We start from the raw sequence: 444,225 nt of genomic DNA on the forward strand, positions 1-444,225 counted from the left end.
ACTTCACATCGAAGCGCCCGTCGGCCAGCCGGGTGACGCTGCCCACCACCAGCGAGTCGGCGGTGCGCTGGCGCCACAGCGACAGGTCGGGGCGGGAAGCCTCGTCCAGCGCCTGGCCGGAAGCATCGACGCCGCGGAACTGGCCGCTTCGCTCGAGGTCGGCCTGGACGATCTCGGAGATCTTCTGCGGCGAGGAATCCTGTCCCTTGAAAGGAACGAGCGCGATCGGCAATTGCGTCAGCCCCACGCCCGACACCTCGACCCGGAACTGGGCAAGGGCAGGAAGCACGGGGGTGGCAGCAAGGGCCGCAATGAGCGTGCGGCGTGCAAATAGCGATGATGAAGAAGGAGTTGGAATAGGAGCTGTCAACGGCTTGTTCATGCGGTTCGGAGAGGTTTTCGGACAGAAAGTTTCAGTCCGACGCAACGGGCCACATGTTACACACTGGCTTGGCGCCCCCGTCACAAAACGTTTATCCGGCGATGCGGTCCTACATCGGCCCTCCCCAAGGCCTCTTCAGGGCGGCCCGTAGAATCCGCCGCCATGCAAGCATCCCCTGGCAGCGAGACCGCGCGCCCTCCCCTGATGCGCCGTCTGGCGCGTCTCATGACCTGGTTCGGCAGCTCTCGCAAATGGTGGGCCGTGGGGCTTTGCGGCGCGATGCTGGCGGCGATCACCGAGCCGCTGATGGCCGCTCTCTTGAAGCCGCTGCTCGACCGGGGCTTCACCCGCGGCGAGATGCCCCTGTGGTTCGTGCCCGCCGCCGTGCTGCTGCTGTTCGCGGTGCGCGGCATCGCGCAATTCATTTCGCAATACGCCCTCTCGCGCATCGCCAACGAGGGCATGCAGAAGCTGCGCCGGGTGCTGTTCGAACGCCTGCTGGGCGCCGAACTCGCGCTCTTCACGCGCCAGTCGGCCAGCGCCCTGTCGAACACGGTGGTGTACGAGGTGCAGACCGGCGCGATGCTGCTGGTGCAGGCACTGCTCGGGCTCTCGCGCGACGGCTTCACGCTCATCGCGCTGTTGGGCTACCTGGTCTATCTGAACTGGAAGCTGACGCTGATCGTCGCCTTCCTGGTGCCGAGCATCTCCTGGATCATGAAGGTGTTCTCCAAGCGGCTCTACAAGCTCACCCAGCAGGGCCAGCAGGCGACCGACGAGCTGGCCTACGTGGTCGAAGAAAACGTGCTGGCTCACCGCGTGGTGCGCCTGCACGGCGCCGAGCAGGCCCAGGAGCAGCGCTTCGAGCAACTGAGCCAGCGCCTGAACCGCCTGGCCGTCAAATCCACCATCGCGCAAGCAGCCACCACCCCGCTCACGCAGATGATGGCCTCGCTCGCGCTGTCGGTGGTGGTCATGATCGCCCTCTGGCAAAGCGGCAAGCAAGGCTTCACCGTGGGCGGATTCGTCGCCTACATCACGGCCATGCTGATGCTGATCGCGCCCATCCGGCGTCTGGCCGAAGTGGCCGGGCCCATCACGCGCGGGCTCGCCGCGCTGGAACGCGGGCTGATCCTGGTCGACGAGGTCGCGCCCGAGTCGCAGGGCAGCTTCAAAATCGCGCATGCCGAAGGCCACATCGAACTGCGCAACGTGCAGGTGAGCTACCGCGGCGACGACGAGCAGCGCGCCCTGGACGGCGTGAGCCTGACCATCGAGCCGGGCCAGGTGGTGGCCTTCGTCGGGCCTTCGGGGTCAGGCAAGACCACGCTGGTCAACCTGTTGCCGCGCTTCGTGCAACCCAGCGGCGGGCAGGTGCTGCTGGACGGGCACGACACCAGCGAGTGGCAATTGAAGAGCCTGCGCGCCCAATTCGCGATGGTGAGCCAGGACGTGGTCATGCTCAACGACACGCTGGCCGCCAACGTGGCGCTGGGCTCCGAAATCGACCGCGAGCGCGTCAACGAATGCCTGGTCGCCGCCAACCTGAGCGTCCACGTCGAAAGCCTGCCGCAGGGCATGGACACCGTGCTGGGCCACAACGCCACGCAGCTCTCTGGCGGCCAGCGCCAGCGGCTCGCGATTGCGCGTGCGCTCTACAAGAACGCGCCCGTGCTGCTGCTCGATGAAGCCACCTCGGCGCTGGACACCGAATCGGAGCGGCTGGTGCAGGACGCCCTGCAGCGCCTGATGCAGAACCGCACCACGCTGATCGTGGCGCACCGGCTCTCGACCATCCAGCATGCGGACCGCATCATCGTGATGGAACAAGGCCGCATCGCCGAGCAAGGCAGCCACGCGCAGTTGATGGCGCTGGACGGGCTCTATGCCCGCCTGCAGACGCTGGCGGTGCGCAGCGCCACGCCGGGACAAGACCCGACGCTCTGAGGCTGCGAGCCGTTCTCGGTCAGAGCAGCACGATGTCGTACTGCCCCTGTCCGATGGCGGGCTCGGACTGCAGCGAAATCGGCTTGCCGATGAAATCGCTCAAGCCCGCCAGGTGCTGGCTCTCTTCGTCGAGGAACAACTCGATCACCTGCGGCGACGACACGATGCGGAACTCGCGCGGCGTGAACTGCCGCGCCTCGCGAAGGATCTCGCGCATCACGTCGTAGGCCACGCTGCGCGCAGTCTTCACGATGCCCTGCCCGCCGCAGGCCGTACAGGGTTCGCACAGCATGTGGGCCAGCGATTCGCGCGTGCGCTTGCGCGTCATTTCCACGAGGCCCAGTTGCGAAAAGCCGCCGGCCGTGGTCTTGACGCGGTCCCGCGCCAGTTGCTTGCGAAATTCGGCCAGCACCTGCTCGCGATGGTCGTCGCGGGCCATGTCGATGAAGTCGACGATGATGATGCCGCCCAGGTTGCGCAGCCGCAGTTGCCTTGCAATCGCCTGCCCCGCCTCGAGGTTCGTCTTGAAGATGGTGTCGTCGAAATTGCGCGCGCCGACGAAGCCGCCAGTGTTCACGTCCACCGTGGTGAGCGCCTCGGTCTGGTCGACCACGAGGTAGCCGCCCGACTTGAGTTCGACGCGCCGGCCCAGCGCCTTGGCGATTTCCTCGTCGACCGAGTACAGGTCGAAGATCGGACGCTCGCCCTTGTAGTGCTGCAGCTTGCCCGCCGCCTGCGGCATGAATTCGAGGCCGAACTTGAGCAGCACCTCGAACTGCTCGCGCGAGTCGATGCGGATGGTCTGCGTGTCCTCGCTGGTCATGTCGCGCAGCACGCGCTGCAAGAGGCTCAGGTCCTGGTGCAGCAGCGACATCGCAGGCAGCTTGCTCGACGCATCACGGATGCGCGACCAGGTCTTGCGCAGGTAGCCGATGTCTTCGGCCAGTTCGGCGTCGGACGAGTCTTCGCCGTTGGTGCGCAGGATGAAGCCGCCGGTGTTGACCGGCACCACGCCGCCGCTCTCTGCAGCAGCCGCCGCCTCGATCAGCGTGAGCATGCGAGTGCGCAGCGACTCGCGCTGCTCCGACGGAATCTTCTGCGACACGCCGATGTGGTTGTCCTGCGGCAGGAACACCAGCAGCCGGCCCGCGATGCTGATCTGCGTCGAGAGCCGCGCGCCCTTGGTGCCGATGGGGTCCTTGATGACCTGCACCAGCAGCGACTGCCCCTCGAACACCTGCTTCTCGATGGGCACCATCGGCCCGCCGTTGCGGTGGTCCCGCTCGGGCGCCGGGGCGCTGGGCCGCGAGCCCGGGGTGAACGGCGCCACGATGTCGGCCACGTGCAGGAAGGCGGTGCGCTCCAGGCCGATGTCGATGAAGGCCGACTGCATGCCCGGCAGCACGCGCGAAACCTTGCCCAGGTAGATGTTGCCGACCAGCCCGCGCTCCAGCGTGCGTTCGACGTGCAGCTCTTGCACCGCGCCGTGCTCGACCAGCGCCACACGGGTCTCCTGCGGGGACCAGTTGATCAGGATGTCTTGCATGGAATTCTCAAGTATTGAAACCGGCCAGACCTGAATCGCAAAGCAGTTGCGCGGTCTCGAACATCGGCAGGCCCATGATGCCCGAATAGGACCCGCTGATGTGCTCGATGAACGCAGCCGCCGCACCCTGAATGGCATAGGCCCCGGCCTTGCCGATCGGCTCGCCGCCCGCGGCATAGACGGCGATCTGCTTCTTCGTGATCGCGGCGAACCGCACGCGCGACACGCTGAGCGCCGCATGGCGGCGGCGGCCGTGCTGCAGCGCCACGGCGGTCAGCACGCGATGGGTGCGGCCGGACAGCAGCGCGAGCATGCGCTCTGCATCGCGCGCATCCTCGGGCTTGCCGAGGATGGTGCGGCCCAACGAGACGGTGGTGTCGGCGCAGAGCACGGGTGCGTCAGCCAGGCCGAGGCGTTTGCGTCGGGCGACAGCCGCATCGAGCTTGAGCGCGGTGACGCGCTGCACATAGGCCGTCGGCGACTCGTTGGGCAGCACCACCTCCAGCGCCTCCGCGTCTTCGTCGGGACCGGCCAGCAGCAGTTCATGGCGAACGCCAAGCTGGCCGAGCAATTGCGCGCGGCGCGGGCTTTGCGATGCGAGATAGATGAAGTCGGGCAAGTTCAGGTCTCCGTGATGTTCAGGCCCATGCATGCGGCGAGCGCGCGGGCCGGAACAGGGAATCAAGGATGCGCGGGCATCGTTGCCGCGCAAGGCCCGCCTCACCGGGCCAGGCGACCGGCCGGGTCATTCCCGGTGGTACGGATGGCCTGCGTTGACCGACCACGCCCGGTACAGCTGCTCGACCAGCAGCACCCGCGCCATCGCGTGCGGCAGTGTCAGGTCGGAGAGGCGGATGCGTTCGTGCGCCGCGGCCTTGAACGCAGGGTCCAGGCCGTCGGGACCGCCGATGACAAGGGCCACGTCATCGCCCTCGCCCTGCCAGGCCTGCAGGCGCGCTGCGAGCGCCTTGGTGGTGAGTGCGGTGCCGCGCTCATCGAGCGCCACGATGCGCATGCCGCGCGCAATGGCACCCTCGATGCGTTCGCGTTCGGCGGCGTAGAGCGTCTCCAGCGACTTGGAGCCGCGCGGCTCGGTCTTGACGGCGCGCAACTCGAGCTTGAGCTCGGGCGGGAAGCGCTTGGCGTAGTCGTCCCAGGCAGTCTGCGCCCAATCGGGCATGCGCTGCCCGACGGCGACCACCAGGAGCTTCATGCGCGGCGGGCTGGCGCCTTCTTGGCAGGCGCCTTCTTTGCCGCGGGCTTGGCTGCGGTCTTCTTGGCAGCGGGCTTGCCGATGACCTTGACGGGCGTGCGTGCGGTCGTCGTGGTCTTGCGGGCCGGGGCCTTCTTGGCCGCGGTCTTGGCGGTGGTCTTTCGGGCAGGGCTTCTGCGAGCCTTCTCTTCCCTGGCTTCCTGCTCGGCGGCCTTGATCGCGGTCTTGGCGGCGCTTGAGCGGCGCAGCGAAGGCTCCTTGGCTGCAGGCTTCTTCTTTTTGTCTTCCGGCTCGTCCTTGCTCGACGAGGTGCTGGCGGCAGGCTTGGCGCCGCCGAGCTTGGCGCGCACCGGCTTGTCGCCCCAGATCTCTTCGAGGTGGTAGTACTGGCGGATGGCGGGCTGCATGATGTGCGCCACGGCCGCGCCGCAATCCACGATGATCCACTCGCCGTTGTCCTCGCCCTCGATACGCGGCTTGCCGAAGCCGGCCTCGCGCACCGCGTCGCGGACGCTGGCTGCAAGCGCCTTGGTCTGGCGGTTGGAGGTGCCCGAGGCGACGATCACGCGCTCGAAAAGCGGCGACAGATGCTCGGTGTCGAATACCTGGATGTCCTGCGCCTTGACGTCTTCGAGACCATCGATGATGGCTCGCTGGAGTTTCTGGGTGTCTTTCTTGGCGGCGGCTTCAGTGGTCATCAGGCAGAGCGGTAGAGGTGGTGTTGGTCAATATAGCGTGCAACCGTGGGCGGAACCAGCGAGGAAATGTCCAGGCCCAGTGCAGCGCGCCGCCGAATTTCGGTGGCGCTGGTGTCCATGGCAGCCAGTTCTAGCGCCTCGAAACGCGCGCCAGCCGGAAGGTTGGGCAGCATTTTCGGATCAAAACGGGCAGTGCCGCCCGTCGATAGTGCGCGATACGCTACAGAAACGATAGCGGCGCCGAGTATAGCCTGCCAGCCGTGCCAGCTCGGCAATGCGCTGGCCTGGTCGGCGCCCATGATCAGAATGAGTTGCGCGCCGGGCTGTTCTTTCTGCAACTCGCGCAGGGTGTCCAGCGTATAGGTCGGGCCGTCGCGCAACACTTCGCGGCTGTCGATCACCACCGTGCCCTCGAGATCGCCGAAGGCCAGCCGCGTCATCGCGAGGCGGTCTTCCTTGGGCGTGAGCGTGCGGCTCTTGTGCCAGGCCTGACCCGTCGGAATGATGTGGAGCTCTTTCAGGTCCAGCTGTGCCAGCGCGGCTTTGGCCAGTGCAACATGGGCGTTGTGCGGCGGATCGAAGGCGCCGCCGAAGATGCCGATGCGCGGAGCCCCGCCGGAAGAACTCACAGCCAGTCGCGCCGAACGATGAAGTCGCTGTACAGCGCGGCTTCAGGGGTGCCTGGCTCGGGCTGCTGGCGGTAGGCCCAGCTGGCCAGCGGCGGCATCGAGAGCAGGATCGATTCGGTGCGCCCGCCCGACTGCAAGCCGAAGTGCGTGCCGCGGTCCCAGACCAGGTTGAACTCCACATAGCGGCCGCGCCGGTACAGCTGAAAGTCGCGCTCGCGTTCGCCGCAAGGCGTGTGGCGACGGCGCTCGACCAGCGGCAGGTACGCCGGCAGAAAAGCATCGCCAACCGAGCGCATCAGCGAAAAGCCGTTCTCAAAACCGCCCTCGGCGAAGTCATCGAAAAAGATGCCGCCGATGCCGCGCTGCTCGTTGCGGTGCTTCAAGAAAAAGTACTCGTCGCACCAGGTCTTGAAACGCGGGTATTTGTCGTCGCCGAAGGGGGCGAGTGCATCGCGGCACACGGTGTGAAAGTGCACCGCGTCTTCCTCGAAGCCGTAGCACGGCGTCAAGTCCATGCCACCGCCGAACCAGCAGACGGGCGCGCCGTCCGCGGGCAGTGCAGCCAGCATGCGCACGTTCATGTGAACGATGGGCACATAAGGATTGCGCGGATGAAAAACCAGCGACACGCCCATCGCCTCGAACGGCGCGCCGGCGAGCTCGGGCCGGTTCTGCGTGGCCGAGGGCGGCAGCTTCGGGCCGCGCACCTGCGAAAAGCCGCAGCCCGCGCGCTCGAACAATTCGCCGCCTTCAAGAATGCAGGTCAGGCCGTTGCCCTGCAGCACCTCGCCCGGCTCCTTCTGCCAGGCATCGCGCACGCAGGTGCCGCCATCGGCTGCCTCGACCGCCGCAATGATCGACTGCTGCAGTCCGCGCAGGTAATCGCCGACGGCGGCGGGGTTGGTTTGCTGCATCAAGCTTGAGGGGTGTTGCGCGCATGCACCGCGCGGAATCCGATGTCCTTGCGGTACTGCGCGCCGTCGAAGTTGACACGCGCCGCCACCTCGTAGGCCCGCTGCTGCGCGAGCTTCACGCTGTCGGCCAGCACGGTCACGCAGAGCACGCGGCCGCCGCTGGTTTTGAGTTCGCCGTCCTGCATGGTCGTGCCCGCGTGGAACACCACGGCGTCGGGCGCCTCGGCCGGAATGCCGGTGATGCGGTCGCCCTTGCGGGGCGAGAGCGGATAGCCATGCGCCGCCATCACCACGCCCATCGCCACGCGGCGGTCCCATTGCAGCTCGACCTGGTCGAGCGTGCCGTCGGTGGCGTGCCAGAACACCTCGAACAGGTCGGACTTGAGCCGCATCATGATCGGCTGCGTCTCGGGGTCGCCCATGCGGCAGTTGAATTCGAGCGTCTTCGGATGGCCGGCCGCGTCGATCATCAGGCCGGCGTAGAGGAAACCGGTGTACGGGATGCCGTCTTTTTCCATGCCGCGGATGGTCGGCAGGATGATCTCGCGCATCGCACGCGCATGCACCTCGGCCGTGACCACCGGCGCGGGCGAATAGGCGCCCATGCCACCGGTGTTGGGGCCTTCGTCGCCGTCGAGCAGGCGCTTGTGGTCCTGGCTGGTGGCGAGTGCGGTGACGTTCTTGCCGTCGCACAGCACGATGAAGCTGGCTTCTTCGCCCTGCAGGAATTCTTCGATCACGACGCGCGCGCCGCCGTCGTTGTGCGCCACGCCGAATTTGTTGTCGACCAGCATGAAGTCGACCGCCTCGTGCGCCTCCTGCGCGGTCATGGCCACGACCACGCCCTTGCCTGCGGCCAGGCCGTCGGCCTTGACGACGATCGGCGCGCCCTTGGCGTCGATGTAGGCGTGCGCGGCAGCGGCGTCGGTGAAGGCTTCGTATTCGGCCGTCGGGATCTTGTGGCGCTTCATGAAGGCCTTGGAAAAGGCCTTCGAGCTTTCGAGCTGCGCGGCCGCCTGCGTGGGGCCGAAGATGCGCAGGCCGTGCGCACGAAATTCATCGACCACGCCGGCCGCGAGCGGCGCCTCGGGGCCCACCACGGTGAGCGCGATCTTTTCCTTGATGGCCCACTCGCGCAGCGCGGCGGGCTCGGTGATGTCGATGCAGTCGTAGCGCGCGTCGCTCACGGTGCCGCCGTTGCCCGGCGCCACATAGACGCGGCTCACGCGCGTGGCCTGCAACAGCCGCCAGGCCAATGCGTGTTCGCGGCCCCCACCACCAATAACCAATACCTTCATTCGAGGGCCCTGTTCGTTCGCTGAATTACAAAGAACGCGCTCACTCGGAGAGCGACGCGTTGTGATAAACGTCCTGCACGTCGTCCAGGTCTTCGAGCACGTCGAGCAGTTTCTGCATCCTGGCGGCGTCTTCGCCGGTGACTTCGACGGGGTTCTCGGCGCGCATGGTGACTTCGGCCGCATCGGGCTTCAGGCCGGCGGCTTCCAGCGCTTTCTGGACGGCTTCGAAATCGGCGACCGCGGTGATCACCTCGATGGCGCCGTCGTCGTCGGTGACGACGTCTTCGGCACCCGCTTCGAGCGCCACTTCCATCACCTTGTCTTCGTCGGTGCCCGGTGCGAAGATGAACTGGCCGCAGTGCTTGAACTGGAAGGCCACCGAGCCTTCGGTGCCCATGTTGCCGCCGTGCTTGGAGAAGGCGTGGCGCACTTCGGCCACGGTGCGCACGCGGTTGTCGGTCATGGTGTCGACGATGATCGCCGCGCCGCCGATACCGTACCCCTCGTAACGAATTTCCTCGTAGTTGACGCCTTCGAGGTTGCCGGTGGCCTTGTCGATGTTGCGCTTGACGGTGTCGATCGGCAGGTTGACGGCCTTGGCTTTTTCGACCGCCAGCCGCAGCCGGGGGTTGGCGCTGAGGTCGCCGCCGCCGGCGCGGGCTGCCACGGTGATTTCACGGATGGCGCGGGTCCAGAGCTTGCCGCGCTTCTCGTCCTGGCGGCCCTTGCGGTGCTGAATGTTCGCCCATTTGCTGTGTCCGGCCATGGCTTTCTATCTCGCTGTCTTGTGTTTTCAAAGCAAGCCGCGAGTTTACTGTCCGGCGCACACAACGCTCGCCGCCGCCCCTGAATTCGGGCCTATGCTTTTGGCGATAATCTTTCGATGACGCCATCGCCTACTGTCGAAGCCGGCAATCCCGACATCCTCCCGCCCCACGCACCGCTGCCCCTGTACTACAAGAACGAGGCGGAGCACCAGGCATTCCTTCGCCGCATCTTCGACAGCACCGCCGCGGACTACGACCGCATCGAGAGCGTGCTGGCCTTCGGCACCGGCCCGTCGTACCGCCGCGCGGCGCTGGCGCAGGCCGGCCTCGCAACGGGTGCCCAGGTGCTCGACGTGGGCATCGGCACCGGGCTGGTGGCGCGCGAGGCGCTGAAGATCATCGGCCCCACGGGCCGCCTCGTCGGGGTGGACCCCAGCGTGGGCATGATGGAGCAGGTCAAGCTGCCGGGCGTCGAGTTGCTCCAGGGCGTGGCCGAAGCCCTGCCCCGCCCCGACGCCAGCTGCGATTTCGTGAGCATGGGCTACGCCATGCGCCACATCAGCGATGTGGCCGCGGCCTTCAGCGAGTTCCATCGCGTGCTGCGGCCGGGCGGACGCGTGATCGTGCTCGAGATCACCAAGCCCGAAGGCCGCATCGCGACGGCGCTGCTCAAGGGCTACATGCGCGCCGTGGTGCCCCTGATCGCCCGCGTGGTCGGCCGCCAACGCAACACCTCCGAGCTGTGGCGCTATTACTGGGACACCATCGAGGCCTGCATTCCGCCCGAGCGGGTGATGCAGGCGCTGGGCGCGGCGGGCTTCACCGAGGTGTGCCGCCATCAGAGCCTGGGCGTCTTTTCTTCCTACACCGCCCGCAAGCCCGAACCATCCGCCGAGGCCGCTTGACAGTGCGAGTTCAGGACGCTTCCCCCTCTTCTTCCTCTCATCTGCGCGTCGAGCGCCTGTCGCTGGCCGACAGCCTGGCGCTGGCCACGGGCGGCAAGGCGCCGTTTGCCGCCCTGGGCTACGGCACGCCGAACGGTGTGGCCTGGATGCCGACGGTCAATGCACGGGTGCTGTCGTCGCACGGCGCCATGGCCGACGTCTGGCATGCCATGGGCGCCGATCACATCGAATCGGGCACCACCGGCATCGCGCGCTGGCGCACCGACGGCCACTGGCTGCTGGGCGCCATCGACCTCGATGAAGCCGCCGAGAAGCAGGGCCTGGCCGAGCTCGCTCACCGGGCCTATCGCGACCTGTTCAAGACGCTGGACCAGGCCGGCGCGCCGCACCTGCAACGCATCTGGAACTACCTGCCGCAGATCAACGCCGACGGCGGCGGCCTGGAGCGCTACCGCCAGTTCAACCTCGGCCGGCAAGAGGCCTTTTTCGAGGCCGGCCGCGCAGCCTTCGAGGGCGCGCCCGCGGCCTGCGCACTGGGCATTCACCAAGGCGCGCTGTCGATCCGCTTCCTGGCGGGCCAGACGGCGCCCGTGCCTCTGGAAAATCCGCGGCAGGTTTCAGCCTACCGCTACCCCGAAACCTATGGCCCGCGCTCGCCGACCTTCTCGCGCGCCGCGTTGTCGGACATCGGCGACGGGCGCATCGCGCTGCTCATCTCCGGCACCGCGAGCATCGTCGGGCACGAGACCGTGCACCACGGCGATGTGCGCGAGCAGACGCGCGAGACGCTGCGCAATCTCGAGGCCGTGATCGCCGCCGCCAACGCGCGCGGCACGGCGGTCTTCTCGCTCGCGCAGCTCGATTGCGTGGTCTATGTGCGCCACCCGGCGGACACCGAGGCCGTGCGCGAAGTGATCGAAGACGCGCTCGGCGCCAACGCCCCGATGGCACGCCACGCGGTGTACCTGGAGGCCGACATCTGCCGCAGCGACCTTTTGGTCGAGATCGAAGCCCACACGGTCGCCCCTGGCCGGTTGCATCCGACGACGGCTGCGACCGCTGAGTCGCGTGCCTGAGCGGGCCATCGTTCACTCGACCGACCGATCCTCGGTGACGACGCCCATTCGCCCTTCCATGATGAGCCGCGTGCTGCGCATTCTTACGGCGATCCCGCTCGCGCTGATGCTTTACGCGTTGCTGCTGTTCCTGGGGCTGATCTCCCTGGTGTGGAATTTCGTCGCGATGCTGCTCTACCCGGTGATGCCGGAGGCGCCCGCGCGCACGCTGGGACGGATGACGATCGCCTTCGCCTATCGGATGTTCTGGTGGCTCGCATCCGTCACCGGGATGATGCGCATCGACGCCGCGTGCCTGGACCCGATGCGCAACGAGCCGGGTGTGATCTTCGTGGCCAACCATCCGACGATGCTCGATGCGCTGCTGCTGGTGGCGCGGCTGCCGCGCAGCGCCTGCATCATGAAGGCGGACCTGATGGGCAACATCTTCCTGGGCGCCGGTGCGCGGCTGGCGCGCTACATCAGCAACCGGTCGGCACGCATGATGGTGCGGCTGGCGGTGAACGACCTGCGCAGCGGCGGGCAGTTGGTGATCTTCCCCGAGGGCACGCGCACGGTGACGCCGCCGCTCAATCCGTTTCGCCCGGGCGTGACGCTGATCGCCAAACTGGCGCAGGCGCCGATCCAGACGGTGTTCATCGACACCGATTCGCCGTACCTGGGCAAGGGCTGGCCGCTGTGGCGCGTGCCGCCGCTGCCGATCGTCTTCACCCTGCGGCTGGGCCAGCGCTTCTCGCCGACGCAGGACAGCGACATCCTGCAGGCCGACCTCGAACAATACTTTCGCCAAAACATGGAGCAGCGCGCAACCGACGCGTCCAAAGAATGCCAGACGCCTCGCGCACCCACCTTGTCCTGATTCCCAGCTACAACGCAGGCGAACGCCTGTTCTCGACTGTCCAGGGCGCGCGTGCGCAGTGGAACCCGGTGTGGGTGGTGGTCGATGGCAGCGACGACGGCACGGGCGAGCGGCTGCAGCAGATGGCAGCCAGCGATCCGGGGCTGCGCGTGTGGGTGTTGCCGGAAAACCAGGGCAAGGGGGCGGCGGTGTTGCACGGGCTGCGCGCGGCAAAGGATGCAGGGTTCACGCATGCGCTGACGATGGATTCCGACGGGCAGCATCCGGCCGACCTGATTCCCTCGTTCATGCAGGCCTCGTTGGCCCGGCCTGAAACGATGGTGCTGGGGCGGCCGGTCTTCGACGCCAGCGCCCCGTTGTTGCGGGTGCGGGGCCGGCGCATTTCGAATGGATGGACGCAGCTCGAGACCTTGTTCGCGGGCATCGGAGATTCGCTCTACGGCTTTCGCGTGTATCCGGTGGCCGACCTGATTGCGGTGATGGCGCGGCAGCCCTGGATGCGGCGCTTCGACTTCGATACCGAAGCCGTGGTTCGGCTGGCCTGGCGGGGCATCAAGCCTGTGAACATCGACGCGCCTGTGAAGTACCTGACGGCGGAAGAAGGCGGGGTTTCGCACTTCCGGTATGGGCGGGACAACGTGCTGCTGACATGGATGCATGCGCGATTGATGATCGAGTTCGTTTTGCGATTGCCTGGGTTGTTGGTGCGCAAGATTCGCTCTGCGCCGCCTTTTCAGCCTTAGCGCTGCTTTTTCGGCGGTCGTGCTTCTTTTGGGGAGCACCCGGCCTGCGGTACAGCCCCAACAACCCCACTGTGCCGGCCGCTTTGCGGCTCCCCTGCGGTGCTCGCATTTCGCGGGGTCTCGCAGAACTCGCCTGCGGCTCAAACAGCTGCGAGCCCTGATCCGCGAAACGCTGTGCTCCTCGGCGGCACAGAGGGGTTGTTGGGGCTGTACCGCAGGCCGGGCGCTGCTGTGAGGTTGAGGCCGCCTGCCTCACCCCTGCCCTCTCCCAGAGGGAGAGGGAGTAAGACCAAAAGCGGGCTCCAAAGAGGGGCGATCGACGACCGCGCTCACAGCACCCATCGCCGCAAACCCCCACCGCTACCCACCTACTCAGAAGCAGTAGCAGCAGCCCCACCCAGCGCCTTGTAAAGCGTCATCGTCGCATTCAGCTGATTCAACCGATTCAATGCCAGCGACACCTCCGCGGACCGCCGCCGTTCCTTGGCATCGAGCACCGGTTGCAACGCAGTCGCACCGGCGCGGTAACGCACTTCGGACAAGTTTTCCGCACGTTGCGCCTCCTGCAACGCGACCACCAGTTTTTCACTCTCGTCGCGCAACTGGATGCGTGACGACAAGGCGTTCTCGACCTCCGAAAGCGCCGTATACAGCGACTGCCGAAAACCGAGCACAGCCTCTTCGTACTGCGTCTGCGAGACCGCCACCGTCAGCCGCGCAGTGTTCCATTGCAGAAACGGCAGCACCAGCCCTGCACCCAGCGTGCCGACGGGGTTCCTCAATACCTCGCCCAGGACCGTGCTCGATGTGCCGAGCGAACCAGTCAGGCTTAGCGTGGGATAGAAGCTGGTTCGCGTCGCATCGACATTCGCCACCGAAGCACGCAGACGCTGCTCGGCAGCGCGCAAATCGGGCCGGCGTGCCAACAGGTTCGCAGGCAAACCGGCTTCGATCACGGGCAGATCGATGCTCGGCAACTGCGACGGCTCTTGCGCCGCCGCCTCGGGCGGCCGGTCGAACAGGATCGCCAATGCGTTGCGTGCCTCCACCCGCTGCTGCAGCAACTGCGTGTGCGCCGCCTCCTGGCTCGCAAGGTTCTGCCCCGCCTGCGCCACATCGAGTCCCGACACCGCACCGGCCGCGTATTTCGCCCGCACCAGAGCCAGAATGCGCCGCGCGTCGTCGATGCCCGCTTCGCTCAACGCGATCCGCTGGTTCAAATACCCCAACTGCCAGTACAAGCCCGCCGTGGTGCCCACCAGCGACAACGCGGTCGCCTGCCGGTCGGATTCGGTGGCCTTCAGTTCCCAATCGGCGGCACTGCGCTGCGCCGCCAGCCGGCCCCACAGGTCGAGCTCGTAGCTCAGCGTCACCAGCGACGACGAACTCGATCCGGCGGTGCCCCCGCGCTTCAAGTCGTAGCTTCGACCGGTGCTGGCCTGCGCCGCCACGCCCGGCGTGAGGTTGGTATTTGCGAGCCCGGCCTGCAACTGGGCACGCTGCACACGGATGCCGGCCGCGGCGAGGTCGTTGTTGGTACGCAATGCGCTGTCGATGAGCGCATCGAGTTGAGGATCGTTGAACGCGCGCCACCAGCGCGCCGGGAGCATCGATGCCGCGCTCGGCGTGCCGGGCTGGGGCTGCTGCCACACCTGCGGCACTTCCAGCGGCCGCTGCTCGCGCGGCTCCGGCTGAAACAGCGTGCAGCCGCCGAGCGCCAACGCCAAGGCTACGGCCAGCGAACCCTGAGCAAGACCGGGCTTACTCACGAGCCAGTGCCTCGATAGGGTCCAGCCGCGCGGCATTGCGCGCCGGCAAATAGCCGAACAGCACGCCGATCAGCGACGCACACAAAAAGGCCGACACCACGGCCCCCATCGAAAAGATCATTTGCCATTGCGTCACGAACAACGAAAACAGAAAGCTGATGCCGTACGACAGCACCACGCCGATGAAACCACCCACCAGGCACACCAGCACCGCCTCGGTCAAAAACTGCTGCAGCACGTCGCTCTGCCGCGCGCCCACCGCCATGCGGATGCCGATCTCGCGGGTGCGCTCGGTCACCGACACCAGCATGATGTTCATCACCCCGATGCCGCCCACCACCAGCGAGATCACCGCGATCAGCGAGAGCAGCAGCGTGAGCGACTGGCTGGTGCGCTCGGCCGTCTTCACGATGCTGTCCATGTTGAAGGTGAAAAAGTCCTTGGTGCCGTGACGCATCGTGAGCAGCCGCACGATGCTGTCTTCGGCCGCCTTGGTCGGCTGGTCGTCGCGGATGCGCACGGTGATGCCGTCGAAGTGCTGCTGCCCGAAGATGCGGCTCGCGCCGGTGCTGTAGGGCAGCCAGATGTTGAGCGCCTTGTTCTCGCCGAACACGGCCTTCTTCTCCTGCGCCACGCCGATCACGGTGCACGGCAGGTTGCCGACCAGGATGACCTTGCCGACCGGTTCGGTGCCGTCGGCAAAGAGCTTGCGCCGCGTGTTCTGGTCGATCACCACCACCTGCGACTGGTGGCGCACGTCCTCGGCGGTAAAGACCGCGCCGCTCGCCATCTGCATGTCGCGCACGCGAAAGAAGGCGTCGCTCACGCCGTTCACGTTGCCGTTGATGTCGGCGCTGCGGTAGCGCAGGCGCAGGCTGCGCATGGTGGCGGGCGTCACGCCGTGCACATAGGGCTGCGCCGCAATCGCCTGCAAATCGGGCGGCGTCAGCGTGCGGATGCTCGCGGCCTTGTCGTCGCCGAAATCGCGGCCGGGATAAATGTCCAGCGTGTTGGTGCCGATGGCGCGGATGTCCGCCAGCACGAAGCGCTTGGCGCCCTCCCCGATGGCCACGATGGACACCACGGACGTGATGCCGATGACGATGCCCAGCATGGTGAGCGCGGTGCGCATGCGGTGCGCCATCATCGAGCGCCAGGCCATGCGAAAGGCCTCGGCGAAGCGGGCCCAGCCTGTGCTCAAGCGGGCGATGCCGAGTTTGGGCCGCGTCATCGCCGGTGGCGCTGTCGCTTCCGCGCCTGCCGCTTGCGTGGGCGCCGCGACGGTCGGCACGTTGGGACGGTCGTTCACGATCAGGCCGTCGGCCAGTTCGATGATGCGTTCGGTACAACTGGCCACCTGCATGTCGTGGGTCACGATGATGATCGTGTGGCCCTGCGCATGCAGCTCCCGCAGGATGCCGATGACCTCCTGGCCGCTCTTGCGGTCCAGCGCGCCGGTGGGCTCGTCGGCCAGGATGACCTCGCCGCCGTTCATCAGCGCACGCGCAATGCTCACGCGCTGCTGCTGGCCGCCCGACAGCTGGCTGGGCCGGTGCTCGGTGCGGTCTTCGAGGCCCAGGCGCGCCAGCAGTTGACGCGCCCGCGCGTCGCGCGCCGCACGCTCGGTGCCGGCATACACGGCGGGCACCTCGACGTTGCCGGTGGCCGTCAGGTGCTGCATGAGGTGGTAGCGCTGGAAGATGAAGCCGAAGTGCTCGCGGCGCAGTTCCGCGAGCGCATCGCTGTCGAGGGTGCCCACATCCTGGCCCGAGACGGTGTAGGTGCCGGTGCTCGGCCGGTCCAGGCAGCCGAGGATGTTCATCAGCGTCGACTTGCCCGAGCCCGAGGCGCCGACGATGGCCAGCATTTCGCCGTGGCCGATGTCCAGGTCGACGTCCTTGAGCACCTGCACCTCGGACTCGCCCGACGGAAAGCTGCGGCCGATGCCGCGCAGCTTCAGCAGCGGCTCGGTCACTGGCGCTTTCCTCTGCCGCCACCGCCCTCATTGCCGACGGCCGTCTCGAGCGCCGATGCATCGCCGGTGATGACGTTGTCGCCCTCGTTCAGGCCTTCGAGCACTTGTGCCTGGAAGTTGTTGGCGATGCCCACGCGCACCTTGCGCGTTTCCACGGTGTGGTCGGGCTTGAGCACGCGCACCTCTTGGCGGCCGTCCTTGTCGCGCGCACCGAGCGCGGTGAGCGGCACAGTGAGCGCCTGCTTGGCTTCGCCCAGCAGGATGGCCACTTGCGCGGTCATGTCCACGCGCAGCGTGCGATCAGGGTTGGGCACGTCGAACAGCGCATTGAAGAACACCGCGTTGTTGATCTTTTCGGGCGACGGCTGCACCGCGCGCAGCGTGCCGTGGTAGCGCTTGTCGGGGTCGCCGAGGATGGTGAAGTACACCGGCAGCCCGGCCTTCACGCGCACCACGTCGGCCTCCGACACCTGCGCCTTCACCGTCATGGTCGACAGGTCGGCCAGCTTCATGAGCGTGGGCACCTGGAAGGCGGCCACCACGGTCTGGCCTTCGAGCGTGCTGATGGAGACCACGTCGCCGTCGATGGGCGCGACGATGCGGGTGTACGAAAGATTGGTCTGCGCCGAGGCCAGGGCCAGCCTCTGCTGGCGGATCTGCGCGTCCAGCGAGACGCCGTCGGCGCGCAGCGCACGCAGTTCGGCGTCGGCGCTTTCCATGTCCTGGCGAGGGGCGGCATCCTGCGCCAGCATTTCGCGCTGGCGGGCCCAGGTGAGCTCGGCCTGCTTCACGCGGACTTCCTTGGCGAGCTTTTGCGCCTGCAGGTTTTCGAGCTTGGCCTGCTCCTGTGCCAGCGTGTTCTGCGAGATGACCGGGTCGATTTCCGCGAGCCAGTCGCCCTTCTTCACGGTCTGGCCGAGCACGACCTTCAGCGACTTCAGTTGCCCGCTGACCTGCGCGCCCACCTCCACCTGCTTGAGCGCCTGCAGCACGCCGGTGGCGAGCACCGCGTTCTCCAGGTCGGTGCGCTGAACGGTGGCGGTGAGGTATTCGGGCTTCTTGGCCGGGCTGGCCCAGAGATAGGCGACAACGGCCAGGACGAAAAGCGCGGCGATACCGGGCAAGACTTTGCGCGATCGCCGCGGAGGGGTATTTGGCATGCAATGAGGTGGAGTGGAAGGTGCGGCTGCGCCCAGAACGAGTTGATCCTAGCCCCGCTTTCTGAAGGCCTGCCGAAGCGGGAGTTCCCCGAACGGCCTTTACGCGCGCTTGTTCACTGATTCGCCCAAGGAAGAACGGCATGGCGCGCCGCCCCTTTCAGGACAACGCGCCACGCCGTGGCGGATGCAGCGGAGAAAAAAAGGACTCAGCGCGCGGTGCGCCGGCGCAGAAGCAGTGTGATCAGCATCAGCGAGAGCACCGTGAACGCCACGAACGACCAGTTCGCCAGCGTCAGGCCGAACAGCGTCCAGTCGATCTGGGAGCAGTCGCCGCCGCCGCGAAAGATCATCGGCAGCGCCCGCTTGAGCGGGAAGGTCTCGATCATTCCGTAGAGGTCGCGCCCGCAGGACACGACTTCAGGCGGATACCACTGGATCCAGCTGTGCGAGGCCGCCGTGTAGGCGCCGCCCACCGCGGCCAGCAGCGCCAGCACCCCGCCCGCGACCTGCAGGCCACGGCTGCGGAAGACGGACGCCAGCCCGGTGAAGAGCGCCACCAGCACCAGCGCGTAGCGCTGCACGATGCACATGGGGCAAGGCTCGAGCCCGACCACGTGCTGCAGGTAGAGCCCGAAGGCCAGCATGAGAACGCAGGCCAGGCAAATCAGCGCCAGCGCGCGGCGCGGTGCGCCGAAGTACCAATCGATCAAGGAGACACCCAATCTTCTTCTACGAACACCCTGGCCTTGCGTGGATTGGCAACGACGGTGTCGCCTTCTTTCAAGCCCAGGTCACGGAACTGTTGCGCAGGGAGTTGCGCTTCGATGATGGTTCCGGAGCCCGGATTATCTGGATTCGATTCGGTGGGCTCAAGTTCCAGCCGCGCGGTCGGACCGACCACGATGGCGCGCGACAGGGTCGCGACGATGCCGGTGGCGCCCGCCACATAGCGGCTGATTTCCAGGTCATGCGGCCGCACGTAGGCCATGGCCTTGGCGTCGCGCGCGCCGCTGTGCTCGGGTGAATCCAGGCGCATGCCGTCCAGCTGCACCTGGCCGTTGTCGGCGCGGCCGTGGAACAGGTTCACGTCGCCCAGGAACCCGTAGACGAAGGGGCTCGCGGGCTTGTCCCACACATCCTGCGGCGAGCCGACCTGTTCGATCTGTCCCTTGTTGATGACCACCACGCGGTCGGCCACTTCGAGTGCTTCTTCCTGGTCGTGGGTGACGAAGATCGAGGTGACGTGCAGCTCGTCGTGCAGGCGGCGCAGCCAGCGCCGCAGTTCCTTGCGCACCTTGGCGTCGAGCGCGCCGAAGGGTTCGTCCAGCAGCAGCACCTTGGGCTCCACCGCCAGCGCGCGGGCCAGCGCAATGCGCTGGCGCTGGCCGCCGGAGAGCTGCGAGGGATAGCGGTCGGCCAGCCAGTCGAGCTGCACCAGCTTGAGCAGGTCGGTCACCTTGGCCTTGATCTGCGCGTCGCTCGGGCGCTCCTTGCGGGGCTTCACGCGCAGGCCGAAGGCGACGTTCTCGAACACGGTCATGTGGCGGAACAGCGCGTAGTGCTGGAACACGAAGCCGACCTGGCGCTCGCGCACATGCACGTCGGTGGTGTCTTCGCCCGAGAACAGGATGCTGCCCGCGTCGGCCGTCTCCAGCCCCGCGATGATGCGCAGCAGCGTGGTCTTGCCGCAGCCCGAGGGCCCGAGCAGCGCGACCAGCTCGCCCGACTCCACGTCGAGGTTCACGTCGCGCAGCGCGCGGAAGTCGCCGAACTGCTTGCTGATGTTGCGGATTTCGATGCTCATAATTTTTTACTCTCTCAAGTCGCCGTCGCTTCAGGCGGCCGCTCGGGCGGCAACTCGGCAATCGCCTTCATCTCGCGCTCATGGCGCCATTCGATGATCGTCTTGATCACCAGGGTGACCAGCGCCAGGATCGCCAGCAGCGAAGCCACGGCGAAAGCGGCCACCGACTGGTACTCGTTGTAGAGCACTTCCACATGCAGCGGCATGGTGTTGGTCTGGCCGCGGATGTGGCCCGACACCACCGACACCGCGCCGAACTCGCCCATGGCGCGCGCGTTGCAGAGAATCACGCCGTACAGCAGGCCCCACTTGATGTTGGGCAGCGTCACGCGCCAGAAGGTCTGCCAGCCGGTTGCGCCCAGCACGATGGCGGCCTGCTCCTCGTCGGTGCCCTGCGCCTGCATCAGCGGGATGAGTTCGCGGGCGATGAACGGGAAGGTCACGAACACGGTCGCCAGCACGATGCCGGGCACGGCAAAGATGATCTTGATGTCGTGCTCGGCCAGCCATGGGCCGAGCCAGCCCTGCGCGCCGAACACCAGCACGTAGATCAGGCCGGCCACCACCGGCGACACCGCGAACGGCAGGTCGATGAGCGTGGTGAGAAAGGCCTTGCCGCGAAACTCGAACTTGGCGACAGCCCAGGCCGCGGCCACGCCGAACACCAGGTTCATCGGCACCGTGATGGCGGCCGTGATCAGCGTCAGGCGGATCGCGCTCCAGGCGTCGGGCTCCTTCAGGGCCTCGAGGTACGCATCCACGCCCTTGCGCAGCGCCTCCACGGCCACGGCCGCCAGCGGCAGCACGAGGAACAGGAACATGAACGCGAGCGCAATGCCGATCAGCGTCCAGCGCACCCAGGGCGCCTCGGTGGTGCCGGCCTGCGTGCGGCGAATGATCTTGGAAGGTGCGCTCATGTCAGCCTCCCGAGCGGCGACGCTGCCAAGCCTGCAGGCCGTTGATGAACAACAGCAGCACGAAGGAAATGACCAGCATCACCAGCGCGACCGCCGTGGCGCCCGCGTAGTCGTACTGCTCCAGCTTGCCGATGATGATGAGCGGCGTGATCTCCGAAATCATCGGCATGTTGCCGGCTATGAAGATCACCGAGCCGTACTCGCCGATGGCACGCGCGAAGGCCATGGCAAAGCCGGTGAACAGCGCCGGCCCGATCGACGGAAAGATCACCTTGGTGAAGGTCTGGAGGCGCGTCGCGCCCAGGGAGGTGGCGGCTTCCTCGAGTTCCTTCTCGGCGTCTTCCAGCACCGGCTGCACCGTGCGCACCACGAACGGCAGCCCGATGAAGATCAGCGCAATCACGATGCCCGCCGGCGTGAAGGCCAGCTTGATGCCGTGCGGCTCCAGCAATTGCCCGATCCAGCCGTTGCCCGCGAGCAGCGCCGTGAGCGAGATGCCGGCCACGGCCGTCGGCAATGCGAACGGCAGGTCGACCAGCGCATCGACGATGCGCTTGCCCGGAAACTTGTAGCGCACCAGCACCCAGGCCACCAGCAGGCCGAACACCGCATTCACCATCGCCGCCAGCAGCGAGGCGCCGAAGGTCAGGCGGTACGAGGCCATCACGCGCGGCGCGGTCACGGCCACCCAGAACTGGTCCCAGGTCAGCGTGAAGGTCCTGAAGACCAGCGCCGACAGCGGGATCAGCACGATCAGGCTGAGGTAAAGAATGGAGAAGCCGAGCGTGATGTGGAAACCCGGCAGCACGCGCTTGGCGCCCCCTGCCCGGTTGGCACGCGAAAAAGGCGCTCCCGCAGTTGGGAGCGCCGAAGAAGTCACACCACTCATGATGAGAAGGGTCCGTTGTTGGTCCGCCGGTCCCTTCGCGAAACACCGCGGAACCGGCTTTGCCGGGCCGCAGGTGTTGCCCCCTGCAAGGGGGTTGGCGAAGCGACACGAAGTGCGCGAAGACTGGGGGTGTACTTCACTTCGCGCCGGGCGTGTAGAGCTTGTCGAACTGGCCGCCGTCGTTGAAGTGCACCTTCTGTGCATCGCCGAGGCTGCCGAAGAGTTCCTGCACCGTGAACAGCTGCAGCGGCTTGAAGGTGGCGGCATGCTTCTTGAGCACGGCTTGCGAGCGCGGGCGCAGCGCATGCTTGGCGGCGATTTCCTGCGCTTCTTCAGAGTAGAGCCAATCGAGGTAGGCCTTGGCGAGCTCGCCGGTGCCCTTCTTGGCGACGGTGCGTTCGACCACGGCGACCGGGTTCTCGGCCACGATGCTGATCGACGGGTACACCGAGTCGACCTTGCCGGTGCCGAATTCGCGGTCGATGGACACCACTTCCGATTCGAAAGTGATCAGCGCATCGCCGATGTTGCGTTGCAGGAAGGCGGTGGTGGCGTCGCGGCCGCCGCGCGCCAGCACCGGCACGTTCTTGAACAGCTTGCCGACGAACTCGGCAGCCTGCGCATCGGTGCCGCCCTTCTTCTTGACGTAGCCCCAGGCCGCCAGGTAGGCGTAGCGCCCGTTGCCGCCGGTCTTGGGGTTGACGACGACCACCTGCACGCCGGGCTTGATCAGGTCGTCCCAGTCCTTGATGCCCTTGGGGTTGCCGTTGCGCACGAGGAACAGCATGGTCGAGGTGGTCGGCGATGCGTTCTCGGGGAATTTTTTGGTCCAGTCCTTGGCGACCACGCCGGCGTTGGCCAGGAAGTCGATGTCGGTCGAGGTGTTCATGGTCACCACGTCGGCATCCAGGCCGTCGGCCACCGCGCGCGCCTGGGCGCTGGAGCCGCCGTGCGACTGGTCGATCTTGACGTCCTTGCCGGTGGTCTTCTTGTAGTGCGCCACGAAGGCCGCGTTGTAGTCCTTGTAGAACTCGCGGGCCACGTCGTACGAGGCGTTCAGCAGCCCCGTGCCCTGGGCAAAGGCGGTGCTGCCTGCGAGTGCGGAGGACGCCAGCGCGAGCACGGCGACGAAGGTCTTGATTCTGGAAGTCATGTGATTGCCAAGGTTTCTGAAATTTCTCGATCCGCCGCCCAGGCGGCGGGCTCGTCGGTCAGGGATTGGAGCAGAGCCAGGCCGAGCGGCCAATCGCCATGCCCCGAATCGACGTTGATGTGGCCCGCATTCTGCATCCGCACGAACTCGCTGCCCCAGGCGCGCGCATACGCACCCGCAAGCCGAATGGGGCAATAGGGATCGTTGCTGCTGGCCACCACGATGCTGCGGTACGGCAGCGCCGCATAAGGCACGGGCGCAAAGTCGGACAGCGCGGCGCGGCGCTCGGGGTCGGCAGGTGCGACCAGCAGCGCGCCCTGGATGCGTGCTGCCGCCTCGGCCGGCAGATGCGCGGTGGCGATGCAGCCCAGGCTGTGCGCCGCGATCACCACCGGGCCGGGCGTATCGAGCACCAGCTTCGCGAGCGTCAAGACCCAGGCTTCGCGCCTGGGCGAAGCCCAGTCGTCCTGCACCACACGGGCGGCGCCGGGGATGCGCTCCTCCCACAGGCTCTGCCAGTGGCCGGGACCGGAATCCCTCCAACCGGGCACGATGACGACGCGCGTCTGCATGTGCGAATGCCGCCTGTGCCGCTTACTTGTTGGGCTGCGGCGTGATCCGCAGATAAGGCTTGACCGCCTTGAAGCCCTTGGGAAAGCGCTCGGCCAGTTCGGCCGGGTCCTGGATGCTCGGCACGATGACCACGTCGTCGCCGTCCTTCCAGTTCACGGGCGTGGCCACCTTGTGGCTGTCGGTGAGCTGCAGCGAGTCGATCACGCGGAGGATCTCGTCGAAGTTGCGGCCGGTCGATGCCGGGTAGGTGATGGTGGTGCGGATCACCTTCTTCGGATCGATGATGAACACGCTGCGAACGGTGGCCGTGGCCGAGGCGTTCGGGTGGATCAGGTCGTACAGGTCGGCCACCTTGCGGTCGGCGTCCGCAATGATCGGGAAGTTGACGGTGGTGTTCTGCGTCTCGTTGATGTCGGAGATCCACTCCTTGTGCTTGGTGGCCGGATCGACGCTGAGCGCAATGGGCTTGACGCCGCGCTTGGCGAATTCGCCTGACAGCGCCGCCGTCTTGCCCAGTTCGGTGGTGCACACGGGCGTGAAGTCGGCCGGATGCGAGAAGAACACCACCCACGAATCGCCGGCCCACTGGTAGAAGTCGAGGGGGCCTTCGCTGGAGTCCTGGGTGAAATTGGGGGCGGTGTCGCCGAGACGCAGAGTAGCCATGGTCGCTCCTGGGGGATGGGAGCTTCGGATTGTGCGAACCCGGGCAAGGATGACAAACGAATATCTACTTGTTTGGTTATGTCGTTTTTCGCATAACGGGGTGGGAATTGCAGGGTTCTCCATCCGGCCTGAGCAAAGGCGCACCCTCGATGCCCTGCAGGTGCTCGAACAGGAAATCGATCAGCCGCCGCACCGCCGGCACCAGCGCGCGCCGCGGCGGAAACACCATGTGCGCGATGGCCTCCTCCGGCCCCCAGTCGCACAGCACTTTTTCCAGCCGGCCCGCCTCGATGTCGGCCGCGCACATGTAGCCCGGCAGCAGCGTGGCACCGATGCCGGCGATCGCGGCGATCTGCAGCGTTGCGATGTCGTCCGCCACGTAGCGCGGGGTGTGCGTGTGGACGTAGGCCTTGCCTTTCGGGCCGGCGAGCCGCCATTCGGCGCGGCCGTCGCCGTTGACCGACATCGCCATGGTGTCCAGCCGCGCGAGATCGGCCGGCGTCTCCACCGGCCCCTGCCGCTGCATCAGCGCCGGGCTGGCCACCAGCACCCCACGGCCGGTGCCCAGGACCTTCGCCACCAGCGTGGCGCTTTCCTCGACGACGGGCCGCACGCGCAGCGCGATGTCGAAGCCCTCCTCGATCAGGTCCACCGGGCGGTTGATGACCCGCACGTCGACCCGCACCGCCGGATAGCGTTCCATGAAGATCGGCAGCAACTGGGCCACCCCGCTGTACGCCATCGTGATCGGAACACTCAGCCGCACCAGCCCGCTCGGCTCGTTCTGCACCTGCGCCACCGACTCGGCCGCGGCCTGCGCCGCGTCGCGCATCGCGGCGGCGTGCCGCAGGTAGATCTCGCCCGCCGGTGTGAGCGACAGGCGCCGGGTGCTGCGCTGCATCAGCTGCACGCCCAGGCGCTCCTCCAGTTCCGCCACGCGGCGGGAGAGCCGCGACTTGGGAATGCCGAGCGCCCGGCTGGCGGCAGCGAAACCGCCGCGCTCGGCCACTTCAGCGAAGAAAACCATGTCGTTGAGGTCTTGCATGGCGTCGATTGTCCTGCAATCAGGACGATCTATGCAAATTTTGGCTACTTATCAATTACTCGACCCAAAAATAGAATTCTCGCAACGCCGGCCACTTTTGAGCGCCGACACCATCCACACGAAAGTGATTGATATGAAGCTGCTCCACATCGACTCCAGCATCCTCGGTGCCTATTCGACCTCCCGCCTGCTGACGGCGGAAATCGTGGCCGCCTGGAAGGCCGCCCACCCCGACACCACGGTCGAGTACCTCGATCTGGCCGTCGACGCCCCCGCGCACTTCAGCGCCGACGCCCTCGCCATCAAGACCGGTCCGCAGGCCGAGCCGACCGAAGCCCAGCAACGCGAGAACGCGCTGTCTGAAAAGCTGGTGAGCCAGTTCCTCGCGGCCGATGTGGTTGTGGTGGGCGCGCCGCTCTACAACTTCACGATCCCGACCCAGCTCAAGGCCTGGATCGACCGCCTCGGCCAGGTCGGCCGCACCTTCAAGTACACCGACAAGGGTCCCGTGGGCCTGGCCGGCGGCAAGACGGTGATCGTGGCCTCGAGCCGCGGCGGCGTCTACTCGACCAGCGACTGGGGCCAGGGCGCCGAGCACCAGGAGAGCTACCTCAAGGTGATCTTCGGCTTCTTCGGCATCACCGACGTGCGCATCGTGCGCGCCGAGGGCGTGGCGATGGGCGACGAGCCCAAGGCCGCCGCACTGGCCGCCGCGCGCACCGACATCCGGGCAGCGACGGCCGAAGCCGCGAACCAGCAGGACGTGGCCCAAGCCGCCTGAGCCCGGGGGTTCCGCCAAAAAAAAGCCGCCCTGGAATCAGGGCGGCTTTTTCATGCGCGTCGATCGCGCGGGCCGTCAGGCGGCCGAGTGGCTCTTGACCCAGGCGACGTACTTGTCCATCCAGCCCTGCAGGAATTTCTTCGTGGCTTCGTTGCCGATGTGGCCCTTGTCGTCGAACAGGTCGTCCTTGGCCTGCAGGAATACTTCGGGCGAACCGAGCGTGGGCACGTCCAGGTAGGCCAGCACATTGCGCAGGTGCTGCTGCGCCAGCGCGGTGCCGATGGCGCCCACCGACACGCCCAGCACGCCGGCGGGCTTGCCGCCCCACACGCTCTGGCCGTAGGGACGCGAGGCGTGGTCGATCGCGTTCTTGAGCACGCCCGAAAACGAGCGGTTGTATTCGGGCGTGACGAACAGAAGGCCCTGCGCCGCCGAGATCTCGCTTTTCAGGCGCTTGACAGCCGGCGCCTGGTTGCCGTCGTCGTCCTGGTTGTAGAGCGGCAGGTCGTCGATGCGCACATGCTCGAAGGTGCAGTCCGAGGGCGCGAGGTGGGCCAGCGCGAGCGCAAGCTTGCGGTTGAACGAATCCTTGCGGAGGCTGCCGACGACAACGGCGATCCGGGTCTGTGCCATGAGTGATTCCTTGAACGAGGGTTGGAGGGAAAGGCGAACGCGATTATGCGAATCGCCCAAGACCTTTTCTGCAAAAGCTCATGCGGCATCGCGCCCACGCGGGCATCATGGACGCCGAACTTCTGCTTTGGGGAGCAATGCGCGATGAGATTTCTGATGGTGGGTGCAGGCGCACTCGGTGGTTACTTTGGCGGCCGTCTGCTGGAGGCGGGACGCGACGTCACCTTTCTGCTGCGTCCGCGCCGCGCGGCGCAGCTCGCCCGGACCGGCCTGGTGGTGCACAGCCCTTTCGGCAACCTCGAGCTGCCCGCGCCCCGGCATGTGCTGGCCGACGGCATCGACGGCCCCTACGACGTGGCGGTGGTCGGCAGCAAGGCCTACGACCTCGATTCGACGATGGATTCGTTCGCGCCCGCGGTCGGCCCCGGCACCGTGATCCTGCCGCTCCTGAACGGCATGAAGCACATCGACCGGCTGGTCGAGCGCTTCGGCCAGGAGCGCGTGCTCGGCGGCCTCTGCATGATCTCGGCCACGCTGGACGACGAAGGCCGGGTGCTGCACCTCAACGACATGCACGGCCTGAGCTACGGCGAACGCGCCGGCGGGCGCTCGGCGCGCGTGGACGCCATCGCCGCTCAGTTCGAGGGCGCGAAGTTCGACGCCGCCGCCAGCGAAACCATCGCGCAGGACATGTGGGAAAAGTGGGTCTTCATCGCCTCGGCGGCAGGCCTGACCAGCCTGATGCGCGCCTCCATCGGCGACATCGTCGCGGCCGGCGGCCAGGACGTGGCGCTGGCCATCTTCGACGAATGCTGCGCCATCGCCGCGCACAACGGCTTTGCGCCCCGCCCCGCGGCCCTGCAGCGCGGCCGCGCGGTGCTGACCGCGGCCGGCTCGCCGATGACCGCCTCGATGTACAAGGACATGGTGCGCGGCGCCCCGGTCGAGGCGGACCACATCGTGGGCGACCTCCTCCGCCGCGCGCCCGGCAGCAACTCGCAACAGCTGCCCTCCACACCCTCGGTATTGCGCACCGCCTACGTGCACCTCAAGGCCTACGAGGCGCAACGCGCCCGCGAGGCCGGCTGACGCCGCCGAACCGTATGGCCGATGCGCTCGCATTCCTCCACACGGCACAGGCGCATGTGCAGACCTTCGACCGCCTGGCCCGCCAGCTTGCGCCCGACCTGAAGGTGGGCCACCTGGTCATGGAAGAGCTGCTGGCCGATGCGCGCGTGGCCGGCACCGACAATGCCGCGTTGGTTTCGCGCGTTCATGCGGCCATGCGCGAGGCCGCGTCCGACGGCGCAACGGTGGTGGTGTGCACCTGCTCGACCATCGGCGGCATCGCCGAAAAGACCGCGACCGGCGGTGCTTTCTCTGCCCAGCGCATCGACCGCGCCATGGCCGACCGCGCGGTGCGCACCGGCCCGCGCGTGCTGATCGTCGCGGCCGTCGAAAGCACGCTGGAGCCTACAACCGCGCTGATCGTCTCGGCCGCCACCCAGGCCGGCGTGGGCACCCGCCCAAGCGCGCTGCTGGTCGCGCACGCCTGGCCGCACTTCGAGGCCGGCGACCACGGCCGCTATGTGGAAACGCTGGCCGAGGCGATCCGCGGCGCGGTCGGCAAGGCGGATGTCGTGGTGCTGGCACAGGCCTCGATGGCGGCGGTGACGCCGCTGCTCGCGGACCTGGGCGTCGACGTGCTCAGCAGCCCCCATCTGGGCGTGGCGCATGCGGTGGCGACACTGCGGGCTTCGCGCACGGCGTGGGGCTGATGCTCAGTTGATGCGCGCGTTGGTCAGCCGCATGTCTTCGAACCGGCTGCCCGTGAAATCGACCTGCTCGCCCTGCAAATCCACACCGGTGATCCGCGTGCCCCTGCACGCCAGCACCTTCACGCGCGACCAGCGGCCGGCGTCCAGGCAGAGGCTGGTCCAGGTGCAGCCGGTGAAGCTGCAGGCGCTGAACTGGCTGGCCTGCAGCTGCGATTGGGAAAAGCTGCAGTTCACGAAGGCGCAGGCGGTCATGCGGATGCGCTGCATGTCGCAATGGCTGAATGAACAGTTGTTGAACTGGCACGCGCCCCAGGCGGCGTCCTTGAAGGTGGTCGAGACAAAGCTGCTGCCTGCGAACACGCACGAATCGAAGGTGATGAGGTTGAGGTCCAGGCCGGCGTAGGCATTGCCGTCTGACTGGTTGGCCAGGCCGGCCGGCGCGCCGCCGAGGCCCCTGCGCCACTTGTCGTGGTCCTGGATGATCTGAATTGCGCTCATTGACTGTTTACTCCCTGAATCCGCTCCCGTGGATCGGGAGTCGCGCGGCGGATTGTGGGAGGCGAGCGGCGTCTAGTCGCCTGTGGGAAAAGATCTGTCAATCATCCCGCTGCGGGCGGCGTGACGGACCGCACGCTCTCCCCGCTGGATGATGCAGGCCGAACTCAGTCGGCCTTGAGCACCGTCTCGCCCTTGAGCAGGCCCATGTCGCGGGTGTTGAAGCGGTGGCGCTTCCAGCCCCGCCAGCTGCGGCGAATGTGCGTGACCGAGATCACGTAGTAGAGAAACTTGAACATCCCCAGCGCGCGCCACATCGGCTTGCCGCTGTAGATGTCGCCGGCCAGCAGCGACATCAGGCCTTCCTTCACGCGGAACGGATTGCCCGGGTGCATGAACATGTCGCGGATGGTCGGGTTGGTGGCGCGGTAGATGAACCACGAATACTCGCGCGGCCCCTTGCGCGACATGGCCTCGAAACCCTTGCGCGCCAAGGCCAGCTCGGCCGGCCGGTCGAGCGCCGTTTCAATCAGCTTGGCGCCGTCGAAGGCGTTGGTCATGGCCAGGTACACGCCCGACGAGAACATCGGGTCGATGAAGGTGAAGGCGTCACCCAGCATCAGGTAGCGGTCGCCCGTGGCGTGCGTGCTCGAGTACGAGAAGTTGCCGGTGGCATGCACCGCGTCGTCGACCAGCGTGGCGTTTTTCAGGCGCTCCACCAGCACCGGGCACAGCGCGATGGTGTCGTAGAAAAACTCCTTCAGCGGCTTGTCGCGCGTCTTCAGGTAATACGGCCAGCAGACCGCGCCGATGCTGGTCGTGCCGTCGGCCAGCGGAATGAACCAGAACCAGCCGTGCGGAAACCAGCAGATGCTGATGTTTCCTTCTTTCTTGCCTTCGAGCCGCTCGGCATTCGTGAAATGGCCGAACAGCGCGGTGCTGTTGTGGTCGGGGTTCTTTTCCTTGCAGCGGAATTTGTTGGCCAGGAAGGTGTCGCGGCCGGTGGCGTCGACCACGAAGCGGGCGCGCCAGCTGCGCCTGGCGCCGTCGTCCATTTCGGCCTGCACCGTCGCGCCGTCGTCGTCGAAGGCCACGTCGCGCACCTTGCAGCCCTCGATGGTCTGGGCGCCGCGCGTGGCCGCATTGCGGAACAAAATTTCGTCCAGGTCGGAGCGGCGCACCTGCCAGGCGGAATCGAGCGTCTTGTCCAGGCCCTCGGCAAACTCCACATAGCTGCGGTGCTCATGCTCGGGCGAGACAAACTCGATGCCGAATTTCGGCATGCCGATCTTCTCGACCTGGTCGCGCACGCCGAGCTTCTCGAACAGCTCGACATTGCCCGGCAGCAGCGATTCGCCGATATGAAAACGCGGGTGGTGCGCCTTTTCGAGCAGCACCACGCTGCGGCCCTGTTGCGCCAGCAGCGCCGCCACCGTCGAACCGGCGGGGCCGCCGCCGATGACGATCACGTCGCAAGATGCATCGGTGCCCAGGCCGGCTTTGAGGGTTTCAGTCGATGACATGGAAGCAGGTGACTTTGTTGACAATGGCGTGCAGCATAACGCCCTGCTTCCGACGCGCACACCCCATGCAACTGCTTCGCTTTGCCGCCCTGGTGGCCCTGTTCTGCCTGTCGGGCATGCCGGCCCATGCCGCGGGCTTCACCTTTCTTCAAGTGCCGGCCGATGCCGACGGGCCCGCGCTGCGCGGCGCGGTCTGGTATCCGTGCGATGCCGCGGCCGCCGCTGCCGCATCCCCCGCGCCCCTGGCACTCGGCCCGCTGATCACGCTGCAGGTGGCCAAGGACTGCCCGATCCAAAGCGGCAAGTGGCCGCTGATCGTCATCTCGCACGGTGCGGGTGGCAGTTTCCTCGGGCACCGCGACACGGCCGCCGCGCTCGCCGACGCCGGCTTCGTGGTGGCCGCCATCAGCCACTCGGGCGACAACTTCGAGGACATGAGCCGGCACCGGGACCTCTCGGTCTTCATCAGCCGTCCGATGGACATGAAGCGGCTGGTCGACTACCTGCTGCGCGTGTGGCCCGAACGCATTGCCCCCGCACAGATCGGCTTCTTCGGTTTTTCGCGGGGCGGCTACACCGGCCTCGTGTTGGCGGGCGCCGTACCGGACTTCCGCTCCGGCCTCACATGGTGCGAGAAAAATTCGACGGTGCCCATGTGCGTGCAGGCCCGCCGCAACGAGCTGCCGGTCGCACCGCCGGTGCGCGACGAACGCATCAAGGCCGCGGTGATCGCCGATCCGCTGAGCTTCTTCAATGATGCGCAAGTACTCAAGGACGTGAAGATCCCGATCCAGCTCTGGGCTTCGGAGCGGGGTGGAGACGGCGTGATGCCGGCACGGGTGGAGGCGGTGCGGCGCGGCCTGCCGTCGCCGCCCGACTTCCGGGTGCCGGCCGACTCCGCGCACTTCGCCTTCCTGGCGCCCTGCTCCGAGGCGATGGCCAAGGTCTTGCCGGAGATCTGCAACGACGCCGGGGGCTTCGACCGCGTGGCCTTTCACGAGAAGCTGAACGCAGAGGCGATCGCCTTTTTCAGGCAGCAGCTTCGGTGAAGGCTTTCATGGCGCGCTGGCTTTCGGTGCGTTCTGCAGGCTGGCCTGCGTCACGCTGGCGCCCGGCTTCACGTCGTCGGTGATCCACACGTTGCCGCCGATGACCGCGCCCTTGCCCAGGGTGACGCGGCCCAGGATGGTTGCGCCCGCGTAGATGACCACGTCGTCCTCCACCACCGGATGCCGCGGCAGGCCCTTCTGCAGGTTGCCCTCGGTGTCGGTGGGAAAGCGCTTGGCGCCCAGCGTCACGGCCTGGTAGAGCCGCACACGCTTGCCGATAACGGCCGTCTCGCCGATCACGACGCCCGTGCCATGGTCGATGAAGAAGCCCGCATCGATCTGCGCGCCGGGGTGGATGTCGATGCCGGTCTGCCCGTGCGCCAGCTCGGCGACGATGCGCGCGAGCAGCGGCAGTCCGAGCTTGTAGAGCTGGTGCGCGAGGCGGTGATGGATCATCGCGAGCACGCCCGGGTAGCACAGCAGCACTTCGTCGACGCTGCGCGCGGCCGGGTCGCCCTGGTAGGCGGCGAGCACGTCGCTGTCGAGCAGGCGGCGCAGGCCCGGCAGTGCATTCGCGAACTGACGCACGGCTTCGGTGGCCGCGTCGTCGATCTCGCTGGCGGGGCGCGGTTGCAGGCGGGCATTGAAATTGAGTTCCAGCCGTGCCTGCACCAGCAGCGCCTGCAAGGCGGCATCGAGCGTGTGGCCGACGTAGAAGTCCTCGCTCTCGTGGCGCAGGTCCGGCGGGCCGAGCCGCATCGGAAAGAGCGCGCCCTTGAGCGACTCCACGATCTGCGCGAGCGCATCGCGCGACGGAAACTCGCGCGCACCGGGCTCTCGCGAGCGCTGCTGCGAATCGCGCCACTCGTTGCGCACGCCGTGCAGCGCGCGCACGATCTCGCTGACTTCGAAATGGGCCATTGTTCTTTCTCCAGTGAAGGTCTTGATGACCAGCACTGTAGGAGCTTCGTCCTGAAGCGCAAACAACTGAAAGGTCGGCCCGGGTGCGGCTGGCCGCGTGCGAACAACATCTTGCGCCTGGGTAGCATGGCCTTGGAAAGGCTTTCGCAGTTCCTCATGCCCTTCGACTCAGCCATGTTGGGTATATCGAGCTGCGCAAAACATCGGCACAGTAGCGCCATGGATCACAAAGTCATCACCCTCATCAAATGGCTGTTCCTGGCCATCGGCCTTCTGCTGCTGGTCGGCGCGATCTTCGTGGACCCCGAGGCCAAGCTGGCTCTCACGATCCTGGGCGTGATCTTCGCGGGCGTGGGCGGCGGCATCATCGCCTTCGGCCGCTGGAGCGCGCAGAAGGAAGCGGACCTGCGGCAGAACGGCCAGCTCATCGAGGCCGAGTTCCAGTCGGTCGAGGTCAACGGCAGCATCGAGGTGAACGGCGAGCACCCCTACCGCATCGTCGCCAAGTGGCACGACACCTCGACCCACACCCTGCACCTGTTCCGCAGCGCCAACCTCTGGTTCGACCCGACCGACTATGTGCAGGAGTGGATCCCGGTCTATGTCGATCGGAACAACCCCAAGCGCTATCACATGGAGACTTCGTTCCTGCCCAAGCTGCGGTGAATCAAATTAAGAAAGCTCGCATGCGGAGAACCGGCATTCGAAGACAACGCCGATCCTCTAAGGGCAAAGGGCCTTCTAGGCTGACGAACCTCGCCGCATTTGAATCGACATGACAGTGAAGTGCGAGTCGCCGAATGAACCTTTATCGTTTCCAACCAATTGACTGAGAGATTGAATAAATTACGCACCTTGCTTGCCAAGCATTTCAATCAATCTTTTCAAGCGCTCAAGCAGATCGTCATAAGTAATGATCTTCACAGCTCTGTTCAAGTTGATATTAAAAAGTGTATCTACCTGCTCGCTTGTCAGATCTTTTCTTCTACCTACAACTACCGCTCCTTCGGGGACAAAGCTTCCGTCAAGCCATCCCGGCATTGGTTTTGCGCCCTTTCGGATTGCCTGTATCCAGTCTTCAACTTGTTGAACGGCGTGATTGATTTTGTGCCGAAGGCGATTGGATTTCTTAAAAATCTTCTCATCGTGGCGCTCCAGCTCCACCAACCACACGCGCTTGTCCAACTGTTCATATCGAACAACGAGATCGGCCCGATATGACCCTATCTGAACTTCACTGTATATGGAGGCAAGGTAGCTATCAACTATTGCTGGATTTTTCGCAATAAAATTATGAAGATCTTTCTCGGCAGTCTGGCTGTCAGCCAACAAGCGAGTGAACGCAATGTAAAGCGCCTCAAGTCGATCGGTCGAGGTTGGCGTCGGAGGTGCAAATATCGCTAGCTTTTGTTGTAAGCGAAGTTGATCATCTTCATCTACAACCCGCAGTTCTTTAACACCTCCTCTTTGGACGCCGACGGGCGGCATGAGTTCACTGAAACCCTCTCGAACGATCTTGATTCCTTTTCTGTTGAATGCACCAATCACAACAGCAGGAACCTCCTTTACCAGCAACGCCCGATAGGCGAGGTAAATTAAGTAGTCGTCGCCACTTACCAGCCTTCCATCTCGTTCATAGAGTAGTAGCTCCAATGAATTTCCAGTATCGGCAACATGAGACATCGAATCCTTGATGATCTCAGAAGGAATCTGAAGTGCGAACTTTGTATCTTCGAGCTCAATTAAATCTAGCCCGATTAAAATCTTGGTGCACGGAATTTTGTTCTTATACGCGTCGATGAGCAGTCGGTCAAGGACGCCTTTAGTAGGAGGTACGAGATTGGCGGATCCGATTTCTATCTGGTCAATCGGAATTTTTTGATATCTGAATTGATGCTGTGCGGCAAGGCATCGAATAACGAACGACGCACGTGCGTCTTGAGATGCTTCTGCTCTTGTGAAATGAATCCACCCCTCAGCAGTCAAAAAAACGATGAATGGCTCAGGCTCACCAGCAAAAGCTCGCAGTTCCGCACGCGAGACAGCATTGAACTTTGTATCCAATGTGAAGATGGTAATTGCGTAGACCCATCCACCAACTTTTAGCCTTTGCCTCTGCATCAAGACGCCACGCACATCGCCCTCTTTGAGAGTGACAGACAGAAAGCAGTCCCTTGGCAAGGGCCGTTCCTCAAGCATCGGCAACAAATCAAGCGCGACGCTTAGTTCAGGCAACTCCATCTCAGCGAAAACCAAGTCTTTCTTAACAAGAAGGAGCGACTCGTACATATCCGCGACATCGGGATTGATTCGATATTGCTCGAGCCTCCAATTTCGAATCTCTTCGGAATTTGGCACTCGCTCCTCACCGCCCGAAATTTCCAACAAGAGGTGCCGTCGCAATACCCCCAAAATCGGAGTTGAAGGTAGTCTCCGCGAATGCTCTTTCTGCACTTTCTTCAAGGCAGTTCCCCTCGGGCAAAAGACGTACTGTAATAAGGAATGTGCACAAGAAAAAAACCCGGCGTCGTTGAAGACGCCGGGTTGTTCGCAAGTGCCCGAGGGTCCGTCAGAGCTTCGCGATCGAAACTTCCGTCGATTTCACCAGCGCGACCACATCGGAGCCGACTTTCAACTGCAGATCGTCGATGGAGCGCGTGGTGATCACCGAGGTGACGATGCCCCAGGCAGTTTCCACATCGACTTCAGAGACGACGTCGCCGCGGATGATCTCGCGGACCTTGCCCTTGAACTGGTTGCGCACGTTGATGGCTTGGATGGACATGATGGGTTTTCTTTCTTCAGGGTTGGTTGGATCAGGGGTTGTTGGGGAATGACGCGTTCATTCAGGATGCGGCGGCTGCGAGCGCCACGTCCAGGTCGGCGATGAGGTCGTCGATGTGCTCGATGCCCACCGACAGGCGCACGGTGTCTTCCGTCACGCCGGCCTTGGCAAGCTCTTCGGGCGAGAGCTGACGGTGCGTGGTCGAGGCGGGATGCGTGGCCAGCGAGCGCACGTCGCCGATGTTCACCAGCCGCGTGAAGAGCTTGAGCGCATCGAGAAACTTCGCGCCGCCTTCACGGCCGCTGCCGATGCCGAAGGTCAGCACGCCGCTCGATTTGCCGCCGAAGTACTTCTGCGCCAGTGCATGGTCGGGATGGTCTTCGAGCGCGGCGTAGTTGACCCAGTTCACGGCCTTGTGCGTCTTCAGGTGCTGCGCCACTTTCAGCGCGTTGCTGCTGATGCGGTCCATGCGCAGCGCCAGCGTCTCGATGCCCTGCAGGATCAGGAAGGCGTTGAACGGCGAGATCGCCGCGCCGGTATTGCGCAGCGGCACCACGCGCGCGCGGCCGATGTAGGCGGCCGGGCCCAGCGCCTCGGTGTAGACCACGCCGTGGTAGCTCACGTCGGGCTCGTTCAGTCGCTTGAAGCGCTGCTTGTGCTCTGCCCACGGGAACTTGCCCGAATCGACGATCGCCCCGCCGATGCTGGTGCCGTGGCCGCCCAGGTACTTGGTGAGCGAGTGCACCACGATGTCGGCGCCGTGCTCGATGGGCCGGCTCAGGTACGGCGAGGGCACGGTGTTGTCCACGATCAGCGGCACGCCGTGGCGGTGCGCGATCTCGGCGATGGCCGCGATGTCGGTCACGTTGCCGGCCGGGTTGCCCAGCGATTCGACGAACACCGCCTTGGTCTTGTCGTCGAAGAGCTTCTCGAAACTGCTCGGATCACGATGGTCCGCAAAGCGCGTGGTGATGCCGAACTGCGGCAGCGTGTGCGCGAACAGGTTGTAGGTGCCGCCGTAGAGCGCGGTGCTGCTGATGATGTTGTCGCCGGCCTCCGCGATGGTCTGGATCGCGTAGGTCACAGCCGCCTGGCCGGAAGCCAGCGCGAGCGCCGCGATGCCGCCCTCGAGCGCGGCCACACGCTGCTCCAGCACGTCCTGCGTGGGGTTGTTGATGCGGGTGTAGATGTTGCCCGGCACCTTCAGGTCGAACAGGTCGGCGCCATGCTGCGCGCTATCGAAGGCGTAGGCCACCGTCTGGTAGATCGGCGGCGCGACAGCGCGCGTGGTGGGTTCGGGCGAGTAGCCGGCGTGGACCGACAGGGTTTCGAATTTCCAGTTTTGCTGAGACATGCGGGGGCCTTTCGGGAAAAGAGGAAGGAAAACTCAGATCGCCCAGCGCAGTGCATGCGCCGGGGTACCGAGCCAGCTGGCGTCGGTGCTGCTGTCCGCCTCTTCGGGCTTTTGCAGCACCCTGTCGAGGATGCGTTTCTCGATGGCCGCGAAGGCCGGGTCGCCCTGCGAGCGCGGACGTGCGAGTGCGATGTTTTCGTCCAGCGCGATGCGGCCGTCTTCGATCAGGATCACGCGGTCGGCGAGCGCCACGGCTTCCTGCACGTCGTGCGTCACCAGCAAGGCGGTGAAGCGATGGCGCTGCCAGAGGTTCTCGATCAGCCGGTGCATCTCGATGCGAGTGAGCGCGTCGAGGGCGCCCAACGGCTCGTCGAGCAGCAGGAGTCGCGGGTGATGCACCAGGGCGCGTGCCAACGCCACGCGCTGGCGCTGCCCGCCCGACAGGCGCGCCGGCCATTCGTTCTCGCGGTCGGCCAGGCCGACTTGCGCGAGCACTTCCTTGCCGCGCGGCTTGGCGTCGTTCGCCAGGCCCAGCGTCACGTTGTCGAGCACGCGGCGCCAGGGCAAGAGGCGCGCCTCCTGGAACATGATGCGGGTATCGTCGTGCAGGCCGTGCACCGCCTTGCCGTCGGTGTAGAGGCCACCGGAAGTGGCTTCTTCCAGCCCGGCGATCAGCCGCAGCAGCGTGCTCTTGCCGCAACCGCTGCGCCCCACGATGGCGATGAACTGGCCCGGCTCGATGGTGAGCTGGGTGTTGCGCAGCACGTCCCGCGTGCCGTAGCGCTTGTGCAGGCCCCGCGCTTCGAGGCGCACACCGCCTGCGATGGCGGGACGATCCAGGACGGCGCTCATTTCAGGCCTCCCTGGAATCCTCCAGGAACACCGCGGGACCGGCTTTGCCGGACCGCTGGTGTTGCCCCCTGCAAGGGGGTTGGCGAAGCGACACGAAGTGCGCGCAGACTGGGGGTGAACTTCATCCTAGGCTCCGGGTTTGAACAGCGCTACGTCGAGCGCATTGAGTTTTCGGGGCAGCAGCTTTTCGCCGAAGAACGCATCGGCGATGCGCTGCTGCTCGACGAGGCCTTCGGCCACGACCGGGCGCACTGCATAGCTGCGGCGGCTGTTGGCCTGTTCGATGGTGGCGGCGTCCAGGCCCCACACGGGCGACAGCGCCGCAGCCGCTTCCTTGGGGTTCTGCTTGACCCACTTGCCGGTCTTCTCCAGTTCGGCATAGATGACGCGCAGCACATCGGGCCGCGCCCTCGCGAATTTGGTGCTCGCCAAGTAGTAGCGCTGGTACGACGCGATGCCCGCGCCATCGGCCAGCACGCGCACCTTCGACTGGCGCTGCGCGGCGGCAAGGAACGGGTCCCACACCACCCACGCGTCGATCGCGCCCTTCTCGAAAGCCGCGCGGCCATCGGCTGGCGTGAGGTAGGCGGGCTCTATGTCCTTGAACGAGAGGCCGGCCTTCTCCAGCGCGGCGATCAGCAGGTAGTGCGCGCCGGCCGCTTTCGCGAAGCCGACCTTCTTGCCCTTGAGATCGGCCACGGTCTTGAGCGGCGAGTCCTCTTTGACGACGATGGCCTGCGCCGCGGGCGAAGGCGCCTCCTGCGCGATGAAGGTCAGCTCGGCACCGGCCGCCTGCGCGAACACGGGCACCGTGTCGGCCACGTCGGCGCTGATGTCGAGGTTGTCCAGGTTCAGCGCTTCGAGCAGCGGCAGGCCGCTGGTGAACTCGTGCCAGCTCAGCGTGGCGTTGAGCGGCGCGAGCTGTTTTTCGAGCGTGCCCTGCGCCTTGAGCAAGGCAGTGAGCGTCGACGACTTCTGGTAGCCGAAGCGCACGGTGACGGGCCGCGGTGCAACACCCTGTGCCAGCACGGCACCGGCACCCAGGGCACCCAGGGCACCCAGCGTGGCGATGGCTGCGCGGCGGGAAATGGAATGCTTCATCTGCCCTGCCCTCACTTCGGCTTCTTCTGGTAGCCCGGGTGCCAGCGCAGCCACCACTGCTCCAGTCCGCGTGCGAACAGGTCGGCCAGCTTGCCGAGCAGCGCATACAGCAGGATGCCCACGAGCACGATGTCGGTCTGCAGGAACTCGCGAGCGTTCATCGTCAGATAGCCGATGCCGGCCTGCGCCGAGATGGTTTCGGCCACGATCAGGATCACCCACATCAGGCCCAGGGAAAAGCGCAGCCCCACGAGGATCGACGACAGCGCGCCGGGCAGGATCACCTCGCGGTACAGCTGCCAGCGCGTGAGGCCGTAGGTGCGGCCCATCTCGATGAGCTGCGGATCGACGTTGCGGATGCCGTGGAATGTGTTGAGGTAGATCGGGAAGAACACCGACACCGAGATCAAAAACAGCTTGGCCGATTCGTCGATGCCGAACCACAGGATGACCAGCGGAATCAGCGCCAGCGCCGGAATGTTGCGCACCATCTGGATGGTCGAGTCGAGCAGCGTCTCGGCGAACTTCACCGAGCCCGTGAGCAGGCCCAGTGCCAGCCCCGCCCCGCCGCCGATGGCCAGGCCCGCAAGCGCACGGCCCGCGCTGACCTTCACGTGCGTCCACAGTTCGCCGGACACCGTGAGCGACCACGCGGCCTTGACCACGTCGACCGGCGCCGGCAGCACCCGCGACGACAACCAGCCGAGCGACGACGCGATCTGCCAGAACACGATGAGCCCCACGGGCACGAGCCAGGGAACGAGACGGCCTGCGACGTTGAGGCCGAAGGCCTTGAACGCCTTGCCGGCGCCTGCGCCTTCGTCGGTTGGAGCCACCGGAAGCTCCTGCACTTGTTCAGTCATGGATTTCCTTGTTCAGCTTTGCGAGACGAGACGCGAAGGCGCGTCGAGGTTGGCGACGACCTCGCCGAACGGCCCGCTCAGCGAACCACCGGCCAGCCGCGACTGCGCCTTGCGCGAGAGCAGCGGGAACACCAGCTCGGCGAAGCGGTAGGCCTCTTCCAGATGCGGGTAGCCCGAGAGAATGAATTTGTCGAGGCCGAGCGCCGCGTACTCCTCGATGCGCGCGGCCACGGTCTTCGCGTCACCCACGAGCGCCGTGCCCGCTCCGCCACGCACCAGGCCGACGCCGGCCCACAGGTTCGGCGAAATCTCCAGATCGGCGCGCGAGCGCTTCGCACCGCCGGCATGCAGCGCGGCCATGCGGCGCTGGCCTTCGGAATCCATGCGCGCGAAGGCGGCCTGGGCGCGGATGACGGTCTCGTCGTCCACGCGGCTGATGAGTTCTTCGGCGGCCTTCCAGGCGGCGTCTTCGGTCTCCCGAACGATCACATGCAGGCGGATGCCGAACTCGACGCGACGGCCCTGCTTCTCGGCGCGGGCGCGCACGTCGGCGATCTTCCTGGCGACCTCGGCGGGCGGCTCGCCCCACGTCAGGTACGCATCGACCTGCTCGGCGGCGAGGTCGTGCGCGGCGGCCGACGAACCGCCGAACCACACGGGCGGGTACGGCGTCTGCACCGGCGGGTACAGCAGCTTGGCGCCCTTCACGCTCAGGTGCTTGCCTTCGAAGTCGTAGCTCTGGCCTTCGTGGCTGCGCGCGAGGATCTCGCGCCAGATGCGGATGAACTCGGCCGATTGCTCGTAGCGCGATGCGTGATCCAGGTACACGCCGTCGCCTTCGATCTCGGCCTGGTCGCCACCGGTCACGAGGTTCACCAGCAGGCGCCCGCCCGAGAGCCGGTCGAAGGTCGCGGCCATGCGTGCCGCAAGGCTCGGCTGGTGCAGGCCCGGACGCACCGCGACCAGAAACTTGAGCTTCTTCGTCGCGCCGATCAGGCTCGAGGCGATCACCCACGGGTCTTCGCACGAGCGGCCGGTGGGAATCAAGACGCCTTCGTAGCCCAGGTTGTCAGCCGCGCCGGCAACCTGCTGCAGGTAGGCCAGGTCGACGGGCCGTGCGCCCTCGGTGGTGCCTAGGTAGCGGCTGTCGCCGTGCGTGGGGAGGAACCAGAAGATCTGCATCACGCCACTCCCGCGCCGGCGGCTTCAAGCACATTGATCTTTTTGGGGATCAGCTTCAGCGAGAAGAAGGTGTCGGCGATCTTTTGCTGCTCGGCCAGGATGGCCTTGGTGATGGCGGTGGTGCCGTAGTCCAGGCGTTGCACGGTCGCATCGGCCACCGGCTTGGGCAGGCCCCAGAGCGTGGCCAGTTCGCCCGCCACATCGCTCCTGTTGGCGGCGCTCCAGACGTCGAGCTTGCTGATCTCCTCGACCGCGATGGCCAGCACATCGGGGTTCTTTGCCACGTAGTCGAGCGACGAGAAGTAGTAGCCCCGGTTGCCCACCACGCCCGTGGCATCGGCCAGCAACTGCGCATCCAGCGCCTGCTGCGCGGCGGCAAGGAACGGGTCCCAGATCACCCAGGCATCGACCGATCCTTTTTCGAAGGCGGCGCGCGCATCGGCCGGCGGCAGGTAGACCAGGTTCAGGTCGCTGTACGACAGGCCGTGCTTTTCAGCCAGCTTGACGATGAAGTAGTGAACATTCGAGCCCTTGTTGAGCACGATCTTCTTGCCCTTCAGGTCGGCCACGGTCTTGATGGCCGAGCCCTTGGGCACCAGCACCGCCTCGGAACGCGGGCGCGGCAGGGTCGCCGCCACATAGGCCAGCGGGGCGCCGGCGGCCTGCGCAAAGATGGGCGGCGCTTCGCCGACGTCACCGAAGTCGATGGAGCCGACGTTCAGCGCTTCGAGCTGAACAGGGCCGGCATTGAACTCGGTCCACTTGACCGCGACGCCCAGCGGCGCGAGCCGCTTCTCGAGCGTGCCGCGGCTTTTGAGGATGTTGAGCGGCCCCTTCTGGTTGCCGATGCGCAACTGGCGCGTCGGCGCCTGTGCCAAAGCGGCGAAGGAAGAAGGCAAGGCGATGGCGGCTGCGGCGCCCTGGATCAGGCGTCGCCGGGGAATGGAGATTCGGGTCATGGCTGTGTGCGGGTGTTGAGGCGCCGTGCGTTCACGCGGCGGAAATGAAGCTCACGATCAACGCGATGGCGCTGACCACGATGGTGCTGACCACAAGGTCGCCCAGCGCGCGCCAGAGGGGGCGCGGCGGCGAGTCGGTCACTGCGTCTTCGGTGGCTACGGGGTTCATGCGAGGTTCCTTGGTGCAAAAACTTTGGGCAAAGCTGTCCCCTGGCCGCACGCAGGCGGCTTCGGAAAACGGGGATGGGGATGGGTCTGGCGAGGCCGGGCTCTATGAAGAACCCGGCGTTCAGACGCTACATCGCACGCGGGAGAAAGGCACCGGTTCGAAGCCGTGTGTCGCGGGCAATTTGAGGCCCTCGGTGGCAAGCACCTCGGCGGCCTCGTTCAGGCGCTCGGCCAGGTCGGCGTGCACCTGGTAGGCATTCTCGGGCGTCAGCGCGATCTGCGAATCGCTGGCGTAGACACCCGGCAGGATGTGGCGCGCCGCCAGCGACTGCAGCACGGGCCGCAGCGCATAGTCGAGCGCGAGCATGTGATGGGGGCTGCCACCGGTGGCCAGCGGCAGCACCGTCTTGCCCTTGAGCGCGTTCTGCGCGAGCAGGTCCAGAAAGACCTTCAGCACCCCGCTGTAGGCCGCCTTGTAGACCGGTGTGGCCACCACGATCACGCGGGCCGCCGCCACCTGGGCAATGGCACGCTCGATGGCCGGATGGGTCCACTCGGCCAGCAGCAGCGCCTGCGCCGGCAATTCGCGGATCCAGAGCCGCTCGATGCGGGCATTGCGTTTGGCCAGCCGCTCGCCCACGGCCTCGAGCAAGGCGGTGGAGCGGGACGGGGCCGAGGGGCTACCGGCAATCAAGAGAACGGACACAGGAGGCTTTCGGTTTTCTTCGTAGATTCGGGGCGTGCCGGGTCACGGCGCCCGCGGAACGGGCGCCTTGAGGACCAACTCGGTACCGCGGATTACTTTTGTTTTGTGGTGTAGATCTGGTCGAAGGAGGCACCGTCCGCAAAGTGCTCCTTGTCGGCCTTCGCCCAGCCGCCGAAGGCCTGGTCGATGGTCACCAGCGTGAGCTTGGGGAACTGCTTGTCGTACTTGGCCCTGGCCTTCTCGGCGGTCGGGCGGTAGAAGTTGCGGCCGGCGATGTCCTGGCCTTCGTCGGAGTACAGGTACTTCAGGTATTCCTCGGCGACGGCACGCGTGCCCTTCTTGTCCACGACCTTGTCGACCACGGCCACGCTGGGCTCGGCCAGAATGGAGATCGACGGCACGACGATCTCGAACTTGTCGGTGCCGAATTCCTTCAGCGCCAGGAAGGCTTCGTTTTCCCAGGCCAGCAGCACGTCGCCCACGCCGCGCTGCACGAAGGTGATGGTGGAGCCGCGCGCGCCGGTGTCCAGCACCGGCACGTTCTTGAACAGGTTGCCGATATATTCCTTGGCCTTCGCATCGCCGCCGTACTTGCGCTTGGCGAACTCCCATGCCGCCAGGTAGTTCCAGCGGGCGCCGCCCGAGGTCTTGGGATTGGGGGTGATCACCTGCACGCCGGGCTTGACCAGGTCGTCCCAGTCCTTCAGGCCCTTGGGGTTGCCCTTTTTCACCAGGAACACGATGGTCGAGGTGTAAGGAGCCGAATTGAGCGGCAGGCGTTTTTGCCAGTCGGCGGCGACCAGGCCGCCGTGCTTGGCCAGCGCATCGATGTCGCCGCCGAGCGCCAGCGTGGCCACGTCGGCGTCGATGCCGTCGAGGATCGAGCGGGCCTGCTTGCCCGAGCCGCCGTGCGATTGCTTGACCGTCACGTCCTGGCCCGTCTTGGCCTTCCAGTACTTGGCGAAGGCCTGGTTGTAGTCCACATACAGCTCGCGCGTCGGGTCATAGGACACGTTCAGCAACGTGACCGGGCCCTTGGCGGCGGCGGCGCCTTGGGCAAACGCCGGCAACGCCGACAGGGCCATGGCTCCGGCCACGCCGGCACCCAGGGAAAGCTTGATAAAGTCGCGGCGAAGGCTCATGGTGTCTTGCTCTAAAAAGGCATATCGATGAAGCTGCGTATTCTCAATAAGGCATATAGAAACTGGAACGACCAAGTTCTCAGTTCTAAATAGCCAAATCAACTAAGCAACTCGCTTACCCCACCAAGAGGCATCAAAAAATGGCACGCATGGTTCAGTGCATCAAGCTCGGCAAAGAGGCCGAAGGGCTCGACTTTCCGCCCTACCCCGGCGACCTGGGCAAGCGCCTGTGGGAAAACGTCAGCAAGGAAGCCTGGGCCGCCTGGCTCAAGCAACAGACGATGCTGGTCAATGAAAACCGGCTGAACCTGGCCGACCTGCGCGCCCGCCAGTACCTGGCGCGGCAGATGGAAAAGCACTTCTTCGGCGAAGGCGCCGACGTGGTCCAGGGCTACGTGCCCCCGTCCGCGCCCTGAAGCGCCTTGCCGCCGTGACCGCTGAGCCGGTGGCCTGGCGTGAAGACGGCGTACCGCGCAGCGAACGCTTCGACGACACCTGTCACACCGAAACCGGGGCGCTGGGGCGGTCGCGCCACGTTTTTCTTGGCGGCTGCGGCCTGCCGCAAGCCTGGGCCAACCGGCCCCGATGGCTGATTCTGGAAACCGGCTTCGGGCTGGGCCTCAATTTCCTCTCGACCTGGCAAGCGTGGCGTTCCGATGCGAACCGGCCACGGATGCTGCACTTCGTCTCGGTCGAGGCGCATCCGGTCGGGCCCGACGATCTGCTGCGTGCGGCGGCTTCGTATCCCGAACTGGCGCCGCTCGCCGGCGAATTGGCCGCGCAGTGGCACGGGCTGCTGCCGGGCTTTCACCGGCTGGCTTTCGACGAAGGCCGCGTGCTGCTCACCCTGTGCATCGGCGACGTGCAGGCCATGCTGCGCGCCCAGCGCTTCGAGGCCGACAGCCTCTTTCTGGACGGCTTCAGCCCGCAGCAGAACCCTGCGATGTGGTCGCCCGACACGCTGAAGGCCGTGTCGCGCTTTGCCCGCCAGGGCACGGGCCTGGCGACCTGGACCGACGCGCACGCGGTGCGCGACGCGCTGGCGCAGAACGGCTTCCAGCTCGACAAACGGCCGGGGCTGCCACCTGGGCCCGATGGCCTCAGCGGCGTTTTCGCGCCGGCCTGGACCGTGCGGCGGCGCGGCCCCGCAGCCGAACACATCGAGACACCGGGGCGCTGCGCCGTCATCGGCGCCGGCCTGGCGGGCGCTGCGGTCGCGTCCAGCCTTGCGCGGCGCGGATGGCAGGTGACAGTGCTCGATGCGGCCGCGCAGCCGGCAGCCGGCGCCTCGGGTCTGCCCGTCGGCATGCTGGCGCCGCATGTCTCGCCCGACGATGCACTGCTGTCGCGGCTTACGCGCGCAGGCATCCGTGCCACATGGCTGGAGCTGCAACGCCTGCTGCAGGAAGGCCGCGACTGGCGCGCCACCGGCGTGCTGGAGCGTCGGCCCGAGGGCGACACGCGCGTGCCCGCCGGCTGGACCGCCCACGGCCACAACGAATCGTGGCCCGCCAGCACCGGGCAGTTGGCCGAGAACGGGTTGCCGGGCGAGGCACCGGCGCTCTGGCATGCGCGCGCGGCCTGGGTGCGGCCTTCGCGGTTGATCGAGGCCTGGCTGCGCGAGCCGGGCGTTGCGTTCCGCGGCCATGCGCCGGTGGCTCGGCTCAAGCCCAGTGCCCACGGCTGGCAGCTCTTCGATGCGGCCGATGCCTTGCTGGCCGAAGCCGACCGCGTGGTCATCGCGGCGGGTTTCGAGTCGGGCCGCTTCGCCACCGGACTGCCGCTGCAACCTGTGCGCGGCCAGGTCGCGTGGGGCCGCATGGCGAACAGTTCCGGGTTGCCGATCACGCCCCTCAACGGCGACGGTCATTTGATCGCCCACGTCCCCGATGCCGAAGGCGCCCCGCTCTGGCTGGCCGGCGCCACCTTCGACCGCGACAGCACCGACCTCGCCCCCACGCCCGCCGAGAGCGCGGCGAACCGCGAACGCCTCGCCCGCCTGCACCCGGCCGCCGCCGCTGCGCTGGGCCCGGCCTTCGAGCGCGGCGAGGTCAACACCTGGGTCGGCGTGCGCTGCGCTTCGGGCGACCGCCGCCCCCTGGTCGGCCCGCTCGATGCGGACACCACGGGCCTCTGGGCTTGTACTGCCCTCGGCTCGCGTGGCCTCAGCTTCGCGGCCCTGTGCGCCGAACTGCTGGCCGCGCAATGGCACGGCGAGCCGCTGCCCTTGCCTGCCACGCTGGCCAAGGCGCTGGGCACGCAGCGGCTCTGACGCCTCCTCAGTCTGGCGCCGAGCCGGACGGCAAAGGCGCCAGCAGGTGGTCGATGCGGCTGTCTCCATAGGTGCGAAGCACTTCGGAAATCACCACCTTGTAGCCGTCCAGCCACTTCGCCTGCGCCGCCTTGGCCTGCTGGTGCGCGGGGTGCCGGATCAGCGCCTGGAGGCTGTCGAGCGAATCCCAGTAGTACACGTTCGAGACCAGCCCGTTGCCGGTGTTCTCCCAGGTCTCCTCGCCCAGGTAGCCGGGCAGCGACTTCGCGACCGCGGCGATGGCCTGGTCCAGGCGGTGGAATTCGTCGTCGAACTGCTTCGTGGCGAAGATGAAGGTGGCGGAGTACATGGCGGCCGGAATTTCCTTGAAAGCCCGCTCCAAGCGCGAGCGGGCGCCGATTCTGCGGCATTCGCCCACAAGAACAGACCACTGCGCGCCCCGCGAACGCGTGAGAATGCCCCATGGCCATTCAGTACGACATCACGCACACCACCATCTACCGCTACAACAAGCCGGTCACCTTCGGCTTGCACCGTGTCATGTTCCGGCCCCGCGACAGCCATGACCTGCGCGTGCTCGCCACCGACCTGCAGGTGAGTCCGCAGGCCTTCACACGGCTCATTCAGGACCCGCACTCCAACTCCGTCGCGCTGGTGCAGCCCATGGGCGAGGCGACCGAGCTGCGCATCGTGTGCTCCTTCACCATCGAGCATGTGCCCGCGCAGCAGGACCAGCTGGCGCTGGACCCGGCCGCCGAGTTCCTGCCCTTTGCCTATTCGGTGCAGGAGCGCCTGGACCTGGAGCACTACCTGCGCCCGCACCACGAGGACGACACCCAAGGCACGCTGATCCGCTGGGCCCACCAGTTCCTGCACACCGACAAGCCCAACAGCACGCGCGACGTGCTCGCGCGCATGAACGCGCACATCGGCCAGAGCCTCGAATACAAGGCGCGCGACGAAGAAGGCACGCAGACGCCGCTGGCCACGCTGGCGCTGGGCAGCGGCAGTTGCCGCGACTACGCATTGCTGATGATGGAAGCCGCGCGCCGCCTGGGCATTGCCACCCGCTTCGTCTCGGGCTACATCTACGACGCCGCGCTCGACCGCGCCGCGCAGGCCCCCGGCGAGTCGATGACCGGCGCCGGCACCACGCACGCGTGGCTGCAGGCCTACCTGCCCGGCATCGGCTGGCTGGCCTTCGACCCGACCAACAACCTGATGGGCAGCGGCCAGCTCATTCGCGTCGGCGTCACGCGCGACCCGGCACAGGCCGCGCCGATCGCAGGCAGCTGGTACGGCGATGCCGAGGCCTACGAGGGCCTGGAGGCCACGGTGGTGGTCACCCGCCGCAAAGGCTGAGCGATCTCTCTTCGGGTGTCGCGCAGGAGATAGCAGCTACGGGAAAGCCCGGGCCGACGCGCCCGGCATCGCCCCTACGCTGCCCCGCCGGTCCAGCGAAATAGCACGGTCGTTCTCCACGCTCTGCACGGGGGCGGCCGTTCGAGCCGCGCTGCGCCGGTCTGCTTCCCCGCACACACCACAAGAACGGAGAGAGACATTCCATGCATTCCGCGCGCCTGACACTTCTTGCCCTTGCCACCAGCCTTGCCGTCGCATCCTGCGGCGGCGGAGGTGGCGGCAACGGCTTTGCCTTCACACCCCTGCCGCCGGCTCCCGCGCCCGCGCCGCCGGCACCGCCGCCGCCCGCACCGCCGCCTGCGCCCGAAGAAACGCGTGTGCAGGACACCCGCAATTCCTTCGCGCCCGCCGACCCCGCGGCCACCACCTTCGCGGCCCTTGCCAGCGACGCCAGCGACACGGTCGACAACACCACCACCAGCCGCTGGAGCGGCATGCTCGGCGGCGCGCAGTACCGCGTCGAAGTGCCGGCCAACTGGAACGGCAAGCTCGTGATGTACGCGCACGGCTACGCGGGCGAAACCAATGTGCTGTCGGTGACCAACCCGTCGATCCGCCGCTACCTGATTCAGAACGGCTACGCCTGGGCCGCCTCGAGCTACAGCAAGAACTTCTACGACGTGCGCGTGGGGGTCGAAGACACCAATGCGCTGGCGCTGGCGTTCAACAACATCGCCAAGGCCAACGGCCGCGAACTCGCAGCACCGACAAGGACCTACATCACCGGCCATTCGATGGGCGGCCACATCACCGCGGCGGCGATCGAGGACGAGGCCTTCGCGACCGCCAATTACAAGGTGAAGTACACCGGCGCGGTGCCCATGTGCGGCGTGGTCGGCGACACGGAACTGTTCGACTACTTCGCCGGCGCGCAGGTCGCGGCCCAGGCGCTGGCGGGCCTGCCGAAGTACCCGACGCTGAACTGGTCGGACATCTCCGCGCAGGTCACCGGCACGCTGTTCACCACCTTCCCCTCGGTGCCCACGGCAACGGGCGTGAAGTTCGCGTCGGTGGTGAAGAACCTGACCGGTGGCGAGCGCCCGATGTTCGACCTCGGCCTGGCTGCCGGCGGCTCGTTCGCGGCGGTGTGGGGCGTGTTCGGCAGCGACGGCACGGTCAACGGCATCCTGAACAGGAACACGCTGGACACCAACCGCTTCACCTACACGATCGACGGCGACGTGCCGGGCTCCACGGCGCTGAACGGCTCCGTCATCAAGCTCACCGCGGCCGAGGACGCCAACCGCCTGCGCAGGGACGGCCTGCGCTGGATTCCCAAGGCCAACGGCGAATTCAAGATCCCGGTGGTGTCGCTGCACACGCTCGGCGACCTGTACGTGCCTTTCAGCATGGAGCAGATCTACAACAAGCGCGTGGCCGCCAAGGGCAACAGCGACTGGCTGGTGCAGCGCGCGGTTCGCGGCATCTCGCATTGCGACTTCACCGTGGCCGAGCAGGTCGAGGCCTTCGATGCAATGGTCAAGTGGGAGCGCGACGGCGTGAAGCCGGCGGGCGACGACGTGGTCACGGCCGCGACCGTGGCGGACCCCGCCTACGGGTGCACGTTCACACGCCCGTTGAGCGCGCTGGACGAAAGCGGCACGAGCAAACAGACGCGTCCGGGCGCGGCTGCGGCACGTCCCTGCCCACCCTGAGCGACGAGTGATCAGCGCGCGGGCGGCACCGCCGCCCGCGCCGCTGCGAGCTTGGCCTCCAGCTCGGCGACGAGCGCCCTCGCCTCGTCGCCTTCCGGAATGTCCCGACCGCTGTCGCGCCATGCGACAGCGCTCTTGAACCCCTCGGCCTCCGCCTGCCTGCGAAACCACATCCCCTCCGGGTTGTGCCGCGTGATGCCGTCGAACACAGTCGCGAACATCTGGGTCTGCTCCAGCCCCATCGAATGCCACACCTGGTTGACGACCAGCTTGTGCATCATCAGATGCGAACGCGGCACGCCCGCGATGCGCTGCGCGAGCTTCAGCGTGGCGTCGTCGAGCCGGTCGGCCGGCACCGAGAAATTGGCCAGGCCCCATTCGGCCGCCTGCGTGCCGGGAATGGTGTCGCCGGTGAACATGAGCTGCTTGGCGCGCATGGCGCCGAGCCGGTAGGTCCACATCGCCGTCGTCGGGCAGCCCCACACGCGGGTGGGCATGTAGCCGATGCGCGCGTCGTCGGCCATCGTCAGCAGGTCGCAGCACAGCGCGATGTCGCTGCCGCCGGCCACCGCGTAGCCGTGCACCTTGGCGATGGTGGGTTTGCGGCAGCGCCACAGGGCCATGAAGTCGTCGGTGTTGCGCTTCATGGCGGCGTAGTCGAGCATCGGGTCCCAGGGCGTTTTCTCCTGCCGGCAGGGGTGGTCGCCCTGGCCTTCGCGGCCGTGGCCTTCGGCGTAGTCGCCCAGGTCGTAGCCGGCGCAGAAGGCGCGGCCCGCACCTTCGACCACGATGACGTGCACCTCGTCGTCGGCCTCGGCCCACTCGACTGCCTGGCGGATTTCAGAGGGCGTGGTCTCGCCGATGGCGTTGAGCTTCTCGGGCCGGTTGAGCACGAGGCGCGCAATGCGCGGATGCTGCGGGTCCTTGTCGATCAGGACGGTCTTGAAGGCGGGCATGGTCTTGTGTCTCCTGGGGTTGGGTCTCCATGCTCTTGTAGCATCGCCTCCAGGCCAACCGGCACAGGCAAACCACGGGGGAGCAGCACACGATGACCGCGACATTCAAGATTTCCGAAGACGACTACGTCGACGCGATGCGGCTCTACGGGCGCATGCCGCGTCTCGCGCGATGGGTGGTGATCGCGATCGCCGCCGGCCTGCTGCTGACGGCGATCTTCGGTTCGCGACAGATCCAGTCGGGCGCGCTCGGCGGTCTCGTCGGTGGCACGCTGGTGCTGCTGGCCTTGCGCTACCTGGTCCTGCCAATGAGCGCACGCCGCCATTACCGCAAGTACAAGGGGATCCAGGACGAGTTCTCGGTCGAGCTGCAGGACGACTGCCTGCGCCTCTGGGCCGCGCACGGCGAGAGCCGGATCATCTGGACGAACCTGCTCAAGTGGCGCCAGGACGACCGCTTCGTGCTGCTCTACCTGATGCCGCGCCTCTTTCACGTGCTGCCCAAGTCGGTGGCCTCGCAGGGCTTCGATGTGGACGCGCTCGTCGAGCGGCTGAACCGCCACCTCGGCCCGGAGACCTGACGCGCTTCAGGCGCCCTGCGCGCCGCCGAGCTGAAAGCGGAACACCGCGCCCTTGCCCGCCTGCGGCACCAGCCGGATGTCGCTGCCATGCAACTGCAGGATGCGCTGCACGATCACCAGCCCCAGTCCGCCGCTGCTGGAGCCGTCGCTGCGCGCGCCGCTCATGAACACGGGCCGCACGAAAAGCCCCTTCTGCAGCTCGCCCGGAATGCCCGGACCCGTGTCGCTCACCTGCACTGCCACACCGGCCACACCGGTGTTTGCGGGCCGCAGCTGCACTTCGATTTCTCCGCCGGCCGGCGTGTGGCGGATGGCGTTGTCCAAGAGGTTGGTCAGCACGCGCTCGATCATCCCGAGGTCGGCCGACACCACCGGCAGGCCCGGCGCGATGTCGGGCTTGAGCTGCTGGTGGCGGGCCTCGGCCGCGAGCTCGAACTTCTGGAACACGTCCTGCACCAGGTCGGCGAGCGCGAAGTTTTCCTTCTCGGGCTTGACCACGCCGTACTCGAGCCGCGCCAACTCGAACAGCTCCTGCGCGAGCCGGCCCACCTTGCGGCTCTGGCCCAGCGCGATCTCCAGGTAGCGCCTGCGCTCTTCGTCGCTGAGTGTGCCGGCCTTGAGCAGCAGGGTTTCGAGATAACCGTGCAACGATGTGAGCGGCGTGCGCAGGTCATGCGAGATGTTGGCAAAGAGCTCGCGGCGCTGCTGGTCCTGCAGCGTGAGTTCGCGCCATTGCTCGGCGATGCGGCGCGTCATCTGGGTGAAGGCCTGGCCCAGCAGCGCGATCTCGTCGCTGCCATGCGAAAGCCGCTCCAGCGTGGGCGTTTCATTTTCGAGCGAGGCGATGCCCTCGGTCTCGAAGCGCTTGACCGCCTTCGTCAACTCGCGCAGCGGCCGCGTGATGAGCCGGAACGCCGCCAGCCCTGCGATCAGCCCGAGCAGCGCGACCAGCCCCATCGACCACAGCGTGGTGCGCAGCACGTTGTCGGTCGCGACGTTGGCCGCGAGCGCGTCGTAGTCCTCGCCCTGCAGCACCACGTACACATAGCCGGCGTCGCGCCCGCCCATCTTCAGCGGCGCGGCGCTGAACACCTTGGCCGCATTCGTGCTGCGCGGATCGTCGCCCACGATGGGCAGCGGCGCGCCCGACAGCAGCTTGCGGATCGGTTCCAGGGCGACACGGTCACGCTTCATGTGGCCGGGCGGCGCGGCCTGGGCCTCGATGCGGCCATCCAGGCCCAGCAGGTAGACCTCCACGCTGGGGTTGACGGCCATCAGCTTGTCGAACAGGTCCTTCACCGCCGCCTGGTTGAGGCCGCCGGGCTGCATCAGCTCGGAGTTTCCGGCGATGTGCGCGGCGAGCCCGCCCGACAGACGCTGCACCACCTCCTGTTCGTGCAGCCCGCTCGCCCGCATCTGCAGCCAGGCCGAGGCGCCGCAGCAGGCCAGCAGCAGCACCGCGAACACCGCGGACAGGCGGCGCGACAAGGTGGCGCGCATTGCCCAGGCTTTCATGACACCCCCTCTTCGGCGCCGGTGGGCGAGAGCTTGTAGCCCCGCCCCCACACCGTGAGGATGCGCCGCGGCGCAGCCGGGTCGGCCTCGACCTTGGTGCGCAGCCGGTTGATGTGCGTGTTGACCGTGTGCTCGTAACCGTCGTGCTGGTAGCCCCACACCTGGTTGAGCAGATCGAGCCGCGAGAACACCTTGCCGGGGTTGCGCGCAAAGAAATACAGCAGGTCGAACTCGCGCGGCGTGAGCTCGATGAGCTTGCCGTCCACGCGCACCTCGCGCGACAGCGGCTCGATGTCGAGGTTGCCGAGCGTGAGGCTGCCCGACTCCATGCGCGCATTGCGCGCCAGCGCGTCTGTGCGCCGCATCAGCGCCTTCACGCGCGCCACCAGCTCCAGCACCGAGAACGGCTTGGCCAGGTAGTCGTCGGCGCCCAGTTCCAGGCCCAGGATGCGGTGCACTTCGCTCGACCGCGCGCTGATGATGATGATGATCGGCGTGTAGCGCGCCATGGCCCGCGCGCGGCGGCAAATCTCGAGACCGTCCACGCCGGGCAGCATCAGGTCGAGCACCAGTGCGTCCCAGTTGCCGCGCTCCAGCTCGCGCAGGCCGGCGTGACCATCGGCCGCGTGATGGACTTCATAGCTCTCGTCGCGCAGGTGCATGCGCAGAAGTTCGGCGATGTGGGCGTCGTCCTCGACGATCAGCACGCGTTTGGCGGTGTCCATCCCGCGATTGTCCTGCGATACCGGCCCGGGAGTTATCACGATTAATTGAACTTTGCGTGATGAATCGGCCATGGGGTGCGTCCAAGAATTCACCCCATGAACAGCACCGCCCTCGCAAGCATTGCACCCGATGCCCGCCCCATCCACCCGCTGTGGATGCGCATCACCCACTGGCTCAACGCGCTGGCGGTGCTGGCGCTGGTGACCAGCGGCTGGCGCATCTACAACGCGGCGCCGTTCTTTCCATTCAGCTTTCCGAACGCGATCACGCTCGGCGGCTGGCTCGGCGGTGCCTTGCAGTGGCACTTTGCAGCAATGTGGCTGCTGGTGTTCAACGGCTTCGTGTACCTCGCCATCAACGTCGCAAGCGGGCGGCTCGCGAGCAAGTTCTTCCCGGTCACGTCGGCCGGCATCTGGCATGACGCGCTGGCCGCCCTCAAGGGCAAGCTCTCGCATGCCGACCCGCGCCGCTACAACAGCGTGCAGCGGCTGGCCTATCTGTTCGTGATGCTCGACATCGTGGTGATCGTGCTGTCGGGCCTGGTGCTGTGGAAGTCGGTGCAGTTCGCAGTGTTGCGTGACCTGCTGGGCGGCTACGAGTTTGCGCGCCGCATCCACTTCTTCGGCATGGCCGCGCTCGTTGCCTTCGTGGCCCTGCACCTGGTGATGGTGGCGCTCGTGCCCCGCACCCTTCTGACCATGATCCGCGGCCGCGCACCGAAAGCCTGACATGAGAATCTTCAAAGCCCCCAAGATGACCGGCATCGACGGCGATGCCGTGGTGCGCGAGGCCCGCACGCTGATCGCGAAGAACCTCGACCAGCCCGCGCGCCGCGCCTTCCTGCAGCGCTCGCTCACGCTGGGCGGCCTCTCGCTGCTCACGGGATGCAGCATCAGCGACGACAAGAACGTCGAAGCCGCGCTCTCGAAGATCTCGCGCTTCAACGACAAGGTGCAGGGCCTCATCTTCAGCCCTACGCAACTGGCCGAGACCTACCCCGAATCGATGATCACGCGGCCCTTTCCGTTCAACGCCTACTACGGCGGGGACGAGATCCGCGAAGTCGACGAAGCCACCTACAAGCTCGAAGTGACCGGCATGGTCGCCGACAAGCGCAGCTGGACGCTGCCCGAGCTGCGCGCCATGCCGCAGCACGACCAGGTCACGCGGCACATCTGCGTGGAAGGCTGGAGCGCCATCGGCAAATGGGGCGGCGTGCGCTTTGCCGACTTTCTGCGCCTCATCGGCGCGGACACCACCGCCAAGTACGTCGGCTTCAAGTGCGCCGACGACTACTACACCAGCATCGACATGCCCACCGCACTGCATCCGCAGACGCTGCTCGCGCTGACCTACGACGGCGAGACGCTGCCGCCCAAGTACGGCTTTCCGATGAAGCTGCGCATGCCCACCAAGCTTGGCTACAAGAACCCCAAGCACATCAAGGCGATGTTCGTCACCAACACCTACACAGGTGGCTACTGGGAAGACCAGGGCTACAACTGGTTCGGAGGGAGCTGAGGCGTCCGCAGGACGACTCGACTGCCGACGAAAGCGCGAGGCCGTGTTCCACCGGGACCGTGCCATTTTTGAAGAACGAAACCCCGAAACTCAACTCAAGGACTACCCAATGAACAAGCTCACTGCAACCCTCCTCGCCACCTGCATGGCCTTTGCCGGCGCCTCGGCCTTTGCCGCGGACACCATGGCCAAGGACGGCATGGCCAAGGATTCGATGGCCAAGGACGGCATGAAGAAAGACTCGATGGCGAAGGACTCCATGTCCAAGGACGCCATGAAAAAGGATTCGATGTCCAAAGACAGCATGGGCAAGGACGAAATGAAGAAGTAAGCCGCCCGGCATTGACGGTCGATGGATTCGGCGGCAATGTCGCATCCATCGGCGTCAGCGACCCCACCGCCTTCAAAGGACAACCACACATGAAATCCCTTGCACTCACCGCAGGCGCCATGGCCGCCGCAGCCCTCGTCTGGTACGCCGTGCCCTCGTTCGCCGAACCGGCCCGGCGCGTGCCGGCCCCCACGGCCGATCTGGTGGCGCCCGCCGCCGCCAAGACAGAAACCGCGGTGTTCGCTGGCGGCTGCTTCTGGGGCGTGCAGGGCGTGTTCCAGCGCGTCGTGGGCGTAAGCAACGCGGTGTCGGGCTACTCCGGCGGCGACGCCAAGACGGCACGCTACGACGAAGTGGGCTCGGGCCGCACCGGCCATGCCGAATCGGTGCGCATCACCTACGACCCCAAGCAGATCAGCTACGGCAAGCTGCTGCAGATCTACTTTTCGGTGGCGCACGACCCGACTGAACTCAACCGCCAGGGCCCCGACACCGGCACGCAGTACCGCTCCACCGTCTTCGCCGAGAACGCCGAGCAGGCCCGCATCGCCAAGGAATACATCGCGCAGCTGAACCAGGCCAAGACCTTCGGCAAGCCGCTGGCGACCACCATCGAGATGGCCAAGCCCTTCTACGCGGCCGAGGACTATCACCAGGACTACCTCACGCTCCATCCGAGCCAGCCCTACATCGTGATCAACGACATGCCGAAGATCGACGACCTGAAGAAGCTGTTTCCGGAGAGCTACAAGGCCACGCCATCGCTGGTGCGCACGGCAAAGGCCGGTTGATCAGAGCAGCTTCGCGCGCTTCGCCTGTCCGGTGAGGTCCTCCCGGAACTTCGGATGCGCGATCGCAATGAGCTCCTGCGCCCGCTGCTTGGCCGACTTGCCGCGCAGCTGCGCCACACCGTACTCGGTGACCACGTAGTTGATGTCGTTCTTGCTGGTGCTCACATGGGTGCCGGGCGAAAGCGAAAGCACGATGCGGGAAATGCTGTCGTCCTTTGCCGTCGAAGGCAGCACGATGAACGCCTTGCCCCCGCGCGACCGGTTGGCCGCGCGCACGAAGTCCGATTGCCCCCCGGTGCCCGAGTACGGTGCATGCCCCAGGCTCTCGGAGCCGCACTGCCCCAACAGGTCGATCTGCAGGGTTGCGTTGATCGCAATGAGGTTGTCGTTGAGCCCGGCGAGCGCCGGATCGTTGGTGAAGTTGACCGGATGCATCTCCAGCGACGGGTTGCGGTCCATGTAGCGGTAGAGCTTGGCCGAACCCAGCGCGAAGGTGGCAACGGTCTTGCCGGGCAGGTAGTTCTTGCGCCGGTTGGTGACCGCCCCGCATTCGATCAGTTTCAGGATGCCGTCGCCGATCATCTCGGTGTGGATGCCCAGGTCGTGCTTGTGCGTGAGCTGCATCACCACCGCATCGGGAATGCCGCCGTAGCCGATCTGCAGCGTGGAGCCGTCGTCGATCAGGTCGGCCACATGCTTGCCGATGGCTTCCTGCACCGGGCCGATTTTCGGGAGGCCCACTTCCATGACCGGCGCATCGCTTTCGACCAGCGCCGCCACCTGCGAGATGTGCACATGGCAGTTGCCATGCGCGAAGGGCACGTTCGGGTTCACCTCCAGCACCACCGCGCGCGCCTTGGCGATGGCGGCCATCGTGTAGTCGGCGCCCAGGCTCACGGCGAAGTAGCCGTGCGCGTCCATCGGCGAGGCCATGCTGAAGACCACCTCGGCGGGAATCTGGCCGCGCTCGATCTGCGCGGGGATCTCCGAGAAGTAGTTGGGAATGAAGTCGATCCAGCCCGCTTGCCCGCCCGCGCGCGTGGCGCCGCCGAAGAACAGCGCGACGTGGCGCACATGCTCCACTGTCTCGGGGTCGATGTAGGCGTACTTGCGCATCGCGAGGATCTGCGCAACCTTCACGTCGCGGAAATCGCGGCGCTGCTCCGACAAAGCCGTGAGCAACGCGGGTGGTTCGCCGACGCCGGTCGGCACGACGATCATGTCGCCGTTGCGCACCAGGCGCACGGCATCGGCGGCGGAAACGCGCTTCTGCGCGTACAGGTCCTGGGCAGTCATTGCTTCTTTCGGTTCATCGCGGTGCGTCGGCCTGCGCGTCGTAGGTACCGCGTCGCGCGGCCTGGTTGCAGCGCGTGCGGAACACCAGCGCCTCCTGTGCCTGCGCGACATTTGCGGGCTGGCCTTTCCAGAGGTCCAGTGCCGGCTGCTGCACGGCGCGCGAGAACGAAAAGCTCAGCGCCCAGGGCATGCGCGACCTGAACTTCGCATTCATCGCACCGAGCCGTGCGGATGCCAGCTGTGCCGATTGGCCGCCGGACAGGAAGGCGATGCCCGGCACCGCGGCAGGCACCGTGCGCAAGAGGCAAGTCACCGTCGCCTCGGCCACCGCGTCCACGCTGTCCTGGGTCTGGCTGCCCTGCCCCGGCAGCACCATGTTGGGCTTGAGCAGCATGCCTTCGAGCAGCACGCCCTGCGCATTCAGCTGGACGAACACCTCGCGCAGAACCGCTTCGGTCACCTCCGCGCAGCGCGCGAGCGAATGGCCGCCGTCCATCAGCACTTCGGGCTCGACGATGGGCACCACGCCGGCTTCCTGGCACAGCGCCGCATAGCGGGCCAGCGCATGGGCGTTGACGTCGATGCAGGCCCGGCTCGGCAGGCCGTCGCCGATGGCGATCACGCCGCGCCATTTCGCAAAGCGCGCGCCCATGGCGACGTACTCGGCCAGCCGCTCGCGCAGGCCGTCGAGGCCCTCGGTCACGGTTTCGCCGGGATGGCCGGGCAGCGCCTTCGCGCCCATGTCGACCTTGATGCCGGGCACGATGCCCGCGTCGGCCAGCGCCTGGGCGAAAGGCTTGCCCGCGTTCGTGGTCTGCCGGATGGTTTCGTCGAACAGGATCGCGCCGCCGATGCTGTCGCCAAGACCCGGCGCGGTGACGATCAGCTCGCGCCAGTCGCGCCTGGCCTCCGCCGTTTGCGGAATGCCCAGCGCCGCGAAGCGCTTGTTGCAGGTGGCGTTGCTCTCGTCCATCGCGAGCAAGCCCTTGTCGCCGGCGAGCAGCGCCTGTGCGGTCGCTGTCAATGTCTGTGCAGTCATGGAGGTACCTCTCTGGCGGGCATGGTACGCCCCTGCCTGCGGCGCACCTAGATGACGTTCTTCTCGAGCAACGGCCGGTTCTCCAGGATGCGGGCAAACGAGACCGGCGAAAGATCGAGGCTGCGGTACTCGCCGAAGCGGATCAACTCGGCGATGCCGCGCCCCGCCGCCGGGCATTGCTGCAGGCCGTGCCCCGAAAAGCCGTTGGCAAAGAACAGGTTGTCGCAGTCCGGGTGCAAACCGAGGATCGCGTTGTGGTCGAACAGGTTCATCTCGTAGTAACCGGCCCAGGCGCCGGTCATTCGGATGGCCTCGAAGGCGGGCACGCGTTCGGCCAGCGCGGGCCAGATGAATTCGTCGAAAGCGCTGTACTCGACTTCGAGCGGCGCGTCGTCGGGGTCCTGGTCTTCGGGCGGCGCGAAGCCGCAGATGAACTGGCGGCCCTCGGGGCGCAACCAGATGCCCGAGGTGTCGATGATCAGCGGGCAGCCGGCCAACGTGTCGGGGCACGAGAAGCTGAACACGCTGCGGCGCCGGCCGCGCACAGGCAGGTCGATGCCTGCCCACTCGGCCACCTTCGCGGCCCAGGCGCCTGCTGCATTGACGACGACGTCGGCTGCCAGCGTCTCGCCGCTGTCGAGCTGCACGCCGGTGACTGTGCGCCCGTTGCGCCGCAGCCCCGTCGCATGCGCCTGCACATGGCGGGCGCCCTGCGATGCGGCCTTCTTGCGAAAGGCCTGCAGCAGGCTGTAGCCGTCGTACCAGCCTTCGCCCGACAGGCCCAGCGATGCGAGTTCGACACCCTCCGTCGAGATCCACGGAAAGCGCGCCTTCAGTTCGCCGGCCGTCATCAGCGCCACATCGACCGCGTGCGTCTTCTGCATCGCGTGGTTCTCGCGCAGCACGTCGGCGCCCGCAGGCGAGGCCAGGTAGAGGTAGCCGGGTTCGACCAGGCCGATGTCGGGCACGTCGTCGCCGACGCGCAAGGTCTCGCCCAGATGGCGAAAGAAGTCGATGCCGTAGAGCGACATCTGGATGTTGATGGCGGTGGAGAACTGCTGCCGGATCGAGCTCGCCGACAGGGCCGACGACGCCTGCCTGTATGAGAAGTCGCGCTCGACCACCGTGACATCGAAGGCTTCGCCCTCGGATGCCCGAGTCAGAAAATAGGCAATGGCCGAGCCGATGGCCCCGCCGCCGACGATCACCACACGACGCATGAGATGCCTTTCCTTGCTGCCCGCGCGCAGGGAGGGGCGCGCGCGCCACGCAGAATAGCGCCATGAGAAAAGACATTCCCAACCTCGGCGCGCTCCAGGCCTTCGAGGCGTCGGCGCGGCTGGGGAGCTTCACGCGCGCGGCGGCCGAACTGGCACTGACGCAAAGCGCGGTCGGGCGGCAGGTGGCCATGCTGGAGCAGCGCCTGGGCGTGCCGCTGTTCTCGCGCGTGCGCCGCAGGCTCACGCTGACCGACGTGGGGCGGGAGTACGCCGCGCGCATTCGCCGCCACCTCGACCAGATCCGCCGCGACACGCTGGAGATCAGCGCGGGCCATGACATGGGCTTTGTGCTGGAACTGGCCGTGGTGCCCACCTTTGCCACGCAGTGGCTGATTCCGCGGCTGCCCGATTTCAGCCGGCTGCATCCGAACATCACGGTGAATCTGTCGGCGCGTTCGCAGCCCTTTTCCTTTCAGGAGAACGCCTACGACGCGGCCATCTATTTCGGCGACCAGTTCTGGCCCAACACGCGCGGCGGGCTGATCTTTTCCGAGGGCGAGATGGTGCCCGTATGCAGCCCCGCCTTTCGCGATGCCCACGGGCCGTGGGACGAAGCGGGTTTCGAGCGCTGCCGCCACCTGCACCTGAGCACGCGCGCGCATGCCTGGCGCGACTGGTATGCGCAGCAGGGGTGGGACTACACGGTGCATGCCTCGCGCGGCCCCCGCTACGAGCTCTTCACGATGGTCGTGGCAGCCACGGCGGCCGGCATGGGCATCGGCCTGGCGCCGCGCATCCTGATCGCGCACGAGCTGCGCACCGGCGAACTGGTGATCCCGGTGGACCGGCATCTCGATGTGACCCAGGGCTACTACTTCGCGTACCCCGAAGGCCGTCCGGCCTCCGGCGCGCTGGAGCATTTCAAGCAGTGGGTGCTGGGACTGACACCGGCTTGAACCCGTTCACACCGGGTTCGGATTGCGCTCCAGAAATCCCTGCTGGTGCCAGTACGGATAGGCCCGCGTCGTCGCGCTGGCCGCATCGAGCTCGGCGACCTGCGCGGGCGTGAGGTTCCAGCCCACCGCGCCCAGGTTCTGGCGCAGTTGGGCCTCGTCGCGCGCACCGACGACCACGCTGGACACCGTCGGTCGCTGCAGCAGCCAGTTGAGCGCGACCTGCGGCACGGTCTTGCCAATCTCGCCCGCCACTTTCTCCAGCGCATCGACCACGCGGTACAGCAGCTCGTCGGGCACCGGCGGGCCCTGGTCGGCCGTCACATGCAGGCGGCTGTTGGCCGGCAGCGGCTGGCCGCGGCGGATCTTGCCGGTGAGGCGGCCCCAGCCGAGCGGGCTCCACACCACGGCGCCCACGCCCTGGTCTTGCGCGAGCGGCATCAGCTCCCATTCGTACTCGCGGCCGACCAGCGAGTAGTAGGCCTGGTGCGCCACATAGCGCGAATAGCCGTAGCGCTCCGACACCGCCAATGACTTCATCAGGTGCCAGCCCGAGAAGTTCGAGGCGCCCACATAGCGCAGCTTGCCCGCGCGCACCAGGTCGTCGAGCGTGGACACGGTTTCCTCGACCGGGGTGCTCGCATCGAAGCCGTGCAGCTGGAACAGGTCGATGTAGTCGGTGCCCAGGCGCTTGAGCGCGGCGTCGACCGCCTGCACCAGGTGATGGCGCGACGACCCCACCTGGTTCGGCCCGTCGCCACTGCGGAAGGTGGCCTTGGTCGAGATGATGAGCTTGTCGCGCGGGCGGCCCTTGATGGCCTCGCCGAGCACCGATTCGGCCGCGCCGTCGGAGTAGATGTCGGCGCTGTCGAACATGTTGACGCCCGCGTCGATGCAGATGTCGATGAGCTTGCGCGCCTCGGCCACGTCGGTACTGCCCCAGGCGCTGAAAAATTCGCCCTTGCCGCCGAAGGTGCCGGTGCCGAAGCTCAACACGGGGACCTTGAGGCCCGATTTGCCCAGATGACGGTATTCCAAAGTGGTTCTCCTTCAAGCAATGGATGGATGGATGACGCGGCAGGCCTGCCTGCCTGTCTGTCTGTCTGTGTTCCTGCGATGGGAGTCATTGTTGGCCTTGGCGCTGAACCGCGTTGCGAGTCGGGCTTTGTCGGCATCGGCCATTGGTTAGCATTTCGCCCGATGCAGATCTCACTCGAAAACCCCGACCAGCCCGATGTCATCCAGCTCATCGACGACCTCGATGCATACCAGAAGCCGCTCTATCCGCCGGAGAGCCACTACGGCATCGACATCGCCGCGCTGAGCGCGCCGAACGTGCTGTTCGCGGTGGCGCGCGACGCGCAGGGCACGGCCCTCGGCTGCGGCGCCATCGTCGTCGCGCCTGAATACGGTGAACTCAAGCGCATGTTCGTGCGGCCGCAGAACCGTGGGCAGGGCATCGCCGCGAAGGTGCTGGCCTTTCTAGAAAGCGAAGCCGCGGCGAGGGGCTGCACCGCATTCATGCTGGAGACGGGCATCAGCCAGCCCGAAGCGCTGGCCTTCTATGCGCGCGCAGGGTATGCGCGGCGCGGCCGGTTCGGCGACTACCCGGACGATCCGTTCAGCGTGTTCATGCAAAAAGCGCCGTAGTCGATACGGCATACTCCCCTCCCCCCTAACTCGCCACAAGAAACCCGCCGAATGGACAAGGAAGTCGACCCCAAGGTACTCGCCGTCATCGATGAGATGCGCCTCTCGGGCCCGCGGCTCACGCCGGTCGAGATCGTCGCCAAGATGGGGGTGTTCGACGCGCGGGAAAAGCCTTTCGATTCCGCTTGGCTCGCCACGGGCGACAACGTCATCGCCACCATCTGGGCCGAACTGGTGAACGTCGGCGCCGGCGGACGCTGGTTCTGCCTCGAATCGCTGGACACCCAGCACCGCGAAGGCGGCGGCCCGCGCAGCGCCCACCAGGTGCAGCGCGCCAAGGACCGCGTGACGTTGCTCAAGAAGACCTTCGACGCGGACAAGGGCTTCCGGGCCGTGCTGCAGACCAACCGGGTCGCCATCGTCGAACTGGAAAGCAACAAGAACGCCAAGGTGTCCACGCGCGTGCGCGACGATTCCGAATGGCATGTGGCCAGCTGGAATTCCGACCAGTTGCTCGCGGTGCTGGTGCGCGGTCCGCGCGGCTGGGTTCCCAGCGAAGAAGAAATTCAGGCGGCCGCCAAGGCACGGCGCAAGGTTGCGGATGCGACCGAGCCGGAAGACGAAGAACCCGAGCAGGTCTCCTCGCCCGAAGAAGTGCAGGCCGCCGCGACGGACTACGTCATGCGCCATTTCAAGGGCTACGGCTACAAGGCCGAGGACGTGACCGCGCAGAACCTGGGCTACGACATCGAGGTGTCCAACGCCAAGGGCGCAACGCTGCTGCGGGTCGTGGTGAAGGGCACCTCTTCGTCGGTGCCGAAATTCGGCCTCACTGCCGAGCAGAACGCCAGTTCCAAGAGCGAGCCGCTCTGGCGCTTGCTGGTGGTGGCCGACGCGGTCGGGCCTGCGGCGCAGCACAAGATCTACAAGCCTTCCGAAGTGCAACAGGCCCCCGGCTTCGAAGCGCAGGGGTAGCGGCGAGCGCAACAGCGCTTACTTGAAGATTCGCGCCATGGCGTCATCGAACGCCAGAACATCCGTTCCCACGTGGGTGGAATTGAACTCGGTATCGATCAGTTCCAGCCCCGCGTAATGCCGGTCCGACATGCGGCGGTACATCGCCTTCACAAAGAGTTCGTTGCACCCGCTCACGCAGTGCGCGAGGATCAGGGTGACCGGCAGCGGCCTGCCCGCCAGGGCATCGAACATCTTCTTTTCCAATTCGTTGTTCTGGCCCTCTTGCTGCCAGAACGCGGCCTCGACGGAAATGAAATACGAAAAGACCAGGTTGTCCGGCGCCTCCAGGAACAATGCCGTGGCTGCCAGGTTGCCACTGGTCGACAGGCCCGTGAGCATCCGCTTCTTCGGGTCGGCCCGGTACTTCGATTCGATGTAGGGAACCAGCTCCTTCACGAGGAAGGTGTGGTACGCATTGGCGCCCGGAAAGTTGTAGTCCTCCTGCCGCCGCGCGCTGTTGCCGATGCCCACGAGGATGGCCTTCGTTCCACGCTTGAGCAAGACGTTCTTCAGGTTAGTGAATCGCGTATCGGGCAGGCCGTTCGTGGCGTCGCCGTCCAGGGCATAGATGATGGGAACCGCATCGCTGCTGCTGTCGTAGGCGGCTGGGATGAAGACCTCGATCGGATAGCGCACGCCGTTCGTGCTTGACGAGAAGGTTTCGGTCAGCACGCGACCGTTGGCCGATGGTGCCGGCTGAACGGCTCCGCCGCCCGTCGGCGGCAGTATCGGCAGGCCACCACCACCCCCGCCGCCGCCCCCGCCACCACAGGCGGAGACGCCAGCCAGAACCACGCAGCTGCCCAACACCGCGAGCGCGCGGCGAAGCCATTCAAGACGCATATCGATCCCTTTTTTGCTCCGGCGCAAAGACGCACCGGTCGGGATACTCACCGCACACCGTACGTAGCGTCAACGTCGCTATGCATTTGGCGAAGTCGATTAATTCCTTTGTTTTCGTTGCGACGATTCAAAGGCGCCCCTCAAGCCAGATGACGAACTCTGCGAACTCGGTCGCGGTCCAGAGGGCATCGGCATCCACCCCCCAGCAAGCGCCCGGCCTGCGGTACAGCCCCAACAGCCCCTCTGTGCCGCCGAGGAGCGCAGCGTTTCGCGGATCAGGGCTCGCAGCTGTCTGAGCCGCAGGCGAGTTCTGCGAGACCCCGCGAAATGCGAGCACCGCAGGGGAGCCGCGAAGCGGCCGGCACAGCGGGGCTGTTGGGGCTGTACCGCAGGCCGGGCGCCCCCGCCAAAGCCCACAAAGTCCCCTGTCAAAAAGCCGCCTCGCCATGGCCCGCATTTTGCGTACTCAACCAAAAATGACAGTAAATTTTCATTTCTGACTTATATTTGTAAACTGCCTTACATCAAACCGCACCCCAAAAAGGTGCACCGCCCCCGCATGAGCACCAACGTCGACACCCCAGGCACCACCGTGGCCCAGCGCATTGCGCAGGCGCTGCCGCGGCTGACGCGTTCGCACCGGCAGGTCGCCGACTTCGTGCTGGAGCACCCGCTGCAGGTCGCCACGCTGCCCATCGACGAGCTCGCGGCTGCGGTCGGCGTCTCCGTGGCCACCGCCAACCGTTTCGCCCGTGCGCTCGACTTCGACGGCTACGCCACCTTCCGCGCCGAGCTCGTGCGCGGCTTCGAATCGCTGGTGGCGCCCGTCGAGCGGTTGCGCGGCAACCTGGAGCACCCCACCACCGTGGCCGAGGTGTTCGCCACCGCGCTCGACGAGAGCCGCCGCAACATCGAAGCCACGCGCCAGACGCTGGACTACACCGCATGCGAAGCCGCGGTGGAGCGCATCGGCCAGGCGCGATCCATCTACATCGCGGGCTTCGGCGCCAGCGGCTGGCTCGCAGGCCTGCTGCAGCACGGCCTCGACAGCAGCTGCCGCGACGTTCGCCTGCTCCCGGGCGTGAGCGGCGTCACGCATGCGGCCCGCGCACTGATGCACGCCGGCCCCGAAGACGTGTTCATCGGCCTCACCTTTCCGCGCTACCTGACGGACACCGTGATGCTCGCGCAGATTGCACGGCAACAAGGCTGCGGCGTGGTCGCGCTCACCGACCGCCCGACCTCTCCGATCGCGCCGCTGGCCGACGTGGCGCTCTACTGCCAGACCGAAACCAACTACCGCCCGAACTGCGAGACCAGCGTGCTCGCGCTGGTCGAGGCCTTGACCAGCGCGGTCGCGCTGCGCGCACCCGACCCGGTGCAATCGGCCCGCCGCACGCTGCAAGTGCTGCGGCCCTGGTTGCACGGCGCGAACGGGCTGCCCCGCATCGACGGCGCGGCCGCGCGCTCCCCCGATGCCATGGCGCCGAACGACACCGCCAAGAAAAAGAAGAAAGCTTCCCGATGAAGAACACCACCCCCGTCATCGCCATCCATGGCGGTGCCGGAACCATCAGCGCCGCAACCACGAGCACCGCGCAGGCGCAGGCGTACCACGACGCGTTGAACAACATCGTGCGTGCCGCGCAGGCCGCGCTGCTCAAGGGCGCGTCCGCGCTCGACGCCACCTGCCTCGCCGTCGAGATGCTCGAGGACTGCCCGCTCTTCAACGCGGGCCACGGCGCGGTCTTCACGCACGAAGAAACCCACGAGCTCGATGCCGCCGTGATGGACGGCGCCACGCTCGCCGCAGGGGCGATCGCCGGCGTGAGCCATGTGCGCCACCCGGTGCGCGCCGCGCGCGCAGTGCTCGAAGACGGCGCGCATGTGCTGCTGGCCGGCGCGGGCGCCGAAGCCTTCGCACGCGACCACGGCCTCGAGATGGTCGAGCCCTTCTTCTTCTCCACCGAGGCGCGCCGCCAGCAGCTCTACCGCGTGCGCGACACCGGCCGCGTGGTCACCGATCACGAAGGCGCCGCCATGACGCCGCCGCTGGACGAAGACAAGAAATTCGGCACTGTCGGCGCCGTCGCGCTCGACATGCACGGCCACCTCGCCGCCGCCACGTCGACGGGCGGCATGACCAACAAGCGCGTCGGCCGCATCGGCGATACGCCGTTGATCGGTTCCGGCACCTACGCCGACGACCGCACGGCGGCCGTCTCTTGCACCGGCAGCGGCGAAATGTTCATCCGCGTTGCCGCCGCCTACGACATCTGCGCGCGCATGGCCTACGGCGGCGCAACGCTAGAAGCGGCCACGCACGCGGTGGTGCAGCAGTCGCTGCCCGCCATTGGCGGCACCGGCGGGTTGATTGCCGTCGACCGCCACGGCAACCTGAGCCTCGCCTTCAACACCGAAGGCATGTACCGCGGCCACGCGCGCGGCGACGAAGCGCCCATCACGGCCATCTTCGCCTGACCCACACGCCCTCTTTCTTTCACACCGCCATGTCCTCCCCTGCCCTCAACCTGCCGGACGGCCGCGTTCTCGCCGTCGACGACCTCACCGTGCGTTTCTCGACCTCGGAGCGCACCGTCGATGCCGTCAAGAAGCTCTCCTTCCACGTCGACCACGGCGAAACGCTCGCGGTGGTGGGCGAATCGGGCTCGGGCAAGTCGGTCACCTCGCTGGCGCTGATGCGGCTGGTGGAGCACGGCGGCGGGCGCATCCTCGGCGGGCGCATGGCGTTTCGCCGCCGCAACGGCGAAGTGCTCGACCTGGCCCAGACGCGCGACGGCACGATGCGCGGCATCCGCGGCGCGGACATCGCGATGATCTTCCAGGAGCCCATGACCTCGCTGAACCCGGTGTTCACCGCCGGCGAGCAGATCGCCGAGGCCATCCGCATCCACCAGCACAAGGACAACACGGCCGCGCGTGCCGAGGCACTGCGCATGCTCGAACTGGTGCGCATTCCCGAAGCGCGCAACGTGCTCGACCGCTTTCCGCACCAGCTCTCGGGCGGCATGCGCCAGCGCGTGATGATCGCGATGGCGCTGTCGTGCAAGCCGCAGTTGCTGATCGCCGACGAGCCCACCACCGCGCTGGACGTGACGATCCAGGCGCAGATCCTGCAGCTCATCCGCGAGCTGCAGAAGGAGATGCGCATGGGCGTGCTCTTCATCACGCACGACATGGGCGTGGTGGCCGAGATTGCCGACCGCGTGCTCGTGATGTACCGCGGCGACAAGGTCGAGGCAGGCAGCTCCGACACCGTGTTCGCGGCGCCGCAGCACCCCTACACGAAAGCACTGCTGTCGGCCGTGCCCAAGCTCGGCGCGATGCAGGGCACGGACCTGCCGGCCAAATTCGAACTGCTGCGCACCGAGGGCAGCCCCGACACCGTGCCCTGCACCAACACCACGCCGCAGACCACCGTGCGCGAAGAGGCCGGCCCGATCCTGCGCGTGCGCGACCTCGTCACCCGCTTCGATGTGCGCAGCGGACTCTTCGGCCGCGTGAAGCGCCGCGTGCATGCGGTGGAAAAGATCAGCTTCGACCTCTACCCCGGCGAAACGCTGGCGCTGGTCGGTGAATCGGGCTGCGGCAAGTCGACCACCGGCCGCTCGCTGCTGCGCCTGGTCGAAAGCCAGAGCGGTGCCATCGAGTTCGGCGGCCAGAACATCCGCGAGCTGCCCACGCGCGAGCTGCAGGCGCTGCGCCGGAACATCCAGTTCATCTTCCAGGATCCGTTCGCCTCGCTGGATCCGCGCGTGACGGTGGGCTTCTCGATCATGGAGCCGCTGCTGATTCATAACATCGCCAAGGGTGCCGAGGCGCAGAAGCGCGTCGATTGGCTGCTGCAGAAGGTGGGCCTGCCGCCGGAAGTGGCGCAGCGCTATCCGCACGAGTTCTCGGGCGGACAGCGGCAGCGCATCGCAATCGCGCGCGCGCTCGCGCTCAATCCCAAGGTGGTGGTGGCGGACGAATCGGTGTCGGCGCTGGACGTGTCCATCCAGGCGCAGATCGTCAACCTCATGCTCGACCTGCAGCGCGAGCTGGGCGTGGCATTCCTTTTCATCTCGCACGACATGGCCGTGGTCGAGCGCATCAGCCACCGCGTGGCCGTGATGTACCTGGGGCAGATCGTGGAGATCGGCCCGCGCCGCGCCGTGTTCGAAGCGCCGCAGCACGCCTACACCCGCAAGCTGATGGCGGCGGTGCCGGTGGCCGATCCGTCGCGCCGCCACAAGCCGCGCGCACTGCTCGAAGGCGAAATTCCCAGCCCGATTCGCGCCGTGGGCGATGAGCCCGATGTGCCGCCGCTGGTGCAGGTGGCACCCGGCCACTTCGTTGCGCGGCACGCCATTGGCGGCGCCTTCTGACGCTCTGAACCCGAACTGTTTTTCAACCCGCAGGCCCTCCTGCTTTTTTCTCGAACCGACTGGAGTTCTCCCATGAAGCCATCTTCTTCCTCCCTGCGATGGGCATCCGCACTGCTGGGCCTGGCCGTGCTCGCCGCATCGGGCACGGCGCTGGCCGCCAAAGACGTGGTGCTGGCCATCGGCTACCAGCCCGAAACGCTGGACCCGTACAACACCAACACCACCATCACCACCGCGGTGACCAAGACTTTCTATGAAGGCCTGTTCCAGTTCGACAAGGACCTGAAGGTGCAGAACGTGCTCGCCGAGAGCTACGACGTTTCCAAGGACGGCCTGGTCTACACCATCAAGCTGCGCAGCGGCGTCAAGTTCCATGACGGCACCGACTTCAACGCCGAAGCCGTGAAGTTCACGCTCGACCGCGTGCTCAACCAGGACAACAAGCTCCTGCGCTACAACCAGTTCAACCGCGTTGGCAAGGTCGAGGCGCTGAATCCGACCACCGTGCGCATCACGCTCAAGGAGCCCTTCGGCCCCTTCATCAACTCGCTGGCCCACGCATCGGCCGCGATGATTTCGCCCACCGCGCTCAAGAAGTGGGGCAACAAGGACATCGCCTTCCACCCCGTGGGCACCGGCCCCTTCGAATTCGTGGAGTGGAAGCAGACCGACGCGATCAAGGCCAAGAAGTTCGACGGCTACTGGAAGAAGGGCTTCCCGAAGATCGACAACTTGCAATGGAAGCCGGTGCTCGAGAACAACACGCGCGCCGCGATGCTGCAGACCGGCGAAGCCGACTTTGCGTTTCCCATTCCCTACGAGCAGGCCGAGCTGCTGAAGAAGAGCGACAAGCTCGATGTGGTGGCTTCGCCCTCGATCATCACGCGCTTCCTGGCCTTCAACATGCTGGTGAAGCCCTACGACAACCCCAAGGTGCGCGAAGCCATCGGCTACGCGATCAACAAGGAAGCGCTGTCGAAGGTTGCGTTCGGCGGCTATGCCTTCCCGGCACAAGGCGTGATGCCCCAGGGCGTGAAGTTCGCCGAGAAGATGGCGCCGATTCCGTATGACGTGAAGAAGGCCAAGGCCCTGCTGGCCGAAGCCGGCTACCCGAACGGTTTCGAGTCGGTGCTCTGGAGCGCCTACAACAACACGACCAGCCAGAAGACGATTCAGTTCGTGCAGCAGCAGCTCGCGCAAGTGGGCATCAAGCTGCAGGTGCAGGCGCTCGAAGTGGGGCAGCGCACCGAGCAGGTGGATGCATGGCCCGATCCGAAGACGGCCAAGGTGCGCATGTACTACACGGGCTGGTCGTCGTCCACGGGTGAAGCCGACTGGGGCCTGCGCCCGCTGTTCGCCTCCGAGTCGTGGGCACCGAAGCTGAACAACATGTCGTTCTACAAGAGCGACGTGGTGGACGCCGCGCTCGCCAAGGCGCTGGTCACGGTGGACGACAAGGAAAAGGCCGCGCTGTACAAGACCGCGCAGGACGAGATCCGCAAGGACCTGCCGCGCGTGCCGCTGGTGACCGAGCAGAACCTGTCGGCACACGCCAAGCGTCTGTCGGGTGTGTTCGTGATGCCTGACGCGAACATCAACATCGACGCCATCGCTGTCTCCAATTGAGGAACTGACCAGGAGCCGTTCGGGCTGAGCCTGTCGAAGCCTTGCGCCAACACTTCGACAAGCTCAGTGCGAACGGATGGTTGTTGACGACGGATCCATGTAGACAACAACCGTTCGGGCTGAGCTTGTCGAAGCCTCGCACCACTGCCCTTTGCACCCCATGCTGAATTACTTTCTCAAACGCCTGTTGGGCCTGATCCCCACGCTGCTCATCGTGGCCGTGCTGGTGTTCCTGTTCGTCCACATGCTGCCCGGCGACCCCGCGCGCCTGGCAGCCGGCCAGGAGGCCGACGAGCAGACCGTGGCCATGGTCCGCGCCGAGCTCGGGCTGGACAAGCCGCTGCCGCAGCAGTTCGTGAGCTTCTTCACCCACATGCTGCAAGGCGACTTCGGCACCTCGATCCGCACGCGGCGGCCGGTGTCGGTGGAAATCGGCGAGCGCTTCTTCCCGACGGTGATGCTGACCATCACCAGCATGGTGTGGGCGGTGATCTTCGGCATGGGCATCGGCATCGTCTCTGCCGTGTACCGCAACAAATGGCCCGACCGCATCGGCATGACGCTGGCGGTGTCGGGCATCTCCTTTCCCGCATTTGCATTGGGCATGCTGCTGATGCAGATCTTTTCGGTGCAGCTGGGCTGGCTGCCCACCGTGGGCGCCGCCACCTGGAAGCACTACATCCTGCCCTCGATCACGCTGGGCGCGGCCGTGGCGGCCGTGGTGGCCCGCTTCACGCGCGCCTCGTTCGTCGAGGTGATCCAGGAAGATTTCGTGCGCACCGCGCGCGCCAAGGGCGTGCACGAATCCAGCGTGGTGTTCAAGCACACGCTGCGCAACGCGCTCATTCCGGTGGTGACGATGATGGGCCTGCAGTTCGGCTTTCTGCTGGGCGGCTCCATTCTTGTGGAGGCGGTCTTCAACTGGCCGGGCCTCGGGCGCCTGTTGGTCGACGCGGTGCAGATGCGCGACTACCCCGTCATCCAGACGCTGGTGTTGCTGTTCTCGCTCGAGTTCATCCTGATCAACCTCGTGGTCGATGTGCTGTACGGCTACATCAACCCCACCATCCGATACAAGTGAGCACGCCGACATGACGCAAGCTTCCGGCGCGCCAGCCGACATCGTTCTTCCGACCTCCCCGGTCGCCACCCTTCAAAGCGCCGGCAAGGTGCGTACGCCCTGGGGCGAGTGCTGGCGCCGCTTCAAGAAGCAACCCGTGGGCATCGTGGCCGCGGCCTTCGTGCTGCTGCTGGTGTTCATCGCGGTGTTCGCACCGTGGATCGTGCCCTTCGACCCGGAGAACTTCTTCGACTACGACATGCTGAACAGCGGGCCTTCGGCCACGCACTGGTTCGGCGTCGATCCGCTGGGTCGCGACATCTTCAGCCGCATCCTGGCGGGCGCGCGCATCTCGCTGACGGCGGGTTTTCTGTCGGTGCTGGTGGGCGGCTTCATCGGCACAGCCTTCGGGCTGCTGGCGGGCTACTACGAAGGCTGGTGGGACCGCATCGTCATGCGCATCTCCGACGTGCTCTTCGCCTTTCCCGGCATCTTGCTCGCGCTGGGCGTGGTGGCCATCCTGGGCAGCAGCATGACCAATGTGGTGGTGGCGGTGTCTGTGTTCAGCGTGCCGGCCTTCGCACGCCTGGTGCGCGGCAACACGCTGGTGTTGAAGCAACAGACATACATCGAGGCCGAGCGCAGCATCGGCGCGTCGGACTGGACCATCATCGTGCGGCACATCCTGCCGGGCACGATCTCGTCGATCGTCGTGTACTTCTCGATGCGCGTGGGCACCTCGATCATCACGGCTGCGAGCCTGTCGTTCCTGGGCATGGGCGCGCAGCCGCCGACGCCCGAGTGGGGCGCGATGCTCAGCGAAGCCCGCGCCGACATGGTGACCTCGCCGCACGTGGCGCTGTTTCCGAGCCTGGCCATCTTCTTCACAGTGCTGGCCTTCAACCTGCTGGGCGATGCGTTGCGCGATGCGCTCGATCCGAAGATCGACCGCGAGTAGCTTCGTTATTTCTTTCATGGCTTCGACTCCCCTGCCCTACATCGGCCACCTGCTCCAGGGTGCGCGCAACGCCATCACCGACGTCGAGGGCGTGACGGTCGGGCACCGGACGCTGGACGACGGCCCCGTGCAAACGGGCGTGACCGTCATCCGTCCGCATGCGGGCGATCCATTCCGCGACAAGGTGCCGGCCGCGGCCGTGGTGCTCAACGGCTTCGGCAAGAGCGTGGGGCTGGTGCAGCTGGCCGAGCTGGGCGTGCTGGAGACGCCGATTGCGCTGACCAACACCTTTTCGGTCGGCACGGTGGCCACCGCGCAGATCCGCCATTGCGTTGCGTCCAACCCCGAGAGCGGCCGTTCGCTGTCGACGGTGAACCCGCTGGTGTTCGAGTGCAACGACGGCTTTCTCAACGACATCCAGCGCTTGGCCGTGACCGAGGCCGACTACCTGCAGGCGCTTGCCGGCGCAGGCACCGACTTCCCGCAGGGCTCGGTGGGCGCGGGGCGCGGCATGTCGAGCTTCCAGCTGAAGGGCGGCGTCGGCAGCGCCTCGCGGCGCGTGTCCGCGCTGCACGGCCATGTGCATACCGTGGGCACGCTGGTGCTGGCGAACTACGGGCGGCAGCCGCAACTGGTGCTGGCCGGCCACGCGGTGGGCGACCGCCTGGCCGCGCAAAGCACGGCCGAATGCAGGGAACCCGAGAAGGGCTCGATCATCATCGTGGTCGCCACCGACGCGCCGCTCGATGCGCGGCAACTGCGCCGCCTGGCGCTGCGCGCGGGCGCGGGGCTGGCGCGCACCGGCTCGGTCTTCGGCCATGGCAGCGGCGACATCGTGCTGGCCTTCTCGACCGCCTACACCGTGCCCGATCGCGTCGATCGGCCGATGCCGGCGATTGCGATGGTGCACGACGGCCTGCTCGACGGCCTCTTCCAGGCCGCGGCCGACAGCACCGAACAGGCGATCCTTCATGCGCTGTGGCGCGCCACCCCGGTGACGGGCCGCGACGGCAACCACCGGGCGGCGCTGTTCGACGTGCTGCCTCCTTCCTGTCTTTCTTCCTCCTCCCCAGTAGCAGCATTGCACGCCCACTCATGAAAGTCCTGATCTCCACCGACATCGAAGGCGTTGCGGGCGTCTATCACCACGAGCAGACGCGGCCGGGGAACCCCGAGTTCGAACGTGCCCGCCTGTGGATGGCCCAGGAGGCCAACGCCGCGATTGCCGGCGCGTTCGAAGCAGGCGCCACCGAGGTGCTGGTCAACGATTCGCACGGCGGTTTTCGCAACATGCCGGCCGATGTGCTCGATCCGCGCGCCCGCGTGGTGCAGGGCAAGCCGCGCTACCTCAGCATGGTGGCGGGCGTGGAGGAAGAAGGCGTGGAAGCGGTCTGCATGGTGGGCTACCACTCGCGCGCGCAGGGGCGCGGCATCCTCGCGCACACGATCAACAGCTTTGCCTTTGCGGGCGTCTGGCTGGGCGAGCAGGAACTGGGCGAGGCCGGGCTCTATGGCGCGCTGGCCGGCGAGTACGGCGTGCCGGTGGTGATGGGGAGCGGCGACGACGTGTTCATTGCCGAGAACCGGCCGCTGTTTCCGCATGCGACTTTTGTGGAGGCGAAGAAGGCGACGGGCTGCAACAGCGGGGTTTCGCTGTCGCCTGAGCAGGCGCGGCTGGCCATCCGGGCTGGTGTGGTGAAGGCGCTGGGTGAACGCGGCAAAGCGAGTCCGCTGGTCTTTGCAGGTCCGCAGGTGGTGACGCTGCGCACGCAGTCGCCGGCGCTGGCTGATCTGTTCTGCCAGTGGCCGGCGTTCGAGCGGCTGGATGGGGTCAGGTTGCGCTTCAACGCTGAGACGGTGGAAGCGGCTGTGCGGATGTTGAATTGCTGTTCGGCTATGTCTTCGATGTTGCGTTGAGGGTGCGTGCTCTCTGCTGAGGGCTGCTGGCCGGGTCTCGGCCCGGCGGCCGACCTACTTTTCTTTGCTTCGCCAAAGAAAAGTAGGAAAAAGAAAGGCGACCCTGCTGTGTGTGTCCCTCCGCTGCGCTACGGGCAACCTGCGGTGCTCGCGGTTCGCGGGGTCTCGCAGAACTCGCTTCGCTCAAACAGCTGCGAGCCCTGATCCGCGAACCGCTGCGCTCCTCGGCACACCCAGAAGGGCTTGGGACGGGCCATCGCTGCGCTCGGCGCTCGACGCGATGCGGGCCGTCGCTGCGCTCGGCCTCAGGTTTTACTCCCTCTCCCGTTGGGGAGAGGGAGCGAGCCCCGTCCGCCGAGCGAAGCGAAGGCCCGACTGAAACCAGGGGCCGAGCGAAGCGACGGCCCGAACGGTGCCCCCTCCCCTCTGGCTGCGCCGAGGAGCGGAGCGTTTCGCGGATCAGGGCCGCAGCTGTTTGAGCCGCAGGCGAGTTCTGCGGACCCCGCGAAACGCGAGCACCGCAGGTTGCCCCGTAGCGCAGCGGAGGGGTCGCAGACAGCGGGGTCGCCTTTCTTTTGCCTACGTTTCTTTGGCGAAGCAAAGAAAAGTAGGTCGGCCGCCGGGCCGAGACCCGGCCTCGGAAAGCAAACCCAGCGCACCGCAAAAAAACTCAACCCAATAAAATCCAGCGCCGAAACCCCCGAGCTCCTTTATCCAGAATAAGCATCCAACCGCCCGCAAACCCGCATGGCCATTGGCGAATTAGCTTATCCGCATAAAGCGCGAACCAAAAAATCGTTTGCTTCCATAAGGCCCGCTCCCAGAATCTCGGCTTCTTGCTGGGGCGCCCCGTTTCAGGTTCGGCACCGCACTTCTTCAAGACATACCGCACGATGTACCAATACACAGAATTCGATCGCCAATTCGTTCACCAACGGGCCGCCCAGTTCAGAGACCAGCTGGAACGCTGGCAAAAGGGCAAGTTGCCCGAGGACGAGTTCCGCCCCTTGCGGCTGCAGAACGGCTGGTATGTGCAGCGCTACGCGCCCATGCTGCGCGTGGCCGTGCCCTATGGCGAGCTGTCGAGCCGCCAGATTCGTGTGCTGGCCCGCATCGCTCGCGAATACGACGAGCCGGAAGCCGAGGTCTACCGGAAGGCGCTCGAAATCCAGGGCGGCATGGGCAGCCACAAGCTCCCGACCCACTACGCCCACTTCTCGACGCGCCAGAACGTCCAGTACAACTGGATTCCGCTGGCCAAGTCGGCCGACGTGATGGACCTGCTGGCTTCGGTCGACATGCACGGCATCCAGACCAGCGGCAACTGCATCCGCAATATCACCAGCGACGAGCGCGCCGGCATCGCCGTCGACGAAATCGCCGATCCGCGTCCGTTCGCGGAAATCATGCGCCAGTGGAGCACGCTGCACCCTGAATTCGCGTTCCTGCCGCGCAAGTTCAAGATAGCCATCACCGGCGCCACCGAAGACCGCGCCGCCACCGGCTGGCACGACGTGGGCCTGCATGTGGTGAAGAACGAAGCCGGCGACATCGGTTTCCGCGTGCAGGTGGGCGGCGGCATGGGCCGCACGCCGATCATCGGCACGGTGCTGCGCGAGTTCCTGCCCTGGCAGCAGATCATGAATTACCTGGAAGCGGTGATCCGTGTCTACAACCGCTATGGCCGCCGCGACAACATCTACAAGGCGCGCATCAAGATCCTGGTGAAGGCCGAAGGCCAGCGCTACATCGACGACGTCGAGGCCGAGTACAAGCAGATCCTCGAACACGACGGCGCACCGCACACCATCACGCAGGAAGAGTACGACCGCGTGGCCGCCTCCTTCGTGCCGCCGACGCTGGCCACCCGCGTGCTGCAAAGCGCCGAGAAAACCGAAGCCGAGCTGCGCGCCTACGCCGCCGACGACGTGCAGTTCGCCCGCTGGCTCGCCCGCAACGTGGCGCCGCACAAGAACCCCGCGCTGCGCGCCGTCACGCTGTCGTTCAAGCGCCTGAAGCAGGCGCCCGGCGATGCGGACGCCGACCAGCTGGACACGCTCGCCGAACTGGCCGACCGCTTCTCCGCCGGCGAAGCCCGCGTGACGCACGACCAGAACGTGGTGCTGCCCTGGGTGCATGCCGAAGACCTGCACGCGCTGTGGCTCGCCGCCCGCGCGGCCGGATTCGCGAGCGCCAACGTGCACCTGCTGACCGACATGATCGCCTGCCCCGGCGGCGACTTCTGCTCGCTGGCGAACGCACGTTCCATCCCGATCGCCGAAGCGATCACCGAGCGCTACCAGGACCTCGACGAGCTCGACGACCTGGGCGAAATCGACCTGCACATCAGCGGCTGCATCAACTCCTGCGGCCACCACCACAGCGGCCACATCGGCATCCTGGGCGTCGACAAGGACGGCAAGGAGTGGTACCAGGTGTCGCTGGGCGGCTCCGATGGCTCCACGCTCAGCGGCGCGCCGATGGCCGGCAAGGCCGTGGGGCCCTCGTTCTCGGCGGCCGAAGTGCCGGGCGTGATCGAGGCCGTGCTCACCACCTACCGCGACACGCGTGTGTCGGGAGAAACCTTCATCGACACGCTGCGCCGCGTGGGGCCCGACCCGTTCAAGGCGGCGGCCAACGGTGCGCGATTCAAGGTGGAGGAAGCAGCATGAACCGGACTTTGAACATCCTCTCGGCCGAAGAACACATCGACGACGGCGATCCGAAGGTCTTGCAACTGGCCAACGATGCCGACCCGTTCGCCATCGAGGTGTGCCTGGCCGACATCGAGCGCATCGACCTGAACTTTCCGAAGTTCACCGACGGCCGCGCCTACAGCCAGGCCTTCCTGCTGCGCCGCCGCCTGGGCTTCACGGGCGACATCCGCGCCACGGGCGACGTGCTGATCGACCAGCTGGTGCAGATGGAACGCACCGGTTTCTCCAGCGCGGTGCTGAAGGAAGGCGTGGACGCTTCCGACGCACAGCGCCAGTTCGACCGCTTTTCTGCCTTCTACCAGGGCGACGCGGTGCAGATCGCACCGCATTTCGCCGCCGGCAACTGAGCCCCGCATCGGAACCATCGACATGAGCCTCGACCTCGTACGCATCAACGCCGACCTCGGCCGCAACGCCGAAGGCCTGGTGGACTGGGCCATCGGCCTGGGCCAGCCCGCGATCATCACCACCAACTTCCGCCCGTTCGAGGCCGTGATCCTGCACATGGTCACGCGCGCAAAGCGAGACGTGCCCGTGATCTGGATGGACAACGGCTACAACACCGAGGCCACCTACCGCTTCGCCGACGAGGTGACGAAGCAGCTGGGCCTGGACCTGCACATCTACCTGCCGCGCCGCTCGCGCGCGCACCGCGAGGCAGTGGAAGGCCCGACGCCGGCGCTGGACGATCCGCGCCATGCCGCCTTCACCGAAGAAGTGAAGCTGGAGCCCTTTGCCCGCGCGCTGCGCGAGACGGCACCGAAGGTGTGGTTCACCGCGCTGCGCGCCACCGACACGGCCGTGCGCGCGCAGATGGACCCGGTCAGCGTCAACCCGGACGGCCTGATCAAGGTCGCGCCGCTGCTGCACTGGTCGTCCAAGGATCTGTACGAATACTGCACGGCGCACGGCCTGCCCAACAACTTCGACTACGTGGACCCGACCAAGGGCGAAGACAACCGCGAATGCGGACTGCATCTCTCGCATTGAGCGCACGCAACAACGGCTCACCGATTCTTCGCACCCAGAACACCCATCCGATGAACGCCCGTACCGAAACCGAACTGCTGCAGCCGTCCATGCACTCACCCGCGCACCTGTCCAACACGCACCTCGATGCGCTGGAGGAAGAAACCATCTTCATCCTGCGCGAAGTGGCGGCCGCCTTCGAGCGCCCCACCCTGCTGTTCTCGGGTGGCAAGGACTCGCTGGTGCTCCTGAAGTGCGCAGAGAAAGCATTCGGCGCCGGCCGCATTCCCTACCCGCTCCTGATGATCGACACGGGCCACAACTTCCCCGAAGTGACGGCCTACCGCGACCAGCGTGCCAAGGAGCTGGGCGCCGAACTCATCGTGCGCAGCGTCGAGGATTCGATGAAGCGCGGCACCGTGCGCCTGGCCCACCCCGGTGAATCGCGCAACGCGCACCAGTCGGTCACGCTGCTCGAAGCGATCGAGGAATTCCGCTTCGACGCGCTGATCGGCGGCGCCCGCCGCGACGAGGAAAAGGCGCGCGCCAAGGAGCGCATCTTTTCGCACCGCGATTCCTTCGGCCAATGGCAGCCCAAAGACCAGCGCCCCGAGCTGTGGACGCTGTTCAACACGCGCCTGGCGCCCGGCGAACACTTCCGCGTGTTCCCGATCTCGAACTGGACCGAGCTGGACGTGTGGCAGTACATCGAGCGCGAACACGTCGGCTTGCCGTCGATCTACTACACGCACAAGCGCGAAGTGGTCGAGCGCCGCGGCCTGCTGGTGCCGGTGACCGAACTCACCCCGCCGCGCGACGGCGAAACGGTGCAGGTGCGCGACGTGCGCTTTCGCACCGTGGGCGACATCACGACCACCTGCCCGGTCGAGAGCCTCGCGGCCGATGCGGGCGATGTGGTGCTGGAGACGCTGTCGGTCGACGTCAGCGAACGCGGCGCGACGCGGATGGACGACATGACTTCGGAAGCTTCGATGGAAAAACGAAAGAAAGACGGGTACTTCTGATGAGCGCGACGACAGCCACCCCCAACGAACTCGCCGTGCATGGCGACACCGGCACCGCCCTGCGCTTCATCACCTGCGGCTCGGTCGACGACGGCAAGAGCACGCTGATCGGCCGCCTGCTGGTGGACAGCAAGACCGTGCTGCAAGACCAGCTGGCCGGTGTGCAGCGCGGCGGTGAAACCGACCTCGCCCTGCTGACCGACGGCCTCTCGGCCGAGCGCGAGCAGGGCATCACCATCGACGTGGCCTACCGCTACTTCTCGACCGCCAAGCGCAAGTTCATCATCGGCGACGCACCGGGCCATGAGCAGTACACCCGCAACATGGTCACCGCCGCCTCGGCCGCCGATGCCGCCGTGGTGCTGGTCGATGCCACCAAGCTGGGTTGGGCCGCCGAAGTGGAAGACGGCACCGTGGTCAAGCGCGAACTGCTGCCGCAGACGCGCCGCCACACGCTGCTGGCGAACCTGCTGCGCGTGCAGTCCATCGTGTTCGCGGTCAACAAGCTGGACGCCATCGACGATGCGGGCCTGGCCTTCGAGCGCATCTCGACCGCGCTGAACGCCTTTGCCGAAGCGGCCGGCGTGCAGGTGGCGGGCATCGTGCCGATTTCCGCGCTCAAGGGCTGGAACGTGGCCACGCGCCATGCCGACTGGGTGGGCTACGAAGGCCCGAGCCTGCTCGAACTGCTCGAAGAGCTGCCGGTCACGGTGCAGGACGAGGCCGTGCCCTTCGCTTTTCCGGTGCAGTGGGTCGAGAAGTTCTCTTCGTCCGCCGACACCTCGCAGGGCCGCCGCGTGTTCTGGGGCCGCGTGGCTTCTGGCCATGTGGAGCCGGGCCAGCGCGTGACCGTGCTGCCGAGCAACCAGACCGCCACCGTCGCGCAGGTGCTGAGCCACACGCGCCAGCCGAAGTCGGTGCATGCGGGCCACAGCGCCGGCATCGTGCTGGACCGCGAGGTGGACGTGTCGCGCGGCGACTGGCTTCTGGCGCCAGGCGCCTTCGAGCCGGTGCGCGAGATCACCGCCACCGTGGCCTGGCTGGACGACGAGCCGCTGGTTGCGGGCCGTGTGTACTGGGCGCTGCAGGGCCACCGCTGGGTCAAGGCCAAGGTGGCGCGCATCGTCGATCGCGTGAACATCACGACGCTCGAATCGGAGCCGACGACGCAGCTGGAAGCCAATTCCATCGGCGACGTGGTGCTCGCATTGCAGCAGCCGCTGGCCGTGTTGCCCTTCACGCAATCGCGTGCATTGGGCTCGCTGGTGCTGGTCGATACCGCCTCTCACAAGACCGCTGCGGCGGTGCTCGTGCAACCCTCCGCCGCAAAGGCCTAAAATCTCGGGTTTTCCCCGATCCAACTGACGTCAAAAACAAATGACCCACGTCGTCTCCGAAGCCTGCATCCGTTGCAAATACACCGACTGCGTGGACGTTTGCCCCGTGGACTGTTTCCGCGAAGGTCCCAACATGCTGGTGATCGACCCGGACGAGTGCATCGACTGCGCGGTCTGCATCCCCGAGTGCCCGGTCAATGCGATCTACGCCGAAGAAGACCTTCCGGCAGACCAGCTCGCTTTCATCAAGATCAACGCCGAGCTGGCCGTGGCCGACGGCTGGAAGAGCATCACCAAGCGCAAGCCCGCCTTGCCTGACGCTGAAGAGTGGAAAGACAAGACGGGCAAGGTCGGGGAGCTGGTGCGCTGAACCAGCCCGCCGCCCCTGCCGTTGCCATCGAAACCGACGCCCTGATCGTCGGTGCCGGCCCCGTGGGGCTGTTCCAGGCCTTCCAGCTGGGCCTGCTTGAAATCTCCTGCCACATCGTCGATGCACTGCCCGCCGCCGGCGGCCAGTGCGTGGCGCTCTATGGCGACAAGCCGATCTACGACATTCCCGGCACGCCGGTGACCAGCGGGCGCGAACTCGCGCAATCGCTGCTCGCGCAGGTGGCGCCGTTCAAGCCGCAGTTTCATTTCGGCGAACAGGTGGCCACGCTGGCGCGGCAAGCCGACGAGCGCCTCTTGCTGACGACCTCCGCGGGCAAGGCCTTTCTGGCGAAGACGGTGTTCATTGCGGCGGGTGTGGGGGCCTTCGTGCCCAAGCGCATCGCCATCGAAGGCATTGCGCAGTTCGAGGGCACTTCACTTTTCTATCACCCCGAATCGCTGGACCGCTTTGCAGGCCAGACGGTGGTGGTGAACGGCGGCGACGACATCGCGCTAGCAACCGCCATCGCTCTTACCGCCATCGCCAGGCAAGTCACGCTGGTCCACCGGCGCGACGGCTTCCAGGCCGACGAAGCGAACGTTGCCGCCATGCGCGCCCTGGTGGCCGCGGGCAAGCTGGCCTTCCAGGTCGGCCAACCGACCGCCTTCGACGGCAAGCAACTGCAGATCACCACGCCCGACGCCACGACCGTCGACCTGCCGCTGGACGCGCTGGTCGCCTGCCTCGGCATTTCGCCGCGCCTGGGCCCCATCGCCGACTGGGGCCTGGAACTCGAGCGCAAGCAGGTGCCGGTCGATACCGAGAAGTACGAAACCCGCGAGCGCGGCGTGTTCGCGGTCGGCGACATCAACACCTACCCGGGCAAGAAGAAGCTCATCGTCTGCGGCTTCCACGAAGCCACGCTGGCGGCCTGGGGCGCCACCGCCATCGTGTTCCCGGGCAAGGCGGTGCCGCTGCAGTACACGACCACCAGCACGCGGCTGCACGAGTTGCTGGGCGTGGCTACTTCGCGCCAGGCATAAGCGTCCGGTACTCGCCGATGAAGCTGCCGATGGCGGCGACGTAGCCGTCGATGTCCGCGTCCATCACCGGCAGCGAGAGCACGACGAAGCCGCGCGGCGACGTGTAGATGCCCTGGCTCAGCAGGTGAAAAAACAGCAGCTGGCGCAGGCGCCCGTCGACCACCGCCAGATCGTCCACACGCCGCACCTCACCGGCCAGGAAATGCGCATTCATCAGCGAACCCACGCCGGTGAACTGCATGGCCACGCCCTCTTCATCACACAGCGCGTTGAGCCGCGCACGCATCGCTTCACCGCGTTCAGCCAGCGCACCGGCCGCCTCGGGCGTGAACAGCTTCGTGAGCCCCTCGTACCCGGCCGCCATCGTCATCACGTTGTTGTTGAAAGTGCCCGAGTGCGTGAGCGCGCCGGTGCGCGGGTCGAACTGCGCCATCACGTCCGCGCGCCCGCCGAAGGCACCGAAAGACATGCCGCCGCCGATGTACTTGCCCAGCGTGGTGAGGTCGGCCTTGAGGCCCAGCTTGTTCGCCAGGCCGTGCGGCGCGAGGCGCGAGGTCATCACCTCATCGAAGACGAGCAGCGCGCCGACCTGCGTTGCCGCTTCGCGCAAGGCCTGCAGGAAGTCGAGCCGCCCCGGAATGCAGCCGCCCGCGCCCTGCATGGGCTCGACCAGGATGGCGGCAATCTCCGGCCCGTGCCTGCCGATCTGCGCGCGCGCGGTTTGCGCATCGTTGTAGGGCAGCACGATGAAGTCGAAGGGCACCGTCGTCGGCAGCGGCTTGTCGCCGAAGCCGAGCACGCCGCCGTGATAGCCCCCTGAAAACACCACGATCTTTCGCCGCCCCGTGAAGTGCAGCGCGGCGGTGAGCGCCATCAGGTTCGCCTCGGTGCCCGAGTTGGTGAAGCGCAATTGCTCGATCTGCGGAAAGCGCTCGCAGATGGTCCTGGCCAGACGGCCTTCGAGCAGGTTGTGCCCGGTGAGGTTGATGCCGCTCTGCATCGCCTCGATGACCGCATCGCGGATCTCGGGCGCCGAGTGGCCATAGACGCCGGCCGTGTACTCGGCGATGAAGTCGGCATAGCGGTGCCCGTCGGCGTCCCAGAGCGCCGCGCCTTCACCCCTGGCGATGGTGAGCGGAAACGGCGCGTAGAAAAGCACCGAACGGGTGTTGGCGCCGGGCATGTAGCGCGTTTGCTCGTCGAACTGGCGCCGGCTCGCGGGGTTGCGTTCGGTGAAGCGTCGATGCGCTTCGGCGAGGGCCTGGTCGATGGCGGCGTCGGTCATGGTTCGGTCCTTGGAGGATGGGCGGGTGAAGATTGATCCCATTTAATTGATCAATGCTCAATTAATAATGTTTATACAATCAATTCCACCGCCCGACAATCCCCGCATCCATGAAAAAGAAAGCGCCCGAGCCCAAACCCCGAACAGCCGGCCGCCCCGCCGGCGGCGGCGCGCTGTCGAAACAGCGCATCGCCGAAGCCGCGCTGGCGCATATCGACCAATTCGGCCTGGGCGCTTTCAGCATGCGCGAAATTGCGGCGCAGCTGGGCGTGTACCCGGCCACGGTGCATTGGCACGTCAGCACGCGCGAAGCCCTGCTCGCCGAGGTGGCCGCACTGGTCATGGCGCAGGTCACCCCGCCGACGGAATTGCGCTGGCAGGAATGGATCGCCGAGCTGTTTCGCCGCTGCCGCGCGGCGGTGCGCCGCCACCCGAACGTGGCGCAGTTGCTGGGCGCGCAACTGGTCTCCAACGGCAGCCTGGCGACCGAGCTGGTGGAAGGCGTGCTGGAGGCGCTGACGGAGGCCGGCTTCGAAGGCCAATCGCTGCTGGAGGCCTACAACTGCGTGATCGCGGCCATGCTGGGCTTCGTGACCATGGAGTTCTCGCCACTGCCTGCGGATAACACCCAGGCGTGGTCCGAAGAGCTGCGCGAGCGCGTCCACACCATCCGCCCGCTCGACCACCCGGTGCTCACGCGCAACCTGCCGCTGCTGGCGAACAACGCCTTCATCCTGCGCTGGGACAACGGCACCACCGTGCCGCTGGACAGCAGCTTCGAGCGGCACATCCAGATCACCATCGACGGGCTGGAGGCGTTCGCGCGAAGGGTCAAGGGCGCATGACGCCGCCCGGCAGGGGATAAAATCCGCCCCGCGCCACAGTTCGCTGCGGTGCATCGCTAGGGGTGTCGAGCCGGAATCCGTTCCGGGGCTGACTGAGAGAGTCCCTTTGAACCTGACTGAGGTAATCCTCGCGCAGGGAAGCTGGTCCGGCGGCCTGTCACGTTGTCTCGCGTGGCGGCAGCGCTGCTGGAGCCTCGCCCACCTGCCAAACCTTTTGCACTGGAGCAAACGGATGGCACACGACAACAACGAAGAATCTTCCTCTGGCAACGAGGCGCTGACGCCCTTGCCCGCATCGCGGCGCGTGTTCGGCTGGCACGACCACGCCTCGCTCTGGTTCAGCCTGGGCGTCGGGCTGCTGGTGATGCAGATCGGCGCCTACCTGATGCCGGCCGTGGGCACGCGCGATGCGGCGATGGCCATTGCGCTGGGCTCGGTCATCGGCGCGGGCCTCCTCGCCTGGACCGCGCGCCTGGGCTGCGAAACCGGCCTTGCCAGCGCCGGCCTGATGCACGCCACCTACGGCAGCGCCTTCGCGCGGCTGCCTGTGCTGCTGAACATCGTGCAGTTGGTGGGCTGGACCACCTTCGAGCTGGTGATCATGCGGGAAGGCACGCAGGCCATCGGCCAGGTGGCTTTTGGCGCTTCGCTCGGCGGCTTCTGGGGCGGCGTGCTGACCACGCTGCTGTGGGGCGCGGTGCTGCTGGCACTGCTCGCGGGCTCCATGGTCAAGCTGGTGCGGCGCTTCGTGAGCCGCTTCGGCCTGCCGCTGGTGGTGATCTCGCTGCTCTGGCTGACCTGGCAATTCGCCACGCGCCTGCAGGCCAAGGGGCTGGAGGCTTTCTGGGAGCGCCCCGGCAACGGCAGCATGGGCATGTTCAGCGCGCTCGACCTGGTGATCGCGATGCCGGTGTCGTGGCTGCCGCTGGTGGCCGACTACGCGCGCCACGGCAAGCGCAGCGCCGGTCGCCTGGGCAGCGCGTTCACCGGCACCTGGATCGGCTATGCGCTCGCCAACATCTGGTGCTACGCGCTCGGCGTGATGGTGGTGAGCGTGGCCGAGCCGGGCACGGGCCTGGTCACCGCGCTGCTGCTGGCGCAAGGCGGGCTGGTGGCGCTGGGCCTCATCCTCATCGACGAACTCGACAACGCGTACGGCGATGTCTATTCGGGCTCGGTTTCCACCCACAGCCTCTTGCCGCGCTGGAGCGTGAAGCGCTGGGGCCTGCTGCTGACGGCCCTTTGCATCGCGCTTGCGCTGGTGCTGCCGATGCACACGCTGGAGCCCTTCCTCTTGCTGTTGAGCTCGGTGTTCGTGCCGCTGTACGGCGTGATCCTCGGGCGCCTGGGCACCGGGCACGCGGTGACCACCACCGGCACGCGCCAGATCGACTGGGCCGCGGCGCTGATCTGGATCGCCGGCATCGCGGCGTACCACGCGCTTGCCAAATGGGCGCCGCAGTTCGGCTCCGCCTTGCCGACGCTGGCCGCGACCTTCGTGCTGGCCTGGATCAGCCGGGCAAAGCCGATGCCGGCAACGGCAGGCGATGCATCGGCACTGGCGCAAAGCCGTGGTTGAGCGGCCCATGGCCTGCACCCACGCGCACATCCGCACCGGCCGCCATCGCGCCGAGGATGTAGGTGCGCGCGCGCTCGACGGCCTCCGGCAAGCCGAGCCCCAGCGCCAGGTGCGCCGCGATGGCGGACGACAGCGTGCAGCCGGTGCCGTGCAGGTTGCGGCTCGCGATGCGCTGCGAGGCCAGGCGCTTGCGGGTGCCGCCCGATTGCAGCAGCACGTCGACCACCTCATCGCCCGGCAGATGGCCGCCCTTGAGCAGCACGGCCTTGGCACCCAGCGCCAGCAGTTCGTCGGCCGCGCCGTCGAGCGCGGCGATGCCGTCGATGGCATGGCCGATCAGCAAGGCGGCCTCGTCGAGGTTGGGCGTGACCACCACAGCGCGCGGGAACAGTTCGCGCACCAGCACCTGCACGGTCTCCGAAGCGATCAGGCGGTCGCCGCTGGTGGCGACCATCACCGGGTCGAGCACCACGTTCGGCAGCTTGTAGTGGTCGATGGCCCAGGCCACCACTTCCACCACCTCGGGCGCATGCAGCATGCCGAGCTTGACGGCGTCGACGCCGATGTCTTCCACCACCGCCTGGATCTGCGCCTTCAGAAAAGCCGGCGGCACTCCGTGGATGCCCGAGACGCCGCGCGTGTTCTGCGCGGTGAGCGCGGTGATGGCCGTCATGCCGTAGCAGCCGAGGGCCGCGAAGGTCTTCAGGTCGGCCTGGATGCCGGCGCCGCCGCCGCTGTCGGAACCGGCGATGGAGAGCACGCGTGCGTAGCGCAGGGGCGCTTGCGGCGCGGAGGGTGGTGCTTGGGTCATGCGGAAAATTATCGGCGACGGGCTTTGCATTGTTCCCTCCCCCGCTGGGGGAGGGTTGGGGTGGGGGCACGACGGCCCTCGCTGAAGCGCGGCTCTTGTTCGAGGGCCTGCCCCCATCCCGGCCTTCCCCCATCGGGGAAAGGAGCAAGACCATGAGCCTCCCGTTTCAATCCGTCGCCATCCTGGGCGCGGGCCTCATGGGCCGCCTGCTCGCAGTCTCGCTCGCACAGGCAGGCTGCAAGGTTTCGCTCCACGAAGCCGGCAGCCCCGACGCCGAAGGCGCGGCTGCCCGCGTGGCCGCTGCGATGCTCGCGCCCCTGGCCGAATCGGCCGTGGCGCCAGTGTCGGTGGTGCGCATGGGCCAGTACGGCCTGTCGCGCTGGCCCGAGTTGCTCGCACCGTTGGCGCAGCCCGTGTTCTTCCAGCGCGAAGGCACGTTGGTGCTGTGGCACCGGCAGGACGCGGCAGAGGCCGCGCGGCTTGCACGCGTGCTGGCCCACACCGGCGCGCAAGTGCCCGAACTCGCACCCATGCAAACGTTGGCCGGCGAAGCCATCGCCGCACTGGAGCCCTCGCTGGGCCAGCGCTTTGCACAAGGGTTCTACCTTCCGGGCGAAGGCCAGCTCGACAACCGCGCGCTGCTCACCTCGCTGCTTGCCACGCTGCATGCCAGCCCGAACGTCACGCTGCACTGGCAATCGCCGCGTGAACCATCCGACTTCTCGCCAGGCAGCAACGGCCAGCCCGACTGGGTGATCGACTGCCGCGGCCTCGGCGCAAGACCGCAATGGACCGCACTGCGCGGCGTGCGCGGCGAAGTGATCCGCGTGCACGCGCCCGAGGTCGCGCTGCAGCGCCCCACGCGGCTGGTGCATCCGCGCTACCCGCTCTACATCGCGCCCAAGCCCGGCCAAATCTTCGTGATCGGCGCGACCGAGATCGAGACGGACGACATGTCGCCCGCCAGCGTGCGCTCCACGCTCGAGCTGCTGAGCGCGGCCTACGCAGTGCACAGCGGCTTTGCCGAGGCGCGCATCGTCGAGATCGCCACGCAGTGCCGCCCCACCCTGCCCGACAACCTGCCCGCCATTCGCCAGCCTTGGCCGCGCGTGCTTCAGATCAACGGCCTCTATCGCCACGGTTTCATGATCGCGCCGGCCATGCTCGACGCGGCGATGGAGCTGCTCACCCAGGGCCACTCCGCGCTCGCGACGCGCTTCGGCCTGGCAACCGAGACATCCGGGGACGCATGACGATGAACATCCTGATCAACGACAAACCCTTCACGCTGCCCGCGGGCGCCACGCTCCCCGACGCACTGGCCGCGCTGCAGGCCGTGCCGCCTTTCGCGGTGGCGGTGAACCGCGAGTTCGTGCCGCGCTCGGCCTATGCCGCCCGCACGCTGCAACCCGACGACTGCATCGAAGTGATCCGCCCCGTGACGGGCGGCTGAAAAAAATGGAGACGACAACCATGACCACCCCGAACGACCCGATGGTTCTCTACGGAGAAAGCTTCCAGAGCCGCCTGCTGCTGGGCACCGCGCGCTACCCCTCGCCCGACCTGCTCGAAGCGGCTGTCAAGCGCGCGAAGCCCGCGATGCTGACCGCGTCGCTGCGCCGGCAGACGGCCAACCAGGGCTCGGGCGGCAACGACACGAGCAACGGCTTCTGGGAGCTGCTGCGAAAGCTCGGCGTGCCCGTGCTGCCCAACACCGCCGGCTGCCACAGCGTGCAGGAAGTGATCGCCACCGCGCACATGGCGCGCGAACTGTTCGACACGCCCTGGATCAAGCTGGAACTCATCGGCGACGACTACACGCTGCAGCCCGACACGCTGAACCTCGCCGATGCCGCCTCGCAGCTGATTCGCGACGGCTTCAAGGTGCTGCCCTATTGCACCGAAGACCTGGTCGTGTGCCAGCGGCTGGTCGACGTGGGCTGCCAGGCCGTGATGCCGTGGGCCGCGCCCATCGGCAGCGGGCGCGGGCCGGTCAATCCGTATGCGCTGCAGGTGCTGCGCGACCGGCTCAAGGTGCCGATGCTGGTCGATGCGGGGCTGGGCCTGCCTTCGCATGCCTGCCAGGTTATGGAGTGGGGCTACGACGGCGTGCTGCTCAACACCGCCGTTGCGCTCGCGCAGGCGCCTGTCGCGATGGCCGGTGCCTTTGCCGATGCGGTGCAGGCCGGGCGCGCTGCCTACAGGGCCGGCGCGATGGCCGCACAAGACTCCGCCCAGCCGAGCACGCCGGTGCTGGGCACGCCCTTCTGGCATCACACGGCATGAGCGCACGCACCATGAACGACGCACACACCTCCGCACAGGCCATCGCGCATGCCATCGTCGCGGCCCACGGCTTGCGCTTCGGCGCCATCACCGCATCGCCGGTGGGCGCCACCGCCTACTCGTCGGACGATGCGGTCTATCGCGGCGCCAAGCAGGCATGCGGCGCGCTCGGCTTCATCGAGATCGACGCCGAATGCCTCGCGCTCGCCTGGCACGCGCAGACCGAACGCCTGGGCCAGTTCGACGCCACCCAGTGGCCCGAGGCGCCCGCCGATTTCGGCATGCGGCCGTTTCCGCCCGCATCTCGCGAGGACGCATTTCCGACCTGCCCGGAGCGGCTGGGCTTGTACGCGGTGTTGCCCGATGCGGCCTGGGTCGGCCGCATGGCGCGCGCCGGCGTGCCGACCGTGCAGTTGCGCTTCAAGTCGGACGAGGCAGAAGCCATAGCGCGCGAAGTGCAGGCGGCCGTGGAGGCCGTGCAAGGCACAGGCGCCCTGCTCTTCATCAACGACCACTGGCAGGTCGCCATCGCGGCCGGCGCCTATGGCATTCACCTCGGCCAGGAAGACCTGGACGCGCTGTCGCCTGACGAACTGCAGCAGCTGCGCGCCTCGGGCCTGCGGCTGGGCGTCAGCACCCACGGCTACGCCGAGATGGTGCGCGCCGATGCGGTGAGCCCGAGCTACATCGCGATGGGCGCGGTCTACCCGACCACGCTCAAGAAGATGGCGACCGCACCGCAGGGCGTGGCCCGGCTTGCGGCCTATGCGCGCTTGCTGCGCGGCTACCCGCAGGTGGGTATCGGCGGCGTCGACGCCGTGCGGCTGCCCGAGGTGCTGGCCACCGGCGTGGGCTCCGTCGCGGTGGTGCGCGCACTGGTGACCGCGGACGACCCCGAGGCCACGGCCGCGCAATGGATGACGGCCATGAACGCCGCAATGAACGCCGCCCCGGGCAACTGAACCCCATGAACAGCAACCACTTCTCTCGCTTCTCTACGCCCTTCGCCTGGCCGCTCTCGCCCGTTTCTTGCGCGATCGCCGCTGTGCTCCTTGCCGGCGCCGCCGGCGCGCACGCACAACAGAGCACGCTGCGCGAAGTCACCGTCAATGAAGGCGCCGCCGCGCCGCAGGCCGACGTGAGCGGCTTCGGCGACGTGCCGCTGCGCGAGCTGCCGCTCTCGGCCACGGTGGTCGACAGCAAGCAGATCAACGCCAGCGGCGCGCGCCGGCTCGCGGACCTCACGCAGTTCGACTCGTCGGTGACCGACGCGTACAACTCCGCCGGCTACTGGGACTACCTGACGGTGCGCGGCTTCGTGCTGGACAACCGTTTCAACTACCGACGCGAAGGCCTGCCCATCAGCGCGGAAACATCGATCCCGCTCGACAACAAGGAACGCGTGGAAATCCTGCGCGGCACCAGCGGCATCCAGGCCGGCACCAGCGCGCCGGGCGGGTTGGTCAACTACGTCGTCAAGCGCCCCACCGAGCAGGACCTGCGCACGGTGCGCATCGAAACCACCAGCCGCGGCAGCGTGCTGGGCGCGCTCGACCTGGGCGGCCGCTTCGGCGAGAACCGCCAGTTCGGCTACCGGCTCAACATCGCCAGCGAAAACCTGAAGCCGCTCACGCACAACCTGGACGGCAACCGCAACATGTTCTCGCTGGCGGCCGACTGGCGCATCACGCGCGACTCGGTGCTGGAATTCGAGGTCGAGCAAAGCCGCAAGACGCAGCCGAGCCAGAACGGCTACAGCCTCCTGGGCAGCGTGCTGCCCGCGCCGGTCGATCCGCGCATCAACCTGAACAACCAGCCGTGGTCGCAGCCCTCGGTGTTCAAGGCGCTGACCGGCACGGTGCGCTTCAGCCAGGCGCTGAACGCCGACTGGCGCTGGAGCGCGCAGATCGGCCAGCAGCGCCTGAAGACCGACGACCGCCTGGCCTACGCCTTCGGCTGCGGTGCCGAGGGCAACTACGACCGCTACTGTTCCGACGGCACCTTCGACGTGTACGACTTCCGCAGCGAGAACGAGCGCCGCACGCAGACCGCGGGCAGCCTGAACCTGAAGGGCAACGTGATGACCGGCAGCGTGCGGCACGAGCTGGGCTTTGGCCTGCTTCAAAGCCGCGTGCGCAACCGCTTCCAGGACCAGGCCTACAACTATGTGGGCACGGGCAACATCTGGGCGACCGCCGTGGTGCCGGCCGACCCAACGCTCACCGACGTCAACACGAACCGCGACGAGCGCTCGACCGAACTGTCGGTGCAGGACGCGATCCGCTGGAACGATCGCTTCACGACATGGGTCGGCGCGCGCCACACGCGGCTGGACCGCAGCAGCGTTCGCACCGACGGCTCGCGCCCCACCGGCTACAAGGACGGCATCACCACGCCATGGATCGCGGCCAGCTACGCGATCCAGCCCGGACTGCTTGCTTATGCGAGCTGGGGCAAGGGCGTCGAATCGCAGGTCGTGCCGAACAAGAGCTCGCAGTACAGCAACGCCGGCGAGGCGCTTCCCGCGCTGAGCTCGCGCCAGTGGGAACTGGGCATCAAGGGCGGCAACGACGCGTTCAACTGGCAGCTTGCGTGGTTCGACATCTCGCGGCCCATGACCAACCTCGATGCGTGCAACCGCCTGGGCACCACCCCGTGCGCAGCGACCTACGACGGCCGCGCGGTGCACCGCGGCCTGGAAGCCGGCGCGCAATGGATCGACGGCCCATGGCGCCTGGGCGGCAGCGTGACCCTGATGGACGCCAAGCGGCGCGGCAGCATCGTCGAGCCCGCGAGCAACGGGCAATCGCCGACCAACGTGCCCAAGCAGGTGCTGCGCGCGCAGGCGGGCTATCGGGTGGCGTCGGTGCCGGGCCTGGAAGTGGCGGGGCAGCTTTCTTACGAGGGGCGGCGCAACGTCCTGGCCGACGGTTCGATCACGCTGCCTTCGTGGACGCGCGTCGATGCGGTGATCCGCTACGACACCAAACTGCGCGGGATGAACACCACCTGGACCCTGGCCGTCGACAACCTGTTCGACCGCCGCTATTGGAAGGAATCGCCCTACCAGTTCGGCCATGTCTATCTGTTCCCCGGCGCGCCGCGCACCTTGCGCTTGGGCCTGAGCGTTGCGCTCTGAGCGCGCGAGCGAAAGTTTTTTATGCGAAAGTTTTGGGAGCTTGAGAAGGCCCAAAAAACCGCGCTATAATCTGAGGCTTGTTCCTCGATAGCTCAGTTGGTAGAGCGCCGGACTGTTAATCCGTAGGTCCCTGGTTCGAGCCCAGGTCGAGGAGCCACTACAAGCCGCAAGGCAACTGGAAAGCCCACTGCATTTTTTGCAGTGGGCTTTTTTCATTGTTGGGCGCTTGTTCGGCAACTGCCGAATATCCAGTAGTCGGCCCACAAGATGAGTCGCAACGTAGGAGAGCGGCTGTCAGGCAAAGGCGGCAAATGGGCACGGCTGCGCGCCGTCGGACCTGTCATGTTGAATCTGCGCAGGGTGTTTCCGCGCGCTGGACTGGAGACAGGCATGACAGACGAGACGACGAAAACAGGGCTGGACCCACGCTCCTCAGACGACGATCCCAGTCCATTCGGAGGGCAAACGACATGACTCCAAAGCGGGAACCCCGACCGGCTGTTCTAGGCAAACGACTGATGTTCACGCTGCTGGCGATCATCGCCGTGATCGTGGTGGGTGTGCTGTTTGCGTACGGAATCGGCGACCCTGCGAAAGGTCCCGGCAACCTGCCACCTGGCGGCGCCTCCGCAACGCAACCCGACAGCGGCTCGCCCGCTTCCAAGTAGAAGCACAGCATGCCCGCCGTCGAAGCGCTGCGCAGTAAGGACCGCGCGCATCGAAGCGGCGCGAAGATTCCAATACAGTGCAGGCCATGCATCTTCAGCAGTCACCGGCCTCCCCATCCATCCATCGCCCTTGCGGCGCTTCCCATCGAATCACGCAGGCCATCGCCGCCGCCGCATTGAGCATCGTGCTCGCCGGGTGCGCAACCAAGCCAGCCCCTGCGCCCGCCAAGAAGCCGACACCGACGGCCCGCAACGAGCCGTCCAAGCCCGCGCCGAGTCGTCGTCCGCGCAACAGCGAGCCGGCAGCCACGCCATCGGCACCGGTCGCAAAGGCCGAACGCAATTTCGTGCGGCCTTCGCAGGGCAAGGTCATCCAGCGCTTCGACGGCCGCAACAACAAGGGCATCGACTTCGACGGATCGGAAGGCGATCCCGTGGTTGCCGCACGCGATGGCAAGGTCGTCTATTCGGCCGTGGGTCCGCGCGGGTACGGGCAGCTCGTCATGATCAAGCACGACGCCGTCTTCGTCACCGCCTACGCGCACAACAGCCAGTTGCTGGTCAAGGAAGGCCAGTCCGTCAAACGCGGCCAGCCGATCGCCCGCATGGGGCGCACGGAGTCGGACCGGGTCAAGCTGCACTTCGAACTGCGAAGAAACGGCAATGCAGTGGACCCCGCCCCCTACTTCATGGGCGATTAGGGTCTCTGCGGTCCCTGGTCATTTGTTTGCCCAGGCCTTGGCCCATCGTCAAAAACCTCCTACAGCCCTGCTCCCGGTCAGCCCCTAACTTCCTCTCACTCGGATTTGATTCAAGTCCGGCCACTTCTGCGCAGTTCTCCCTGAACAACTCAGACGCAGAGCACAAGAAAAAGAGGACGCAAGGATGAGTTTTGAAGACATTCGCAGGCGGTTCGATGTGCCTGCTCGCAAAGGCGCGCGGGTCGAATTTCAGGGGCAAGCCGGTACCGTTACCACTGCACGGGGGCTGATGGTGCGTGTGCGGCTGGACGGCATGTCGTGGTCCCGCCCTTATTCGCCCAGCGAATTGCATTGGCTGGATGCGACGCCGCACACCAGGACCACAGACCAAAACGCGCACAACGAGCTGAGTTCGTACAGCTGAAGGACCGAGGCCCCGGCAAGGGTTTGCCACCGGCACGCGCCCTCTTCAGGCCCTATGCTGAGACAGCCGTCCGAAGGATGGCGAAAGGCGCAAATTGAACACAGACCTCGCAGCGGAATGCAATCCCATGCTTCCAACGGGCTGGGCTTTCGAGCTTCGCCTCACCAAGAACACCAAGGGTGACTTCGGCGGCATCGGTCTCTTGCAGCTGGACGGCGTGGACATGTGCCACCTCACGCTCGCGAGCCTGGACAACGACCGCGCGGATGCGCTGCTGCGCGTGAAGCAGCGCGTGGAGACCTGGATCGCCGAGTGGCAGTCGCGGGCCCTGCATTGAGGTCAGCCGCCTCCTGCCGCAACGGCGCGAATTCCAAACGCTGGTAAGGCCCCGCGACACACCCACTTACCGGCAAGGCCCGTGAGGCCTTTGCCCGTCGGCCCGCACCTTGGCGCCTACACTGGACCGCATGGCTCCCCCGACCCCGTCCTGCAAGCACACCGCATTCACGCGCCTGAATGCGGCCGTGGCGACGATGGTCTTCATGCGACGCACGTCCGCACTTTCCTGAGCCCGGTGGTCCGCTACTTTCCTTGATGCGCAAACCATAGACCGCCGGGCACCGCACCCGCGCGTTTCATTGGAGTGCTTCATTCATGCTTGCAACGATTCACGGAGAGCGCACGCTCACCGAACTGGACTTCGTCCGTCTCACCAAACTCACGGCGGACAACGCCCATTCCCCGGCACTGGCCGACCTGCTGGATGCGGCCGAAGTGCTTGCGTCCCGCGAGGTGCCCGCGGACATCGTCACGATGAACGCGCGGGTGGAAATCGAAGACCTTCCCACCCAGCAGCGCCAGACGCTGGTGGTCTGCTACCCCGGCGATGCGGAGCCGACCACGGGGCTCATCTCGGTGCTGTCGCCCGTGGGCATCGGCCTGCTCGGCCTGAAGGCCGGCGACACGGCTCGATGGCGCACACCGGGCGGCGAGGCCGCGGCGCGCGTGCTCGCGGTGGTCTTCCAGCCCGAGGCCAGCGGCGACTACACGACCTGACCGGCCCGGGCCAGTCCGGGCCGGTCAGGGCCCTCAGTGCTGGACGATGCCGGTGCGGCTCTTCGCGTTGTCGATGGTCGCGCTGACGGAGCTGGTGTTGACGGCCAGGGCCACGAGGATGGAGCCGACAAAGGCCGGATCGGAAGCGCCGCTGAAGTTCGATGCGCCCGCAATCGCCAGGGCCTGCGAGACCTGCAGGCGGGTGAGTTCCGCGGCGGCTTCCGCAACGACATTCTTCTTGGTGGTTGCCATCTGAATTCTCCTCGTAGAAAAAGCGCGACTTTAACTGCCGCTCGCGCCGAGAAAGGCCATCGCCCTCTTCGGCGCACCGTGACCGCGCCATGACTTTCGGCACTGGCATGCCCGCCGCCCCGGCCGTATCGTCGCGCGGTCGCCGGCGGCGCTGCGAATCGGGAGGCCGTACAGGCCGTGCGGTCCATCTTCGGTATTCGATGAATGGCGCATCACGACGCGGGCGCCGCATTGTTTTCACCTGATGGATCCGGACATGCCTTTCTCCAGACTTTCTTTCGCAAGCGCGGCCAGCGCGCTCACCGGGCTGCTGCTTCTCTCCGGCTGCCAGACCATGGACATGCAAATGGGCAGCCAGTCAGCCAAGACCATGGCCACCGGCAGCGCCGCGGGCTCGGCCACTTCCGGCGAGAGCAGCGCGCTGGAGCGCTGCGACTCCCCGCTGGGCACCGTCTCCCTCATCGAGAACGTCAACGCCGGCTGGTACACCGTGCTCACCGGCGAATACAAGCTGCCGCCCACCGCCAACCTGCTGCGCCTTCTGGTGCAACAGTCGAACTGCTTCGTGGTGGTCGAGCGCGGCGCGGCCGGCATGAACGCCATGACGCGCGAACGCGCGCTGCGGCAGTCGGGCGAAATGCGCAGCGGCAGCAACTTCGGCCGCGGCCAGATGGTGGCTTCCGACTACGGCCTGTCGCCTGAAATCGTCTTCAGCAACAACGACGCGGGCGGCATCGGCGGCGCGCTCGGCGGCCTGGTCGGCGGCGGCCGCGGCCGTGCCATCGCCAGCATCGGCGCCAGCCTGCAGACCAAGGAAGCCAGCGCCCTCCTGACGCTCATCGACAACCGCTCGGGCGTGCAGGTCGCGGCCGCGGAAGGCAGTGCGTCCAAGACCGACTTCGCGGGCTTTGGGGGCCTGGGCGGCCTCTCTGCCGCGGGCGGCGTTGGAGGCTACACGCGCACGCCGCAGGGCAAGGTGATCGCCGCGGCCTTCATGGACGCCTTCAACCAGATGGTTCGCTCGCTGCGCAACTACAAGGCGCAAACGGTGCGCGGCCAGGGCCTGGGCGGCGGTGGCCGGCTGGGCGTGGACGGCGGCGCCGCGCCGTCGCAAACCTCGGCGCCAGGCGCCCGCAACCGCCGCAAATAAACACGCGCGCCCTCGTCCGCTCAGGCCGTCTCCTTGATCGCCTCGGTCAGGAACCGCACGAACGCCTTGCCCGCATCGGGCAGCGAGCGGCCGGCCAGCGTCTGCACCTCCAGGTAGCGCTCGTTCATCTCCCTGTCCTTCAGGGGAACCGCGACCAGCGCATTGCTCTGGAGCTGCGTGCGGATCGACAGCTCGCCATAAAAAGCGATGCTGCCGCCGCCCGCGGCCGCAAAGCTCACCAGCGCATTCGCATGGTTGCTGGACATGGCCGGCACATAGCGCAGCCCCTGCCGGCCGCAACTGATGTCCAGCAGTTGCCGGATCGAGCTTTCTTCCGACGGCAGGCCCAGCGGGTAGCCCACCACCTGGCGCAATGACAACTGCCGCTGCGCGGCCAGCGGATGGCCCTGGGCCATCACCGCCAGGATGGGGCTGGGCTGCCGCAGCTCGACCTTGATGCCGGGCTCGGCCAGCGCGCTCAACGTCATGCCCACATCCGCTTCGCCGTCGCGAATCCGCCGTGGAATCTCGTTCGGCGTGCCCACCTCCAGGTGAAAGCGGATGCCCTCGTAGCTGGCCCGAAAACGCGAGATCAGCGTCGGCAGGAAATCGAAGGCAAAGCCCTCGGTGCTCACCACGCGCACATGCCCGCTGCGCAGGCCGCGCAGGCCCGCGATGTCGCCGGCCACCCGCTCGATGTCCTGCTGCGTCCGCTTGGCGTGCGCGGCCAGCAGCTCGCCGGCCGCGTTGGGCACCATGCCGCGCGCATGGCGCTCGAAAAGCAGCGTGTCCAGCTCCCGCTCCAGCCGCGCGACCTGCCGGCTCACGGCCGAGGGCGCGACGTTGAGCTTGAGCGCCGCGTCCTTCACCGAGCCGGTTTTCACGACCTCCAGAAAGTACCGGACCGCCGTCTCCTGCAGTGCATGAAGTCGCATGAATTTCTCCTGGATTCCTGAGGGCCGGCGTGCCTTGTCGATTGCCGATTCGGCAATCAACAATTCTAAACATTGCGCTTGTGGCAGCCCATCCCCGCTCCTAGGATGAGACTTTCCAGGAGCCCTCTCATGAAAAACCTTCCCGCATTGGCCCGCATCGCACTGATGTCCTGCTTCGGTCTCTCCGCATTGATGCCGCTCGCCGCGGTTGCCGCGGAGCCTGGTTTTCCATCGCGGCCGGTCACGCTGGTGATCCCCTTTCCCCCGGGCGGCGCGACGGACGTGAACGGCCGGATCCTCGGCCAGCGGCTGAGCAAGGAGCTGGGCCAACCCGTGGTCATCGAGAACCGCGCCGGTGCCGGAACCATCATCGGCGCGAGCTACGTCTCCAAGGCGGCGCCCGACGGCTACACGCTGCTCGTGAGCTCGGGCACCACCTTCACCGTGAACCCCGCCATCCGCCCCAACCTGCCGTACGACCCGGTCAAGGGCTTCGAGCCGATCGGCATTGCCGGGCGGCTCGCGCTCATCCTCCTGGCCAACAGCGAGGTGCCGGTGCAGACCGTCAAGCAGTTCGTGGATTACGTGAAGGCATCGCCGGGCAAGTATTCCTACGCCTCCTACGGCACCGGCACCACCTCGCATTTCGCCGGTGAATCCATCCTGCATGCGGCCGGCCTGAAGATGACGCACGTGCCCTACAAGGGCAGCGCACCGGCCATGACGGACCTCATGGGCGGGCAGGTCGCGTTCAGCGTGGACACGGTGAGCGCCGCCATCCCGCAACTCAAGAGCGGCAAGATCAAGGCCATTGCGGTGACGACGGCCAAGCGCTCCAGCCTGCTGCCGGATGTGCCCAGCCTGGCCGAGAGCGGCTATCCCGACATCGACATGGACTCCTGGCTGATCCTCGCCGCACCGCGCGGCCTGCCCGCCGATGCAAAAGCCCGGCTCGAGAAGGCGCTCGCCGCGACCATGGCCGACCCGGACACGCGGGCCAAGCTCAGCGCCCAGGGGCTGGAGCCGGTCTACAGCAACCCCGAGGCCGCGAGCGCGCTGATCAACCGGGAACTGCCGGTGATGCGTGCCGTTGCCGCGCGCGCAAACATCACCGCCGACTGACCCTCCCAGACCGAACACCGCCTGCCCCGTCAACCCTTGCACATGCCCACCACCGAACTCGTCGAACACTCCGCCGTCGAACTGCGCCGCCTCATCGGCAGCAAGGCGATCTCCCCGGTCGAACTGCTGGAGGCGTGCATCGCGCGCATCGCGCAGGTGAACCCCTTCGTCAACGCGGTGACCGCGACCTGCTTCGACCGCGCAAGAACCGAGGCCGCCGCCGCGGAGGCCGCCGTCGTGCAAGGCGCCCCACTGGGGCTGCTGCACGGCCTGCCCCTGGGCGTGAAGGACCTGGAGCCGACCGAAGGCCTGCTCACCACCTGGGGCTCGGCCATCTACCGCGACCATGTGCCGCAGGAAGACATCGAGCTGGTGGCCCGCCTTCGCAAGGCCGGTGCCATCGTGGCCGGCAAGACCAACGTGCCCGAAATGGGCGCGGGCGCCAACTCGCGCAACGAGGTGTGGGGCGCGACCGGCAACCCCTTCAACCCGAACCTCAATGCCGGCGGCTCCTCGGGCGGCTCGGCCGCGGCACTGGCGTGCGACATGCTGCCTGTGTGCACCGGCTCCGACACCGGCGGCTCGCTGCGCATTCCCGCCGCCAAGTGCGGCGTGGTGGGCTTTCGGCCCTCGCCGGGCGTGGTGCCGAGCGTGCGCAAGCCGCTGGGCTGGACGCCGATCTCGGTCGTCGGCCCCATGGGCCGCACGGTGGAAGACGCCTGCCTGCAACTGGCTGCATCGGCCGGCATGAACGCCGGCGATCCGTTGAGCTATCCGCTGGACCCGCTCTCCTTTCTCAAGCCGCAAGACGTCGACCTCAGCCGCCTTCGCATCGCGTGGACCGAAGACTTCGGCACCTGTGCGGTGAACGACAGCATCCGCGCCACCATGCGCCGCAAGATGGGCGCGATGCGGCACCTGTTCCAGCGCTGCGACGAAGTGAGCTTCGACCTGGGCGAGGCGCATCGCTGCTTCGACGTGCTGCGCGCCGAGGCCTTCGTGGCCGGCATGCACGCCGCCTACCAGCGCGACCCCGCGAGCCTGGGCCCGAACTCCCGCGCGAACTACGAAATGGGCGCGCAGATGAGCCTGCTCGACAGCGCCTGGGCGCAGGCCGAGCAGACGCGCCTGATCAAGCGCTTCCAGTCCACCTTCGCGGACTACGACCTGGTGCTCTCGCCGACCACACCGGTGTCGCCCTTCCCCTGGACGCAGCTGTATGCCGACACCATCAACGGCGAGAAGCAGGCCAACTACTACCGCTGGCTCGCGCTGACCTATGTGGTCACGCTGACCACGCATCCGGCGATCTCGCTGCCCTGCGGCGTCGATCACGCGGGCATGCCGTTCGGCCTGCAGGTGGTCGGCGGCTTCCGCACCGACCATCAGGTGCTGGGCGCGGCGCATGCCATGGAGAAGGCATTCGCGGGCGACCCACAACTGCGCCGCCCACGGCCCGACCTGTCGCTGCTGCGCGCGGCCGAACCCGCGCTCACGTCGATCGTGAGGACACCGCCCCATTTGCCGGGCGGCGTCACGGAGGCTGCGGTCGTCGCGGCGGTCTGAAGCCTCACTCGCTCGACATGCGGCGCTGGGTCGTGTCGCAAAGCCGGCCGGAAGAATGGAAACCCCGATGTCGGCTTCAGCCGCCAACTTCTAGGATGGCCGTCCCATCCATCGAGACCATGCCATGCAGAGCACCGAAACGCACTTCGACCTGAGCGCCGGCGACGGCCACCCGATGCAGGCCCACCGCTGGCAGGGCGCCGCGCCGCGCGCCATCGTCCAACTGGCGCACGGCATGGGCGAGCATTCGCTGCGCTACCGGCCGCTGGCAGAGGCACTCACGCAGGCCGGCTATGTCGTCTACGCAAACGAGCACCGCGGACATGGCCAGGGCGCGGCGGCGCGCGGCGAGCTCGGCGAATTCGGCCCGCGCGGATTCGCCGGCCTCGTGGACGACATGGCGCTGCTGAGCCGCCATGCGCGCGCCGAGCATCCGGGCCTGCCGCTGATCCTCGTGGGCCACAGCATGGGCTCGTTCGCCACGCAGTACTACCTGACCCGGCACAGCGAACTGCTGGCCGGTGCGGTGCTCTCTGGCACCACGGCGCTCGATCTCCTGGGTACCGCGCTGCAGAGCGGCTTCAAGCTGGAAGACATGAACGCAGCCCTGCCCGAGGTGCGCACCCCGTTCGACTGGCTCAGCCGCGACCCGGCCCAGGTCGACGCCTACATCGCCGATCCGCTGTGCGGGTTCACCGTTTCGGCGCAAGGCCTGGGCTCCATGTTCGCGAACCTTGCCGACCTCACGCCCGAGGCGATGCAATCGCGCATCCGGCCCAAGCTGCCGCTGTACCTGTTCATCGGCGACCAAGACCCGGTCAGCAACAAGGCCGAGTGGTTCTATCCGCTGGTGCAGCGCTACCGCGAGGCGGGGTTGCGCGATGTGTCGTGCCACGTCTTCGGCGGCGCGCGCCACGAGACGCTGAACGAAACCAATCGCGATGAAGTGGTGGGCGTGCTGCTGGCCTGGATTGCGCGGGTGGTGGGCAAGGGCTGAAAGATCGCCCGGCTCACCTGGAGCGCCCGTCGAACTGCGTGACCGGCACGGCCTCCAGGTCGATGCCCTCGATGCAGCGGATGTTGATGGCCGCCATCGGCTCGCCCTTCGGGTTGGTGGCTTCGCTGTAAGGCTGGATGCCGCACGCCGGGCAGAAGCGGTGCTTGATCGCATGCTTGTTGAACAGGTAGGTGCTCGCGTTGTCTTCGGGCGTGAGCAGGCGCATGGCATCGCGCGGCACGAACCACAGCAGCGAGCCGCGGCGCTGGCACATGGAGCAGTTGCAGGCCAAGGCCGAGGTGATGTCGCCCTCGGCTTCGAACTTCACGCGGCCGCAGTGGCAACTTCCTTCGTACTTCATGTGTGTCTCCGGCGTATCGTGGGGCGCCAAGGATGGCAGACGGCCTTGCGCATAGCAAGCGCGGCCCGCGCGGCCAGCGCGGCTCAGCGCACTGGCGTGTGGAAGTCCGGCGACCGCGCGACCACCGAGGCGATCTCCTCCATCAACGCCCTCGCCCCCGGTGACGGAAACGCGCCCTGCCGCTGCGTCAACCCGATCTCGCGGCGCGTCGGGTCCAGCGGAAAGTCCAGCACGACCAGGCTGCCGTCGCGGATCTCGTAGCGCAGCTGATGGGGCGAGATCGCGGTCAGCATGTCGCTCTCGAGCAGCAGGCCGCGCAGCACCGCGAGGTCGCCGGTCTCGACCGCAGGAATTGGCGCCGCCTCGCGCGCCGACGAGAAAAAGCGTTCGAGCAGTTCGCGCGACGGCGTGTTGTGCCGCGAGAGCGCCCAGGTCGCCTGCCGCAGTGCATCGAAGTCGATGCGCCTTGCGCGCTCGAGCGGATGGCCGGCGCGCGCGATCACCGAGATGCGGTCTTCGAACAGCGCTTGCTGCTGCAGGTCCCTGGCCTCGGCGGGGCTGCGCAGCGCGCCGAGGATGAAGTCGATGTCGCCGCTGCGCAGCGAAGCGGCCAGCGCGTCGTAGGGGCTCTCGACGGTTGCGACGTGCAGCCCCGGATGCCGCGCGAGCAGCGAGGCAATCGCGAGCGGCAGGATCTGCGTGCGGCCCAGCGGCAGCGCGCCCACGGTCACGCTTCCCTGCAGGGTGCCTTCGCTCGCGGCGATGTCGAGGCCGATGTGGCGCAGCTCCGCCAGCACGCGCTTGAAATGAAAGGCCACGATCTCGCCGGCCAGCGTCGGCGAGAGCCCGCGCGTCTTGCGCTCCAGCAGCACGACGCCGAGCCCGCGTTCGAGGTCTTTCAATGCGCTGCTGATCGCAGGCTGCGTGATGCCGAACTCGCGCGCGACGGCCGGCATGTTGCGCTTTTCGACCAGGCTCGCGACGACCGCGAGGCGCCGGCCGTTGAGGATCGATGCGAAGAGCGAGGGCACGTCGGCCGCAGTGCCGATGCCGCCACGCGCGACGAGTTGCGCTCGCGCATCTTCGAACTCGCGCTCGATGCGGCGCGCGCGCACCAGCACCAGGTCGCCATACGAGTTGAGCGCCATGCCGCGCGCGCGGCGGTCGAACAGCGGCCGGCCCAGCACGCCTTCGAGCTCCGAGATGGAACGCGTGACGCCCGAGGCGACGCGGTACAGCTGCTCGTTCGCGGCCCTGGCAATGCTGCCGGCGGCGGCCACGGCCGAGAACGCGCGCAGATGGCGCAGGTTGATGGCGAGCGCGCTGCCGATCACTTTGTCTGGCTGATGCGCACCAGTCATTTCAACCCCTCGGGTAAACCCTATCAATAAGAAAGTCTGATGTTAGGGCAACCCGAACTCACCCCACGCGAAGGCGCCCGCAACCACACTCGATACCTCCGAGCCAACAACCGATGGGGTTGCCAAAAAAATGATCATCGACTGCCACGGCCACTACACCACCGCGCCCAAGGCGCTGGAGAACTGGCGCAACCAGCAGATCGCGGGCCTCCAGGAACCCGCGCTCACACCCCGCGTTGCCGACCTGCAGATCAGCGACGACGAGCTGCGCGAATCCATCGAGGGCAACCAGCTGCGCCTCATGAAGGAACGCGGCAGCGACCTCACGATCTTCAGCCCGCGCGCGAGCTTCATGGCGCACCACATCGGCGACTTCGAGACCTCGTCGACCTGGGCGGCAATCTGCAACGAGCTGTGCTTTCGGGTGAGCGAGCTGTTCCCCGACCATTTCATCGGCGCGGCGATGCTGCCGCAATCGCCGGGCGTGGACCCGGCCAGCTGCATCCCCGAGCTGGAGCGTTGCGTGCGCGAGTACGGCTTCGTGGCGATCAACCTCAACCCCGATCCCTCGGGCGGGCACTGGACCTCGCCGCCGCTGTCGGACCGCCACTGGTACCCGCTCTACGAGAAGATGGTCGAGCACGACATTCCGGCGATGGTGCACGTGAGCACGAGCTGCAACGCGTGCTTTCACACCACCGGCGCGCACTACCTGAACGCGGACACCACCGCCTTCATGCAGTGCCTCACCTCCGACCTGTTCACCGATTTCCCGACCCTGCGCTTCGTGATCCCGCACGGCGGCGGCGCGGTGCCCTACCACTGGGGGCGCTTTCGCGGGCTGGCGCAAGAGATGAAGAAGCCGCTGCTCAAAGACCACCTGCTCAACAACATCTTCTTCGACACCTGCGTGTATCACCAGCCGGGCATCGACCTGCTCACGCGCGTGATCCCGGTGGACAACATCCTCTTCGCGAGCGAGATGATCGGCGCGGTGCGCGGCATCGATCCGGAGACCGGGTTCTTCTACGACGACACGCGCCGCTATATCGACGCGACGCCGATGCTCGATGCCGAAACGCGCCACAAGGTGTTCGAAGGCAACGCGCGCCGCGTCTATCCGCGCCTGGATCGCGCACTCATTGCCAAAGGCCTCTGACCCATGTCCAACACCCTTCAACAACAGCTCGGTGTCGTCCATCGCAGCATTGCCCGCGCCGATGCGGCCGCTGTCGACAAGCTCTCGCGCTTCGGCGTTTCGACGGTGCATGAGGCGCTAGGCCGGCTCGGGCTGATGCAGCCGCACATCCGCCCCATCCACCCCGACGCGCGCTTTTGCGGCACCGCAGTCACCGTGCTGCTGCAGCCCGGGGACAACTGGATGCTGCATGTCGCGGCCGAGCAGATCCAGCCCGGCGACGTGGTGGTCGCCACCTGCACCAGCGACAGCACCGACGGCTTCTTCGGCGACCTGCTGGCCACCTCTTTCAAGGCGCGCGGTTGCAAGGGCCTGGTGATCGACGGCGGCGTGCGCGACGTGCGCGACCTCAACGCGATGGGCTTCCCCGTCTTCAGCCGCGCCATCCACGCCAAGGGCACGATCAAGGCCACGCTGGGTTCGGTCAACGTGCCGGTGGTGTGCGCGGGTGCCTCGGTGCAGCCGGGCGATGTGATCGTGGCCGACATCGACGGCGTGGTGGTGGTGCCCGCCTCGCGCGCGCAGCAGGTGGCCGATGCGGCCGAAGCGCGCGAGGCCAACGAGACCGCCAAGCGCGAGCGCTTCGCCGCAGGCGAACTGGGCCTGGACATGTACGCCATGCGCGAGCCACTGGCCAAGGCCGGCCTGCGCTACATCGACTGAAGAAAACAGCCATGGCTCGCATCACCGGCGCCGCCGCTTTCGAACCCGCGCATCGCTGGCTCGCGGAGCGCCGGCCCGATGTGCGCTTCTTCATCTGCAACGACCACCTCCGCTCGTTGCTCTTCGACCACAGCTCGACCCTCTCGCTCGGCATGGCCGAGCCTCATGCAGTGCCCGGCAAGAACGCCGCGCCGCAGACCTGGGATGCACAGTCCCCTTCTTTTTCCAAGCAATGAACACACGCTCCATCCGCCGCCGGCTGCTCACCCTGGCCCTGGCCGCCCCCTTCGTGCTCGGCGCCCCGGTGCCCGCGACCGCCGCAGAGGCCTACCCCTCCAAGCCCGTGAAGATCCTCGTCGGCTACAGCGCCGGCGGCGCGGTCGATGCCATCGCGCGCTCCGTCGGCCAGCGCATGGCAGCCATCCTCGGCCAGCCCGTGGTGGTCGAGAACAAGCCCGGCGCCGGCACCAACATCGCGATCAAGTCGCTGACCTCGAGCCCGCCCGATGGCTACACCCTGCTGCTGGCGGCCAATGCGCTTGCGGTGAACCCGTCGATGTACCAGCCTGCGCCCTACGACCTGGACCGCGACTTCACGCCGATCGCATCGGTCGGCCGCGTGCCGGTGGTGTTCGCGGTGCGCGAAGGCTCGCCGATCAAGTCGCTGCCCGAGTTCGTGGCCGCGGCCAAGGCCAGGCCGGGCGGCGTGACCGTCGCAACGCCGGGCAACGGCGCCACGCCGCACCTGGCGATGGAGCTGTTCCAGCACACCGCCGGCCTCAAGCTGAGCCACGTGCCCTACAAGGGCGGCGCGCAGGCGATCACCGACGCGCTCGGCGGGCATGTGGACGTGGTGGCGGTCAATGCGCTCGAAGTGCTTCCGCTCGTCAAGGGCGGCAAGCTGAGGGTGCTGGCGGTGATGAGCACCGAGCGCTCCGCCGTGCTGCCGGGTGTGCCGACGGTGGCCGAGTCGGGTTATCCGGGGTTCGAGGCCAGCGTCTGGTATGGCTTCGTCGCGCCGGCAGGACTTCCCGCGCCGGTGCTTGGCAAGCTGCACGAGGCGGTGCAGAAGGCGCTCGAATCGCAGGAGGTGCGCGACCAGCTCGCCGCGGCGGGCGGCGTTCCGCTGCCGGGGCCGACCGCGCAATTCGAGAAGCTGCTCAAGACCGATGCGGCGCGCTACGGCCAGTTGATCCGCGAAGCGAACATCAAGCCGGACTGAAGCCATGGCAACGCCGATCCAGGGCATCTGCTCGATGGCAACCCGCGGGTTGCTGGAAGAGCTCGCGGCCGCGTATGCGCAGCGCACCGGCGTGCCGGTTTCGTTCCAGGCGGTTGGCGGCGTCGACGCGGCGCGGCGCGTGTCCGCGGGCGAAGCCTTCGACGTGGTGGTGCTGGCCTCGGAAGCGATCGACAAGCTCATCGCGGCAGGCAGGCTCGATGCGGGCGCCAAGGTGGACATCGTTCGCTCGGGCGTCGGCGCGGCGGTGCGCGCGGGTGCGGAACGGCCAGATATCTCCACGGAAGATGCCGTGCGCAACGCCGTGCGGGCGGCACCCGGCATCGCCTATTCGACGGGCCCGAGCGGCGTCGCACTGCTCGCGCTGTTCGAGCGCTGGGGCATTGCCGACGAGATCCGGAGCCGCCTGGTACTGGCACCGCCGGGCGTGCCCGTCGGTTCGCTGGTCGCGCGCGGCGAGGCTGCGCTGGGGTTCCAGCAGATGAGCGAGTTGATCGGCGTGGAAGGCATCCTGTTGCTCGGCCCCCTGCCGCCGGAGATCCAGATCGTCACGACCTTCTCGGCCGCGCCGGCCGCCGGCTCGACGCAGCCGGACGCGGTGCGCGCCCTGCTCGGCTTCCTCGCTTCGCCGGACAGCGCCGAAACCAGGCGCCGGCACGGCATGGACCCCGCCTGAGCGGCCCTTTGCCTCAAAGGTACCGGGTCTCGGCCGGCACCTCGAACCAGTTGTTGTTGCGCCCGTCCATGTAGCGCACCGGCGCGGTAGAGAGTTCTTCCAGCGTCACGTCGTCCAGGCAGGTCACGTTCACGCTGACGTACGCGCCGCCGATCTCCGGCACGTTGCCGCGCCCGAACGACTTGATGCCGCAGTGCTTGCAGAACAGGTGCTCCGCGCTGCGCGAGGCGAACTGGTAGCTCGTGAGGTCTTCTTCGCCCGACAGCAGCGTGAACTCCTCGGGCTTGACGATGACGCCCCAGCCCCTGGCCTTCATGCAGATCGAGCAGTTGCATTTGCCGGTGCCGGCCTCCAGGTCGATGAGGGCCTGGAAGCGAACCTTGCCGCAGTGGCAGCTGCCGTTGTACGTCTTCTTCATGGGTGGGTGTCCTTGGAGCGGGTGAGTGAAGGAAGCGCCAAGGCTAAAACCCATTGCGGACAGATACTGTCCTCGATTGAAGGCATCATGGCGGCCATGCTGTCTGCCTCCGCCCGCCTGATACGGCTTCTCTCGTTGTTCCAGGCCCAGCGCGCCTGGACCGGCGCCGCGCTGGCCGCGCGGCTCGAAATCACCGAGCGCACCTTGCGCCGCGACGTCGATCGGCTGCGCACGCTGGGCTACACCGTCGATTCCACCTCGGGCGTGGCCGGCGGCTACCGGCTGGGCGCGGGCACCGCCCTGCCGCCGCTGCTGCTGGAAGACGAAGAAGCCATTGCGGTGGCGCTGGGCCTGGGCAATCCGGCGGGCGGCGCGGGCGACATCGAGAACGCCTCGATGCGCGCGCTGGCCAAGCTCGAACAGCTGATGCCGCAGCGCCTGCGCCGCCGGCTCGACCGCGTGCGTGCCGCGGTGGTGCCGCTGACGCGCGGCAAGACCGAGGTTCGGCTGAAGGCGGTCACGCTGTTCGCCGAAGCCTGCACCGACCGGCTCCAGCTGCGCTTCGACTACCGCGACCACCACGCCACCGCCACCGCGCGTACGGTGGAGCCGCACCGCGTGGTGCAGTCGGCCGAACGCTGGTACCTGCTGGCCTGGGACACGGCGCGCGAAGACTGGCGCACCTTTCGCCTGGACCGCATCGTCGAGCCCGTGCCGACCGGCGCCCGCTTCACGCCGCGCCGGCTGCCGCTGGGCGATGTGGCGGCCTACATGACGCAAGCGCTGCGGGTTTCGCCCTTCCTGCACCACGCGCGGGTGGTGGTGCATGCGCCGGTCCAGGCGCTGCAGGCGCACCTGGGCTGGGTGGGCGGGGTGCCGGAGGCCATCGACGGGGGCGCCTCCACGCGGATCGCGACCGGCGCCAACTCGCTCGATGCGCTGGCCGTGTGGCTGGGCTGCCTGGGGCACGATTTCGAGATCGAGTCGCCCGCGGAATTGATCGAGCACATCGCCGTGGTCGCAGCACGCCTGGGCAAGGTCGCGCGCAGGCAGCAGAAAAAACCGGGCCGCCTACCTCTTCTATAGGATGGCCGGCCGGCCCGCAGGGGGCTAGCCTTGGCGCTGTTGCAACCAGCCCCGGCCTCCCCACCACCCATGCGCCTCGTTCGCGGAGTTTTGCCATGACGCTCATGCCAGAGACGCAGGTCACGCAGGTCGCGCTCGTCGAAGACGACACCGGCATGCGCGAGCGCATCGCGCGCGTCGTGGGCGCGGACCCCTCGCTGGCGCTGGCCTTCAGCGCCTCGAACGCCGCCGACGTGCTGGCCTGGCTGGGCGAGAACCCGGTCGATGTGCTGCTGGTCGACCTGGGCCTGCCGGACCAGCCCGGGCTGCAGGTCATTCGCCAGTGCCGCGCCATGCAGCCGGCATGCGCGGTGATGGTGCTGTCCATCTTCGGCGACGAGGCCAACATGGTCCAGGCCTTCGAGGCCGGCGCCAGCGGCTACCTGCTCAAGGACGGCACCGAGACCGACCTGGCCACCCACATCCGCAACCTGCGCGCGGGCGGCTCGCCGATGTCGCCGGTCATCGCCCGGCAGCTGCTGCGCCGCTGGCAGACCCGCGCGGAGCCGCCGCGCCCTTCCGCGCAGAGCGCCCCTCCCCGCGCCGCGGTGGTGCCGGAGCGCCTGTCGCCCCGGGAGTTCGAGGTGCTCGACCTGGTGTCCCGTGGGTTCACCTATGTCGAAGTCGGCGTGCAGATGGGCGTCTCGGCGTCGACGGTCCAATCCCATATCCGCAATATCTACGGCAAGCTGGATGTGCACAACAAATCGGAAGGCGTGTTCGAAGCCCGCAACCTGGGCTGGCTCCCCTGACATGCGCCGGCTGCTGGTTGCAACGGCGCTGTCATTGCTCGGGTTGCTGGCGTTCATCGGCCATGCGCCGGCCGCCGGGGCCGACGCTGCCATGCCCGCCGGCATCGAGCTGCGTTTTTCCGAAGCCACCCTGTCGCCCGACGGCCTGCCCACGCAGGTGCGGCCCGTGCAATTGCCGTTCCGCTGGGACCACGCGTTCCCCGGCCGCGGCGGCAAGGCCAGCTACCGCATCGAGCTTCCCGAAGGCGCGGTGCCCGCGGGCTGGCCTTCGGCCCTGCTGCTGTCGGGCGTGGGCAACCAAGTGGCGATCTCGCTGGACGGCGTGCGACTGGCCAGCTTCGGCACCCTGGGCGACTCCGGCTACGACGCGGCCAAGGGCACGCAGCTGGTCCTGGTGCCCGCGTCGGTCGCGGCGCTGCACCGCAGCGGGCAGCCGCAGCAATTGGTGATCGAGACCACGCTGCAGCGCCAGCGCGGCGGCGGCCTTGCCAGCATCCGCTACGGCGCCGAAGCCCCGTTGACCGCGCTCTACCGCTCGCAGCAGAACTGGCGCCACACCTCGGCCATCGTCTATGCGGTGAGCCTGCTCCTGATGGGCGGGCTGGCCGGGGGCCTGTGGCTGCGCCAGCGCGATGCGCTCTACGGCTGCTTCGCGCTGGCGGCGCTCTCGGGCGTGGCGCGCAACCTGGACCGCGTGTGGCCCGAGGTGCCGGTGCCGTGGCCGCTGTGGGGCGCGGTGGTGGCGGTCTGCTATGCGTGCCACATCGCGCTCATCGCGCGCTTCGTGCTGCTGGTGCTGAACCGCAATCCGCCGTGGCTGGTGCGCGCCATTTATGCGGCGCTGGCGGTCTCGGTGGCGCTGGCCTGCGCCTCGTTTGCACTGGCCAGGCCGGTGCTGTGGACCAGCAGCCTGGTCATCCTTCAGCTGACCAGCATCGTCTGCCTGCCCTACGTGATCCACGGCGCGCTGGTGGCGCGGCGGCGCATCGCGGGGGTGCTGATGGCGGCGGGCACGCTCGCCATCCTGGCCGGCGCGCACGACCTGCTGCTGGTGCGCATGGGCCTGTTCGGCGGCGCCAACTACACGCTGACGCCGCACGCGATGTTCTTCTTCGTGATGATCCTGGCGGGCCTGGTCGTGGAGCGCTACAGCCGCACGGTGGCCGACTACAGCGCGCTCAACGCCAACCTTGCGGCCCGCGTCGCGGAGCGCGAAGAGCAACTGCGCGGCGCCTTCGAAACGGTGCGCCAGCAGCAGCAGGAGCAGGCGGTGCTGCTGGAGCGCCAGCGCATCATGCGGGAGATCCACGACGGCGTGGGCTCGCAGCTGGTGGGCCTGCTCAACGTAGTGACGCAGCCCGCGCCCGACCGCCGCGTGGTCGAGGAGCATGTGAAGCTCGCGCTGGACGAGATGCGCATGGCGGTCGATTCGCTGCAGCCCACGCAGGACGACCTGCCGACCGTGCTGGCCACGCTGCGCTACCGCCTGCAGCCGCGCCTGGACGCGGCCGGCATCGCGCTGGTGTGGAACGTGGCGGTCATTCCGCCCGTGGCTCCATTTGCGGCGCAGGCGGCGATGCAGTTGCAGCGCATCCTGCTGGAGGCCTTCACCAACGTGCTCAAGCACGCCGGGGCCACGCGCATCGTGATGCAGGTGAGTTGGCACGGCGACGAAACACCGCCGCTGGTGCGCATCGTGCTGACCGACAACGGCCGCGGCCTGCCCGCGACGCCGGACGACGGCCGGCCCATGGGCCACGGCATCGCGAACATGCGTTCGCGCGCGCAGGCCATCGGCGCGCGGCTGGAGATCGAAGCCGTGGAGGGGCCCGAAGGCGGAACGCGCGTGCGGCTGGATTGGCCTTGCGGCCCTGCCTGATGGCCTGAACGCGCCGAACGAGCCTCAGCGCAGCGCGAACGCCAGCACCACCGCACCCAGCGCCAGCAGCCCGAGGCCGGCGATGAACACCATCTCGCCCCAGGACTCCAGCCTCGCGCCCGAGCGGCGCGAGCGCATCGAGATGAAAGACAGCAACGCGCTGGCCAGGAAGACCAGCGCGTCGACGGCCAGCAGCCGGTCGATCAGCAAGCGCATGTCGTCGCGCGGCCCCAGGTGGCCGATGGACATCACCGTCATGCACACGCCGATCATCGTGGCCGAGGTGGGCAGGATGTGCGCGGAGAGGCCGTTGGCAGGCGGGGTCATGCGCTGGCTGTCGAGCATGCGGAGGGGACGAGCCTACCCAATGCGCACCGGCACGAAGATCTTGTCCTCACCGCGCTGGATGAGCAGCGCCACCGACTTGTTGGCCGCCTTCGCCACCACTTCGCGCACCTGGTCGAGGCTCTGCGCCGGCGTGCCGTTGATGGCCAGCAGCACGTCGCCCGCCTGCACGCCGGCCTGCGCCGAGGGGCCCGCGGCATCTTCGATCAGCAGCCCGGACTCCACGCCGGCCTGGCGCTTTTCCTGCGGCTGCAGCGGACGCAGCGCCAGCCCCAGCTTGCCCTGGCCCACTGTCGCATCGGCCTTGGCCACCTGCGTGGGCTTGTCGCTCGCGTCGCCGAGCCTGGCCTGCAGCTCCTGGCGTTCACCCTGGCGCCACACTTCGAGCGTGACCTTCTTGCCCGGCGCCTGCTGGCCGATCACCGCGGGCAGGTCGCCCGATGACACGATGGCCTGGCCGTCGACCTTGCGGATCACGTCGCCCGCCTTCAGGCCCGCCTTGTCGCCGGGGCCGCCCTTCTCGATGTTGGAGACCAGCGCGCCTTCGGGCTTGTCCAGCTTGAAGGAATCGGCGAAGGCCTGGTTCACCTCCTGCACCGCGACGCCCAGGCGCGCATGCGTGGCCTTGCCGGTGGCGACGATCTGGTCCTTCACCTGCACCGCCACGTCGATCGGAATGGCGAACGACACGCCCTGGTAGCCGCCGCTGCGGCTGTAGATCTGCGAGTTGATGCCCACCACCTCGCCGCGCGTGTTCAGCAGCGGGCCGCCGGAGTTGCCGGGGTTCACCGCCACGTCGGTCTGGATGAAGGGCACGTAGCTGTCGTCGGGCAGCGTGCGGCCCTTGGCGCTCACCACGCCGGCCGTCACGGTGTTCTCGAAGCCGAAGGGCGAGCCGATGGCCAGCACCCATTCGCCGACCTTCAGGTCCTTGGTGTTGCCCAGCGCGAGCACGGGCAGGTTCTTGGCGTCGATCTTGAGCACGGCGATGTCTGTCTTGGCGTCGGCGCCGAGCACCTTGGCGCGGAATTCGCGGCGGTCGGTCAGCTTGACGGTGACTTCCTTGGCGCCCTTCACCACGTGCGCGTTGGTGATGATGATGCCGTTGGCGTCGACGATGAAGCCCGAGCCCTCGGCACGCACCGGCACATCGCGCTGCTGTTGCTGCTGGCCGCGCGGGCCCATCTGGCCCTGGAAGCGGCGGAAGAACTGGAACATCGGGTCGTCCGGATCGATGCCCTGGATCTCGGCGGCGGCTTCGTCGTCCGAGGCCTTCACGCTGCCGGTGACGCTGATGTTGACCACGGCCGCGCCGTCGCGTGCGGTGATGGTGGAGAAATCGGGCAGCGTGACCATGGCGGGGGCGGCCGCGACGGGGGTGGCGTTGGTCGGGGCGCTCACCGCGCTGGTGTAGGCGCCGGCACCGACGGCGCCGATCACGCCGGCGCTCGCCATTGCGATCACCAAGGCGCGGGGAGAAGTCAGGCGGGTGTTCATCTGTCGGTTCCTTTCATTGCGTGGCACGCAAAACACGATGAAAGGAATGTCGCCGCGCTGACTTAAGCGCCGCTTAAACGGAACACCACACGCACCCGCAGCCCGCCCAGGCTGGGCGATGCGTCCAGCGCCACCGTCGCGCCATGCAGATCGGCAATCGACTTGACGATGGCCAGCCCCAGCCCGCTGCCGGGCGCCTGCGGCTCGCCCGAACGGTAGAAGCGGTCGAGCACGCGCGCCCGCTCGGCCTCGGGCAGGCCCGGGCCGTTGTCGTCGACGCTGAGTTCCACCGTGCCGTCGCGCCTGGCAATGGCGATGTCGACACGGCCGTCTTCGGACGTGTACTTGACCGCGTTGTCCAGCAGGTTGCGCAGCAGCATGCGCAGCGCCTCGGGCTGGCCGCTGACCACCGCATCCGCGTCGGCATGCGCAATGCCGATGTCGATGCGGCGGGCCTGCGCGGCGGCCACCGCATCGGAGATGGCAAGGCGCGCGACCTCGGCCAGGTCGACCGCCTCGGGCCTGGCGCCCGCGGCCATGCTGGCCTCGTGCCGGGCCAGCGCGAGCATCTGCTCGACCAGCCGCGTCGCGCGGTCGATGCCCGCGACCAGCCGGCTCACGGCGAGCTCGCGCGCCGCTTCGTCGGGCGCACGCTGCAGGCCCTGCACCTGCAGCTTCAAGGCGGCGAGCGGCGAGCGAAGTTCGTGCGCGGCATCGGCGACGAAGTGCTTCTGCGCATCGAAGGCGTGGCGCACCCGGTCGAACAGCAGGTTGAGTTCCTGCACCAGCGGGCGCACCTCTTCGGGCAGGCCTTCCTCGCTCACTGCGGAAAGATCGTCGGCCTGCCGCGAGGCCACCTGCTTTCTCACGCGCGCCACCGGCGCCAGGGATCGGCTCACCACCCACCACACCACCAGCATCAGCAGCGGCGCCATCAGGGCGACCGGTGCGATGGTGCGCAGCGCGAGCGTGCCGGCCATGCTGCGCCGCGCGGCCATGTCCTGCGCCACCTGGATCACCAGCCCGCGCGTCTGCATCGAGAACACGCGGTAGGTGGTGCCGCGCGCATGCACGTCGGCAAAGCCCAGCACCGCGAGCTGCGGCAGCGCGGCCTGCTCGGCGGATTCGAAGACGCGCACGCCGTCGGCGGTCCACACCTGCACCACGAAATCGAAGTTCTGCTCGCCGCTGCCGATGCCGCCGACGGCCGCGCTCGGCGGCAGGCCGGAACGCAGCGACATCGCCATCTGCTGCATGTGGTAGTCGAAGATGTCGTCGGCCTCGCTGAGCACGGTGCGGTAGGCCACCAGCGCCTGCGCACCTGCGGCCAGCACGATGGCCGCGAGCAGAAACCACAGCAGGCGGGCGCGCAGCGAGCCGGTCACCCAGCGCCAGCCGTTCATCGCACCACCTCCGTGCCCCGATGCCCGCGCGCAGGTCGGCTCCTGCCCCCTCTCCCCTCGGGGAGAGGGCCGGGGTGAGGGCCGACGGCGATGGCGGAGGCAGTGCGCGCGCGAAGGCCCACGCCCTCACCCCAGCCCTCTCCCCGAGGGGAGAGGGAGCAAGATTTCGCGCTCATACCTTCGGCACCATGTAGCCGACGCCTCGCACATTGCGGATGAACTCTGCCCCGAGCTTCTTGCGCAGGCCGTGCACATACACCTCCACCGCGTTGCTGCTGATCTCATCCTTCCAGCTGTAGAGCTTTTCTTCAAGCTGGGCGCGCGAGAGCACCATGCCCGGACGCGCCAGCAGCGGCTCGAGCACCGCCCATTCGCGCGCCGACAGCAGCACGGGCTGGCCGGCCACGGTCACCTCGCGCGTGGCCGGGTTGATGCTCACGCCCATGTGCTCGTACACCGGCTCGGCGCGCCCGGCCGCGCGGCGCAGCAAGGCGCGGATGCGGGCCAGCAGTTCGTCCAGGTCGTAGGGCTTGAGCACGTAGTCGTCGGCGCCGGCGTCCAGCCCTTCGATGCGTTGCTGCACCGAATCGCGCGCGGTGGCGATCAGCACCGGCATGCGCTGTTTGCGGGCGCGCAGGCTGCGCAGCACTTCGAGGCCGTCGCGGCGCGGCACGCCCAGGTCGAGCAGCACCAGGTCGTATTGCTGGGTGCGCAAGGCGGACTCGGCGGCCTCGCCGTCTTTCACCCAGTCCACCGCGTATTGCTCGGCGCGCAGCAGGTCGAGCACCGCCTCGCCGATCATCACGTCGTCTTCCAGAAGCAGGAGTCGCATGGTTGTTTTCCGTTTTTCTTGATCTGCGGGATTCGAGGCCGCGGCACAGGCGAAGTTCAGTTCACAGCAGCGAGCGGACCTCGCGCGCCGCCTCGAACAGCAGCGGCAGCATGTCGCGCTGCAAGGTCTCTTCCTGGTAGCGCGTGCCCGACAACACCACGTTGAGCGCGGCCACCGTGTGGCCCTGCATGTCGCGCAGCGGCACCGCCAGTGCCTGCACGCCGAGCTCGTGCTCCTCGCTGGCAAAACAATAGTCGTCCTTGCGCGTGCGGGCAATCAGTTGGCGCAGGCCGCGCGCCTGTGTGACGGTGTGCGGCGTCAGCCGCGCCAGATGCCGGCCCTTGAGCCACTGCGTGAGCTGGGTCGAAGCCATGGCCGCCAGCAGCACGCGGCCGGTGGAGGTGGCGTGCGCCGGCAGCCGCGCGCCCAGGTGCAGGCCGTAGGCCAGCACACGCGTCGGCGTGCCGTAGCTGCCGCTGCGCGCCACGATGACCACCTCTTCGCCATCGAGCACCACCGCGGAGAACGACTCACCGGTCTGCGCCGCGAGGCGGTTGAGCGTGGGCTGCAGCGCGCGGGGCAGGCGCGACGATGCCAGGTAGCTGCCCGAGAAACGCAGCACCTTGGGCGCCATCCAGAAATAGCTGCCGTCGGTTTCGAGGTAGCCCAGGTGGGCCAGCGTGAGCAGGTGGCGTCGAGCGGCGGCGCGCGTAAGGCCGGCCCGCTCGGCGGCCAGCGTGGCATTGAGGCGCTGGCGCTCGGTGTCGAAGCTTTCGAGCACCGCCATTCCCTTGGCGATGCCTTCGATGAAATCAGCCTTGGCGATGGTCATTCGGAGTCTCGATTCGAAGTGTTGCGCGATCATCGCGCACGCGTTCGCATGATCGCACAGAGCCTCCGGGGCCGGCGACCCAAGCGGCAGCGCACGCCCTACGCTCGCATCAAACCTTCCAGGAGACATTCACATGCGCACCCAGGTCGCGATCATCGGCGCGGGCCCCGCCGGCCTTTTGCTCGGTCAACTGCTTTTCAAGGCAGGCATCGACAACGTCATCGTCGAACGCCAGAGCGGCGACTACGTGCTGGGCCGCATCCGCGCCGGCGTGCTCGAACAGGTGACGATGGACCTGCTGGCACGCGCCGGCGTCGACGCGCGCGCAAAGTCCGAGGGGCTGCCGCACGAAGGCATCGAACTGCTGTTCAAGGGCGCACGGCACCGCATCGACATGCACGGCCTCACCGGCGGCAAGCAAGTCACGGTGTACGGCCAGACCGAAGTGACGCGCGACCTCATGGAAGCCCGCGCCGCCGAGGGCCTTGCGACCATCTACGGCGCAGCGAACGTGAGCCTGCACGATTTCGATTCGGCCAGGCCGCGCGTGCGCTACGAAAAAGACGGCCAGACGCACGAGATCGAATGCGACTTCATCGCCGGCTGCGACGGCTACCACGGCGTGAGCCGCGCGAGCGTGCCGGCCGATGCGATCCAGACCTACGAAAAGGTCTACCCCTTCGGCTGGCTCGGCGTGCTGGCCGATGTGCCGCCCGTCTCGCACGAACTGATCTACGCAAACACCGAGCGCGGCTTTGCGCTGTGCAGCATGCGCAGCGCCACGCGGTCGCGCTACTACGTGCAGGTGCCGACCGAAGAGCGCGTGGAGAACTGGAGCGACGAGGCCTTCTGGAACGAGCTGCGCGCGCGGCTCGACCCCGAAGCCCGCGAGCGGCTGGTGACCGGCCCGTCGCTGGAGAAAAGCATCGCGCCGCTGCGCAGCTTTGTCGCCGAGCCGATGCGCTTCGGCGCGCTGTTCCTCGCGGGCGATGCCGCGCACATCGTGCCGCCGACTGGGGCCAAGGGGCTGAACCTGGCGACGGCCGATGTGGGCTATCTCTCGCGTGCGTTCGAGATCTTCTATGGCGAGAAGAAGTCGGCCTCGGCGCTCGATCGCTATTCGGACCTGTGCCTGCGCCGCGTCTGGAAGGCCGAGCGCTTCTCGTGGTGGTTCACCTCGCTGATGCACCGCTTTCCCGAGACCGGCGCCTTCGGCCAGAAAATCCAGGAAGCCGAGCTCGACTATCTGGTGCATTCGCAGGCGGCTGCTACCGCGCTGGCGGAAAACTACGTCGGGTTGCCGCTGGAAGATTTCTAACGCCAGGCACTGGTCACCGCCGAGGTGACGGTCGTGGTTGCGGAGTCGCGGGGGCAACCCACAAGCACCGAACCGGCCACCAGTTCATAGCCGTTGCCGCGCGTGCGGCAGCCAAAGCGCCTTTGCGCACGTGCTTATGCGCGGGCGCTCAGTCCACCGTGTGCATGGCCTGCCATACGCGCGCGGGACTCAGCGGCATGTGCAGGCGCGGCGCGGTGGACGCGAGACCGTTGCGTGCAAAAGCATCGGCCACGGCATTCACGATGGCCGGCGTGGCGCCGATGGTGCCCAGCTCGCCCACGCCCTTCACGCCCAGCGGGTTGTTGGTGCACGGCGTCGATTCGTCCATTTCCATCTGGAACATGGTGTCGACGATGTCGGCGCGCGGCGCGGCGTAGTCCATGAGGCTGCCGGTCACGGGCTGGCCGGTTTCGTGGTCGTACACCACCTGCTCGTACAGCGCCTGGCCGATGCCCTGCACCGCGCCGCCTTCGAGCTGGCCGCGCACGATCATCGGGTTGATCACGCGGCCCACGTCGTTCACCGAGCTGTAGGCGACCACGCTGATTTCGCCGGTGGGCGGATCGAGTTCGATCTCGCAGATGTGGCACCCGTTGGGCCAGGTCGGACCGGCCACGGTGCTGGTGGAGTCGACGAAGATCTCGCGCTCGGGCTGCTTGCCGGCCAGCGTGAACAGGTCGAGCTCGAGGTCGGTGCCGGCCACGGTGAAGATGCCGCGGCTGTAGGTGATGTCGTCGATGGAAGCTTCGAACTCCTGTGCCGCAAGCTCGCGGGCCTTGTCGATGGTGCGCTCCGCGCCGATGCGCACGGCCGAGCCGCCGGTAAAGAGCGAGCGCGAGCCGGCGCTGCCGAAGCCGTCGCCGCGGTCGGTGTCGCCCAGCACCACGCGCACTTTTTCGATGGGCACGCCGAAGGCATCGACCGCCAGCTGCGCGAGCGAGGTGGCAATGCCCTGCCCCATGGCGTTGACGGCGGAAAACACCTCGATCACGCCGTCGGCCTGCACCGACACGGTGACGCGTTCCTCGAACACGTTGCCGCCGGTCCATTCGAGAAAAGTGGCAATGCCCAGGCCGCGGTGCTTGCCGTTCCTGGCCGATTCGGCGGCGCGGGCTTCAAAGCCCTGCCAGTCGGCCAGCGTGAGCGCCTGGTCCATCACCGACTCGAAATTGCCGGTGTCGTAGACCTGCGCCATCGGGTTCTTGTAGGGCATCTGGTCGGGCTGGATGAAGTTCATCCGGCGCAGGATGATGCGGTCGATGCCGGTCTGGCGCGCGGCCTCGTCCATCAGGCGTTCGATGGTGAAGATGGCTTCGGGCCGGCCGGCGCCTCGGTAGGCGCCGGTGGGCGCGGTGTTGGTGAGCACCGCCTTGAAGTGGAAGTCGATGGTCTGGATGTCGTAGACGCTGGTCTGCACCCAGGGGCCGATGAGCAGCTGGATCGCAACGCCGGTGCCTGTGGCATAGGCGCCCACGTTGGCGAGGGTCTTGATGCGCAGCGCGAGGATCTTTCCTTCGGCATCGAGCGCGAGTTCGGCCCGCGCTTCGATGTCGCGGCCGTGCGCGCTCGACAGGAACTCTTCGCTGCGCTCGGCCACCCACTTGACGGGACGGTTGACCTTGAGCGCGGCGAAGGCGACCGCGATGTCTTCGGGGTAGGCGCCGGTCTTCATGCCGAAACCGCCGCCCACATCGCCCACCACCACGCGCACTTTTTCCTTGGCAAGGCCGATGGCCGCGCACACGGAATCGCGCACGCCCGAAGGCATCTGGGTGCTCATGCGGATGGTGAGGCGGTCGGCCTTGGCGTCGTGGGCGGCAAGCACGGAACGCGGCTCGATGGTGAGGGCCACGACGCGCTGGTTGATGACGTCCAGGGCGACCACATGGCGCGCCTTGGCAAAGGCGGCTGTTGCGGCCTCGCTGCTGCCGTGGCGCATTTCGGCGGCGATGTTGCCGCTGGCCTCCTCGCACAGGAGGGGGGCGCCTTCGGCGGTGGCGGCGGCCAGATCGACCACCATGGGCAGGTCTTCGTAGTCGACCACGATGGCTTCGGCGGCATCGCGTGCCTGCTGCACCGTCTCGGCGACCACTGCCGCGACCGCTTCACCCACGAAGCGCGTGCGCTCGTGCGCCATGGCATGGCGCGGCGGGCTGGCACTGTCGCTGCCGTCGGCACGCTTGAAGCCTGCGGCACCCGGCATCGGCTTGACGCCCGCCTCGACCAGCTCGGCGCCCGTGATGACGCGCAACACGCCAGGCATGGCTGCGGCGGCGCCGGTGTCTATCGAGAGGATGCGTGCGTGCGGATAGGGAGAGCGGAGGAAGACAAGGTGCGCTTGGTCAGGCAGCGCGACGTCGTCGGTGTAGCGTCCTGCGCCTGCGAGGAGACTTTCGTCTTCCAGGCGGCGCACCGCCTGGCCGCTGCCGAAGCGCATGGGGTTGGGTTCAGTTGTCAACGTGGTCCTCTTGTGCTGATCCGCCGCGGGCGACGCTACCCTGCTGGATTGGCTGTGGGAATTGGAAGCAGCACTATATGGGCTTCAGGAGGTTCTTGCGCGTCGGCCAATGTCCCGTGTGGCGCCTTGGCCGCAATCGTTTGCCGACCGTGCCCGTTGTTGCGCGCTTTCTGGCCGTTTTTCCGCGCTTTTGCGAGCTGCGGGTGAAGCCGTGTATACCGTGCAACCATGCAACAACTGCCTTGGCTCGAACCCGGCGACACCCTGCCCGATCCCGCATCCGCCTGGGGCCCGGCCGACCCTGTTCCGGGGCTTCTTGCGGCCGGCGGCGCGCTCGATGTCGATACTCTTTTGCAGGCTTACGGCCGCTGCGTGTTCCCCTGGTTCAGCGACGACCAGCCGATCCTCTGGTGGAGCCCCGATCCGCGCATGGTGCTGCAGGTGGCCGCGTTCAAGCTGCATCGCTCGCTTCGCAAGACCTTGATCCACTTCGCAAGAACACCCGGCTGCGAGGTGCGCATCGACCACGATTTCGAGGCCGTCATCCAGGCCTGTTCGCTCGCGCCGCGCGCCGGCCAGTCGGGCACCTGGATCGTGCCGGACATGGTGGCCGCCTATACGCACTTGCACCGCGCCGGCCATGCGCACAGCGTCGAAACCTGGATCGATGGCGAACTGGCGGGCGGGCTGTATTGCGTGGCGCTGGGCCAGGCGGTGTTCGGCGAGTCGATGTTCACCCGGCGGCCCGACGCCTCGAAGATTGCGCTGGCCGCGCTGGTGGCCCTTTGCCGGCATTCGGGCGTCGAAATGATCGACTGCCAGCAGAACACGGCCCACCTCGCGAGCCTGGGCGCCACCGAAATGCCTCGCCAACGCTTCGTCGCGCACGTGGCGCATGCCCGGGAGCAGCAAGGGCCACAGTGGCAATTCGACCCCGTATACTGGGCCGCACTCCTTTCCGCGCGACCTCCTTCCACCGATGTGACGACGTGACGCACCTCAAGGACCTACCGCTTCACACCCTGCAGTTCTATGCGACGGCGCCCTATCCCTGCAGCTATCTGCCGGATCGACAGGCCCGCTCGCAGGTGGCCACGCCCAGCCACCTGATCCACAACGACGCCTATTCCGACCTGGTGCTCAGCGGCTTCCGGCGCAGCGGCATGTTCACCTACCGGCCCTACTGCGACGGCTGCCGCGCCTGCATTCCGCTGCGGGTGCTGGCCAACAGCTTCCAGCCCACGCGCAGCCAGCGCCGCGCCGCGAAACAGCACGCCGACCTGCAGGCGCGCGTGCTCAAGCTGTGCTTCGTGCCCGAGCACTACCAGCTTTACCTGCGCTACCAGAACGGCCGCCACGCAGGCGGCGGCATGGACCACGACAGCATCGACCAGTACACGCAGTTCCTGCTGCAAAGCCGGGTCAACTCGCGGCTGGTGGAGTTTCGCGAAACGCTGGCCGACGGCAGCGCGGGCGCGCTGAAGATGGTGTCCATCCTCGACGTGCTGAACGACGGCATCTCGGCCGTCTATACGTTTTACGAGCCGGACACCCGTGCAGCGCCGGGCCGCCCCAAGCAAGCGGACGGCCCCCTCGGGGGGCAGCGAGAGCACGCAGTGCCGAGCGTGGGGGCCACATCCACGGGTTATGGGACCTACAGCGTGCTCTGGCAGATCGAGCAGGCGCGCAAGCTGGGCCTGCCGCATGTCTACCTGGGCTACTGGATCGAACGCAGCCCCAAGATGCACTACAAGGCGCGTTTCTCCCCGCACGAAGTATTGGTCGATGGCCACTGGCAGCCATCCGGCGATTTCACAAGGTAAAATGGCGCCCGGTCATCACCGCACAGCGCCATGAGAAAAAACCAATCCGACGTTCCTGCCGTTCCCGTGATCCAGGTGATCGAGCGGATGTTTTCGCTCATCGACGTCCTGGCGTCGCGCGAAGAGGCGATTTCGCTGAAGGAAATCAGCGAGAAGACAGGCCTTCATCCCTCGACCACGCACCGCATCCTCAACGACCTGGCGGTCGGCCGCTTCGTCGACCGGCCCGAAGCCGGCAGCTACCGCTTGGGCATGCGCCTGCTGGAGCTGGGCAATCTGGTGAAAGGCCGACTCAACGTGCGCGATGCGGCGCTGGGTCCGATGCGCGAGCTGCACAAGCTCACGCAGCAACCAGTGAACCTCAGCATGCGCCAGGGCGACGAGATCGTCTACATCGAGCGCTCGTACAGCGAGCGCTCGGGCATGCAGGTGGTGCGCGCCATCGGCGGGCGTGCCGCCCTGCACCTCACCTCGACCGGCAAGCTCTTTCTGGCTGCGGATGACCCGGCGCGGGTCCGCAGCTACGCCACCCGAACGGGCCTGGCGGGACACACGCGCAACAGCATCACGCAGCTGCCCGCGCTCGAGCGCGAGCTGTCGAAGGCGCGCCAGTACGGCATCGCCCGCGACAACGAAGAACTGGAACTGGGTGTGCGCTGCATGGCCGCCGGCATCTACGACGACCAGGGCAAGCTGGTGGCGGGCTTGTCGATCTCGGCCCCGGCCGATCGGCTGGACGAAGGCTGGCTGCCCAAGCTTCAGGCAACGGCCAATGAAATCTCGGGGGCCCTGGGGTTCAAGGACGGCGTGGCGGTGGCGGCACCACCGCCGCCTGCGGGCAACAGCAGCCCTTCCATCGGCGCCTGACCCTGGATCTACAGGGTCCAGAAACAAGAAGGCGGGCTCAAGGCCCGCCGTTCACTCAACCTGCAATCTGGTACGCCACGTTGCGTGACGCAGCCGGCGAACCCGGCATTGCATGCGTCGCCTCGACCCAGCGGCGAACGCGCTCGGCATCGGCGATACGGCTGAACTTGCCGGCCGAATCCAGGAACACCATGATCAGCTTGCGCCCGGCCACCTTCGCCTGCATCACGAGGCACTGACCGGCTTCGTTGATGAAGCCCGTCTTTTGCACGCCGATTTCCCAATCGGGGCTCTTGACCAGGCGGTTGGTGGTGTTGAACTGCAGCACGCGGTTGCCGACCTCGACCTGGTATTCAGGCGACGTGGAAAGCGAACGCACCGTGGCATCGGAGTACGCGGCATTGACCAGCAGTGCCAGGTCTTGCGCGCTGGACTGGTTGCGGCTAGACAGGCCCGTGGGCTCCACGTAGCGCGTGTCCTTCATGCCGAGCATCTTGGCCTTGGCGTTCATGATGCTCACGAAGGTCGTGAGGCCGCCCGGGTAGGTGCGGCCCAAGGCGTGCGCCGCGCGGTTTTCGCTCGACATCAAGGCCAGGTGCAGCAACTCGCCGCGCGGCAGCATCGTGCCGACGGTCAGGCGCGAACGGCTGCCCTTTTCGGTATCGACGTCGTCCTGGGTGATGGTGATCAGCTCATCATTGGGCAGATGCGCCTCGCTGATGAGCAGGCCCGTCATCAGCTTGGTGAGCGACGCGATCGGCAGCACTGCGTGATCGTTCTTGCTGAACAGCACTTCATGCGTGTCCTGGTCGATCACCAGTGCGACGCTGGACTTGAGGTCAAGCGCGTCGTCGGTGCTGTGCAGGCCGGCCATCTGGCCGAAGGACTGGCGCACGGGCGCTTCGACGCGAACCACCGAGCGGCGCTGGACGGCCACCACGGTCTTGCCATTCTTCTTGCGGATGGTGGCCACCAGGTTGCGGCCACCGCGAACGGCCTTTTCGCTCTTTTGAGCGCGCCCCCCGCGCTTGGCGACGACAGCCTTCTTGCTGGAAGCCGCGCTGCGCTTGACCTCGGCCGGCGCCTTCGCCTTCGCCTTCTTGGCGACGGCGGTTTTTGCGGCAGTGGGTTTTTCTTTTTTTGCAGCCTGGGCGCCAGGCAGCAAAAACGCCGTGGCGCAGAGCGCGACGGCGATGAATTTGAGTGCGGGTAGAAACCGCTGGCTTGAAACTCGGCGGAGACGGGCTTCGGGCATTAATAAATCTCCAGCGGCGACAAACAAGGACCGCAGTGTATCGAATTCAAAAAAGACGCGCAATATCAGTTACTTGCATCCTCTTCTTCATTCGAATACCAAGGAACGCCCGAAAACCTAACCTTGCGCTGCAACTTTCTCAGCTTGGCTCTGTAACTTGTTGAGCGCACTCAAATAAGCTTTTGCCGAAGCCACCACGATGTCGGGATCCGCACCCACACCGTTCACCACCCGCCCTGCGTTTTGTAACCGAACTGTAACTTCTCCTTGGCTCTCTGTCGAGCCGCTGATCGCGTTCACAGAGTAAAGAACCATCTCGGCACCGCTTTTGACATGTGATTCGATGGCTTTGAGAGAAGCATCAACCGGGCCATTCCCTTCGGACTCGCCGGTGACTTCCTTGCCCTGAACGGTGAAGACGACCTTCGCCTGGGGGCGCTCGCCGGTTTCGCTGTGCTGGGAGAGAGAGACAAATGCAAACTGTTCGTCAACGTTGGACAACTCTTCCGCGCTGACGAGCGCGAGGATGTCCTCGTCGAAAATTTCGGACTTGCGGTCGGCCAGTTCCTTGAAGCGCATGAAGGCGGCGTTGATGTCGGCCTCGCCGGCCATCGTCACGCCCAGTTCCTGCAGCCGTTGCTTGAATGCATTGCGGCCGCTGAGCTTGCCCAGCACGATCTTGTTGGCGGCCCAGCCCACGTCTTCGGCACGCATGATCTCGTAGGTGTCGCGCGCCTTGAGCACGCCGTCCTGATGGATGCCCGAGGCATGCGCGAAGGCATTGGCGCCCACCACAGCCTTGTTGGGCTGCACCACGAAGCCGGTGGTCTGGCTCACCATGCGGCTTGCGGCCACGATGTGCTGGGTGTCGATGTTCAGGTCGAGCCCGAAATAATCGCGACGGGTCTTGACCGCCATCACCACTTCTTCGAGCGAGCAGTTGCCCGCGCGCTCGCCCAGGCCGTTGATGGTGCATTCCACCTGGCGCGCGCCGCCGATCTTCACGCCGGCCAGCGAGTTGGCCACCGCCATGCCCAGGTCGTTGTGGCAATGGACGGACCAGATTGCCTTGTCACTGTTGGGAACGCGCTCGCGCAGCATCTTGATGAAGTTGCCGTAGAGCTCGGGAATGGCGTAGCCGACGGTGTCGGGCACGTTGATGGTGGTGGCGCCCTCGTTGATCACGGTTTCGAGCACGCGGCACAAAAAGTCGGGGTCGCTGCGGTAGCCGTCTTCGGGGCTGAACTCCACATCGCTCACCAGGTTGCGCGCAAAGCGCACGGCAAGCTTGGCCTGTTCATGCACCTCGTCGGGCGACATGCGCAGCTTCTTTTCCATGTGCAGCGGCGAGGTCGCGATGAAGGTGTGGATGCGGCCGCGCGCCGCACCCTTGAGGGCTTCTGCGGCGCGCGAGATGTCGCGGTCGTTGGCGCGCGAAAGGCCGCACACGGTCGAATCCTTGATGGCGTTGGCAATCGCCTTGACCGCTTCGAAGTCGCCGTTCGAGCTGGCCGGGAAACCGGCCTCGATGACGTCGACCTTCAGCCGTTCGAGCTGCTTGGCGATGCGCATCTTCTCGTCGCGCGTCATCGATGCGCCGGGCGATTGCTCGCCGTCGCGCAAGGTGGTGTCGAAAATAATGAGTTGGTCAGCCATCGTGAATCTCCTTGGGTTTATTCAGCCGGCGATCGGGCCGACGCCGGGCCGCTCCCAAGGCGGCCTGCAGCCCCCTCGGGGGGCAGCGACGACACGCAGTGCGGGAGCGTGGGGGTCATGCCTTCAGGCGACTTCAACCACCGATTGTGCGCTGTGCGCGCCCCGGCTCCGCGCACGCTGCACGCCCGAGACGATGGCCTTGAGCGACGCCGTGATCACGTTGGCGTCGATGCCGACGCCGAACAGCGTCTGGCTCTCGTCCACGCGCAGTTCGAGGTAGGCCACCGACTTCGCATCTGCTCCCGCGCCGATGGCGTGCTGGTGGTAGTCCATCACGCGCACGGTATGGCCGGTGGCCTTGCTCAGTGCTTGCGTGAAAGCGTCGATCGGGCCGTTGCCGCGGCCTTCGATGGCACGGGTTTCGCCGTCCCAGGGCAGGTCGCCCCGCAGAACCACGGAAGCGTTGGCGCCCTCGCCTTCTTCCTCGATCACACGGTGCTGCAGCGACTGCGCGGTCTCGATGCCGTACTCGCTCACGAAGAGCTGCCAGAGGTCGGCGGCGGTGAGTTCCTTGCCCGCAACATCCATCACGCGCTGCACGCTCTGCATGAACTCCATCTGCAGGCGGCGCGGCATCTCGAGGCCGTACTCGCTCTCGAGCAGATAGGCCATGCCGCCCTTGCCGGACTGGCTGTTCACGCGGATCACAGCCTCGTAGCTGCGGCCCACGTCCTTCGGATCGATGGGGAGGTAGGGCATGTCCCAGATGTCGCCTTCCTTGCGCGCGGCGAAGGCTTTCTTGATCGCGTCCTGGTGCGAGCCGGAGAACGAGGTGTAGACGAGGTCGCCGACGTACGGGTGGCGCGGATGGACGGGAATCTGGTTGCAGTGCTCGACCGTTGCGCGGATCTCGTCGATGTTCGAGAAGTCCAGCTCGGGCGAGACGCCCTGCGTGTAGAGGTTGAGCGCAACGTTCACGAGGTCGAGGTTGCCGGTGCGCTCGCCATTGCCGAAGAGGCAGCCTTCGATGCGCTCTGCACCCGCCATCAAGGCCAGCTCGCCGGCGGCCGTGCCGGTGCCGCGGTCGTTGTGCGGGTGCACGCACAACACGATGGAATCGCGGCGCGCGAGGTTGCGGTGCATCCACTCGATCATGTCGGCAAAGATGTTCGGCGTGGAATGCTCGACCGTCGTGGGCAGGTTGACGATGCACTTGCGCTCGGGCGTCGGCGCCCAGACTTCGGTGACCGCATCGACCACGCGCTTGGAGAACACGACGTCGGTGCCCGAGAACATTTCGGGCGAATACTGGAAGGTCCACTGCGTGGCCGGCTGCTTGGCGGCGAAGTCGTTGAACATGCGCGCGTGGCTGCTGGCGAGTTCGACGATCTGGTCTTCGTCCATGCCGAGGACCACGCGGCGCATCACCGGCGCCACGGCGTTGTAAAGGTGAACGATGGCACGCGGCGCGCCTTGCAGCGATTCGAAGGTGCGGGCGATGAGGTGGTCACGCGCCTGCGTCAGCACCTGGATCGTCACGTCGTCGGGAATGCGGTCTTCCTCGATGAGCTTGCGCACGAAGTCGAATTCGACCTGCGACGCCGAAGGAAAGCCGACTTCGATTTCCTTGAAGCCGATCGCCACGAGGGTCTCGAACATGCGCATCTTGCGCGCGATATCCATCGGCTCGACCAGGGCCTGGTTGCCATCGCGCAGGTCGGTCGACAGCCAGATCGGTGCCTTGGTCAGAACGGCATCGGGCCAGGTGCGGTCCTTGAGGCCGATCGGGGCGAATGCGCGGTATTTGGCTTGAGGTTGCTTGAGCATGTCGATTTCTCTGTGGTGGTTGGCAATCAACCAGCAACCCCAAAAACAAACGGCCCGTTGCTGGTGCGAACGGGCCGTAGTGAGGGATTTGCGCGTGCGCTACCGTCTCCGCCCGTGAGGGAGGGCTAGTAGGGCCAGCAGCGAAATCTTGGTCATGAGGGTTGCGAATGTAGCACAGGCCACTGTCAGTTATGCAAGCCCCGCTCGTCGGGCTCCTCGGTCGAGGTGCTGATAACGCTGACCGGCTGGCCCTTGGCCTTGCGCCACGCGTAGACCACATAGCCGCTCAGACCGTAGGCCACGAAGAGGCCGAACAGCACCGTCGGCGGATGGATGTTGATGACCGCGATGCCCAGCGCAATGAGCACGATCACGACGAAGGGCACGCTCTTCTTCATCTGCACGTCCTTGAAGCTGTAGAACGGCGCGTTCGTCACCATCGAGAGGCCCGCATAGAGCGTGAACGCGAAGGTGACCCAGGTGATCTGCGTCCAAGAGAGGTACAGCACCTCGCCGCCGCGCTTGCCCCATTCGTTCACAAGCCAGATGAAGCCCGCGACCAGCGCAGCCGCTGCCGGAGACGGCAGCCCCTGGAACCAGCGCTTGTCGACCACGCCGGTGTTCACGTTGAAACGCGCAAGCCGCAATGCCGCACAGGCGCAGTAAACGAAGGCTGCGATCCAGCCCCAGCGGCCCAGGCCTTTGAGCGACCATTCGTAGGCGATGAGCGCCGGCGCAGCACCGAACGACACCATGTCGGACAGCGAATCCATCTGCTCGCCGAACGCGCTTTGCGTGTTGGTCATGCGCGCGACGCGGCCGTCCAGGCTGTCGAGGATCATGGCGGCGAACACGCCGAGCGCAGCGAGATCGAAGCGCGCGTTCATGGCCATCACGACCGAATAGAAGCCGCCGAACAACGCAGCCAGCGTGAACAGGTTCGGCAGGATGTAGATGCCCTTGCGACGCTTGCGCGGCTGCACATCGTCGGGAAGCGTGTCGTCATGCATTGAAATTGCCTCCATCCCTCATGGGCACTGCGTTGGCAGCTATCCAATCGATAGCGTTTTGATCTGTAGGTCGCATGCTTCGCAGTGTAGTTCAGGGGACTCACCCGCCCCTGTCAAACAAAAGGGCCACCGCAACGGGTGGCCCTATGACCTGCGTGCTTCAAAGACGACCGAGGCGGCCGCCGCCGGGCCGCCCCAAGGCGAGCCGCACCTCCCCCTCGGGGGGTGGCGAATTACACGCAGCGAAGCGAAGTGAAAAGCCGGGGGGCTTCAGTTCCGGGTTTGGTCGACCAGCTTGTTCTTCTTGATCCAGGGCATCATCGCGCGCAGCTTTTCGCCGACGACTTCGATCTGGTGCTCTGCATTCAGGCGACGGCGGCTGATCAGCGCGGGCTGGCCAGCTGCGGCTTCAAGCACGAAGCTCTTGGCGTATTCGCCGGTCTGGATGTCCTTGAGCACCTGCTTCATGACCTTCTTGGTCTCGTCGGTCACGATGCGCGGGCCGGTGACGTACTCGCCGTACTCGGCGTTGTTCGAGATCGAGTAGTTCATGTTGGCGATGCCGCCTTCATAGATCAGGTCGACGATCAGCTTGAGCTCGTGCAGGCATTCGAAGTACGCCATTTCGGGCGCGTAGCCGGCTTCCACCAGCGTTTCGAAGCCGGCCTTGATCAGCTCGACGGTGCCGCCGCACAGAACCGCTTGTTCGCCGAACAGGTCGGTCTCGGTTTCTTCGCGGAAGTTGGTCTCGATGATGCCGGCCTTGCCGCCGCCGTTGGCGGTGGCGTAGCTCAGCGCGAGGTCACGCGCCTTGCCGGTCTTGTCCTGGTGCACGGCCACGAGGTGGGGCACGCCGCCGCCTTGGGTGTAGGTGCTGCGCACGGTGTGGCCCGGGGCCTTGGGAGCGACCATCCACACGTCGAGGTCGGCGCGCGGCTGCACGAAGCCGTAGTGCACGTTGAAGCCGTGCGCGAAGACGAGCGAAGCGCCTTCCTTGATGTGCGGCGCCACGTCGTTCTTGTAGACGTTGGCGATCTGCTCGTCGGGCAGCAGGATCATGACCACGTCGGCAGCCTTCACGGCGTCGGCCACTTCGGCGACCTGCAGGCCGGCCTTGCCGACCTTGTCCCACGAGGCACCGCCCTTGCGCAGGCCGACCACGACCTTCACGCCGCTGTCGTTCAGGTTCTGCGCATGTGCGTGACCTTGCGAGCCGTAACCGATGATGGCGACCGTCTTGCCCTTGATGAGGCTGAGATCCGCGTCCTTGTCGTAATAAACCTTCATGATGTTCTCCAGATAGATGTGCGAGTTGCAGTGTGTTGTGCCGTTCGTCCTGAGCCTGTCGAAGGGCTCAATGCAGTCCCCGCTTGCGCGGGGGCTTCGACAAGCTCAGCCCGAACGGGCGGCGACTGAGCTCCGAAATCATGGTTTCAGACCCGCAGGATGCGTTCGCCGCGTCCGATGCCGCTGGCGCCGGTGCGCACCGTCTCCAGAATGGCGCCGCGGTCGATCGCTTCAAGAAAAGCGTCGTTCTTGCCATGGTCGCCGGTGAGCTCGATGGTGTAGCTCTTGTCGGTGACGTCGATGATGCGGCCGCGAAAAATCTCGGCCATGCGCATCATTTCTTCCCGCTCCTTGCCCACCGCGCGCACCTTCACCATCATGAGCTCGCGCTCGGTGTAGGCGCCTTCGGTGAGGTCGACGACCTTCACGACTTCGATCAGGCGGTTCAGATGCTTGGTGATCTGCTCGATCACGTCGTCCGACCCATTGGTGACGATGGTCATGCGCGAGAGGCTTGGATCCTCGGTGGGCGCGACGGTCAGCGATTCGATGTTGTAGCCACGGGCCGAGAAAAGGCCCACCACGCGGGAAAGAGCACCCGGCTCGTTTTCCAGCAGCACTGCAATGATGTGTTTCATGTTTGCGTGACTCCTCTTTTCGCCTGCGCGGAAGCTTTCGCTTTCGCCGCCCTCCCCCGTGCACGGTAATGCGCGGGCTCGGCGGGCAATAGATTCGTCAGTAAAGAGTTAAGCGAATGCGCCGAAGATCGGTTTAAAGATCTTCAGAGCCCAACAGCATCTCGGTGATGCCCATGCCGGCCTTCACCATCGGGAACACGTTCTCGGTGGGGTCGGTGCGGAAGTCCATGAACACCGTGCGGTCCTTGAGCTTGCGCGCCTCACGCAGCGCGGGCTCCACGTCTTGTGGACGCTCGATCAGCATGCCGACGTGGCCGTAGGCCTCGGCGAGCTTCACGAAGTTGGGCAGTGCGTCCATGTAGCTGTGGCTGTAGCGGCCGGAGTATTCGATCTCCTGCCACTGGCGCACCATGCCCAGGTAGCGGTTGTTGAGCGAGCAGATCTTGATCGGCGTGTTGTATTGCAGGCAGGTGGAAAGCTCCTGGATGCACATCTGCACCGAGCCTTCGCCGGTGATGGTGAACACTTCCGAATCGGGCTTGGCGAGCTTGATGCCCATGGCGTAGGGAATGCCCACGCCCATGGTGCCCAGGCCGCCGGAATTGATCCAGCGGCGCGGCTCGTCGAAGCGGTAGTACTGGGCGGCCCACATCTGGTGCTGGCCCACGTCCGAGGTGATGTACGCGTCGGCGTCCTTGGTCATGTTCCAGAGCGTTTCGACCACGTACTGCGGCTTGATCACGTCCTTGTTGCCGCGGTCGTACTTGAGGCAGTCGCGCGCGCGCCAGGTCTCGATGGTCTTCCACCAGTCGGCCAGCGCGCCGGCGTCGGGCCGGGTGGTGCTCTCGCGGATCATCGAGATCAGTTCGGTGAGCACGTCCTTCACGTCGCCGACGATCGGGATGTCGACCTTCACGCGCTTGGAGATGCTCGACGGATCGATGTCGACGTGGATGATCTTGCGTTCGTTCGTCGCGAAATGCTTGGGATTGCCGATCACGCGGTCGTCGAAGCGCGCGCCCACGGCCAGCAGCACGTCGCAGTTCTGCATCGCGTTGTTGGCTTCGATGGTGCCGTGCATGCCCAGCATGCCCAGGAACTTGCGGTCGCTCGCCGGATAGGCGCCCAGGCCCATGAGCGTGTTGGTGACCGGGTAGCCGAGCATGTCGACCAGGGTGCGCAGTTCGTTGCAGGCATTGCCCAGCAGCACGCCGCCACCGGTGTAGATGTAGGGGCGCTTGGCGGTCAGCAACAGCTGCAGCGCCTTGCGGATCTGGCCGCCGTGCCCCTTGCGCACCGGGTTGTACGAGCGCATCTCGACCTTGTCGGGGTAGCCGGCGTAGGGCGTCTTCTTGAAGGAAACGTCCTTGGGCACGTCCACCACCACCGGCCCCGGACGGCCGCTGCGTGCGATGTGGAAGGCCTTTTTCATCGTCATGGCCAGATCCTTCGGATCCTTGACGAGGAAGTTGTGCTTGACGATGGGGCGGGTGATGCCGACCGTGTCGCATTCCTGGAAGGCATCGAGGCCAATGGCCGCCGTCGGCACCTGGCCCGAGATGATCACCATCGGGATGGAGTCCATGTACGCCGTGGCGATGCCGGTGACCGCATTGGTCAGGCCGGGGCCGGAGGTGACCAGCGCCACACCCACCTCGCCGGTGGCGCGCGCATAGCCGTCGGCCGCGTGAACGGCTGCCTGCTCGTGGCGCACCAGAACGTGCTGGATGGTGTCCTGCTTGTAGAACGCGTCGTAGATGTACAGAACCGCGCCGCCGGGATAGCCCCAGACGTACTGGACGCCTTCGGCCTGCAGTGCCTTGATGAGCACTTCAGCGCCCATGAGTTCTTGCGTGGGATTGCCGGCGCCAGAGGACGCGGCTGCTGCGGAGATGATTTCCGCCTTCGAGATTTCCATGATCAACCTTTGGAGTTTTTTCGGGAACGAAAAACCTTGGGTGCCCCTTGCCAGCCCTTGTGGGGCCGCGCCAGGACTTGAGGCCATAGCCATGAGCGGACTGATGTTCCGCCGGACCTTGACCCGTTTGCCTTTTGACTTGCAGCGCGGATTATGACACCACCCCGCGGTTCAGATTCGCTTCAGGTCGCCCGTAAAGGCTGCGGGGCATAATCGCCGCCGTAAAACCATCAGCGTTCGCTCGACATCCCTTCCCATGCGGCGCCCCCTGCGCGCCCTCTCTCGCTTGGCCACTGAACAAGAACTCTCCGACTTCCTGAAAAGCGTCGAACGACGCGCTTTCAAGCGCTCGGTCTATCACGTGCGGGACGAAGAAGCGGCGCTCGATATCGTGCAGGACAGCATGATGAAGCTCGCGCAGCACTACGGCGACAAGCCGGCCAACGAGTTGCCGATGCTGTTCCAGCGCATCCTGTCGAACTGCACGCTCGACTGGTTCCGCCGCCAGAAAACCCGGCGCGCCCTTTTCTCGAACCTCAGCGATTTCGAATCGGTCGACGACGACGGCGATTTCGATCTGCTGGAGAACTTCGTCTCGCCAACCGACTCCAGAGAAACCGAGAGCGCCGAGGACACCACGCGCCGCGCCCAGGTCTTCCACGAGATCGAAGAGCAGATCGCGGCATTGCCGGGCCGTCAACGCGAGGCTTTCCTGATGCGTTACTGGGAGGAAATGGACGTCGCAGAGACGGCCGCAGCAATGGGCTGCTCCGAGGGCAGCGTCAAGACCCATTGTTCGCGAGCCGTTCACGCTCTGAGCAAGGCGCTCAAGGCCAAGGGAATATCGCTATGAACACTAAGGTTCCAACCTCTTCTTCTCACGCAGCCGAAGACCAGTTCGGCCAGCGGCTGGCTGCCCGGCTGTCTGCCGGCAACCAGGAGCTTTCGCACGACATCGGCGAGCGTCTGCGCGTGGCGCGCGCACAGGCCGTCGCTGCGCGCAAGCAGCCTGCGCAATTGCGAACCGCGCCCGAGGTGATGCAGTCGAATCACACGCTCACCATGGGCGGCGGCTGGTGGACCCGCATCGGATCGGTGGTGCCGCTGCTCGCGCTCGTCGCCGGCCTCATCACCATCAGCGTGATGCAGGACGACGACCGCGCCAGCGAGCTGGCCGAGGTCGATTCGGCTCTCCTCACCGGCGACCTGCCGCCCGCCGCCTACACCGATCCGGGCTTTGCCCAATTCCTGAAGGCCGACGGCGCCTCCGACTGAAGAATTCCTCACCGACCGAATGCGACGCCGCTCCAATTCCAGCGCACACACATCCCGCCCATTGCGCCCGCTCACGGCGGGCGCAGTCGTTTGGACGAGCGTGCTTGCGCTCGCAGCCTTCGGGCTGACCGTCGCCAGCGCCCAGCCGCATCACGCCGATGCGGGCAAGGCAAGCAACGCCTCCGCAACTGCCGGGCCGACTGCCGCAGCCAGCGCCGCCAAGGTCGCGGCGGCAACGAAGCCGCTCTGGAGCGAACTCACCGCCGAGCAGCAAGAGGCCCTGAAGCCGCTCGTTTCGCATTGGACCGCGATGAACGCGGGGCAAAAACGCAAGTGGCTGGCACTGTCACGAAACTTCGCGAACATGGCTGCCGATGATCGAGTCACCTTGCACAGCCGGATGATCGAGTGGGCCGCCCTGAGCAATCAGCAGCGCGCACAGGCGCGCCTGAACTTCGCCGAGGTCAAACGCGTGCCGGCCGATGAACGCAAGGCCAAGTGGGAGCAATACCAGGCGCTGAGCGAGGAAGAAAAGCGCAGGCTCGCCGAGCGCGCCCCGGCCAAGCCGCGCGGTGCGGCCATTCCGATTCGACCGGTCTCCTCCCAGAAACTCGTGCCCGTTCCGGCCGTCACACCGCCCGGGCAGCACACGCCCAGAATCCTGCTGGCCCCCTCCCCTACGGCCACCCCGGCAGCCAGCGTCCTGGCGTCGCCCCCGACCGATCGGACGCCTGCGGCCAGCGCAGCGCCGGCTTTTGCGCCACCCCGCGCCAACGCCGCATCGCCGCCGGTTCCTGCCGAGGCCCAGGTTCCGGCCCCGGTCCCGGCCGCCGAGCAACTCCCTTCCGCCCCCTGACCGCAAGGCCTCGATGGTTTCCAGCAGTTCTTCCGAGGCTCCAAGGCCCGACCAGGCCGCCTCGCCTAACACACCGGCAACCGGCGCCTCTCTTTCGACAGTGCCCGGCGTGCCAGGCCTGTGGCGCCGGATGGCCTGCTGGCTTTACGAAGGCATGCTGCTGTTCGCGGTGGCAATGACGGCCGGCTGGCTGTTCAGCGCCCTCAGCCAGATGCGCAACGCCATGGACGAGACGCGCAGGCCCTTGCTGCTGGGCTACCTTTTCGTGGTTTTCGGCGTGTACTTCGTCTGGTTCTGGTGCAAGGGCCAGACACTGGGCATGAAAACCTGGAATATCCGCATCGTTGACCGGCAAGGTCGCCCGCTCTCCCAATCGCGCGCATTCGTGCGCTACATCCTGAGCTGGGTCTGGCTCCTGCCCCCGTTGGCACTGCACCCCCTGCTGGGCGTGCCGGCCGTCGAAACCATGGTCCTGCTGCTTGGCTGGATCGCCGTCTGGGCGGTGCTTGCACGATTTCATCCCGAGCGCCAGTTCTGGCACGACGCCTGGGCCGGTACGCGGCTCATCACCTCCAAGCCCATGAGCCGCCGATGAGTGCCTTGCCCAATCTCCCCGATCCCGCGGTCAATCCGCAAAAGGCCCGCAAGGGTTTCGAACGCGTCTTCCACGCCACGCTGATCTCGCTCCACGGACTCCGCGCCGGCTGGAGCGAGCCCGCCTTCCGGCAGGAAGCCATCATGTCGATCGTGATGATCCCGGCCGCCTTCTGGCTCGGGCGCAGCTGGGTCGAGGTGGCGCTGCTCGCCGGCAGCGCCATCCTGGTCATGATCGTCGAGCTGCTCAACACCGCCGTGGAAGCCGCCATCGACCGCATCGGCCCCGAATGGCACGACCTCTCCAAGCGCGCCAAGGACATGGGGAGCGCCGCGGTGCTGCTGTCGCTCACGCTCTGCGGGGGCATCTGGGCGGCGGCGTTGTGGTCGCGCTTCGTGTCATGAGCGGGCCCGCGTCCCGAGGCATGATGGCGGGATGAATCCTGAATTTTCGATCTGTGTGTATTGCGGCTCGCGCCCCGGCGAGCGCCCTGAGTTTTCCGAGGCAGCCCGCGCCGTCGGCCAGTGGATCGGCCAACGCGGCGGCCAATTGGTGTACGGCGGTGGCCGCACCGGCCTGATGGGCACGGTCGCCGAAGCCACCCGCCTGGCCGGCGGCCGCGTCGTCGGCATCATCCCCAAGGCCCTGGTCGACAAGGAACTGGCCAATCCGCTGTGCGACGAACTGCACGTGGTCGACACCATGCACGAGCGCAAGGCCATGATGGGTGAGCGTGCCGACGCCTTCATCGCCCTGCCGGGCGGCATCGGCACCTTCGAGGAATTGTTCGAGATCTGGACTTGGCGGCAGCTGGGGTACCACGACAAGCCGACCGGCATTCTCAATACCGCCGGCTACTACGACAAGCTGCTCGACTTCCTGGCGCACAGCGTACGCGAGGGCTTCATGGGCGAGTGGCAGATGGACCTGGTGCGCAACGGCACCGAACCGGGCGAATTGCTCGCGGCGCTGCGGGCTGCGGTGCCGCTCCATTCGCGCAAAGACAGGCTGTCGGAAAACCTCTGAGGCCCTTCAAGGGGGCTGTTGCTTCACAACAAGCCACTCAACAAAAAGCCCCGGTCGACGGGGCTTTTTGTTCTTTAAACAGCGTTTTCGTTCTCTTCGCCGGTTCGGATGCGCACGATGCGCTCGACCTCGGTCACAAAAATCTTGCCGTCACCGATCTTGCCGGTGCGCGCGGAACTGACGATGGCCTCGATGCAGCGCTCCACGTCGCCCTCGTTGACGACCACTTCGACCTTCATCTTGGGCAGGAAGTCGACCACGTACTCGGCGCCACGGTAGAGCTCGGTGTGCCCCTTCTGGCGACCGAAGCCCTTGACCTCGGTCACGGTCAGGCCGGTGACGCCCACTTCGGCCAGGGCTTCGCGCACGTCCTCGAGCTTGAAGGGTTTGACGATGGCGGTGATCTGCTTCATGGTTTGGGTGCTCCGGCGGTTTCGTTGAATTTGCTGGTGATAGGGTAACGCCAATCCTTGCCGAAGCTTCGATGGGTGACCCGGATGCCTACCGGCGCCTGGCGCCGCTTGTATTCGTTGATCCTGATGAGCCTCGCGACCCGCTCGACCACCGCGCGTTCGTAGCCCGCGGCAATGATCTCGTCGATGCCCTCGTCATCTTGCATGTAGCGTGCCAGGATTCCATCGAGGATGTCGTAGGGCGGCAGGCTGTCCTGGTCGGTCTGGTCCGGCCGAAGCTCTGCGCTCGGGGGACGCGTGATGATCCGCTCGGGAATCGGCTCCATGCCGGTGCCGTACGGGTCGTGGGCATTGCGCCATCGTGCCAGGGCGAACACCGTGGTCTTGAGCAAATCCTTGATGACCGCGAAGCCGCCCGCCATGTCGCCGTAGAGCGTGCAGTAGCCGGTGGCCATTTCGCTCTTGTTGCCCGTGGTGAGCACGATGGCGCCGAACTTGTTCGACAGGGCCATGAGCAGCGTGCCGCGGATGCGGGCCTGGATGTTTTCCTCGGCCGTGTCTTCGGGCCGCCCCTCGAACTCCCCTGCCAACGCATCCTTGAAGGACTCGAAGGTGTGCCTGATCGAGATCTCGTCGTAGCGAACGCCCAGGCGGCTCGCCATGTCGCGCGCGTCGATCCAGCTGATGTCGGCCGTGTAGGGCGAAGGCATCATCACCGCGCGCACCTTGTCCTTGCCGAGTGCATCGACGGCAATGGCGAGCACCAATGCGGAGTCGATGCCGCCCGACAGCCCCAGGATGGCGCCGGGAAACCCGTTCTTGCCGACGTAGTCGCGAACGCCCAGCACCAGCGCGTCCCAAAGCTGCGCTTCGGCATCGCGCGCCGGCGCAATGGCCGCCGCCTCGAACACGAAGCCGGTGCCGCCCTGCGGTGCCTGTTCCAGCTGGGCAAAGATCACTTGCTCCAGGAAGCTCTCGGCCTGCATCGCCAGCGTGCCATCGGCCTGCACCGCGAACGAAGCCCCGTCGAACACCACCTCGTCCTGCCCGCCCACCAGGTGCGCATAGACCAGCGGCAGACCCACCGCACGCGCGCGGTCGGCCATGCGTGCGACGCGCTCGCCCTCCTTGCCCACGTGGTAGGGCGAGGCGTTGATCACCGCGATCACTTGCGCGCCGGACGCGCGCGCCAGTTCGGCCGGCTGGTCGAACCATGCGTCCTCGCAGATCAGCAGCCCGACCGAGACCCCGCCCGCCTCGAACACGCAGGTGCCCTGCCCCGGCGTGAAATACCGGCGCTCGTCGAACACCTGGTAGTTCGGCAGTTCGCGCTTTGCATAGGTCTGGAGGATGCGGCCTTCCTTGATCACGCTGGCTGCGTTGTGGCGCATCTGCACCGCCACCGAGCGGCTGCGCAGGCTGCCGCCGGTCGGATGGCCCACCACCACGACCATGTCTTTGAGGTCGGCCAAAGCGGCGGCAATGCCTTTCACGGCATCATCACAGGCTTCGGTGAAGGCGGGACGCAGGAGAAGGTCTTCTGCCGCATAACCGGCAATCGAGAGTTCGGGCGTCAGCAGCAGGCGCGCGCCTTGCGCATGGGCATGGCGTGCGGCATCGACGATCTTTTTCGCGTTGCCGGCAAGGTCGCCCACCACAAAATTGAGTTGCGCGATGGCGAGCTTGAGCGTCATACAGAAGGAAGAAAAAGGCTTGAACGATTATGTTATTCGGGTTCTGGCGTCACCGTCGGAGGTGAGCGCCAAAGCCTGGAATGCACTGCTCGCCGTGCAGGCCGAGCCCTCGCCTTTCATGCGCCACGAATACCTCTTGGCGCTGCACGAAAGCGGCAGCGCGTCGCCCGCGAGCGGATGGACGGCGCAGTTCGTCACGCTGTGGCGCGGCACGCAACTGGAAGCCGCCTGCGCCCTCTACATCAAGGACCACTCTTACGGCGAATACGTCTTCGACTGGGCCTGGGCCAACGCCTACGAGCAGCACGGGCTCGCCTACTACCCCAAGGCCGTGGTCGCCGTGCCATTCACGCCGGTGCCCGGCACGCGCCTCCTGGCGCGCGATGCGCAGAGCCGCACGCTGCTGGTGCAGGCGATGGTGGCGTGGTGCAAGCAGGAAGAACTTTCTTCTCTGCATTTGCTGTTCGGCGCCGATGCGGACATTGCCGCCTGCACCGAAGCCGGGCTCATGCTGCGCAATACAGTGCAGTTTCACTGGACGAATGTCGAGTATCCGGATTTCGACGCCTTCCTCGCCAGCCTCGCCCACGACAAGCGCAAGAAGATCCGCCAGGAGCGCCGCAAGGTCGCAGACGCGGGCGTGAGCTTTCGCTGGTCGCGCGGCGCGGACATTTCCAAAGCCGATTGGGATTTCTTCTACCGCTGCTACGAGCGCACCTACCGCGAGCACGGCAACCCGCCCTACCTCACGCGCGACTTCTTCCAGCGCATGGCCAACACCCTGCCCGATGCCTGGCTGCTGTTCATCGCCGAGCGCGACTGCAAGCCGATGGCCGCCAGCCTGATCGCGCTCTCCACGCAGAAAGACGAACCCCTCGTTGCCTACGGCCGCTACTGGGGCGCGCTGGAGCGCGTCGACTGCCTGCACTTCGAGGCCTGCTACTACCAGCCGCTGGCCTGGTGCATCGCGCACGGCGCACGGCGCTTCGAGGGCGGCGCACAGGGCGAGCACAAGATGGCACGCGCGCTGATGCCGGTCAAGACCACCAGCGCCCACTGGCTCGCGCACCCGGCGTTCTCCGATGCGGTCGAGCGCTTTCTTGAGCGCGAGGGCGCGGGCATCGAGAACTACATGGACCACCTGGGCGAGCGCAGCCCGTTCAAGGCCGGCTGACGGAGCTTTCGAGTTGCCTCCGAGGGCTGCTATAAACGCGCCCAATATCAGACAACAGGAGGGGTTTTCGATGCCATTCGTCGGACTGGGGCTGCACGTCCTCATTGCGCTTTTCTTCGCCGTTCATGCCATGCGCCACGGCAAGCAGATGTACTGGCTCATCATCCTGTTCAGCTTTCCGTTGCTGGGCAGCGTCGTGTACTTCATGGTCGAGTATTTGCCTGCCTCGCGCATGCAGCGCACCGCCGGCAAGGTCGCCAGCGCGGCCATCGGCTTCATCGACCCCGAGCGCGAATACCGCGCGGCGGCCGAGGCCTACGATCTCGCGCCCACGGCCCAGAACAAGCTGCGCCTGGCCAAAGCCGCGCTCGACAGAGGCCAGGCTGCCGATGCGGTCGGTCACTATCGCGACGCATTGAAAGGCCCGCTCGCCTCCGACCCCGAACTGCAGCTCGGCCTGGCCAACGCACTGCTCGCCGCAGGCGGTGCGGCCGCAGGCCGCGAATCGCTGCTGGCGCTGGAGGCCCTGCGCGCCACGCGCAACGACTACCGCAGGGACGAGGTCGCCTTGCTCATCGCACGCGCATTCGCCGCCGACGGACGCCAGGCGGAAGCACGCGAAGCCTTTGAAGCTGCGCTGACCCAATACAACACCGTCGAGGCCCGCGCCCGCTACATCGCCTGGTTGGCGCAGCAAGGCGATGCCGCAGGGGCGCAGCGCCATTGGAACGAACTCGAACAGGCGGCGCGGCACTGGAATGCGCATGCGCGTTCGGTGAATCGCGAGTGGATGCGGCTGGCCGGCGACGCGGTCCGGGGCTGAGGCGTCTCTGTCCAAGGGCATAGCGCCCTTGTCCGTTCGGCACATCGACGGCGTGCGGCGACTCTTCTAGCATCCGGGCCAGCAAAGCCCAGCTCTAGAGCAAAGAACCCCATGCGCTCCATCACCCGCCTTGCCCTCGCCGCGCTCTGCCTGGCCGGCACCGGCCTGGCCACCGCCGCCAGCTTCGACTGCGCCAAGGCCGGCAATGCCACCGAAAAAGCCATTTGCGCGGATCCCGGCCTCTCGCGGCAGGACGAAGCCCTGGCCGCGCTCTACCTGCGTCAGCTGGAAACGCCCGATGCCGGCCAATGGGCGGCCTTCCTGCGGCGAGATCAGCGCGACTGGATCGCCGTGCGCAACCGCGAATGCAAGGGCGACACCCAGTGCCTGAAGCAGGACTACGAACGCCGCATCGCCTTTCTCGGCCAGCCTTTGCTGCCGTGGACCGGCCGCTATGTGCAGGGCCAGTGCCCGCAGGACGGCCGCTTCCTGGACGTCACCCCGGGGGACGGCGGCGCGCTCGATGTGGAGATCTACGTTTGCCCCGACCCACGCGGCAACATGCTGCTGCAGGCCAGGGACGTGCTCGATGCCGGGCGACGCATGAAGGTGCCGGACGGCGGGCGTTGCACCCGCACCTTCCAGTTTTCGGCCGACCGCATCACGGTCGCCGACGCACCCGACTGCACCTCATCGCTGGCCGGCACCTATGTGCGCGACCCGCGACGCTCGCCCTTCAAGCGGGAGTGACTTACTTCTTGTAGGCGGCGATGCCGTCGACGACTTCCTTCTTCGCCGCGTCGATGCCTTCCCAGCCCAGCACCTTGACCCATTTGCCCGCTTCCAGGTCCTTGTAGTGCTCGAAGAAGTGGCTGATGGCCTTCAGGCGCATCGGGTTCACGTCGTCCACCGACTTCCAGTGGCTGTAGATCGGCAGCACCTTGTCGGTGGGCACGGCCAGCACCTTGCCGTCCACGCCGGCTTCGTCTTCCATGAGCAGGATGCCCAGGGGACGGCAGGGCACGACCACGCCCGGCAGCAGGGGGTAAGGCGCGATCACCAGCACGTCGACCGGATCGCCGTCGCCCGACAGGGTCTGCGGCACGTAGCCGTAGTTGGCGGGGTAGTACATGGCCGTCGTCATGAAGCGGTCCACGAAGATCGCACCCGATTCCTTGTCGACTTCGTACTTGATCGGGTCGGCATTCATGGGGATTTCGATCACGACGTTGAAGGCGTCGGGGACGTTCTTGCCGGGGGAGACTTTGTCGAAGGACATGACGTTTTTCGAGTAGTTGAAAAGTATGGGGGAGACCGGGACAAACCCTGAGTTTACTTTCCGTGTCACCGCACGGTCGCACACGCCCGCGTTTTTGCCTGTAAATTGCAACCGTTGGCCAATCGGCTCCGCACCTCGGTGCAGCGAGCTTCGAGGAAGCAACGCGACGGAAAACCTGGATCCCGTACGCGTTGCGCGCAGGATCCATGCTGTCCGTCTCCACAAGTCACAACGAACGAATGGAGAAGCAAAGCATGATCGGCAACACCCCCCTGATACTCGCCCTCGTCTGCGGCCTCGTGGCCGTCGGCTACGGTTTCTGGGCCCGAAGTTGGATTCTCGCCAAGGACCCGGGCAACGCCCGGATGCAGGAAATCGCCGCTGCCATCCAGGCCGGCGCCTCGGCCTACCTGGCCAAGCAGTACACGACCATCGCGGTGGTCGGCGTGGTTCTGGCGGTCCTGATCGCCCTCTTCCTCGACCTCACCACCGCCGTCGGTTTCATCATCGGCGCGGTGCTCTCGGGCGCCTGCGGCTTCATCGGCATGAACGTGTCGGTGCGCGCCAATGTGCGCACGGCGCAGGCAGCCACCAAGGGCATCGGCCCGGCGCTGGACGTGGCATTCCGCGGCGGCGCCATCACCGGCATGCTCGTGGTCGGCCTGGGCCTGCTGGGCGTGACGGGCTTCTACTGGTTCCTGGCCGGCAGCGCGCCCAAGGCGGACCACACGCTCGCGGCCATCCTCAATCCGCTGATCGGCTTTGCCTTCGGCTCCTCGCTGATCTCCATCTTTGCGCGGCTGGGCGGCGGCATCTTCACCAAGGGCGCCGACGTCGGCGCCGACCTGGTGGGCAAGGTCGAGGCCGGCATTCCGGAAGACGACCCGCGCAACCCGGCGGTGATCGCCGACAACGTGGGCGACAACGTGGGCGATTGCGCCGGCATGGCGGCCGACCTGTTCGAGACCTATGCGGTGACGCTGATTGCCACCATGGTGCTCGGTGCGCTGATGGTCACCACGGCGCCAATCAACGCGGTGCTGTACCCGCTCGCATTGGGCGGCGTGTCGATCATCGCGTCGATCATCGGCTGCTTCTTCGTGAAGGCGTCGCCGGGCATGGTCAACGTGATGCCGGCGCTCTACAAGGGCCTGGCGGTGGCGGGCGTGCTGTCGCTGATCGCGTTCTGGTTCGTCACGGCCTGGATCATTCCGGACAACGCCATTGCCGCGAGCGGCAGCCAGCTCAAGCTGTTCGGCGCCTGCTTCGTGGGCCTGGCGCTCACCGCCGCGCTGGTGTGGGTCACCGAGTACTACACCGGCACGCAGTACAAGCCGGTGCAGCACATCGCGCAGGCCTCGACCACGGGCCATGGCACGAACATCATCGCGGGCCTGGGCGTGTCGATGCGCTCGACGGCCTGGCCGGTGATCTTCGTGTGCATCGCGATCCTGGCCTCGTACTCGCTGGCCGGCCTCTTCGGCATTGCGGTCGCGGCGACGTCCATGCTGAGCATGGCGGGCATCGTGGTCGCGCTGGACGCCTACGGCCCCATCACCGACAACGCCGGCGGCATCGCCGAGATGAGCGACCTGCCCGCCAGCGTGCGCGCCGTGACCGACCCGCTCGACGCGGTCGGCAACACGACGAAAGCGGTGACCAAGGGCTACGCCATCGGCTCGGCCGGCCTCGCCTCGCTGGTGCTCTTTGCCGACTACACCCACAAGCTGGAGAGCTTCGGGCTGAACATCAGCTTCAACCTGAGCGACCCGATGGTGATCGTCGGCCTCTTCATCGGCGGGCTGATTCCGTACCTCTTCGGCGCGATGGCGATGGAAGCCGTGGGCCGCGCAGCCGGTGCGGTGGTGGAAGAAGTGCGCCGCCAGTTCCGCGAGATCCCCGGGATCATGGAAGGCACCGGCAAGCCCGAGTACGGCAAGGCCGTGAGCATGCTGACCGGCGCGGCCATCAAGGAAATGATGATTCCGTCGCTGCTGCCGGTGGTGGTGCCCATCGTCGTGGGCTTGGTGCTGGGACCGAAGGCGCTGGGCGGGCTCTTGATGGGCACGATCGTCACGGGCCTGTTCGTCGCCATTTCGATGTGCACCGGCGGCGGCGCCTGGGACAACGCCAAGAAGTACATCGAAGACGGCCACCACGGCGGCAAGGGCTCCGAGGCGCACAAGGCGGCCGTCACCGGCGACACGGTGGGCGACCCCTACAAGGACACCGCCGGCCCGGCCGTGAACCCGCTGATCAAGATCATCAACATCGTGGCGCTGCTCATCGTGCCGCTGGTGGTGAAGTTCCACGCCGGCGATGCGGCTGCGATGGCGCCGGCGAAGGTAGAGACGCCGACCGCCGCGATGGCACCTGCGGCCACGGCCCCGGCCACACCGGCTGCGGCCGTTGCCTCGGGTGCGGTTGCTGCAGCCGAAGCCGCCGCGGTGAAGGTCGAGAACGGCATCGTGAGGTTCTACTTCGCGAGCGCCAGCGCCGAGGTGGCGCCCAACGCCAAGGAGGCGCTGGCCGACGTCATCAAGGCCGTGCAGAGCGGCAGCACGGTGCTGGTGAGCGGCTACCACGATGCCAGCGGCGACCCGGCCAAGAACGCCGAGCTCGCCAAGCAGCGCGCCATGGCCGTGAGCGATGCGCTCAAGGCCGCGGGCGCGCCCGAAGACAAGATCGAGCTGGCCAAGCCCGAACAGTCGCAGGCCGACGGCCCCGCGTCCGAGGCGCGCCGCGTCGAAGTCAAGGTGAAGTCCTGAGGTCTGGCGAATGCCCACGCCCGCACGGCTCGAAGCCTTCATCGCCGCCGTCGAGGGCGGGGCCCACGCGCAGGTCATCGAGGACTACTACACCGAAGACGCCACGATGCGCGAGAACCAGGCCGAGCCTCGGGGCGGGCGCAGCACGCTGGTTGCGCAGGAAAGCGCGGTGCTCGCACGCACCGAGTCGGTGACTTCCACCTGCGTGCGGCCCGTGCTCGTGAACGGCGACCACGTGGCCATCCACTGGATCTTCGACTTCAGCTTCAAGGGCGGCGGCACCATGCGCATGGAAGAAATCGCCTGGCAACGCTGGGAGGGCGATCGCATCGCCGAGGAACAGTTCTTCTACGACCCGGCGCAAAAGAAGCCGGGCTGAAGAATGCGCTGAATCCTTGACCGCGCGGCGCCGGAGTTATGAAACATTTTCTATGTAACATAAACTCTGTCACATGAATGCTTCCGCCGCCCCCGCCGTTGCCGCCCCGGAAATCTCCATCGAGATGCTGGCAACGCGCACGGGCGTCACGGTGCGCAACATCCGCGCCTACACCTCGGCCGGACTGCTGCCGCCGCCCCGTCTCCAGGGACGGCTGGGCCTCTACACCGACGACCATGCCCAGCGCCTCTCGCTGATCCGCGCATTGCGCGACCAGGGCTTCGGCATCGAAGCGATCCGCCGCATCTTCGGCCGCGCGCCGGCCTCGGCCTGGCCCGATCTGGTTGCGGTGGCGCGCTCGGTTTCGGGCAGCCTCTTCGCCGAAGAAACCCCGATGATCGTGTCGGCCGAGGCGCTCGCGGCCAAGTGGAACGGCCAGATGACGCCCGCCCTGCTGGCCCGCGCCACCAAGGCCGGGCTCATGCGCGAGCTGCCCGACGGCCAGGTGCAGATGCTCAGCCCCGCGCTCGGCGAAGTCGCCGAACAGCTCGCGGCGCTCGGCCTGCCGCTCGAAGACGCCATCGGCATGCAGGAAACCATGGCGCGCACGCTGCGCACCGTGGCGCGCCACTGGCTGCGCACGCTGGCCGACGGCCTGCTGTCGGGCGACACCGGCCAGGCCGAACGCGCGGCGCAATTGCTCGAAAAAGCCCGCCCCCTGGCCACCGGCGCGGTCCAGGCCGCGTTTCCCGTGATCCTGCAGCAGGAGCTCGACGCCCTGCTGCGCAAGGCCGCATGAACCGATGAAAAGCAACCGCCGCCCTCTTCTGCTGCACGCTCTTCTGCTGCACGCCCTGCTGCTCCTCCCCGCCGTGGTGGGCGCCAACGCCTTCGCGCAAGCCCGCCCGGACGCCCTGCCCCTGAGCTTCGATGCCGCGCGCGCCCGCATGGTCGAACGCTCCGACAAGCTTGCCGCCGCGCGCTCGGCCGTCGAGTCGAAAGAGCTGCAGAGCGAGGGCCTCAAGGGCCTCGGCGGTCCGGTGGTCAGCTTGTCGGGGCTGGCCTATGCGTACAACGCCAACCTGAATCTCGACCTCGATCCGCTCAACCAGAGGCTCGGCCAGATCGGGCAATCGCTGCCGCCGTCGATCCAGGGGTTCATCTCCCGCGTTCCCATTCCCCAGTTGCCCAACAGCTACACGCTCAACCGTCACGACACCGGCAGCAATGCCTCGGTCTCGGCGGTCTGGCCGATCTACCTGGGCGGCGCGACCGATGCGGTGCGCGGCTTCGTCTCGGCGCAAACGCGCGAGGCGCAGGCCGATGCCGAGCAGGCCGGCCACGAGGTCGACACCCAGCTGGTGCAGCGCTACTTCGGCGCCCAGCTGGCCCAGCGTGCCGCCACGCTGCGCGCCCAGGCCGAACGCACCATCGCCCAGCACGATGCGGCCGCGCAGAAAATGCTGGCTGCGGGCGTGATCTCGCGCGTCGAGCGGCTGCAGGCCAGCGCCGCCTACGAAGAAGCCCGGCGCAACGCGCGCAAGGCCGAAGACGACGCAGCGCTGGCCGCCATCGCCCTGGCCCGCACGGTGCGCGCCGACGGCAGCGTGACGCCGCAGACGCCGCTGTTCGTCATCAGCACGCCGGTCGAGCCGCTGGGCTACTTCATCGACTCGGCGCTCATGCGCCACCCGGGCCTGGGCAAGGTTGCGGCCAAGAAATCGCAGGCCGAGCAGCTGCACGAGGGCGAAGAGGCGCTGCGCCGCCCGCAGGTCATCGCCTTCGGCACGCGGCAGATCAAGAGCGGCAACGCCGATTGGGTGGCCGGCCTGGGCGTGCGCTGGACGCTGTACGACTCGGTCGACCGCAACGCCCTGTCGGCCTCGTCGCTCAAGCAGGTCGAACAGGCCGAGCGCACCGATGCGCAGGCGCGCAGCGACATCTCGCTGCTGGTGGAGCGCAACTGGCGCGCGCTGGAGAACGCGCGCCGCCAGTACCTGGAGATGAAGGCCTCCGTCGAGCTCTCGGACGAGGTGGTCAAGCTGCGCGTGGCCGGTTTGCGCGAAGGCACCAGCACCACGCTCGACCTGATCGACGCCGAGACCAACCGGGCCAAGGTGCTGACCGAACGCGCGCAGGCCGCCAACGACTATGTGCAGGCGCTCGCGCAACTGCTCGAAAGCGCGGGCCTGTCAGAGAGGTTTTCCGACTACATCGCGCGCGCCGACGTGAAGGTGAATTGAAGATGAGTGCCAAGACCCGAAAACTGATTGCCATTGCCGCCGCGCTGCTTGTGCTGGCGCTGCTCGTCTGGGGCTTCTGGCGCGCCTCGCAGCCTGCGCCCGAGGTGTTCCAGGGCCAGATGGAAGCGCGCGAGACCGATGTGGCCGGCAAGGTCACCGCGCGCATCGCCGAAGTGGCGGTGAAGGAAGGCGACCGCATCCAGGCCGGCGCGCTGCTGGTGCGCATGGACAGCCCCGAGGTCCGCGCCAAGCTCGCGCAGGCCACGGCCGCCGAGCAGGCCGCGCAGGCCGTTGCCGACAAGGCGCAGAACGGCGCCCGCCCGCAGGAAGTGGAGATGGCGCGCCTGCAGTGGCAGCGCGCCGAAACCGCGGCGCAGCTGGCGCAGACCTCCTTCCGCCGGGTCGATGGCCTCGCGCGCGAAGGCCTGGTCGCCGACCAGAAGCGCGACGAGGCCGAGGCCAACTGGAAGGCATCGCGCGATGCCGCCACCGCGGCCAAGGCCCAGTACGACATGGCGCGCTCGGGCGCCCGCCCCGAAGACAAGGCCGCCGCCAGCGCGCAGGCGCGCCAGGTTGCGGGCGTGGTCGCGGAAGCCGAAGCCGCCAGGGCCGAGACCGAGCTGCGCAGCCCCGTGGCCGGCGAAGTGGCCAAGGTGCTTGCCAGGGTCGGCGAGCTGTCGCCGCAGGGCGTGGCCGTGGTCACCGTGGTCGACCTGAACGACCAGTGGGTGGTGTTGAACGTGCGCGAAGACCGGCTCGCCCGCTTTGCCGTCGGCAGCGAGTTCGACGCCCGGCTGCCGGCGCTGGTGAATGACAACGAGAAGATCGACGGGCGGCTGCGCGCGCGCTTCAAGGTCTACTACAGCGCCGCGCTGCCCGACTTTGCCACCTGGCGCGCCACGCGCGGCGGGGCCGGCTTCGACGTGCGCACCTTCGAGGTGAGAGCGCGCCCGCTCCAGCCCATCGAAGGCGCGCGGCCGGGCATGAGCGTGCTGGTCTATTGACGAGCGGCGCGAGACGGCGATGAGCCTCCGGGGCTTTTCCGCAGCAAGCGCCCGGCGCGAGTTCGCGTTGCTGCGCACCCGTCCGTGGGACCTGGCCATGGTCTCCTGGGTGCCGCTGCTTGCCGTGTTTCTGATCTGGTGGATTTTTTCGGCCGGCCTGCCCCAGCGCTTGCCGATCGGCGTGCTCGATCAGGATCACTCCGCGCTCTCGCGGCAGCTGGTGCGATTTCTGGACGCCATGCCCGGATTGCGCGTCGAGCAGCACTACGCCGACGAAGGCGAGATGTCGCGCGCGCTGACCAGCGGCGCGGTCGATGCCGCCGTGCAGCTGCCGCGCGACCTCAGCCGCGATGTGAAGCAAGGCCGCGTCGGGCAGATCGTGCTGCTGCACAACGCGCAACTGGGCACGCATTCGAGCCTGATCCAGCGCGACGTGCGCACGGCGGTGGCCACGGTCTCGGGCGGCGTGGAGCTGGCGGTGCGCAACAAGCGCGGCGAGTCGATGACGGCCGCGCGCGTGAGCATGGAGCCGATCAGGGCGAGCATGGTGGCGCTGTTCAACACCTCGACGGACTACGAGCAGTTCCTGGGGGCAGCGCTCATTCCGGCGCTGCTGCACATCCTTGCCATGACCGCCGGCGCTTGGGGCGTGGGCCGCGAACTGCGCGACCGCAGCATCGCCGAATGGCTGGGCACAGCGCCGCGCTGGCACGAGGCATTGGCCGCGCTCGCCGGCAAGCTGGTGTTGTCGCTGGCGAGCCTCTCGGTGGTCGGCATCGCGGCGATGTTGTGGATCACGGCCGGCCGGGGCTGGCACCCGGTCGGATCGCTGGGCTGGACGCTGTTTGCGCTGGTGGTTTTCCTGGCGCTCTCCATCGCGCTCGGTGCGTTCGTCTCGGCGCTCACGCGGTCGCTGCGCACGGCGCTGTCGGCGACCGGCTTCATCACCGCGCCCGCCTTCGCATTCGGCGGCGTGGGCTTTCCGCTGCTGGCGATGCCCTTCTTCGCGCAGGCATGGGCAAACCTGCTGCCCTACACGCACTACATCCGCGTGCAGATGGAGCAGTTGCAGATGGGGGCGCCGCTGGCCTACTCGGTGAATACGCCGCTGTGGATGGTGCTGGGCACGGCCTTGCTGCTGGCGGCATCGGCCGCTGCGCTGGTGCGTGCTGCGGCGGCACCCGCCACCTGGGGAGGCCGCTGATGACCGGCGACCGCACGCGCACCCGCCTGGGCGCCGCCTGGCGCGACACCGTGCGCGCCGTGCTGCGCGACAACGGCGTGCTGCTGATCATGCTGATCGCGCCCATCATCTACGGCTTCTTCTACCCCTGGCCCTACGGCACGCAAGCGGTCACGCGCGTGCCGGTGGCGGTGGTCGACGAAGACCACAGCGGGCTGTCGCGGCAGATTGCGCGCTTTGCGATGGCCAATCCGCGCCTGGACGTGCAGATGGTCACCTCCGATGTGCAGAAGGCGCGCGAGGCGCTCTGGCGCGGCGACATCGAGGGCTATGCGCTGCTGCCGGCCGATCTCCGGCGCAATGTGCTGCGCGGCATTCCGGCGGTGGTCACCATCGAGGGCAACGGCGCGTATGCGCTGTTGAACAAGGCGGTGCTGTACGGCTTTTCGGAGGCGGTGGGCACGGTGTCGGCCGGCGTCGAGATCCGCAAGCTGCAGGTCGGCGGCCAGAGCGCCGTGCAGGCAGCGCGCAGCCGAAGCCCACTCAACACCCAGCTCGTGGCGCTGTTCAACCCGACCGAAGGCTACGGCAGCTATGTGGTGCCCGCGGTGGCGCTTTTGATCCTGCAGCAGACGCTGCTGATGGGCGCCGCGATGCTGGCCGGTACCTGGGCCGAGGCCGGTCGTCTTCGCGCGAGCATGGCTGCGTGGCTCGGGCGCCTGGGCGCGCTCTCGGGCTTCGGGTTGCTGAGCGGCCTCTTCTACTTCGGCTGGGTGTTCTTCCTGCAGGACTACCCGCGGGGCGGCAACCCATTCGGTGCGCTGGTGCTGCTGCTTTTCTACGTGCCTGCGATCTGCACGGTCGGCCTGCTGCTCGGGTGCTGGTTCCGGGACCGCGAGCGGGCCCTGCAGGTGCTGCTGTTCACTGCCCTGCCAATGGCTTTTCTCTCGGGGTTCTCCTGGCCCGTCGAGGCCTTGCCGGAGCCGCTGCAGGCGCTGCGCTGGGTGTTTCCGAGCACGGCGGGCATTCAGGCGTCGCTGCGGCTCAACCAGATGGGCGCGCCGCTGCACGACGTGCTGCCCTACCTGGGGGCCTTGCTGGCGCTGGCCGTTGCGGGGCTGCTGGCTCTGTGGATCGCGGCGACGCCGCGCAAGGCGGACAGGGAACGCGCCTGCTAGCGTTGGCTCTCGGCGGCCACGGCGCGCACGAGCCGCGTGGCGGGCGCCACCAGTGCGCGCAGCTCGCTGGCGCGGTCTTGCTCGATGACCTGCAGCACCAGTTCGTTGATGCCGCCGACCACCGTCATCGCCATTTCGCTCGTCACATGCGCTGCGGTTTCGCCTTCGACGTCGCTGCTGTTGATCGCCACCTGGATGAAGCTGGCGATTTCGCCGTTCACCCGGCGCCGCGCCAGGAGCCCCGGCATGCCCAGACCCAGAATTTCGACGAAAAGGGTGCGCAGCAGGACCGGGTCTTGCGCGAGATAGTCGAAGTACGCGGTCAGCGCCTGCTCGACCTGCGCATGCCAGGGCTGCGCCGGATCGAAGGCCTCGCCCACCGCCTGCAGCGCGAGGTGGCTGGCGGTTTCGTAGAGCGCGATCAGGCATTCGGTCTTGGTGCTGAAATGCTCGTAGAAGGTGCGGCGCGAAACGGCCGCTTCGCGCACGATGTCGGCGATGGTGGTGTCGGCGTAGCCCTTGGCGGCCACGGCCTGCGCCATGCCCTGGAGCAGGCGGGCACGGTGCTCGGCGGGTTCGATGGCCAAGCCATCGGGGGGCTTGGCGGCGGTTGATTTCTCGATGGTGGCGCTCATGAACGGTACATTTTCCTACGCCTCGGTACTTGACAGTACCGAGCCACATCCGCACCATGAGGGCATGCGGTACGCAGATGTACCAACCTTTGTTCCCATGCTTTGCCGAGGATTGTTTTCATGACTGAACTCGTTGTCCGCCGCCTTCTGATCGACCTGCAATCGCCATTCGCCCGCAACTGGTGCGGCGGCGATGCATTCTCGACCGCTTTCTTCAACGCCCTGTCGATGAGCTTCCCGTTCGGCGAGCAGTTCTTCATCGACGCCGTGCGCGATGCGGTGGCCACGCTGCCGCCGGAGACGCAGGAAAAATATCGCGCCGACGTGCGCGGCTTCATAGGGCAGGAAGCCACCCATCGACGCATTCACTCGCTGTTCAACACCCATCTCGAGCGCCAGGGCCTGGTGGACGGCTGGACGGCGCGCGCGAGCAAGCGCCTGAAGCTGATGGAGGAAGCCGACCCGCGCCATGCGCTGGCGGTGACCGCAGCCACCGAGCACTTCACGGCCATGTTCGCCGAGTGGCTGCTGGCCCATCCCGAGGTGCTGGATGGCGCGGAGCCGCGCCTTCGCACCATGTGGCTGTGGCACAGCGCCGAAGAGCTGGAACACAAGACGGTGGCTTTCGATATCTACAAGGCCGCGGGCGGCTCGGACGAATGGCGCACCCGCTGGTTCCGCCGCGTCACGCTCATGTTCCTCGGCGACCTGATGCACCAGACCGTGGACAACCTGCGCCACGAAAAACAGCTCTGGAAATGGGCGACCTGGAAGAGCGCCGGGCGCATCCTGCTGAGCAAGAACGGCCTCTTGCGCGGCAACCTTCGCGGCTGGCGCAGCTACCTGCGCGCCGACTTTCATCCGGCGCAGCAGGACAGCAGCCTGTCCACGCGCTGGCTGGCCGACAACCGTTCGCAATACGCGCCCGTGGGCGCCGTGCCCGAGGCCGCCGCAACAGCTGCTCAGTAAATACTGGCGCGCTGCTGCGACTCGCCCCCACCGCCAGCCTGCCGCTGATGCTCAGGGCGCAGCGACAGGTCGTGCAGGGTGTCGAAGTCCGAAGGCGCATCGGGCACGCGCATGAACACTTCGAGCTCGTGCATCGAAGCGACCCAACGGCCGGCGGGCGAATCGGCCGGCTCGTCGTTGGCAAAGGTGCCGTCGCGGATGTAGAGGGTCTCGCCCTCCGGGCGTTCGGCATGCAGTTCGACCAGGCGCGCGATCGAGAAGTTGTAGGTCACCAACTTTTCGCGCGTCTTGCGGTCCTTGCCACCGCAATTGAACGAGCCCTCCGCCGCAATGACGATGCAGGAGCCTTCGACGCCGCCGTCGATGTCGATCTCGTTGCCCGAGCGCCAGATCGCATTGGGTAACCTCACCCGCACCTTGTCGATCACCAGATCGCGCTGCTTGTTGAGGCTGCCAAGTGGCGGCACCAACGATCGCAGCTGCCGCAGGCGCTCCGCGAAGTTGTCATCCATCAGGAATTCGACGTGGTGCGTGGCGCTGCCCGACGAGCGCTTCACCACCTGCATCACGACGTGGCGCGGCTTGTTCATGGCAGAACCCTTTCGCATGCGCCGACGCTGGGGTCGGCGTCCAATGCCGGGCAGCCATGGCTTTGCTGGATTTGATTTGTCATCGGCTACAGGTTAGAACTTTGGAATGAGTGCAATCACATGCATCATTTGTTTCCAACTGTATATCGATTAGTGCCGATATGGAAGCCAAACTGCGACATGCCCGCACGGACATGTCGCCGAAACTCCGCAAATTCGTGTTAGCCCGAGGAGGCTTCCGACTGCTCCAGGGCTTCGTCGAGCGCCTTGCAGGAAGGCGCGCACACGGTTTGCGACTTGCCCAGCACCTGGCGGGTGCGCAATTGCGAGCGCACGCGGTGCTTGCCGCACATGAAGCAGGACATGGTCGCCCCGCTGAAAGATGCCGACGCGCGAAACGGCGAGCCGGGCGTCTTGGTTTTGTAGCGCAGCCCGTCCGCCACCACTGCTGTCTTTACTTCACCCTTCGCCATTCGTCGTGTCCTTGTTCGGTTCCGCAGTGCGCATGGCACGTGCAATGGCTTCTTTTGCGCTGAGTTCCGCCGCAAGAGAAGCGTCCAACGCCGAGCGGCAGAGCCCGGCGTGCTGATAGTTGAGGTTCTCATAAACCTCGGATGCGGCCGGATAGGCATCGAGCAGGCGGCCCAGATCGGCCCCCGGCGCGACTTCCTCGAACTCGTGCACCAGGTGTTCGACCACCGAGCGGTACTGCTCGGCACCAACGGGCACAGCGCTGTGCTCCAGCCGTTCGAGCAGTTGAGCCAGCACCTGGGCCACTGCCAGATCGGTCTTTGGGGACTGATTGTGGGTCGTGTTCATGGATCGCATCTGGGGGCAGCATACGCCTATGCAAGTGGCTGGTCGTACAGGGCCGTTTCCGGCTCCCCTGCTTTCTGCGCCGCCTGCATGCGCTGCAGCAGGCTGTGGAGCATTTCCGTGGAGAGCCCGTGGATCACCAGCCGGTGCCCCGCCCGCAGGGTCGACAGGGGCACCAGCGGGTGCTTGTTGTTGACCAGAATCAGGTGCTCGGGCGCATTCAGCAGCGTGGCCGTGTAGATGCCGATGGTTTCGTCCAGTTGCAATGAATTGGCCGCGCGCCAGAAATCGTTGTCGGTCAGCATCAGCTGGTAGAGCGGCGTGAACAGCTCGATGGCGCTCTGAAGATCGAGGAAATTGAGCTTTCCGTGCGGCATGTCCTCCAGCCGAAGCCCCGGCTCCTTGATCATCGAGAAATCGACCTTCTCGGCCTTGCACAGCGCCAAACCCTCCTCGCGCAGCGCCGTGTTCAGGCGGATCACGAAGTTGAAGAGGTTCAGGTCGTGCTTCAAGAACATCTCGTCCTTCAGCGCATCGATGTCCGCCGGCTCCAGCGGGTTCGTGGCCACGGGCACCGGCGAATTGCGCCCGATGAACGCCAGCACCTGCGACCCCAGATGAAAGTGCCGCAGGATCAGCCAGTTCGCCTCTGGCGACACAAAACGCTTGAGCCCCCATGCCAAAAACCGGTGCAGCAGCATCGAATGCGACCAGTTGCGCGGCACGAACACCTTCACGATCTGGATCAGGATGATCGTGAGCCGCGCAATCGGCCGCAGGAACGGCAGCAGGTACTGCCGCGAGCCCGAGCTCGAATCGGCCAGCCACGCCGACTTGACGTTGTCCGGCAGCGGCGTGCTCTGGTCCAGGTAGAGCGCGAGCCACGGGCTCGGGTCGCGGTCGTCGTGGGCTTGCGTCAAAAAGTCAGGGGTTCGGCTCATGGGGCATCCGCTCCGTGATGTGCTGAAACTGCATCAGGTAGAGCGCGGCCGTGTGGCGCGCCGTGTCGATGATCTGGCGGGCCGCGCGGGCCTGCCCTTCGATGGCCATCACCATCTCCACCGCGGCGAGCCAGCGGTTCAGGTGGTTCTCGTCGTTGTGGCCGTGGTACTCCAGAAATCGGAAGGCGTCGGGCGGCAGCTTCACGCTCGCCTTGATCAGCGGCAGCAGCGCCGGCACGATGCGCTGGCCCGTGCCTTCGATGATGTAGATCGCACCCAGCAAGCCGATCGGGTCGCGCGTCGCGGCCAGGCCGTGCAGGTAGGCGTTGAGCGCCTCGCCTCCCGGGTTGCGGCGCAGGTCGTCGATCTGCGCGACCGTGCCGCCGGCCTTCTGGTAATCGCTGAAGAGGATGTTGAAGTCGTTCTGCTCCTCGCCCGCATGCACGTCGATCAGCGAAGCCAGCATCTGGTACGGCTTGCTCAGCGAGGCCGAGCCTTCGCGCATCCATTTGCTGCCTTCGCGCACCTGCGGCACCCATTGCTCCATCCAGTTCAGGTAGTCGGGCAAGGCCAGGCGGCGCTCGCGGATCTGGCGGATCAGCGGCGTGCGCCAGACGCGGGAGCGGTAGTCGTGCCAGATGGCGGCCAGTTCGGTCAGCAAGGCGCCCAAGCCTTCGGGCGCGGCGGCCGGGTCGTGCGGGGGCGCGATGACGAAGTCATCGTCTGGTTCAACGGCCGTGGCACGGGGCGCCACCGTCGTCGCTGGCGCCGCATCGGTCGCCTCGACTTCGAGCAGCATGTACGCCGCCATGAAGCGCCCCGACTCCGGCACGTAGCAGAAGATCTGCTCGCCGGGCTTCAGCGTCTTCGTATGAAGGAATTCGGCCAGCATGATCAGGATCGACGCCGCCCCCGTGTTGCCGCGCCACGCGAGGTTGCTCCACCAGCGCTCGCGCGGAATCGAGAGGTCGGCCTTGTTCATCAGGTCTTCGACCACCGGGATGAATTTTTCCGACGAGTAGTGGCACAGGAAGTGATCGATGCGCTTCGGATCGACCCAGCCGTCGCGCACCAGCCCCGCGTATTCGTGGATGCCGATGTCGAACAGGTGCGGCAGCAGGCGGATGTCCTGCCGCAGCGACAGTGCGCCGGCGGCTTCAGCCTCGGCCCATGAGCCGAAGTCGAGGTGGCCGCGCGCGCGGTCTTCGGTCAGGCCGAGCTGCATGCAGACGGGGTAGTCGCCCGAGAAGGCGCGTTGGTGCACCCACTTCAGCTTCAGGCGCAACCCCGGAACACCTGCCAGTGCGGGCGCTCCGTCAGACAGCAGCAGCGCCCCCGCACCATCGGACAGCATCCAGCGCAGGAAGTGCGAGTCGAAGTCGGTTTCATACCCACGCGCCGCAAAGCGAGAGCGCTTGAAGAGCCGCGAGGGCATCTCGCTCGCCACCGCCATCGCGCTGCGATGCGCACCCAGCTCGATGCCTTGCGCCGCCGTCTGGATCGCCGAGACACCGGCCGCGCAGATGCCGTGCACCGAATGCGTCTCCATGGGCTGCGCAGCGAGTTCCCCCTGGATCATGTTGGCGAACCCGGGCATCAGCGTGTCGCCGCCTGAAGAGCCGCTGGCCAGCAGCGACACTCTCGACAGCTCCGCGCCCCCGCGCTGCAGGCAATCGCGGATCGCGCCCGCGGCCAGCTGCGCATTGGTGTGCTGTGTCACGCCTTCCGCATCGATGGCGTAGTGCCGCGTGAGGATGCCGTTCTCCGCGAGGATGCGCCGCTTGATGCGCTCGGACATGCGGTTGAGCGGCGCGATGTACGCGTCCATGCGGTCGTTGGGAACAGGCTCGCCCGGCATGAAATAGCCGGCGCTCTCGAGGTACACGCGTTGGAATGAAACAGGCATGGTTCAGTGAGTGAAGGAATCGGGAGGCATCAGCGAGCGGCTGCGAAAACGCGGCCACACGGTCCCCAGCACGAAGACCCGCAGCATGTAGGGAACCAGCCCGCCTTCGTTGAGCACGGGATCGACCCGCGCGCGGTAGCGCGTGCGGTGCAGTTGCGTGAGTTCGGACCAATGGGCATGCGGGTTCTCGTGATGTGCGGTGTGCAGGCCGATGTTGAACAACAAGGGGTTCACCAGCCCCTCGAAATTGCGCGCGTAGTTCAGCCTGCCACCGGGGGTATCGCGCAACGCCTCTTCGCGAGAGGGCTTGCGGCCGTCGGCGTGCGCATGCTGCAGGTAGTTGGTAGCGAGCAGCCAGTGCAGGCCGTGCAGCTGCGGCACGATCACGAAGAGCAAGGCCTTCCGCCAATCGACGGCCAGCAGCACGGCCCAGCTCCCCAGCCACAACACGTACTGCGCAATGCAATAGCGCCAGGCGCCGCGCCGATGCGCCCGCAGCCGCCCGAGCCAGCCGGCGAACACCGGCAGCAGCACCCACACCGCCTGGAACGGATGCAGCAGGTAGCCCCACAGGTGGTTGGTGTCGCCGCCGAAGCGGTAGGTGCGCGCCACATCCTTCGGGCCGTGCCGGTGGCGATGGTGGTTGGCCACATGCGCAGGCCAGAACACGAAGGTTGGGTGGCCCTGCAGCAGCGTGATCCAGAAATCGGTGAGCCGATTCATGCGCCGTCCGCGCCACATGCGCAGGTGCACATGGTTGTGGTGGATCACGCCGACGCCGAGCGTGAGGAACAGCATCAATGCGTAGAGTAGCGCATTGAAGCCATTCATCCATTGCCACGTCGCCAGCGCAGGCAGCGCGACCAGGTACGCCAGGCTTTGCCAGTCGCGCCAGTGACGCAGCCGCGGCAACGGGCGGCGCAACGCTTCAGGCGGGGGTGCCATGCGTCCCGGGCGATTGCGGCTGCCGCGCCTGCTTGTCGCGAAAAGCCTGGAAGTGCGGCTCGGCAGCGTCCGCCGCGATGCGGGTCCTGAACAGCCGGTCCATGAAAGTGAACTGGAAGCCGTAGTTGCCGTTGTGGCAGGCATGGTGCAGATGGTGCCGGCGGCTCGCCGCGAACCAGTGGCTGTACGACACCCCGGTGAAGAAGTCGTAGTTCGAGTGCCCCACGCAGTTGAAGAACAGACTGAACACCGGCACCGCCGCCAGCGACCAGAAGCTGAAGTCGTGCACAACCATGGGCAACAGGATCACGTTGCCGAGCATCAGCGCCTCGATCGGGTGAAAGCTGTAGGTGGCCCACGGCGTCGTCACGAACGAGCGGTGGTGCGGCCCGTGAAATCGGCGAAGCAGCCGCGTGTGCAAGAGCCGGTGGTTGATCCAGAAATGCACGTCGTTCCACACCGCGAGCACGAGGATCTCGATGGCGATCTGCCGCCAGCCCGCATCCGCATCGAGCCGGGCCCAGCCCAGTTGCAGCAAGCCCCAGGGAAACACCATGCCCAGCCCGAAGATCAGTACCGAGATGCCCGACTGCGAGATCTCCCGCCGCAGTTGCCCCGGCTGCAGCGGCCGCGGATCGAGCACCCGCCCGATGCCCAGCGCGGGCAACACCCGCTTCGTCAACAACCAGGTGACGGCGCCGAACCCAAGGTAGATGCCGCCGAAAAAAAGCACGCCCCACAGCATGACCTGCAGGGCGGGCGATGAGGTAAAGGTCTGCGCCATCCCCCGAGGCTACAACAGCATCTCGGGAACGATGGGCGCAATGAGCATGTTGTAGAAGCGCTGGAAGAAGCCCGACTCGGGCTCCGACGTGAGGATCACCTCTTTCTCGCCGTCGGTGGTGAGCCACTGCAGCGCGCCCGTGTCCTTGGCCAGCCGCAGCCGGTAGGAGTTCTGCAGCTTGCTGATGTTGATGATGCGCAGCATCTCGCGCGCCAGCTGCGGGCTGTCGACCACCAGCCCCATCTCGGTGTTCTGGCTGGCCGAGCGCGGGTCCAGGTTCATCGAGCCAATGAAGATGCGCGTCTTGTCGATGGCGGCGGTCTTGGCGTGCAGCCGGCCGAGCGACTTGCCGAACATGCCGAAGCGCTCGCCCTTGCTGGTGCGCTGCGGGCTCAGCTCGTACAGGTCGGCGCCGCCTTCGAGCAGCCGCCGGCGGTAGCGCGCATAGCCGGTGTGCACCAGCGGCTCGTCGTTGGCCGCCAGCGAGTTGGTCAGCAGCGTGAGCTTGACCTTGCGCCTGGCCAGGTCGGCAAAGGCCTCCATGCCGCGCTCGCCGGGCACCAGGTAGGGCGAGGTCATGTCGACCTCGGTCTTGGCGTCCATCAGCAGGCCCCAGACCTTCATCGTCACGCTGGTGGCGATGGCCTCGTCGGCCGTCATGGTCTCGGGCTTGCTGGGCGGATCGGCAATGGCGCGCGCCTCGCCCCACAGGAGGCCCATGCGTCCGCCGTCCAGCTCTTCGCCGATGGGGCCGTAGCCCAGGATGTCCGAGGGCGGCAGCACGATCTTCGGCGGCTGCGCGGCCATGCCGATCCAGTCGTCGAACTCGGCGCTGCCGGGCATGCGGCCGCCCTCGCCCGTCACGATGTCGGCAATGGGCCAGACCTGCACGCTGTTCCAGTAGGCGTCGAAGATGGATTCGAGCTGCGGCACCACCTTGCCCACCACCAGCGCGTCCATGTCGATGAAGTTCTGCGCTTCGCTCAGCACGAAGTACTCGTCGGCGATGTTGCGCCCGCCCACCACCGCCATCGTGCCGTCGGCAATGAAGAGCTTGTTGTGCATGCGGTGATTGAGCCGCACGATCTCGAACGGCGAGGCCACAAGCCGCGAGAGAAAGCCGTCGCGGCCGCAGCAGAACGGGTTGTAGAGCCGCACCTGCACATTGGGCGTCTGCGACAGCGCCAGCAGCAGTTGCTGGCTCTTGGCGGTGTAGAGATCGTCCACCAGCACCCGCACCTTCACGCCGCGCGCCGCCGCTTCGCGCAGGGTGTGCAGCAGCAGGCGCCCGACGGCATCGTTCTCCAGCTGGTAGTACTGCACCACCAGCGATTGCTGGGCGCGTTGCGCGAGCTGGATGCGCGCGTCCAGCGAATACACGCCCAGCGGCATCAGCCGGAAGCCCGAATGCTCGCCGGGCGGGGTGGAGGCCGCAACGATCTTTGCGAGGCGCGTCGACGGATCGACCGAGGCCGCCTGCTCGGCGGGCCGCTCTTTTGCCGGCGGCAGCGAACCGCAGGCAGCGAGCACTGCCAGCAGAAAGCCCGCGAGCGCCATGCGCAGAAGTCGATCCCAGCCGTTCATGATGACAATTCCCCTCGTTTGTTTTTTCGGTCGCCGTGATAGGTACGCCCGCCGGAACGCGCCGGTTTCATTTGCCCTGCAAAGGGTGTGCCGCCCTAGAATTCGCGCCACACCTGCATGGAGTTACATCATGGCCCGCCCGATCCTCTCACGCATCGCCCTGATGACCGTCTTTGCCGCTCTTGCGCATCCCGCCTGGGCCGCGCTGGACATCGGTGAACCGGTTCCCAAGTTCACCGCCAATGCCGCACTCGGCGGCAAGACCTTCCGCTATTCGCTGGCCGATGCGCTCGCCAAGGGTCCGGTGGTGGTCTATTTCTTTCCCGCGGCCGATTCGGCCGACTGCTCCATCGAAGCCCACGCTTTCGCCGAGGCCATCGACAAGTTCGCGGCGCTGGGCGCCACGGTGATCGGCGTTTCGGCCGACGACATCGACACCCTGTCGAAGTTCTCGGTCAAGTCGTGCCAGAGCCGCTTTCCGGTGGCCTCCGACGAAGCCAAGACCGTCATCAACGGCTTCGACGCGCTGATGCAGACCCGCCCGGACTTCGCCAACCGGCTGTCGTACGTGATCTCGCCGGACGGCAAGGTCGCCTATTACTACCAGAACCTGAATCCGGACAAGCATGTGGAGCGCATGCTGAACGCCGTGAAGGCCCTGCCGAGAGCCACGGCAGCGAAGTAAGGCGAACCCCGCCCCGGGCCACGGGTTGGGCATGCATCGCGCAAAATCCTGCCCCATGCAGCTCAACTACATCGCCAACGCGGACGTCCCCTCCGCCTCCGGCCGCACCCTCCCGGTCATCGACCCCTCCGACGGCCAGCCTTTCGACGAAATCCAGCGCAGCAATGCCGCCGACATCGACTCCGCCGTGCGCGCAGCGCGCGACTGCTTCGAGGGCGTGTGGCACAAGGTCAGCGCCGCCGACCGCAGCCGCCTGCTCTACAAGCTCTCCCTGAAGATCGCCGAGCACGTCGACGAACTCGCGCTGATCGAGCAGCGCGACTGCGGCAAGCCCGTCAAGCAGGCGCGCGCCGATGCGGTGGCGCTGGTGCGCTACTTCGAGTTCTATGCCGGCGCGTGCGACAAGCTGCACGGCGAAACCATCCCCTACCAGGACGGCTACAGCGTCTTCACCTGGCGCGAGCCGCACGGCGTCACCGGCCACATCATTCCGTGGAACTACCCGATGCAGATCTTCGGGCGCAGCGTGGGCGGTGCGCTGGCGGCGGGCAATGTGTGCGTGGTCAAGCCGGCCGAAGACGCCTGCCTTTCACTGATCCGTGTGGCGCAGCTGGCGGCCGAAGTCGGTTTTCCGGCGGGCGCGCTCAACATCGTGACGGGCTACGGCCATGAAGTGGGCGACGCGCTCGCGCGGCACGAAGGCATCGACCACATCAGCTTCACCGGCAGCCCGAAGATCGGCACGCTGATCCAGCAGGTGGCGGCCGAGCGGCATTGCCCGGTCACGCTCGAACTCGGTGGCAAGAGCCCGCAGATCGTCTTTGCCGATGCCGACCTCGATGCGGCCATTCCGGTGGTCATCAACGCCATCGTGCAGAACGCCGGCCAGACCTGCTCGGCGGGCTCGCGCGTGCTGATCCAACGCGACATCTACGAGCCTTTGCTCGAACGCCTGGGCCATGCCTTCGAGGCCCTGCGCGTGGGCCCCGCGGCGATGGACCTGGACGTGGGCCCGCTGATCCGCCAGACGCAGCAGCAGCGCGTGTGGGACTTTCTGAGCGACGCACAGCACGCCGGCATCCCGATGGTGGCGCAGGGCATCGTGGTCGATGAAGCGCCCGAAACCGGCTTCTACCAGGCCCCCACCCTGCTGCGCGACGTGCCGGTGGGCCATCGCCTGGCGCAGGAAGAGGTGTTCGGGCCGGTGCTGGCTGCAATGCAGTTTGCCGACGAAGACGAAGCCGTGGCGCTGGCCAATGCCACGCAGTTCGGCCTGGTTGCCGGCGTGTGGACGGCCGACGGCGCGCGCCAGTTCCGCATGGCGCGGCGGGTGCGCAGCGGCCAGGTGTTCATCAACAACTACGGTGCGGGCGGCGGTGTGGAGTTGCCCTTCGGCGGCGTGAAGTCTTCGGGCTACGGCCGCGAAAAGGGCTTCGAGGCGCTGTACGGCTTCACGACCCTCAAGACCGTCGCCGTCAAGCACGGATGAAAGAGCAGATCCCCGGGGCGGGGGTACCGCGGAACCGGCTTTGCCGGGCCGCAGGTGCCGCCCCCGGTGAGGGGGTAGGAGAAGCGACACGAAGTGCGCGAAGCCTGGGGGAGAGCCTTTAGGCGAGTGCGGTGTCCAGCAGCATCATCAGCACGAAGCCGATCATCAACCCGCTGGTCGCAAAGGCTTCGTGCCCCTTGCGATGCGACTCGGGAATGATCTCGTGGCTGATCACGAACAGCATCGCGCCCGCCGCAAAGCCCAGCCCCCAGGGCAGCAGCATCGCCGAGTGGCCGACCGCGGCCGCGCCCAACACCGCGCCCAGCGGCTCGACCAGGCCCGAGGCCATGCCGATCAGCACCGCAAACAGCCGGCTGTAGCCCGCGGCCAGCAGCGCCACGGCGACCACCAGGCCTTCGGGCACGTCCTGGATCGCGATGCCGGTGGCCAGCGCATCGGCGCGCAAGCCGTTGTCGGCCGCGTAGCCCACCCCGATGGCCAGGCCCTCGGGCACGTTGTGCAGCGCGATCGCGAACACGAAGAGCCAGGTGCGGCGCAATTGCAGGGCCGACTGCCCTTCGCGCCCCTTGATGAAATGCTCGTGCGGCAGCACGCGGTCCATCAGCATGAGCACCGCGCCGCCGAGCAGGATGGCCGCGCCGATCACGCCGCCCGCCGCCCAGTTGCCGCCGCCGAACACCCCGACGCTCTTGGCCGCATCGAGCCCGGGAATGATCAGCGAGAACGCACAGGCCGCCAGCATCACGCCGGCGCCGAAGCCGAACAGCGTGTCCTGCAGCCGCTCGGGCAGCTTTTGCGAAAACAGCACCGGCAACGTGCCCAGGGCCGTGGCCAGCGCGGCGACCGAGCCGCCCAGCAGGGCGTTCCAGACCAAGGGGTCGGCCCTCACGAACTGCCAGAACTGCGACACCAGCACCAGCGCGCCCGCGGCGACGATCGCCAGCCCGAACCATTCGCGCGCCGACGGGCCGGGCCTCAGACCCCGTCGCGCCACCGTGCCCTGTGGCCCGTTCGGTTCATCGTTCATGGAATTTCCTCAGGCGCCGATGGCCACGGCGTGGCGTCGGGCCACTTCGGCCCAGTTCACCACGTTGTAGAACGCCGCGATGTATTCGGGGCGGCGATTCTGGTACTTCAGGTAGTAGGCGTGCTCCCACACGTCCAGCCCGAGGATCGGCGTGTGGCCCGAGCCGATGCCGCGCATCAGCGGGCTGTCCTGGTTGCCGCTGCTTTCCACCGCGAGCTTGCCGCCCTTTGCGACCGACAGCCACGCCCACCCGCTGCCGAAGCGGGTGAGCGCGGCCTTGGTGAAGGCTTCCTTGAAGGCGTCGAAGCCGCCCAGGTCGGTGTCGATGGCCTGGGCCAGGTCGCCCGTGGGGGTGCCGCCCCCGCCCTGGCCGGCCGGCGCCATCACGGTCCAGAACAGGCTGTGGTTGGCGTGGCCGCCGCCGTTGTTGCGCACCGGCGCACGCAGCGCCTCGGGCAGTTGTTCGATGTCTGCAATCAGCTGCTCGACCGGCGCGCCCTCGTGCGGCGTGTCTTTGACGGCCGCATTGAGGTTGTTCACGTAAGTCTGGTGATGCTTGCTGTGATGGATTTCCATCGTTTGCGCGTCGATATGGGGTTCGAGCGCATCGAAGGCATAGGGCAAGGCTGGCAAGGTGTACGGCACGGACTGGAGCTCCTTGATGGGAAGAAGAGCCCTTTGCGTTGTCGACGTGGTGCGTACTCAGGCGACCCAAATGATAGTAATTCTCATTGGCTGCGTCAAGACATCGAAGGCAATGATGCCGTGAACAAGCCAAATTCGCATCTTCGGCGGCCGCGCCGATACACTGCCCCGCGTCTCCTTCCAAAGGCTTCGCACCGATGAAATTGCATCGCATCGTCCTCCTCGTGCCCGCGTTCCTGTGGCTGCTGTCGGGCGCCGGCATGGCCAGCGCGCAGCTCGCCAACCCGCCGGCCGGCGAGTACATCTACGAAGGCGGCGCCGGTTCGCTGAACGTCAAGCCCGACGGGTACTTCGACATCACCACCGTCGGCGCGAACGCGCACCTCTGCGCGCTGGACGGCACCATCGTGCGCGGCAAGTCCAAGATCGACGGCACCGCCTGCGTGGTGAGTTTCACCCTCAAGGGCGGCGCGGTCGAGGTCGTCGGCAACGGCTCGGACGACTGCCGCCAAAGCTGCGGCGCCCGCGCATCCTTCGAGGGAACCTACACCCTGCCGAGCCCCGCCTGCAGCTCCAAGGCTGTGGCCGCGTCGCGCAAGGCCTTCAAGCGCCAGTACGACGCCAAGGACTTCGCCGCCGCCCAAGCCACCCTCGCCCCCGTGCTCGGCGAGTGCGACAAGACGCTCGACTGGATCACCAAGGGCCGCGTCCGCAACGACCTGGCGATCACGCAATACAGGCTCGGCGACCGCGCGGGCTGCCTCAAGACGCTGGAGCCGCTGGCCGAGGACGCCGCGCGCACCGACCAGGGCGTGAAGGAAAACTACCCGCCCGCCGACGCCGAGGACATCCTGCCCGTGGTGCGCGCGGCCCGCACGAACCTGAGGCTCTGCAAGGGATAGCCGCCCACAGCCGCAATCCCACCCGAAAACCCCAGGCGGCGCCAAGACCGCCAGGCCACCTTTCCATCAACGACAGGACGGAGACAACACCATGAAGTTCTTGAAGCGCGCCCTGCGCACAGCCGTGCTCGGCCTGAGCCTCGCCGCTCCACTGCTGGCCGCCGCGCAATCGCTGCCGACCGCCACGCCCGAACGGGTCGGCCTTTCGACCGAGCGGCTGCAGATGCTCACCGACGTGCTCAAGGCCGACGTGGCGAGCGGCAAGATTCCGGGCGCGGTGCTGCTGGTGGCGCGTCAGGGCAAGGTGGCCTGGTTCGAGGCGGTCGGCAAGCTCGACCCCGTGGCCGGCACGCCGATGCAGCGCGACGGCATCTTCCGCATCTATTCGATGAGCAAGCCCATCACCTCGGTGGCCGCGATGACGCTGGTGGAAGACGGCCGCCTGAAGCTGGACGACCCCATCTCCGTCTACCTGCCCGAGTACGCCAACATGACCGTCGGCGTGGAAAAGCCCGGCGCCGACGGCAAGCCGGCGCTGGAGACAGTACCCGCGCGCCGCCCGATCACCGTGCAGGACCTGATGCGCCACACCTCGGGCCTGACCTACGGCTTTTTCGGGCCGGGGCTGGTCAAGCAGGCCTACAACGCAGCCGGCCTGGGCGCCAACGACCCGACCAACGCCGAGTTCTCGCAGCGCCTGGCCAAATTGCCGCTGGCCTACCAGCCCGGCACCACCTGGGACTACAGCCAGTCGACCGACATCCTCGGCCGCGTGATCGAGGTCGTCTCGGGCCAGTCGCTCTACCAGTTCGAGAAGGCGCGCCTGTTCGACCCGCTGGGCATGAAGGACACCACCTACTACGTGCCCGAACCCGCGCGCCAGCCGCGCATTGCCGAGCCGCTGCCCACCGACCGCAGCTTCGGCGTGGGCGCCGACCTGAACGATCCGCGCATCGTGCGCAAGCTCGAATCGGGCGGCGGCGGGCTGGTGTCCACGGCCGGCGACTACGCACGCTTCCTGCAGATGCTGCTGAACGGCGGCTCGCTGGACGGCAAGCGCTATCTCGGCCCGCGCACCATCGCGCTGATGACCGCCGACCATTCCAACGCCGGGGCGGGCATCGTGCCCGGTCCGCTCTACCTGCCGGGCCCGGGCTACGGCTTCGGTCTGGGCTTTGCGGTGCGCCGCAACGACGGCGAGGCGCCCTACCCCTCGGGCGGCGGCGAATACAACTGGGGCGGCGCGGGCGGCACCTACATGTGGGTTGACCCCAAGAACGAGATGTTCGTGGTGCTGATGCTGCAGTCGCCCAAGCACCGGACACATTACAGATCCTTGACCCGGAACATGATTTATTCGGCCGTGATCAAGTAGTCTGCTGCAAAGCCCGCATCCAACGGGCCCTTGAGGCCTGGCGCAAAATCCGCCTTCCCACGAAGCCATGAACAACAACAGCAGCACCGTCATCCCGATCGCCGAAGTCGGCCGCGCGCGCGCGGCCGTGGCCGTGCCGGACATCGCCGTGCCTGCCACCGGCCTGCTGCTGGACCGCCTGGGCCGCCCGCTGACCGACCTGCGCATCAGCGTGACAGACCGCTGCAACTTCCGCTGCAGCTACTGCATGCCCAAGGACGTGTTCGACAAGGACTACAAGTACCTGCCGCACAGCGCGCTCCTGAGCTTCGAGGAAATGACGCGCCTGGCCCGCCTGTTCGCCGCGCACGGCGTGCAGAAGATCCGGCTCACCGGCGGCGAGCCGCTGCTGCGCAAGAACATCGAAGGGCTGATCGAACAACTCGCCGAAATCCGCACGCCCGGGGGCGCGCCCCTCGAACTCACGCTCACCACCAACGGCTCCCTGCTCGCACGCAAGGCCGCGGCGCTCAGGGCCGCCGGCCTGCAGCGCGTGACAGTGAGCCTGGACAGCCTGGACGACGCGGTCTTTCGCCACATGAACGACGTCGACTTTCCGGTGGCCGACGTGCTGGCCGGCATTGACGCGGCGCGCGCCGCGGGCCTCGCGCCCATCAAGGTCAACATGGTGGTCAAGCGCGGCACCAACGAGCAGGAGATCCTGCCGATGGCGCGCTACTTCCGCGAGCACCACGGTGCCGGCGTGGTGCTGCGCTTCATCGAATACATGGACGTGGGCGCCACCAACGGCTGGCGCATGGACGAGGTGCTGCCCTCGGCCGACGTCATCGCGCGCATCCATGCCGAATTTCCCTTGGTGCCGCTCGAAGCCACCACCCCCGGCGAAACCGCCCAGCGCTGGGCCTACGCCGATGGCGGCGGCGAGATCGGCGTGATCAGCAGCGTGACCCAGGCCTTCTGCCACGACTGCAGCCGCGCGCGCCTGTCGACCGAAGGCAAGCTGTACCTCTGCCTGTTCGCAAGCGCCGGCCACGACCTGCGGCCGCTGCTGCGCGGTGCGGCCAGCGACGATGACATTGCCTCGGCCATCGGCCACATCTGGCAGGGCCGGGCCGACCGCTATTCCGAACTGCGCGCGCTGCGCGGACCCGACCACCCCGATCAGGGCGATGCCGACGGCAAGTCACCGCGCCGCGTCGAGATGAGCTACATCGGCGGATAACCCCGGCTGCCTCCATGCCTGCACACCCCGCCATTGCGCCTCAAGACATCACCGGCCTGCTGCTCGCCGGCGGACGCGGCTCCCGCATGGGCGGGGTCGACAAGGGCCTGCAGAACTTCAACGGCATACCGCTCGCATTGCATGCGGTGCTGCGCCTGGGCGCACAGGTCGGGCAGATGATGATCAATGCCAACCGGAACCTGGCGGCCTACGAATCCTTCGGCGTCCCGGTGCTGACCGACAGCCTTGCGGACTACCCGGGGCCGCTCGCGGGTTTTCTCACGGGCATCGAAAACTGCGACACGCCCTTCCTGCTGACCGTGCCGTGCGACACGCCGCGCTTCCCGACCGACCTGGCAGCCCGCCTGGCCGAAGCCCTGGAAGCCGACAACGCCGACATCGCGATGGTCGCCGCACCCGATACCGAAGAAGGCGCAGAGCCCGTGCTGCGCCCGCAACCCGTGTTCTGCCTGCTGCGCACCGAGCTGCACGAAAGCCTGATGCGCTTCACCGAAGGCGGCGGCCGCAAGGTGCAGGCATGGACCTCCCAGCACCGCACCGTGCTCGTGCCTTTCGACCGCCCCGGCGATGCGCCCGACGCCTTCTTCAACGCCAACACACTCGCCGAATTGCACGCGCTCGAGAAGCGATGAGCCGTCTTGCCGACATCGCAGCCGCCCTCCCCGGCCATGAGGCCGACGCGCTGAGCGTCGATGCGGTCCAGGCCTTTTTGGCGCAGTGGGTCGCGCCGCTCGCCGTCACCCAGCGCGAGAACCTGTCGCTGCACGACGCATTGGGCCGCGTGCTGGCCGAAGACATCGTCTCGCCGGTGAGCGTGCCGCCGCACGACAACTCGGCGATGGACGGCTACGCGTTCGACGGCGCGATCCTCTCGGGCGATGCCCCCGCCGACCATTCCGTCCAGTTGCGCGTGGTGGGCACAGCGCTCGCCGGCGCGGCCTGGCGCGGCGCGCTGGCCGCAAGCGATGCGGTGCGCATCATGACCGGCGCGATGATGCCGGCGGGCCTGGACACCGTGATCCCGCAGGAGTTCTGCCAGGTCGAGGGCGAGGTCGTGCGCTTTCCCCACCGCGTGCTGCGCCGCGGCGACAACCGCCGCTTTGCGGGCGAAGACCTCATGAAAGGCCAGCCGGCCCTCCGGCGCGGCGAGCGGCTCTCGCCGGCCGCGCTCGGCATGGTCGCGAGCCTCGGCCTGTCCGGCGTGCCGGTGCTGCGGAAGTTGCGCGTTGCGTACTTCTCCACCGGCGACGAAATTCTGTGTGCCGGCCAACCGCCGCGCGAGGGCGCGGTGTACGACTCCAACCGCCACACCGTGCTCGGCCTGCTCGCGCGGCTGGGCTGCGAGGTGATCGACCTGGGCCTCGTGCGCGACGACCCCGTCGAGCTGGCCGAGACGCTGCAGCGCGCCGCGCGCGAGGCCGATGCCATCGTCACCAGCGGCGGCATGAGCGTCGGCGCGGCCGACCACACGCGCCGCGTGATGCAGCAGGTCGGCGAAATGGCTTTCTGGCACGTCGCGATGCGCCCCGGGCGGCCGCTGGCCGTGGGCCTGATCCCGCGCGGCGGGAGCGACGCCGAAAGCCCCGCCGTGCTGTTCGGCCTGCCCGGCAATCCGGTGGCGGTGATGGTCACCTTCCTGGCTTTCGTGCGGCCTTCGTTGCTGCGCATGATGGGCTGCCACGATGCGGCCTCGGCGCCGCCGCCGCTGCTGCGCGCACGCAGCGCCGGGCCTATTCGCAAGAAGCCCGGGCGCACCGAGTACCAGCGTGGTTTCGTCAGGACCGTGGCGGGCGCATTGCCCGAGGTCAGCGTGGCGGACAACCAAGGATCGGGTGTGCTGAGCTCGATGGTCGAGGCCAACGGGCTCGTGGTGCTGCACCACGATCAGGGCCCCATCGCCGCCGGCGAGGAAGTCGACGTGATGATGTTCGAGGGCGCGATCTAGGGCCCTGCGTCAGATCCGCCCGAGCGCCTTGTCCACACCCTTGTTGGCAAGCATGTCGGCCCGCTCGTTCCCCGGGTCGCCCGAGTGGCCCTTGACCCAGCGCCATTCGATGGTGTGCCCGCCCTCGGCCACCAGCTTGTCGAGCTTTTGCCAGAGCTCGACGTTCTTCACCGGCTGCTTGCTGGCGGTCTTCCAGCCCTTGGCCTTCCAGCCGCGGATCCACTCGGTGATGCCCATGCGCACGTACTGGCTGTCCAGGTAGAGCAGCACCTTGCACGGCCGCTTGAGCGCCGCCAGGCCTTCGATGACGGCGGTCAGCTCCATGCGGTTGTTGGTGGTGTTGAGTTCGCCGCCGAACATTTCCTTTTCGGTGGTGCCCGACTTGAGCCATGCGCCCCAGCCCCCGGGTCCGGGGTTGCCCTTGCATGCACCGTCGGTGTAGATCACGACTTCGTTCAAGCTCTCTGTTCCTTTTTTCTCTGTCTGTTCTGTTCTGTTCGATTCAATCCGCCCGGTCCGGCCGGTGCCTGTGCACCTTGCCCGCGATCGACACCGGCGCCGTGGCGCGTGCCGCGGCACGGCGCCAGTCCGCGCTCAGGAGGCGCATGCCGCGCACGCGCTTGACCGCCACCAGGAAATACGCCGCGCCGAAGATCGGCCACCAGCGCTCGCCGGCCTTGTCCATCCAGCGGCAGCGCTCGAGCCAGGCGTCGCTGCGCACCGCGGGCCGGTAGACGCCAAAGCGCCCCGACTCCACCTCGAAGCTCAGGAGCCGCAGCCAGTCGCGCATGCGCCAGTAGCCGATGAACTCGCCGCCTTCGGGCAGGTAGAGCTCGCCGACGCCCAGCTTGCGGTACAGGTGCGCGCGCCGCTGGCGCATGCCCCAGAGGCTGGCCGGGTTCAGTCCGCAGATCACCACGCGGCCTTCGGGCACCAGCACCCGCTCGACCTCGCGCAGGGTGGCGTGCGGATCGGGGCTGAGTTCCAACGCATGCGGCATCACCACCAGGTCGAGGCTGTTGGCCGCGAACGGGAGCGCGGTGAAGTCGGTCAGCAGCGCCGCCCTGGACGCGCGCATCGGGTCTCCGAGCGCCAGCCAGCGGTGCGGCATGCGGTTGGTGCGCAGGCCCTCCACTTCGGCCGCGCCCAGCTGCAGCGCGTGGTAGCCGAAAACGTCGGCCACCGCCTGGTCGAACTGGGCCTGCTCCCACGCCAGAAGGTAGCGGCCGGGGGGGGTCGCGAACCACTCTTGCAAACCTATAATTTGACCGCTCATGACCCTCGTTCCGCTGCCCGCCTTCGCCGACAACTACATCTGGATGCTGCACGACGGGTCCAGTGCCATCGTGGTGGACCCGGGCGACGCTCAACCGGTGTTCGATGCGCTGGCGCACCACAAGCTGCAGCTGGCCGCGATTCTAGTCACGCACCATCACGCCGATCACACGGGCGGCGTGGCCGCGCTGCATGCCGCCACGGGCGCCCCCGTGCACGGCCCCGCGCGCGAGCGCATTCCCGAGCCCTTCACGCCGCATGTGCAAGGCGACATCGCCGAAGCGCTCGGCCTGCGCTTCGAAGTGATCGACGTGCCGGGCCATACGTCAGGCCACATCGCCTACTTTCTTCCGGCCGCGGAAGACCACGCACAGGGCCGCGCGCCGCTGCTCTTCTGCGGCGACACGCTCTTCTCCGGCGGCTGCGGCCGCCTCTTCGAAGGCACGCCCGCGCAGATGCTGGCCTCGCTCGATGCGCTCGGTGCGCTGCCGGGCGACACCCGCGTCTGCTGCGCCCACGAATACACACTTGCTAACCTGCGTTTTGCCCTTGCGGTGGAACCGGGCAATGCCGATCTGACTCACTACAACGCGCGCTGCGAAAGCCTGCGCGCACAGGGGCAGCCCACGCTGCCCGCGCAACTGGCGACCGAACGCCTGATCAACCCCTTTCTTCGCAGCCGCGAAGCCACTGTCCTTCGAGCGGTGCGCGAGCATGCCGAGCTTTCCGCCGATGCGGCCGAAGCCGATGTGTTCGCCGCGCTGCGCCAATGGAAAAACGACTTCCGATGAAATTTCTCGCTGCCACCTGCCTTGCAGGTTCACTGGTGCTCGCAGGCTGCGCGGCACCGACCGACAACTCTTCCTCCACCTCCTCATCCGGCACCACCGCCGGCGGCACCGGCGCCAGAGTCGCCGAGCGGGCAGCCCCCGTCTATCCGCGCGACGCCCTCTCCCCCCTGTCCAGCGGCGAAGCCCGCTCGCAAAGCGTGGTCACGCTGGCCCCGCCGACCGACATGTGGGACCGCATCCGCCGCGGCTTCAAGATGCCCAACCTCGAGAGCGACCTGGTGCGCGACCGCGAGCAGTGGTATGCCAGCCGCCCCGACTACATCCAGCGCATGACCGAGCGCTCGAACAAGTACATCTTTCACATCGTCGAGGAGCTCGAGCGGCGCAACATGCCCACCGAGCTCGCGCTGCTGCCCTATATCGAGAGCGCGTTCAACCCCCAGGCGGTGTCCAGTGCGCGTGCCGCGGGCATGTGGCAGTTCATGCCGGCCACCGGCACCGACTTCGACCTGAAGCAGAACATCTTTCGCGACGACCGCCGCGACGTGCTGGCCTCGACCCGCGCCGCGCTCGACTACCTTCAAAAGCTCTACGGCATGTTCGGCGACTGGCAACTCGCGCTGGCCGCCTACAACTGGGGTGAAGGCAGCGTGGGCCGCGCCATCGCCAAGAACCAGCGCCTGGGCCTGCCCACCACCTACAGCGACCTCACGATGCCGGCCGAGACGCGCATGTACGTGCCCAAGCTGCAGGCGGTGAAGAACATCGTGGCCAATCCGCAGGCCTTCAACGCCGAGCTGCCGCTGATCGCCAACCACCCCTACTTCCAGACCGTCACGCTCACGCGCGATCTCGACGTGGAACTGGCGGCCAAGCTGGCCGACGTGCGCATCGAAGACTTCCGCGCGCTCAACCCCGCCGCGCACAAGCCGGTGCTGATCGCCTCGGGCACGCCCCAGATCCTGCTGCCCTGGGACAACGCGGCCGTGTTCCAGCGCAACTTCGATGCCTACTCGCAGGGCCAGTACGCCAGCTGGACCGCCTGGGTGGTGCCCAACACCATGACGGTGGCCGACGCCGCCCAGCGCTCGGGCATGAGCGAGGCCGACCTGCGCGCCCTCAACAACGTGCCGCCGCGCATGCTGATCAAGGCGGGCTCCACGCTCATCGTGCCGCGCGGCGCCCGCGTCAAGGAAGACGTGGCCGCCGTGGTGGCCGACGGCGGGCACTTGAGCTTCCAGCCCGAAATCGTCAATCGCCGCACCACCGTGAAGGCCGGGCGCAACGACAGCGTGGCGAGCATCGCGCGCCGCTACAAGCTCGCCCCGTCCAACGTGGCCGAGTGGAACGACGTCAAGCCCAACCACGCCTTCAAGCGCGGCTACAGCGTGGTGGTGTACCTGCCGGTTCGCGCAACCGCAGCGGCGCGTGTCGGCTCCGGCGCGGGACCTGCGGGCGCGCGCGGCCGTGTCGCGGTTGCCGCCTCCAAACGCCCCGTCCAGGCCGCCACGCCGCGCGGCAAGAACGTGGCCAAGGTGCCGGCCGGCAAGCAGGTCGTGCGCGAAAAGCGCGGCGGCACGCCGGCCAAGCAGAAACGCTGATCCCGCCGTCCGGCGCGCGGCGCCGGAGCGACGACAACAACAACGAACGGAGGGCCACGCCATGGCTGTCGAAGGAAGCGCGGGCGATCTGGTCAAGGTCGTCACGCTGTTGGGGGCGGCCGTGGTCGCCGTGCCGCTGTTCAAGCGTCTGGGCCTGGGCTCGGTGCTGGGCTACCTGGCGGCCGGGCTGGTCATCGGGCCGTTCGGCATCGGCCTCTTCACCGATCCGCAGACCATTCTTCACACGGCCGAACTGGGCGTGGTGATGTTCCTCTTCGTGATCGGCCTGGAGATGCGCCCGTCGCAGCTGTGGAGCATGCGGCGCGACATCTTCGGCCTGGGCAGCCTGCAGGTGGTGGTGTGCGGCGTGCTGCTCACCGGCGTGGGCATGGCATTCGGCTTTCCGCTGGCGGTGTCCTTCGTGTGCGCCATGGGCTTCGTGCTCACGTCCACGGCCATCGTGATGCAGTTGCTGGGCGAGCGCGGCGACATCGCCGCGCCGCGCGGCCAAAAGATCGTTGCGGTCCTGCTCTTCGAAGACCTGCTCATCGTGCCCCTGCTGGCCATCATCGCCTTCATCGCGCCGGTGGACGCCGCGCAGCAAGCCGTGGCGCCGTCGCGCTGGATCGGCATCGGCATCGCCGTGGGCGCGTTCGCGGCGCTGGTGGCGGCGGGCGTCTGGCTGCTCAATCCGCTGTTCCGCATCCTGGCCAATTCGAAGGCACGCGAGGTCATGACGGCCGCCGCGCTGCTGGTGGTGCTGGGCGCCGCATTGCTCATGCAGCTGGGCGGCCTGTCGATGGCCATGGGTGCCTTCCTGGCGGGCGTGCTGCTGTCGGAGTCGACCTTTCGCCATCAGCTGGAGGCCGACATCGAACCGTTCCGCGGTCTCCTGCTGGGCCTGTTCTTCATCAGCGTGGGCATGTCGCTCGACCTGGCCGTGGTGGCGCAGAACTGGCAACTCATCGTGGCCGGCGTGGTGTCGATGATGGTGGTGAAGGCGCTGTGCATCTACGGCGTGGCGCGGCTCGCGAAGAGCTCGCCCGCCGACGCGCTCGACCGCGCGGTGCTGATGGCACAGGGCGGCGAATTCGCCTTCGTGCTCTTTTCTGCCGGGCTGGGCGCCAAGGTCATCAGCGCCGAGGTGAACGCGAACATGACGGCGGTGGTGGTGCTGTCGATGGCGCTCACGCCGCTGGCGGTGCTCGCGCATCGCCGGTTCGCGCCGGCGATGCAGGCGTCGATGGACGGTGTGGAGAAGGCCGAGGACCTGGCCGGCAACGTGCTCGTCATCGGCTTCGGACGCTTCGGGCAGATCGCGATCCAGGGTGCGCTGGCACGCGGTGCGTCCATCTCGATCATCGACAGCGACACGGAGACGATCCGTGTTGCCGCCGACTTCGGCTTCAAGGTGTACTACGGCGACGGCTCCCGTGCCGACGTGCTGCATGCGGCGGGTGCACACACCGCCAGGGCGATCATGGTGTGCATCGACGACAAGGCCGCGTGCTCGCGCATCGCCGAACTGGTGAAGACCGAGTTTCCGCACGCCCACCTGATGGTCCGCGCATTCGACCGCGAGCATGCAGTGGAACTGGTCAAGCTCAACGTCGACTACCAGATCCGCGAGACTTTCGAATCGGCGATGGCCTTCGGCCGCGAGGGCGTGCTGGCGCTGGGCGCGTCCGAAGCCGAAGCCGACGAAGTGATCGGCGACCTGCGCCGCCGCGACACCGAACGGCTCTCGCTGGAAATGTCGGGCGGCATCTTTGCGGGACGTGCGCTCGTCCAGGTCAACACCCAGATCGACAAGGCCACCGCCGCAATGCGCAAGGACCAGGCCGCGGACACGGCCTGAACGCGCCGCGCCTGATCCGCGCCCTACCCCGCGCTCTTGGCCGCTCTTGGCAGCGCCCTGCGCGGCTCAGAGCTTTTCGGTTTCCCCGCTGCGGGGCTGCCACTTCATGAGGCGCTTCTCGACCAAGCCGACGATGCCGTCGAGCAGCAAGGCGAAGGCCGTAAGCACCACGATGCCGGCGAAGACGGTGTTCACGTCGAAGGTGCCTTCGGCCTGCAGGATCAGGTAGCCCACGCCGCGCGCCGACCCCAGGTACTCCCCGACCACCGCGCCCACGAAGGCCAGCCCCACCGAGGTGTGCAGGCTGGAGAACACCCAGCTTGTGGCGCTCGGCAAGTACACGGTGCGCAGAAGTTGCCGCTGTTTGGCGCCCAGCATCTTCGCGTTGGCCAGCACCACGGGGCTCACTTCGCGCACGCCCTGGTAGACGTTGAAGAACACGATGAAGAACACCAGCGTGACGGCCAGCGCCACCTTGCTCCAGATGCCCAGTCCGAACCACAGCGCAAAGATCGGCGCAAGGATCACGCGCGGCATCGAGTTGGCGGCCTTGATGAAGGGGTCGAGGATCAGGCTCGCGGTGGGCGCAAGCGCCAGCCAAAGCCCGCATGCCAGACCCAGCACGGTGCCGATGCCAAAGGCCAGCACCGTCTCCAGGAGCGTGGTGCCCAGGTGCCGGTAGATGTCGGCGTTGCCCTTCAGCCCTTCGGGGAACAGCAGGTTCGGCGGCACCTCGAAGGGCAGGAACCAGCTCCAGATGCGGCCCGCCACCTGGATCGGCTCGCCGACGAAGAAAGCGAACTGCTGGTTGCGCGACGCCAGGTGCCAGCCCACCAGAATGACCACCAGCAGCACCAGTTGCCAGAAGCGCGCGTTGCGTTCATTGAGGCGCGGGATCATGCGGCCTTCCTCAGTTGTTGTGCGTAGCCCTTGAGCACCTCGTCGCGCAGCACCTCCCAGATCTGCCGGTGCAGCTCGACAAAGCGCGCCTGCGTGCGCACCTCGGCCACGTCGCGCGGGCGGGCCAGGTCGATGTCGAACTCGCCGATGGGGTGCGTGGCGGGGCCGGCCGACAGCACCACCACGCGGTCGCTCATCGCAATGGCTTCATCGAGGTCGTGCGTGATGAACAGCACTGCTTTCTTCTTTGCGCTCCAGATCTCGAGCACCTCGTTTTCCATCAACTGCCGCGTCTGGATGTCGAGCGCGCTGAAGGGCTCGTCCATGAGGATGATGTCGGGGTCCAGCACCAGCGTCTGCGCCAGCGCCACGCGCTTGCGCATGCCGCCGGAGAGCTGGTGCGGATAGCGGTCGCCGAACCCCGAGAGCCCCACGCGCGACAGCCAGGCCTCGGCCTGCTCGCGCGCATCGGCGTCGGGCACGCCGCGGTACTGCAGCCCCACCATCACATTGGCGACGGCGCTGCGCCACGGCATCAGCGCCTCGGTCTGGAACATGTAGCCCGCGCGCGCATTGACGCCCTCGAGCGTCTGCCCGAACACCTTGACCGTGCCCGACGACGGTTCGAGCAAGCCGGCGCCCACGTTCAGCAGTGTCGACTTGCCGCATCCCGTGGGGCCTACCACCGAGACGAACTCGCCGGCCTTGATGCGCAGCGTGGTGTCCGCAACGGCGGTGTAGCGCTGGCCGGGGTCGTCCTTCGAGTGGAAGGTGCAGCTGATGGAGAGGAGTTCGAGTGCGTGGTCGGACATGTCTGCAGGATTAAAAAACCCGGCCAAGGCCGGGTCGCGGGGACGTTCGGAGTCAGGCTTTGAACCTGTCTTTCGCGCGCCTAGCAAAATCGTTGGTGTAGGTTCTGGCGAGGTCGATCTTGTCGGCCTTCACTGCGGCGTCGAAGCTGGCAATGGCGGCCAGCGCCGTTTTCGGGCCTTCGGCCGGCACGAGGCCGTCGGTGGCGATGGATTCGCGCACCTTGTCGAAGGATGCGAGGTACAGCGCGCGGTCGCCCAGCAGGTAGGTCTCAGGCACCGTCTTGATGATGTCGCCCGGCCCCGCCGTCTGCAGCCACTTCAGGCCGTGCACGATGGCATTGGCCAGCGCCTGACAGGTGTTGGGGTTCTTCTGGATGAAGTCGATGGGCGCATAGAGGCAGGCCGCGGGCATCGGCCCGCCGAACACCTGCTGCGTGCCCTTGAGCGTGCGCGTGTCGCTGATGATCTTCACATCGCCCTTCTGCTCGAGCATGGTCATCACCGGGTCGGTGTTGCTGATGGCGTCGATCTGCCCCGAGCGCAGCGCGGTGAGCGCGCCGGCCGCAACGCCCACGCCGATGTAGCTCACATCGCTCGCCTTGAGGCCGCCGCGCGAGAGCACGAGGTTGGCCACCATGTTGGTCGACGAGCCCGGTGCCGAGACACCGATCTTCTTGCCCTTGAGGTCCTGGATGCCGGTGTAGCCGGCCATGTTCTTGGTCGACACGCCCACCGCGATCTGCGGCGCGCGGCCCTGCAGCACGAAGGCCTGGAAGAACTGGTTCTTGGCCTGCAGGTTGATGGTGTGTTCGTACGCACCCGAACACACATCGGCCGAGCCGCCGACCACTGCCTGCAGCGCGCGTGCGCCGCCGGCGAAATCGGAAATCTCGACCTCCAAGCCTTCGGCCTTGAAGTAGCCCAGCTGCTCGGAGATGGTGAGCGGCAGGTAATAGAAGGCGGCCTTGCCGCCGACCGCGATGGAGATCTTGGTCTTCTCCAGCTTGGGTTGCGCAAAAACCCGCGGCAGCGCGATCGTGGCGGCAGCGACTGCGGAAGCGGTGATGAGGGTTCTGCGATGAAGCATGAAGCGGTCCTGCGGGCTCTTTGATTCTTGGAATTGAATCGAGCTTAGGGGTGCGCCCCTGTTGCCTGCATCGGGGTCATCCCGTGCGGGTTTTCACGTAAGCACGAAGGCCTCCATGAAGCCTCGATGCCGCCTCTGCCGAACGGCCTGCGGCGGCCTATTTCGCGAGGAAAAGAATCGCGACGTTGACCAGAAATGCGATCGCCCAGATCACGCTGCGCACACCGCCCAGACCCTTGATGTAGGCCGCAAGGTAGAGAACGCGCAGCACGACATAGGCCGCGGCCAGCATGTCGAGCCGCGCCTGATTCACGCCCAACTGGTGCGCAATGATCACCGCGCCCACGAAGAATGGCAGCCCTTCGAAACAGTTGGCTTGCGCGCTGTTGGCGCGTGCACGCCAGCCGCTCTGCCTGGCGGCCCAGTCGCGCGGATGCATGTTGTCGCGCAGGCCGAAGCTGCCGGCCTTGGCGGTCCACGCGGCCAGGTACGGCAGGCCGCATGCGATGAACACGCACCAGTAGGCGACGGTGAGGAGGGAGGTGGTCATGGGGATTTGTGGCGCGTTATCGACGGTCGACGAGTGCGTGGGCGATGGTGCCAAGGTCCACGTATTCGAGCTCGCTGCCGGCGGGCACGCCGCGCGCGAGGCGCGTCACGGTCAGGCCACGCTGCTTGAGCGCTTCGCCGATGACGTGCGCCGTGGCTTCGCCCTCGGCGGTGAAATTGGTGGCGAGGATGACTTCGCTCACCGTGCCGTCGCGCGCGCGATCGAACAGCTTTTGCAGGCCGATGTCCTTGGGGCCGATGCCGTCGAGCGGACTGAGCTTGCCCATCAGCACGAAGTAATAGCCCCGGAAGGCGCCGGTGCGTTCGAGCGCGGCCTGGTCCGCAGGCGTTTCGACCACGCAGAGCTTGGTCGCATCGCGGCGCGTGTCCATGCACACGTTGCAGACCGGTGCTTCAGTGAAGGTGTTGCAGCGTTCGCAATGGCGCACATTGCCTGCCGCCTGCTGCAGCGCGCGCGAGAGCAACTGCGCGCCCTCGCGGTCGTGCTGCAGCAAGTGGAACGCCATGCGCGAGGCCGACTTGATGCCCACGCCGGGCAATCGGCGCAGCGCATCGACCAGGGCATCGAGCGAACTGGCGTCGGCCATCAAGCGCTCAGAACGGCAGCTTCATGCCGGGCGGAAGGCCGGGCATGCCGGCCGTGAGCTTGCCCATCTTCTGCTCGCTGGTTTCCTCGGCCTTGCGCACGGCGGCGTTGAAGGCGGCGGCCACCAGGTCTTCGAGCATGTCCTTGTCGTCGGCCAGCAGGCTCGGGTCGATGGTGATGCGCTTGACGTCGTGCTTGCAGGTCATGACGACCTTCACGAGGCCCGCACCCGATTCGCCTTCGACCTCGATGTGCGCCAGTTCTTCCTGGGCCTTCTTGAGGTTGTCCTGCATTGCCTGCGCCTGCTTCATGAGGCCGGCCAGTTGTCCTTTGTTGAACATCGTTGGTCCTGTGTGGGTTGGTGAAGAAAAGGGGTGAAGGATAAGAGACGAGGCCGTGGAGCCCGGCTCAGACCGGCCGCAGCGTTCCGGGGACGATCTTCGCATCGAAGTCGCGCATGAGCATCTGCACCTCGGGGTCGCTGTGAATGGCCTCCTCGGCCATGCGTTGGCGCGCCTCGGCCGCATGCCGGTTGCGGCGCGCGGGGCTGTCGACCACGCCGCCGATCTCGATGGCGAGCTTGATCTCGTGACCCAGCGCATTGAGCGCGGCGGTGAGCTTCTCGCGGCTGGCGGGCTGGTTGAGCGTTTCGCGCTCGATGCGCAGGATCCACTGGTCGGTGTCGCGCCCTACCAGTTGCGACTGCAACGCGAGTTCGCGCGCAAGCGCCGTGATGCTTTCGGCCGCGACCAGTTGGGTGACCGTGTCGTACCAGAAGTCGCCGTCCTCGCTGGGGGGGATCGGCGCCGCGGGGCCGCGCTGCTCGTCGGCGCGCGGCGCATCGCGCAGGCTGGGCGGCGGCTGCACGCGGATCGGCATGCCGACGACCTTGGCGGGGGCGTCCGAGGAGGCAGATCTGGGATCGGACTGGCGCAGGGGTTCGTCGCGCACGGCCAGGCGATGGCCAGGCGGCACGGGCGATGGCGCGTGCGTGGCCGGTGTGATTGCGGGTGGTGATGCCGGAGCCGATGCAGGTGCAGCTGCGGCAGACGTTTCGACCGAAGGCCCGGCGGACACCGGCACCGGCACTGGCGCCGATACAGGCGGCGCGACACGGGCAGGAGCCCTTGCCGGCGCGGCGTGGGCGTCATTCAGAGTTTTTTTTTCCGGGGAAGCCGTGGAGGCAGCCGCGCTGGAAGGCTTGAAGGCCAGGAGCCGCAACAGCACCATGGTCAGCGCCGCGTACTCGTCGGGCGCCAGGCCCAGTTCACCGCGGCCGTGCAGGCAGAGGCTGTAGAGCAATTGCGTTTCGTCGGCGGGCATCAGCGATGCGAGGCGCGCGGTGTCGGCGGCGTCGGGGTCGGTGGCCGAATCGGCGGATTCCGCCCGCGAAGGCACCGCTTGCAGCACTGCCATGGCCTGCAGCACGGCGGTCATTTCTTCGAGCGTGGAAGCGGCGGACATGCCGTCCCGGCGCAAGGCCTCGGAAGTGTCGACCACCGTTTTGCCGTCGCCCTGCGCGAGCGCCTCGATCAGCTTGAACACATGGCCGCGATCCACGCTGCCGAGCATCTGGCGCACGCCGGTTTCGATCAGTTCGCCGTTGCCGAAGGCGATGGCCTGGTCGGTGAGCGAGAGCGCATCGCGCATCGAGCCGCGCGCGGCACGCGCCAGCAGGCGCAACGCCTGCGGCTCGGCCGGCACCTGCTCGGTCTGCAGCACACCTGTCAGGTGTTCGAGGATGGTTTCGGGCGCCATCGGCCGCAGGTTGAACTGCAGGCAGCGCGAGAGCACCGTGACCGGCACCTTCTGCGGATCGGTGGTGGCCAGCACGAACTTGAGGTACTCGGGCGGCTCCTCGAGCGTCTTCAGCATCGCGTTGAACGCGGTGTTGGTGAGCATGTGCACTTCGTCGATCATGAAGACCTTGAAGCGCCCCTGCACCGGCTTGTAGACGGCCTGCTCGAGCAGCGACTGCACCTCGTCCACGCCGCGGTTGGAGGCTGCGTCGAGCTCGGTGTAGTCGACGAAGCGGCCCGAATCGATGTCGCGGCAGGCCTGGCACACGCCGCACGGCGTGGCGGTGATGCCGCCCTGCCCGTCCGGCCCCTGGCAATTGAGCGACTTGGCCAGGATGCGCGACACCGTGGTCTTGCCCACGCCCCGCGTGCCGGTGAAAAGATAGGCGTGATGCAGGCGCTGCGTGGTCAGTGCGTTCTCGAGCGCCTGCACCACATGCCCCTGACCGACCATCTCACCGAAGGTTTTCGGACGGAACTTGCGAGCGAGCACGAGATAAGACATTGCGGACATTCTAAAAGGCGCGGGCAGGCCACTTCACGCTTGTTTCCCGCCGCCGCCGAAATCATTCACGCCCCGGCGAAGGGGGCAAATCGACGGGGTTAGAATCGCCGCTGACGGGCCTCCCTGCATGGTGAAGTGGCCAACCGGGTCAGGTGGGGAACCAAGCAGCCCTAGCTGCGTAGTCAGTGCCAGGGGTAAGGCTCGTCAACCTCTAATCAGATTCCGTTTTCTCCTCTGAGAACGCGACTCTCCAAGGCTGGCGCGGCCTACCGCGTAATCCGATGTGCTCCAGACGTGTGAACTTCACCACTTGGAGCCCCATCAAATGGCATCACCACCGAGACCGATACCCGGCCTGACGCGTAGGCGTCAAACGTTCTTCCTGACCATCGTCAAGCCGGTAGACCTACGCGCCGGCCCCGAGGACCGCTACGCCTTCCGCGCGACCCTCGGCACCCGGGATGAACCCATAGCCCGCATCAAAGCTCTGACGATCCGGGCCGACCTTGAGACTCAATGGGCGGCCGAGCGTGAGCGGCGCCGTCCGCAGCCTGCGATAGCTCCCACCGCTGCACTGGTCGATACGCTGGCGCAGGCTGTCCGTCATGCCGTGCTGATCGGGGACGACCGGCTGCGCGTAGAGCCGGAAGGTCTGGATGCTGCATTGGCCTCCTACGAATGGGAAGGCAACCCGAGCCCTACCGAGCGACGCCTGATCCTTCGGGCCTGGATCGCCGAGCAGTGGGTGCAGATGGTCGCGGCTGGGGACCTGTCTGCCATTACGCTGCGCATGGAGCGCCTGACTCAGCCGATGGGGCTGCGCATCGACTGGAGCGGCATGCCCGGGAAGCTGGCCTTGCTGAAGCTGGCCCGTGTGCTGGCGAAGGCCAGCGCCGAGGCGGTCGCCCGGGATCGCGGTGAACTCATTGACACCCCAGAGGCTCCAGCGGTTTCCGGGGTTCAGGCAGTTCTTGTGGCCTCTCCTGCCGCCCCCTCTGCCGGCCTCTCCTGGGCAACCCTGCTCGCCGACTGGAAGGCGGCTAAGACCCGCAAACCTGCAGCCATCAAGATCACCGAGCGCGGCATTGCCGAGTTCACTAAGGCATGCGGCCCTGTGGCCGCTGGAGACCTGGACCGGGGACACGCCGCGAAGTACCGGGCTGCTCTGGTCGCTCAGGGCCTCAAGGGTCGGTCCATCCGCAACCTGCTATCCCCGCTGGTCGCCCTGCTCAATCTGGCTGTGGACTCCGGGAAGCTCAAGGTCAATCCATGGGTGGGCGTCAAGGTCGATACCTCCGATTCGACCAAGCGGCTCCCGTGGCGCCTGGAGCAATTGAAGGCCCTGGTCGCGGCCAACAACACCCGGAACGACTCGGGCCGTTGGCTGTTGCCCTTGCTGCTGTACACGGGCTGTCGTCTCGGGGAAATTGCGCAGCTTGAATTGGCAGACCTCAAGGAGATCGACGGCCAGTTCTCCATTGAGATTCACGACATAGCCACCGAGGGCCATGAGGCCCGAAGCGTCAAAACGGCCGCAGGGCTGCGCGTGGTCCCGATGGCCCCGCAGGTATTAGCGATGGGGCTGCGAGAGCACGTAGAGGCCATGCGGGCCTGTGGTGAGCGCTTCCTGTTTCCTAAGTTCATCCAGTCAGGTAAGAAGCGCCCCAGCGAACTTGCGGGCCGCTACTTCCTGGACCTCCGCAAGGACGCCGACATCGCCCCAGACCCGAGGTTCTCAGCGCACTCCTGCCGCCACAATGTCCGTTCCGTACTAGCTGGGGCCAGCGTGAACGAGACCATCATTGACAAGCTGATTGGACACGAGAGCGGCGCAGTGCAATCGAGGTACACGCACGCATCCATGGGGGCGCTGGTGGCCGCTGTAGGAGCGCTGGACTGGTCGGGTCTCAACTTCGCGAAGCGAAGTGCCTGATTCCACCATCAAGCTACGAATCCAATCAGTCGGGAGCAGCGCCTCGGCCGCTAGGCAGCAGCAAGCGGCGGTTTGCCGCCGATCTTCTTGTCCCATGTCTCCATAACAAACGTCGCGACAGTGTGCGCGGCGTTGACGGCTAAACGTGCGTGTCGAGGTTCAAGCCTGTAGCCTTTGCGGCCCTCGCTATGGGCGCTGCCTGCATGCGTGCGCAGTGCCCCGATACCGTCAACGATTGAAAACAGGCCCGTGATGATTCGCTGCAAATCCTGGTCCTCGATGCTTCCGGGGTCGAGCCCGAGGTCAGCGCGGACGACCTTGAACACTGGCTGCAAATCTTGCTTGTCCGGCATCGTCAGCTTGTTGTCCTCGATGTAGGTCTTGAAGATCGATTCAAGAATGTTAGAGGCGGCAGAGACGGCTTCTCGGGGTTTGGCCTCGACGGTCTCCATGGCGCGATCAAACTCGCGATGGATTGCAGGCATATCCCGGCCCTTGATCAACTGCCCCAGCGTCTTACTTGGTGCGAGTCCGCCGCCCGTGATGAAGCCCCCGACACGGTATTGCAATCCGTTGTTGGCAAGCACCTTCTCGATCTTGCGGACGTTCTCTCGCTTCGTCAGGGTTGATTCGTGTTCCTGGGTCCACTGAGGGGCTACGTAGTCCGCAGCCATCACTGGGTCCTCCATGTAGCCGCTAATGATCCGTCCTAGAACTGCCAACGGATCTGGGTGTTCCTTGTTCGTGTTCCGTAGCCACTCTTGCGCCTTGACGTGTTTACTGCCCTCTGGCGGATCACCAGGGGCTTCGGCATACATGAACAGACTGTCCATGCTCGCGTGAGTCTCTGCAGTAGAAACGATGTTCGAAACGATGGCAAGGAGAGGGGCTGGAATTAGCTTAGCCATAGGCGGGACCGAAGGGCTGCGGAGGACTCATTGTCTGTTCAAGCCGTCGCCGCCCTTAACGAGTTTCCGATTCCGCTTGTGGCGACAGCCTCGACCCGGGCGTGCAGCGATGGGCGCGTTTCAGGCGCTTTGCTGCAGCGTCCATGGGGGCAAAGTAGCACCACAACGAAAAAAGTGGTTATGGGGGTTGACTTTCTCCAAACGCGAAGATCGTCGGAGAGGATATCGCGCAAGTCCGCGTCCCACTTGAACAAGATGCGAGTCACCGAGAAGCGAGTGCTTCGCCAGCGACTCGCGCTAGTTGCTGTGCAAAGCCCCTCAAGTAGGTAACTCGTGCTGCTGACAAGCTTGTGACCAACGGACAAAGTCGCGGCTTTCCACAAAACAGGACACACTGATGACCTCGCAATTCAGATTTCCCGCCGCCCAACGCTCCAGCGTCGAAAGCCTGCGCGAACAAATGGCAACCGCGCTGCAGCGCCCGGTGACGACCGAGTACGGTTCGACTGACTGCGGCCAACATTGGGCCGCACTCTGCGTCGAGGACTCACGCGCGGTACCGACAACCCTAGTGTCTATCGTGATCGGTGCGGGAGTTCCCGGCGAGGCCTCCGTCTTGTCTCGGGATGGCTTGCCATTGCGCGAGGGCGTTGCCTTCCCTGATGCGCTCGCGGCCGCCCGCACCGTGTGCCTGCGTTCTGCGCGGCGCTCGTCGGCACGCGCTCGCCGCACCCGATAACGTGCCATGCCCTACGCCCCCACCTATGCTGAGGGACCACTCCGGCTGTTTGCGGCTGCGCTTGAGAAAAGTTTGCGGCGACCTGTCAGGGTCCAGTGGACGGCCGGCACTAACGGCGACCCTTGCGCTTGGGTGGAGGTCCAAGATATGCGAGCGGCATCTCTGACGATTGAGCTTCGAGGGCCGACTGCTTCATACGTGGTAGCGCGTGCGGATAAAGCGGCTCCGCCGAAAAAGCTCCCCGCACTCGCCACGGCGCTACGCGAACTAAAGAAGACCATCGTGCAGTCGCCACCTCCAGCGGCAGTCGCGCAAACGCCTATAGCGCCTACCAAAGCGGCGCGGGATGACCCGGCAGACCCGCACACGCCCGTGGGTGCACAGGAAGCAAAGGAACCTCAAAGCTACCGCACGAGGTACACCGCCGATCAAGCCGCAGGACATCCCGTGATTCGCGCCGCCGTCATCGTCGGCCATGAGGTTCGACGGGCCAAAGGCGCAGCGCCTGACCCCGTGGCGCTCTTGACGCTTGCAAATAGGGCATTGGACGTAGTGGACCTCCTGGTCCCGCCAGGGCGCCCAGAAGCCGCCACAGACGCTTGGGTAGAGCGGGCCTTGGTCGGCATGCTGACCGGCGCACTGTTGGCCATCTAGCGGCCCGTCCCGCCTCGCGCATTAGTGCCGACGGCATCCCTACGATTGCCGCGATGCCATCGGACACCGGGACCGCAGCCCGCGTCGAAAATCTACGCCATGAAAAACCATGTCCTCGCGCTCGCCGCTTCTCTCGCAACTGTGGGCATTGGGGCGACCGCCCAAGTCGCCCTGCGCACTCCGACTCTCGGGCCGAACCACAGCCTGAACATGCTGCAACTGTCGAGCTTCATCTGTGGAGACTCCAACAAGTCGGACTATCGGCCGACTGCTGAGGAGCTCGCGTGTACTCACGGGGTGATCGAGATGTACAAAGTCGCCCACTTCAGCAACCACAAAATCAGCAAGCTCGGCGAGCCCCCGAAGGCTCCTCCGAGCCGCTAATTGCCGGCGGCAAAGCAGGAGGCCTTATGACCCGTCGCCGCATCCCCCGAGCGCCCAAAACCGCTACCATGCCGACCATGGACGCTCAAACAGCCCGCCGCGTGGATGTAGAGATTGCGAAGCTCATCGCCGAGTCTTCCAAGCTCAACGCCGAGTCGCACAAGCTCCTGGCCGAGGCCTCGAAGTTCCACCGCGAACGCGCGTGGTATCCGGTGGTCCTCATGATGACCGCAGTCGGCGCAACGGCCGCGCTGTTCAAGCTGTTCTCTTAGGCCACGCCCTTCTCGCCGGCTTGCCCGGCTTTGATGCGGTCCCCGATGGTGCGCTCGTTGCGCTTGTCGATGCGCGAAGGGTCGTCGCGGTCCTTTGCCCACTCCTCGCAATGGCTGCGCAGCCTCTGCACCATTTCAATGTGATCGCCCGATCTCGACAGCATGAAACGCGCCCGCAACACGCGGCCCTCATGGATTTCAGCATTAGCGAAAAACGGCTCACCACGATGGGCCGGCTCTCGCACAAAGTACGAGAAGGTCCAGCGACCAAATTCCTCTACAAGCGTGGGGGCAGGCTGATTCATAAAAGTAGCCTGCACTTGGGAAAACCGACTGTCAACGAATACCCCATGTTGGTGCCTGCCGACACAAAGTGCTGGATAAATTTACAGTATTATTCCAGCCCGCTCCCGACGCGGAGCCGCTGGTAGTACCGGACTTCCTAAGGCCTCTCAGCCGACCCGGGGACCAGTGCAAGCGCACAGAAAGTGGCTTGTCATGCATCTCACTTTCAGCCCGCATTCGCGGCACTGACGGCCCCACGGGCCACACCTCTACAACACGAAATCACGCGGCTTGCCGTGTGTGCCCCGTCACGTCCGAAGTGCTGGATTAAACCCACGCACAAGGATCACCTCGGGAGTTACAGGGGTGTATAGAACATAGAGAACATAGTGTTCTCTTGAGGTCTTAGGACATCTCTGAGACCTCAAGAGGGCGCCGAGCGGCAAGGCCTTGGGTCCAGCGGATTCATCGGCGAGGTCTAGAGACGCAATGCCGAATTTCGGGTTTCGAATAAACCCACGCAAGGTGACGACCCTATCCCCGTCACAAATCCGCTTACGCACAAGCAATAGGCGTATCGCCGGATTGATAAGCCCGTAGTTCCACCCGTTGCTCAGGCATCGCCGGTGGAAGTCAGACCTTCGGGCATTCACCTTTCTCCCCTGAGATTTCAGCTTTCGACCATCTGGACGACGGCGAACGATCTCGTCCGTGCTGCGGCAGCATCTGCTGGCGCGTGCACCTCCAACCAACTGAAACAAGCACATGGCAGGACAACGCGAGCAGTCATTCCCGACGACACCGACTTTCAAAAACGTACAACCTACCGCCGCGCCGTCAACGTACACCGACGTAGGGAAGGCTACCGCCGCGCAGGTTCAAGGCCAAGGACAGGCTTTACAAACCCTCGGTAACGCCTTCTCGGGCTTCTTCAGTTCTGCTGCGAAATCATTGGACGAAGTAGCTGACGCGATGCAGCGGGAAGACATCGTTCAGACACAACGCGAGAACAAGGCGCTTGAGTGGCAAGCACTGACCGACAAAAAGACAGGTCGGGCCATGGACCTGCGCTATGCGGATCGCATGGCCTACGCCGGCACCTACGTCTCCGCGCAAGCCGACGAGGACGCCTTCAAGCTCACAGAGGCTGCGAAGCTCCACATGAGCGACATGCCGCTCGATGGCTCGGTCAACGCCGAGCAGTACATGAAGGAGTGGTACGAGAAAGAGATCGGCTCAGGCACCGGCGATCCGATGTATGACGCCCGGAAGCTCTACACCTTCACGCAGCAGGCGCAGTCGATGGTCTCTCAAGCCAACGAGAACGTCCGCAAGACTGTCGAGACGAACTCCCTGAACTCCGTTCTCAACGCCACCAAGGCCGAGATGAACGCGAGCCCAGACGGCCTAACGACCGGCAAGGCTGCTGACACCTACCAGCGCCTTCTGACCATGGCACGAGGCAACGTGGCTCAGGCCGACAAGTGGCATGAGGGGATCGTGCGCGAGAGCGTTACGAACTACGGTCAAGCCCTCGGCACGCTCAAGGCGCTTTACGACGACGGCAACCCGAACTCGTGGGCCGCCCGGAACCCCGCCGCGTACACCCGGCTTTCCGAAGACCTGTTCAAGCAGACGCATCGCATCAAGACCTTCGAGGCCGGCATGGCGGTGCAGCAATGGAACCAAGACTTCCAAGCGCTCATAGCGCAACCCGGCGTCACGCCCGCGCAAATCGCTGACATGGAGGAGAAGGCCTACCAGATCGACAGCCGACACGGTGTCGGCCCGGAGGTCTTCCGTGGCCTCGACGCGGCGTTCAAGAAGTCGCTGCGTACCAAGGCCGAGGTCTCGGTCTTTGGTATGGCTGTCAACGGCGCGATCAACGGCATCCACGACGGACCTACGGTCGCCACGCACCTCGGCAAGTCCGTGGGCGCCATCGTGAACGAGAACTACGAACTGGGTCTCCGTGACATCGTGGTGCAGCGGCAGGCCGCCATGCCCGCCCTGGCCGAGACTATCAAAACCTACGGCATTCCGAATGCCGTGGCGAGTGAGCAGGCGACGCAGGAGTTCATGGCATTCCTGTCGGACCCCATCGTGCAGGCCGCGAGCCCCAAAGGCACCAGCGAGGTCTACAAGCAGCAGCTCGGCGGCGCCCTGATGGGCCGTGACCCCGCCAAGATCGCCCAGGTCTACCGGGGATACCGGACCCTCGAAGACAAGGTGGGCTCCGAAGTTCTGGAGAAGTACTTCCCGAACGACGAGACTTACGGCCGCTTCCTCGCCATGAAGGCCTACATCGGTGGTGACATCGACGCCCAGACGGCCGGCCAGTACTTCGCGAACGGCGGGGACATCAAACCCCTGACCGATGCCGCGAAGGGCCGCTTCGAGTGGTCCCAGTTCAAGCCTGGCGCCAAGCCTGCCGAGGTGGATTTATCGGTGGACAAAGCGATCACGGCGGCCATGCGCAAGCACACCGGCTCCGATGGTTGGTTCTCGGGCATCGACAGCTCGCTCCCGTCCAAGGATGCACGGCGAGTACGCGAGATGCTCTATCGGCAGGCGACGTACATGCGTCAGATGACCGGCGAAGTGGACTTCGACAAGGCGGCCGACGTGGTGGCGCAGCAGATCGCAAAGGGCTACACGTTCCTTCCCGGTCAAGGCAAGCATTACCAGATGGTCCCGAACCCCTATGGCTCCAAGGGCACCGAGCTGGGCAACCCGTTGAACATGGTGAACGGCAAGCCTGTCTACGCCCTCGGCAACGTCAAGGACGTGGACGGTCAACTGGAGAACACCGCGAAGACCTTCCGCGAGGACATGGCCGAATTCAAGGTCAAGGTCCCCGGTCTCATGACGCCCCACGGGCAGGAGATCGACGGCAAGGACATCGCCCTGGGCCTCCCGGACAACAACGGACTGCACCCGATGCTGATGCCCTCTGGCGCCCCCATCCGCGTCATCGCGGGTCAGAAGCTCGCCATGCCCGACAAGGTGACCGACACCGGCTCCATCCTCCCCGGGATGGACGTAGCGACCTCCATGAAGTCCGGCTACCAAGGTGGCCTGACCTACGAGAAGGTCGCCCCGGTGGACGTGCCCAAGGGCGAGGCCGAAGCCTTCAAGTTCCTGCAGAGCAAGGCGCCGCCTGGCGTTTTCTACGTGAAGGCTGGTGTGGACCCTGCGTCCGGCGCTGCGTTCTTCGAGCCCCGCTACGGCGCCCGGATCAAAAACGACTACGACAAGCGCAAGGAGACCATTCAGAAGCGGGAAGCCAACGTCGAGAAGCGCCGCAACTCGCACGAGGTTTTCAACCCCATCGAAACCATCGGGATGTAAATCGACATCCAGCGTGCATGCGCTGGTGTCCTTCATCCAGTCTCGCCGCGCTTGAGCGGCTGAAGGAAGGAATCTATGACCCCAACCCAGACCCCCCAGCGCCGCGGACCCAAGCCTCGACCAGCGGAGGACATCCTGATCTCCGTCTGCGTCCGGCTGACCCCGGCGCAGAAGCGAAAACTGATGACCCTCGGCGGTGGCCCATGGCTGCGCGAAAAGCTCAGGCGCACCGCCGCGCCTCAGCAAACCTGCAATCCCATCTGAAAGAAGAAATCGCCATGTCGAAAAAGCCCGTAGCCGCCGTCCCTTTCGGCGCGATTGGATACCCCGCACAGCAATCGGCCACCGCTGCTCCTGCCACGATCCGCGAGAAGGTCGCAGAACTCAAGCTCCCCGAATCCTCCAAAGAAGCCCGGGCACGAACCGTGCGCGAGATGAACGCTTATCGGGACGAGACTCTACGTCCGACGCTTCACTTTCATGAACCGGACAACCGACCGCTCGCCAAGCTACCCGTTGAACTTGGCGCCACCGAGGTCTATGCCGATACGCCGGAGTACGCGCTCTGGGTGCAGCTCATCGTCGTGCGCGATTGGATGCGGGCGTTTGGGGCTGACTTACAGGGCTTGCGCATGACCGCACCTCAGGCCGTCGAGCGGCTCGACAAGTTCCTAGCCGACACCGCGATTCCCGGTCACCTCCGCAGTACCGCCGGCGACCGCCTGCGCTACCTCAGGGCAGGTCTCGTCGGGGAGCCCGGCGTTGACCTAGGCACTCACATGACCGCCCTGCGCCTCACGGTCGCAGAGTCGGAGCGCGTTGTCCGCGCTGTGAATCTGCCCGCGCCTCCGGGACCGCTCTCCGTCGCTCCAACCGAAGGCACCGGTAGGCTTTACGGCTGGAGCCGTAGCGAAAGCCACTGAGCACCAACGAACAAAGAAAACAAAATGAATTCTGGAAACACCGTCATCCTGCCGCTCAAAGAGAGGCGCGTTAACCCCATCTCGGGCAAGGAGGAAATCATGGACACCGGCATGGTGGCCGAGTTCCACCAAGGGAAGCAGGTATCCGCCCCCTTCAGGATGCCGAGCCTGGGCGACGTCGCCCAAGATCGCGCCGTTCCATCGAGCATCTCGCGCCCCGAAGAAACTTACCGGGCGACGATCTACTCCGGTGACACGCGCAACCTTGCACAGCACTACCAGCGCTCCGGCGAGACCACGCGACAAGCCGCAGAGCGCCTCGGTGAAGCTGCATCTCGCTTCGAGGTCACGGGCAATCGCGCCACGGCCACTGCTTCAGCCCTGCCGGTCGGAAGTGGTCACCAGCAGCCGGCCACCATAGCCATAGGCGATCCACGCGCCTATGCGAGTACCACGCTGGGGGGCTCACAGTGAATCGCATGACCAAGCCAGTCGTCACGGTGGCCTACGAGAACACCGAGATCACCGAGATCACGTCAGACCCATTGGCCGAGCGAGTGAAGACCTACGAGCGCCAAGCTGAAGCTCTGTGCGACCTCCTGCGCGACACCGAGGCAGCTCGGCTGGACACGTTGAAGGCTGCGCGTGCAATGTTTGCCAGCGGCTTCGCGCTACTAAACGGAGCCGTTGGGAGCCTAGGCCCCACCGACTCCATTCGGCTGTCCGGCCGATAGGGCAACCGCTCCCGAGCTCGAACGCCACTTACCGCAGCACAGATTTACCCTTAACCAAAAAGACATCCACTATGACTCGCATCCGCAGCGCAGCCGTTGACCCATCCACCCGCGCCGATGCCGCGCCCCACCTTTCCGATCCGCAAAGCCTCATTGTGTTTTGCGACAAACGCACCGGGAACGTGGTCGCTATTGCTACCGACGTAGAGAAGCATCGAGGCTGCATTGCCGGTCACTTCTTCGCCGACTACATCACGCACGAGAACCAGTCATTGGAAAGCTTGCCCCAAATCGGTCAACCATTCGCCGCTAACTAGGGCCGCATACCTCACTGCGCAAGCCATGTGTGAACCAACCACCATCACGCTCATAGCGTCCGCTGCCGTCTCGGCGGTGGGCGCGGTCGCAGCAAACAACGCCAACAACGACGCCATCATGGCGCAGGCGGACGCAAACAACCGCAACACCGCCGAGGGCTACCGCGTAGCGCAGGAGAACGACCGCGCCGCCGCTGCCCAGGCATTCGAGAAGCAGACCGACCGGAGCCGCCAAGCGGCCCGGCAACTCTCGATGGCCCGGGTCCTCGCCGCGCAAGGCGGCGGGTCGCTGGAGGCCAACGCCATCAACATCAGCGCTGCAGCCGCCGAGGACTTCTCGCGCATTGACACCGGCCTGACGAACACCATCGCCTCCAACCGGCAGCAGATGGGCGCCCTGCAGACGCAAAACGCCGACGCACTCGCGTCCGCCAGCGTGCAGGTCAAGGCGAGCAACTCAAAGCTCACCGGCGATCTCGCGGGCATCGCAGTCAGCACCGGCACCAAGTATTTTTCCAATGAGAAGGCGCAGTGGATGGCAGAGCATCACGTGCCGGAGATGCTGCGCAAACGGCAAGCCTTCCAGTGGGCTACTGGGACCAAGGGCATGGGCGACTGACGGTCTAGTCTCGCGCCCCTGCTGCGCCGAGAGCGCTGCTCCCCTCGCACGAGGCGGAGCGGCTTTTTCAATTCCTGCTGTGCCTCATGCGATCCGCACACGGCAGTTTCTGCATTCGATCCCGAACACTACCCCGCAACATGAACCATCATTTTTCACTCGCCACTCTTGAAGGTCACGAGGTCTCGCTGAGTTCCGAGGACCACACGAAGCTTACGGGATGGCCGCTGATCGACCTATCTCGTTTGCATGTTGTCGGCGATGAAGTTCATGCGGAAGTCGATGGCAAGCCCCACCCCTTGAGCCTGGAAGGCATGCTTGCGCTCATGGGCAATCCAACGCTGCATCCGCCTCCCGAAACATCCTTGGGTGTTCCTGCTTGCCTCGTGACCCCGCCGGCGCTCTGCCGCACATGTCGAGTTTGCAAACGTGAGAAGTCGGCGACGAGCTTCAAACGCCACAACGGCTCCCCTGATGGCCTGATGAGTTCGTGCAAGACTTGTTCGACCAAGGCCCGTCGCGCCCGCAAGGAGTTCCGAGAAGCTGCGGAGGCGCTGGCGTCAAAGGGCCAATCGATGGCGAAGATGGGTGGGCGGCTTGATCTCTTCAGGCTTACGGGGCAAACATCGTGGCCCTGCCGCGATAAATCGCAGCACTCGAATACGGAGGTCCCTAGCGTCTGAAGCTCGTCCGGACGGCCGCCGCATTTTGTTCGAAGCGAGGTTCGTCGTAGAACTTTTCAAAGCTAGCTGAAGGAATGCTCTTTCCTTCTTCGATGTATTTGTCGATCTGAAGCTGTACGTCTTCTAGATGCTGTAGCCATTGCCTATGGTCGTGGCCGTACTGCTTAACCGGATTGAGAAAGCGACCTTGGAGATGGGCTGCAATGTACCAACGCAATGTCATTGCATTCGAGAATGCAGCTTTCACCAAGTCTTCCCATTGCCTTCTAAGGCCTTGCGCCTGCTCGGACTCTGGCGTCGTCAGCTTTTTCAGCTCTAAAAAGATTTCGTCGAGTTGTCGTGCCTCTTCGTTAAGCGAATCGACGGCTGAGTGAATTAGCTGAAGAGAAAGACGTGCGCCACGCCCAAGCTGTGGAAAAACGTCAACGTAGGCTTTCTGAAAGAAGACGTGTTGAATCGGTAACGCGCCTGTCGCACCAGCGCCCTTCGCGCCAATGATCTGCAAGTTCCGGCGCTGGCTTTCCACCATATCGGTAACTTGATGGTCGATATCTTCGAGTTCATCACGCATCCCCGCAGCGAGCCGCCATACGCGTACATGTTCTTTGACGAAGGCCGTCCCGATGCTCAACGCCCAGCCCAAGAAAGCACCGGCCAATCCCCACACCGCCTTTTCGTCCATACAAATCCTCTCGGATGACCACTAGCGGGCGTAAAAAACGCCAGTAGGCTGCCCTACTGGCGTCCAAGAAGCCCGACGCTTACCGCTTACGAACAGGCGGCGTATAGGGCTTAGTCACTGTCGGTCGTGCGGGACGAGTAATCGTCTCCACAACCGTCGTCGTCGGGCGGCGTTCCGCCTCGCGGACAGGGATGAATTCACCAGTGCGGGCGTCGCGCCCGATTTGCTGCTTTGTCATTGCTCAACCTTTAAGGTTATTAACCAACGCGCTGTCCATCCGAACTGGTCCATGGCAAGATTCGTTTGTGCGACGTCTCTTTGATGTACACGCCCCCGACAGCTAAAAGTTGGGCTTCGACGCCGGGTTGCACCCCGGCGTTGTCGTTTCGGAATGGAATCACTATATCTGGTGTCTGACTGCCATCGAAAACGCTAGATGTAGGGTTTGCACACACAATGCAGTAAAGTTCCTCAGAAGCTTGAGCAAGGTTACAAGTCTGCTGCCTACTTCATTGGAGAACTCACCCGTAGTTCCACCTTTGTAACTTTGGCAATAGTTAGTATTTTTACACTGTACGGGTATTCAGTTCTACAACTGGACACCCAGACAGTTAGAGACAAGGCACGCACCAGGTTTCAACCTGCATTCAGCGGCGCCACGAGCGGCCCCTGTAAAAAATTCTTAAAAATTCGTGAGCAGTCCTGTGGACCCGCCCGCGCGTATGCGCCCCCGTAGGGGTGCGTGATTGGCCCGCTGAGCTGAACCGGATCGGGCTCGCCTGTGCATGAAAAAGCCGACGTTACACGCCGGCCTGAGATTCACGAAGCCCGCTGATATGCGGCCTATCGCATGGCGTCTCTCGTTCGCATCACGGTCTGTCGGCTGGTGCCCATGGCCCGAGCGATGGCAGCAATAGCCTCCCCGGCCATGAGACGCTTCCCGACCTCCTGTACCTGAGCTACAGAGAGCGCGGAGGGACGACCTAGCGCCTTCCCGTCCGCCTTGGCTCGGGCCAACCCCGCTTGGGTCCGCTCGATCAAGAGGTCCCGCTCGAACTCCGCCACCGCCGCAATGACGCCCATGGTCATCTTCCCCGCAGGACTCGTGAGGTCCACGCCCCCGAGTGCGAGGCAATGCACCCGGACCCCCAGCCCCGTGAGCGCCTCCACAGTTGCCCGAACGTCCATGGCATTCCTCCCCAGCCGATCTAGCTTGGTGACCACCAGCACATCCCCGGATTCCAGTCGGTCCAGCAGCTTGCCGAAGCCCGGGCGCTCCGACGCAGGCACGGAGCCACTGACGGTCTCTGCGACGACGCGGGACGGTTGGACGGCGAAGCCAGCCGAGGCTATCTCGCCTATTTGGTTGTCTGTGGTCTGGTCCTGCGTGGATACGCGGCAATAAGCGAAGACTCGGGACACTCTGGGCTCCTGTGTACGAAAAGGGAGTCCGAATTCTCTATGGTGTTCAAAAAGTCGTCAAGCTAGTTTTTGGACATAGCTGCTGGGCATGTCCGAATAGATTCGATTTCGGACAGTTTGTAGAGCCCCGCGAACGGGCTCAGCGTCCATGGGCGGTTACAAGGCCACCCTACCCTTCCCAGCAGTGCCGGGAGGTCCCTGAGCCCGTTTGCGGGGGCGAGCAGGCCACTACAGCATGGAGCCTCTGAGCGCACCTGCGAGCAGGCGCGTCCTAGTGGTTCCCGGGCCGTCCCTAAACCTCCCGCGACACCCGGCTTCCCCTGCCCCTTCATGCCCCCCCCCCCCCCTACATCCTCTAGACCATGAATCATCCCGAATGCCTCCCCCAGTACCGGCCCTGCGCCGGAACCTGCGGCTGCACCCTAGCCCTGTCTGCCGAAAACTTCCCAACGCGCAAAGGAGAACCGAACCGCTATCCATGGCAGCCCTCCTACTACCGCCCGCGTTGTCACCGTTGCCACCGGGAGTACTTGGCCGAACTGCGCGTCCGCACGAAGGTCAACCGGTACGCCAAGGAGACCAAGCGACGGCGTGACACACGGGCAATCGTTAAGGGCTCGCTCGGGATGACATGGGACGCTATCAAGGCAGGCCGCGCCGCACAGAAGGCCCGGCGGGACGAAGCCCTCGCCCGTGCGGGCCGCGTCGCAGAGACCCGCCGAACCCTCCGCGCTGGGCGCCCCTACGATCCAGCAAAAGACCCCATCAAGCAGATGATCCGGGAGCGTCAAGGACGCTACCTAACCAGGCGCCTCTGGGCTGGCCCCGTGCATGCTGAGTCCCCTGAGACCTACGAGCCCGACACTGTTGAGCCGGACTATCTGCGCCGTCTGGAAGAGATACGCGACAGCCACCGTCGGCAATGAAACGCAGTCACCCTCCGCCGAGGGCGTTAAACAGTCAGCCAGTTCCAGCATTCCGGAATTCGGGATCGGGCTGTTTTTTCCCACTTGCACAGGGGCAACTGCCAGCCGATCAGATGGTAGCCGGGGCTTTGAATGGCTGTTTTGCCCAGCGTTGGTAGATTGCCCGAAGAACCCGTCGTACTTCAGAAGCCTCCACCGCCGCATCTGTGTCAGGGTCAGCGAAGGCCCCGCTGTGCAACAGCTCGCTCCTCAAGCGGTAAGCCCTATCTACGGTTTGCCAAGCTTTGGCACTATCCGGAAACCATTCTCCGCACAAGCGCCGCAAAGATTGACGAATCGATTCTGATTGCAATAACCGGACCCGGCCTCGCATCGACTGCTTTAAGTCTGGAGGAATGTCCACGTCTTGCTCAAGATCGGCCAGCATCCGCGCTATGAATCCATCAACAGAATCCCCCAGCCGTGCCGGGGCTGCGAGAGGCTCTAACGCTGATACGACGCCGACGAATTGAGCACGACGATTCGCTTCCAGAAGTGACGAGCAGTACAGTTCAATGGAAATAAGAAGGCCCGAGGGCATCTCGGCGCAACTAAGCGTGTCACTCAACGCTTTCAACACTGCATGCTGTGGCCACATGGCAAGCCCGTATCCGCTGAGCGTAAGACCGTCAGACCGAAAGCGTTCGTAGATGTTTGCTGGCTCGTGAGTCACGTACTCGAGCCGCAAGCCGAAGTCGAGACTCACCGCTAAGAGCAACATCGTTTGGGTCAGATGCCGACCGGCAGCTTCCGCAGCGGTAGCACGCGCAAAACCATCGAGCTTGATCTCGAATCGCCGTCCTCCGAGCCCGGGCGCCTGTTCAACGACGGACACCTTCGCAAACGTCCCGCTCGGCATGAGCAGGCTCATGTCCAGTAGGGGTTCGATGTATTCCTCATGAAGGACCGTGAACACCAGTTTCACACCATACGGACGTTTCGGACTTCCTGAACCAATCAAGGCACGCTCAATTTGCTCGGGTGTGGGGTCGCGACGATTTGGCACAGATATAGGCAGGGTTTTGAGCATTGACTAAGGATTCTCGACGGCGTGATTGGGCATCATGCCGCCGTTTCACTTTAGCCTCTGTGTCAACCCTCGGCGCTCGGCGCCTCTGCTGGGACCTCACACAGTTCGTCTCTTGCTCCTGGATGTTCACCGCCGCCAGTTCAATGCGGGCCGCTCGAAGGGCGTGTGCACTTCGTGTGCTCTTTTGGCGGGCGCATAATCGCGATTCCCCTCTGGGGCGCCTCGCAGAAACGTAAGGCTCGTCAACTAACATTTCTCGCCCCCAGGCTTCGCGCACTTCGTGTCGCTTCTCCAACCCCATACCGGGGGCGACACCAGTGGACCGGCGAAGCCGGATCCACGGTATCTCCCGAAGGGGCCTCGCTACGCGGGCCTCGAATCCAGACTCAGTTGATTGATCACGCCGCGCGCCGCAGCCGCGCCGCTGGCCATCGACGCGGTAAGCAGGTACCCGCCGGTAGGCGCCTCCCAATCCAGCATTTCCCCCGCCACGAACACGCCCGGCAACGCGCTTGCCATGAGCTGCGCATCGAGCGCATCGAAGCGCACGCCGCCCGCGGTACTGATGGCCTCGTCGATAGGCCGGGTCGCGACCAGCCTCAGCGGCACCGCCTTGATCGTCGCGGCCAGCTGCACCGGGTCCTGCATCGCCTCGCGGCTCAAGGCTTCGTGCAGCACACCGGCCTTGATGCCTTCGAGCCCGAGCCGGCTCTTGAGGTGACTGCTAAGCGAGCGGGCGCCGCGTGGGTGCCTTACGGCGGCCAGCACCTGTTCCGCACTGCGATCGGGCAGCAAATCGAGCAGCAGCGTGGCGCTACCGTGCGCAGCAATCTCGTCGCGCAGCAAGGCAGAGGCTGCATAGATCAGGCTGCCCTCGATGCCCGTGGCCGTTGCAACGAACTCGCCCTTGCGCGCGAAGTGGCGGCCCTGGCTGTCGGTGAACGAAATTGCGACCGACTTGAAGGGCTGCCCCGCAAAACGGCTGGAGAAGTGCTCGGTCCAGCCGGCGCCGTCGAAGCCGCTGTTGGCGGGCAGCAGCGGCGCGATGTCGATGCCGCGCGCCTGCAGCCAGGGCGCCCATGCGCCGTCGGAGCCCAGCCGCGCCCAGCTTGCGCCGCCCAGCGCCAGCACCACGGCATCGGCCTTCGCCGTGACTTCGCCGGCCGGTGTCGCGAATTGCAGCGAGCCAAGGTCGAAGGACGCATCGCCAACCCAGCGATGCCGCATATGAAATTGCACGCCCGCCGCGCGCAGCCTGTGCAGCCACGCACGCAGCAGCGGCGCCGCCTTCATGTCGGTCGGAAACACGCGTCCCGAAGTGCCGACGAAGGTTTCGATGCCAAGGCCGGTCGCCCAGTCGCGCATCTGCTGCGGACCGAATTGCGACAGCATCGGCTCGAGGCGCCCGCTTCGCTCGCCGAAGCGGCTCATGAACACATCGAAGGGCTCCGAATGCGTGAGGTTGAGCCCGCCGCGGCCGGCCAGCAAAAACTTGCGGCCCACGGATGGCATGGCGTCGTAGACGTGCACTTGCGCGCCGGACGCGCTCAGGACTTCAGCCGCCATCAGGCCGGCAGGTCCGCCGCCGATCACGGCGACGGTGGGGGAAACGGTCATTCGAGATTTACCAGTTCGCCCTGCCCGGTCAGGAACGCGACGCGCACCGTGGCACCGGGGTAGGCATGTTGCACGGCAGCGCGGTAGCGCTGCATCTGTGCGATCAAGTTCGCGTCCCGCTCGGGACGCGCTGCGGATTTGTAGTCGAGGATCCACCAGGCGCCGCTGTCGCGCTCGCGCACGAGGCGGTCGATGCGCAAGGTCTGGCCTTCGTGGACCAGCGTGACTTCGTTGCCATGCCAATCGACCCTGCGATCGTCCCACACCCAGGCGCCCGCCCCCGCCCGGATGCGTTCGGCGAGCCTTGCTGCATCGCGCGCCTGCTGCGGATCGAGCATGAATTCGCGGGCCGCGGCGCGCACATGGGCCGATGGCAGCGGCTCGCCCGGCACCGCCCATTCGAGCAGCCGGTGCATCGCCTCGCCGAAAGCGGCGGCGCGCGCGTCGACCGTGGCCCGAGTGGCCTCCGCGGCTTTGGTGGCAGCCGGCAGATCGACCGCGACGGGCGCCAAGGGCATCTGCTTCATGAGGAAGCTGGGCACGCCCGTGTCTGTGGGCAGCGCAACCAGCGGCTCGTCGGCTTCGGTCTGCTCGCAGGCCGACTCCAGCCGCGCCCACCAGCTGCCCTCGTTGGCGCGCGCCGGGCGCACCGACGACAACACGAGCCGCTCGCGCGCCCGCGTGGTCGCCACGTAGAGGCCGTTGAGCTCCTCGCGGTGGCGCGCGCGCTGCTCTTCTTCGAGCAAGCCGGCGGCGCACGCCGGCGGCGTTTTCTCACTCGCCAGGAACACGAAGCGCGTCGGCGCGCTGTCGCTGCCCTTCCACTCGACCAGCACACCCATGGTCTGGGCGCGCGGCGGCGCAGCATCGCAGTCGAGCATCAGGACGGTGTCGGCCTCCAGGCCCTTGGCACCGTGCACGGTCAGCAGTTGCACGGCATCGGGCGCGGCAACGGACGGCGCGCGCACGCCGCCTGCACGCAGCGCGCGCACCAGCGCATACGGCGTGGCGAAACGGGCGCCTTCGATTTCGAGCGATGCGGACATCAGCCCGCGCAGGTTGGCCAGCGCGCTCTGCCGCATGGCCGCGGGCACGGCGGCGCCGAACCGGGCGAGCGCATCGCCGTCGTGAAAGATGGCGTCGATGGCATCGTGGGGCGGCAAGGTCATGAGCCAGCGCTGCCATTTCTTCAGGCTGACGCCCGCCTCGACCAGCACCGGCGGCAATCCTTCGCCCTTCTGGATCAGCGCGAGCCAGCTCCATGTCGGCTGCTCGCGCTGCCGCAGCGCCAACTGCACCAGCGCTTCGTCCGGCACACCGAACAGCGGCGACTTGAGCGCACGCGCCAGCGAGAGATCGTGCGCGGGCGAGACCAGCGCGTCGATCAGCGCAACCACGTCCTGCACCTCGGGCGCATCGTGCAGCTCGTTCTTCTCGGGCTGCTGCACGGGAATATGGCGTTGGCGCAGCGCGTCCTGCATCGCGGACAGGCGATTGCGCCGGCGTGCCAGCACCATGATCTGCCGCGGCGGGGTGCCGTCGGCGATGCGCTGCGCCACCCAGCGCGCGGCCTGTTCGCATTCCTTTTGCAGCAGATGCTCTTCGGGCAGCACGCGCGGCGTGACGAGGCTGTCGCGCCAGTGCAGCATGCCGTCGTCGGCGGGCTCTGCCTGGGTTGCGGCGCCTAGCGCATCGCGGTCGATGGCGGGGAGCTTCAGCAGTTCGCCTTCGTCGCCGCGCTCGGTCGTGTGGGCGCGGTAGCCGTCGAACTCGCCGGCTTCCTGCGCGGCGAGCATCGCCTGGTTGACCAGCCCGACCACGGCGCGAGCGTTTCGGTGCGTGTGATCGCAGTTGAGCAGTTCGCCGCCGAGGCCTTCGCGCACGAACTTCTTCGCGGCGATGAACACCTGCGGCTCGGCGCGGCGAAAGCGGTAGATGCTCTGCTTGGGGTCGCCCACGATGAACACGCGCGGCGCGCTGCTGCCCGCACCCGTGTAAGAGCTGAGCCAGCCGTAGAGCGCCTGCCACTGCAGCGGGTTGGTGTCCTGGAACTCGTCGATCAAGAGGTGGGCAATGCGCGCATCGAGCCGCTCCTGCACCCAGCCCGACAACGCGGACTGGCCGAGCAGCAGCTGCGCGGCCTGCTCGACATCGTTCATGTCGACCCAGCCGTGGGCGCGCTTGACGTCCGCGAACGCAGCGATCAACAGGCGCGTGAGGCGCGTCATGCGCTGCTGGTAGAGCCATGCGGCGTGCTGGGCCTGCGCGGCGCACAGCACCTGGAGTTCGGCCTCGGCTTCTTGCGCGGCGGGGAATTTCTGAAGGTTCTTGGTGAGCCGGTCTTCGCTGGCAACGAAGAAGTTCTTTCGCAGGTGCGCAAGCGCCGCGGCGAGCGAGGCCTCGTTCGGTTCGCCGACGCCGAACACGTCGATGATGGCTTCGGCGGTTTTCTGCGGCGTCTTGTTGGCCTCGCGGCCCAGCGCGGCGGCGCGGTCCAGCCAGCGGCGGCGGACCGCCTCGCCGCGCAACGCGTGGGTCGGCTCGTTCAGGCCTTCGAGCGAGGGATAGAGCGCGCTGAAATGCTGGACGGCGTTTTCAACGTCGGCCAGCGAGAACTCGACGCGCTTGGTCAGCGCTTCGCCCAGCGCCTTCGCCGTCTGCGAGCGGCCGTGCGTCGCGACCACGGCATAGTAGTCGGCCAGCGCGTTCTTGTCGGCAGTGACGGCCTCGAAGAAAGGACGCCAGGTGTGGCCTCGGGCCTCGGCATCGTCTTCGAGCAGTTCGTAGTTGGACGGCAGGCCCAGCTCCCGCAGTACGGCGAGCGGCGCGTTGCGCAGCAGCCCCGCGAACCAGGCGTGGAAGGTGCGGAACTGCACGGGGCGGCCGCCTTCGAGCAGCCGCCTGTAGAGGCCCTTCAGTCGCGGCACCGCGGCCAGCGCCGCACCGGGCTCCATGCCGCGCATCACGAGCTCGCGCACCAGCTCTTCGGGACTGCGCTCGGCGAACTGCTCCAGCCACTGGTCCAGGCGCTCGCGCATCTCGCCGGCGGCCTTCTTGGTGAACGTGATCGCGAGGATCTCGTGCGGCTCGCAGGCGGAGTCGCCCTCTTCGAGCAGCGCGCGCACGATGCGCGACACCAGCATCCAGGTCTTGCCCGCGCCCGCGCAGGCCTCCACCGCCACCGAGCGACGCGGGTCGCAGGCGACGACGTAGAAGGCCTCGCGGGTGACGTGCCGGCCGTTGTGTTCGTAGGCTGCGCCGTTGTTCATTGCGTATCGCCTCCGACCGCCGGGCTGCCCCTAGGCACAGGCGCCTCCCCCTCGGGGGGTGGCGAAGCGCCCGCAGCGGCGAGCCGGGGGACTTCATCGCCCCAGAAGTCCTTTCGGCAAAGCCCGCGGGCCGCGCAGTAGTCGCAGACCGCGCCCTCGCCAAGCGGCGGCAGCGCGGCGCCCTCGGCGATGCGGGTGAAGTCGCTGATGATGCCGGCCACCAGCGCGTCCCTCGCCTCGACCACGGCAGGCTGCTCGACGGTCTGCGTGCCGGACGATTTTTCGCCCACGTTGACATAGGCCGCGCGCAGGGTGTCGTCGGCCACCAGCGCGGCGTAGAAGGCGAGCTGCGTGTCTTCGGTCGGGTCCTTGACGCGCTCCTTGCTGACGCTGGCGGACTCGGTCTTGTAGTCGATCACGAAGGCCTGGCCGTCGGCGGTGCGGTCGATGCGGTCGAGGCGGCCGACCAGGCGCAGCTTGCCCAGCGGCTGGTCTTTCCAGGGCTCGGCTTCGACGAACACTGCGCCGCCGGCTTCGTGGCCGGCGAGCCATTCGAGATAGCCGTCGCGCACCGCGGGCCACGCCGCGGCAAAGGGCAGGAACTCGGCGTCGGAAAGGCCGTACTCGCGCGTGGCGCGCTCGGCGGCTTCGGAGATGAGCGCCGCGCGCTCCTGCGCGTCCTGCGTCGGCGTTTCGACCAGCGCCTCGTGGAAATGGCCGAGCACGGCATGCAGCCAGTTGCCGAAGTCGCGCTTGTCGACCTCCGCATCGAGCTCGTCGGCGCTGCGCAGGCCCAACTGCCGCAGGGCGAAGAAGCGATAGGGGCAGCGGCGCAGGTCCTCGTACACGCTGGTCGAGATGTTCTCCAGCGGCAGCAAGGCGCCCGACGGCCTGGGGTAGACGGTCGGCTGCACGGGCACTTCGCGCGGCGTGCGCGGATCGGCCCCGGGCTGCAGGGCATGGTCGAGCTGCAGCGCCTGCACCAGCGGGCTGGGGCGCACCGGCTCGCCGCTGGCGTCGGATTGGCGCCAGACCAGCTCGCACCAGGGGTTGTGCAGGGCCGCGGCCCAGGCCGCGCGCTGCGCGGCCTCGAGGGTTTCGCGCAAAGGCAGGCCCAGTTCGAGGCGTTGCGCGGCGCTCCAGTTGCCGGGCGGCTCGGGCGATGCAGGCAGGCGGCGGTCGTCGCAACCGGGAATGACCACGGCGCCGAATGCGCGGCCCAGCAGCTGGTACAGCGGCAACACGATCACTCGCGGTGCCTGGTCTCCGGCCGGTGGCACGAAGCTCGCGTCTTCGAGCACGTCGCGCACCCAGGCGGTGAACTCGGCGAGCGTGTGCCGGCCGCCGGGGAACTCGTCGGTGTCGCCGTGCGCATCGGGGTCCAGCCACAGCGCGGCGATGACCTTGCCGCCGGCCATGTCGTCGGCAAGGGGCGTCCATTGCCCGCTGGCCTCGAGAAGCGCGCGCAAGGTGCGCAGCCATTCGGCCACGGGCCTGGATCTGGCCATCGGCGCGCGGCGCTCCTCGATCGCTTCGGTGAAAGGCAGCAGCGCGATGTCGTGCGGCTTCTCGCTGCGGGCCACGAGCGCACACCAGGCGGACCAGTCGCGCAGCCCTTCGCGACGCAGGCGTGCCTCGAGCGCCTGCACGGCCAGCGCATCGCCGTCGGCGCCGCTCTTGAGCCATTCGAGCACCTGGTCGCTGCCGGCGTCGTGGGCACAGGCGCGCAGCGCGCTCATCAGCGTGGCGGCGGCACGCGTGGTCGAGAGCTTCCAGCCGGTCTCGTCGTGCGTGACGACGCCCTGCGCCTTGAGCTGTGCGCTGATGCGGCGCGTGAGCGCGCGGTCGGTGGCGATCAGCGCGACGGGCGCGCGGCCTTCGGCCAGATGGCGAAGCACGCAGGCTGCGGCGAGCTCGGCTTCGTCTTCGGGGTCCGCGGCGACATGGGAGGCCGCGGGGGCAATCGGTGCGTTGGCGGGTACCAGCGACAGATGCATCGCGCGGTCGCCCCACAAGGTGCAGAGCGTCTGCGTGAACGGATCGGTCTGGAAACCTTCGAGCACGATCAGCGCATCGACCTGTTGGCGCGTGCTGTCGCGCAGCAGCACATCGGTGGCGTAGCCCGAGGTCGCGGCCCAGGCGACGGCGATGCGGATCAACGCGCTTTCAATGCGGAACCATTCCGACTCGCTGCCCGCTTCGGCCACCTTTGCCGCGCGCCCGGCCCATTCGCCGATGCGGGCCTCCGGCTGCACGGCCGAAGCAAGCGGCGCGAGTTGGTACGCCTGCTCGACGACGCGGCCGGCCAGGGCGAAGCGTTCGGCGTTGAAGCCGGCCTGCGACAGCAGCGCCTGCGCGGTGATGAGGTCGCGCGCCATGTCGAACGCGATGTCGTAGCCCGAGGGCAGAAAGCCGCCCGCGCTGCGCGCCCAGTTGTGCGTGGTTTCGAAGCGCGGCACGAAGCCCGCGCTGCCGCAGCGCGCCCACATGCCGTGCGCCACGCCCATCAGTTGCGCATACGGCACCAGCACCACGGTGCGCGCGGCATGCAGCTGGCGTTCGGCGAGCGCGCGCACGATGCGCGCGACCACACCGTCGGCGGGGTCGCACCACAGGGCCTGGACGGGATGGCCTTCGTTCATGTTCTATCGAGGGATTGGAGGGCGCGTGGACATGACATGCAAGGGCTTTGGCTATCGCGGCCATAGCGCCTCCACACGGCACGGCGCCTCTTGGTTTCTGTCACAATGACCTGCACTTTAGCTGCACCGAAACTCCCTGCGCACAAGGACACATCACATGGCCAGCGAACTCATCAAACACATCTCCGATTCCTCTTTCGAAGCCGACGTGCTCAAGTCCAGCCAGCCGGTTCTGGTCGACTACTGGGCCGAATGGTGCGGCCCTTGCAAGATGATCGCCCCGATCCTTGACGAAGTGTCTGCCACCTACGAAGGCAAGCTCCAGATCGCCAAGCTCAACGTGGACGAGAACCGCGACATCCCCGCCAAGTTCGGCATTCGCGGCATCCCTACGCTCATGCTGTTCAAGGACGGCCAGCTGGCCGCCACCAAGGTCGGCGCCATGAGCAAGGCGCAACTCACGGCCTTCATCGACCAGCAACTCGCTTAAAGGCATTTCACCCGGCCAATGCGCAACGCGTTGGCCGGCGCGTTTTTCCTGTCATAATCTCCCACAGATCACCGGCCCTTTCAGGCAACCGGTTCGAGTTCCCCGGTTAGTGCAGCAGTTCTCGCTACACATTCAACCTCCCCCCGTTTTCCGACCGATTACCCCGCAAGGGGTCATTCCATGCACTTAAACGAACTCAAGGCACTCCACGTGTCTGAAGTCCTCAAGCAGGCCGAAGCCCTTGAGATCGAAAACGTCGGCCGCATGCGCAAGCAGGAGCTGATGTTCGCGATCATCAAGAAGCGCGCAAAGGCCGGCGAACAGGTCTTCGCCGACGGTGTGCTCGAAATCCTGCCCGACGGCTTCGGCTTTCTGCGCAGCCCCGACACCAGCTTCACCGCCAGCACCGACGACATCTACATCTCGCCCAGCCAGGTGCGGCGCTTCAACCTGCACACCGGCGACATGATCGAAGGCGAAGTGCGCACGCCCAAGGACGGCGAGCGCTACTTCGCGCTGACCAAGCTCGACAAGGTCAACGACGGTCCGCCCGAGCAGAACAAGCACAAGGTGATGTTCGAAAACCTGACGCCCCTGTTCCCCAAGGAACAGATGAAGCTGGAACGCGACGGCGTCAAGGGCGAAGAGAACATCACGGGCCGCATCATCGACATCATCGCGCCCATCGGTAAAGGCCAGCGCGCCCTGCTCGTGGCGCCGCCCAAGAGCGGCAAGACGGTGATGATGCAGCACATCGCCCACGCGATCAGCGCCAACTACCCCGACGTGCACATGATGGTGCTGCTCGTGGACGAGCGCCCTGAAGAAGTGACCGAAATGCAGCGCACGGTGAAGGGCGAAGTCATTGCTTCGACCTTCGACGAGCCCGCTGCGCGCCACGTGCACGTCGCCGAAATGGTGATCGAACGCGCCAAGCGCCTGGTCGAACTCAAGAAGGACGTGGTGATCCTGCTGGACTCCATCACCCGCCTGGCCCGCGCCTACAACAACGTTGTGCCCTCGTCGGGCAAGGTGCTGACCGGCGGTGTCGACTCCAACGCGCTGCAGCGTCCCAAGCGCTTCCTGGGCGCCGCGCGCAACGTGGAAGAAGGCGGCTCGCTCACCATCATCGGCACCGCGCTGATCGATACCGGCAGCCGCATGGACGAAGTGATCTTCGAAGAGTTCAAGGGCACCGGCAACTCCGAAATCCACCTGGACCGCCGCCTGTACGAAAAGCGCGTGTTCCCCTCGATCCAGCTCAACCGCAGCGGCACGCGCCGCGAAGAATTGCTGCTGGCCCCCGAGATCCTGCAGAAGACCCGCATCCTGCGTCAGCTCATGTACAACATGGACGAGATCGAGTCGATGGAGCTGATGCTCAAGAACATGAAGGCGACCAAGACCAATGTCGAGTTCTTCGACATGATGCGTCGCGGCGGCTGAGCTTCACGCTCTGTCGCAAAAGCGCGTCGGCTCTCACGGGCCGACGCGCTTTTTTCATGGGCGATCGATGCGGATGGCGCGGCCTTCGGCGGCGCTCTGGCGGCCGATGTCGAGCAACTCCATCAGCGCGACCGCCTGCTCCGGCGGCACGGGGTTCGGGCCACGACCGAGAATCGCGTCGCGCACCGCCGCGTAGTAATCGACGTAGTTGCCGGCCTGCGTCGGCAGCTTGCGGACGCGGGCAATGCCGTCGGCGCCCTGCACCGTGAGTTCGCCGTCGAGCGGATCGGCGCCCCACCCCGCCGCCGGCGGCCGCTGGCCGGCGCGCAGCGCATCTTCTTGCGGATCCACGCCGTGCTTGACGTAGCTGCCGCGCGTGCCATGCACCATGTAGCGCGGCGCCGCATGTGCAGCGAGCGTGGTCGCATGAAGCACCACGCGCAGGGGTGCATGCGGGCCGCTCTCGTAGCGCAGCACGGCATGGAAATAGTCTTCGACCTGCGCGCCGTCGCGCAGCACGGCGGTGTCCAGCTGCAGCGTGTCGGGCCGGCCGAACAGTTGCACCGCCTGGTCGACCAGGTGCGACCCCAAGTCCACCCACAGGCCCGAGCCCGGCACCGGCTGTTCCCGCCAGCGCTCGCGCACCTCGGGCCGGAAACGGTCGAAATGCGATTCCAGGTACACCGGGCGGCCCAGTTCGCCGCTTGCCAGCAGGTTCTTCAGCGTCAGGTAGTCGGCATCGAAACGCCGGTTCTGATAGACCGCCAGGACGCGATCGTGGCGTTCGGCCAACTGCGCGAGCTCCCGGGCTTCTGCCACGTCGAGCGTGAAAGGCTTGTCCACCACCACATGCTTGCCCGCCTCCAGCGCGGCTTTGGCGACCGGATGGTGCTGGGCGTTGGGCGTGGCGACCACGACCAGATCGATGTCCGCACGAGCCACCAGCGCCGCCACATCGGGCACCACGGCCACGCCCGGCCAGTCCGCATGGACCTTGTGCGGCTGCGAGCTCGCCACCGCCGCCAGTTCGAGCCCCGGGACCGCCGAAAGCACGGGTGCATGGAAGGTCTGGCCGGCAAATCCGTAGCCGACCAAGCCGGCGCGCAGGGTTGTAGAGGTCATGGAAGGGCCTGGTTTGCTGGCAAATGGGGCAGTATGCGATAATCATGGGCTCCGCGAAAAGTGCGGCCGGGCAGCGTCGCCCGGCTTTCCAGGTCTCCCCTGGGGGAGCGCGCCGAATAGCCGGCTCGCTCGTGGCTCTCGCATCGACCGCGCATTGATTCCAACAGCGCAAAAGGAAAGACCATGGCAAAAGAAGGCATCCACCCCAATTACCGCGAAATCCTGTTCGTCGACATGTCGAACGGTTTCAAGTTCGTGACCCGTTCGTGCGCGAACACCAAGGAAATGGGCAAGACCGACGACGGTCGCGAGCTCCCCCTGTTCAAGCTGGACACCACCAGCGAATCGCACCCGTTCTACACCGGCACGCAAAAGTCGGTCGACAACATGGGCGGTCGCGTCGAGAAGTTCCGCAACCGTTTCGGCAAGACCACCGGCGCTGCTTCGAAGTAAAAGCACGCGCTTTGGCGTCGAGGGCAGCCCGGTTTACCGCGCTGCCCTTTTTCATTCCGAATCTTCTTTCGCCCTTTTGAACCAGCCCACCCCCGCGATCGTTGCCCAGAATGCCGTGCGCCGGCTGCCGCGCATCGCGCTGCTGCTGCTGTGCGCGGCCTATTTGCTGCCCGGCCTGATCGGCCGCGGCCCCTGGAAGAGCGCCGACATCACGGCCTTCGGCTACATGGCCGAACTCGCCCGCAGCACCGAAGGCATTGCGCGCTGGTTCGATCCGCTGCTGCTGGGCATGCAGCCCGAAACACCCGCGCTGGTCCCCTACTGGATCGGCGCGCTGGCCATCAAGCTCGCCCCCGCGTGGCTCAACCCCGACCTGGCCGTGCGATTCGTCTTCGCGCTGATGCTCTGGGGCACCTTCACCGCCACCTGGTACGCCGTCTATTACCTTGCCCGCACGGCGCGCGCGCAGCCGGTGGCGTTCGCCTTCGGCGGCGAGGCGCGCCCGACCGACTACGCCCGCGCCATCGCCGACGGCGGCCTGCTCGCCCTGATCGCCTGCCTGGGCCTTGCCCAGCTCGGCCACGAAACCACGCCGGCGCTCGCCCAGCTGTACTTCGCCTCGCACCTGTTCTATGGCGTGGCCGCCTTGCCGTACCGCCGCGCAGGCCCGGTGATCGCGCTGGTAGTCGGCACGCTCGGCATGACACTGAGCGGCGCCCCCACCGTCGGCCTGGCGCTCGCCGCGGGCAGCGCGCTTTACATGGCCTACGAACGCCGGCGCAGCGCGCAGGCGGGCGCTGATGCCGGGTCGACGGCCGCCGGCGACGGCCCCGGCTATTCCCGCGGCGCCCTCTTCACGACGATCGGCGTCACGGTGCTGGCGGCTGCGCTGGTGTTCGGCCTGGGTCTTTCGCAGTGGAAGATCACGCTGGACGGCAACTCGGTGATGGGCGAAATCCGCAGCCAGGCCAAGCTGCTGCTGTGGTTCACCTGGCCGGTCTGGCCGCTCGCCCTCTGGACGCTCTGGCGCTGGCGGCGGCAGCTCGCGGCGCGCCATGTCGCGCTGCCGTTCTGGTTCGCCCTCGTGCCGCTGGCCGCCACCTGGACCACCGACTACTCCGACCGCTCGCTGCTGCTGGCCCTGCCGGCCTTCGCCACCCTGGCCGCGTTCGCCCTGCCGACTTTCCGCCGCAGCGCCGCCGCGCTGATCGACTGGTTCAACGTGCTCTTCTTCAGCGGCCTCGCGGTGCTGGGCTGGCTCTACTGGATCGCCATGCAGACCGGCATGCCGCCCAAGCCCGCCGCCAGCGTGGCACGGCTGGTGCCGGGCTTCGTGGCCGAGTTTTCGCCGATCGCCTTCGTGCTCGCGCTGGCCGCGACCGTCGCCTGGTGCTGGCTCGTGCGCTGGCGCACCGGGCGCCACCGCGCCGCGCTCTGGAAGACCCTGGTGCTGCCTGCCGGCGGCACCGCGCTTTGCTGGATGCTGCTGATGACGCTGTGGCTCCCGCCCATCGACTACGCACGCAGCTACCTGCCCCAGGTGCGCGCCGTCGCCGAGCGCGTGGGCCAGCCGAGCTGCATCGCCGAATTGGCGCTCAGCCGGCCGCACATCGCGGCGCTGCGCCATCACGGCAACTTCAACCTCGAACCGCTGTTGCTGGGCACCGACTGCCCCTGGCTGCTGGTGGCGCCTGAAATCATCGAGCGGCTGCACACCATCATTTCCCTGGACCAGTGGCGTTTCAGCGGCACCCTGCGTCGTCCCAGCAGCGCCACGGACGACCTGCTGCTCTATCAAAAGATCGCGCCCTGACCCGTGGCGGGCGAACGGGGACTGATCGCGCGCCACGCCGGCACGGTGCTGGTGGGCCAGCTGGCAGTGATGGCCTTCGGCGTGACCGACACCATCATCGCGGGCCGCTATTCCGAGAACGCGCTGGCCGCGCTCTCGGTGGGCGCCGCCATCTTCATCAGCGTGTACGTGTCGCTGATGGGCGTGCTGCAGGCCTTGCTGCCGGTCTGGGCCGAACTGCACGGCGCCGGCCGCAGCCATGCGGTGGGCCGCTCGGTGCGGCAATCGCTGTACCTGGCGGGCATCGCGATCGCGGTCGGCATGGTGGTGTTGTTGCTCCCCGGGGCCGCCCTGCGCTGGACGCAGGTACCGGCCGAAATGCGCGGCGAGGTTGAGGCCTACCTGGCCGTGCTGGCCTTCGCGCTGGCACCCGCCCTGCTCTTTCGCCTTTTCAGCACGCTGAACCAGAGCCTGGGCAAGCCCAAGCTGGTGACGTGGCTGCAATTGGGCTCGCTCGCGGTCAAGCTGCCGCTGTCCATCTGGTTCACCTTCGGCGGCGCGGGCCTGCCGGCCATGGGCCTGGTGGGCTGCGGCTGGGCCACGCTGTGTGTGAACTGGGCCATGCTCGGTTGCGCCATCTGGCTGCTGCGCAACAGCCCCTTTTACCGAGGCTACGCATTCTGGCAACGCATCGAGGCGCCCGACTGGCGGCAGATTCGCCAGTTCGCCCGGCTGGGCGTGCCCGGCGGCCTGGCGGTGCTGGTGGAGGTCACCTCGTTCACGCTGATGGCGCTGTTCATCGCTCGGCTGGGCATCGCCGCGGCGGCCGCGCACCAGATCGCCTCGAACCTGCTCGCGGTGGCCTACATGACGCCGCTGTCGCTGGCCATCGCGACCAGCGCGCGCGTGAGCTTCTGGCTGGGCGCCGGCGATGCCGCCAAGGCCCGGCACGCCTGCCGCCTGGGCTTCGAGCTGACCGCCCTGTGTGCGCTGGTCTATGCGGCCGCGATGATCGCGCTGCGGCATCGACTCGCCGGCGTGTATTCGGACAACCCCGCCGTGATCGCGCTGGCCGCATCGCTGTTGCTGGTCGTGGCGATCTATCACTTCGCGGACGCCCTGCAGACGCTCTGCGTGTTCGTGCTGCGCTGCTACCGCGTGACGCTGGCGCCGCTGGTCATCTACTGCGCGATGCTCTGGGGGTTGGGGCTGGGCGGCAGTTACCTGCTCGCCTACCGCGGCCTGGGGCCCTGGCCGGCGATGCAATCGCCGCTGGCGTTCTGGATCATGAGCGCCGGCGCGCTGGTGCTCACCGCGCTGCTGTTCGGCGCGCTGCTGCAGTGGACGATGAAGAAGAAGACAAAAACGCGAGCGCGCTGAAGCGGCTCACTTCGCCAGCACGCGCGCCTCGCGCACCCGCGCGGCCGGAAACAGCAACGCAAATCGGCTGCCCTTGCCCACCGTGCTCTCGATGCGCAATTCGGCCCCGTGCCGCTGCGCGATGTGCTTGACGATCGCCAGCCCCAGCCCCGTGCCGCCGGTCTCGCGAGAGCGGCTGCGGTCGATGCGGTAGAAGCGCTCGGTGAGCCGCGGAATATGCTCGGCCGCAATGCCCGGGCCGGTGTCCTTCACGGCGTACTCGCCGCGCCCGTCGGGCAGCACCCGCCAGCTCACGGCCACCTCGCTCCCGCCCGGCGTGTAGCGGATCGCATTGCTCAGCAGGTTCGACATGGCGCTCTGCAGTTCGGTCGGCGCGCCAGATAGCTCCGACTCGGCATCGATGGTGAAAGACAGCCGATGCCCCTGCGGCGCCAGCCGGCCCGACAGCCCCCGGCCCTCGTCCTCGCACTGCGCCAGCAAGGCACGGGTGCGGATCCACTGGGCCGCCGACGGTGCCGCGCTGCCTTCCAGGCGCGACAGCGTGAGCAGGTCGTTCACCAGCGTTTCCATGCGGTGCGACTGCTGCCCCATCAGCGACAGATAGCGCGTGCGCTCGTCTGCATCGAGCGGCAGGTTCTGCAGGGTTTCGACAAAGCCGGCCAACACCGTGAGCGGCGTGCGGATTTCATGCGACACGTTGGCGACGAAATCGCGGCGCATCGCCTCGGCCTGCTCCAGCGCCGTGATGTCGCGCGTGAGCAGCATGCGGCGGTTGCCCGCGTAGGGATGCACCTGCACCGACAACCGCACCGGATGGCTGCGCTGGTGCGCATGGCCCGGCCCGGAGGCGTCGATGACCACGTCGCGGCTGTAGTTCCAGGAGGCCAGGTAGGCCACGAAGGCCGGGTCGCGCACCAGGTTGGCCAGGTGCTGCAGCAGGTCGCGCTCGGCGTCGATGCCGAACTGGCTGGCAGCCGTCTGATTGCACCATTCGATGCGGCCCTGCTCGTCGAGCAGGATCACGCCGTTGGGCGATGCCTGGATGGCCGCCAGAAACTCCTGCAGCCGGTCTTCGGCCTGGCGGGTCTGCTGCTCGCGGTCGCGCAGCAACTTGCGGATGCGCTCGGAAAGTTCGCCCCAGACACCGGGTCCGCGCGTCGGCAGGCCCGTTGCGTCGTTGCGCAGCACCTGCAGCAGCCGTTCGGCGCGCCAGGCGTCCAGCGCCAGCCAGAGCACGGCGCCCAACCAGGCGCCCAGCCATCCGAACTTCCAGCCAAAAACAGCAACAGCGCCCGCTGCCACTGCAAGGGACGCTATTAAAAAAGTAGCAATTCGAAAGGGCATGGCGGGCGATTATCCGCGCCCGCGGCCAAGCGAAACCACGGCGCTCAAACCGTGACTTGGGCGGTCAGGCGGTAGCCTGCTCCCCGGACGGTTTCCACCATCGGCGCGGCGGCACCCAGCGACTCGCGCAGGCGCTTGACGTGCACGTCGACCGTGCGCTCCTCGATGTAGACGTGGTCGCCCCACACCTTGTCGAGCAACTGCGCCCGGCTGTGCACGCGTTCGGCGTGTTGCATCAGGTAGGCCAGCAGCTTGAATTCGGTCGGGCCCACCTTGAGCGCACCGCCCTGCCAAGTCACGCGGTGCGTGGAGGTGTCGAGCGCGAGCTCGCCGATTTCCACGCGCTCGGTCACCACCTCGGGTGCACGACGGCGCAGCACCGCGCGGATGCGGGCCAGCATTTCCTGCGTGGAGAAAGGCTTGGTGATGTAGTCGTCGGCACCGGCATCCAGGCCCGCCACCTTGTCGGGCTCGTCGCCGCGCGCGGTCAGCATCAGGATGGGGATGGCCTTGGTGCGCGGGTCCTTGCGCCACTGGCGCGCGAGCTGCAGGCCGCTCTGGCCCGGCAGCATCCAGTCGAGCAGGATCAGGTCGGGCAGGAAGGCGTCGATTTCGCGCTGGGCAGCGGCACCGTCTTCCGACCAGATCGGCTCGAAGCCGTTGTGGCGCAGGTTGACGGCGATCAGCTCGGCGATCGAGGACTCGTCTTCGACGATCAGGACTCTGGGTTTCTTCATGCTTTTTGAGGGAGTCTTGGCGCCGTCGTCACTGCAGCGCGGACTCGATCTCCTGCATCGAAGTGTGCCGCACATCGGCGCCCTTGACGATGTAGATGATGAACTCGGCGATGTTCTTGGCGTGGTCGCCGATGCGCTCGATGGCCTTGGCCAGGAACAGAAGGTCCAGGCTGGCTGAGATGGTGCGCGGGTCTTCCATCATGTAGGTGACCAGCTTGCGCACGAACCCGTCGAACTCCTTGTCGATCAGGTCGTCGTCCTTCAGGATCGACAGCGCCGCGGCAGTGTCCAGGCGCGCGAAGGCGTCCAGCGCGGTGCGCAGCAGGCCCGAGGCCAGGTCGGCGGCGATGCGCAGCTCGGTGGTGGGCAGCTGGCGGGCCGAACCGCTCTCGATGATCGACTTGACCATGCGCGCGATCTTGTTGGCCTCGTCGCCCACGCGCTCCAGGTTGGCGGTGGTCTTGCTGATGGCAATGAGCAGGCGCAGGTCGCGTGCGGTCGGCTGGCGGCGCGCAATGATCGACGAGAGCTCGCGGTCGATGTCGATTTCCATCGCATTGACGCGGTGCTCGGTTTCCATCACGCGGTCGGCCGCTTCGGCGTCGAACTGCAGGAGCGCGTACACGGCCGTGTGGATCTGCGACTCGACCATGCCGCCGAGCTCCATCACGCGCGAGGAGACGCCGTTGAGTTCGCTGTCGAACTGGCTGGAAAGGTGTTTCTCGGTCATGGTGTCTCCTTAGCCGAAACGGCCAGTGATGTAGTCCTCGGTCTCCTTGCGCTGCGGCTTGAAGAACATCTGCTCGGTCGCACCGAATTCGATCAGGTCGCCCAGGTACATGTAGGCCGTGTAGTCGCTGCAGCGGGCGGCCTGCTGCATGTTGTGCGTCACGATGACCACGGTGTACTCGTTCTTCAGCTCGGCAATGAGCTCTTCGATTTTCGCGGTCGAGATCGGGTCGAGCGCGGAGCACGGTTCATCGAGCAGCAACACTTCGGGCTTGATCGCGATGCCGCGTGCAATGCACAGGCGCTGCTGCTGGCCGCCGGAGAGGCCAGAGCCGCTTTGCTGCAGCTTGTCGCGCACTTCGGTCCACAGGGCCGCCTTCTTGAGGGCCCATTCGACGCGGTCGTCCATGTCGCTGGCCGAGAGGGTCTCGAACAGCTTCACGCCGAAGGCGATGTTGTCGTAGATCGACATCGGGAACGGCGTGGGCTTCTGGAAGACCATGCCGATCTTGGCGCGGATGAGGGCCACGTCCTGCTTGGACGTGAGCAGGTTCTCGCCGTCCATGGCGATGGTGCCCTCGGCACGCTGCTCCGGGTACAGCTCGAACATGCGGTTGAAGGTGCGCAGCAGGGTCGACTTGCCGCAGCCCGACGGGCCGATGAAAGCGGTGACCTTGTTCTCGGGAATCTCGAGGTTGATGCCCTTGAGCGCGTGGAACTTGCCGTAGTAGAAGTTCAGGTCCTTGACCGAGAGCTTCGAGCGCGAAGGTTGTGGTGCGACGGTGGTTGGCATGAGAGCTTCTTCTTCAGTGTTTGTTGCGCGTCAGCACACGCGCCAGGATATTGAGGGCGAGCACGGCGACAGTGATCAGGAACACGCCGGCCCATGCCAGCTTCTGCCAGTTCTCGTACGGGCTCATCGCGAACTTGAAGATCGTGACCGGCAGGCTGGCCATCGGCTGGCTCACGTCGGCGGTCCAGAACTGGTTGTTCAGCGCGGTGAACAGCAGCGGCGCGGTTTCACCCGCAATGCGCGCCACGGCCAGCAGGATGCCCGTGACCACACCGGCGCGCGCGGCGCGCAGCGTGATGCTCAGAATGACTTTCCACTTCGGCGCACCGAGTGCGTAGGCCGCTTCGCGCAGGCCCGGCGGCACCAGTTGCAGCATGTTCTCGGTGGTGCGGATGACCACCGGAATCACGATCAGCGCGAGCGCCAGCGCACCGGCCAGGCCCGAGAAGTTCTTGAAGTAGGCCACCACCACGGCGTAGACGAACAAGCCGATCACGATCGACGGCGCCGACAGAAGAATGTCGTTGACGAAGCGCGTGACCGAGGCGAGCCAGCCCTTGGTGTTGTATTCGGCCAGGTAGATGCCGGCCATGATGCCGATCGGCGTGCCCACGAAGGTGGCGAGCATCACCATCACGAACGAACCGAAGATCGCGTTGGCGATGCCGCCCTCTTCGTTCGGCGGCGGCGTCATTTCGGTGAAGGTGGCGAGCGCAAGGCCGCCGATGCCCAGCCGCAGCGTTTCCCAGAGGATCCACACCAGCCAGAAGACGCCGAACGCCATCGCGGCGAGAGACAGCGTGAGCGCGATCTTGTTGACGCGGTTGCGCGAAGCAAACCGGGCCTGGCGCGATTCGGCGAGCGCCTTGGCGTTCAGCAGGTTTTGACCGGTACTGCTCATGACTTGGTCCCTTCGCTTTTCTTCATCTGCGCCAGCAGCACCTTGGAGAGCGTCAGCACGACGAAGGTGATGAAGAACAGCACGAGGCCGAGGTACATCAGCGCGGCCTGGTGCAGGCCCGCGCCGGCTTCGGCGAATTCATTGGCCAGTGCCGAGGTGATGCTGTTGGCAGCCTCGAACACCGACAGCGAGTTGAGCTGGTTCATGTTGCCGATCACGAAGGTGACCGCCATCGTTTCACCCAGCGCCCGGCCCAGGCCGAGCATGATGCCGCCGATCACGCCGGCCTTGGTGTAAGGCAGCACGACCTTGGAGACGACTTCCCAGGTGGTGGAGCCGAGGCCGTAGGCCGACTCCTTCAGGAGCGGCGGCGTCACCTCGAACACGTCCCGCATCACCGAGGCGATGAACGGAATGATCATGATCGCCAGAATGATGCCGGCCGACAGGATGCCGATGCCCACCGGCGGGCCGGACACCAGCGCGCCGAGATAAGGCACGCCGGCGAGCAGCTTCTGCAGCGGCTGCTGCACCCAGCTCGAGAGGATCGGGCCGAACACCAGAAGGCCCCACATGCCGTACACGATGGACGGCACGGCGGCAAGCAGTTCGATGGCCGTGCCCAGCGGGCGCTTGAGCCAGTTGGGCGACAGCTCGGTCAGAAAGAGGGCAATGCCGAAGCTCACCGGCACGGCGATCACCAGGGCGATGAACGAAGTGGCCAGCGTGCCGTAGATCATCACCAGGCCGCCGTACTCCTCCTTGACCGGGTCCCACGTGCTGTTGGTGAGGAAGCCCAGGCCGTACTTGGCAATGGCGGGCCATGCGCCGACGATCAGCGACAGCAGGATGCCGATCAGCATCGCCAGCGTCAGCATCGCCGCGCCCTTGGCGGCCCAGCCGAACAGCCGGTCGGCCATGGGGCCTGAACGCGGCGCCTTGGCCGGCGGCGGAGAGGCGGCAGTGGTGCGACCGCGGTCGGCCGAACGGTCGAGCGGGGTGGCTGCAGCAGGAAAAGTGGATGACACGGGTCGCTCCGGCAAAGACGAAAGCGACGCGTCCTCGAGCGGTTTACTGCTCATGGGCGCGTCGTCCTGGCCTTGGGGTAAGTGGGATTACTTGAACGCGACGGGCTTGCCCGAAGCATCCTTCACTTCACCCCATGACTTGGCGATGGTGGCCTTCACGGCGTCGGGCATCGGCACGTAGTCGAGGTCGTCGGCCGTCTTGTCGCCGCTCTTGTAAGCCCAGTCGAAGAACTTGAGCACGGTGGTGGCATTGGCCGGCTTGTCCTGCGTCTTGTGCAGCAGGATGAAGGTGGCGCCGGTGATGGGCCACGCGCCCTTGTCGGCCTGGTTGGTCAGCACCTGGTAGAAGCTCTTGTTCCAGTCGGCGGCGACAGCGGCGGCCTTGAACGCGGTGTCATCGGGCGAGACGAAGTTGCCGGCGGCGTTCTGCAGCTGGGCGTAGGTCATCTTGTTCTGCTTGACATAGGCGTACTCGACGTAGCCGATCGAGTTGGGCAGGCGGTTCACGAAAGCGGCGACGCCTTCATTGCCCTTGCCGCCCGCGCCCGTGGGCCAGTTCACCGCCGTGCCTTCGCCGACCTTGGACTTCCACTCGGCGTTGACCTTGCTCAGGTAGTTGGTGAACAGGAAGCTGGTGCCCGAACCGTCGGCACGGCGAACCGGTGCGATGGCGGCGTCCGGCAGGGCCAACGAAGCGTTCAGCGCCTTGATGGCGGGGTCGTTCCACTTGGTGATCTTGCCCAGGTAGATGTCGCCCAGCACCTGGCCGTTGAGCTTGAGTTCGCCGGGCTTGATGCCGGGAATGTTGACCACGGGAATCACGCCGCCGATGACGGTGGGGAACTGCATCAGGCCCTTGGCTTGCAGCTCTTCGTCCTTCAGGGGAGCGTCCGAAGCGCCGAAATCGACGGTCTTGGCTTCGATCTGCTTGAGGCCAGCGCCCGAGCCCACCGACTGGTAGTTGATCTTGACGCCGGTGGCCTTGTTGAAATCGGACGCCCACTTGGCATACAGCGGTGCGGGGAAGCTGGCGCCAGCGCCGGTCACGTCCTGGGCCAGGGCGGGAATCGAGAACACCGCGGCCACGAGGCCGGCGGTTGCAAATTTGAACGTCGTTTTCATGAAGCTTCCTTTAGAAGTAAGAAGTAGTCCCTTTCGGGCTTGGGACGGACTCTAAAAAGCTTGTGTGACATCGGTGTGACACCCCGCTGTCGAGGGAAAATGCCCTCCATTCCCCTGCGTCGCATATGACGCTGTCACACAACCGTCATGCGGCGGGCCTAGCCTTGCGACCCTCGCCACGGAGCGATTCGGGAGGCGGCGCGCCTGGCACGGCGCTACGATCCAGGCAACCGCCCTCTTCAATAGAACTACATGCAAAACGGCACCCGCCTCGCGGCAGTCGACCTCGGCTCGAACAGTTTCAGGCTCGAGATCGGCCAGGTCGACCACGGCCAGATCCACCGCACCGAATACCTCAAGGAGACGGTGCGCCAGGGCAACGGCCTGGACAGCGCTCGCAACCTGACAACCGAGGCCATGCAGCGCGGCTGGGACGCGCTCGCGCGTTTCGGCGAACGCCTGGCCGGCTTCAAGCGCTCCCAGGTGCGCGTGGTGGCCACGCAAACGCTGCGCGAAGCGCGCAACCGCGAAGAATTCTTGCTGCGCGCGCGCACCATCCTGGGCTTCGGCATCGACGTGATCCCGGGCCGCGAAGAAGCTCGCCTGATCTACCAGGGCGTGGCGCACATGCTCCCGCACACCGACGCCTCCGACCTCGAACGCCGGCTGGTGGTGGACATCGGCGGCCGCTCCACCGAAATGATCATTGGCCGCGCGCTCAAGGCCGAACTCATGGAGTCGTACCGCGTGGGCAGCGTCGCCTGGTCGATGAAGCACTTTGCCGAAGGCCAGTTCACGCCCGCCGCCTTCCGCGCCGCCGAAGTGGCCGCCAAGGCCGTGCTCGACGACGCGCTCGGCGGCTACAACCGCGACCAGTGGGATGTGGCCTACGGCGCCTCCGGCACCATCGGCGCGGTGGGCGACGTGCTGGCGGCTTCAGGCGCCGAGCCCGGCCTGGTCACCCGCGAGGGCCTCGATTGGCTGCTCGACCGCCTGCTCAAGGCCGGCAGCGCCGACAAGCTGCGCATCGACGGCATGCGCGAAGACCGCAAGGCCGTGATCGGCGGCGGCGTGAGCGTGCTGCGCGCGGTGTTCGACCTGCTCGGCATCCAGGAGATGAAGGTCGCCCAAGGCGCGCTGCGCCATGGGGTGCTGTATGAATTGCTGGAACGCGATGACAGCGTGGCCGACATGCGCGCCGCCACGGTGGAACGGCTGGCCACGCGCTTCGCGGTCGATGCGGCGCAGGCCAAGCGGGTGGGCGACACCGCCGCGGCGCTGTTCGTGCAGCTGGCCCCCGCGGCGCGCGGCGGAAGTACCGCGAACCGCGCCGGCCGCGCGCTGCGCAAGCTCGGCTGGGCCGCCCAGCTGCACGAGATCGGCGCGCTGGTCTCGCACAGCGACTATCACAAGCACGGCGCCTACATCCTGGACAACACCGACGCCCCCGGCTTCGCGGTGAACGAACTGCACGCCCTGGGCCAACTGGTGCTGGGGCAGCGCGGCAAGCTGCGCAAGCTCGAGGTTTCATTGGACGACGAAACCTTCGTGATGCAGCTCCTGGCGCTGCGGCTGGCGGTCATCCTGTGCCACGCACGCCGCGATCCCGATCCGCAGGCGCTGCACCTGTCGGCGCTGGGCGCCCGGGCGTTCACCATCGCCTGCGCACCCGACTGGGCCGACGCCTATCCGCAGTCGGCACACCTGCTGCGCGAAGAAGTGCTGGCCTGGCAGAAGACCAACAACTGGCGCGTGGAACTGAGCGGCGCCTGAGCCCGACCTAAAGGAGCTCGGGCGACTGCACCGTCACCACGACGGTCTGCACATCGCCGTCGCGCTCGCGCGTGCGGATCCACCACAGCGCGCCCTTGCGCACCGGGCAGCTGTCCTGCTTGAGGCCCAGCAGCAGCGAGATCGCCTGCCCCACCGAGGGCTGGTGGCCGATCATCAGCACCACCGACTTGCCGTTGGGCCAGCCGGCCGCGCCCAGCAGCGTCTCGGCCGTGGTGTCGGGCGCCAGTTCGCTGCGCAGCTTGTACTTGCGGCCGAGCGCCAGCGCGGTCTGCTCGCAGCGGCGCGCCGGGCTGCAGATGATGCGGGTGCCGTCGGGCAGTTGGCGGTCCAGCCAGCTGGCCATGCGCTTGGCCTGCTTTTCGCCGCGTGCGGTGAGCGAGCGCTGCATGTCGTCGCAACCCTCGGTCCAGTCCTCGGCTTCGGCGTGACGCCAGAAGATCAAGTCCATGGTCATCGTCTTTCGAAGATCAGTTGCTGGATGCATCGCGCTGATGCCCTCGCGATGCATAGCGGTTCATGAGCGCCGTCTGCGCCCCGTGGGCCTCGATGGCGCGCGAGGCGCCCCCCTCGCCCGGGTGCGTGTCGCGGTTGACGCGGGTGTAGATGCCGTCGCCGCCCAGGTCCCAGGCGTCGCGCCCGTCGTGCAGATAGGCCACCAGGCACTCGTCGATCAGTCGCTGTCGCAGGTTCGGGTCGGTCACGGGCCAGGCCAGCTCGATGCGCCGCATCATGTTGCGGTTCATCCAGTCGGCGCTCGAGAGGTAGAGCGACTCGTCCTCGCCGTTGCGGAAGTAGAAGACGCGCGAATGCTCCAGGAAGCGCCCGATCACCGAGCGCACGCGGATGTTGTCGGTCAGCCCCGGCACCTGGGCCGGCAGCGTGCACGCGCCGCGCACGATCAGGTCGATCTTCACGCCCTTCTGCCCTGCGCGGATCAGCGCGTCGATCAGTGCTTCGTCGGTCAGCGCATTCATCTTGGCGACGATGCGTGTCGGCTCGCCGTTCGATGCGGCCAGGCCCAGCGCGTCGATCTGCGCGGCCACGTTCTTGTGCAGGTCGAAGGGCGCAAGCCACATGCGGTTGAGCTTGGGCAGCTTGCTCTGGCTCGCCAGGTGCACGAACACCGCCTCCATGTCGGCCGTGAGCAGCGGGTCGGCCGTGAGGTGGCTGATGTCGGTGTAGAGCTTGGCGGTGCGCGGGTTGTAGTTGCCGGTGGACAGGTGGCCGTAGCGGCGCAGCTGCTTGCCTTCGCGGCGCGTGACCAGCAGCATCTTGGCGTGGGTCTTGAGGCCCACCACGCCGTAGACCACCTGGGCACCGATCGACTCGAGCATCTCGGCCCAGTTGATGTTGGCTTCTTCGTCGAAGCGCGCCTTCAGTTCCACCACCACCGTCACTTCCTTGCCGCGGCGCACGGCTTCGCGCAGCAGGTCCATCAGCTCCGAATCGGGGCCGGTGCGGTAGATGGTCTGCTTGATGGCCAGCACCTGCGGGTCTTGCACGGCTTCCCGCAGGAACGAGAGCACGCCCTCGAAGCTCTCGAAAGGCTGGTGGATCAGCACGTCGCTGCGCTGCAGGCGCTCGAAGAAAGACTGGGCCGGCGACAGCGTCAGCGGGTAGGACGCCGGGTACGGCGCGAAGCGCAGTTGCGGCTCGTCGATCAGGTCGATCAGTTGCGTGAGCCGGGCCAGGTTCACCGGCCCGTGCACGCGGTACAGCGCCTGGGGCGGCAGGTTGAACTGCGCCAGCAGAAAGCTCGCGAGCGATTCGGCGCAGCTGGCCGACACCTCCAGCCGCACGGCCTGCCCGTAGTGGCGGTGCTGCAGGCCCTGGCGCAAGGCGGTGCGCAGGTTCTTGACGTCTTCCTCGTCGACCGCGAGATCGGAGTGCCGCGTCACGCGGAACTGCGAGAAGTCGCCCACCTCGCGGCCCGGGAACATGCTCGACAGGTGCGCCCGCACCACGCTCGACAGCGCCACGAACAGCGTCTTGCCGTCCGACACCTTGGCCGGCATGCGGATCAAACGGGGCAGCACGCGCGGCAGCTTGACGATCTGGATCGGGTTCTCGCGCCCGAAGGCGTCCTTGCCGCCCAGCCGCACGATGAAGTTGAGCGACTTGTTGGCCACCTGCGGGAACGGATGCGCCGGATCGAGTCCGACGGGAATCAGCAGCGGGCGCACTTCGCGCTCGAAATAGTCGCTCACCCACTTGCGCTGGGCCGGGTTGCGTTCGCCGTGCGAAATGATGTGGATGCCGTGCGTGGCAAAGGTCGGCATCAGCTCGTCGTTGTACAGCGCATACTGGCGCGCCACCAGCGTGTGCGCGGCCTCGGCCAGCTTCTCGAAGGAATCGACGGAGTAGGTGCCCTTCTGGTCACCGGCGTTGCCGGCGATCAGGTGCGGTGCAGCGCGGACTTCGAAGAACTCGTCCAGGTTCGAGGAGACGATGCACAGGTAGCGCAGCCGCTCGATCAGCGGCACCTCGGGCCGATGCGCCCAGTCGAGCACGCGCTCGTTGAACGAAAGGATGCTGTGGTCGCGGTCGAGCAACGAATAGGCGGGCGCCGCAACGGCAAGCGACCGGTCTGCGGGGGCTGGTGACATGGACACAGATTCTGGAGCAAGGGGCACGGGGGCACACGTAGGCGGAAATATGACAGTGTCGACGTCATTTGTGACAGTCGAATGACATTCCCGTGACGCGACTTTCTCCCGCTCTTCCGCTCGCACGGCAAGCTGCTTGTGCGGCTCCATCATCCCCGGCGCCAGGGCGGGCGGCCCGCCCTCGGGCCGGGCAGCCGCCGGCTTCATGCGCCGAGGAAGTGCTTGCGATAGCGCGCCGGCAAGTCGTCGATGCGCATCAGCATCGGCAGGTCGGCGGCGTTGAAGTCCGGGTCCCAGGCCGGGGCACCCAGCACCTTCGCGCCCAGGCGCAGGTAGCCCTTGATGAGCGCCGGGGGCTCCACATCCAGCGTGCTGTCCAGGCGTTCGACCGGCAGCGGCAGGCGCGGCTGCACCTGGTATTGGATCGGCGCCATGTGGGTGGCCGACACCTGGCGCCAGATGCTGGCCGCCGCATCGCCGTTGGTCACGCCGTTGTGCGACATCGGAATGCTCGCGCAGCCGATCATGGTGTCCAGCTTGTTGCGGTGCATGAAGCCGGCCAGCGCACCCCACAGCGCGAGGATCACCCCACCCTGGCGATGCTCGGGATGCACGCAGCTGCGGCCCAGTTCGACCATGCGCTCGCGCAAGTCGCGCAGGCGGGTCAGGTCGAATTCGGTGTCGCTGTAGGTGCTGCCGACGCGGCGCGCCTGGGCCGGCGTGAGCACCCGGTAGGTGCCGATGACCTGGCTGGTGAGCTCGTCGCGCACCAGCAGGTGTTCGCAGAAGTCGTCGAAGAGGTCAATGTCGTGGCCGGCCACTGGCGAAGAGACCCGGGCACCCATCTCGCCGACGAACACGTCATAGCGCAGGCGCTGCGCGGCGCGTACGTCGTCCAGGTGGCGAGCCCAGCCGACCGTGATGCCCTGTTTGGCTTCGGCGGGCGGCGGCAGGATGACGGCGGGCGCCTGCGGCACCGACACGCGGGCGTCGGTGGCGGCACCGGCCACACCGGATGCGGCTGCGGCAGAAGGCACAGGCCACAAGGCCGCGCGCAGGCCGAGCTGCGAAAGCGGAAACGTCGGGTTGGGCAGTTCTTTCATCGGGAACCCTTTCTGCCGGGGGAGTCTCCGCACCTGCGATGAAGCCGGCGTGTCAGGCACATGGCAGGCGCATGACGGTGTTACAGCCGGTTCGGCGCACTTCGTCGTCTAATTCACCGGATTCGCGACATGGAGCTTGGACACACATGGCAACCGACGCAAACGGCACCCAGGGCATCGACAGCAGCCGCCTTCACCAGACTTTTCCCGTCCTCAGCGACACCGAGATCGCACGCATTGCCCGCTTCGGCAGCGTGCAGCGGTTCGCGCGCGGCGAGCGGCTCTTTACCGCCGGAGAAACCAGCCCCGGCATGTTCGTGCTGCTCAAGGGCGTGGTGTCCGTCACGCAACGCGACGGCCTCGGCCATGTGGTGCCGATCGTGCGGCAGGGCCCGGGCGAGTTCCTGGCCGAAGTCGGCCAGCTGAGCGGTCGCCCTGCCCTGGTCGACGGCCACGCCGATGAAGACGTGGAGGCGCTCATCGTGCCGCCCGCGCAACTGCGCGCGCTGCTGGTGGCCGAGGCTGACCTGGGCGAGCGCATCACCCGCGCGCTGATTCTTCGCCGCGTGGCGCTGATCGAATCCGGCGCCAGCGGGCCGGTGCTGATCGGCCAGCCGCAATCGCGCGACATGGCGCGGCTGGAAAATTTTCTGGGCCGCAACGGCCATCCCTATCACCTGGTCGATGCCGCCAAGGACCCCGACGCGGCCGCGCTGCTGGCGCAGTACGGCACCTGCCAGCTGCTGGCCGTGTGCCCCGACGGCTCGGTGCTGGTGAACCCCACCGAAGAGGCGCTCGCGCGCTGCCTGGGCATGGTCGATACCGCCGAGCACGACGCGCTGTACGACGTGGCCGTGGTCGGCGCAGGGCCGGCCGGCCTTGCCACCGCGGTGTATGCCGCCTCCGAAGGCCTGCGCGTGATCGTGATCGATTGCCGTGCCTTCGGCGGCCAGGCCGGCGCCAGCGCGCGCATCGAAAATTACCTGGGTTTTCCGACCGGCATCTCGGGCCAGGCGCTGGCCGGCCGTGCCTTTGTGCAGGCCCAGAAATTCGGCGTCGAGATGCTGATCCCGGCCAAGGTCGTGTCGCTGGACTGTTCGCGCGACAACGCGCGCGAGAGCTTGGCCGTCCGGCTGGCCGACGGCCGCACCATCCATGCACGCACGGTGGTCGTTGCCAGCGGCGCGCGCTACCGGCGCCCCGAAGTGCCGCGCCTGGCGGAGTTCGAAGGCCGCGGCATCTGGTACTGGGCCTCGGCCATCGAAGCGAAGATCTGCTCGCAGCAGGAAGTGGCGCTGGTCGGCGGCGGCAACTCGGCCGGCCAGGCGGCGGTGTTCCTGTCGCGCCATGCGGCCAAGGTCAACGTGCTGGTGCGCGGACCGTCGCTGGCGGCCAGCATGTCGCGCTACCTCATCGACCGCATCGAGGCCACACCCAACATCGAACTGCAGCCGCACACCGAACTCGTGCGCCTGCACGGCGGGTCCAACGAAGGCCTCACCGGCGCCACCTGGCGCTGCCACACCACGGGCGCCGAGCACGACTGCCCGGCGCGCAACATCTTCCTGTTCGTCGGCGCCGAGCCTGAAACCTCGTGGCTCGAAGGCTGCGGCGTGGCGGTCGACAAGCACGGCTTCGTGGTGACGGGTGCAGCGGCGAGCAGCGGTTTTCCTGCGCGGCCTTCGGCGGCGCTCGAATCCAGCGTGTCGGGCGTGTTCGCCGTGGGCGACGTGCGCTCGGGCTCGGTCAAGCGCGTGGGCGGCGCCATCGGCGAAGGCGCTGCGGCAGTGGCGCTGATCCATCAACATCTGTCGCAGGCCACGGCGGTGGCTTGACCGCTTTCTTTTTCCGCTTTTTTTCCAGCCGTTCATCAAGGAGTTCTTCGGTGCCCATCAAAGCCTGTGACCACGTGCCCTCCACCCTTGCGCAGCCCCACACGCGGCGCGGGTGCGAGGACTGCCTGAAGACCGGCGACACCTGGGTGCATCTGCGCCTGTGCGTGCACTGCGGCCACGTGGGCTGCTGCGACTCGTCGAAGAACCGGCACGCCACGCGGCATGCGCAGACCGAAGGGCACCCCGTCATCCAGTCGATGGAACCCGGCGAAAACTGGATGTGGTGCAACACGCACCAGCTGCAAGTGGGCTGAAAAAGCCTGCCGCAAGGCGAATTCCCGCGCCGGCACGGGTTTGGATTGGCGCCTATAAGCTGCGCCCTCTTGCCCATCACATCCACGCACCGGAGCCCGCGACATGCCCGCATCGCCCATCGAGGTCTATTCCTGGCCCACGCCCAACGGCCACAAGATTCACATCATGCTGGAGGAGTGCGGCCTGCCCTACCGCGCGCACCCCGTGAACATCGGCAAGGGCGACCAGTTCGCGCCCGAGTTCCTGCAGATCAGCCCCAACAACAAGATCCCCGCCATCACCGATCCCGAGGGGCCAGACGGCAAGCCCATCTCGCTGTTCGAGTCGGGCGCGATCCTGGTCTACCTTGCGGGCAAGACCGGCCAGTTTTTGCCCACCGGCGACCGCGAACGCTACGACGTGCTGCAATGGCTCATGTTCCAGATGGGCGGCGTCGGCCCCATGCTCGGACAGGCGCATCACTTTCGACTCTACGCCCCCGAGAAAGTCGCCTATGCGATCGACCGCTACAGCAACGAAGCCAAGCGCATCTACGGCGTGATCGACAGGCAACTGGCCAAGAACAGGTTCATTGCCGGCAAGAGCTATTCGATTGCCGACATCGCCATCTTCCCGTGGCTGCGCAGCTGGGAAAACCAGGGCATCACCCTCACCGACTTCCCGCACCTGAAGGCATGGTTCGAGGGCATCGCCGCGCGCCCGGCCGTGCAGCGCGGCGTGAAAGTACTGGCCGATCTGCGCCAGCCGATCACCGGCGACAAGGAGCGCGAGATCCTTTTCGGCAAGACGCAATACGAGAAACGTTGAGAAAGTCCGGAACCGGTCGATATCCGGGCTAGAATCGAGGGCTTGTCGGGGTGTAGCGCAGCCTGGTAGCGCATCTGGTTTGGGACCAGAGGGTCGAAGGTTCGAATCCTTTCGCCCCGACCAAGTTTTCTTCTCGTATTTCGTCTTTTTGCTTCTGTCCGGCCCGGAATCTCTGCCCGTAGCTCAGTTGGATAGAGCACCTGCCTTCTAAGCAGGTTGTCGGGGGTTCGATCCCCTCCGGGCAGGCCACCATCTGTCGAGTAAAACGCTAAAGGCGAGGCACCATGCGGCCTCCTGCGTGTACCCAGCGTAGTACCACGTTCCAGAATCCAGTCGATGGAGCAGGCGGTCAACCTGACCCCGTCCATGCTGTCGCTACTGCACGAGCGCATCAGGCACGCCGTACTCCGTACGGACGATGAGCGCCGCGCGTCAAGCCGACTCCCACTGGTCGGCTCATTTTTGGTCAACCGGCTAAACAGTGTCTTCAAGCCTAAACGATCAGCCCAAACACTCCCTTGACACGCGCGCGACTTGTTAGCCTGCTCTAAGCGCCACGACCCGGCAGTTGGACGATCGTCTGCCGGCATGCGAGGCAACCTAAGTCGCGCGTAACGCTTGCACTCAAAACCCACCATCGATTCGCGCGCGTGGCGCGTCGACCTTCACTGAATCTGCAACGTAGCTCAAGGCCAAGGCCTGCGGGTCTTTTTCATCAAGCTTGACCTGAGCCAGCGAGGGGTGGCAGACAGAGCCGTGCCGGCCGCGGCGAGCGTGAACATAAAGGTGCGGCGCTCGGGGTGGCTTGCGGCCACTGTTGAATGCGAGGCCGCACGCGACCTTGCGCAAGATCAAACCGAGGGCGCGTTGCGCAGTTCAGGCACAGCATCGACTGGACCCACTTCGTACAGCAACTGCGTGTGGATCGCAGTGAGCGAAATCGCCTGCGTGAGCACTGCAACGAGGCTGCGCGCACACAGCAACGGCAGTTCTTCCGGGCTCGCCCATCGAAATCCATTCATCTCGGGGCGTTGCCGTCCCTGACGGTCCGTGTAGAAGCTGGAGCACACGCAGCGTTTCGCATCGAAGGGCACTACCAGCACGGCGAAAAGCCGGAGCACCTTGTCCTTGCGATAGTTGAATAGTCCGATCTCCCTCAACTGCCCGGGCGACAGCCGCAGCCCGCATTCCTCGAACGTCTCGCGCGCGGCGTTGCACGCGCCCTGCTCTTGCATTTCACGCCCGCCCTTCGGGATGTCCCAGTAGCGGCTTTCGTTCGCATGGCCGAGCAACAGATTGCCAGCGGGGTCAAAGACCAGCACGCCGCAGCTGACCGACTTCATCGCCGCGGCCTCAAGGTGCCAAGGCCGCGTCCTTCGCCGTGCGCGGAGGAATCGGTATATAGCTTCTGTTCGTGCCGCGCATGACCAGCAGCGCCACCGCGTCACTCCTCGGAATGGACTGGATCGCCGCATCGAAATCCGCCAGGCGAGCCACCCGCACGTCGTTGACCGCGATCACCGCGTCGCCATAGCGCAGCCCCGCGCGCTGCGCCGACCCGGACGCCGCCTGCACATAGAGGCCGGGGTCTTGCAGGCTGATGCCCAGCACCCCTTTGCGCTCCAGCAGTTCAAGTCCGAACCGGACCTCGCGAGCGTTGGAGCGCGCAGCGAGCTTCGGCACGATGTCCGGCGCACTCTGGGCCACGCCGACCTGCACCGTCAACAGGGCCCTGTTCCGCCACACGCGCAAGCTCAATCGGCTGCCCTGGCCGGCGCTGGCCACGCGGTCCTGTATCTCGACATAGGACATCGGCGCGGCTTCCCCTACGGCAAGCACCACGTCGCCGCTGCGGAGCCCCGCCATCTCGGCCGGGCTGTCCGCATCGACGCGCACGACCAGTGCGCCCAACGCTGCATCGAGTCCGAATGCCGGCGCCAGGTCGGGCGTCAGCGCCTGGGTACGGGCGCCGATGTGGCCGCGCGTGACTTTTCCCGTTGCACGAAGCTCGTCCGCCACCCGCATCGCGGTATCGATGGGCAGGCTGAACGACACCCCGGAATATCCGCCGCTTGCGGAATAGATCATCGAGTTCATGCCCACCACATTTCCCCGCTCGTCGAGCAGGGGGCCGCCCGAATTGCCCGGATTGAGCGCGACATCGGTCTGTATGAGCGGCACACCGTTGCCACCCGGCATGTAGCGCGGATGGGCGCTCACCACGCCGGCGGTCACGCTGTGTTCGAAGCCGAACGGCGCCCCCATGGCCGCGACCCATTCACCTGGGCACAGTTCGCTGCTGCGGCCCAAGGCAACCACCGGCAGGTTCGACGCGGCGATCCGCAGGAGCGCGACGTCGGTGCGGCGGTCGATGCCCACCAACTCCGCATCGAAGCGGCGTTGGTCCGAAATGGCGACGGAAATCGCCTGCGCGCCGGTCACCGCGTGAGCGCTTGTCAGGATGTAGCCGTCGCGATGGAAGATAAATCCCGATGCGAAGCCGCGGCCCGCGCCCTGCGCCCTGCGCCCCCAAGGTTGCAGGTTATCTGCGCCCGCCCACTCGTTGCCCGCCCCCGAGATGGCGATGCTCACCACCGCAGGCGACTGCCGCGCGGTCGCGGCAACGAAATCTGTGCTTTGCGATCTCGGAGCCGAAGCCGCGCGATCCATGCACGCGCGCGTCTGCGACAAGGCGCTCGCTCCACCACCGAGCGCGAGCAAACCGACCGCAGCCGCGACCGCGCCTCGCACGAGAGTTGCAGCCTTCATTCAGCGCACCAGCAGGACTGGCACCGTGCAGCCCGCCAGCACCTTGGTGGCCACCGACCCCAGCACCAGATTTTTCAGAACGCCATGGCCCCGCGAACCCATGATCACGAGATCGAAGTGCTCTTTCTGGGCGAACGATGCGATCTCTTCGGCGGGATGGCCGATCCTGTGCTCGAAACGTGCCTGGATGCCGTGCTCGGCCAGCAAGGCGCGAACCGGGTCGAGCACCATGCGGGCATCGTCCTCGTAATAGCCGTGCACAAGGTCCGGCCCTGCAAAGGCCGCGGCGCGATGCGGCACCGGCAGCACCGCATGGAACACCGTGAACGCATGCCCCGCGTTCGCCCACTCCTTGTGGGCGGTCAAGTAGGACAACATGCGATTCGTGAAGTCGCTGCCGTCGACGGCAAGCAGGATTTTCATTTTTCTCCTCGTCAGGTATGCGAATGGTCGTTGTGCGGCCGCGGTTCCGTCTTGCGCCACATCAAGAAACCGGGTCGCTCCTGCCCACCTGCACGACTGCATGCGTCCTTGATTCAGCGCAAGGTGGCCGTGCCTGCGACTGCCTACATTGGGTGCCCATGAACGAAGCAGAGGCAACCATGAACAACGTCCTGGTGATCGTCTATTCCTACACGGGTACTTCCCGCAAAGTCGCGGAACTGCTGTGCTGCCAGCAAAGCTGGCCGCTCGCCGAGGTGACCGATGCGCGCCCTCGCCGGGGTACCCTGGGCAACTGGCGTTGCATGCTCGACTCGCTCCTGCGACGCCGGCCCGCGTTTCGCTACGACGGTCCGCCGCCCAGCGACTTCGACGCAGTGGTCCTGGTGTCGCCAATCTGGATGCTGCAGCTCGCCGGCCCCATGCGCAGCTTCGTCGCGAGCCAACGCGACCGGCTGCCGGAAGTCGCTGTCCTCTCGGTCATGGGCGGCCAAGGCGGCCCCAACGCGGCAGCCGAGATCGCGACGGTGTTGGGCCGTGCGCCAATCCTGAGTTCGGCCGTCACCATGCGAGAGGTCCAGGACGGCAGTTGCGCGTTGCGACTGCAGGCCTTCGGCACCGCTGTGGGCATTGCCGAAGGTTCGCAAGTCGTGGAGCGTCCCGTCACGCTTTCGCCGCAATCGATCTGAAGACCCAATTCGAATCGACGTGACAGGCCCTCTTTCTCACTCAGGCGCGGTGTACCTCGCCGCGCGCCTCGGCTGCGCGCTCGTTGTAGGCAATGTGCTGCTCGGCGCATGTTCCGCGACCGCTTTGACGCCGCCAGGCGCGCCGGCCTCCGCCCCGGCCGAGAGCGTCGCGGCTGTCGTACCCCGCTTTTCATCTTTGGTCGCCAGCCGCAGCACATCGGTGGTCGACATCAGCACGTTGCGCATTGGGCGCGATGAAAGCCTGGAGAGCTTCGAACTCGAAATCGCTCCGGAGCACGACTTCGCCGACCGACTGGCATGGCCCCTGCCGGCCAGTGCGCGCATCAGCCAGATCCGGGACCTGGCCTCGGGCGTGATCATCGACAGCAACGGGCTCATCCTCACAAGCGCCCACGTGGTCACCAACATCGACGAAGCCCAGGTCCGGCTGGATGACGGCCGTCGCTTCACGGCGCGCGTGGTCGGCGTCGACAGGCGTACCGACGTCGGGCTCCTGAAGATCGACGCCACGACGCTGCCCGTCGCCGTCATCGGCGACTCCTCGACGCTGGGCCCCGGCGACTGGGTCGCAGCGATCAGTTCTCCCTTCGGTTTTCATGGCAGCGTGACGGCAGGCGTCGTCAGTGCGGTCGGGCGAGTCATGGGTGGCGCGGGTGAGATCCCCTTCATACAGACCGATGTGGCCATCAATCCGGGGAGCTCGGGCAGCCCCCTGTTCAACAGCCGCGGCGAGGTGGTCGGCATCAATTCGATGATCTACAGCGGCAGCGGCGGCTACATGGGCCTGTCCTTCGCGGTGCCGATCAACCTGGCGATGCGCATCGCCGGGCAACTGCGCGACCACGGCGCCGTGCGCCGGGCCTACCTGGGCGCGGAGTTCCAGGAGGTGACCCCCGCCCTTGCCCAGTCCTTCGGATTGCCGTCGACAACCGGCGCGCTGGTCGTGCGCGTCGAGGCAAACAGCCCGGCGCAGGCCTCGGGTCTTGTGCAAGGAGACGCCGTGCTGTCCCTGGACGGCAAGCCTCTTGCGAACTTCGCCGACCTTCCCCAGCAAATCGCTCAGCGCCAGCCTGGCAGCCGCTTGCAGCTGGGCGTGTGGCGAAGCGGCGCGAGCCGCATGCTGCATGCGTCGCTGGCGGTGCAGCCTGCATTGCCGGCAACCGGCTTCGCGGTCGCCGCCATCGAATGGAACGACGGGCTGGGCCTGAGCCTTGGTGAACTCTCGTCCTTGCAGCGGCTGCAACTGCGCATCGATAGCGGCCTGCTCGTGCGGGACGCCTCCGGCCTTGCGCGCAGCGAAGGCATCCGGGCGGGCGACGTCGTGGTGGCCCTGAACACAGTCAAGCTTTATCGCCTGGATGATTTCAAGCACACCCTGGCACAAGTGGCGCCCGGAACAACCATCGCCCTGCTGGTGATGCGCGATCGCCGGCTCGCCTATGTAGCCGTCCGTCTTCCGGCCGCACCGCGCAGCCGCTCCTGACCGCGGATCGGCTCTTCGCGGCACCCATTTCATTGCAAAGGGACTTCACCATGAGACATCTGAACGCCACTGACCGCCTTGTACTTCAACAACAACTCGACACGATGAAGGGCCAGGTGCTCGACGAGCTGCGAGCCTCGGCGCCTTCAGACGGCTTCGCATCGGCCGCAGGGAACCACGAAGTGCGGTCCCACGCCGACGATGCCGAAGCGGAGCGGGCCGCCGATGTGCTCATGGCCGAGATCGAGGTCGATCGCGCCAGGCTCCACGAGATCGAGCATGCGATAGCGCGCATGGCCGACGGGCGCTACGGCATCTGCGAAAACTGTGGCAGCGAAATCCCGCGCGCGCGGCTTTTCGCCCAGCCCACCGCCATCCGCTGCACCGCGTGCCAGGTGACCGCCGAATCGCACCACCGACATTGAGGCGGCGACGCTTCATCTACCCCGACGTGCTGGCGGTCCGCGCCGCGACTTTTCTGCAAGGACTCCCACGTGAGCGAAGAGCACAACGAACTCGATCGATCCCTTCACGCGGCCTGGGGCCGGCTCGGCGGCGGCATGTCGCCGGCTGCGCTGATGCTGGCCTGGTCCGACTGGGCGCTTCATTTCGCGACGCAGCCCGGACGCGGTGCCGAGGTTGCTCTGCGCGAGGCCGTGCTTCCTTCCCCTGCAGCGGCGCACGATCCCCGGCTCGCCACGGACGACTGGACGCCGTGGCCTTTCGGCATGTATCGCGAAACTTTCGAAACCGCCGGGCGGCGGCTGCTCGCCTTGGTCGATGGCGTGCGCGGCGTGGACCGGCACCACGAGCAGCTGGTTGCCTTCATGGTGCGGCAATGGCTGGAGATGGCCTCGCCCGCCAACAGCTTCGCGACCAATCCCCAGGTGCTGCAACGAACCGCCGCCACCGGCGGCGTCAACCTCCTTGTCGGCGCGTCGCATTGGGCGCAAGACTTCGGCCGCAGGGTTTCAGGGCTGCCACCCGAGGGAGCCGAGGCATTCAGGCCGGGGCATGAAGTTGCCGTCACCCCGGGAAAAGTCATTCTGCGCAATGAGCTCGTCGAGCTCATCCAGTACGCACCGACGACGGCCACGGTGCATGCCGAGCCGGTGCTTTTCGTGAGCGCCTGGATCATGAAGTACTACGTGCTCGACCTCTCACCGCACAACTCGCTGATCCGCTACCTGGTCGACAAGGGCCATACGGTCTTCGCAGTCTCCTGGAGGAATCCCGGCGCGGCCGACGCGCAGCTCGGCATGGCCGACTATCTCCAGCTGGGCGTTCGCGCCAGCCTCGACGCCGTGTCCGCCGTGCTGCCCGGTCGCCGCGTGCATGCATTGGGGTATTGCCTGGGCGGCACACTGATGGCCATCGCCGCCGCGGCGATGGCACGTGACCGCGATGACCGCCTCGCCTCTGTCACCTTGCTGGCCGCACAGACCGATTTCACCGAGCCCGGGGCGATCGGCTTGTTCATCGACGAGAGCCAGCTCGCCTTCCTCGAGGACATCATGTCGCGCCAGGGCTACCTGGACGCGGCGCAGATGGCGGGTGCCTTCCAGGCGTTGCGTCCCGGCGAGCTCGTCTGGGCGCCCATGGTGCGCAACTATCTGCTGGGAGAACGCCCCCCGATGACGGACCTGATGGCCTGGAATGCGGACGGCACCCGCATGCCCTATCGCATGCACGCAGACTACCTGCGCCACCTGTTCCTGGACAACGCATTGGCCGAGGGTCGCTACCTCGTGGACGGCCGGCCGGTGGCCCTGAACGACATCGACGTCCCGGTGTTCCTGCTCGGCACCCGCACCGACCATGTGGCCCCCTGGCACTCGGTCTACAAGTTCAACCTCCTGTGCGACGCCGACATTACCTTCGTGCTCACCGAAGGGGGCCACAACGCAGGCATCCTGAGCGAACCCGGGCATGCGCACCGAAGCCATCGGATGATGCGGCGCCGAGCGAACGGCGACTATGTGGCGCCCGACGATTTCCTGGACACCTCGCGCGAAGTCGAGGGATCGTGGTGGCCCAGCTTCCAGCATTGGCTGGTCACGCACTCCGGACCGAGGCGCCGGCCGCCCCCGATGGGCGCGCCGCGGCACGGCCTGCCGCCGTTGTGCGAAGCACCGGGCATCTACGTGCAGGCGCGCTGAGGCCGAACCCGGGCGCTTCAAGCTGCCCAGCGGCGTGCTTGGGAGCGAGCAGTCGGTCTGCGGCCTCAGGTCGCAGCGCGCCAGCGTGTTGCGATCGACGCGATGTCAACCGCGTCTTCCGTGAACACCTCGATGGCCGCCGCCTGCTCGCCGGCGGCCAGTGCCTCGTGGTTTTGCAACTGGCGCTCCAACTCGGTCAACCCGGCCTCCGAGGCGTCCGTCCCCGTCGCATCACGCTCGGTCACGCGGCGCCGCAGCACGGCTTCGCCCGCGCGGCAATCCAGGATCGTGAACGGCAGGCGCAACTCGGCGGCCAGCGCCTGGAAGCGCTGTCGCTCGGCGCCCTGCAGGAAGGTTGCGTCCACGATCACAGGGTAGCCTGCCAGCAGCGCCTCCCGCGCACAGGCCTGCAGCCGGTCGAATGTCCGGCGCGTCGCTTGCGCGCCGTAGATATCCAGGTGCAGGTCGGTGGATCGCGCCAACGGGGCAAGGCCGTGCAGGCGCTTGCGCTCCACGTCCGAGCGCACGCGTACGGCACCGACGGCGCACAGCAACTGCGCGGCCACGCTGGATTTTCCCGAGCCGGAGAAGCCATGCGTAATCATCAGGCGGGCCTCTCCGTGCCGCTGCGTCGCCAACTGCGCGGCGCACGCCAGGTAGTCGGGCCGGGCCTGCGCCGCGGGTGACGTAACCCGCGGTCCCAGGCCGGAAGCCAAGGCGCGCACCAGCGCCCTGTACACCTCGTAGAAGCGCAATACCTGCAGGCCCGGGTAGTCGCCACTGTGCTGCAGCCATGCATCGAGGAAACGGAAGGCCAGATCGCCGCGGCCGTGAGCCTTCAGGTCCATCGTGAGAAAAGCGATGTCGCTCATGACGTCGATCCAGCGCAGCGCCGGATCGAATTCGATGCAGTCGAAGGGCACGAGCACGCCTTCCAGCAGCACCACGTTGGCCATGTGCAGGTCGCCATGGCATTCGCGCACAGCCCCGCCCTGCTGGCGGGCGATCCAGGCCATGCGCAGCGACCGGTCTTGCTGCGCGACCCACTTCGTGAGCGCCGATAGGCGACCGTCGTCGCCCTGCGCCTGCAAGGCCGTCAGCACGTCCGCAGCCGCGTCGGCAACGCGTTCCGGACTGCCGAAACCGGACCCTGGTGCCGCGCGCTCCGCAGCCTCGTGCAGGGCCGCCAGCCGTTGGGCAAAGCCGTCCAGCCATGCGGGCTCGAGCCGGTCGGCCACAAGCATGTCGCGCAGCAGCGAAGAATCCGGAAATCGCTTCATGCGCACGACATGGTCGATCGGCGTGCCCGCGCCGCCGGTCCGCGGGGATTCGCGCGTGCCGCAAACCGGCGCCACGTCGATGTAGAGCGCGGGAGCAAAGCGCTGGTTCAGGCGCAGTTCCTCGTCGCAGAAATGCTTGCGGGCCTCGACGCTGCCAAAGTCCAGGAACGGCAGGCGCACCGGCTTCTTGAGCTTGAAGGCGAGCGTCTGCGTGAGCAGGACCCAGGAGATGTGCGTCTCGACCAGCGCGACCGGCTGCCCGGTCTCGCGTTGTAGTGTTTCGCGCAGTGCGTCGACCAGGGTCGTGTCCATGTGGCGTGTTTCCGGCTCAATGCTGTCGTGAGGCCGCGTAAAGGCGCCACAGCGCCCAGCCTGCGGGCAGCACGACCCACATCGCCCACGGCGACGATGCGGCCGGCAGGCCGAATATGCTTCCGACGCCAGGCACCACCGTCAGCAGGCCCCAGACCACGCACACCCCGATCAGCAGCGCATGGAACACCGTGTTGGTGTGCGCGAGCCGGACGCCGGCCCATCGGAACCACAGGAGCAGCACCAGGTTGCCCAGCACGATCGAGCCGAGGCTCGCCATGCGCAGTTCCTCGTGCGTGGCATTCAGCGCGCGGCAGACCCACTGCACCGCCACCACGCCGCCAAAGACCAGCGCGCCCATCGCGAACGCGCGTGCCGCCGAAGCCAGTGAGAACAGCGCCTCGTTGCGGTGCCGCGGCGGCACCGTCATGCTGTCGCCCGGCGCAGGCTCGGCCTCGAACACCAGCGAGCAGGCCGGGTCGATCAGCAGTTCGAGCAGCACCACGTGCAGCGGCAGCAGCAGGACCGGGCCGCCCATCACCACCGGTATCAGTGCCACGCCGACGATCGGCACATGCACCGCGAAGAGATACCCCAGCGCCTTGCGCAGGTTGGTAAAGATGCGCCGTCCTGCGCGCACCGCCTCCACGAGCGAGGCGAAGTTGTCGTCCAGCAGCACCAGCGAGGCGGCTTCGCGCGCGACGTCGGTGCCGCGCTGGCCCATCGCGACGCCGATGTCGGCCGCCTTGAGCGCGGGTGCGTCGTTCACGCCGTCGCCGGTCATCGCGACGATATCGCCTTGCTGCTGGAGCGCCCGCACGATGCGCAGCTTCTGTGCGGGGTCGACCCGCGCGAACACCTGCACCTCGCGCACGCAGCGGCGAAGCGCGTCGTCGTCCATCGCGGCCAGCGCCTTGCCGGTCAGCACTTTCGCGTCCCCGCCATCGACCAGCCCGGCCTGCTGCGCGATCGACCGGGCCGTGAGGGCTGCGTCGCCGGTGATCATGACCACGCGCACACCTGCTCGCCGGCATTCCTGGATGGCGCCTGGGACCTCCTCGCGCAAGGGGTCCATGAAGCCGAGCAGGCCCAGCGCTTCGAGGCGCAGCCCGCCAGGCAATGCGGCGTCGTCGCCGGCCTGCGCGGCGTGTCCTTCAGCCACCGCAAGAACCCGCAAGCCCGCGGCGCTCCAGTGATCGGCGGTTTCGCGCAGGCGCCGCATGCGTGCCGGTTCGGCATCGCAAAGCGCGAGCACGGCTTCCGCAGCGCCTTTGACCGCGACAGTCTGCCCGGCCTCGCCGGGCGCCTGCCCCCAGTGCACGACATAAGGCGCGCCGTCGCGAATGCCCCGCCGCGGACCGGGCGTCCACGCGGCATCGACCCCGGCCAGTCCTGCAGCTTGCGCAGCGGTGTGCACCGCGTTGTCCATGGGCTCGACGCCGCCCGGGCTGCCGGCGCGCAACGCGCCCGAGAGCAGCCGGTGAAAGCGCCCGGCGAGTTCGCCCGCGCCCAGTTTGCATTTGGCCTCCCCGTCATGCAGCACCGCGAGTGCCATGCGGTTGTGCGTCAGCGTTCCGGTCTTGTCCACGCAGAGGACCGTGGTCGTGCCCAGTGCCTCGATGGCCTGCGGCTGACGGGTCAGCACGTTCGACTTCGCCAGGCGCCAACTGCCGAGCGCCAGCATCACGCTCCAGACGACGGCGAACTCCTCGGGGATCAGCGACATCGCCAGCGTCAGCCCGATGAGCAGGCCCTGCGTCCACGAGCCTTCGCGCAGCGCGAACACGGTTGCCGCCACAACGCAGGTGAAGGCCGCAAGCCACGCGACGCGGCCCACCAGCCGGCGCAGTTCGTCCTGCAGCCGGCTCGCCCGGGGCGCGAGTTGCGCGAGCGAGTTGTGGATGGCGCCCAGCGCGGTGTGCGCGCCCGTGCCAGTCACTTCGGCCACGCCGTCCCCGCGCACCACGAGGCTGCCCGCGAAGAGCCGGCCGCTGTCGCCCTCGCCACGCGCGTGCTTGCCCAGCGGCATCGATTCGCCGGTGCGCAGGGATTCGTCGACCTGCAGCCCCACGGCCTCGACGAGCCGTGCATCGGCGGAAAGCCGATCGCCTTCGTTCACCAGCAGGCGATCGCCGCGCACCAGTTCGCGGCTCGCGATGCGCAGCGTGCGCCCCCCGCGCACGACCGAGCAGCGGGGGCTGGAAAGGTCCTTCAGCGCTTCAAGCACGCGCTCGGTCCGCTGCTCCTGGTAGATGGAGAGCCCCCCGACCAGCAGCACCGAGATCGCAAGCATCCCGGCATCGCCAAGGCTGCCAAGCAATGCGTACAGCGCGGCGGTCGCCAAGAGCAGCACAAACATCGGCTGCGTCAGCGCGTTCCAAGCGATGCGTGCCAGTCCCCTGCGCGAGACGGAGGGCAGGAGGTTCGGCCCGTCTTGACGCAGACGTTGCGCAGCTTCGTCATCCGTGAGGCCCAAAGGCTGGTTGTCGGGCACAGCGACTCCTGGTTGGCTTCTTGCAAGCGTGTCATAGCTCGCCGCCGCAGCCTTGACCTTGATCAAAGCAGGGCCCACGCCCCCCACAACACGCTGCCTGCCAACGCGAGCGACGCGATGCCGGCGGCAAAGCCCAGCAGCACCGCCAATCCGTCACCCCGCAGCCCGCCGAACGACAGCAGGCTCAATGTCATTCCAATGGGAATGTTGACCAGCGGCAAGGGAAGCACCAACAACACCGCAAGTACGCAACCCAGCCCGCCGGCACATCGCATGGCCAAAGGCCCGGTGAAGGCAACCAGCCTTGGCCGGCTGACCCGGCGGCTCCACGCCACCAGCGCATCCAATCGCGCCATGGCAGCCTCCAGATGCACGCGAGATATCGTGAGGCCGGCCAGCCATTGCGGCACCCAAACGGGCCGCCCCGCCAGCAGTTGCGCGGTGAAGAGCAACAGCGGCGCGCCGAGCACGCTCGACACACCGGGCAACGAAGGCAGGGCATTGGGCAGCGCGAAGAACAGAATCGCCGCTGCGAGACCGCCCTCGCCTGCCGCTGACACGATCTCGCCGACGCCGACCCGCGACCTGTGCTCGTCGCGCGCGAGACGGCCCAGGCTGTCCAGCCAGGCGTCGGCGCCGGCGGCCACCTCAGTGCGCCAGCAAGACCGGCACGGTCATCTGCTCAAGGATCTGCCGCGTGACGCCGCCCAGGATCCGCTCTCGCAGACGCGAATGACTGTAGCCCCCCATCACGAGCAACTCGGCGCCCAGGTCCGAGATGCGCGAGAGCAGAGCGTCCGCGATGCCGATCTCGGTCACCTCGGAACTGGCGCGAGCCCGGACGCCGTGCCGCAGCAGGAACTGGAGCATGTCCGGCACCATGAGCAGCTGCGCGTCCTCTTCATCGCGCGGGTGGCGCAGGGACAGCAACGTGACATGCGTGGCGCGTTGCAGCGCCGGCAACGCTGCCTGCAAGGCCACGGCAGATTCGCGCGAACCGTCCCAGGCAACGACGATGTTCTTGGGGATGCCCTCGAACACCCCGGCCGAAGGGACGACCAGTACCGGGCGCCCCACCTCCGTCAGCACCTGCTCTGCGAGCGCATGCACCGTGGTGTCCAGCTTGGTCGAGCCGTCGCTCTGCCCGAGCACCAGGAGGTCGCTCGCACGCCCGTAGCGCACCACGGCGTCCACCGTGACGCCGTCGACCAGCCGCATCTCGTACGAAGTGAGTCCCGAGGCGGCGATATCTTCCCGAAACTCATGCGCGATGGCTTCGGCGCGCCGGCGCAGGTAGTCGGCTGATTCGGCGATGTAGTCGGTCATGCCGGTCGCGATGGCGTCGGCGGGAATCACGCCGTCGTACAGACCGGTGGGCACGAGCCCCACGAGGTGACTCTCGTGCGCCCGCGACCACCGCGCCGCCATCGCCGCGCGCACGGGGTTTCGCGCCGAGTGATCCAGATGAACGAGGATGGTCTTGAAGTTCATGAAGGCCCCGCCAAGGTGAAGCGCCGCGCGCGGCGCAGTGAATGGGAGTGAGGCAGATGTTCGGCGACCAGGCCGGTGCGGATATTGACGCCGATCAACCCAGCGCCACATCGACAGCGGCTCATCGCGTGCGCCGATCTCTCGCAGGTTCAACCGTCGAGCGGCACACCGCCGCCGAATCTGCAGATCCACTGGTCCATGAGCTCGCGCTGCATGATGGCGCCCGAGCGCTGCCAGGCCGCCATCGTTTCCCACTGCTGGCGCTGTGCCTGCAGCAGGCTCCTGCCCAGCGCCATCTGCCAGTCGATCACGGCTTGAACATTCCCAAAGGACGTCGCGGGCGTCGGATTCGTCGAAAAGGCATCGTTGTGCATGTAGGTGTCTCCGAAGTGTAGGAACCGATCCTAGGAATGCATCGCCGCAATCGCTTGATGCATATCAAGGCGTTTGCAATTGCTCGCGAGTTCGATGCAATGCGCATCGTCAGGCGCCGGCGCGCACAGGCTTGCCCCGCTCAACCGCCCTTCATGGGCGCCGCCATGCCCGCGTGCATCGAAAAATAGCGGCGCGCCAAGGCGATCAGTTCGTTGGTGCTCATGGGACCCACCGTTTCCCAACCGACGATGCGCAGCGCCACCTCGGCGCGGTGCTTTTCGACGTAGTGGCGAAAGTCGGCCTGTGCCGTGCGGGAGCCGGCGACGAGCAACTCGGCGATGCCCTTCGTGGCATCGCACACCTCGGCAAAGAACTCGTGCTCGCTGCGCACATGGCTGCCGTGCTGGCGCGTGCAGTGGACGTGCTCCCTGACCTGCTTCGCAACAACCTGCGAAGCGTCGAACTGAAGGATTTGCGCGCTGTGGTGATCGACCCAGACGACGGCGTGGAATAGCGACATGGAAGAGCCCGTTGGAAAAAAATGAAGGAAAGAAAATCCGGTGACCGCCGGGCGCTACGCCTCGATGATCACCTTGAGCGCATGCGTCTCGGCCGCGCGAGCGAAGGTGTCGTAGGCGTCCATCACCCGGTCCAGCGTGAACCGGTGCGTGATCAGCAACGCCGGGTCGACCTTGTGCGACTGCACCGTCTTGAGCAGCATCGGCGTGGACACCGTGTCCACCAGCCGCGTGGTGATCGCGATGTTCTGCGACCACAGCCGCTCCAGGTGAAGCTCGGCCGGGTGACCGTGAACGCCGATGTTCGCGATGGTGCCGCCGGGCGCCACGATGTCCTGGCACAGCACGAAGGTGGCGGGGATGCCCACGGCCTCGATGGCCGCGTCCACGCCGCGGCCGCCGGTCAACGCGAGCACCGCTTCGGCCGCCCGGCCGTCGGTGCTGTTGACCGTGTGCGTCGCGCCGAAGCGGCGCGCCATCTCCAGCCGCCCGTCGTCCAGGTCGATGAGGATGATCTGCGAGGGCGAATAGAACTGGGCCGTGAGCAGCGTGGCCAGGCCGATCGGCCCGGCGCCCACGATGGCCACCGTGCTGCCCGGGACCACCTTGCCGTTGAGCACGCCGCACTCGAAACCGGTGGGCAGGATGTCGCTCAGCATGACCAGCGCCTCTTCGTCGGCGCCTGCGGGAATGGGATAGAGGCTGGTGTCCGCATGCGGGATCCGCACATACTCGGCCTGCGTGCCGTCGATGGTGTTGCCCAGGATCCAGCCGCCCGTGGCGCAGTGCGAATACATGCCGCGGCGGCAGTACTCGCACTTGCCGCACGACGAGATGCAAGAGATCAGCACATGGTCGCCCTGGCGAAATGCGGTCACGGCGGCCCCGACGGCTTCCACCACGCCCACGCCTTCGTGCCCCAGGATGCGGCCCGGGGTGCAACTGGGCACGTCGCCCTTGAGGATGTGCAGGTCGGTGCCGCAGATGGTGGTCTTGAGGATCCGCACGATGGCGTCGCCCGGCGCCTGGATCTCGGGCGTGGGACGGTCTTCGAGCGCTTTGAGGCCGGGGCCCCGGTAGACGAGTGCTTTCATGCCGCCACCTTAGGCGCCCCCTTGCGCCCGGCCTTTGACATGGCGCAAGGAATCGCTCCCCACTGGCCACGCCATCTTGACGCGCCGCCGCCCGGAACGACACTGAAGGCATGAATACATCCAGCACTTCGACGGCGATCGTCGGTCTTGCCGTGGCGCTGGGCATCGGCCTCATGGTCGGCATCGAGCGCGAACGTCGCAAGGGCGACGGCGACCGCCGCGCGGCCGCCGGATTGCGCACGTTCGCCATCGCAGCCCTGACCGGCGCAGTCGCACAGTTGCTGCCCTTTCCGGCGCTCGTTCCCATCGGGGGTGCGCTTGTCGCCGCGCTGGCGGTCGTGTCGCACTGGAAGAGCCGTTCGCGGGACCCGGGCATGACCACCGAGCTCGCCCTCTTCGCGACCTACCTATTAGGCGCGCTGTGCGTCGTCGAGCCGTCGCTCGGGGCGGCCTGCGGGACAGGCCTGGCGCTGCTGCTGGCGGCTCGGAGCCGGCTGCACCGATTCGCTACCGAGTTGCTCAGCGAGCAGGAGCTTCGCGACGGCGTTCTGCTTGCGGCACTCGCCCTGATCGTGCTGCCGTTCATTCCTTCCCGGCCTCTCGAGATGCTGGGCGGCATCTCGCCCAGGCCGTTGGCTGCGATGGTGTTGCTGATCATGGCGGTCCAGGCTGCGGGACAGGCCGCGGTGCGCTGGCTCGGCGTGCGCGGCGGGCTGCTGGGCGCGGGCTTTGCATCCGGGTTCGTCTCGAGCACGGCCACCGTGGCCTCGTTTGGCCACCGCGCGCGCGAGCATCCGCAGCACACAGGCCTGCTTGCCGGCGCCGCGGCCTTGTCCGCGGTGGCCACCTGGGTGCTGGCCTTGACGATGACCGCCGCGCTGTCACCGCAGGCCGGACTCGCGCTGCTGCCGGTGGCACTCGCCGGAGCAGCGGGAGCGGCAGCCGCGGGCCTGCTGCCGCTTCTGGCTCCCGTACCGTCCATCGCACTCGAGGCGCCTGCGAGCGACCGCAGCGCGCTGCGACCGCGCGAGGCGCTCGCCGTCGCGCTCGCACTGGCGCTCGTCGCGCTGCTGGTGGGCACGGCGCAGCAGCATTTCGGCGACGCGGGCCTGCAGGTCGGCATTGCGCTGGCGGCGCTGGTGGACGCGCACGCGCCCGTGGCCTCGCTCGCCTCGCTGCACGCGGCCGACGCGTTGTCGACGGATCGATTCATCCGTGGTGTGCTGGTGGCGGTCGGAACCAACACGCTCACGCGCTGTGCGGTGGCACTGACGGTGGGCGGCAGGAACTACGCGCTGCGCGTGACCGCCGCGCTGATGGCCAGCCTGGCCTGTGCCTGCGCCGTCGCAGTCTGGCTTGCGAGGCCGTGACAGGGCTGCGGCCCAGGACACAACCATCCCCAGCTTCAGTTCGATGTCACCGGCACCGTGATGGCGGCGGGCCGCCGCGCCACCTTGATCCAGCGCAAGGCTGCTGCAGGCGCGAACTTCTAGAGTGCGCCCATCCGCCGTCCAGCGCGTCCTTGGACATGTCCGTCTTATCCCGGAGAAAATCGATGGCCCCAAGCGTTTGGACTCCCAGCATCACCGTTCGCGTCCCCTTCGGATCCACGCAGGTGCGGCGCAACGCCCTGCTCACGGCCGCAGGCGTCCCCTTGGACGACGACGGCGAAGCTACCCGGGGCTTCCTTCATGAGCGCGGACCCTCGCGATTCGGCGGCGACTCGATCTGCCGCTGGTTCAGCACCGACGGCGCGGAATCGGCGCCGGCCACGACAGCAGCCCGACATGTCCCGGCCCCGCAAGGATTGCGCTGACATGGAGACGCCGCCCCTTTGTTCGATCCTCGTCCACCTGGACGGCACCGAGCGCGCCGAGGTCCGGCTTCGCTTGGCGCACCGGCTCGCGGCTCGTTTCGGCTCGGCGGTGACCGGGTTCTTTGCAGTGTCTCCGCGCGTGCTGGCAGTGTTGCCACCGATGGGCGGTCTACCTCCAATGCCTATGGCCGGCGGGATCGACGCAGACCATCGCGCCCACGCCGCCGCCGTGTTCGAGCGCCTGCTGCAAGACCACGCCAATCGCAGCGACTGGCACGAACTGCGCGGCGAGCCGGTCATCGAGAGCTTCATCCGACGCGCCCTCACCTGCGACCTCATGGTGCTGGGGCAGCGCAACCCGCGGGATGTGGCCGGATTCGACGTGCCCGGCGACTTCGTCGAGGCGGTCATGCTCGGCAGCGGCAAGCCGGCGCTGGTCGTGCCTTTCTCGGGACGGGTGTCCCCGACGCCTGAGAAGGTGCTGGTGGCCTGGCGACCCACGCGCGAGTCCGCCAGAGCGCTTTGCACCGCGCTGCCGCTGCTGCAGAGGGCCAGGGAAGTGCACCTTGTGGCCTGCACGGACGACGGCCACGACGCATCGCCCATGTCCCATCTGCGGGACTACCTGCGCCTGCACGGCGTGGAGCGGATGAAGGAACACGAGGCACCGCAGGACAGGAATGTCGGCGAGGCGCTGCTGTCGCTGGCAGAGCGGACCGGCGCCGGGCTGCTTGTCATGGGCGCCTACGGCCATAGCCGCGCGCGCGAACTTGTGCTGGGAGGTGCCACGCGCACAGTCCTGGCATCGGCAACGGTGCCGGTGTGGATGGCGCACTGACCTCGGACCGCCCCAACCCCGGGGGGGCCGCCGCCACTGCACACCGGCGCATCGCAGTTGCAGATAACGAATGGCGTGGTTCTACACCCCGCCGCCCGCACTTCAGCTGGAAATGCGCCAGGTCTCGTCGGCCTGGCGGCATGCGCTGCCGCCGATGCTGTCGGGCCGCCCGCCCACCAGCACTTCGAGCTTGAAGCCGCGGCACCGAATGCCGCGCTGCTCGAAACTGCGCGTAGGCGTGAACACAAAGCTGTTGCCGGTTTCAGGATTGCGCCAAGCCGAAGGCTGGCCGTCGGATGATGTTTGGAGCGCGGTCGCAGCGCGGCGGCGGTCGCCGTCGTCCATTGCCCGTGCCGCCACGCTGCCCGGCGCAGCGCCCGCGAGAGATCCAGTCAGCATGCCGCCGCCGGCCGCTTCACGCGCCGGAAAGCCGCTGCAGGCGGCCAGCGCCAGCCCGGCGCACAGGGCAGACAAGGCCGGCAAGAACTTCATGTCATCTCCTCGGCGCAACGCCGCTCAGGCATAGGAACGCAGGCGGCGGGAAAAATCCGCCAGCGGTGCGATACCGCTCGCCTCGGCGCGCTGGCACCAGTCCTGCAGTTGCCGCGCAAGTTGCTCGCCGGTGGCGCTGGAGCGGCTCCACAAGCCGGTGAGCTCTGCCCGCATGGCGTACATCGTCGCCAGCGCCTGCGAGGCGTTCAACGCCTGCTCCACCAGTTGCTGCCGCCACGGGCCGAGGGTGCCCTGTTCCTTGCCCAACCACGGCTTCACTGCCTTGAGGGTTTGTGCAGCTTCCGGCGACATGCGGCGCAGCCGGCCAAGTTCCGCGGCGCAGGCTTTCTTGAGAGAGCACGTGTAGCGGGACAGCACGTCGTAATGGCATCGGATGATCGCCTGTACCGTGGCAAGGTCGACGCTCGCCTTGGGCGGCACAAGGCGCGGCGTCGGCGCCACATGCTTGACCTTCGCCAGTCCCAGGACCTGCAGCACCCGGATATAGAGCCAACCGATGTCGAACTCGAACCACTTGCTCGACAGCTTGGCCGACGTGGGAAAGGCATGGTGGTTGTTGTGCAGCTCCTCCCCGCCGATCAGGATGCCGATCGGCGAGATGTTCGTGCTGGCGTCGCGCGCGGGCCAGTTGCGATAGCCCCAGTAGTGGCCGATGCCATTGACAACGCCGGCGGCCCAGAACGGGATCCATGCGATCTGCGTGACCAGCACCAGGCCGCCCGGTACCACGCCGAACAACACCATGTCCACGATGCCCATCAGCACGATGCCCAGGATCTTGTACTTCGAATAGAGGTGGTGCTCCACCCAGTCGTCGGGCGTGCCGTGGCCGTAGCGTTCGATGGTTTCCGCATGCGCGGCCTCGCGCACGTAAAGAAGCACGCCGCCCCACAGCACCCGATTGAGCCCGTACACCTGCGGGCTGTGCGGGTCTTCCGGGGTTTCGCACTTGGCGTGATGCTTGCGGTGCACCGCGGCCCACTCCTTGGTCACCATCCCGGTGGTCAGCCACAGCCAGAGACGGAAGAAATGGCTCGCCACCGGATGGAGTTCGAGCGCGCGATGCGCTTGGTGACGGTGCAGAAAGATGGTGACCGACGCGATGGTGACGTGCGTGAGCGCCAGCGCGGCCAGCACCGTGCCCCACCAGGGGAGATCGAGAACGCCGGAATAGAACAGGGATTGCATTCGTACCTCGTGAAAAGTGCGAACGATTCTGCGGACCGCTTCGGCCCTGAACCTTGATGCAGGTCAACACGGCACCCGGGCATCGCCGGTTTGCACGATCACGCGCCGGGTCTTGCCGCTGCGTCCGCAATGCGCGCCTTCGCCTGCACTGCAATGGATACGCACTCCCTGAGCACCCTGCGCTGCAAGAAATGCCGCAAGCACGGTGCGCGCCTTCTGCAGGGTCCGCCCGGCCTGCGCGCCCTGCTTGCCGGATTTGAGCAGCAACTCGCGCGGCCCCTTCTGCACCAGCTGGAAGTCGAAGAGGCCCGCTTCTTCTTCGAGCACCGTGCTCACCGCCAGCGGCACCACGTTGACGGCCGGCATGCCGGCAGCGCCTGCCAGGCGCAGCGTGTCGTCGTCGCGGCCCTGCACCTCGATGAGCGGAAGGTGAGAGCCGCATCGGCAAGGTGCATCGCACAGCGTGACCCGGTCACCCAGGTCATAGCGGATCAGCGGTTGCAGGTGGTTCGCCAGATTGGTCAGCAAGGTCGTCGTGCCTGCGCGGCCCGGTGGCGCGGCGCGGCCGTGCACATCGACAGACTCCAGGATCGCCCAGTCGCTGTTGAGGTGCAGCGCACCCATGTGGCACTCGAAGGCCAGCGACAGGAATTCCGAAGCGCCGTAGCTGTTGGCCACCGGGCAGCCGAATGCGTCGTGCACGAACGCGCGGCTCGCGGCCGAGAGCGTCTCGCCGCCGGTCCAGATCTCGCGCGGCGATGCCTTCAGCCGGCCGGCATGCCGCTCCTGCGCGAGCAGCACAGCCGCGCTCGGATAGGTCGCCACCACCGTTGGAGCGAATGCATCGAGCTCGGCGCATAGCTGCTCCAGCGGTTGCAGGAAGGAGATTCCGCGCAGTCGCTCCGAGAGCCCCGGCTGCAGGTGCCGCAGACGTTCGACCGACACGGTGCTGGCGAAATGCCCCTCGGTCGCGCCTACGAAGGCGATGCGCTCGGCGATGCTCCAGGGGTCGAGCAGCCGGTCCAGCGGCCGCAGCAGCGGCCGGCGCAGCGCCTCCAGCGCGTCGTACACAGCCATCGCCTGCGCATCCTGCACGAAGATGGCGGGTTCGCCGGTGCTGCCCGAACTTTCCCATACGGTGTAACGGCCGAGACAGGCCGTTGCGATGTTCGCGGGATCGGCGACAAAGCGGCGCAGCATCGGCAGCGAGAGCGCCGGGTCGCCCACCCAGCCCGCGAAGTCGCCCATCAGTTCCGCCTTGTGCGATACCGGCAGGTCTTCCAGACGCACGGAGGCGGGATCGCAGCCGGCCAGCAAGCCCCGGTATCGCGGCGATTTTTCGGCTGCAGCTGCCAACAACGCCGCGAGCCGTCGAGCGCGCAGCGCGGCGAGCGACTCGGCCGAAGCCTGCGTGGCCATCGCCACCTCGCTCGAGACAACATACGCCTGCCATGGATCAAATGTCGGTGGCATGGGAGGCGACTTCAGGTGAACGGATGTGCATGACGAGCTCCAGCGAAAGCCGAGCTTGCGCCTTGACCGCAACCACAGGTTGACCTGCATCAAGCCGCGGCCCGGTGCAGCGCCTCACCATGAACAACCACTTCGGAGCCTCCATTGAGCATTCGCCATCTCGACCGGCTGCTGTCGCCGGCTTCCGTCGCCGTGCTCGGCGCTTCCACCCGGCCCGGAAGCGTCGGGGCAACTGTCTGGCGCAACCTGCGCGCCGGCGGCCTCGCAGGCCCCGTGTACGGCGTGAATCCGAAGCACCGCGCGCTGGACGGCGTGCCCATCTTCTCCAACGTGGCGCATCTGCCCGCCGCGCCCGACCTGGCGCTGATCTGCACGCCGCCGGACACAGTGGCGCCGCTGGTCGCCGAACTGGGTGCGCTCGGCACTCGCGCAGTGGTGATCCTCACCGCCGGCTTGAGCGCCGAACAGAAGCAGGCCGCGCTGGAAGCGGCGCGGCCTTTCACGCTGCGACTGCTCGGCCCCAACTGCCTCGGGTTGCTCAGTCCCCATATCGGCCTGAACGCCAGCTTCGCGCATACCGACGCACTGGCAGGCGACGTGGCGTTCGTCTCGCAGTCGGGTGCGCTCGCGACGGCCGTGCTCGACTGGACGCGCAGCCGCGGCATCGGACTGTCTCATCTGATCTCGCTGGGCGATCACTGCGATGTCGACTTCGGCGACCTGCTCGACCACTTGGCCAGCGATGCACGCACGCAGTCGATCCTGCTGTATGTGGAGTCGGTGGAATCGCCGCGCAAATTCATGTCGGCGGCGCGCGCTGCCGCGCGCAACAAGCCGGTGATCATGCTGAAGGCCGGCCGCGCCGGGCGCGGCGTGCAGGCCGCGGCCTCGCACACCGGGGCACTTGCGGGCTCCGACACGGTGTATGACGCAGCCATCCGCCGTGCCGGCATGCTGCGCGTGGACACTTTGCAGGAACTCTTCGTGGCGGCCGAGACGCTGTCGCGTTTTCGCGGCAACCGACACGGCACGCTCACCGTCATGACCAACGGCGGCGGTGCTGGCGTGATGGCCGCCGACGCGGCCGCGCGCGAGGGCGTCGTCCTCGCCGAACCCGGCACGGATTTGCGGACGCGCCTGAACGCATTGCTGCCGGCGCATTGGTCGCACGCCAACCCCATCGACATCATCGGCGACGCCCCCGTCGAGCGCTATGCCGAAACGCTGGACGCGCTGCTGGCCGACGAATCGACTGGCGCGGTGCTCTTCATGCACGCGCCCACCGCCATCGTGCGCAGCGAGGACATCGCGCGCGCCTGCCTGCCTCTGGTGCGCGACCACACCTCGCGCGTGATGAGCACGTGGCTCGGCGACGATGCGGTGGCGCAGGCGCGCAGGCTCTTCGAGGAGGCCGGCGTGGCCGACTACGCCACACCCGAACAGGCGGTGCATGCCTTTGCGATGCTGCAGACCTACCGACGCAACCAGGAAATTCTGATGGAGACGCCCAGCGCGAGCGGCAAGGCCATGCCCGACAGCGCCATGGTCCGCGCCACGCTGGAAGCCGCCTCGGCCGCAGGACGGGAGTGGTTGGGCGAGCAGGAAGCCAAGGCACTGCTGCAGGCCTACGGGATAGAGGCCGTGCCCACGCTGGCGGTCGCGGCGACTGCCCCGGCAGTCATCGAGGCTGCGCGGGAGCTGGGCTATCCGGTGGCATTGAAAATCCTCTCACGCGACCTCGTCCACAAGTCGGACGTGGGCGGCGTGCGGCTCGGTCTGTGCGACGAGGCAGCCCTGGGCAACGCCGTCGGCGAGATGCTCGATGCGGTGCGAATCGCCAGGCCTCTGGCACAGATCGAGGGCTTCACCGTGCAACACATGGCGCTCCGCCCGCATGCGCAGGAACTCATCGTCGGTGCCAGCATCGACCGCGTTTTCGGGCCGGTGATCCTCTGCGGCCAGGGCGGCACCGCGGTCGAGGCCGTCGGCGACACGGCCATCGCGCTGCCGCCGCTGAACCGCGCGCTCGCGCGCGAGTTGGTGTCGCGCACGCGTGTGGCGCAGCTGCTGGCCGGCTTTCGCGACCATCCGCCGGCCCGGCTTGACGCGCTGTACGACGTGCTCGTGGCGGTGTCGCAGATGCTCGCCGACCTGCCGCAGCTGGCCGAACTCGACATCAACCCGCTATGGGTCGACGAGAACGGCGCGCTGGCGCTGGACGCGCGCGTGCGGCTGTCGCGACTGCCTGTGGGCGGTGCCGAGCGATTTGCGATCGTGCCCTACCCGGTGCAATGGGTACGCCCGCACACCTGGAACGGCCGCGCGATCGTGGTCAGGCCAATCCGGCCCGAGGACGAGGCACAGCACGGGCGCTTTCTCGAATCACTGGACGCGGAAGATGCGCGAATGCGCTTCTTCTCTTCACGCAGGGCACTGCCGCGCAGCGAGCTCGCGCGCCTGACGCAGATCGACTACGACCGCGAGATGGCTTTCATCGCCGAGGCCAGGGATGCAGAGGGTTGCGCCCAGACGCTGGGCGTGGCTCGCACGGTGAGCGATCCCGACAACGTGGAGGCCGAGTTCGCGATCATCGTGCGCTCCGACCTCAAGGGCCTCGGACTGGGCACCCTGCTCCTCGAACAGCTGATCGAACATGCGCGTGCACGCGGCATCGAACGGCTCGTCGGCCTGGTGCTGCGCGAGAACACCCGCATGCTGAGGCTGTCGCGCGCCATGGGGTTCAAGGCCGATCCGGCCGAGCCACCCGCGTCGGGCCTGCGGCGGATGGTGATGGAGCTGAAGACTTCAGCAAGCCCGTAGAACCGCGGTAGGCCGGGCCAGCCCCCCAGGAGGCGCACATCGGATGCAGTCGGAGCCAGGCGCAAGGCTTTCTCCTGTTTGATTGCAGACAACGACGACGTCATCGTCCCGCGGTAACGAAATGCGCGCTTGATCCAACGCAACCAGCCCCCGGTGCAAGTGCATAGAGTGGAATTTCCTCAACTCATTCATGGAGCATCGCGCATGAACACCGCACTCTCCCGCCTGGACCGTCTCGAAAACCTCTTTCCCGACATGCTGCGCCGATGGACACGGCCGCTGCAGCTTATCGACGAAGCCGAACTGCCGGCCGACATCCGCGTCGACGTCACCGAGAACGACAAGGAATATCTCGTGACCGCCGAGATCCCCGGCGCCAGGAAGGAAGACGTGCGCGTGTCGGTCGACGGCAGCTACGTCTCGATCTCCGCCGAGATCAACAAAGACCAGGAAAAAAAGCATGGCCGCTCCATCGTTCGAGAGACCTGCCACGGCAGCGTCTCGCGCGGCTTCTCGCTGGCCAGCGAGGTCGACGACAAGAACGCCGTGGCGAAGCTCGAAGACGGCGTGCTGCGCCTGACGCTGCCCAAACGCGCGGGCGTCGCCCACAACGTCCTGAAGATCCAGTAACCGCAACGCGACCGGCGCTGCCGGCAGCGGCTCGCCCGCTCGGATCGGCCGGTCTTCGGAGGAGCCCCGCATGCTCAGCGCCTACATCACCCACCCCGACTGCGCGCGCCACGACATGGGCGCGGGCCACCCGGAATGCCCCGAGCGGCTATCCGCAATTCATGACAGGCTGCTGATGGCAGGTCTGCTGGATTACATGGTCCCACACGAGGCGCCTCTTGCCACGCCTGCCCAGCTGGCACGGGCGCACACGATGTCGCATGTGCGAGAACTCATCGCCCAGGCCCCTACGCAGGGCCACCGATTCGTCGATCCGGACACCCTCATGAACCCGCACACCGTACAGGCCGCGTTGCGCGCCGCGGGGGCCGCAGTGCTGGCCGTCGAACTGGTACTGGCGGGCAAGGCGCCTACGGCCTTTTGCAACGTGCGCCCGCCCGGCCACCATGCCACGCGCGATGCAGCCATGGGCTTCTGCTTCTTCAACAATGTGGCGGTGGGCATCCGGCATGCCCTGGACGTGCAGGGCCTGGATCGTGTGGCGCTGATCGACTTCGACGTGCACCACGGCAACGGCAGCGCCGATATCTTCCGCGACGACGATCGCGTGCTCATGTGCTCCATCTTCGAAAACGGCATCTACCCCTACTCAGGCGCGGAAGACAACGGATCGCACATGGTGAATGTGGGACTGCCGCCACGCTCGGGCAGCGCTGCGTTCCGCGCGGCGGTCGAGAAACGCTGGATGCCGGCGCTGGAGAACTTTGCGCCGCAACTCGTGTTCATCTCGGCGGGCTTCGACGGCCACCGCGAGGACGACATGGGCAATCTGGGTCTGGTGGAGAAGGACTACGCCTGGGTTACGCGCCAGATCATGGATGTGGCACAGCGCCACTGCCAAGGGCGGGTTGTCTCTTGCCTGGAAGGCGGCTACGCACCCAGCGCCCTCGGCCGCAGCGCCGCGGCGCATGTCAAGGTGCTGATCGGTGCGGAATGACCGCGACACGAGGCTGCGGTCCGTCTGCTCGCAGCCGCGGCAGGCCGCACATCGGCGATGTTTCAGTCAGACGCGCTCAGCCTCGCGCATCTGCTGCGTACCGCGTCGAGTGAACGCGGACGGCTGCTCAAAGCCTGGCTGATTGCGCGGAATCAGGGCTCGCCTTTGGCTTCGATGTGCACGATCGGCAGTTGAGATCGAACAAAACTCAAGGCATATTGAAGCTCGCCAAGGCTTTCGGCGTACAACGTGAAGAGCGGATCGCCTCGATTGACACGGTCCTGCACGCACACGTGCACCCGGGCACCCGCAGCCGGATCGCGCGGTGCCCCCGCCAGCTTGGCCATGCGCGCCACGAGCCGTGTGTCGATGGCCGACACCACACCATCCGCGAGCGCGCTCACACAGTGCGTATGGGCTGCCTTGGGCGGTACGCGCAAGCCGCCCTGCGCATCGCATATCGCCACGAATTTGGCCAAAGCGCGTCCGTCGTCCAGCACCGCGCGTGCCAGCGACTTCCCCATGCCAGGCGTGGCCTTGTTCGCCATTTCAAGAATCAGTCCAGCCAGCACGAGTGCCCGTTCGCGCAGGTCCTGTGGCGCGCCGGCCCCGCGTTCGAGCACAGCCATCACGTCCATTGCTTCGAGTGCCGGACCGACGCCCCGGCCCACGGGTTGACTGCCGTCGGTGAACACCGTCTGCACCTGCAAGCCCAGTGCCGCACCCACCGATATCAGTTTGCGCGAGAGCTGTCTCGCGGCGGAAGAGTTGCGCACCTTGGTCAGCGCGCCCACGGGAATGTCGATCAACACGCGCTGCGAACCCATGGCGGCCTTCTTGGACAGGATCGACGCGACCATGAGGCCCTCGCTGTCGATGCTCAACGGCCTCTCCACGCGGATCAACAGGTCATCGGCGGGGCTGACGCGCATGGCGTTGCCCCATACGATGCAGCCTCCTTCGCGCTCGACGACACGGCGCATCGCCGCCAGCCCCAGATCGACCGGTGCAAACGTCTCCATCACGTCGGCAGTTCCGGCCGCCGAGGTGATGGCGCGCGACGAGGTCTTCGGCATCACCACGCCGCAGGCGGCGACGATGGGCACCACGATCAGCGTCGTCCGATTGCCCGGCAATCCACCGATGCAATGCTTGTCCACCACAGGCGATGTTCCCCAGTCGAGGCGCTCCCCCACATCGACCATCGCGCGGGTCAGCGCCACTGTCTCGTCGAAGTCGAGGCCCTTGCCGGCACAGACCGTCACGAACGATGCCAGGTGAATGTCGGGAACGCGTCCGCGGCTCACGTCGCTCATCAATGCGCGCAGCGCCACATAGTCCAGTCGCCCACCGTGAAGCTTGGTACGAAGGTGAGCCAGTGAATCCAGGACCGGCGGATGCCGCACGACCAGTTCGTCGCCTTCTGCTGCGCCCATCAGGCTCCAGGCAGATTCCGAGAATGCGATCTCGTCGCTGCGAAGCCAGCTGCTGCTCACCTGATGCAGGATCGCAAGCAGGTGGCGTCCGTTGCAGATCACCTCGACTTGCGCCTGTGACTGGAATCCCTCGGCCCGACTGACATCGCAGTCGCTGCGCATGTAAACCACGGGCTGCTGATAGGTGTCGATGCCGGCACGGCGAGCCAGCAAACGGTTGGGTGGCATAAGGCCTCCTGAACTGGACAAGGCTCATTGTTGAATGTCCGCAGCCTCTATCGCGGGTGAGGGGCGGCCGGCAAGGCACCCGTCGCGCAGCGTGGTCATGTTCGGATCAGGCCGTCGACCACCTGGATGATGCGGTGGCAGCGCTCGGCCAGCGCCGGGTTGTGCGTGACGAAAAGAACGGCCATGCCGCGCTCGCGGTTGGCCTTTTGCAGCAACTCGAACACCGCATCGGCCGCCTTCGTGTCCAGGTTGCCGGTCGGTTCGTCCGCGAGCAGGAGCGGCGGGTCCATTGCGAGCGAGCGTGCGACCGCCACGCGCTGCTGCTGCCCACCGCTCAGTTGCGTGACCATGCTGTCGCACCATTTCGCCAAGCCCACACTGTCCAGGAGCTCTCTTGCATGTTGCGCCATGCGTTCGTTGAAGAAGACGGCACTGCCCAGCATCGGCATCATCACGTTCTCCAGCGCGGTGAAGCCAGCCAGCAGATTGTGATACTGGAAGATGAACCCGATGTTGTGGCCGCGCAGCCGCGTGAGCGCATGCTCGTCGAGCGCGTTGACTTCCTCCCCGCCGATGTGCAACGAGCCGCTGGTGGGCCGGTCGAGCAGACCCACGATATTCAGCAGTGTGCTCTTGCCCGAACCCGACGGCCCCATGACCGCGCAGAACTCACCGCGCATGAGTGTGAGGTCGATGCCGTGCAGCACCTCGGCCTCGTTCGGCAACCCGAGGTTGAAGGACTTGCGCACATCGCGCAGGCTGACCACGGGTTCAACCACGAATGGCCACCACGGGGTCCAGTCGCGCAGCGCGCAGCGCCGGTGCGAATGCCGCCGCCAGGCCGGTGAGCGTGGCCAGCAGAAGCGATGCGAGGAACAGGCCCGGCTCGATCGCCAGCGCAAAGAGCGGCGTTCCATCGGGATTGAGCGCATAGCGCTGCCAGAGCAGCAATGCCACCAGGCCGATGCCGGCGCCTCCGAAAGAGCCGAACAGCCCGAGCAATCCACCCTGCAGCAGGAAGACGCGCAACACCTGCCCGCGAGAGATTCCCATGGCGCGCAGGATGCCGATTTCGCGCGACTTCTGCACCACCGACACCACCAGCACGCTGGCGATGCCGAAGGCGACCGAAAGGCCGACGAAGAAGCGGATGGCCGTGTTGGAGGTCTTCTGCGCCTGCACGGCGGTGAAGAACTGCGCGTTCACCTCGATCCAGCTGTCGGCCTCCACGCCGGTGGCCGCGGCAATGCGCTGCGCGACGGTCTCCGCGGCGTAGATGTCATTCACAGTGACCTCCAGGCTGGAGACTCCGCCGACGAGACCCAGCAGGCTCTGCGCCGTGCGCAGCGCCACGAAAGTGGTGCGCTGGTTGGCCGGCTTGCTGCCCAGGTCGAACAGGCCCGTCACCATGAGCGTCTGGTCGCCGCCGCGGGCCGAGGACACGCGCAGCTTGTCGCCCACATCCACGCCGAGGTCGCTGGCCAGATCGGTTCCCACGAGGATGTCGGTCGGCGTGAGGCGGGTGCTGCCTCGCACGATCTTCTCGGGCAGCGCCACGATACGGAAATACCGCGCCGGGTCGATGCCGTTCACCGAGACGGCGCGACTCGCCTCGCCGCGTATCGCCAGCGCGGAGCCGCTCGCCATGGGCGCAACCACCGACACCTCGCGCATGGTGCGGACCTGCGCCGCAATGGTTTGCCACTGGTCTATCGACTTGACCCGCTGCAGCGGCGCCTGCACGATCGCGCCTTCCACGGGAGGCGCGCCATCCGCTCGCGCCGCGCCCAGGGGACGTGCCACCTCCTTGGGAGGCAGCAACTGGATGTGCGCCTGCGCCGAAAGCACGCGCCGCACGAAATTGGTCTGCAGACCGTTCAGAAGCGCCGACATGAACACGATCACGGCCACGCCGATCGCAATGCCGGCAACGATGAAAAGGGTCTGCATGCGCCCTTCGCGCAAGAAGCGCAGCGCCACGATCCATTCAAAAGGCAGCCAGCGGCTCGTCATGGCGACGGCGGGTGCGTCTGGGCGGGTGCGACGACCGTTGCGCGCACCCGGGAACCGTGCTCGATGTCGGCAGTCCTTGCCGACAGAACGAGATCGCCGGGAAGCAAGCCTTCGAGCACCTCGCTGAAGCCGCCACCATGCAGCCCCAGGCGTACCGGCTGGCGCCGCGCGTGGCGCCCGTCGACTTTGAGCACCCATGGCTGGGCGCTGTCCGTACCGCGCACAGCATCGGATGCCACCAGAACGGCCTGCGGTCGCCGGGCGACCTGGATATCCACCGACACGGTCATGTCCTGCCGCAGGTAGTCCGGCGGCTCGGGGACGTCCAGCTTGACCTCGACCGAGCCGCGCTGCAAATCCACACCCGGGTTGATGTAGACCAGCTCGGCCGCCAGCCGGCGCTCGGGGTAGGCATCGGCGGAGGCCTGTGCCTTGTGGCCGGGTTCGAGGAGTTGCAGATTCCTTTCGTCGATCTGCACCACCAGCTGCGTCTTGCCGACAGGCGACAGCACCATCAGCGCCTTGCCCGGCTGCACCACATCGCCAGGCTCCACGGCGCGGTCGATCAGCGTTCCATCCACGGGGGCGACGATGGTGGCGTAGACCAGGCGGGAGCGCGCCACGGCCGAGCCCGCCATTGATTGCGCGAGCTCGGTCTGGGCCAAGGCGTCGTCGCTGCCGCCGGCCCGCGCGCTGTCGAACTGGCTCTGTGCAGTCCGCAGCTGCGCCTCGGCCAGATCCACCACCTTCCGCACATCGTCCAGCGCGGCCTGTCCGACAAAGCCTTGCTGGAAGAGGCTTGTGCTGCGGCGCCATTGAGCACGCGCGTTGTCCAGGTTCACCTGCGCCTGCCGTACGGTCTGCGCCGCCACCGGCGCTTGTACCTCGCGCAGTTGTCGCAGCCGCGCTCGCGCCTGCAAGACCGACGCATCGGCCTGCGCGAGCGCGGCGGACCACTCTGCATTTTCAAGCTCGACAAGCAGCTGCCCCGCGCGCACGGTCTGCCCCTCTGCCACGGGCACACGCTTGACCGTGCCTGTGACTTGAGTGCCGATATTCACGCGGTGCGGCGTCTGGACGTGGCCGCTGGCCACGACCGACTGGACGAAGTCCCGCCGCACGACGGTGGTTGCCTCGACACGCGGGCCGAGCAGGAATCGCGGCCCGAGCCAGAGACCTGCCGCGACTGCCACCGCAAGCACGATCCCGGCGGCCGCGCGCGGCTTGGCGATCCTCCACAGGCGCACGGGCCACGAGAGCCGCGGCGACTCAGGCGGCGACTGCAAAACGGGGCTCCGTCGACACAGTGCCGGCCACATCGAGAGGCACGCCACGTACGAGCAGCACCGCAATCGTGTTGATGAACTGCAACGTCGCGCCGTTGCGCGCAGCCGAGCCAATGGCCTCGCTCGGTCTTCGCAGCGAGGCTGCACTGTTGGCCAGTGACAAAAGATCTTGTGCATGCATGGCAGACGTCCAGTCGTGCGGCGGAATGAATCGTGTACGAGACAGTCTCGTCGCGCCGCACCGCGGCGGCTTGACACGCATCAGGCCTGTATCGAGTCACCGCGACATTGATGTGGCGCAAGACCCGCGCGGCCATGCGGCCGAACAATTTGTCGGCCCGTCGCGTCCCGGGGACCGGCGACAGGCGCATCCGTGCGACGCGATCCCCAAGGAGAAACACAAATGTCCGTATACAAGCACATACTGGTTCCGCTGGACGGCAGCCCTACTTCCGACCGCGGCATGCAGGAAGCCATCCGTCTGGCCCGCGAGTTCAAGAGCAAGCTGCGGCTGCTCCATGTGATCGACGACTTCCCGATGTTGATGGAGATGTCGGCAGTCTCAAGCTTCGAGGACAGCCTGCGAAAGCTGCGCCAGTACGGGCAGTCGGTGCTGGATCGGGCGCAGGCACAGGCCAAAGCGGCCGACGTGGAGTCCCAGACCGTTTTGCGCGAAGTCATGCATGGCCGGATCGCAGATATCGTCGTCGACGAGGCCGCCAAGTCGATCTGCGACCTGATCGTGATGGGTACCCACGGCCGTCGGGGTCTCAGCCGCATGGCGCTCGGCAGCGATGCGGACGGTGTCGCGCGAAGCAGCCCTGTGCCGCTGCTGTTGGTGCGCGGCGCCGCAAGCTGAAAACTTGCCCCCATTGCCTTTGGTCGACTGGAAGAAAATGACCCCCAATGCACTCCGGGCTTGCGTCGCTTCAGTCGCCATGGCCGTCGGCGCTTGCGCCTTTGCCGCGGATTACACGGCACCCGGCAGGCTGAGCCCGCCGCAAAACACCACTGACGGGACACGCGATGCCGCTGGCCGCGCCGCGCGCGAGGCGGAACAGGCAGCCCGACGGGCGGCGGATGCGGCCAGGGCCGCAGCGGAAAAGAGCAAGGCCTCGGCAGGCAAGGTTTCGCGGGCACTGGCCGAAGGCATCCGCCGCGCCGCCCGCAAGGCGGCTGAATCTGCCACGCGGTTCGAGGCAAAGGCCACCGTGGCGGCCCGCAAAGCAATCGACGAAAGCAAGGACGCCGCGCGTGCGGCGCAGGAGGAAAGCAGCAAAGCCGTGGCGGCCTCCAGAGAAGCGCTTGCGATGGCCGAGAAATCGCTTGACCGTGCCGCAAAGATGAACAAGGTGGAAGCCGAGAAGGCGGCCCAAGCCACGCGCGAGGCCCTCGCCAAGGCGGAAGAGGCCGCGCGCTTGGCCGCAAAGGCCGCGGCGGACGCTGCCGCGCGCACGTTCGAAGCCATGAAGCGCACGGCTCGTCCGGCCGGCCCGGACGCGACACAAGCTCTTCCCGCTCTTCAGAAGGAGAACTCATGAATCCCGACACCCAGCTCAGACACGAAGTTTTTTCGCAGATCAACTGGGACCCGGCCGTGAACGCATGCGATGTGGACGTGGACGTGAAGGACGGCGTGGTGATCCTGCGCGGCGAAGTGGCCGACGAGGCCCAGCGCGTGGCCGCGGAACGCGCCGCACGCCGCACCGATGGTCTGACCACCCTGTTGAACAGGCTGATCGTCCGGCCGGCGCGGGCGTCGGAAAGCGCCGACCTCACCGTCCGGCGCACGTCGACCTGAGCGCGGCAATTTGCAGCGACTTCCTTCAGCTGCGCCGCACACGGTTTGATACAGATCAAGGTGCGCCCAGACGGTATCGAAAAAAATGGGCTTATCGACAACGATCCGGATCCGACCTTGGATACGACGCCACCACCTCCGATCCCACTGACACGCGGGTCACCCAACTGGCTTGCAAAGATCGAAAGCACCCTGCTAGCGGCCAACGACTGGGCATCGCCGAATCCGTGGCCTGAATTCCTGTCCGGCCAGCCCGACAAGCCGGTGCGGGTGCTGTTGATCGACGAGGACGGTAATTCGCGGCGGGCGATCGCCCAGGAATTGGTCACGGATCCGCGCGTGTGCGTTGCCGGCGAGGCAAGCAATCTGCTTCAAGCCAGGCGCCTGCTGACGCAACAGGAATTCGACGTGCTCATCCTCGATGTCCGTCTTGAAGGCGGCAAGGGATTCGACCTGATCGAGAGTGCAAGGCGGTACCGCAACTCGATCGAAATCATCGTGCACTCGACGCTGGAAGACGAGGTTCATGTCCGTCGTGCGTTCGCAGCAGGCGCATCCGGCTACCTTGTCAAGAACTCCTGGTTCCAGAATTTCACGCAGGCTGTGTTGCAGGTCGTCAACGGCGGCGCGGCGGTTTCGCCAAGCGTCATCCGGCACCTGCTCGTGCGGCTGGGGCCGTTCGATCCGGGGAAATTGGACACCAGGGGCGTGCGCCGCAAGACGCTCTCGGCGCGGGAACGCGAAGTCCTGGGGTTTGTCGCAAGAGGCAACATCAACCGCGAGATCGCGGGCCATCTGTCGATCAGCGAGCAGACGGTGTGCGCACACATGAAAAGCATCTGTCGCAAGCTGCAGGTTCACACGCGAGCCCACGCGGTAACTCTCGCCGTCAACAACGGGCTGCTTTAGCAGCCCGTTCAATGCGCCATCAGGACCGGAAGTGTTGCGCGCGCAAGTACATCGCGTGTAACACCGCCCAGCATGCGCTCGCGCAGACGGGGGTGCCCGTAGCCTCCCATCACCAGCAGATCGGCCTCGGACACCTCGACGCGGTGCAGCAAGGCATCGGCCCATCGCAAAGATGTCGCCAGGCGCTCGACATCGGCCTGGACACCATGCCGCAGCAACCAACCGCTCATCTCCGAAGGATCCGGCGCGTGCGCCGCATTCGCGTCCTCTGGCCGCACAAGGGTGAGCAACGTGACATGCGCCGCCTTGCGCAGCAGCGGCATCGCTCCGCGCAGCGAGATCGACGCCTCCCGGCTCGAATCCCACGCGACAACGACCCTGTCGAAGGCAGGCGCAATGCGCCCCTCGCGCGGGACGATGAGCACTGGCCGACCGACGTCGAGCATGACGTCCTCGGGCAGTCGGCGCACCACGTCACTCACAGTCGCGGCCTCATCCGCCTGCCCGACGACGACCAAGTCGCTGGCACGGCCGAGACGCACGACCGCCTGCACGGGCTCCCCATCGACAAGCCGCGCGCCGCAGGACAGCGGGACCGGGCCCATGAGCCGGCTGCGAAACACGTGCGCGACCGTTTCGGCCCGTCTGCGCAGATACAGTGACGCTTCGACGAGAGCATCCGCCGCTTCTTGCGCACCGGGAGGCGGCCGGGCCGTATCGCAGCCGGTCGGCACGATGCCCATGAGGTGACTGTGATGCCGCCTGGCGAGTCTGGCCGCCAGCAGGGTGCGGATCTCACACCGTTCGGTGTGGTCCAGGTGAACGGCGATCGTCGGGAGCATCACGCTTCTCCTCTCGTCGCATTGATCCTGCGACCGGCATGCAAGCGGCGGGCGGACGGCACCGCGTGGGAACCATCTGCCGAGATGCATGCGTGGGCGCGTCGTAACAGCCGTTCGCCGTACTGCGGCTTGCACGGGGCCAGCGGAAAAGTGAAGTCGGTGTTCATGGTGTGTTCCTCGGGCTCGGGGGGCGTCCACGCCGATGCTGCCTGCACACCGCGTCCGGGGGCTTGCGCAACATCAACCCTGCGCACGCGCTCGTGCCGATAGAGGCCCCCGTTCGAAAACACTTCGACGTGCCCTTGATACAGCGCAAGACATCCGGGCGCTGCACTTCCTACAGTGAATGACGCGGTCGACGCCGGGATTCAAGCGGCGGTCGCCTTCTCCCCTTCCTCCACTCACTGCAAGGAGCTGTCATGAAGACCGATACCCAATTGCGCAACGATGTCCAGGCCGAGCTGAACTGGGCGCCCGAAGTCAAGGCCTCGAACGTGGGCGTGATCGCCAAGGACGGCGTGGTGACGCTGACCGGCCATCTCGCCAGTCACGCCGAGAAGTACGCGGTCGAGCGCGCCGCCCAACGCGTGCATGGCGTCAAGGCGCTGGCCGTCGAGCTCACGGTGAAGCTGCCCTTCGACAACCAGCGCACCGACGCCGATATCGGCCTGGCGGCCGATCGCGCCCTCGAATGGAACGTCCTCGTTCCCGAGGACAAGATCCACCCCATGGTGGAAAAGGGATGGCTCACGCTGACCGGCGAAGTCGAGTGGGAGTACCAGCGCAGCGCCGCCGAAAATGCCGTGCGCAACCTGATGGGCGTGACCGGTGTGTCGAACCTGGTGAAGGTCAAGCCGAAGGTGAGCGCCGCCGATGTCGAGAAAAAAATCCACGAGGCGCTGACACGCCAGGTCGAGCGTGAAGCCAGCCGGCTGTCCATCACGGTCAACGGCTCGCAGGTCACGTTGCGAGGCACCGTCCACTCCTGGACCGAACGCGATGCGGTGCAAGGCGCCGCGTGGTCCACGCCGGGCGTCTCGGTGGTGGTGAACGACCTGCTCGTCAACGCCTGAGCATGCGTGTCGCGCTCGTCACCGGCGGCAGCACCGGCATCGGGGCCGCCACGGCCGAGGCCCTGCTCGCAGCAGGCTACCGCGTGGCGGTGAACTTCGCGAGCCGCACAGAGGCCGCGCAGGTTTTCACCGCTCGCACCGGCATCCCGACCTTCCGCTGGAACGTGGCGGACTTCGACGCGTGCCAAGCCGGTGTCGCGCGCGTCGAGGCCGAGCTCGGCCCCGTCGAGGTGCTGGTCAACAACGCCGGAATCACGCGGGACGCAATGCTCCACAAGATGAGCGCCGAGCAATGGCGCGAGGTGATCGAAGTGAACCTGGGCGGCTGCTTCAACATGTGCCGCGCCACCATCGGCGGCATGCGCGAGCGCCGCTTCGGCCGCATCGTGAACATGGGCTCGGTCAACGGCCTCTCGGGGCAGGCCGGGCAGACGAACTACGCGGCGACGAAGGCGGGCCTCGTCGGCTTCACCAAGTCGCTGGCGCTCGAAGGCGCCTCGCGCAACATCACGGCCAACGTGGTGGCGCCTGGCTACACCGACACCGCCATGGTGGAAGCGGTCGCACCCGAGGTGATGGCGCGCATCCTGGCGGCCATTCCGGGCGGGCGCCTGGCCACGCCGACCGAGATCGCGCGCGGGGTGGTCTTCCTCGTGGCCGACGAATCCGCGTTCATCAACGGCATCACGCTGTCGATCAACGGCGGAAAGTACATGGCCTGAGGCGGCGACGCCCGGGTCCTCCTCTCCCGCAAGCCCTGCCATGCACGCCATCCCCGCGACCCGACCCGCCCCCGACTCCCGCATCTCGAGCGCGCCCACCATGCGCGCCATGGTGCTGAGCGCTGCACTGCTGCCGCTCGAAATGGAACGGCGCAACATCCCCGAGCCCGGCCCCGGCGAACTGCGCCTGCGCGTGCTGGCCTGCGCGGTCTGCCGCACCGACCTGCACATCGTCGATGGCGATCTGCCACTGCCCTTGCTGCCGATCATCCCTGGGCACGAGATCGTGGGCGTGGTGGAGGCGATCGGCGCGGGGGTGACGGGCCATCACATCGACGACCGTGTGGGGGTGCCCTGGCTGGGCCACAGCTGCGGCTGCTGCGACTTCTGCGCGGACGGCCGCGAGAACCTGTGTGATGCGCCGCGCTTCACCGGCTACCACCGCGACGGTGGCTTCGCGAGCCACGTGATTGCCGAAGCCGCGTTCTGCCTGCCGATGGACGACATGCCCGAAGCCGACGCCGTCCACATCGCGCCGCTGCTCTGTGCAGGGCTGATCGGCTGGCGCAGCCTGAAAGCGACGGGGGACGGCGCGCAACGGCTCGGCCTGTACGGCTTTGGCGCGGCGGCGCACCTGGTGGCGCAAGTCGCGATCGCGCAAGGACGTGAGGTCTTCGCGTTCACCCGCACGGGCGACCTTGCGGCGCAGGCCTTCGCACGCAACCTGGGCGTCACCTGGGCAGGCGGCTCCGACGAACGCCCGCCCATCCTGCTCGACGCGGCCATCCTCTTCGCGCCCGTCGGCAAGCTGGTGCCGGCCGCGCTGCGCGCCGTGCGCAAGGGTGGTCGCGTGGTGTGTGGCGGCATCCACATGAGCGACATCCCGGCTTTTCCCTACCGGCTGCTGTGGGAGGAGCGCAGCCTGGTCTCGGTGGCAAACCTGACACGTGCCGATGCGAAGGAGTTCCTGGCCTTCGCGCGTGCACATCCGCTGCGGGTCCATGTCAGGACCTACCCGCTCATCCAGGCCAACGAAGCGTTGGCCGACCTGCGCGCGGGCCGCATCGAAGGCGCCGCGGTGCTGGTGCCCTGAGCGCCACATAGGCGCACGAGTTCAGAGTTCGCGCGACTCGCGGTACTCGGGGACCGCACACGGCCAGCCGTGGCGCTCCTGGATGGCCAGCCGCAACGAATCGGCCGCCACGGGCTCCCCGTGCGTCACGAACACCTGGCGCGGCGCGCGCTGCGCGTCGAGCCAGGCGAGCAACTGGTCGCGGTCCGCGTGAGCCGACAGCGCCTGGAGGTTTGCGACCTCCGCGCGCACCGGCACATACGCTCCGTGAATCTTGATGGCGTCGGCGCCAGCCACCATGGCGGCCCCGCGCGTCCCCGCGGCCTGGAAGCCAGCAAACAGGATCGTGTTCCTGGCATTGGGCGCATAGGCCTTCAGGTGGTGCAGCACCCGCCCACCAGTGGCCATGCCGCTGGCCGAAACAATGATCGATGGAAAGCCCAGCGTGTTCAGCTTCTGCGATTCTTCGATCGTGTTCACGATGATGGTCTGCCCCTGCATCGCTGCGCATTGCTCGGCGCTCAACCGGTGTTCGTCCAGATGCTTGTGGTAGATGCGCGTGGCGTCGGCCGCCATCGGGCTGTTGAGGTACACCGGCATGTCGGGAATGCGCCGCGCCTGCTTGAGCAGCTGGATGCAGTGCAGCAGCGTCTGCGCGCGTCCGACGGCGAAGGCCGGGATCACCACGATGCCACCGCGCGCGGCCGTGCGATTGATCACACCCGCCAGTTCGGACAATATGGCCGACGCTGGATGCTTGCGATCGCCGTAGGTCGATTCCACCACCACGTAGTCCGCCGGCTCGGCGACTTCCGGCGGGCGCATCAAGAGGTCGTCGCTGCGCCCCAGGTCGCCAGAGAAAAGGATGCTCGAGCTTCCCCAGCCGACGCGCAGGCTGCCGGCGCCCAGGATGTGCCCCGCCCTCTGCAGCCGCCAGGACCAGCCGGTCCACGGGGCGCACTCCTGGCCGAACGGAATGACCTCGAAGCGCTTGAGCGCCGCACGCGCGTCCTGTTCGGTGTACAGCGGCAACGCGGGCTTGTGCTTCGAGTGGCCGTGGCGATTGGCGAAGTCGGCGTCCTCTTCCTGCAGGCGGCCCGAGTCGGGCAGCAGCAGTTCGCAGAGTTCCTGGGTGGCTGCAGAGCAATACACCCTGCCCTTGAAGCCCAGCTTCACCAGCCGGGGCACGAAGCCGCTGTGGTCCATGTGCGCGTGCGTCAGGAGCACGGCATTGATGCTGGCGGGGTCGACCGGCAGCGCATCCCAGTTGCGAAGGCGCAATTGCTTGAGTCCCTGAAAGAGCCCGCAATCGACCAGCAGCCGCCGGCCCTCGTGCGTCAGCAGGTATTTCGAGCCGGTGACGGTGCCAGTGCCGCCCAGGAAGTCGATGCGCATGGACGACTCAATGCGACATGAGCACCGGCAGCGTCATCCACTGCAGGATCGACAGCGTGGCCCCGCCCAGCACCCATTCGCGCGCCCGGCTGTGGCCGTAGCAGCCCATGACCAGCAGATCGGAGCCCAAATCGGCGGCGAGAGACAGCAGCTTGTTGCCGACATCCTCGTCCTTGCTGCCACCGGGGTGCAGCGTGGTGTCCTGGATGCCTTGCAACCGCAGGTAGCCTTGCAGGCGCTCGAGCGAAGCCTCCGCGCTTTCGCCATAGGCGACGGCATGCACCCGTGCCGCCTTGCGCAGCCACGGCAGCGCGGCGGTCACGGCGCGGGCGGATTCGCGCGTTTCCTTCCACGCCACCAGCACATTCCGACCGATCGGACCGACGGGTCCTGCGTAAGGCAGCACCAGCGCCGGACGGCCGCTTTGCACCAGCGTGCTGGGCAGGAAATCGCCGGGGAGTTCGCCGTCCATCGGGTCGTTCCGGTCGCGTTGGCCGAGGACCATCAGGTCCGCATAGAGCGCGCGCCGCGCGAATCCCCACGGGCCGTCGCTCTCGGGTTCGGCCCAGTGCATGCGCTGCGAGCCCGCACTGTGCGCCGTGAAGGTGGTTTGCATCTTCTCGTGCGCGGCCTTGTCGATCTCCTGCATGATCGCCACGACCTCCGCCGCAGCCTCGATGGAAAACGGATAACGCATGAGCGCGGACAGGGTGCACGGCAGGCCGGTCACCTCGGCATCGAAGGTCTCGGCGAGTTGGCGAGCCAGCTGAATGCGCTCCGCGGTACGGGCCGAACCGTCGAGGTGAAGCAGGATGGATTTCGGGCTCTGCATGAGGGCTCCTTGGACTGGCGGCATGTGATGCGCCGACCTTAGGCCTGCGCTTCTCGCGGGGCCTTGCGCTGGATCAACCGCTTTCGCGCTCGAACCCGACGCATCAAAGCTTGATCGGGCGCAAGGCACGGCCGCTTGTGCATGCATAGCCTTGGGCTTCGTACAACGCGCCAGGCTCATGCTCCGCCACACACTTCCGATGCCGAGAATCGCCGCCGTCCTGCTCACGCTCGCCCTGGCGGGCTGCGCCGCGACCACCCTGCACGAAAGCTCGGGCGAGTACCTCGACGACACCGTCATCACCGCGCGCGTGAAGGCCAGCCTGCTGGTGTACCGCGAGGTGAGTGCCGCGCAGATCAACGTCGAGACTTTCAAGGGCCGGGTGCAGCTCAGCGGTTTCGTGAAATCGAAGCTGCAGCGCTTCGAAGCCGAGGCTCTGGCTCGCTCGGTTCCGGGCGTGAACGAAGTCATCAACGACATACAGCTTCGATGACCCTTCCTTCGTGCGCCGACACGCCGAACCCGGAGGCCTGGTGGCTCGGTGCGGACACCGCCGAAGGTGTTGGCCTGTCGCAGTTGCAGGCCGATGAAGCACTCGTGCGCTGGGGCCGCAACAGCCTGCAGCCGCCGGCACGACGCTCGCTGGCACTGCAGTTCCTCGCGCGCCTGCGCAACCCGTTGATCCTGGTACTGATCGCGGCCAGCGCGATCTCGGCGGCGACCGGCGACGTCACCAACGCCGTGATCATCGTGCTGATGGTGCTGCTGAGCGTGACGCTCGATTTCGTGCAGGAGCACCGCGCCGGCAACGCCGCCGAAAAGCTGCGCGCGTCGGTCGCGCTGCGTGCCCGCGTGCTGCGCGACGAAGCGACGCTGGAGATTCCGGTGACCGAGGTCATGCCGGGCGACCTGGTGCTGCTGTCCGCCGGCGACCGGGTGCCGGCCGACGGACTGGTGCTGCAGGCGCGCGACTTCTTCGTCAACCAGAGCCTGTTGACCGGCGAGTCCTACCCTGTCGAGAAACACCCCCGGGCGATGGCCGGCACCGCCACTGAACTGCAGGACGCCATCAATGCAGTGTTCATGGGCAGCACGGTGGTCAGCGGCAGCGCCCGCATCCGTGTCATGGCCATCGGTGTGCACACCGCCCTTGGCGAAGTGGCGCATAGCCTGCAGGTCGAGCCGCCGCCCACCGCCTTCGAGCTGGGCATGCATCGTTTCGGCATGATGATCGTGCGGGTCACGTTGCTGCTGGTGCTGTTCGTGCTGCTGGTCAACATGTTGCTGCAGCGCCCGCTGCTCGAATCCTTTCTGTTCGCGGTGGCGCTGGCCGTGGGGCTCACGCCCGAGCTGCTGCCGATGGTGGTGTCGGTGACGCTCTCGCGCGGCGCGCTACGGCTCGCCGCGCACCGCGTGATCGTCAAGCACCTGGCTTCGATCCAGAACCTCGGCGCGATGGATGTGCTGTGCACCGACAAGACCGGCACCCTGACCGAGGCCCGCATCAGCCTCGCGCAATGCGCCGATGCCGACGGCCGCGACAGCCCCCGGGTGCTGATGCTGGCCCATCTCAACAGCAGTTTCGAAAGCGGCCTGAAGAGCCCGTTGGACGAAGCGGTGCTGGCGCACCCCATGGACACCTCCGCCTGGACGAAGATCGACGAAGTGCCATTCGACTTCGAGCGCCGGCGTGTCTCGGTGCTGCTCGACCGGGGCGATGCGCGCTGGTTGGTGGTCAAGGGTGCGCCGGACGATGTGCTCGCGCTGTGCAGCCGTTTCGAGCGCGACGAAGGCCACACGGTCGCGCCGCTCGACGCCGCCGCCCTGGTCCGGTTGCGCGATCGTTGCCACGCGCTGGAGCGCCAGGGCCTGCGCGTGCTGGGCGTTGCCTGGCGTCACGTGCCTGCGGACCATCCGCATGCCGATGTGCGCGACGAGAGCGCGCTGGTCTTCGCCGGCTTCGCCGCCTTCATCGATCCACCGAAGGCCGGTGCGGGCGAGGCAATGGCCATGCTGGCAAAGAGCGGCGTGAGCGTAAAGATCGTGAGCGGCGACAGCGAGCTCGTGACCCAGCACCTGTGCGCGCTGCTGCACATTCCCGTGACCGGCGTGCTGACCGGCCAGGAGATCGCGGCCATGGACGAGACCGCGCTGCGCGCCCGCGTGGGCCGAACCACCCTTTTCTGCCGCGTCAATCCGGCACAGAAGAACCGCATCATCCTTGCGCTGCGGGCGCGCGGCCACGTGGTGGGCTACCTGGGCGACGGCATCAACGACGCGCCGGCGTTGCGCTCGGCCGACGTCGGGCTGACGGTGGACAGCGCGGTCGACGTGGCGCGCGAGGTGGCCGACATCGTCATGCTCGACCACGACCTCGGGGTTCTTCACGAAGGCGTGCTGGAAGGACGACGCACTTTCGGCAACGTCGTGAAGTACATCATGATGGGCACGAGCTCGAACTTCGGGAACATGCTGAGCATGGCGGGTGCTTCTCTGTTCCTGCCCTTTTTGCCGATGCTGCCGGTGCAGATCCTGCTGAACAACGTGCTCTACGACCTGTCGCAAGCGGCGATTCCGCTGGACCGGGTCGACGACAGCGACCTGCGCCGGCCGCGCGCGCTCGACATGAAATTCATCCGCCGCTACATGTGGCTGTTCGGCGCTCTCAGCTCAGCCTTCGACGTGCTGACTTTCTGGCTGCTGATCCATGTATTGCATGCGGACGCAACACTGTTTCGAACGGCCTGGTTCGTCGAGTCGCTGGCCACGCAGGTGCTGGTGATCTTCGTGATCCGCACGCGCGGAAAGCCCTGGGCCAGTCGGCCCGGCGCGGCACTCACCGGGGTGTCTCTGATGGTGGTGGCTGCGGCGATGCTGTTGCCGTTCACGCCGCTGGGAGGCTACTTTCGCTTCGAGCCGCCACCCGCGATCTTCTTCGTGTGGCTGGCCGGGTTGCTGGCCGGCTACCTGACGCTCGCGGAGGTGACCAAGCGGTTCTTCTATGCCCGCCTGACGGACACCGGGCGTCACAACGGGCCGAAGAAGCCGGGAGGCCGTCGCCCTGTTCACCGACGAGCCCGGACCACGGCATCGCCCGAGGTTTGATCCATCTCAACATCCGGCGTCGGTGGCACGCGCAAGATTCTTCTCTACCCATCCCCAGGAGAAAGTCACATGCCCTTCCTCTCGAACAATGTCGGAATCCTCGACCGGGCGCTGCGCATCGGTGGAGGTTTGTTGCTGATTGCGCTGGCAGCCGGGGGAACCATCGGTTACTGGGGCTATATCGGCGTCGTACCGCTGCTGACGGGCGTGGTCGGCAACTGCCCGGCCTACTCCGTCTTCGGCCTGAGCACCTGTTCGCGCCGCGGCCACTGAGGCCCGGATGCACCTGCATCGCAACAACGCGAGGTACCCGATGTCGAACTACCTGCTGTTTTTTGTTGCACTGTGCGCGGCACTGGGCACCACGGTCCTGTGGGTCTTGTTCCAGCTCTTCATCATGTGGATCACCTTCGACTGAGGTCTTGCGAGGGGCGCCCGATGTGCATGAATCTGCTCAGAAAACTCGCCGCGTCGAAGCTTCCCTGCACCGAGGCCGCTTCCGCAGTGATCGACGAGCTGCGCGTGCTCGAGGCCGCTGGCCACATCAAGGTGTTGATTCCGCCGACCCATATGGACTGCGACGACTGCCTGCGCCAGGATGCGGCCACCGTGTTCGAGGTGACACCCCGGGGATGGAAAGCCCTGAGCGCAAGCGCACCGCAGGATGAAGTGCCCCTGCATCCTGCCGCGCAGGCTTCGCGCCCGAAAGCTGCGGGCATGGTGCCGAAACACGCACGAGCTGCATGCTCAGACCACCCGTGAGAAGCGCGCGCGGTTCTCACAGCAATAGCGGTCGAACACCATCGCGACAGCTCGCACCAGAAACCACCCTTGCTCGGTGACCACGAGGTCGTGGTCGCTCAGCCGCACCAGGCCCTGGGCCACCAGCGGACCGAGCGCTGCAAACTCGGTCGCGAAGTAGCGGCGGAAATCGACCGCGTAGGCCTCGCCCATCGCGTTGAAATCGACGCGGCCGCGGCACATCAGCGCCATGATCACCGCGCGCCGCAGCAGGTCGTCGCGCGAGAGTGCAAGGCCGCGCACCACGGGCAGGCGCCCTTGGTCGAGCAGGTCGTAGTAGTCGTCGAGCGTCTTGGCGTTCTGGCTGTAGGTGGCGCCCACGCGGCCGATGCCCGACACGCCCAGCGCAACCAGATCGCCCTCGGGCCGCACGCCGTAGCCCTGGAAGTCGCGGTGCAGGCGCCCTTCTCTTTTCGCCATTGCAAGCGGGTCGTCGGGCAGTGCGAAATGGTCCATGCCGATATACACGTAGCCCGACTCGGTGAGTTGTTCGATCGCGGCGCCGAGCATGCGCACCCGCGCGGTTGCATCGGGCAGCTCGTCGGCTGCGATGCGCCGCTGCGGCTTGAAGCGCTCGGGCAGGTGCGCATAGCCATAGAGCGCGATGCGATCGGGCCGCAGATCGCGGATCTGCGAGAGCGTGCGCCCGAAGGACGCATCGTTCTGGCGCGGCAATCCATAGATGAGGTCCACGTTGATCGACTCGAAACCCAGCGTGCGGGCCTTGTCCATCAGCGCGAAGACCTGCGACGCAGGCTGGATGCGGTGCACTGCCTTCTGCACCCCGGGGTCGAAGTCCTGCACGCCGAAGCTCAGCCGGTTGAAGCCCAGCGCGGCCAGGCTGGCCAGGCGTTGCGCATCGACCGTGCGCGGATCGATCTCGATGGAGCGTTCGCCGCCCGGAGCGAACACGAACGAGCGGTGCAGCAACGCCATGAGCTCGCCCAGTTCCGCGTCGTCCAGGAACGTGGGCGACCCGCCGCCCAGGTGCAACTGGGAGACAGTGATGCTGCGCCCCAGCTGTGCGACCTGCAACTGCACCTCCCGCGCAAGGTAGGCCAGGTATTGCCGGCCGCGTTCGCGGTGGCGCGTGACGATCTTGTTGCACGCGCAGTAATAGCAGAGCGATTCGCAAAACGGAATGTGAACGTAGAGCGACAGGGGCGGCGCCTCGGCGCCCGCCTCGCGCCGCTTGCACAGCGCCTGCGCGTAAGCCTCTGCGTCGAAAGCCTCGACGAAGCGGTCGGCGGTGGGATAGGAGGTGTAGCGCGGCCCGGGCACATCGAACTGACACAGCAACTCGACGGGCAGCGGCGCCTTCGAACAGACGGGCACTGGAGCGGAAAGGGACATGGCCGGGGTGCTCACCAAGAGGCTTCGAGTTGTTCGGCGTCGCGCGGTACGGCAAGCAGCACGGTGCAGGCGGGGTGCAGCGGGCATCCGGCGGTGGCTGAAGGCTCGAACCAGAGTGAAGAGCGGTTGGCTGCCTTTGGCCGGCTGACCAAGCTCCGCCCGCTCACCCGGACGTCGAGCATCTGGCAGCGCTCGTTGACGCCCCACACGAACGGCGGTTGTAGCGAGATCGAGGAAAGCGAGGCGAGCACAGCTTGCATCGCAGCGAGGCTAAGGGCGGCCGTCATCTCTCCATTTGATCTGCATCAACTCGATGCCAAGGTCTGCCTTGGCTCGCGGCAGACCTCCAAGAAACCCTACCTGATCAGACGCATCATCGTCGCCACAAACGGTTCGATCCGTTCCAAGACAGCCGTTGCGAGCGGGGCGCTGTGCCAGAGACTCACAACAGCAAATCAATTAGGGGGACCAGATCGGGGAACAAACGAAATCTGAACCTCAAGTTTTCAGCGTGGGCAAGAAGTAAAGCACAAGGGCACTGCGATCGGCGAGCGCTACGCCGATGGCGGCGGCATGTAGCTTCGGGCCAAGACCCTGGCGCTCGGCGTCTACCCCGCCGTGTCGCTCGCCAAGGCCCGGCAGCGGTGCGACAAGGCGCGCGAACTGCTTGCCGAAGGCGTGGGCCCAGCGCCGCAAAGCGGTAAGCGGCTGGCGATCCCCTCTTGATGGGTAGCTGCTCACCAGCTCCACGGATAAACTTCAAAAATCGGCCGACTGCGGTCATTCGCGGTCGGCGGACTTGAAGCTGCGTTTGGCGCCCGAGAGCCTGATGCGCGCTGCGCGAGCAGTGGGGTTGCGCTGCACGGTCGCGCCGGGACCGCGCAGCATTCTTCGCGCCCTGGCGCAGTCCGACTCAGGCTTCGGATGCGGCCTTACCTCCCTGACTGAACCTTCAACCCCACGAACCAGGATTTCCATGCACGCCAGCGACACCGAAGTCACTCTGCGCTTGATGACCGAGCGCGACCTGCCGATGCTGCACGAATGGCTGAACCGGCCTCATATTGTCGAGTGGTGGGGTGGTGAGGAAGAACGCCCGACGCTCGGCGAGGTGCTTCAGCACTACCTGCCAAGAGTCCTATCTGAAGCGTCCGTCACAGCCTACATAGCGATGCTGGGAGACGAACCCATTGGCTACGCCCAGTCGTACGTGGCCCTCGGAAGTGGTGATGGATGGTGGGACGACGAAACTGATCCCGGAGTTCGCGGGATCGATCAGTCTCTGGCTGACCCGGCGCAATTGAACAAGGGGCTGGGAACAAAGCTTGTCCGTGCCCTTGTAGGCATGCTCTTCTCGGACCCCACAGTGACAAAGATTCAAACCGACCCCGCGCCTCACAACCACAGGGCCATCCGTTGCTACGAGAGGGCGGGGTTTGTTCAGCAAAAGGTAATCACCACGCCTGACGGTCCGGCTGTTTACATGGTTCAAACACGCGAGGCCTTCGAGAGCTCGCGCAGTGCTACCTAGCTAGCCCCCCGTCAAGAAGCGCGCGTCATTCGAGCCCGACGTGGAGTGGCATTCGGCCACGATCTGGCCTTTGAGTTCCGGGAGTAGTAGCGCCGCTTGGGCGTTGGGCAATTGTGTCGTTCGCCATGGTGTGCATGATCTTTATCGTGCACACGATGCCTCGGCGCTGGGTCTATCTCAAGATGGGGTTGCCGGAAAGAGCGGCTGCTCTGGTCTTGCGACGTCGACAACTAGAAGTTGTCGGCAGTGAATTTCGGGATATCGCGCGCCATGGCCAACAGAGCCTGCGCTCGGCTGGTCACGAACTCAGCAAGGCCTCGCACGAAAGCGACTTCCTCTCCCATGTACGCCGAGTCCGCCGCCTGCGCCGGCGCCTCTTGAAGTGCGAACTCACAGAGACGCGTCAGCTCACGTGCGAAGTACCTGCGCTCAATGCCCATGCGCATGCAGAAGTCCGCAAGCGCGAACGAGCGCACCGCTTCCAGCTCGAACTCATCCCCGAATGCCATCGCCAGGCCGTGATGGAACGCCGCGTACTGCACGACGCTCACCAGGTCATACAGCGGCGTCGGCGTGAGCCCTGTGCGGTCGACGAAGAACGAGATGTTCTTGCCGTGCGAATCGCTGTTGCCGAAGAGCAGCGTCGTGACCGCCCAAAGGACCAGGCGCTGCATCCCCAGCGCCGGTTCGACGAACCCCGACCTGAGAGTGCCGAGCTTTTCGAAACTGGCGCCATCGCGAATGTGCCGCACTTCCGGTTGATCCCCCACGTTGCGCTCGTACTTTGCACTCACCGACAGATCCAGCGCCTGGCACCCGTCAATCATGTGCAACCGCTCGACACCGTCTGGCGTCCTGCGGCGGTCGAATCGCTCGATGCTCAGGACCGGCGACGGCACCCGCAGGATGCTCACTTGCGCGGCACCAGGCGCCTTCCAGCGCCGCATGCTGATGCGGTGGGTCAACTGCATGCAGAAATGCTCGTTGGCCACCATGCACCTTGCTTCCTCGCGCACAGGCTCGGGCTTGAGGATGTGCGTGGACGACAGCACCCCGTCGACCAGGAACAGTTGGTCTTCTTCGATGGCCACCAGAAGCTTGTCCTGGTGCCCCGCGATGGACATGCGCACTTTGCCGTCCCACCGGTTGAAGGGTTCGTTCGCGCGGTTGTCGATCCGTGCCTGCAGCTCTTCGAACGGCAGGTGCCGGCGCAATGACTCCTGCTCGGCCGGCACCTGGCCGGCAGCGACGAAGCTCAGCGCGCCAGCAGTCTCATGTCCGAGGTGGCGAAGAAGCCCGAAGACGTTGTTGCGCGCCACACGAGCGTCGTTGGCCGCCACAACCAGTGCCTCGCCTTCAGGGAGCAGGTTCTCCAGGAACCGGCGAATGGCCTGCGGCGCAGCGCCACCTTCCAAGGGCAGGTATGGCGAGAGCGGATACCGGCCTGGCAACGCCCGCCAGGCAGGGTCATAGTCGAAGTGGAAGACATCCTGAGCCTGGTCATAGCCCAGCGTGCCGACGCGCACGGCTCCCGCGTAGACGTCCAGGATGTACCCGTCCATCACCGACCCTCGCTCTCAGACCGGTCAAGCGCTGCTTCGAGGGCAGGAATGTCGGTCTTGGGCACGACGAGCATGCGAAGGCCCAGACTCTCCAGCACCAGCATGAGTTTGTCCGCTGTCACCGGCTTGCCGTTCTCCAAACGCGAAAGCAAGTCGCTGGAAACTCCACTGAGGGAAGCAGCGTCGTCGATGCGCATGCGCGACTGGGCGCGTCGATTTCGCACGAGCTTGCCGAGTTGCTCGAGCGAAGTAGCGGCTGGACTCAGGTTCTGCTGGAATTCAGGAAGCGTGCGGGCCATATTGTTCCGGTTTTCCGGAACTATAGACCAAAAGCCGATAATTCACCAATAGTTTCGACATGACGGAACAATGCTCTGTCTGCGTTGCAAAAGGCATTAATTTCGATATGGCGAAATAATTTGCACGCCAACGGCAAGCATCTCGCGGGCGTGAAGATCTCCACCGAGCGCCTTCCTGCGCCACCTGATCGCCATTTTGTTGATGCCGCCCAGCGGCTGTCGAGTGTTACGAGTGGGGCCGAAAAAGGACCGTGCCCTGCGCGAGCACACTGGTCCGGTCGTCCGCGCTCTTGATCGCACCTTGCAATTCGAGGACGCAGCCGCCTTTCGAATGCGCGGCCATCGACGTCACGCGCCACTCGATGAGCACCGTCTCGCTCGCCCGCACGGGACGCAGCAGGTCGACCGAGAAGCTCATTCCCAGCACCTTCCCTTTCGTGGCGAAGTGGCTGGCGGTCAGCCCCATCAGCAACGAGGTGGTGTGGGTCGCGCTGGCGATCAACCCGCCGAAGCCCTGTGCAAACGCCGCATCGTGGTGCAGGGGGTTCTCGTCTCCCGCGGCCAGCGCGAAGGCACGCACCTGCGCTTCGTCGAAGGTGTGGGGCCGCGAGAAGCGGTAGCCGGGCCCGACCGGCGCAAGGGCCGCGACCGCTTCGCACTCAGCCATGGCTCGCGAGCCGGGTGATGGCGTCCTGGCTTCCGGCCTGCTGGCGCAAGCGGAACTTCTGGATCTTTCCCGTGGCCGTCTTCGGTAGCGGGGTGAAGATCGCCCGTCGCGGACACTTGAAGTGCGCCAGCCGCTCGCGGCAGAACGAAATGATCTCTTGCTCAGTCGGCGCGACGACACCGGTCCTGAGCTCGATGAACACGCACGGCACCTCGCCCCACTTGGGGTCGGGCTGCGCCACCACGGCGGCGTGCAGCACCGCCGGATGTCCATGGACCACGTCTTCGATTTCGACCGACGAGATGTTCTCGCCGCCCGAGATGATCACGTCCTTCGAACGATCGGTAATCTGCGCATACCCGTTGGCATGCAGGACCGCGACGTCTCCGGTGCGGAACCAACCGTCGGCGAGCGCCTTCCGCGTGGCCGCCTCGTTCTTGAAGTAGCCCATCATCACGGTGTTGCCGCGCAGCATGAGTTCCCCTGCCGATTTGCCGTCGGGCACGACGGGTTCGAGGGTGTCGGTATCGCCGACCATGAGGCCCTCGAACATGGCGGCGCGCACGCCCTGACGCACCCGCAGCGCGCCTTGCTCGGCGGGCGCCAGATCGTCCCAGCCGTCCTGCCACACGCAACTCACCGGCGTGCCCGAAACCTCCGTGATGCCGAAGACGTGCTCCACATCGAAGCCCATCGCCAGCACCGAGTTCAGCACGGCCAGCGGCGGCGGCGAGCCGGCGGTCAGCACTCGCACGGGACGCGGCAGACGGGTGTCTTTCGCCGCGTCCGCGAGCATCGCCATCACGACCGGCGCTGCACAGAGATGATCGATCTGATGGTGCTCGATGGCCTCCAGCACTGCTTCGGCGGACACCCGGCGCAGGCAGACATGGGTGCCCGCCGCCGCCGTCACGGCCCAGGTGAAGCACCATCCGTTCGCGTGGAACATGGGCAAGGTCCATAGATACTTCGGCGCCCGGGGCATCGCCCAGTTCGTGATCTGCAGCAGGCTCATGAGGTAGGTGCCGCGGTGGCTGGCGACCACGCCCTTGGGGTCTCCGGTCGTGCCGGAGGTGTAGTTCAGGGCGATGGGTTGCCACTCGTCACTGGGCCAACGGCCGCGGAAGTCCGGGTCTCCGCTCGCCAGCAGCGATTCGTAGTCGGTCTCGCCGATGGGTTCGCCGGGTGGTGCGAGGTGATCGTTGATGTCGATGACCGCGGGCGCACGGTCGAGCAGCTTCAAGGCAGCGGCCACCGTGGCGGCGAACTCGCGATCGACCAGCAGCAACTTGCACTCGCCGTGACGCAGGATGAACGCGATGCCTTCGGCATCCAGGCGATGGTTGATCGCATTGAGCACCGCACCGGCCAGCGGAATGCCGAAGTGGGCCTCCAGCATGGCCGGCGTGTTGGGCGCGAGCACCGAGACGGTGTCGCCCGACGCGATGCCGCGCATCGCCAGCGCCGACGCCAGGCGATGGCAGCGCTCTCGCGTCTGCGCCCAGGTTTGCGTCAGCTCGCCGTGCACCACCGCCGCGCGGTTCGGATGCGCCAAGGCGGCCCGGTCGAGAAAGCCCAGTGGCGTGAGAGGCACATGATTTGCCGCGCAGCGTTCGAGGCCTTGTGCATAGGATGGCGCGCTCATGCAGTGGTCTCCCTGGAGGTGTCGTGGAATGTCGTGAAGGCGGACACGGGCTCGCGCTCGGTGACGAGCGAGTTCTCGACCGACGAGGTGTCGGCGTAGCCCAGGCTCATCCCACAGACCAGCATCTGGCCGGCAGGAATGTCCAGCAGGTCCGCGATCTGGCGATGGAATTTCAGGAACGCGGCCTGCGGGCAGGTGTGGAGGTTGCGCCCGCGCGCGGCCACCATCACGCTCTGCAGGAACATGCCGTAGTCCAGCAGGCTGCCTTCCTGGAGTTCGCGGTCCAACGTGAAAAACAGGCCCACGGGCGCATCGAAGAAGCGGTAGTTGCGCCCGTGCTGCAGATGCATGCGTTGCTTGTCGCCCCTGGCGATGCCGAGCAATCCGTACAGGTCCCAGCCGACCTTGCGGCGCCGCTCCAGGTACGGCGAAAACCATTCGCGCGGGTAGTAGTCGTAGGGCTCGAGCAGCTCGCCCGACCGGCCAGGATCGTTGTCGAGTGCGGCAATCGCCGCCGACAGACTGGCCTTTGCAGGCCCTGTCAGCACATGCACATGCCAGGGCTGCATGTTCATGCCGGAGGCGCTGTAGCGCGCCGTCGAGAGAATCGCCTCGACCTCTTCCCGGGGCACCGGCCGGGGCAAGAACGCCCGGATGCTGCGCCGGGTGGCAATGGCCCAGTCGACCGCTGCGCGCAGCGTGTGTGCATCCAACGGTGGCGCCATCATTCGGTTCATCGAGGTTTCCTTGCTATTTCGGGCACGAGCCCGTGAAAACCGTTGAATCGCGCGTGCCCCGCCAACGCGCGAGCATCGACCTGCTTGCCGGCCTGCTGCATGTTTTGTGTCTCCTATCGCTTGATCTGTCGCGAGATGCGATGTCGACGGGAGCTTAGTTCTGCGGACGGCGCGCTTCCATGCCCGCGCGTCTCGATCTGGATGGGGCGTTCGGACATGCCGGCATCCCCGGCGAGCGCCGGGGTTTCGGCTTATTCCGACGCGGGCGCGGACGAGCGATACGCGCCCGGGCTGACGCCTGTCCATTTCTTGAAGGCGCGGTGGAAAGCGCTGGTTTCCTGGAAGCCGGTCCGGGCAGCGACTTCGGCCACCGTCAGAGATGCGCTCGACAAGAGGTCGATGGCGATGTCCCGCCGCAGATCGTCCTTCACGCGCTGGTAGCTCCCGCCCTCCTGTTGCAAGCGGCGTTGAAGCGTGGTGCCGGAAACACAAAGTTCCTGTGCGAGCTTTCTGAGTTCCGGCCACGCCTCGGGCATCTGGCTTCGCAACCTGTTGCGCACCTGGGCGCTGGTGCTTGCATCGTTGCGGTACTTGACCAGCAGGTTGGCCGGCGCTTCCCTCAGGAAGTTGTCGACCGTGGCGGGTGACTCCGCAATCTTCAGGTCCAACAGATCGCTTGCGAAACTGATGTGCGTGGTCTGGCCGTTGAACTTCACGTTCTCGCAGAAGCGCGTGCGGTAGTGGCTGTCGTCACCGGGAGGCGGGCACCGGAACTGCATCTCGCGCAGGGGAATGCGCCGGTGAACGAGCCAGCACGCCAGACCGTGGACGAGGATGAACCAGGTGCCGTAGCCGAACAGCCGGCGCAGCACGCCGCCGTCATGCAGGACGACGCGCGCCTCGTCGCCGTCGCAGACCAGCTCGCCGCGGAAGTCGTCCAGGGTCGCGTGGAGGAATCTCAGAATCCGACGCAGGGCATGCGCCAGGTTGTCGGCGTTGACCGCCGCGCGCGTCATCAGCGCATAACTGCCCCGGCGAAGCCCGTGGCTGTCCAGTCCGAAGAACTCGTCGTCCATCAAGTCGGCCAGCGCCACCCACATGTGCGAGTACGCAGCCGCAGAGATGCGCGCACGCGGCGCGTTCAACAGCTCGCGATCGATCTTTGCACTTTCGAGGACGCTGCGAATGTCCATGTTCCTCAGCGCCGCGGCGTGGATCGCCTCGTGCACCAGCTCGATGGACACGGTTCCCTTCAAGCCTGCAGACTTCATACGCGCTCGCTCAAGAATCGTTGATTGGGGCGAGCCCTTTATAAGCGTGTTTTACGCCGCGCAAGGCGGCTCGCACATCGGCAGTTGCGCAGCGCAAGTGACCGGGCCTTCCCTGGGCACGAAAGCGGGGAATCGCTCGCCTCTGGAAAGTTCGCAACCGGGCACAAACCTGGATTGCCTATGCCGTGACACTGCGGTTTCGCGCCACGATTTGCGCGTGCGTCAGCGCGCCTCCTGCTGATGCAAACTCCTTCATCAGGGCATCTCGGTTGCGAGACGCGCGGTCCCTTTTCGCTGCTTCAACCGCCAGTTTCAAATCGCCGATCGCCAACTCGGTGCAGTACGCGGGCGTCCCTGGCTGCTGGCGCCAGGAGTCCTTGAGGCTTCCAGCGTCCAGCGCATCAAACCCCGTTTGATCGACCAGCTGTCGGGCTGTCGCCGTTGCCTTCGCGTCGTCTCCAGCCACGGGGATCGCGAGGCGACCGGGCGTACCCGCAGGCTTGCCTCCCGCTTCCAAGGTCTCAGCCAGAACGGCGTTCCATGCTTTCACCACGGGACGTCCGATCTGTTCCTGGGCCCATACGCTTTCGGGCTTTCCGCTGTCCACCTCGGCAATCGCGCCGTCGCGAAATGGATAGTAGTTGGACGTATCGATGACCACGACCTCGGGCGCTGCGTGCCCGAACAAGTTCGTGAGGCCTTGGTGGCTCGCAAAAGGAATCGCAAGGATGATGACCTCGGCGTCGGCAACCGCCTCTTCCTTGGTCACTGGTGTGGCACCGACTTCTTCGGCGAGATCCCGTATGGACTGTGGCCCCTTCGAGTTCGCAAGCTTGACATCATGGCCGCTGGCCGCGAGTTTGCGGGCGAGACGCGCACCGATATTGCCGGCGCCGATGATTCCGATCTTCATGTGCATTTCCTTTTGCGTGATCCGCGCAGCTCGCGCTCAGTCGGCGTATTCGCCGGTGTCCTTGATGACCTTCGACCAGCGCACCTTCTCCGATTCCACGAACTTCCTGTGGCCGGCCGGAGTCAAGCGGTCGTCATTCACCACGGTGAGGCCCAACGCCTCTTCACGCTTGATGAGTTCCGGATCCTTCAGGGCGATGCGAAGGGCCGCGTTCAGCTTTTCAAGTACCGCAGGCGGCGTCCCCTTGGGCGCATACAGGCCGTGCCAGACCTGCACGTCGAAGTCATTGAGCCCGGACTCCGACAGCGTGGCGGTGTCCTTGAGCGATGGCAGCGGCAGGCGCTTCAGGCTCGTGATGCCGTAGACCTTGACCTTCTTGCCCTCGATCTGTGGAACAGCGTTGGTGGCCTGCTCGCACATGAGATCGACCTGCCCGCCAATGAGGTCCGTCATGGCTGGCGCGGTTCCCTTGTACGGCACCGGCGTCATGGTGGTCTTCAAGGCGCTCTGGAACATCAAGCCGCACAGGTGCGACGCGGAGCCCAACCCTGCATGGGCCAGGTTGACCGTTCCGCCGTTCGCGGCAATCCACTTGCGCAAGTCCGCGAAGCTGTTGGCTTCCAGGCTCGGCTTGCCGATCACCACCGAAGGGGCTTCGTTGATCAGGCCCAGCGTTTCGAAGTCATCGGGCACCTTGTAAGGGAGCTTGCGATACAACGCCGGCGCGGTGGCCATGCCGATGTGATGCACCAGCAGCGTGTAGCCATCCGGCGCAGCGCGCGCCACTTTGGCCGAGCCGATGGTGCCGCCCGCACCGGCGGCGTTGTCGACGAGCACGGTCTGGCCGAGCGGCTTGCGCAGCGCCTCGGCCAGATCGCGGGCGATCTTGTCGCTCGGGCCGCCCGCGGCGAATGGCACAACCAGCGTAACGGGCTTGTCAGGGAAGTCTGCGCAGGCCACCGTGGCCGAAGCGAGCAGGCCGATGCCAGCGGCGAAGCGCCAAATTCTTTTCATGATGTTGTCTCCTTGGGGGCCATGCTTCAGGCCGAAAGCGCCTGCATCTCGCGGTACAGATCGGCCTTGCCCTCGAAGCCGATCCCCGGCAGGTCAGGCAGGGTCACGAAGCTGTTCTCGACCTTCACGCCATCCGGGAATCCGCCGAACGGCTGAAACAGGTCGGGGTACGACTCGTTGCCGCCGAGGCCGAGGCCGGCCGCGATGTTCAGCGACATCTGGTGCCCGCCGTGCGGAATGCAGCGGCTGGCCGACCAGCCATGTTCCTTCAACATCTCTAGCGTACGCAGGTATTCGACCAGCCCGTAGCTGAGCGCGCAGTCGAACTGCAGCCAGTCGCGGTCCGGGCGCATGCCGCCGTAGCGGATCAGGTTGCGCGCATCCTGCATGGAGAAAAGGTCTTCACCCGTGGCCATCGGGTTCTTGTAGAAATTGCGCAGCGCGGCCTGCAATTCAAAGTCCAGCGGATCGCCCGGCTCCTCGTACCAGAAGAGGTCGTACTGCGACAGAGCCTTGGCATAGGCAATCGCGGTTTCCAGGTCGAAGCGGCCGTTGGCGTCGACGCAGAGCTTCTGGCCGTCCTGCAGCACGTCCATGATCGAGTCGATGCGGCGCAGGTCTTCGTCCAGAGAGGCTCCGCCGATCTTCTTTTTCACGACCGTATAGCCGCGGTCGATGTAGCTGCGCATCTCGTCCTTCAGCTTCCCATGGTCCTGCCCCGGGTAGTAGTAGCCGCCCGCCGCGTAGACGAAGATCTTGCGGTTGGGCTTGCCGTCGCCATAGCGGTCGGCCAGCAACTGAAACAGCGGCTTGCCTTCGATCTTGGCCACCGCGTCCCATACCGCCATGTCGATGGTGCCGATGGCCACCGAGCGCTCGCCATGGCCGCCCGGCTTCTCGTTGGTGAACATCGTGTTCCAGATCTTGTGCGGATCGAGGTTGTCGCCGCTGTCGTCGACGAGGGACGACGGATTCGCCTCCATGATGCGCGGGATGAACCGCTCGCGCATCAGCTTGCCCTGGCCGTAGCGGCCGTTCGAGTTGAAGCCGTAGCCGACGACCGGCTTGCCGCCCTGGATCACGTCGGTGATCACTGCGACAAGGCTCAGGGTCATCTTGCTAAAGTCGATGTAGGCGTTGCGAATGGGCGAGCTGATGGGGATGGTCTTCTCGCGGATTTCGACGATCTTCACGGTTGTCTCCAGACGGGGTGAGTGGGAGACTGAATGTTCGGCCGTGCCGTCTTTTTGGGCCAATGTTCAATTTCTCAACTTCTATGCGCTGGACGAACCGGACATGAACCTGATCTGGCTTGACGACTTCCTGGCGTTGGCGGCAACGGGGAACTTCTCGCGTGCGGCAGATGAGCGCCATAGCTCACAACCCGCATTCAGCCGTCGCATTCGCGCGCTGGAGGAGTGGATCGGCGCCGACTTGTTCGACCGCAGCACGCAGCCCGCCACGCTCACCGAAGTCGGCGAATGGTTTGCCGGCGTGGCGCAGGAATTGATTGCAAGAGTGGCACGCGTGCCGGGTGACGCCAGGAAAGTAGCGGAGGCCAGTTCGGTCACCCTGCGCATCGCGTGCACCCATGCGCTCTCCATGACTTTCCTGCCGCGATGGATTCGCAGCCTCGAGTCGAGCATCACGCTGGGGCCGGTGCAACTCATGTCCGACGTCCTTCAGCGTTGCGAATCGCTGATGCTGCAAAGCAAGGTTCAATTCGTTCTAAGCCACGCACATCCTGATGCGCATGGCGCGCTCGATGCAGACACCTATGAATCGGCCCAAATCGGTGGGGACATGCTGATCGCGGTGTCCGCCCCCAATGACTCTGGCAGGCCGCGGCATCAGCTCTCACGCAAGGGCGCTTCGGCCATGCCCGTGCTCTTGTACAGCGAGGAATCAGGACTGGGGCGCATCATGCGTGTCCTGATCAGCCGACGGCTGGAGTTGCTGAATGTCCAAGTCGTTTTCACGGCCCATCTCGCCTCGGTCCTCAGGACGATGGCGCTGGATGGCAGGGGCATTGCATGGCTGCCGCAGACCCTCGTGGAAGAAGACATCGGCCAAGGGCGCCTTGTCGCCGCGGCGAGCAGCGACTGGGCCGTTCCGCTGGAAATCAGGCTCTATCGAGACCGAGAGCTCTTGGGGAAGGCAGCGAATGAATTCTGGAGTGCCGCCATCAGGGAGTCCGGAAACATCCGCGCCCGATGCCCACCGTCCCGATAGCGCCGCATCCAGCCCAATGCTTTCGCACAGCGTAAGGTTCCCACGCGCTCCTTAATTGATCCGCAGGGGTCATGCCGCTAAGGTCGCTGTAAACGGCAGTCCAACCACGCCGCCTTGCAGCCCTTCAAGCCCGCGACAGCAGAGAAGAAACGAACGCCCATGACGACCTGGAACAACGCGCAACGCGCACGAGACGCGCGGCTGCAAGCCGGCGCCCGGTATGCCAACGGCAAGCATGTGGCGGCACGCGACGCCACGGCGTTGCTGGAGGCGGTGCTTCAACCGGGCGACCGCGTCTGCCTGGAAGGCGACAACCAGAAGCAGGCCGAGTTGCTCGCGGCGGCGCTGGCGGCGGTCGACAGCGCCAAGGTGCACGACCTGCACATGGTGCAGTCGGGCGTGGTGCTGCCCGAGCACCTGGACGTGTTCGAGCGCGGCATCGCCAGGCGCCTGGACTACGCCTACTCGGGCCCGCAGTCACAACGCATCGCCCGCATGCTGTTCGGCGGCAAGATCGAGCTGGGCGCGGTGCACACCTACCTGGAGCTGTTCGCGCGCTACTTCATCGACCTCACGCCGCAGGTGGCGTTGATCGCCGCGGTGAGCGCGGACCGCCACGGCAACCTCTACACCGGCCCCAACACCGAAGACACGCCCACCGTGGTGGAAGCGACGGCGTTCAAGGACGGCGTGGTCATCGCGCAGGTCAATGAGGTCGTCGACACGCTGCCGCGCATCGACATCCCCGCCGACTGGGTGCACTTCGTGGTGGAAAGCGGCAAGCCCTTTTACGTGGAGCCGCTGTTCACGCGCGAACCCGCAGCCATCACCGAAACGCAGATCCTCACCGCGATGCTGGCGATCAAGGGCATCTACGCGCCCTATGGCGTCAAGCGCCTGAACCACGGCATCGGCTTCAACACGGCCGCCATCGAGCTGCTGCTGCCGACGTACGGCGAGCGCCTGGGCCTGAAGGGCCAGGTGGCCAGCCACTGGGCGCTCAACCCGCACCCGACGATGATCCCGGCCATCGAATCGGGCTGGGTGGCGCAGATCCACAGCTTCGGCTCGGAGGTGGGCATGGACGACTACATCCGCGCGCGCCCCGACATCTACTTCACCGGCCCCGACGGCTCGCTGCGCTCGAACCGCGCGTTCTGCCAGACGGCGGGGCTGTATGCCTGCGACATGTTCATCGGCTCCACGCTGCAGATCGACCTGCAGGGCAACTCCTCGACCGTCACCACCGACCGCGTGGCCGGTTTCGGCGGCGCGCCCAACATGGGCAGCGACGCGCGCGGCCGGCGCCACCCCAGCGCGCCCTGGCTGCAGGCCGGCAAGGAGGCCGACCCCGACAGCCCGCCCGCGCTGCGCCGCGGCCGCAAGCTGGTGGTGCAGATCGGCGAGACCTTCGGCGACAAGAACGCGCCGCTCTTCGTGGAGCACCTGGACGCCCTGCGCCTGGCCGAGAAGCTGTCGCTGGACCTCGCGCCGGTGATGGTCTACGGCGACGACGTGACCCACATCGTGACCGAGGAAGGCATCGCCAACCTGCTGCTGTGCCGCGACCGCGACGAGCGCGAGCAGGCGATTCGCGGCGTGGCGGGCTACACCGAAATCGGCCGCCGGCGCGACGCGAAGATGGTGCAGCGCCTGCGCGCGCGCGGCGTGATCCGCCGCCCCGAAGATCTGGGCATCGACCCCCTGGACGCCGACCGCCGCATGCTCGCGGCGCGGTCCATCAAGGACCTGGTGAAGTGGTCCGGCGGCCTGTATGCGCCGCCCTCGAAGTTCAGAAACTGGTAAGGAAGCACAGCGATGGAACAACTCAATTTCCGGCATGCGGCGCGCCAGCGGGCGGCAGGGTCCAGGCCCCAGGCCATCGTGGGCGTGGTCGCTTCGGGCAACCTCGAAGTGCTGGTGGAACGGCTGCTGCCCGACGGCGAATGCGAAGTCGACATCCGCACCGCGGCCGAAGGCTTCGGCGAGGTCTGGCAGGCGGTGGTCAGCGACTTCGTGGAGCGCCGTTCGCCGGGCGGCCTGAAGCTCTCCGTCAACGACGGCGGCGCACGGCCCGACACGGTCGCGCTGCGGCTGGCGCAAGCGGTGCGCGCCGTGGAAGGAGACGCTTCATGAGTGCCGTCGCGCACGACAACGACCTGCGCCTCGCCGCCAACTGGTACGAGGCTTCGGCACGCCAGCGCGTCGAAGGCCTGCTCGACGCAGGCAGCTTCGAGGAATTCATCGGCCCCGAGCTGCGCGAGACCAGCCCGCACCTGCCGCTGTTCGACCTGCCGCAGCAGTTCGACGACGGCATGGTGGTCGGCCGTGGCCGGCTCAGCGGCGCACCGGTGCTGGTGGCCGCGCAGGAAGGCCGCTTCATGGGCGGCGCCTTCGGCGAAGTGCACGGCGCCAAGCTCACCGGCCTGCTGCGCGCCGCACGCGACATGGGCACGGTGCCGGTGCTGATCCTCTTCGACACCGGCGGCGTGCGCCTGCAGGAGGCCAACGCGGGCGAACTGGCGATCGCGGAAATCATCCGCGCCCTGCTCGATGCGCGCCTGGCCGGCGTGCCCGTGGTGGGCCTCATCGGCGGGCGTGCCGGCTGCTACGGCGGCGGCGGGCTGATCGCGGGGTGCTGCTCGGCGCTGGCCGTGTCTGAGCAGGGCCGCATCAGCGTGTCGGGCCCGGAAGTCATCGAAACCAACCGCGGCGTGGAAGAGTTCGACGCCAAGGACCGCGCACTGGTGTGGCGCACCATGGGCGGCAAGCACAGGCGCCTGATCGGCGGCGCACAGCTGTTCGTGGACGACACGATGGCCGGCTTTCGCGAAGCGGCGGGCGCGCTCGTCCAGGGCGCTCCGGCGCTGGCCCACGCCTCGCTCGCGGCGGCGCAGGAGCGGCTGGAACAGCGCATCGAACGCTTCGGCGAATGCCGAGATGCACTGGACGTCTGGCAGGCGATGGGCGCGCCCCAGGCCAGCGCCATTCCCGGCATGCCCTTCGAAGAATTCGTCGCCCTCGCCGACCGACTGGAGGCGCCCCGCCATGACGCTCGCTGAAATTCTTGCCTCGCTCTTTCCGCAAGGCCACGACGTGGTCGTCGAGGACGGCCTGCTGTCCGGCAAGGGGCCGCGCGGCGGCTCCACGGGCCGTTTCACGGGCGGCACCGACATCGCGGTCATCGGCGTCGACGGCCGCAAGGCCGTCGGCATCGACGAAGCTGCGTGGCTCTCGCGCCAGGTGCTGGCCACCATCGAGGCCGGCGGCGGCACCCCCATCCTGGTGCTGATCGACAGCGACAGCCAGCGCATGAGCAAGCGCGACGAGCTGCTGGGGCTGAACCAATACCTCGCGCACCTGGCCCAGTGCCTCCACCTGGCGGATGCGCGCGGCCATGCGACGGTCGGCCTGCTCTACGGCCACACCGCCGCGGGCGCCTTCATCGCCACGGCGCTGTCCACCCGAACGCTGCTGGCGCTGCCCGGCGCGGAGCCGATGGTGATGGACCTGCCGTCGATGGCGCGCGTGACCAAGCTGCCCATCGAGGTGCTGCAGGAAATGTCCAAGTCCACGCCGGTCTTCGCGCCGGGGCTGGACAACCTGATGCAGACGGGCGCCGTCGCCTCGGTGCTCGACCCGCAACGATCGCTCGCCGAACAGCTGGACGAAGTGCTGACGCGGCTGGCCTCGGAGCCGGCCCATTCGCCGGACCTGCGCGACCAGTGGGGCAAGGAACGCAACGGCCGTCCGAAGGCGGCCGACATCGCAAGGCGCGTGTATGAGCTTGCCCGCCCTTCCCTCTGAGCCCGGCCTGCCGCGGCACCAGCTGGTGCGCATTGCGCCGCGCGCGTGGGACGCCCTGATGGCATCGCGCGTAGACCTGGCCGGCGATCCCTTGCTCGAAGGCTGGGCGCGGCGTGGCTGGCCGCTCGTCGTGCGGCGCCGCATGCCGGGCGAAACCGGCGCGGCGCCTGCGTGCCTGGCGCTGGGGCTGCCCCTGCCGCCCAGCGCCGGCAAGCGGCGCATCGCGTTGCAGGTGCAGCGTGCGGACGTCGCATCCGCCGCGTCCCTGCCCGCGCTGTGCGAGCTCATCGACTCGGCACCGGCGCACTGGCGCGCGAGCCTGCACGCGTTGCAGGCTGCGGGCGAACGCCATGGCGTGCAGACCCGCGTCTTCGGCAGCCTGGCCTGGCAATGGCTCACCGGCCTGCAGTACCTGGGCCCGGGCTCCGACATCGACCTGGCCTGGACGCTGCCCCACCGGGAGCGCCTCGACAGCTTTCTTGCGGAGGTGGCCGCCATCGAATCCGAAGCGCCGATGCGGCTGGACGGCGAACTGCTTCGCCCGGACGGCGCTGGCGTCAACTGGCGCGAACTGCACGCCGGCGCCGACGAACTGCTGCTCAAGACCGCCGCAGAGCCGCAGCTGTGTTCGCGCGACGCCTTTGCACAGGCATGCCCATGAATGCCAAAGCCGCCCTGCGAACCCGCTCGCCCGCAGAAGACATTGCGGCGCTGGCCGCGCACAGCCTGCGCCTGGAGGTGCGGACCTGGCCCAAGCCGGGCCTCGTGAGCCATGTCGATACCGGCAGCCACTCGGACATGGACGCCGGCACCTTCGAGCGCAGCGCCTCGGCCTTGCAGCCCTTCTTTGCCGAGCTGTACGAGGCCGGCGCGCGCAGCGGCGACATGCAGGCGCTGCGAAAGATCGGCCTGCGCGCCGAGTGCGCGATGGTGGGCGCGACGGGCGGCGTCAACACCCATCGCGGCGCCATCTTCGGCATGGGTCTGCTGTGCGCGGCGGCCGGCCTTCGGGACAGCGGCGGTGCCAGTGCGGCGACCTCGTTGGGCGACATCGTCGCGCGCCGCTGGGGCCGCGACATTCTGGGCGGTCCCCGGCCCAGCGACAGCCACGGCGAAGCAGCCAAGCGACGCTACGGCGCGGGCGGCGCCCGGCAGGAAGCGGCCCAGGGCTTTGCCAGCGTCTACGACATCGGCCTGCCCGCCCTGCACGAAGGCGCGCGCCTGGCACCGCACGACGCGCAGGCCGCCAGGGTGCAGTGCTGCTTCGCCCTGATCGCCGCGCTGGCAGACACCAACCTGCTGCATCGCGGCGGCACGGAAGGCCTGCGCTTCGCACAGCAAAGCGCACAGGCCTTTCTGGCGGCCGGCGGCGTCGGGCAAGCGCGCTGGCGCGATGCCGCCGAACAGGTACACCGCGCCTTCGTCGCACGCCGCCTCAGCCCGGGCGGCGCGGCGGACCTGCTGGCCATGAGCGTCTTCGCGATGGCGCAGGAGCGCGGGCTGCGGAGGCAACGCGCATGACGCTCGCGATCCTGTGCGCCGGACAAGGCGGCCAACACGCCGGCATGTTCGCGTTGACGGGCGAGGCCGCTGGAGCGCAAGGCATCTTCACCCATGCCGCCGCCCTGCTCGGCCACGACCCGCGCGCCTGGGTGCGCGAAGCCGGCCACGAGGCGCTGCATGCGAACCGGGCGGCGCAGCTGCTGTGCACGCTGCAGGCGCTGGCCGCAGCGGCCGCACTGGCGGATGCCCTGCCGCCCCGCTGCTGCATTGCCGGCTACAGCGTGGGCGAGATGGCGTCCTGGCACATCGCGGGCCTGGCGAGCGCCAACTACACGCTGGACCTGGCCGCCGCGCGCGCCGAGGCCATGGACGCCGCGCGCCAGGGCGAGCAGGGCCTGCTCTTCGTGCGCGGTCCGGACCGCAACGGCATCGACCGGCTGTGCGCGCACCGCGACGCCGCCGTGGCCATCGTCAACCCCGGCCAGGCCTGGGTGCTGGGCGGCATGCGCGATGCGCTCGCGATCATCGTGTCGGAGGCTCCGTCCCAAGGGGCGACCCGGGTCGTGCCCGTGGAAGTGAACGTGGCCTCGCACACCCACCTGATGGCGAGCGCCTCGGCGTCGTTCAGGCAGGTCCTTGCAGAGGCCCTCGCCGATGGCCGAATCGCACGCGCACCGCGCCCCGGCGCGCGCCTGTTCAGCGGCATCGATGGCGAGGTGGTGCTGAACGCCGCGCAAGGCACGGAGAAGCTCGCCTTGCAGGTCTCCCAAACGGTTCAATGGGCCGCCTCTCTGGAAGCCTGCATCGAAGCCGGCGCCACCGCCTTCTTCGAGCTCGGCCCGGGGCGCGCGCTCAGCGAGATGGTCTCCGGCGCCTACCCCGGCGTGGAGGCGCGCAGCCTGGACGACTTCAAGACCCTGCAAGGCGCACGCGACTGGCTCATGCGCGCCGGTTCAAGCGCGTAGGCGCAAGCAAGCACCCCGGCCTCAGGACATCTCGGCCTTGCTGGTGCGGCACACCGCCAGCAGCGCCAGCAGGTTGGGGTCGCGCTCCCGCGTGCGCAGAAAGCTCAGCCCCAGCGTCTGGCGCATCAGGTACTTGGGCTGCAGCGGAATCAGCTGCACCGTCTGCGAAAACACGTCGCGCACCACGCGCCCCGGCAGCAGCGTGCAGCCGATGCCGCCGCTCACCAGGTTCATCAGCGAGAAGATGTCGCCGGTCTGCATCACCACGTTCGGCGTGAAGCCAGCGATGCGAAAAGCCTCCACGAAGCCGTTGTAGGTGGCGAAGCCTTCCTTGAGGCTCACGAACTTCTCGTCGGCGCAGGCGCTCAGGTCGATGCACGCGTGCTTGGCATGGCGAGACCCCACGGGCGCGGCGAAATGGATCTCGTCTTCGAACAGCGGCTCCGACACCAGGTCGGTCTCGCCCTCGGGCTGCGCCATGAGGGCCGCGTCGATGGAGCCGTTGCGCAGCTTCTGCAGCAGCTCGGCGTTGGAGCCCAGCACCAGCTCGGTCTCCAGCTCGGGCTTGCGCATCTTCATGCCGATGAGCACGGTGGGCACCGTGCGGATCGTCAGCGAATACAGCGAGCCGATGCGTATGCGGTCCGCCGAATAGCCCGCAATCTCGCGGGTGGCGCGCACGCCTTCGGCCATGCTGTGCAGCACCTCGCGCGCCACATCGGCCAGCGCGTGCGCGGCCTCGGTGGGATGCAGGTTGCGGCCTTCGTGGCGAAACAGCGCGCAGCGCACGCCGGACTCCAGCGAATGAAGCGCGCGGTGCACGCTCACGGGGCTCACGTCCAGGCGTTCGGCCGCGCGTGCGAGGTTGCCGGTTTCCATGAACGCGATCAGCGTTTCGAGCTTGCGAAAAGTAATCTCTTCATCGACGCGGTGTTGCATGACGGGCCCATGAGTTCGGGCTGGCATCGTAGCCGCCCGCGCGCGGGTGGCGCGCGGGTGCCGCGTGGGGCACGTGTGGCATGTGCGGCCGATGGCTTGGCGCGGATGGTCCGCCCTACCTGGAGAACGTCGAGAACGTGCGCATGCACCACTTGCGCAGCTCGCTCGTCCACAGCACGGCGCTGCCCATGGCAAAGCAGGTCATCCATTGCGCAAGGCTCAGCGGCGCGGTGCCGAAGGCCGCGTTGAGAAAACCCAGCTCGACCACCGCCACCTGCAGCAGCGCCGCAAGGCCGATCGCACCCCAGAGCCAGCCATTGACGAACAGGTGCCCGAAGGCGCTCAGGCGCTGGGAGCGCGCATTGAAGCAATTGAACAGTTGCGCAAACACCAGCACGGTGAAACCCGCCGTGCGCGCCGTCGTGAGGTCGTGCGTGCCCTCGATGAGGCCGCCGGGAAGGTACATGTCGAGGGTCAGCAAGGCCGCCAGTGCCATCACCAGGCCCACTTCGACCACGCCCGCCCACATGGCCGCGTCGATGGCCCGCTCGTCGGGGCGCCGCGGCTTGCGGGCCATGACATCGTCCGTCGATGGGTCTACGCCCATCGCAAAGGCGGGGCCGGAATCGGTGACGAGGTTGATCCAGAGAATCTGCGTGGCCAGCAACGGCATCACGAACGCGCCGCCCGCGCCCTCCAGCCCGATGACGCGGGCGAACGCCACGCCCAGGAACACGGTCAGCACCTCGCCCATGTTGGACGAGAGCAGGTAGCGCAGGAACTTGCGGATGTTGTCGAAGATGCCGCGCCCCTCGCGCACCGCCTCGACGATGGTCGCGAAGTTGTCGTCGGCAAGGATCATCCGCGCGGCCTCCTTGGTGACCTCGGTGCCGGTGATGCCCATGGCGATGCCGATGTCGGCCGTCTTCAGCGCGGGCGCGTCGTTCACGCCGTCGCCGGTCATCGCGACGACGTTGCCGTCGGCCTGCAGCGCCTGCACGATGCGCAGCTTGTGCGCCGGCGCCACGCGCGCGTACACCGAGGTGCTCCGCACCGCGGCGGCGAAGGCGGCGGCGTCCATCGCATCGAGCTGCGCCCCGGTCAGCGCCGCCGTGCCGGCATCGACGATGCCCAGCTGGGCGGCGATGCGGGCTGCCGTGCGCGGGTGGTCGCCGGTGATCATCATCACGCGCACCGAGGCACGCTGCGCCTCGGCGATGGCCGCGGCCGCTTCGGGCCGGGGCGGGTCGACCATGCCGATGGTTCCGCAGAAGACCAGGTCGTGCTCCATGGCTTCGCCGCCCCCGGGATCTTCGCCCGGTGCGAGCGGGCGGTAGGCCACCGCCAGCGTGCGCAACGCCGCATCGGACATGCGATCGACCTCCGCCAGGGCCGCTGCGCGCCGCGGGGCGTCGAGCACGACGACGTCCATGCCCACGCGCACATGCGTGCACCGCTGGAGCAGGACATCCGGCGCCCCCTTGCAGACCAGCATCACCTGGCCGCCGTGCTCGCCGTCCAGCTGCAGCGTGGACATCATCTTGCGATCCGAGGTGAAAGGAATCTCGCCCAGGCGCTCGAAGCGCTGCGTGCGGCGCTCGTTCACGCCCAGCTTGCGCTCGGCGACCAGAAACGCGGCTTCGCTCGGGTCGCCCTGGATTTCCCAGGCGCCTTGCGCGTCCTGCCGCAGGATCGCATCGCCCGCCAGACTGCCGCCGCTGAGCAGCACGATGTGCTCTGCCAGGAGCGCGCCGGTGAGCGGCCGGCCTTCGTGCTGCACCTGGCCCTGCGGGGTGTAGCCGCCGCCCGTCACCCGGCTGCTGCCGGAGGCGGTTGCCGCCTGCTCCACCGTCATCTCGGAACGGGTGAGCGTGCCGGTCTTGTCCGAACAGATGACCGTGGCGCAGCCCAGTGTCTCCACCGATGCCAGGTGCTTGACGATGGCGTTGCGCCCGGCCATTCGCTGCACGCCCAGCGCCAGCACCACGGACAGCACGGCCGGCAAGCCCTCGGGCACGGCCGCCACGGCCAGCGACACGCCCAGCAGCAACGCGGCGACCACCTCGGACATGGTGTGCGCCTCGGAGATGACGAGCACGGTGGCGACGACGATCGCGGCGATCACCAGCACCGCCAGGCTCAGCACGCGCCCGATGTGCAGCACCTCGCGTTGCAGCGGCGTGGGCGCCTCCGGCGTGGCTTCGAGCATCGTGGCGATGGCGCCCAGCTCGGTGTCCATGCCGGTTGCGGTGACGATCGCCTGGGCGCTCCCCTGCACCACCGCCGTGCCCTTGAAGACCATGTTGATCCGGTCGCCGAGCATCGCAGCGGCGTCCAGCGTGCGTGCCTCCTTGAGCACCGCATGGCTCTCGCCGGTGAGCGACGATTCCTGCACGCGCAGCGTCGAGGCACGGATGAGGCGGGCGTCCGCACCCACCGCGTCGCCTTCGGCCAGCACCAGCACATCGCCGCGCACCAGCTCGGCACCTGGAACCTGAACCGCGCGCCCGTCGCGCATCACCGTCGATGTGGCGGTCGTCATGCGTGCCAGTGCGGCCACGGCATTGCGGGCCTTGGCTTCCTGCAGGTAGCCGAGCACGGCGTTGAGCACGACGACGAGCGCGATCACGATCGCATCCACCGGCCAGCCGTGACGGCCTTCCATCGCCCATGCGAGCAGCGACACGGCCACGGCCGCCGCGAGCAGATAGACCAGCGGGCTGCGCAGCTGCGCGAGCATGCGCACCCACGACGGTGTCGGCGGGGCGGCGCGCAACGCATTGGGGCCGTCGGCCAGCAGACGGCGCGCGGCCTCGGCCGATGTCAGCCCCTGCTCGGGGTCGGTCGCCAAGTCATTCGCGAGCGCCTGGATGCTCGCGGTGGAGGCGTCGTTCGCGAAGTTCGGCATGAAAAAGTTCATTGTGTGGACCGCACCGCGCCACGTCTGTGCGCCGTCGCACAGACCGTCGGGCACCGTGCGCGCACATTCGCCTGAACAGCTTGCTCACACCGCCTGTGACCGCAAGCGCCTGCAGGCCCTCCACGACTCTTGGAACTCCCCCTCATGACACCCTCTCCCGCCCACCCGCCCCCTGAGAACTTCGCCCTGCTGGATGCCTGGTGGCGTGCGGCCAATTACCTCTCGGTGGGCCAGATCTACCTGATGGGCAACCCGCTGCTGCGCGAGCCGCTGGCGCTGGAACACATCAAGCCGCGCCTGCTGGGCCACTGGGGCACCACGCCGGGCCTCAATTTCATCTACGCCCACATGAACCGCGCGATCAACGCGCGCGACCTCGACACGATCTTCATTGCCGGACCGGGCCACGGCGGGCCGGGCGTGGTGGCCAGCACCTACCTGGAGGGCACCTATACCGAGGTCTATCCGCACATCTCGCGCGACGCGGAGGGCCTGAAGCGGCTGTTCACGCAGTTTTCGTTTCCGGGCGGCATTCCCAGCCATGTATCGCCCGAGACGCCGGGCTCCATCCACGAGGGCGGCGAGCTCGGCTACGCGCTGCTGCATGCCTATGGCGCGGTGTTCGACAACCCGCAGCTGCTGGCCTGCTGCGTCATCGGCGACGGCGAAGCAGAAACCGGCGCGCTCGCCGCGAGCTGGCATTCGAACAAGTTCCTGAACCCCGCGCGCGACGGCGCGGTGCTGCCCATTCTTCACCTCAACGGCTACAAGATCGCCGGCCCGACTGTGCTGGCGCGCATCGGCGACGAGCAGCTCACGCAGTTGATGCGCGGCTACGGCTACGAGCCGCACTTCGTCTCCGGCCACGAGCCCGAAGCCATGCATCGCCTGATGGCGACCGCGCTCGACGCATCGCTCGATGCGATCCGGGCCATCCAGGTGCAGGCCCGCTCCGACGGCTTCGGTGCGCGGCATCGCTGGCCGATGATCGTGCTGCGTTCACCCAAGGGCTGGACCGGACCGAAGACGGTGGACGGCGTCGCCATCGAGGGCACGCATCGCGCCCACCAGGTGCCGATCACGGGGTTTGCCGACAAGCCGGCCCACATCGCCCTGCTGCGGGAGTGGATGCAGAGCTATCGCCCCGAAGAGCTCTTCGATGCCGACGGCGCGCTGCGCGCGGACATTGCCGCGCTGGCACCCCGGGGCGAGCGCCGCATGAGCGCGAACCCGCACGCCAACGGCGGCCTGCTGCTCAAGAACCTGAAGCTGCCCGACTTCCGGGACTACGCGGTGCCCGTGCCCAAGGCCGGCGCCGTCGATGCCGAGGCCACGCGCGTCATGGGCGAGTTCCTGCGCGACGTGATGCGGCTGAACGATGGCGACCGCAACTTCCGCCTGATGGGCCCCGACGAGACCACGTCGAACCGCCTGGGTGCCGTTTTCGAGGTGAGCAATCGCACCTCGACCGCCGAGATCCTGCCCGGCGACGACCATGTCGCACCCGACGGCCGCGTGATGGAGGTGCTGAGCGAGCACCTCTGCCAGGGCTGGCTCGAGGGCTACCTGCTCACCGGACGCCACGGTTTCTTCTCGTGCTACGAGGCCTTCATCCACATCGTCGATTCGATGTTCAACCAGCACGCCAAGTGGCTGAAGGTGACGCGGGGCATTCCGTGGCGGCGCCCCATCGCGTCACTGAACTACCTGCTGACCAGCCACGTCTGGCGGCAGGACCACAACGGCTTCAGCCACCAGGACCCGGGCTTCATCGACCATGTGGTGAACAAGAAGGCCGAGGTGGTGCGCGTGTATCTGCCGCCCGACGCCAACACGCTGCTGTCGGTCACCGACCATTGCCTGCGCAGCCGCGACTACGTGAACGTGATCGTGGCCGGCAAGCAGCCCGAGGCGCAGTGGCTGGACATCGCCGCGGCCGAGCGGCACTGCACGGTGGGCCTGGGCATCTGGGACTGGGCCAGCAACGACAACGGCGTGGCGCCCGACGTGGTGATGGCCTGCGCCGGCGATGTGCCCACGCTGGAAACCATGGCGGCGGTGGACCTGCTGCGCACGCTGCTGCCCGACCTGAAGGTGCGCGTGGTGAACGTGGTCGACCTGATGGCCCTGGAGTCTCCGTCAGGGCATCCGCACGGGCTGGACGACGCGGTCTTCGACTCGATCTTCAGCACCGAGGCGCCGGTCATCTTCGCCTTCCACGGCTATCCGGCGCTGATTCACCGGCTGACCTACAAGCGGCGCAACCATGGCAACTTCCATGTACACGGCTATCTCGAGGAAGGCACCACGACCACGCCCTTCGACATGACGGTGCTGAACCGGCTGGACCGCTTTCACCTGGCCGCCGACGCCATCGACCGCGTGCCCCGCATTCGCGACAGCGCCGCCCACGTACAACAGCATCTGCGCGACCGGCTGCTGGCGCACCGCGCCTACATCACCCGGCACGGCGAAGACATGCCCGAGATTGCCGACTGGCGCTGGACGCGCGGCTAGGCGCGAGCGCCGCCCTATTCGACGAGGAACGAGGGCAGCACCCTGGCCACGTTGCGCAGGTGTGCGAACTCGGCATCGCTCAAGGGCTGCTCCTGCACGTCGAAATGGCACAGGGTACCGAACAGCGAGCCGTTGCGGCCCGGAATCGGCACGCCGTGATAGGCCACCATCACGCCCTTGTAGGGGTGGCCGTCCAGGCGGTCGTCGCCGCCGGAGTTGCTCGTCATGAACAGACCATCCCGCAGCACGAACTGGCAGAAGCTCGTGCCCATGGGCACTTCCGCCAGGTACTCCGGACGGGCTTCGCCGGCCTTGTCGACCAGCTCGACGTTGCGCAGCAACTCGCCGTCCAGACGGTACACCGCCGTGAAGCGATGGCTGACGCGGCTGTTGAGCTGCGCCAGCGCGGCGGACAGGCCCTGGGTTTCACACACCGAGACGAAGCCGTGAATGCTCTCGTCGGCGCCCTCTTCCGGCCGGGTCATGAGCAATTGCAGGTACAGGCGATCGACCTCGTGCTCCCATGCCGTGCCCGCCGCCAGAAACGCCCGGTCGGCCGCGGCCTGGTCCGCCGCATCCGTCTCGGCTGGGGCAAGGGGGTAAGGCGGCACCAGCACGCCGGCGGCCTTGAGCGCCTGTTCTTTTTGGAAGCGTGAAAGTGTGGGCATGGGTCGGGCAGACGGAGGAATGAATAAGTGTCAATTATCGTCCTGCTGCGGGCCTGCGTGCCCTTGCGCGAACCTGTGTACAGGCCCTGGAGCGGCAAGCCGGCCCGCCCGATCAAGCACGCATCAGTTCGCGATACCCGATGGACAGTCGTCCCTCGCGTCGTCCATCTCGTCATCCATCGCCACGAACGCCGGATCGTCGCCCTCTTCGCGCGGCCCCACGTCCAGGTCGTCCGACAGCCCCTTGAGCACCACATAGCCCGCGTGCAGCGCATCCGCGTAAGTGGCAAAGCCGGTGGCGGCCTCCATCAACGGCTCGAATTCCATCGAGTGGTCGAAGGATTCCAGCAGCACCCAGAAATAGTCCCCGGCATCGTGTTGGTCGACGGTCAGGGCGATGGAGATAAGTTGGCCAGCCATGCGGGCATGGTGGCGCCGGTGGGTGACAGATCGAAGAAGCGGCCATGACGCTTTCGCGGCGTCCCTGTGCCGCGGCGTCCAGAAACCCTGCGGCCGCGCATTGAAAAATGCCCTGCGGCCAGCACCGCTTCCGCATGCCTTGGACGGCTTGGCAAACCGCCAGCGGGACGTCGCCAAAACACTACATCCCGACGCGCACACGCCCTTCACGGCATGCCCCGCGATCGGCGATGCTCGGGTCATGTCCACCGCGAGTTCACCGGGCTCCAGAAGATTGTCGGCACGCCCCGCATGGCGCCTTGCCGCGTCGATCTACACGGTTGCCGGCGTGGCCTGCATCCTGACCAGTGCCATCGTTCCGGAAAGCGACACGGGCATGCTGCTCTCCATCGTGGGCGGGCTGCCGTGGTCGCTGAGCCTGGCCACGCTGGACCTCTCGCCCGGCGTGGCGAGCACCGCCGTGTTGCTGCTGGCGGGCAGTTGGGCCGCCAATGCGGCGCTGCTGTGGTGGATGGCCCTGCGACCCTGAAATACCGTGGCAGCATCGCAACCTTCACTCTTCGAATAAAGGTTGCCCCATGTCTCTCGCGCAGCAAGTCAATGCGCCGCTGATCGGTGTTCCCGGCGGTCGTCATCTGCTCGACACCCCCGCCCTGCTCGTCGACCTGCCCGCGATGACGCGCAACATCGAACGCATGGCCGCCTTTGCCAAGGCACGCGGCATCCATCTGCGCCCGCACGTCAAGACCCACAAGTCGGTCGAGATCGCCCGCCGGCAGGTGGCGGCCGGCGCCATCGGCGTGAGCTGCGTCACCATGGGCGAGGCGGAGATCATGGTCAATGCGGGCATCCGCGGCGTGCTCGTCACCTCGCCGGCCGTCACCCCGAGCAAGATCGCGCGCCTGGTCAAGCTCGCGCAGCATGCGGTGCCGGGCGGCCTGATGGTGGTGGTGGACAACCCGCGCAACGCCGCCGATCTGGCGCAGGCCGCAGGCGGCCTCACGCATCCGCTGGACGTGCTGGTGGACTACGGCGCCGGCTACAACCGCACCGGCGCCGCCACCGAGGCGCAGGTGCTCGAACTCGCGGCGCTGATTGCCGCCGAGCCTCGCCTGCGCCTGCGCGGGCTGCAAGCCTATGCGGGCAACCTGCAGCACATCGTGGCGCGCGACGAGCGCAGTGCGGCCGCTGCGGCGCTGCGCGAAACGGTGGCGGGCATCGTCGCGGCGGCCAGGCGGCAAGGGATTCATTTCGAGATCGTCACCGGTGCCGGCACCGGCACGCACGACCTCGATTCGCAGGACAACGCCTTCACCGAACTGCAGGCCGGCTCCTATGTGTTCATGGACGCCGAATACGCGCAGGTGCTGGCCTCGGGCACGGAGCCGTCGCCCTTCGAGGTCTCGCTGTTCGTGCAGACGGCGGTGGTGAGCACCAACGCGGCGGAATGGGTCACGGTCGACGGCGGCAGCAAATGCTTTTCGACCGACAGCGGCGTGCCGCTGGTGGCCAAGGGCGTGGACGCCGCGAGCCGCTACGCCTTTTTCGGCGACGAGCACGGCAAGCTGATGGTTGCGGGGCCGCGGCCGGCGCTGGGCACCCGCGTCGAATTCGTGACGCCGCATTGCGACCCCACCGTGAACCTGCACGACTGGTATCACGTGGTCGATGGTGGCAAGCTGATGGCGATCTGGCCGGTGGATGCGCGGGGCAAGCGCTAGCCAGCCAGGCGCGGAAATCGGGGAACGGGAACGCCTCAGATGCGAGGCAGTGCGGCGAGAAAAGTGGAAACGACGATCGCGGCCGCACGATCGAGTTGAAGGATGTCGGCCACTTCGAAGGCGTGCGGCGCGGTGCGCCCGCTTCCGCCGAGCGGCTTGCGGATCTCGACAAGCACTTCGGCCGCGAGTTCGCGGTCGCTGCGCGGTCCGCCGTCGGGGTGCATCACCCACTCGTCGACCTGGTCGAAGGGAATGCTGCGAAAAACCCCGACGATGGGGACGTACTTGTAGCGATCCTCGCCCACCAGGATGGGCACACTGAGGTTACAGAAAAACGTGGTCGACATGCAGGATCGCCGTCGCGGGGCAAAGCCGTCGATTGTTTATGACTGCGGGCTCAGAAGCCATCCATACAGGAGACGACGCTGCGGCAAGGCGTGACCTTCTGCACACAAATTGACTCCATTTCTATTCATTTTCACCATAAAACAACCACTTAATTCTTACATACGGGCGCTTGAAGGGAAAAAGGGGTGCTGCTTTTTGAGGCATCCCAGGAAACGGCGAAACGCGAAAAAGGAAGGTTCCGCGCCTCGGTATCAGGCGCGGATGCAAACGCAGAAGCCGTGAGTTCGCCGGTCAGGCGGGCGGGTCGAAACGGGGCGCGCGGCGCTCGATGTTGGCCTTCACCGCCTCGATCTGGTTGGCACTGCCAATCAGCGCCTTCTGCTCGACCGACTCGGCGATCAGCAGCTGTGCAGCGTCTTGCGAGAGCGACGCATTGAGCAACCGCTTGCCGGCGCGGATCGCATCGGGGCTCTTGCCCGCGATCTCGTGCGCCATTTGCAGCGCCGCGTCCAGCGGGTCGGCCGACAGCCGCGTGGCAAAGCCGATCCGCAGCGCCTCTTCGCCCGAGAAGATGCGCCCGGTGAAGGTGAGTTCGCGCACCACGTCGCTGCGCGCGAGTTCGCGCATCAGCACCATGCCGGCCATGTCGGGCACCAGGCCCCACTTGATCTCCATGACCGACAGCTTCGTGTCGGGCGCGACGATACGAATGTCCGCGCCCAGCGCCACCTGAAGACCGCCGCCGAAGGCCACGCCGTGCACCGCGGCAATGACGGGCACCGGCACGTCGCGCCACACCATCGCGACCTGCTGCGCGGCGTTGGAGATGCCGTGCGTGCGCCGGACCAGGTCGGCGCCCGCTGCGCCCTCGCCCAGCACCTCGGCGCCCGCGCCCTGCTGCATGCGCTCGAACGAGGCCATGTCGAGCCCCGCGCAGAACGCCTTGCCGCGGCCGGAGATCACCACAGCGCGCACGGCCGCATCGCCGCAAAGGGCCTCGCCGGCTTCGATCAGCGCATCGAACATCGCGGGGTCCAGCGCGTTCATCTTGTCGGCGCGTGCCAGCTGCAGTTGCACCACGCCGTCGGCGTGGCGGGTCCATTCGATGCGGTCGCTCATTGCATGTCTCCTTGTGGGTTTCGGCGCCAGTATCACCCGGTGCGCCTGCCGCATCTGCCATGGGAGCTGGGCGATGATGGCGGCTGTCGCCCCACCCCACACCTTCGCCATGCCGCTGGACCGCCGTCACTTTCTCCTGCAATCGGGTTCTGTCGCCGCCGTGGTGGCGCTGTTCGGGCAGTCGCATGCCGCGTCTCCGGCGGCCTCCCGCTTGGCGAAGGCGAGCCCAGGCTTTACCGCAGTGCCCGCGTCCTTGCGCGATGCCGTCGTGATCCCGCCCGAGTACGAGTGGCAGCTGCTTTACCCCTGGGGCGCGCCCACGGGCATCGCCGGGCGGATGCCGCCCTTTGCACCGAACGGCGGCAACAGCGCCGACGAGCAGGCGCTGCAGGCCGGCATGCACCACGACGGCATGCACTTCTTTCCGCTCTCCGGGACCGACCGCGCGCTGCTCGTGATGAACCACGAGTACACCGACGAGCAGCTGCTGCACACGGACGGCATCAAGGAATGGACCGCCGACAAGGTGCGCAAGTCGCTGCACGCGATGGGCGTGTCGGTGATCGAGATCCGGCGCACCGCCGAAGGCTGGCAGCAGGTGCGGCCTTCGCCCTATGCGCGCCGCGTGCACGGCAACACGCCCATGCGCATTGCCGGCCCCGCCGCCGGCACGCCGCTGATGCGCACCGCCGCCGATCCGGCCGGCCACCGGGTGCTGGGCACCTTCGCCAACTGCGCGATGGGCGTGACGCCCTGGGGCACCTACCTCACCTGCGAAGAAAACTTCCACGGCTACTTCGGCGGCCCGAAGGAAGCGGCGACGGCCGCCACGGACGCGCAGCGGCGCTACGACACGGTGGCGGGCGCGCAATGGGTGGAGTACTGGCGCTTCGAAGAGCGCTTCGACCTGAGCCGCCACCCCCACGAGCCCCACCGCTTCGGCTGGGTCGTCGAGATCGACCCCTTCGACCCCGCCGCCACGCCCATCAAGCGCACGGCGCTGGGCCGCAAGCGCCAGGAAAGCGCGACCTGCACGGTCTCCAAGGACGGCCGCGTGGTGGTCTACATGGGCGACGACGCGCGCTTCGAATACATCTACAAGTTCGTCAGCACGGGGCGCGTCCAGGCCGGGCGCGACCGATCTGCGGCAGCGGCCAACAGCCGCCTGCTCGACGAAGGCACGCTCTACGTGGCGCGCTTCGACGCCGACGGCAAGGGCCGCTGGCTGGAGCTCACCCACGGCCGCAACGGCATCGACGCGGCCAGCGGCTTTGCCGACCAGGCCGAGGTGCTGATCCACGCGCGCCTCGCCGGAGACATCGTCGGCGGCACGAAGATGGACCGCCCCGAATGGATCGCGGTGCATCCCCAAAGCGGCGAGGTGTACGTCACCCTCACCAACAACAGCCAGCGCGGCGACGCGGGCAAGCCGGCGCCCGACGCCGCCAACCCGCGCGCGAACAATCTTTTCGGCGGCATCCTGCGCTGGCGCGAGGACGGCGGCGACGCGGCTTCGACGGACTTCGCCTGGGAACACTTCGCCCTGGCCGGCGACCCCGCCCAGGCCGGCAGCGGCGCGCGCTACCTCTCGGCCGAGGCCGACATCTTCGGCAGCCCCGACGGCCTGCACTTCGACAGCGGCGGGCTGCTCTGGATCCAGACCGACAAGAGCGGCCAAGTGATCGGCAAGCCCGCCTACGCCTCGCTGGGCAACAACCAGATGCTGTGCGCCGACCCCGCCACCGGCCGCATCAGGCGCTTCATGACCGCGCCGAACGGCAGCGAAATCACCGGCTGCGTGGTCACGCCCGACCGCCGCACGCTGTTCGTCAACATCCAGCATCCGGGCGAAGTGCGCGACGACGGCGGCACCACCCACAACAGCGCCTGGCCCGACGGCACCGCACCCGGCAGCGCACGGCCGCGCTCGGCAACGCTGGCAATCCGGCGGCGCGACGGCGGCATCGTCGGCACCTGAAGGAGGCACCATCCATGAGCATTCGCATCATTCGCCTCGGCACAGCGCGCGCACCCGGCGAAGGCCTGCGCGTAGGCACCGTTCGACGTCCGCCGCGCGGCGTGCCCAAAGCCGAGTTCGCATCGCAGAACTGGTACGACGTGTGGTACCCCAACCTCGCGCCCTCCGCCGAGACCATGAAGCTGGGCCAGGAAGCCGAAACGCCCGCGCAGTGGAACGCCTTCGTGCGCAAGTACAAGGCCGAGATGGCCGAGGCCGACGCGAGCCGCAGCCTCGACCTGCTGGCTGCGCTGTCGCACGGCACGGCGCTGTCGGTGGGCTGCTACTGCGAGGACGAATCGCGCTGCCACCGCTCGCTGCTGCGCGGCCTGCTGGCCGAGCGCGGCGCGGACATCGAAGGCTGAGCGCGGCCTGAACCGGGGCCGGCGGCGCCCTCAGCGCTGCGCCTTGTCCTTCTGGTTCTGCGCCTCGATGCGTTCGCGCGCGTCCTGCCAGTCGGTGTCGGTCCACTGGCGCAGCTCGTAGAAGTTGCCGCCGTTGGCCAGCGCGTTGCCGCCGTCCATCATGATGCTCTGGCCGGTGAGCCAGTCGCACTGGCCGGGCGCCATCAAAAAGGCTGCGATGTTCTGCAGCTCGCTCATGCGGCCGGTGCGCCCCATCGGGCTCATCTGCACGGTGCGCGCGCCGGGTTCCTCGCCGGGGTTCAGGCGCTTGCTCATGCCTTCGGTCGGAATCTCGCCGGGGCCCACGGCGTTCAGGCGGATGCCGTGCCGCGCCCATTCCACCGCGAGCGACTTGGTCATCACCTCGATACCCGCCTTGCTCATGGCCGAGGGCACGACGTAGGGGCTGCCGTTGTCGACCCAGGTGACGATGATGCTCATCACGCTGCGGAAGGGGTCGCCCTGCTTCCATTGGCCGGCCTTGGCCTCGGCCACCCATCGCTTGCCCACGGCCTGCGTCACGTAGAAACTGCCGTGGAAGACGATGTTGGCGATCGCGTCGAAGGCGCGGGGCGAGAGGCTCTCGGTGGGCGCCACGAAGTTGCCCGCGGCGTTGTTGACAAGGCCTGTGAGGCCACCGCTCTGGAACAGGCTCTCGACCATCTCGTCGACGCTCTGCGCGATGCGGATGTCCACGCCGAAGGTGTCGATGCGCCGCTGCGGAAACTGCTGGCGCCACCGGGCTGCCGTTTCCTCACAGACCGACTGGCGCCGGCCGCAGATGGCGATGTCCGCGCCAAGACTCAAGAAGCGCTCGGCCATCGCGCGGCCGAGGCCGGTGCCGCCACCGGTCACGAGGATGCGCTGGCCGCTCATCAGGGAAGCTTCGAACATGGGGTGTCTCCTGGTTCGTTGAGGCGGCGGCAAGGGCGAGCGCTGCCATCGCGCATGCTACGCGCGCCGTTCGGACGGCGGCTTGCGGAATCTGGCTCCGTGCAGCGGGCGCGGTGAGACACGGTGAGAATGGCTTTGACTTGTTCCTCTCCGACCCCAACGCCCATGTCCAGCCCCGCCACCCCACCCTTCCTGCCGCTAGCCGGCGTGCGCGTCCTGAGCCTTGCGCTCAACCTGCCCGGCCCGGCGGCGCTGCTGCGCTGCCGCCAGATGGGCGCCGCCTGCCTGAAGCTGGAGCCGCCCAGTGGCGACCCGATGGCGCTCTACAACCGGCCCGCCTATGCCGCGCTGCACGAAGGCATCGCCGTCGACACGGCCGACCTCAAGACCGACGCGGGGCAGCAAAAGCTGCACGAAGCGCTGGCGAGCACGGACGTGCTGCTCACCTCCTTCCGCCCTTCCGCACTGCGCAAGCTCGGCCTGGACTGGCCCGTTCTGCAGGCGCGCCATCCGTCGCTGTCGCAGGTGGCCATCGTCGGTGCGCCGGGCGAGCGCGCCGAAGAGCCGGGCCATGACCTCACCTACCTCGCCGAGAGCGGCCTGGTCACCGGCACCGAGCTGCCGCCCACGCTCTACGCCGACATGGGCGGTGCGCTGCTCGCGAGCGAGGCCGTGCTGACGGCCGTGCTTCGCCGTGCGCGAGGCGGCGACAAAACCGCGGGCATCCATCTCGAAGTGGCCTTGAACGCCTCGGCCGACTGGCTGGCGCTGCCGCGCACCTGGGGCCTCACGCAGCCCACGGGCGCGGTCGGCGGCGCGCATGCGGGCTACCGCGTCTACCCGTGCGCCGACGGCCGCGTGGCGGTTGCGGCGCTGGAGCCGCATTTTGCGAATCGCCTCTGCGAAGCGGCGGGCGTGACACCGCCGGACATGATGGCCGCGGCCACGCACGAAGCACTGGCGGCCTGGCTCTCCACCCGCACCCGTGCCGAGCTCGATGCCATGAGCCGCGAACGCGACGTGCCGCTGCTCACGCTGGCAGGCTGACAAGGGGGTTCAGCGGCCGGCGGCGTCGCGCTGGCGGTCTTCGCGCTTGAGCGCGAGGTACGTGTCCAGGTCGACCTCGCGCAGCTGGCGCGGGTACTGCTCGACCGCCGCGAACCAATGGCGCTGCCGCCGCTCGGCGGCGTCCTTGGCATCGGTCGACAGGTAGGCGTCGAGCGTGAGGAAGTAGCGCATGGCATTGCGCTCCACCAGCCCGCGCGGGCCGCGGATGTATTCGGGCTTGCCATCGGGCGTCTTGCCCGTCACCGTGAAGCCGACCTTGTCGCGGCCGAAGGTTGCCAGGTAGGCCTGGGTGGCGAGCCGCACCATCATGTTGTGGTCGTAGCCATAGCTGAAATGCACGAAGCTTTTCTGCGCGTCGAGCGCCACGGCTTCGAGCGTGACCCGGTAGTTGCTGGTGCCGAAAGGCCCGCTCGCGGCCGAGAGCTCGACCGCCAGGTGCTCGGGCGTAGCGTTCGCCACGCGATACACGAAGGGCAGCTCGAAGGCTTGCTCGACCGGCTTGTCGTAGCGCCGCACGACGTAGAGCGTGAGCGTTTCGCGCCCTTGCGCCGTCCCGGTCTTGCAGCGCCGGTTGTTGATGTGCAGCGTGAGCAACTCGCACCAATGGGTCGAGCCTTTGAAGGCGGCGGTGACCGCCGACAGCGGGTGGTCGATGACCGCGTAGATGTCGCCCTCAAGCCCGCCGGGCGTCTCGCTCGAATCGAGCAGCACGGGGCGTCCGAAGCTGCTGCTGTCGAGCTTGTCGCTCATGCGCTGGTGGGCGGCACGCAGTGCCTGGGCCGGGCCGCCCGGGGCGGCGGGATCGGGCGCGGCCGCCAGAACCGGAAGCGAGAAAGCAAGCAGGACGGCACCGGCCAGGGTGCGCATCCACGATACCGGCAGGCGGGGCGAACTGCTCATGGGGCCACACCATACAACGGACGGTCGCGTCCTGCGCGCCCCGGCTTCGTTCGCGCTACGCGCGCCTGTTCGGCCGCATGAGCAGCAGCATGGCCATCGCCAGCAGCACCGCACCCAGCCACTGGCGCGGCGCCATCGGTTGTGCGAGCAGCAACGCCGCGAGCAAGGCGGCGACCAGCGGCTCGATCAAGGTACCGACCACCGCCGCCGTGGGCGACAGGCGCCGCGCGCCCCAGGCAAAGGCCAGGTAGGCCACCGAGGTCGTGACCACGCCCGTGTAGGCGGCGCCCGCCCACTGGGCCGTGCCGGCGGGCCATGTGATGCCGGTAGACCATGCCACCGCGAGCATGCACAGCGCAGCCACGCTCATGCCCCAGGCCGATGCGGTCACGGCCGGCACGCGCAGCGGCATGCGCGCATTGCCGAGCACCACCAGCGCATAGCAGAGGGCCGAGCCGAACGACCACGCCAGCCCTGCGGCATGTCCCGCGGGCAGCGGCCCCCAGCCCTCGGCCGGCACAACGAGCAGCGCCACGCCTGCGAGCGCCAGCACCAATCCGGCGAAAAGGCGCAGGCCGAAGCGTTCGTAGCCGCGTGCGACCGACACCAGCACCACGATCACCGGCGCGCAGCAGATCGAGATCACTGTCGGCAGCGCCGCGCCCAGGTGCGCGATGCCGGCGAACCAGCAGCTCACGTTGAGCGCCATCGCGGCGCCGGTGCCGATCACCTGGACCTGCTCTTGTCGCGTGAGATGGCGCCAGCGCGCATTCGGCGATTGCGAGGCGCGTTGCGCCCTCCAGTGCAGCCACCACAACAGCGGCACGCCGAGCGCAAAGCGCGCCAGCGACAGGCTCTGCGGCGCGATCCCGCCATCGATGAGGAATTGCGCCACCAGCGCGCCGCCGCCCCACAGCGCTCCGGCCAGCAACACGCCGCCCCAGGCCAGGGCGGCAGACATTCTTGCGTTCATTGTTGAAACTCTCCATGACGCCTGCCGCTCTTTCTTGTCGAGGGCGGGCATGACCATCCGGCCGTCATCCGGCCTCGACGAGGGGAGGCGGACGGCGGCGACCACTTGCAGGTCTGAGCGCGGCGCGAGGCGCGCGTCAGCGGCAGTTCGGCGGAGGGGGAGAGTGGTGCAGGTGGGGGTGCATGAGCGGCCGATGATAGGCGCCGGGGCGCGGAGAGGGCAAGGAAAAGCACAAGAGAAAGCACAAGAGAGAATTGCGGCCATGTGCCCTCCCCCAGCCCTTCACGCCACATGAAACGCCAAGGTCGACTCGTCCGCTGGGAGGCCGATCGCGGCTTCGGCTTCATCCGCAGCCCCGAGGTGTCGGCCGACGTGTTCGTGCACCTGCGCGACTTCAGCGACAGGCGGGTGTCGCCGCAGGTGGGCATGGCACTGAGCTTCGAAGAGATCCATGTCGGCGGCAAGGGACCGCGCGCCGTGGCGGTGCAGGCAATGCAAGCGGCGGCATCGCGGCCATCGCCGCCATCGCCGCGGCCAGCGCCCGTCAATGACCGGCGCCGGTCCCTGCCTCGCTCGAATCCCAGAGGTGCAAGCGCGTCCGGGTCCTCGGGCTCATGGGGCATGCTCTTTCTGCTGGCCTACGGGCTGCTGCTCGGCGTTGCCGTGTGGACCGGCCGCCTGCCGCTGCTGGTGCTCGGCGCGGTTCCCGGCCTGAGCCTGCTGGCCTTCATCGCCTACGCCCTCGACAAGAACGCCGCGCAAACAGGCCGCTGGCGCACGAAGGAAAGCACCCTGCACCTGCTTGCGCTGATCGGCGGCTGGCCGGGGGCCTGGGCCGCGCAAAGACTGCTGCGCCACAAGTCGAGCAAGCAGGGTTTTCTGGTGGTGTACCGCGCCACGGTGGCCCTTCACTGCGCGGCCGTGCTGGCCTGGGTCTTCTGGCTGCGGGAGATTCATCCCGCGGCCTGAAGTCCGTCCGTCGCGTGCCGCCGGTCAGCGCACCTTGCGCGAGGGCTTGCCGGTCGGCTTGCTGCCGATGTCCCGCGGCGGCAGGCCGGTGTGCTGCGTGAGCATGCGGCCCTTGGAGGGCTTGACGGGCGCGAGCCTCACAGGCGCCGCGGCCTTGGCCGTGACCGGCGGCGCGGAGGTCGAATTCTTGCGGCGCGCGCTCGTGTAGCCGCCATCGGTCAGGGGCTGCCACGTCGGAATGAGATGGTGCTTGCCGTTGCCGATCAGGTCGGCGCGACCCATGCTCTTCAAGGCTTCGCGCAGCAGCGGCCAGTTGTTGGCGTCGTGGTAGCGCAGAAAGGCCTTGTGCAGGCGGCGGCGCTTGTCGCCGCGCACGATGTCCACCGTTTCGCTCTCGCGCGTGATCTTGCGCAGCGGGTTCTTGTTGGTGTGGTACATCGTCGTCGCGGTGGCCATGGGCGACGGATAGAAGGTCTGCACCTGGTCGGCGCGGAAGCCGTTCTTCTTGAGCCAGATCGCGAGGTTCATCATGTCCTCGTCGCTGGTGCCCGGATGCGCGGCGATGAAGTACGGAATGAGGTACTGCTTCTTGCCCGCCTCGGCCGAGAACTTCTCGAACATCTGCTTGAACTTGTCGTAGCTGCCGATGCCGGGCTTCATCATCTTGGTGAGCGGGCCCTGCTCGGTGTGCTCGGGCGCGATCTTGAGATAGCCGCCGACGTGGTGCTGCACCAGCTCCTTCACGTACTCGGGCGACTGCACGGCCAGGTCGTAACGCAGGCCCGAGCCGATCAGGATCTTCTTGATGCCGCGCAGCGCACGCGCGCGGCGGTAGATCTTGATGAGCGGGTCGTGGTTCGTGCCCAGGTTCGGGCAGATGCCGGGGTACACGCAGCTGGGCTTGCGGCAGGCCGATTCGATCTCGGGGCTCTTGCAGCCGAGGCGATACATGTTGGCCGTGGGGCCGCCCAGGTCGGAAATGGTGCCGGTGAAGCCGCTGACCGAATCGCGGATGGCCTCGACCTCCTTGATGATCGATTCTTCGGAGCGGCTCTGGATGATGCGGCCCTCGTGCTCGGTGATCGAGCAGAAGGTGCAGCCGCCGAAACAGCCGCGCATGATGTTCACGCTGAAGCGGATCATTTCCCACGCGGGGATCTTGGTGGCGCCGTCGTGGCTGCCGTTCTCGTCGGCGTAGCGCGGATGCGGGCTGCGCGCATACGGCAGGTCGAACACCAAGTCCATCTCGGCCGTGGTGAGCGGAATGGGCGGCGGGTTGATCCACACGTCGCGCGCCGTGGCGCCTTCGCCATGCGCCTGCACCAGCGCGCGGGCATTGCCGGGGTTCGTTTCGAGGTGCAGCACGCGGTTGGCGTGCGCGTAGAGCACCGGGTCGCTGCGCACCTGTTCGTACGAAGGCAGGCGGATCACCGAGCGGTCGCGCGGCGGCACCTTGATCTTCGTGCGCGATGCCAATGCCGGATTGGGCATGAAGGTGAGCGGCTTGATCGCGGGGTTGACGGCGGCCGAACCCGCTGCTTCCGCCGCCTTGGCCACGTCCTTCGCCTCGTCTTCCTTCGCACAGGTGGCGCCGTTGGCCTTGGCCTGGTCGGACACCATCAGGTACGGATTGACGTGCGCCTCGACGCGGCCGGGTTCGTCCACGCTGGTGGAGTCGATCTCGAACCAGCCCTCGGGCGTTTCGCGCCGCACATAGGCGGTGCCGCGCACGTCGGTGATCTGTTGCACCGGTTCCTTGGCGGCCAGGCGGTGCGCGATCTCGACGATGGCGCGCTCGGCGTTGCCGTAGAGCAGCAGGTCGCACTTGGAATCGACGACGATGGAGCGGCGCACCTTGTCCGACCAGTAGTCGTAGTGCGCGATGCGGCGCAGCGAACCCTCGATGCCGCCCAGGATGATCGGCACGTCGTTCCAGGCTTCCTTGCAGCGCTGCGAATACACGATGGCCGCGCGGTCGGGGCGTGAGCCGCCGACATCGCCGGGGGTGTAGGCGTCGTCGCTGCGGATCTTGCGGTCCGCGGTGTAGCGGTTGATCATCGAATCCATGTTGCCGGCGGTCACGCCGAAGAACAGGTTCGGTTTGCCCAGTGCCTTGAAGGGCTCGGCGCTCTGCCAGTCGGGCTGCGCGATGATGCCCACGCGAAAGCCCTGCGCCTCGAGCATGCGGCCGATCACCGACATGCCGAAGCTCGGATGGTCGACGTAGGCATCGCCCGTGACCACGATGATGTCGCAGCTGTCCCAGCCGAGCGCGTCCATTTCCTTGCGCGTGGTCGGCAGGAACTTGGCTGTGCCAAAACGGGCTGCCCAGTACTTGCGGTAGCTGTTCAGCGGCTTGGCGGCGCGGGCAAAGAAGGAGACGTCGACGGGAGCGTTCATCGGTGGGTGTGGACAGCGCCGGGGCGGCGCTGTGGTGGGCAACCCTCGATTTTAGGGTTTTCCACCATTCGTGTCGCGACAAACATCCTGTGACCGCGCCCGTCGGAGGCCTCAATTGATTGCCAAAGTCAACCAATTCAATGACAATGGCAATCATGTCCCTTCCTTCAACTGCTGTTGACAGCTCCGCCGTGAAGGCGATCCGGCAATTCAACCGCTTTTACACCCGCCGCATCGGCGCCCTCGACCCCTACCTGGGCGGCGCCATGTCGCTGACCGACGTGCGGGTGCTGTACGAGCTCGCGCACCGCGAAATTGCCGTGGCCAGCGAGATCGGCCGCGACCTGGGGCTGGATGCGGGCTACATGAGCCGCATCCTTCGCCGCTTCGAATCCGAAGGCTGGCTCACCCGCGAGCCTCATGCACGGGACGCCCGGCAAAGCGTGTTGCGCCTGACCGACGCCGGCCATGCCGCGTTTGCGCCGCTGCAACAGAAATCGCGCGACGAGGCGGCCGCGCTGCTCGCCACGCTGGCGCCCGCCCAGCGACAGCAGCTGGTGCAGGCCATGGGCACGGTGCAATCGCTGCTCGATGCGCACGCCCCGCCGGCAAAGCCGCAGGCCGTGGTGCTGCGCGACCCCGCGCCCGGCGACATCGGCTGGGTGGTGCAGCAGCACGGCGAAATCTATGCGCGAGAGTACGGCTGGGACAGCAGCTTCGAGGCGCTGGTGGCCGGCATTGCCAGCGAGTTCCTGCTCAAGTTCCAGCCCGAATGGGAGCGTTGCTGGATCGCCGAACGCAACGGCGAGCGCGTCGGCTCGATCTTCGTGGTGCGCAAGTCGGCCAGCGTGGCGCAGTTGCGCATGCTGATCCTGACGCCCGGTGCGCGCGGCCTGGGGCTCGGCGGCAAGCTGGTGGACGAATGCATCGCCTTCGCGCGCCTGAAGGGCTACCGGAAGATGGTGCTATGGACCAACAGCTGTCTCTCGGCCGCGCGCGGCATCTATGCGACGCGCGGCTTCCAGCTCACGAAATCGGAGCCGCACGAGAGCTATGGGAAACAGCTCGTGGGCGAAACCTGGGAGCTGAAGCTGTAGCGCCCGTCTTGCTCCTTCCCCCCTTTGGGGGAAGGAAAAATCCCTACTGCATGAACCAGCCGTGGCTCACCACCAGCGACTGCCCCGTCAACGCGTTGGTCGGAAACCCCGCAAACAGCAGCGCCACGCGCGCCACGTCCTCGGTCGTGGTGAATTCGCCATCCACCGTTTCCTTGAGCATCACGTTCTTGATGACTTCCTCTTCGCTGATGCCCAGCGTCCTGGCCTGCTCGGGAATCTGCTTTTCGACCAGCGGCGTGCGCACGAAGCCCGGGCAGATCACGTTGGCGCGCACGCCGTGCTTGGCGCCTTCCTTGGCGACCGTCTTGGCCAGGCCGATGAGCCCGTGCTTGGCCGTGACGTAGGGCGCCTTCAGCAGCGAGGCTTCCTTGGAGTGCACCGAGCCCATGTAGATCACGCTGCCGCCGCGGCCCTGCGCGTACATGTGCTTCAGGCACGCCTTGGTGGTGAGGAACGCGCCGTCGAGGTGAATCGCAAGCATCTTCTTCCAGTCGGCGAAGCTGAATTCCTCGACCGGATGCACGATCTGGATGCCGGCATTGCTGATCAGGATGTCGATGCCGCCGAAGGCCTTGGCACCCTCTTCGACCGAGGCGTTGACCTGGTCTTCATTGGTCACGTCCACAGCCACGCCGATGGCCTCGGCGCCCGTGGCCTTGAGCTCGGCGGCCGTTGCGTCGGCTGCTTCCTTGTTGAGGTCGGCAATGATGATCTTTGCGCCTTCCTGCGCGAAGAGGATCGCGATTTCCTTGCCGATGCCGCTGGCCGAGCCGGTGATATAGGCGACCTTGTCCTTGAGTTGCATGGTGAATGTCCTTGAGGTTGGGTAAAAAGAAGACAAGCAGGAATCAGGCGAGATAGTCGTGCTCGACTGTGCCTAAAGCCAGCGTCATGTCCGCGATGTAGTGCACCGCCGATTCGACCTTGCGCACCGGCAGATCGGCCACCGGCGCCAACGCATGCGGATGCAGTTCGAGCGAAGCCGGGGCGGTCCACGCGCCGTGCAGCGTGACATCGACCATGTGATAGCGCACCAGCTCGCAGATGCGGGCCGTGCCGTCGACGTGCGGAATGATCTTGAGCAGGAAGTTCGGCTGCGCAATGCCCGCAAGAATCGGCGCGGGGTCCAGTGCCCGGTGCTTGAAGCCCATGGTCGCCTGGGCCACGCGCACCTTGCCGTAGTCCAGCGTGCCGACGATCACGTCGGTCTCGTAGTCGAGCACCGGCGATGCCAGCTTTTTCGGAAAGCCCCAGAGCTCGCGGCCGCCGGCAATCGGCGGATGGTCGTTGAGGTACATCGCATGCACATACGCGCCCTGCTCCACGCCCTTGGCGGTGCGCAGCTGCACCGGAATGACCTGGCCCGACTCGGTGTAGTCGCCGAAGCCGGTGGAGTCGGGCATGCGGATGAATTCGTACTTCACCAGCGGCTCCACCACTTCGAGCGGCTCGGGCACCACGGCGCGCAGCGCGTCCATGTCGGTGCGATAGGTGACGACGAGAAATTCGCGGCGCATGAACCGGTACGGTCCGGGCGCAAAGGCGGGGCTGGTCAGCGGCATGGCGAAGGCCTGGCGCCGCACGTCTTCAATGTTCATGGACATTTCCTCCTGTTGAAGTGACCGGCCCAGTCTGGCGCTGCTTTCTTAGTCGAACCTGATCCGCCGCCGGCGCCACTTGCTCAGCGCGAAAGCCCCGGCCGCTTGACCCGGCCCGAGCCGTGCTCGCCCAGGTCGAAGGTGGTCACGCCGTTCACCGTGGCGTCGGCGCGCAGGGTTTCGGGATGCGCGAGCGTCTTGCGCATGTCGCGCACGCCCGACTCCCAGTGCTCCTCGACCGCGGCGCGAGAGAACTCGTAGTCCTTCGAGTCGAGTTCGTAGGGCTTGTCGCGGTAGATCAGATGGAAGATGTCGATGGGCTCGTGCGTGAGCTGCGACTGCACCGCGAGCACGCTGGGGTCCTTGCGCAGGCTGGCCGGCAGCTTGGTGATCAGGTCGGCAATGGCCTGCTGCAGGTTCATGTTGGCCGCCAGCGCGTCGGTGTTCATGCGGGTGCGGCTCGAATAGGTGATGTCCTTCTGCCGCTCCATCACGCCCGCCATGTTGTGCGGCATCTCGCCGCGCGCATTGAACAGGTCGACCTGCAGCACCACCAGGGGTTCGTTGCGGGGATGAATGTCCAGCACGTACTGCAGCGGCGTGTTCGAGACGATGCCGCCGTCCCAGTAGTCGTCGCCGTCGATGTGCACCGGCGCAAAGCCCGGCGGCAGCGCGCCGCTGGCCATGATGTGCTCGGGGCCGATGCGCTGGCGGGTGTTGTCGAAGTACACCGAGTTGCCGGTGCGCACGTTGACCGCGCCCACGCTGAAGCGGGCCTCGCAGTGGTTGATGCGGTCGAAGTCGATCAGGCGTTCGAGCGTGGCCTTGAGCGGTGAAGTGTCGTAGTAGCTCAAGAGAGGCGCCGCGCCGCCCATCCACAACGAAGGCGAATAGCGCGGCTCGAAGAAGCCCGGAATGCCGACCACCGACGCCATGGCGGCACTGAACTGGTTCTGCGTGGCGCGGTCGCCGAACCACGCGGGCAGGCGCTGCGACGGGCCGGACGAAACGAGGTGCCAGAACTCGCGCAGCTTGTCGACCCGGTGCTCGGGCGCGTTGCCGGCGATCAGCGCGGCGTTGATGGCGCCGATAGAAACACCGGCGATCCAATGGGGCTGAAGCGCGGTTTCGCTGAGCGCGGCGTACACGCCCGCCTGGTAGGCGCCCAACGCGCCTCCGCCTTGCAGCACGAGGGCCTTGCGCGCATCGCGCATGTCTTCGCGGCGTGCCGCGAAAGTGTTGAGGGTCTGGGCGGCGGCACGAGGCTTCTTCAATGTCATGCCGTCATTTGACACCAGCACTGCGGCGCCAACCTGACGAAGGCCGCGCCGCCCCCTGAGGCCTCAAGCCTTTACAGGATCACATCTTCGGCAGCATCTGCCCGCGGATTTCGCCGGCCGGATTCGCGGCAGTGTGGATGTTGGCGTACCACTTGCCGGCCACCAGGTCGGCTGCCTGTGCCGGCGTGAGCGTGGCCTGGCCTTCGATCGGGCTGGCCGCATTGGCGAAGGGCAGCACCACGCCGGCATTGGCACCGGCCACCGCGGGGCCGTGGAAGTGTGCCGCCGTGGCCGGGCCGCTCAGGCCGGTGTAGGTGATCTTGTACTTCAGCACATTGGTGTCGCGGTTGAGCCAGGCTTCGGCCATGCCGCTGCCGCGCGTCATGTTGGGCGGGACTTCGCTGGCCGCGTTCATGGCGCCGCTGAAGCTGGCGGTGTTCGCCTTGGACATCATCCCGCAGCCGGCCAGCGCGGCACTGGCCACGCCGGTGATGAGTGCTGCACGCAAAAGGGTGCCGTATCTGGTCATGCGTTTGTCTCCTGGTTATTGAAAGCTTCGCCAGCATAGGCAGCGAGGGTGGCTCGCCGTGTCGGCCACCGCCCCGTCTTTGCCGGCCCCGCCACCGCACAAAATGCAAGCCACGGAGAATGCAACGATGACCTCCAAAGACCTCCCGCAACTCCCGTCGGCCCGCGAAGTGGTCGATTTCTGGCGCCAGGCCGGCCCCGCACGCTGGTTCGCAAAGAGCGATGCCTTCGACGCGGATTTCCTCTCGCGCTTCTCGGCCGCGCACCATGCCGCCGCGCGCGGCGAGCTGGACCATTGGACCGGCGACGCCGAAGGCACGCTGGCCCTCCTGGTGCTGCTGGACCAGTTGCCGCGCAACGCCTGGCGCAACAACCCGCACATGCTGGCCACCGACAGCCTCGCGCTGTCCGTGGCAAAGAAGGCGCTGGCCGAGGGCTTCGACCGGCAACTCGAAAAAGAACTGCGTCCCTTCTTCTACCTGCCCTTCATGCACTCGGAAGTGCTGGCCGAACAGGAACGTTCGGTCGAGCTGAATTCCGCACTGGACCCCAACACGCAGCGCTTCGCGGTGCTGCATCGGGACATCGTGGCGCGCTTCGGGCGCTTTCCGCACCGCAACCGGATGCTCGGGCGCACCAATACCGCCGAAGAACAGAAGTTTCTGGACGACGGCGGCTTCGCGGGTTGAATGAAGCTGCTCAGGCGTCGTTGCGCGCCAAAGGCACGTCGCGTGTGGGCGACGGCTTTGCATCGGGCGCATCCGCCTTGTCTTTCATCGAGCCGTAGGTGCGCGCATAGACCCAGGTGAACTCCGCGCCCAGCAGGAAGATCTGCGCCGAGTAGTACACCCACACCAGCACCACCACCAGCGAGCCCGCCGCGCCATAGCCCGAGGCCACGCTGCTCTTGCCGATGTACAGACCGATCAGGTGCTTGCCCACGGTGAACAGCAAGGCCGTGACCGCCGCCCCCACCCACACGTCGCGCCACTGCACCTTCGCGCGCGGCATGATCTTGTAGATCATCGCGAAGATCACCGTCACCATCGCGAAGCTGAAGACGAAGTTCACCGCCTGCGCCAGGCTTTCCCATGCACCGAACATCGGCGACCACCATTTGCCGAGCGCCGCCAGCGCCGCGCTGGCCACCAGCGACACCATCAGCAGGAAGCCGATGCCCATGACCATGCTGAACGACAGCAGCCGCACGCGCAGCATGTTGAAGAGGCCTTTGTTGGTCGCTCGGGCCGGGGCGCGCCAGATGCGGTCGAGCGCGTCCTGCAGCTCGCCGAACACGGTGGTCGCGCCGATCACCAGAAGGCCGATGCCGATCACAGTGGCCACGATGCCCTCGGTCGGCTTGTTGACTGCCTGCAGCATGCCCTGCACCGCGGCCGCGCCCTGCTCGCCCATGAGGCCCGAGAGCTGGGCAAAGATTTCTCCGCGCGCGGCCTCCTGGCCGAAGACCAGCCCCGCCACCGCGATCACGATCAGCAGCAGCGGCGCGATGGAGAACACGGTGTAGTAGGCGAGCGCGGCCCCCATGCTGGGTGCGTAGTCGTTCGACCACGACGCGAAGGCCCGTTTGCACAGATCGAAGAGCGCACTTATTTTTTGCATGAGGATGAGTCTCCCGGTTGGGCGGCCTTGAGGAATGTCAGTGCGGTGCCCGGCATGTTGCAGGCCTGCCTACGATAATCGCACGCACATGCACCCGCCTTCCTTCGACACGGCCGCACCGCACGATCCCCCGCAGCCGCGGTCGCCACGCGACCTTTTTGTTTCGTTCACCTGGCTCGCCTTGCAGGGATTCGGCGGTGTCCTGGCCATCGTGCAGCGCGAGATGGTCGAGAAGAAGAAGTGGCTCACACCCGAGCAGTTTCTCGAAGACTGGGCGGTGGCCCAGGTGATGCCGGGCCCCAACGTGATCAACCTCGCCCTGATGATCGGCGATCGCTACTTCGGCCTGCGCGGCGCCCTGGCCGCGGTGGCGGGCATGCTGACCATTCCCCTGGGGGTGATCCTTGCGCTGGCGGTGCTCTACGCGCACTACGCGGCCAATCCGCAGGTGGCCGGCGCATTGCGCGGCATGGGCGCGGTGTCGGGTGGGCTGATTGCGGCCACCGGCATCAAGCTGATTCCCCAACTGCGCAAGCATCCGCTGGGCTTTGCGGCCTGCCTGGGGATCATGGCGCTGGTGTTCTCGGCCATCGCGCTGTTCAAGATTCCGCTGGGATGGGTGTTGCTGGTGGTGGGAGGCGCGGCCTGCGTCTGGACCTGGCGAAAGATCGCGCCATGAGCGGGCAACGCACCTCGCCAGTCCCGCTTGCACCCCGGCCGAGGGCGGAGGTTTTTCGATGCTGATCTCGATGCAATGGCACGACTGGCTGGCGCTCTTCGGCCAGTACCTGCTGCTCTCGCTGCTCTCGATCAGCGGCGCGATCACCACGGTGCCCGACATGCACCGCTACCTGGTCACCCAGCATGCCTGGCTCACCGATGCGCAGTTCAGCTCGTCGGTCGCCATCGCGCAGGCCGCGCCCGGGCCCAATGTGCTGTTCGTCGCGCTGATGGGCTGGAACGTCGGGCTCAACGCGGGCGGCGGCATCGGCGCGGGGCCCATGGCCTGGCTGCTCGGCCTGTTCGGCCTGCTGGTCACCATGGTCGGCATCATGCTGCCGAGTACCACCCTCACCTACTTCGCCACCCGCTGGGGCCACCGCAACCGCACCCGGCGCGAGGTGCGCGCCTTCAAGCAAGGCATGGCGCCGGTGGTGGTGGGCCTCCTTGTCGCCACCGGCTGGGTGCTGGCCGCGGGTAACCATGCCGGCGATGCGCCCGCATGGCACCTGTGGCTGCTGAGCGGCGTGGCCGCGCTTATCGTCTGGCGCACGCGCATTCACCTGCTCTGGCTGCTGGCGGCCGGTGCGCTGCTCGGCAGCGTAGGCTTCGTCTGACTGTCTTCTCCTTCTTCTTTCAGGAAAATTTCTTCATGTCGCAACTTCGCCCGCTCGGCCGCTCCGGCCTCCTGGTTTCGCCGCTCGCCTTCGGGGGCAATGTCTTCGGCTGGACGGTGGACGAGGCCGCTTCGTTCAAGCTGCTCGATGCCTGGCTGGACGCGGGCTTCAACTTTGTGGACACCGCCGACGTGTACTCGGCATGGGTGCCGGGGCACACGGGCGGCGAATCGGAAACCATCATCGGCAAGTGGCTCAAGCAAAGCGGCAAGCGCAACCGCGTGGTGCTGGCCACCAAGGTCGGCAAGCCGATGGGCGAAGGCAAGGTGGGCCTCTCGCCCAAGTACATCCGCGAGGCGGTCGAGGCCTCGCTCAAGCGCCTGCAGACGGACTACATCGACCTCTACCAGTCGCACGACGACGACGCCGGCACGCCGCTCGAAGAGTCGCTGGGCGCCTTCGACGCGCTCATCAAGGAAGGCAAGGTGCGCGCCATCGGCGCCTCCAACTACACCGCGCCGCGGCTGGCCGAGGCGCTGGACGTGTCGGAGCGCTTGGGGCTGGCGCGCTACGAGAGCCTGCAGCCGCTGTACAACCTGTACGACCGCGCGGTGTTCGAAGACGATCTGGAGCCGCTGTGCATCAAGCGCGAGGTCGGCGTCATCAACTTCTACGCGCTGGCCGCCGGCTTCCTGACCGGCAAGTACCGCACCGAGGCCGATGCCGCCAAGAGCGCGCGCGGCGCCAACACGACCAAGAAGTACCTGAATCCGCGCGGCCTGCGCATCCTGGAGGCGCTGGACAAGGTGGCGCAGCAGTACAACGCCAAGCCGGGGCAGGTAGCGATTGCGTGGCAGATCGCCCGGCCGGGCGTGACCGCGCCGATTGCCAGCGCCACCTCCGTCGCCCAGCTCGAAGAGCTGGTGGTAGCTACGCAGCTGAAGCTGGACGCCGGCACCATCGGCATGCTGGACCGCGCCAGCGACGAAACGGCCGCCTGAGCCGCTGCGCTTCCTGCGCCTATCCGTCGACCGGATTCAGCGGCGTCGCAAGAATGCGCTGGTAGAAGGCCACGTCGAGCCAGCGGCCGAACTTGAAACCGGCCTGCCGCACGGTGCCTGAGTGCTCGAAACCCAGGCGCTCGTGCAGGCCGATGCTGCCCGCATTGGCAGCGTCGATGGCACCCACCATCACATGCACGTCGCGCACCATCGCCTCGGCAATGATGGCCTCCATGAGCGTGCGGCCGAGGCCCGCACCGCGGTGCCCCGAGGCCACGTACACCGAGTGTTCGACGGTGTACTTGTAGGCCGGAAAAGTCCGGAACGCGCCATAGCTCGCAAAGCCCAGCAGCTCGCCGCTCTCGTCTTCCGCGCCGATCAGCGGAAAGCCGTTGGCGCGCTTGGCGGCGAACCAGGCGACCATGTTCTCGGGCGTGCGCGGCTTGTAGTCGTACAGCGCGGTCGATGTGACGATGGCTTCGTTGAGGATGGCGAGGATGGCGCCCGAATGGGCTTCCTCGGTACAGGCGATAAGGCGCATGGTGTGTATTGGCGTTGCCGTCGTTCAATATAAGAGAATAATAATCTCATATGAGAAACACTTCACCTGCTGCCCAAGTGCCCGAGGACAACATCGACGCGCTCATCGCGACCCGGCTGCTGGCGCTCCGGCAAGGCAAGGGGCTGAGTCTGGTCCAGCTGGCCGAACTGTCGGGCGTCAGCAAGGCAATGATCTCGAAGGTGGAGCGGGCGCAGAGCAGCCCTACGGCGGTGTTGCTCGGCAAGCTGGCGGCGGGCCTTGGCGTTTCGTTGGCGCAGTTGCTCACCGAGGAGAAGGCGCAGCCCCAACGGCTGCGCACGCGGGCATCGCAGGAGGTCTGGCGCGACCCGGAGGCAGGCTACTTGCGCCGCCAGATCGCCGAGCGCAGCGCGGGCAGCGGCGTGGAACTGGTCGAGGTCGAACTGCCGCGCTCGGCGCAGGTCGGCTATCCGCGATGGAGCGGCAAGCCCTACCGGCAGTGCCTGTGGATGCTCGAAGGCGCACTGCGGGTGGACTACGGCGACGACCGCTTCGAACTCGCACCCGGCGATTGCCTGGACTTCGGCGTGGACCGTCCCCTGGTCTTCAAGGCGCTGGGGCGAAGCGCCTGCCGCTATCTGCTGGTCGCCTGCCCGCTGTAGCCCGGCAGAAGCCATGGAAAGTCGGGCGCGGTAGGCAAGCTCCCACACGCAGAGGCGATGCCAGCCGGTTCGCAGGGCCTGGCCGGTCGGGATACTGCGAGACATCTCAGATACCGGAGGAACATGATGTCTTTTGCGCTTTACATGGTCGGATTCTTGATCTTCTTGGGCGGCGTGGCCTGGGGCGCCTCGGTGGCCGGGGTTCCGACGATCTATATCGGCATCGGGGCGATGATCCTTCTGGGCATCGGCATCTTCAGCGCGGTCGCTCGCACCCGCGGCAAAGATCCATCGTGATCCTCTGAGCCTCGCGGGTTCACACAGGCTTCACGCCGCCCGCACATGGCGTAGCTAACTTCGCATGCGCACCACAAGCCGTGGTGCGCATTGCCCGGTTCAGCTGCCCATGCACTCCTCTTCCAGCTTCTTCTCCCCGCTTTCCTATTCGCTCGCCGCGCCCTGCCCCGCACCGGCTTCTTCTGTCGGCGGCGGCTTCGGCCATGTCAAGGTCGATCTGCTTGTTGTAGGCGCCAGCTTTGCCGGCCTCGCCTGCGCCCGGGCTGCGGCGCTTGCCGGGCTCAGCGTGATGGTGGTCGAGAAGAAGACCAGCGCCGGCGCCAAGCTCCACACCACCGGAATCATCGTCAAGGACGCCGTCGACAGCGTGCCATGGTTGGCCGAGGTGCCGCCCGCGCTGGTTCGCCGCATCGAAGGCGTGCGGCTCTACGCACCCAACATGCGCCACGTCGACCTGCACGCGCCCGGCTACTGGTTCTGGGCCACCGATGCACCCGCGCTGCTCGACTGGATGGTGGACTCCGCGCGGGCCTGCGGCGTCGACGTGCGGCTGGGCACGCTGTTCGAGCAGGCGCTGTGGGTGGACGGCCGCTGGGAAGTGCCGGTGACGCAAGGCCCCTGCATCACGGCGACCTACCTCGTCGGTGCCGATGGGCCGCATTCGCGCGTGGCCAAGGCACTGGGCCTCTCGCGCAACACGCGTTTTCTCTACGGCATCGAGCATGAATACCAAGGCGCACGCATGGCGCCCGATCTGCTGCATTGCTTCATCGACCGCCGGCTTGCGCCCGGCTACATCGGCTGGGCGCTCGACGGCGTCGGCGTGAGCCAGATCGGTTTGGCGCGCCGCATGGGCCGCAACGACGCGAGCGCGCTGCGGCTCGCACCCTTCCTGCAGAAGATCGCATCGGTGGTCTCGCCCGGCGATGCACCGCCCATCGCCGTGCGCGCCGGAATGATCCCGTGCGGCGGCGTGCTGCCTGTGGTCGCTCGCGAACGTGCGCTGCTGGTGGGCGATGCGGCCGGCATGGTGTCGCCGGTGACGGCAGGCGGCATCCACACCGCGCTGCAGCACGGGGAGCGGGCCGGCGAGGCGGTGGCGCGCTTCGTGCGCGGTGAAGTGGACGACCCAGCCACCTGGTTCGTGCGCAGCTACCCGCGCTTTCTGCTCAAGCGCTCGCTGCGCTGGGCCTTCGACAACTTCCAGAGCGACTGGATGTTCAATCATCTGCTCGGCACGCCGCAGATGCGGCGCGTGGCGGAGCTCATCTACTTCCACCGCAAGGGTGGACCGCCGCCCAAAGGCTGATGCGCGATCAGGCGATGCGCTGGCGCATCGCCTCGTAGAGGCACACGCCGCTGGCCACCGAGACGTTCAGGCTCTCGACCGCTCCGGCCATCGGGATGCTCACGAGCTCGTCGCAGGTCTTGCGGGTGAGCTGGCGCATGCCGTCGCCCTCGGCGCCCAGCACCAGCGCCAGGGGGCGCTTCAGGTCGGTCTGGTAGATGGTGCCCGGCGCATCGTCGCTGGTGCCCACGCACCAGATGCTGCGCTCCTTGAGCTCGTTCATCGTGCGCGCGAGGTTGGTCACCATGAAATACGGCACCGTCTCGGCCGCGCCGCTCGCCACCTTGGCCACGGTGGCGTTGATGCCGGCCGCGTGGTCCTTGGGTGCAATGACCGCATGGGCGCCGGCGCCGTCGGCCACGCGCAGGCACGCGCCGAGGTTGTGGGGGTCGGTCACACCGTCGAGCACCAGCAGCAGCGGCACGGTGCCGGCCGCTTCGAGGCCTTCGAGCAGTTCGTCGAGCGAATGGATTTGCGCAGCAGGCTCGACCCGCGCGACCACGCCCTGGTGGCCGTGGCTGCCGCTGAGCTTGGCCAGGCGCAGGCCGTCGGCCTCGACCAGCCGCACACCGGCGTCTTGTGCGCGGGCAATGAACTGCTTCATGCGCGCATCGCGCCGGCTGGCGTCGAACATCACTTCGAGCACCGATTTGGGCGCGGTCTTGATGCGCACGCCCACGGCATGGAAGCCGAAGATCACTTTGGGGGAAGACATCCCCTGATTATCCCTACCCGACACCAGCGGCCCGGCAAAGCCGGTTCCGCGGTGTTTCCCGAATGAATCCGGCCCGCTTCAGGCGACAGGAAGGCCGCTGAGCGCACGCGTGCGCTCGTCGTGAAGTTCCTGCACCGCCAGCGCGTTCGGATGCACCCGCGCGGTGTTGCCGACGCTCTCCAGATACTGGCAGGCGGCATGGCCTTCGGCGGCCTTTTCGTACTGCGCGATCCAGGCGTCGCGAGCGGGCAGCTTCTCGGGCGAGACGGGCCAGACGCCCGGCTGCGGCCGGATGTGATCAACGATGCCGATGCGCCAGGGCTTGGCGCTCAGGCGGGCGCGAAAGCAGTTCTGGTTGCGGCACATGCGCGCATAGACCTTGTCCACGTCCATCGCCTGGAAGCAGTCGGCCACCGTCATGTCGTGGGGGCTGAAGACATCGTGCATCGCCAGCAGGCGGAATCCGGCGGGCGTGCGGTAGACGCGCAGATGCCAGTCGGGATGCTGGTGCATGAAACGGCCGATGCGCTCGGCCGCGCGCTTCTCGGGCGCAGGAGTGATGCTGGCCTCCCCCCGCTTCTTGGCCAGGCCGATGCGGTAGGCCACGGCGAACACCACGATGGCGGCGATGAGCCCGCCCACCCAGGTCTTGGCTGCCCAGCCGCCGATGATGCCCACGATCAACGCGGGCACCAGCGCATAGCCGAACACGCTGGTACGCAGGGCTTCTTCGAAATCGATGTCGACGAACAGCACATCGGGCGTGTTGAGGCAGCGCGCGCCGTAGCCGTTGCGGGTGACGACGCTGTCGCCCTGGCGCTCGACGATCTCCTCGCGGATCGGCACGCCGTTGGCGCCGTTGTAGGCCAGCTTGCGCTCGCGGCGGTCGAGCGTCTCGCCGCTCGCGATGCGGTCGAAGGCTTCGCGGGTGCGCTGGTCGGCGTGGGCCTGCGCGGCCACCGGGCTGTCGTCGGACCAGCCGTAGCGCCGCACGGTGATCTGCTTGCCTGCAACGCGTTCCTGGATACGGCCTTCGGCCCAGAACTGCGGAACGATCATCGCTTCAGGCACCCTTTGCAAAGTAGATCCATGCCAGCGCCACGAGCAGCAGCACCAGGACGATCGGCACCCACTTGTTGCCGCCGCCCGCCACACGGCCCGGCTCGGCCATGGGGTTGGTGGGCAGGTTGGACGACACATGGCCGAAGTCGCCGGCCACCGGGTTCCGGTGGTTGTCCACCAGGTGCTTGGATTCGGCCAGGCCCAGGCCTGTGGCCTCGCGCGTGAGGCGGACGGCCTCGATCTTGTTGCCGCGCGCCAGCGCCGCGAGCGCAGCGGCAGGCAAGGCGGCGGGGCCGTTGCCCTGCATGCCCGCCGTCGACTCGGGCTCGCCGCGGCCCCAGTCGCCTTCCTGCCAGTCCTGCGAATCGTCCTGAGCCCCGTGGGACCGGTTGGCGTGGCGCTCGACGGCTTCCTTGGCCGACTTGAGGTCCAGGCCGGTCTTGTCGCGCACGATCTTGATGGCCTCGATCAGGCTGCCGCGCTGCAGCGCGGCGATGGCTTCGGGTGGAAGCTTCTCCATGGGGTCTCTCCTCGTCCTGTTTTGTGTTCTCTATCGGCCCACCCGCTGCCAGCCGGGCAGATCAGGCCGCTTGTTCGACCGTCGACACCGGTGTTTTTTCGTTGAGCGACACGCGCCCGGCCTCGATGGTGATGCGGCGCTCGCAACGCGCCGCGATGCCGCGGTCGTGGGTGACCAGCACCAGCGTGGTGCCGAGTTCGCGGTTCAGGTCGAACATCAGCTTCATCACCTGTTCGCCGGTTGCAAAGTCGAGGCTGCCGGTGGGCTCGTCGGCCAGCAGCAGGGCCGGCTGCACCACGAAGGCCCGGGCCAGCGCCACGCGCTGCTGCTCGCCGCCCGACAGCACCTTGGGATAGTGGCCCAGCCGCTGGCCGAGGCCGACGCGGCCGAGCATTTCGGTGGCGGCCTTGCGCGCGTCCTTGCGGTTGGCCAGCTCCAGCGGCAGCATCACGTTTTCGAGCGCGCTCAGGTTGCCCAGCAGCTGGAAGCTCTGGAACACGAAACCCACGCGCTGGGCCCGCAGGGCAGCGCGCTCGTCCTCGTCGATGGCGAAGATGTCGTCGCCCGCGAGCTTGACCGTGCCGCGCGTGGGCGTATCGAGCCCGGCAATGATCGACAGCAAGGTGCTCTTGCCGGAGCCCGAGGCGCCGACGATGGCTGCGGTCTCCCGCGCGCCCAAGGTGAAATGGATGTCCTGCAGAATGTCCAGCGTGCCGGCCGAATCGGTGACGGACTTGAAGACATGCTCGACGGCGACAATGGCATCAGACGGGGGATGGGACATGGAAAGGCTTTGGTTTTGAATCGACGTGACTTTATCTTGACCACCGCCGCGCTAGGCAGCGCGGGGGCATGGATGGCCGCGGCGCAAGCCCAGGCCACCTCGGGCGCCGGCAAGCCAGTCATCCTGGTGCTGGGCGATTCGCTGAGCGCAGAGTACGGCTTGAAGCGCGGCGAAGGCTGGGTACCCTTGCTGGAAAAAAGGCTTGCCCAGCAGAAGATCGCGGCCACCGTGGTCAACGCCAGCATCAGCGGCGACACCAGTTCCGGCGGACGCGCCCGCTTTCCGGCGCTGCTGGCACAGCACAAGCCCAGCCACGTGGTGGTGGAGCTCGGCGCCAACGACGCGCTGCGCGGCCTGCCCCTTGCGAACACCGAAGACAACCTGCTGCAGATCACCAAGGCCGCGCAGGCTGCGGGTGCGAAGGTGCTGATCGTCGGCATCCAGGTGCCGCCGAACTACGGCGGCGACTACACGCGGCGCTTCGAGGCGGTGTTCTCCAAGGTGGCGGGCACCACCAAGGCGGCGCTCGTACCGTTCCTGCTCAAGGGCGTGGCCGATGCGCCCGATGCGATCTCGCTGTTCCAGGCCGACCGCATCCATCCCACCGCCGCAGCGCAGCCGCAGTTGCTCGACAACGTGTGGCCGGAGCTGCGCAAGCTGTTGCCCAAGTAGCACCCGGCAAGCCGAATGAAAAAGCCGCCGCAGGCGCAGGCCTGCGGCGGCTTCTTGAGAGGGATGCCAGGAGCGGATCAACCGTTCTTGGTGGGCAACTCGGGCACCGTGGGGGGATCGCGTTCGAGCGAGGCCACATCGGTTTCCGGATCTCCGGGTGCCAGTCCGTCGTTGCTCGGGGAGAGCTTGCGGTACTGCTTTTCGCGGAGCTTTTCTTCCTTCTTCTTCTTCTTGGCCAGTTCTTTCTGGCGCTTCTCGTAGCCGTAATTTGGTGTTGCCACTGCTTCTCCTTGGGGCGAGGCAGTCACGGTGACTGCGCGTTGGCCTACTGTAAGCGATAACGGTGCAGTCCCAAGACCCCCGACCGGCGCCCATGCACGGCAAAAAATACACCCTGATTACATCTGCACCAATGCTTGCTGAAGGTCGGCGCGCAGGTCGCCCACGTCCTCCAGGCCGATCGAAAAGCGCACCAGCGTGCCCTTGTGCGGCCAGCGCGCCACGCTCGCATCGCGCATCAGGCCGATGTCGTAGGGCACCACCAGGCTGATCGGCCCACCCCATGAATAGCCGAGGCGAAAGAGCTTCAGGCTATCGCAGAAACGGTCGACCTGCTCGCTGCTGTAGCGCTCGTCGAACACGACCGAGAACAAGCCCGCCGCCAGGTCGGTCGCGCCGCACAGTGCGCGCCAGTTGGCATGGCCGGGCGAGTCCTCCAGCGCGGGGTGCAGCACCTGCGCGATCTCTTCGCAGCCGTTGAGCCAGCCGGCCAGCTCGCGCGCCGCGCGGTCGTGCGCGGCGTAACGCAGGCCGATGCTCGGCAGCGAGCGCAGCAGCGTTTCCACGTCGCCCACGCCGATGCCGAAGCCGATGCGCATGTGGGCCAGCTTGAGCGCGCGGTGCAGCCGCTCGTCGTTGGTGACCACGCTGCCCATCAGCACGTCGCCGCCGCCGCTCGGGTATTTGGTGAGCGCGTGCACCGAGATGTCGACGCCCTGCCCCGTGCCGTTGAAATCGAAGGGCGAGAAGGCCAGGCCGGCGCCCCAGGTGTTGTCCAGCGCGGTTGTGACGCCGCGCGCGCGGCAGATGTCCACAAGCGCGGGCAGGTTCGGAAACTCCATCGTCACCGAGCCCGCCGCCTCGACCCAGACCAGCCGCGTGCGGTGCGAGATCTTGGCTTCCAGGTCGGCCGGATTCATCGCGTCGTACATGCGGTGGGTGATGCCGAAGTTGGCGAGTTCGCCGGTGGCCAGCGCCTTGTTGGGACCGTAGGCGTTGTCGGGAATCAGCACCTCATCGCCGGTCTTGAGGAACGCGAACGACACCAGCGAAATCGCCGCCAGGCCGCTGGGCACCAGCAGGCATTCGGTGCCGCCTTCGAGCGTGGCCAGGCGCTCCTCGAGGGTGAAGGTGGTCGGCGTGCCGTGCAGGCCGTAGGTGTAGCCGGCCTTGGTCTTCCAGTCGCGGGCACGCATGGCGGCCACGTCGGCGAAGAAGACGGTCGATGCCTTGAACACGCCCGGCTGCGGCGCGGCGAAGGTGGCGGGCGGGGTGTAGGGGTGGTGGATCAGTTGTGTCGAAGGCTTGCTCATGTGCCGATGCTAGCGCGCCCGTTCCCAAGGGGGAATTTGCGTGCCGGCGCATGGCGCCTGCCCGCCCCTCCCGGCGGCACAATGCGCCGATGGGCAACAGCCTGACCTCATGAGCCGCAAAGCATGCAACTGACGCGGCCCCCTGCGCCTCACCTGCGGCCCTTCGTCAGGCTGCTGTGGGCCTCGGCGCCCGACGGCGCGCCGGCCGAACGGCCGGGCGCGCGCGAGCATGTGCTTCCCACCGGCGGCATGCATCTGGTGTTTCGCCTTTCGGGTCCGCCGTTGAAGCTCTTCGGCAATGCCGACGATGCACAAGGCCACACGCACGGCTATGCGATCGTCGGCGGCGCGCGTTCCGCCTTCTACATGCGCGACGTGTCAGTGGCGACGCGATCGGTCGGCGCGCAACTCGAGCCCGGCGCCGCCCGGGCGCTGCTGGGCGCGCCTGAAGACGCACTGGCCGGCCGGCACACGGCGCTCGACGCACTCTGGGGCGCACAGCAGACCGATGCCGCGCTGGATCGGGTCCATGCGGCAGGCGAGCTCGAACAACAACTCTCAGTTTTCGAAGCCCTGCTCATCCAACGCATCGTTGCCTCGCTGTGCGCCGGCCTGCACGGCCTGCACCCGGCCATCGCCTCAACGCTCGGCACGCTGGCGCGCGAGAACCCTTCCATTGCGGGGCTGGTGATGCAGAGCGGCTACAGCCACCGCCGCTTCATCGCGCTTTTTCGTGGCGCCATCGGACTCAGCCCCAAGGAATACGCGCGCGTGATGCGCTTCGACCGCGCGCTGGCGTTGGCTGCCGATCCGGCTCGCAGTTGGGTCGACATTGCGCTCACCGCCGGCTACAGCGACCAGGCACATCTGAGCCGTGAGTTCGCCGCGCTGGCGGGCATGTCACCGCAGGCATGGCGGCGGACGGGTGCGGAATCGCCGCGGCACGTTCCGGCGGCTGTGGCCGCGGGTCAAATTCGTTCAAGACGGTAGCGGCGCGGCGGCCCAGAATCGGCGCCACGAATCACCGGCTTCCCCTCTCTTCGAAAGCGAAAGGCAAACCCCATGGCGATCCACGAGCTCTTCCCGTATCTCTGCGTCGACGACGCCGGTGCGGCCATCGACTTTTACTGCGAGGTCTTCGAGGTGAAGGAAATCTTTCGCCTCACCGAGCCCAGCGGGCGCATCGGCCATGCGGAGCTGGACTTCCACAACGGCGCGATCCTGATGATTTCGGACGAGTTCGCCGAGTTCAACATCCGCAGCGCCAAGACGCTGGGCGGCAGCGCGGTAACGCTGCATCTGCATGTGGACGATGCCGACGCCGTGGTGGCGCGGGCCGTGGCTGCCGGCGCGACGCTGGACATGGCGCCGCAGGACCAGTTCTATGGCGAGCGCTCCGGGGTGTTCAGGGACCCCTTCGGCCACCGCTGGAACGTGGGCCACAGCATCGAAAAACTGACGCCGGAAGAGATGCAGCGGCGCTACACCGCGATGCTCACTTCCGGCGACGGATCGTGCCAGGCCTGATCAAAGGTTGATCAGACCGACCACTTCTCCAGCAGCTTCTCGGCGCCGAGGGAGTCGTAGCCCTCGAAGGGCTGGTGGATCCAGGGATTGGTCGCCAGGTACTCGACCGAGTAGTCGGGCGTGAAGGTCGACAGCGCCTTGGTCCAGATCACCGCGCTGCGCAGTTCGGTGATGGGCTTGTAGTTGTTGCGCAGCATGTCCATCACGGCGTGCAACGTGTGGCCCGAGTCGGCCAGGTCGTCCACCAGCAGCACCTTGCCGGCGATCTCGCCCTTGGGCGTGGTGATGAAGCGGGCGATGTCCAGGTGGCCCTGCACCGTGCCGGCGTCGGCGCGGTACGAGCTGGTCGACATGATCGCCAGCGGCTTGTCGAAGATGCGCGAGAGCACGTCGCCCGGGCGCATGCCGCCGCGCGCGAGACACAGGATGGTGTCGAACTCCCAGCCCGACTGATGCACCTTGATCGCGAGCTTCTCGATCAGGTTGTGGTACTCGTCGTAGCTGACGTAGAGATGCTTGCCGTCTTCGGTCAACATGGTTCTTTTTCCTCTTCAGTCAGCAAGGTAGGGGTGGCGCATCATGATCGTGTGGTCGCGATCGGGACTGGTCGACACCATGTGGATCGGCACACCGGTGATCTGCTCGATGCGCTGCAGGTAGAGACGCGCATTGACCGGCAGCTTGTCGTATTGCGTGACGCCCACGGTGCTTTCGGTCCAGCCTTCGAGGGTTTCGTAGATCGGCGTGCAGCGTTCGATTTCGTCCGCACCCATCGGCAGGATGTCGGTGGTTTCGCCGTCGAGTTCGTAGCCGGTGCACAGCTCGAGCTTCTCGAGGCCATCCAGCACGTCCAGCTTGGTGATGCACAGGCCCGAGAGGCCGTTGACCTGCGCCGAGCGCTTGAGCAGCGCGGCGTCGAACCAGCCGCAACGGCGGCTGCGGCCGGTGGTCACGCCCTTTTCAGCGCCCACGGTGCTCATGTGATAGCCGGGGGTGCCGGGCGTGGCCCAGTCGAGTTCGGTGGGGAAAGGACCGCCGCCGACGCGCGTGCAGTAGGCCTTCGTGATGCCCAGGATGTAGTGCAGCATGCCCGGGCCCACGCCCGAACCGGCGGCGGCATTGCCGGCCACGCAGTTGCTGGAGGTGACGTACGGGTAGGTGCCGTGGTCCACGTCGAGCAGCGTGCCCTGCGCGCCTTCGAACAGCAAGTTGGCGCCGGCCTTGTGCGCGTCGTTCAGTTCGCGCGACACGTCGGCCATCATCGGCTTGAGCAGCACGGCGTGGCGCATGGCTTCGTCGAAAACGGTGTCGAAATCGACAGCCGGTGCGCCCAGCACCTGCGTGAGCACGTGGTTGTGCAGGTCGAGCAGCACGCGCAGCTTGGCGGCGAAGCGATCGGGGTGCTTCAGGTCCTGCACGCGCAGCGCGCGGCGGGCGATCTTGTCTTCATACGCCGGGCCAATACCGCGGCCGGTAGTGCCGATTTTTTCGACCCCGCCCTTTTCGCGGTAGGTCTCGCGCGCGATGTCCAGCGCGGCGTGGAATGGCAGGATCAGCGGGCAGGCCTCGCTGATGCGCAGGCGCGAACGCACTTCGACGCCGGCTTTCTCCAGGCCCTCGATTTCCTCGAAGAGCTTGGCGGCCGACAGCACCACGCCGTTGCCGATGTAGCACTTGACGCCGGGCCGCATGACGCCGCTCGGGATCAGGTGCAACGCGGTCTTCACGCCGTTGATGACCAGCGTGTGGCCTGCGTTGTGGCCGCCCTGGAAGCGGACCACGCCCTGGGCGCTCTCCGTCAGCCAATCGACCAGCTTGCCCTTGCCTTCATCGCCCCACTGGGTGCCGACGACGACCACGTTTCTTCCGGTGGTTACGCTCATGCTCGTTCCATTGCTTAAAAATTCAGATCGTTCGGACATTCCACTGACCGGCCTGCTCGACGAGCTCGCGGTCGCAATGGAATTCATCGATTTCGCTGCCATGGCCGGGCAGCACGCAGACAACCGTTTCACCGGCCTTGCGCAATTGGGCGATGGCCTGGCGCAGCCCGGCCGCGTCGCTCCAGGGCGCGCGGATGGCGGCGCGCAGCGGGCGCGCCGGCAGCACGCCGACCAGTTCACGCACGTCGAGGCTGAAGCCGACGGCCGGCCGGTTGCGGCCGAACACGGCGCCCACCTCGTCGTAGCGGCCGCCGCGCACCAGCGAATCGGCCGCGCCCGGCACGTAGATGCCGAAGCGCATGCCGCTGTAGTAGGCGTAGCCGCGCAGGTCGGCCAGGTCGAAACTGATCTGGCGCCCGGCCGTGCCGTCGATGCCCGCGGCAAGCTGCTTCAGGTCGGCCAGCGCGGCGGCCATGGCCGGTGTGCCCTTCAAGGCCTTGGCTGCCTCATCGAGCACCGACGCGTCGCCATAGAGCTGCACCAGCGCGCGCAGCCCGTCGCGCGAAGTGGCCGGGAAATCCTTGGTGAGCACATGCAGCTCGCTCGCATCCTTGGCGGCGAGCGCGGCGTGCACACGGGCGAGCGCGGCGCCATCGACCGGCACCCCGGCGAACAACGCGCGAACGATGCGGGCATCGGCCAGGTCGACGATCACGCCCTCGCGCAGGCCCGCGGCGTCGAGGCAGTCGAGCGCCAGCAGCAGGGTTTCGGTGTCGGCTTCCAGGCCGGCGTGGCCGTAGATCTCGGCACCGAACTGCAGCGGCTCGCGGGTGGCATGCGGGCGGTCGGGCCGGGTGTGGAGCACCGGACCGCAGTAGCACAGGCGCGCCACGCCGTCGCGGTTCAGCAAATGGGCATCGATGCGCGCCACCTGGGGGGTGGTGTCGGCTCGAAGGCCCATGCTGCGGCCGGAGATCTGGTCGACAAGCTTGAAGGTTTGAAGGTCGAGCGCCTCGCCGGTGCCTGACAGCAGCGATTCGAGGTGCTCGAGCAGCGGCGGCATCACCAGCTCGTAGCCATAGCCACGGGCGGTATCGAGCAGCTGGCGTCGAAGTTCTTCGATGTGGCGCGCCTCGGAAGGCAGCACATCGGCAATGTGATCCGGGAGGACCCAGGCGGACATGGGGATCGGGGGCGTGGTTAAACCGGGATTCTACCGGGACCGCGCCCGAGTCCCGCGTGGGCATTCAATGGGTGGCGAGCCTCAGGCCAGAATCCAGAGCAATACCAAGCCCAGCAGGATGCTGCAGAGCCCGAAGAAGCGAAGCTGGCCGTCACGCAGCTGCATCAGCTGCCCGAAGCCGCGGCGCCATCCTCCCGGCGAAACGAAGGGCAGGATGCCCTCGATCACCAGGACGAGCGCCAGTGCACTCCAGAAGGTCTCGGCGCTCACGAAGCCCGGAGCGGATCAGCGACGCGGTGCGTTGCCCGCCGCCGAGCCGGAGCTCTGCATGCCGCGGAAGAAGTCGGACGACGGGTCGACCACCAGCACATCGCTCTTCTTGTTGAAGCTCTGCTTGTAGGCCTCGAGGCTGCGATAGAACTGGGCGAACTGCGGGTCGCGGCCGAATGCCTCGCTGTACGAAGCGGCGGCCTGGGCATCGCCCTCGCCCTTGATCTTCTGGGCGTCGCGGTAGGCATTCGCCACGATCACTTCACGCTGGCGGTCGGCGTCGGCGCGGATCTTTTCGCCTTCGGCCGTACCGGTCGAACGCAGTTCGTTGGCCACGCGCTTGCGCTCGGCTTCCATGCGGCGATAGACCGATTCGGTAATTGCTTCCACGTAGTCCACGCGGGTGATCCGCACATCGACCACATCCACGCCCCAGGGCTTGGCGCCCTTCACGACGGTCAGCACCTCGCGCTGCACATCGGCCATGAGGGCCTCGCGGCGCACCGAAATCAGGTCGCGCACAGTGCGCTTGTTGATGTTTTCCTGGAAGGCGTTGCGCACCACGCGGTTGAGCTGCATGGCGCCCGCGTTCTCGTCGAGGCCGACGTTGCGGATGTAGGCCTGCGGGTCGCTGATGCGCCAGCGCACATACCAGTCGATCACCACGCGCTGCTTCTCGGCCGTGAGCATGGGTTCGGTGTCGACACTCGACAGCGTCAAGAGGCGCTTGTCGATGTACGACACGTTCTGGAACGGCGGCGGCAACTTGAAGTTGAGGCCGGGCTCGGTGATGACGCTCTTGATCTGGCCCAGGGCATAGACCACGCCGAACTGGCGCTGGTCGACGACGAAGAGGGTCGAGCTCAGCAGCAAGAGCAAGACGAGGATCGACGAGGCGATGAATCCGATTCTGTTCATGTTCTTCTTGGCCTTTATCAGCGCACGTCGCGGTCACGCGAACGACCGTCGCGAGCACGGGTCTCGCCCGTAAGCGGGGCCACCGGAATGACCGACGACTGGACCGGCGCGGTGCCGGCCACGCTCGGGCTGGCGGCATCGACAGGTGTGGCGGCGGCATTGCTGCCGCTCATCTGCATGATCTTGTCGAGCGGCAGGTACAGCAGATTGGAGCCGGCCTTGGTGTCGACAAGCACCTTGGTGGTGCTGGCATAGATCTGCTGCATGGCATCGGTGTACATGCGGTCGCGGGTCACCTGCGGCGCCTTCTGGTACTCGGCCAGCACCGCGCTGAAGCGGCCGGCATCGCCTTGCGCCTGGGCCACGATGCGCGCCTTGTAGGCTTCGGATTCTTCCTTGAGGCGGGAGGAGGTTCCGGACGCGAGCGGCACAACCTGGTTGGCGTAGGCCTGGGCATCGTTCTTGGCGCGCTCGCGCTCCTGGCCGGCCTTGAGCACGTCGTCGAATGCAGCCTGCACCTGCTCGGGCGGACGCACGCCGCCCTGCTGCAGATTGATGCCCACGACTTCGACGCCGATCTTGTAGCGGTCGAGGATGGTCTGCATCAGTTGACGCACGCGCGGCGCGATCTGGTCGCGCTCTTCAGCGAGTGCCGCGTCCATCTTCATCTTGCCGACCACTTCGCGCACCGAGCTCTCGGCAACCTGCACGATGGTTTCAGCCGGCGATTTGCTTTCGAAGAGCCAGGCTTGCGCGTTGCTCAGGCGGTATTGCACGGCAAACTTGATTTCGACGATATTCTCGTCTTCGGTCAGCATGGCCGATTCGCGCAGGCCCGTGGACCGCACGATGGCGTCGCGGCCCACGTCGGTCGAGCGGATCTGCGAGGTCACCACCACTTCATGGCGCTGGATCGGATACGGCAGGCGCCAGTTGAAGCCGGCGTTCACCGTCGACTTGTAACGGCCGAACTGCGTGACCACGGCTTGCTGGCCTTCGTTGACGATGAAGAAGCCCGTGCCCAGCCAGATCAGCACTGCCACGGCAGCGACGAGGCCGATGCCGAACCCGGCGTTCTTCATGTCCGGCTTGTAGCCGTTGCCGCCACCGTTGCCACCGGAGGGGCGGTTGCCGCCGCCCTTGCCGCCGCCGAAGAAACCACCGAGCTTGCGATTGAGGTCGCGCCAGAGTTCGTCGAGATCGGGCGGGCCCTGGTTGGGACCCTGGCCGCGGGGGCGATTGCCGTTGTTATTGTTGTTGCCCGAAGGCGGGGGCGTCGGTGCGCCCGGAGGATCGGCATCCGGAGGACGGTTGCCGGCCGGGCGATCGCCGTTGGAGGACGCCGGCTCATCGCCGCGACCCCATCGGCCATCGTTCAGATTGAACATGCCCAGAAACCCTCTCCACGCTGGCTTTGCATTCATTCGCTTCGTTCTCTTGTCAGTGGCGGGATTGTGCCCAATCAAAGGGCAGGATCGTGCAATTCAGTGTCGGCTGCTGGGGTCATCGTATCGGCTACCGAGCCCGAGAGCCGGGCCAGTTCGGCGCGCAGCAATGGCACGCCTTCGCCGCTTTTCGCGCTGAGGAAGATACGGGGAACCTGTACGCCGTCGATTTCCATCTCGTCCTGCAGATGCAGCGGATGCTGCGCACTTTCAAGGGCGTCGAGCTTATTGAATACCAGCAGTTGCGCAACGTTGTCGGCGCCGATCTCCCGCAGCACGGTTTGCACCTCGGCCATCTGCTCGGGGTAATGGGGGTTGGAGGCGTCGATCACATGCAGCAACAGGTCGGCATCGACCGCCTCTTGCAGCGTCGCCTTGAACGCATCGACCAGGCCGTGAGGCAGGTCGCGAATGAAGCCCACGGTATCGGAAATCGACACCTGGCGCCGCGCATCGCCGAGGTAGAGGTTGCGCGTGGTGGTGTCGAGCGTGGCAAAGAGCTGGTCGGCCGCATAGGCGCGCGCCTTGACCAGCGCATTGAACAGCGACGACTTGCCGGCGTTGGTGTAGCCCACGAGCGAGATGTTGAAAGTCTCGCGCCGCTCGCGCTGGCGGCGTTGGGTGCCGCGTTGCTTTTGCACCTTGGCCAGGCGCTCGCGGGTGCGCTTGATCGATTCGCCGATCATCCGGCGGTCGAGTTCGATCTGCTTCTCGCCCGGGCCGCCGCGCACACCTGCACCGCCGGTCTGGCGCTCCAGGTGAGACCAGCGGCGGACCAGCCGCGTGCTGAGATACTGCAGGCGAGCCAGCTCGACCTGCAGCTTGCCTTCATGCGAACGCGCACGCTGGGCGAAGATTTCGAGAATGAGGAAGGTGCGGTCGTAGACCGCGATGTCGAGCTGGCGCTCGAGGTTGCGCTGCTGCGCGGGGCTCAGCGACTGATCGAAGATGACCTCGCTCGCCTGGTGCATGGCGGCAAGCTCCTTGATCTCGTCGGCCTTGCCGCTGCCCACGAACAGCGCCGCATCGGGTGCCTTGCGTTTGCAGGTGAGTCGGGCGACAGGCGTCAGGCCCGCGGTCTGCGCGAGCAGGCCGAGTTCCTCGAGTTCGCTGTCGAAATGGGGCAGCCCAAAGTCAACGCCGACGAGAACGGCGGCGCCTTCCTGGCGGGGGATCAGTTCAGACAAGCGGAATCAGAAAATGGAAAAAGCGCGACGGAGGAGACTCCGTCGCGCTCCGCGCGATCAGGCTGCGGCGTCGTCGTTCTCGGCAGCCGAGAAGTTGACGGCACGACCCGGCACGATGGTGGAAATGGCGTGCTTGTAGACCATTTGCGTCACTGTGTTGCGGAGCAACACGACGTATTGGTCAAAAGACTCGATCTGGCCTTGCAGCTTGATGCCGTTCACCAAATAAATGGAAACCGGCACATGCTCGCGACGCAAGGTGTTCAGAAACGGGTCTTGCAGAAGTTGCCCTTTATTGCTCACGATATTCTCCGTGTTCAAGAGTAGTTGTTGGAGAGATGACCTTAACACACGGTTTCTGCGCTGCAGCAATGGCAACTAAAAGCCTTGAGAAAATAACGTCTCTCAAAAGCCGGAACTTCCGCCCCTGCCGCAACTCATCGGCTGCCATCGGCAGCCAAGCACCTTCAGCGGTCCTTGTCCGCAAACGGATTTTGCGAGCTTTTGAACTGGATCCGCAAGGGCGTGCCCACCAGGTCGAATTCCTTGCGGAAACGCCCTTCCAGAAACCGCTTGTACGCCTCGGTCACGTGCTCCAGCGAATTGCCGTGGATGATGATCACCGGCGGATTCATGCCGCCCTGGTGGGCATATCGAAGCTTGGGACGGAACATGCCGCCGCGCTGGGGCGCCTGGAATTGCACGGCCTCCAGCAGCAGCCGGGTCAGCACCGGCGTCGACATCTTGCGCGTGGCCGACTTGTGGGCCTGCGCAATGGCCTGCCACACCGGGCCCAACCCTTGCCGCTTGATGGCAGAGATGAAATGCAGCGAAGCAAACTTGAGAAACGGCAGCCGGGTTTCGATCTGGCGCTGGATCTGCTCACGCTGGTAGCTGTCGACCGCATCCCACTTGTTGATCGCGATCACCACCGCGCGGCCGCTTTCCAGGATATAGCCCGCAATGTGCGCGTCCTGGTCGGTCACGCCCTGCGTGGCATCCAGCAGCAGCAGCACGACGTTGGCCGACTCGATGGCCTGCAGCGTCTTGACCACCGAGAACTTCTCGATCGCCTCGAACACCTTGCCCTTGCGGCGCAGGCCGGCCGTGTCGATCAGTTCGAATCGCTGGCCGTTGCGCTCGAACGGCACCGAGATGGCGTCGCGCGTGGTGCCGGGCATGTCGAAGGCCACTAGGCGCTCTTCGCCCAACCAGGTGTTGATCAGCGTGGACTTGCCCACATTGGGCCGTCCGGCCACCGCCAGCTTGATGGGCTTGTTGACGTCGTCTTCATCGGCCTCGTCTTCGGGGTCGGCCAGGTTCAGCGGCTCGAGCGCCAGTTCGACCAGGTCGCGCATGCCCTGCCCGTGCGCAGCGGACACGCCATGCACGTCGCCGAAGCCCAGTTCGTAGAAGTCGACCAGCTTGGTGCCGTCGTGCATGCCTTCGGCCTTGTTGGCCGCCAGCACGCAAGGCTTGCCCAGCCGGCGCAATTCGTTGGCAATGTCGTGGTCTTGGGCCGAAAGGCCTTCGCGGGCATCGACCACGAAGATCACCACATCGGCCTCGGCCACGGCCTGCCGCGTTTGCTTGGCCATCTCCTTGTAGATGCCGCTGCCGGCATCGGGCTCGAAACCGCCCGTGTCGATCACGATGAACTCGTGCTTGCCCAGCCGGCCATTGCCGTAGTGGCGGTCGCGCGTGAGGCCGGCGTAGTCGGCGACGATGGCGTCGCGCGTCTGGGTCAGGCGGTTGAACAGCGTCGACTTGCCGACGTTGGGACGGCCGACCAGGGCCACGACCGGCTTCATGGCCGGCCTTTCGATGGCGCGGTTTTCATGGTCGGGCCTTGAGCTTGAGAGAGGGAAAAGAAGAAATTATTCAGGGCGATAACCAAACACGCCGCCCTTGGCCGTCACGACCACGACCGTGTTGCCAGCCAAGACCGGCGCAACGGTGATGGCCGAGCCATCGGGCGTGACACGGTTGAGCAGTGCGCCGTCTTCGCGCGAGACGAAATGCAGGGAGCCGGTGTCCTCGCCAATGATCAGCGAGCGGCCCACCGCGAGCGGCGAGGTCAGCACACGGTTCTTGAAACGGGTCGATTGCCAGGCGCGCTCGCCGTCGGCCCGGCGCCAGGCATTGAGGCTGCCGTCGGACTCGGTGCCGTAGACGAAGCTCTCGTCGCCGGTGAGGCCGTCCGCACCCGTGGCAGGCTTGCTCCACAGCAACTGGCCGCGCAGGGTGTCGACGCAACCGACGCTGGCGTAATAGGCGCGTGCGCACACGGTGTCGCCCGAGCGGCTCACGCTGCCGGTCAGATCGACCAGGCGCTCCACGTCGTTGGTGCCGCGCGGCGCGGCGATGGGCGATTCCCAACGCGAGGTGCCGTTGCCGGGATTGATGCCGGCCAGACGGCCGCCGATGCCCGCCACCAGCGTGTCGCCCACGGCGATCAGCACACCCGACTTGCGCAGCACCAGGTTTTCACCCGGACGCTGCTGGATCCACAGGCGGCGGCCGCTCTGGCCGTCCCAGCCGCTGATGCTGCGGTCGGCGGTCTGCACGAACACGCGGCGGCCCGCGACCAGCGGCGCGGTAAAGGCCTGGGCAGACAGCTTCTGCTTCCACAGGACCTTGCCGTTCTCGATGGCGACCAGTTCGTTGTTGGTGGTGACCACCGCGGCCATCGTGCCGTCGCTTCCGACGCCTGCGGCCAGCGTGGCACCGGCGTTCGCGCGCCAGGTTTCACGGCCGGCGCGGGCGTCGATGGCCACCACGGTGCCGTCGCTTCCAGCCACGGTGACGATGTCGCCGCTGACGTCGGCGGTGAGCGGGAAGCTCACTTCCGAGATGCGCACGCTCCAGGCCTGGCGCACACCGAGCGAGGCCGGGTTGGCGGGCAGTTCGGCCGGCTTCGGCTTGCTGGTGCCCGAACAGGCAGCCAGCAATGCGACCAACACAAGGGCGGAACCCGCACGCAAGGCGGCCGATTCAGGCAGGAGACGCTTGAAATTCATGATGCGGTCAGGAAGTTTTGGTGGCTGCAGGTGTGACAGTGATGGTGGGCGCCAGGCTCTTCGGGTCTACACCGACCGCGTTCAGCTTGATCTCGACCAGACGACGGTAGTCGGAGGTCGCACCCAGGCCCGTCCAGGCCTTGCGGTACTCGGCCTGCGCTTCGGCCCGCTTGCCCTGGGCCATGTAGATGTCGCCCTTGCGGTCGGCCAGCAGCGGTTCGAATTCCTTGGGGACCTTGCCGTCCAGTTGCTTCAGGGCTTCGTCGTACGACTTGCTGTCGAGCAACTCGGCGGCAAGCCGCAGCTTTGCAACCGCCTGGTAGCCCGGATCGACACCCTTGTCGGCCACCCAGCCCAGCGCGGCGCGCGACTCTTCGGGCTTGCCCTTTTCGTACAGCGTCTTGGCGACCAGGAGGCCGGCCTGCTGCGCATAGGCAGTGCCCGCGAAGCGTTCTTTCATGTCGGCCAGCACTCGCTGAATGCGCTCGACGTCGCCGGACTGCGTGCTGCGCTCGACCTCATCGTAGAGAGCCGCGGCCTGGGCAGCCTTGGTGCGCTGGAAGTATTGCCAGCCGTTCCAGGCCACGAAGGCGCCGGCAACGAGCAGCACGACCCAGGTGATCAGGGTGCCGTAGGTGTTCCAGAAATGCTTGAGCTGGTCGAGCTGTTCCTGTTCGTCGAGGTCGAGATGGGTTGCCATGCGCTGTCAGATGTTGGGAGCCGGGGATTGTAGGGTGACGGCCCAGGTGGCCACTTCAGCAAGCGGCCGTGCAGTCTGCGGGACGCTTGCATCGCGCAACGCCTTCAGAGTCACTTCGCCGCGCGCAAGTTCATCGGCGCCGAAGATCAGGGCGTAGGTGGCGCCGCTGGCGTCAGCTTTTTTCATTTGCGCCTTGAAGCTGGCGAGCCCGTCGGCGGTGGCCGCGTGCATCTGCACGCGCACGCCGGCCTCGCGCAGCTGTTGCAGCGAGCGCAGCACCACAGGCATCGAGGCGGCGTCGGGCACGATGGCATAGGCATCGGGGACCGGGGTGGGCAGATCGGCGCCCTGCTCCTTGAGCAGATCGAGCACGCGCTCCACGCCCATGGCCCAGCCCACGGCCGGTGCGGGCTTGCCACCGATCTGGGCAATCAGATCGTCGTAACGGCCACCGGCGCACACGGTGCCCTGCGCGCCGAGGCGGTCGGTCACGAACTCGAACACCGTGAGGTTGTAGTAATCGAGGCCGCGCACCAGGCGCGGGTTGATCGTGAAGGCGATGTCGTTGGCCTTGAGGATGGCCTGCAACCCCTCGAAGTGCGCGAGCGATTCGGCACCGAGGAAGTCGATCAGCTTCGGCGCCGATTCGACGACATCCTTCATCGCCGGATTCTTCGTGTCGAGGATGCGCAGCGGGTTGCTGTGCAGGCGACGCTTGCCGTCCTCGTCGAGCTTGTCGGCGTGCTTCTCGAAGTGCGCGATCAATTGGGCGCGGTGCTGCGCGCGCTCGGCAGACTGGCCCAGACTGTTGAGCTCCAGGCGCACGTCGGTCAGGCCGATCCGCTTCCAGAGCGCGCTCGCAAGCAGGATCAGTTCGGCGTCGACATCCGGGCCGGCAAAGCCCAGGGCCTCGGCGCCGATCTGGTGGAACTGGCGATAGCGACCGCGCTGGGGCTTTTCGCGGCGGAACATCGGCCCCGTGTACCAAAGGCGCTTGGGCCCGTCGTAGAGCATGTTGTGCTCGATCACTGCACGCACCAAGCCTGCCGTGTTTTCCGGTCGCATCGCCAGATGCTCGGCCTGTCCATGCTTGTCGGAGCGGTCTTCGAAGGCGTACATCTCCTTCTCGACAATGTCCGTCACCTCGCCGATGCCCCGCACGAAGAGCGCGGTGTGCTCCAGGATCGGCGTGCGGACGTTGCGGTACGCATAGCGCCCCATCAGGTCGCGCACGGTGGCCTCGAGCCACTCCCAGCGCGCCGATTCGGGCGGCAATATGTCGTTCATGCCTTTGACGGCATTCAATTTTTCAGCCATGAGTCTGCGGAGGTGTCAGGCAGCGACGGCGTGCTCGCCGCCGAAGCGCTTTTCGATGTAGGTTTCGACGAGTTGATGGAACTCGTTGGCGATATTGTCGCCGCGCAGCGTGAGGGCCTTTTCGCCGTCAATGAAGACCGGCGCGGCGGGCGCCTCGCCGGTGCCGGGCAGGCTGATGCCGATGTCGGCATGCTTGCTTTCCCCGGGGCCGTTGACGATGCAGCCCATGACGGCCACTTTCAGCGTCTCCACGCCCGGGTATTTGTTGCGCCAGACGGGCATCTGCAGGCGCAGGTAGTCGTCGATCTGCTTGGCCAGTTCCTGGAAGGTGGTGCTCGTGGTGCGGCCGCAGCCCGGGCAGGCGGTGACGCTGGGCACGAACACGCGCAGGCCGAGGGCCTGGAGAATTTCGTTGGCGATCAGTACTTCCTGCGTGCGCGATTCGCCCGGCTGCGGCGTGAGCGACACGCGAATCGTGTCGCCGATGCCTTCCTGCAGCAGGATCGACAGCGCCGTGGCCGACGCCACCGTGCCCTTGGTGCCCATGCCGGCTTCGGTCAGGCCCAGGTGCAACGGGTACTCGCAGCGCCTGGCCAGTTCGCGGTACACCGAGATCAGGTCCTGAACGCCGCTGACCTTGCACGACAGGATCACCTGGTTGCCGGCCATGCCCATCGACTCGGCCAGCCTGGCGGATTCGATGGCCGAGGTGATCAGCGCCTCGTACATCACCTGCTTGGCATCCCACGGCTGAGCGCGCTGGCTGTTGATGTCCATCAGGCCGGCAAGCAATTCCTGGTCGAGGCTGCCCCAGTTCACGCCGATGCGCACCGGCTTGTTCCAGCGCATGGCCGCGTCGATCATCTGGCCGAACTGCTTGTCCTTCTTGTCGCCCTTGCCCACGTTGCCGGGGTTGATGCGGTACTTGCTCAGCGCTTCGGCGCAGGCCGGATAGTCGGTGAGCAGGCGGTGGCCGTTGTAATGGAAATCGCCGATCAGCGGCACGTCGATGCCCATGCGGTCGAGCTGCTCGCGGATGTAGGGCACCTGCGCCGCGGCTTCGGGCGTATTGACCGTGATGCGGACCATTTCGGAACCCGCGATGGCGAGCTCTTTGACCTGGATCGCGGTGCCGATGGCATCGACCGTGTCGGTGTTGGTCATCGACTGCACGCGCACCGGTGCGTCGCCGCCCACGGTGACGGTGCGCGGGCCCCAGACCACGCTGGCCTGACGCGAGCGACGCGCCTTGGGCGCCGCCGATTCGATAGGTTGTGGGGTGCTGTTGCTGTCTGCGAAGACGGTCACGATGTCACCTCGAAACGCGCCACGCCGCCGCCGCGGGTGACAGGCTTCAGATCGTAGGCTTTTCCGCGCACCTGCACATCGACCGCCGAGGCCCGGCCGACCACCACCGACAGCGGCAGCGTGCCCGACAGCCCGACGGTTTCGCCGGCCTGCAGATTGCGGCGCAGCAGTTGCTTGCCGCCGGCTTCGGTCACGGTGATCCAGCACTCTTCGCGCGCGACGAAAACGAGTTGCTGGCTGCTGTTCGCAGCCGCAACGGCAGACGCGGTTGCCGCAACCGCGGCCGGCGGTGCCGCGACGACGCTGTTGTCGGCAGGGGTCGCTGCTGGCGCGACGCTGGCGGGCCCGGTCGGCGCGACGGCCTGAACGGGCACGTTCTCGGTCGCGATGCCGGACCCGTTCGCCGCAGCGCCGGACTCGGCCGCGGCAGGCTCGCCAGCGGCACCCGCACCGGCTTCGCCGCGCGAGGTCATGCGCGACACGGAGGCGCCGATCTGGTCGAAGACCGACTGCGGCATCCAGAACAGCGCACCGGCGCCGATCAGCAGCAGCACGACCACCGTCAGCACGGCGCGCGACGGCAGCCCACTGGAAGAACGTCCGCCGTTCCAGCGGGGCGTGCCGGACACGATGTTGGTCTTGAGGGTGCGATCAGCCACGGCCAGCGGCGCTTGCTTGGTACTCGGCAGTTTGGCGAGCACCGGCGCCGGGTCGATACGCAGCGCCCGGCAGACGCTGCTGGCCAGGGCACGGGCGAAGACGGGGTCTGGCAGCGAAGCGATGTCGTCTGCCTCCAGCGCGATGATTTTCTGCGGCGGCACCTTGAGTGCGGCGGCCACCATGTCGACGTGCAGACCGTGCCCCTCGCGGGCCTCGCGAATCATGTCGCCGGCCGTCTTGTGCGTGATGTCGCCTTCCTCGAGCGGCAGCGCCGCGGAAGTGCCGAACTCCGAAACCCGTTCAGTCATTGAAATTCCCGCGCTCGTACGCTGATGCCTCCCGCGATTGGGGGAAGCGGCGTTGCAGTTGGCCGCCCAACTGCGCGACGGCTTCGCGGTTGTTCAGCTTTCGTTCGATCTTGATGCCGAGCCAGAGCGTTTCGGCGTTGGCCGAGGGGCTGTTGTTGACGCGGCGAACGTAGAACTGCGCGCGGGACCATTCCTCGCGCTGCGCCAGCAGCGATGCCAGGTTGAAACCGACCACCGGGTTGCCGGCATCGATTTCGTAGGCCTGCAGGAGGCTGCGTTCGGCCTGCGGACGCTGGCCAGCCTTGAGCTCGCAGAGGCCCTGCGTCATGAGCGTCTTGGCGCGGTCGCCGTAGTTGGGCATGGCCAGCACTTCGGTGAACTGCTGCGCCGCGTCGCCGTAGCGGTTCTGCTGGCACAACAGCCAGCCGTAGTTGTGGCGCGTGTTGGGATCTTTGGGGTTCAGGGCAATCGCGCGGCGGAAGCTGTCTTCGGCCTGCGCCGCATCTTCGAGCCGCATGTAGACCAGGCCACGAAGGCTGTAGGCGTCCGCGTAGTTGGGGTCGGCCACCAGGGCCTGCTTGATCTCGTCGAGCGCAACCGTGGTCTGGCCGTGCTCGAAATAGCCGGATGCCAGCTCCATCCGCAAGCGCGCTCGGCGCTGGCGGCTGGACTCGTCGGACTCGGTCACAAGTTGATTGCCCTTGCCCGAACTGGTGTCGGCAAGGCTCGTGGTGGTGGTCCGCGTGTTGACGCAGCCCGCGAGCAGAAACGCCACGGCGACACCGGCGAAGCTTGCGGCCAGCAGCCGCTGCGCGCTCGCGGTGGTCATCGGAAAGGCCTTGCTCATCGGTTCAATGCTCCTGGGGAACGGTGGGGGTCTTGCGCATCGGGTGCAAGACGACGGGTCGCTCGGTTGCACGGCGCTGGGCCATGCGTTCGGCGGCGCGGGTGCGGTCCTTGACGTCGCCGGCGAGTTGTCCGCAGGCGGCATCGATATCGTCGCCGCGCGTCTTGCGCACGGTGGTCACCAGCCCCGCTTCGCTCAGCGTCCTGGCAAATGCCAGCACGCGCGGTTGCGGCGAACGCAGCAGGCCCGAGGCCGGAAACGGGTTGAACGGAATCAGGTTGAACTTGCACGAGACATCGTGCTTGCGCACCAGCTCCACCAATTGCCGCGCATGCTCGGGCTGGTCGTTGACGCCGTCCAGCATGCAGTATTCGAAGGTGATGAAGTCGCGCGGCGCATGTTCGAGGTAGCGCTTGCAGGCCTCGAGCAGTTCGGCAATCGGGTACTTGCGATTGAGCGGCACGAGGTCGTCGCGCAGCGCATCGTTGGGCGCATGCAGCGAAACGGCCAGCGCCACCGCGCAGTCGGTGCCCAGCCGGTCGATCATCGGCACGACGCCGGAAGTGGACACGGTGACACGGCGGCGCGACAGCCCGTAGGCGTTGTCGTCGAGCATGGTGCGCAGTGCGGGCACCAGCGCCGAGTAGTTCTGAAGCGGCTCGCCCATGCCCATCATCACCACGTTGGAGATGACGCGGTCGTCGCGCTTCAGATGCTTGCGCAGGAAATGTTCGGCAAACCACAGCTGAGCCATGATTTCGCCGGTGTTGAGGTTGCGGCTGAAGCCCTGGTGCCCGGTCGAGCAGAAGCGGCATCCGACCGCACAGCCGGCTTGCGACGACACGCACAGGGTGCCGCGGTCGTCCTCGGGAATGAATACGGCTTCGACGGCATCACCGCCGCCGACGTCGAACAGCCACTTGATCGTGCCGTCCTTGGATTCGTGCTGCGTGAGGACCGGCAGGGCCTCGACGCGCGCGGTGGTCGCGAGCTTCTCGCGCAGCGACTTGGCCAGATCGGTCATCTGGGTGAAGTCGCTGGCGCCACGCTGGTGGATCCAGCGGAACAGCTGCGTGGCGCGGAAACGTTTCTCGCCGAGTTTTTCGCAGAACGCAGCCAGCCCTTCGAGATCGAAGTCGAGCAGGTTGGCCGTGGTCATGGAATCGGTCGGCAGCAGCTTCAGCGTGCGTAGACGTTGAGGCCGGCGAAGAAGAACGAGACTTCGTTCGCTGCGGTTTCGGGGGCGTCCGAGCCGTGCACGGCGTTGGCGTCGATGCTGTCGGCGAAGTCGGCGCGGATGGTGCCGGCGGCTGCCTTCTTGGGGTCGGTGGCGCCCATCAGGTCACGGTTCTTGGCGATGGCGTTTTCGCCTTCGAGCACTTGCACGAACACGGGGCCGGAGATCATGAACTCGACCAGGTCCTTGAAGAAAGGACGCTCCTTGTGGACCGAGTAGAACTGCTCGGCTTCGTTGCGCGACAGATGCACCAGCTTGGCGGCGACGATCTTGAGGCCGGCAGCTTCGAAGCGGGAAACGATCTTGCCGATGACGTTCTTGGCGACTGCGTCGGGCTTGATGATGGAGAGGGTACGTTCGATAGCCATTATTGAAATGCTTCCTGCAGCTTTGATTTTGAAGTGTTTTGTCACAACTGCAACGAATTTGTTTCGCTGCAAGTCGACAAAGCCTCTGATTTTAACCGGCGCGGCTTTGGGGATTGGTGAAAACCCCGCGAAAGCCGCGCTGCAACGGCTGGCTTTCAGCGTCCGCGGCGGCGCGAGCCGGCCGGGCCACCGTAACCGCCGCCACCCGACGAGCCGCCGCCGCTCCGGCGCCCAGGCGCTCCGCGCTGCTCCTTGCGCTGGCGCGAAAAGCTGTCGGCACCGATGTAGCCCAGCGACGTCTTCATCGGATCGGGCTGGTTGGCACCGCTCGGCTGGCGATCGTCGCCGCCCTGCCGGTTACCGCCACCGCTCTGCCCGCCTTGACCCTGCCGGTTGTAGCCACCGCCTCCGCTGCGGCGCCCTTGCGCCGGAGGGCCACCGTTGCCGCCACCGCGATTGCCGCGTCCGCCACGGTCGCCACGCGGCGGACGGCCGTCGCCCAGCGGATTCGGAATGGGGGCCTCGCGGCCGTCATCGCGCATCTCGCGCGGCTGTTGTTGACCTTGCCCCTGTTGTCCCTGGCCGCCGCCGTTGCGGTTGCCGCGGCGCTTCTTGTTGCGCCCGTTGCGACCGCCGCCGTCGGGACCGCCGGGTCCGCGCGGTTGCGAGTTCGCGGGGCGCGCCGCCGCGCCGCCGGAGGCCTGGAACAGTGCGCGGATGTCCCGCTCGTCCAGTTCCATCCAGGCACCGCGCTTGAGTCCGCGCGGCAGCACCATCGCGCCGTAACGGATGCGGATCAGCCGGCTGACCGCGTGGCCCACCGACTCGAACAGGCGGCGCACCTCGCGGTTGCGGCCCTCGGAAATGGTGACGCGATACCAGCAATTGGAGCCTTCGCCGCCGCCCTCCTCGATGGTGCCGAACTGGGCCATGCCGTCTTCGAGGCGAACGCCGTCCAGCAGCTTCTGCTTCTCTTCGCTGCTGAGCGCGCCCAGCACGCGCACCGCGTACTCGCGCTCCAGGCCGAAGCGCGGATGCATCAGTTGATTGGCCAGGTCGCCGGAGCTGCTGAACAGCAGCAGGCCTTCCGTGTTCAGGTCGAGCCGGCCGACCGATTGCCACTTGCCCTGCTGCAGGCGCGGCAGCTTGCGGAACACGGTGGGACGGTTCTGCGGGTCGTCATGCGTGACCACTTCGCCGACGGGCTTGTGGTAGGCGATCACCCGGGGCGGCGGCGGGTCGATACGGTAGCGGATCGGCTTGCCGTTGATCTTGACCTGGTCGCCGTACTGGATGCGCTGGCCGATGTGGGCCGGCTCGTTGTTGACCGAGATCCGGCCCTGCAGGATCAACGACTCCATTTCAAGCCGCGAACCCAGGCCCGCCTGCGCCAGCACCTTGTGGAGCTTGGGCGAATCGGCCTCGGGCAACAGCACGCGCTTGAGCGGCGGTACTTCGGGGCTTTCCTCGTCGGCATCGAACTGACCGGAAATGACGTCCACGAAGCGAATCGGCTCTGGCGGCGGCGCATTGCGCTGCTCGCGATCGGCGGCGCGGCGGGCGCGGTCGAGATCGTCCTCTTCCTCGTCGGGTTCTTCGTCCTCGTCCTCTTCACCGTCGTCGCCCTGGTCGTCGCGATCAGCCTGTTCGACGGCACGCGCCTGGCGCGCCTCCACGGGCTCGGCCCGCGGCTGTTCTTCTTCAGGCACGGCGACGGTGCCGGGCAATTCGACCGCAGCTTCCACGGGCTCGGCCTGAGCGGTCGACGGCGCTGCTTCGGCTTCGGCCTCCACAACCACCTTTTTCTTGCGCGGACGGCGCACCTTGGGCGCCTCGCCCTCCACAGGCGCCGCAGCCTCCTTCTTCTCGGATGCAGGCGTGACCGGCAGTGTTGCCTCGTCGTCGATGTCAGATGGGCTCATGAGGTTTTTCCGGAGGAACAGCGTGGGGGTCGACCTCGTCCGGGAACGCGGCATCGGGGTCGGAATCGTTGGGAGGCGCAGATTCGGTCTCTGCGGCGGGTTCAGGCTCGGCGCCGGGTGCGACAGGTTCGGCCAGCTCGGCCGTTTGCGTCCCCTCCGCCACTTCGGCGGAAGCGGCGTCTTCTGCGACCTGTGCCGCAGCGGCAGCCAGCGCTTCGGCAGCCTCGGGCAGCACATCCACCGCGTCGATGGGCAGGTCGGTCTGCGCGCCCGACGCCTGCTCGAGCGCATCGACCAGCGCTGCCTGCTGCGCGGGCGTTTCGATCAACGGCAACTGGTCCAGCGAGGCCAGGCCGAGATCGTCGAGAAACTGGCGGGTGGTTGCGTACAGCGCAGGCCGGCCGACGGTTTCGCGGTGGCCGATGACTTCGACCCAGCCGCGGTCTTCGAGCTGCTTGAGGATCAGCGAGTTGATCGTGACGCCACGGATGTCTTCCATGTCGCCGCGCGTGGCCGGCTGGCGGTAGGCAATGATGGCCAGCGTTTCGAGCGCGGCGCGCGTGTAGCGCGGCGGCTTTTCGGGGTGCAGGCGGTCGAGGTGGTCGCGCATTTCCGGCCGGCTCTGAAAGCGCCAGCCGCTGCCGACGCTCACGAGTTCCATGCCGCGTTGCGTCCAGTCGTCTTGCAGTTCAAGCAACAGCACCTTGATGGTGTCCACACCCAGTTCGTCGTCGAACAGCACGCGCAGGTCGCGCACTGGCAACGGCTGGCTCGAACAGATCAAGGCGGTTTCGAGAATGCGCTTGGCATCCGCCGTATTCATGGTTCGCGTTATCCGGGAAAAGGCGTCTGGTCGACGCTGGCTCACAAGGATGAAAGGAGTAGGCGTTGCCGGCACATGGCGAGTGCAACGCAAGGCCGGCATCGGGTGGCCGGCGAGGCCCTCGGGCCGTCAGGCGCGATTGTAATCCAGCCCCCAGGCCCTCAATGCCTCCGCCAGGTCGGGCGGCAGGGGCGAGCGCAATTCCAGCGGCGCTTGCGTGACGGGGTGCACGAACGCCAGCCGGAAGGCGTGCAGGCCCTGGCGCGCGAGGCCGACGGCGGGCGCGCCACCGTAGAGCGCATCGCCCACCAGCGGATGCCCGATCGAGGCCATGTGCACCCGGATCTGGTGGGTACGGCCGGTTTCGAGGGTGCAGCGCACGACGCACCCTTCGGAGTGGCTGTCGAGCCGCTCGATCAGCGTGCGAGCCGTCTTGCCCGCATTGCGCTCCAGATCGACCACGGCCATGCGCAACCGGTTGCGCGGGTCGCGGCCTATGGGCGCGTCGACCTGCCGGGCGGCCGCGCCCGCCCACGGCTTGTGCCCGATCGCCAGGTACTGCCGCTTGACGTCACGCGCGGCGATCAACGCCACCATCGCATCCATTGCAGCCCGGGTGCGCGCGACCACCATCAACCCGCTGGTGTCCCGGTCCAGCCGGTGGACGATGCCCGCCCGCGGCAGCAGAACCGCCTTCGCATCCAGCGCCAGCAGGCCGTTCAGCAATGTCCCGCTCCAGTGACCGGGCGCCGGATGCACGACCAGGCCGGCCGGCTTGTCGATGATGCGCAGGTGCTCGTCCTCGTACACGGTGACGATGTCCATCGCCTCCGGCTTGAAGGCCTGGCTCTGGGGCGTGGGGCGCAGTTCGATGCGCCCCTCCTGCCCGGCGCGGACGGTGGCGGAGGCCTTGGTGAGCGTGCGCCCTTGCAACTCCACGGCGCCGGCTTCGATCAGTTGCTGCAGGTAGCTTCTGGAAAATTCGGGCACCAGAGTCGCCAGCGCCCGGTCGAGCCGCTGCCCGTGCAAGGCCTCGCTCACGGCAAAGGGCCGCAACTCGCTGGATTCGACCGGATCGGCTCCTTCTTCGAGCTCCATGGTTTCCGGGGGATCGGCTGAAGGGTCGGTCGATATAATTGAGGGCAACTGTTTCACGAAAGCCGTATGTGATGTTTCGCGCCAAATTATCGGTCCCCGCCTGGATCGCGCTCAGCGCGGCGGCTCTGCTCGCCACCGGTTGCTCTTCCACCAAGGAAGACAAGACCGCCAACTGGAGCCCCAACCGCATCTACTCCGAGGCCAAGGAAGAAACCAGCTCGGGCGCCTACGACAAGGCGGTGCCGCTTTACGAGAAGCTCGAAGGCCGCGCGGCCGGCACGCCGCTCGCACAGCAAGCCCAGCTGGAAAAGGCCTACGCCCAGTACAAGGCCGGCGAAAAGGCCAACGCCATCGCCACCATCGACCGCTTCATGAAGCTGCACCCGGCCAGCCCGGCGCTCGATTACGCGCTTTACCTGAAGGGCGTGATCAACTTCAACGACGACCTGGGCATGTTCGCCTTCCTCACGCGCCAGGACCTGTCCGAACGCGACCAGAAGGCGGCCAAGGAATCGTTCGAATCGTTCCGCGATCTGGTGACGCGCTTCCCCGATTCGCGCTACGCCCCCGACGCCCGGCAGCGCATGAACTACATCGTGAACTCGCTCGCGCAGTACGAAGTTCACGTGGCGCGCTACTACTACTCGCGCGGCGCCTACCTCGCGGCCATCAACCGGGCACAAATCGCGCTGTCCGACTACCGCGAAGTGCCGGCGCTCGAAGAAGCTCTGTACATCATGGTGAAGTCGTACGACGCTCTCGGGATGAAGGACTTGCGTGACGATGCCCAGCGCGTGCTGACCACCAACTATCCGCAGAGCACCTATCTGGCCAACGGCTTCAAGGGCAGCAACGACCCCTGGTGGAAGCTCTGGTAACTCGCTCGCGTCAGTAAGGATTTTTGAGGGCGCCGATGGCGCTTTCAAAATCCGCCTCGCTGTCCAGCCGACGCATCGGCGGCAGCGCCGCCAGCAGCCGGCGGCCATAACCCATTGCCACCAGCCGGGTGTCGCAGATCGCCAGCACGCCGCTGTCGGTCTCGCGGCGAATCAAGCGCCCTGCCCCCTGCTTGAGCGCAACGGCCGCTTCAGGCAACGAATAATCGCCGAATGAACTGCGTCCCTGCGCCTCCAGGCGCTGCGAGCGGGCCTCGACCAGCGGATCGTTGGGCGGTGGGAACGGCAGCTTGTCGATCACCACGAACTGCAAGGCATCGCCGGGGGCGTCGAAGCCCTCCCAGAACGATGCCGACGCCACCAGCACGCACCCCGCCCGCCCCTCGCTCGCGCCCTCGCGAAACCGCTCCATGAGCACGCGCTTGGGCAGTTCGCCCTGGACCAGCACCTCGGGCCGCACATCGGCTTCGAGCAATTCGAATTGCTGCTTCATCGCATCGCCGATGGTGCGCAACGCGCGCAGCGTGGTCGTCAGCACCAGGGTGCGACCGCCGAGCTCGGTAGCGCCACGCGCGGCCAGTTGCGCGACCTTCAGGCTGTGCGACGGATCGTTCGGCTTGGGAAACGCACGCGGCACATAAAGCGCCGCCTGCGACGCATAGTCGAACGGGCTCTGAACCCGCAGCACCTCGGCATCGCCCAGCCCGCAGGGCTCGGTGAACCAGCGCAGCGTCGGCTCGTCGCCCAGCGTGGCCGATGTGAAGACCCAGGCACGGCGGCTGTGGTCCTGCTGCGGCGGGCTCTCGCCATACGCATCGAGGTTGCTGTCGTCGCCTTCATCGCTGTCGTCGGGCTCGCCGATCTTGAGCACGCGCTTGCGCATGGCCTCGGCGATGTCCAGCGGCGACTCGATCAGCCGCAGCTGCGAGCCCACGTCCACCCAGCGCACCGAATCCACCGCGCAAGGCAGCGCAAATCGCGCCGCCCGCTTGGCCAGTTGCTGAGCCCGCTCGTGCAGCCGCACGAAATCGGGAGAAATCTCACTGACGGTATCAAGCCCTTCGGCCGCCGCTTCGAACGAATGCTGCAGGTCTTCGAGCGCGCCTTGCCAGGCACTGCCGTCGACGCCCTCGGGCGTTTCTCCCAGCCAACGCAGCTTGGCGCCCGGCCATTGCTTGCCGACCACCAGCCTCAGCTCGCGCGCGGCCCGCTCGACCCCGGCGGCCAGTTGCTGCCAGTCGACCAGCCCGCGCGCGTGCTGCAGGCCCGCGCCCAGCAGGTCGCGCGAGAAATCGAGCGCCTGGCCGCTGCCCAGTTGCGCGCCCAGGAACTGCACGCCGGTTTCGTTGAGCTGATGCGCTTCGTCGAACACCACCACGCTCACGCTGGGCAGCAGTTCCGCCATGCCCGTCTCGCGCACGGCGAGATCGGCAAAGAACAGGTGATGGTTGATGACCACGATGTCCGCCGCCAGCGCCTCGCGCCGGGCCAGGTTCACATGGCAAGCCTTGAATTGCGGGCACTGCGCGCCCAGGCAGTTCTCTCGCGTGGAAGTGATCAGCGGAATGAGCGGCGATCGCTCGTCGAGCCCCGGCAATTCGGCCAGGTCGCCCGTGCGCGTGGCCTTGGACCACTGCTCGATCTTGGCAAGGGTGCGCAGGCTGCCGCGCTCCGGCAGCGAGGCGTCGTGGCGCGCCGTATCGAGCCGGTGCAGGCACAGATAGCTGCCGCGCCCCTTCAAGAGCGCCGTGCGCACCGGCAGCGCAAAGGCCTCGACCAGCCGAGGCAAATCGCGTCCGAAGAGTTGATCCTGCAGGGTCTTGGTGGCGGTCGAGAGCAGCACGCGCTCGCCGCTCAGCAACGCCGGCACGAGGTACGAAAAAGTCTTGCCCACGCCGGTTCCGGCCTCGACCACCAGCACGCCGCCCTGGTCGATGGTGCGGGCCACGGCCATCGCCATGTCGGTCTGGCCCGAACGCTCCCGGAACTGATCGGCCGCATGCGAAAGCACTCCGCCTGGCGCGAAGGCTTCGCGCACCTTGTCTTCGAGCGCGCCGGTCACGCGGGCTCTCTCGGATCGAGCATGTTCTCCACGCGCGTGATCTGGTCGCGCAGCGCGAGGCGGCGCTTCTTCAGGCGCCGCAGCAAAAGCTCGTCCTGCGGCGCGGCCTCGGCCAGGCGATCGATGGTGGCGTCCAGATCGGCATGCTCGATGCGCAGTTCGATCAGTTGGCGGGAGAGGGAGTGAAGATTGGAGTCCAACGGTGGGGGCGCGAACGCAGTGCTTGCGCGACGCATGTTCATTCGATAATACGTCCTGATACGAATTTACGAGAAGACAGGAAGTGCGCCTTCGGCGCACATGTGCTCATGACCCAAGGCTTTCGACTTGCCGCCGCCACCGGCCTCCACAAGGGGGACCGCCCCTATCAGCAGGACCAGGTGTTGATGATGAGCCACCCGCGCACGCCGGGCTGCGTGCTCGCCGTGGTGGCCGACGGCATGGGCGGGCGCAGCGGCGGACGCAAGGCCTCCGACCAAGTGTTGATGACGGCGCGCCAGCTCTTCACGCGCTACCACCCCGACCGCGACGACCCCAGCGCCATGCTGCAGCAACTGCTTGAAGACGCGCACACGGTCATCAAGCTCACGGCGATCTCCAGCGAGCAGGAGCCGCACAGCACGCTGGCCGCCTTTCTGCTGAACCCCAAGGGCGACTGCGCATGGATCCACGCCGGCGACTCCCGCATCTATCACTTTCACGACGGGCAACTGATCAAGCGCACGCGCGATCACTCGTACGTGCAGGCGCTGGTCGACCGCGGGCAGATCACCGAGGCCGAGGCCAACGTGCATCCGCAGGGCAACATCCTTCTCGGCTGCCTGGGCATGGCGACGACGCCGCCGCCCCTCGCCCTGCACTACATCCCGAAGATGCGGCAGGGCGACGTGCTGATGGCCTGCAGCGACGGACTCTGGCACTACTTCACTCCCGAGGAACTGGCGAGCGTGCTGTACGCGCAGCCCGCGCGCGATGCGGCGGAGATACTGGTGGGCGAAGCACGCCGCCGGGCGCGCGGCACGGGCGACAACATATCGATCACGGTGCTGAAGTTCGACCCGCTGCCGGAGCAGCCGGCGGCCGGCTGATTCCGCTGGCCCGGTCGGCCGGCTGATTCCACAGGCCCGGTCGGCCGGGCGTGCAGGCCCGTTCAGGGCTTGGGCGACGAGGCCGGGGTTGCAGGCGGCAGCGGCGCGCCGCGCGGCTTGGTGCGGTTGGCGTTCTGCCGCTCGCGGCTCGCCCTGTGCTCTTCGGCTTTCTTCTGCTTTTCCTCGAAGCGCTCGGCCAGGGCAGGCGCCTCGGCACGGCGCTGCGCGGCCTTGGCCCGCGCGTCGGCTTGAGCCTTCTGCTTGCTCTCGAACTCGCGCTGACGCTCGGCGGCCTCGGCCGCGGTCGCCGCACGGCTGGCTGCATGGTCGGCCGCGCGTTGCTCGCGGTCCTTCTGGCCCTGTACCGATTGATCGCGCTTTTCGGCCTCGTCCTGCGGGCGCTGCGTTGCGGCCTTCTGGTCGAGCTTCTGCAGCTCCGCCGCGCCGGCACGCTGGCGCTGGATATCGTTGATCGCGGTTTCCTGGCGCTTGATGCTGTCGGTTTCGTTGCGGCGCCGCGTGCGGCTTTCGCGCAGGCAGTCTTCGACCGCGAACTTCTTGTAGCAGGCCGCGCGCTCCTGGGCAAAACGAGCCTCGATCGCCTCGCGCTCGGCCGACAGCCGGCTGCGCTCGGCCTCGAAATTGACGTTGCCCGCCGCGGCGGTCGATTGCGCCCAGAGCGGAAGGCCGGCGGACGTCATCAACAGGGCAAGGACGAATTTTTTCATGTGAGTCGGGTATCGACGATGCGGCGTTCCAGGGAGAGGAACTCGCTCGACTGCATTTCGGTGAGCCGGGAGACCGTGCGCGGAAACTCGTGCGCCAGCGGACCCTCGGTGTACAACGCCTCCGGCGCCACCTCTGCCGACATGATGAGCTTGACCCGACGGTCGTACAAGACGTCGACCAGCCAGGTGAAACGGCGTGCTTCCGAGGCCATGCGCACCGGCATGTGCGGCACGTCGGACAGCAGCACCGTGTGGAACTGGCTCGCGATTTCCAGATAGTCGTTCTGCGAGCGCGGTCCGCCGCAGAGCGTCTTGAAGTCGAACCAGACCACACCGCCGGCCTTGCGCCGCGCACGGATCTCGCGCGCCTCGATGTGCAGGATCGGGTTTTCATCGGCCGTTTCGGCCAGCTTGTCGAAGGCCTTGCGCATTTCCTTCTCGGCGGCCGCATCGTTGGGCGTGAGGTACATGCGCAGTTGCTCGAGCGTGCGGCGCCGGTAGTCGGTGCCGTTGTCCACGCTGAGCACTTCGAGCTTCTCGTTGAGCAGCGCGATCGCGGGCAGGATCCGGTCGCGGTGCAGCCCGCCGGGGTACAGGTCGTCGGGCTTGAAATTGGAAGTGGTGACGAAACCCACGCCGTTCTCGAACAGCGACACCAGCAGCCGATGAAGAATCATCGCGTCGGTGATGTCCGCTACATGGAACTCGTCGAAGCAGATCAGCTTGTAGCGCTTGGAGATGCGCAGCCCCAACTCGTCGAGCGGGTTGACCGTGCCCTGAAGCTCGCGCAACTCGCGGTGCACCTCGCGCATGAACTCATGAAAGTGCAGGCGCGTCTTGCGCCGCAGCGGCACCGCGTTGAAGAACAGGTCCATCAGGAAGCTCTTGCCCCGCCCGACGCCACCGTACATGTAGACGCCGCGCGGCAGCTCGGGCCGGTTGATGAACTTCTTCAACGCATTGGAGCGCTGGGCCTTGTAGTCGGCCCATTCGTTCGCGCAGCGATCCAGCGCCTCCACGGCGCGCAGTTGCGCGGGATCGCTGTGGAACCCGCGCACGGCGAGTTCCTTTTCGTAAGCCTCTTTGACGCTGGCCAAGGGATCAGCGCATCAGAAGTTGAGCGTGCGCTTGTCCACTGCCAGAGCAGCTTCCTTCGTGGCTTCCGACAGCGACGGGTGCGCATGGCAGATGCGCGCGATGTCTTCGGCGCTGGCCTTGAACTCCATCGCCACCACGGCTTCGGAGATCAGCTCGCTGACCTGCGGACCCACCATGTGCACGCCCAGGATCTCGTCGGTCGCGGCATCGGCCAGGAACTTGACCATGCCGGTCGTGTCGCCCAGCGCGCGTGCGCGGCCGTTCGCGAGGAACGGGAAGGTGCCGGCCTTGTAGGCGCGGCCTTCGGCCTTGAGCTGCTGCTCGGTCTGGCCGACCCACGCGATTTCGGGGTGCGTGTAGATCACCCACGGAATCGTGTTGAAGTTGACATGGCCGTGCTGGCCGGCAATGCGCTCGGCCACGGCAACGCCCTCTTCCTCGGCCTTGTGCGCCAGCATCGGGCCGCGCACCACGTCGCCGATGGCCCAGACGTTGGGCAGGTTGGTCTTGCAGTCGGCGTCCACGTTGATGGCGCCGCGCTCGTCGAGCGCCAGGCCCACGGCATCGGCCGCCAGGCCGATGGTGTTGGGCACGCGGCCGATCGAGACGATCAGCTTGTCGACGTCCAGCACCTGGGCTTCGCCCTTGGCGTTGGTCCAGGCGATGGACACGCCCTTCTTGCCCGACTTGATCTCGCCGACCTTCACGCCCAGTTCGATCTTCAGGCCCTGCTTGTCGAAAGCCTTCTTGGCTTCCTTGGCGATCTGCTCGTCCACTGCGCCCAGGAACGTGGGCAGCGCTTCGAGCACCGTCACTTCGGCGCCCAGGCGGCGCCACACCGAGCCCATTTCGAGGCCGATCACGCCCGAGCCGATCAGCGCGAGCTTCTTGGGCACGGCGCCCATGCGCAGCGCGCCGTCGTTCGAGAGGATGTTCTCTTCGTCGAAGGCAGCACCCGGCAGCGCGCGGGCATTGGAGCCCGTGGCCACGACGATGTGCTTGCCGACGATGGTTTCTTCGGCGGCACCCGCCACCTTGATCTCGTAGCCGCCTTCGGCGGCCTTCACGAACGAGCCACGGCCGTGGAACGAGGTGATCTTGTTCTTCTTGAACAGGTAGGTGATGCCGTCGTTGTTCTGCTTCACGACCTGGTCCTTTCGGGCCAGCATCTTGCCGATGTCCAGCGACAGGCCCGACACGTTGATGCCGTGGTCCGCAAAGCCGTGGCCGGCGTGGTCGAAGTGTTCCGACGATTGCAGCAGCGCCTTCGAAGGAATGCAGCCGACGTTGGTGCAGGTGCCGCCCAGGGCGGGACCGCCCTTGGCGTTCTTCCACTCGTCGATGCAGGCCACGTTGAAGCCCAGTTGCGCCGCACGGATCGCGGCGATATAGCCACCGGGGCCGCCGCCGATCACGATGACATCGAATTGTTTGGTCATTTGAGTTCCGAAAATTTAGTGATGAACGCTCCGCACCATCTCGATGTGCGGTATCCCGTCTTCGTCGTAGGGCTCGCCCACTGTGGCAAAGCCCGCCGATTCATACAACTTCTGCAGGTAAGCCTGCGCGCCGATCCTCAGCGCGGCGTTCGGCCAGAACCCGTTCGCATGCACAAGGCCCCTGTTGAGGAGCGCCTGCCCGAGGCCCTGGCCGCGGTACGTGGCACCCGTGAGGACGCGTCCGATCGAGGCCTCCTCGTACGACACGCCCGGCGGCAGCAGCCGCATGTACGCCGCCACCCGCTGCCGGCCCTGCGCATCGGCCCCACCGTCCATTGCGAAGAGGTGGTGCGCCTGCGTGTCCTTGCCGTCCGGATCGAGGTACACGCAGCGCTGCTCCACGACAAAGACTTCGCTGCGCGCCGACAGAATCGCGTAGAGCTCCGACGCCGTCAAAGCGTCGAAAGGCTTGCAATACCACTCCATCGGCAGCGTGCGTGGATCAGATGTCGAACAAGAGGCGCGACGGATCTTCCAGCGCTTCCTTCATGGCGACCAGGCCCAGCACGGCTTCGCGGCCGTCGATGATGCGGTGGTCGTAGCTCATGGCCAGGTAGTTCATCGGGCGGATGACGATCTGGCCGTTTTCCACCACCGCGCGGTCCTTGGTGGCGTGCACGCCGAGGATCGCCGACTGGGGCGGGTTGATGATCGGCGTCGAGAGCATCGAGCCGAAGGTACCGCCGTTCGAGATGGAGAAGGTGCCGCCGGTCATCTCTTCGATGCCCAGCTTGCCGTCTTGCGCCTTCTTGCCGTACTCGGCGATCTTCTTCTCGATGTCGGCAAAGCTCATCTGGTCGGCGTTGCGCAGGATCGGCACCACCAGGCCGCGCGGCGAACCGACGGCGATGCCGATGTCGAAGTAGCCGTGGTACAGGATGTCGTTGCCGTCGACCGAGGCGTTGATCACCGGGTACTTCTTGAGCGCATGCACCGCGGCCTTCACGAAGAAGCTCATGAAGCCGAGCTTCACGCCGTGTTCCTTGGTGAAGCTGTCCTGGAAGCGCTTGCGCAAATCCATGACGGGCGCCATGTTGACTTCGTTGAAGGTGGTCAGGATCGCGTTGGTCGATTGCGATTGCAGCAGGCGCTCGGCAATGCGGGCGCGCAGGCGGCTCATCGGCACGCGCTGTTCCGGGCGCTCGCCCAGGTCGGCCGAGCCGCCCGGTGCCGCGACTTGCGGCAGCGCGGGCTTGGCAGCCGGTGCGGGAATGGCGGCTGCCGCGGGCTTGGCCCCCGAAGCCACCGCGCCGAGCACGTCGCCCTTGGTGACGCGGCCGTCCTTGCCGGTGCCGGCAACGTCGGCGGTCTTGAGGTTGTTGTCGGCCAGCAGCTTGGCGGCTGCGGGCATGGCAACGTCCGACTTCGAACCGCCCGTGGCGGCGGCGGCTGCGGCTGCCGGAGCGGGTGCTGCGGCCGGCGCGGCGGCCGCGGGAGCTGCCGCGGGTGCAGCGGCGGCGGCCTTGCCGTCGGTGTCGATCTTGGCGATCAGCTGCTCGGCCACCACGGTGGCGCCATCGGGCTGCACGATTTCGACCAGCACGCCGGCCGAAGGCGCGGGCACTTCCAGCACGACCTTGTCGGTCTCGATCTCGATCAGGATTTCATCGACGGCGACGGATTCGCCGGCCTTCTTCTTCCAGGTGAGCATGGTGGCTTCGGCCACGGATTCGGAAAGCTGGGGGACTTTGACTTCTACGATGGACATTGGGAGTTTGCTCCGTGTTTTTCTTCAGGGTGTTCGTGTGAAAAGAGGCTTGGATTACTTGGTCAGCACGAAGCCCTTGAGCTTGCCGAATGCGCCGTCGACCAGTGCCTTCTGCTGCTCCTGGTGCAGGTGCGAGTAACCGACCGCGGGCGATGCCGAAGCGGCACGGCCGGAGTAGCCCAGCTTCTGGCCGTCCTGCATGTTCTCGTGGATGTAGTGCTGCACGAAGAACCAGGCGCCCTGGTTCTGCGGTTCGTCCTGGCACCAGACCACGTCCACGAGGTTCGGGTACTTCTTGACCTCGGCCGCAAAGGCCTTGTGCGGGAACGGATAGAGCTGCTCGACGCGGATGATCGCCACGTCCTCGGTGCCCTGCTCTTCGCGCTTCTTGGCCAGGTCGTAGTAGACCTTGCCCGAACAGGCGATCAGCCGCTTGACCTTCTCGGCCTTCAGGCCCTTGCTGTCGGGAATGACGGTCTGGAAGCTGCCCTTGGTGAACTCTGACAGCGGCGAGGTCGCGTCCTTGTTGCGCAGCAGCGACTTGGGCGTGAGGATGATCAACGGCTTGCGCAGGTTGCGCACCATCTGGCGACGCAGCACGTGGAAAATCTGGCTGGCCGTGGTGGGCTGCACCACCTGCATGTTGGTGTCGGCGCTCAGCTGCATGAAGCGCTCCAGGCGCGCCGAGCTGTGCTCCGGGCCCTGGCCTTCGTAGCCGTGCGGCAGCATCATCGTCAGGCCATTGACGCGGCCCCACTTCACTTCGCCCGAGGCGATGAACTGGTCGATCACCACTTGCGCGCCGTTCACGAAGTCGCCGAACTGGGCTTCCCAGATCACGAGCGTGTTCGGGTCGTTCGAGGCGTAGCCGTATTCGAAGGCGAGCACGGCTTCTTCGGACAGGATCGAGTCGATCACGACGAAGGGGGCCTGGTTTTCAGCCACGTTCTGCAGCGGGGTGTAGGTGCCGACGTCGAACTTCTCGCGGTTCTGGTCGTGCAGCACGGCGTGGCGGTGCGTGAACGTGCCGCGGCCGGAGTCTTCGCCCGACAGGCGAACCGGGTAGCCGCTGGCCACCAGCGAGGCGAAGGCCATGTGCTCGCCCATGCCCCAATCGACGTTGACGTCGCCGCGGCCCATGGCGGCGCGGTCGTCCAGCACCTTCTTCACCAGCGAGTGCACCGTGAAGCCTTCGGGCACGGTGGTGATCTTCTCGGCCAGGCGTTTCCACTCGGACGAGGGAATGGCGGTGTCGCCGGCGTCGGTCCACTTCTTGTTGAGGTACGGACTCCAGTCGACGGCGTACTTGCTCTTGAAGTTCGTGAGCACAGGGTCGACCGTGTTCTTGCCTTCGTCGAAGGCGGCGCGCTGCGCCTTGACCATGTCGTCGCCGAGCGTGTCGCCCAGGCCCTGGGCGGCCAGCTTGTCGGCGTACAGCTTGCGCGTGCCGGGGTGCTGGGCGATCTTCTTGTACATGAGCGGCTGGGTGAGCGAGGGCGTGTCCTGCTCGTTGTGGCCCAGCTTGCGGAAGCAGATGATGTCCACGACCACGTCCTTCTGGAACTCCATGCGGAAGTCCAGCGCGAGCTGCGTGGCGAGCACCACGGCTTCGGGGTCGTCGCCGTTCACGTGCAGCACCGGCGCTTCGATCATCTTGACGATGTCCGAGCAATACAGCGTCGAGCGGCTGTCGCGCGGGTCGCTGGTGGTGAAGCCGATCTGGTTGTTGATGACGATGTGCACCGTGCCGCCGGTGGAGTAGCCACGGGTTTCGGCAAGGGCCAGCGTTTCCATCACGACGCCCTGGCCTGCGAAGGCGGCGTCGCCGTGCACGATGACCGGCAGCACCTGCTTGCCCAGCGGGTCGCCGCGGCGGTCCATGCGGGCGCGCACCGAGCCTTCGACCACGGGGTTGACGATTTCAAGGTGCGAAGGGTTGAACGCAAGGCTCAGGTGCACCGGGCCGCCGGGCGTGGTCACGTCCGAGCTGAAGCCCTGGTGGTACTTGACGTCGCCGCTGGGCAGGTCTTCGGGGGCGGTGTGGTCGAACTCGGCGAACAGGTCGGCCGGCATCTTGCCCAGCGAGTTGACGAGCACGTTGAGGCGGCCGCGGTGGGCCATGCCGATCACGATTTCCTGCACGCCCTTGACGCCGGCCTGGTTGATCAGCTCGTCCATCGCGACGATGAAGCTTTCGCCGCCTTCGAGAGAGAAGCGCTTCTGGCCAACGTACTTGGTGTGCAGGAAGCGCTCGAGGCCCTCGGCCGCGGTCAGGCGGTTGAGCACATGCTTCTTCTGGTCCGCATTGAGCTGCGGATTGGTGCGGGCGCTTTCGAGCCGCAACTGCCACCAGCGCTTGTGGTTCTGGTCGGTGGTGTACATGTACTCGGCGCCCATCGTGCCGCAGTACGTTTCGCGCAAGGCGTTGAGCAGGTCGCGCAGCGACATGGTCTCCTTGCCGAAGAAGGTGTTGCTGGTGTTGAACACCGTCTCGAGGTCGGCGTCGGTGAAGCCGTAGAACGAGGGTTCCAGTTCCGGAATGGCCGGGCGCTCGGCGCGCTTGAGGGGGTCCAGGTCGGCCCAGCGGGCGCCGACGTTGCGGTAGGCGGCAATCAGCTGCTGCACGGCCGTGCGCTTGCGGCCGAGTTCGGAGTCGGCGCCGCTGGCCTGCACGACCTTGGTCGTGCCTTGCTTGGCGCGCTCGGCGAAAGCGTTGATGACCGGCAGGTGCGGCACATCGCGGGTGTTGGTGCCGTCGACGGCGGGAACGTTCTGCAGGGCGTCGAAATACGAGCGCCAGTTGTCGGGCACGCTGCCGGGGTTGGTGAGATAGTTTTCGTACATCTCCTCGACATAGGGCGCATTGCCGCCGAAGAGGTAGGTGTTGCCTTGATAGGCGGTGTACGCCGATGGCGTAGAGGAATCGCTCATGATCCGCTGACCTTCGCTTCCCTGAAGGAAGCACTAGCTGGTTAAGAAACCTTCCGCGACACGGCTGGACCGGTTGGCGGATGCGACTGTGGCTGGGGAAGGGCCTGAGTACCTCGGCATTGTGCCACGTCAACCATATGACGGTTCTGCGTGGCTTCGCAAGGCCGCTTTCGCTCACTCAGGACGAAGAAAGTAACTGTTTGATCTGCTGCAGCGTTGCGGGGTCGTCGATGGTGGTCAGGTCGCCCGGGTCGCGCTGTTCGCATACGGCCTGGATGGCGCGGCGCAGCAATTTGCCGCTGCGGGTCTTGGGCAGCCCCGAAACAAAACGCACGCGGGCGGGCCGCGCCAGGGCACCGAGCTGGTCGGCCACCACTTTCATGATCTCGCCTTCGAGCTTGAGCGCTGCGTCGGGGTCCGTCACGGCCAGGCCGTCCTTCGGGACGACGAAGGCCATCGCCACCTGCCCCTTGAGCGCGTCGGCCACGCCGACCACCGCGACCTCGGCCACGTTGGCATGGCCCGAAATGCTCTCCTCGATCTCGCGCGTGCCCAGGCGATGGCCGGCCACGTTGATCACGTCGTCGGTGCGGCCCAGAATGTAGAAGTAGCCGTCCTCGTCGCGAATGCCCCAGTCGAAAGTCGAATAGACCATCTTGCCGGGCACGCTCTTCCAGTAGGTGTCGACGAAGCGCGCATCGTCCTTCCACACGGTCTGCATGAAGCCCGGCGGGGTCGGGCCTTCGACCACGACGACGCCCTTTTCGTTGGGGGCCGTGAGCTCCTCGCCCGTCGATTCGTGAAGAATCTTGATGCGGTAGCCGTACATCGGAATGCCCGGGCTGCCGAACTTGCTCGGCTTGGGTTCAACGCCATTGGCGATGGTGATCATCGGCCAGCCCGATTCGGTCTGCCAGTAGTTGTCGATGATGGGAACGCCCAGGCCCTCGCTGATCCAGCGCGCCGTGGGCTCGTCGAGCGGCTCGCCCGCCAGGAACAGCGCGCGCAGGCTCGAGAGATCGTATTTCTTCAGCAGCGCCGGGTCTTGTTTCTTGAGCACGCGCACCGCGGTGGGCGCGCTGAACATCACCGTCACCTTGTACTTCTCGACCAGGCGCCACCAGATGCCGCCGTCGGGCTGCTGGTCGATGCCCTGGGTCGGCAGGCCCTCGTACATGATCGTCGCCATGCCGGCGATCAGCGGGCCATAGACGATGTAGCTGTGGCCCACCACCCAGCCGATGTCGCTGGTCGAGAGGTAGGTTTCGCCGGGGCGGCCATCGAAGATGTGCTTCATGCTCGCGGCCAGCGCCACCGCGTAGCCGCCCACGTCGCGCTGCACGCCCTTGGGCTTGCCCGTGGTACCGCTGGTGTAGATGGTGTAGCTGATGTCGGTAGACGCGAGCCAGGTGCAGGGCACTTGGGCGTCGAGGTGCTTCTGGCGCAGTTCGCCGGCCAAGTGGTCGCGGCCGGCGGTCAGCTCCATGGGCGCCAGGCCGCGATCCGTCAGCAGCACGGCCTCTGGCTTGTACTTGGACAGGCGGATCGCCTCGTCGAGCAGCGGCTTGTACGCGATGACTTTGCCGCCGCGCGAACCGGCATCGGCGCTCACGACGACCTTGGGCTCGGCATCTTCGATGCGCGTGGCCAGCGAGCCGCTCGCGAATCCGCCAAACACCACGCAATGGATCGCGCCGATGCGCGCGCAGGCCAGCATCGCAAAGGCAGCCTCGGGAATCATCGGCATGTAGATGAGCACGCGATCGCCCTTCCCCACGCCGAGTTCGATCAGGCTGGCGGCCGTGCGCTGCACTTCGGCATGCAGTTCGCGGAAGCTGTAGCTCTTCTCGACCCCGGTTTCGGTCGACACGAAGATCAGCGCCCGCTGGTCGCCGCGCGTAGCCAGATGCCGGTCGAGCGCGTTGTGGCAGAGGTTGGTGGTGCCGCCGACGAACCAGCGCGCAAATGGCGGCTGGCTGGCGTCGAGGATCTGCGCTGCGGGGGTTTGCCAGTCAATCAGCTTCGCCTGCTCGGCCCAGAAGGCCTCGGGCGCGTCGACGGACTGGCGATAGAACTCTTCATAGCGGCTCATCTGGACTTGTCTCCTGTTATTCATTCGATCTGGCGGCATGGCCAAAACTGAATTCATAATTATGGAGATTGAGCTTGCAACAGGCTGACGGCTGGAACAATCCGGCCAAGCCCTGCCCAGATCGCCGCAATCGGGCTATCGGACCAGCGCGAGCAATTCGGGAAATGCGGGGTGTTCCGCGGTGCGCAGCCACTCGAAGCCCACCATTTCGGTCGTCACCAGTTCGGCACCGGCACCAGCCAGCCGGTCGAAGGCGGCATCGCGGTTGCGCTCGGTGCGCGAGCCGCAGGCGTCGGTGACCACCCAGACTTCGAACTCGTCTTCCAGCAGGTCGAGCGCGGTCTGCAGCAGGCAGACGTGGGCTTCGCAGCCGGCGATCACGATGGTGTTGCGCTCTTCGGCCGCGGCGGCGGGCTTCTGCAGGTGCTTGGGCAGGCTGCGGGCATTGCCCTGCGGCGCCACCTTGGCCGGCGCGCGCAGCCATTCGCCCAGCCCCTCCTCCATGCCGCTGAAATGCATCTTCGACAGCGTGCGCTGGCACAGAGCGCGGATGTCGGGCACGTTCTCGCCCAGCTTGGAGGGGTTGTGCTCGGTACCAAACACCGGCACCTCGAAGAGCCGCGCCATCTTGCCGAGCCGCACCGCGTTCTGCGCGACCGCATCGCTCTCGAAGATCGCCGGCATCAGCCGCGCCTGGTAGTCGACCAGAACGAGTTGGGAGAGCGAGGCGTCGAGCAGCATGAACGGTGTCTTTCAGGTATCGGTTGAACTGGGCTGAACCGTACCACCGAAAAGATCGGGTTGGCCGGCCAGGGCGGGCTCGCCGGTGTCTTCGGTCATCGCCGCGGCGGCGGCGCGTTGGGTCAATTGCGCCAGATAGGTCTTGAACAAGGCATCGGCCGACTGCCTGAACATGCGGATGCGGCCGGTGTGCTGCATCAGCAGCAGGCCGACGCCGTGGGCGAAAAGCGCCGTGTTCTCCTGCAGCGCGAGGGCCGCGTCCAGGCCCATGGCCTGCAGCGCTTCTTCGCAGGGGTGCAAGGCGTCGTAGAGGCGGTCGTTGAGTTCATGGTCCAGTTCGCTGGTGAGCCCGCGCGGCCGCATGCCGTGCACCAGGTAGAAGCCCAGGTCCAGGTCGCGCGGGTTCGCCGCATAGAAGTCGAACCAGGCCTGGGCCTTGGCGGCCAGGGTCTTGTCCGGCCGGGCCCTGAACACCTTGGCATCGGCCACGGCGGCCTGCAGGCGCAGCAGCGATTCGTCGAGCAAGGCGGCGTAGATCGCCTCCTTGCTGTCGAAATACGAGTAAATGGCGCCCGGCGTGTAGCCGGCCTTTTTCGCGATCTCGCGGATGCTCGCGCCCTCGATGCCCGCCTCGGCGAACACGGTGCGGGCGGCGTCGAGCACCAGGGCACGGCGGGCGTCGGTCAGTGTCTGGCGGCGTTGGAGCTTGGGATGCATGGGCGCCAATATATAGCTCGAATTGTGCAGCCGGCCATTTTTTCAAACGTTGATATAAAAATTGAACAGTGTTCAAATATTTGTGCCAACGATCAAAAACACCGGAGACACCCCGATGAACGCCCCGCTTTCCGCCGCCTCGCTCATGTCCGGCGCCGACTACCGCGAATCGCTGCGCCGCTACAAACCCACCGTGTTCGTCGATGGCCGCCGCGTCGACAGCGTTGCCGACGAGCGCGCCTTCCAGCCCGGCATCAATGCCATCGCCCTCACCTACGACTACGCGCTCAAGCCGCAATACGAGCCGCTGATGACCGCCGTGCAGCACACCAGCGGCAAGCGGGTGAACCGGCTCTCGCACATCAACACCAGCTCGGGCGACCTGCTCAACAAGCTCGAAGCCGTGCGGCTGGTCTGCCAGGAAACCGGCTGCGCCCAGCGCTACCTGACGCACGACGCGCTCAACGCCATCGCCCAGGTGTCGGCCCGCATCGACGATGCCCGCGGCAGCACCGAGCACACCGCCCGCTTCCACGAGTATTTGCATCGCGTGCAAGACCAGGACCTGACCCTGGGCGTCGCCATGACCGATGCGAAGGGCGACCGCAGCCGCCGCCCGCACGAGCAGGCCAACATCGACAGCTACCTGCACGTGGTCGAGCGCAATGCGCGCGGCATCGTGATCTCGGGCACCAAGGCCATCGTGACCGGGGCGCCCTATGTGCACGAGCTGCTGGTCATGCCCTGCCGCAACATCAGCCGGGAAGACGCCGACTTCGCCGTGTGCTGCGCCGTGCCGCTCGATGCGCCCGGCCTCACCATCGTCGCGCGACCGGCCGGGCGCCCCGGCGAAAAGCTGGAACACGGCGACGCCCTCTTCAGCCGCAAGTACGGGCAGAGCACCGGCGTGTGCATGTTCGACAAGGTCTTCGTCCCGTGGGACCGCGTGTTCTACGCCGGCGAATGGGAGCACTCGGGCCACCTGACCTACAGCTACGCCACCCATCACCGCCACAGTTGCATCGGCGCACGCGCGGGTTTCGGCGACCTGCTGATCGGCGCCGGCGCGCTGATGTGCGAGGCCAACGGCTTCGACCCCGGCAAGGAGAGCCACCTGCGCGAGCAGATGGTCGAGCTCATCACCATCACCGAGGGCTTCTTCGCCTGCGGCGTGGCGGCCAGCGTCTACGGCAAGGCCGACGAGCATTGCGAGGTCTTCATGCCCGATCCGGTGTTCAGCAACATCGGCAAGCTGCTGCTGGCCACGAAGATCTACGACATGCACCGCATCGCGCACTATGTGAGCGGCGGGCTCATCGTCACCCTGCCAGGCCCCGACGAAGACCACAACCCGGAGACCGCCGCGCGCCTCTCGGACGTGCTACGCGCCAACCCGGCGATTCCCTACGAGCAGCGCATCGAGACGGCCCGCTTCATCGAAGACCTGACGGCCGGCTACCAGGGCGGCTGGTACAGCGTGATCAGCCTGCACGGCGGCGGCTCGCCGGCGGCGATGAAGCAGGAGATCTGGCGCAACTACCCGGTCGGCTCGAAGGTGGAACTGGTCGAACGCATCCTGGAGCGCGGCATCGCGGCGGACGGCTCGCCTGACGCCGCGCCGCACGACCCGGCACGCGCCATCACGAAGAACCGGCAGCCGGGCAAATGCTGCGACACCGGCTGCACCACGCCCGGCCAGCCGGTGATGGTCGACCTGCCGGCGTCGCGTCGCGCCTAGACTGCGGCGGATGCGGATTCTCCCGACACTTTGCGCGGCGCTGCTGGCCACCGGCTGCGGCGGCTTGCGCACGACCCAAGTCCCGATCGACACCGTGCTCGAAAAGAGCGCCTGCACGCCGAACGCCGACACGCTCGTCGTGATGCTGCCCGGCGCGTACTCGCACCCCGACGAGTTCGTGCGAGAAGGCTTCGTCAGCGCCTTGAACGACAACCGGCTTGCGGTCGACGTGATGCGGGTCGATGCCCACCTTGGCTACTACAACAACAGGACCATCCTCGAGCGACTGAGCCAGGACGTGATGACGCCGGCACGCAACCAGGGCTACAAGGCGATCTGGATCGTCGGCATCTCGGTCGGCGGCTTCGGCGGGCTGCTCTACGCACAGACGCATCCCGGCGAACTCTCGGGCCTCGTGACGCTGGCACCGTACCTCGGCGAACGCGCCCTCGGCACCGACATCGCCAATGCCGGAGGCCTCACCCGATGGACCGGCCCCCTGGGCGCGCCACCGGGCAGCGACGTGCGCGCGCCGAACGAAACGCAGCTCTGGCAATGGCTGCGCGGCTATGCGGGCACCACCGTCACTTATGGCGCGCGCCCACCGCTCTACCTGGGCTACGGCATCGACGACCGATTCGCTTTCAGCCACCGGCTGCTGGCCGCCGCGCTGCCCGCCGACCGCGTCTTCACCACCGAAGGCGGCCACGACTGGCCCGAGTGGACGCGGCTCTGGCGCCGCATGCTGCCGACCCTGCCGCTGCCGGGCTGCCCCGGCTGAGGCGCGCCTTCAGTTCGGCCGCAGGCGCATCAGCTTGCCGTCGGCCTCGTCGGTCAGCACGTACAGCAGGCCGTCCGGCCCCTGCTTCACGTCGCGGATGCGGGCCCGACTGTCGGCCAGCAGCTTGTGCTCGGCGACCACCTTGCCGTCCTTGAGCTCGATGCGGTCGAGGTAGCCGAACTTCAGCGAGCCCACGAAGAGGTTGCCCTTCCAGCCCGCGCCGTAGCGGTCGCTGGTCAGAAAGGCCATGCCCGAGACCGCGATCGACGGCACCCAGTAGTGCAGCGGCTGCTCCATGCCGTCCTTCGAGGTGATGCCTGCACCTATCTTGCCGCCGCCGTAGTTCTCGCCGTAGGTGATCACCGGCCAGCCGTAGTTGCGGCCGGCTTGCGCAATGTTGATTTCGTCGCCGCCCTGCGGACCGTGCTCGTTCGTCCAGAGGCGTCCGTCGGGCGCCAGCGCCGCGCCCTGTGCGTTGCGGTGACCGTAGCTCCAGATCTCGGGCAGCGCGCCCGGCTTGCCGACGAAGGGGTTGTCCTTGGGCACCGTGCCGTCCTTGGCGATGCGCACGACCTTGCCGTGGTGGTTGTCCAGGGTTTGCGCATCGTCCTTGCGGCTGAAGCGGTCGCCCAGCGTGAGAAACAACGTGCCGTCGCGCGCCTCGACGATGCGGCAACCGAAATGCGAGCGGCTCGCGAACTTGGGCTTCTGGCTGAAGATGATCTTCAGGTTCTCGAGCCGCGCACCGTCCGCCGACAGTTGCGCGCTGCCCAGCGCCGTGCTGTTGGCCGAACCGACGGCTTCGGGTTCGGAGAAGCAGAAGTACAGCGTGCGATTCTTTTCGAAGCCCGAGTCGGCCAGCACGTCGAGCAAACCGCCCTGGCCTCCCGCGGCGATGGAGGGCAAGCCTGCGATGGGCGCGCTGACCTTGCCGTCCGCACCGATCAGCCGCAAACGCCCCGGGCGCTCGGTGACCACGAATCGGCCGCCGGGCAAAAAGCTCAACCCCCAGGGGTTCTCGAGGCCGGAGGCCACGATTTCCGGCCGAATTTGCGCCATGGCGATGCCCCACACCCCCATGCCAATGACTGCGGCGGCACCGCTCACCAAGCCGAAGCCGGCTCGAAACTGCAATTTCATGTTTTTTCCCGGTAGTTGCAGCAATCTTGGCGAGAAATAGCGCCCGAATCCAGGAGGCTGGCCAGTTCACCCTGGAGGCAAAGGCCCTTTCAAGGTGAACCGCTTATGGGACATAAAGATCGACCGTTACATTTTTTCTTCGGCCGATTTCAAAAAACTCAAACAAATCAACGATTTGCAGACACATCCGCTATTTCAGATTCAATTGACATAACCGCGCGTCATCAATATCCTACGCGCCATGCGTTTTTTCGTCCTACCCGCGTCCCTCCTGATTGCCGTCGCTGCACATGCAGCCCCCCAACAGGACCGATCCGATGACGAATTGGCCCGCTTGCTCGCAGACAAGGGTCTGATCGGGCAACTCCAGCAGGTCCGTCAAACCGTCACCGAACGAACCTCCGATCTGGTGGTCACCGCCATCGGCTTCCTGGGCGTTCCTTACCGCCGAGGCGGCAACACGGCGGAATCCGGTTTCGATTGCAGCGGTTTTGTCCGCGCGATGTACAACCAGACCGTGGGCCACATGCTCCCCCGCCGCGCCGAAGAGCAAGCCGCCGCCACCGAAAAAATCGACCGCAGCCAGCTCAAGCCAGGCGACCTGGTGTTCTTCAACACCATGCGCCGCGCCTTCAGCCATGTCGGCATCTACGTCGGCGAAGGCAAGTTCATCCACTCCCCCCGCTCCGGCGCGCAAGTGCGTGTGGAAGACATGAACGGCAGCTACTGGCAACGCCGCTTCGACGGTGCCCGCCGCGTGCTGGGCGGCGGATCGGCGGAAGAGCTCAAGGCCGCGGCCGTGACCCACACCGGCAACTGATTCCCTCCGGATTCCGGACGAAAAAAATCCCGCTGCGGCGGGATTTTTTGTGGGCGCTCGACCAGCGAGCGCTCCTCTTTCATCCGGTCAGGCGGCCTTCTTTGCGGGCGGCAGGTCGGTACAAGTACCGTGCGCCACTTCCGCCGCCATGCCGATGCTTTCGCCCAGCGTCGGGTGCGGGTGGATGGTCTTGCCGATGTCGATCTCGTCCGCGCCCATTTCAATGGCCAGTGCGATCTCGCCGATCATGTCGCCCGCATGCGTGCCGACGATGCCGCCACCCAGGATGCGGTGCGTTTCTGCGTCGAACAGCAGCTTGGTGAAGCCCTCGTCGCGGCCGTTGGCGATGGCGCGGCCGGAAGCAGTCCACGGGAAGTGGCCCTTCTTGACCTTGATGCCTTCGGCCTTGGCCTGGTCTTCCGTGAGGCCCACCCACGCCACCTCGGGGTCGGTGTAGGCCACGCTGGGGATCACGCGGGCGTTGAAGGCAGCGCTGGAGAGTTCCTTGTCGCCCTTCTGCTCCCCGGCGATCACCTCGGCCGCCACATGGGCCTCGTGCACCGCCTTGTGCGCCAGCATGGGCTGGCCCACGATGTCGCCGATGGCGAAGATGTGGGGCACGTTGGTGCGCATCTGGATGTCGACCGGAATGAAGCCGCGGTCGCTCACCGTGACACCGGCCTTCTCGGCGCCGATCTTCTTGCCGTTGGGGCTGCGGCCCACGGCCTGCAGCACCAGGTCGTACACCTGCGGCTCCTTGGGCGCGTTCTCGCCCTCGAAGGTGACCTTGATGCCCTCCTTCGTGGCTTCGGCGCCCACCGTCTTGGTCTTCAGCATGATGTTGTCGAAGCGCGGCGCGTTCATCTTCTGCCAGACCTTGACCAGGTCGCGGTCGGCGCCCTGCATCAGGCCGTCGAGCATTTCGACCACGTCCAGGCGCGCGCCCAGCGTGGAGTACACCGTGCCCATTTCGAGGCCGATGATGCCGCCGCCCAGGATCAGCATGCGCTTGGGGTCGGTCGCCATCTCCAGCGCGCCGGTGGAATCCACGATGCGCGGATCGCCCTTGGGCATGAAGGGCAGGCTCACCGCCTGCGAGCCCGCCGCGATGATGGCGTTGCGGAACTTGACGGTCTGCTTCTTGCCGTTGGTGTCCCAACTGGTCCCGGTGCTTTCCTCGACTTCCAGGTGGTAGGGGTCGATGAAGTTGCCCACGCCGCGCAGCACCGTCACCTTGCGCATCTTGGCCATGGCCGTGAGGCCGCCGGTGAGCTTGCCCACCACCTTGTTCTTGTGGCCGAGCAGCTTGGCGCGGTCGACCGTGGGCGCGGCAAAGCTCACGCCCAGGTCGGCGAAGTGCTTGACCTCGTCCATGACGGAAGCGACGTGCAGCAGCGCCTTCGAGGGGATGCAGCCGACGTTCAGGCACACGCCGCCGAGGGTGGCGTAGCGTTCGATCAGCACGACCTTCAGGCCCAGGTCGGCGGCGCGGAAGGCGGCCGAGTAGCCGCCGGGGCCGGCACCGATCACGACCACGTCGCACTCGACGTCGACCTTGCCGCCGTAGGTGGAGGCCACGGGCGCCGCGGCCGGTGTGGGTGCCGGGGCAGCAGCCTTGGCGGCGGGCGCCGCTGCGGCCGGGGCAGGCGCCGGTGCTGCGGGGGCTGGCGCAGGCGCGGCCGCGGCGGCACCGTCCACATCCAGCGTCAGCACGACCGAGCCCTGCTTGACCTTGTCGCCCACCTTCACGGCGACGGCCTTCACCACGCCGGCGGCGGACGACGGAATCTCCATCGAGGCCTTGTCCGATTCGACCGTGATCAGCGACTGCTCGGCCTTGACCGTGTCTCCGACATTGACCAGCACCTCGATCACAGCGACTTCGTCGAAGTCGCCGATGTCGGGCACCTTGATTTGTTGTTCGCTCATTTGGACACTTTCAGTTTGAGTGTGAGAACGTCGACCGGTGGGGCCGAATTGCGATCGAATTCGCAGGCGGCGGCGATCCCCGCCTCCGCCACGTCGCGCGCGCTGCGCGACTTGATGTCATAGGCCGCGTGCATGGCGCCGAGCGCAAAGCTGCGCCCTGAGCCGATAGCCCAGAACTGCTTGAACTCGAACACCTCGCGGTAGCTGTAGATGCCGTAGATGCCGCTCTGGTTGGCCATCAGCATCGTGAACTGGCTCGACTCGTAGGGCTCGTGCTCGTCTTCCTTGGTCTGCATGAAGAACGATTCCTTGAGCACCGGATGCAGCATCGTGAAGGTGCGAAAGATCTCGTGCTTGCTGCCGAACAGGAGCTTCTCGCGCTCCTGCGCGGCCAGCGCGTGCTGCAGCACCAGGAAGTGCGCGGCGGCGCCGGCCATCGCAAACAGGCTGGTGCCCGCCGCGTCCTCGACGGTGAAGATCTTCTGGTTCGCCTCGGCGCGGTGCGAGAGCCGCGTGTCGCCGAAGGTGACCAGAGAATCCGCTGCCATCGTGACCTGGCCGCCCTTGCGGACGGCCACTACCGTGGTCATAGCAGGATTCGACGATAGTCCGCGAGCACCTGGCCCAGGTAGGCGTTGAAGCGCGCAGCCAGGGCCCCGTCGATCACGCGGTGGTCGTAGGACAGCGACAGCGGCAGCGTCAGGCGCGGCACGAACTGCTTGCCGTCCCACACCGGCTTCATCTGGCCCTTGGAGAGGCCGAGGATGGCCACTTCGGGCGCGTTGATGATGGGCGTGAAGTGCGTGCCGCCAATGCCGCCGAGCGAGCTGATCGACATGCAGCCGCCCTGCATGTCGGCCGAGCCGAGCTTGCCGTCGCGTGCCTTCTTGGCCAGGTCGCCCATCTCGGCACTGATCTGCAGGATGCCCTTCTTGTCGGCATCTTTCAGCACCGGCACCACGAGCCCGTTGGGCGTGTCCGCCGCGAAGCCGATGTTGAAGTACTGCTTGTAGACGAGCTGGTCGCCATCCAGGCTGGCGTTGAAGTCGGGGAATTTTTTCAGCGCTGCAACCACCGCCTTGATCACGAAGGCCAGCATCGTGACCTTCACGCCCGACTTCTCGTTCTCCTTGTTGGTGGAGACGCGGAAGGCCTCGAGCTCGGTGATGTCGGCTTCGTCGTTGTTGGTGACGTGCGGAATCATCACCCAGTTGCGGTGCAGGTTCGCGCCGCTGAGCTTCTTGATGCGCGAGAGGTCCTTGCGCTCGACCGGGCCGAACTTCGTGAAGTCGACCTTGGGCCAGGGAATGAGTCCCAGCGCCGCGCCGTCCGCGCTGCCGCCACCGGCAGGCGCCTTGGCCGCCGAGGCCTTGGTGCTGGCCTGGCCGCTCATCACGGCCTTGGTGAAGCCCTGCACGTCTTCCTGCGTGATGCGGCCCTTGGGACCGGAGCCCTTGACCTCTTCGAGCGGCACGCCGAGTTCGCGGGCAAACTTGCGCACCGAGGGCGAGGCGTGCGGCAGGTTGGCGCTGGGTGCCGTGGTGGGATCGTGCGGCGCGGCAGCGGCGGCCGGGCTTGCGGCCGGGCTTGCGGCCGGGGCCGGCGAAGCAGCGGCCGGCGCGGGTGCGCTGGCGGTTGCTGCGGCCGGGGCGGCTGCAGCAGCTTGTGCTGGCGCGGGCGCCGCGGCACCTGCCGAACCTTCCAGGATCGCGATCAGGTCACCGATGTTGACCGTGTCGCCGACCTTGACCTTGAGCTCCTTCAACACGCCGGCATGCGACGACGGAATCTCCATCGAGGCCTTGTCCGACTCCACCGTGATCAGCGACTGGTCGGCCGCGATCGTGTCGCCGGGTTTCACCAGCAGTTCGATGACCGCGACGTCCTTGAAGTCGCCGATGTCGGGCACCTTGACCTCGACCGGGCCGGAGGCTGCTGCGGGCGCGGCGGCCGGTGCAGGCGCCGCGGCTGCGGGCGCCGGAGCGGCAGCCGCAGGGGCCGCTGCAGGCGCGGGCGCCGGCGCTGCGGCGGCACCTTCGGCCTCGAGCACGAGCACCACCGAGCCCTCCTTCACCTTGCCGCCGACCTCGACCTTGATTTCCTTGACGACACCGGCGGTCGACGACGGAATCTCCATCGAGGCCTTGTCCGACTCCACCGTGATGAGCGACTGCTCGGCCTCGACCGTGTCGCCCACCTTCACCAGCACCTCGATCACCGCGACTTCATCGAAATCGCCGATGTCCGGCACCTTCACTTCCACTGCTGCCATATCGTTGTCTCCCGCCGTAAGGCGCCGTTCGTTCGTTGGTTGTTGATGTTCAAGCGTAAAGCGGGTTGACCTTGTCGACATTGATGCCGTACTTCTTGATCGCTTCCACCACCTTGGCCACCGGCACGGTGCCGTCTTCGCTCAGCGCCTTGAGCGCAGCCACCACGATGTAGTGGCGGTTGATCTCGAAGTGCTCGCGCAGCTTGTTGCGGAAGTCGCTGCGGCCGAAGCCGTCGGTGCCCAGCACCTTGTAGGTGCGGCCCTTCGGAATGAAGGGACGGATCTGTTCCGCATAGGCCTTCATGTAGTCGGTCGATGCGACCACCGGACCCGTGCTGGCCGCGAGTTGCTCGGCCACGAAGGGCACGCGCGGGGTCTGGTCCGGGTGCAGCAGGTTCCAGCGGTCGGCGTCCTGGCCGTCGCGGGTAAGCTCGTTGAAGCTCGGGCAGCTCCACACCGAAGCCGACACGCCCCAGTCCTTCTCGAGCAGCTCCTGCGCCGCAAAGCTTTCGCGCAGGATGGTGCCGCTGCCCAGCAGTTGCACGGTCGGCGCTTCCTTGCTTCCCTTGGCGGCCTTGACCACCGGGCCCTGCTTGGACAGGTACATGCCCTTGATGATCTGCTCCTCGGTGCCGGGCTGCAGGCCGGGCATCGGGTAGTTCTCGTTGAGCAGCGTCAGGTAGTAGTAGACGTTGTCCTGCTTCTCGACCATGCGCTTGAGGCCATGGTGCAGGATCACGCCCACTTCGTGCGCGAAGGTCGGGTCGTAGCTCACGCAGTTCGGGATGGTGTTGGCCAGGATGTGGCTGTGACCGTCTTCGTGCTGCAGGCCTTCACCGTTGAGCGTGGTGCGCCCCGAAGTGCCGCCCAGCAGGAAGCCGCGGGCCTGCATGTCGCCGGCCGCCCAGGCCAAGTCGCCGATGCGCTGGAAACCGAACATCGAGTAGTACACGTAGAACGGCACCATGATGCGGTTGTTGGTGCTGTACGAAGTGGCCGCCGCGATCCAGCTGGACATGCCGCCGGCCTCGTTGATGCCTTCCTGCAGGATCTGGCCTGCCTTGTCTTCCTTGTAGTACATGACCTGGTCCTTGTCGACCGGGGTGTACTGCTGGCCCGCGGGGTTGTAGATGCCGATCTGGCGGAACAACCCTTCCATGCCGAAGGTGCGGGCTTCGTCCACCAGGATGGGCACCACGCGCGGGCCGAGCGCCTTGTCGCGCAGCAGCTGCGTGAGGAAGCGCACGTAGGCTTGCGTCGTCGAAATTTCGCGGCCTTCGGCCGTGGGCTCCATCACCGACTTGAAGATGTCCAGCGAGGGCACCGTGAACGCCTCGTCGGCCTTGGTGCGGCGGTGCGGCAGGTAGCCGCCCAGGGCCTTGCGGCGCTCGTGCAGGTACTTCATTTCCGGCGTGTCGTCGGCCGGCTTGTAGAACGGCAGCTCGGCGATCTTGCTGTCCGGAATCGGGATGTTGAAGCGATCGCGGAAGGCCATGATGTCCTCGTCGCTGAGCTTCTTGGTCTGGTGCACGTTGTTCTTGCCCTCGCCGATCTTGCCCATGCCGAAGCCCTTGACCGTCTTGACCAGGAGCACCGTGGGCTGGCCCTTGTGCTTGACGGCCGCGTCGAAGGCTGCATAGACCTTTTGCGAATCGTGGCCGCCGCGGCGCAGTTGCCAGATGTCGTCGTCGCTCATCTTGGCGACCATCTCGAGCGTGCGCGGGTCACGGCCAAAGAAGTGCTTGCGAACGTAGGCGCCGTCGTTGGCCTTGAACGACTGGTAATCGCCGTCGTTCGTTTCCATCATGATCTTGCGCAGCGCGCCGTCCTTGTCGCGTGCGATCAGCTGATCCCAGCCGCTGCCCCAGATCAGCTTGATGACGTTCCAGCCCGAGCCGCGGAATTCGCCTTCGAGCTCCTGGATGATCTTGCCGTTGCCGCGCACCGGGCCGTCCAGGCGCTGCAGGTTGCAGTTGATGACGAACACGAGGTTGTCGAGCTTCTCGCGCGCCGCGAGGCCGATGGCGCCCATCGATTCGACTTCGTCCATTTCGCCGTCGCCGCAGAACACCCAGACCTTGCGGTTCTCGGTGTTGGCGATGCCGCGGGCATGCAGGTACTTGAGAAAGCGGGCCTGGTAGATGGCCATCAGCGGGCCGAGGCCCATCGACACCGTGGGGAACTGCCAGAACTCGGGCATCAGCTTCGGATGCGGGTAGCTCGACAGTCCCTTGCCGTCCACTTCCTGGCGGAAGTTGAGCAGCTGCTCTTCGGTCAGGCGCCCTTCGAGGTAGGCGCGGGCATAGATGCCGGGCGACACATGGCCCTGGATGTAGAGGCAGTCGCCGCCGTGGTTTTCGCTCTCGGCGTGCCAGAAGTGATTGAAGCCGGCGCCGAACATGTTCGCCAGCGAGGCGAAGGAGCCGATGTGGCCGCCGAGGTCGCCGCCTTCGGGCGGGTGGTGGCGGTTGGCCTTGACGACCATCGCCATGGCGTTCCAGCGCATGTAGGCACGCAGGCGCTCTTCGATCTCGAGGTTGCCGGGGCAGCGCTCTTCCTGATCGGGCTCGATGGTGTTGACGTAGGCGGTGTTGGCGGAGAAAGGCTTGTCGATGCTGTGCTGGCGGGCGTGTTCCAGCAGTTGCTCGAGGAGGAAGTGCGCCCGATCGGGGCCTTCGCTCTGGATGACGGAAGACAGTGCGTCCATCCATTCACGGGTCTCCTGGGCGTCCGCATCGTTTGCGGCCGAGCCGAACAGGCTCTCGGGATTTGCCGACATGCTTGTCTCTCCTTTTAGGGCTGTGGCTGTAATTTAGTGCGCTATGCAATAAACGCAGCGAGTTTCGCATAGAAACTTCGTGATTTCAAATGGCGCCTTGTGATTTCTTAATGTGATATTTTTTGACAAACATGCTTTGAAGAGTGACCGCGCGGCAGACGCTGCCACCCTCGCTTTCCCACCGCTCATCAAGGGGGCATCACCTAAACTCGCCCCATGCCTTTTTCCTCTCCGCTGGCCGTCGCCCGCAGTGCCGTGAATGCCTCGCCGCTGTCCTGGTGGCGCACCTGGTGGCGCCGGCAGACGCCGGTGCTGCAAGACGCCGTCGCCATGCTGGCACCCATGGCGGCGGTGCTGCTGTTTCTGGCAGCCATCGTTTCCGCCTTCTGGTACCTGCGTACCGAAGAGGTGGAGCGCGAGCAGGAATCGGTGCGCCGCGACGTCGAATACGCCCAGCAACGCATGCGCCTGCGCCTGCTGGAGCGCCAGGAACAGCTGATGCGCATTGCGCGCGACGCGTCCAACCGCGAGATCGATCCCACCGAATTCACCAGCCGGGCCGAATCGCTGGTGAGCCAGTTCCCCGAGCTGCAGACCATCACCTGGATCGACGACCGCCGCCGCTTCAAGGCCGGTTACGCGGCGCCCAGCGTGCATCCGGCGCAGCAGCACCTGATCGGCGATGTGCTGCGGCCGGGCGACATCGAGAGCAACTACGCCCTCGCACGCGAGCTGCGCCAACCGGTGTATTCGCAGCCCGTGGCCGGCGGCGAACCCGCGGCAATGCTGCAGCTTCACATCCCCCTCTTCGACCAAGGCCTGTTCGCGGGTGTCGTGCTGGGCGAGTTCTCGGTCGATGGCCTTTTGCGCTACGGCATGCCTTCCGAAGTGCAGGCGCGGTATGCGGTTTCGCTGCTCGACGCAAAAGGCAACGTCATCGCCGGCAACACGACCAACCTGAAGGAGAGCGGCACGCGCTTGCTGCCGTGGTCGGAGCGCACCAATGAATACGAAGTGCCGGTGTCGCCCGTCGGCAATGCGCTGCTGCTGCGCGCACAGGCTTACCGCACCTCGCAGGGCGTGGTGGGCAACGGGCTCTTCTGGCTGGTCTGCGCCCTCAGCGTGCTCACCAGCTGGATGCTGATCGGCACCTGGCGCCACACGCGCCGGCGCCTGCAGGCGCAGCAACGGCTGGTGGCCGAAACCAATTTCCGGCGCGCGATGGAAAACTCCATGCTGACCGGCATGCGCGTGCTCGACCTGCAGGGCCGCATCACCTATGTCAACGCCGCTTTCTGCGCGATGACGGGCTGGAGCGAAGCCGAGCTGGTCGGCCAGTCGCCGCCCTTCCCCTACTGGCTCGAATCCGACCGCGAAGTGATGAACGAGCGGCTCGAAGAAGAACTGCACGGCCGCGCCCTGCCCGGCGGCTTCCAGGTGCGGGTGAAGCGCAAGAACGGCAGCGTGTTCAACGCGCGGCTCTACGTCTCCCCGCTGATCGACGCGCGCGGCCACCAGACCGGCTGGATGACCTCGATGACCGACATCACCGAGCCCACGCGCATCCGCGAGCAGCTGTCGGCGTCCTACGAACGCTTCACCACAGTGCTCGAAGCGCTGGACGCCGCGGTGTCGGTCGCGCCCATCGGCAGCGAAGAATTGCTGTTCGCCAACAAGCTGTACCGCCTCTGGTTCGGCTCGGACACCGTCGGCCATCTGGGCATGGTGGCGCAGGCCGGCGTGCCGGCATCGAATGCGCACGACGAAGGCCTGGACGACGTGGACCCCTATGCCGGCCTGCCCATCGACACGCTCACCGCAGCGCAAGCCGCGAACAACGAAATCTTCGTGCCCCACCTCGGCAAATGGCTCGAAGTGCGCTCGCGCTACCTGACCTGGGTGGACGGCCGCCTTGCGCAGCTCGTGATCGCCACCGACATCACGCCGCGCCGCGATGCCGAAGAGCAGGCTGCCGCGCAAGCCGACAAGGCGCAGGCCGCGAGCCGCCTCATCACGATGGGCGAAATGGCGTCCAGCGTGGCGCACGAACTCAACCAGCCGCTGACCGCCATCACCAACTACTGCAACGGGATGATGTCGCGCATCAAGGGGCAGACGATCGACACCGAGGCGCTGCTTGCGGCGCTAGAAAAGACCTCGAAGCAGGCCCAGCGCGCGGGCCAGATCATCCAGCGCATCCGCTCCTTCGTGAAGCGCAGCGAGCCCAACCGCACGCCCGCAGACGTGGCCACCATGGTGAGCGAAGCGGTCGAACTCGCGGGCATCGAGCTGCGCCGGCGCAACGTGCGCCTGAACCACTACGTGGCGGCGCGGCTGCCGGTGGTGCGGGTCGATCCGATCCTGATCGAGCAGGTGATGGTCAACCTGTTGAAGAACGCGGCCGAGTCCATCGATCTTGCGGACCGGCCGCTCGCGCGCCGCAGCGTCGAGCTGCGCGTGCTGCCCAAGACCATCGAGGGGCAGAACGCCATCGAGTTTTCGGTGCAGGACACGGGCAAGGGCCTCTCGCCCGAGGTGATGGATCGGCTGTATGAAGCCTTCTTCTCCACCAAGCCCGAAGGCATGGGCATCGGGCTGAATCTGTGCCGCACCATCGTCGAGTCGCACCGCGGCCGGATGCAGGCGGAGAACATCTACAATGGGCCGGATGTGATCGGATGCCGTTTTTCCTTCTGGATTCCGGTGTTGGACGCTATCAGTTCCGTAGCTAGCGACGAGGCAAAGGTACCTGCATGAGTTTGATTCCGAAGAAGGGCACGGTCTACGTCGTCGACGATGACGAAGCCGTACGCGATTCGCTGCAATGGCTGCTCGAAGGCAAGGACTACAGAGTCCGCTGCTTCGATTCCGCCGAATCCTTTCTCTCCCGATACGACCCGCGCGAAGTCGCCTGTTTGATCGTCGACATCCGCATGGCCGGCATGACCGGCCTCGAATTGCAGGATCGGCTGATCGAGCGACGCTCCCCGCTGCCGATCGTGGTCATCACCGGCCACGGCGACGTGCCGATGGCGGTCGACAGCATGAAGAAGGGCGCCATGGATTTCATCCAGAAGCCCTTCAACGACGAAGAGCTCGTCACGCTGGTCGAGCGCATGCTCGAACACGCGCGCGGCGCCTTCACGCAGCACCAGCAGTCGGCCAGCCGCGATGCACTGCTGTCCAAGCTCACCGGCCGCGAGGCGCAGGTGCTCGAGCGCATCGTCGCCGGCCGCCTGAACAAGCAGATCGCCGACGACCTGGGCATCAGCATCAAGACGGTGGAGGCGCACCGCGCCAACATCATGGAAAAGCTCAACGCCAACACCGTGGCCGATCTGCTCAAGATCGCACTCGGACAGGCGGCCCCCGTGGCCAAGGCCTAGAAGCTATCTCCGCGATAGCGATGCATATCCCTCACGCCTGCGCAAGCGGGCGTTTTTACTTGGAAAATCGAAACCGATGACCGCCCAACTGATCGACGGCAACGCCCTCGCCAAAACCATCCGCGCCGAAGTCGCAGGCCGCACCGCCGCACTCAAGGCGCGTGGCGTGAACCCGGCTCTTTCCATCATCCTCGTGGGCGAAGACCCGGCCAGCCAGGTCTACACGAAGCACAAGGTCAACGACAGCACGCAAACGGGCCTCGAAGCCACGCTCGAAACCTACCCCGCCGACCTGAGCGAAGCCGAACTGCTGGCCCGCATCCGCGCCCTCAACGACGACCCGAAGGTGCACGGCATCCTGGTTCAATTGCCGCTGCCGAAGCACATGGACAGCCAGAAGGTCATCGAGACCATCTCGCCCGCCAAGGATGTGGACGGCTTCCACGTCGCCAGCGCCGGCGCGCTGATGACCGGCGCTCCCGGCTTCTGGCCCTGCACGCCGCACGGCTGCATGAAGATGCTCGAAGCCATCGGCTACGACCTGCGCGGCAAGCACGCGGTGGTCATCGGCCGCAGCAACATCGTCGGCAAGCCCATGGCCATGATGCTGCTGGCCAAGAGCGCCACGGTGACCATCTGCCACAGCGCCACCCAAGACCTGGGCGCGATCACGCGACAGGCCGACGTGATCGTCGCGGCCGTGGGCAAGCTCAACCTGCTGACCGCCGACATGGTCAAGCCCGGCGCGGTCGTCATCGACGTCGGCATGAACCGCAAGGCGGACGGCAAGCTCGCAGGCGACGTCGATTTCGACGGCGTGAAGGAAGTGGCCGGCTGGATCACCCCCGTGCCCGGCGGCGTCGGTCCGATGACCCGCGCCATGCTCCTCGTCAACACCCTTGAAGCGGCCGAACGCGCCGCAAGATAGGAACCACCCCGTTGCTTGCTCACTGCGTGTAGCCCCCCCCCCTCAAGGGGCACCACCTGCGGCCCGGCAAAGCCGGTTCCGCGGTGGTTCCCGAAACGGCTTCGCTACGCTCGACCAGGATCTCTCACATGACCAACCCCCTCCTCGACTTCACCGACCTCCCGCTGTTCGACCGCATCAAGCCCGAGCACGTCGCGCCCGCTGTCGATGTGCTGCTCGCTGAAGCCGAAACCGCGCTGCAGACCGTCACCGCGCCGGAATTTCCGGCCGACTGGAACGACATCTCCAAGGTGCTCGAAGTCGCATCGGAGCGCTTCGGCCGTGCATGGAATGCCGTGGGCCACCTGAACGCCGTGGCCGACACGCCCGAGCTGCGCGCTGCCTACAACGAGGCCATGCCGCGCGTCACCGCTTTCTGGACCCGCCTGGGCTCCGACGAACGGCTCTACGCCAAGTACAAGGCCATCGACGTCGCCACGCTCAACAGCGAGCAGCGCCAGGCCCACCGCAATGCCGTGCGCAACTTTGTGCTCGGCGGCGCCGAACTGCAGGGCGATGCCAAGAAGCGCTTCGCCGACATCCAGGAGCGCCAGGCCGAACTGAGCCAGAAGTTCAGCGAGAACGCACTCGACGCCACCGACGCCTTCGCCTACTACGCCAAGCTCGGCGAGCTCGACGGCGTGCCCGAGGACGTGGTGAGCGCCGCGCGCTCCGCCGCCGAGGCCGAAGGCAAGGACGGGTACAAGCTCACGCTCAAGATGCCCTGCTACCTGCCGGTGATGCAGTTCGCCAAGAGCAGCGCACTGCGCGAAACGCTCTACCGCGCCTACGTCACGCGCGCCAGCGAGTTCGGCGACGCGGCCTTCGACAACACCGCGCTGATCACCGAGATCCTCGCGCTGCGCGAAGAAGAGGCCAAGCTCCTGGGCTACAAGAATTTCGGCGAACTTTCGGTGGTGCCGAAGATGGCCGAGTCGCCCGAGCAGGTCGTCAAGTTCCTGCGCGATCTGGCGACCAAGGCCAAGCCCTACGGCGAGCGCGACCTTGCGGACCTGCGCGTCTTCGCTGCCGAGCAATTGAGCATCACCGATCCGCAGCCCTGGGACTGGAGCTACATCGGCGAGAAGCTCAAGGAAGCGCGTTATGCGTTCAGCGAGCAGGAGGTCAAGCAGTACTTCCCGGCGCCGAAGGTGATGGCGGGCCTGTTCAAGATCGTCGAGACGCTGTTCGAGGTGTCGATTCGCCGCGACAGCGCACCGACCTGGCACCCGAGCGTCGAGTTCTATCGCATCGAGCGTGCCGGCCAGAAGGTCGGGCAGTTCTACCTTGACCCCTCCGCCCGCGCCGCCAAGCGCGGCGGCGCCTGGATGGACGACGTGCGCGCCCGCTGGCTGCGCCCCGACAACGGTGTGCTGCAAACGCCCGTGGCGCAGCTGGTCTGCAACTTCGCGAGCGGCGTGGACGGCAAGCCGCCGCTGCTCACGCACGACGACGTGACCACCCTCTTCCACGAATTCGGCCACGGTCTGCACCACATGCTCACGCAGGTGAACGAGCGCGACGTCTCGGGCATCAGCGGCGTGGAGTGGGACGCGGTCGAGCTGCCGAGCCAGTTCATGGAAAACTTCTGCTGGGAGTGGGACGTGCTCAGCCACATGACGGCCCACGTCGACACCGGCGAGCCGCTGCCGCGCGCCCTCTTCGACAAGATGACCGCCGCCAAGAACTTCCAGAGCGGCCTGCAGACGCTGCGCCAGATCGAGTTCTCGCTGTTCGACATGCTGCTGCACACCGAGTACCACGCGGCTGCCGCCAAGACGGGCGACGTGATGGCACTGCTGGGCAAGGTGCGCAGCGAAGTGGCCGTGATGCCCTCGCCGCCATTCAGCCGCACGCCGAACACCTTCAGCCACATCTTCTCGGGCGGCTATGCGGCCGGCTACTACAGCTACAAGTGGGCCGAAGTGCTGAGCGCCGACGCTTATGCGGCCTTCGAGGAAACCGTGGGTGCCGACGGCGAGCCGAACATCGAAACCGGCCGCAAATACCGCCAGGCGATCCTGGAGGCCGGCGGCAGCCGCAGCGCCATGGATTCGTTCAAGGCTTTCCGCGGGCGCGAGCCCCAGCTTGATGCATTGCTGCGACACCAGGGCATGGCAGAGGCTCAGCCTGCTTGATGCGGCGCTGAAGATGGCGATACTCGGGAGATGTATCTGACGCCTTACAAATTCCCGCCGCGTCGCCTGACCGGCCTCGCCCTGCTGCTCGTGGCCGCAGGCGCCATGGCCCAGCCGATCTATCGCAATGTCGACAAGAACGGCAAGGTCACTTTCTCGGACCGCGCGCCCACCGCCAGCACCGAGCCGGCGGCAGCACCGCAAGGCGTCGCAACCCCGGCCAACACGGCGGGGCTCCCCTACGAACTGCGGCAGGTGGCGCAACGCTACCCCGTCACGCTGTACAGCAGCGACGAATGCGCCCCCTGCAGCGCGGCCCGCACGCTGCTCACCACGCGAGGCATTCCCTTCGAGGAACGCACGGTCAAGAGCAATGAAGACATCGAGGCGTTGCAGCGCCTGAGCAGCCAGAGTTCGCTGCCACTGCTCACCATCGGCACCCAGCAGCTGAAGGGCTTTGCGGATGCCGAATGGTCGCAATACCTCGATGCGGCAGGCTACCCCAAGAGCAACAGCCTGCCGGCCGGCTACCGCAACGGTCCCGCGCGGCCGCTGGTTGCGCAGCAGGCAGCGCCTGCGCCCCGTGCCGCCGCGGCACCGGCTGCTGCGCAACCCGCACCGCCGCCGCCCGCCTCCAGCGATCCGAGCCCCAGCAACCCGGCCGGCATCAAGTTCTGACGAGAGCGGCTCGGCCGCTCCTCCCTCGGCCCTTCAGGCGAACTGCATCGTCTTCACGCCCGCCGCGGTGCCCAGCAGGCACACATCGGCTTTCTGATGGGCGAAGACGCCGACGGTCACCACACCGGGCCACTGGCTCACTTCGGATTCAAAGGCCAGCGGATCGCTGATCTTCAGGCCCGTGACATCGACGATGTGCTGGCCGTTGTCGGTGACCAGCGGCAGCCCGCCCTTCTCGCGCACTTGCGCAATACCGCCCATGGCCGCGAACTGGCGCATCACCCGCTGCACCGCCATCGGGATCACCTCCACCGGCAGCGGAAAGGCGCCCAGTGTCTCGACCAGCTTGGATGCGTCGGCGATGCAGACAAAGCGCTTCGATTGCGCCGCGACGATCTTCTCGCGCGTGAGCGCCGCGCCGCCGCCCTTCACCATGAAGCCGCTGTGATCGATCTCGTCGGCGCCGTCGATGTAGACGGCCAGTTCTTCCACCTCGTTGCTGTCGAACACCGGAATGCCCAGCGCGCGAAGGCGTTCGGTCGATGCCACCGAGCTGGAGACGGCGCCCTTGATCTGGTCCTTGATGGTGGCCAGCGCATCGATGAACTTGTTGACCGTCGAGCCGGTGCCCACGCCGACGATCTCGCCCTTGACCACGTAGGCCAGCGCGGCCAGGCCGACTTGGGCCTTGAGTTCGTCCTGGGAAAGCGTAGGCGCTGCTGCGGGCGCGGAAGATGGGGAGGCGGGTGCGGTCATCGCGGAGAATCCTTGGCTCATTGAAGTCGAGAATTATCCGATGCCCCTGCTGCTGCCCTCTTCGCTCTATGGCCTGGCCCGCCCTTTTCTCTTCGGGTTCGATCCCGAGCATGCTCACGAACTCACACTCGACGGGCTGGCACGCACGCAGAACACACCGCTGGCCTGCGCCTATTCGGCACCGCGCGTGGATGACCCGGTCACTCTCGCCGGTCTGAGCTTTCCGAACCGCGTGGGCCTTGCGGCCGGGCTCGACAAAAACGCACGCTGCATCGACGCCTTTGCAGCCATGGGCTTCGGCTTCGTCGAGGTCGGCACGGTGACGCCCAAGGCGCAGCCGGGCAACCCGAAGCCGCGCATGTTCCGCCTGCCGCAGCGCGATGCGCTGATCAACCGGCTCGGCTTCAACAACGAAGGGCTGGCCGCCTTCCTCGCCAATGTGCAGAAGGCGCGTTTTCGCAAGAGCGGCGGCGGCAGGACGCCGATGCTGCTCGGCCTGAACATCGGCAAGAACGCGGCCACGCCGATCGAGCGCGCGGTGGACGACTACCTCGCCTGTCTGGACGGCGTGTACCCGCATGCCGACTATGTGACGATCAACATCTCGAGCCCCAACACGGCCAACCTGCGCAGCCTCCAGAGCGACGAGGCGCTCGATGCGCTGCTGGGCGCGGTGGCCGAGCGGCGCGAGGCGCTGGCCGCGCAGCACAACAAGCGTTCGCCGCTGTTCGTGAAGATCGCGCCCGATCTCGACGAAGCCCAGGTGGCGGTCATTGCCGCCACGCTGCAGCGTCACGGCATGGACGGCGTGATCGCCACCAACACCACGCTGGCGCGCGATGCAGTGGCTGGCTTGCCGCATGCGGAGGAAGCGGGCGGGCTGTCGGGCGCACCGGTGCGCGAGGCGAGCAATCGAGTGATCGCCCAGTTGCGCGCGGCACTGGGCAAGGATTTCCCGATCATCGGCGTGGGCGGCATCCTGAGCGCGGCCGATGCCACGGCCAAGATCGCCGCAGGCGCGGACGTGGTGCAGATCTACACCGGATTGATCTACCGCGGACCGGCGCTGGTTCGCGAAGCGGCTCAGGCGCTGCTGCGGGACCGCAGCAAAGCCTGAGACCTTTTTCTTTCTCTCAGCGCATGCGCCAGAGAATCGGCGCGATGACGGCCGCCCAGCGCAGCAAGCGCTTCGGGCGAATCACCACCACGGCGGCTGCAGCGACGACGCCCGCCGCCACCGGATGCGCCCGCGCAATGCGCAGTGCGGCGGCGGATGCGCTTTCGTTGGGCGGAGGCGCCTCGCGCTCGGTGGTGCCCGCAGGCTGCGTTTCGCGGCCGCCTTGCAGGGTCGCAATCCGCTCGCGCTGATGCGTCATGCGCGCGAGCAATTCCTCGCGCGTGGCCGGCCGCGGTGGACGCGGTGCTTCTTCGTCTTCCGGGTCCTTGCCGAGTCCGAAGCTGTCCTGCACCCAGGCCCAATCGCGTTCGAACTCCTGCCGTGCCGGAATGAAGCTGTTGGAGGCGTTGCGCAGGGTCAGCAGCAGACCGGCAGCGGCAGCGAGCCAAAGCGCGATCCACGCGCCGGCCACCGACCAGGCGGCGGTGACGCGGTACGGCGTTTCCCAGAAATGCACCACCACCGCCACCGACAGCAGCGCCGCCGTGACCGTGGTGAGCCCCACCAGCACCACCACCAGGATGAGCATCAGCTTCAGGCGCTGTTTCTCTTCCTCCCAGGCCATGCGCAGCAACTGCACACGGTCTTCGGCTGCGAGTGCACCTTCGGCGGCCGCGATACGCAGTCGGCGAATTCGGCCGCTCAGGCCGAACAGGGACAGCAGCTTCATGGGCAGGCTCCTGCCCCGCTCAATGGGCGGCAGCGAACGGGCCGGCGGTGCGCGCTTGGGTTTGCGCGATCAGCGGCGGCCAAGCAACAGACCCACCAGCACGCCGACGGCCAGTGCGGCGCCTGCGATCTGCCAAGGTTCGTCGTGGGCGTAGGCATTGGTGGCGGAAGCCGCCTCGCGCGCCTTCTTGGCGGCAAGCTTGCTTTTCTCGGCGGCGAGCTCGCGCGCAATGGCGAGCTTGGTGTCGATGCGCTGACGCAGCGCCTTGATGTGGGGAACCGAATCCAGGTCCTTGCTGGCCAGCACGCCGCGCACGTCGCTTGCGATGTCTTCGGCTGCTGCTTCAAGATTTTGGGATGCACTCATTGGAAACTTTCCTCCGTGATGACACCGGCACCGCGCCGGCGGCTTCACGCCAGCAAATGGCGTGGTGTCATGTTACAGGCTGGAAAGCCCCTCATGCGCGGATGTGCACGCTCGTGGCCTGCGATGGCTCATGTATCGGCCAGCAGCCGCGCGACATGCGAGGCGATCGCCAGGCTGCTGGTGAGTCCCGGCGACTCGATGCCGAAAAGATTGACCAGGCCCGGCACACCGTGCGACGCGGGGCCGTCGATCATGAAGTCGGCTGCGGGCTCGCCCGGGCCGGAGATCTTGGGACGCATGCCGGCGTAGCCCGGAATCAATCCACCATCGGGCAAGGCGGGCCAGTACTTGCGCACCTCGGCATAGAAGCCGTTGCCGCGCGCCGGGTCCACCACCAGGTCATCGGCCGAAGTGACCCATTGCACGTCGGGTCCGAACTTGGCCTGCCCGCCGAGGTCGAGCGTCAGGTGAACGCCAAGGCCGCCGGGCTCGGGCACCGGGTAGATGAGGCGACTGAACGGCGCGCGCCCCGACAAGGTGAAGTAGTTGCCCTTGGCAAAATACTCAGTAGGAATCGATGTGGCGGGCAGCCCCTCGAACCGCCGCGCCAGCGCCGGCGCACCGAGTCCGGCTGCATTCACAACAGTACGGCAGCGCAGCGACGTCCCGTCCTGTGCGGTCAACACGATGGCGCCGTTGCCGCATTCGGCACGCGCAATGGGCGACTTCAACGCCAGCATTCCGCCGGCGTTCTCCAGGTCGCCCAGCAGGCTCAACATGAGCGCATGGCTGTCGACGATGCCGGTGCTGGGCGAATGCAGCGCGGCGGTGCAATTCAGTTGCGGCTCCATCGCCATGGCCTGCTGCCCATTGATCTGCACCAGGTCGTCGACGCCGTTTGCGGCCGCCTTCGCGCGAATGATTTCAAGCTGCCCCACCTGCTCTTCAGACGTGGCAACAATGAGTTTGCCGCAGCGCCGATGTGGCACGCCGCGTTCCGTCGCATATGCGTAGAGCGCGTGTCGCCCTTCGACGCACAGCCGTGCCTTGAGCGATCCCTGCGGGTAGTAGATCCCTGCGTGAATGACTTCGCTGTTGCGCGAACTGGTGCCGGTGCCAATGGCACCTTCAGCTTCAAGCACCAACACTTCACGGCCCGCCAGCGCCAGAGCGCGCGCCACGGCCAGCCCCACCACACCACCGCCGATAACGGCGCAATCGAGTTCGTCCATGGCGCGAGCTTATCGCGGCCCGCGCTGCGAACTCACGAGACCTGGGGTGGCGGCTCGGGGTCGGTGGCTTCGTCGGGCGCCGTGTTCGGGCCTTCGTCGGGCTCCACGGGAAGGTCTGGCGTGACGGGGGTCGGAAGGTCGGGATGTGTGGCCATGGTCGTCTCCTTTAGCCTCTTCGTTCTAGTCGGCCGCCGCATGTAATTCGCAAGCATGCAGCTTCACTCCGCGTCAGCGCGAAACTACAGCGGCCGGTCAAATGACGTTACCTTCTACGGCTTTCGGATCGAGGAGGGCTGTGGTGTACTGCACCGCACTGTTCAACAGGGAGAGACATGTCCACCATCGACACGAACGGGATGCTCATCGATCCCAAAGTGATTCCGCGACGCTCATCCGGCATCGAACACGGCGCCTTGCCCAGCGTGCTGGCCATCGTCGTTCACCAGACCGATTCCTCGACCGCCGAGTCCAGCCTCAACGGCTACAAGGACGGCGGCAACGGCGCCCATTTCCTCATCGACAAGAACGGCCAGATCTACCAGACGGCCAGCCTCTTCGCGCGCTGCTATCACGTCGGCAAGCTGATCAAGTCGAAGTGCCTGACGGTCAACAAGAACACCTGCGACACGGCCGCCATGGCCAAGATGCTGGCGATGTCGTGGACCCAGCAGATCAACGCACTCGATGCACACGAACGCGCCAAGTCGTACCCCGACCGCTTCCCCATCAACAGCGAGGCCATCGGCATCGAGCTGGTCGGGCTGCACATCGACGAGACGACCTACGAGGCGGTCACGGCGGCGCAGAACGCGTCACTGCAATGGCTCATCGACGTGCTGTACGCGCAGTTCAACCTGAAGCCGACCGATGTCTACAAGCATCCGACGGTGTCGTACAAGAACCCGGGCGAAGCGAGTTCGGCGGTATGGAAATGAAGGTGCGGGCCGCAGCCGGGGTGTTCGGCGCAATGCTTGTTGCGGCGTGTGCGGCTGGCAGCACGACGTTCACGGATGTGTACATGGCCGATTTCCGGTCCGACCAGCCCGCCGCCGCCTGCCGGCCGAGCGATGTGCCGCAGAACCACGGCAAGGCGCGCGAATTTTTCTCGCGGGCCAGGCAGGTCGACTACAAGACGCTGCACGACAACTACGAGCAGGCACCCTGCTTCGTCGAAGGCACCCTCAAGAAGGACGGCAAATCGTGCGACTGGCAGATTCGCGCAGGCGCCACAGGTGCCGTTCAGTGCGGCGAGCAGAAGCTGTACTTCGCGTGCGACACCTGCGGCGACCTGTTCGGCGCGAAGTAGAGGCAAGAGGCGGGCAAGAAAAAAGCGACTGGGGGTCACCCGAGTCGCTGAAGATTCTTCTAGAAAAATGGTGGGCGGTGGAGGTTTCGAACCTCCGACCCCAGCAGTGTGAATGCTGTGCTCTACCCCTGAGCTAACCGCCCGTGGCACCGCGAATGCAGTGCCTTGGAATTAATCGCGTTGCGCGAAGCCTTCGATTATGCCACAGCATTTCCGCCGTTTTGGCGAAACAGCGTGCGTCCGTTGCTGGATTTGTCGAGCTGCGACAACACCGCATCGTGCGCCGCGAGCTCCTGCTCGCCCGCCATGATCACCGGCAGCTCGAACTGGCTCAGGTCGATGGCCACCACGGTGGCGCCTGGCGCGGGCTCGTTCGAGGCGACGTCGATCATCAGCGCGTCCTGCCCGCGTGTGAGGTTGATGTAGACATCGGCCAGCAACTGGGCATCGAGCTTGGCGCCGTGGAAGGTGCGGTTCGAACGATCGACGCCGAAGCGGTCGCACAGCGCATCGAGCGAATTGCGCTTGCCGGGGTAGACCAGCTTCGCCATGGCCAGCGTGTCGGTCACCTCGCTCACGAAGGTGCGCAGGAGCGGAAGGCCGGCGCGCTCGAATTCCTTGTTGAGGAAGCCGACGTCGAAGGCCGCGTTGTGAATGATCAGCTCGGCGCCGCGCAGGTACTCGATGATGTCGTTGCCCAGCGTGGCGAACTTCGGCTTGTCGCGCAGGAAATCGGTCGTCAACCCGTGCACCTTGAGCGCGTCTTCGTGGCTCTCGCGCTCGGGGTTGAAATACATGTGCAGGTCGTTGCCGGTGAGCTTGCGCGCAACCAGCTCCACGCAGCCGAGTTCGATGATGCGGTCGCCGTTCTCCGCGGAGAGGCCGGTGGTTTCGGTGTCAAGGACGATCTGGCGCGACATGCGGTGGCTCTTTCAGTGATTCTCTTTGGCGTGGTTGATCGAGTACTTGGGAATCTCGATCGTGACATTCTCCTGCGCCAGGATCGATTGGCAACTCAGGCGCGATTGCGGCTCCAGGCCCCAGGCGCGGTCGAGCAGGTCTTCTTCGCCCTCTTCCGCCTCGTTGAGCGAGCTGAAGCCCTCGCGCACGATCACGTGGCAGGTGGTGCAGGCGCAGCTCATCTCGCAGGCGTGTTCGATGTTGATGTGGTTGTCGAGCAGCGCCTCGCAGATGGAGGTGCCCGCAGGCGCGGTGATTTCGGCGCCTTGCGGGCAGTACTCGGGATGCGGGTAGATCTTGATCGTGGGCATGTTGTTGTTCTAGAGGGATTCGAGCTTGCGGCCGGCAAGGGCGCGCGCAATGCCCGCGTTCATGCGCTGGGCGGCAAAGGCTTCGGTGTCGTTGGCCAGCGTCTTGGTGGCGGCTTCGATGGCCGCGGCTTCGTTGCTGGCCTTGGCGGCTTCGCGCAGCTTTGCCATCGACGCGTCGATGACGGTGCGCTCGTCGTCGCTCAGCAGGTCGCCGTCGGCATCAAGGGCGCTTTGCGTGGCGAGCAACATGCGATCGGCATCGACTCGCGCCTCGGCGAGCGCGCGGGCCTGCATGTCCTGCTGCGCGGTGGAGAAGCTCTCCTGCAGCATGGTGGCGATCTGGTCGTCTGAAAGACCGTACGACGGTTTGACAGCCACGCTGGCCTCGACACCGCTGCCCTGCTCCTTCGCACTCACGCTCAGCAAGCCGTCGGCATCGACGGTGAAGGTCACGCGGATGCGCGCCGCACCGGCCGCCATGGGCGGAATCCCGCGCAGCGTGAAGCGCGCGAGGCTGCGGCAGTCGGACACGAGGTCGCGCTCGCCTTGCACCACGTGCAGTGCGAGCGCGGTCTGGCCGTCTTGATAGGTCGTGAAGTCCTGCGCCATCGCGGTCGGGATGGTCTGGTTGCGCGGCACGATGCGCTCAACCAGGCCGCCCATCGTTTCGATGCCGAGCGACAGCGGGATCACATCGAGGAGCAACAGATCGCCCGCGCCGTTGTTGCCGGCCAGCTGGTTGGCCTGGATCGACGCGCCGAGCGCGACGACTTCGTCGGGATTCAGGTTGACCAGCGGCTCGCGGCCGAAGAACGCGGCCACGGCCTCGCGGATCTGCGGCATGCGGGTGGAGCCGCCGACGAGCACGATGCCCTGCAGATCGTCGGCCTTGAGCTTCGCATCGCGCAATGCCTTGCGGACAGCGGCGATGGTTTTGTCGGTGAGCGCTTTCGTGGCTGCATCGAAATGCGCGCGCCTCAGATCGAATCGCACGGAGCCGCCGGCCACCTCGACCTGGAATTCGACAGCGTCCGAATCGGTCAGCGCCTCTTTGGCCGCGCGGGCTGCGACGAGCACCGCGGCCTTGTCGCCGTCGTTCACCACCTGCAATCCGGTTTGCGCGCGGACGAAATCGGCGAGCGCATGGTCGTAGTCGTCACCGCCCAGCGCCGAGTCGCCGCCGGTCGCGATGACCTCGAACACGCCCTGCGTGAGCCGCAGGATCGAGATGTCGAAGGTGCCGCCACCGAGGTCGTACACCGCGTAGACGCCTTCGCTCGCGTTGTCCAGGCCGTAGGCGATGGCCGCGGCCGTGGGCTCGCTGATCAGGCGCAGCACGTTGAGGCCGGCGAGTTGCGCGGCGTCCTTGGTGGCCTGGCGCTGGCCTTCGTCGAAGTAGGCCGGCACGGTGATGACGGCGCCGTAGAGCTCGTCGTCGAAGGTGTCTTCGGCGCGAAAACGCAGCGTGGCGAGGATCTCGGCGCTGATCTCGACCGGTGACGTCTCGCCCACCGAGGTCTGCACCTTCACCATGCCGCCGTCGTCGCCGCCGATGCGGTACGACATGGATTCGCGGTTCGCGATGTCAACGAGGCCGCGGCCCATGAGCCGCTTGACCGAGGTGATGGTGTTGGCCGGGTCCTGCGCACGCGCGGCGAGCGCCTCGAAGCCGATCTGTCGGCGGTCGCCATCGAGGTAGCGCACGGCCGAAGGCAGTAGCACGCGGCCCTGGTCGTCGGGCAGGCACTCGGCCACGCCGTTGCGCACCGCGGCCACCAGCGAATGCGTGGTGCCGAGGTCGATGCCCACGGCGATGCGGCGCTGATGCGGGTCGGGCGCCTGGCCGGGTTCTGAAATCTGGAGGAGAGCCATCAGGCCTCCCGCCGGGCCGCCCCAAGGGAGGCCTGCGCCCCCTCGGGGGGCAGCGAATACACGAAGTGAAGAGCGTGGGGGTGCATTTCGTTATTGTCCCAACTGATCGAATTTGGCTTCGACATCGTGGCCGAAGCGCTCAATGAACATGAGGGCTCTCACCTGCTGCGCGGCGGCGGGGTAGTCGCCCTTTTCGTCGATCAGCCAGTCGAGCGACGACAGCGCGCGCGCACGGCCGGCATCGACCTCGGCCTGCAGCTTCTCGACCGCGGCGATGTCGCTGGCGTCGTCGAGCGCCTCGCGCCATTCCATCTGCTGCATCAGGAAATCGGATGGCATCGTGGTGTTGTTCTCGGCATCCAGCGGTGCGTCGTGCAGTTCGCAGATGTAGCTCGCGCGACGGATGGGGTCCTTGAGCCGCTGATAAGCCTCGTTGATGCGCACCGACCACTGCATGGCCACGCGTTGCGCGGCAGCGCCCTGCGCGGCAAACCGGTCGGGGTGGGCCTCGCGCTGCAGCTCTTTCCAGCGCGCGTCGATCGCGGCGCGGTCCTGCGCGAAGGTCGCGGGGACGGCGAACAGTTCAAAGTCGGTGTCGTTCAGGTTCATGGCAAAAAAAAACCGCCAGCACATGACATGGTGGCGGCTGTGGTCGCAATCAGCGACGACGCATCAGATGCGAAAACTCTCTCCGCAACCGCAGCGATCACGCTCGTTCGGATTGATGAACTTGAAGCCTTCGTTCAGGCCTTCGCGCACGAAGTCGAGTTGCGTGCCGTCAATGTAGGCCAGGCTCTTCGGGTCGACCAGCACCTTCACGCCGTGGTCTTCGAACACCACGTCTTCAGGCGTGAACTCGTCCACGTACTCGAGCTTGTAGGCCAGGCCCGAGCAGCCGGTGGTCTTCACGCCCAGCCGCACGCCCACGCCCTTGCCTCGCTTGCCGAGGTAACGGGTGACGTGGCGCGCAGCAGCTTCGGTCAGCGTAACGGCCATCTCAGTGAACAGCTTCGGCGGTCGACTCGGCCGTCTTGGCGCCGTGCTTGGCCTTGTAGTCGTTCACGGCCGCCTTGATGGCGTCTTCCGCGAGGATCGAGCAGTGGATCTTGACTGGCGGCAGGGCCAGTTCTTCGGCGATCTGCGCGTTCTTGAGCGCAGCCGCTTCGTCGAGCGTCTTGCCCTTGACCCATTCGGTCACGAGCGACGACGAGGCGATGGCCGAGCCGCAGCCGTAAGTCTTGAAGCGCGCGTCTTCGATCACACCGGTTTCGGGGTTGACCTTGATCTGCAGCTTCATCACGTCGCCGCAGGCCGGTGCGCCGACCATGCCGGTGCCTACCGAGTCGTCGCCCTTTTCGAAGGAGCCGACGTTGCGGGGGTTTTCGTAGTGGTCGATGACCTTGGAAGAATATGCCATGGTGTGCCTCTCAAACTTTGTTCAATCGTGGAGCCTTGGGCGGGCCTGGGTCAGTGGGCCGACCACTGGATCGTGCTGATGTCGACGCCGTCCTGGAACATCTCCCACAGGGGGCTCAACTCGCGCAGCTTGGCGACGTTGTGCTTGATGGTCGAGATGGCGTAGTCGATTTCTTCTTCGGTCGTGAAACGGCCGATGGTCATGCGCAGGCTGCTGTGGGCCAGCTCGTCGCTGCGGCCCAGGGCGCGCAGCACATAGCTGGGCTCCAGGCTGGCCGAGGTGCAGGCCGAACCCGACGACACCGCCAGGCCCTTGATGCCCATGATCAGCGACTCGCCTTCGACGTAGTTGAAGCTCATGTTCAGGTTGTGCGGCACACGGCGTTCGAGATCGCCGTTGATGAAGACCTGTTCGACATCCTTCAGGCCGTCCAGCAGGCGCTGCTGCAGGCGGCGCGCATGGGCGATGTCGTCGTTCATTTCGAGCTTGGCGATGCGATAGGCCTCGCCCATGCCGACGATCTGGTGCGTGGGCAGCGTGCCCGAACGCATGCCGCGCTCATGGCCGCCGCCGTGCATTTGCGCTTCGAGGCGAATGCGCGGCTTGCGACGCACATACAGGGCGCCGATGCCCTTGGGGCCGTAGGTTTTGTGCGAGGCGAGGCTCATCAGGTCGATGGGCAACTTCGTGATGTCGATCTCGACCTTGCCGGTGGCCTGGGCCGAATCGACGTGGAAGATCACGCCCTTTTCGCGGCAGGCATTGCCCAGCGCGACCACGTCCTGGATCACGCCGATTTCGTTGTTCACGAAGAGCACGCTGGTCAGGATGGTGTCGGGGCGAATGGCCGCCTTGAACTTGTCGAGATCGACGAGGCCGTTTTCCTCGACGTCGAGGTAGGTGACTTCGAAGCCCTGGCGCTCGAGTTCGCGCATGGTGTCGAGCACGGCCTTGTGCTCGGTCTTCAGCGTGATCAGGTGCTTGCCCTTGCCCTTGTAGAACTGGGCCGCACCCTTGAGCGCGAGGTTGATGGACTCAGTGGCGCCCGAGGTCCAGACGATCTCGCGGGGGTCTGCATTGATCAAGTCAGCCACCTGGCCGCGCGCCTTCTCTACCGCCTCTTCCGCTTCCCAGCCCCAGGCGTGGCTACGCGACGCCGGGTTGCCGAAATGTTCGCGCAACCAGGGAATCATGGCGTCGACCACGCGCGGGTCGACCGGCGTGGTCGCGCCGTAATCGAGATAAATCGGGAAATGAGGAGTGACGTCCATGGCTCGGGCTGGCGTGGGGTTGTTCTTTGATCTGGGCTGCTGGCGGCGGCGCTCTGTGGCGCCGCTCGCGACTCAGGACTTGGCGAAGACGTTGCCGAGGGCAAACACCGAATTCGGCGCATTCACGCGAATCGGCTTGACCACCGGCTGCGCCGAGATCGCGCGCTTGACCACAGGCTTGTTCTCGATCTGCACGCCCTTGGCAATCTGGTCGTCGACCAGCTTCTGCAATGTGACGGAGTCGAGGAACTCGACCATGCGCTGGTTCAGCGAAGCCCAGAGTTCGTGGGTCATGCAGCGACCCGCTTCGCCCAGGCAGTTTTCCTTGCCTCCGCACTGCGTGGCATCGATGGGCTCATCGACGGAAACAATGATGTCGGCCACGGTAATGTCAGCCGCCTTGCGGCCGAGGCTGTAGCCGCCGCCGGGGCCGCGCGTCGACTCCACCAATTCGTGGCGACGCAGCTTGCCGAACAGCTGTTCGAGGTACGACAACGAAATCTGCTGCCGTTGGCTGATTGCAGCCAAGGTGACCGGACCGGTGTTCTGACGCAGGGCCAGATCGATCATGGCGGTGACCGCAAAACGGCCTTTGGTAGTGAGACGCATCGCAAGCTCCTTCAAGTGCTTACCGTTGAAATGACACCGTGGTCCTGGACCGCGGTGACTTCGTCTCCGCCCTGCCCGACCCCTGACGCTGGTGAACCAGCCGGTAGGAGTCGGTCCTTCATCGCGAAGTTCTTATGTTGTTGAGTGTTTCGGTCAAGTATAGCAGAAGGCCCTCAACTCTGCTGGGGTAAACCCCAGCGCCAACCCCTTGAAGAACGCGGACTTCCGGCTACGACGGCAAGACGACGATGTTGTCGCCGCCGGACGCCCCGAATGCCTGCTCCCGCAGCAGCGCCAACTGGTCTCGCACCCGCGCCGCCTTCTCGAATTCGAGGTTGCGGGCGTGCTCCAGCATGAGCTTCTCCAGCCGCTTGATTTCCCGGGCAATGTCTTTCTCGCTCATGTCCTCGACCTTGGCGCGTTCCAGGTCGAGCTTGGCCATTTCCTTGCCCGTCTTTTCGCTGTAGACGCCGTCGATCAGGTCGCGCACCTGCTTGACGATGCTGCGCGGGGTGATGCCGTTGGCCAGGTTGTGGGCGATCTGCTTGGTGCGCCGGCGCTCGGTTTCGTCGATGGCCTTCTTCATCGACTCGGTCATCCGGTCGGCGTAGAGGATGGCCTTGCCGTTCAGATTCCGCGCCGCGCGCCCGATGGTCTGGATCAGCGAGCGCTCCGCGCGCAGGAAGCCCTCCTTGTCGGCATCCAGGATCGCGACCAGCGAAACCTCGGGAATGTCCAGGCCTTCGCGCAGCAGGTTGATGCCCACGAGCACGTCGAAGGCGCCCAGGCGCAGGTCCCGCAGGATCTCGACCCGCTCGACGGTGTCCACGTCGCTGTGCAGGTAGCGGACCTTGACGCCGTTGTCGCCCAGGTAGTCGGTCAATTGCTCGGCCATGCGCTTGGTCAGCGTGGTGATCAGCACGCGCTCGTTCTTGTCCACGCGGATGCGGATCTCGCCCAGCACATCGTCCACCTGGTGCGTCGCGGGACGCACCTCGACCTCGGGGTCGATCAGCCCCGTCGGGCGCACCAGTTGCTCGACGACATTGCCGGAGTGGTCCTTTTCGTACTGCGCCGGTGTGGCCGAAACAAAGATCGCCTGCCGCATGCGCGTTTCGAACTCGTCGAACTTGAGCGGCCGGTTGTCCATGGCCGAGGGCAGCCGGAAGCCGTACTCGACCAGCGTGGTCTTGCGTGCCCGGTCGCCGCTGTACATGGCGTTGAGCTGGCCGATCATCTGGTGGCTCTCGTCGAGGAACATCAGCGCGTCCTTCGGCAGGTAGTCGGTCAGCGTGGCCGGCGGCTCTCCGGGCGCGGCGCCCGAGAGGTGGCGCGAGTAGTTCTCGATGCCCTTGCAGTGGCCGATCTCGGCGAGCATTTCGAGGTCGAAGCGGGTGCGCTGCTCCAGGCGCTGTGCCTCCACCAGCTTGCCCTGCCCCACGAACTCCTTCAGGCGGTCGGCCAGCTCGATCTTGATGGTCTCGACCGCGCCCAGCACCTTGTCGCGCGGCGTCACGTAGTGGCTCGACGGGTACACCGTGAAGCGCGGAATCTTCTGGCGGATGCGCCCGGTGAGCGGGTCGAAGAGCTGCAGCGACTCGATCTCGTCGTCGAACAGCTCGATGCGGATCGCCAGCTCGCTGTGCTCGGCCGGAAACACGTCGATGGTGTCGCCGCGCACGCGGAAGGTGCCGCGCGAAAAATCCTGCTCGTTGCGGGTGTACTGCATGCGGATCAGCCGGCTGATCACGTCGCGCTGTCCGATCTTGTCGCCCACCCGCATGATGAAACGCATCTGCGTGTAGTCCTCGGGCGTGCCGATGCCGTAGATGGCGCTCACCGTCGCCACGATGACCGTGTCGCGCCGCTCCAGCACGCTCTTGGTGGCCGAGAGGCGCATCTGCTCGATGTGCTCGTTGATCGAGGAATCCTTCTCGATGAACAGGTCGCGCTGCGGCACGTAGGCCTCGGGCTGGTAGTAGTCGTAGTAGCTCACGAAGTACTCGACCGCGTTCTTCGGAAAGAACTCGCGAAACTCGCTGTAGAGCTGCGCCGCCAGCGTCTTGTTGGGCGCGAACACGATGGCCGGGCGGCCCAGCCGCGCGATCACGTTGGCCATGGTGAAGGTCTTGCCCGACCCGGTCACGCCCAGCAGCGTCTGGAACACTTCGCCGTCGATCACGCCCTCGACCAAGCCGTCGATCGCCTTGGGCTGGTCGCCGGCCGGCGGATACGGCTGGAAAAGCTCGAACGGAGAGCCCGGGTACTTGATGAATTCGCCCTGCTTGGCAGGACCGATCGGGTCCAGTTTCTTCAGGTCTGCTATGGCTTCGGTGTTCTCTGGCATGGCTGTTCCCGACAGGTGGCGATGGCGCCGGTAAAATTCAAGGCAACCGGAAAGCGTAGCGCAAACCCGGTTGCCAGCGAAGCTTTCATCCCAAAGGACCTTTCCATGTCTATGTTCACCGCGGTCGAAATGGCACCGCGCGACCCGATCCTCGGCCTCAACGAGCAATTTGCAGCCGACACCAACCCCAACAAGGTCAATCTCGGCGTCGGCGTCTATTACGACGACAACGGCAAGCTGCCCTTGCTGCAATGCGTGCAGGCAGCCGAACAGAACATGATGAAGGCCCCCTCGGCCCGCGGCTACCTGCCGATCGACGGCATCGTGGCGTACGACAACGCCGTCAAGGGCCTGGTGTTCGGCACCGACAGCGAACCCGTGCAATCGGGCCGCGTGGCCACCATCCAGGGCATCGGCGGCACCGGCGGCCTGAAGGTCGGCGCCGATTTCCTGAAGAAGCTCAACCCCGATGCCAAGGTGCTGATCAGCGATCCGAGCTGGGAAAACCACCGTGCCCTGTTCACCAGCGCAGGCTTCGTGGTCGAGAGCTACCCCTACTACGACGCAGCCAAGCGCGGCGTCAATTTCGAGGGCATGCTGGCCGCACTCAACGCAGCGCCCGCGGGCACCGTCGTCGTGCTGCATGCCTGCTGCCACAACCCCACCGGCTACGACATCACCCCCGCGCAGTGGGACCAGGTGGTTGCGGCCGTCAAGGCCAAGGGCCTCGTGCCCTTCCTCGACATGGCCTACCAGGGCTTCGGCTACGGCCTGAAGGAAGACGGCGCCGCCGTCGCCAAGTTCGTCGATGCGGGCCTTACGTTCTTCGTCTCGACCTCGTTCTCCAAGAGCTTCAGCCTGTACGGCGAACGCGTGGGCGCCCTGTCGGTGCTGTGCGAGAACAAGGAAGAAGCCGGCCGCGTGCTCTCGCAGCTCAAGATCGCCATTCGCACCAACTACAGCAACCCGCCGATCCACGGCGGCGCCGTGGTGGCTGCGGTGCTGGGCAACGCCGAACTGCGCGCCCTCTGGGAAAAGGAACTGGGCGAGATGCGCGTGCGCATCAAGGCCATGCGCCAGAAGCTGGTCGACGGCCTCAAGGCCGCGGGCGTGAAGGAAGACATGAGCTTCATCACCACCCAGATCGGCATGTTCAGCTACTCGGGCCTCTCCAAGGACCAGATGGTGCGCCTGCGCAATGAATTCGGCGTGTACGGCACCGACACCGGCCGCATGTGCGTGGCCGCGCTCAACAGCAAGAACATCGACTACGTCTGCGCATCGATCGCCAAAGTCATCTAGGTGACAGCAAGGCGTGAGGGAATCCGCCCTGGCGACGATTCCTTCACGCGCTTGCAGCGAGGGCTCCTCGCGGCGGGGGCGGTGTAGGGGTTAGGCCCCCTGCACCGCGGCGAATGCGCTGATATATTGCACCGCAACATTCCACTCCAACACCAGCGATGCTCTACCAACTCTACGAAGCCCAGCGTTCCTTGATGGAACCGTTCTCGGACTTCGCGCAAGCGGCCTCCAAACTCTACGGCCCGGGTGCCGTGTGGAGCCAGCTGCCCATGGCCCAGCGCATGGCCGCGGGTTACGACCTGCTCTATCGCCTGGGCAAGGACTACGAAAAGCCCGAGTTCAACATCAAGTCCGTGAAGGTCGATGGCGAAGACGTCGTCATCCAGGAGGCCGTCGAGCTCGACAAGCCCTTCTGCGAACTGCGCCGCTTCAAGCGCTTCACCGACGAGCCGCACATCCTCAAGACGCTCAAGAGCCAGCCCGTGGTGCTGATCGTGGCGCCGCTGTCGGGCCACTACGCCACGCTGCTGCGCGACACCGTGCGCACCATGCTGCAGGACCACAAGGTCTACATCACCGACTGGAAGAACGCGCGCCTGGTGCCCATGTCCGAAGGCAAGTTCCACCTGGACGACTACATCAACTACGTGCAGGAGTTCATCCGCCGCCTGCAGGCTGAATACGGCAACTGCCACGTGGTGAGCGTGTGCCAGCCGACCGTGCCCGTGCTCGCCGCGGTGTCGCTCATGGCGAGCCGCAAGGAACCGCTGCCGCTCACGCTGACGATGATGGGCGGCCCCATCGACGCCCGCAAGTCGCCCACCGCGGTCAACAACCTTGCGATGAACAAGAGCTACGAGTGGTTCGAGAACAACGTGATCTACCGCGTGCCCCAGGGCTTTCCGGGTGAAGGCCGCCGCGTGTACCCCGGCTTCCTGCAGCACACCGGCTTCGTGGCCATGAACCCCGACCGCCACGCAACCAGCCATTACGACTATTTCAAGGACCTCATCAAGGGCGACGACGCCAGCGCCGAGGCCCACCGCAAGTTCTATGACGAGTACAACGCCGTGCTCGACATGGACGCCGATTACTACCTCGACACCATCCGCACCGTGTTCCAGCAGTTCGAGCTCGTCAACGGGACCTGGGATGTGAAGAACCCCGAAGGCCAGATCGAGCGCGTGCGTCCGCAGGACATCACCACCGCCGCGCTGCTCACGGTCGAAGGCGAGCTGGACGACATCTCCGGCTCTGGCCAGACCGAAGCCGCGCACAGCCTGTGCACCGGCGTGGACGATTCGAAGCGCGAGCACTACGAGGTCAAGGGCGCGGGCCACTACGGCATCTTCAGCGGCCGCCGCTGGCGTGACCTGGTCTATCCCAAGCTGATGAAATTCATCGCCGCCAACGACCAGCCGCAAAAGCGTGCCGGTACGCGCGAAAGCCTGCCGGCAGAAGACCGCATCAAGCCGGGCCAGAAGATCGCCGCCCCCGCGGCCAAGAAGGCGGCACCCGTGCCGAAGAAGGCCGTTGCCGTAGCGGCGGCGGCCAGGAAGCCGGCAGCTTCGAAGACGCATGTGGCGGCCAAGAAACCCGCGGTCACGGCCAAAAAAGCCAGCAAGCCCCGCACCGGCGCCGCGCGCTGAGTCGCGCGCATCCCACACCGTGAACGGGCTGGCCGCACGCATCAACGACGCACTGCCACAAACGCAGTGCACACGGTGCGGCTACCCCGATTGCGCCGGCTACGCGCAGGCCGTGGCCGATGGCGAGGCAGGCATCAACCAATGCCCGCCGGGCGGCGCCGAAGGCATCGCCCGCCTTGCGCTGCTCACCGGCCGCCCTGCACTGCCGCTCGACCCGCAGTTCGGCACCGAAGGCCCACGCGCCATGGCCGTCATCGACGAGGCCTGGTGCATCGGCTGCACCCTCTGCCTCGATGCCTGCCCGACCGATGCGATCGTCGGCATCAACAAGCGGATGCATACGGTGATCGAGGCGCACTGCACGGGCTGCGAACTCTGCATTCCGGTGTGCCCGGTCGATTGCATCTCGCTGGAAGTCGAAACGCCCGGCCGCAGCGGCTGGCAGGCGTGGTCGCAGGCGCAGGCCGAGGCCGCGTTGCAGCGCTACAAACTCCATGGCCTGCACCGTGAGGCTGCGAAGCGCGAGGCCGAACCGGCACCCGCCGCCGCCGAACCGCAAGCCGCCGACACGCGCAAGCGCTCCATCGTCGAAGCCGCCCTGGCGCGCGCCCGCGCCGCCGCCGAACAACGCGGCAAGACCGCTCCCAAGCCATGACGCTCGACACCCTGCTGATCTACGTCGTCGCCTCGCTCGCGCTGGCCGTCATTCCCGGCCCCACGATGCTGCTGGCGCTGTCCAACGGCATCGACGGCGGCATGCGGCGCGCGAGCTGGGGCATTGCGGGCGCATCGCTCGGCAGCATCACGCTGATCGCGGTGGTGGCATTGGGACTGGGCTCGCTGCTCGCGGCATCGGAAGTGCTCTTCAACGCGATCCGCGTGGCCGGCGTTGCCTACCTCGTCTGGCTCGGTATCAAGCTCTGGCGCAGCGAAGCGACCGATCTCGGCGCGGCGCTGGCCCAATCCGCTGTCGAGGCTCGGCCGCACGGCCGTGTCGCGCTGATGCGCAGCCTGCTCGTGGCGCTCTCCAACCCGAAGACGGTGCTGTTCTTCGCGGCGTTCCTCCCGCAGTTCATCGACATCACCCAGCCGCAAGGCCCGCAGTACCTGCTGCTCGGCGCGATCTTCGTCGTGCTCGACACCTGCGTGATGCTGGCCTACGCGGCCGCTGGCACGCAGGCCGTGCGCTGGCTCTCGCGTCGCGGCCTCAAGGTGCTGAACCGCAGCTGCGCGGCCGGCATGTGGCTTCTGGCGGCCACGCTCGCGTTCTGGCGCCGTCCGGGCACCTGAAGAAAGCGCTTCAGTTCTTTGCTGGGCGCTTGAAGAGCAGCAGCAGCACCCCCGCCAGCACGACCGACACCGCATACCACTCGAAGCGCGTCACGGTCTCGTTGGCGATCCACACACCCAGCAGCATCGCGATCACCGGGTTCACGAAGGTGTAGCTCGCCGCCAGCGCAGCCGGCGCCTTCGCGAGCAGCACCATGTAGGCGTTGAACGCGATCAGCGAGCCGAACACCACCAGGTACAGCCAGGCCCAGACGGCCACCGGCGCCGGCGGCCACACCAGGCTCTCGCGGGAGACGGCCGCCAGCACCAGCAGCACCACCCCGCCGCAGATCATCTCGCTCGCAAACCCCATCGCACCGGGCGCGAGCGGCAGGCTGCGCTGGCTCAGCACGCTGCCCATCGACCAGCAGATGCAGGCGATGGAAATGGCTACCAGCCCCGCAGGCGACGACTGGAAGCCGCTGCCCTGCGTCAGCATCAGCACGCCGATGAGGCCGAGCGCGATGCCCGCCGCCTCCATGCGCGTCGGCTTGATGCCCCAGATGAGGTTCAGCAACGCGATCAGCAGCGGCACCACCGCGATGAAGGCCACCACCAGGCCCGAACCGATGGAGACCTCTGCATGCGCCGTGCCGCCCATGCCGCCGCCGAGCATCAGCGCGCCCACGACCAGCGCATTGCGCCACTGCATCATCGAAGGCCACGCGGCACCGCGCCAGCGCATCCAGGCCGCGAGCACCAGCCCCGCAAACAGAAAGCGCGACCCCATCTGCAGGAACGGCGGAAAGCTGATCAGCGCGTACTTGATCGCAAGATAGGTCGAGCCCCAGACCACCCAGGTGGCGGCAAGGCACAGCCACAGCAAAGGCGGCAACGCGCCGCGTGCGGAACCGGGTGTGGCCTGGGCGGGAGAAGCGAGTGTCGGCATGTCGAGGCGGAGGTTTTGTTGGTATCGAAGCGCCGCCCATGGTATGAAAGCCGCCTGCAAGGAACCATGGACATTTCACGGTTCTACTCACCCCTCACCGTCGATTTAAAGGAGTTCCATGGACTTCACCTTGAACCCCGCGCTGGACGCCCACGACACCCGCATCCTCGCCGAGCTCCAGGCCGATGCACGCCTCACCATGGCCGAACTGGGCCGCCGCGTGCACCTGAGCCAGCCGGCCGTGACCGAGCGTGTGAAGAAGCTGGAGGCTGCGGGCGTCATCAGCGGCTACCGCGCCACCGTCAACCTCGGCAAGCTGGGCTACGGCATCCGCGCGATCATCCGCGTGGGGCGCGCCGACTACGACCTCGTCGTGAAGCTGGTGCAGGACACGCCTGAATGCGTCAATGCCTACAACGTGACCGGCGAGGACAGCTGGGTCCTGGAGATCGCAGTGATCGACGTGAGCCACCTCGACGCGGTGGTCACCAAGTTCTGCATCCTCACCGAGACGGCGACCTCGATCATCCTGAACCCCGCGCGCGAGCACCAGCCGATGCTGCCGCCGCACCGCTCGGACGTGCGGCCGCCGATCAAGAAGGTGCTGAACGCCTGATAGCCCTGAAACCCGTTCGGGCTGAGCCTGTCGAAGTCCCAAGAGCCGTTCGGGCTGAGCTTGTCGAAGCCTCACAAACCCGTTCGGGCTGAGCCTGTCGAAGCCTTGCGCGAGGCTTCGACAGGCTCAGCCCGAACGGTAGCTGGCGAACCAGGATCAGCGTGCCGCGAGTGCGGTAAAGGCCGTCACCACCTCGGGCGGCGCCTGCACCATCTCGATCAGCACGCCCTCGCCCGCGATCGGAAACTCCTCGTTCGCCTTCGGATGCAGAAAGCAGATGTCGAACCCCGCCGCGCCCTGGCGGATGCCGCCGGGCGCAAAGCGCACGCCCTGCGCGGTGAGCCAGTCGACGGCACGGGGCAGGTCATCGATCCACAGTCCCACGTGGTTCAGCGGTGTCGTGTGCACCGCGGGCTTCTTCTCGGGGTCCAGCGGCTGCATCAGGTCGACCTCGACCTTGAACGGGCCGCTGCCCATCGAACAGATGTCCTCGTCGACGTTCTCGCGCTCGCTCTTGAAGGTGCCGGTGACTTCGAGCCCCAGCATGTCGACCCACAGCTTCTGCAGGCGCAGCTTGTCAGGCCCGCCGATGGCGATCTGCTGGATGCCCAGCACCTTGAAGGGACGCGGCGTGGTCGTCATGCGCAAGCCCCGGCTTCTTCGGTCGCCGTAGTGCGGCGCGACTGCAGGCCCAACTTGCGCAGCAGCTGCACGTCCGCATCCACATCGGGATTGCCCGTGACCAGCAGCTTGTCGCCATAGAAGATCGAATTCGCGCCGGCCATGAAACACAGCGCCTGCACCGCGTCGCCCATTTGCTGGCGCCCGGCCGACAGCCGCACGCGGGCCGTGGGCATCGTGATGCGCGCGACCGCGATCATGCGCACGAAGTCGAAGGGATCGACCGGTTCCGAATCGGCCAACGGCGTGCCCGGCACGCGCACCAGGCTGTTGATGGGCACCGACTCCGGGTACGGGTTCAGGTTGGCCAGCTGCGCGATCAGCCCCGCGCGGTGCACCGGTTGCTCGCCCATGCCGACGATGCCGCCGCAGCACACGCTGATGCCGGCGCTGCGCACGTGGGCCAGCGTGTCGAGCCGGTCCTGGTAGCTGCGCGTGTCGACGATGTCGGTGTAGTACTCGGGGGCCGTGTCGAGGTTGTGGTTGTAGTAATCGAGGCCCGCGGCCTTGAGCTGGTGCGCATGGTGCGGCTCCAGCATGCCGAGCGTGGCGCAGGTCTGCATGCCGAGGCCCTTCACCGCTTCGACCAGCACGGCCACCTTCTCCACGTCGCGGTCCTTCGGCGCGCGCCAGGCGGCGCCCATGCAGAAGCGCGTGGCGCCCGCGTCCTTGGCGGCCTGCGCGGCGCGCAGCACCTCGTCGACCTCCATGAGCTTCTGCGCTTTCACGCCGGTGTCGAACTCGGCCGACTGCGGGCAGTAGCCGCAGTTCTCAGGGCAGCCGCCGGTCTTGACCGAGAGCAACGTCGCGAGTTCGATGTCGCCTTCGGGGAAGTGCTGGCGGTGCACCGTCTGCGCTTCGAACAGCAGGTCCATCAGCGGCTTGTCGAGCAGCGCCTGGATCGCCTCGACCGTCCACGGGCCCTGTGGCGTTGCCGGCTTCGGGGGCCGGTGTAGCGTGATCGTTTGTTGCAAGTCGTTGGCACCCATCAGTTGAACTCCAGAATGATTTGATCGACGGCGAGGGACTCGCCCTTGCCCGCGGACACCTTGCCCACCACGCCGTCCTGCGCAGCGAACAGCACGTTTTCCATCTTCATCGCCTCGATGACAGCCAGCTTCTCGCCGGCCCGCACCTGCTGCCCCGGCTGAACCGACACCTCGACCAGGAGGCCCGGCATCGGTGACATCAGGTATTTGCTCAGGTCCGGCGGCGCCTTGTAGGGCATCAGTTCGAGCAGGCGAGCACCCAGCGGCGACAGCACCATCGCTTCGATCTGCGTGCCGTCGTGCGACACGCGCAGCGCCAGCGGGTTCTTGCCCGCACCGCGCTCGACCTGCGCGGTGAAGGGCTTGTCGTTGACCCGGCCCTGCACGCGAATCGCACCCAGTGCAAAGCTGCTGTCGATCTTGTAGCTCTTGTCGCCCACTGCGACGGCACTGGCGCCGGTCTTGCCCTGGAAGTCGGTGACCGACACCGGGTGGTGCACATGCTTGCCCTCAGCCCCGAGTTCCACCACCACGAACTGCTCGCCCACCTTCACGCCGTGGCCTTCGAGCTGCCCGCTGATGCCCGAGGCGCGCGCACGGTAACGACGATGCACATACGCAGCCAGCGCAACGAGGAACGACGGATCGGTGTGCGGCACGTCTTCCGCATGGAAGCCCTTGCCGTAGTGCTCGGCGATGAAGCCGGTGTTGAAATCGCCCGCCACGAACTTCGGATGCGCGAGCAGCGCCGCCTGGAACGGGATGTTGCTGCTGATGCCGCGGATCACGAAGCCGTTGAGCGCCTCGCGCATGCGGGCGATCGCATGCTGGCGGTCCTTGCCATTCACGATGAGCTTGGCGATCATCGAGTCGTAGTACATCGGGATCTCGCCGCCGTCGTACACGCCGGTGTCCACGCGCACGCCTTGCAGGTGCTCGGTGTCGCTCGCGAACATGGTCTCGGCCGGCGGCTGGAACTTCACCAGGCGCCCGGTCGAAGGCAGGAAATTGCGGAACGGGTCTTCTGCGTTGATGCGGCACTCGATGGCCCAGCCGTCGCGCTTGACCTCTTCCTGCGTGAGCGGCAGCTTCTCGCCGGCTGCGACGCGGATCATCAGTTCCACGAGGTCCAGCCCCGTGATGCACTCGGTGACCGGATGCTCCACCTGCAGCCGCGTGTTCATTTCGAGGAAGTAGAAGCTCTGGTCCTTGCCGACCACGAACTCCACCGTGCCCGCGCTCTGGTAGTTCACCGCCTTGGCCAGTTGCACCGCCTGCGCGCCCATCGCCTTGCGCGTCTCGTCGCTGATGAAGGGCGAAGGCGCTTCCTCGATCACCTTCTGGTGACGCCGTTGAATGGAGCATTCGCGCTCGTTCAGGTAGATCACGTTGCCGTGCGAATCGCCCAGCACCTGGATCTCGATGTGGCGCGGCTCCTCGACGAACTTCTCGATGAACACGCGGTCGTCGCCGAAGCTGTTGCGCGCTTCGTTGCGGCACGAGGTGAAGCCCTCGAAAGCTTCCTTGTCGTTGAAGGCCACGCGCAGGCCCTTGCCGCCGCCGCCGGCCGAGGCCTTGATCATCACGGGATAGCCGATGTCGCTCGCGATCTTCACGGCGCGCTCGGCCGTCTCGATGGCGTCGTTCCAGCCCGGAATGGTGTTGACCTTGGCTTCGTTCGCAAGCTTCTTCGAGGCGATCTTGTCGCCCATCGCCGCGATCGAATAGTGCTTCGGTCCGATGAAGGCGATGCCCTCTTCCTCGACCTTGCGCGCGAAGGCTTCGTTCTCCGACAGGAAGCCGTAGCCCGGGTGCACCGCCTCGGCACCGGTCTGCTTGCAGGCCGCGATGATGCGGTCGGCCTGCAGATAGCTCTCGCGGCTGGGCGCGGCGCCGATGTGCACGGCCTCGTCGGCCAGCTCGACGTGACGGGCTTCCTTGTCGGCGTCGGAGTAGACGGCGACGGTGAGGATGCCCATCTTCTTGGCCGTCTGGATGACGCGGCAGGCGATTTCCCCACGATTTGCAATCAGGATCTTTTTGAACATGTTCTTCTTCTCCGGGCCGCTCACAAAGGGATGTTCCCGTGCTTGCGCCACGGGTTCTCGAGCTTCTTCTCGCGCAGCATCACCAGCGAGCGGCAGATGCGCTTGCGCGTTTCGTGCGGCAGGATCACGTCGTCGATGTAGCCGCGTGCGCTCGCCACATAGGGATTCGCAAAACGCGCCTTGTACTCGGCTTCGCGCGCAGCCAGCTTCTCGGGGTCGTTCTTGTCTTCGCGGAAGATGATTTCCACCGCGCCCTTCGCGCCCATCACCGCGATCTCGGCGCGGGGCCAGGCGAGGTTGACGTCGCCGCGCAAATGCTTGGATGCCATCACGTCGTACGCACCGCCGTAGGCCTTGCGCGTGATGACGGTGATCTTCGGCACCGTGCACTCCGCGTACGCGTAGAGCAGCTTGGCGCCGTGCTTGATGATGCCGCCGTACTCCTGCCCCGTGCCGGGCATGAAGCCGGGCACGTCGACGAAGGTGATGACCGGGATGTTGAACGCATCGCAGAAGCGCACGAAGCGCGCGGCCTTGATGCTGCTCTTGATGTCCAGGCAACCCGCCAGCACCAGCGGCTGATTCGCCACGATGCCGACCGTCTGGCCTTCCATGCGCGCGAAGCCGATCACGATGTTCTTCGCATAGTCGGGCTGCAGCTCGAAGAAGTCGCCGTCGTCCACCACCTTGAGGATCAGCTCCTTGATGTCGTAGGGCTTGTTAGGGTTGTCGGGCACCAGCGTGTCCAGCGAGTAGTCGGGCCGGTCGGCCGGATCGCCCTGTCCGTTGTTGCCCAGGCGCACGGGCGGCTTCTCGCGATTGTTGAGCGGGAGGTAGTTGTAGAGGCGGCGCAGCATCATCAGCGCCTCGACGTCGTTCTCGAACGCCATGTCGGCCACGCCACTGCGCGTGGTGTGAGTGATGGCGCCGCCGAGCTCTTCGGCCGTCACGGTTTCATGCGTCACGGTCTTCACCACGTCGGGGCCGGTGACGAACATGTAGCTGGAGTCCTTCACCATGAAGATGAAGTCGGTCATGGCGGGCGAATACACCGCACCGCCTGCGCAGGGGCCCATCACCATGCTGATCTGCGGCACCACGCCGGAGGCCATCACGTTGCGCTGGAACACGTCGGCATAGCCGCCCAGAGACGCCACGCCCTCCTGGATGCGCGCGCCGCCCGAATCGTTCAGGCCGATGACCGGCGCACCGACCTTCATCGCCTGGTCCATCACCTTGCAGATTTTTTCGGCATGCGCCTCGCTGAGCGCACCGCCGAAGACGGTGAAGTCCTGGCTGAACACGAACACCAGGCGGCCGTTGATCATTCCGTAGCCGGTGACCACGCCGTCGCCCGGGATCTTCTGCTCGGCCATGCCGAAGTCGACCGAGCGGTGCTCCACGAACATGTCCCACTCTTCGAAGGTGTTGTCGTCGAGCAGGAGCTCGATGCGCTCGCGCGCGGTGAGCTTGCCCTTGGCGTGCTGCGCGTCGATGCGCTTTTGCCCGCCGCCGAGGCGCGCCTTGGCGCGGCGCTGTTCGAGTTGTTCAATCAGATCTTGCATGGTGTGGTTCCGAAGCTGTGGTCCTGAAATTGATGTGGCGTCATGGCCTGGCCGTGATCGCCGCCGCCGCGAGCAACTGGCGCGCCGCGGTCGATGCAGGCAGCGCACCCTGCGCGACCTGCCGGGTGAGTTGAGGCAGCAGTTCACGCACCTGCGGGTGCTGCCTGAAGGCCTGCTTGAGCCCGGCGTCGATGCGCTCCCACATCCACGCGGAGGCCTGCTTCTCGCGGCGTGTGGCGAGCTTGCCGTTGGCGGTCTGCAGTTGCTTGAACTGCGTGACGGCTTCCCAGAAAGCATCCACGCCTGTGCCCGCGAGTGCGCTCAGCTGCAGCACCTTGGGCAACCAGAAACGCACTTCGGCGCCGCTGTGCGCGTCGTGCACTGCGTGCGCGTGGTCCGGGTTGCCCTGGTGGCCGAAGAGGCGCAGCGCCGAAGTGATCTGGGCCTGCGCACGCGTGGCGGCATCCTTGTCGATATCGGCCTTGTTGATGACCACCAGGTCGGCCAGCTCCATCACGCCCTTCTTGATCGCCTGCAGGTCGTCGCCGGCGTTGGGCAGCTGCATCAGCACGAACATGTCGGTCATGCCAGACACCGCCGTCTCGCTCTGGCCCACGCCCACGGTTTCGACGATGACGACGTCGTAGCCCGCAGCCTCGCACACCAGCATCGCCTCGCGCGTTTTCTCGGCCACGCCGCCCAGCGTGCCGCTCGAAGGACTCGGGCGGATGTAGGCGCGCTCGTGCACCGAGAGCTTTTCCATGCGCGTCTTGTCGCCGAGGATGGAGCCGCCGGAGACGGTGGATGAAGGGTCGATGGTGAGCACCGCGACGCGGTGGCCCTTGTCGATCAGCAGCAGGCCCAGCGTTTCGATGAAAGTCGATTTGCCGACACCGGGCACGCCGGAGATGCCAAGGCGAAAGGAGTTGCCGGTGCGCGGCAGCAGTGCGGTGAGCAGCTCATCGGCCTCGGTGCGATGGTCGGTGCGCGTGGATTCGAGCAGCGTGATGGCCTTGGCGATCGCGCGGCGTTGGATGGGCGCGGCACCGGCAACAACGCCGTCGAGCAAAGCGGGAGGTGCCAAGGATCGCGAGGGGACGGCATTCATGGTCTTCCCCACCACCCGTTCGGACTGAGCTTGTCGAAGCTGGGGCTCTGCGGTGGACAGCCCTTCGACAGGCTCAGGGCGAACGGGGACGTCATGGCGAACGGGGGTGTCGTAGCTCTCCCCCGACCGTTCGGGCTGAGCTTGTCGAAGCTGCCCCCGAGGAGCACTCGACTTCGCCAGTTCCTTGATGCGGTCCCACTCGCCTCGAATCAAGGCCTCCTTCTTCGCGCGAGACCACCCCTTGATCTGCTGCTCGAAGGCGATCGCCCCTTCTCGCGCGTCGAACTCACCCTGCCATACCAGTTCGAGTGGCCTGCGCGTTGCGGTGTATCCGTCCTGCCCATCGACGTGTTGGCGCATCCGGACATCGATGTCGTCGGTATGGCCCGCGTAGTACGAGCCATCCGAACAGCGCAGCAGGTAGACGAAAAAGGGTTTCACGGGGATTGTGGGAGGCTTCGACAAGCTCAGCCCGAACGGGCGGTTGTCGCCGAACGGGTGGCTGTATCCGCTTGGGTGGTTGCATCCTGGTCGCGCCAGCGGTAGTGCAGGTCGACGCCCTCCTCGCTTTCGAGCACGAAGCCGTGCCGCAGATAGAAGCGGTTGGCATCGCTCTGCACCAGCGCAGTGAGCTTGATGTCCAGATTCTTTTCGCGCGCCTCGGCCTTGGCCCAGCGCAGCACCCATTCGCCGATGCCGCTGCCCTGGAAGCCGGTGCGCAGGTACAGGTGGTCCAGGCGCAGCGCATCCGGGCCCTCGGGCTTGAGCGTGACGAAGCCCACGCGCTGCTCGCCGTCGAGCACGATGTGGTGCATGAACGGCACGACGAAACCGGCCGTGAGCCGCTCGCGCGAGCGCGCAACATCGAAGCGCCCGACGCGCTCCAGGCTCGGCCGCATCGCATCGATGCGAACCGCCAGCATGTCTTCGAAATCACCGGAATCCACCGGCTGCAGCGACAGCCGCGACAAGAGATCGCCCACGTCTGGCCCCCGGGTCAGGCCGCAACGGCCGCGCGGATTTGCTCCAGCACGTCCTTGGCACTGGCCGGAATGGGCGTGCCCGGTCCGTAGATGCCCTTGACGCCGGCCTCGTAGAGAAAGTCGTAGTCCTGCCGCGGAATCACGCCGCCGACGAACACGATGATGTCGTCCGCGCCCTGTTTCTTGAGCTCGTTGATAATGGCGGGCACAAGCGTCTTGTGGCCGGCTGCGAGGGTGCTCACGCCGACGGCATGCACGTCGTTTTCGATGGCTTGCCGCGCGCACTCTTCAGGCGTCTGGAACAGCGGCCCCATGTCCACGTCGAAACCCAGGTCGGCGAAGGCCGTGGCCACCACCTTGGCGCCGCGGTCGTGCCCGTCCTGCCCGAGCTTGGAAATCATCACGCGCGGACGGCGCCCCTGTTCTTCGGCGAAAGCATTGATCTCGGTCTTGAGGGCTTCCCAGCCCTCAGCGGAGTCATAAGCAGCTGCATACACACCGGTCACCTTTTGCGTGTCGGCCCGATGGCGGCCGAATGATTTTTCGAGCGCATCCGAAATCTCGCCCACCGTGGCGCGAAGGCGCACCGCATCGATGCTCAGCGCAAGCAGGTTGCCCGTGCCGTTCTCGGCCGCTTCGGTCAGCGCGTCGAGCGCGGCCTGCACCTTGGCGGTGTCGCGCGAAGCGCGGATCTGCTGCAGCCGCGCCACCTGCTGGTCGCGCACCATCACGTTGTCGATGGAGAGGCTGTCGATCGCATCTTCGTTCTTGAGCTTGTACTTGTTGACGCCCACGATCACGTCCTTGCCCGAATCGATGCGCGCCTGCTTCTCGGCGGCGGCGGCTTCGATCTTGAGCTTGGCCCAGCCGCTGTCGACGGCCTTGGTCATGCCGCCCATGGCCTCCACCTCTTCGATGATGGCCCAGGCCGCATCGGCCATGTCCTGCGTGAGCTTTTCCATCATGTAGCTGCCGGCCCAGGGGTCGACCACGCTGGTGATATGCGTCTCTTCCTGGATGATGAGCTGCGTGTTGCGCGCGATGCGCGAGCTGAACTCGGTGGGCAGCGCGATCGCTTCGTCGAGCGCGTTGGTGTGCAGGCTCTGCGTGCCGCCGAACACCGCAGCCATCGCCTCGATGGTGGTGCGTACGATGTTGTTGTACGGGTCTTGCTCGGTGAGACTCCAGCCCGAGGTCTGGCAGTGCGTGCGCAGCATCAGGCTCTTGGGGTTCTTGGGCCCGAACTCCTTCATGATGCGGCACCACAGCAAACGCGCCGCGCGCATCTTGGCCACCTCGAGATAGAAGTTCATGCCGATGGCCCAGAAGAAGCTCAGGCGTCCGGCAAAGCCGTCGACATCGAGCCCCTTGGCCAGCGCGGTCTTCACGTATTCCTTGCCGTCGGCCAGCGTGAAGGCCAGCTCCAGCGCCTGGTTGGCGCCGGCTTCCTGCATGTGATAGCCGCTGATCGAGATCGAGTTGAACTTGGGCATGTGCTGCGCCGTGTACTCGATGATGTCGCCGATGATCCGCATGCTCGGCGCTGGCGGAAAGATGTAGGTGTTGCGAACCATGAACTCCTTGAGGATGTCGTTCTGGATGGTCCCGCTCAATTGGTCCTTTGCCACGCCCTGCTCTTCGGCCGCGACCACGTAACCCGCCAGCACAGGCAGCACGGCGCCGTTCATCGTCATGGACACGCTCACCTTGTCCAGCGGGATCTGGTCGAACAGGATCTTCATGTCCTCCACCGAATCGATCGCCACGCCGGCCTTGCCGACGTCGCCGGTCACGCGCGGATGGTCGCTGTCGTAGCCACGGTGGGTGGCCAGGTCGAAGGCCACGCTCACGCCTTGGCCGCCCGCTGCGAGTGCCTTGCGGTAGAAGGCGTTCGACTCTTCCGCCGTCGAGAAGCCGGCGTACTGGCGGATGGTCCAGGGGCGCACCGCGTACATGGTGGCCTGCGGGCCGCGCAGGTAGGGCTCGAAGCCGGGCAGCGTGTCGGTGTACTTCAGGCCCTCCAGGTCGGCTGCGGTGTACAGCGGCTTGACGGTGATGCCGTCGGGCGTGATCCAGTTCAGCGCGCTCACGTCGCCGCCCGGCGCGGACTTGGCGGCGGACTTGGCCCAGGCACCGAGGTCGGCGGGCTTGAAGGTGGGTGCTGGTTTGCTGCTCATGAAAAGGACGCCGCTTTGCAGTTTGTCTTGCCGGGGAATCGACGGGGATATCGACGGGAGATCGACAGTGGATCGGCAGATCCGCTCGCACGGATCTGCAGGCCGGCCGCGAGTTTAACCGATCCATAATTATTAATTCAAACGCATTTTTGAAGTACAGTCCTGCCCATGTCCGCTGTCACCCTCACCCCGCGCGCCCTCTACGAAGAGGTGGCCGAGCTGCTGCGCCAGCGCATCTTCCGCCGCGAGCTGGAGCCCGGCAGCTGGATCGACGAGCTCAAGCTCGCCGAGGAATACGGCATCAGCCGCACGCCCTTGCGCGAAGCGCTGAAGGTGCTGGCGGCCGAAGGGCTGGTGACGATGAAGGTGCGGCGCGGCGCCTACGTGACCGAGGTGTCGGAGCAGGACCTGGCGGATGTCTATCACCTGCTCTCGCTGCTGGAGAGCGATGCGGCCGGCGTGGTGGCCGAGCGCGCCACCGATGCCGAGCGCGCAGAGCTGAAGAAGCTGCACGCCGAGCTCGAAGCCGCCGCCGCCCCTGGCAAGGAAGACCGGGAGCATTTCTTCGCGGTGAACGAGCGCTTCCACATGCAGTTGCTGGCGATCGCCAACAACAAGTGGCGCGACCAGATGGTGGCCGACCTGCGCAAGGTGATGAAGCTCAACCGCCACAACTCGCTGCTCAAGGCGGGGCGCATCGGCGAATCGCTGGCCGAGCACCGCTCGGTGATGGCGGCCATCGAGGCGCGCGACCCAGCGGCCGCCATGGCGCGCATGCGCGAGCATTTCAAGAACGGCCTGGAAGCGGCGAACTGAGTTCGCCGGCCGGGCGCCGCCGCGTCAGACCGTCAAGCCCGATCAGTCCGGATTGAACGATCCCGCTTCAGCGGAAATTCGCTGCGCCACGTCGAGCAACCGGGGAACCACGCGTTCGAGCATGGCTTCCCTGGTCAGCAGGTAGGCCGGGCCGCCGCAGCCCACGCCGTAGCGCTCGCCGCGCGGGCCTTGCAGCGCAAAGCCCAGGGCGTGGATTTCCGGATGCCATTCGCCGAAGGAACTGCAATAGCCCACGCGGCTGTACTCCTCCACGCTGGCCATCAGGCGCGGCTCGAGCGCGGGCCAGTTCTCGCCGGCTTCCTCGCGGATCTGCGCCAGCAGCTCCGTCTGTTCTGCCTCGGGCAGCGCCGACAGATACGCCCGGCCGGACGCCGAGGTGGTGATCGACATGCGCGACCCCACATCGATGCGCGAACTGATGATCGCCGAGCGCGGACGCAGGGTGTCGATGACGAGCATGTCGAGTTCGTCGCGCACGCCCAGGTGAATGCTTGCCCCCGCGAACTCGGACAGGTCGGTCAGATGGGGCCGGGCCACGGCGCGCAGGTCGAAATGGCGCAGGTAGCGGCTGCTCATGTCCAGCAACGCGGGGCCCAGGCTGAAGCGCTCGCTGTCACGCGACTGGCGCAGGTAACCCGCGCCTACCAGCGTGGCTGTAAGCCGAGAGACGGTGGCCTTGGGAATGCCCGTCGTGTCTGCCAGTTCGCGGTTGCCCATCGGCGCGGCCGCCATTCCGATGGCCTTCAGAAGGGTCAAACCGCGGGCTAGCGCGCTGACCTCTTCCTTGCTGCCAACAGCTTCACTCATAAGAACCTCGTTTTTTGTTTCCCTGACCTCTTTATTCTTCAGCAAAAAGACAGTGAAAATCACATTTGTTATCGCATTGCTTCGGAACAATGTTTTATTAAAGTCAATGAATGGCCCTCCGCGCGAGCCCTGAAACGGCTTTGGGGGACGCAAAAAGGCGCGCGAAAGCGCTCGCCCTGCGGGCGTCTTCGTCTCGGTTGGAAAACGGCCTTCGTGGCCGGGAGTTGAGGCGGGTCAGGCGGCCTGAGCCACAGACTCTTGCGGCGCTTGCGCATGCGCGAGCGCCATCACCTCGTGCGGCGGGCGCGTTTTCAGGCGGTGGTCGCTCCACACCTGCCGCCAGCGGCGCGCACCGGGAAGGCCGTTGCGCAAGCCCAGCATGTGGCGCGCAATGGACGACCACTGCGTGCCGTGCGCTGCGGCTTCGCGAACCATGTAGTCGCACATCAGCGACTCCACCTCTTCGCGCGTCAGCGGCTGCGGCGCGGCGCCGAAGAACTCCGCGTCCCATTCGGCGAGCCACCAGGGGTTGTGGTACGCCTCCCGACCGACCATCACGCCGTCGAGCAGCCGCAGATGCTCGTGCACCTGTTCGTTGACGGAGATGCCGCCGTTGATCGAAAACTTCAGCGCCGGAAAGTCGTGCTTCAGCCGGTGCACCAACGCATAGCGCAGCGGCGGAATCTCGCGGTTCTGCTTGGGGCTCAGGCCCTGCAGCCAGGCATTGCGCGCATGGACGATGAAGGTGCCGCACCCCGCTTCGCTGACCTTGCCGACGAAGTCGCGCACGAACTCGTAGCTCTCGATCTTGTCGATGCCGATGCGGTGCTTGACGGTGACGGGCACGCTCACCACATCGACCATCGCCTTCACGCAGTCGGCCACCAGCTGCGGCTCGTTCATGAGGCAGGCACCGAAGGCGCCGCGCTGCACGCGCTCGCTCGGGCAGCCGCAGTTGAGGTTGATTTCGTCGTAGCCCCATTCCTCGCCGAGCCTGGCGCAATGCGCCAGGTCAGCCGGCTCGCTGCCGCCCAGTTGCAGCGCCACGGGATGCTCTTCAGCGTTGAAGCGAAGGTGCCGGGGCACGTCGCCATGCACCAGCGCGCCGGTGGTGACCATCTCGGTATAGAGCAGCGCGTGGCGCGACAGCAGGCGATGGAGGTACCGGCAGTGCCTGTCGGTCCAATCCATCATGGGTGCAACGGAGATGACCTTGTCTTCCAAAACGCGGTGTCCTGTGGGTATGGGCTGTGTGTGCGTAGGCCCGGACATCGGGCGCGCAAGGCGCGGATTTTCTCACGCGTCCCAGCGAGCCAATGTTGGGCCCATGATGGCCCCGCAAACCTCAAGAAGGCGAGACGGCCGCGAGGGCCAATGCCTGCGTGAGTTGCTCGACCGAATAAGGCTTGCGCAGCCAGGCCGTGCCCGGCATCACGGTGGTGGGCTCTGCCTGCCCGGTCACGAAAATCACGGGCACGCGATGGTCGCGCAGCAGCCTTTCCGCAAAGTCGTGGCCCGAGAGCGCGGGCAGGCCGATGTCCACCATCACCACATCGAAGGCCCCGTCCAGGAAACGTGCGATGGCGGCCTCGGCGCTTTTAACGCCCGTGGCCCAATGTCCCAGGGTCTCCAGCAGTTGGAGGGTGGCGACCAACGTGTCGACGTCATCCTCCACGAGCAGCACGCGAAGCTTGGTTTGCGGATCAGTGGTGGTCATTGCGATTCATTTTTCCAGACAAACAGCCTCAGCGCAGCAACGGCGCCAGAGATGTACGACAGATGGCGGCGTTGTCCGACTCTGCGAGCCGCCTGTGCCACGACAATCGACCGCATTCCAGAGACAAGCCGAAGACCACGCCGCGAGCCCGAGAGCACGCGCACCCGGTCCGCCACAATGACCCGCATCTACCTCATCGAAGACAACCCGCTGATCGCCACCACGCTGACCGACGGGCTGCGACACTTTTCCGGGTGCAAGGTCGTCGGCACCGCGACCACCTCCGACGAGGCCATCGAATGGCTGAAGGCCAATCCCGACGAATGGGACGCGGCAGTCATCGACATCTTCCTCGCCCAGGGCAACGGCCTGACCGTGGCGCACTACCTGAACGACACCAAGTCCCCCGCGCAACGCAGCGTGGTGCTCATGAATTACGCAAGTTCCGAAGTGCGCGAAGGCGCGCTGGCGGCCGGTGTGGATGCGGTCTTCGACAAGTCGTTGCAGCTCGAAGCCTTCTATGAGTTTTGCGCGGGCCTGAACATCACGCCGCGCCGCTGAACCGCTGGCCCATTGACGCCGCGCGGCGGCACAATCGCCGGCGTGCCGCTCATCCCCCATCGCCTGACCGCCGGCTTCGCGCTGCTGCTCGCATTCGCCGCGCCCGTTGCGCGCGCGGCCGATCCTGTGTTGCTCGTCACATCGCCCGCCGCGCTGCAGGTCGCGGAAAAATCCGGCGCGAGCTTTGCCCATTGGGCCGGCCCTGCGCAGCCGATGCCACCCGACGGCATTGCAAGCAACCAGGCGCTGATGAAAACGCGTGCGTGGCCCTCCATCGCCAAGCCGCTGGCCGACAGCCTCGCGCGCATCCAGCGCAGTGACAGGCAGGCCGGTGTCGGCATCTCGCGCTACCCGCACCGGTTGTTCGATGCGCGCTGGCTCACGAGCCCCGATGCCTTCTTCGAGCTGGTAGGCGTGGCCAACCGCATGGACCGCCGGCCCTTTCAAAACGGCGCGTGCGGCGAGACGCGGCTGGTGTACCGGCTGGCCTATCGCACCGCAGCGATGCAGTCGCGCCTGCCGATGACCGTCAACGTCGAACTGCGCGGCGATGCGCCCGATGCCGACGGCAGCTGCGCGAGCACTGCGCGGCGCTGGCAACCGCCGCAGGCTTCGATGCCCGACGATGCGCTCGGCCGCTGGCTGGTGTCGGCCGAGGGGCCGCTGTCGCCGCAACGCCTGGCGCCCGCGCGCATCGCGCAGGTCACCACCAACCTGCAGAGCGTGCGTTGGCCCTCGGCGGTGCGGCCCGACCTGGGCGGCCATGCCGAATACATGCTGCGCGCCTTTCGCTGGAACGCCGCCGCGCAACGCTTCGACGCCGCCCCGCTGGAGAACACGCCCGACGTCGCGCGCCTGAAAGCAAACGCGCCGCTGCGAAAAGAACTGCAGCAGTGGCTGCAGCAACCCGCCAACCTGCGTGCGTTGGAGGAAGCGACGCTCCAGGTGCCCGAGAAATTCCTCGCGACCGAATCCATCTCGGTGGCGCCGCGCGGTCTGGCACGGCTGGCGAACCGGCCGTTCGCGCAGATCTTTTCGCCCGGCGAATGGCATGCCGTGCCCGGCAGCCGCACGCTGCAGTCGCCGCAGGCGGTGCTGCGCCGGCTCGACGACCTCAGCTGCGCGGGCTGCCACCAGAGCCGCGCGGTCGCGGGCTTTCATTTGCTGGGCGTGGACCGTCGCGGCGCATCGCGCACCTTCACGACCGGCAATGCGCTCGCGCTGCCGCACTCGCCGCACCTGCAGGACGAACTCGCGCGGCGTGGCAGCTATGTGCTCAGCGCGCTGTCGACGCCGCGGCCCGACCCGTTCCGGCCGTTGGCCGAACCGCACATCGATAACGCCGACAGCGCCGCGCCTGAAAAGGCCACCGTAGGCGCAAGCTGCGAGCCCACGCGCATCACCCAGTCCGCCAACCCGTGGCTGGACCGCGCAGAGAAACTGCCGCGCGCCGCCTGCGAAGGCACGCGCGCCGTGTGCGAAAAAACTTCGGTCGGTTTCCCCGGCGGCATGTGCTCCGGCCCCTGCGATCCGAACGACAAGAACGGCACCTGCGGCGCCATCGCCATCCTGAGCGATTTCAACCAATGCCTCGCCGCCAACAAGCCCTTCGGCGAATGCCTGAGCAAACACACGCGCCCCGGCAACTTGCGCAGTTGCTCGGCGCAACAGCCCTGCCGCGACGACTACATCTGCGCGCAGGCCGAGGGCCAGCCCGAGGGCCGAGGCGCCTGCATTCCGCCCTACTTTCTTTTCCAGATGCGGGTGGACGGCCACTCCTGAAGACCGCGTGGTGCGGGCGGGCATAAAACATCGCTTGCCATTAGATCGCATGCGATCTAATATCCGGCCCATGCCTTCCAAGCAACGCCCCGCCTCATCCACCCGACGCACCGAAGCGCCCACTAGCGACCCGCTGGCATTGGACGAGCAACTCTGCTTTGCCGTGTACTCGACGATGCTGAGCCTCAACAAGGTGTACCGGGGCCTCTTGCGCGACCTGGACCTCACCTACCTGCAATACCTCGTCATGCTCGTGCTGTGGGAGAAAGACAGCGTCAACGTCTCCGAGATCTGCAAGCGCCTGGCGCTGGAAACCACCACCCTCACCCCGCTGCTCAAACGGCTCGAAGTACGCGGCCTCGTGCAGCGCGTGCGCTCGGCATTGGACGAACGCCAGGTCATCGTGTCGCTCACCGCCGAAGGCCGCGCGATGCATGCCAAGGCCAGCGGCCTGCCCAGTTGCGTGGCCCAGGCCATGGCACTGAACCCCAACGAAATCGGCATCCTGCGAGACCAGTTGCTCGCGCTGCGTTCGAACCTCGACAGGAACGCGTGATGGCCCGCCGCATCCGCCTTCCTGTTTTTTTACCCCATTTATATCGCATGCGATATTAGTCCAAGCGATATGAATTCCGTCTTTTCAACATCACCCAAGGAACGCACCATGTCCTCCGCAAACAGCAGCAACACGCAAGCCGCCACCGCCCAGCCCACCCGCCGCAGCCTGCTGGTCGGAGGCGCATCCGTCGCTGCCGGGGCCCTCGTGGGTACCGGCATTTCCACCGCGGCACGCGCCGCGTCCACCGCCGCGCCCAGGCAGGGCACGGTTCCTCCCGCCTCTTCACTCAAAGGAAAGCAAGTCATGAGCAACACCATCGTCACCAAGGACGGCACCCAGCTTTACTTCAAGGACTGGGGCACCGGCCCCGTCACCGTCGTGTTCAGCCACGGCTGGCCGCTCAACTCCGACAGCTGGGAGTCGCAGATGCTGTTCCTCGCGTCGCAGGGCTACCGAACCGTGGCGCACGACCGCCGCGGCCACGGCCGCTCCAGCCAGCCCTGGAACGGCAACGACATGGACACCTACGCCGACGACCTGGCCACCGTCATCGAAACGCTGGACCTCAAGAACATCGTGCTCGTCGGCTTCTCCACCGGCGGCGGCGAAGTGGCGCGCTACATCGGCCGCCACGGCACCCAGCGCGTCATCAAGGCCGCGCTCATCTCGGCCGTGCCGCCGCAGATGCTGAAGACGGCCGCCAACCCCGGCGGCCTGCCCATCGAAGTGTTCGACGGCCTGCGCGCGGCGCAACTGGCCAACCGCTCGCAGTTCTACAAGGACGTGCCCTCGGGCCCCTTCTTCGGCTTCAACCGCCCCGGTGCCAAGGTGTCGCAGGGCCTCATCGATTCGTGGTGGGCGCAGGGCATGCTCGGCGGCCACAAGAACACCTACGACTCGATCAAGGCCTTCTCTGAAACCGACTTCACCGAAGACCTGAAGAAGTTCGATGTGCCCACCCTCATCGTCCACGGCGACGACGACCAGATCGTGCCCATCGGCGCCGCGGGCCTGGCCTCGGCCAAGCTGGTGAAGAACAACAAGCTCATCGTGTACCCCGGCGCGCCGCACGGGCTGACCGACACGCACAAGGACAAGTTCAACGCTGATTTGCTGGCGTTCATCAAGTCCTGATGGGGAAAGGGCCGAGGTGAGGGCTGACGGCCTCCACCCCACAACAAGCGCCCGGCAGGCGGTACGGCCCGGCCGACCCCTCTGTGCCGCCGAGGAGCGCAGCGTTTCGCGGATCAGGGCTTGCAGCTGTTTGAGCCGAAGGCGAGTTCGGCAAGCCCCCGCGAGACGCGAGCACCGCAGGGAAGCCGCGAAGCGGCCGGCACAGTGGGGCCGGCCGGGCCGTACCGCCTGCCGGGCGCCCCTCAAAACAGAAGAGAAAGGTCAAACCTCCTCGTACCACCGATCCTTCGCAAGCATCACCCGGTGATGCCCGTGCCCCGAAGGCATCATCGGAAAGCAGTTCTCCTGCGCCGCAACCTGCACATCCAGAAAAAACGGACCTTCGCTCGCAAGGCACTCAGCCAGCGCAGCGTCGAGCTCCGCAGGGTCGGACACCCGGCGCGCGCCCCACCCGAACGCCTTGGCCAGCGCCACGAAATCGGGCAAGGCCTCGTTCCAGCTGTGGCTCAGCCGATTGCCATGGTTCAGCTCCTGCCACTGCCGCACCATGCCCATGTAGCCGTTGTTCGACAGCACCAGCTTCACCGGCGTGCGGTGCTGCACGGCCGTCGACAGCTCCTGGATGTTCATCAGCACCGACGCATCGCCGCTCACGCAAACGCACAGCGCATCGGGATGCCCGATCTGCGCGCCGATGGCGGCAGGCAGCCCGTAGCCCATGGTCCCCGCCCCACCCGACGTCAGCCAACGACGCGGGCCATCGAAGCGCAGGTACTGCGCGGCCCACATCTGATGCTGCCCCACATCGGTAGACACGATCGCATCGCGACCGGCCACCGCGCGCTGCAGCGACGACATCAACTGCTGCGGCAGGATCTCGTCCGCACACGGCTCGAAGCGAAGGCACTCCTGCGCACGCCAACGCGCGATGCGCTCCCACCAAGGCGCCAGCCGCTCCGGCGCAAAGCCCTCTTCGGGCAGCAACGCCAGCACCGCATCGAGGATCGCCTGGCAATCCCCCACCATCGGCACATCGACATGCACCACCTTGTTGATGCTGCTCGGGTCGATGTCGATGTGGATCTTTCGCGCATGCGGGCAGAACTCGTCGAGCTTGCCCGTCACGCGGTCGTCGAAGCGCGCGCCTACGCACACCACCAGGTCGGCTTCGTGCATCGCAAGGTTCGCTTCGAGCATGCCGTGCATTCCCAGCATGCCGATGAACTTCGGGTCCGACGCGGGAAACGCGCCCAGCCCCATCAGCGTGAGCGTGCAAGGCGCATGCAGCCGATGCACCAGCTGCGCGAAAGCCTCGCAGGCCGCCGGCCCCGAGTTGATCAATCCGCCGCCGCCATACAGCACCGGCCGCCGCGCCGTCGAAAGCAAATCAGCCGCCCGCTGCAGCATCGCCTTGGGCGGCAACGCCGCCCTGCTCGCCCGCAACGGGCGCAGCGGCGCCGGGGCTGCGCCATGGCCCAGGCGCATCAGCTGAATATCCTTCGGCACATCGAGCAGCACCGGCCCCGGCCGCCCTGACGATGCGATTTCCAGCGCGCGCCGCACCAGGCCCGGCACCTCGTCCGCCGCGCGCACCTGGTGGTTCCACTTGGTCACCGGGCGCGACATGCCCAGTGCATCGCTCTCCTGAAAGGCCTGCGTGCCGATCACCGCCGTGGCCACCTGCCCGCTGATGCACAGCACCGGCACCGAATCGCTCATCGCATCGAGCAGTCCGGTGATGGTGTTGCCCACCCCCGGCCCCGAGGTGACCAGCACCACCCCGACCCGCCCCGTGCTGCGCGCATAGCCCTCGGCCGCATGCACCGCAGCCTGCTCGTGGCGCACCAGCACATGGCGCAGGCGCGGCTCGCCATGCAGCGCGTCGTAAAGCGGCAGCGCCGCGCCGCCTGGGTAGCCGAAGATGGTGTCGACACCGCACTCGACCAGCGTGTCGAGCAGGGCCTCTGCGCCGTTGCGCACGCGGGGCGGCGCTTCAGGGTGGACGGACAAGGAAGTCGTGAGGGGCAGGTCAAGCAATCGCATGCCGTCAATTCTTCCGGCTTTGATGCAGAATTTGCTTCTTTCTTTTGGCTCTTTTGGGTCGCTTTATGAAAACCCTTCGGAAATCAGCATCAAACGAAGAAGGATCTTTCGACAAGACCGACATGGCCATCCTCCGGGTGCTGCTGCTCGACTCGCGCAAGACCCTGCAGGAAATCGGCAACGAGGTCGGCCTGTCGCCCACCAGCTGCTGGACGCGCATCAAGAAGCTGGAGGCCCAGGGCGTCATCAAGCGCTACACCGTCGACGTCGATCCGGCCAAGCTCGGCTATCACGATTCGGTGATCGTGCAGGTCACGCTGGAGAGCCACACCGACGAAACCCTCTATGACTTCGGCCGCGTGCTCGCGACCATTCCGGAGATCCAGGAGGCCTACCTGGTGTCAGGCGACTACGACTACTACATCCGCATCGCCGTGCGCGACACCCGCGACTACGAGCGGCTGCTGCGCGAAAAGCTCTACAAGATCCCCGGCATACGCCACAGCAAATCGCACTTTGTGTTGCGGGTGCTGAAGGAGACGAGCGTGCCGGTCATCTGAAACAGGGCCGTTCACGCTGAGCTTGTCGAAGCGCCGCGCGAGGCTTCGACAGGCTCAGCCCGAACGGTTTTGGCAGATCGAGCGCAGTTCCGCCTGAGGGCAGAAGCAGCCTCAGTTCAGAGCCGCACCAGCTCCACCCGCCGGTTCTTCGCGCGCCCCGCTTCGTTGTCGTTCGGCGCTACCGGCTCGGCCGCGCCGGCGCCGCGCGTGGTGAAGCGGCGCGGGTCCACGCCCGCCTTCACCAACACCCCGATCACCGCGACCGCACGACGCTTGGAGAGATCGTCGTTGTGCTTCGCATCGCCCTGCGCATCGGTATGCCCCACCACCGACAGCTTGAGCGGCGGGTTGCTGCGCATCAGCTTGGTCATTTCGTCGAGCGTGGGCTGCGACTCGGGACGAATCACGTCCTTGTCCAGGTCGAAGAGGATGCCGTAGAGGTTGATGCGCCCCGTCTCGGCCAGGCTCTTCTGCATGGCCGAGGCGTCGACGAACACGATCTTGTCGCCCTCCATCGCCTTGCTCTCCACCACGCGCACGAAGGCGTGGTTGCCGACATCGGCGTTGTGCTCGGCCAGCGCGATGCTGGCGTACACCGTGCCCGTGGGGCCGGTCTTCTTGGCGAGCAGATAACGGCCGCTCACCGAAAAATAGTTGCGCACGTAGTCGCCACGGCTCCCCAGGCGCGGCCACTCGGGGTCGTCGAAGGCCAGCGCAAAGTCGTAGGGCGTGTTGGTGTCCACGCTGTTGGGCCGCTTCTTGTAGCAGGAGGCGTTGGCCGTGCCGCAGGTAAAAAGAACCTCGAAGCCCTTGGCCTTCAGGCTCGCCTCGTAGTTGCGCTGCACCTCCAGCAACGACCGGCCGCCGGGCAGCTTGTAGTGATAGAGCGAGATCTTGCCTTCGAGCTTGAGCAGATCGGGCTTGCCACCGCCCCAGTTCTGGAACGGCTCCTTGATGAGGCCGACCTCGTCGTAGGCCGTGACCTTGGTGCCGTCGAGCACCGCGCCTTCGTAGCGGCCGACGAGGGGATGGTCCTTCTCGGGCGCGGCGGCGAGGGCAGCCAGGCCCAGCGTGGCCGTGGCGGCGAAGAAGGCGAGCTTTTTGATCAAGGGCATCGGGAGGATCGACAAAGAGCGTGCGACAAAGAACGTTGATGCCAGGGATGCTAGGACGGCCCCCGGCCGTTGTGCATTCGACGGATGGCCTATGCCGTGGACAATTGCGCCCGCCCCATACGAAACCAAAGCCTCGACATGCCCCGCCTCGACGACCCCCTCCACGACGCCGAAATCGGCTCCCGCGACAGCACGCTCGACACCACCCGGATCGACGACGTGCGCATCGGTGCCGTCCGCCCGCTCATCACCCCCGCGCTGCTGCAGGAACGCGTGCCCGTGCGCGACAACACGCTGGCGCTGGTCGAAGGCAGCCGCGCGGCGATTGCCGACGTGCTGCACGACCGCGACGATCGCCTGGTGGTCGTGGTCGGCCCCTGCTCCATCCACGACCACGACCAGGCCATCGAGTACGCGCAGCGCCTGAAGAAGGTGGCCGATTCGCTGCAGGACGATCTGCTCATCGTGATGCGCGCCTATTTCGAGAAGCCGCGCACCACCGTCGGATGGAAGGGCTACATCAACGACCCGCACCTGGACGGCAGCTTCGCGATCAACGAAGGGCTGGAGCGCGCGCGGCGCCTGTTGCTTGAACTCACCACGCTGGGCCTGCCGACCGGCACCGAGTTTCTCGACCTGCTGAGCCCGCAGTTCATTGCCGACCTCATCGCCTGGGGCGCCATCGGCGCGCGCACCACCGAGAGCCAGAGCCACCGGCAACTCGCCTCGGGCCTGAGCTGCCCGGTGGGCTTCAAGAACGGCACGGACGGCAGCGTCAAGGTCGCGGCCGACGCCATCCTCGCCGCCCGCGCGCCGCATGCCTTCATGGGCATGACCAAGATGGGCATGGCCGCGATCTTCGAGACCCGCGGCAACGACGACTGCCACGTCATCCTGCGCGGCGGCAAGGCGCCCAACTATTCGGCGGCGGATGTGGAATCCAGCTGCCAGGCGCTGCTGGCGAACGGCCTGCGGCCGCAGGTGATGATCGACGTTTCGCACGGCAACAGCAGCAAACAGCACCAACGGCAGATCGTGGTGGCGCAAGACGTGGCCGAGCGAATCGCGGCCGGCGAGCGGCGCATCACGGGCCTCATGATCGAGAGCCATCTCGAAGAAGGCCGGCAAGACCTCAAGCCCGGCGTTGCGCTGAAACACGGCGTCTCGATCACCGATGCCTGCATCGGCTTCGCACAGACCGTGCCGGTGCTCCAGGGACTGGCTTCCGCGGTCAAGACGCGGCGGCGACTGACAAAGGTGTGAGGCCCGCGGGCGCTTACTCGCTTGCGAGGCACCGGTGCATCGTGCAGGCGGGCCGAACGCAGGAGAGTTCCGCATGCCAGCGACACACAAAGCGATTCTGGAGAAGGCCAACGCGGCCATCGTTGTAGGCGACTACGAAGGGTTCCTCGCGTTCTGCACCGAGGACACCGAATGGACCTTCGTGGGCGACCGCACGCTCAGCGGCAAGGAAGCGGTTCGCCAGTGGATGGCGACCGCGTACACCGAGCCGCCCCGGTTCGAGGTCCATCGCCTGATCGCCGAGGACGACATCGTCACGGCCCTCGGCGAGATCACGCTGAAGAACGACGCGGGCAAGGACACGCGCTACGCGTACTGCGATGTCTGGCGCTTTCGCGAAGGCAAGATGGCCGGTCTGCACGCCTTTGTGATCGAGGGGCCTCTGCAAAGCTAGCGGCTGCGATCCGTGCCCGGCGGCAAAAGCCTTAAGCGCTGCCCGCCTCGGGCGGCATGCGGCGGTAGTTCAGTTCGACGGCCAGAGCCTCCTCGCCCGCGGGGGTGATGTTGTACATGCGCAGGTCGAGAGTGTCATCGTCAGGCTGCTCGATGGCCGTGCGCCCCGTGCGCCAGCCCCAGCGCTAGCCGCTTTGTCCGTCGCTGTAGCTGCCCAGTTTGCCGTGCTCCAACCAGAGTCGGAAAAGCAGCCCTTCATCGCCGTATTGATGCCTTTGGATAAGTCACCCGCCTTTTTCGGTTTTCGCGCTGCTCCGCTTTTCGGTCGAGGATCCTTTCTCTAGGCGACCTACCCGAGATCTTCTTTCGCTCCTGCTCGATCTGATTCCAGATCTCTCGTGCATGATTTTGAACGACCATATTCAACGCCAACAGATCCGCGTTTTCTGTCTCTACGCAAAGTTCGGCAACCAACATCGACAGGGATGCTGTTGCGTAGTTGATCGCGACCTCGCAGCCGTAGGCCAATGGAATCTCATTGCCATCGATCGCAGCGAAATCGAGGCTGATCCGCGTGAGCGCAGCAAGAGGGCCTCCGTGGATCGTGTTGTTGGCTTGCTCATATCCGCGCCGCAGTGTGTCCAAGCCAACGTGATTCTCCAGATCTCGGAATGTGGTTCTGCCGCAGCCGAGTTCGACTGAGGCCCATCCGTAGTCCTTGGCGAATGCTGCTCCAAACCTATTGACCATCGCGGCTTTCTGCCTGCGCAGATGACTGGCGCGCCGGTCACGATGCGCGTCCACTCTGCCAACGCCACTAGTCCTGTTGTGTTCGAGAAGTCGGAGCTCCTCTACCTGGTGATGCGATAGGTACATCTGTGCGCACATATCGGACCGCCCGGAAACAAACATCGCAACGACGCAAACCTCGTGCAGTGATCGCCATCGGGCGAGTGCGCCGTCTGCATAGCCAGCTCGCGCCAGTACAGTAATCTCACCAGTAATTTCGTATGCTCGTGCAACAAGTTTGCCCAGTGCAAATTCTGTGTTTATTTTGGCGTATGCGCCCTGACCGATCCCAGCCGCAGCTTGGTTCCACTCCAGTACGAGTTGCCCGAGGAAGTCCAACCGCTCGATCACGTCGCCCCAGATGCGCTGAACCATTTCAGCGCGCACTGACTGCACCCGTCTCAGATCAATCGCATGATCTGCTGCTTGCTCTGAAAGCCTGTCACCGATGATTTCAGCAACATTCGCAAGCGCGTTGGGAATCGCCCCTACCGCAGCCTCGACTAAATCGTCTCCAAGCTCCTTGAGCGCCCCCTTCAGCTCATCGAAAAGTCCCTCTATCGTTTCTCGAATTTCCTCCGGGGTCTTCCCAAGTCCGCATGAAGGATCTACATCGATCCGCAGCACGTCACCCTCCGCGCTGAGCAGTGCTGCAGTCAAGTTCTGGAGCTCCACCTCTGAGAGATTGAGCTCTCGCTTTTTTGCCACCTTCGCGAGGGCCAAGGGAAGGAGCTTTTCTGGCGACGTGATTACCGACAGGGCATGGTCAATCGCATCCTCTATCACGCGTAGTTTTTTCAATGGCAGCGCCTTTCAAGCTTGGATTTTCCCTGAACACATGGCACGGCGGCTTGCGCCCAATCTGACACATGAGGCCACAGAATTGCGCGATCTGACCGTCATCCCGGAGTCTCTCCTCTAGCATCAGAAGCGCACTCGAGCCCCTGAGAAAAGCAAAAACCGGACATCGGCATCAAACCTCCCCGGAGGCGAAGCCACGGGTCATGCTTTTTTTTGCCCGCCGAAACAAGACGACAAGCCCCGAAATCAGGAAGTAGACGGCACCAACAGCCGCATACCCCGCAAACGTCTGCACCACAGGCGCCGCACTCCCCTGCTGCGCCACAAAGAACCCGCCAGCCAGCGCAGACTGCGCCCCGCTCAGCATCATCACCCACTGCCCCCGCTCGCTCTTGCGCCGGCGAATGGCAGTCGCCAGCTGAAGCAGCCCCGCCACGATCGCCCACGCCCCGAAGATCGCCAAGATGACCTGCAGTTGGAGCCCCAGCGAAACCGCCACGGCCACGGTGACCAGCGCGCTCATCCACGCGTTTAACACCTGCGTGGGGTTGGCCTTCGCGCCCCCCGTCATCCGGGCGTCCCACAGGTTCGCCAGCGCGTCCCACGCGGGGTAGATGACGAGCAGCGCGGTCGCGACGACGGGCGACCCCTTCGCGACGGTGAAGGCGAGCGCGACCCAGGCGAAAGAAAACGCAGCGCGCGTGAAGTAGAGCTTGCGAAGCCACGCGGCTCGCTGAAATTGGGACAGGTTGGTGTCAGACATGGCAATGGCGGTGAAAGCCGCAGATAGATAAAGAAAACAAGAAAGAAGGAAGAAAGGCCGTCGCCCCTGGAGCGAGGCGGGTGCAGACGATTCTGTGGGGCAAGCCCCCGCCGCGGTATCGGTCGAATGACCGACAAGCCCCGAAAAAGACCGACTGTGCGATGCTGGGCTTTTGCCTCGGCCCCCTCCCCTCGCATGTCCGACGACTCGACCATTGCCGTTTTCGACGCTGTCCGCGCGCTCGCCTTCATCGGCGACCTGAGCATGGGCCAGCCGACCGACCATTCGCTGCGCACCGCGTGGCTCGCGGGAATGATCGCGACCCAGGCGCGCTGCGACCCATCGCAGGTCGAAGCCTCCCGGCACGTCGCGCTGCTGCGCTGGTCGGGCTGCACGGCCAACGCCCAGGAGTTCGCGGACTTTCTGGACGACGACGTGCAGGGCCGGCAAGCGCTTCTTGCATCGCAGAAGCCGCGCGCCAAGCAACAACAGCAGCAACCGCGCACCGCGCCCATTCCCAACGCGATGCTCGCCATGGCCAGCATCCATTGCGAAATTGCCGGCGACATCGCGAACACTCTTGGCCTCGGCCCCGACACCGAAGCGGCGCTGCGCGCCATCTTCGAGACCTACGACGGCGGCGGCGTGCCCGGCCTCCTGCAAGGCGACGACGTGCCGCTCGCGACGTACGTCGTGGCACTGGCGAGCGACCTCGAAATCTTCAGCCGCCTCTATGGGCAGGGCGAAGCGCTTGCGCTGGCGCACGGTCGCGCGAACAGCGTCTACCCCGCCGCGCTTGTCGATGCCAGCGCGCCGTGGGTCTCGACGTGGATGGCCACGTTGGATGCGCCCACGCCGCCGTGGACCGACGTTGGCGATCAGCCCGCCTCGATGCTTCAGCGCGTCGGGCTGGAGCTCGTAGGCGACGTGATCGACCTCAAGCTCCCCTGGATGACGGGTTACTCGCGGCGCGTGGCCCAACTGGCGCGCGATTGCAGCGCGCGTGCGGGCCTCGATGCAGCCCTGTGCCACCGTACGTACAAGGCCGGGCTGATTCACGGCATCGGGCGAGCATCGGTGCCCAACGCGATCTGGAACGCGCCCGAGCCGCTGCCGGCCTCCTCGCTCGAGCGCCTGCGGCTCGTTCCGTACTGGACCTCCCGCGCTGCGGGGCAGATCGACGGGCTCGCGCTCGAAGCGGAGATTGCATCCTTCGCCTTCGAGCGGCGCGACGGCTCGGGTTATTTCCGCGGCCGGTCTGGCACGGCCATGCCGCTGGAGGGCCAGATCGTTGCAGCGGCGGAGCGCTGGATTTCTCTTCGCACCCGTCGTCCGTGGCGCGCAGCGTTCACCGAAGCAGAGGCGCTAGGCTGCATGAAAGGTGACGTCGATGCGGGCCGCTTCGACCAGAACGTCGTCGATGCGCTGCTCGCTTGCGCGATGTCGCATGCACCCCCGAAGCCAGTGGCGCCGAAGCCAGGAGAGCAGGCGCTGTCGGAGCGCGAACTGGAGGTGCTGCGCTGCATCAGCAAGGGCGAGAACACCAAGGAAGTCGTTCGCGCGCTGGGCATCAGTCCGCGCACGGTGCGAACACATGTAGAGCGCGTGTTCCTCAAGCTCGAATGCTCGACCCGTGCGGCCGCGACGTTGAAGGCGGCGACCAGAGGGCTCATTTGAATCCACGTGGTCGTGTGCCGAAGCCAAAGCGCGTGCATCTGCTCCGTGATGCCGGCGGTCAACAAGGCCCGTAGATCGGGCCGCAGCGCATTCACGAAGCCGCCGCAATCCACTCCCTCACCCACCGATGCCCCGGGTCCCGATGCCGCCGCTCGTGCCATAGCATCGCCATCTCGAACCCCGGCACCTCCAGCGGCGCCTGCACCATGCGCAGCCCCGGTGCGCCGCGCGCCAGCCGCTCCGGCAGCATCGCGACCATGTCGGTTTCCGCCAGCACGGACATCATGAAAAGAAAGTGCGGCACCGACAGCACCACGCGCCGCGCAAGGCCCATCTCGGCCAGCGCTTCGTCCGTGGGTCCGGCGAATCCGCCGCCGGCCTGCGACACCACCACATGCTCCAGCGCGCAGAACTGCGCGAGCGTCGGCCGCCGTTTCAGTCGGGGATGCCCTGCCCGCCCGGCCAGCACATAGCGCTCGTTGAACAGCACCCGCCGGTGCAGACCGGCCGGCGCGCCCACGCTGGTGTGGAAAAACAGGTCGAGCTCCCCCTGCTCCAGCTGCCGCGCCATGCGGGATGGCACCGCTTCCACCACGGCCAGCCGGGTGTTGGGTGCCGCCGCGCGCAGGCCGGCAAGCGCGGGCAGCAAGATGGCCGATTCGGCGTAGTCGGCCGCGGCCACGCGCCAGGTGGTGGTGGCCGCTGCGGGGTCGAACGGCTTGGTGGGTGCCACCGCGCGGCCCAATGACTCCAGCGCCTCGCGCAGCGGCCCCTGCAGTTCGTCGGCGCGCGCGGTGGGCCGCATCCCGCGCTGCGCGGGCACCAGCAGCGGATCGGCGAAGGCCTCGCGCAGCTTGGCGAGCTGCACGCTCACCGAGGGCTGCGACAGGTTCAATCGCTCGGCAGCGCGGGTGACGTTGCGCTCGGCCAGCAGCACGTCGAGCGTGATCAACAGGTTGAGGTCGAGGCGGCTGAAATTGTTCATGGCAATGGCTGGTATTCGAACTATTCATTTCCAATATATCTCTGGCGCTTCTAACCTGCGTGCATGTTCTTCATTCATCAGGCCAGCGCATCGTGAAAATCCTCCTCGTCCACGCCCACCCCGAAGCCCGCTCGCTCAACGGATCGCTCAAGAACTTCATGGTGGATCGGCTCACCCAATCGGGCCATGAAGTGCGCGTGTCCGATCTCTACGCCATGCGGTGGAAGGCGCCGCTGGACGCCGACGACTTTGCGCATCTGGAGCGCGGTGCGCACTTCGATCCGGTCATGGATTCCATGCACGCCTTCCAGGCCGGCACGCAGCCCGGCGACATCGCCGACGAACAGGCCAGGCTGCTCTGGGCCGACGCGGTGCTCTTCCAGTTTCCGATGTGGTGGTTCTCGATGCCCGCGATCCTCAAGGGCTGGGTCGAACGTGTGTATGCCCACGGGTTTGCATACGGCGTCGGTGAGCACTCCGACACGCACTGGGGCGACCGCTACGGCCAAGGCGTGATGGCCGGCAAGCGCGCCATGCTGGTGGTGACCACCGGCGGCTGGGCCTCGCACTACGCGCCGCGCGGCATCAACGGGCCGATGGACGATCTGCTCTTTCCGATCCATCACGGCATCCTCCACTACCCGGGCTTCGACGTGCTGCCCCCTTTCGTGGTCCACCGGACCGGCAAGGTCGACGAGGCCGGCTATGCGCGAATCACCGAAGACCTGGGCCGGCGGCTCGATGCGCTCTGGACGACCGCCCCCATCGCGTTCCGCGCGCAGAACGCGGGCGACTACGAGATTCCCGCCCTCACGCTGCGGCCAGACATTGCGCCAGGCCGCACCGGGTTTGCGTCGCACATCGCCGATTGAAGCGGCCTCGTGCGCCTGCGCCGCAGGGCATGACTTTCGCGCAAGCCCTTGTCCTACTTGGTTCTGTTCCGCCCGCCACATGCCTTGCACACGCGGGTGTTGCATAAGCCGTTTCATGCGCCTATTCAATACAAAGACATACGCAGCCGCGGCAGTCACCGCGGCATTGACCACCACGGCAGCCTTGGCCGCCCCACCCGCCCAGGTACGCGCCAGCGGCAAGACGCTGGCGACTTCGCAGCTGGCCACCGACGTGCTCAACAAGATCGCCGAGTACACCCGCACCAGCGGCGGCTGTGCAGCGCTGGACGCCGTGGACATGCAAGTGCTGCCGCGCAACTACGTGCCCCGCCAACCGGCGATGCCGGCGACCAGCCGCGGCGGGCACTTCGAACGCTGGAGCATCGAGGCGTGCGGGAGCCGGCAGCAGTTCCAGGTGGGGCTGTGGCCTTCGCCGCAGGGCGGCAGCGATTTCGCGGTGACGCCGCTCACGGGGCGTTTGCCGGTTGCAGCTTCTGCAGGCGCTGCAGTGGGCGCCGGCACCGCAGCTTCGGCGAATGCGGGAAGAGCCCTGCCTTCGGCGCCGCTGGCCGCGTGGAACGGCCGCTACGTGTGGGAAGAATCGCTGGGCCGCATCGGCGGCTCGTCGCCTTCAGAAGGTGCCGCAGCCTTCGTGACGCACACGCTGTCGCTGGGTCCGGGCAACGGCGCCACCGGCTGCACGCTCAACGCGGAGGGCTTTCAGACGAACATGCGGATGCTGTGCACGGCCACGCCTTCGGGCACGTCGGTGGTTGTCAAGTTCTACAAGTTCGGGCCGGACAACGTACGCGGCCAGCGCACCACGGGGGAGCGGCTGCTGACGCTGACGCGCGAGCCCGGCGGCATCGTCACGCAACTGGAGGGGCTGCGCCCGTCGAGCGATGCGGCGCCGCGCAAGGGGCGCTTCTTCGCCAAGGTGGGCTGAGGGCGCGCGCCCTTATTCGGCTTCGATCCCCGCCGCCTTCACGATGCGGCCCCACTTCTGCGATTCGCCGGCCTGGAACTTCGCCATTTCCTCGGGCGAGGTGGTGAACACCTCGGTGCCGGTAGGTTCGTAGAAGGCGGTCTTGGCCGACTCGCTCTTTGCGGCCTTCACCAGCAGTTCGTTGAGCCGCTTGACGACGGCGGGCGGCGTCCTGGCGGGCGCATACGCGGCAAACCAGTAGCCCATTTCGTAGCCCTTCACGCCGGCTTCGGCGATGGTGGGCACATCGGGCGCCAGCGGCGAGCGGCTGGCGCTGGACATGCCCAGCGCGCGCAGCTTGCCACCCTTGACTTGCGGCAGGCCCGTGGCGGTGTCGGTGATCATCATGTCGATCTGCCCGCCGAGCAGGTCGGTCACGGCCAGGGTGTTGCTCTTGTAGGGCACGTGCAGGAGCTTGATGTCGGCCATCTGCTGCAGCAGCTCGCCCGCCATGCGGCTCGAAGAACTGCCGCTGCCAAAGCTGTACTTGCCCGGCTCCTTCTTCGCGAGCGCGATGAACTCGGCCACGCTCCTGGCGGGGAAGGACAGATTGACCACCATGATCTGGCCGCCCTTGCCGAGTGCGGTCAGGGGCGCAAAGTCTTTCACCGGGTCATAGGGCAGCTTCTTGAACAGATGCTCGTTGGCGGCGTGCGTGGTGTTGGTGGTGATGAGCACGGTGTAGCCGTCGGCGGGCGCTTTCGCCACGTTCTGCGAGGCGATGAACCCGCTGGCACCGGCCTTGTTGTCGATGATGACGGACTGCCTGGTCTCGGCGGTGATGCTGTTGCCGAGCGCGCGTGCGATCTGGTCGGTGGCGGTGCCGGCCGCAAAGGGCACGACGAAGGTGATGGGCTTGTCGGGAAAGGCTTGCGCTTGGCTGAGCATCGGCATCAAGGCCAATGCGGCGGTCAACACGGTGAGGGAAAGTCGTTTCATTTTTTTGTCTCCGGATGGATGGGGAAGGGAAAAAGTTGCGGCAGCCGCTACGGCCCGGCCAGCAGCGGCGCGAGCGCGCGCGGTATCTGGATCGGCATGTCGAGCAGCAGGAAGGACAGCGACTTGCCGTGCGCGTCGAGGTTCAGCGCATCGTTGACGCCGCCGTCGAGCACCGCATCGAGCACGAAGTTCATCGCGTGCAACCTGGGCAGAACGAAGCGCTGCACCTGCGCGGGCGCACGGTGGCGAAACTGGGCCGCAACGCGCTCGGGCGTGAGCTGTTCGAGCAGCAGCGGATAGAACTCGGCACGCCAGGCGATCACGCTGATGTTCGAGCGGTCTCCCTTGTCGCCGGTGCGGCCGTGGGCGGCGCGGTAGAGGGGGACTTCGATCATGTCGGGCGCGGCGTGTGAGTTTTTCATGCCAGCGCCTCCGCATGCATCAACTCGAAGCGCACCGGCACCGATTCGCGTGGCAGCAGGCATGAGATCGTGTTGAGGCGCGGCGTGAGGGCGGTGCGCACCCCGCCGCCGCCCGCGGGACCGCAGGTGTAGAGCGCCATCACTTCGCGCCCCAGGCGTTCGGCCTGTGCGCGGTCTTCGTGCGTGGCCGCAACGCGCAGGCGCACGTCGCGCAGGCCGGTGTCGGGTGTGTCGGCGAGCATGCGGCCGGCGTCATCGCCCAGGATGCTCAGCGCGCCGATGAGGTCTACGCGCAGCGCCAGGCCCTCAAGTCTTTTGCGCAGCACGTCGGCCGCGAGCCGGGCGCGTGCTTCTGCGCGTGGGCCTGCATAGGAGATCTCACCTTCGGCCAGCCAGCCGCCTTCGTGGCACACGTTGACCTTGTAGTGGCTGGGCCGCGCATGGCCGCGCACGCCGGAGAGTTCGACGCGGTCTTGTTCAGGCAGCGCGCGCACTTCGGCGTCCGCGATGTCGGCCACCACGTCGGGCGTGAGGTACGCACTCGGGTCATGCACTTCGTACAGCAGTTGTTCCTTCACCGTGGCTTCGCTCACGAGGCCGCCGGTGCCGTCGGCCTTGCCGATGGTGCAGTGGCCGTCTGCATCGACTTCGGCAATGGGAAAGCCGACGGCTTCGAGCCCCGGCACTTCCTTGTAGCCCGGGTCGGCAAAGTAGCCGCCGCAGACCTGCGCGCCGCATTCGAGCAAGTGCCCGGCCATGGTGGCGCGGCCCAGGCGGTGCCAGTCGTCGGCACGCCAGCCGAAGTGCGACATCGCGGGGCCCACTGTGAGCGAGGGGTCGGCCACGCGGCCACACACCACGATCTGCGCGCCGGCATCGAGCGCGGCGGCGATCGGCTCGGCGCCGATGTAGGCGTTGGCACTGACGATGCGCAAGCCTTTCATCTGCGTGCCCAGTGTCTGCTCGAGCAGCGCAAGGTGCTCCGGCCCCGAAAGGTCGTCGCCCTCCACCACCGCGATGCGCGGCGCGGCGGCACCCAGCTCGCGCACCATGCGGGCGATGTGCCGCGCGGCGGCGCGCGGGTTGGCCGCGCCGAAGTTGCTCACGATGCGGATGCCGTGTGCCAGGCAGCGTGCGAGCACGGGCCGCAGCATCGCGTCGAGCAGCGGCTCGTAGCCCGCCTCGGGGTTGTCGCGGCGGCGCAGTTGGGCGAGCGCCAGCGTGCGTTCGGCCAGGGTCTCGAAGATCAGGAAGGCGCGCTGTCCGTCGGGTCCGCCCGCCAGCCGCGCGATCAGCGTATCGACCACCGGGCCGGCCGCATCGGTGCGGTCGCCCGAGAAGCCTGCGGCGCAGCCGATCAACAAAGGGGGCGAGGCAAAGGTGGTCATCGAGGCGCAATGTAGGCAAACGGTGGTCATCCGTAAAATCGAAAATCCAGATCGATTGATCTGGATTTCAAATAACAAGGCCCCAGAGACATGAGAAAGACGCCCGACCTCTCCACGCGGCAGCTGCGCGCCTTTCTCGCACTGGCCGAACATCGCAACTTCACGCGGGCGGCGCAGGGCAGCCACCTGTCGCAGCCCGCCTTCAGCGCGTTGATCCGCACGCTCGAGGACGCGGTGGGCACGCGCCTCTTCGACCGCGACACGCGCAGCGTGCAGCTCACGCCCGAGGGGCAGCTGTTCGAAGGCTCGGCCCGGCGCCTGCTCGACGACATGGGCAGCGCCATGGGCGACCTGGCCGACCATGTGGGGCGCCGCAAGGGCCGGGTGCGCATCGCGGCCCTGCCCTCGCTCGCGGCGGGCTGGCTGCCCGCGGTGTTCGCGGAGTTCATGCAGGCCTGGCCCGGCATCCGCATAGACCTGAACGATGCGCTGTCCGATGCCTGCGTGGCGCTGGTGCGCAACGGCCAGGCCGACTTTGCGCTCGCGGCCTCGGGCGCGGCGGCCGACAGCGACCTGCGCGCGCGCAAGCTCTGCACCGACCGCTTTCACCTGGTGTGCCGCGCCGACCATCCGCTGGCGCAAGAGGCGCGCCTGTCGGTCAAGAAGATCGCGCCCTGGCCCTTCATCCAGATGGCGCGCAACAGCAGCGTGCGGCAGGCGCTCGATGTGGCGCTGCATCCGCAGCGGCTGAACGCGGTGTTCGAGGTGGAGCACCTGGCCACGGTGATGGGGCTGGTGGAGGCGGGCTTGGGCATCAGCGTGGTGCCCGCGCTCACGCTCTTTCACTTTCGGCGCGACACGCTGGTCACGCGGCCGCTGCCGCTGCCCGCGCTCACGCGCACGCTGTACCTGGTGCAGCGGCGCGAGGGAAGCCTGTCGGTGGCGGCGCAGACGCTGCACGACCTGGTGGTGGCGCGGCTGGGGTCGCTGCGGCTGGACTGAAGCTGCGGCGTGGGACCCGGCCATGCCGGCGCGGCATATCTCCCAGTGCGATCACGATATTGCTGCCGGGCGGCGCAGCGGGAATAGTGCGGCATCGCGGCGCCAGACCGCAGGCAACACCGCAGACCACCCCAGGAGACACATGAAACATTCCCGCCGCAGCTTCGTCGGCTTGATGCTGACCGCCGCTGCCAGCAGCAGCACAACCAGCACATGGGCCGCCACGGCCGGCCCCCTTTCTTCCCGCCCCATTCGCCTGGTCGTGCCTTTCGGCGCGGGCGGCGTGGCCGACCTGGTCGCGCGCAGCGTGGCACAGAAGATGTCGGAATCCATGGGCCAGACCATCGTGGTCGACAACAAGCCAGGCGCGGGCGGCGTGGTCGCATCGGACACCGTGGCCAAGGCGACGGCCGACGGCCACACGCTGCTGTTGATGTCGAACGGCAACGCGGTGAGCGTGGGCCTTTTCAAGTCGCTGCCCTACGACACCATCAAGGACTTTGCGCCCATCTCCACGCTCGGCTACTTCGACATGGCAGTGCTCGCGCCGGGCAACGGCAAGTTCAAGACCCTGGCCGAGCTGGTGGCCTATGCCAAGGCCAATCCGGGCAAGGTGAACATCGGCACCATCAATGTCGGCAGCACGCAGCATCTGGCGGGCGAACTGCTCAAGACCTCGCTGGGCATCGACGCGCAGGTGGTGCCCTTCAACGGCACGCCGGCCGTGGTGACCGCGTTGCGCGGCAACCAGGTCGATGTGGCGGTGGAGATCCTGCCGCCCGTGCTCTCGCAGATCGAAGGCAAGGCGCTGCGCGCGCTGGCCGTGATGGGCGAAAAGCGTGCCGCCGGCCTGCCCGATGTGCCCACAGTGGCCGAGAGCGGCACGCCGGGCTTCCAGGTCGCCTCGTGGAACGCGCTGGCCGCGCCCGCCGGCACGCCGGCCGAGATCATCACGCGCCTGAACACCGAAGCGCTGGCCGCCCTGGCTTCGCCCGATGTGAAGAAGCGGCTGCAGAACCTGGGCGTGGAGCCGCGCGGCAGCACGCCGCAGGCGCAGGCCAGGCTTCTTGAAAGCGAGATCAAACGTTGGTCGGCCGTGATCCAGCGCGCCGGCATTCCCAAGCAGTGAACCGGCAAGGAGCCGCCTTGAAAACCATCGCCCCACCCCACCCCGCCCCGAGCCGCCCCACTTACCGCCTGCCGGCGGGCGCCTGCGACGCGCACTGCCACGTCTTCGGCCCCGGCGACGTGTTTCCCTACTCGGAAAACCGCCGCTACACGCCGCCCGACGCACCCGCGGCCAGGCTGCGCGCGCTGCACGAGCTGCTGGGCATCGAGCGCGTGGTGCTGGTGCAGGCCAGCGTGCACGGCCACGACAACCGCGCGATGCTGGACGCCATTGCGCAATCGCCCGACACCTACCGCGGCGTGGCCATGGTGGGCGCGGGCGTGACGGACGCTGAATTGAACGCGCTGCACAAGGCGGGCGTCAGGTCGGTGCGCTTCAACTTCGTGCAGCACCTGGGCGGCGCGCCCGACCTGCCCACGGTGTTGCGCATGGCCGAGCGCATCGCGCCGCTGGGCTGGCACCTGGTGCTGCACCTGGACGCGGAAGACCTGCTGACCTACCGCGCATTTCTGGACACGCTGCCGGTGCCCTTCGTGATCGACCACATGGGCCGCACGATGGTCGCGCACGGCCTCGGCCAGCAAGCCTTTCAGATGATGCTCGAGCTGATGCGCGACGAGCGCGCCTGGGTCAAGGTGAGCGGGGCCGAGCGCATCTCGCAGGCCCTCTCCACCCAAGGCCAGCCCTATGCGGACGCGGTGCCATTCGCGCAACAGCTGATCGCCGCCGCGCCCGACCGCGTGCTGTGGGGCACCGACTGGCCGCACCCCAACGTGCGCGAAATGCCCGACGACGGCAAGCTGGTCGACCTGCTGCCGCTCTTCACCGAAGACACGGCGCTGCTGCACAAACTGCTGGTCGACAACCCGACGCGCCTGTACTGGTACGACTGAGTCGCTGCCACCGGCCGCCGCCTGCGCGGCGCATATCGACGACTGCCCCCCGCCTTTCACGCCACGGCGACACCCTGGCGTGGGGCGGCTGCGCGCCCGCGTCTTTTTCTATCCGTTCCCCAACCAGCCACGAAGACGACAACGAGGAGACAAACATGAGAAGACTGATCCCGACCCTGGCGCTGTGCAGCGTCGCACATGCCGCGTACGCGCAAGCGGATGCGGCTTCATCCAGCGCGCAGATCTACGGCCTGGTGGACGTGTTCGCCGGCTCCATGCAGCGCAGCGACGAGGCCGGCCGCACCAAGGTGCTCAACGGCGGCGGCATGACCACCTCGTTCTGGGGGGTGCGCGGTGCCGAGAGCCTGGGCGGCGGGCTGCAGGCGCAGTTTGCGCTGGAGAGCTTCTTTCAGCCCGACTCGGGCACCTTCGGGCGCAACACCACCGACCCGTACTTTTCGCGCAACGCATGGGTGGGCCTGGCGGGCGGCTTCGGCCAGCTGGCGCTGGGCCGGCAGACCAACCCGCTGTTCGTGGCGAGCGGCGCCTTCAACCCCTTCGGCACGTCGCTGCAGTTCTCCCCCGTCATGCTGCACACATGGCAGCCGACATACAACCGCGCCGTGCTGGGCGACAGCGTGTGGAGCAACGCGGTGCAATACACCTCGCCCACCTTCGCGGGCCTGCGCGCCAACGTGCTCTACGGCCTGGGCGAGGTGACGGACCGCGATTCGGTGCGCAACCTGAACCTCACCGTCAACTATGCGGCCGGCAACTTCGCCGCCGCGGTGTCGGTGCAGCAGGCCAGGACGGGACCGGGCTTCACCACCACCATCAGCCGGCAGGACGCCGCGTTCATCGGCGCTTCCTACGACTTCAAAGTAGTGCAGGTCTACGGCCAGTTGCAGCGCACGCGCACGCCCGACATCCGCACCACCGCCGACACCGCCCAACTGGGCGCCGCCGTGCCCGTGGGGCCGGGCCGCTTCATGGCGTCGGTGGCACGAACGCAGCGCAAGGTGGAACCTGCCACCGAAACCAACCGCACGACATGGGCGGTGGGCTACGACCACTTCCTGTCGAAGCGCACCGACCTGTATGCGGTGTACATGCGCGACCGCATCACCGGCTTCGACAGCAGCGGCAGCGTGGGCGTGGGCGTGCGTCACCGCTTCTGAGGAGCCTGCACTTCAACGCGCCCGCCCAGGTGCTGCTGAACGAGTTCGCGCAGCAACTCGCCCATGGCGCGCTGCGTGCGCGTCACCGGGCGCTGCGAGCTCGCGGCCAGCGCCAGCCGGCTGCGCAGGCTGGGCTCCACGATGGGGCGGATCGTGTAACGCTGCGGCCGCCCCGCGTTGGCGACCGCATTGCGCGACAGCACGGCGTGGCCCGCGCCGTCGGCCACCAGCGCCAGGATGGCGGGCACGCCGTCGATTTCCAGCGCAATTTGGGGCCGCAGCCCCAGGGTGGCGAGCTCGGCCTCGACCAGCATGCGAATCGCGTTCGGCCGCGTCGGAATCACCAGCCGCTGCTGCGCCAGCTGGCGCAGCGGCAACGGGGCGCCGCGCCGCATGGGGCCGGCGCCCTTGGCGGCGCCGACCAGGAACAGGTCTTCCTCCAGCACCGTCTGGCTGTCCACATCGGGTGAAGGCTGCGGGTTGTAGAGCAGCGCAATGTCGAGCCGGCCGGTGACCAGCGATTCCTGGATCGCCGTGGAGAGGCTTTCGGTGATGGAGAGCGAGGCCTCGGGCAGACGCTCGCGCGCGGCCCGCACCAGCGGCACCGTGAGCACACCGGCCACGCTGGGCGGCAGCCCCACGGCCACGCGGCCGCCCAGCGCGCCGCGCGCACGGTTCATGTCTTCGCGGGCACGCTCGACCTGGTGCAGGATGCCGCGGCCGTGCTCCAGCAGGCGCTGACCGGCATCGGTCACCACAACACCGCGGCCGTTGCGCACCAGCAGGTTCTGGCGCAGCTCCACCTCCAGCTTGCGCACCTGGCGGCTGAGGGCCGGCTGCGCGATGTCGATCACGATCGATGCGCGGGTGAAGCTGCCCAGCTCCGCCACGCGGATGAAATATTCGAGTTGCTTCAGGTCCATGCTCGGAGGTTATCGGCATCGTGCCTTGGGAGCCATGCGCAGTTGTTCTATCTGCCATGCCCAGGTGCGACACTTGCCTCCTTGTCCCTCCCCGAAAGCGGCGGCACGCAACCTGTCCGAAGCCCTCTCGGGTTTCCCCCGACCCCGCAATGAGGTACGTACCTCAGAATCGCCCCCATGCCTTCCATCCCGAAGCGGCAAGCCGCACCGGCGGCCCGCGCCACGCTCAGCGACGTGGCGCGCGAGGCCAACGTGAGCCTGGCCACCGTGGACCGGGTGCTCAACAAGCGCCCCGGCGCGCACGCGCGCACCATCGCCCAGGTCAACGAAGCCGTCGAACGGCTGAATTACCGGCCCGACCCGGCCGCCGCGCGCCTGGCGCGCCCGCATCCGCACCGCGTGAGCTTTCTGCTGCCCTCGGGCACCAACATCTTCGTGGACATGCTACGCGAGCAGATCGCGGCCAATGCCGGCTGGATGGAAGACCACCGCGTGAGCGCGCAGACGCACGAAGTCGACGTGTTCGAGCCGCAACGCCTGGCACGCCGCATCCTCGCGCTGCGCAGCCAGTGCGACACCGCCGTGGTGATGGCGCTGGACCATCCGCTGGTGCAGTCGGCCATCGACAAGCTCACGGACCACGGCATCGGCGTGGTCACGCTGGTGTCCGACGTACCCAGGTCGCGGCGGCTGCATTTCGTGGGCATCGACAACATCGCCGCGGGCCGCACTGCGGCCACGCTGATCGGGCGCTTTGCGGGCGGCGCCAAGGGCAAGGTGGGCGTGATCGTGGGCAGCCTGTCGCTGCGCGACCATGCCGAGCGCAGCCTGGGCTTCAGCCAGGTGATCGAGGCCGAATACCCCGGCCTGCAGGTGCTGCCGCCGATGGAGGGCAAGGACGACCCCAAGCTCACGCGACGCCTCTCGGCCAGGCTGCTGGCCGAACACCCGAAGCTGGTGGCGCTGTACAGCGTGGGCGCGGGCAACCGGGGCATTTCGGCCACGCTCAAGGCGAGCGGGCGCGCCGGCAAGATCGTCTTCGTCGGCCACGAGCTCACGCCGAGCGCGCGCACGGACCTGCTCGACGGCACCATGGCCGCGGTCATCAACCAGGACGCGGGCCACGAAATTCGCTCGGCCCTGCGGCTGGCCATCGCCCGCCTCACGCGCGAGCCGGTGGACCCGGACCAGGAGCGCATTCGCATCGACATCTACCTCAAGGACAACCTGCCCTGAGCGCGGGGGGATTGCCCTTGTTTCCGATTTTCTTTCTCTGACATTTTCTTGCAGGAGCGTCGGCACATGGCAACCAACATCAAGGGCCCGGGCATCTATCTCGCGCAGTTCGCCAGCGACACCGCGCCCTTCGACTCGTGGGACGCGATCACGCGCTGGGCCGGCGGGCTGGGCTTCAAGGGCGTGCAGATTCCGTCGTGGGACGCGCGCATCTTCGACCTGAAGAAGGCCGCCGAATCGAAGACCTACTGCGACGAAGTAACCGGCGTGGCGCGCGAGAACGGCGTGGAGATCACCGAGCTCGGCACGCACCTGCAGGGCCAGCTCGTGGCGGTGCATCCGGCCTACGACGAGGCCTTCGACGGCTTTGCGCCCGAGGCCTACAGGCGCAACCCGGCGGCGCGGCAGAAGTGGGCGGTGGAGCAGATGCTGTACGCGGCCAAGGCCTCGCGCCACCTGGGGCTCAAGAGCAATGTGAGTTTTCCGGGTGCGCTGGCGTGGCCGTATCTCTATCCGTGGCCGCCGCGGCCGGCCGGGTTGATCGAAGCCGCCTTCGACGAGCTGGCCAAGCGCTGGCGCCCGATCTTCGATGCCTTCGAGGATGCCGACTGCAACGTCTGCTTCGAGCTGCATCCGGGCGAAGACCTCTTCGACGGCGTGACCTTCGAGATGCTGCTGGAGCGCGTGAACAACCACCCGCGCTGCTGCATCAACTACGACCCCTCGCACTTCCTGCTGCAGCAGCTCGACTACCTCGAGTTCATCGACATCTATCACTCGCGCATCAAGGCGCTGCACATCAAGGACGCGGAGTTCCGGCCCACCGGGCGCCAGGGCGTGTATTCGGGCTTCCAGCCGTGGGTGAACCGCGCGGGGCGCTTTCGCTCGCTGGGCGACGGGCAGATCGACTTCGGCGCCATCTTCTCGAAGATGGCGCAATACAACTACGACAGCTGGGCCGTGCTGGAGTGGGAGTGCTGCCTGAAGCACCCCGAGGACGGCGCGGCCGAGGGCGCCGAGTTCATCCGCCGCCACATCATCCGCACGACAGAAAAAGCCTTCGACGACTTCGCGGGCGCCGACACCGATACCCAGCAGCTTCGCCGGATGCTGGGCCTTGAGACGAGCACGGCGAAATAACCCAACGAGCTTTACAACGAAGGAGACAGAGACCATGACAAGCAGAAGAATCTTTACCGGCATCGCACTGGCCGCATGTGCGCTTGCGAGCATGCCCGCACTGGCCCAGAACAAGGCCACGGTGATGGGCGTTTCGGTGCCCGCCGCCACGCACGGCTGGACCGGCGGCGTCGTGTACTGGGCCAACCGCACCAAGGCCGAGCTCGAAAAGCAGTACCCCGGCATGAAGGTCTTCGTGAAGACCGCGGGCTCGGCCACCGAGCAAGCCAACCAGGTGCAGGACCTGCAGACGGTCAACAAGATCGACACGCTGGTCATCCTGCCCTTTGAATCGGCACCGCTCACCAAGCCGGTGGCGCAGGTCAAGGCCAAGGGCGTGTTCGTCACCGTGGTCGACCGGGGCCTCACCGATGCGAGCGCGCAGAGCGCCTACGTGGCCGGAGACAACCCCGGCTTCGGCAAGGTGGCGGGCGAGTACATGGCCAAGACCATGGGCGGCAAGGGCAACGTCGTCATCCTGCGCGGCATTCCAACCGTCATCGACAACCAGCGCGTGGATGCCTTCAACGAAGTCATGAAGGCCAACCCCGGCATCAAGGTGCTGGACGCCAAGCACGGCAACTGGAACCGCGACGATGCGTTCAAGGTCATGCAGGACTACCTCACGCGCTTCAAGCAGATCGATGCGGTGTGGGCGTCGGACGACGACATGGCGGTGGGCGTGCAAAAGGCCATCGAGCAGGCCAAGCGCGACGACGTGAAGCTGGTGCTGGGCGGCGCGGGCGCCAAGGGCTACATCAAGAAGGTGATGGACGGCGACAAGATCGTCTCGGCCGACGTCACCTATGCGCCCAGCATGATCGCGGACGCGATGAAGCTCACGGCCAAGGCGCGCGTGGAAGGCGCGGCGATGCCGGCGACGACCATCATTCCTTCGGTGCTGGTGACCAAGGAAAACGCGGCGAAGTACTACTTTCCGGATTCGCCGTTCTGATGGTTTGAGTTGGGGTGTTGTGGTTCGGGGCGGCGATCCCGCCGCCCTGGTACAGCGCCACCGGCGTCATTAACCACGTTGCCAATGGGCCGATTGCGGGGGGCTTCAAGCCGTCGCGACATAGGCGCAAGATGCGCATCCGCCGATTTCTTGCAGTCGTCACGACCTGAACGAAGGAGCTTCCCATGCTCTCCACGACAGAACGCCCCATCAAGATTCCTGGCCCCGACCATCCGATCACCATCGCGCCGAACCCGCTGCGGGTGGTGGTGTGGGTCGACGGACGCGTCATCGCCGACACCCGCGAAGCCCTGACGCTGCACGAGGCGCACTTCGGCAGGGTGCACTACATACCGCGCAAGGATGTGCGCATGCCGCTGCTGGAGCGCTCGTCCCACCTCACCTACTGCCCCTACAAGGGCGAGTGCGCGTACTACAGCATTCCGGCCGGCGGCGAACGCTCGGTGGATGCGGTGTGGACCTACGAGTCGCCGTACGCCTCGGTTGCGCAGATCAAGGACCACGTCGCCTTCTATCCGGACCGCGTCGGGCCTATCGAAGAGCGCGTCGTCTGAGTGAAGAGCGTCCTCGGGTAGCCCGCCCTTTTTGCTTCCAGCCCCGGACGTTGAAAAGCCGGGCCCCGCTGTCGCAGGGCCCGGCTTTTCTGTGTGCGCTGTGCTTGTGCGCGTGTGCAGTTCGGCACTCGCCGGCGAGGCGAGTGCGCTGATGCTGACGATTACAGCGGCAGTGCGTCGCCGCGAGCGGCAGCGCGCGCTGCGGCACGGACCGTGGCGCGGTCCACGGTGCTGGCGACCAGCGGAGCCACGCCCGACGAAGCGCCGTCGGCGTACGGGTTGTCGCTGTGTGCGGCGGCAACGGCTTCGGCACGGACGTCCGAGCGGCTGACCGAGGACACGAACACGCGGGCCGGGCCGGAGTTGGCACCGGTGGCGTACGGGTTGGCGCTGTGTGCAGCGACCACGGCCTGGCTGGCGACGTCGGCGCGGCTGGCGGCCGAGGTCAGGGGGTGCACGCCTTCATAGGTTTCAGCGTGGGCGACACCGGCAACAGCCATCAGGGCAACGGCAACGGCGGAGAGGAGCTTCGAGGCGGTCATTTGGATTTCCTTCAATTCAGTTTCAGTTTTTGCTTCGGATGATTTCGATTCACCTGGATCAGCTGTTCGTGTTGTTCGTCCGGTCCATGGGATGAATTGTGCGCCGTCATCCAGGTAAAAACCCTTGGCAAAAGGAACCGCGGCGTTCACGGGTTGGAAACAATCGAAGCGGTGGGAGCGTCGTGGCATGACGATTGCCGCACTCCGAATTTGACTCAGGCGGCCTTCTCCTCCATCCCCGCACTGCGCTCCTTGACTCGCGTGACCTGCGACAGCACTGCATCCTCAGACGTCATATCCCCCCGCTGCCCCTTGTAGACCGGCTGCTCGAACTTGCCGCCCGCATAGCGATAGAGATACCGCACCTCGACCAGCGTGCCCACGCCCGGCAAGGCCTCATTCGGCGGCACCGTGACATTGCCCAGGTCCACCATCGCACCCGCCTCGTCGCGCAGGCCCACGGCCACCGAGCGCTGCGCATTAACGCGGATCACCTCGCAGGTCGCGCTCTGGTTGAACTTGAACTTCAGGCTCGTGCTGCTGCGCCCCGCCGCGAACGGCGCGGCGAGCGCCTTGAGCACATAGCCTTCGCCGTGCGCGGCCAGCAGTTGCGCGGCGCGGCGGCGCTTGCCTTCGGCAGTGGTTTCTAGATCGAGCACCGCCATCCAAGGCAGGCGCCCGGCCATCTTCCGCAGCTGGCCGAAGCGATCGATGAAGGCTGCACTGCGCAGATCCTGGCCGTCGAGCTCCAGCAGATCGAAGGCCTTGAAGGCATCGCCTACATGCTCGCCCGCGATGACGGTACGCCCCGCGGTCGCGCCAGCGCCGCCGACCCAGGCCTGCGGAATGTCCACGAAGAGCCCGCGCCGGTTGGTGCCGCGCACCGTGTCGCCTTCGATCAGCAGGATGCGGTTTTCGCCATCGGCTTTTTCCTGCAGGCCCCAACCGGCGTCGTCGAAGTAGCGCTCGACTTGCTCTTCGAGGATCAGCGTCGGCAGTTGCGGCAGTTCGCCGCTGACGCGGCCGGCCAGGTCGGTGGATGTGTAGAGCGCGCCGGACGCATCGGGCGTGTAGCCCTTGGAGGTCTTCTCCTTCACCACCTTCTCGTAGATCTTCAGCGCGGCCTCGAAGGCGAGCGGGCTGCTGGTTTTGGTGCCGGTGGCAAGCGTGCCGCCGCGCCTGCCGTTGCCGTAGTCGACCACCCAGCCGTCGTCCTTCGGGCGCAGGTGGACCTGGTAGACCTTGTCGGAGCCCTGGCCTGTGAAGTAGAGAAAGCTCGATTGCGATGCCTGTACGCCAGCCGCTTGTTTAAGGGGCGCAACCGAAGGCGTTGGCTTGCCCGGTGGCTCCGCTGACCGGCTCGCCTCGCGAAGATCGACCTCGGGTCGCATCGAAGCCGCGCCGTTCCACTGCACGTCGAAGCCCGCCTTGCGGAAGTGTTCGACGACGAGTTCGCCGACGCGCAGCATGTCGGCGTCAGCACCCTGCGGCGCGCCCCAGTAGGCGAGCGACAGACGGCTGGTGCTCTTTGCGCGATTGAGGTCCTGGCGCGTGTAGTAGCAGAAGCCATGCACGCCGGCCGCCTCGCCGCCGCGCTCGTGGAATGCTTGGGCGCAGTCCGAGAAACCGTCGGACTGCGTATACCCCGCGTCGTGCAGCGCGACGAGCCCGGCCTTCATCAACGTCTCGAAGACGCCGTCGATCCTGGCCTTGGCGGCGCGCCATTGCGCGGCGGTCATCTTCACCGGCTCGGGCTCGGGCGGCGGCGGTTCGGGAATGGGTTGGCCCGTGACGCGCGCGAGGAGCTCGACCACCTCTTCCATCATCGCGTTCACCGTGATGTGGTTGCCATGCCCGTCGCTGATGTCGGCCTTGGCACCCGCATCGAGCAGCAGTTGCACCGCATCCACCGTCGGCGCGAATTCGGCGGCGAGGTAGAGCGCGGTGCGGCCATCGGCGCCTGTGTATTCGAGCGGGCTTCCGGCATCCAGCAAGAGGCGAAGCACGGCGACGTTCGGCGCAACCTCGGTCTGGTTCGATCCCATCGCGGCGCACTGCAGCGCGGTGAAGCCTTGCTTGTTCACCGCCGCCATGTCGGCGCCGGCCGCGATGCACGCGCGTACCGTCTGGACATCGGCTTCGCGCGCGGCCTCGAAAATCTTCTTCGGATCCATGGCACTCCCTGTCTGTTGGTTTTTGGATTCTGCCGCAGGCATATGGCGCAGCGTTGGCGCGAGAGGACACTTCACAGGCCGCGCGAACATCGCTACATTCGACGCCTCGATCCACAACACAGACCGGAGGTGCGCGATGAAAGACACTGCTATTCATTCCCCCTCCCCCGTACGGTTTGTTGTCGGGTCGCTACCGCACCGCTGCTGACGCGCCCTCACCTGCACAGCGCTTGCCCCTGAAGGCATAGCCGCATCGAGCGTTGCGGCCTGATGCCGCGACACACCACCGGTTTTTTCAAACGCCGCCTTCGGCACACCTGCGTGCCGCGCGCGATCCGTTTCATTTTTTCTTTCAAGGCCAACCATGCTTGGAACCCGTGCCGACGATGCGCGGCATTTCTCGATCTCCAGTTTCGATCCGCAGCGGGCGTCCGCTGAAGAATGGACGCAGGCCCTGGCCTATTGGCGCCTGCGCAACGAAGAGGACCTGCCGGGCGAAACGGTGCCGGACGACGCCCACACCGTGCAGAACGTGCGCCAGCACTCACCGCTCTACCTGGTTCACCGCGTCTTTGTGCGCGACACGCAGGGCGTGCTCGCGGGCTCGATCAACATGAGCGTCCGCCGCGGAGGCACAGCCGACTACGCAGCGCATGCGCCATTCGTCAACGCATGGGGCGGCGTGCGGAAGTCCCACCGGCGGCAGGGCGTCGGCAGCCTGCTCATGCGCGAGCTGCTGACGCTGATGGATGCAGAGGGCAGGACCACGGCCACCTTCAATGCACACCTGCCCGAGGGCCACGCCTTCCTTTCAGCCATCGGCGCCGCCGAAAAGCACCGCACCATGGAAAACCGCATGACCTTCGCCAGCCTCGACAACGAAGCGCTCGCCCGCTGGCGCGCCGAAGCCCTCGCACCCGGCCACGGGCTGCGCCTGGAGATCCACGCAGGCCGCGTGCCTTTCGAACGCCTCGCCACGCTGATGGCACCGCTCTCGGAACTGCTCGAAGACGCGCCCACCACCGGCCTCGCACGCGCGCCGATGCGCTTCGAGCTCGAAGGCTTCCGCGCCTGGTATGCCGAGATGGACCGCCGCGGCGGCGAGCACTTCATGGTGCTGCTGCTCGACGGCGACGAGGTGGCCGCCGTGTGCGATGCCAGCTGGAACCGGCTCTACCCCGACCGCATGTTCCAGCGCCTCACCGCCGTCGCCCGTCGCTGGCGTGGCAAGGGCCTGGCCAAGGGCGTGAAGGCGGTGATGCTGCAGCTGGTGCGCGAGCGCCACCCCGAGGTGGCGATGGCCGTCACGCAGAACGCCGAGGTCAACGCGCCCATGCTGGCCATCAACCGCCGGCTGGGCTTTGCCCCGCACAGGCATGATGGGGCCTACCAGATCGGCACGGAAAGCCTGAGGGCCTTCCTCTCGTCCCGACCGCCGGCTTTGACGGAGGCACGCGCATGAAGACACCCCAGAGACTGCAAACCCTCGTCGACGAAGGCCTGATCGAC

433 protein-coding genes, 4 tRNA genes, 1 other RNA gene and 1 pseudogene (2 of these 439 running past the window's edge) are annotated in these 444,225 nt (G+C 66.6%); 203 read left to right on the forward strand and 236 right to left on the reverse strand.

Features of this window, described 5'->3' with window-relative positions; all coding sequences use genetic code 11:
• A protein-coding gene (gene tolB, locus ABIC90_RS06150) for a Tol-Pal system beta propeller repeat protein TolB (RefSeq protein WP_436318171.1) crosses the window boundary here: on the reverse strand, window positions 1-382 show its 5' end (the start). 938 nt of this gene lie to the left of the window's left edge; only the first 382 of its 1,320 coding nucleotides appear in the window; it begins with the start codon at window positions 380-382; its stop codon lies off the left edge, out of view.
• A gap of 162 nt (window positions 383-544) precedes the next feature.
• Here tolB and msbA point away from each other — a divergent pair, with 162 nt between their 5' ends.
• Complete coding sequence (msbA, locus tag ABIC90_RS06155; protein ID WP_354353190.1) at window positions 545-2,329, forward strand: lipid A export permease/ATP-binding protein MsbA; 1,785 nt, start codon at window positions 545-547, stop codon at window positions 2,327-2,329.
• Between the two features lie 19 nt (window positions 2,330-2,348).
• Here the strand turns inward: msbA and rng are convergent, their stop codons facing one another.
• From rng to ABIC90_RS06195, 8 genes are all read right to left on the reverse strand, one after another.
• Entirely contained in the window at window positions 2,349-3,875 is a 1,527-nt protein-coding gene (rng, locus tag ABIC90_RS06160; protein ID WP_354353191.1) for a ribonuclease G, read from the reverse strand.
• Between the two features lie 7 nt (window positions 3,876-3,882).
• Window positions 3,883-4,494: a Maf family protein gene (locus ABIC90_RS06165; RefSeq protein WP_354353192.1), complete on the reverse strand. Its 612-nt coding sequence runs from the start codon at window positions 4,492-4,494 to the stop codon at window positions 3,883-3,885.
• 126 nt (window positions 4,495-4,620) lie between these two features.
• Entirely contained in the window at window positions 4,621-5,088 is a 468-nt protein-coding gene (rlmH, locus tag ABIC90_RS06170; protein ID WP_042579728.1) for a 23S rRNA (pseudouridine(1915)-N(3))-methyltransferase RlmH, read from the reverse strand.
• Complete coding sequence (rsfS, locus tag ABIC90_RS06175; protein ID WP_354353193.1) at window positions 5,085-5,786, reverse strand: ribosome silencing factor; 702 nt, start codon at window positions 5,784-5,786, stop codon at window positions 5,085-5,087. The genes rlmH and rsfS overlap by 4 nt, the downstream gene beginning before the upstream one ends.
• Window positions 5,786-6,415 (reverse strand): nicotinate (nicotinamide) nucleotide adenylyltransferase, encoded by a 630-nt coding sequence (nadD, locus tag ABIC90_RS06180; RefSeq protein WP_354353194.1) that lies wholly within the window; start codon window positions 6,413-6,415, stop codon window positions 5,786-5,788. Before nadD ends, rsfS begins: the two co-directional genes overlap by 1 nt.
• Window positions 6,412-7,329, reverse strand: a complete 918-nt coding sequence (hemF, locus tag ABIC90_RS06185; protein WP_354353195.1) for an oxygen-dependent coproporphyrinogen oxidase — start codon at window positions 7,327-7,329, stop codon at window positions 6,412-6,414. Before hemF ends, nadD begins: the two co-directional genes overlap by 4 nt.
• Window positions 7,329-8,627: a phosphoribosylamine--glycine ligase gene (purD, locus tag ABIC90_RS06190; RefSeq protein ID WP_354353196.1), complete on the reverse strand. Its 1,299-nt coding sequence runs from the start codon at window positions 8,625-8,627 to the stop codon at window positions 7,329-7,331. The genes hemF and purD overlap by 1 nt, the downstream gene beginning before the upstream one ends.
• A 40-nt stretch (window positions 8,628-8,667) precedes the next feature.
• A complete protein-coding gene (locus ABIC90_RS06195) occupies window positions 8,668-9,393 on the reverse strand; it encodes a YebC/PmpR family DNA-binding transcriptional regulator (RefSeq protein WP_354353197.1) in 726 nt (241 codons plus the stop codon).
• Between the two features lie 117 nt (window positions 9,394-9,510).
• On the opposite strand from ABIC90_RS06195, the gene ABIC90_RS06200 reads away from it, so the two are divergent.
• From ABIC90_RS06200 to ABIC90_RS06215, 4 genes are read left to right on the forward strand one after another with little or no spacing between them, the layout of a single operon-like run.
• Window positions 9,511-10,299, forward strand: a complete 789-nt coding sequence (locus tag ABIC90_RS06200; RefSeq protein ID WP_354353198.1) for a class I SAM-dependent methyltransferase — start codon at window positions 9,511-9,513, stop codon at window positions 10,297-10,299.
• 2 nt (window positions 10,300-10,301) lie between these two features.
• The gene (locus ABIC90_RS06205) at window positions 10,302-11,375 is read left to right on the forward strand and encodes a Rid family hydrolase (RefSeq protein ID WP_354353663.1); all 1,074 of its coding nucleotides are present in this window, start codon (window positions 10,302-10,304) and stop codon (window positions 11,373-11,375) included.
• Window positions 11,376-11,409: 34 nt separating this feature from the next.
• Window positions 11,410-12,234 carry a lysophospholipid acyltransferase family protein gene (locus ABIC90_RS06210; protein ID WP_354353199.1) on the forward strand — a complete coding sequence of 275 codons (825 nt, stop codon included), beginning with the start codon at window positions 11,410-11,412 and terminating at the stop codon, window positions 12,232-12,234.
• Window positions 12,201-12,977: a glycosyltransferase family 2 protein gene (locus tag ABIC90_RS06215; protein WP_354353200.1), complete on the forward strand. Its 777-nt coding sequence runs from the start codon at window positions 12,201-12,203 to the stop codon at window positions 12,975-12,977. Before ABIC90_RS06210 ends, ABIC90_RS06215 begins: the two co-directional genes overlap by 34 nt.
• A gap of 368 nt (window positions 12,978-13,345) precedes the next feature.
• Here ABIC90_RS06215 and ABIC90_RS06220 read toward each other — a convergent pair whose 3' ends face one another.
• The 11 genes from ABIC90_RS06220 to ABIC90_RS06270 all read right to left on the reverse strand — a co-directional run bounded on the left by ABIC90_RS06220 (window position 13,346) and on the right by ABIC90_RS06270 (window position 24,925).
• Window positions 13,346-14,746, reverse strand: a complete 1,401-nt coding sequence (locus ABIC90_RS06220) for an efflux transporter outer membrane subunit (protein ID WP_436318172.1) — start codon at window positions 14,744-14,746, stop codon at window positions 13,346-13,348.
• Window positions 14,739-16,721: a macrolide ABC transporter ATP-binding protein/permease MacB gene (gene macB / locus ABIC90_RS06225; RefSeq protein ID WP_354353202.1), complete on the reverse strand. Its 1,983-nt coding sequence runs from the start codon at window positions 16,719-16,721 to the stop codon at window positions 14,739-14,741. The genes ABIC90_RS06220 and macB overlap by 8 nt, the downstream gene beginning before the upstream one ends.
• On the reverse strand, window positions 16,718-17,881 hold the full coding sequence (macA, locus tag ABIC90_RS06230; RefSeq protein WP_354353203.1) for a macrolide transporter subunit MacA: 1,164 nt from the start codon (window positions 17,879-17,881) through the stop codon (window positions 16,718-16,720). Before macA ends, macB begins: the two co-directional genes overlap by 4 nt.
• A gap of 206 nt (window positions 17,882-18,087) precedes the next feature.
• Complete coding sequence (locus ABIC90_RS06235) at window positions 18,088-18,591, reverse strand: disulfide bond formation protein B (protein ID WP_354353204.1); 504 nt, start codon at window positions 18,589-18,591, stop codon at window positions 18,088-18,090.
• Window positions 18,588-19,685: a sulfate/molybdate ABC transporter ATP-binding protein gene (locus tag ABIC90_RS06240; RefSeq protein WP_354353205.1), complete on the reverse strand. Its 1,098-nt coding sequence runs from the start codon at window positions 19,683-19,685 to the stop codon at window positions 18,588-18,590. Before ABIC90_RS06240 ends, ABIC90_RS06235 begins: the two co-directional genes overlap by 4 nt.
• Before the next feature lie 14 nt (window positions 19,686-19,699).
• Window positions 19,700-20,602, reverse strand: coding sequence for a sulfate ABC transporter permease subunit CysW (gene cysW / locus ABIC90_RS06245; protein WP_354353206.1), 903 nt, complete (start codon window positions 20,600-20,602; stop codon window positions 19,700-19,702).
• A 1-nt stretch (window position 20,603) separates the two neighbouring features.
• Window positions 20,604-21,491, reverse strand: coding sequence for a sulfate ABC transporter permease subunit CysT (cysT, locus tag ABIC90_RS06250; RefSeq protein ID WP_354353207.1), 888 nt, complete (start codon window positions 21,489-21,491; stop codon window positions 20,604-20,606).
• 136 nt (window positions 21,492-21,627) lie between these two features.
• Window positions 21,628-22,644, reverse strand: coding sequence for a sulfate ABC transporter substrate-binding protein (locus tag ABIC90_RS06255; protein ID WP_354353208.1), 1,017 nt, complete (start codon window positions 22,642-22,644; stop codon window positions 21,628-21,630).
• Complete coding sequence (locus tag ABIC90_RS06260; RefSeq protein WP_354353209.1) at window positions 22,641-23,216, reverse strand: RBBP9/YdeN family alpha/beta hydrolase; 576 nt, start codon at window positions 23,214-23,216, stop codon at window positions 22,641-22,643. Before ABIC90_RS06260 ends, ABIC90_RS06255 begins: the two co-directional genes overlap by 4 nt.
• A gap of 22 nt (window positions 23,217-23,238) precedes the next feature.
• Window positions 23,239-23,880, reverse strand: coding sequence for a peroxiredoxin (locus ABIC90_RS06265; protein ID WP_354353210.1), 642 nt, complete (start codon window positions 23,878-23,880; stop codon window positions 23,239-23,241).
• A 76-nt stretch (window positions 23,881-23,956) separates the two neighbouring features.
• Window positions 23,957-24,925: a LysR family transcriptional regulator gene (locus ABIC90_RS06270; RefSeq protein WP_354353211.1), complete on the reverse strand. Its 969-nt coding sequence runs from the start codon at window positions 24,923-24,925 to the stop codon at window positions 23,957-23,959.
• A gap of 133 nt (window positions 24,926-25,058) precedes the next feature.
• Between ABIC90_RS06270 and ABIC90_RS06275 the strand changes: the two genes are divergently transcribed.
• On the forward strand, window positions 25,059-25,706 hold the full coding sequence (locus ABIC90_RS06275) for an FMN-dependent NADH-azoreductase (protein WP_354353212.1): 648 nt from the start codon (window positions 25,059-25,061) through the stop codon (window positions 25,704-25,706).
• A gap of 75 nt (window positions 25,707-25,781) precedes the next feature.
• Here the strand turns inward: ABIC90_RS06275 and ABIC90_RS06280 are convergent, their stop codons facing one another.
• Window positions 25,782-26,339, reverse strand: a complete 558-nt coding sequence (locus ABIC90_RS06280) for an NADPH-dependent FMN reductase (protein WP_354353213.1) — start codon at window positions 26,337-26,339, stop codon at window positions 25,782-25,784.
• Between the two features lie 144 nt (window positions 26,340-26,483).
• On the opposite strand from ABIC90_RS06280, the gene panE reads away from it, so the two are divergent.
• Together panE and ABIC90_RS06290 are read left to right on the forward strand one after the other, a co-directional pair.
• Window positions 26,484-27,428, forward strand: coding sequence for a 2-dehydropantoate 2-reductase (gene panE / locus ABIC90_RS06285; RefSeq protein ID WP_354353214.1), 945 nt, complete (start codon window positions 26,484-26,486; stop codon window positions 27,426-27,428).
• A gap of 14 nt (window positions 27,429-27,442) precedes the next feature.
• A complete protein-coding gene (locus tag ABIC90_RS06290) occupies window positions 27,443-28,117 on the forward strand; it encodes an Asp/Glu/hydantoin racemase (RefSeq protein WP_354353215.1) in 675 nt (224 codons plus the stop codon).
• Window positions 28,118-28,120: 3 nt separating this feature from the next.
• Here the strand turns inward: ABIC90_RS06290 and ABIC90_RS06295 are convergent, their stop codons facing one another.
• Window positions 28,121-28,615 carry a pentapeptide repeat-containing protein gene (locus tag ABIC90_RS06295; protein WP_354353216.1) on the reverse strand — a complete coding sequence of 165 codons (495 nt, stop codon included), beginning with the start codon at window positions 28,613-28,615 and terminating at the stop codon, window positions 28,121-28,123.
• Window positions 28,616-28,779: 164 nt separating this feature from the next.
• A complete protein-coding gene (locus ABIC90_RS06300; protein ID WP_354353217.1) occupies window positions 28,780-30,135 on the reverse strand; it encodes an NAD(P)/FAD-dependent oxidoreductase in 1,356 nt (451 codons plus the stop codon).
• 65 nt (window positions 30,136-30,200) lie between these two features.
• Between ABIC90_RS06300 and ABIC90_RS06305 the strand changes: the two genes are divergently transcribed.
• The gene (locus ABIC90_RS06305; protein WP_354353218.1) at window positions 30,201-31,184 is read left to right on the forward strand and encodes an alpha/beta hydrolase family protein; all 984 of its coding nucleotides are present in this window, start codon (window positions 30,201-30,203) and stop codon (window positions 31,182-31,184) included.
• Window positions 31,185-31,190: 6 nt separating this feature from the next.
• Here ABIC90_RS06305 and epsC read toward each other — a convergent pair whose 3' ends face one another.
• Window positions 31,191-32,105, reverse strand: coding sequence for a serine O-acetyltransferase EpsC (gene epsC, locus ABIC90_RS06310; protein ID WP_354353219.1), 915 nt, complete (start codon window positions 32,103-32,105; stop codon window positions 31,191-31,193).
• A 219-nt stretch (window positions 32,106-32,324) separates the two neighbouring features.
• Here epsC and ABIC90_RS06315 point away from each other — a divergent pair, with 219 nt between their 5' ends.
• A complete protein-coding gene (locus tag ABIC90_RS06315) occupies window positions 32,325-32,771 on the forward strand; it encodes a hypothetical protein (protein WP_354353220.1) in 447 nt (148 codons plus the stop codon).
• Window positions 32,772-32,951: 180 nt separating this feature from the next.
• Here the strand turns inward: ABIC90_RS06315 and ABIC90_RS06320 are convergent, their stop codons facing one another.
• The 11 genes from ABIC90_RS06320 to ABIC90_RS06370 form a co-directional block, all read right to left on the reverse strand.
• Window positions 32,952-34,559 carry a Shedu anti-phage system protein SduA domain-containing protein gene (locus tag ABIC90_RS06320; RefSeq protein WP_354353664.1) on the reverse strand — a complete coding sequence of 536 codons (1,608 nt, stop codon included), beginning with the start codon at window positions 34,557-34,559 and terminating at the stop codon, window positions 32,952-32,954.
• Window positions 34,560-34,674: 115 nt separating this feature from the next.
• On the reverse strand, window positions 34,675-34,890 hold the full coding sequence (locus tag ABIC90_RS06325; RefSeq protein WP_354353221.1) for a TOBE domain-containing protein: 216 nt from the start codon (window positions 34,888-34,890) through the stop codon (window positions 34,675-34,677).
• A gap of 61 nt (window positions 34,891-34,951) precedes the next feature.
• A complete protein-coding gene (locus tag ABIC90_RS06330) occupies window positions 34,952-36,244 on the reverse strand; it encodes an O-acetylhomoserine aminocarboxypropyltransferase/cysteine synthase family protein (RefSeq protein ID WP_354353222.1) in 1,293 nt (430 codons plus the stop codon).
• A gap of 33 nt (window positions 36,245-36,277) precedes the next feature.
• A complete protein-coding gene (locus ABIC90_RS06335; protein ID WP_354353223.1) occupies window positions 36,278-37,096 on the reverse strand; it encodes an ATP-binding cassette domain-containing protein in 819 nt (272 codons plus the stop codon).
• Window positions 37,097-37,222: 126 nt separating this feature from the next.
• Entirely contained in the window at window positions 37,223-38,197 is a 975-nt protein-coding gene (locus ABIC90_RS06340) for an aliphatic sulfonate ABC transporter substrate-binding protein (protein ID WP_354353224.1), read from the reverse strand.
• 11 nt (window positions 38,198-38,208) lie between these two features.
• Window positions 38,209-39,060 (reverse strand): aliphatic sulfonate ABC transporter permease SsuC, encoded by an 852-nt coding sequence (gene ssuC / locus ABIC90_RS06345; protein WP_354353225.1) that lies wholly within the window; start codon window positions 39,058-39,060, stop codon window positions 38,209-38,211.
• 12 nt (window positions 39,061-39,072) lie between these two features.
• Window positions 39,073-40,242 carry an FMNH2-dependent alkanesulfonate monooxygenase gene (gene ssuD, locus ABIC90_RS06350; RefSeq protein WP_354353226.1) on the reverse strand — a complete coding sequence of 390 codons (1,170 nt, stop codon included), beginning with the start codon at window positions 40,240-40,242 and terminating at the stop codon, window positions 39,073-39,075.
• The gene (locus ABIC90_RS06355) at window positions 40,242-41,201 is read right to left on the reverse strand and encodes an aliphatic sulfonate ABC transporter substrate-binding protein (RefSeq protein WP_354353227.1); all 960 of its coding nucleotides are present in this window, start codon (window positions 41,199-41,201) and stop codon (window positions 40,242-40,244) included. Before ABIC90_RS06355 ends, ssuD begins: the two co-directional genes overlap by 1 nt.
• Before the next feature lie 31 nt (window positions 41,202-41,232).
• A complete protein-coding gene (locus ABIC90_RS06360) occupies window positions 41,233-41,370 on the reverse strand; it encodes a hypothetical protein (RefSeq protein ID WP_354353228.1) in 138 nt (45 codons plus the stop codon).
• A gap of 120 nt (window positions 41,371-41,490) precedes the next feature.
• Window positions 41,491-42,075, reverse strand: a complete 585-nt coding sequence (ssuE, locus tag ABIC90_RS06365; RefSeq protein WP_354353229.1) for an NADPH-dependent FMN reductase — start codon at window positions 42,073-42,075, stop codon at window positions 41,491-41,493.
• A gap of 92 nt (window positions 42,076-42,167) precedes the next feature.
• A complete protein-coding gene (locus ABIC90_RS06370) occupies window positions 42,168-43,217 on the reverse strand; it encodes a sulfate ABC transporter substrate-binding protein (RefSeq protein WP_354353230.1) in 1,050 nt (349 codons plus the stop codon).
• Between the two features lie 140 nt (window positions 43,218-43,357).
• Between ABIC90_RS06370 and ABIC90_RS06375 the strand changes: the two genes are divergently transcribed.
• Complete coding sequence (locus tag ABIC90_RS06375; RefSeq protein WP_354353231.1) at window positions 43,358-43,633, forward strand: oxidative damage protection protein; 276 nt, start codon at window positions 43,358-43,360, stop codon at window positions 43,631-43,633.
• 14 nt (window positions 43,634-43,647) lie between these two features.
• Window positions 43,648-45,489, forward strand: coding sequence for an FAD-dependent 5-carboxymethylaminomethyl-2-thiouridine(34) oxidoreductase MnmC (mnmC, locus tag ABIC90_RS06380; protein ID WP_354353232.1), 1,842 nt, complete (start codon window positions 43,648-43,650; stop codon window positions 45,487-45,489).
• Window positions 45,490-45,496: 7 nt separating this feature from the next.
• On the opposite strand, the gene ABIC90_RS06385 is transcribed toward mnmC, so the two are convergent.
• The gene (locus tag ABIC90_RS06385; RefSeq protein ID WP_354353233.1) at window positions 45,497-45,838 is read right to left on the reverse strand and encodes an antibiotic biosynthesis monooxygenase family protein; all 342 of its coding nucleotides are present in this window, start codon (window positions 45,836-45,838) and stop codon (window positions 45,497-45,499) included.
• 113 nt (window positions 45,839-45,951) lie between these two features.
• Here ABIC90_RS06385 and ABIC90_RS06390 point away from each other — a divergent pair, with 113 nt between their 5' ends.
• Window positions 45,952-46,851 (forward strand): transglutaminase family protein, encoded by a 900-nt coding sequence (locus ABIC90_RS06390; protein WP_354353234.1) that lies wholly within the window; start codon window positions 45,952-45,954, stop codon window positions 46,849-46,851.
• Window positions 46,852-47,054: 203 nt separating this feature from the next.
• The gene (locus ABIC90_RS06395; protein ID WP_354353235.1) at window positions 47,055-48,566 is read left to right on the forward strand and encodes an alpha/beta hydrolase family protein; all 1,512 of its coding nucleotides are present in this window, start codon (window positions 47,055-47,057) and stop codon (window positions 48,564-48,566) included.
• Window positions 48,567-48,577: 11 nt separating this feature from the next.
• Here the strand turns inward: ABIC90_RS06395 and ABIC90_RS06400 are convergent, their stop codons facing one another.
• Window positions 48,578-49,522 (reverse strand): crotonase/enoyl-CoA hydratase family protein, encoded by a 945-nt coding sequence (locus ABIC90_RS06400; RefSeq protein ID WP_354353236.1) that lies wholly within the window; start codon window positions 49,520-49,522, stop codon window positions 48,578-48,580.
• Between the two features lie 92 nt (window positions 49,523-49,614).
• Between ABIC90_RS06400 and ABIC90_RS06405 the strand changes: the two genes are divergently transcribed.
• The gene (locus tag ABIC90_RS06405) at window positions 49,615-50,103 is read left to right on the forward strand and encodes a YcxB family protein (RefSeq protein ID WP_354353237.1); all 489 of its coding nucleotides are present in this window, start codon (window positions 49,615-49,617) and stop codon (window positions 50,101-50,103) included.
• A gap of 6 nt (window positions 50,104-50,109) precedes the next feature.
• On the opposite strand, the gene ABIC90_RS06410 is transcribed toward ABIC90_RS06405, so the two are convergent.
• Both ABIC90_RS06410 and ABIC90_RS06415 read right to left on the reverse strand, forming a co-directional pair.
• Entirely contained in the window at window positions 50,110-51,618 is a 1,509-nt protein-coding gene (locus tag ABIC90_RS06410) for a sensor histidine kinase (protein WP_354353238.1), read from the reverse strand.
• Entirely contained in the window at window positions 51,615-52,343 is a 729-nt protein-coding gene (locus ABIC90_RS06415) for a response regulator transcription factor (RefSeq protein ID WP_354353239.1), read from the reverse strand. Before ABIC90_RS06415 ends, ABIC90_RS06410 begins: the two co-directional genes overlap by 4 nt.
• Before the next feature lie 96 nt (window positions 52,344-52,439).
• On the opposite strand from ABIC90_RS06415, the gene ABIC90_RS06420 reads away from it, so the two are divergent.
• The 4 genes from ABIC90_RS06420 to msrA all read left to right on the forward strand — a co-directional run bounded on the left by ABIC90_RS06420 (window position 52,440) and on the right by msrA (window position 54,987).
• Window positions 52,440-53,072, forward strand: a complete 633-nt coding sequence (locus ABIC90_RS06420; RefSeq protein ID WP_354353240.1) for a cytochrome b/b6 domain-containing protein — start codon at window positions 52,440-52,442, stop codon at window positions 53,070-53,072.
• A 1-nt stretch (window position 53,073) separates the two neighbouring features.
• The gene (locus tag ABIC90_RS06425; RefSeq protein WP_354353241.1) at window positions 53,074-53,865 is read left to right on the forward strand and encodes a molybdopterin-binding protein; all 792 of its coding nucleotides are present in this window, start codon (window positions 53,074-53,076) and stop codon (window positions 53,863-53,865) included.
• A 109-nt stretch (window positions 53,866-53,974) separates the two neighbouring features.
• Window positions 53,975-54,196: a pentapeptide MXKDX repeat protein gene (locus tag ABIC90_RS06430; protein ID WP_354353242.1), complete on the forward strand. Its 222-nt coding sequence runs from the start codon at window positions 53,975-53,977 to the stop codon at window positions 54,194-54,196.
• An 89-nt stretch (window positions 54,197-54,285) separates the two neighbouring features.
• Window positions 54,286-54,987 (forward strand): peptide-methionine (S)-S-oxide reductase MsrA, encoded by a 702-nt coding sequence (msrA, locus tag ABIC90_RS06435; RefSeq protein ID WP_354353243.1) that lies wholly within the window; start codon window positions 54,286-54,288, stop codon window positions 54,985-54,987.
• On the opposite strand, the gene ABIC90_RS06440 is transcribed toward msrA, so the two are convergent.
• Genes ABIC90_RS06440 through ABIC90_RS06450 form a run of 3 tightly spaced genes read right to left on the reverse strand, consistent with a single transcriptional unit; the run spans window position 54,988 to window position 58,542 of the window.
• The gene (locus ABIC90_RS06440; protein ID WP_354353244.1) at window positions 54,988-56,283 is read right to left on the reverse strand and encodes an acetyl-CoA hydrolase/transferase family protein; all 1,296 of its coding nucleotides are present in this window, start codon (window positions 56,281-56,283) and stop codon (window positions 54,988-54,990) included.
• Window positions 56,284-56,296: 13 nt separating this feature from the next.
• Window positions 56,297-57,322, reverse strand: coding sequence for a class I fructose-bisphosphate aldolase (locus ABIC90_RS06445; protein WP_354353245.1), 1,026 nt, complete (start codon window positions 57,320-57,322; stop codon window positions 56,297-56,299).
• Window positions 57,323-57,369: 47 nt separating this feature from the next.
• On the reverse strand, window positions 57,370-58,542 hold the full coding sequence (locus ABIC90_RS06450) for an NAD(P)/FAD-dependent oxidoreductase (protein ID WP_354353247.1): 1,173 nt from the start codon (window positions 58,540-58,542) through the stop codon (window positions 57,370-57,372).
• Between the two features lie 62 nt (window positions 58,543-58,604).
• Here ABIC90_RS06450 and ABIC90_RS06455 point away from each other — a divergent pair, with 62 nt between their 5' ends.
• On the forward strand, window positions 58,605-59,498 hold the full coding sequence (locus tag ABIC90_RS06455; protein ID WP_354353248.1) for a LysR substrate-binding domain-containing protein: 894 nt from the start codon (window positions 58,605-58,607) through the stop codon (window positions 59,496-59,498).
• Window positions 59,499-59,504: 6 nt separating this feature from the next.
• Here the strand turns inward: ABIC90_RS06455 and ABIC90_RS06460 are convergent, their stop codons facing one another.
• Window positions 59,505-60,533, reverse strand: a complete 1,029-nt coding sequence (locus ABIC90_RS06460) for an aldo/keto reductase (RefSeq protein ID WP_354353249.1) — start codon at window positions 60,531-60,533, stop codon at window positions 59,505-59,507.
• 162 nt (window positions 60,534-60,695) lie between these two features.
• Here ABIC90_RS06460 and ABIC90_RS06465 point away from each other — a divergent pair, with 162 nt between their 5' ends.
• Window positions 60,696-61,145: a GNAT family N-acetyltransferase gene (locus ABIC90_RS06465; RefSeq protein ID WP_354353251.1), complete on the forward strand. Its 450-nt coding sequence runs from the start codon at window positions 60,696-60,698 to the stop codon at window positions 61,143-61,145.
• A gap of 51 nt (window positions 61,146-61,196) precedes the next feature.
• Window positions 61,197-62,120 (forward strand): protein NO VEIN domain-containing protein, encoded by a 924-nt coding sequence (locus ABIC90_RS06470; RefSeq protein ID WP_354353253.1) that lies wholly within the window; start codon window positions 61,197-61,199, stop codon window positions 62,118-62,120.
• 18 nt (window positions 62,121-62,138) lie between these two features.
• Here the strand turns inward: ABIC90_RS06470 and ABIC90_RS06475 are convergent, their stop codons facing one another.
• Window positions 62,139-63,056, reverse strand: coding sequence for an alpha/beta hydrolase (locus tag ABIC90_RS06475; protein WP_354353254.1), 918 nt, complete (start codon window positions 63,054-63,056; stop codon window positions 62,139-62,141).
• A gap of 508 nt (window positions 63,057-63,564) precedes the next feature.
• Here ABIC90_RS06475 and ABIC90_RS06480 point away from each other — a divergent pair.
• The 15 genes from ABIC90_RS06480 to ABIC90_RS06550 all read left to right on the forward strand — a co-directional run bounded on the left by ABIC90_RS06480 (window position 63,565) and on the right by ABIC90_RS06550 (window position 80,415).
• Window positions 63,565-64,533 carry a MurR/RpiR family transcriptional regulator gene (locus ABIC90_RS06480; protein ID WP_354353255.1) on the forward strand — a complete coding sequence of 323 codons (969 nt, stop codon included), beginning with the start codon at window positions 63,565-63,567 and terminating at the stop codon, window positions 64,531-64,533.
• Window positions 64,530-65,486 carry an isoaspartyl peptidase/L-asparaginase family protein gene (locus tag ABIC90_RS06485; protein ID WP_354353256.1) on the forward strand — a complete coding sequence of 319 codons (957 nt, stop codon included), beginning with the start codon at window positions 64,530-64,532 and terminating at the stop codon, window positions 65,484-65,486. The genes ABIC90_RS06480 and ABIC90_RS06485 overlap by 4 nt, the downstream gene beginning before the upstream one ends.
• A 29-nt stretch (window positions 65,487-65,515) precedes the next feature.
• The gene (locus tag ABIC90_RS06490) at window positions 65,516-67,393 is read left to right on the forward strand and encodes a dipeptide ABC transporter ATP-binding protein (protein ID WP_354353257.1); all 1,878 of its coding nucleotides are present in this window, start codon (window positions 65,516-65,518) and stop codon (window positions 67,391-67,393) included.
• 72 nt (window positions 67,394-67,465) lie between these two features.
• Window positions 67,466-69,019, forward strand: coding sequence for a glutathione ABC transporter substrate-binding protein GsiB (gsiB, locus tag ABIC90_RS06495; protein ID WP_354353259.1), 1,554 nt, complete (start codon window positions 67,466-67,468; stop codon window positions 69,017-69,019).
• 160 nt (window positions 69,020-69,179) lie between these two features.
• Entirely contained in the window at window positions 69,180-70,100 is a 921-nt protein-coding gene (gsiC, locus tag ABIC90_RS06500; RefSeq protein WP_354353260.1) for a glutathione ABC transporter permease GsiC, read from the forward strand.
• 10 nt (window positions 70,101-70,110) lie between these two features.
• On the forward strand, window positions 70,111-71,037 hold the full coding sequence (gene gsiD / locus ABIC90_RS06505; protein ID WP_354353261.1) for a glutathione ABC transporter permease GsiD: 927 nt from the start codon (window positions 70,111-70,113) through the stop codon (window positions 71,035-71,037).
• 16 nt (window positions 71,038-71,053) lie between these two features.
• Entirely contained in the window at window positions 71,054-72,136 is a 1,083-nt protein-coding gene (locus ABIC90_RS06510) for a P1 family peptidase (RefSeq protein ID WP_354353262.1), read from the forward strand.
• Window positions 72,133-72,954 carry a M55 family metallopeptidase gene (locus ABIC90_RS06515; RefSeq protein ID WP_354353263.1) on the forward strand — a complete coding sequence of 274 codons (822 nt, stop codon included), beginning with the start codon at window positions 72,133-72,135 and terminating at the stop codon, window positions 72,952-72,954. Before ABIC90_RS06510 ends, ABIC90_RS06515 begins: the two co-directional genes overlap by 4 nt.
• Window positions 72,955-73,847: 893 nt before the next feature.
• Window positions 73,848-75,626, forward strand: coding sequence for a nitrite/sulfite reductase (locus ABIC90_RS06520; RefSeq protein WP_354353264.1), 1,779 nt, complete (start codon window positions 73,848-73,850; stop codon window positions 75,624-75,626).
• On the forward strand, window positions 75,623-76,018 hold the full coding sequence (locus tag ABIC90_RS06525; RefSeq protein ID WP_354353265.1) for a DUF934 domain-containing protein: 396 nt from the start codon (window positions 75,623-75,625) through the stop codon (window positions 76,016-76,018). Before ABIC90_RS06520 ends, ABIC90_RS06525 begins: the two co-directional genes overlap by 4 nt.
• A 22-nt stretch (window positions 76,019-76,040) precedes the next feature.
• A complete protein-coding gene (locus ABIC90_RS06530; RefSeq protein WP_354353266.1) occupies window positions 76,041-76,661 on the forward strand; it encodes a phosphoadenosine phosphosulfate reductase domain-containing protein in 621 nt (206 codons plus the stop codon).
• A gap of 50 nt (window positions 76,662-76,711) precedes the next feature.
• Complete coding sequence (cysD, locus tag ABIC90_RS06535; RefSeq protein ID WP_354353267.1) at window positions 76,712-77,665, forward strand: sulfate adenylyltransferase subunit CysD; 954 nt, start codon at window positions 76,712-76,714, stop codon at window positions 77,663-77,665.
• Complete coding sequence (locus tag ABIC90_RS06540; RefSeq protein WP_354353268.1) at window positions 77,665-79,002, forward strand: sulfate adenylyltransferase subunit 1; 1,338 nt, start codon at window positions 77,665-77,667, stop codon at window positions 79,000-79,002. The genes cysD and ABIC90_RS06540 overlap by 1 nt, the downstream gene beginning before the upstream one ends.
• A 40-nt stretch (window positions 79,003-79,042) precedes the next feature.
• Window positions 79,043-79,372: a ferredoxin FdxA gene (gene fdxA, locus ABIC90_RS06545; RefSeq protein ID WP_354353269.1), complete on the forward strand. Its 330-nt coding sequence runs from the start codon at window positions 79,043-79,045 to the stop codon at window positions 79,370-79,372.
• Window positions 79,330-80,415 (forward strand): NAD(P)/FAD-dependent oxidoreductase, encoded by a 1,086-nt coding sequence (locus ABIC90_RS06550; RefSeq protein WP_354353270.1) that lies wholly within the window; start codon window positions 79,330-79,332, stop codon window positions 80,413-80,415. Before fdxA ends, ABIC90_RS06550 begins: the two co-directional genes overlap by 43 nt.
• On the opposite strand, the gene ABIC90_RS06555 is transcribed toward ABIC90_RS06550, so the two are convergent.
• Complete coding sequence (locus tag ABIC90_RS06555; protein ID WP_354353271.1) at window positions 80,396-81,700, reverse strand: aspartate aminotransferase family protein; 1,305 nt, start codon at window positions 81,698-81,700, stop codon at window positions 80,396-80,398. The two genes, ABIC90_RS06550 and ABIC90_RS06555, sit on opposite strands and share 20 nt — an antisense overlap.
• 110 nt (window positions 81,701-81,810) lie before the next feature.
• On the opposite strand from ABIC90_RS06555, the gene ABIC90_RS06560 reads away from it, so the two are divergent.
• On the forward strand, window positions 81,811-82,545 hold the full coding sequence (locus tag ABIC90_RS06560) for a TetR/AcrR family transcriptional regulator (RefSeq protein WP_354353272.1): 735 nt from the start codon (window positions 81,811-81,813) through the stop codon (window positions 82,543-82,545).
• Window positions 82,546-82,777: 232 nt separating this feature from the next.
• Window positions 82,778-84,124, forward strand: coding sequence for a purine-cytosine permease family protein (locus ABIC90_RS06565; RefSeq protein ID WP_354353273.1), 1,347 nt, complete (start codon window positions 82,778-82,780; stop codon window positions 84,122-84,124).
• Here the strand turns inward: ABIC90_RS06565 and thiD are convergent.
• Window positions 84,057-84,935, reverse strand: coding sequence for a bifunctional hydroxymethylpyrimidine kinase/phosphomethylpyrimidine kinase (gene thiD / locus ABIC90_RS06570; protein ID WP_354353274.1), 879 nt, complete (start codon window positions 84,933-84,935; stop codon window positions 84,057-84,059). The genes ABIC90_RS06565 and thiD overlap by 68 nt on opposite strands.
• A 152-nt stretch (window positions 84,936-85,087) precedes the next feature.
• Between thiD and ABIC90_RS06575 the strand changes: the two genes are divergently transcribed.
• The 11 genes from ABIC90_RS06575 to ABIC90_RS06625 all read left to right on the forward strand — a co-directional run bounded on the left by ABIC90_RS06575 (window position 85,088) and on the right by ABIC90_RS06625 (window position 93,209).
• On the forward strand, window positions 85,088-86,188 hold the full coding sequence (locus ABIC90_RS06575; RefSeq protein ID WP_354353275.1) for an FAD-dependent oxidoreductase: 1,101 nt from the start codon (window positions 85,088-85,090) through the stop codon (window positions 86,186-86,188).
• Window positions 86,185-86,388, forward strand: a complete 204-nt coding sequence (gene thiS, locus ABIC90_RS06580; protein WP_354353276.1) for a sulfur carrier protein ThiS — start codon at window positions 86,185-86,187, stop codon at window positions 86,386-86,388. Before ABIC90_RS06575 ends, thiS begins: the two co-directional genes overlap by 4 nt.
• Window positions 86,389-86,408: 20 nt before the next feature.
• Window positions 86,409-87,221, forward strand: a complete 813-nt coding sequence (locus ABIC90_RS06585; RefSeq protein ID WP_354353277.1) for a thiazole synthase — start codon at window positions 86,409-86,411, stop codon at window positions 87,219-87,221.
• Complete coding sequence (gene thiE / locus ABIC90_RS06590) at window positions 87,218-88,183, forward strand: thiamine phosphate synthase (RefSeq protein ID WP_354353278.1); 966 nt, start codon at window positions 87,218-87,220, stop codon at window positions 88,181-88,183. The genes ABIC90_RS06585 and thiE overlap by 4 nt, the downstream gene beginning before the upstream one ends.
• A 5-nt stretch (window positions 88,184-88,188) precedes the next feature.
• Window positions 88,189-90,360 (forward strand): TonB-dependent siderophore receptor, encoded by a 2,172-nt coding sequence (locus ABIC90_RS06595; protein WP_354353279.1) that lies wholly within the window; start codon window positions 88,189-88,191, stop codon window positions 90,358-90,360.
• Between the two features lie 81 nt (window positions 90,361-90,441).
• Window positions 90,442-90,517: transfer RNA gene (locus ABIC90_RS06600), tRNA-Asn, on the forward strand.
• Between the two features lie 361 nt (window positions 90,518-90,878).
• Complete coding sequence (locus ABIC90_RS06605) at window positions 90,879-91,028, forward strand: hypothetical protein (RefSeq protein WP_354353280.1); 150 nt, start codon at window positions 90,879-90,881, stop codon at window positions 91,026-91,028.
• A gap of 86 nt (window positions 91,029-91,114) precedes the next feature.
• Complete coding sequence (locus tag ABIC90_RS06610; RefSeq protein ID WP_354353281.1) at window positions 91,115-91,729, forward strand: murein hydrolase activator EnvC family protein; 615 nt, start codon at window positions 91,115-91,117, stop codon at window positions 91,727-91,729.
• Window positions 91,730-91,913: 184 nt separating this feature from the next.
• A complete protein-coding gene (locus ABIC90_RS06615) occupies window positions 91,914-92,153 on the forward strand; it encodes a polysaccharide deacetylase (protein ID WP_354353282.1) in 240 nt (79 codons plus the stop codon).
• 127 nt (window positions 92,154-92,280) lie between these two features.
• Window positions 92,281-92,490 carry a hypothetical protein gene (locus ABIC90_RS06620; protein WP_354353283.1) on the forward strand — a complete coding sequence of 70 codons (210 nt, stop codon included), beginning with the start codon at window positions 92,281-92,283 and terminating at the stop codon, window positions 92,488-92,490.
• A gap of 317 nt (window positions 92,491-92,807) precedes the next feature.
• Window positions 92,808-93,209, forward strand: a complete 402-nt coding sequence (locus ABIC90_RS06625) for a GreA/GreB family elongation factor (RefSeq protein WP_354353284.1) — start codon at window positions 92,808-92,810, stop codon at window positions 93,207-93,209.
• Between the two features lie 33 nt (window positions 93,210-93,242).
• On the opposite strand, the gene ABIC90_RS06630 is transcribed toward ABIC90_RS06625, so the two are convergent.
• Window positions 93,243-93,461, reverse strand: a complete 219-nt coding sequence (locus ABIC90_RS06630) for a hypothetical protein (protein WP_354353285.1) — start codon at window positions 93,459-93,461, stop codon at window positions 93,243-93,245.
• A gap of 256 nt (window positions 93,462-93,717) precedes the next feature.
• On the opposite strand from ABIC90_RS06630, the gene ABIC90_RS06635 reads away from it, so the two are divergent.
• Window positions 93,718-94,611, forward strand: coding sequence for a CsgG/HfaB family protein (locus ABIC90_RS06635; RefSeq protein WP_354353287.1), 894 nt, complete (start codon window positions 93,718-93,720; stop codon window positions 94,609-94,611).
• Window positions 94,612-94,631: 20 nt separating this feature from the next.
• On the opposite strand, the gene ABIC90_RS06640 is transcribed toward ABIC90_RS06635, so the two are convergent.
• On the reverse strand, window positions 94,632-95,546 hold the full coding sequence (locus ABIC90_RS06640; RefSeq protein ID WP_354353289.1) for a LysR family transcriptional regulator: 915 nt from the start codon (window positions 95,544-95,546) through the stop codon (window positions 94,632-94,634).
• A 129-nt stretch (window positions 95,547-95,675) separates the two neighbouring features.
• Between ABIC90_RS06640 and ABIC90_RS06645 the strand changes: the two genes are divergently transcribed.
• From ABIC90_RS06645 to ABIC90_RS06655, 3 genes are all read left to right on the forward strand, one after another.
• A complete protein-coding gene (locus tag ABIC90_RS06645; RefSeq protein WP_354353291.1) occupies window positions 95,676-96,668 on the forward strand; it encodes a Bug family tripartite tricarboxylate transporter substrate binding protein in 993 nt (330 codons plus the stop codon).
• 42 nt (window positions 96,669-96,710) lie between these two features.
• On the forward strand, window positions 96,711-98,234 hold the full coding sequence (locus tag ABIC90_RS06650; protein WP_354353292.1) for an amidase: 1,524 nt from the start codon (window positions 96,711-96,713) through the stop codon (window positions 98,232-98,234).
• A gap of 124 nt (window positions 98,235-98,358) precedes the next feature.
• Window positions 98,359-99,231 carry an alpha/beta hydrolase gene (locus ABIC90_RS06655; RefSeq protein ID WP_354353293.1) on the forward strand — a complete coding sequence of 291 codons (873 nt, stop codon included), beginning with the start codon at window positions 98,359-98,361 and terminating at the stop codon, window positions 99,229-99,231.
• Window positions 99,232-99,244: 13 nt separating this feature from the next.
• Here ABIC90_RS06655 and ABIC90_RS06660 read toward each other — a convergent pair whose 3' ends face one another.
• Window positions 99,245-99,592, reverse strand: a complete 348-nt coding sequence (locus tag ABIC90_RS06660) for a GFA family protein (protein ID WP_354353294.1) — start codon at window positions 99,590-99,592, stop codon at window positions 99,245-99,247.
• A gap of 83 nt (window positions 99,593-99,675) precedes the next feature.
• On the reverse strand, window positions 99,676-100,953 hold the full coding sequence (locus ABIC90_RS06665; RefSeq protein ID WP_354353295.1) for a LysR family transcriptional regulator: 1,278 nt from the start codon (window positions 100,951-100,953) through the stop codon (window positions 99,676-99,678).
• Between the two features lie 130 nt (window positions 100,954-101,083).
• On the opposite strand from ABIC90_RS06665, the gene ABIC90_RS06670 reads away from it, so the two are divergent.
• From ABIC90_RS06670 to ABIC90_RS06690, 5 genes are read left to right on the forward strand one after another with little or no spacing between them, the layout of a single operon-like run.
• On the forward strand, window positions 101,084-102,112 hold the full coding sequence (locus ABIC90_RS06670) for an amidohydrolase family protein (protein ID WP_354353296.1): 1,029 nt from the start codon (window positions 101,084-101,086) through the stop codon (window positions 102,110-102,112).
• Window positions 102,113-102,115: 3 nt separating this feature from the next.
• The gene (gene ligK / locus ABIC90_RS06675) at window positions 102,116-102,814 is read left to right on the forward strand and encodes a 4-carboxy-4-hydroxy-2-oxoadipate aldolase/oxaloacetate decarboxylase (RefSeq protein WP_354353297.1); all 699 of its coding nucleotides are present in this window, start codon (window positions 102,116-102,118) and stop codon (window positions 102,812-102,814) included.
• An 11-nt stretch (window positions 102,815-102,825) separates the two neighbouring features.
• Window positions 102,826-103,050, forward strand: coding sequence for a hypothetical protein (locus tag ABIC90_RS06680; RefSeq protein ID WP_354353298.1), 225 nt, complete (start codon window positions 102,826-102,828; stop codon window positions 103,048-103,050).
• A complete protein-coding gene (locus tag ABIC90_RS06685) occupies window positions 103,047-104,036 on the forward strand; it encodes a Bug family tripartite tricarboxylate transporter substrate binding protein (protein ID WP_354353299.1) in 990 nt (329 codons plus the stop codon). The genes ABIC90_RS06680 and ABIC90_RS06685 overlap by 4 nt, the downstream gene beginning before the upstream one ends.
• Before the next feature lie 4 nt (window positions 104,037-104,040).
• The gene (locus tag ABIC90_RS06690; RefSeq protein ID WP_354353300.1) at window positions 104,041-104,730 is read left to right on the forward strand and encodes a substrate-binding domain-containing protein; all 690 of its coding nucleotides are present in this window, start codon (window positions 104,041-104,043) and stop codon (window positions 104,728-104,730) included.
• Window positions 104,731-104,743: 13 nt separating this feature from the next.
• On the opposite strand, the gene ABIC90_RS06695 is transcribed toward ABIC90_RS06690, so the two are convergent.
• Window positions 104,744-105,148 carry a GFA family protein gene (locus ABIC90_RS06695; protein ID WP_354353301.1) on the reverse strand — a complete coding sequence of 135 codons (405 nt, stop codon included), beginning with the start codon at window positions 105,146-105,148 and terminating at the stop codon, window positions 104,744-104,746.
• Window positions 105,149-105,244: 96 nt separating this feature from the next.
• Here ABIC90_RS06695 and ABIC90_RS06700 point away from each other — a divergent pair, with 96 nt between their 5' ends.
• The 3 genes from ABIC90_RS06700 (at window position 105,245) to ABIC90_RS06710 (ending at window position 108,904) form a co-directional block, all read left to right on the forward strand.
• Window positions 105,245-106,234, forward strand: a complete 990-nt coding sequence (locus tag ABIC90_RS06700) for a helix-turn-helix transcriptional regulator (RefSeq protein WP_354353302.1) — start codon at window positions 105,245-105,247, stop codon at window positions 106,232-106,234.
• Between the two features lie 95 nt (window positions 106,235-106,329).
• Entirely contained in the window at window positions 106,330-107,025 is a 696-nt protein-coding gene (locus ABIC90_RS06705; RefSeq protein ID WP_354353303.1) for a response regulator transcription factor, read from the forward strand.
• A gap of 1 nt (window position 107,026) precedes the next feature.
• Window positions 107,027-108,904 carry a sensor histidine kinase gene (locus ABIC90_RS06710; protein ID WP_354353304.1) on the forward strand — a complete coding sequence of 626 codons (1,878 nt, stop codon included), beginning with the start codon at window positions 107,027-107,029 and terminating at the stop codon, window positions 108,902-108,904.
• A gap of 24 nt (window positions 108,905-108,928) precedes the next feature.
• On the opposite strand, the gene ABIC90_RS06715 is transcribed toward ABIC90_RS06710, so the two are convergent.
• From ABIC90_RS06715 to ABIC90_RS06735, 5 genes are all read right to left on the reverse strand, one after another.
• A complete protein-coding gene (locus ABIC90_RS06715) occupies window positions 108,929-109,249 on the reverse strand; it encodes a hypothetical protein (protein WP_354353305.1) in 321 nt (106 codons plus the stop codon).
• A 15-nt stretch (window positions 109,250-109,264) separates the two neighbouring features.
• The gene (locus ABIC90_RS06720; protein ID WP_354353306.1) at window positions 109,265-110,746 is read right to left on the reverse strand and encodes a Do family serine endopeptidase; all 1,482 of its coding nucleotides are present in this window, start codon (window positions 110,744-110,746) and stop codon (window positions 109,265-109,267) included.
• 62 nt (window positions 110,747-110,808) lie between these two features.
• Entirely contained in the window at window positions 110,809-112,149 is a 1,341-nt protein-coding gene (locus ABIC90_RS06725; RefSeq protein WP_354353307.1) for an ATP-binding protein, read from the reverse strand.
• Window positions 112,150-112,321: 172 nt separating this feature from the next.
• Window positions 112,322-112,981, reverse strand: coding sequence for a response regulator transcription factor (locus tag ABIC90_RS06730; protein ID WP_354353308.1), 660 nt, complete (start codon window positions 112,979-112,981; stop codon window positions 112,322-112,324).
• Between the two features lie 61 nt (window positions 112,982-113,042).
• On the reverse strand, window positions 113,043-113,813 hold the full coding sequence (locus ABIC90_RS06735; RefSeq protein ID WP_354353309.1) for an IclR family transcriptional regulator domain-containing protein: 771 nt from the start codon (window positions 113,811-113,813) through the stop codon (window positions 113,043-113,045).
• Window positions 113,814-113,946: 133 nt separating this feature from the next.
• On the opposite strand from ABIC90_RS06735, the gene pobA reads away from it, so the two are divergent.
• The gene (gene pobA / locus ABIC90_RS06740; RefSeq protein WP_354353310.1) at window positions 113,947-115,131 is read left to right on the forward strand and encodes a 4-hydroxybenzoate 3-monooxygenase; all 1,185 of its coding nucleotides are present in this window, start codon (window positions 113,947-113,949) and stop codon (window positions 115,129-115,131) included.
• Between the two features lie 148 nt (window positions 115,132-115,279).
• Here pobA and ABIC90_RS06745 read toward each other — a convergent pair whose 3' ends face one another.
• Entirely contained in the window at window positions 115,280-117,610 is a 2,331-nt protein-coding gene (locus ABIC90_RS06745) for a xanthine dehydrogenase family protein molybdopterin-binding subunit (protein ID WP_354353311.1), read from the reverse strand.
• 228 nt (window positions 117,611-117,838) lie between these two features.
• Between ABIC90_RS06745 and aat the strand changes: the two genes are divergently transcribed.
• From aat to ABIC90_RS06760, 3 genes are read left to right on the forward strand one after another with little or no spacing between them, the layout of a single operon-like run.
• A complete protein-coding gene (gene aat / locus ABIC90_RS06750; RefSeq protein ID WP_354353312.1) occupies window positions 117,839-118,603 on the forward strand; it encodes a leucyl/phenylalanyl-tRNA--protein transferase in 765 nt (254 codons plus the stop codon).
• Complete coding sequence (locus ABIC90_RS06755; protein WP_354353313.1) at window positions 118,600-119,433, forward strand: arginyltransferase; 834 nt, start codon at window positions 118,600-118,602, stop codon at window positions 119,431-119,433. The genes aat and ABIC90_RS06755 overlap by 4 nt, the downstream gene beginning before the upstream one ends.
• A 30-nt stretch (window positions 119,434-119,463) precedes the next feature.
• Window positions 119,464-120,300 carry an IclR family transcriptional regulator gene (locus ABIC90_RS06760; protein ID WP_354353314.1) on the forward strand — a complete coding sequence of 279 codons (837 nt, stop codon included), beginning with the start codon at window positions 119,464-119,466 and terminating at the stop codon, window positions 120,298-120,300.
• 55 nt (window positions 120,301-120,355) lie between these two features.
• Here the strand turns inward: ABIC90_RS06760 and ABIC90_RS06765 are convergent, their stop codons facing one another.
• From ABIC90_RS06765 to ABIC90_RS06795, 7 genes are all read right to left on the reverse strand, one after another.
• Complete coding sequence (locus ABIC90_RS06765) at window positions 120,356-121,555, reverse strand: serine hydrolase (protein WP_354353315.1); 1,200 nt, start codon at window positions 121,553-121,555, stop codon at window positions 120,356-120,358.
• Between the two features lie 117 nt (window positions 121,556-121,672).
• Window positions 121,673-123,211, reverse strand: coding sequence for a 2-isopropylmalate synthase (locus ABIC90_RS06770; RefSeq protein WP_354353316.1), 1,539 nt, complete (start codon window positions 123,209-123,211; stop codon window positions 121,673-121,675).
• Window positions 123,212-123,334: 123 nt separating this feature from the next.
• The gene (leuA, locus tag ABIC90_RS06775; RefSeq protein ID WP_354353317.1) at window positions 123,335-125,038 is read right to left on the reverse strand and encodes a 2-isopropylmalate synthase; all 1,704 of its coding nucleotides are present in this window, start codon (window positions 125,036-125,038) and stop codon (window positions 123,335-123,337) included.
• A 185-nt stretch (window positions 125,039-125,223) separates the two neighbouring features.
• On the reverse strand, window positions 125,224-126,048 hold the full coding sequence (gene pssA, locus ABIC90_RS06780; RefSeq protein ID WP_013540986.1) for a CDP-diacylglycerol--serine O-phosphatidyltransferase: 825 nt from the start codon (window positions 126,046-126,048) through the stop codon (window positions 125,224-125,226).
• A gap of 270 nt (window positions 126,049-126,318) precedes the next feature.
• Window positions 126,319-127,335, reverse strand: coding sequence for a ketol-acid reductoisomerase (ilvC, locus tag ABIC90_RS06785; RefSeq protein WP_354353318.1), 1,017 nt, complete (start codon window positions 127,333-127,335; stop codon window positions 126,319-126,321).
• A 146-nt stretch (window positions 127,336-127,481) separates the two neighbouring features.
• Entirely contained in the window at window positions 127,482-127,973 is a 492-nt protein-coding gene (gene ilvN, locus ABIC90_RS06790; protein ID WP_354353319.1) for an acetolactate synthase small subunit, read from the reverse strand.
• Window positions 127,974-128,106: 133 nt separating this feature from the next.
• Complete coding sequence (locus ABIC90_RS06795; RefSeq protein WP_354353320.1) at window positions 128,107-129,891, reverse strand: acetolactate synthase 3 catalytic subunit; 1,785 nt, start codon at window positions 129,889-129,891, stop codon at window positions 128,107-128,109.
• Between the two features lie 286 nt (window positions 129,892-130,177).
• Between ABIC90_RS06795 and ABIC90_RS06800 the strand changes: the two genes are divergently transcribed.
• From ABIC90_RS06800 to ABIC90_RS06825, 6 genes are all read left to right on the forward strand, one after another.
• Window positions 130,178-130,744: an RNA polymerase sigma factor gene (locus tag ABIC90_RS06800; protein WP_042579950.1), complete on the forward strand. Its 567-nt coding sequence runs from the start codon at window positions 130,178-130,180 to the stop codon at window positions 130,742-130,744.
• Complete coding sequence (locus tag ABIC90_RS06805) at window positions 130,741-131,166, forward strand: DUF3619 family protein (protein ID WP_354353321.1); 426 nt, start codon at window positions 130,741-130,743, stop codon at window positions 131,164-131,166. The genes ABIC90_RS06800 and ABIC90_RS06805 overlap by 4 nt, the downstream gene beginning before the upstream one ends.
• Before the next feature lie 100 nt (window positions 131,167-131,266).
• A complete protein-coding gene (locus ABIC90_RS06810) occupies window positions 131,267-132,022 on the forward strand; it encodes a DUF3106 domain-containing protein (protein ID WP_354353322.1) in 756 nt (251 codons plus the stop codon).
• A 130-nt stretch (window positions 132,023-132,152) separates the two neighbouring features.
• Window positions 132,153-132,617: an RDD family protein gene (locus ABIC90_RS06815; protein ID WP_436318173.1), complete on the forward strand. Its 465-nt coding sequence runs from the start codon at window positions 132,153-132,155 to the stop codon at window positions 132,615-132,617.
• A complete protein-coding gene (locus tag ABIC90_RS06820) occupies window positions 132,614-133,021 on the forward strand; it encodes a diacylglycerol kinase (protein ID WP_354353324.1) in 408 nt (135 codons plus the stop codon). Before ABIC90_RS06815 ends, ABIC90_RS06820 begins: the two co-directional genes overlap by 4 nt.
• A gap of 31 nt (window positions 133,022-133,052) precedes the next feature.
• Complete coding sequence (locus ABIC90_RS06825) at window positions 133,053-133,643, forward strand: TIGR00730 family Rossman fold protein (protein WP_354353325.1); 591 nt, start codon at window positions 133,053-133,055, stop codon at window positions 133,641-133,643.
• Window positions 133,644-133,717: 74 nt separating this feature from the next.
• Here ABIC90_RS06825 and ABIC90_RS06830 read toward each other — a convergent pair whose 3' ends face one another.
• A complete protein-coding gene (locus ABIC90_RS06830) occupies window positions 133,718-134,056 on the reverse strand; it encodes a P-II family nitrogen regulator (protein ID WP_307700799.1) in 339 nt (112 codons plus the stop codon).
• On the reverse strand, window positions 134,053-135,750 hold the full coding sequence (locus ABIC90_RS06835) for an NAD+ synthase (RefSeq protein WP_354353326.1): 1,698 nt from the start codon (window positions 135,748-135,750) through the stop codon (window positions 134,053-134,055). The genes ABIC90_RS06830 and ABIC90_RS06835 overlap by 4 nt, the downstream gene beginning before the upstream one ends.
• Before the next feature lie 19 nt (window positions 135,751-135,769).
• Here ABIC90_RS06835 and ABIC90_RS06840 point away from each other — a divergent pair, with 19 nt between their 5' ends.
• From ABIC90_RS06840 to ABIC90_RS06850, 3 genes are all read left to right on the forward strand, one after another.
• Entirely contained in the window at window positions 135,770-136,924 is a 1,155-nt protein-coding gene (locus ABIC90_RS06840; protein WP_354353328.1) for a GNAT family N-acetyltransferase, read from the forward strand.
• 70 nt (window positions 136,925-136,994) lie between these two features.
• Window positions 136,995-137,747: a hypothetical protein gene (locus tag ABIC90_RS06845; RefSeq protein ID WP_354353329.1), complete on the forward strand. Its 753-nt coding sequence runs from the start codon at window positions 136,995-136,997 to the stop codon at window positions 137,745-137,747.
• Between the two features lie 111 nt (window positions 137,748-137,858).
• Entirely contained in the window at window positions 137,859-138,497 is a 639-nt protein-coding gene (locus tag ABIC90_RS06850; RefSeq protein WP_354353330.1) for a lysozyme inhibitor LprI family protein, read from the forward strand.
• Between the two features lies 1 nt (window position 138,498).
• Here the strand turns inward: ABIC90_RS06850 and ppa are convergent, their stop codons facing one another.
• Window positions 138,499-139,026, reverse strand: coding sequence for an inorganic diphosphatase (ppa, locus tag ABIC90_RS06855; RefSeq protein WP_354353331.1), 528 nt, complete (start codon window positions 139,024-139,026; stop codon window positions 138,499-138,501).
• A gap of 254 nt (window positions 139,027-139,280) precedes the next feature.
• Between ppa and ABIC90_RS06860 the strand changes: the two genes are divergently transcribed.
• From ABIC90_RS06860 to ABIC90_RS06890, 7 genes are all read left to right on the forward strand, one after another.
• Window positions 139,281-141,794 (forward strand): sodium-translocating pyrophosphatase, encoded by a 2,514-nt coding sequence (locus tag ABIC90_RS06860; RefSeq protein ID WP_354353332.1) that lies wholly within the window; start codon window positions 139,281-139,283, stop codon window positions 141,792-141,794.
• A 10-nt stretch (window positions 141,795-141,804) separates the two neighbouring features.
• Window positions 141,805-142,173, forward strand: coding sequence for a nuclear transport factor 2 family protein (locus tag ABIC90_RS06865; protein WP_354353333.1), 369 nt, complete (start codon window positions 141,805-141,807; stop codon window positions 142,171-142,173).
• 73 nt (window positions 142,174-142,246) lie between these two features.
• Complete coding sequence (locus ABIC90_RS06870) at window positions 142,247-142,972, forward strand: MerR family transcriptional regulator (RefSeq protein ID WP_354353334.1); 726 nt, start codon at window positions 142,247-142,249, stop codon at window positions 142,970-142,972.
• A 4-nt stretch (window positions 142,973-142,976) separates the two neighbouring features.
• Window positions 142,977-144,416: a TolC family protein gene (locus tag ABIC90_RS06875; RefSeq protein WP_354353335.1), complete on the forward strand. Its 1,440-nt coding sequence runs from the start codon at window positions 142,977-142,979 to the stop codon at window positions 144,414-144,416.
• 2 nt (window positions 144,417-144,418) lie between these two features.
• Window positions 144,419-145,420 carry an HlyD family secretion protein gene (locus ABIC90_RS06880; RefSeq protein ID WP_354353336.1) on the forward strand — a complete coding sequence of 334 codons (1,002 nt, stop codon included), beginning with the start codon at window positions 144,419-144,421 and terminating at the stop codon, window positions 145,418-145,420.
• 19 nt (window positions 145,421-145,439) lie between these two features.
• Entirely contained in the window at window positions 145,440-146,624 is a 1,185-nt protein-coding gene (locus tag ABIC90_RS06885) for an ABC transporter permease (protein ID WP_354353338.1), read from the forward strand.
• Window positions 146,624-147,781 (forward strand): ABC transporter permease, encoded by a 1,158-nt coding sequence (locus tag ABIC90_RS06890; RefSeq protein WP_354353339.1) that lies wholly within the window; start codon window positions 146,624-146,626, stop codon window positions 147,779-147,781. The genes ABIC90_RS06885 and ABIC90_RS06890 overlap by 1 nt, the downstream gene beginning before the upstream one ends.
• On the opposite strand, the gene ABIC90_RS06895 is transcribed toward ABIC90_RS06890, so the two are convergent.
• Window positions 147,778-148,416 (reverse strand): TetR/AcrR family transcriptional regulator, encoded by a 639-nt coding sequence (locus tag ABIC90_RS06895; RefSeq protein WP_354353341.1) that lies wholly within the window; start codon window positions 148,414-148,416, stop codon window positions 147,778-147,780. The two genes, ABIC90_RS06890 and ABIC90_RS06895, sit on opposite strands and share 4 nt — an antisense overlap.
• 120 nt (window positions 148,417-148,536) lie before the next feature.
• On the opposite strand from ABIC90_RS06895, the gene ABIC90_RS06900 reads away from it, so the two are divergent.
• A complete protein-coding gene (locus ABIC90_RS06900; protein ID WP_354353342.1) occupies window positions 148,537-149,385 on the forward strand; it encodes a metal-dependent hydrolase in 849 nt (282 codons plus the stop codon).
• Here the strand turns inward: ABIC90_RS06900 and ABIC90_RS06905 are convergent.
• The 8 genes from ABIC90_RS06905 to ABIC90_RS06940 form a co-directional block, all read right to left on the reverse strand.
• The gene (locus ABIC90_RS06905) at window positions 149,379-149,975 is read right to left on the reverse strand and encodes a hypothetical protein (protein ID WP_354353343.1); all 597 of its coding nucleotides are present in this window, start codon (window positions 149,973-149,975) and stop codon (window positions 149,379-149,381) included. The genes ABIC90_RS06900 and ABIC90_RS06905 overlap by 7 nt on opposite strands.
• Before the next feature lie 221 nt (window positions 149,976-150,196).
• Window positions 150,197-150,448, reverse strand: coding sequence for a hypothetical protein (locus tag ABIC90_RS06910; RefSeq protein ID WP_013540963.1), 252 nt, complete (start codon window positions 150,446-150,448; stop codon window positions 150,197-150,199).
• Window positions 150,435-150,803, reverse strand: a complete 369-nt coding sequence (locus ABIC90_RS06915) for a hypothetical protein (protein ID WP_354353344.1) — start codon at window positions 150,801-150,803, stop codon at window positions 150,435-150,437. The genes ABIC90_RS06910 and ABIC90_RS06915 overlap by 14 nt, the downstream gene beginning before the upstream one ends.
• A gap of 17 nt (window positions 150,804-150,820) precedes the next feature.
• On the reverse strand, window positions 150,821-151,732 hold the full coding sequence (locus tag ABIC90_RS06920) for a DUF6999 family protein (RefSeq protein WP_354353345.1): 912 nt from the start codon (window positions 151,730-151,732) through the stop codon (window positions 150,821-150,823).
• Window positions 151,716-153,638 (reverse strand): iron-containing redox enzyme family protein, encoded by a 1,923-nt coding sequence (locus tag ABIC90_RS06925; protein WP_354353346.1) that lies wholly within the window; start codon window positions 153,636-153,638, stop codon window positions 151,716-151,718. Before ABIC90_RS06925 ends, ABIC90_RS06920 begins: the two co-directional genes overlap by 17 nt.
• A 3-nt stretch (window positions 153,639-153,641) precedes the next feature.
• On the reverse strand, window positions 153,642-154,583 hold the full coding sequence (locus tag ABIC90_RS06930) for a fatty acid desaturase family protein (RefSeq protein WP_354353347.1): 942 nt from the start codon (window positions 154,581-154,583) through the stop codon (window positions 153,642-153,644).
• Complete coding sequence (locus tag ABIC90_RS06935; RefSeq protein WP_354353348.1) at window positions 154,567-155,367, reverse strand: sterol desaturase family protein; 801 nt, start codon at window positions 155,365-155,367, stop codon at window positions 154,567-154,569. Before ABIC90_RS06935 ends, ABIC90_RS06930 begins: the two co-directional genes overlap by 17 nt.
• 9 nt (window positions 155,368-155,376) lie before the next feature.
• Window positions 155,377-156,951: a phospholipase D family protein gene (locus ABIC90_RS06940; protein WP_354353349.1), complete on the reverse strand. Its 1,575-nt coding sequence runs from the start codon at window positions 156,949-156,951 to the stop codon at window positions 155,377-155,379.
• 130 nt (window positions 156,952-157,081) lie between these two features.
• Here ABIC90_RS06940 and ABIC90_RS06945 point away from each other — a divergent pair, with 130 nt between their 5' ends.
• Window positions 157,082-157,636, forward strand: a complete 555-nt coding sequence (locus tag ABIC90_RS06945; protein WP_354353350.1) for a peroxiredoxin — start codon at window positions 157,082-157,084, stop codon at window positions 157,634-157,636.
• Window positions 157,637-157,691: 55 nt separating this feature from the next.
• Window positions 157,692-159,125 (forward strand): aldehyde dehydrogenase family protein, encoded by a 1,434-nt coding sequence (locus ABIC90_RS06950; RefSeq protein WP_354353352.1) that lies wholly within the window; start codon window positions 157,692-157,694, stop codon window positions 159,123-159,125.
• A gap of 118 nt (window positions 159,126-159,243) precedes the next feature.
• Here the strand turns inward: ABIC90_RS06950 and ABIC90_RS06955 are convergent, their stop codons facing one another.
• Both ABIC90_RS06955 and ABIC90_RS06960 read right to left on the reverse strand, forming a co-directional pair.
• Complete coding sequence (locus ABIC90_RS06955) at window positions 159,244-160,173, reverse strand: ZIP family metal transporter (protein ID WP_354353353.1); 930 nt, start codon at window positions 160,171-160,173, stop codon at window positions 159,244-159,246.
• 9 nt (window positions 160,174-160,182) lie between these two features.
• Complete coding sequence (locus tag ABIC90_RS06960; RefSeq protein WP_354353354.1) at window positions 160,183-160,818, reverse strand: superoxide dismutase; 636 nt, start codon at window positions 160,816-160,818, stop codon at window positions 160,183-160,185.
• A gap of 197 nt (window positions 160,819-161,015) precedes the next feature.
• Here ABIC90_RS06960 and ABIC90_RS06965 point away from each other — a divergent pair, with 197 nt between their 5' ends.
• From ABIC90_RS06965 to moeA, 5 genes are all read left to right on the forward strand, one after another.
• Window positions 161,016-161,720: a hypothetical protein gene (locus ABIC90_RS06965; protein ID WP_354353355.1), complete on the forward strand. Its 705-nt coding sequence runs from the start codon at window positions 161,016-161,018 to the stop codon at window positions 161,718-161,720.
• A gap of 91 nt (window positions 161,721-161,811) precedes the next feature.
• Window positions 161,812-163,095: a serine hydrolase domain-containing protein gene (locus ABIC90_RS06970; RefSeq protein ID WP_354353356.1), complete on the forward strand. Its 1,284-nt coding sequence runs from the start codon at window positions 161,812-161,814 to the stop codon at window positions 163,093-163,095.
• Window positions 163,096-163,162: 67 nt separating this feature from the next.
• On the forward strand, window positions 163,163-164,317 hold the full coding sequence (gene moaA / locus ABIC90_RS06975) for a GTP 3',8-cyclase MoaA (RefSeq protein WP_354353357.1): 1,155 nt from the start codon (window positions 163,163-163,165) through the stop codon (window positions 164,315-164,317).
• Window positions 164,318-164,331: 14 nt separating this feature from the next.
• Entirely contained in the window at window positions 164,332-164,970 is a 639-nt protein-coding gene (gene mobA / locus ABIC90_RS06980; protein ID WP_354353358.1) for a molybdenum cofactor guanylyltransferase MobA, read from the forward strand.
• Window positions 164,967-166,283, forward strand: a complete 1,317-nt coding sequence (moeA, locus tag ABIC90_RS06985) for a molybdopterin molybdotransferase MoeA (RefSeq protein ID WP_354353359.1) — start codon at window positions 164,967-164,969, stop codon at window positions 166,281-166,283. The genes mobA and moeA overlap by 4 nt, the downstream gene beginning before the upstream one ends.
• Before the next feature lie 9 nt (window positions 166,284-166,292).
• Here moeA and rnhA read toward each other — a convergent pair whose 3' ends face one another.
• Together rnhA and ABIC90_RS06995 are read right to left on the reverse strand one after the other, a co-directional pair.
• Window positions 166,293-166,742 carry a ribonuclease HI gene (gene rnhA, locus ABIC90_RS06990; RefSeq protein WP_354353360.1) on the reverse strand — a complete coding sequence of 150 codons (450 nt, stop codon included), beginning with the start codon at window positions 166,740-166,742 and terminating at the stop codon, window positions 166,293-166,295.
• Between the two features lie 43 nt (window positions 166,743-166,785).
• Window positions 166,786-167,538, reverse strand: coding sequence for a class I SAM-dependent methyltransferase (locus tag ABIC90_RS06995; RefSeq protein WP_436318179.1), 753 nt, complete (start codon window positions 167,536-167,538; stop codon window positions 166,786-166,788).
• A 19-nt stretch (window positions 167,539-167,557) separates the two neighbouring features.
• On the opposite strand from ABIC90_RS06995, the gene gloB reads away from it, so the two are divergent.
• The 3 genes from gloB (at window position 167,558) to ABIC90_RS07010 (ending at window position 171,808) form a co-directional block, all read left to right on the forward strand.
• Window positions 167,558-168,349: a hydroxyacylglutathione hydrolase gene (gene gloB / locus ABIC90_RS07000; RefSeq protein ID WP_354353362.1), complete on the forward strand. Its 792-nt coding sequence runs from the start codon at window positions 167,558-167,560 to the stop codon at window positions 168,347-168,349.
• Window positions 168,346-169,950: a transglycosylase SLT domain-containing protein gene (locus ABIC90_RS07005; protein ID WP_354353363.1), complete on the forward strand. Its 1,605-nt coding sequence runs from the start codon at window positions 168,346-168,348 to the stop codon at window positions 169,948-169,950. Before gloB ends, ABIC90_RS07005 begins: the two co-directional genes overlap by 4 nt.
• 61 nt (window positions 169,951-170,011) lie before the next feature.
• Window positions 170,012-171,808 carry a monovalent cation:proton antiporter-2 (CPA2) family protein gene (locus ABIC90_RS07010; protein WP_354353364.1) on the forward strand — a complete coding sequence of 599 codons (1,797 nt, stop codon included), beginning with the start codon at window positions 170,012-170,014 and terminating at the stop codon, window positions 171,806-171,808.
• Window positions 171,809-171,874: 66 nt separating this feature from the next.
• On the opposite strand, the gene ABIC90_RS07015 is transcribed toward ABIC90_RS07010, so the two are convergent.
• From ABIC90_RS07015 to dnaX, 7 genes are all read right to left on the reverse strand, one after another.
• The gene (locus ABIC90_RS07015) at window positions 171,875-172,708 is read right to left on the reverse strand and encodes an ABC transporter permease (RefSeq protein ID WP_354353365.1); all 834 of its coding nucleotides are present in this window, start codon (window positions 172,706-172,708) and stop codon (window positions 171,875-171,877) included.
• Window positions 172,705-173,520, reverse strand: coding sequence for an ABC transporter ATP-binding protein (locus tag ABIC90_RS07020; protein WP_354353366.1), 816 nt, complete (start codon window positions 173,518-173,520; stop codon window positions 172,705-172,707). Before ABIC90_RS07020 ends, ABIC90_RS07015 begins: the two co-directional genes overlap by 4 nt.
• A 52-nt stretch (window positions 173,521-173,572) precedes the next feature.
• Window positions 173,573-174,607, reverse strand: a complete 1,035-nt coding sequence (locus ABIC90_RS07025; protein WP_354353367.1) for an ABC transporter substrate-binding protein — start codon at window positions 174,605-174,607, stop codon at window positions 173,573-173,575.
• 157 nt (window positions 174,608-174,764) lie between these two features.
• Window positions 174,765-175,157: an MAPEG family protein gene (locus ABIC90_RS07030; RefSeq protein ID WP_354353368.1), complete on the reverse strand. Its 393-nt coding sequence runs from the start codon at window positions 175,155-175,157 to the stop codon at window positions 174,765-174,767.
• A 16-nt stretch (window positions 175,158-175,173) separates the two neighbouring features.
• Complete coding sequence (recR, locus tag ABIC90_RS07035; protein ID WP_354353369.1) at window positions 175,174-175,764, reverse strand: recombination mediator RecR; 591 nt, start codon at window positions 175,762-175,764, stop codon at window positions 175,174-175,176.
• 7 nt (window positions 175,765-175,771) lie between these two features.
• Window positions 175,772-176,104, reverse strand: a complete 333-nt coding sequence (locus ABIC90_RS07040) for a YbaB/EbfC family nucleoid-associated protein (RefSeq protein ID WP_007836669.1) — start codon at window positions 176,102-176,104, stop codon at window positions 175,772-175,774.
• A gap of 67 nt (window positions 176,105-176,171) precedes the next feature.
• The gene (dnaX, locus tag ABIC90_RS07045; RefSeq protein WP_354353370.1) at window positions 176,172-178,067 is read right to left on the reverse strand and encodes a DNA polymerase III subunit gamma/tau; all 1,896 of its coding nucleotides are present in this window, start codon (window positions 178,065-178,067) and stop codon (window positions 176,172-176,174) included.
• Between the two features lie 112 nt (window positions 178,068-178,179).
• Here dnaX and ffs point away from each other — a divergent pair.
• An RNA gene (gene ffs / locus ABIC90_RS07050) (signal recognition particle sRNA small type) lies at window positions 178,180-178,276 on the forward strand.
• A 116-nt stretch (window positions 178,277-178,392) separates the two neighbouring features.
• A complete protein-coding gene (locus ABIC90_RS07055; RefSeq protein ID WP_354353371.1) occupies window positions 178,393-180,000 on the forward strand; it encodes a tyrosine-type recombinase/integrase in 1,608 nt (535 codons plus the stop codon).
• 50 nt (window positions 180,001-180,050) lie between these two features.
• On the opposite strand, the gene ABIC90_RS07060 is transcribed toward ABIC90_RS07055, so the two are convergent.
• Entirely contained in the window at window positions 180,051-180,833 is a 783-nt protein-coding gene (locus tag ABIC90_RS07060) for an abortive infection family protein (RefSeq protein WP_354353372.1), read from the reverse strand.
• A gap of 472 nt (window positions 180,834-181,305) precedes the next feature.
• Here ABIC90_RS07060 and ABIC90_RS07065 point away from each other — a divergent pair, with 472 nt between their 5' ends.
• The 3 genes from ABIC90_RS07065 (at window position 181,306) to ABIC90_RS07075 (ending at window position 182,957) form a co-directional block, all read left to right on the forward strand.
• Window positions 181,306-181,647, forward strand: a complete 342-nt coding sequence (locus tag ABIC90_RS07065) for a hypothetical protein (RefSeq protein WP_354353373.1) — start codon at window positions 181,306-181,308, stop codon at window positions 181,645-181,647.
• 753 nt (window positions 181,648-182,400) lie between these two features.
• A complete protein-coding gene (locus tag ABIC90_RS07070; RefSeq protein ID WP_354353374.1) occupies window positions 182,401-182,685 on the forward strand; it encodes a hypothetical protein in 285 nt (94 codons plus the stop codon).
• A gap of 77 nt (window positions 182,686-182,762) precedes the next feature.
• On the forward strand, window positions 182,763-182,957 hold the full coding sequence (locus tag ABIC90_RS07075) for a hypothetical protein (RefSeq protein WP_354353375.1): 195 nt from the start codon (window positions 182,763-182,765) through the stop codon (window positions 182,955-182,957).
• Here the strand turns inward: ABIC90_RS07075 and ABIC90_RS07080 are convergent.
• Complete coding sequence (locus ABIC90_RS07080; RefSeq protein ID WP_354353376.1) at window positions 182,954-183,262, reverse strand: hypothetical protein; 309 nt, start codon at window positions 183,260-183,262, stop codon at window positions 182,954-182,956. The genes ABIC90_RS07075 and ABIC90_RS07080 overlap by 4 nt on opposite strands.
• Before the next feature lie 745 nt (window positions 183,263-184,007).
• On the opposite strand from ABIC90_RS07080, the gene ABIC90_RS07085 reads away from it, so the two are divergent.
• From ABIC90_RS07085 to ABIC90_RS07115, 7 genes are all read left to right on the forward strand, one after another.
• Window positions 184,008-186,593 (forward strand): hypothetical protein, encoded by a 2,586-nt coding sequence (locus ABIC90_RS07085; protein ID WP_354353377.1) that lies wholly within the window; start codon window positions 184,008-184,010, stop codon window positions 186,591-186,593.
• Between the two features lie 203 nt (window positions 186,594-186,796).
• Window positions 186,797-187,516, forward strand: coding sequence for a hypothetical protein (locus tag ABIC90_RS07090; protein ID WP_354353379.1), 720 nt, complete (start codon window positions 186,797-186,799; stop codon window positions 187,514-187,516).
• Between the two features lie 24 nt (window positions 187,517-187,540).
• Window positions 187,541-187,990, forward strand: coding sequence for a hypothetical protein (locus ABIC90_RS07095; RefSeq protein ID WP_354353381.1), 450 nt, complete (start codon window positions 187,541-187,543; stop codon window positions 187,988-187,990).
• A 5-nt stretch (window positions 187,991-187,995) separates the two neighbouring features.
• Entirely contained in the window at window positions 187,996-188,250 is a 255-nt protein-coding gene (locus ABIC90_RS07100) for a hypothetical protein (RefSeq protein ID WP_354353382.1), read from the forward strand.
• A gap of 71 nt (window positions 188,251-188,321) precedes the next feature.
• On the forward strand, window positions 188,322-188,567 hold the full coding sequence (locus tag ABIC90_RS07105) for a hypothetical protein (protein ID WP_354353383.1): 246 nt from the start codon (window positions 188,322-188,324) through the stop codon (window positions 188,565-188,567).
• Between the two features lie 25 nt (window positions 188,568-188,592).
• Window positions 188,593-189,186, forward strand: a complete 594-nt coding sequence (locus ABIC90_RS07110) for a virion core protein, T7 gp14 family (protein WP_354353384.1) — start codon at window positions 188,593-188,595, stop codon at window positions 189,184-189,186.
• Between the two features lie 140 nt (window positions 189,187-189,326).
• Window positions 189,327-189,869 carry a hypothetical protein gene (locus ABIC90_RS07115; protein ID WP_354353385.1) on the forward strand — a complete coding sequence of 181 codons (543 nt, stop codon included), beginning with the start codon at window positions 189,327-189,329 and terminating at the stop codon, window positions 189,867-189,869.
• Here ABIC90_RS07115 and ABIC90_RS07120 read toward each other — a convergent pair.
• The 6 genes from ABIC90_RS07120 to ABIC90_RS07145 form a co-directional block, all read right to left on the reverse strand.
• Window positions 189,859-190,551, reverse strand: coding sequence for a hypothetical protein (locus ABIC90_RS07120; protein ID WP_354353386.1), 693 nt, complete (start codon window positions 190,549-190,551; stop codon window positions 189,859-189,861). The genes ABIC90_RS07115 and ABIC90_RS07120 overlap by 11 nt on opposite strands.
• A gap of 843 nt (window positions 190,552-191,394) precedes the next feature.
• On the reverse strand, window positions 191,395-191,973 hold the full coding sequence (locus tag ABIC90_RS07125) for a recombinase family protein (protein WP_354353387.1): 579 nt from the start codon (window positions 191,971-191,973) through the stop codon (window positions 191,395-191,397).
• 1,035 nt (window positions 191,974-193,008) lie between these two features.
• The gene (locus ABIC90_RS07130) at window positions 193,009-193,968 is read right to left on the reverse strand and encodes a hypothetical protein (protein ID WP_354353388.1); all 960 of its coding nucleotides are present in this window, start codon (window positions 193,966-193,968) and stop codon (window positions 193,009-193,011) included.
• Between the two features lie 363 nt (window positions 193,969-194,331).
• Window positions 194,332-195,585, reverse strand: a complete 1,254-nt coding sequence (locus ABIC90_RS07135) for a TIGR03862 family flavoprotein (RefSeq protein WP_354353389.1) — start codon at window positions 195,583-195,585, stop codon at window positions 194,332-194,334.
• Window positions 195,582-198,854 (reverse strand): UvrD-helicase domain-containing protein, encoded by a 3,273-nt coding sequence (locus ABIC90_RS07140; protein WP_354353390.1) that lies wholly within the window; start codon window positions 198,852-198,854, stop codon window positions 195,582-195,584. The genes ABIC90_RS07135 and ABIC90_RS07140 overlap by 4 nt, the downstream gene beginning before the upstream one ends.
• Entirely contained in the window at window positions 198,851-201,496 is a 2,646-nt protein-coding gene (locus ABIC90_RS07145) for a PD-(D/E)XK nuclease family protein (RefSeq protein WP_354353391.1), read from the reverse strand. Before ABIC90_RS07145 ends, ABIC90_RS07140 begins: the two co-directional genes overlap by 4 nt.
• A 157-nt stretch (window positions 201,497-201,653) precedes the next feature.
• Between ABIC90_RS07145 and trxA the strand changes: the two genes are divergently transcribed.
• Window positions 201,654-201,986, forward strand: a complete 333-nt coding sequence (gene trxA / locus ABIC90_RS07150) for a thioredoxin TrxA (protein WP_042578306.1) — start codon at window positions 201,654-201,656, stop codon at window positions 201,984-201,986.
• A 180-nt stretch (window positions 201,987-202,166) separates the two neighbouring features.
• Window positions 202,167-203,432 carry a transcription termination factor Rho gene (rho, locus tag ABIC90_RS07155; protein WP_013540932.1) on the forward strand — a complete coding sequence of 422 codons (1,266 nt, stop codon included), beginning with the start codon at window positions 202,167-202,169 and terminating at the stop codon, window positions 203,430-203,432.
• A gap of 54 nt (window positions 203,433-203,486) precedes the next feature.
• Here rho and ABIC90_RS07160 read toward each other — a convergent pair whose 3' ends face one another.
• A complete protein-coding gene (locus ABIC90_RS07160) occupies window positions 203,487-204,554 on the reverse strand; it encodes an oxidoreductase (protein WP_354353392.1) in 1,068 nt (355 codons plus the stop codon).
• Window positions 204,555-204,737: 183 nt separating this feature from the next.
• On the opposite strand from ABIC90_RS07160, the gene ABIC90_RS07165 reads away from it, so the two are divergent.
• The 3 genes from ABIC90_RS07165 (at window position 204,738) to ABIC90_RS07175 (ending at window position 208,179) form a co-directional block, all read left to right on the forward strand.
• Window positions 204,738-205,007, forward strand: coding sequence for a type B 50S ribosomal protein L31 (locus tag ABIC90_RS07165; protein WP_007836661.1), 270 nt, complete (start codon window positions 204,738-204,740; stop codon window positions 205,005-205,007).
• 76 nt (window positions 205,008-205,083) lie between these two features.
• Window positions 205,084-206,820, forward strand: coding sequence for a hypothetical protein (locus ABIC90_RS07170; RefSeq protein WP_354353393.1), 1,737 nt, complete (start codon window positions 205,084-205,086; stop codon window positions 206,818-206,820).
• Between the two features lie 3 nt (window positions 206,821-206,823).
• The gene (locus ABIC90_RS07175) at window positions 206,824-208,179 is read left to right on the forward strand and encodes an MATE family efflux transporter (RefSeq protein WP_354353394.1); all 1,356 of its coding nucleotides are present in this window, start codon (window positions 206,824-206,826) and stop codon (window positions 208,177-208,179) included.
• A 6-nt stretch (window positions 208,180-208,185) separates the two neighbouring features.
• On the opposite strand, the gene phoR is transcribed toward ABIC90_RS07175, so the two are convergent.
• From phoR to pstS, 7 genes are read right to left on the reverse strand one after another with little or no spacing between them, the layout of a single operon-like run.
• Complete coding sequence (phoR, locus tag ABIC90_RS07180; RefSeq protein WP_354353395.1) at window positions 208,186-209,523, reverse strand: phosphate regulon sensor histidine kinase PhoR; 1,338 nt, start codon at window positions 209,521-209,523, stop codon at window positions 208,186-208,188.
• A gap of 44 nt (window positions 209,524-209,567) precedes the next feature.
• Window positions 209,568-210,260 carry a phosphate regulon transcriptional regulator PhoB gene (phoB, locus tag ABIC90_RS07185; RefSeq protein ID WP_007836652.1) on the reverse strand — a complete coding sequence of 231 codons (693 nt, stop codon included), beginning with the start codon at window positions 210,258-210,260 and terminating at the stop codon, window positions 209,568-209,570.
• Between the two features lie 28 nt (window positions 210,261-210,288).
• Window positions 210,289-210,990, reverse strand: a complete 702-nt coding sequence (gene phoU, locus ABIC90_RS07190; protein WP_354353396.1) for a phosphate signaling complex protein PhoU — start codon at window positions 210,988-210,990, stop codon at window positions 210,289-210,291.
• A gap of 9 nt (window positions 210,991-210,999) precedes the next feature.
• Entirely contained in the window at window positions 211,000-211,782 is a 783-nt protein-coding gene (gene pstB / locus ABIC90_RS07195; protein ID WP_354353397.1) for a phosphate ABC transporter ATP-binding protein PstB, read from the reverse strand.
• A 13-nt stretch (window positions 211,783-211,795) separates the two neighbouring features.
• Window positions 211,796-212,683, reverse strand: a complete 888-nt coding sequence (pstA, locus tag ABIC90_RS07200) for a phosphate ABC transporter permease PstA (RefSeq protein WP_354353398.1) — start codon at window positions 212,681-212,683, stop codon at window positions 211,796-211,798.
• A complete protein-coding gene (pstC, locus tag ABIC90_RS07205; RefSeq protein WP_354353399.1) occupies window positions 212,680-213,765 on the reverse strand; it encodes a phosphate ABC transporter permease subunit PstC in 1,086 nt (361 codons plus the stop codon). Before pstC ends, pstA begins: the two co-directional genes overlap by 4 nt.
• Window positions 213,766-213,798: 33 nt before the next feature.
• Window positions 213,799-214,833 (reverse strand): phosphate ABC transporter substrate-binding protein PstS, encoded by a 1,035-nt coding sequence (gene pstS, locus ABIC90_RS07210; RefSeq protein WP_354353401.1) that lies wholly within the window; start codon window positions 214,831-214,833, stop codon window positions 213,799-213,801.
• Window positions 214,834-215,085: 252 nt separating this feature from the next.
• Between pstS and ABIC90_RS07215 the strand changes: the two genes are divergently transcribed.
• Window positions 215,086-216,606: a Ppx/GppA phosphatase family protein gene (locus ABIC90_RS07215; RefSeq protein ID WP_354353402.1), complete on the forward strand. Its 1,521-nt coding sequence runs from the start codon at window positions 215,086-215,088 to the stop codon at window positions 216,604-216,606.
• A 7-nt stretch (window positions 216,607-216,613) separates the two neighbouring features.
• On the opposite strand, the gene ABIC90_RS07220 is transcribed toward ABIC90_RS07215, so the two are convergent.
• The 3 genes from ABIC90_RS07220 to ABIC90_RS07230 form a co-directional block, all read right to left on the reverse strand.
• The gene (locus ABIC90_RS07220) at window positions 216,614-217,075 is read right to left on the reverse strand and encodes a SixA phosphatase family protein (protein WP_354353665.1); all 462 of its coding nucleotides are present in this window, start codon (window positions 217,073-217,075) and stop codon (window positions 216,614-216,616) included.
• A 19-nt stretch (window positions 217,076-217,094) separates the two neighbouring features.
• Window positions 217,095-219,233: a polyphosphate kinase 1 gene (ppk1, locus tag ABIC90_RS07225; protein WP_354353403.1), complete on the reverse strand. Its 2,139-nt coding sequence runs from the start codon at window positions 219,231-219,233 to the stop codon at window positions 217,095-217,097.
• 203 nt (window positions 219,234-219,436) lie between these two features.
• Window positions 219,437-220,336 carry a GNAT family N-acetyltransferase gene (locus tag ABIC90_RS07230; protein ID WP_354353404.1) on the reverse strand — a complete coding sequence of 300 codons (900 nt, stop codon included), beginning with the start codon at window positions 220,334-220,336 and terminating at the stop codon, window positions 219,437-219,439.
• 146 nt (window positions 220,337-220,482) lie between these two features.
• On the opposite strand from ABIC90_RS07230, the gene ABIC90_RS07235 reads away from it, so the two are divergent.
• From ABIC90_RS07235 to ABIC90_RS07255, 5 genes are all read left to right on the forward strand, one after another.
• Window positions 220,483-222,171: an FAD-dependent oxidoreductase gene (locus ABIC90_RS07235; protein ID WP_354353405.1), complete on the forward strand. Its 1,689-nt coding sequence runs from the start codon at window positions 220,483-220,485 to the stop codon at window positions 222,169-222,171.
• Between the two features lie 50 nt (window positions 222,172-222,221).
• Window positions 222,222-222,485 carry a UBP-type zinc finger domain-containing protein gene (locus ABIC90_RS07240; RefSeq protein ID WP_354353406.1) on the forward strand — a complete coding sequence of 88 codons (264 nt, stop codon included), beginning with the start codon at window positions 222,222-222,224 and terminating at the stop codon, window positions 222,483-222,485.
• Window positions 222,486-222,588: 103 nt separating this feature from the next.
• Window positions 222,589-223,293: a glutathione binding-like protein gene (locus tag ABIC90_RS07245; protein WP_354353407.1), complete on the forward strand. Its 705-nt coding sequence runs from the start codon at window positions 222,589-222,591 to the stop codon at window positions 223,291-223,293.
• Window positions 223,294-223,339: 46 nt separating this feature from the next.
• Window positions 223,340-223,416: transfer RNA gene (locus ABIC90_RS07250), tRNA-Pro, on the forward strand.
• 49 nt (window positions 223,417-223,465) lie between these two features.
• Window positions 223,466-223,542, forward strand: a tRNA-Arg gene (locus ABIC90_RS07255).
• A 602-nt stretch (window positions 223,543-224,144) separates the two neighbouring features.
• Here the strand turns inward: ABIC90_RS07255 and ABIC90_RS07260 are convergent.
• The 3 genes from ABIC90_RS07260 to ABIC90_RS07270 are packed head-to-tail and all read right to left on the reverse strand — an operon-like array spanning window position 224,145 to window position 226,485.
• Window positions 224,145-224,636, reverse strand: coding sequence for an NUDIX hydrolase (locus ABIC90_RS07260; RefSeq protein WP_354353408.1), 492 nt, complete (start codon window positions 224,634-224,636; stop codon window positions 224,145-224,147).
• A 10-nt stretch (window positions 224,637-224,646) separates the two neighbouring features.
• Window positions 224,647-226,062 (reverse strand): trypsin-like peptidase domain-containing protein, encoded by a 1,416-nt coding sequence (locus tag ABIC90_RS07265; protein ID WP_354353409.1) that lies wholly within the window; start codon window positions 226,060-226,062, stop codon window positions 224,647-224,649.
• Window positions 226,063-226,485, reverse strand: coding sequence for a universal stress protein (locus ABIC90_RS07270; protein ID WP_354353410.1), 423 nt, complete (start codon window positions 226,483-226,485; stop codon window positions 226,063-226,065).
• A gap of 179 nt (window positions 226,486-226,664) precedes the next feature.
• Here ABIC90_RS07270 and ABIC90_RS07275 point away from each other — a divergent pair, with 179 nt between their 5' ends.
• The 4 genes from ABIC90_RS07275 to ABIC90_RS07290 all read left to right on the forward strand — a co-directional run bounded on the left by ABIC90_RS07275 (window position 226,665) and on the right by ABIC90_RS07290 (window position 230,855).
• Window positions 226,665-227,192, forward strand: coding sequence for a flavodoxin family protein (locus ABIC90_RS07275; RefSeq protein ID WP_354353411.1), 528 nt, complete (start codon window positions 226,665-226,667; stop codon window positions 227,190-227,192).
• Between the two features lie 49 nt (window positions 227,193-227,241).
• A complete protein-coding gene (locus ABIC90_RS07280; protein ID WP_354353412.1) occupies window positions 227,242-228,696 on the forward strand; it encodes a trypsin-like peptidase domain-containing protein in 1,455 nt (484 codons plus the stop codon).
• 50 nt (window positions 228,697-228,746) lie between these two features.
• Window positions 228,747-229,121: a TraR/DksA C4-type zinc finger protein gene (locus ABIC90_RS07285; protein ID WP_354353413.1), complete on the forward strand. Its 375-nt coding sequence runs from the start codon at window positions 228,747-228,749 to the stop codon at window positions 229,119-229,121.
• A 69-nt stretch (window positions 229,122-229,190) separates the two neighbouring features.
• Window positions 229,191-230,855: a PHA/PHB synthase family protein gene (locus ABIC90_RS07290; protein WP_354353414.1), complete on the forward strand. Its 1,665-nt coding sequence runs from the start codon at window positions 229,191-229,193 to the stop codon at window positions 230,853-230,855.
• A 65-nt stretch (window positions 230,856-230,920) separates the two neighbouring features.
• Here ABIC90_RS07290 and ABIC90_RS07295 read toward each other — a convergent pair whose 3' ends face one another.
• The 7 genes from ABIC90_RS07295 to ABIC90_RS07325 all read right to left on the reverse strand — a co-directional run bounded on the left by ABIC90_RS07295 (window position 230,921) and on the right by ABIC90_RS07325 (window position 238,419).
• Window positions 230,921-232,447, reverse strand: a complete 1,527-nt coding sequence (locus tag ABIC90_RS07295) for an AAA family ATPase (protein WP_354353415.1) — start codon at window positions 232,445-232,447, stop codon at window positions 230,921-230,923.
• 16 nt (window positions 232,448-232,463) lie between these two features.
• Complete coding sequence (locus tag ABIC90_RS07300; RefSeq protein ID WP_354353416.1) at window positions 232,464-234,941, reverse strand: cation-translocating P-type ATPase; 2,478 nt, start codon at window positions 234,939-234,941, stop codon at window positions 232,464-232,466.
• 62 nt (window positions 234,942-235,003) lie between these two features.
• Window positions 235,004-235,588: an exopolysaccharide biosynthesis protein gene (locus tag ABIC90_RS07305; protein ID WP_354353417.1), complete on the reverse strand. Its 585-nt coding sequence runs from the start codon at window positions 235,586-235,588 to the stop codon at window positions 235,004-235,006.
• A gap of 1 nt (window position 235,589) precedes the next feature.
• Window positions 235,590-236,432 (reverse strand): universal stress protein, encoded by an 843-nt coding sequence (locus ABIC90_RS07310; RefSeq protein ID WP_354353418.1) that lies wholly within the window; start codon window positions 236,430-236,432, stop codon window positions 235,590-235,592.
• Between the two features lie 149 nt (window positions 236,433-236,581).
• Window positions 236,582-236,806: a hypothetical protein gene (locus ABIC90_RS07315; protein ID WP_354353419.1), complete on the reverse strand. Its 225-nt coding sequence runs from the start codon at window positions 236,804-236,806 to the stop codon at window positions 236,582-236,584.
• 140 nt (window positions 236,807-236,946) lie between these two features.
• Complete coding sequence (locus ABIC90_RS07320) at window positions 236,947-237,327, reverse strand: hypothetical protein (RefSeq protein ID WP_354353420.1); 381 nt, start codon at window positions 237,325-237,327, stop codon at window positions 236,947-236,949.
• A gap of 54 nt (window positions 237,328-237,381) precedes the next feature.
• Complete coding sequence (locus tag ABIC90_RS07325) at window positions 237,382-238,419, reverse strand: zinc-dependent alcohol dehydrogenase family protein (protein ID WP_354353421.1); 1,038 nt, start codon at window positions 238,417-238,419, stop codon at window positions 237,382-237,384.
• A 110-nt stretch (window positions 238,420-238,529) separates the two neighbouring features.
• Here ABIC90_RS07325 and ABIC90_RS07330 point away from each other — a divergent pair, with 110 nt between their 5' ends.
• Window positions 238,530-239,789: an MgtC/SapB family protein gene (locus tag ABIC90_RS07330; protein ID WP_354353422.1), complete on the forward strand. Its 1,260-nt coding sequence runs from the start codon at window positions 238,530-238,532 to the stop codon at window positions 239,787-239,789.
• A 447-nt stretch (window positions 239,790-240,236) separates the two neighbouring features.
• A complete protein-coding gene (locus ABIC90_RS07335; protein WP_354353423.1) occupies window positions 240,237-241,073 on the forward strand; it encodes a universal stress protein in 837 nt (278 codons plus the stop codon).
• 102 nt (window positions 241,074-241,175) lie between these two features.
• Here ABIC90_RS07335 and ABIC90_RS07340 read toward each other — a convergent pair whose 3' ends face one another.
• The 3 genes from ABIC90_RS07340 to ABIC90_RS07350 form a co-directional block, all read right to left on the reverse strand.
• Window positions 241,176-241,565 carry an RT0821/Lpp0805 family surface protein gene (locus tag ABIC90_RS07340; RefSeq protein WP_354353424.1) on the reverse strand — a complete coding sequence of 130 codons (390 nt, stop codon included), beginning with the start codon at window positions 241,563-241,565 and terminating at the stop codon, window positions 241,176-241,178.
• Window positions 241,566-241,589: 24 nt separating this feature from the next.
• Window positions 241,590-242,774 carry a DesA family fatty acid desaturase gene (locus ABIC90_RS07345; RefSeq protein WP_354353425.1) on the reverse strand — a complete coding sequence of 395 codons (1,185 nt, stop codon included), beginning with the start codon at window positions 242,772-242,774 and terminating at the stop codon, window positions 241,590-241,592.
• Between the two features lie 63 nt (window positions 242,775-242,837).
• Window positions 242,838-244,247 (reverse strand): phenylacetate--CoA ligase family protein, encoded by a 1,410-nt coding sequence (locus ABIC90_RS07350; RefSeq protein ID WP_354353426.1) that lies wholly within the window; start codon window positions 244,245-244,247, stop codon window positions 242,838-242,840.
• 144 nt (window positions 244,248-244,391) lie between these two features.
• Between ABIC90_RS07350 and ABIC90_RS07355 the strand changes: the two genes are divergently transcribed.
• From ABIC90_RS07355 to ABIC90_RS07365, 3 genes are all read left to right on the forward strand, one after another.
• Complete coding sequence (locus ABIC90_RS07355) at window positions 244,392-247,067, forward strand: bifunctional acetate--CoA ligase family protein/GNAT family N-acetyltransferase (RefSeq protein WP_354353427.1); 2,676 nt, start codon at window positions 244,392-244,394, stop codon at window positions 247,065-247,067.
• Between the two features lie 204 nt (window positions 247,068-247,271).
• Entirely contained in the window at window positions 247,272-247,697 is a 426-nt protein-coding gene (locus ABIC90_RS07360) for an Hsp20/alpha crystallin family protein (protein ID WP_354353428.1), read from the forward strand.
• Window positions 247,698-247,767: 70 nt separating this feature from the next.
• The gene (locus ABIC90_RS07365; RefSeq protein ID WP_354353429.1) at window positions 247,768-248,694 is read left to right on the forward strand and encodes a histone deacetylase family protein; all 927 of its coding nucleotides are present in this window, start codon (window positions 247,768-247,770) and stop codon (window positions 248,692-248,694) included.
• A 152-nt stretch (window positions 248,695-248,846) separates the two neighbouring features.
• On the opposite strand, the gene ABIC90_RS07370 is transcribed toward ABIC90_RS07365, so the two are convergent.
• From ABIC90_RS07370 to ABIC90_RS07390, 5 genes are all read right to left on the reverse strand, one after another.
• Complete coding sequence (locus ABIC90_RS07370) at window positions 248,847-250,358, reverse strand: thymidine phosphorylase family protein (RefSeq protein WP_354353430.1); 1,512 nt, start codon at window positions 250,356-250,358, stop codon at window positions 248,847-248,849.
• Window positions 250,359-250,453: 95 nt separating this feature from the next.
• Window positions 250,454-251,137: an ABC transporter ATP-binding protein gene (locus tag ABIC90_RS07375; protein WP_354353431.1), complete on the reverse strand. Its 684-nt coding sequence runs from the start codon at window positions 251,135-251,137 to the stop codon at window positions 250,454-250,456.
• Window positions 251,130-252,371, reverse strand: coding sequence for an FtsX-like permease family protein (locus ABIC90_RS07380; protein ID WP_354353432.1), 1,242 nt, complete (start codon window positions 252,369-252,371; stop codon window positions 251,130-251,132). Before ABIC90_RS07380 ends, ABIC90_RS07375 begins: the two co-directional genes overlap by 8 nt.
• Entirely contained in the window at window positions 252,368-253,657 is a 1,290-nt protein-coding gene (locus tag ABIC90_RS07385) for an efflux RND transporter periplasmic adaptor subunit (RefSeq protein ID WP_354353433.1), read from the reverse strand. The genes ABIC90_RS07380 and ABIC90_RS07385 overlap by 4 nt, the downstream gene beginning before the upstream one ends.
• Complete coding sequence (locus ABIC90_RS07390) at window positions 253,641-253,838, reverse strand: hypothetical protein (RefSeq protein WP_354353435.1); 198 nt, start codon at window positions 253,836-253,838, stop codon at window positions 253,641-253,643. Before ABIC90_RS07390 ends, ABIC90_RS07385 begins: the two co-directional genes overlap by 17 nt.
• Window positions 253,839-254,060: 222 nt before the next feature.
• Here ABIC90_RS07390 and ABIC90_RS07395 point away from each other — a divergent pair, with 222 nt between their 5' ends.
• Genes ABIC90_RS07395 through ABIC90_RS07410 form a run of 4 tightly spaced genes read left to right on the forward strand, consistent with a single transcriptional unit; the run spans window position 254,061 to window position 256,367 of the window.
• On the forward strand, window positions 254,061-254,516 hold the full coding sequence (locus tag ABIC90_RS07395) for a universal stress protein (RefSeq protein ID WP_354353436.1): 456 nt from the start codon (window positions 254,061-254,063) through the stop codon (window positions 254,514-254,516).
• Between the two features lie 13 nt (window positions 254,517-254,529).
• Complete coding sequence (locus ABIC90_RS07400) at window positions 254,530-255,198, forward strand: hypothetical protein (RefSeq protein ID WP_354353437.1); 669 nt, start codon at window positions 254,530-254,532, stop codon at window positions 255,196-255,198.
• Window positions 255,195-255,458 (forward strand): BON domain-containing protein, encoded by a 264-nt coding sequence (locus ABIC90_RS07405; protein WP_354353438.1) that lies wholly within the window; start codon window positions 255,195-255,197, stop codon window positions 255,456-255,458. The genes ABIC90_RS07400 and ABIC90_RS07405 overlap by 4 nt, the downstream gene beginning before the upstream one ends.
• A gap of 45 nt (window positions 255,459-255,503) precedes the next feature.
• A complete protein-coding gene (locus ABIC90_RS07410) occupies window positions 255,504-256,367 on the forward strand; it encodes a response regulator transcription factor (RefSeq protein WP_354353439.1) in 864 nt (287 codons plus the stop codon).
• 8 nt (window positions 256,368-256,375) lie between these two features.
• On the opposite strand, the gene ABIC90_RS07415 is transcribed toward ABIC90_RS07410, so the two are convergent.
• Together ABIC90_RS07415 and ABIC90_RS07420 are read right to left on the reverse strand one after the other, a co-directional pair.
• On the reverse strand, window positions 256,376-257,209 hold the full coding sequence (locus tag ABIC90_RS07415; protein ID WP_354353440.1) for a universal stress protein: 834 nt from the start codon (window positions 257,207-257,209) through the stop codon (window positions 256,376-256,378).
• Window positions 257,209-257,376: a hypothetical protein gene (locus ABIC90_RS07420; RefSeq protein ID WP_354353441.1), complete on the reverse strand. Its 168-nt coding sequence runs from the start codon at window positions 257,374-257,376 to the stop codon at window positions 257,209-257,211. Before ABIC90_RS07420 ends, ABIC90_RS07415 begins: the two co-directional genes overlap by 1 nt.
• 252 nt (window positions 257,377-257,628) lie before the next feature.
• Here ABIC90_RS07420 and ABIC90_RS07425 point away from each other — a divergent pair, with 252 nt between their 5' ends.
• The 3 genes from ABIC90_RS07425 to ABIC90_RS07435 all read left to right on the forward strand — a co-directional run bounded on the left by ABIC90_RS07425 (window position 257,629) and on the right by ABIC90_RS07435 (window position 260,097).
• Window positions 257,629-258,282 (forward strand): BON domain-containing protein, encoded by a 654-nt coding sequence (locus tag ABIC90_RS07425; RefSeq protein WP_354353442.1) that lies wholly within the window; start codon window positions 257,629-257,631, stop codon window positions 258,280-258,282.
• Between the two features lie 2 nt (window positions 258,283-258,284).
• Window positions 258,285-259,004, forward strand: a complete 720-nt coding sequence (gene phbB / locus ABIC90_RS07430) for an acetoacetyl-CoA reductase (RefSeq protein WP_354353443.1) — start codon at window positions 258,285-258,287, stop codon at window positions 259,002-259,004.
• Between the two features lie 100 nt (window positions 259,005-259,104).
• A complete protein-coding gene (locus ABIC90_RS07435; RefSeq protein ID WP_354353666.1) occupies window positions 259,105-260,097 on the forward strand; it encodes a zinc-dependent alcohol dehydrogenase family protein in 993 nt (330 codons plus the stop codon).
• A 21-nt stretch (window positions 260,098-260,118) separates the two neighbouring features.
• Here the strand turns inward: ABIC90_RS07435 and ABIC90_RS07440 are convergent, their stop codons facing one another.
• Window positions 260,119-261,471 carry an MBL fold metallo-hydrolase gene (locus tag ABIC90_RS07440; RefSeq protein ID WP_354353444.1) on the reverse strand — a complete coding sequence of 451 codons (1,353 nt, stop codon included), beginning with the start codon at window positions 261,469-261,471 and terminating at the stop codon, window positions 260,119-260,121.
• A 7-nt stretch (window positions 261,472-261,478) separates the two neighbouring features.
• Entirely contained in the window at window positions 261,479-262,303 is an 825-nt protein-coding gene (locus ABIC90_RS07445; RefSeq protein WP_354353445.1) for a universal stress protein, read from the reverse strand.
• A gap of 199 nt (window positions 262,304-262,502) precedes the next feature.
• Between ABIC90_RS07445 and ABIC90_RS07450 the strand changes: the two genes are divergently transcribed.
• The 5 genes from ABIC90_RS07450 to ABIC90_RS07470 all read left to right on the forward strand — a co-directional run bounded on the left by ABIC90_RS07450 (window position 262,503) and on the right by ABIC90_RS07470 (window position 266,170).
• Window positions 262,503-262,796, forward strand: coding sequence for a BON domain-containing protein (locus tag ABIC90_RS07450; RefSeq protein WP_354353446.1), 294 nt, complete (start codon window positions 262,503-262,505; stop codon window positions 262,794-262,796).
• A complete protein-coding gene (gene mgtA / locus ABIC90_RS07455; protein WP_354353447.1) occupies window positions 262,793-265,408 on the forward strand; it encodes a magnesium-translocating P-type ATPase in 2,616 nt (871 codons plus the stop codon). Before ABIC90_RS07450 ends, mgtA begins: the two co-directional genes overlap by 4 nt.
• A 69-nt stretch (window positions 265,409-265,477) precedes the next feature.
• The gene (locus ABIC90_RS07460; RefSeq protein ID WP_354353448.1) at window positions 265,478-265,681 is read left to right on the forward strand and encodes a YgaP family membrane protein; all 204 of its coding nucleotides are present in this window, start codon (window positions 265,478-265,480) and stop codon (window positions 265,679-265,681) included.
• A 7-nt stretch (window positions 265,682-265,688) separates the two neighbouring features.
• Window positions 265,689-265,826: a hypothetical protein gene (locus tag ABIC90_RS07465; RefSeq protein WP_354353449.1), complete on the forward strand. Its 138-nt coding sequence runs from the start codon at window positions 265,689-265,691 to the stop codon at window positions 265,824-265,826.
• A 26-nt stretch (window positions 265,827-265,852) separates the two neighbouring features.
• The gene (locus ABIC90_RS07470; protein ID WP_354353450.1) at window positions 265,853-266,170 is read left to right on the forward strand and encodes a hypothetical protein; all 318 of its coding nucleotides are present in this window, start codon (window positions 265,853-265,855) and stop codon (window positions 266,168-266,170) included.
• Here the strand turns inward: ABIC90_RS07470 and hemN are convergent.
• The 3 genes from hemN to ABIC90_RS27380 all read right to left on the reverse strand — a co-directional run bounded on the left by hemN (window position 266,156) and on the right by ABIC90_RS27380 (window position 268,312).
• Window positions 266,156-267,562 carry an oxygen-independent coproporphyrinogen III oxidase gene (hemN, locus tag ABIC90_RS07475; RefSeq protein WP_354353451.1) on the reverse strand — a complete coding sequence of 469 codons (1,407 nt, stop codon included), beginning with the start codon at window positions 267,560-267,562 and terminating at the stop codon, window positions 266,156-266,158. The genes ABIC90_RS07470 and hemN overlap by 15 nt on opposite strands.
• 11 nt (window positions 267,563-267,573) lie before the next feature.
• Window positions 267,574-267,849 carry a hypothetical protein gene (locus tag ABIC90_RS07480; RefSeq protein ID WP_354353452.1) on the reverse strand — a complete coding sequence of 92 codons (276 nt, stop codon included), beginning with the start codon at window positions 267,847-267,849 and terminating at the stop codon, window positions 267,574-267,576.
• 211 nt (window positions 267,850-268,060) lie between these two features.
• Window positions 268,061-268,312 (reverse strand): hypothetical protein, encoded by a 252-nt coding sequence (locus ABIC90_RS27380; RefSeq protein ID WP_436318174.1) that lies wholly within the window; start codon window positions 268,310-268,312, stop codon window positions 268,061-268,063.
• Between the two features lie 226 nt (window positions 268,313-268,538).
• Between ABIC90_RS27380 and ABIC90_RS07490 the strand changes: the two genes are divergently transcribed.
• Window positions 268,539-269,093 carry an AacA4 family aminoglycoside N(6')-acetyltransferase gene (locus tag ABIC90_RS07490; protein WP_354353453.1) on the forward strand — a complete coding sequence of 185 codons (555 nt, stop codon included), beginning with the start codon at window positions 268,539-268,541 and terminating at the stop codon, window positions 269,091-269,093.
• Between the two features lie 230 nt (window positions 269,094-269,323).
• Here ABIC90_RS07490 and ABIC90_RS07495 read toward each other — a convergent pair whose 3' ends face one another.
• The 9 genes from ABIC90_RS07495 to ABIC90_RS07535 form a co-directional block, all read right to left on the reverse strand.
• Complete coding sequence (locus ABIC90_RS07495; RefSeq protein WP_354353454.1) at window positions 269,324-270,655, reverse strand: HipA domain-containing protein; 1,332 nt, start codon at window positions 270,653-270,655, stop codon at window positions 269,324-269,326.
• Window positions 270,655-270,954: a helix-turn-helix domain-containing protein gene (locus tag ABIC90_RS07500; protein ID WP_354353455.1), complete on the reverse strand. Its 300-nt coding sequence runs from the start codon at window positions 270,952-270,954 to the stop codon at window positions 270,655-270,657. The genes ABIC90_RS07495 and ABIC90_RS07500 overlap by 1 nt, the downstream gene beginning before the upstream one ends.
• Before the next feature lie 226 nt (window positions 270,955-271,180).
• Window positions 271,181-271,621 carry a MaoC family dehydratase gene (locus ABIC90_RS07505; protein WP_354353456.1) on the reverse strand — a complete coding sequence of 147 codons (441 nt, stop codon included), beginning with the start codon at window positions 271,619-271,621 and terminating at the stop codon, window positions 271,181-271,183.
• Window positions 271,614-273,266, reverse strand: a complete 1,653-nt coding sequence (locus ABIC90_RS07510) for an AMP-binding protein (protein ID WP_354353457.1) — start codon at window positions 273,264-273,266, stop codon at window positions 271,614-271,616. Before ABIC90_RS07510 ends, ABIC90_RS07505 begins: the two co-directional genes overlap by 8 nt.
• Window positions 273,263-274,003 (reverse strand): nitroreductase, encoded by a 741-nt coding sequence (locus tag ABIC90_RS07515; protein ID WP_354353458.1) that lies wholly within the window; start codon window positions 274,001-274,003, stop codon window positions 273,263-273,265. The genes ABIC90_RS07510 and ABIC90_RS07515 overlap by 4 nt, the downstream gene beginning before the upstream one ends.
• Window positions 274,004-274,254: 251 nt before the next feature.
• Entirely contained in the window at window positions 274,255-275,274 is a 1,020-nt protein-coding gene (locus ABIC90_RS07520; protein WP_354353459.1) for an AraC family transcriptional regulator, read from the reverse strand.
• Between the two features lie 178 nt (window positions 275,275-275,452).
• Window positions 275,453-276,187: an NADPH-dependent F420 reductase gene (locus tag ABIC90_RS07525; RefSeq protein WP_436318175.1), complete on the reverse strand. Its 735-nt coding sequence runs from the start codon at window positions 276,185-276,187 to the stop codon at window positions 275,453-275,455.
• Between the two features lie 36 nt (window positions 276,188-276,223).
• Window positions 276,224-277,201, reverse strand: a complete 978-nt coding sequence (locus ABIC90_RS07530) for a tripartite tricarboxylate transporter substrate-binding protein (RefSeq protein ID WP_354353461.1) — start codon at window positions 277,199-277,201, stop codon at window positions 276,224-276,226.
• Window positions 277,202-277,227: 26 nt separating this feature from the next.
• Window positions 277,228-278,394, reverse strand: a complete 1,167-nt coding sequence (locus tag ABIC90_RS07535) for a mandelate racemase/muconate lactonizing enzyme family protein (protein WP_354353462.1) — start codon at window positions 278,392-278,394, stop codon at window positions 277,228-277,230.
• Between the two features lie 103 nt (window positions 278,395-278,497).
• Here ABIC90_RS07535 and ABIC90_RS07540 point away from each other — a divergent pair, with 103 nt between their 5' ends.
• The 8 genes from ABIC90_RS07540 (at window position 278,498) to ABIC90_RS07575 (ending at window position 285,708) form a co-directional block, all read left to right on the forward strand.
• Window positions 278,498-279,433, forward strand: coding sequence for a LysR substrate-binding domain-containing protein (locus ABIC90_RS07540; protein ID WP_436318180.1), 936 nt, complete (start codon window positions 278,498-278,500; stop codon window positions 279,431-279,433).
• A 159-nt stretch (window positions 279,434-279,592) separates the two neighbouring features.
• Window positions 279,593-281,239: a malonate decarboxylase subunit alpha gene (gene mdcA, locus ABIC90_RS07545; RefSeq protein ID WP_354353464.1), complete on the forward strand. Its 1,647-nt coding sequence runs from the start codon at window positions 279,593-279,595 to the stop codon at window positions 281,237-281,239.
• A 12-nt stretch (window positions 281,240-281,251) separates the two neighbouring features.
• On the forward strand, window positions 281,252-281,569 hold the full coding sequence (gene mdcC, locus ABIC90_RS07550) for a malonate decarboxylase acyl carrier protein (RefSeq protein WP_354353465.1): 318 nt from the start codon (window positions 281,252-281,254) through the stop codon (window positions 281,567-281,569).
• Window positions 281,566-282,495 carry a biotin-independent malonate decarboxylase subunit beta gene (locus ABIC90_RS07555; protein ID WP_354353466.1) on the forward strand — a complete coding sequence of 310 codons (930 nt, stop codon included), beginning with the start codon at window positions 281,566-281,568 and terminating at the stop codon, window positions 282,493-282,495. Before mdcC ends, ABIC90_RS07555 begins: the two co-directional genes overlap by 4 nt.
• Entirely contained in the window at window positions 282,482-283,240 is a 759-nt protein-coding gene (gene mdcE, locus ABIC90_RS07560) for a biotin-independent malonate decarboxylase subunit gamma (protein ID WP_354353467.1), read from the forward strand. The genes ABIC90_RS07555 and mdcE overlap by 14 nt, the downstream gene beginning before the upstream one ends.
• Window positions 283,215-283,901: a malonate decarboxylase holo-[acyl-carrier-protein] synthase gene (mdcG, locus tag ABIC90_RS07565; protein ID WP_354353468.1), complete on the forward strand. Its 687-nt coding sequence runs from the start codon at window positions 283,215-283,217 to the stop codon at window positions 283,899-283,901. Before mdcE ends, mdcG begins: the two co-directional genes overlap by 26 nt.
• Window positions 283,898-284,761: a triphosphoribosyl-dephospho-CoA synthase MdcB gene (gene mdcB / locus ABIC90_RS07570; RefSeq protein ID WP_354353469.1), complete on the forward strand. Its 864-nt coding sequence runs from the start codon at window positions 283,898-283,900 to the stop codon at window positions 284,759-284,761. Before mdcG ends, mdcB begins: the two co-directional genes overlap by 4 nt.
• Window positions 284,758-285,708 (forward strand): malonate decarboxylase subunit epsilon, encoded by a 951-nt coding sequence (locus tag ABIC90_RS07575; RefSeq protein WP_354353471.1) that lies wholly within the window; start codon window positions 284,758-284,760, stop codon window positions 285,706-285,708. Before mdcB ends, ABIC90_RS07575 begins: the two co-directional genes overlap by 4 nt.
• A 21-nt stretch (window positions 285,709-285,729) precedes the next feature.
• On the opposite strand, the gene ABIC90_RS07580 is transcribed toward ABIC90_RS07575, so the two are convergent.
• Both ABIC90_RS07580 and ABIC90_RS07585 read right to left on the reverse strand, forming a co-directional pair.
• Window positions 285,730-286,647 (reverse strand): LysR family transcriptional regulator, encoded by a 918-nt coding sequence (locus tag ABIC90_RS07580; protein ID WP_354353472.1) that lies wholly within the window; start codon window positions 286,645-286,647, stop codon window positions 285,730-285,732.
• 115 nt (window positions 286,648-286,762) lie between these two features.
• Window positions 286,763-289,555 (reverse strand): cation-translocating P-type ATPase, encoded by a 2,793-nt coding sequence (locus ABIC90_RS07585; protein ID WP_354353473.1) that lies wholly within the window; start codon window positions 289,553-289,555, stop codon window positions 286,763-286,765.
• Window positions 289,556-289,711: 156 nt separating this feature from the next.
• Between ABIC90_RS07585 and ABIC90_RS07590 the strand changes: the two genes are divergently transcribed.
• Window positions 289,712-292,084, forward strand: coding sequence for a phosphoketolase family protein (locus tag ABIC90_RS07590; RefSeq protein ID WP_354353474.1), 2,373 nt, complete (start codon window positions 289,712-289,714; stop codon window positions 292,082-292,084).
• A 14-nt stretch (window positions 292,085-292,098) separates the two neighbouring features.
• Here ABIC90_RS07590 and ABIC90_RS07595 read toward each other — a convergent pair whose 3' ends face one another.
• Both ABIC90_RS07595 and ABIC90_RS07600 read right to left on the reverse strand, forming a co-directional pair.
• Window positions 292,099-292,752, reverse strand: a complete 654-nt coding sequence (locus ABIC90_RS07595; RefSeq protein ID WP_354353475.1) for a hypothetical protein — start codon at window positions 292,750-292,752, stop codon at window positions 292,099-292,101.
• 123 nt (window positions 292,753-292,875) lie between these two features.
• Window positions 292,876-293,172, reverse strand: a complete 297-nt coding sequence (locus tag ABIC90_RS07600) for a hypothetical protein (protein ID WP_354353476.1) — start codon at window positions 293,170-293,172, stop codon at window positions 292,876-292,878.
• Between the two features lie 241 nt (window positions 293,173-293,413).
• Between ABIC90_RS07600 and ABIC90_RS07605 the strand changes: the two genes are divergently transcribed.
• Together ABIC90_RS07605 and ABIC90_RS07610 are read left to right on the forward strand one after the other, a co-directional pair.
• A complete protein-coding gene (locus ABIC90_RS07605; RefSeq protein WP_354353477.1) occupies window positions 293,414-293,701 on the forward strand; it encodes a hypothetical protein in 288 nt (95 codons plus the stop codon).
• Window positions 293,702-293,750: 49 nt separating this feature from the next.
• Complete coding sequence (locus ABIC90_RS07610) at window positions 293,751-294,893, forward strand: DSD1 family PLP-dependent enzyme (RefSeq protein WP_354353478.1); 1,143 nt, start codon at window positions 293,751-293,753, stop codon at window positions 294,891-294,893.
• A gap of 35 nt (window positions 294,894-294,928) precedes the next feature.
• On the opposite strand, the gene ABIC90_RS07615 is transcribed toward ABIC90_RS07610, so the two are convergent.
• Together ABIC90_RS07615 and ABIC90_RS07620 are read right to left on the reverse strand one after the other, a co-directional pair.
• Complete coding sequence (locus ABIC90_RS07615; RefSeq protein WP_354353479.1) at window positions 294,929-295,240, reverse strand: hypothetical protein; 312 nt, start codon at window positions 295,238-295,240, stop codon at window positions 294,929-294,931.
• A gap of 292 nt (window positions 295,241-295,532) precedes the next feature.
• The gene (locus tag ABIC90_RS07620) at window positions 295,533-296,360 is read right to left on the reverse strand and encodes a crotonase/enoyl-CoA hydratase family protein (RefSeq protein ID WP_354353480.1); all 828 of its coding nucleotides are present in this window, start codon (window positions 296,358-296,360) and stop codon (window positions 295,533-295,535) included.
• Between the two features lie 109 nt (window positions 296,361-296,469).
• Here ABIC90_RS07620 and ABIC90_RS07625 point away from each other — a divergent pair, with 109 nt between their 5' ends.
• Complete coding sequence (locus ABIC90_RS07625; protein WP_436318181.1) at window positions 296,470-298,338, forward strand: PhoX family protein; 1,869 nt, start codon at window positions 296,470-296,472, stop codon at window positions 298,336-298,338.
• A 14-nt stretch (window positions 298,339-298,352) separates the two neighbouring features.
• A complete protein-coding gene (locus ABIC90_RS07630) occupies window positions 298,353-298,742 on the forward strand; it encodes a DUF488 domain-containing protein (protein WP_354353482.1) in 390 nt (129 codons plus the stop codon).
• Window positions 298,743-298,772: 30 nt separating this feature from the next.
• On the opposite strand, the gene ABIC90_RS07635 is transcribed toward ABIC90_RS07630, so the two are convergent.
• Window positions 298,773-299,675, reverse strand: a complete 903-nt coding sequence (locus ABIC90_RS07635; RefSeq protein WP_354353483.1) for an SDR family oxidoreductase — start codon at window positions 299,673-299,675, stop codon at window positions 298,773-298,775.
• A 165-nt stretch (window positions 299,676-299,840) separates the two neighbouring features.
• Here ABIC90_RS07635 and ABIC90_RS07640 point away from each other — a divergent pair, with 165 nt between their 5' ends.
• Window positions 299,841-300,722: a CoA transferase gene (locus ABIC90_RS07640; RefSeq protein WP_354353484.1), complete on the forward strand. Its 882-nt coding sequence runs from the start codon at window positions 299,841-299,843 to the stop codon at window positions 300,720-300,722.
• A gap of 9 nt (window positions 300,723-300,731) precedes the next feature.
• On the opposite strand, the gene ABIC90_RS07645 is transcribed toward ABIC90_RS07640, so the two are convergent.
• A complete protein-coding gene (locus tag ABIC90_RS07645; RefSeq protein ID WP_354353485.1) occupies window positions 300,732-301,643 on the reverse strand; it encodes a hypothetical protein in 912 nt (303 codons plus the stop codon).
• Window positions 301,644-301,698: 55 nt separating this feature from the next.
• The gene (locus ABIC90_RS07650; protein WP_354353486.1) at window positions 301,699-302,604 is read right to left on the reverse strand and encodes a DMT family transporter; all 906 of its coding nucleotides are present in this window, start codon (window positions 302,602-302,604) and stop codon (window positions 301,699-301,701) included.
• A 303-nt stretch (window positions 302,605-302,907) separates the two neighbouring features.
• Between ABIC90_RS07650 and ABIC90_RS07655 the strand changes: the two genes are divergently transcribed.
• Window positions 302,908-303,585, forward strand: coding sequence for a cold shock and DUF1294 domain-containing protein (locus ABIC90_RS07655; RefSeq protein ID WP_354353487.1), 678 nt, complete (start codon window positions 302,908-302,910; stop codon window positions 303,583-303,585).
• Between the two features lie 24 nt (window positions 303,586-303,609).
• On the opposite strand, the gene ABIC90_RS07660 is transcribed toward ABIC90_RS07655, so the two are convergent.
• Window positions 303,610-305,985 carry a YgiQ family radical SAM protein gene (locus tag ABIC90_RS07660; protein ID WP_354353488.1) on the reverse strand — a complete coding sequence of 792 codons (2,376 nt, stop codon included), beginning with the start codon at window positions 305,983-305,985 and terminating at the stop codon, window positions 303,610-303,612.
• Window positions 305,986-306,131: 146 nt separating this feature from the next.
• Here ABIC90_RS07660 and ABIC90_RS07665 point away from each other — a divergent pair, with 146 nt between their 5' ends.
• Window positions 306,132-307,082 (forward strand): bifunctional helix-turn-helix transcriptional regulator/GNAT family N-acetyltransferase, encoded by a 951-nt coding sequence (locus ABIC90_RS07665; RefSeq protein WP_354353489.1) that lies wholly within the window; start codon window positions 306,132-306,134, stop codon window positions 307,080-307,082.
• A 43-nt stretch (window positions 307,083-307,125) separates the two neighbouring features.
• Here the strand turns inward: ABIC90_RS07665 and ABIC90_RS07670 are convergent, their stop codons facing one another.
• The 4 genes from ABIC90_RS07670 to ABIC90_RS07685 form a co-directional block, all read right to left on the reverse strand.
• Window positions 307,126-307,908, reverse strand: coding sequence for a 3-hydroxybutyrate dehydrogenase (locus tag ABIC90_RS07670; protein WP_354353490.1), 783 nt, complete (start codon window positions 307,906-307,908; stop codon window positions 307,126-307,128).
• Window positions 307,909-307,951: 43 nt separating this feature from the next.
• Window positions 307,952-308,701 carry an acetoacetate decarboxylase gene (locus ABIC90_RS07675; protein ID WP_354353491.1) on the reverse strand — a complete coding sequence of 250 codons (750 nt, stop codon included), beginning with the start codon at window positions 308,699-308,701 and terminating at the stop codon, window positions 307,952-307,954.
• An 83-nt stretch (window positions 308,702-308,784) separates the two neighbouring features.
• Window positions 308,785-309,915: a patatin-like phospholipase family protein gene (locus ABIC90_RS07680; RefSeq protein ID WP_436318182.1), complete on the reverse strand. Its 1,131-nt coding sequence runs from the start codon at window positions 309,913-309,915 to the stop codon at window positions 308,785-308,787.
• A gap of 145 nt (window positions 309,916-310,060) precedes the next feature.
• Window positions 310,061-310,510, reverse strand: a complete 450-nt coding sequence (locus tag ABIC90_RS07685) for a CHRD domain-containing protein (RefSeq protein ID WP_354353493.1) — start codon at window positions 310,508-310,510, stop codon at window positions 310,061-310,063.
• A gap of 127 nt (window positions 310,511-310,637) precedes the next feature.
• On the opposite strand from ABIC90_RS07685, the gene ABIC90_RS07690 reads away from it, so the two are divergent.
• A complete protein-coding gene (locus tag ABIC90_RS07690) occupies window positions 310,638-311,198 on the forward strand; it encodes a DUF924 family protein (protein ID WP_354353494.1) in 561 nt (186 codons plus the stop codon).
• 10 nt (window positions 311,199-311,208) lie between these two features.
• On the opposite strand, the gene ABIC90_RS07695 is transcribed toward ABIC90_RS07690, so the two are convergent.
• A complete protein-coding gene (locus tag ABIC90_RS07695) occupies window positions 311,209-312,129 on the reverse strand; it encodes a YihY/virulence factor BrkB family protein (RefSeq protein ID WP_354353496.1) in 921 nt (306 codons plus the stop codon).
• Window positions 312,130-312,217: 88 nt separating this feature from the next.
• On the opposite strand from ABIC90_RS07695, the gene ABIC90_RS07700 reads away from it, so the two are divergent.
• The 3 genes from ABIC90_RS07700 to ABIC90_RS07710 are packed head-to-tail and all read left to right on the forward strand — an operon-like array spanning window position 312,218 to window position 314,467.
• Window positions 312,218-312,808, forward strand: a complete 591-nt coding sequence (locus ABIC90_RS07700) for a chromate transporter (RefSeq protein WP_354353497.1) — start codon at window positions 312,218-312,220, stop codon at window positions 312,806-312,808.
• 58 nt (window positions 312,809-312,866) lie between these two features.
• Complete coding sequence (locus tag ABIC90_RS07705) at window positions 312,867-313,466, forward strand: chromate transporter (protein ID WP_354353498.1); 600 nt, start codon at window positions 312,867-312,869, stop codon at window positions 313,464-313,466.
• A gap of 35 nt (window positions 313,467-313,501) precedes the next feature.
• On the forward strand, window positions 313,502-314,467 hold the full coding sequence (locus ABIC90_RS07710; protein WP_354353499.1) for an aldo/keto reductase: 966 nt from the start codon (window positions 313,502-313,504) through the stop codon (window positions 314,465-314,467).
• 19 nt (window positions 314,468-314,486) lie between these two features.
• On the opposite strand, the gene ABIC90_RS07715 is transcribed toward ABIC90_RS07710, so the two are convergent.
• Window positions 314,487-315,008, reverse strand: a complete 522-nt coding sequence (locus ABIC90_RS07715; protein WP_354353500.1) for a GNAT family N-acetyltransferase — start codon at window positions 315,006-315,008, stop codon at window positions 314,487-314,489.
• 50 nt (window positions 315,009-315,058) lie between these two features.
• On the opposite strand from ABIC90_RS07715, the gene ABIC90_RS07720 reads away from it, so the two are divergent.
• From ABIC90_RS07720 to ABIC90_RS07730, 3 genes are all read left to right on the forward strand, one after another.
• A complete protein-coding gene (locus ABIC90_RS07720) occupies window positions 315,059-315,649 on the forward strand; it encodes a helix-turn-helix domain-containing protein (RefSeq protein WP_354353501.1) in 591 nt (196 codons plus the stop codon).
• Between the two features lie 126 nt (window positions 315,650-315,775).
• On the forward strand, window positions 315,776-315,946 hold the full coding sequence (locus tag ABIC90_RS07725) for a hypothetical protein (protein WP_354353502.1): 171 nt from the start codon (window positions 315,776-315,778) through the stop codon (window positions 315,944-315,946).
• Between the two features lie 109 nt (window positions 315,947-316,055).
• Complete coding sequence (locus ABIC90_RS07730) at window positions 316,056-317,255, forward strand: NAD(P)/FAD-dependent oxidoreductase (RefSeq protein ID WP_354353503.1); 1,200 nt, start codon at window positions 316,056-316,058, stop codon at window positions 317,253-317,255.
• 7 nt (window positions 317,256-317,262) lie between these two features.
• Here the strand turns inward: ABIC90_RS07730 and rlmB are convergent, their stop codons facing one another.
• The 4 genes from rlmB to ABIC90_RS07750 all read right to left on the reverse strand — a co-directional run bounded on the left by rlmB (window position 317,263) and on the right by ABIC90_RS07750 (window position 320,375).
• The gene (gene rlmB, locus ABIC90_RS07735) at window positions 317,263-318,009 is read right to left on the reverse strand and encodes a 23S rRNA (guanosine(2251)-2'-O)-methyltransferase RlmB (RefSeq protein WP_354353504.1); all 747 of its coding nucleotides are present in this window, start codon (window positions 318,007-318,009) and stop codon (window positions 317,263-317,265) included.
• A 78-nt stretch (window positions 318,010-318,087) separates the two neighbouring features.
• Entirely contained in the window at window positions 318,088-319,068 is a 981-nt protein-coding gene (locus ABIC90_RS07740) for a hypothetical protein (RefSeq protein ID WP_354353505.1), read from the reverse strand.
• Between the two features lie 4 nt (window positions 319,069-319,072).
• On the reverse strand, window positions 319,073-319,591 hold the full coding sequence (locus ABIC90_RS07745) for a hypothetical protein (RefSeq protein WP_354353506.1): 519 nt from the start codon (window positions 319,589-319,591) through the stop codon (window positions 319,073-319,075).
• Between the two features lie 61 nt (window positions 319,592-319,652).
• On the reverse strand, window positions 319,653-320,375 hold the full coding sequence (locus ABIC90_RS07750; protein WP_354353507.1) for an ABC transporter ATP-binding protein: 723 nt from the start codon (window positions 320,373-320,375) through the stop codon (window positions 319,653-319,655).
• A 72-nt stretch (window positions 320,376-320,447) separates the two neighbouring features.
• Here ABIC90_RS07750 and ABIC90_RS07755 point away from each other — a divergent pair, with 72 nt between their 5' ends.
• On the forward strand, window positions 320,448-321,047 hold the full coding sequence (locus ABIC90_RS07755; RefSeq protein WP_354353667.1) for an arylesterase: 600 nt from the start codon (window positions 320,448-320,450) through the stop codon (window positions 321,045-321,047).
• Window positions 321,048-321,124: 77 nt separating this feature from the next.
• Here the strand turns inward: ABIC90_RS07755 and ABIC90_RS07760 are convergent, their stop codons facing one another.
• Together ABIC90_RS07760 and ABIC90_RS07765 are read right to left on the reverse strand one after the other, a co-directional pair.
• Window positions 321,125-321,328, reverse strand: a complete 204-nt coding sequence (locus ABIC90_RS07760) for a hypothetical protein (protein ID WP_354353509.1) — start codon at window positions 321,326-321,328, stop codon at window positions 321,125-321,127.
• Window positions 321,329-321,445: 117 nt separating this feature from the next.
• On the reverse strand, window positions 321,446-322,639 hold the full coding sequence (locus ABIC90_RS07765; protein WP_354353510.1) for a PLP-dependent transferase: 1,194 nt from the start codon (window positions 322,637-322,639) through the stop codon (window positions 321,446-321,448).
• A gap of 123 nt (window positions 322,640-322,762) precedes the next feature.
• On the opposite strand from ABIC90_RS07765, the gene ABIC90_RS07770 reads away from it, so the two are divergent.
• Both ABIC90_RS07770 and ABIC90_RS07775 read left to right on the forward strand, forming a co-directional pair.
• Window positions 322,763-323,629 carry a helix-turn-helix domain-containing protein gene (locus ABIC90_RS07770; protein WP_354353511.1) on the forward strand — a complete coding sequence of 289 codons (867 nt, stop codon included), beginning with the start codon at window positions 322,763-322,765 and terminating at the stop codon, window positions 323,627-323,629.
• A 72-nt stretch (window positions 323,630-323,701) separates the two neighbouring features.
• Window positions 323,702-324,166: a VOC family protein gene (locus ABIC90_RS07775; protein ID WP_354353512.1), complete on the forward strand. Its 465-nt coding sequence runs from the start codon at window positions 323,702-323,704 to the stop codon at window positions 324,164-324,166.
• An 11-nt stretch (window positions 324,167-324,177) separates the two neighbouring features.
• On the opposite strand, the gene ABIC90_RS07780 is transcribed toward ABIC90_RS07775, so the two are convergent.
• From ABIC90_RS07780 to ABIC90_RS07875, 20 genes are all read right to left on the reverse strand, one after another.
• Entirely contained in the window at window positions 324,178-324,702 is a 525-nt protein-coding gene (locus tag ABIC90_RS07780; RefSeq protein WP_013542102.1) for a phosphoribosyltransferase, read from the reverse strand.
• A 15-nt stretch (window positions 324,703-324,717) separates the two neighbouring features.
• Window positions 324,718-326,049: an adenylosuccinate synthase gene (locus ABIC90_RS07785; RefSeq protein WP_354353513.1), complete on the reverse strand. Its 1,332-nt coding sequence runs from the start codon at window positions 326,047-326,049 to the stop codon at window positions 324,718-324,720.
• Between the two features lie 22 nt (window positions 326,050-326,071).
• Window positions 326,072-327,232: an ATP phosphoribosyltransferase regulatory subunit gene (locus ABIC90_RS07790; RefSeq protein ID WP_354353514.1), complete on the reverse strand. Its 1,161-nt coding sequence runs from the start codon at window positions 327,230-327,232 to the stop codon at window positions 326,072-326,074.
• An 81-nt stretch (window positions 327,233-327,313) separates the two neighbouring features.
• Window positions 327,314-327,502 (reverse strand): DUF2065 domain-containing protein, encoded by a 189-nt coding sequence (locus tag ABIC90_RS07795; protein WP_280807112.1) that lies wholly within the window; start codon window positions 327,500-327,502, stop codon window positions 327,314-327,316.
• 15 nt (window positions 327,503-327,517) lie between these two features.
• Complete coding sequence (gene hflC, locus ABIC90_RS07800) at window positions 327,518-328,420, reverse strand: protease modulator HflC (RefSeq protein ID WP_354353515.1); 903 nt, start codon at window positions 328,418-328,420, stop codon at window positions 327,518-327,520.
• 17 nt (window positions 328,421-328,437) lie between these two features.
• A complete protein-coding gene (hflK, locus tag ABIC90_RS07805; protein WP_354353516.1) occupies window positions 328,438-329,808 on the reverse strand; it encodes an FtsH protease activity modulator HflK in 1,371 nt (456 codons plus the stop codon).
• A 74-nt stretch (window positions 329,809-329,882) separates the two neighbouring features.
• A complete protein-coding gene (gene hflX / locus ABIC90_RS07810) occupies window positions 329,883-331,052 on the reverse strand; it encodes a GTPase HflX (protein WP_354353517.1) in 1,170 nt (389 codons plus the stop codon).
• 57 nt (window positions 331,053-331,109) lie between these two features.
• On the reverse strand, window positions 331,110-331,355 hold the full coding sequence (hfq, locus tag ABIC90_RS07815; protein WP_012747311.1) for an RNA chaperone Hfq: 246 nt from the start codon (window positions 331,353-331,355) through the stop codon (window positions 331,110-331,112).
• Between the two features lie 164 nt (window positions 331,356-331,519).
• The gene (gene der, locus ABIC90_RS07820; protein ID WP_354353518.1) at window positions 331,520-332,863 is read right to left on the reverse strand and encodes a ribosome biogenesis GTPase Der; all 1,344 of its coding nucleotides are present in this window, start codon (window positions 332,861-332,863) and stop codon (window positions 331,520-331,522) included.
• A gap of 66 nt (window positions 332,864-332,929) precedes the next feature.
• Window positions 332,930-334,072 (reverse strand): outer membrane protein assembly factor BamB, encoded by a 1,143-nt coding sequence (gene bamB, locus ABIC90_RS07825; RefSeq protein ID WP_354353519.1) that lies wholly within the window; start codon window positions 334,070-334,072, stop codon window positions 332,930-332,932.
• A 7-nt stretch (window positions 334,073-334,079) separates the two neighbouring features.
• Window positions 334,080-334,772 (reverse strand): YfgM family protein, encoded by a 693-nt coding sequence (locus tag ABIC90_RS07830; protein ID WP_354353520.1) that lies wholly within the window; start codon window positions 334,770-334,772, stop codon window positions 334,080-334,082.
• Between the two features lie 6 nt (window positions 334,773-334,778).
• A complete protein-coding gene (gene hisS, locus ABIC90_RS07835) occupies window positions 334,779-336,089 on the reverse strand; it encodes a histidine--tRNA ligase (RefSeq protein ID WP_354353521.1) in 1,311 nt (436 codons plus the stop codon).
• A 15-nt stretch (window positions 336,090-336,104) separates the two neighbouring features.
• On the reverse strand, window positions 336,105-337,397 hold the full coding sequence (gene ispG, locus ABIC90_RS07840; RefSeq protein WP_354353522.1) for a flavodoxin-dependent (E)-4-hydroxy-3-methylbut-2-enyl-diphosphate synthase: 1,293 nt from the start codon (window positions 337,395-337,397) through the stop codon (window positions 336,105-336,107).
• A complete protein-coding gene (locus tag ABIC90_RS07845; RefSeq protein WP_354353523.1) occupies window positions 337,394-338,365 on the reverse strand; it encodes a helix-turn-helix domain-containing protein in 972 nt (323 codons plus the stop codon). The genes ispG and ABIC90_RS07845 overlap by 4 nt, the downstream gene beginning before the upstream one ends.
• On the reverse strand, window positions 338,358-339,212 hold the full coding sequence (gene pilW / locus ABIC90_RS07850; RefSeq protein ID WP_354353524.1) for a type IV pilus biogenesis/stability protein PilW: 855 nt from the start codon (window positions 339,210-339,212) through the stop codon (window positions 338,358-338,360). The genes ABIC90_RS07845 and pilW overlap by 8 nt, the downstream gene beginning before the upstream one ends.
• A gap of 4 nt (window positions 339,213-339,216) precedes the next feature.
• Window positions 339,217-340,371: a 23S rRNA (adenine(2503)-C(2))-methyltransferase RlmN gene (gene rlmN, locus ABIC90_RS07855; protein ID WP_354353525.1), complete on the reverse strand. Its 1,155-nt coding sequence runs from the start codon at window positions 340,369-340,371 to the stop codon at window positions 339,217-339,219.
• Window positions 340,372-340,391: 20 nt separating this feature from the next.
• Window positions 340,392-340,817 (reverse strand): nucleoside-diphosphate kinase, encoded by a 426-nt coding sequence (ndk, locus tag ABIC90_RS07860; protein WP_013542117.1) that lies wholly within the window; start codon window positions 340,815-340,817, stop codon window positions 340,392-340,394.
• A gap of 155 nt (window positions 340,818-340,972) precedes the next feature.
• On the reverse strand, window positions 340,973-342,739 hold the full coding sequence (locus ABIC90_RS07865; protein WP_354353526.1) for a pseudouridine synthase: 1,767 nt from the start codon (window positions 342,737-342,739) through the stop codon (window positions 340,973-340,975).
• Window positions 342,726-343,562 (reverse strand): SMC-Scp complex subunit ScpB, encoded by an 837-nt coding sequence (scpB, locus tag ABIC90_RS07870; protein WP_354353528.1) that lies wholly within the window; start codon window positions 343,560-343,562, stop codon window positions 342,726-342,728. The genes ABIC90_RS07865 and scpB overlap by 14 nt, the downstream gene beginning before the upstream one ends.
• A 129-nt stretch (window positions 343,563-343,691) precedes the next feature.
• Window positions 343,692-344,660 (reverse strand): RluA family pseudouridine synthase, encoded by a 969-nt coding sequence (locus tag ABIC90_RS07875; protein ID WP_354353668.1) that lies wholly within the window; start codon window positions 344,658-344,660, stop codon window positions 343,692-343,694.
• A 71-nt stretch (window positions 344,661-344,731) separates the two neighbouring features.
• Here ABIC90_RS07875 and ABIC90_RS07880 point away from each other — a divergent pair, with 71 nt between their 5' ends.
• Entirely contained in the window at window positions 344,732-345,538 is an 807-nt protein-coding gene (locus ABIC90_RS07880; RefSeq protein WP_354353529.1) for an outer membrane protein assembly factor BamD, read from the forward strand.
• Window positions 345,539-345,548: 10 nt separating this feature from the next.
• Here ABIC90_RS07880 and ABIC90_RS07885 read toward each other — a convergent pair whose 3' ends face one another.
• The gene (locus tag ABIC90_RS07885; protein WP_354353530.1) at window positions 345,549-347,618 is read right to left on the reverse strand and encodes an ATP-dependent DNA helicase; all 2,070 of its coding nucleotides are present in this window, start codon (window positions 347,616-347,618) and stop codon (window positions 345,549-345,551) included.
• Entirely contained in the window at window positions 347,615-347,818 is a 204-nt protein-coding gene (locus tag ABIC90_RS07890; RefSeq protein WP_354353531.1) for a YdcH family protein, read from the reverse strand. The genes ABIC90_RS07885 and ABIC90_RS07890 overlap by 4 nt, the downstream gene beginning before the upstream one ends.
• Window positions 347,819-347,926: 108 nt before the next feature.
• On the opposite strand from ABIC90_RS07890, the gene ABIC90_RS07895 reads away from it, so the two are divergent.
• On the forward strand, window positions 347,927-348,706 hold the full coding sequence (locus tag ABIC90_RS07895) for a PP2C family protein-serine/threonine phosphatase (RefSeq protein ID WP_354353532.1): 780 nt from the start codon (window positions 347,927-347,929) through the stop codon (window positions 348,704-348,706).
• Window positions 348,707-348,768: 62 nt separating this feature from the next.
• Here ABIC90_RS07895 and ABIC90_RS07900 read toward each other — a convergent pair whose 3' ends face one another.
• The 9 genes from ABIC90_RS07900 to ABIC90_RS07940 all read right to left on the reverse strand — a co-directional run bounded on the left by ABIC90_RS07900 (window position 348,769) and on the right by ABIC90_RS07940 (window position 360,220).
• Window positions 348,769-349,434 (reverse strand): hypothetical protein, encoded by a 666-nt coding sequence (locus tag ABIC90_RS07900; RefSeq protein WP_354353533.1) that lies wholly within the window; start codon window positions 349,432-349,434, stop codon window positions 348,769-348,771.
• A complete protein-coding gene (gene zapE, locus ABIC90_RS07905; protein WP_354353534.1) occupies window positions 349,431-350,531 on the reverse strand; it encodes a cell division protein ZapE in 1,101 nt (366 codons plus the stop codon). Before zapE ends, ABIC90_RS07900 begins: the two co-directional genes overlap by 4 nt.
• A gap of 12 nt (window positions 350,532-350,543) precedes the next feature.
• The gene (lpdA, locus tag ABIC90_RS07910; RefSeq protein WP_354353535.1) at window positions 350,544-351,971 is read right to left on the reverse strand and encodes a dihydrolipoyl dehydrogenase; all 1,428 of its coding nucleotides are present in this window, start codon (window positions 351,969-351,971) and stop codon (window positions 350,544-350,546) included.
• 15 nt (window positions 351,972-351,986) lie between these two features.
• On the reverse strand, window positions 351,987-352,457 hold the full coding sequence (locus tag ABIC90_RS07915; RefSeq protein WP_354353536.1) for a GNAT family N-acetyltransferase: 471 nt from the start codon (window positions 352,455-352,457) through the stop codon (window positions 351,987-351,989).
• A 16-nt stretch (window positions 352,458-352,473) separates the two neighbouring features.
• Window positions 352,474-353,739, reverse strand: coding sequence for a 2-oxoglutarate dehydrogenase complex dihydrolipoyllysine-residue succinyltransferase (gene odhB / locus ABIC90_RS07920; RefSeq protein ID WP_354353537.1), 1,266 nt, complete (start codon window positions 353,737-353,739; stop codon window positions 352,474-352,476).
• A 54-nt stretch (window positions 353,740-353,793) separates the two neighbouring features.
• Window positions 353,794-356,670: a 2-oxoglutarate dehydrogenase E1 component gene (locus ABIC90_RS07925; protein ID WP_354353538.1), complete on the reverse strand. Its 2,877-nt coding sequence runs from the start codon at window positions 356,668-356,670 to the stop codon at window positions 353,794-353,796.
• Window positions 356,671-356,848: 178 nt separating this feature from the next.
• A complete protein-coding gene (locus ABIC90_RS07930) occupies window positions 356,849-358,801 on the reverse strand; it encodes a propionate--CoA ligase (RefSeq protein ID WP_354353539.1) in 1,953 nt (650 codons plus the stop codon).
• 96 nt (window positions 358,802-358,897) lie between these two features.
• Window positions 358,898-359,503, reverse strand: coding sequence for an isochorismatase family protein (locus tag ABIC90_RS07935; protein ID WP_354353540.1), 606 nt, complete (start codon window positions 359,501-359,503; stop codon window positions 358,898-358,900).
• Between the two features lie 12 nt (window positions 359,504-359,515).
• Entirely contained in the window at window positions 359,516-360,220 is a 705-nt protein-coding gene (locus ABIC90_RS07940; RefSeq protein WP_354353541.1) for a TetR/AcrR family transcriptional regulator, read from the reverse strand.
• A 115-nt stretch (window positions 360,221-360,335) separates the two neighbouring features.
• On the opposite strand from ABIC90_RS07940, the gene ABIC90_RS07945 reads away from it, so the two are divergent.
• Complete coding sequence (locus ABIC90_RS07945) at window positions 360,336-361,958, forward strand: 4-hydroxyphenylacetate 3-hydroxylase family protein (protein ID WP_354353542.1); 1,623 nt, start codon at window positions 360,336-360,338, stop codon at window positions 361,956-361,958.
• 10 nt (window positions 361,959-361,968) lie between these two features.
• A complete protein-coding gene (locus ABIC90_RS07950; protein WP_354353543.1) occupies window positions 361,969-362,739 on the forward strand; it encodes an alpha/beta hydrolase in 771 nt (256 codons plus the stop codon).
• Between the two features lie 9 nt (window positions 362,740-362,748).
• Here ABIC90_RS07950 and ABIC90_RS07955 read toward each other — a convergent pair whose 3' ends face one another.
• Complete coding sequence (locus ABIC90_RS07955; protein WP_354353669.1) at window positions 362,749-363,819, reverse strand: PQQ-dependent sugar dehydrogenase; 1,071 nt, start codon at window positions 363,817-363,819, stop codon at window positions 362,749-362,751.
• A gap of 301 nt (window positions 363,820-364,120) precedes the next feature.
• Between ABIC90_RS07955 and ABIC90_RS07960 the strand changes: the two genes are divergently transcribed.
• Window positions 364,121-364,699, forward strand: a complete 579-nt coding sequence (locus ABIC90_RS07960; RefSeq protein WP_354353544.1) for a C40 family peptidase — start codon at window positions 364,121-364,123, stop codon at window positions 364,697-364,699.
• An 87-nt stretch (window positions 364,700-364,786) separates the two neighbouring features.
• On the opposite strand, the gene lpdA (ABIC90_RS07965) is transcribed toward ABIC90_RS07960, so the two are convergent.
• Genes lpdA (ABIC90_RS07965) through aceE form a run of 4 tightly spaced genes read right to left on the reverse strand, consistent with a single transcriptional unit; the run spans window position 364,787 to window position 371,679 of the window.
• The gene (gene lpdA / locus ABIC90_RS07965; protein WP_354353545.1) at window positions 364,787-366,628 is read right to left on the reverse strand and encodes a dihydrolipoyl dehydrogenase; all 1,842 of its coding nucleotides are present in this window, start codon (window positions 366,626-366,628) and stop codon (window positions 364,787-364,789) included.
• Window positions 366,625-367,218 (reverse strand): MFS transporter, encoded by a 594-nt coding sequence (locus tag ABIC90_RS07970; protein WP_354353546.1) that lies wholly within the window; start codon window positions 367,216-367,218, stop codon window positions 366,625-366,627. Before ABIC90_RS07970 ends, lpdA (ABIC90_RS07965) begins: the two co-directional genes overlap by 4 nt.
• The gene (aceF, locus tag ABIC90_RS07975) at window positions 367,215-368,900 is read right to left on the reverse strand and encodes a dihydrolipoyllysine-residue acetyltransferase (RefSeq protein WP_354353547.1); all 1,686 of its coding nucleotides are present in this window, start codon (window positions 368,898-368,900) and stop codon (window positions 367,215-367,217) included. The genes ABIC90_RS07970 and aceF overlap by 4 nt, the downstream gene beginning before the upstream one ends.
• A 49-nt stretch (window positions 368,901-368,949) precedes the next feature.
• The gene (gene aceE, locus ABIC90_RS07980; RefSeq protein ID WP_354353548.1) at window positions 368,950-371,679 is read right to left on the reverse strand and encodes a pyruvate dehydrogenase (acetyl-transferring), homodimeric type; all 2,730 of its coding nucleotides are present in this window, start codon (window positions 371,677-371,679) and stop codon (window positions 368,950-368,952) included.
• Window positions 371,680-371,895: 216 nt separating this feature from the next.
• Here aceE and ABIC90_RS07985 point away from each other — a divergent pair, with 216 nt between their 5' ends.
• The 5 genes from ABIC90_RS07985 (at window position 371,896) to ABIC90_RS08005 (ending at window position 378,848) form a co-directional block, all read left to right on the forward strand.
• Entirely contained in the window at window positions 371,896-374,436 is a 2,541-nt protein-coding gene (locus ABIC90_RS07985; protein WP_354353549.1) for a PAS domain-containing sensor histidine kinase, read from the forward strand.
• Window positions 374,433-375,065, forward strand: coding sequence for a response regulator transcription factor (locus tag ABIC90_RS07990; RefSeq protein WP_187109543.1), 633 nt, complete (start codon window positions 374,433-374,435; stop codon window positions 375,063-375,065). The genes ABIC90_RS07985 and ABIC90_RS07990 overlap by 4 nt, the downstream gene beginning before the upstream one ends.
• 76 nt (window positions 375,066-375,141) lie before the next feature.
• Complete coding sequence (gene folD / locus ABIC90_RS07995) at window positions 375,142-375,993, forward strand: bifunctional methylenetetrahydrofolate dehydrogenase/methenyltetrahydrofolate cyclohydrolase FolD (protein ID WP_354353550.1); 852 nt, start codon at window positions 375,142-375,144, stop codon at window positions 375,991-375,993.
• Between the two features lie 128 nt (window positions 375,994-376,121).
• On the forward strand, window positions 376,122-378,170 hold the full coding sequence (locus ABIC90_RS08000; RefSeq protein WP_354353551.1) for a M3 family metallopeptidase: 2,049 nt from the start codon (window positions 376,122-376,124) through the stop codon (window positions 378,168-378,170).
• A gap of 30 nt (window positions 378,171-378,200) precedes the next feature.
• On the forward strand, window positions 378,201-378,848 hold the full coding sequence (locus ABIC90_RS08005; RefSeq protein ID WP_354353552.1) for a glutaredoxin family protein: 648 nt from the start codon (window positions 378,201-378,203) through the stop codon (window positions 378,846-378,848).
• Window positions 378,849-378,881: 33 nt separating this feature from the next.
• Here the strand turns inward: ABIC90_RS08005 and rpiA are convergent, their stop codons facing one another.
• Window positions 378,882-379,604 carry a ribose-5-phosphate isomerase RpiA gene (gene rpiA / locus ABIC90_RS08010; RefSeq protein WP_354353553.1) on the reverse strand — a complete coding sequence of 241 codons (723 nt, stop codon included), beginning with the start codon at window positions 379,602-379,604 and terminating at the stop codon, window positions 378,882-378,884.
• A gap of 40 nt (window positions 379,605-379,644) precedes the next feature.
• Between rpiA and ABIC90_RS08015 the strand changes: the two genes are divergently transcribed.
• A complete protein-coding gene (locus tag ABIC90_RS08015) occupies window positions 379,645-380,721 on the forward strand; it encodes a quinone-dependent dihydroorotate dehydrogenase (protein WP_354353554.1) in 1,077 nt (358 codons plus the stop codon).
• 16 nt (window positions 380,722-380,737) lie between these two features.
• Here ABIC90_RS08015 and ABIC90_RS08020 read toward each other — a convergent pair whose 3' ends face one another.
• From ABIC90_RS08020 to ABIC90_RS08035, 4 genes are all read right to left on the reverse strand, one after another.
• Window positions 380,738-381,451, reverse strand: coding sequence for a phage holin family protein (locus ABIC90_RS08020; RefSeq protein WP_354353555.1), 714 nt, complete (start codon window positions 381,449-381,451; stop codon window positions 380,738-380,740).
• Between the two features lie 69 nt (window positions 381,452-381,520).
• Window positions 381,521-381,817 carry a glycine zipper domain-containing protein gene (locus tag ABIC90_RS08025; RefSeq protein WP_198786144.1) on the reverse strand — a complete coding sequence of 99 codons (297 nt, stop codon included), beginning with the start codon at window positions 381,815-381,817 and terminating at the stop codon, window positions 381,521-381,523.
• A gap of 128 nt (window positions 381,818-381,945) precedes the next feature.
• Window positions 381,946-383,049 (reverse strand): NAD(P)/FAD-dependent oxidoreductase, encoded by a 1,104-nt coding sequence (locus ABIC90_RS08030; protein ID WP_354353556.1) that lies wholly within the window; start codon window positions 383,047-383,049, stop codon window positions 381,946-381,948.
• Between the two features lie 32 nt (window positions 383,050-383,081).
• On the reverse strand, window positions 383,082-383,204 hold the full coding sequence (locus tag ABIC90_RS08035; protein WP_354353557.1) for a stereocilin: 123 nt from the start codon (window positions 383,202-383,204) through the stop codon (window positions 383,082-383,084).
• A 177-nt stretch (window positions 383,205-383,381) separates the two neighbouring features.
• Here ABIC90_RS08035 and ABIC90_RS08040 point away from each other — a divergent pair, with 177 nt between their 5' ends.
• Window positions 383,382-383,984 (forward strand): peptidoglycan recognition protein family protein, encoded by a 603-nt coding sequence (locus ABIC90_RS08040; protein ID WP_354353558.1) that lies wholly within the window; start codon window positions 383,382-383,384, stop codon window positions 383,982-383,984.
• 83 nt (window positions 383,985-384,067) lie between these two features.
• Window positions 384,068-384,355: a hypothetical protein gene (locus ABIC90_RS08045; RefSeq protein WP_354353559.1), complete on the forward strand. Its 288-nt coding sequence runs from the start codon at window positions 384,068-384,070 to the stop codon at window positions 384,353-384,355.
• A gap of 68 nt (window positions 384,356-384,423) precedes the next feature.
• Here ABIC90_RS08045 and ABIC90_RS08050 read toward each other — a convergent pair.
• The 10 genes from ABIC90_RS08050 to uvrB form a co-directional block, all read right to left on the reverse strand.
• A tRNA-Val gene (locus tag ABIC90_RS08050) sits at window positions 384,424-384,498 on the reverse strand.
• A gap of 54 nt (window positions 384,499-384,552) precedes the next feature.
• Window positions 384,553-385,275: a DNA polymerase III subunit epsilon gene (gene dnaQ, locus ABIC90_RS08055; protein WP_354353560.1), complete on the reverse strand. Its 723-nt coding sequence runs from the start codon at window positions 385,273-385,275 to the stop codon at window positions 384,553-384,555.
• A gap of 12 nt (window positions 385,276-385,287) precedes the next feature.
• Window positions 385,288-385,626, reverse strand: a complete 339-nt coding sequence (gene fdx, locus ABIC90_RS08060) for an ISC system 2Fe-2S type ferredoxin (RefSeq protein WP_354353561.1) — start codon at window positions 385,624-385,626, stop codon at window positions 385,288-385,290.
• 9 nt (window positions 385,627-385,635) lie between these two features.
• Window positions 385,636-387,498, reverse strand: coding sequence for a Fe-S protein assembly chaperone HscA (gene hscA, locus ABIC90_RS08065; RefSeq protein WP_354353562.1), 1,863 nt, complete (start codon window positions 387,496-387,498; stop codon window positions 385,636-385,638).
• Between the two features lie 90 nt (window positions 387,499-387,588).
• Window positions 387,589-388,107, reverse strand: a complete 519-nt coding sequence (hscB, locus tag ABIC90_RS08070; RefSeq protein ID WP_354353563.1) for a Fe-S protein assembly co-chaperone HscB — start codon at window positions 388,105-388,107, stop codon at window positions 387,589-387,591.
• 63 nt (window positions 388,108-388,170) lie between these two features.
• Window positions 388,171-388,494, reverse strand: a complete 324-nt coding sequence (gene iscA, locus ABIC90_RS08075) for an iron-sulfur cluster assembly protein IscA (protein ID WP_007828190.1) — start codon at window positions 388,492-388,494, stop codon at window positions 388,171-388,173.
• Between the two features lies 1 nt (window position 388,495).
• Entirely contained in the window at window positions 388,496-388,915 is a 420-nt protein-coding gene (iscU, locus tag ABIC90_RS08080) for a Fe-S cluster assembly scaffold IscU (protein WP_280807155.1), read from the reverse strand.
• A gap of 50 nt (window positions 388,916-388,965) precedes the next feature.
• Window positions 388,966-390,186 carry an IscS subfamily cysteine desulfurase gene (locus ABIC90_RS08085; RefSeq protein ID WP_354353564.1) on the reverse strand — a complete coding sequence of 407 codons (1,221 nt, stop codon included), beginning with the start codon at window positions 390,184-390,186 and terminating at the stop codon, window positions 388,966-388,968.
• Between the two features lie 72 nt (window positions 390,187-390,258).
• Window positions 390,259-390,795, reverse strand: coding sequence for a Fe-S cluster assembly transcriptional regulator IscR (iscR, locus tag ABIC90_RS08090; RefSeq protein ID WP_093237517.1), 537 nt, complete (start codon window positions 390,793-390,795; stop codon window positions 390,259-390,261).
• A gap of 229 nt (window positions 390,796-391,024) precedes the next feature.
• Window positions 391,025-393,142 carry an excinuclease ABC subunit UvrB gene (gene uvrB, locus ABIC90_RS08095; protein WP_354353566.1) on the reverse strand — a complete coding sequence of 706 codons (2,118 nt, stop codon included), beginning with the start codon at window positions 393,140-393,142 and terminating at the stop codon, window positions 391,025-391,027.
• 105 nt (window positions 393,143-393,247) lie between these two features.
• On the opposite strand from uvrB, the gene ABIC90_RS08100 reads away from it, so the two are divergent.
• The 4 genes from ABIC90_RS08100 (at window position 393,248) to ABIC90_RS08115 (ending at window position 397,383) form a co-directional block, all read left to right on the forward strand.
• Entirely contained in the window at window positions 393,248-394,444 is a 1,197-nt protein-coding gene (locus ABIC90_RS08100) for an amino acid aminotransferase (RefSeq protein WP_354353567.1), read from the forward strand.
• A 158-nt stretch (window positions 394,445-394,602) separates the two neighbouring features.
• On the forward strand, window positions 394,603-396,093 hold the full coding sequence (locus tag ABIC90_RS08105) for a polyhydroxyalkanoate depolymerase (protein WP_354353568.1): 1,491 nt from the start codon (window positions 394,603-394,605) through the stop codon (window positions 396,091-396,093).
• A complete protein-coding gene (locus ABIC90_RS08110; RefSeq protein ID WP_354353569.1) occupies window positions 396,023-396,748 on the forward strand; it encodes an RnfABCDGE type electron transport complex subunit B in 726 nt (241 codons plus the stop codon). The genes ABIC90_RS08105 and ABIC90_RS08110 overlap by 71 nt, the downstream gene beginning before the upstream one ends.
• Window positions 396,745-397,383: a LysE family translocator gene (locus ABIC90_RS08115; protein ID WP_354353570.1), complete on the forward strand. Its 639-nt coding sequence runs from the start codon at window positions 396,745-396,747 to the stop codon at window positions 397,381-397,383. The genes ABIC90_RS08110 and ABIC90_RS08115 overlap by 4 nt, the downstream gene beginning before the upstream one ends.
• Window positions 397,384-397,393: 10 nt before the next feature.
• On the opposite strand, the gene ABIC90_RS08120 is transcribed toward ABIC90_RS08115, so the two are convergent.
• Complete coding sequence (locus tag ABIC90_RS08120; RefSeq protein WP_354353571.1) at window positions 397,394-398,311, reverse strand: EamA family transporter; 918 nt, start codon at window positions 398,309-398,311, stop codon at window positions 397,394-397,396.
• 118 nt (window positions 398,312-398,429) lie between these two features.
• Between ABIC90_RS08120 and ABIC90_RS08125 the strand changes: the two genes are divergently transcribed.
• Window positions 398,430-398,927 carry an Lrp/AsnC family transcriptional regulator gene (locus ABIC90_RS08125; protein WP_354353572.1) on the forward strand — a complete coding sequence of 166 codons (498 nt, stop codon included), beginning with the start codon at window positions 398,430-398,432 and terminating at the stop codon, window positions 398,925-398,927.
• A gap of 156 nt (window positions 398,928-399,083) precedes the next feature.
• Here the strand turns inward: ABIC90_RS08125 and ABIC90_RS08130 are convergent, their stop codons facing one another.
• From ABIC90_RS08130 to scpA, 8 genes and pseudogenes are all read right to left on the reverse strand, one after another.
• A complete protein-coding gene (locus ABIC90_RS08130) occupies window positions 399,084-399,569 on the reverse strand; it encodes a VOC family protein (RefSeq protein ID WP_354353573.1) in 486 nt (161 codons plus the stop codon).
• Entirely contained in the window at window positions 399,566-400,597 is a 1,032-nt protein-coding gene (gene bioB / locus ABIC90_RS08135; RefSeq protein WP_354353575.1) for a biotin synthase BioB, read from the reverse strand. Before bioB ends, ABIC90_RS08130 begins: the two co-directional genes overlap by 4 nt.
• Window positions 400,597-402,645: an acetyl-CoA carboxylase biotin carboxylase subunit gene (gene accC, locus ABIC90_RS08140; protein WP_354353576.1), complete on the reverse strand. Its 2,049-nt coding sequence runs from the start codon at window positions 402,643-402,645 to the stop codon at window positions 400,597-400,599. The genes bioB and accC overlap by 1 nt, the downstream gene beginning before the upstream one ends.
• Window positions 402,646-402,665: 20 nt before the next feature.
• Entirely contained in the window at window positions 402,666-404,210 is a 1,545-nt protein-coding gene (locus ABIC90_RS08145) for an acyl-CoA carboxylase subunit beta (protein ID WP_354353577.1), read from the reverse strand.
• Between the two features lie 40 nt (window positions 404,211-404,250).
• Window positions 404,251-405,318 carry a methylmalonyl Co-A mutase-associated GTPase MeaB gene (meaB, locus tag ABIC90_RS08150; RefSeq protein WP_354353670.1) on the reverse strand — a complete coding sequence of 356 codons (1,068 nt, stop codon included), beginning with the start codon at window positions 405,316-405,318 and terminating at the stop codon, window positions 404,251-404,253.
• Between the two features lie 231 nt (window positions 405,319-405,549).
• Window positions 405,550-405,759: pseudogene (locus ABIC90_RS08155) on the reverse strand (GIY-YIG nuclease family protein); the annotation flags it as partial.
• 26 nt (window positions 405,760-405,785) lie between these two features.
• Entirely contained in the window at window positions 405,786-406,301 is a 516-nt protein-coding gene (locus tag ABIC90_RS08160; RefSeq protein WP_354353578.1) for a GNAT family N-acetyltransferase, read from the reverse strand.
• Between the two features lie 14 nt (window positions 406,302-406,315).
• Window positions 406,316-408,478 carry a methylmalonyl-CoA mutase gene (scpA, locus tag ABIC90_RS08165; protein ID WP_354353579.1) on the reverse strand — a complete coding sequence of 721 codons (2,163 nt, stop codon included), beginning with the start codon at window positions 408,476-408,478 and terminating at the stop codon, window positions 406,316-406,318.
• 168 nt (window positions 408,479-408,646) lie between these two features.
• Between scpA and ABIC90_RS08170 the strand changes: the two genes are divergently transcribed.
• Entirely contained in the window at window positions 408,647-409,294 is a 648-nt protein-coding gene (locus ABIC90_RS08170) for a GntR family transcriptional regulator (protein ID WP_354353580.1), read from the forward strand.
• A 42-nt stretch (window positions 409,295-409,336) separates the two neighbouring features.
• Here ABIC90_RS08170 and ABIC90_RS08175 read toward each other — a convergent pair whose 3' ends face one another.
• The 3 genes from ABIC90_RS08175 to ABIC90_RS08185 all read right to left on the reverse strand — a co-directional run bounded on the left by ABIC90_RS08175 (window position 409,337) and on the right by ABIC90_RS08185 (window position 411,839).
• Window positions 409,337-410,122 (reverse strand): IclR family transcriptional regulator, encoded by a 786-nt coding sequence (locus ABIC90_RS08175; RefSeq protein ID WP_354353581.1) that lies wholly within the window; start codon window positions 410,120-410,122, stop codon window positions 409,337-409,339.
• A gap of 234 nt (window positions 410,123-410,356) precedes the next feature.
• Entirely contained in the window at window positions 410,357-411,346 is a 990-nt protein-coding gene (gene dusA, locus ABIC90_RS08180; RefSeq protein WP_354353582.1) for a tRNA dihydrouridine(20/20a) synthase DusA, read from the reverse strand.
• Between the two features lie 121 nt (window positions 411,347-411,467).
• A complete protein-coding gene (locus ABIC90_RS08185; protein WP_354353583.1) occupies window positions 411,468-411,839 on the reverse strand; it encodes a response regulator in 372 nt (123 codons plus the stop codon).
• Window positions 411,840-412,016: 177 nt separating this feature from the next.
• Between ABIC90_RS08185 and ABIC90_RS08190 the strand changes: the two genes are divergently transcribed.
• From ABIC90_RS08190 to ABIC90_RS08205, 4 genes are all read left to right on the forward strand, one after another.
• The gene (locus ABIC90_RS08190) at window positions 412,017-412,400 is read left to right on the forward strand and encodes a response regulator (protein ID WP_354353584.1); all 384 of its coding nucleotides are present in this window, start codon (window positions 412,017-412,019) and stop codon (window positions 412,398-412,400) included.
• A 42-nt stretch (window positions 412,401-412,442) separates the two neighbouring features.
• Complete coding sequence (locus tag ABIC90_RS08195) at window positions 412,443-414,182, forward strand: hypothetical protein (protein WP_354353585.1); 1,740 nt, start codon at window positions 412,443-412,445, stop codon at window positions 414,180-414,182.
• A gap of 70 nt (window positions 414,183-414,252) precedes the next feature.
• Window positions 414,253-414,738, forward strand: a complete 486-nt coding sequence (locus ABIC90_RS08200; RefSeq protein WP_354353586.1) for a MarR family winged helix-turn-helix transcriptional regulator — start codon at window positions 414,253-414,255, stop codon at window positions 414,736-414,738.
• A gap of 108 nt (window positions 414,739-414,846) precedes the next feature.
• On the forward strand, window positions 414,847-415,875 hold the full coding sequence (locus tag ABIC90_RS08205; protein WP_354353587.1) for an alpha/beta fold hydrolase: 1,029 nt from the start codon (window positions 414,847-414,849) through the stop codon (window positions 415,873-415,875).
• A gap of 261 nt (window positions 415,876-416,136) precedes the next feature.
• Here ABIC90_RS08205 and ilvB read toward each other — a convergent pair whose 3' ends face one another.
• Complete coding sequence (gene ilvB / locus ABIC90_RS08210) at window positions 416,137-417,918, reverse strand: biosynthetic-type acetolactate synthase large subunit (RefSeq protein ID WP_354353588.1); 1,782 nt, start codon at window positions 417,916-417,918, stop codon at window positions 416,137-416,139.
• A 122-nt stretch (window positions 417,919-418,040) separates the two neighbouring features.
• Here ilvB and ABIC90_RS08215 point away from each other — a divergent pair, with 122 nt between their 5' ends.
• Entirely contained in the window at window positions 418,041-418,478 is a 438-nt protein-coding gene (locus ABIC90_RS08215; protein WP_013542184.1) for an Lrp/AsnC family transcriptional regulator, read from the forward strand.
• Window positions 418,479-418,594: 116 nt separating this feature from the next.
• On the opposite strand, the gene ABIC90_RS08220 is transcribed toward ABIC90_RS08215, so the two are convergent.
• Complete coding sequence (locus ABIC90_RS08220) at window positions 418,595-419,593, reverse strand: OmpA family protein (RefSeq protein WP_354353590.1); 999 nt, start codon at window positions 419,591-419,593, stop codon at window positions 418,595-418,597.
• Between the two features lie 138 nt (window positions 419,594-419,731).
• Between ABIC90_RS08220 and ABIC90_RS08225 the strand changes: the two genes are divergently transcribed.
• A complete protein-coding gene (locus ABIC90_RS08225; RefSeq protein ID WP_354353591.1) occupies window positions 419,732-420,856 on the forward strand; it encodes a 3-deoxy-7-phosphoheptulonate synthase in 1,125 nt (374 codons plus the stop codon).
• Window positions 420,857-420,929: 73 nt separating this feature from the next.
• On the forward strand, window positions 420,930-421,289 hold the full coding sequence (locus ABIC90_RS08230) for a nuclear transport factor 2 family protein (RefSeq protein WP_354353592.1): 360 nt from the start codon (window positions 420,930-420,932) through the stop codon (window positions 421,287-421,289).
• Window positions 421,290-421,543: 254 nt separating this feature from the next.
• Here the strand turns inward: ABIC90_RS08230 and ABIC90_RS08235 are convergent, their stop codons facing one another.
• On the reverse strand, window positions 421,544-422,878 hold the full coding sequence (locus ABIC90_RS08235) for a DUF5677 domain-containing protein (protein WP_354353593.1): 1,335 nt from the start codon (window positions 422,876-422,878) through the stop codon (window positions 421,544-421,546).
• 172 nt (window positions 422,879-423,050) lie between these two features.
• Window positions 423,051-423,641, reverse strand: coding sequence for a DUF308 domain-containing protein (locus ABIC90_RS08240; protein ID WP_354353594.1), 591 nt, complete (start codon window positions 423,639-423,641; stop codon window positions 423,051-423,053).
• Window positions 423,642-423,836: 195 nt separating this feature from the next.
• Between ABIC90_RS08240 and ABIC90_RS08245 the strand changes: the two genes are divergently transcribed.
• Window positions 423,837-425,318: an HD domain-containing phosphohydrolase gene (locus ABIC90_RS08245; protein ID WP_354353595.1), complete on the forward strand. Its 1,482-nt coding sequence runs from the start codon at window positions 423,837-423,839 to the stop codon at window positions 425,316-425,318.
• A gap of 91 nt (window positions 425,319-425,409) precedes the next feature.
• Here the strand turns inward: ABIC90_RS08245 and ABIC90_RS08250 are convergent, their stop codons facing one another.
• Complete coding sequence (locus ABIC90_RS08250) at window positions 425,410-426,303, reverse strand: LysR family transcriptional regulator (protein WP_354353596.1); 894 nt, start codon at window positions 426,301-426,303, stop codon at window positions 425,410-425,412.
• A gap of 92 nt (window positions 426,304-426,395) precedes the next feature.
• Between ABIC90_RS08250 and ABIC90_RS08255 the strand changes: the two genes are divergently transcribed.
• On the forward strand, window positions 426,396-427,175 hold the full coding sequence (locus ABIC90_RS08255) for an NAD(P)H-dependent oxidoreductase (protein WP_354353597.1): 780 nt from the start codon (window positions 426,396-426,398) through the stop codon (window positions 427,173-427,175).
• Between the two features lie 184 nt (window positions 427,176-427,359).
• Complete coding sequence (locus ABIC90_RS08260) at window positions 427,360-428,142, forward strand: DUF5991 domain-containing protein (protein ID WP_354353598.1); 783 nt, start codon at window positions 427,360-427,362, stop codon at window positions 428,140-428,142.
• Between the two features lie 12 nt (window positions 428,143-428,154).
• On the opposite strand, the gene ABIC90_RS08265 is transcribed toward ABIC90_RS08260, so the two are convergent.
• Genes ABIC90_RS08265 through ABIC90_RS08275 form a run of 3 tightly spaced genes read right to left on the reverse strand, consistent with a single transcriptional unit; the run spans window position 428,155 to window position 430,930 of the window.
• Window positions 428,155-429,120, reverse strand: a complete 966-nt coding sequence (locus ABIC90_RS08265; protein WP_354353599.1) for a Bug family tripartite tricarboxylate transporter substrate binding protein — start codon at window positions 429,118-429,120, stop codon at window positions 428,155-428,157.
• A gap of 47 nt (window positions 429,121-429,167) precedes the next feature.
• Window positions 429,168-429,542, reverse strand: coding sequence for an AtuA-related protein (locus tag ABIC90_RS08270; protein ID WP_354353600.1), 375 nt, complete (start codon window positions 429,540-429,542; stop codon window positions 429,168-429,170).
• Window positions 429,539-430,930 carry an acyclic terpene utilization AtuA family protein gene (locus tag ABIC90_RS08275; RefSeq protein ID WP_354353601.1) on the reverse strand — a complete coding sequence of 464 codons (1,392 nt, stop codon included), beginning with the start codon at window positions 430,928-430,930 and terminating at the stop codon, window positions 429,539-429,541. The genes ABIC90_RS08270 and ABIC90_RS08275 overlap by 4 nt, the downstream gene beginning before the upstream one ends.
• 90 nt (window positions 430,931-431,020) lie before the next feature.
• Here ABIC90_RS08275 and ABIC90_RS08280 point away from each other — a divergent pair, with 90 nt between their 5' ends.
• The 4 genes from ABIC90_RS08280 (at window position 431,021) to ABIC90_RS08295 (ending at window position 435,132) form a co-directional block, all read left to right on the forward strand.
• Window positions 431,021-431,932, forward strand: coding sequence for a LysR family transcriptional regulator (locus tag ABIC90_RS08280; RefSeq protein WP_354353602.1), 912 nt, complete (start codon window positions 431,021-431,023; stop codon window positions 431,930-431,932).
• Between the two features lie 142 nt (window positions 431,933-432,074).
• The gene (locus tag ABIC90_RS08285; RefSeq protein ID WP_436318176.1) at window positions 432,075-433,061 is read left to right on the forward strand and encodes a Bug family tripartite tricarboxylate transporter substrate binding protein; all 987 of its coding nucleotides are present in this window, start codon (window positions 432,075-432,077) and stop codon (window positions 433,059-433,061) included.
• 17 nt (window positions 433,062-433,078) lie between these two features.
• Window positions 433,079-433,954, forward strand: coding sequence for an amidohydrolase family protein (locus ABIC90_RS08290; RefSeq protein WP_354353603.1), 876 nt, complete (start codon window positions 433,079-433,081; stop codon window positions 433,952-433,954).
• A gap of 155 nt (window positions 433,955-434,109) precedes the next feature.
• The gene (locus ABIC90_RS08295; RefSeq protein ID WP_354353604.1) at window positions 434,110-435,132 is read left to right on the forward strand and encodes a porin; all 1,023 of its coding nucleotides are present in this window, start codon (window positions 434,110-434,112) and stop codon (window positions 435,130-435,132) included.
• On the opposite strand, the gene ABIC90_RS08300 is transcribed toward ABIC90_RS08295, so the two are convergent.
• Window positions 435,120-436,055 (reverse strand): LysR substrate-binding domain-containing protein, encoded by a 936-nt coding sequence (locus ABIC90_RS08300; protein WP_354353606.1) that lies wholly within the window; start codon window positions 436,053-436,055, stop codon window positions 435,120-435,122. The two genes, ABIC90_RS08295 and ABIC90_RS08300, sit on opposite strands and share 13 nt — an antisense overlap.
• A gap of 177 nt (window positions 436,056-436,232) precedes the next feature.
• Between ABIC90_RS08300 and ABIC90_RS08305 the strand changes: the two genes are divergently transcribed.
• The 4 genes from ABIC90_RS08305 (at window position 436,233) to ABIC90_RS08320 (ending at window position 440,000) form a co-directional block, all read left to right on the forward strand.
• Window positions 436,233-437,291, forward strand: a complete 1,059-nt coding sequence (locus ABIC90_RS08305) for a LacI family DNA-binding transcriptional regulator (protein ID WP_354353607.1) — start codon at window positions 436,233-436,235, stop codon at window positions 437,289-437,291.
• Window positions 437,292-437,357: 66 nt separating this feature from the next.
• Entirely contained in the window at window positions 437,358-438,431 is a 1,074-nt protein-coding gene (locus ABIC90_RS08310) for a sugar phosphate isomerase/epimerase family protein (RefSeq protein WP_354353608.1), read from the forward strand.
• Window positions 438,432-438,465: 34 nt separating this feature from the next.
• The gene (locus ABIC90_RS08315) at window positions 438,466-439,425 is read left to right on the forward strand and encodes a substrate-binding domain-containing protein (RefSeq protein WP_354353610.1); all 960 of its coding nucleotides are present in this window, start codon (window positions 438,466-438,468) and stop codon (window positions 439,423-439,425) included.
• Between the two features lie 185 nt (window positions 439,426-439,610).
• A complete protein-coding gene (locus tag ABIC90_RS08320; protein ID WP_354353611.1) occupies window positions 439,611-440,000 on the forward strand; it encodes a DUF427 domain-containing protein in 390 nt (129 codons plus the stop codon).
• A 161-nt stretch (window positions 440,001-440,161) separates the two neighbouring features.
• Here the strand turns inward: ABIC90_RS08320 and ABIC90_RS08325 are convergent, their stop codons facing one another.
• Window positions 440,162-440,542 carry a helicase SNF2 gene (locus ABIC90_RS08325; RefSeq protein WP_354353673.1) on the reverse strand — a complete coding sequence of 127 codons (381 nt, stop codon included), beginning with the start codon at window positions 440,540-440,542 and terminating at the stop codon, window positions 440,162-440,164.
• A gap of 215 nt (window positions 440,543-440,757) precedes the next feature.
• On the reverse strand, window positions 440,758-442,716 hold the full coding sequence (locus ABIC90_RS08330; protein ID WP_354353612.1) for a DUF6891 domain-containing protein: 1,959 nt from the start codon (window positions 442,714-442,716) through the stop codon (window positions 440,758-440,760).
• 364 nt (window positions 442,717-443,080) lie between these two features.
• Between ABIC90_RS08330 and ABIC90_RS08335 the strand changes: the two genes are divergently transcribed.
• Together ABIC90_RS08335 and ABIC90_RS08340 are read left to right on the forward strand one after the other, a co-directional pair.
• Window positions 443,081-444,178, forward strand: a complete 1,098-nt coding sequence (locus tag ABIC90_RS08335; RefSeq protein WP_354353613.1) for a GNAT family N-acetyltransferase — start codon at window positions 443,081-443,083, stop codon at window positions 444,176-444,178.
• Window positions 444,175-444,225, forward strand: the beginning of a protein-coding gene (locus ABIC90_RS08340; protein WP_354353614.1) for a PA4780 family RIO1-like protein kinase. The gene runs 801 nt beyond the window's last position; the window shows 51 of its 852 coding nt (coding positions 1-51); it begins with the start codon at window positions 444,175-444,177; the stop codon falls past the right edge of the window. Before ABIC90_RS08335 ends, ABIC90_RS08340 begins: the two co-directional genes overlap by 4 nt.

The organism is Variovorax boronicumulans (assembly GCF_040544675.1).
GTDB classification, from domain to species: Bacteria; Pseudomonadota; Gammaproteobacteria; order Burkholderiales; family Burkholderiaceae_C; genus Variovorax; species Variovorax boronicumulans_D.

Coding starts and splice junctions, on each gene's coding strand:
- ABIC90_RS07845 (WP_354353523.1), bottom strand. CDS start 338,365: ATGACTGAACGGGTTTCGGAGTTCGGCACTTCCGCGGCGCTGCCGCTC.
- dnaQ (WP_354353560.1), bottom strand. CDS start 385,275: ATGTCGCGCCAGATCGTCCTTGACACCGAAACCACCGGCCTCTCCGCG.
- ABIC90_RS07770 (WP_354353511.1), top strand. CDS start 322,763: ATGCAACTGACGCGGCCCCCTGCGCCTCACCTGCGGCCCTTCGTCAGG.
- ABIC90_RS07480 (WP_354353452.1), bottom strand. CDS start 267,849: ATGACGGCCGCCCTTAGCCTCGCTGCGATGCAAGCTGTGCTCGCCTCG.
- ABIC90_RS06255 (WP_354353208.1), bottom strand. CDS start 22,644: ATGACTTCCAGAATCAAGACCTTCGTCGCCGTGCTCGCGCTGGCGTCC.
- ABIC90_RS07675 (WP_354353491.1), bottom strand. CDS start 308,701: ATGAACATTGAAGACGTGCGGCGCCAGGCCTTCGCCATGCCGCTGACC.
- ABIC90_RS06270 (WP_354353211.1), bottom strand. CDS start 24,925: ATGCAAGACCTCAACGACATGGTTTTCTTCGCTGAAGTGGCCGAGCGC.
- ABIC90_RS08175 (WP_354353581.1), bottom strand. CDS start 410,122: ATGAGTGAAGCTGTTGGCAGCAAGGAAGAGGTCAGCGCGCTAGCCCGC.
- ABIC90_RS07395 (WP_354353436.1), top strand. CDS start 254,061: ATGTCCGTATACAAGCACATACTGGTTCCGCTGGACGGCAGCCCTACT.
- ABIC90_RS07615 (WP_354353479.1), bottom strand. CDS start 295,240: ATGTCGACCACGTTTTTCTGTAACCTCAGTGTGCCCATCCTGGTGGGC.
- ABIC90_RS08030 (WP_354353556.1), bottom strand. CDS start 383,049: ATGGACGAACTCGATTGCGCCGTTATCGGCGGTGGTGTGGTGGGGCTG.
- ABIC90_RS07690 (WP_354353494.1), top strand. CDS start 310,638: ATGACCTCCAAAGACCTCCCGCAACTCCCGTCGGCCCGCGAAGTGGTC.
- ABIC90_RS07645 (WP_354353485.1), bottom strand. CDS start 301,643: ATGAGCAGTTCGCCCCGCCTGCCGGTATCGTGGATGCGCACCCTGGCC.
- ABIC90_RS06880 (WP_354353336.1), top strand. CDS start 144,419: ATGAGTGCCAAGACCCGAAAACTGATTGCCATTGCCGCCGCGCTGCTT.
- ABIC90_RS07090 (WP_354353379.1), top strand. CDS start 186,797: ATGGCTGCGCGAAAAGCTCAGGCGCACCGCCGCGCCTCAGCAAACCTG.
- ABIC90_RS06515 (WP_354353263.1), top strand. CDS start 72,133: ATGAAAGTCCTGATCTCCACCGACATCGAAGGCGTTGCGGGCGTCTAT.
- ABIC90_RS06695 (WP_354353301.1), bottom strand. CDS start 105,148: ATGAAGAAGACGTACAACGGCAGCTGCCACTGCGGCAAGGTTCGCTTC.
- ABIC90_RS07930 (WP_354353539.1), bottom strand. CDS start 358,801: ATGCCGCCAGATCGAATGAATAACAGGAGACAAGTCCAGATGAGCCGC.
- ABIC90_RS06260 (WP_354353209.1), bottom strand. CDS start 23,216: ATGCAGACGCGCGTCGTCATCGTGCCCGGTTGGAGGGATTCCGGTCCC.
- ABIC90_RS07630 (WP_354353482.1), top strand. CDS start 298,353: ATGAGCATTCGCATCATTCGCCTCGGCACAGCGCGCGCACCCGGCGAA.
- ABIC90_RS06335 (WP_354353223.1), bottom strand. CDS start 37,096: ATGAGCGCCGTCCTGGATCGTCCCGCCATCGCAGGCGGTGTGCGCCTC.
- ABIC90_RS07595 (WP_354353475.1), bottom strand. CDS start 292,752: ATGCCCACACTTTCACGCTTCCAAAAAGAACAGGCGCTCAAGGCCGCC.
- ABIC90_RS07880 (WP_354353529.1), top strand. CDS start 344,732: ATGTTTCGCGCCAAATTATCGGTCCCCGCCTGGATCGCGCTCAGCGCG.
- scpA (WP_354353579.1), bottom strand. CDS start 408,478: ATGAGCAGCAAACCAGCACCCACCTTCAAGCCCGCCGACCTCGGTGCC.
- ilvB (WP_354353588.1), bottom strand. CDS start 417,918: ATGCGATTGCTTGACCTGCCCCTCACGACTTCCTTGTCCGTCCACCCT.
- ABIC90_RS07575 (WP_354353471.1), top strand. CDS start 284,758: ATGACGCTCGCGATCCTGTGCGCCGGACAAGGCGGCCAACACGCCGGC.
- ABIC90_RS08200 (WP_354353586.1), top strand. CDS start 414,253: ATGCCTTCCAAGCAACGCCCCGCCTCATCCACCCGACGCACCGAAGCG.
- ABIC90_RS07060 (WP_354353372.1), bottom strand. CDS start 180,833: ATGGACAGTCTGTTCATGTATGCCGAAGCCCCTGGTGATCCGCCAGAG.
- ABIC90_RS08035 (WP_354353557.1), bottom strand. CDS start 383,204: ATGGCCACACATCCCGACCTTCCGACCCCCGTCACGCCAGACCTTCCC.
- trxA (WP_042578306.1), top strand. CDS start 201,654: ATGGCCAGCGAACTCATCAAACACATCTCCGATTCCTCTTTCGAAGCC.
- ABIC90_RS07765 (WP_354353510.1), bottom strand. CDS start 322,639: ATGAGCAAGCCTTCGACACAACTGATCCACCACCCCTACACCCCGCCC.
- ABIC90_RS07340 (WP_354353424.1), bottom strand. CDS start 241,565: ATGAAGTTCTTGCCGGCCTTGTCTGCCCTGTGCGCCGGGCTGGCGCTG.
- ABIC90_RS07950 (WP_354353543.1), top strand. CDS start 361,969: ATGCGGATTCTCCCGACACTTTGCGCGGCGCTGCTGGCCACCGGCTGC.
- ABIC90_RS07100 (WP_354353382.1), top strand. CDS start 187,996: ATGACCAAGCCAGTCGTCACGGTGGCCTACGAGAACACCGAGATCACC.
- ABIC90_RS06720 (WP_354353306.1), bottom strand. CDS start 110,746: ATGAACACCCGCCTGACTTCTCCCCGCGCCTTGGTGATCGCAATGGCG.
- ABIC90_RS07390 (WP_354353435.1), bottom strand. CDS start 253,838: ATGCATGCACAAGATCTTTTGTCACTGGCCAACAGTGCAGCCTCGCTG.
- rsfS (WP_354353193.1), bottom strand. CDS start 5,786: ATGACCACTGAAGCCGCCGCCAAGAAAGACACCCAGAAACTCCAGCGA.
- ABIC90_RS07265 (WP_354353409.1), bottom strand. CDS start 226,062: ATGAAGGCTGCAACTCTCGTGCGAGGCGCGGTCGCGGCTGCGGTCGGT.
- ABIC90_RS07275 (WP_354353411.1), top strand. CDS start 226,665: ATGAACAACGTCCTGGTGATCGTCTATTCCTACACGGGTACTTCCCGC.
- ABIC90_RS07325 (WP_354353421.1), bottom strand. CDS start 238,419: ATGAAAGCACTCGTCTACCGGGGCCCCGGCCTCAAAGCGCTCGAAGAC.
- ABIC90_RS07710 (WP_354353499.1), top strand. CDS start 313,502: ATGTCGCAACTTCGCCCGCTCGGCCGCTCCGGCCTCCTGGTTTCGCCG.
- ABIC90_RS06925 (WP_354353346.1), bottom strand. CDS start 153,638: ATGCCTGTTTCATTCCAACGCGTGTACCTCGAGAGCGCCGGCTATTTC.
- ABIC90_RS06440 (WP_354353244.1), bottom strand. CDS start 56,283: ATGACTGCCCAGGACCTGTACGCGCAGAAGCGCGTTTCCGCCGCCGAT.
- ABIC90_RS08230 (WP_354353592.1), top strand. CDS start 420,930: ATGCCAGCGACACACAAAGCGATTCTGGAGAAGGCCAACGCGGCCATC.
- ABIC90_RS07670 (WP_354353490.1), bottom strand. CDS start 307,908: ATGCAACTCAAGGACAAGGTCGCCTATATCACCGGCTCGGCCAGCGGC.
- ABIC90_RS06825 (WP_354353325.1), top strand. CDS start 133,053: ATGAATCCTGAATTTTCGATCTGTGTGTATTGCGGCTCGCGCCCCGGC.
- ABIC90_RS08300 (WP_354353606.1), bottom strand. CDS start 436,055: ATGGACCTGAAGCAACTCGAATATTTCATCCGCGTGGCGGAGCTGGGC.
- mdcA (WP_354353464.1), top strand. CDS start 279,593: ATGACGACCTGGAACAACGCGCAACGCGCACGAGACGCGCGGCTGCAA.
- macA (WP_354353203.1), bottom strand. CDS start 17,881: ATGCCAAATACCCCTCCGCGGCGATCGCGCAAAGTCTTGCCCGGTATC.
- ABIC90_RS07695 (WP_354353496.1), bottom strand. CDS start 312,129: ATGCAAAAAATAAGTGCGCTCTTCGATCTGTGCAAACGGGCCTTCGCG.
- ABIC90_RS08220 (WP_354353590.1), bottom strand. CDS start 419,593: ATGCCCTTGATCAAAAAGCTCGCCTTCTTCGCCGCCACGGCCACGCTG.
- ABIC90_RS06240 (WP_354353205.1), bottom strand. CDS start 19,685: ATGAGCATCGAAATCCGCAACATCAGCAAGCAGTTCGGCGACTTCCGC.
- ABIC90_RS07350 (WP_354353426.1), bottom strand. CDS start 244,247: ATGCCACCGACATTTGATCCATGGCAGGCGTATGTTGTCTCGAGCGAG.
- ABIC90_RS06385 (WP_354353233.1), bottom strand. CDS start 45,838: ATGTACTCCGCCACCTTCATCTTCGCCACGAAGCAGTTCGACGACGAA.
- ABIC90_RS06325 (WP_354353221.1), bottom strand. CDS start 34,890: ATGTCCATCCAAGCCATCAACGTGCGCAACCAGTTCAAGGGCAAGGTC.
- ABIC90_RS06915 (WP_354353344.1), bottom strand. CDS start 150,803: ATGCGATCCATGAACACGACCCACAATCAGTCCCCAAAGACCGATCTG.
- ABIC90_RS07015 (WP_354353365.1), bottom strand. CDS start 172,708: ATGATCCCGCGCCTCAATGAACGCAACGCGCGCTTCTGGCAACTGGTG.
- hflC (WP_354353515.1), bottom strand. CDS start 328,420: ATGAACAGAATCGGATTCATCGCCTCGTCGATCCTCGTCTTGCTCTTG.
- phbB (WP_354353443.1), top strand. CDS start 258,285: ATGCGTGTCGCGCTCGTCACCGGCGGCAGCACCGGCATCGGGGCCGCC.
- hemN (WP_354353451.1), bottom strand. CDS start 267,562: ATGTCCCTTTCCGCTCCAGTGCCCGTCTGTTCGAAGGCGCCGCTGCCC.
- ABIC90_RS07465 (WP_354353449.1), top strand. CDS start 265,689: ATGCACCTGCATCGCAACAACGCGAGGTACCCGATGTCGAACTACCTG.
- ABIC90_RS08105 (WP_354353568.1), top strand. CDS start 394,603: ATGCTCTACCAACTCTACGAAGCCCAGCGTTCCTTGATGGAACCGTTC.
- ABIC90_RS07120 (WP_354353386.1), bottom strand. CDS start 190,551: ATGGACGAAAAGGCGGTGTGGGGATTGGCCGGTGCTTTCTTGGGCTGG.
- ABIC90_RS06910 (WP_013540963.1), bottom strand. CDS start 150,448: ATGGCGAAGGGTGAAGTAAAGACAGCAGTGGTGGCGGACGGGCTGCGC.
- ABIC90_RS07230 (WP_354353404.1), bottom strand. CDS start 220,336: ATGAAAGAACTGCCCAACCCGACGTTTCCGCTTTCGCAGCTCGGCCTG.
- ABIC90_RS08325 (WP_354353673.1), bottom strand. CDS start 440,542: ATGACCGCCTCGAAGCTCCTCTCCGCCGTTGCCGTTGCCCTGATGGCT.
- dnaX (WP_354353370.1), bottom strand. CDS start 178,067: ATGTCTTATCTCGTGCTCGCTCGCAAGTTCCGTCCGAAAACCTTCGGT.
- ABIC90_RS06705 (WP_354353303.1), top strand. CDS start 106,330: ATGACGCTCATGCCAGAGACGCAGGTCACGCAGGTCGCGCTCGTCGAA.
- ABIC90_RS08320 (WP_354353611.1), top strand. CDS start 439,611: ATGCTCTCCACGACAGAACGCCCCATCAAGATTCCTGGCCCCGACCAT.
- ABIC90_RS07625 (WP_436318181.1), top strand. CDS start 296,470: ATGCCGCTGGACCGCCGTCACTTTCTCCTGCAATCGGGTTCTGTCGCC.
- leuA (WP_354353317.1), bottom strand. CDS start 125,038: ATGCTCAAGCAACCTCAAGCCAAATACCGCGCATTCGCCCCGATCGGC.
- ABIC90_RS06895 (WP_354353341.1), bottom strand. CDS start 148,416: ATGAGCGCCACCATCGAGAAATCAACCGCCGCCAAGCCCCCCGATGGC.
- ABIC90_RS06595 (WP_354353279.1), top strand. CDS start 88,189: ATGAACAGCAACCACTTCTCTCGCTTCTCTACGCCCTTCGCCTGGCCG.
- msbA (WP_354353190.1), top strand. CDS start 545: ATGCAAGCATCCCCTGGCAGCGAGACCGCGCGCCCTCCCCTGATGCGC.
- ABIC90_RS06520 (WP_354353264.1), top strand. CDS start 73,848: ATGTACCAATACACAGAATTCGATCGCCAATTCGTTCACCAACGGGCC.
- ABIC90_RS08110 (WP_354353569.1), top strand. CDS start 396,023: ATGTGGCGGCCAAGAAACCCGCGGTCACGGCCAAAAAAGCCAGCAAGC.
- ABIC90_RS06640 (WP_354353289.1), bottom strand. CDS start 95,546: ATGCGACTTCATGCACTGCAGGAGACGGCGGTCCGGTACTTTCTGGAG.
- meaB (WP_354353670.1), bottom strand. CDS start 405,318: ATGAATGCCGTCCCCTCGCGATCCTTGGCACCTCCCGCTTTGCTCGAC.
- ABIC90_RS06290 (WP_354353215.1), top strand. CDS start 27,443: ATGGCCGATGCGCTCGCATTCCTCCACACGGCACAGGCGCATGTGCAG.
- ABIC90_RS07515 (WP_354353458.1), bottom strand. CDS start 274,003: ATGAACCGAATGATGGCGCCACCGTTGGATGCACACACGCTGCGCGCA.
- scpB (WP_354353528.1), bottom strand. CDS start 343,562: ATGAATACGGCGGATGCCAAGCGCATTCTCGAAACCGCCTTGATCTGT.
- rlmH (WP_042579728.1), bottom strand. CDS start 5,088: ATGAAGCTCCTGGTGGTCGCCGTCGGGCAGCGCATGCCCGATTGGGCG.
- ABIC90_RS07790 (WP_354353514.1), bottom strand. CDS start 327,232: ATGTCCGCCTGGGTCCTCCCGGATCACATTGCCGATGTGCTGCCTTCC.
- ABIC90_RS07310 (WP_354353418.1), bottom strand. CDS start 236,432: ATGAACTTCAAGACCATCCTCGTTCATCTGGATCACTCGGCGCGAAAC.
- ABIC90_RS06305 (WP_354353218.1), top strand. CDS start 30,201: ATGCAACTGCTTCGCTTTGCCGCCCTGGTGGCCCTGTTCTGCCTGTCG.
- ABIC90_RS06490 (WP_354353257.1), top strand. CDS start 65,516: ATGTCCTCCCCTGCCCTCAACCTGCCGGACGGCCGCGTTCTCGCCGTC.
- ABIC90_RS06195 (WP_354353197.1), bottom strand. CDS start 9,393: ATGGCCGGACACAGCAAATGGGCGAACATTCAGCACCGCAAGGGCCGC.
- ABIC90_RS07370 (WP_354353430.1), bottom strand. CDS start 250,358: ATGCCACCCAACCGTTTGCTGGCTCGCCGTGCCGGCATCGACACCTAT.
- ABIC90_RS08330 (WP_354353612.1), bottom strand. CDS start 442,716: ATGGATCCGAAGAAGATTTTCGAGGCCGCGCGCGAAGCCGATGTCCAG.
- thiD (WP_354353274.1), bottom strand. CDS start 84,935: ATGACCCAAGCACCACCCTCCGCGCCGCAAGCGCCCCTGCGCTACGCA.
- ABIC90_RS07530 (WP_354353461.1), bottom strand. CDS start 277,201: ATGAAAAGAATTTGGCGCTTCGCCGCTGGCATCGGCCTGCTCGCTTCG.
- ABIC90_RS07585 (WP_354353473.1), bottom strand. CDS start 289,555: ATGCCGAACTTCGCGAACGACGCCTCCACCGCGAGCATCCAGGCGCTC.
- ABIC90_RS07030 (WP_354353368.1), bottom strand. CDS start 175,157: ATGACCACCTCCCTCCTCACCGTCGCCTACTGGTGCGTGTTCATCGCA.
- ABIC90_RS08015 (WP_354353554.1), top strand. CDS start 379,645: ATGCCCCTGCTGCTGCCCTCTTCGCTCTATGGCCTGGCCCGCCCTTTT.
- ABIC90_RS07135 (WP_354353389.1), bottom strand. CDS start 195,585: ATGACCGTTTCCCCCACCGTCGCCGTGATCGGCGGCGGACCTGCCGGC.
- ABIC90_RS07510 (WP_354353457.1), bottom strand. CDS start 273,266: ATGAGCGCGCCATCCTATGCACAAGGCCTCGAACGCTGCGCGGCAAAT.
- ABIC90_RS07685 (WP_354353493.1), bottom strand. CDS start 310,510: ATGACCAGATACGGCACCCTTTTGCGTGCAGCACTCATCACCGGCGTG.
- ABIC90_RS06625 (WP_354353284.1), top strand. CDS start 92,808: ATGCTTGCAACGATTCACGGAGAGCGCACGCTCACCGAACTGGACTTC.
- ABIC90_RS06815 (WP_436318173.1), top strand. CDS start 132,153: ATGGCCTGCTGGCTTTACGAAGGCATGCTGCTGTTCGCGGTGGCAATG.
- ABIC90_RS06470 (WP_354353253.1), top strand. CDS start 61,197: ATGGACAAGGAAGTCGACCCCAAGGTACTCGCCGTCATCGATGAGATG.
- ABIC90_RS07425 (WP_354353442.1), top strand. CDS start 257,629: ATGAAGACCGATACCCAATTGCGCAACGATGTCCAGGCCGAGCTGAAC.
- ABIC90_RS07755 (WP_354353667.1), top strand. CDS start 320,448: ATGGCCGCGGCGCAAGCCCAGGCCACCTCGGGCGCCGGCAAGCCAGTC.
- msrA (WP_354353243.1), top strand. CDS start 54,286: ATGAAATCCCTTGCACTCACCGCAGGCGCCATGGCCGCCGCAGCCCTC.
- lpdA (WP_354353535.1), bottom strand. CDS start 351,971: ATGACCAAACAATTCGATGTCATCGTGATCGGCGGCGGCCCCGGTGGC.
- ABIC90_RS06540 (WP_354353268.1), top strand. CDS start 77,665: ATGAGCGCGACGACAGCCACCCCCAACGAACTCGCCGTGCATGGCGAC.
- ABIC90_RS07160 (WP_354353392.1), bottom strand. CDS start 204,554: ATGACCTCTACAACCCTGCGCGCCGGCTTGGTCGGCTACGGATTTGCC.
- gsiD (WP_354353261.1), top strand. CDS start 70,111: ATGACGCAAGCTTCCGGCGCGCCAGCCGACATCGTTCTTCCGACCTCC.
- ABIC90_RS08315 (WP_354353610.1), top strand. CDS start 438,466: ATGACAAGCAGAAGAATCTTTACCGGCATCGCACTGGCCGCATGTGCG.
- ABIC90_RS06215 (WP_354353200.1), top strand. CDS start 12,201: ATGCCAGACGCCTCGCGCACCCACCTTGTCCTGATTCCCAGCTACAAC.
- ABIC90_RS06610 (WP_354353281.1), top strand. CDS start 91,115: ATGCATCTTCAGCAGTCACCGGCCTCCCCATCCATCCATCGCCCTTGC.
- ABIC90_RS06845 (WP_354353329.1), top strand. CDS start 136,995: ATGCCATTCGTCGGACTGGGGCTGCACGTCCTCATTGCGCTTTTCTTC.
- ABIC90_RS07055 (WP_354353371.1), top strand. CDS start 178,393: ATGGCATCACCACCGAGACCGATACCCGGCCTGACGCGTAGGCGTCAA.
- ABIC90_RS08270 (WP_354353600.1), bottom strand. CDS start 429,542: ATGAAAAACTCACACGCCGCGCCCGACATGATCGAAGTCCCCCTCTAC.
- epsC (WP_354353219.1), bottom strand. CDS start 32,105: ATGGCCCATTTCGAAGTCAGCGAGATCGTGCGCGCGCTGCACGGCGTG.
- ABIC90_RS07620 (WP_354353480.1), bottom strand. CDS start 296,360: ATGAGCGACCGCATCGAATGGACCCGCCACGCCGACGGCGTGGTGCAA.
- lpdA (WP_354353545.1), bottom strand. CDS start 366,628: ATGAGCGAACAACAAATCAAGGTGCCCGACATCGGCGACTTCGACGAA.
- ABIC90_RS06885 (WP_354353338.1), top strand. CDS start 145,440: ATGAGCCTCCGGGGCTTTTCCGCAGCAAGCGCCCGGCGCGAGTTCGCG.
- ABIC90_RS07655 (WP_354353487.1), top strand. CDS start 302,908: ATGAAACGCCAAGGTCGACTCGTCCGCTGGGAGGCCGATCGCGGCTTC.
- ABIC90_RS07105 (WP_354353383.1), top strand. CDS start 188,322: ATGACTCGCATCCGCAGCGCAGCCGTTGACCCATCCACCCGCGCCGAT.
- ABIC90_RS06200 (WP_354353198.1), top strand. CDS start 9,511: ATGACGCCATCGCCTACTGTCGAAGCCGGCAATCCCGACATCCTCCCG.
- ABIC90_RS07725 (WP_354353502.1), top strand. CDS start 315,776: ATGTCTTTTGCGCTTTACATGGTCGGATTCTTGATCTTCTTGGGCGGC.
- mdcB (WP_354353469.1), top strand. CDS start 283,898: ATGAATGCCAAAGCCGCCCTGCGAACCCGCTCGCCCGCAGAAGACATT.
- ABIC90_RS08045 (WP_354353559.1), top strand. CDS start 384,068: ATGGCCGATTTCCGGTCCGACCAGCCCGCCGCCGCCTGCCGGCCGAGC.
- ABIC90_RS07110 (WP_354353384.1), top strand. CDS start 188,593: ATGTGTGAACCAACCACCATCACGCTCATAGCGTCCGCTGCCGTCTCG.
- pstB (WP_354353397.1), bottom strand. CDS start 211,782: ATGCCAACCACCGTCGCACCACAACCTTCGCGCTCGAAGCTCTCGGTC.
- hscB (WP_354353563.1), bottom strand. CDS start 388,107: ATGAACCTGAACGACACCGACTTTGAACTGTTCGCCGTCCCCGCGACC.
- ssuD (WP_354353226.1), bottom strand. CDS start 40,242: ATGCAGATCTTCTGGTTCCTCCCCACGCACGGCGACAGCCGCTACCTA.
- ABIC90_RS06370 (WP_354353230.1), bottom strand. CDS start 43,217: ATGAGCCTTCGCCGCGACTTTATCAAGCTTTCCCTGGGTGCCGGCGTG.
- ABIC90_RS08305 (WP_354353607.1), top strand. CDS start 436,233: ATGCCTTCCATCCCGAAGCGGCAAGCCGCACCGGCGGCCCGCGCCACG.
- moaA (WP_354353357.1), top strand. CDS start 163,163: ATGAACAACAACAGCAGCACCGTCATCCCGATCGCCGAAGTCGGCCGC.
- ABIC90_RS06865 (WP_354353333.1), top strand. CDS start 141,805: ATGCCCACGCCCGCACGGCTCGAAGCCTTCATCGCCGCCGTCGAGGGC.
- ABIC90_RS07865 (WP_354353526.1), bottom strand. CDS start 342,739: ATGAGCCCATCTGACATCGACGACGAGGCAACACTGCCGGTCACGCCT.
- ABIC90_RS06415 (WP_354353239.1), bottom strand. CDS start 52,343: ATGGACACCGCCAAACGCGTGCTGATCGTCGAGGACGACGCCCACATC.
- pstS (WP_354353401.1), bottom strand. CDS start 214,833: ATGAAAACGACGTTCAAATTTGCAACCGCCGGCCTCGTGGCCGCGGTG.
- ABIC90_RS07635 (WP_354353483.1), bottom strand. CDS start 299,675: ATGTTCGAAGCTTCCCTGATGAGCGGCCAGCGCATCCTCGTGACCGGT.
- ABIC90_RS07215 (WP_354353402.1), top strand. CDS start 215,086: ATGCAAAACGGCACCCGCCTCGCGGCAGTCGACCTCGGCTCGAACAGT.
- ABIC90_RS07925 (WP_354353538.1), bottom strand. CDS start 356,670: ATGAGCGATTCCTCTACGCCATCGGCGTACACCGCCTATCAAGGCAAC.
- ABIC90_RS06700 (WP_354353302.1), top strand. CDS start 105,245: ATGCTGTCTGCCTCCGCCCGCCTGATACGGCTTCTCTCGTTGTTCCAG.
- ABIC90_RS08240 (WP_354353594.1), bottom strand. CDS start 423,641: ATGTCTGACACCAACCTGTCCCAATTTCAGCGAGCCGCGTGGCTTCGC.
- iscR (WP_093237517.1), bottom strand. CDS start 390,795: ATGCGTCTCACTACCAAAGGCCGTTTTGCGGTCACCGCCATGATCGAT.
- ABIC90_RS07895 (WP_354353532.1), top strand. CDS start 347,927: ATGACCCAAGGCTTTCGACTTGCCGCCGCCACCGGCCTCCACAAGGGG.
- ABIC90_RS06860 (WP_354353332.1), top strand. CDS start 139,281: ATGATCGGCAACACCCCCCTGATACTCGCCCTCGTCTGCGGCCTCGTG.
- ABIC90_RS06485 (WP_354353256.1), top strand. CDS start 64,530: ATGAAGAACACCACCCCCGTCATCGCCATCCATGGCGGTGCCGGAACC.
- gloB (WP_354353362.1), top strand. CDS start 167,558: ATGACCCTCGTTCCGCTGCCCGCCTTCGCCGACAACTACATCTGGATG.
- ABIC90_RS07095 (WP_354353381.1), top strand. CDS start 187,541: ATGAATTCTGGAAACACCGTCATCCTGCCGCTCAAAGAGAGGCGCGTT.
- ABIC90_RS06970 (WP_354353356.1), top strand. CDS start 161,812: ATGAAGTTCTTGAAGCGCGCCCTGCGCACAGCCGTGCTCGGCCTGAGC.
- ABIC90_RS06715 (WP_354353305.1), bottom strand. CDS start 109,249: ATGCTCGACAGCCAGCGCATGACCCCGCCTGCCAACGGCCTCTCCGCG.
- ABIC90_RS07640 (WP_354353484.1), top strand. CDS start 299,841: ATGTCCAGCCCCGCCACCCCACCCTTCCTGCCGCTAGCCGGCGTGCGC.
- ABIC90_RS07665 (WP_354353489.1), top strand. CDS start 306,132: ATGGCAATCATGTCCCTTCCTTCAACTGCTGTTGACAGCTCCGCCGTG.
- ABIC90_RS06935 (WP_354353348.1), bottom strand. CDS start 155,367: ATGGCGCAGACCTTTACCTCATCGCCCGCCCTGCAGGTCATGCTGTGG.
- ABIC90_RS07360 (WP_354353428.1), top strand. CDS start 247,272: ATGAACACCGCACTCTCCCGCCTGGACCGTCTCGAAAACCTCTTTCCC.
- ABIC90_RS06795 (WP_354353320.1), bottom strand. CDS start 129,891: ATGGAAATCTCGAAGGCGGAAATCATCTCCGCAGCAGCCGCGTCCTCT.
- ABIC90_RS07470 (WP_354353450.1), top strand. CDS start 265,853: ATGAATCTGCTCAGAAAACTCGCCGCGTCGAAGCTTCCCTGCACCGAG.
- ABIC90_RS06620 (WP_354353283.1), top strand. CDS start 92,281: ATGCTTCCAACGGGCTGGGCTTTCGAGCTTCGCCTCACCAAGAACACC.
- ABIC90_RS08025 (WP_198786144.1), bottom strand. CDS start 381,817: ATGAGTGCATCCCAAAATCTTGAAGCAGCAGCCGAAGACATCGCAAGC.
- ABIC90_RS07445 (WP_354353445.1), bottom strand. CDS start 262,303: ATGCAGAGCCCGAAATCCATCCTGCTTCACCTCGACGGTTCGGCCCGT.
- ABIC90_RS07740 (WP_354353505.1), bottom strand. CDS start 319,068: ATGATCGTTCCGCAGTTCTGGGCCGAAGGCCGTATCCAGGAACGCGTT.
- ABIC90_RS06295 (WP_354353216.1), bottom strand. CDS start 28,615: ATGAGCGCAATTCAGATCATCCAGGACCACGACAAGTGGCGCAGGGGC.
- ABIC90_RS07130 (WP_354353388.1), bottom strand. CDS start 193,968: ATGCTCAAAACCCTGCCTATATCTGTGCCAAATCGTCGCGACCCCACA.
- rho (WP_013540932.1), top strand. CDS start 202,167: ATGCACTTAAACGAACTCAAGGCACTCCACGTGTCTGAAGTCCTCAAG.
- ABIC90_RS07750 (WP_354353507.1), bottom strand. CDS start 320,375: ATGTCCCATCCCCCGTCTGATGCCATTGTCGCCGTCGAGCATGTCTTC.
- odhB (WP_354353537.1), bottom strand. CDS start 353,739: ATGTCCATCGTAGAAGTCAAAGTCCCCCAGCTTTCCGAATCCGTGGCC.
- ABIC90_RS06710 (WP_354353304.1), top strand. CDS start 107,027: ATGCGCCGGCTGCTGGTTGCAACGGCGCTGTCATTGCTCGGGTTGCTG.
- aceE (WP_354353548.1), bottom strand. CDS start 371,679: ATGTCGGCAAATCCCGAGAGCCTGTTCGGCTCGGCCGCAAACGATGCG.
- ABIC90_RS07540 (WP_436318180.1), top strand. CDS start 278,498: ATGAACCTGATCTGGCTTGACGACTTCCTGGCGTTGGCGGCAACGGGG.
- ABIC90_RS06450 (WP_354353247.1), bottom strand. CDS start 58,542: ATGCGTCGTGTGGTGATCGTCGGCGGCGGGGCCATCGGCTCGGCCATT.
- ABIC90_RS08265 (WP_354353599.1), bottom strand. CDS start 429,120: ATGAAACGACTTTCCCTCACCGTGTTGACCGCCGCATTGGCCTTGATG.
- ABIC90_RS08170 (WP_354353580.1), top strand. CDS start 408,647: ATGTCCGCTGTCACCCTCACCCCGCGCGCCCTCTACGAAGAGGTGGCC.
- ABIC90_RS07270 (WP_354353410.1), bottom strand. CDS start 226,485: ATGAAAATCCTGCTTGCCGTCGACGGCAGCGACTTCACGAATCGCATG.
- ABIC90_RS06890 (WP_354353339.1), top strand. CDS start 146,624: ATGACCGGCGACCGCACGCGCACCCGCCTGGGCGCCGCCTGGCGCGAC.
- ABIC90_RS06315 (WP_354353220.1), top strand. CDS start 32,325: ATGGATCACAAAGTCATCACCCTCATCAAATGGCTGTTCCTGGCCATC.
- ABIC90_RS06730 (WP_354353308.1), bottom strand. CDS start 112,981: ATGCGACTCCTGCTTCTGGAAGACGACGTGATGATCGGCGAGGCGGTG.
- thiE (WP_354353278.1), top strand. CDS start 87,218: ATGAGCGCACGCACCATGAACGACGCACACACCTCCGCACAGGCCATC.
- ABIC90_RS07405 (WP_354353438.1), top strand. CDS start 255,195: ATGAATCCCGACACCCAGCTCAGACACGAAGTTTTTTCGCAGATCAAC.
- ABIC90_RS06555 (WP_354353271.1), bottom strand. CDS start 81,700: ATGACCGACGCCGCCATCGACCAGGCCCTCGCCGAAGCGCATCGACGC.
- ABIC90_RS07705 (WP_354353498.1), top strand. CDS start 312,867: ATGCTGATCTCGATGCAATGGCACGACTGGCTGGCGCTCTTCGGCCAG.
- ABIC90_RS08020 (WP_354353555.1), bottom strand. CDS start 381,451: ATGAAGCTGCTGTCCCTGTTCGGCCTGAGCGGCCGAATTCGCCGACTG.
- mgtA (WP_354353447.1), top strand. CDS start 262,793: ATGACCCTTCCTTCGTGCGCCGACACGCCGAACCCGGAGGCCTGGTGG.
- ABIC90_RS07745 (WP_354353506.1), bottom strand. CDS start 319,591: ATGGAGAAGCTTCCACCCGAAGCCATCGCCGCGCTGCAGCGCGGCAGC.
- ABIC90_RS08245 (WP_354353595.1), top strand. CDS start 423,837: ATGTCCGACGACTCGACCATTGCCGTTTTCGACGCTGTCCGCGCGCTC.
- ABIC90_RS06645 (WP_354353291.1), top strand. CDS start 95,676: ATGAAAAACCTTCCCGCATTGGCCCGCATCGCACTGATGTCCTGCTTC.
- ABIC90_RS06805 (WP_354353321.1), top strand. CDS start 130,741: ATGAACACTAAGGTTCCAACCTCTTCTTCTCACGCAGCCGAAGACCAG.
- iscA (WP_007828190.1), bottom strand. CDS start 388,494: ATGGCCGTTACGCTGACCGAAGCTGCTGCGCGCCACGTCACCCGTTAC.
- ABIC90_RS06630 (WP_354353285.1), bottom strand. CDS start 93,461: ATGGCAACCACCAAGAAGAATGTCGTTGCGGAAGCCGCCGCGGAACTC.
- ABIC90_RS08115 (WP_354353570.1), top strand. CDS start 396,745: ATGACGCTCGACACCCTGCTGATCTACGTCGTCGCCTCGCTCGCGCTG.
- ABIC90_RS07080 (WP_354353376.1), bottom strand. CDS start 183,262: ATGAATCAGCCTGCCCCCACGCTTGTAGAGGAATTTGGTCGCTGGACC.
- ABIC90_RS06905 (WP_354353343.1), bottom strand. CDS start 149,975: ATGAACAAGCCGCGCCACGTCGTGATGCAGGTGGTGAAGCGCTCGTCG.
- ABIC90_RS07075 (WP_354353375.1), top strand. CDS start 182,763: ATGGACGCTCAAACAGCCCGCCGCGTGGATGTAGAGATTGCGAAGCTC.
- ABIC90_RS07680 (WP_436318182.1), bottom strand. CDS start 309,915: ATGCGCGATGCGCGCAAGGCCCTCGTGCTGCAAGGCGGAGGCGCGTTG.
- ABIC90_RS07955 (WP_354353669.1), bottom strand. CDS start 363,819: ATGGGGGTGTGGGGCATCGCCATGGCGCAAATTCGGCCGGAAATCGTG.
- ABIC90_RS06445 (WP_354353245.1), bottom strand. CDS start 57,322: ATGACTGCACAGACATTGACAGCGACCGCACAGGCGCTGCTCGCCGGC.
- ABIC90_RS07610 (WP_354353478.1), top strand. CDS start 293,751: ATGTCTCTCGCGCAGCAAGTCAATGCGCCGCTGATCGGTGTTCCCGGC.
- ABIC90_RS06300 (WP_354353217.1), bottom strand. CDS start 30,135: ATGTCATCGACTGAAACCCTCAAAGCCGGCCTGGGCACCGATGCATCT.
- thiS (WP_354353276.1), top strand. CDS start 86,185: ATGACGATGAACATCCTGATCAACGACAAACCCTTCACGCTGCCCGCG.
- rlmN (WP_354353525.1), bottom strand. CDS start 340,371: ATGACCACGGCCAACCTGCTCGACTTCGATCTCGAAGGGCTGGCTGCG.
- fdxA (WP_354353269.1), top strand. CDS start 79,043: ATGACCCACGTCGTCTCCGAAGCCTGCATCCGTTGCAAATACACCGAC.
- ABIC90_RS07945 (WP_354353542.1), top strand. CDS start 360,336: ATGAACGCCCCGCTTTCCGCCGCCTCGCTCATGTCCGGCGCCGACTAC.
- ABIC90_RS07010 (WP_354353364.1), top strand. CDS start 170,012: ATGGCTGTCGAAGGAAGCGCGGGCGATCTGGTCAAGGTCGTCACGCTG.
- ABIC90_RS07730 (WP_354353503.1), top strand. CDS start 316,056: ATGCACTCCTCTTCCAGCTTCTTCTCCCCGCTTTCCTATTCGCTCGCC.
- ABIC90_RS08215 (WP_013542184.1), top strand. CDS start 418,041: ATGGCCATCCTCCGGGTGCTGCTGCTCGACTCGCGCAAGACCCTGCAG.
- ABIC90_RS08250 (WP_354353596.1), bottom strand. CDS start 426,303: ATGAACAATTTCAGCCGCCTCGACCTCAACCTGTTGATCACGCTCGAC.
- ABIC90_RS07165 (WP_007836661.1), top strand. CDS start 204,738: ATGGCAAAAGAAGGCATCCACCCCAATTACCGCGAAATCCTGTTCGTC.
- ABIC90_RS06920 (WP_354353345.1), bottom strand. CDS start 151,732: ATGAGCCGAACCCCTGACTTTTTGACGCAAGCCCACGACGACCGCGAC.
- ABIC90_RS07315 (WP_354353419.1), bottom strand. CDS start 236,806: ATGCACAACGATGCCTTTTCGACGAATCCGACGCCCGCGACGTCCTTT.
- ABIC90_RS06560 (WP_354353272.1), top strand. CDS start 81,811: ATGAAAAAGAAAGCGCCCGAGCCCAAACCCCGAACAGCCGGCCGCCCC.
- ABIC90_RS06405 (WP_354353237.1), top strand. CDS start 49,615: ATGACCGCGACATTCAAGATTTCCGAAGACGACTACGTCGACGCGATG.
- ABIC90_RS06375 (WP_354353231.1), top strand. CDS start 43,358: ATGGCACGCATGGTTCAGTGCATCAAGCTCGGCAAAGAGGCCGAAGGG.
- uvrB (WP_354353566.1), bottom strand. CDS start 393,142: ATGCCAGAGAACACCGAAGCCATAGCAGACCTGAAGAAACTGGACCCG.
- ABIC90_RS07960 (WP_354353544.1), top strand. CDS start 364,121: ATGCGTTTTTTCGTCCTACCCGCGTCCCTCCTGATTGCCGTCGCTGCA.
- ABIC90_RS07520 (WP_354353459.1), bottom strand. CDS start 275,274: ATGAAGTCTGCAGGCTTGAAGGGAACCGTGTCCATCGAGCTGGTGCAC.
- ABIC90_RS07985 (WP_354353549.1), top strand. CDS start 371,896: ATGCCTTTTTCCTCTCCGCTGGCCGTCGCCCGCAGTGCCGTGAATGCC.
- phoR (WP_354353395.1), bottom strand. CDS start 209,523: ATGCCCTTTCGAATTGCTACTTTTTTAATAGCGTCCCTTGCAGTGGCA.
- ABIC90_RS08295 (WP_354353604.1), top strand. CDS start 434,110: ATGAGAAGACTGATCCCGACCCTGGCGCTGTGCAGCGTCGCACATGCC.
- ABIC90_RS06425 (WP_354353241.1), top strand. CDS start 53,074: ATGAGAATCTTCAAAGCCCCCAAGATGACCGGCATCGACGGCGATGCC.
- hflK (WP_354353516.1), bottom strand. CDS start 329,808: ATGTTCAATCTGAACGATGGCCGATGGGGTCGCGGCGATGAGCCGGCG.
- ABIC90_RS07590 (WP_354353474.1), top strand. CDS start 289,712: ATGACACCCTCTCCCGCCCACCCGCCCCCTGAGAACTTCGCCCTGCTG.
- ABIC90_RS06465 (WP_354353251.1), top strand. CDS start 60,696: ATGCAGATCTCACTCGAAAACCCCGACCAGCCCGATGTCATCCAGCTC.
- ABIC90_RS08130 (WP_354353573.1), bottom strand. CDS start 399,569: ATGACGACCACGCCGCGTCCCTTCAAGGTGCTGGGCATCCAGCAGATC.
- ABIC90_RS08005 (WP_354353552.1), top strand. CDS start 378,201: ATGTATCTGACGCCTTACAAATTCCCGCCGCGTCGCCTGACCGGCCTC.
- ABIC90_RS06410 (WP_354353238.1), bottom strand. CDS start 51,618: ATGAAAGCCTGGGCAATGCGCGCCACCTTGTCGCGCCGCCTGTCCGCG.
- ABIC90_RS06340 (WP_354353224.1), bottom strand. CDS start 38,197: ATGAAGCATTCCATTTCCCGCCGCGCAGCCATCGCCACGCTGGGTGCC.
- ABIC90_RS06390 (WP_354353234.1), top strand. CDS start 45,952: ATGGCCATTCAGTACGACATCACGCACACCACCATCTACCGCTACAAC.
- recR (WP_354353369.1), bottom strand. CDS start 175,764: ATGGCCGACGCCAGTTCGCTCGATGCCCTGGTCGATGCGCTGCGCCGA.
- ABIC90_RS07900 (WP_354353533.1), bottom strand. CDS start 349,434: ATGAAAAAATTCGTCCTTGCCCTGTTGATGACGTCCGCCGGCCTTCCG.
- ABIC90_RS07245 (WP_354353407.1), top strand. CDS start 222,589: ATGCCCGCATCGCCCATCGAGGTCTATTCCTGGCCCACGCCCAACGGC.
- ABIC90_RS07140 (WP_354353390.1), bottom strand. CDS start 198,854: ATGAACAACGGCGCAGCCTACGAACACAACGGCCGGCACGTCACCCGC.
- mobA (WP_354353358.1), top strand. CDS start 164,332: ATGCCTGCACACCCCGCCATTGCGCCTCAAGACATCACCGGCCTGCTG.
- ABIC90_RS07365 (WP_354353429.1), top strand. CDS start 247,768: ATGCTCAGCGCCTACATCACCCACCCCGACTGCGCGCGCCACGACATG.
- bamB (WP_354353519.1), bottom strand. CDS start 334,072: ATGAATTTCAAGCGTCTCCTGCCTGAATCGGCCGCCTTGCGTGCGGGT.
- ABIC90_RS08185 (WP_354353583.1), bottom strand. CDS start 411,839: ATGACCACCACTGATCCGCAAACCAAGCTTCGCGTGCTGCTCGTGGAG.
- ABIC90_RS08125 (WP_354353572.1), top strand. CDS start 398,430: ATGGACTTCACCTTGAACCCCGCGCTGGACGCCCACGACACCCGCATC.
- ABIC90_RS06525 (WP_354353265.1), top strand. CDS start 75,623: ATGAACCGGACTTTGAACATCCTCTCGGCCGAAGAACACATCGACGAC.
- ppa (WP_354353331.1), bottom strand. CDS start 139,026: ATGTCCTTCGACAAAGTCTCCCCCGGCAAGAACGTCCCCGACGCCTTC.
- ABIC90_RS08100 (WP_354353567.1), top strand. CDS start 393,248: ATGTCTATGTTCACCGCGGTCGAAATGGCACCGCGCGACCCGATCCTC.
- accC (WP_354353576.1), bottom strand. CDS start 402,645: ATGTTCAAAAAGATCCTGATTGCAAATCGTGGGGAAATCGCCTGCCGC.
- ABIC90_RS07505 (WP_354353456.1), bottom strand. CDS start 271,621: ATGGCTGAGTGCGAAGCGGTCGCGGCCCTTGCGCCGGTCGGGCCCGGC.
- ABIC90_RS06280 (WP_354353213.1), bottom strand. CDS start 26,339: ATGGCACAGACCCGGATCGCCGTTGTCGTCGGCAGCCTCCGCAAGGAT.
- ABIC90_RS07320 (WP_354353420.1), bottom strand. CDS start 237,327: ATGTCGCTATTCCACGCCGTCGTCTGGGTCGATCACCACAGCGCGCAA.
- phoB (WP_007836652.1), bottom strand. CDS start 210,260: ATGAAGAAACCCAGAGTCCTGATCGTCGAAGACGAGTCCTCGATCGCC.
- folD (WP_354353550.1), top strand. CDS start 375,142: ATGACCGCCCAACTGATCGACGGCAACGCCCTCGCCAAAACCATCCGC.
- ABIC90_RS07495 (WP_354353454.1), bottom strand. CDS start 270,655: ATGGACGGGTACATCCTGGACGTCTACGCGGGAGCCGTGCGCGTCGGC.
- ABIC90_RS06585 (WP_354353277.1), top strand. CDS start 86,409: ATGACCACCCCGAACGACCCGATGGTTCTCTACGGAGAAAGCTTCCAG.
- pssA (WP_013540986.1), bottom strand. CDS start 126,048: ATGCATGACGACACGCTTCCCGACGATGTGCAGCCGCGCAAGCGTCGC.
- ABIC90_RS07720 (WP_354353501.1), top strand. CDS start 315,059: ATGAGAAACACTTCACCTGCTGCCCAAGTGCCCGAGGACAACATCGAC.
- ABIC90_RS07775 (WP_354353512.1), top strand. CDS start 323,702: ATGGCGATCCACGAGCTCTTCCCGTATCTCTGCGTCGACGACGCCGGT.
- ABIC90_RS08000 (WP_354353551.1), top strand. CDS start 376,122: ATGACCAACCCCCTCCTCGACTTCACCGACCTCCCGCTGTTCGACCGC.
- fdx (WP_354353561.1), bottom strand. CDS start 385,626: ATGCCCACGATCAAGATCTACCCGCATCCCGAGTACTGCCCGCAAGGC.
- ABIC90_RS06530 (WP_354353266.1), top strand. CDS start 76,041: ATGAGCCTCGACCTCGTACGCATCAACGCCGACCTCGGCCGCAACGCC.
- bioB (WP_354353575.1), bottom strand. CDS start 400,597: ATGGGTGCCAACGACTTGCAACAAACGATCACGCTACACCGGCCCCCG.
- ABIC90_RS08145 (WP_354353577.1), bottom strand. CDS start 404,210: ATGCAAGATCTGATTGAACAACTCGAACAGCGCCGCGCCAAGGCGCGC.
- ABIC90_RS07420 (WP_354353441.1), bottom strand. CDS start 257,376: ATGAACACCGACTTCACTTTTCCGCTGGCCCCGTGCAAGCCGCAGTAC.
- ABIC90_RS06760 (WP_354353314.1), top strand. CDS start 119,464: ATGAGAAAAAACCAATCCGACGTTCCTGCCGTTCCCGTGATCCAGGTG.
- ABIC90_RS07025 (WP_354353367.1), bottom strand. CDS start 174,607: ATGCTTCATCGCAGAACCCTCATCACCGCTTCCGCAGTCGCTGCCGCC.
- ABIC90_RS06330 (WP_354353222.1), bottom strand. CDS start 36,244: ATGTCTCAGCAAAACTGGAAATTCGAAACCCTGTCGGTCCACGCCGGC.
- ABIC90_RS07345 (WP_354353425.1), bottom strand. CDS start 242,774: ATGCAATCCCTGTTCTATTCCGGCGTTCTCGATCTCCCCTGGTGGGGC.
- pilW (WP_354353524.1), bottom strand. CDS start 339,212: ATGAGCAAGGCCTTTCCGATGACCACCGCGAGCGCGCAGCGGCTGCTG.
- ABIC90_RS08310 (WP_354353608.1), top strand. CDS start 437,358: ATGGCAACCAACATCAAGGGCCCGGGCATCTATCTCGCGCAGTTCGCC.
- ABIC90_RS07065 (WP_354353373.1), top strand. CDS start 181,306: ATGACCTCGCAATTCAGATTTCCCGCCGCCCAACGCTCCAGCGTCGAA.
- ABIC90_RS08335 (WP_354353613.1), top strand. CDS start 443,081: ATGCTTGGAACCCGTGCCGACGATGCGCGGCATTTCTCGATCTCCAGT.
- ABIC90_RS06670 (WP_354353296.1), top strand. CDS start 101,084: ATGATCATCGACTGCCACGGCCACTACACCACCGCGCCCAAGGCGCTG.
- ABIC90_RS06650 (WP_354353292.1), top strand. CDS start 96,711: ATGCCCACCACCGAACTCGTCGAACACTCCGCCGTCGAACTGCGCCGC.
- ABIC90_RS07260 (WP_354353408.1), bottom strand. CDS start 224,636: ATGAAGTCGGTCAGCTGCGGCGTGCTGGTCTTTGACCCCGCTGGCAAT.
- ABIC90_RS06735 (WP_354353309.1), bottom strand. CDS start 113,813: ATGACCATCGCCAAGGCTGATTTCATCGAAGGCATCGCCAAGGGAATG.
- ABIC90_RS07785 (WP_354353513.1), bottom strand. CDS start 326,049: ATGAGCGTAACCACCGGAAGAAACGTGGTCGTCGTCGGCACCCAGTGG.
- pstC (WP_354353399.1), bottom strand. CDS start 213,765: ATGAGCAGTAAACCGCTCGAGGACGCGTCGCTTTCGTCTTTGCCGGAG.
- ABIC90_RS07555 (WP_354353466.1), top strand. CDS start 281,566: ATGAGTGCCGTCGCGCACGACAACGACCTGCGCCTCGCCGCCAACTGG.
- ABIC90_RS06945 (WP_354353350.1), top strand. CDS start 157,082: ATGGCCCGCCCGATCCTCTCACGCATCGCCCTGATGACCGTCTTTGCC.
- purD (WP_354353196.1), bottom strand. CDS start 8,627: ATGAAGGTATTGGTTATTGGTGGTGGGGGCCGCGAACACGCATTGGCC.
- ABIC90_RS07145 (WP_354353391.1), bottom strand. CDS start 201,496: ATGAACGAAGGCCATCCCGTCCAGGCCCTGTGGTGCGACCCCGCCGAC.
- ABIC90_RS08285 (WP_436318176.1), top strand. CDS start 432,075: ATGAAACATTCCCGCCGCAGCTTCGTCGGCTTGATGCTGACCGCCGCT.
- ABIC90_RS07220 (WP_354353665.1), bottom strand. CDS start 217,075: ATGGACTTGATCTTCTGGCGTCACGCCGAAGCCGAGGACTGGACCGAG.
- ndk (WP_013542117.1), bottom strand. CDS start 340,817: ATGGCTATCGAACGTACCCTCTCCATCATCAAGCCCGACGCAGTCGCC.
- ABIC90_RS07335 (WP_354353423.1), top strand. CDS start 240,237: ATGGAGACGCCGCCCCTTTGTTCGATCCTCGTCCACCTGGACGGCACC.
- ABIC90_RS08225 (WP_354353591.1), top strand. CDS start 419,732: ATGCCCCGCCTCGACGACCCCCTCCACGACGCCGAAATCGGCTCCCGC.
- ABIC90_RS07450 (WP_354353446.1), top strand. CDS start 262,503: ATGCCGAGAATCGCCGCCGTCCTGCTCACGCTCGCCCTGGCGGGCTGC.
- ABIC90_RS07415 (WP_354353440.1), bottom strand. CDS start 257,209: ATGCTCCCGACGATCGCCGTTCACCTGGACCACACCGAACGGTGTGAG.
- ABIC90_RS06655 (WP_354353293.1), top strand. CDS start 98,359: ATGCAGAGCACCGAAACGCACTTCGACCTGAGCGCCGGCGACGGCCAC.
- ABIC90_RS07600 (WP_354353476.1), bottom strand. CDS start 293,172: ATGGCTGGCCAACTTATCTCCATCGCCCTGACCGTCGACCAACACGAT.
- ABIC90_RS07235 (WP_354353405.1), top strand. CDS start 220,483: ATGGCAACCGACGCAAACGGCACCCAGGGCATCGACAGCAGCCGCCTT.
- ppk1 (WP_354353403.1), bottom strand. CDS start 219,233: ATGTCACCAGCCCCCGCAGACCGGTCGCTTGCCGTTGCGGCGCCCGCC.
- panE (WP_354353214.1), top strand. CDS start 26,484: ATGAGATTTCTGATGGTGGGTGCAGGCGCACTCGGTGGTTACTTTGGC.
- ABIC90_RS06510 (WP_354353262.1), top strand. CDS start 71,054: ATGGCTTCGACTCCCCTGCCCTACATCGGCCACCTGCTCCAGGGTGCG.
- ABIC90_RS07700 (WP_354353497.1), top strand. CDS start 312,218: ATGCACCCGCCTTCCTTCGACACGGCCGCACCGCACGATCCCCCGCAG.
- ABIC90_RS08205 (WP_354353587.1), top strand. CDS start 414,847: ATGTCCTCCGCAAACAGCAGCAACACGCAAGCCGCCACCGCCCAGCCC.
- iscU (WP_280807155.1), bottom strand. CDS start 388,915: ATGGCATATTCTTCCAAGGTCATCGACCACTACGAAAACCCCCGCAAC.
- gsiC (WP_354353260.1), top strand. CDS start 69,180: ATGCTGAATTACTTTCTCAAACGCCTGTTGGGCCTGATCCCCACGCTG.
- ABIC90_RS07295 (WP_354353415.1), bottom strand. CDS start 232,447: ATGGACACGACCCTGGTCGACGCACTGCGCGAAACACTACAACGCGAG.
- ABIC90_RS07580 (WP_354353472.1), bottom strand. CDS start 286,647: ATGCAACACCGCGTCGATGAAGAGATTACTTTTCGCAAGCTCGAAACG.
- ABIC90_RS06605 (WP_354353280.1), top strand. CDS start 90,879: ATGTTCACGCTGCTGGCGATCATCGCCGTGATCGTGGTGGGTGTGCTG.
- ABIC90_RS07005 (WP_354353363.1), top strand. CDS start 168,346: ATGAAATTTCTCGCTGCCACCTGCCTTGCAGGTTCACTGGTGCTCGCA.
- aceF (WP_354353547.1), bottom strand. CDS start 368,900: ATGGCAGCAGTGGAAGTGAAGGTGCCGGACATCGGCGATTTCGATGAA.
- ABIC90_RS06395 (WP_354353235.1), top strand. CDS start 47,055: ATGCATTCCGCGCGCCTGACACTTCTTGCCCTTGCCACCAGCCTTGCC.
- ilvC (WP_354353318.1), bottom strand. CDS start 127,335: ATGAAGGTTTATTACGACAAGGACGCGGATCTCAGCCTCATCAAGGGC.
- ABIC90_RS07435 (WP_354353666.1), top strand. CDS start 259,105: ATGCGCGCCATGGTGCTGAGCGCTGCACTGCTGCCGCTCGAAATGGAA.
- ABIC90_RS06615 (WP_354353282.1), top strand. CDS start 91,914: ATGAGTTTTGAAGACATTCGCAGGCGGTTCGATGTGCCTGCTCGCAAA.
- ABIC90_RS06690 (WP_354353300.1), top strand. CDS start 104,041: ATGGCAACGCCGATCCAGGGCATCTGCTCGATGGCAACCCGCGGGTTG.
- ABIC90_RS06265 (WP_354353210.1), bottom strand. CDS start 23,880: ATGGCTACTCTGCGTCTCGGCGACACCGCCCCCAATTTCACCCAGGAC.
- moeA (WP_354353359.1), top strand. CDS start 164,967: ATGAGCCGTCTTGCCGACATCGCAGCCGCCCTCCCCGGCCATGAGGCC.
- ABIC90_RS07990 (WP_187109543.1), top strand. CDS start 374,433: ATGAGTTTGATTCCGAAGAAGGGCACGGTCTACGTCGTCGACGATGAC.
- ABIC90_RS06930 (WP_354353347.1), bottom strand. CDS start 154,583: ATGGCACCCCCGCCTGAAGCGTTGCGCCGCCCGTTGCCGCGGCTGCGT.
- ABIC90_RS06680 (WP_354353298.1), top strand. CDS start 102,826: ATGGCTCGCATCACCGGCGCCGCCGCTTTCGAACCCGCGCATCGCTGG.
- ABIC90_RS07115 (WP_354353385.1), top strand. CDS start 189,327: ATGAACCATCATTTTTCACTCGCCACTCTTGAAGGTCACGAGGTCTCG.
- ABIC90_RS06635 (WP_354353287.1), top strand. CDS start 93,718: ATGCCTTTCTCCAGACTTTCTTTCGCAAGCGCGGCCAGCGCGCTCACC.
- rpiA (WP_354353553.1), bottom strand. CDS start 379,604: ATGACCGCACCCGCCTCCCCATCTTCCGCGCCCGCAGCAGCGCCTACG.
- ABIC90_RS07440 (WP_354353444.1), bottom strand. CDS start 261,471: ATGCGCATCGACTTCCTGGGCGGCACTGGCACCGTCACCGGCTCGAAA.
- ABIC90_RS07660 (WP_354353488.1), bottom strand. CDS start 305,985: ATGAACGCTCCCGTCGACGTCTCCTTCTTTGCCCGCGCCGCCAAGCCG.
- ABIC90_RS07935 (WP_354353540.1), bottom strand. CDS start 359,503: ATGCTGCTCGACGCCTCGCTCTCCCAACTCGTTCTGGTCGACTACCAG.
- ABIC90_RS06965 (WP_354353355.1), top strand. CDS start 161,016: ATGAAATTGCATCGCATCGTCCTCCTCGTGCCCGCGTTCCTGTGGCTG.
- ABIC90_RS07650 (WP_354353486.1), bottom strand. CDS start 302,604: ATGTCTGCCGCCCTGGCCTGGGGCGGCGTGTTGCTGGCCGGAGCGCTG.
- rlmB (WP_354353504.1), bottom strand. CDS start 318,009: ATGTCTTCCCCCAAAGTGATCTTCGGCTTCCATGCCGTGGGCGTGCGC.
- ABIC90_RS08190 (WP_354353584.1), top strand. CDS start 412,017: ATGACCCGCATCTACCTCATCGAAGACAACCCGCTGATCGCCACCACG.
- ABIC90_RS06430 (WP_354353242.1), top strand. CDS start 53,975: ATGAACAAGCTCACTGCAACCCTCCTCGCCACCTGCATGGCCTTTGCC.
- ABIC90_RS06940 (WP_354353349.1), bottom strand. CDS start 156,951: ATGAACGGCTGGGATCGACTTCTGCGCATGGCGCTCGCGGGCTTTCTG.
- hisS (WP_354353521.1), bottom strand. CDS start 336,089: ATGGCTGAAAAATTGAATGCCGTCAAAGGCATGAACGACATATTGCCG.
- der (WP_354353518.1), bottom strand. CDS start 332,863: ATGAAGCCGGTCGTGGCCCTGGTCGGCCGTCCCAACGTCGGCAAGTCG.
- ABIC90_RS07020 (WP_354353366.1), bottom strand. CDS start 173,520: ATGTCCGACCACGCACTCGAACTCCTCTCCATCAGCTGCACCTTCCAC.
- ABIC90_RS07915 (WP_354353536.1), bottom strand. CDS start 352,457: ATGGAGTGGTATTGCAAGCCTTTCGACGCTTTGACGGCGTCGGAGCTC.
- ABIC90_RS07940 (WP_354353541.1), bottom strand. CDS start 360,220: ATGCATCCCAAGCTCCAACGCCGCCAGACACTGACCGACGCCCGCCGT.
- ABIC90_RS06575 (WP_354353275.1), top strand. CDS start 85,088: ATGAGCCTCCCGTTTCAATCCGTCGCCATCCTGGGCGCGGGCCTCATG.
- ABIC90_RS06770 (WP_354353316.1), bottom strand. CDS start 123,211: ATGGCTGACCAACTCATTATTTTCGACACCACCTTGCGCGACGGCGAG.
- mdcE (WP_354353467.1), top strand. CDS start 282,482: ATGACGCTCGCTGAAATTCTTGCCTCGCTCTTTCCGCAAGGCCACGAC.
- ligK (WP_354353297.1), top strand. CDS start 102,116: ATGTCCAACACCCTTCAACAACAGCTCGGTGTCGTCCATCGCAGCATT.
- ABIC90_RS06480 (WP_354353255.1), top strand. CDS start 63,565: ATGAGCACCAACGTCGACACCCCAGGCACCACCGTGGCCCAGCGCATT.
- ABIC90_RS06820 (WP_354353324.1), top strand. CDS start 132,614: ATGAGTGCCTTGCCCAATCTCCCCGATCCCGCGGTCAATCCGCAAAAG.
- ABIC90_RS06665 (WP_354353295.1), bottom strand. CDS start 100,953: ATGACTGGTGCGCATCAGCCAGACAAAGTGATCGGCAGCGCGCTCGCC.
- mdcC (WP_354353465.1), top strand. CDS start 281,252: ATGGAACAACTCAATTTCCGGCATGCGGCGCGCCAGCGGGCGGCAGGG.
- ABIC90_RS07085 (WP_354353377.1), top strand. CDS start 184,008: ATGGCAGGACAACGCGAGCAGTCATTCCCGACGACACCGACTTTCAAA.
- ABIC90_RS08085 (WP_354353564.1), bottom strand. CDS start 390,186: ATGGACGTCACTCCTCATTTCCCGATTTATCTCGATTACGGCGCGACC.
- ABIC90_RS06360 (WP_354353228.1), bottom strand. CDS start 41,370: ATGAACCCCGTAGCCACCGAAGACGCAGTGACCGACTCGCCGCCGCGC.
- ABIC90_RS06275 (WP_354353212.1), top strand. CDS start 25,059: ATGAAGCTGCTCCACATCGACTCCAGCATCCTCGGTGCCTATTCGACC.
- ABIC90_RS07715 (WP_354353500.1), bottom strand. CDS start 315,008: ATGCGCCTTATCGCCTGTACCGAGGAAGCCCATTCGGGCGCCATCCTC.
- ssuC (WP_354353225.1), bottom strand. CDS start 39,060: ATGACTGAACAAGTGCAGGAGCTTCCGGTGGCTCCAACCGACGAAGGC.
- phoU (WP_354353396.1), bottom strand. CDS start 210,990: ATGACCGAGAAACACCTTTCCAGCCAGTTCGACAGCGAACTCAACGGC.
- ABIC90_RS07525 (WP_436318175.1), bottom strand. CDS start 276,187: ATGAAGATCGGAATCATCGGCGCCGGCAATATCGGTGCGCGTCTCGCC.
- ilvN (WP_354353319.1), bottom strand. CDS start 127,973: ATGAAACACATCATTGCAGTGCTGCTGGAAAACGAGCCGGGTGCTCTT.
- ABIC90_RS07830 (WP_354353520.1), bottom strand. CDS start 334,772: ATGGCAACCCATCTCGACCTCGACGAACAGGAACAGCTCGACCAGCTC.
- ABIC90_RS06850 (WP_354353330.1), top strand. CDS start 137,859: ATGCGCTCCATCACCCGCCTTGCCCTCGCCGCGCTCTGCCTGGCCGGC.
- ABIC90_RS06400 (WP_354353236.1), bottom strand. CDS start 49,522: ATGCCCGCCTTCAAGACCGTCCTGATCGACAAGGACCCGCAGCATCCG.
- ABIC90_RS08280 (WP_354353602.1), top strand. CDS start 431,021: ATGAGAAAGACGCCCGACCTCTCCACGCGGCAGCTGCGCGCCTTTCTC.
- ABIC90_RS07285 (WP_354353413.1), top strand. CDS start 228,747: ATGAGACATCTGAACGCCACTGACCGCCTTGTACTTCAACAACAACTC.
- cysW (WP_354353206.1), bottom strand. CDS start 20,602: ATGAGCGCACCTTCCAAGATCATTCGCCGCACGCAGGCCGGCACCACC.
- ABIC90_RS07970 (WP_354353546.1), bottom strand. CDS start 367,218: ATGACCACGGTAGTGGCCGTCCGCAAGGGCGGCCAGGTCACGATGGCA.
- ABIC90_RS07070 (WP_354353374.1), top strand. CDS start 182,401: ATGAAAAACCATGTCCTCGCGCTCGCCGCTTCTCTCGCAACTGTGGGC.
- ABIC90_RS06875 (WP_354353335.1), top strand. CDS start 142,977: ATGAAAAGCAACCGCCGCCCTCTTCTGCTGCACGCTCTTCTGCTGCAC.
- ABIC90_RS07500 (WP_354353455.1), bottom strand. CDS start 270,954: ATGGCCCGCACGCTTCCTGAATTCCAGCAGAACCTGAGTCCAGCCGCT.
- rng (WP_354353191.1), bottom strand. CDS start 3,875: ATGCAAGACATCCTGATCAACTGGTCCCCGCAGGAGACCCGTGTGGCG.
- ABIC90_RS07875 (WP_354353668.1), bottom strand. CDS start 344,660: ATGGAGCTCGAAGAAGGAGCCGATCCGGTCGAATCCAGCGAGTTGCGG.
- ABIC90_RS07380 (WP_354353432.1), bottom strand. CDS start 252,371: ATGACGAGCCGCTGGCTGCCTTTTGAATGGATCGTGGCGCTGCGCTTC.
- ABIC90_RS06660 (WP_354353294.1), bottom strand. CDS start 99,592: ATGAAGTACGAAGGAAGTTGCCACTGCGGCCGCGTGAAGTTCGAAGCC.
- ABIC90_RS07040 (WP_007836669.1), bottom strand. CDS start 176,104: ATGTTCAACAAAGGACAACTGGCCGGCCTCATGAAGCAGGCGCAGGCA.
- ABIC90_RS06955 (WP_354353353.1), bottom strand. CDS start 160,173: ATGAACGATGAACCGAACGGGCCACAGGGCACGGTGGCGCGACGGGGT.
- ABIC90_RS07490 (WP_354353453.1), top strand. CDS start 268,539: ATGCACGCCAGCGACACCGAAGTCACTCTGCGCTTGATGACCGAGCGC.
- hemF (WP_354353195.1), bottom strand. CDS start 7,329: ATGCAGCAAACCAACCCCGCCGCCGTCGGCGATTACCTGCGCGGACTG.
- ABIC90_RS06870 (WP_354353334.1), top strand. CDS start 142,247: ATGAATGCTTCCGCCGCCCCCGCCGTTGCCGCCCCGGAAATCTCCATC.
- cysD (WP_354353267.1), top strand. CDS start 76,712: ATGAACGCCCGTACCGAAACCGAACTGCTGCAGCCGTCCATGCACTCA.
- ABIC90_RS07605 (WP_354353477.1), top strand. CDS start 293,414: ATGTCCACCGCGAGTTCACCGGGCTCCAGAAGATTGTCGGCACGCCCC.
- ABIC90_RS06455 (WP_354353248.1), top strand. CDS start 58,605: ATGAGAAAAGACATTCCCAACCTCGGCGCGCTCCAGGCCTTCGAGGCG.
- gsiB (WP_354353259.1), top strand. CDS start 67,466: ATGAAGCCATCTTCTTCCTCCCTGCGATGGGCATCCGCACTGCTGGGC.
- ABIC90_RS06355 (WP_354353227.1), bottom strand. CDS start 41,201: ATGACCCGAATCTCCATTCCCCGGCGACGCCTGATCCAGGGCGCCGCA.
- ABIC90_RS08120 (WP_354353571.1), bottom strand. CDS start 398,311: ATGCCGACACTCGCTTCTCCCGCCCAGGCCACACCCGGTTCCGCACGC.
- ABIC90_RS06830 (WP_307700799.1), bottom strand. CDS start 134,056: ATGAAGCAGATCACCGCCATCGTCAAACCCTTCAAGCTCGAGGACGTG.
- ABIC90_RS06765 (WP_354353315.1), bottom strand. CDS start 121,555: ATGCCCGAAGCCCGTCTCCGCCGAGTTTCAAGCCAGCGGTTTCTACCC.
- ABIC90_RS06685 (WP_354353299.1), top strand. CDS start 103,047: ATGAACACACGCTCCATCCGCCGCCGGCTGCTCACCCTGGCCCTGGCC.
- mdcG (WP_354353468.1), top strand. CDS start 283,215: ATGAGCTTGCCCGCCCTTCCCTCTGAGCCCGGCCTGCCGCGGCACCAG.
- ABIC90_RS06900 (WP_354353342.1), top strand. CDS start 148,537: ATGACTGAACTCGTTGTCCGCCGCCTTCTGATCGACCTGCAATCGCCA.
- ABIC90_RS06725 (WP_354353307.1), bottom strand. CDS start 112,149: ATGAACGGCTGGCGCTGGGTGACCGGCTCGCTGCGCGCCCGCCTGCTG.
- ABIC90_RS06420 (WP_354353240.1), top strand. CDS start 52,440: ATGAACAGCACCGCCCTCGCAAGCATTGCACCCGATGCCCGCCCCATC.
- ABIC90_RS06565 (WP_354353273.1), top strand. CDS start 82,778: ATGGCACACGACAACAACGAAGAATCTTCCTCTGGCAACGAGGCGCTG.
- pobA (WP_354353310.1), top strand. CDS start 113,947: ATGCGCACCCAGGTCGCGATCATCGGCGCGGGCCCCGCCGGCCTTTTG.
- ABIC90_RS06835 (WP_354353326.1), bottom strand. CDS start 135,750: ATGACGCTCAAGCTCGCCATCGCGCAACTCAATTTTGTGGTGGGCGAC.
- pstA (WP_354353398.1), bottom strand. CDS start 212,683: ATGAGCAGTACCGGTCAAAACCTGCTGAACGCCAAGGCGCTCGCCGAA.
- hscA (WP_354353562.1), bottom strand. CDS start 387,498: ATGGCTCTCCTCCAGATTTCAGAACCCGGCCAGGCGCCCGACCCGCAT.
- cysT (WP_354353207.1), bottom strand. CDS start 21,491: ATGAGTGGTGTGACTTCTTCGGCGCTCCCAACTGCGGGAGCGCCTTTT.
- ABIC90_RS07780 (WP_013542102.1), bottom strand. CDS start 324,702: ATGTTGACCGAAGACGGCAAGCATCTCTACGTCAGCTACGACGAGTAC.
- ABIC90_RS07460 (WP_354353448.1), top strand. CDS start 265,478: ATGCCCTTCCTCTCGAACAATGTCGGAATCCTCGACCGGGCGCTGCGC.
- aat (WP_354353312.1), top strand. CDS start 117,839: ATGCAACAACTGCCTTGGCTCGAACCCGGCGACACCCTGCCCGATCCC.
- ABIC90_RS08040 (WP_354353558.1), top strand. CDS start 383,382: ATGTCCACCATCGACACGAACGGGATGCTCATCGATCCCAAAGTGATT.
- ABIC90_RS07330 (WP_354353422.1), top strand. CDS start 238,530: ATGAATACATCCAGCACTTCGACGGCGATCGTCGGTCTTGCCGTGGCG.
- ABIC90_RS08275 (WP_354353601.1), bottom strand. CDS start 430,930: ATGACCACCTTTGCCTCGCCCCCTTTGTTGATCGGCTGCGCCGCAGGC.
- ABIC90_RS06950 (WP_354353352.1), top strand. CDS start 157,692: ATGCAGCTCAACTACATCGCCAACGCGGACGTCCCCTCCGCCTCCGGC.